The sequence below is a fragment of the Pseudomonas sp. AM8 genome (genome assembly GCF_036346475.1).
In the GTDB taxonomy this organism is placed as follows: domain Bacteria; phylum Pseudomonadota; class Gammaproteobacteria; order Pseudomonadales; family Pseudomonadaceae; genus Aquipseudomonas; species Aquipseudomonas marginalis.
In genome coordinates, this window is sequence record NZ_JAOTNX010000004.1 from 1 (window position 1) to 428,493 (window position 428,493).

At 60.9% G+C, this 428,493-nt stretch carries 406 protein-coding genes, 1 tRNA gene, 1 other RNA gene and 1 riboswitch; of the genes, 203 read left to right on the plus strand and 205 right to left on the minus strand.

All coding sequences use genetic code 11. The features are described from left to right. Nucleotides 1–34: 34 nt before the first annotated feature. The gene (gene tyrS, locus V3W40_RS11680; protein WP_027605883.1) at nucleotides 35–1,234 is read right to left on the minus strand and encodes a tyrosine--tRNA ligase; all 1,200 of its coding nucleotides are present in this window, start codon (nucleotides 1,232–1,234) and stop codon (nucleotides 35–37) included. Nucleotides 1,235–1,443: 209 nt separating this feature from the next. On the opposite strand from tyrS, the gene V3W40_RS11685 reads away from it, so the two are divergent. Together V3W40_RS11685 and V3W40_RS11690 are read left to right on the plus strand one after the other, a co-directional pair. Further along, entirely contained in the window at nucleotides 1,444–2,862 is a 1,419-nt protein-coding gene (locus tag V3W40_RS11685; RefSeq protein ID WP_065925365.1) for a peptidoglycan DD-metalloendopeptidase family protein, read from the plus strand. 3 nt (nucleotides 2,863–2,865) lie between these two features. Continuing rightward, nucleotides 2,866–3,957 carry an anhydro-N-acetylmuramic acid kinase gene (locus tag V3W40_RS11690; protein WP_330215065.1) on the plus strand — a complete coding sequence of 364 codons (1,092 nt, stop codon included), beginning with the start codon at nucleotides 2,866–2,868 and terminating at the stop codon, nucleotides 3,955–3,957. A gap of 79 nt (nucleotides 3,958–4,036) precedes the next feature. Here the strand turns inward: V3W40_RS11690 and erpA are convergent, their stop codons facing one another. Together erpA and argC are read right to left on the minus strand one after the other, a co-directional pair. After that, nucleotides 4,037–4,387, minus strand: a complete 351-nt coding sequence (gene erpA / locus V3W40_RS11695) for an iron-sulfur cluster insertion protein ErpA (protein WP_003176443.1) — start codon at nucleotides 4,385–4,387, stop codon at nucleotides 4,037–4,039. A 165-nt stretch (nucleotides 4,388–4,552) separates the two neighbouring features. Next, on the minus strand, nucleotides 4,553–5,587 hold the full coding sequence (gene argC, locus V3W40_RS11700; RefSeq protein ID WP_027605886.1) for an N-acetyl-gamma-glutamyl-phosphate reductase: 1,035 nt from the start codon (nucleotides 5,585–5,587) through the stop codon (nucleotides 4,553–4,555). Between the two features lie 135 nt (nucleotides 5,588–5,722). Here argC and hemJ point away from each other — a divergent pair, with 135 nt between their 5' ends. The 6 genes from hemJ (at nucleotide 5,723) to coq7 (ending at nucleotide 10,171) form a co-directional block, all read left to right on the plus strand. Continuing rightward, nucleotides 5,723–6,151 carry a protoporphyrinogen oxidase HemJ gene (hemJ, locus tag V3W40_RS11705; RefSeq protein ID WP_330215066.1) on the plus strand — a complete coding sequence of 143 codons (429 nt, stop codon included), beginning with the start codon at nucleotides 5,723–5,725 and terminating at the stop codon, nucleotides 6,149–6,151. Between the two features lie 24 nt (nucleotides 6,152–6,175). Then, nucleotides 6,176–7,138, plus strand: a complete 963-nt coding sequence (locus V3W40_RS11710; RefSeq protein ID WP_330215067.1) for an NAD(P)H-dependent flavin oxidoreductase — start codon at nucleotides 6,176–6,178, stop codon at nucleotides 7,136–7,138. 69 nt (nucleotides 7,139–7,207) lie between these two features. Further along, nucleotides 7,208–8,170, plus strand: coding sequence for a DUF805 domain-containing protein (locus V3W40_RS11715; protein ID WP_065925369.1), 963 nt, complete (start codon nucleotides 7,208–7,210; stop codon nucleotides 8,168–8,170). Between the two features lie 62 nt (nucleotides 8,171–8,232). Continuing rightward, the gene (locus V3W40_RS11720) at nucleotides 8,233–9,021 is read left to right on the plus strand and encodes an SDR family NAD(P)-dependent oxidoreductase (RefSeq protein WP_074847761.1); all 789 of its coding nucleotides are present in this window, start codon (nucleotides 8,233–8,235) and stop codon (nucleotides 9,019–9,021) included. 46 nt (nucleotides 9,022–9,067) lie between these two features. After that, nucleotides 9,068–9,406: a histidine triad nucleotide-binding protein gene (locus tag V3W40_RS11725; RefSeq protein WP_003194682.1), complete on the plus strand. Its 339-nt coding sequence runs from the start codon at nucleotides 9,068–9,070 to the stop codon at nucleotides 9,404–9,406. Between the two features lie 117 nt (nucleotides 9,407–9,523). Then, nucleotides 9,524–10,171: a 2-polyprenyl-3-methyl-6-methoxy-1,4-benzoquinone monooxygenase gene (coq7, locus tag V3W40_RS11730; RefSeq protein ID WP_065925371.1), complete on the plus strand. Its 648-nt coding sequence runs from the start codon at nucleotides 9,524–9,526 to the stop codon at nucleotides 10,169–10,171. A 62-nt stretch (nucleotides 10,172–10,233) separates the two neighbouring features. Here coq7 and V3W40_RS11735 read toward each other — a convergent pair whose 3' ends face one another. Beyond that, nucleotides 10,234–10,656 (minus strand): OsmC family protein, encoded by a 423-nt coding sequence (locus tag V3W40_RS11735; RefSeq protein ID WP_005792019.1) that lies wholly within the window; start codon nucleotides 10,654–10,656, stop codon nucleotides 10,234–10,236. A gap of 245 nt (nucleotides 10,657–10,901) precedes the next feature. Between V3W40_RS11735 and crp the strand changes: the two genes are divergently transcribed. Next, entirely contained in the window at nucleotides 10,902–11,546 is a 645-nt protein-coding gene (crp, locus tag V3W40_RS11740) for a cAMP-activated global transcriptional regulator CRP (RefSeq protein ID WP_065925372.1), read from the plus strand. Here crp and V3W40_RS11745 read toward each other — a convergent pair. From V3W40_RS11745 to V3W40_RS11810, 14 genes are all read right to left on the minus strand, one after another. After that, complete coding sequence (locus V3W40_RS11745) at nucleotides 11,543–12,238, minus strand: lipoate--protein ligase family protein (protein ID WP_330215068.1); 696 nt, start codon at nucleotides 12,236–12,238, stop codon at nucleotides 11,543–11,545. The genes crp and V3W40_RS11745 overlap by 4 nt on opposite strands. Nucleotides 12,239–12,379: 141 nt before the next feature. Further along, nucleotides 12,380–13,216 carry an indole-3-glycerol phosphate synthase TrpC gene (gene trpC / locus V3W40_RS11750; protein ID WP_065925374.1) on the minus strand — a complete coding sequence of 279 codons (837 nt, stop codon included), beginning with the start codon at nucleotides 13,214–13,216 and terminating at the stop codon, nucleotides 12,380–12,382. After that, nucleotides 13,213–14,262, minus strand: a complete 1,050-nt coding sequence (gene trpD, locus V3W40_RS11755) for an anthranilate phosphoribosyltransferase (protein ID WP_330215069.1) — start codon at nucleotides 14,260–14,262, stop codon at nucleotides 13,213–13,215. The genes trpC and trpD overlap by 4 nt, the downstream gene beginning before the upstream one ends. A gap of 9 nt (nucleotides 14,263–14,271) precedes the next feature. Continuing rightward, a complete protein-coding gene (locus tag V3W40_RS11760) occupies nucleotides 14,272–14,865 on the minus strand; it encodes an aminodeoxychorismate/anthranilate synthase component II (RefSeq protein ID WP_065925376.1) in 594 nt (197 codons plus the stop codon). Between the two features lie 10 nt (nucleotides 14,866–14,875). Beyond that, nucleotides 14,876–16,357 (minus strand): anthranilate synthase component I, encoded by a 1,482-nt coding sequence (gene trpE, locus V3W40_RS11765; RefSeq protein ID WP_027605896.1) that lies wholly within the window; start codon nucleotides 16,355–16,357, stop codon nucleotides 14,876–14,878. 70 nt (nucleotides 16,358–16,427) lie between these two features. Continuing rightward, nucleotides 16,428–17,246 (minus strand): phosphoglycolate phosphatase, encoded by an 819-nt coding sequence (locus V3W40_RS11770; protein ID WP_065925377.1) that lies wholly within the window; start codon nucleotides 17,244–17,246, stop codon nucleotides 16,428–16,430. Then, entirely contained in the window at nucleotides 17,243–17,917 is a 675-nt protein-coding gene (gene rpe, locus V3W40_RS11775) for a ribulose-phosphate 3-epimerase (protein ID WP_065925378.1), read from the minus strand. Before rpe ends, V3W40_RS11770 begins: the two co-directional genes overlap by 4 nt. An 84-nt stretch (nucleotides 17,918–18,001) precedes the next feature. Beyond that, the gene (locus tag V3W40_RS11780; RefSeq protein ID WP_065925379.1) at nucleotides 18,002–19,150 is read right to left on the minus strand and encodes an iron-containing alcohol dehydrogenase; all 1,149 of its coding nucleotides are present in this window, start codon (nucleotides 19,148–19,150) and stop codon (nucleotides 18,002–18,004) included. Between the two features lie 116 nt (nucleotides 19,151–19,266). After that, entirely contained in the window at nucleotides 19,267–20,091 is an 825-nt protein-coding gene (locus V3W40_RS11785; RefSeq protein ID WP_017739612.1) for an ABC transporter permease, read from the minus strand. A 12-nt stretch (nucleotides 20,092–20,103) separates the two neighbouring features. Beyond that, complete coding sequence (locus tag V3W40_RS11790) at nucleotides 20,104–21,336, minus strand: ABC transporter permease (protein WP_323146732.1); 1,233 nt, start codon at nucleotides 21,334–21,336, stop codon at nucleotides 20,104–20,106. A gap of 139 nt (nucleotides 21,337–21,475) precedes the next feature. Then, nucleotides 21,476–22,516, minus strand: coding sequence for an ABC transporter substrate-binding protein (locus tag V3W40_RS11795; RefSeq protein ID WP_065925381.1), 1,041 nt, complete (start codon nucleotides 22,514–22,516; stop codon nucleotides 21,476–21,478). Nucleotides 22,517–22,559: 43 nt separating this feature from the next. Next, on the minus strand, nucleotides 22,560–23,672 hold the full coding sequence (locus V3W40_RS11800; RefSeq protein WP_330215070.1) for an ABC transporter ATP-binding protein: 1,113 nt from the start codon (nucleotides 23,670–23,672) through the stop codon (nucleotides 22,560–22,562). Nucleotides 23,673–23,897: 225 nt separating this feature from the next. Continuing rightward, on the minus strand, nucleotides 23,898–24,527 hold the full coding sequence (locus tag V3W40_RS11805) for a response regulator (RefSeq protein WP_027605903.1): 630 nt from the start codon (nucleotides 24,525–24,527) through the stop codon (nucleotides 23,898–23,900). A gap of 18 nt (nucleotides 24,528–24,545) precedes the next feature. After that, nucleotides 24,546–26,540, minus strand: a complete 1,995-nt coding sequence (locus V3W40_RS11810; protein ID WP_330215071.1) for a PAS domain-containing sensor histidine kinase — start codon at nucleotides 26,538–26,540, stop codon at nucleotides 24,546–24,548. Between the two features lie 77 nt (nucleotides 26,541–26,617). On the opposite strand from V3W40_RS11810, the gene V3W40_RS11815 reads away from it, so the two are divergent. Further along, nucleotides 26,618–27,592 (plus strand): alpha/beta hydrolase family protein, encoded by a 975-nt coding sequence (locus V3W40_RS11815; RefSeq protein ID WP_098480837.1) that lies wholly within the window; start codon nucleotides 26,618–26,620, stop codon nucleotides 27,590–27,592. Nucleotides 27,593–27,636: 44 nt separating this feature from the next. Here V3W40_RS11815 and V3W40_RS11820 read toward each other — a convergent pair whose 3' ends face one another. From V3W40_RS11820 to V3W40_RS11830, 3 genes are read right to left on the minus strand one after another with little or no spacing between them, the layout of a single operon-like run. Continuing rightward, the gene (locus V3W40_RS11820) at nucleotides 27,637–28,404 is read right to left on the minus strand and encodes a TerB family tellurite resistance protein (protein ID WP_027605906.1); all 768 of its coding nucleotides are present in this window, start codon (nucleotides 28,402–28,404) and stop codon (nucleotides 27,637–27,639) included. 1 nt (nucleotide 28,405) lies between these two features. Further along, nucleotides 28,406–29,080: an N-acetylmuramate alpha-1-phosphate uridylyltransferase MurU gene (gene murU / locus V3W40_RS11825; RefSeq protein ID WP_065925385.1), complete on the minus strand. Its 675-nt coding sequence runs from the start codon at nucleotides 29,078–29,080 to the stop codon at nucleotides 28,406–28,408. Continuing rightward, complete coding sequence (locus V3W40_RS11830) at nucleotides 29,077–30,102, minus strand: aminoglycoside phosphotransferase family protein (protein ID WP_074847766.1); 1,026 nt, start codon at nucleotides 30,100–30,102, stop codon at nucleotides 29,077–29,079. The genes murU and V3W40_RS11830 overlap by 4 nt, the downstream gene beginning before the upstream one ends. Before the next feature lie 130 nt (nucleotides 30,103–30,232). Here V3W40_RS11830 and V3W40_RS11835 point away from each other — a divergent pair, with 130 nt between their 5' ends. The 11 genes from V3W40_RS11835 (at nucleotide 30,233) to V3W40_RS11885 (ending at nucleotide 44,280) form a co-directional block, all read left to right on the plus strand. After that, nucleotides 30,233–33,046: an LPS-assembly protein LptD gene (locus tag V3W40_RS11835; protein ID WP_065925387.1), complete on the plus strand. Its 2,814-nt coding sequence runs from the start codon at nucleotides 30,233–30,235 to the stop codon at nucleotides 33,044–33,046. Further along, entirely contained in the window at nucleotides 33,021–34,361 is a 1,341-nt protein-coding gene (locus V3W40_RS11840) for a peptidylprolyl isomerase (protein ID WP_027605910.1), read from the plus strand. Before V3W40_RS11835 ends, V3W40_RS11840 begins: the two co-directional genes overlap by 26 nt. Continuing rightward, a complete protein-coding gene (gene pdxA / locus V3W40_RS11845) occupies nucleotides 34,358–35,347 on the plus strand; it encodes a 4-hydroxythreonine-4-phosphate dehydrogenase PdxA (RefSeq protein ID WP_330215072.1) in 990 nt (329 codons plus the stop codon). Before V3W40_RS11840 ends, pdxA begins: the two co-directional genes overlap by 4 nt. Continuing rightward, nucleotides 35,344–36,156, plus strand: a complete 813-nt coding sequence (gene rsmA, locus V3W40_RS11850; RefSeq protein WP_330215073.1) for a 16S rRNA (adenine(1518)-N(6)/adenine(1519)-N(6))-dimethyltransferase RsmA — start codon at nucleotides 35,344–35,346, stop codon at nucleotides 36,154–36,156. The genes pdxA and rsmA overlap by 4 nt, the downstream gene beginning before the upstream one ends. 103 nt (nucleotides 36,157–36,259) lie before the next feature. After that, nucleotides 36,260–36,640, plus strand: a complete 381-nt coding sequence (gene apaG, locus V3W40_RS11855) for a Co2+/Mg2+ efflux protein ApaG (RefSeq protein ID WP_027605913.1) — start codon at nucleotides 36,260–36,262, stop codon at nucleotides 36,638–36,640. Further along, on the plus strand, nucleotides 36,640–37,491 hold the full coding sequence (locus V3W40_RS11860; RefSeq protein ID WP_065925390.1) for a symmetrical bis(5'-nucleosyl)-tetraphosphatase: 852 nt from the start codon (nucleotides 36,640–36,642) through the stop codon (nucleotides 37,489–37,491). The genes apaG and V3W40_RS11860 overlap by 1 nt, the downstream gene beginning before the upstream one ends. A 9-nt stretch (nucleotides 37,492–37,500) precedes the next feature. Beyond that, a complete protein-coding gene (gene glpE, locus V3W40_RS11865; protein WP_065925391.1) occupies nucleotides 37,501–37,830 on the plus strand; it encodes a thiosulfate sulfurtransferase GlpE in 330 nt (109 codons plus the stop codon). Nucleotides 37,831–38,114: 284 nt separating this feature from the next. Next, nucleotides 38,115–40,037, plus strand: a complete 1,923-nt coding sequence (locus V3W40_RS11870) for a PrkA family serine protein kinase (RefSeq protein ID WP_003194732.1) — start codon at nucleotides 38,115–38,117, stop codon at nucleotides 40,035–40,037. Between the two features lie 113 nt (nucleotides 40,038–40,150). Further along, nucleotides 40,151–41,422 carry a YeaH/YhbH family protein gene (locus tag V3W40_RS11875; protein ID WP_065925392.1) on the plus strand — a complete coding sequence of 424 codons (1,272 nt, stop codon included), beginning with the start codon at nucleotides 40,151–40,153 and terminating at the stop codon, nucleotides 41,420–41,422. Then, a complete protein-coding gene (locus V3W40_RS11880) occupies nucleotides 41,419–42,984 on the plus strand; it encodes a SpoVR family protein (RefSeq protein ID WP_065925393.1) in 1,566 nt (521 codons plus the stop codon). Before V3W40_RS11875 ends, V3W40_RS11880 begins: the two co-directional genes overlap by 4 nt. A gap of 63 nt (nucleotides 42,985–43,047) precedes the next feature. Continuing rightward, on the plus strand, nucleotides 43,048–44,280 hold the full coding sequence (locus tag V3W40_RS11885; RefSeq protein ID WP_137212404.1) for a multifunctional CCA addition/repair protein: 1,233 nt from the start codon (nucleotides 43,048–43,050) through the stop codon (nucleotides 44,278–44,280). On the opposite strand, the gene folK is transcribed toward V3W40_RS11885, so the two are convergent. Both folK and folB read right to left on the minus strand, forming a co-directional pair. Continuing rightward, the gene (gene folK, locus V3W40_RS11890; RefSeq protein WP_027605919.1) at nucleotides 44,263–44,793 is read right to left on the minus strand and encodes a 2-amino-4-hydroxy-6-hydroxymethyldihydropteridine diphosphokinase; all 531 of its coding nucleotides are present in this window, start codon (nucleotides 44,791–44,793) and stop codon (nucleotides 44,263–44,265) included. The genes V3W40_RS11885 and folK overlap by 18 nt on opposite strands. Further along, nucleotides 44,784–45,137, minus strand: coding sequence for a dihydroneopterin aldolase (gene folB, locus V3W40_RS11895; protein ID WP_046069798.1), 354 nt, complete (start codon nucleotides 45,135–45,137; stop codon nucleotides 44,784–44,786). Before folB ends, folK begins: the two co-directional genes overlap by 10 nt. A 72-nt stretch (nucleotides 45,138–45,209) precedes the next feature. On the opposite strand from folB, the gene plsY reads away from it, so the two are divergent. Continuing rightward, complete coding sequence (gene plsY / locus V3W40_RS11900; RefSeq protein ID WP_065925396.1) at nucleotides 45,210–45,779, plus strand: glycerol-3-phosphate 1-O-acyltransferase PlsY; 570 nt, start codon at nucleotides 45,210–45,212, stop codon at nucleotides 45,777–45,779. Nucleotides 45,780–45,812: 33 nt separating this feature from the next. Here plsY and tsaD read toward each other — a convergent pair whose 3' ends face one another. Beyond that, nucleotides 45,813–46,838, minus strand: a complete 1,026-nt coding sequence (gene tsaD, locus V3W40_RS11905; RefSeq protein ID WP_115485679.1) for a tRNA (adenosine(37)-N6)-threonylcarbamoyltransferase complex transferase subunit TsaD — start codon at nucleotides 46,836–46,838, stop codon at nucleotides 45,813–45,815. Between the two features lie 203 nt (nucleotides 46,839–47,041). Between tsaD and rpsU the strand changes: the two genes are divergently transcribed. The 13 genes from rpsU to V3W40_RS11970 all read left to right on the plus strand — a co-directional run bounded on the left by rpsU (nucleotide 47,042) and on the right by V3W40_RS11970 (nucleotide 64,969). After that, a complete protein-coding gene (rpsU, locus tag V3W40_RS11910) occupies nucleotides 47,042–47,257 on the plus strand; it encodes a 30S ribosomal protein S21 (protein WP_002551877.1) in 216 nt (71 codons plus the stop codon). Between the two features lie 445 nt (nucleotides 47,258–47,702). Beyond that, a complete protein-coding gene (gene dnaG, locus V3W40_RS11915) occupies nucleotides 47,703–49,673 on the plus strand; it encodes a DNA primase (RefSeq protein WP_027605924.1) in 1,971 nt (656 codons plus the stop codon). Nucleotides 49,674–49,740: 67 nt separating this feature from the next. Continuing rightward, nucleotides 49,741–51,591: an RNA polymerase sigma factor RpoD gene (gene rpoD / locus V3W40_RS11920; RefSeq protein WP_065925398.1), complete on the plus strand. Its 1,851-nt coding sequence runs from the start codon at nucleotides 49,741–49,743 to the stop codon at nucleotides 51,589–51,591. Between the two features lie 121 nt (nucleotides 51,592–51,712). Continuing rightward, complete coding sequence (locus V3W40_RS11925) at nucleotides 51,713–55,456, plus strand: EAL domain-containing protein (protein WP_330215074.1); 3,744 nt, start codon at nucleotides 51,713–51,715, stop codon at nucleotides 55,454–55,456. A 15-nt stretch (nucleotides 55,457–55,471) separates the two neighbouring features. Continuing rightward, nucleotides 55,472–55,548, plus strand: a tRNA-Ile gene (locus tag V3W40_RS11930). 105 nt (nucleotides 55,549–55,653) lie between these two features. Beyond that, nucleotides 55,654–56,718 carry a site-specific integrase gene (locus tag V3W40_RS11935; RefSeq protein ID WP_330215075.1) on the plus strand — a complete coding sequence of 355 codons (1,065 nt, stop codon included), beginning with the start codon at nucleotides 55,654–55,656 and terminating at the stop codon, nucleotides 56,716–56,718. Between the two features lie 324 nt (nucleotides 56,719–57,042). Then, nucleotides 57,043–57,279: a hypothetical protein gene (locus V3W40_RS11940; RefSeq protein WP_047295869.1), complete on the plus strand. Its 237-nt coding sequence runs from the start codon at nucleotides 57,043–57,045 to the stop codon at nucleotides 57,277–57,279. A gap of 40 nt (nucleotides 57,280–57,319) precedes the next feature. Continuing rightward, nucleotides 57,320–58,387: a replication initiator protein A gene (locus V3W40_RS11945; protein ID WP_330215076.1), complete on the plus strand. Its 1,068-nt coding sequence runs from the start codon at nucleotides 57,320–57,322 to the stop codon at nucleotides 58,385–58,387. A 2,708-nt stretch (nucleotides 58,388–61,095) separates the two neighbouring features. After that, nucleotides 61,096–62,982: a hypothetical protein gene (locus tag V3W40_RS11950; protein WP_330215077.1), complete on the plus strand. Its 1,887-nt coding sequence runs from the start codon at nucleotides 61,096–61,098 to the stop codon at nucleotides 62,980–62,982. A gap of 92 nt (nucleotides 62,983–63,074) precedes the next feature. Next, complete coding sequence (locus tag V3W40_RS11955) at nucleotides 63,075–63,446, plus strand: hypothetical protein (RefSeq protein WP_068588503.1); 372 nt, start codon at nucleotides 63,075–63,077, stop codon at nucleotides 63,444–63,446. 263 nt (nucleotides 63,447–63,709) lie between these two features. Continuing rightward, on the plus strand, nucleotides 63,710–64,141 hold the full coding sequence (locus tag V3W40_RS11960) for a hypothetical protein (RefSeq protein ID WP_191959379.1): 432 nt from the start codon (nucleotides 63,710–63,712) through the stop codon (nucleotides 64,139–64,141). A 160-nt stretch (nucleotides 64,142–64,301) separates the two neighbouring features. After that, nucleotides 64,302–64,571: a hypothetical protein gene (locus V3W40_RS11965; protein ID WP_191959378.1), complete on the plus strand. Its 270-nt coding sequence runs from the start codon at nucleotides 64,302–64,304 to the stop codon at nucleotides 64,569–64,571. A 47-nt stretch (nucleotides 64,572–64,618) separates the two neighbouring features. After that, nucleotides 64,619–64,969: a hypothetical protein gene (locus V3W40_RS11970; RefSeq protein WP_177141330.1), complete on the plus strand. Its 351-nt coding sequence runs from the start codon at nucleotides 64,619–64,621 to the stop codon at nucleotides 64,967–64,969. A gap of 826 nt (nucleotides 64,970–65,795) precedes the next feature. On the opposite strand, the gene V3W40_RS11975 is transcribed toward V3W40_RS11970, so the two are convergent. Both V3W40_RS11975 and V3W40_RS11980 read right to left on the minus strand, forming a co-directional pair. Beyond that, on the minus strand, nucleotides 65,796–66,749 hold the full coding sequence (locus V3W40_RS11975; protein ID WP_191959377.1) for a tyrosine-type recombinase/integrase: 954 nt from the start codon (nucleotides 66,747–66,749) through the stop codon (nucleotides 65,796–65,798). 1 nt (nucleotide 66,750) lies between these two features. Next, nucleotides 66,751–67,434 (minus strand): hypothetical protein, encoded by a 684-nt coding sequence (locus V3W40_RS11980; RefSeq protein WP_330215078.1) that lies wholly within the window; start codon nucleotides 67,432–67,434, stop codon nucleotides 66,751–66,753. A 174-nt stretch (nucleotides 67,435–67,608) separates the two neighbouring features. On the opposite strand from V3W40_RS11980, the gene V3W40_RS11985 reads away from it, so the two are divergent. Both V3W40_RS11985 and V3W40_RS11990 read left to right on the plus strand, forming a co-directional pair. After that, a complete protein-coding gene (locus tag V3W40_RS11985; RefSeq protein WP_183704191.1) occupies nucleotides 67,609–68,283 on the plus strand; it encodes a hypothetical protein in 675 nt (224 codons plus the stop codon). A 238-nt stretch (nucleotides 68,284–68,521) separates the two neighbouring features. Then, on the plus strand, nucleotides 68,522–68,788 hold the full coding sequence (locus V3W40_RS11990; RefSeq protein ID WP_183704193.1) for a type II toxin-antitoxin system RelB/DinJ family antitoxin: 267 nt from the start codon (nucleotides 68,522–68,524) through the stop codon (nucleotides 68,786–68,788). A gap of 44 nt (nucleotides 68,789–68,832) precedes the next feature. On the opposite strand, the gene V3W40_RS11995 is transcribed toward V3W40_RS11990, so the two are convergent. Together V3W40_RS11995 and V3W40_RS12000 are read right to left on the minus strand one after the other, a co-directional pair. Then, entirely contained in the window at nucleotides 68,833–69,102 is a 270-nt protein-coding gene (locus V3W40_RS11995; protein WP_330215079.1) for a type II toxin-antitoxin system RelE/ParE family toxin, read from the minus strand. Between the two features lie 314 nt (nucleotides 69,103–69,416). Continuing rightward, nucleotides 69,417–69,644 carry a hypothetical protein gene (locus V3W40_RS12000; protein ID WP_244653851.1) on the minus strand — a complete coding sequence of 76 codons (228 nt, stop codon included), beginning with the start codon at nucleotides 69,642–69,644 and terminating at the stop codon, nucleotides 69,417–69,419. Nucleotides 69,645–70,031: 387 nt separating this feature from the next. On the opposite strand from V3W40_RS12000, the gene V3W40_RS12005 reads away from it, so the two are divergent. The 4 genes from V3W40_RS12005 (at nucleotide 70,032) to V3W40_RS12020 (ending at nucleotide 73,939) form a co-directional block, all read left to right on the plus strand. Next, entirely contained in the window at nucleotides 70,032–72,428 is a 2,397-nt protein-coding gene (locus V3W40_RS12005) for an AAA family ATPase (RefSeq protein WP_330215080.1), read from the plus strand. A 195-nt stretch (nucleotides 72,429–72,623) separates the two neighbouring features. Further along, the gene (locus V3W40_RS12010) at nucleotides 72,624–72,854 is read left to right on the plus strand and encodes a hypothetical protein (RefSeq protein WP_183704202.1); all 231 of its coding nucleotides are present in this window, start codon (nucleotides 72,624–72,626) and stop codon (nucleotides 72,852–72,854) included. Nucleotides 72,855–72,864: 10 nt separating this feature from the next. After that, the gene (locus tag V3W40_RS12015) at nucleotides 72,865–73,179 is read left to right on the plus strand and encodes a hypothetical protein (RefSeq protein ID WP_191959374.1); all 315 of its coding nucleotides are present in this window, start codon (nucleotides 72,865–72,867) and stop codon (nucleotides 73,177–73,179) included. 376 nt (nucleotides 73,180–73,555) lie between these two features. Then, entirely contained in the window at nucleotides 73,556–73,939 is a 384-nt protein-coding gene (locus V3W40_RS12020) for a C2H2-type zinc finger protein (RefSeq protein ID WP_183704208.1), read from the plus strand. 257 nt (nucleotides 73,940–74,196) lie between these two features. On the opposite strand, the gene V3W40_RS12025 is transcribed toward V3W40_RS12020, so the two are convergent. Together V3W40_RS12025 and V3W40_RS12030 are read right to left on the minus strand one after the other, a co-directional pair. Next, nucleotides 74,197–74,508: a hypothetical protein gene (locus V3W40_RS12025; RefSeq protein WP_183704212.1), complete on the minus strand. Its 312-nt coding sequence runs from the start codon at nucleotides 74,506–74,508 to the stop codon at nucleotides 74,197–74,199. 957 nt (nucleotides 74,509–75,465) lie between these two features. Then, a complete protein-coding gene (locus V3W40_RS12030) occupies nucleotides 75,466–75,891 on the minus strand; it encodes a VOC family protein (protein ID WP_027605927.1) in 426 nt (141 codons plus the stop codon). 111 nt (nucleotides 75,892–76,002) lie between these two features. On the opposite strand from V3W40_RS12030, the gene V3W40_RS12035 reads away from it, so the two are divergent. The 10 genes from V3W40_RS12035 (at nucleotide 76,003) to pqqE (ending at nucleotide 85,899) form a co-directional block, all read left to right on the plus strand. Next, a complete protein-coding gene (locus V3W40_RS12035; protein ID WP_065925400.1) occupies nucleotides 76,003–76,872 on the plus strand; it encodes a LysR family transcriptional regulator in 870 nt (289 codons plus the stop codon). A 36-nt stretch (nucleotides 76,873–76,908) separates the two neighbouring features. Beyond that, the gene (locus tag V3W40_RS12040) at nucleotides 76,909–77,355 is read left to right on the plus strand and encodes an Lrp/AsnC family transcriptional regulator (protein ID WP_032883895.1); all 447 of its coding nucleotides are present in this window, start codon (nucleotides 76,909–76,911) and stop codon (nucleotides 77,353–77,355) included. A gap of 168 nt (nucleotides 77,356–77,523) precedes the next feature. Then, nucleotides 77,524–79,206: a flavin monoamine oxidase family protein gene (locus tag V3W40_RS12045; RefSeq protein WP_065925505.1), complete on the plus strand. Its 1,683-nt coding sequence runs from the start codon at nucleotides 77,524–77,526 to the stop codon at nucleotides 79,204–79,206. 10 nt (nucleotides 79,207–79,216) lie between these two features. Then, entirely contained in the window at nucleotides 79,217–80,011 is a 795-nt protein-coding gene (locus V3W40_RS12050) for a carbon-nitrogen hydrolase family protein (RefSeq protein WP_330215081.1), read from the plus strand. 47 nt (nucleotides 80,012–80,058) lie between these two features. Further along, a complete protein-coding gene (gene pqqF, locus V3W40_RS12055) occupies nucleotides 80,059–82,428 on the plus strand; it encodes a pyrroloquinoline quinone biosynthesis protein PqqF (RefSeq protein WP_330215082.1) in 2,370 nt (789 codons plus the stop codon). A gap of 159 nt (nucleotides 82,429–82,587) precedes the next feature. Then, nucleotides 82,588–82,662, plus strand: coding sequence for a pyrroloquinoline quinone precursor peptide PqqA (pqqA, locus tag V3W40_RS12060; protein WP_003194766.1), 75 nt, complete (start codon nucleotides 82,588–82,590; stop codon nucleotides 82,660–82,662). Nucleotides 82,663–82,733: 71 nt separating this feature from the next. Next, nucleotides 82,734–83,645 carry a pyrroloquinoline quinone biosynthesis protein PqqB gene (gene pqqB / locus V3W40_RS12065; RefSeq protein ID WP_010207003.1) on the plus strand — a complete coding sequence of 304 codons (912 nt, stop codon included), beginning with the start codon at nucleotides 82,734–82,736 and terminating at the stop codon, nucleotides 83,643–83,645. Between the two features lie 106 nt (nucleotides 83,646–83,751). Further along, on the plus strand, nucleotides 83,752–84,504 hold the full coding sequence (gene pqqC, locus V3W40_RS12070; protein ID WP_065925403.1) for a pyrroloquinoline-quinone synthase PqqC: 753 nt from the start codon (nucleotides 83,752–83,754) through the stop codon (nucleotides 84,502–84,504). Next, nucleotides 84,501–84,776: a pyrroloquinoline quinone biosynthesis peptide chaperone PqqD gene (gene pqqD / locus V3W40_RS12075; RefSeq protein ID WP_065925404.1), complete on the plus strand. Its 276-nt coding sequence runs from the start codon at nucleotides 84,501–84,503 to the stop codon at nucleotides 84,774–84,776. Before pqqC ends, pqqD begins: the two co-directional genes overlap by 4 nt. Continuing rightward, a complete protein-coding gene (pqqE, locus tag V3W40_RS12080; RefSeq protein WP_065938222.1) occupies nucleotides 84,769–85,899 on the plus strand; it encodes a pyrroloquinoline quinone biosynthesis protein PqqE in 1,131 nt (376 codons plus the stop codon). The genes pqqD and pqqE overlap by 8 nt, the downstream gene beginning before the upstream one ends. Before the next feature lie 5 nt (nucleotides 85,900–85,904). On the opposite strand, the gene V3W40_RS12085 is transcribed toward pqqE, so the two are convergent. From V3W40_RS12085 to V3W40_RS12100, 4 genes are all read right to left on the minus strand, one after another. Next, the gene (locus tag V3W40_RS12085; RefSeq protein WP_010207008.1) at nucleotides 85,905–86,063 is read right to left on the minus strand and encodes a YqaE/Pmp3 family membrane protein; all 159 of its coding nucleotides are present in this window, start codon (nucleotides 86,061–86,063) and stop codon (nucleotides 85,905–85,907) included. Nucleotides 86,064–86,158: 95 nt separating this feature from the next. Next, complete coding sequence (locus V3W40_RS12090; RefSeq protein ID WP_065925406.1) at nucleotides 86,159–86,479, minus strand: helix-turn-helix domain-containing protein; 321 nt, start codon at nucleotides 86,477–86,479, stop codon at nucleotides 86,159–86,161. Beyond that, nucleotides 86,463–86,828, minus strand: coding sequence for a type II toxin-antitoxin system RelE/ParE family toxin (locus V3W40_RS12095; RefSeq protein WP_074847776.1), 366 nt, complete (start codon nucleotides 86,826–86,828; stop codon nucleotides 86,463–86,465). Before V3W40_RS12095 ends, V3W40_RS12090 begins: the two co-directional genes overlap by 17 nt. A 224-nt stretch (nucleotides 86,829–87,052) precedes the next feature. Next, nucleotides 87,053–88,321 carry an aspartate aminotransferase family protein gene (locus V3W40_RS12100; protein WP_330215083.1) on the minus strand — a complete coding sequence of 423 codons (1,269 nt, stop codon included), beginning with the start codon at nucleotides 88,319–88,321 and terminating at the stop codon, nucleotides 87,053–87,055. Between the two features lie 209 nt (nucleotides 88,322–88,530). Between V3W40_RS12100 and V3W40_RS12105 the strand changes: the two genes are divergently transcribed. Beyond that, nucleotides 88,531–89,430, plus strand: coding sequence for a LysR family transcriptional regulator (locus V3W40_RS12105; RefSeq protein ID WP_137212400.1), 900 nt, complete (start codon nucleotides 88,531–88,533; stop codon nucleotides 89,428–89,430). A gap of 240 nt (nucleotides 89,431–89,670) precedes the next feature. Here V3W40_RS12105 and V3W40_RS12110 read toward each other — a convergent pair whose 3' ends face one another. The 10 genes from V3W40_RS12110 to bioB all read right to left on the minus strand — a co-directional run bounded on the left by V3W40_RS12110 (nucleotide 89,671) and on the right by bioB (nucleotide 101,861). After that, nucleotides 89,671–91,449, minus strand: coding sequence for an acyl-CoA dehydrogenase C-terminal domain-containing protein (locus V3W40_RS12110; RefSeq protein ID WP_330215084.1), 1,779 nt, complete (start codon nucleotides 91,447–91,449; stop codon nucleotides 89,671–89,673). Nucleotides 91,450–91,571: 122 nt separating this feature from the next. Continuing rightward, entirely contained in the window at nucleotides 91,572–93,341 is a 1,770-nt protein-coding gene (locus tag V3W40_RS12115) for an acyl-CoA dehydrogenase C-terminal domain-containing protein (RefSeq protein ID WP_330215085.1), read from the minus strand. 90 nt (nucleotides 93,342–93,431) lie between these two features. Beyond that, a complete protein-coding gene (locus tag V3W40_RS12120; protein WP_330215086.1) occupies nucleotides 93,432–94,721 on the minus strand; it encodes a GGDEF domain-containing protein in 1,290 nt (429 codons plus the stop codon). 204 nt (nucleotides 94,722–94,925) lie between these two features. Beyond that, nucleotides 94,926–96,731, minus strand: coding sequence for a phenylacyl-CoA dehydrogenase (locus V3W40_RS12125; protein WP_027605944.1), 1,806 nt, complete (start codon nucleotides 96,729–96,731; stop codon nucleotides 94,926–94,928). 252 nt (nucleotides 96,732–96,983) lie between these two features. Continuing rightward, a complete protein-coding gene (locus tag V3W40_RS12130; RefSeq protein WP_065925412.1) occupies nucleotides 96,984–97,265 on the minus strand; it encodes a pyrroloquinoline quinone biosynthesis protein PqqE in 282 nt (93 codons plus the stop codon). A gap of 106 nt (nucleotides 97,266–97,371) precedes the next feature. Next, entirely contained in the window at nucleotides 97,372–98,052 is a 681-nt protein-coding gene (bioD, locus tag V3W40_RS12135) for a dethiobiotin synthase (RefSeq protein ID WP_065925413.1), read from the minus strand. Beyond that, nucleotides 98,049–98,861, minus strand: a complete 813-nt coding sequence (bioC, locus tag V3W40_RS12140) for a malonyl-ACP O-methyltransferase BioC (RefSeq protein ID WP_065925414.1) — start codon at nucleotides 98,859–98,861, stop codon at nucleotides 98,049–98,051. Before bioC ends, bioD begins: the two co-directional genes overlap by 4 nt. Next, entirely contained in the window at nucleotides 98,854–99,585 is a 732-nt protein-coding gene (locus V3W40_RS12145) for an alpha/beta fold hydrolase (protein WP_065925415.1), read from the minus strand. The genes bioC and V3W40_RS12145 overlap by 8 nt, the downstream gene beginning before the upstream one ends. Further along, nucleotides 99,578–100,759 carry an 8-amino-7-oxononanoate synthase gene (gene bioF / locus V3W40_RS12150; RefSeq protein ID WP_065925416.1) on the minus strand — a complete coding sequence of 394 codons (1,182 nt, stop codon included), beginning with the start codon at nucleotides 100,757–100,759 and terminating at the stop codon, nucleotides 99,578–99,580. The genes V3W40_RS12145 and bioF overlap by 8 nt, the downstream gene beginning before the upstream one ends. A 46-nt stretch (nucleotides 100,760–100,805) precedes the next feature. Then, nucleotides 100,806–101,861, minus strand: a complete 1,056-nt coding sequence (gene bioB, locus V3W40_RS12155; RefSeq protein ID WP_065925417.1) for a biotin synthase BioB — start codon at nucleotides 101,859–101,861, stop codon at nucleotides 100,806–100,808. Between the two features lie 93 nt (nucleotides 101,862–101,954). Here bioB and V3W40_RS12160 point away from each other — a divergent pair, with 93 nt between their 5' ends. The 5 genes from V3W40_RS12160 (at nucleotide 101,955) to rarD (ending at nucleotide 107,700) form a co-directional block, all read left to right on the plus strand. Further along, nucleotides 101,955–102,692 (plus strand): ComF family protein, encoded by a 738-nt coding sequence (locus tag V3W40_RS12160; protein WP_065925418.1) that lies wholly within the window; start codon nucleotides 101,955–101,957, stop codon nucleotides 102,690–102,692. Nucleotides 102,693–102,744: 52 nt separating this feature from the next. Then, a complete protein-coding gene (locus tag V3W40_RS12165; RefSeq protein ID WP_027605953.1) occupies nucleotides 102,745–103,509 on the plus strand; it encodes a TOBE domain-containing protein in 765 nt (254 codons plus the stop codon). Nucleotides 103,510–103,588: 79 nt separating this feature from the next. After that, entirely contained in the window at nucleotides 103,589–105,487 is a 1,899-nt protein-coding gene (locus V3W40_RS12170) for a PhoX family protein (protein ID WP_330215087.1), read from the plus strand. A gap of 165 nt (nucleotides 105,488–105,652) precedes the next feature. Continuing rightward, a complete protein-coding gene (locus tag V3W40_RS12175) occupies nucleotides 105,653–106,627 on the plus strand; it encodes a serine/threonine protein kinase (RefSeq protein ID WP_065925421.1) in 975 nt (324 codons plus the stop codon). Between the two features lie 188 nt (nucleotides 106,628–106,815). Beyond that, complete coding sequence (rarD, locus tag V3W40_RS12185; RefSeq protein ID WP_330215088.1) at nucleotides 106,816–107,700, plus strand: EamA family transporter RarD; 885 nt, start codon at nucleotides 106,816–106,818, stop codon at nucleotides 107,698–107,700. 222 nt (nucleotides 107,701–107,922) lie between these two features. Here rarD and V3W40_RS12190 read toward each other — a convergent pair whose 3' ends face one another. After that, nucleotides 107,923–108,435: a glycine cleavage system protein R gene (locus V3W40_RS12190; protein WP_027605957.1), complete on the minus strand. Its 513-nt coding sequence runs from the start codon at nucleotides 108,433–108,435 to the stop codon at nucleotides 107,923–107,925. A 266-nt stretch (nucleotides 108,436–108,701) separates the two neighbouring features. On the opposite strand from V3W40_RS12190, the gene V3W40_RS12195 reads away from it, so the two are divergent. Continuing rightward, nucleotides 108,702–110,879: a malate synthase G gene (locus tag V3W40_RS12195; protein ID WP_330215089.1), complete on the plus strand. Its 2,178-nt coding sequence runs from the start codon at nucleotides 108,702–108,704 to the stop codon at nucleotides 110,877–110,879. Nucleotides 110,880–110,997: 118 nt separating this feature from the next. Here the strand turns inward: V3W40_RS12195 and V3W40_RS12200 are convergent, their stop codons facing one another. After that, the gene (locus tag V3W40_RS12200) at nucleotides 110,998–111,444 is read right to left on the minus strand and encodes a response regulator (RefSeq protein ID WP_065925425.1); all 447 of its coding nucleotides are present in this window, start codon (nucleotides 111,442–111,444) and stop codon (nucleotides 110,998–111,000) included. Nucleotides 111,445–111,690: 246 nt separating this feature from the next. Here V3W40_RS12200 and V3W40_RS12205 point away from each other — a divergent pair, with 246 nt between their 5' ends. From V3W40_RS12205 to V3W40_RS12240, 8 genes are all read left to right on the plus strand, one after another. Next, the gene (locus V3W40_RS12205; protein ID WP_174562751.1) at nucleotides 111,691–113,613 is read left to right on the plus strand and encodes a putative nucleotidyltransferase substrate binding domain-containing protein; all 1,923 of its coding nucleotides are present in this window, start codon (nucleotides 111,691–111,693) and stop codon (nucleotides 113,611–113,613) included. After that, nucleotides 113,610–114,317, plus strand: coding sequence for a 3'-5' exonuclease (locus tag V3W40_RS12210; RefSeq protein ID WP_065925427.1), 708 nt, complete (start codon nucleotides 113,610–113,612; stop codon nucleotides 114,315–114,317). Before V3W40_RS12205 ends, V3W40_RS12210 begins: the two co-directional genes overlap by 4 nt. Nucleotides 114,318–114,417: 100 nt before the next feature. After that, nucleotides 114,418–114,936 (plus strand): RNA polymerase sigma factor, encoded by a 519-nt coding sequence (locus V3W40_RS12215; RefSeq protein ID WP_027605963.1) that lies wholly within the window; start codon nucleotides 114,418–114,420, stop codon nucleotides 114,934–114,936. Further along, a complete protein-coding gene (locus V3W40_RS12220) occupies nucleotides 114,933–115,913 on the plus strand; it encodes a FecR domain-containing protein (protein WP_065947474.1) in 981 nt (326 codons plus the stop codon). The genes V3W40_RS12215 and V3W40_RS12220 overlap by 4 nt, the downstream gene beginning before the upstream one ends. Before the next feature lie 86 nt (nucleotides 115,914–115,999). Next, entirely contained in the window at nucleotides 116,000–118,432 is a 2,433-nt protein-coding gene (locus V3W40_RS12225; protein WP_146477691.1) for a TonB-dependent siderophore receptor, read from the plus strand. 171 nt (nucleotides 118,433–118,603) lie between these two features. Continuing rightward, on the plus strand, nucleotides 118,604–119,707 hold the full coding sequence (locus V3W40_RS12230; RefSeq protein WP_330215090.1) for a PepSY-associated TM helix domain-containing protein: 1,104 nt from the start codon (nucleotides 118,604–118,606) through the stop codon (nucleotides 119,705–119,707). After that, a complete protein-coding gene (locus V3W40_RS12235) occupies nucleotides 119,704–119,874 on the plus strand; it encodes a DUF4175 domain-containing protein (RefSeq protein ID WP_137212390.1) in 171 nt (56 codons plus the stop codon). The genes V3W40_RS12230 and V3W40_RS12235 overlap by 4 nt, the downstream gene beginning before the upstream one ends. A gap of 106 nt (nucleotides 119,875–119,980) precedes the next feature. Further along, on the plus strand, nucleotides 119,981–120,610 hold the full coding sequence (locus V3W40_RS12240; protein ID WP_065947477.1) for a glutathione S-transferase: 630 nt from the start codon (nucleotides 119,981–119,983) through the stop codon (nucleotides 120,608–120,610). 85 nt (nucleotides 120,611–120,695) lie between these two features. On the opposite strand, the gene V3W40_RS12245 is transcribed toward V3W40_RS12240, so the two are convergent. Genes V3W40_RS12245 through rloA2 form a run of 5 tightly spaced genes read right to left on the minus strand, consistent with a single transcriptional unit; the run spans nucleotide 120,696 to nucleotide 124,878 of the window. Beyond that, nucleotides 120,696–120,839, minus strand: coding sequence for a hypothetical protein (locus V3W40_RS12245; protein ID WP_159440258.1), 144 nt, complete (start codon nucleotides 120,837–120,839; stop codon nucleotides 120,696–120,698). Continuing rightward, complete coding sequence (gene creD / locus V3W40_RS12250; protein WP_065925432.1) at nucleotides 120,836–122,209, minus strand: cell envelope integrity protein CreD; 1,374 nt, start codon at nucleotides 122,207–122,209, stop codon at nucleotides 120,836–120,838. Before creD ends, V3W40_RS12245 begins: the two co-directional genes overlap by 4 nt. 51 nt (nucleotides 122,210–122,260) lie before the next feature. Continuing rightward, nucleotides 122,261–123,700, minus strand: a complete 1,440-nt coding sequence (gene creC / locus V3W40_RS12255; protein WP_065947478.1) for a two-component system sensor histidine kinase CreC — start codon at nucleotides 123,698–123,700, stop codon at nucleotides 122,261–122,263. Then, on the minus strand, nucleotides 123,700–124,368 hold the full coding sequence (gene creB, locus V3W40_RS12260; protein WP_027605971.1) for a two-component system response regulator CreB: 669 nt from the start codon (nucleotides 124,366–124,368) through the stop codon (nucleotides 123,700–123,702). The genes creC and creB overlap by 1 nt, the downstream gene beginning before the upstream one ends. 9 nt (nucleotides 124,369–124,377) lie before the next feature. Then, nucleotides 124,378–124,878 (minus strand): retropepsin-like aspartic peptidase RloA2, encoded by a 501-nt coding sequence (gene rloA2 / locus V3W40_RS12265; RefSeq protein WP_065925434.1) that lies wholly within the window; start codon nucleotides 124,876–124,878, stop codon nucleotides 124,378–124,380. Between the two features lie 173 nt (nucleotides 124,879–125,051). On the opposite strand from rloA2, the gene V3W40_RS12270 reads away from it, so the two are divergent. Continuing rightward, nucleotides 125,052–125,939 (plus strand): acyltransferase, encoded by an 888-nt coding sequence (locus tag V3W40_RS12270; protein ID WP_065925435.1) that lies wholly within the window; start codon nucleotides 125,052–125,054, stop codon nucleotides 125,937–125,939. On the opposite strand, the gene V3W40_RS12275 is transcribed toward V3W40_RS12270, so the two are convergent. Then, nucleotides 125,936–126,508, minus strand: coding sequence for a DUF2780 domain-containing protein (locus tag V3W40_RS12275; protein ID WP_074847782.1), 573 nt, complete (start codon nucleotides 126,506–126,508; stop codon nucleotides 125,936–125,938). The genes V3W40_RS12270 and V3W40_RS12275 overlap by 4 nt on opposite strands. A 138-nt stretch (nucleotides 126,509–126,646) precedes the next feature. Between V3W40_RS12275 and V3W40_RS12280 the strand changes: the two genes are divergently transcribed. Then, entirely contained in the window at nucleotides 126,647–127,105 is a 459-nt protein-coding gene (locus V3W40_RS12280; protein ID WP_065925437.1) for an anti-sigma factor, read from the plus strand. A gap of 135 nt (nucleotides 127,106–127,240) precedes the next feature. Here the strand turns inward: V3W40_RS12280 and fdhA are convergent, their stop codons facing one another. The 8 genes from fdhA to V3W40_RS12320 form a co-directional block, all read right to left on the minus strand. Beyond that, on the minus strand, nucleotides 127,241–128,440 hold the full coding sequence (gene fdhA / locus V3W40_RS12285; protein ID WP_330215091.1) for a formaldehyde dehydrogenase, glutathione-independent: 1,200 nt from the start codon (nucleotides 128,438–128,440) through the stop codon (nucleotides 127,241–127,243). Between the two features lie 203 nt (nucleotides 128,441–128,643). After that, the gene (gene purU / locus V3W40_RS12290) at nucleotides 128,644–129,501 is read right to left on the minus strand and encodes a formyltetrahydrofolate deformylase (RefSeq protein ID WP_057702207.1); all 858 of its coding nucleotides are present in this window, start codon (nucleotides 129,499–129,501) and stop codon (nucleotides 128,644–128,646) included. A 142-nt stretch (nucleotides 129,502–129,643) separates the two neighbouring features. Further along, nucleotides 129,644–130,276, minus strand: a complete 633-nt coding sequence (locus V3W40_RS12295; protein WP_027605977.1) for a sarcosine oxidase subunit gamma — start codon at nucleotides 130,274–130,276, stop codon at nucleotides 129,644–129,646. Between the two features lie 145 nt (nucleotides 130,277–130,421). Beyond that, a complete protein-coding gene (locus tag V3W40_RS12300; protein ID WP_065925439.1) occupies nucleotides 130,422–133,439 on the minus strand; it encodes a sarcosine oxidase subunit alpha in 3,018 nt (1,005 codons plus the stop codon). Further along, the gene (locus V3W40_RS12305) at nucleotides 133,436–133,738 is read right to left on the minus strand and encodes a sarcosine oxidase subunit delta (RefSeq protein WP_003194855.1); all 303 of its coding nucleotides are present in this window, start codon (nucleotides 133,736–133,738) and stop codon (nucleotides 133,436–133,438) included. The genes V3W40_RS12300 and V3W40_RS12305 overlap by 4 nt, the downstream gene beginning before the upstream one ends. 15 nt (nucleotides 133,739–133,753) lie before the next feature. Then, nucleotides 133,754–135,004, minus strand: coding sequence for a sarcosine oxidase subunit beta (locus V3W40_RS12310; RefSeq protein ID WP_010207084.1), 1,251 nt, complete (start codon nucleotides 135,002–135,004; stop codon nucleotides 133,754–133,756). Nucleotides 135,005–135,026: 22 nt separating this feature from the next. Continuing rightward, nucleotides 135,027–136,280 carry a serine hydroxymethyltransferase gene (glyA, locus tag V3W40_RS12315; protein ID WP_065947481.1) on the minus strand — a complete coding sequence of 418 codons (1,254 nt, stop codon included), beginning with the start codon at nucleotides 136,278–136,280 and terminating at the stop codon, nucleotides 135,027–135,029. A gap of 251 nt (nucleotides 136,281–136,531) precedes the next feature. Then, on the minus strand, nucleotides 136,532–137,260 hold the full coding sequence (locus tag V3W40_RS12320) for a TraX family protein (RefSeq protein WP_330215092.1): 729 nt from the start codon (nucleotides 137,258–137,260) through the stop codon (nucleotides 136,532–136,534). Between the two features lie 90 nt (nucleotides 137,261–137,350). On the opposite strand from V3W40_RS12320, the gene V3W40_RS12325 reads away from it, so the two are divergent. Beyond that, complete coding sequence (locus tag V3W40_RS12325) at nucleotides 137,351–138,391, plus strand: threonine aldolase family protein (RefSeq protein ID WP_027605982.1); 1,041 nt, start codon at nucleotides 137,351–137,353, stop codon at nucleotides 138,389–138,391. An 86-nt stretch (nucleotides 138,392–138,477) separates the two neighbouring features. Here the strand turns inward: V3W40_RS12325 and gbcB are convergent, their stop codons facing one another. After that, nucleotides 138,478–139,578 (minus strand): glycine-betaine demethylase subunit GbcB, encoded by a 1,101-nt coding sequence (gene gbcB, locus V3W40_RS12330; RefSeq protein ID WP_065925442.1) that lies wholly within the window; start codon nucleotides 139,576–139,578, stop codon nucleotides 138,478–138,480. 281 nt (nucleotides 139,579–139,859) lie between these two features. Between gbcB and gbcA the strand changes: the two genes are divergently transcribed. The 14 genes from gbcA (at nucleotide 139,860) to V3W40_RS12400 (ending at nucleotide 153,181) form a co-directional block, all read left to right on the plus strand. After that, nucleotides 139,860–141,155: a glycine-betaine demethylase subunit GbcA gene (gene gbcA / locus V3W40_RS12335; RefSeq protein WP_065925443.1), complete on the plus strand. Its 1,296-nt coding sequence runs from the start codon at nucleotides 139,860–139,862 to the stop codon at nucleotides 141,153–141,155. A gap of 929 nt (nucleotides 141,156–142,084) precedes the next feature. Continuing rightward, complete coding sequence (locus V3W40_RS12340) at nucleotides 142,085–142,579, plus strand: type II secretion system protein (RefSeq protein WP_074847786.1); 495 nt, start codon at nucleotides 142,085–142,087, stop codon at nucleotides 142,577–142,579. Further along, nucleotides 142,554–142,934: a type II secretion system protein gene (locus V3W40_RS12345; RefSeq protein ID WP_065925445.1), complete on the plus strand. Its 381-nt coding sequence runs from the start codon at nucleotides 142,554–142,556 to the stop codon at nucleotides 142,932–142,934. The genes V3W40_RS12340 and V3W40_RS12345 overlap by 26 nt, the downstream gene beginning before the upstream one ends. Further along, nucleotides 142,921–143,436 carry a type II secretion system protein gene (locus V3W40_RS12350; RefSeq protein WP_330215093.1) on the plus strand — a complete coding sequence of 172 codons (516 nt, stop codon included), beginning with the start codon at nucleotides 142,921–142,923 and terminating at the stop codon, nucleotides 143,434–143,436. The genes V3W40_RS12345 and V3W40_RS12350 overlap by 14 nt, the downstream gene beginning before the upstream one ends. A 62-nt stretch (nucleotides 143,437–143,498) precedes the next feature. Beyond that, nucleotides 143,499–145,013, plus strand: coding sequence for a lytic polysaccharide monooxygenase (locus V3W40_RS12355; protein WP_330215094.1), 1,515 nt, complete (start codon nucleotides 143,499–143,501; stop codon nucleotides 145,011–145,013). 212 nt (nucleotides 145,014–145,225) lie between these two features. Then, a complete protein-coding gene (gspG, locus tag V3W40_RS12360; RefSeq protein WP_330215095.1) occupies nucleotides 145,226–145,657 on the plus strand; it encodes a type II secretion system major pseudopilin GspG in 432 nt (143 codons plus the stop codon). 1 nt (nucleotide 145,658) lies between these two features. Continuing rightward, entirely contained in the window at nucleotides 145,659–146,123 is a 465-nt protein-coding gene (locus V3W40_RS12365; protein WP_330215096.1) for a lytic transglycosylase domain-containing protein, read from the plus strand. Further along, nucleotides 146,120–147,304: a type II secretion system F family protein gene (locus V3W40_RS12370; protein WP_330215097.1), complete on the plus strand. Its 1,185-nt coding sequence runs from the start codon at nucleotides 146,120–146,122 to the stop codon at nucleotides 147,302–147,304. Before V3W40_RS12365 ends, V3W40_RS12370 begins: the two co-directional genes overlap by 4 nt. A gap of 4 nt (nucleotides 147,305–147,308) precedes the next feature. After that, nucleotides 147,309–148,946, plus strand: a complete 1,638-nt coding sequence (locus V3W40_RS12375) for a GspE/PulE family protein (protein ID WP_330215098.1) — start codon at nucleotides 147,309–147,311, stop codon at nucleotides 148,944–148,946. Beyond that, nucleotides 148,927–149,652 carry a hypothetical protein gene (locus tag V3W40_RS12380; RefSeq protein ID WP_330215099.1) on the plus strand — a complete coding sequence of 242 codons (726 nt, stop codon included), beginning with the start codon at nucleotides 148,927–148,929 and terminating at the stop codon, nucleotides 149,650–149,652. The genes V3W40_RS12375 and V3W40_RS12380 overlap by 20 nt, the downstream gene beginning before the upstream one ends. Next, entirely contained in the window at nucleotides 149,649–150,206 is a 558-nt protein-coding gene (locus tag V3W40_RS12385) for a hypothetical protein (protein WP_330215100.1), read from the plus strand. The genes V3W40_RS12380 and V3W40_RS12385 overlap by 4 nt, the downstream gene beginning before the upstream one ends. Nucleotides 150,207–150,212: 6 nt before the next feature. Continuing rightward, nucleotides 150,213–150,749, plus strand: a complete 537-nt coding sequence (locus tag V3W40_RS12390; protein ID WP_330215101.1) for a hypothetical protein — start codon at nucleotides 150,213–150,215, stop codon at nucleotides 150,747–150,749. Beyond that, on the plus strand, nucleotides 150,746–151,237 hold the full coding sequence (locus V3W40_RS12395; RefSeq protein ID WP_065947488.1) for a hypothetical protein: 492 nt from the start codon (nucleotides 150,746–150,748) through the stop codon (nucleotides 151,235–151,237). The genes V3W40_RS12390 and V3W40_RS12395 overlap by 4 nt, the downstream gene beginning before the upstream one ends. A gap of 18 nt (nucleotides 151,238–151,255) precedes the next feature. After that, the gene (locus tag V3W40_RS12400) at nucleotides 151,256–153,181 is read left to right on the plus strand and encodes a secretin N-terminal domain-containing protein (protein WP_065925454.1); all 1,926 of its coding nucleotides are present in this window, start codon (nucleotides 151,256–151,258) and stop codon (nucleotides 153,179–153,181) included. Nucleotides 153,182–153,298: 117 nt separating this feature from the next. On the opposite strand, the gene etfB is transcribed toward V3W40_RS12400, so the two are convergent. The 6 genes from etfB to V3W40_RS12430 form a co-directional block, all read right to left on the minus strand. Next, a complete protein-coding gene (gene etfB / locus V3W40_RS12405) occupies nucleotides 153,299–154,069 on the minus strand; it encodes an electron transfer flavoprotein subunit beta (RefSeq protein ID WP_065947490.1) in 771 nt (256 codons plus the stop codon). A 10-nt stretch (nucleotides 154,070–154,079) separates the two neighbouring features. Further along, nucleotides 154,080–155,300 carry an electron transfer flavoprotein subunit alpha gene (gene etfA / locus V3W40_RS12410; protein ID WP_330215102.1) on the minus strand — a complete coding sequence of 407 codons (1,221 nt, stop codon included), beginning with the start codon at nucleotides 155,298–155,300 and terminating at the stop codon, nucleotides 154,080–154,082. Then, nucleotides 155,300–157,243, minus strand: coding sequence for a dimethylglycine demethylation protein DgcB (dgcB, locus tag V3W40_RS12415; RefSeq protein ID WP_330215103.1), 1,944 nt, complete (start codon nucleotides 157,241–157,243; stop codon nucleotides 155,300–155,302). Before dgcB ends, etfA begins: the two co-directional genes overlap by 1 nt. Before the next feature lie 156 nt (nucleotides 157,244–157,399). Beyond that, complete coding sequence (gene dgcA / locus V3W40_RS12420) at nucleotides 157,400–159,460, minus strand: dimethylglycine demethylation protein DgcA (protein WP_065925458.1); 2,061 nt, start codon at nucleotides 159,458–159,460, stop codon at nucleotides 157,400–157,402. A gap of 15 nt (nucleotides 159,461–159,475) precedes the next feature. Further along, nucleotides 159,476–160,006, minus strand: a complete 531-nt coding sequence (locus V3W40_RS12425; protein ID WP_074847795.1) for a DUF5943 domain-containing protein — start codon at nucleotides 160,004–160,006, stop codon at nucleotides 159,476–159,478. 52 nt (nucleotides 160,007–160,058) lie between these two features. Further along, a complete protein-coding gene (locus V3W40_RS12430; protein ID WP_010207105.1) occupies nucleotides 160,059–161,036 on the minus strand; it encodes a dipeptidase in 978 nt (325 codons plus the stop codon). A gap of 221 nt (nucleotides 161,037–161,257) precedes the next feature. Between V3W40_RS12430 and V3W40_RS12435 the strand changes: the two genes are divergently transcribed. Continuing rightward, on the plus strand, nucleotides 161,258–161,659 hold the full coding sequence (locus V3W40_RS12435; RefSeq protein WP_074847796.1) for a lysozyme inhibitor LprI family protein: 402 nt from the start codon (nucleotides 161,258–161,260) through the stop codon (nucleotides 161,657–161,659). A 41-nt stretch (nucleotides 161,660–161,700) separates the two neighbouring features. After that, nucleotides 161,701–162,117 carry a DUF3010 family protein gene (locus V3W40_RS12440; protein ID WP_065947493.1) on the plus strand — a complete coding sequence of 139 codons (417 nt, stop codon included), beginning with the start codon at nucleotides 161,701–161,703 and terminating at the stop codon, nucleotides 162,115–162,117. 6 nt (nucleotides 162,118–162,123) lie between these two features. Here V3W40_RS12440 and V3W40_RS12445 read toward each other — a convergent pair whose 3' ends face one another. From V3W40_RS12445 to V3W40_RS12455, 3 genes are all read right to left on the minus strand, one after another. Next, nucleotides 162,124–162,552, minus strand: coding sequence for a hypothetical protein (locus tag V3W40_RS12445; protein WP_065925461.1), 429 nt, complete (start codon nucleotides 162,550–162,552; stop codon nucleotides 162,124–162,126). A gap of 230 nt (nucleotides 162,553–162,782) precedes the next feature. Next, the gene (locus V3W40_RS12450; RefSeq protein WP_115485624.1) at nucleotides 162,783–163,958 is read right to left on the minus strand and encodes an AAA family ATPase; all 1,176 of its coding nucleotides are present in this window, start codon (nucleotides 163,956–163,958) and stop codon (nucleotides 162,783–162,785) included. 68 nt (nucleotides 163,959–164,026) lie between these two features. Next, nucleotides 164,027–164,971, minus strand: a complete 945-nt coding sequence (locus V3W40_RS12455; protein ID WP_330215104.1) for a GlxA family transcriptional regulator — start codon at nucleotides 164,969–164,971, stop codon at nucleotides 164,027–164,029. A gap of 193 nt (nucleotides 164,972–165,164) precedes the next feature. Between V3W40_RS12455 and V3W40_RS12460 the strand changes: the two genes are divergently transcribed. From V3W40_RS12460 to V3W40_RS12485, 6 genes are all read left to right on the plus strand, one after another. Continuing rightward, a complete protein-coding gene (locus V3W40_RS12460; RefSeq protein WP_027606008.1) occupies nucleotides 165,165–166,109 on the plus strand; it encodes a choline ABC transporter substrate-binding protein in 945 nt (314 codons plus the stop codon). 87 nt (nucleotides 166,110–166,196) lie between these two features. Then, nucleotides 166,197–167,084 carry a 3-keto-5-aminohexanoate cleavage protein gene (locus V3W40_RS12465; protein WP_065925463.1) on the plus strand — a complete coding sequence of 296 codons (888 nt, stop codon included), beginning with the start codon at nucleotides 166,197–166,199 and terminating at the stop codon, nucleotides 167,082–167,084. 83 nt (nucleotides 167,085–167,167) lie between these two features. Next, the gene (locus V3W40_RS12470) at nucleotides 167,168–168,133 is read left to right on the plus strand and encodes an L-carnitine dehydrogenase (RefSeq protein ID WP_065947496.1); all 966 of its coding nucleotides are present in this window, start codon (nucleotides 167,168–167,170) and stop codon (nucleotides 168,131–168,133) included. 13 nt (nucleotides 168,134–168,146) lie between these two features. Then, nucleotides 168,147–168,623: a thioesterase family protein gene (locus tag V3W40_RS12475; RefSeq protein ID WP_065925465.1), complete on the plus strand. Its 477-nt coding sequence runs from the start codon at nucleotides 168,147–168,149 to the stop codon at nucleotides 168,621–168,623. A gap of 9 nt (nucleotides 168,624–168,632) precedes the next feature. After that, the gene (locus V3W40_RS12480; RefSeq protein ID WP_065925466.1) at nucleotides 168,633–169,793 is read left to right on the plus strand and encodes a gamma-butyrobetaine dioxygenase; all 1,161 of its coding nucleotides are present in this window, start codon (nucleotides 168,633–168,635) and stop codon (nucleotides 169,791–169,793) included. 468 nt (nucleotides 169,794–170,261) lie between these two features. Further along, a complete protein-coding gene (locus V3W40_RS12485; protein ID WP_065925467.1) occupies nucleotides 170,262–170,525 on the plus strand; it encodes a hypothetical protein in 264 nt (87 codons plus the stop codon). 43 nt (nucleotides 170,526–170,568) lie between these two features. Here the strand turns inward: V3W40_RS12485 and V3W40_RS12490 are convergent, their stop codons facing one another. Beyond that, on the minus strand, nucleotides 170,569–171,672 hold the full coding sequence (locus V3W40_RS12490; protein WP_065925468.1) for a GlxA family transcriptional regulator: 1,104 nt from the start codon (nucleotides 171,670–171,672) through the stop codon (nucleotides 170,569–170,571). 554 nt (nucleotides 171,673–172,226) lie between these two features. Then, nucleotides 172,227–173,603, minus strand: coding sequence for an L-serine ammonia-lyase (locus tag V3W40_RS12495; RefSeq protein ID WP_065925469.1), 1,377 nt, complete (start codon nucleotides 173,601–173,603; stop codon nucleotides 172,227–172,229). 415 nt (nucleotides 173,604–174,018) lie between these two features. Between V3W40_RS12495 and V3W40_RS12500 the strand changes: the two genes are divergently transcribed. The 3 genes from V3W40_RS12500 (at nucleotide 174,019) to choV (ending at nucleotide 177,056) form a co-directional block, all read left to right on the plus strand. Further along, the gene (locus tag V3W40_RS12500; protein ID WP_027606017.1) at nucleotides 174,019–174,966 is read left to right on the plus strand and encodes a choline ABC transporter substrate-binding protein; all 948 of its coding nucleotides are present in this window, start codon (nucleotides 174,019–174,021) and stop codon (nucleotides 174,964–174,966) included. Nucleotides 174,967–175,035: 69 nt separating this feature from the next. Further along, on the plus strand, nucleotides 175,036–175,881 hold the full coding sequence (gene choW, locus V3W40_RS12505) for a choline ABC transporter permease subunit (RefSeq protein ID WP_065925470.1): 846 nt from the start codon (nucleotides 175,036–175,038) through the stop codon (nucleotides 175,879–175,881). After that, a complete protein-coding gene (choV, locus tag V3W40_RS12510; RefSeq protein WP_065925471.1) occupies nucleotides 175,878–177,056 on the plus strand; it encodes a choline ABC transporter ATP-binding protein in 1,179 nt (392 codons plus the stop codon). The genes choW and choV overlap by 4 nt, the downstream gene beginning before the upstream one ends. A 110-nt stretch (nucleotides 177,057–177,166) precedes the next feature. Here the strand turns inward: choV and V3W40_RS12515 are convergent, their stop codons facing one another. Further along, nucleotides 177,167–179,101, minus strand: a complete 1,935-nt coding sequence (locus V3W40_RS12515; RefSeq protein ID WP_330215156.1) for a BCCT family transporter — start codon at nucleotides 179,099–179,101, stop codon at nucleotides 177,167–177,169. 390 nt (nucleotides 179,102–179,491) lie between these two features. On the opposite strand from V3W40_RS12515, the gene betI reads away from it, so the two are divergent. From betI to yccS, 10 genes are all read left to right on the plus strand, one after another. Further along, the gene (gene betI / locus V3W40_RS12520; RefSeq protein WP_053128113.1) at nucleotides 179,492–180,085 is read left to right on the plus strand and encodes a transcriptional regulator BetI; all 594 of its coding nucleotides are present in this window, start codon (nucleotides 179,492–179,494) and stop codon (nucleotides 180,083–180,085) included. Between the two features lie 110 nt (nucleotides 180,086–180,195). Continuing rightward, complete coding sequence (betB, locus tag V3W40_RS12525) at nucleotides 180,196–181,668, plus strand: betaine-aldehyde dehydrogenase (RefSeq protein WP_065925473.1); 1,473 nt, start codon at nucleotides 180,196–180,198, stop codon at nucleotides 181,666–181,668. A 163-nt stretch (nucleotides 181,669–181,831) separates the two neighbouring features. After that, nucleotides 181,832–183,535, plus strand: a complete 1,704-nt coding sequence (gene betA / locus V3W40_RS12530; protein ID WP_065925474.1) for a choline dehydrogenase — start codon at nucleotides 181,832–181,834, stop codon at nucleotides 183,533–183,535. Between the two features lie 205 nt (nucleotides 183,536–183,740). Next, nucleotides 183,741–185,183, plus strand: coding sequence for a TldD/PmbA family protein (locus V3W40_RS12535; RefSeq protein ID WP_330215105.1), 1,443 nt, complete (start codon nucleotides 183,741–183,743; stop codon nucleotides 185,181–185,183). Continuing rightward, nucleotides 185,183–186,499: a TldD/PmbA family protein gene (locus V3W40_RS12540; protein ID WP_330215106.1), complete on the plus strand. Its 1,317-nt coding sequence runs from the start codon at nucleotides 185,183–185,185 to the stop codon at nucleotides 186,497–186,499. Before V3W40_RS12535 ends, V3W40_RS12540 begins: the two co-directional genes overlap by 1 nt. A gap of 223 nt (nucleotides 186,500–186,722) precedes the next feature. Next, nucleotides 186,723–187,613 carry an alpha/beta fold hydrolase gene (locus V3W40_RS12545; RefSeq protein WP_330215107.1) on the plus strand — a complete coding sequence of 297 codons (891 nt, stop codon included), beginning with the start codon at nucleotides 186,723–186,725 and terminating at the stop codon, nucleotides 187,611–187,613. A gap of 36 nt (nucleotides 187,614–187,649) precedes the next feature. After that, nucleotides 187,650–189,077 carry a multidrug transporter subunit MdtD gene (mdtD, locus tag V3W40_RS12550; RefSeq protein ID WP_065925478.1) on the plus strand — a complete coding sequence of 476 codons (1,428 nt, stop codon included), beginning with the start codon at nucleotides 187,650–187,652 and terminating at the stop codon, nucleotides 189,075–189,077. 130 nt (nucleotides 189,078–189,207) lie between these two features. Further along, on the plus strand, nucleotides 189,208–190,545 hold the full coding sequence (gene dbpA / locus V3W40_RS12555; RefSeq protein ID WP_235865629.1) for an ATP-dependent RNA helicase DbpA: 1,338 nt from the start codon (nucleotides 189,208–189,210) through the stop codon (nucleotides 190,543–190,545). A 200-nt stretch (nucleotides 190,546–190,745) separates the two neighbouring features. Next, entirely contained in the window at nucleotides 190,746–191,924 is a 1,179-nt protein-coding gene (locus V3W40_RS12560) for an NAD(P)/FAD-dependent oxidoreductase (RefSeq protein WP_330215108.1), read from the plus strand. A gap of 219 nt (nucleotides 191,925–192,143) precedes the next feature. Beyond that, a complete protein-coding gene (yccS, locus tag V3W40_RS12565) occupies nucleotides 192,144–194,327 on the plus strand; it encodes a YccS family putative transporter (protein ID WP_065947504.1) in 2,184 nt (727 codons plus the stop codon). Nucleotides 194,328–194,423: 96 nt separating this feature from the next. Here the strand turns inward: yccS and V3W40_RS12570 are convergent, their stop codons facing one another. Next, nucleotides 194,424–195,161 (minus strand): substrate-binding periplasmic protein, encoded by a 738-nt coding sequence (locus V3W40_RS12570; RefSeq protein WP_092489474.1) that lies wholly within the window; start codon nucleotides 195,159–195,161, stop codon nucleotides 194,424–194,426. 200 nt (nucleotides 195,162–195,361) lie between these two features. On the opposite strand from V3W40_RS12570, the gene V3W40_RS12575 reads away from it, so the two are divergent. Next, the gene (locus V3W40_RS12575; RefSeq protein ID WP_065925482.1) at nucleotides 195,362–195,814 is read left to right on the plus strand and encodes a GNAT family N-acetyltransferase; all 453 of its coding nucleotides are present in this window, start codon (nucleotides 195,362–195,364) and stop codon (nucleotides 195,812–195,814) included. Nucleotides 195,815–195,836: 22 nt separating this feature from the next. Here V3W40_RS12575 and V3W40_RS12580 read toward each other — a convergent pair whose 3' ends face one another. Genes V3W40_RS12580 through V3W40_RS12590 form a run of 3 tightly spaced genes read right to left on the minus strand, consistent with a single transcriptional unit; the run spans nucleotide 195,837 to nucleotide 198,802 of the window. Then, nucleotides 195,837–196,133 carry a winged helix-turn-helix domain-containing protein gene (locus V3W40_RS12580; RefSeq protein WP_065925483.1) on the minus strand — a complete coding sequence of 99 codons (297 nt, stop codon included), beginning with the start codon at nucleotides 196,131–196,133 and terminating at the stop codon, nucleotides 195,837–195,839. A 19-nt stretch (nucleotides 196,134–196,152) separates the two neighbouring features. Beyond that, nucleotides 196,153–196,653 carry a M48 metallopeptidase family protein gene (locus tag V3W40_RS12585; protein WP_065925484.1) on the minus strand — a complete coding sequence of 167 codons (501 nt, stop codon included), beginning with the start codon at nucleotides 196,651–196,653 and terminating at the stop codon, nucleotides 196,153–196,155. Nucleotides 196,654–196,696: 43 nt separating this feature from the next. Further along, on the minus strand, nucleotides 196,697–198,802 hold the full coding sequence (locus tag V3W40_RS12590) for a putative bifunctional diguanylate cyclase/phosphodiesterase (RefSeq protein WP_065925485.1): 2,106 nt from the start codon (nucleotides 198,800–198,802) through the stop codon (nucleotides 196,697–196,699). Between the two features lie 308 nt (nucleotides 198,803–199,110). Between V3W40_RS12590 and V3W40_RS12595 the strand changes: the two genes are divergently transcribed. Continuing rightward, nucleotides 199,111–199,776, plus strand: a complete 666-nt coding sequence (locus V3W40_RS12595) for a polysaccharide lyase family 7 protein (RefSeq protein WP_330215109.1) — start codon at nucleotides 199,111–199,113, stop codon at nucleotides 199,774–199,776. A 329-nt stretch (nucleotides 199,777–200,105) separates the two neighbouring features. Here V3W40_RS12595 and V3W40_RS12600 read toward each other — a convergent pair whose 3' ends face one another. Beyond that, on the minus strand, nucleotides 200,106–200,669 hold the full coding sequence (locus V3W40_RS12600; RefSeq protein ID WP_141697289.1) for a hypothetical protein: 564 nt from the start codon (nucleotides 200,667–200,669) through the stop codon (nucleotides 200,106–200,108). 766 nt (nucleotides 200,670–201,435) lie between these two features. Here V3W40_RS12600 and V3W40_RS12605 point away from each other — a divergent pair. Continuing rightward, nucleotides 201,436–201,729 (plus strand): fructose-bisphosphate aldolase, encoded by a 294-nt coding sequence (locus V3W40_RS12605; RefSeq protein ID WP_223015466.1) that lies wholly within the window; start codon nucleotides 201,436–201,438, stop codon nucleotides 201,727–201,729. A 60-nt stretch (nucleotides 201,730–201,789) separates the two neighbouring features. Here V3W40_RS12605 and fba read toward each other — a convergent pair whose 3' ends face one another. The 6 genes from fba to tkt form a co-directional block, all read right to left on the minus strand. Next, the gene (gene fba / locus V3W40_RS12610) at nucleotides 201,790–202,854 is read right to left on the minus strand and encodes a class II fructose-bisphosphate aldolase (protein WP_053128086.1); all 1,065 of its coding nucleotides are present in this window, start codon (nucleotides 202,852–202,854) and stop codon (nucleotides 201,790–201,792) included. Nucleotides 202,855–203,112: 258 nt separating this feature from the next. Next, entirely contained in the window at nucleotides 203,113–203,445 is a 333-nt protein-coding gene (locus V3W40_RS12615; protein ID WP_017531025.1) for an MliC family protein, read from the minus strand. A 60-nt stretch (nucleotides 203,446–203,505) separates the two neighbouring features. Continuing rightward, nucleotides 203,506–203,733, minus strand: a complete 228-nt coding sequence (locus V3W40_RS12620) for a hypothetical protein (protein ID WP_065947507.1) — start codon at nucleotides 203,731–203,733, stop codon at nucleotides 203,506–203,508. A 29-nt stretch (nucleotides 203,734–203,762) separates the two neighbouring features. After that, nucleotides 203,763–204,926 (minus strand): phosphoglycerate kinase, encoded by a 1,164-nt coding sequence (locus tag V3W40_RS12625; RefSeq protein WP_027606038.1) that lies wholly within the window; start codon nucleotides 204,924–204,926, stop codon nucleotides 203,763–203,765. Between the two features lie 17 nt (nucleotides 204,927–204,943). After that, a complete protein-coding gene (gene epd, locus V3W40_RS12630) occupies nucleotides 204,944–205,999 on the minus strand; it encodes an erythrose-4-phosphate dehydrogenase (RefSeq protein ID WP_065947508.1) in 1,056 nt (351 codons plus the stop codon). A 138-nt stretch (nucleotides 206,000–206,137) separates the two neighbouring features. Beyond that, a complete protein-coding gene (tkt, locus tag V3W40_RS12635; protein ID WP_065947509.1) occupies nucleotides 206,138–208,135 on the minus strand; it encodes a transketolase in 1,998 nt (665 codons plus the stop codon). Between the two features lie 272 nt (nucleotides 208,136–208,407). Here tkt and V3W40_RS12640 point away from each other — a divergent pair, with 272 nt between their 5' ends. The 5 genes from V3W40_RS12640 to V3W40_RS12660 all read left to right on the plus strand — a co-directional run bounded on the left by V3W40_RS12640 (nucleotide 208,408) and on the right by V3W40_RS12660 (nucleotide 213,396). After that, nucleotides 208,408–209,403: an ArsR/SmtB family transcription factor gene (locus V3W40_RS12640; protein WP_027606041.1), complete on the plus strand. Its 996-nt coding sequence runs from the start codon at nucleotides 208,408–208,410 to the stop codon at nucleotides 209,401–209,403. A 19-nt stretch (nucleotides 209,404–209,422) separates the two neighbouring features. Continuing rightward, on the plus strand, nucleotides 209,423–210,613 hold the full coding sequence (gene metK, locus V3W40_RS12645; RefSeq protein ID WP_065925490.1) for a methionine adenosyltransferase: 1,191 nt from the start codon (nucleotides 209,423–209,425) through the stop codon (nucleotides 210,611–210,613). Between the two features lie 213 nt (nucleotides 210,614–210,826). After that, the gene (locus tag V3W40_RS12650) at nucleotides 210,827–211,177 is read left to right on the plus strand and encodes a hypothetical protein (protein ID WP_065925491.1); all 351 of its coding nucleotides are present in this window, start codon (nucleotides 210,827–210,829) and stop codon (nucleotides 211,175–211,177) included. 95 nt (nucleotides 211,178–211,272) lie between these two features. Next, a complete protein-coding gene (ligB, locus tag V3W40_RS12655) occupies nucleotides 211,273–212,934 on the plus strand; it encodes an NAD-dependent DNA ligase LigB (protein WP_330215110.1) in 1,662 nt (553 codons plus the stop codon). Between the two features lie 66 nt (nucleotides 212,935–213,000). Further along, nucleotides 213,001–213,396, plus strand: a complete 396-nt coding sequence (locus V3W40_RS12660) for a DUF1090 domain-containing protein (protein WP_065947512.1) — start codon at nucleotides 213,001–213,003, stop codon at nucleotides 213,394–213,396. Nucleotides 213,397–213,402: 6 nt separating this feature from the next. Here the strand turns inward: V3W40_RS12660 and V3W40_RS12665 are convergent, their stop codons facing one another. Beyond that, complete coding sequence (locus V3W40_RS12665) at nucleotides 213,403–213,852, minus strand: c-type cytochrome (RefSeq protein ID WP_065947513.1); 450 nt, start codon at nucleotides 213,850–213,852, stop codon at nucleotides 213,403–213,405. Between the two features lie 127 nt (nucleotides 213,853–213,979). Between V3W40_RS12665 and mltA the strand changes: the two genes are divergently transcribed. Continuing rightward, on the plus strand, nucleotides 213,980–215,176 hold the full coding sequence (mltA, locus tag V3W40_RS12670) for a murein transglycosylase A (RefSeq protein ID WP_330215111.1): 1,197 nt from the start codon (nucleotides 213,980–213,982) through the stop codon (nucleotides 215,174–215,176). Nucleotides 215,177–215,304: 128 nt separating this feature from the next. On the opposite strand, the gene V3W40_RS12675 is transcribed toward mltA, so the two are convergent. Next, nucleotides 215,305–215,691, minus strand: a complete 387-nt coding sequence (locus tag V3W40_RS12675; RefSeq protein WP_065925496.1) for an MAPEG family protein — start codon at nucleotides 215,689–215,691, stop codon at nucleotides 215,305–215,307. Between the two features lie 189 nt (nucleotides 215,692–215,880). Between V3W40_RS12675 and V3W40_RS12680 the strand changes: the two genes are divergently transcribed. Beyond that, complete coding sequence (locus V3W40_RS12680; RefSeq protein WP_065925497.1) at nucleotides 215,881–217,116, plus strand: cation:proton antiporter; 1,236 nt, start codon at nucleotides 215,881–215,883, stop codon at nucleotides 217,114–217,116. A 20-nt stretch (nucleotides 217,117–217,136) separates the two neighbouring features. On the opposite strand, the gene V3W40_RS12685 is transcribed toward V3W40_RS12680, so the two are convergent. Next, entirely contained in the window at nucleotides 217,137–218,024 is an 888-nt protein-coding gene (locus V3W40_RS12685) for a LysR family transcriptional regulator (protein ID WP_065925498.1), read from the minus strand. Between the two features lie 93 nt (nucleotides 218,025–218,117). On the opposite strand from V3W40_RS12685, the gene V3W40_RS12690 reads away from it, so the two are divergent. Together V3W40_RS12690 and V3W40_RS12695 are read left to right on the plus strand one after the other, a co-directional pair. Continuing rightward, nucleotides 218,118–218,531, plus strand: coding sequence for a VOC family protein (locus V3W40_RS12690; RefSeq protein ID WP_065925499.1), 414 nt, complete (start codon nucleotides 218,118–218,120; stop codon nucleotides 218,529–218,531). A 34-nt stretch (nucleotides 218,532–218,565) separates the two neighbouring features. Continuing rightward, the gene (locus tag V3W40_RS12695; RefSeq protein ID WP_235865614.1) at nucleotides 218,566–219,855 is read left to right on the plus strand and encodes a cation:dicarboxylate symporter family transporter; all 1,290 of its coding nucleotides are present in this window, start codon (nucleotides 218,566–218,568) and stop codon (nucleotides 219,853–219,855) included. Between the two features lie 55 nt (nucleotides 219,856–219,910). Here V3W40_RS12695 and V3W40_RS12700 read toward each other — a convergent pair whose 3' ends face one another. Together V3W40_RS12700 and V3W40_RS12705 are read right to left on the minus strand one after the other, a co-directional pair. Then, nucleotides 219,911–220,801: a formate/nitrite transporter family protein gene (locus V3W40_RS12700; RefSeq protein WP_065925500.1), complete on the minus strand. Its 891-nt coding sequence runs from the start codon at nucleotides 220,799–220,801 to the stop codon at nucleotides 219,911–219,913. Nucleotides 220,802–220,877: 76 nt separating this feature from the next. Then, nucleotides 220,878–221,282, minus strand: coding sequence for an acyl-CoA thioesterase (locus V3W40_RS12705; RefSeq protein WP_065925501.1), 405 nt, complete (start codon nucleotides 221,280–221,282; stop codon nucleotides 220,878–220,880). 198 nt (nucleotides 221,283–221,480) lie between these two features. Further along, a riboswitch (S-adenosyl-L-homocysteine riboswitch) is annotated at nucleotides 221,481–221,587 on the plus strand. Between the two features lie 21 nt (nucleotides 221,588–221,608). Between V3W40_RS12705 and ahcY the strand changes: the two genes are divergently transcribed. The 5 genes from ahcY (at nucleotide 221,609) to V3W40_RS12730 (ending at nucleotide 228,172) form a co-directional block, all read left to right on the plus strand. Then, nucleotides 221,609–223,018: an adenosylhomocysteinase gene (gene ahcY, locus V3W40_RS12710; RefSeq protein ID WP_053128057.1), complete on the plus strand. Its 1,410-nt coding sequence runs from the start codon at nucleotides 221,609–221,611 to the stop codon at nucleotides 223,016–223,018. Between the two features lie 172 nt (nucleotides 223,019–223,190). Further along, on the plus strand, nucleotides 223,191–224,036 hold the full coding sequence (metF, locus tag V3W40_RS12715; RefSeq protein WP_330215112.1) for a methylenetetrahydrofolate reductase [NAD(P)H]: 846 nt from the start codon (nucleotides 223,191–223,193) through the stop codon (nucleotides 224,034–224,036). An 84-nt stretch (nucleotides 224,037–224,120) separates the two neighbouring features. Continuing rightward, nucleotides 224,121–225,203 carry a hypothetical protein gene (locus V3W40_RS12720; protein WP_330215113.1) on the plus strand — a complete coding sequence of 361 codons (1,083 nt, stop codon included), beginning with the start codon at nucleotides 224,121–224,123 and terminating at the stop codon, nucleotides 225,201–225,203. Between the two features lie 63 nt (nucleotides 225,204–225,266). Beyond that, a complete protein-coding gene (locus V3W40_RS12725) occupies nucleotides 225,267–226,058 on the plus strand; it encodes a substrate-binding periplasmic protein (protein ID WP_074847804.1) in 792 nt (263 codons plus the stop codon). A gap of 221 nt (nucleotides 226,059–226,279) precedes the next feature. Continuing rightward, nucleotides 226,280–228,172, plus strand: coding sequence for a DEAD/DEAH box helicase (locus tag V3W40_RS12730; RefSeq protein WP_137212369.1), 1,893 nt, complete (start codon nucleotides 226,280–226,282; stop codon nucleotides 228,170–228,172). 289 nt (nucleotides 228,173–228,461) lie between these two features. Here the strand turns inward: V3W40_RS12730 and V3W40_RS12735 are convergent, their stop codons facing one another. After that, a complete protein-coding gene (locus V3W40_RS12735; RefSeq protein WP_027606057.1) occupies nucleotides 228,462–229,040 on the minus strand; it encodes a YceI family protein in 579 nt (192 codons plus the stop codon). Between the two features lie 32 nt (nucleotides 229,041–229,072). Next, a complete protein-coding gene (locus tag V3W40_RS12740) occupies nucleotides 229,073–229,624 on the minus strand; it encodes a cytochrome b (protein WP_065923822.1) in 552 nt (183 codons plus the stop codon). Nucleotides 229,625–229,896: 272 nt separating this feature from the next. On the opposite strand from V3W40_RS12740, the gene V3W40_RS12745 reads away from it, so the two are divergent. Continuing rightward, the gene (locus tag V3W40_RS12745; RefSeq protein ID WP_074847808.1) at nucleotides 229,897–231,303 is read left to right on the plus strand and encodes an adenosylmethionine--8-amino-7-oxononanoate transaminase; all 1,407 of its coding nucleotides are present in this window, start codon (nucleotides 229,897–229,899) and stop codon (nucleotides 231,301–231,303) included. A 120-nt stretch (nucleotides 231,304–231,423) separates the two neighbouring features. Then, nucleotides 231,424–232,143, plus strand: a complete 720-nt coding sequence (locus V3W40_RS12750) for a 16S rRNA (uracil(1498)-N(3))-methyltransferase (protein ID WP_330215114.1) — start codon at nucleotides 231,424–231,426, stop codon at nucleotides 232,141–232,143. Between the two features lie 44 nt (nucleotides 232,144–232,187). Here the strand turns inward: V3W40_RS12750 and V3W40_RS12755 are convergent, their stop codons facing one another. The 3 genes from V3W40_RS12755 to V3W40_RS12765 are packed head-to-tail and all read right to left on the minus strand — an operon-like array spanning nucleotide 232,188 to nucleotide 234,724. Next, on the minus strand, nucleotides 232,188–233,090 hold the full coding sequence (locus V3W40_RS12755) for a transporter substrate-binding domain-containing protein (protein ID WP_065947837.1): 903 nt from the start codon (nucleotides 233,088–233,090) through the stop codon (nucleotides 232,188–232,190). Between the two features lie 25 nt (nucleotides 233,091–233,115). Further along, complete coding sequence (locus V3W40_RS12760; protein WP_065923826.1) at nucleotides 233,116–233,466, minus strand: RidA family protein; 351 nt, start codon at nucleotides 233,464–233,466, stop codon at nucleotides 233,116–233,118. 10 nt (nucleotides 233,467–233,476) lie between these two features. Continuing rightward, the gene (locus V3W40_RS12765; RefSeq protein WP_065947839.1) at nucleotides 233,477–234,724 is read right to left on the minus strand and encodes a D-amino acid dehydrogenase; all 1,248 of its coding nucleotides are present in this window, start codon (nucleotides 234,722–234,724) and stop codon (nucleotides 233,477–233,479) included. Nucleotides 234,725–234,833: 109 nt separating this feature from the next. Here V3W40_RS12765 and V3W40_RS12770 point away from each other — a divergent pair, with 109 nt between their 5' ends. Further along, nucleotides 234,834–235,736: a LysR family transcriptional regulator gene (locus V3W40_RS12770; RefSeq protein ID WP_330215115.1), complete on the plus strand. Its 903-nt coding sequence runs from the start codon at nucleotides 234,834–234,836 to the stop codon at nucleotides 235,734–235,736. Here the strand turns inward: V3W40_RS12770 and trhA are convergent. Beyond that, a complete protein-coding gene (gene trhA / locus V3W40_RS12775) occupies nucleotides 235,731–236,348 on the minus strand; it encodes a PAQR family membrane homeostasis protein TrhA (protein ID WP_032884097.1) in 618 nt (205 codons plus the stop codon). The two genes, V3W40_RS12770 and trhA, sit on opposite strands and share 6 nt — an antisense overlap. Before the next feature lie 144 nt (nucleotides 236,349–236,492). Between trhA and V3W40_RS12780 the strand changes: the two genes are divergently transcribed. Next, nucleotides 236,493–237,413: a LysR family transcriptional regulator gene (locus tag V3W40_RS12780; protein WP_065923829.1), complete on the plus strand. Its 921-nt coding sequence runs from the start codon at nucleotides 236,493–236,495 to the stop codon at nucleotides 237,411–237,413. A gap of 19 nt (nucleotides 237,414–237,432) precedes the next feature. Here V3W40_RS12780 and madM read toward each other — a convergent pair whose 3' ends face one another. The 10 genes from madM to V3W40_RS12830 all read right to left on the minus strand — a co-directional run bounded on the left by madM (nucleotide 237,433) and on the right by V3W40_RS12830 (nucleotide 245,129). Continuing rightward, on the minus strand, nucleotides 237,433–238,197 hold the full coding sequence (madM, locus tag V3W40_RS12785; protein WP_027606067.1) for a malonate transporter subunit MadM: 765 nt from the start codon (nucleotides 238,195–238,197) through the stop codon (nucleotides 237,433–237,435). Nucleotide 238,198: 1 nt separating this feature from the next. Continuing rightward, a complete protein-coding gene (gene madL, locus V3W40_RS12790) occupies nucleotides 238,199–238,603 on the minus strand; it encodes a malonate transporter subunit MadL (protein ID WP_027606068.1) in 405 nt (134 codons plus the stop codon). Between the two features lie 67 nt (nucleotides 238,604–238,670). Beyond that, nucleotides 238,671–239,570: a malonate decarboxylase subunit epsilon gene (gene mdcH / locus V3W40_RS12795; protein WP_065923831.1), complete on the minus strand. Its 900-nt coding sequence runs from the start codon at nucleotides 239,568–239,570 to the stop codon at nucleotides 238,671–238,673. After that, on the minus strand, nucleotides 239,567–240,163 hold the full coding sequence (locus V3W40_RS12800) for a malonate decarboxylase holo-ACP synthase (RefSeq protein ID WP_330215116.1): 597 nt from the start codon (nucleotides 240,161–240,163) through the stop codon (nucleotides 239,567–239,569). The genes mdcH and V3W40_RS12800 overlap by 4 nt, the downstream gene beginning before the upstream one ends. Continuing rightward, entirely contained in the window at nucleotides 240,157–240,927 is a 771-nt protein-coding gene (mdcE, locus tag V3W40_RS12805) for a biotin-independent malonate decarboxylase subunit gamma (RefSeq protein WP_065946509.1), read from the minus strand. The genes V3W40_RS12800 and mdcE overlap by 7 nt, the downstream gene beginning before the upstream one ends. Then, the gene (locus tag V3W40_RS12810; RefSeq protein WP_330215117.1) at nucleotides 240,924–241,766 is read right to left on the minus strand and encodes a biotin-independent malonate decarboxylase subunit beta; all 843 of its coding nucleotides are present in this window, start codon (nucleotides 241,764–241,766) and stop codon (nucleotides 240,924–240,926) included. Before V3W40_RS12810 ends, mdcE begins: the two co-directional genes overlap by 4 nt. After that, on the minus strand, nucleotides 241,759–242,058 hold the full coding sequence (locus V3W40_RS12815; protein ID WP_065923835.1) for a malonate decarboxylase subunit delta: 300 nt from the start codon (nucleotides 242,056–242,058) through the stop codon (nucleotides 241,759–241,761). Before V3W40_RS12815 ends, V3W40_RS12810 begins: the two co-directional genes overlap by 8 nt. Beyond that, nucleotides 242,058–242,891 carry a triphosphoribosyl-dephospho-CoA synthase gene (locus tag V3W40_RS12820; protein ID WP_065923836.1) on the minus strand — a complete coding sequence of 278 codons (834 nt, stop codon included), beginning with the start codon at nucleotides 242,889–242,891 and terminating at the stop codon, nucleotides 242,058–242,060. Before V3W40_RS12820 ends, V3W40_RS12815 begins: the two co-directional genes overlap by 1 nt. Continuing rightward, the gene (gene mdcA, locus V3W40_RS12825; RefSeq protein ID WP_330215118.1) at nucleotides 242,892–244,562 is read right to left on the minus strand and encodes a malonate decarboxylase subunit alpha; all 1,671 of its coding nucleotides are present in this window, start codon (nucleotides 244,560–244,562) and stop codon (nucleotides 242,892–242,894) included. It abuts the gene before it with no gap. A 306-nt stretch (nucleotides 244,563–244,868) separates the two neighbouring features. Next, nucleotides 244,869–245,129, minus strand: coding sequence for a DUF6124 family protein (locus V3W40_RS12830; protein WP_065923838.1), 261 nt, complete (start codon nucleotides 245,127–245,129; stop codon nucleotides 244,869–244,871). 560 nt (nucleotides 245,130–245,689) lie between these two features. Between V3W40_RS12830 and V3W40_RS12835 the strand changes: the two genes are divergently transcribed. Further along, nucleotides 245,690–245,968, plus strand: a complete 279-nt coding sequence (locus V3W40_RS12835; RefSeq protein ID WP_065923839.1) for a type II toxin-antitoxin system RelE/ParE family toxin — start codon at nucleotides 245,690–245,692, stop codon at nucleotides 245,966–245,968. Nucleotides 245,969–245,982: 14 nt separating this feature from the next. Beyond that, on the plus strand, nucleotides 245,983–246,270 hold the full coding sequence (locus V3W40_RS12840; RefSeq protein ID WP_065923840.1) for a HigA family addiction module antitoxin: 288 nt from the start codon (nucleotides 245,983–245,985) through the stop codon (nucleotides 246,268–246,270). A gap of 164 nt (nucleotides 246,271–246,434) precedes the next feature. On the opposite strand, the gene V3W40_RS12845 is transcribed toward V3W40_RS12840, so the two are convergent. From V3W40_RS12845 to pilG, 6 genes are all read right to left on the minus strand, one after another. After that, nucleotides 246,435–246,890: a chemotaxis protein CheW gene (locus V3W40_RS12845; RefSeq protein WP_027606077.1), complete on the minus strand. Its 456-nt coding sequence runs from the start codon at nucleotides 246,888–246,890 to the stop codon at nucleotides 246,435–246,437. Further along, nucleotides 246,883–252,705 (minus strand): Hpt domain-containing protein, encoded by a 5,823-nt coding sequence (locus V3W40_RS12850; protein ID WP_330215119.1) that lies wholly within the window; start codon nucleotides 252,703–252,705, stop codon nucleotides 246,883–246,885. The genes V3W40_RS12845 and V3W40_RS12850 overlap by 8 nt, the downstream gene beginning before the upstream one ends. Nucleotides 252,706–252,802: 97 nt before the next feature. Next, complete coding sequence (locus V3W40_RS12855; RefSeq protein ID WP_065923843.1) at nucleotides 252,803–254,854, minus strand: methyl-accepting chemotaxis protein; 2,052 nt, start codon at nucleotides 254,852–254,854, stop codon at nucleotides 252,803–252,805. Beyond that, a complete protein-coding gene (locus tag V3W40_RS12860; RefSeq protein ID WP_065923844.1) occupies nucleotides 254,851–255,375 on the minus strand; it encodes a chemotaxis protein CheW in 525 nt (174 codons plus the stop codon). The genes V3W40_RS12855 and V3W40_RS12860 overlap by 4 nt, the downstream gene beginning before the upstream one ends. Nucleotides 255,376–255,387: 12 nt before the next feature. Continuing rightward, nucleotides 255,388–255,753, minus strand: coding sequence for a twitching motility response regulator PilH (gene pilH / locus V3W40_RS12865; RefSeq protein WP_014720320.1), 366 nt, complete (start codon nucleotides 255,751–255,753; stop codon nucleotides 255,388–255,390). A 46-nt stretch (nucleotides 255,754–255,799) separates the two neighbouring features. After that, nucleotides 255,800–256,207 (minus strand): twitching motility response regulator PilG, encoded by a 408-nt coding sequence (gene pilG, locus V3W40_RS12870; RefSeq protein ID WP_027606081.1) that lies wholly within the window; start codon nucleotides 256,205–256,207, stop codon nucleotides 255,800–255,802. A 240-nt stretch (nucleotides 256,208–256,447) separates the two neighbouring features. Here pilG and gshB point away from each other — a divergent pair, with 240 nt between their 5' ends. The 7 genes from gshB to V3W40_RS12905 all read left to right on the plus strand — a co-directional run bounded on the left by gshB (nucleotide 256,448) and on the right by V3W40_RS12905 (nucleotide 262,365). Further along, nucleotides 256,448–257,401 (plus strand): glutathione synthase, encoded by a 954-nt coding sequence (gene gshB, locus V3W40_RS12875; RefSeq protein WP_065923845.1) that lies wholly within the window; start codon nucleotides 256,448–256,450, stop codon nucleotides 257,399–257,401. A gap of 77 nt (nucleotides 257,402–257,478) precedes the next feature. Continuing rightward, nucleotides 257,479–258,384, plus strand: a complete 906-nt coding sequence (locus V3W40_RS12880) for an energy transducer TonB (RefSeq protein ID WP_330215120.1) — start codon at nucleotides 257,479–257,481, stop codon at nucleotides 258,382–258,384. Nucleotides 258,385–258,472: 88 nt separating this feature from the next. After that, a complete protein-coding gene (locus tag V3W40_RS12885; protein ID WP_027606084.1) occupies nucleotides 258,473–259,042 on the plus strand; it encodes a YqgE/AlgH family protein in 570 nt (189 codons plus the stop codon). Then, nucleotides 259,042–259,479 (plus strand): Holliday junction resolvase RuvX, encoded by a 438-nt coding sequence (gene ruvX, locus V3W40_RS12890; RefSeq protein WP_005792259.1) that lies wholly within the window; start codon nucleotides 259,042–259,044, stop codon nucleotides 259,477–259,479. The genes V3W40_RS12885 and ruvX overlap by 1 nt, the downstream gene beginning before the upstream one ends. Nucleotides 259,480–259,561: 82 nt before the next feature. Further along, nucleotides 259,562–260,068, plus strand: a complete 507-nt coding sequence (gene pyrR / locus V3W40_RS12895) for a bifunctional pyr operon transcriptional regulator/uracil phosphoribosyltransferase PyrR (RefSeq protein ID WP_330215121.1) — start codon at nucleotides 259,562–259,564, stop codon at nucleotides 260,066–260,068. Nucleotides 260,069–260,092: 24 nt separating this feature from the next. Continuing rightward, nucleotides 260,093–261,097 (plus strand): aspartate carbamoyltransferase catalytic subunit, encoded by a 1,005-nt coding sequence (locus V3W40_RS12900; protein WP_027606086.1) that lies wholly within the window; start codon nucleotides 260,093–260,095, stop codon nucleotides 261,095–261,097. After that, complete coding sequence (locus tag V3W40_RS12905; protein ID WP_065923848.1) at nucleotides 261,094–262,365, plus strand: dihydroorotase; 1,272 nt, start codon at nucleotides 261,094–261,096, stop codon at nucleotides 262,363–262,365. Before V3W40_RS12900 ends, V3W40_RS12905 begins: the two co-directional genes overlap by 4 nt. Before the next feature lie 126 nt (nucleotides 262,366–262,491). Here the strand turns inward: V3W40_RS12905 and V3W40_RS12910 are convergent, their stop codons facing one another. Beyond that, nucleotides 262,492–262,920 carry an NINE protein gene (locus V3W40_RS12910; RefSeq protein ID WP_027606088.1) on the minus strand — a complete coding sequence of 143 codons (429 nt, stop codon included), beginning with the start codon at nucleotides 262,918–262,920 and terminating at the stop codon, nucleotides 262,492–262,494. A 250-nt stretch (nucleotides 262,921–263,170) separates the two neighbouring features. Here V3W40_RS12910 and V3W40_RS12915 point away from each other — a divergent pair, with 250 nt between their 5' ends. Next, the gene (locus V3W40_RS12915) at nucleotides 263,171–263,806 is read left to right on the plus strand and encodes a C40 family peptidase (protein ID WP_027606089.1); all 636 of its coding nucleotides are present in this window, start codon (nucleotides 263,171–263,173) and stop codon (nucleotides 263,804–263,806) included. 78 nt (nucleotides 263,807–263,884) lie between these two features. Here the strand turns inward: V3W40_RS12915 and V3W40_RS12920 are convergent, their stop codons facing one another. Continuing rightward, on the minus strand, nucleotides 263,885–264,919 hold the full coding sequence (locus tag V3W40_RS12920; protein ID WP_065923849.1) for a type IV pilus twitching motility protein PilT: 1,035 nt from the start codon (nucleotides 264,917–264,919) through the stop codon (nucleotides 263,885–263,887). 57 nt (nucleotides 264,920–264,976) lie between these two features. On the opposite strand from V3W40_RS12920, the gene V3W40_RS12925 reads away from it, so the two are divergent. From V3W40_RS12925 to V3W40_RS12965, 9 genes are all read left to right on the plus strand, one after another. Beyond that, nucleotides 264,977–265,663 carry a YggS family pyridoxal phosphate-dependent enzyme gene (locus tag V3W40_RS12925; protein ID WP_065923850.1) on the plus strand — a complete coding sequence of 229 codons (687 nt, stop codon included), beginning with the start codon at nucleotides 264,977–264,979 and terminating at the stop codon, nucleotides 265,661–265,663. Between the two features lie 33 nt (nucleotides 265,664–265,696). Next, complete coding sequence (gene proC, locus V3W40_RS12930; protein ID WP_027606092.1) at nucleotides 265,697–266,515, plus strand: pyrroline-5-carboxylate reductase; 819 nt, start codon at nucleotides 265,697–265,699, stop codon at nucleotides 266,513–266,515. 25 nt (nucleotides 266,516–266,540) lie between these two features. After that, a complete protein-coding gene (locus V3W40_RS12935; RefSeq protein ID WP_065923851.1) occupies nucleotides 266,541–267,128 on the plus strand; it encodes a YggT family protein in 588 nt (195 codons plus the stop codon). Nucleotides 267,129–267,254: 126 nt separating this feature from the next. Beyond that, the gene (gene metX / locus V3W40_RS12940; RefSeq protein WP_027606094.1) at nucleotides 267,255–268,394 is read left to right on the plus strand and encodes a homoserine O-succinyltransferase MetX; all 1,140 of its coding nucleotides are present in this window, start codon (nucleotides 267,255–267,257) and stop codon (nucleotides 268,392–268,394) included. 7 nt (nucleotides 268,395–268,401) lie between these two features. Beyond that, nucleotides 268,402–269,022, plus strand: a complete 621-nt coding sequence (gene metW / locus V3W40_RS12945; RefSeq protein WP_017735309.1) for a methionine biosynthesis protein MetW — start codon at nucleotides 268,402–268,404, stop codon at nucleotides 269,020–269,022. A gap of 21 nt (nucleotides 269,023–269,043) precedes the next feature. After that, entirely contained in the window at nucleotides 269,044–269,478 is a 435-nt protein-coding gene (locus V3W40_RS12950; RefSeq protein ID WP_027606095.1) for a DUF4426 domain-containing protein, read from the plus strand. Then, nucleotides 269,475–270,071: an RdgB/HAM1 family non-canonical purine NTP pyrophosphatase gene (gene rdgB / locus V3W40_RS12955; protein ID WP_027606096.1), complete on the plus strand. Its 597-nt coding sequence runs from the start codon at nucleotides 269,475–269,477 to the stop codon at nucleotides 270,069–270,071. The genes V3W40_RS12950 and rdgB overlap by 4 nt, the downstream gene beginning before the upstream one ends. After that, nucleotides 270,068–271,270: a radical SAM family heme chaperone HemW gene (gene hemW / locus V3W40_RS12960; protein WP_330215122.1), complete on the plus strand. Its 1,203-nt coding sequence runs from the start codon at nucleotides 270,068–270,070 to the stop codon at nucleotides 271,268–271,270. Before rdgB ends, hemW begins: the two co-directional genes overlap by 4 nt. 18 nt (nucleotides 271,271–271,288) lie before the next feature. Then, a complete protein-coding gene (locus V3W40_RS12965) occupies nucleotides 271,289–271,612 on the plus strand; it encodes a DUF3392 domain-containing protein (RefSeq protein ID WP_010207241.1) in 324 nt (107 codons plus the stop codon). Between the two features lie 81 nt (nucleotides 271,613–271,693). On the opposite strand, the gene trmB is transcribed toward V3W40_RS12965, so the two are convergent. The 4 genes from trmB to V3W40_RS12985 form a co-directional block, all read right to left on the minus strand. Beyond that, nucleotides 271,694–272,419: a tRNA (guanosine(46)-N7)-methyltransferase TrmB gene (trmB, locus tag V3W40_RS12970; protein ID WP_065946517.1), complete on the minus strand. Its 726-nt coding sequence runs from the start codon at nucleotides 272,417–272,419 to the stop codon at nucleotides 271,694–271,696. A 9-nt stretch (nucleotides 272,420–272,428) separates the two neighbouring features. After that, nucleotides 272,429–273,223: a thiazole synthase gene (locus tag V3W40_RS12975; RefSeq protein ID WP_065923854.1), complete on the minus strand. Its 795-nt coding sequence runs from the start codon at nucleotides 273,221–273,223 to the stop codon at nucleotides 272,429–272,431. 60 nt (nucleotides 273,224–273,283) lie between these two features. Further along, entirely contained in the window at nucleotides 273,284–273,484 is a 201-nt protein-coding gene (gene thiS, locus V3W40_RS12980) for a sulfur carrier protein ThiS (protein ID WP_049711100.1), read from the minus strand. Nucleotides 273,485–273,563: 79 nt separating this feature from the next. Next, nucleotides 273,564–273,938 carry a DUF423 domain-containing protein gene (locus V3W40_RS12985; protein ID WP_065923855.1) on the minus strand — a complete coding sequence of 125 codons (375 nt, stop codon included), beginning with the start codon at nucleotides 273,936–273,938 and terminating at the stop codon, nucleotides 273,564–273,566. 74 nt (nucleotides 273,939–274,012) lie between these two features. Between V3W40_RS12985 and mtgA the strand changes: the two genes are divergently transcribed. Further along, complete coding sequence (gene mtgA / locus V3W40_RS12990) at nucleotides 274,013–274,735, plus strand: monofunctional biosynthetic peptidoglycan transglycosylase (RefSeq protein WP_065923856.1); 723 nt, start codon at nucleotides 274,013–274,015, stop codon at nucleotides 274,733–274,735. A gap of 46 nt (nucleotides 274,736–274,781) precedes the next feature. Here the strand turns inward: mtgA and rpoH are convergent, their stop codons facing one another. The 4 genes from rpoH to ftsY all read right to left on the minus strand — a co-directional run bounded on the left by rpoH (nucleotide 274,782) and on the right by ftsY (nucleotide 278,844). Then, complete coding sequence (gene rpoH / locus V3W40_RS12995) at nucleotides 274,782–275,636, minus strand: RNA polymerase sigma factor RpoH (protein WP_003176698.1); 855 nt, start codon at nucleotides 275,634–275,636, stop codon at nucleotides 274,782–274,784. A 129-nt stretch (nucleotides 275,637–275,765) separates the two neighbouring features. Continuing rightward, on the minus strand, nucleotides 275,766–276,788 hold the full coding sequence (gene ftsX / locus V3W40_RS13000; protein ID WP_065923857.1) for a permease-like cell division protein FtsX: 1,023 nt from the start codon (nucleotides 276,786–276,788) through the stop codon (nucleotides 275,766–275,768). Then, nucleotides 276,785–277,456, minus strand: coding sequence for a cell division ATP-binding protein FtsE (gene ftsE / locus V3W40_RS13005; protein ID WP_003213784.1), 672 nt, complete (start codon nucleotides 277,454–277,456; stop codon nucleotides 276,785–276,787). The genes ftsX and ftsE overlap by 4 nt, the downstream gene beginning before the upstream one ends. After that, on the minus strand, nucleotides 277,453–278,844 hold the full coding sequence (ftsY, locus tag V3W40_RS13010) for a signal recognition particle-docking protein FtsY (RefSeq protein WP_330215123.1): 1,392 nt from the start codon (nucleotides 278,842–278,844) through the stop codon (nucleotides 277,453–277,455). Before ftsY ends, ftsE begins: the two co-directional genes overlap by 4 nt. A 232-nt stretch (nucleotides 278,845–279,076) precedes the next feature. Between ftsY and V3W40_RS13015 the strand changes: the two genes are divergently transcribed. The 4 genes from V3W40_RS13015 to V3W40_RS13030 all read left to right on the plus strand — a co-directional run bounded on the left by V3W40_RS13015 (nucleotide 279,077) and on the right by V3W40_RS13030 (nucleotide 283,589). Then, nucleotides 279,077–280,432 carry a M16 family metallopeptidase gene (locus tag V3W40_RS13015; protein WP_065923859.1) on the plus strand — a complete coding sequence of 452 codons (1,356 nt, stop codon included), beginning with the start codon at nucleotides 279,077–279,079 and terminating at the stop codon, nucleotides 280,430–280,432. Then, the gene (locus V3W40_RS13020) at nucleotides 280,425–281,915 is read left to right on the plus strand and encodes a M16 family metallopeptidase (protein ID WP_330215124.1); all 1,491 of its coding nucleotides are present in this window, start codon (nucleotides 280,425–280,427) and stop codon (nucleotides 281,913–281,915) included. Before V3W40_RS13015 ends, V3W40_RS13020 begins: the two co-directional genes overlap by 8 nt. Then, the gene (gene rsmD, locus V3W40_RS13025; RefSeq protein ID WP_330215125.1) at nucleotides 281,915–282,532 is read left to right on the plus strand and encodes a 16S rRNA (guanine(966)-N(2))-methyltransferase RsmD; all 618 of its coding nucleotides are present in this window, start codon (nucleotides 281,915–281,917) and stop codon (nucleotides 282,530–282,532) included. Before V3W40_RS13020 ends, rsmD begins: the two co-directional genes overlap by 1 nt. Nucleotides 282,533–282,593: 61 nt before the next feature. After that, entirely contained in the window at nucleotides 282,594–283,589 is a 996-nt protein-coding gene (locus V3W40_RS13030; RefSeq protein ID WP_330215126.1) for a hydrolase, read from the plus strand. Between the two features lie 57 nt (nucleotides 283,590–283,646). On the opposite strand, the gene V3W40_RS13035 is transcribed toward V3W40_RS13030, so the two are convergent. Next, entirely contained in the window at nucleotides 283,647–284,501 is an 855-nt protein-coding gene (locus V3W40_RS13035) for a sulfurtransferase (protein ID WP_330215127.1), read from the minus strand. Nucleotides 284,502–284,534: 33 nt separating this feature from the next. After that, the gene (locus tag V3W40_RS13040; RefSeq protein WP_065946523.1) at nucleotides 284,535–285,206 is read right to left on the minus strand and encodes a TetR/AcrR family transcriptional regulator; all 672 of its coding nucleotides are present in this window, start codon (nucleotides 285,204–285,206) and stop codon (nucleotides 284,535–284,537) included. Nucleotides 285,207–285,352: 146 nt separating this feature from the next. Between V3W40_RS13040 and V3W40_RS13045 the strand changes: the two genes are divergently transcribed. The 5 genes from V3W40_RS13045 to V3W40_RS13065 all read left to right on the plus strand — a co-directional run bounded on the left by V3W40_RS13045 (nucleotide 285,353) and on the right by V3W40_RS13065 (nucleotide 289,947). Beyond that, nucleotides 285,353–286,780, plus strand: coding sequence for a coniferyl aldehyde dehydrogenase (locus V3W40_RS13045; RefSeq protein WP_330215128.1), 1,428 nt, complete (start codon nucleotides 285,353–285,355; stop codon nucleotides 286,778–286,780). Between the two features lie 28 nt (nucleotides 286,781–286,808). Then, nucleotides 286,809–287,354 (plus strand): twin-arginine translocation pathway signal protein, encoded by a 546-nt coding sequence (locus V3W40_RS13050; protein WP_065923864.1) that lies wholly within the window; start codon nucleotides 286,809–286,811, stop codon nucleotides 287,352–287,354. A gap of 37 nt (nucleotides 287,355–287,391) precedes the next feature. Continuing rightward, on the plus strand, nucleotides 287,392–288,987 hold the full coding sequence (locus V3W40_RS13055) for a GMC family oxidoreductase (protein WP_074847836.1): 1,596 nt from the start codon (nucleotides 287,392–287,394) through the stop codon (nucleotides 288,985–288,987). A gap of 114 nt (nucleotides 288,988–289,101) precedes the next feature. Next, nucleotides 289,102–289,581, plus strand: a complete 480-nt coding sequence (gene coaD / locus V3W40_RS13060; RefSeq protein ID WP_003176711.1) for a pantetheine-phosphate adenylyltransferase — start codon at nucleotides 289,102–289,104, stop codon at nucleotides 289,579–289,581. A gap of 114 nt (nucleotides 289,582–289,695) precedes the next feature. Next, complete coding sequence (locus V3W40_RS13065; RefSeq protein WP_003195146.1) at nucleotides 289,696–289,947, plus strand: YfhL family 4Fe-4S dicluster ferredoxin; 252 nt, start codon at nucleotides 289,696–289,698, stop codon at nucleotides 289,945–289,947. Nucleotides 289,948–290,187: 240 nt separating this feature from the next. Here V3W40_RS13065 and mutM read toward each other — a convergent pair whose 3' ends face one another. Beyond that, the gene (gene mutM, locus V3W40_RS13070) at nucleotides 290,188–291,000 is read right to left on the minus strand and encodes a bifunctional DNA-formamidopyrimidine glycosylase/DNA-(apurinic or apyrimidinic site) lyase (protein ID WP_065946526.1); all 813 of its coding nucleotides are present in this window, start codon (nucleotides 290,998–291,000) and stop codon (nucleotides 290,188–290,190) included. A gap of 21 nt (nucleotides 291,001–291,021) precedes the next feature. Continuing rightward, nucleotides 291,022–291,834 (minus strand): HDOD domain-containing protein, encoded by an 813-nt coding sequence (locus V3W40_RS13075; protein WP_169898796.1) that lies wholly within the window; start codon nucleotides 291,832–291,834, stop codon nucleotides 291,022–291,024. 187 nt (nucleotides 291,835–292,021) lie between these two features. Between V3W40_RS13075 and V3W40_RS13080 the strand changes: the two genes are divergently transcribed. Both V3W40_RS13080 and V3W40_RS13085 read left to right on the plus strand, forming a co-directional pair. Next, nucleotides 292,022–293,218, plus strand: a complete 1,197-nt coding sequence (locus tag V3W40_RS13080) for a class I SAM-dependent rRNA methyltransferase (protein ID WP_065938099.1) — start codon at nucleotides 292,022–292,024, stop codon at nucleotides 293,216–293,218. 207 nt (nucleotides 293,219–293,425) lie between these two features. Further along, nucleotides 293,426–294,601, plus strand: a complete 1,176-nt coding sequence (locus tag V3W40_RS13085; RefSeq protein WP_065946527.1) for an MFS transporter — start codon at nucleotides 293,426–293,428, stop codon at nucleotides 294,599–294,601. Nucleotides 294,602–294,709: 108 nt separating this feature from the next. On the opposite strand, the gene V3W40_RS13090 is transcribed toward V3W40_RS13085, so the two are convergent. Further along, nucleotides 294,710–295,168, minus strand: coding sequence for an REP-associated tyrosine transposase (locus V3W40_RS13090; RefSeq protein WP_065923869.1), 459 nt, complete (start codon nucleotides 295,166–295,168; stop codon nucleotides 294,710–294,712). Nucleotides 295,169–295,581: 413 nt separating this feature from the next. Here V3W40_RS13090 and ilvD point away from each other — a divergent pair, with 413 nt between their 5' ends. Then, nucleotides 295,582–297,423 carry a dihydroxy-acid dehydratase gene (gene ilvD, locus V3W40_RS13095; protein WP_027606118.1) on the plus strand — a complete coding sequence of 614 codons (1,842 nt, stop codon included), beginning with the start codon at nucleotides 295,582–295,584 and terminating at the stop codon, nucleotides 297,421–297,423. 63 nt (nucleotides 297,424–297,486) lie between these two features. On the opposite strand, the gene V3W40_RS13100 is transcribed toward ilvD, so the two are convergent. From V3W40_RS13100 to V3W40_RS13115, 4 genes are all read right to left on the minus strand, one after another. After that, nucleotides 297,487–299,928, minus strand: a complete 2,442-nt coding sequence (locus tag V3W40_RS13100; protein ID WP_330215129.1) for a TonB-dependent siderophore receptor — start codon at nucleotides 299,926–299,928, stop codon at nucleotides 297,487–297,489. Nucleotides 299,929–300,059: 131 nt separating this feature from the next. Then, complete coding sequence (locus tag V3W40_RS13105; RefSeq protein WP_330215130.1) at nucleotides 300,060–301,016, minus strand: FecR family protein; 957 nt, start codon at nucleotides 301,014–301,016, stop codon at nucleotides 300,060–300,062. Beyond that, nucleotides 301,013–301,546, minus strand: coding sequence for an RNA polymerase sigma factor (locus V3W40_RS13110; protein WP_065923872.1), 534 nt, complete (start codon nucleotides 301,544–301,546; stop codon nucleotides 301,013–301,015). The genes V3W40_RS13105 and V3W40_RS13110 overlap by 4 nt, the downstream gene beginning before the upstream one ends. 204 nt (nucleotides 301,547–301,750) lie before the next feature. Continuing rightward, nucleotides 301,751–302,809, minus strand: a complete 1,059-nt coding sequence (locus tag V3W40_RS13115; protein ID WP_027606122.1) for a hypothetical protein — start codon at nucleotides 302,807–302,809, stop codon at nucleotides 301,751–301,753. A gap of 242 nt (nucleotides 302,810–303,051) precedes the next feature. On the opposite strand from V3W40_RS13115, the gene V3W40_RS13120 reads away from it, so the two are divergent. Further along, entirely contained in the window at nucleotides 303,052–304,443 is a 1,392-nt protein-coding gene (locus V3W40_RS13120) for an L-cystine transporter (RefSeq protein ID WP_065923874.1), read from the plus strand. Between the two features lie 31 nt (nucleotides 304,444–304,474). Here the strand turns inward: V3W40_RS13120 and V3W40_RS13125 are convergent, their stop codons facing one another. The 3 genes from V3W40_RS13125 to V3W40_RS13135 all read right to left on the minus strand — a co-directional run bounded on the left by V3W40_RS13125 (nucleotide 304,475) and on the right by V3W40_RS13135 (nucleotide 305,587). Continuing rightward, entirely contained in the window at nucleotides 304,475–304,762 is a 288-nt protein-coding gene (locus tag V3W40_RS13125) for a type II toxin-antitoxin system RelE family toxin (RefSeq protein ID WP_065946530.1), read from the minus strand. Continuing rightward, entirely contained in the window at nucleotides 304,752–304,991 is a 240-nt protein-coding gene (locus tag V3W40_RS13130) for a type II toxin-antitoxin system RelB/DinJ family antitoxin (protein WP_033897026.1), read from the minus strand. The genes V3W40_RS13125 and V3W40_RS13130 overlap by 11 nt, the downstream gene beginning before the upstream one ends. Before the next feature lie 83 nt (nucleotides 304,992–305,074). Further along, complete coding sequence (locus V3W40_RS13135; RefSeq protein WP_065946531.1) at nucleotides 305,075–305,587, minus strand: dihydrofolate reductase; 513 nt, start codon at nucleotides 305,585–305,587, stop codon at nucleotides 305,075–305,077. Between the two features lie 69 nt (nucleotides 305,588–305,656). Between V3W40_RS13135 and V3W40_RS13140 the strand changes: the two genes are divergently transcribed. Further along, nucleotides 305,657–307,036, plus strand: coding sequence for a DUF2868 domain-containing protein (locus tag V3W40_RS13140; protein WP_330215131.1), 1,380 nt, complete (start codon nucleotides 305,657–305,659; stop codon nucleotides 307,034–307,036). Continuing rightward, complete coding sequence (locus V3W40_RS13145) at nucleotides 307,029–308,396, plus strand: DUF3482 domain-containing protein (RefSeq protein ID WP_137212351.1); 1,368 nt, start codon at nucleotides 307,029–307,031, stop codon at nucleotides 308,394–308,396. The genes V3W40_RS13140 and V3W40_RS13145 overlap by 8 nt, the downstream gene beginning before the upstream one ends. Here V3W40_RS13145 and V3W40_RS13150 read toward each other — a convergent pair. From V3W40_RS13150 to V3W40_RS13180, 7 genes are all read right to left on the minus strand, one after another. Continuing rightward, nucleotides 308,393–308,947, minus strand: a complete 555-nt coding sequence (locus tag V3W40_RS13150; RefSeq protein WP_065924339.1) for a phosphonate degradation HD-domain oxygenase — start codon at nucleotides 308,945–308,947, stop codon at nucleotides 308,393–308,395. The genes V3W40_RS13145 and V3W40_RS13150 overlap by 4 nt on opposite strands. After that, entirely contained in the window at nucleotides 308,947–310,071 is a 1,125-nt protein-coding gene (locus V3W40_RS13155) for a TIGR03364 family FAD-dependent oxidoreductase (protein WP_065948785.1), read from the minus strand. The genes V3W40_RS13150 and V3W40_RS13155 overlap by 1 nt, the downstream gene beginning before the upstream one ends. Before the next feature lie 130 nt (nucleotides 310,072–310,201). Further along, the gene (locus V3W40_RS13160; protein WP_065924341.1) at nucleotides 310,202–311,215 is read right to left on the minus strand and encodes a putative 2-aminoethylphosphonate ABC transporter substrate-binding protein; all 1,014 of its coding nucleotides are present in this window, start codon (nucleotides 311,213–311,215) and stop codon (nucleotides 310,202–310,204) included. 22 nt (nucleotides 311,216–311,237) lie between these two features. Beyond that, complete coding sequence (locus tag V3W40_RS13165) at nucleotides 311,238–312,944, minus strand: putative 2-aminoethylphosphonate ABC transporter permease subunit (protein WP_330215132.1); 1,707 nt, start codon at nucleotides 312,942–312,944, stop codon at nucleotides 311,238–311,240. A 1-nt stretch (nucleotide 312,945) separates the two neighbouring features. Further along, a complete protein-coding gene (locus V3W40_RS13170) occupies nucleotides 312,946–314,010 on the minus strand; it encodes a putative 2-aminoethylphosphonate ABC transporter ATP-binding protein (RefSeq protein WP_330215133.1) in 1,065 nt (354 codons plus the stop codon). A gap of 246 nt (nucleotides 314,011–314,256) precedes the next feature. Next, nucleotides 314,257–315,120, minus strand: coding sequence for a LysR family transcriptional regulator (locus tag V3W40_RS13175; protein WP_027606132.1), 864 nt, complete (start codon nucleotides 315,118–315,120; stop codon nucleotides 314,257–314,259). A 16-nt stretch (nucleotides 315,121–315,136) separates the two neighbouring features. Further along, nucleotides 315,137–317,389, minus strand: coding sequence for a heavy metal translocating P-type ATPase (locus tag V3W40_RS13180; protein WP_065948782.1), 2,253 nt, complete (start codon nucleotides 317,387–317,389; stop codon nucleotides 315,137–315,139). A gap of 84 nt (nucleotides 317,390–317,473) precedes the next feature. Between V3W40_RS13180 and cadR the strand changes: the two genes are divergently transcribed. After that, nucleotides 317,474–317,914, plus strand: coding sequence for a Cd(II)/Pb(II)-responsive transcriptional regulator (gene cadR, locus V3W40_RS13185; protein ID WP_027606134.1), 441 nt, complete (start codon nucleotides 317,474–317,476; stop codon nucleotides 317,912–317,914). A gap of 127 nt (nucleotides 317,915–318,041) precedes the next feature. Here cadR and V3W40_RS13190 read toward each other — a convergent pair whose 3' ends face one another. The 3 genes from V3W40_RS13190 to V3W40_RS13200 form a co-directional block, all read right to left on the minus strand. Next, the gene (locus tag V3W40_RS13190) at nucleotides 318,042–318,875 is read right to left on the minus strand and encodes a thymidylate synthase (protein ID WP_015886389.1); all 834 of its coding nucleotides are present in this window, start codon (nucleotides 318,873–318,875) and stop codon (nucleotides 318,042–318,044) included. Nucleotides 318,876–318,927: 52 nt separating this feature from the next. Beyond that, on the minus strand, nucleotides 318,928–319,740 hold the full coding sequence (gene lgt / locus V3W40_RS13195) for a prolipoprotein diacylglyceryl transferase (protein WP_065924346.1): 813 nt from the start codon (nucleotides 319,738–319,740) through the stop codon (nucleotides 318,928–318,930). A 65-nt stretch (nucleotides 319,741–319,805) separates the two neighbouring features. Further along, nucleotides 319,806–320,588 (minus strand): sulfite exporter TauE/SafE family protein, encoded by a 783-nt coding sequence (locus V3W40_RS13200; RefSeq protein WP_137212344.1) that lies wholly within the window; start codon nucleotides 320,586–320,588, stop codon nucleotides 319,806–319,808. Nucleotides 320,589–320,709: 121 nt separating this feature from the next. On the opposite strand from V3W40_RS13200, the gene V3W40_RS13205 reads away from it, so the two are divergent. After that, nucleotides 320,710–321,456: an NRDE family protein gene (locus V3W40_RS13205; protein WP_141607548.1), complete on the plus strand. Its 747-nt coding sequence runs from the start codon at nucleotides 320,710–320,712 to the stop codon at nucleotides 321,454–321,456. A 155-nt stretch (nucleotides 321,457–321,611) separates the two neighbouring features. Here V3W40_RS13205 and ptsP read toward each other — a convergent pair whose 3' ends face one another. Both ptsP and V3W40_RS13215 read right to left on the minus strand, forming a co-directional pair. Beyond that, complete coding sequence (gene ptsP, locus V3W40_RS13210; RefSeq protein ID WP_027608425.1) at nucleotides 321,612–323,891, minus strand: phosphoenolpyruvate--protein phosphotransferase; 2,280 nt, start codon at nucleotides 323,889–323,891, stop codon at nucleotides 321,612–321,614. A gap of 22 nt (nucleotides 323,892–323,913) precedes the next feature. Further along, the gene (locus V3W40_RS13215) at nucleotides 323,914–324,393 is read right to left on the minus strand and encodes an RNA pyrophosphohydrolase (protein WP_003176750.1); all 480 of its coding nucleotides are present in this window, start codon (nucleotides 324,391–324,393) and stop codon (nucleotides 323,914–323,916) included. 143 nt (nucleotides 324,394–324,536) lie between these two features. On the opposite strand from V3W40_RS13215, the gene V3W40_RS13220 reads away from it, so the two are divergent. Beyond that, a complete protein-coding gene (locus V3W40_RS13220) occupies nucleotides 324,537–325,193 on the plus strand; it encodes an HAD family hydrolase (RefSeq protein ID WP_137212342.1) in 657 nt (218 codons plus the stop codon). 111 nt (nucleotides 325,194–325,304) lie between these two features. On the opposite strand, the gene V3W40_RS13225 is transcribed toward V3W40_RS13220, so the two are convergent. Together V3W40_RS13225 and ilvA are read right to left on the minus strand one after the other, a co-directional pair. Next, a complete protein-coding gene (locus tag V3W40_RS13225) occupies nucleotides 325,305–325,718 on the minus strand; it encodes a DUF2269 family protein (RefSeq protein ID WP_065938081.1) in 414 nt (137 codons plus the stop codon). A 41-nt stretch (nucleotides 325,719–325,759) separates the two neighbouring features. Further along, nucleotides 325,760–327,274, minus strand: coding sequence for a threonine ammonia-lyase, biosynthetic (gene ilvA, locus V3W40_RS13230; protein WP_281113334.1), 1,515 nt, complete (start codon nucleotides 327,272–327,274; stop codon nucleotides 325,760–325,762). A gap of 136 nt (nucleotides 327,275–327,410) precedes the next feature. Here ilvA and rpiA point away from each other — a divergent pair, with 136 nt between their 5' ends. After that, complete coding sequence (gene rpiA, locus V3W40_RS13235) at nucleotides 327,411–328,082, plus strand: ribose-5-phosphate isomerase RpiA (protein WP_027608421.1); 672 nt, start codon at nucleotides 327,411–327,413, stop codon at nucleotides 328,080–328,082. Between the two features lie 18 nt (nucleotides 328,083–328,100). Here rpiA and V3W40_RS13240 read toward each other — a convergent pair whose 3' ends face one another. The 4 genes from V3W40_RS13240 to V3W40_RS13255 all read right to left on the minus strand — a co-directional run bounded on the left by V3W40_RS13240 (nucleotide 328,101) and on the right by V3W40_RS13255 (nucleotide 332,482). Further along, nucleotides 328,101–329,015, minus strand: a complete 915-nt coding sequence (locus tag V3W40_RS13240) for an SdiA-regulated domain-containing protein (protein ID WP_027608420.1) — start codon at nucleotides 329,013–329,015, stop codon at nucleotides 328,101–328,103. Between the two features lie 121 nt (nucleotides 329,016–329,136). Then, nucleotides 329,137–330,063: an SdiA-regulated domain-containing protein gene (locus V3W40_RS13245; protein WP_065938078.1), complete on the minus strand. Its 927-nt coding sequence runs from the start codon at nucleotides 330,061–330,063 to the stop codon at nucleotides 329,137–329,139. 336 nt (nucleotides 330,064–330,399) lie between these two features. Further along, a complete protein-coding gene (locus V3W40_RS13250; protein WP_027608418.1) occupies nucleotides 330,400–331,065 on the minus strand; it encodes a fumarylacetoacetate hydrolase family protein in 666 nt (221 codons plus the stop codon). 22 nt (nucleotides 331,066–331,087) lie between these two features. Then, nucleotides 331,088–332,482 carry an FAD-binding oxidoreductase gene (locus V3W40_RS13255; RefSeq protein WP_065948776.1) on the minus strand — a complete coding sequence of 465 codons (1,395 nt, stop codon included), beginning with the start codon at nucleotides 332,480–332,482 and terminating at the stop codon, nucleotides 331,088–331,090. 366 nt (nucleotides 332,483–332,848) lie between these two features. Between V3W40_RS13255 and serA the strand changes: the two genes are divergently transcribed. Beyond that, nucleotides 332,849–334,078, plus strand: coding sequence for a phosphoglycerate dehydrogenase (serA, locus tag V3W40_RS13260; RefSeq protein WP_027608416.1), 1,230 nt, complete (start codon nucleotides 332,849–332,851; stop codon nucleotides 334,076–334,078). Between the two features lie 67 nt (nucleotides 334,079–334,145). Here serA and V3W40_RS13265 read toward each other — a convergent pair whose 3' ends face one another. After that, a complete protein-coding gene (locus V3W40_RS13265) occupies nucleotides 334,146–334,586 on the minus strand; it encodes a DUF4399 domain-containing protein (protein WP_330215134.1) in 441 nt (146 codons plus the stop codon). 134 nt (nucleotides 334,587–334,720) lie between these two features. Here V3W40_RS13265 and V3W40_RS13270 point away from each other — a divergent pair, with 134 nt between their 5' ends. Continuing rightward, nucleotides 334,721–335,245, plus strand: coding sequence for a transporter substrate-binding domain-containing protein (locus tag V3W40_RS13270; protein ID WP_051429424.1), 525 nt, complete (start codon nucleotides 334,721–334,723; stop codon nucleotides 335,243–335,245). On the opposite strand, the gene V3W40_RS13275 is transcribed toward V3W40_RS13270, so the two are convergent. Both V3W40_RS13275 and V3W40_RS13280 read right to left on the minus strand, forming a co-directional pair. Then, complete coding sequence (locus V3W40_RS13275; RefSeq protein ID WP_027608414.1) at nucleotides 335,196–335,678, minus strand: DUF523 domain-containing protein; 483 nt, start codon at nucleotides 335,676–335,678, stop codon at nucleotides 335,196–335,198. The genes V3W40_RS13270 and V3W40_RS13275 overlap by 50 nt on opposite strands. Before the next feature lie 2 nt (nucleotides 335,679–335,680). Further along, a complete protein-coding gene (locus V3W40_RS13280) occupies nucleotides 335,681–336,313 on the minus strand; it encodes a 2OG-Fe(II) oxygenase (RefSeq protein ID WP_065924356.1) in 633 nt (210 codons plus the stop codon). Nucleotides 336,314–336,444: 131 nt separating this feature from the next. On the opposite strand from V3W40_RS13280, the gene V3W40_RS13285 reads away from it, so the two are divergent. Next, entirely contained in the window at nucleotides 336,445–337,197 is a 753-nt protein-coding gene (locus V3W40_RS13285; protein WP_065938073.1) for a DUF2059 domain-containing protein, read from the plus strand. 104 nt (nucleotides 337,198–337,301) lie between these two features. Here the strand turns inward: V3W40_RS13285 and V3W40_RS13290 are convergent, their stop codons facing one another. After that, the gene (locus V3W40_RS13290) at nucleotides 337,302–338,243 is read right to left on the minus strand and encodes an alpha/beta hydrolase (RefSeq protein WP_330215135.1); all 942 of its coding nucleotides are present in this window, start codon (nucleotides 338,241–338,243) and stop codon (nucleotides 337,302–337,304) included. 99 nt (nucleotides 338,244–338,342) lie between these two features. Between V3W40_RS13290 and V3W40_RS13295 the strand changes: the two genes are divergently transcribed. After that, nucleotides 338,343–338,918 (plus strand): DUF6436 domain-containing protein, encoded by a 576-nt coding sequence (locus V3W40_RS13295; RefSeq protein WP_330215136.1) that lies wholly within the window; start codon nucleotides 338,343–338,345, stop codon nucleotides 338,916–338,918. A 29-nt stretch (nucleotides 338,919–338,947) separates the two neighbouring features. Continuing rightward, nucleotides 338,948–341,302 (plus strand): penicillin acylase family protein, encoded by a 2,355-nt coding sequence (locus V3W40_RS13300; protein WP_330215137.1) that lies wholly within the window; start codon nucleotides 338,948–338,950, stop codon nucleotides 341,300–341,302. A 34-nt stretch (nucleotides 341,303–341,336) separates the two neighbouring features. Here V3W40_RS13300 and V3W40_RS13305 read toward each other — a convergent pair whose 3' ends face one another. Continuing rightward, a complete protein-coding gene (locus V3W40_RS13305; protein ID WP_330215138.1) occupies nucleotides 341,337–342,302 on the minus strand; it encodes a GlxA family transcriptional regulator in 966 nt (321 codons plus the stop codon). A 292-nt stretch (nucleotides 342,303–342,594) separates the two neighbouring features. Here V3W40_RS13305 and V3W40_RS13310 point away from each other — a divergent pair, with 292 nt between their 5' ends. Continuing rightward, the gene (locus tag V3W40_RS13310; protein WP_330215139.1) at nucleotides 342,595–343,236 is read left to right on the plus strand and encodes an HD domain-containing protein; all 642 of its coding nucleotides are present in this window, start codon (nucleotides 342,595–342,597) and stop codon (nucleotides 343,234–343,236) included. Nucleotides 343,237–343,347: 111 nt separating this feature from the next. Here the strand turns inward: V3W40_RS13310 and V3W40_RS13315 are convergent, their stop codons facing one another. The 7 genes from V3W40_RS13315 to V3W40_RS13345 all read right to left on the minus strand — a co-directional run bounded on the left by V3W40_RS13315 (nucleotide 343,348) and on the right by V3W40_RS13345 (nucleotide 351,664). Then, the gene (locus V3W40_RS13315) at nucleotides 343,348–344,232 is read right to left on the minus strand and encodes an ABC transporter permease subunit (RefSeq protein WP_015886412.1); all 885 of its coding nucleotides are present in this window, start codon (nucleotides 344,230–344,232) and stop codon (nucleotides 343,348–343,350) included. Further along, a complete protein-coding gene (locus V3W40_RS13320; protein WP_027608406.1) occupies nucleotides 344,229–345,149 on the minus strand; it encodes an ABC transporter permease subunit in 921 nt (306 codons plus the stop codon). The genes V3W40_RS13315 and V3W40_RS13320 overlap by 4 nt, the downstream gene beginning before the upstream one ends. Next, on the minus strand, nucleotides 345,146–346,288 hold the full coding sequence (locus tag V3W40_RS13325; protein ID WP_027608405.1) for an ABC transporter ATP-binding protein: 1,143 nt from the start codon (nucleotides 346,286–346,288) through the stop codon (nucleotides 345,146–345,148). The genes V3W40_RS13320 and V3W40_RS13325 overlap by 4 nt, the downstream gene beginning before the upstream one ends. A gap of 66 nt (nucleotides 346,289–346,354) precedes the next feature. Continuing rightward, nucleotides 346,355–347,449, minus strand: coding sequence for a polyamine ABC transporter substrate-binding protein (locus tag V3W40_RS13330; protein WP_027608404.1), 1,095 nt, complete (start codon nucleotides 347,447–347,449; stop codon nucleotides 346,355–346,357). 154 nt (nucleotides 347,450–347,603) lie between these two features. After that, on the minus strand, nucleotides 347,604–348,698 hold the full coding sequence (locus V3W40_RS13335) for a polyamine ABC transporter substrate-binding protein (RefSeq protein ID WP_065924369.1): 1,095 nt from the start codon (nucleotides 348,696–348,698) through the stop codon (nucleotides 347,604–347,606). A 184-nt stretch (nucleotides 348,699–348,882) separates the two neighbouring features. Continuing rightward, entirely contained in the window at nucleotides 348,883–350,247 is a 1,365-nt protein-coding gene (locus V3W40_RS13340) for an aspartate aminotransferase family protein (protein WP_065924362.1), read from the minus strand. Nucleotides 350,248–350,305: 58 nt separating this feature from the next. Then, nucleotides 350,306–351,664, minus strand: coding sequence for a glutamine synthetase family protein (locus V3W40_RS13345; RefSeq protein WP_003176780.1), 1,359 nt, complete (start codon nucleotides 351,662–351,664; stop codon nucleotides 350,306–350,308). A gap of 597 nt (nucleotides 351,665–352,261) precedes the next feature. Here V3W40_RS13345 and V3W40_RS13350 point away from each other — a divergent pair. Both V3W40_RS13350 and V3W40_RS13355 read left to right on the plus strand, forming a co-directional pair. Continuing rightward, on the plus strand, nucleotides 352,262–353,638 hold the full coding sequence (locus tag V3W40_RS13350; RefSeq protein ID WP_003213894.1) for a glutamine synthetase family protein: 1,377 nt from the start codon (nucleotides 352,262–352,264) through the stop codon (nucleotides 353,636–353,638). Between the two features lie 229 nt (nucleotides 353,639–353,867). After that, nucleotides 353,868–354,497, plus strand: coding sequence for a TetR/AcrR family transcriptional regulator (locus V3W40_RS13355; RefSeq protein WP_074847910.1), 630 nt, complete (start codon nucleotides 353,868–353,870; stop codon nucleotides 354,495–354,497). Between the two features lie 68 nt (nucleotides 354,498–354,565). Here the strand turns inward: V3W40_RS13355 and V3W40_RS13360 are convergent, their stop codons facing one another. From V3W40_RS13360 to argE, 10 genes are all read right to left on the minus strand, one after another. Beyond that, nucleotides 354,566–354,781, minus strand: coding sequence for a TOBE domain-containing protein (locus V3W40_RS13360; RefSeq protein ID WP_003176783.1), 216 nt, complete (start codon nucleotides 354,779–354,781; stop codon nucleotides 354,566–354,568). A gap of 28 nt (nucleotides 354,782–354,809) precedes the next feature. Next, nucleotides 354,810–355,616 carry an aliphatic sulfonates ABC transporter ATP-binding protein gene (ssuB, locus tag V3W40_RS13365; protein ID WP_101273485.1) on the minus strand — a complete coding sequence of 269 codons (807 nt, stop codon included), beginning with the start codon at nucleotides 355,614–355,616 and terminating at the stop codon, nucleotides 354,810–354,812. Next, on the minus strand, nucleotides 355,613–356,401 hold the full coding sequence (ssuC, locus tag V3W40_RS13370) for an aliphatic sulfonate ABC transporter permease SsuC (RefSeq protein ID WP_065924365.1): 789 nt from the start codon (nucleotides 356,399–356,401) through the stop codon (nucleotides 355,613–355,615). Before ssuC ends, ssuB begins: the two co-directional genes overlap by 4 nt. Before the next feature lie 9 nt (nucleotides 356,402–356,410). Next, nucleotides 356,411–357,559, minus strand: coding sequence for an FMNH2-dependent alkanesulfonate monooxygenase (gene ssuD / locus V3W40_RS13375; protein ID WP_330215140.1), 1,149 nt, complete (start codon nucleotides 357,557–357,559; stop codon nucleotides 356,411–356,413). A 25-nt stretch (nucleotides 357,560–357,584) separates the two neighbouring features. Continuing rightward, nucleotides 357,585–358,553, minus strand: coding sequence for a sulfonate ABC transporter substrate-binding protein (locus tag V3W40_RS13380; RefSeq protein ID WP_065924367.1), 969 nt, complete (start codon nucleotides 358,551–358,553; stop codon nucleotides 357,585–357,587). Between the two features lie 99 nt (nucleotides 358,554–358,652). Beyond that, nucleotides 358,653–359,246 (minus strand): NADPH-dependent FMN reductase, encoded by a 594-nt coding sequence (gene ssuE / locus V3W40_RS13385; protein ID WP_027608396.1) that lies wholly within the window; start codon nucleotides 359,244–359,246, stop codon nucleotides 358,653–358,655. 201 nt (nucleotides 359,247–359,447) lie between these two features. Continuing rightward, nucleotides 359,448–360,086 carry a peroxiredoxin gene (locus V3W40_RS13390; RefSeq protein ID WP_065926631.1) on the minus strand — a complete coding sequence of 213 codons (639 nt, stop codon included), beginning with the start codon at nucleotides 360,084–360,086 and terminating at the stop codon, nucleotides 359,448–359,450. 291 nt (nucleotides 360,087–360,377) lie between these two features. Next, entirely contained in the window at nucleotides 360,378–361,784 is a 1,407-nt protein-coding gene (locus V3W40_RS13395) for an OprD family porin (protein WP_330215141.1), read from the minus strand. A gap of 595 nt (nucleotides 361,785–362,379) precedes the next feature. Then, nucleotides 362,380–363,681, minus strand: a complete 1,302-nt coding sequence (gene argA, locus V3W40_RS13400) for an amino-acid N-acetyltransferase (protein ID WP_027608393.1) — start codon at nucleotides 363,679–363,681, stop codon at nucleotides 362,380–362,382. 133 nt (nucleotides 363,682–363,814) lie between these two features. Then, entirely contained in the window at nucleotides 363,815–364,963 is a 1,149-nt protein-coding gene (gene argE, locus V3W40_RS13405; protein WP_330215142.1) for an acetylornithine deacetylase, read from the minus strand. A 158-nt stretch (nucleotides 364,964–365,121) separates the two neighbouring features. On the opposite strand from argE, the gene V3W40_RS13410 reads away from it, so the two are divergent. After that, the gene (locus V3W40_RS13410) at nucleotides 365,122–366,489 is read left to right on the plus strand and encodes a CYTH domain-containing protein (RefSeq protein WP_330215143.1); all 1,368 of its coding nucleotides are present in this window, start codon (nucleotides 365,122–365,124) and stop codon (nucleotides 366,487–366,489) included. Between the two features lie 41 nt (nucleotides 366,490–366,530). On the opposite strand, the gene V3W40_RS13415 is transcribed toward V3W40_RS13410, so the two are convergent. Beyond that, nucleotides 366,531–367,001, minus strand: a complete 471-nt coding sequence (locus V3W40_RS13415) for an Lrp/AsnC family transcriptional regulator (protein WP_010207358.1) — start codon at nucleotides 366,999–367,001, stop codon at nucleotides 366,531–366,533. 127 nt (nucleotides 367,002–367,128) lie between these two features. On the opposite strand from V3W40_RS13415, the gene V3W40_RS13420 reads away from it, so the two are divergent. From V3W40_RS13420 to V3W40_RS13450, 7 genes are all read left to right on the plus strand, one after another. Beyond that, on the plus strand, nucleotides 367,129–367,467 hold the full coding sequence (locus tag V3W40_RS13420; RefSeq protein WP_065926636.1) for a hypothetical protein: 339 nt from the start codon (nucleotides 367,129–367,131) through the stop codon (nucleotides 367,465–367,467). Between the two features lie 83 nt (nucleotides 367,468–367,550). Beyond that, a complete protein-coding gene (locus V3W40_RS13425) occupies nucleotides 367,551–369,230 on the plus strand; it encodes a GspE/PulE family protein (RefSeq protein ID WP_330215144.1) in 1,680 nt (559 codons plus the stop codon). 77 nt (nucleotides 369,231–369,307) lie between these two features. Then, nucleotides 369,308–370,228, plus strand: a complete 921-nt coding sequence (locus V3W40_RS13430) for an SPFH domain-containing protein (protein ID WP_027608388.1) — start codon at nucleotides 369,308–369,310, stop codon at nucleotides 370,226–370,228. Between the two features lie 10 nt (nucleotides 370,229–370,238). Further along, a complete protein-coding gene (locus tag V3W40_RS13435; protein WP_141156262.1) occupies nucleotides 370,239–370,685 on the plus strand; it encodes an NfeD family protein in 447 nt (148 codons plus the stop codon). A 69-nt stretch (nucleotides 370,686–370,754) separates the two neighbouring features. Beyond that, nucleotides 370,755–371,072, plus strand: a complete 318-nt coding sequence (locus V3W40_RS13440; protein ID WP_027608386.1) for a DUF2388 domain-containing protein — start codon at nucleotides 370,755–370,757, stop codon at nucleotides 371,070–371,072. A gap of 163 nt (nucleotides 371,073–371,235) precedes the next feature. Beyond that, entirely contained in the window at nucleotides 371,236–371,907 is a 672-nt protein-coding gene (locus V3W40_RS13445) for an outer membrane protein (protein ID WP_083381389.1), read from the plus strand. Between the two features lie 159 nt (nucleotides 371,908–372,066). After that, nucleotides 372,067–373,209, plus strand: coding sequence for a DegT/DnrJ/EryC1/StrS family aminotransferase (locus tag V3W40_RS13450; protein WP_330215145.1), 1,143 nt, complete (start codon nucleotides 372,067–372,069; stop codon nucleotides 373,207–373,209). Nucleotides 373,210–373,274: 65 nt separating this feature from the next. Here the strand turns inward: V3W40_RS13450 and gcvH are convergent, their stop codons facing one another. The 8 genes from gcvH to V3W40_RS13490 all read right to left on the minus strand — a co-directional run bounded on the left by gcvH (nucleotide 373,275) and on the right by V3W40_RS13490 (nucleotide 382,194). Beyond that, entirely contained in the window at nucleotides 373,275–373,658 is a 384-nt protein-coding gene (gcvH, locus tag V3W40_RS13455; protein WP_330215146.1) for a glycine cleavage system protein GcvH, read from the minus strand. Between the two features lie 52 nt (nucleotides 373,659–373,710). Then, a complete protein-coding gene (gcvT, locus tag V3W40_RS13460) occupies nucleotides 373,711–374,793 on the minus strand; it encodes a glycine cleavage system aminomethyltransferase GcvT (protein ID WP_074847924.1) in 1,083 nt (360 codons plus the stop codon). Between the two features lie 156 nt (nucleotides 374,794–374,949). Continuing rightward, nucleotides 374,950–376,566 (minus strand): ABC transporter permease, encoded by a 1,617-nt coding sequence (locus V3W40_RS13465; RefSeq protein ID WP_330215147.1) that lies wholly within the window; start codon nucleotides 376,564–376,566, stop codon nucleotides 374,950–374,952. 160 nt (nucleotides 376,567–376,726) lie between these two features. Next, on the minus strand, nucleotides 376,727–377,731 hold the full coding sequence (locus V3W40_RS13470) for an extracellular solute-binding protein (protein WP_053127831.1): 1,005 nt from the start codon (nucleotides 377,729–377,731) through the stop codon (nucleotides 376,727–376,729). 95 nt (nucleotides 377,732–377,826) lie between these two features. Then, the gene (locus V3W40_RS13475) at nucleotides 377,827–379,044 is read right to left on the minus strand and encodes a 2-octaprenyl-3-methyl-6-methoxy-1,4-benzoquinol hydroxylase (protein WP_176718760.1); all 1,218 of its coding nucleotides are present in this window, start codon (nucleotides 379,042–379,044) and stop codon (nucleotides 377,827–377,829) included. A 61-nt stretch (nucleotides 379,045–379,105) separates the two neighbouring features. Beyond that, on the minus strand, nucleotides 379,106–380,293 hold the full coding sequence (gene ubiH, locus V3W40_RS13480; RefSeq protein ID WP_330215148.1) for a 2-octaprenyl-6-methoxyphenyl hydroxylase: 1,188 nt from the start codon (nucleotides 380,291–380,293) through the stop codon (nucleotides 379,106–379,108). Further along, on the minus strand, nucleotides 380,290–381,612 hold the full coding sequence (gene pepP, locus V3W40_RS13485; protein ID WP_330215149.1) for a Xaa-Pro aminopeptidase: 1,323 nt from the start codon (nucleotides 381,610–381,612) through the stop codon (nucleotides 380,290–380,292). The genes ubiH and pepP overlap by 4 nt, the downstream gene beginning before the upstream one ends. A 24-nt stretch (nucleotides 381,613–381,636) precedes the next feature. Further along, nucleotides 381,637–382,194 carry a YecA/YgfB family protein gene (locus tag V3W40_RS13490; protein ID WP_092489828.1) on the minus strand — a complete coding sequence of 186 codons (558 nt, stop codon included), beginning with the start codon at nucleotides 382,192–382,194 and terminating at the stop codon, nucleotides 381,637–381,639. Nucleotides 382,195–382,332: 138 nt separating this feature from the next. Here V3W40_RS13490 and V3W40_RS13495 point away from each other — a divergent pair, with 138 nt between their 5' ends. From V3W40_RS13495 to V3W40_RS13510, 4 genes are all read left to right on the plus strand, one after another. Beyond that, nucleotides 382,333–382,542: a TIGR02449 family protein gene (locus V3W40_RS13495; protein WP_007982902.1), complete on the plus strand. Its 210-nt coding sequence runs from the start codon at nucleotides 382,333–382,335 to the stop codon at nucleotides 382,540–382,542. Beyond that, nucleotides 382,539–382,856: a cell division protein ZapA gene (locus V3W40_RS13500; protein ID WP_027608375.1), complete on the plus strand. Its 318-nt coding sequence runs from the start codon at nucleotides 382,539–382,541 to the stop codon at nucleotides 382,854–382,856. Before V3W40_RS13495 ends, V3W40_RS13500 begins: the two co-directional genes overlap by 4 nt. A 30-nt stretch (nucleotides 382,857–382,886) precedes the next feature. After that, a non-coding RNA gene (gene ssrS, locus V3W40_RS13505) (6S RNA) lies at nucleotides 382,887–383,065 on the plus strand. 58 nt (nucleotides 383,066–383,123) lie between these two features. Further along, nucleotides 383,124–383,753, plus strand: a complete 630-nt coding sequence (locus V3W40_RS13510) for a 5-formyltetrahydrofolate cyclo-ligase (RefSeq protein ID WP_330215150.1) — start codon at nucleotides 383,124–383,126, stop codon at nucleotides 383,751–383,753. 7 nt (nucleotides 383,754–383,760) lie between these two features. Here the strand turns inward: V3W40_RS13510 and V3W40_RS13515 are convergent, their stop codons facing one another. Then, on the minus strand, nucleotides 383,761–383,910 hold the full coding sequence (locus tag V3W40_RS13515) for a hypothetical protein (RefSeq protein ID WP_092355790.1): 150 nt from the start codon (nucleotides 383,908–383,910) through the stop codon (nucleotides 383,761–383,763). A gap of 194 nt (nucleotides 383,911–384,104) precedes the next feature. Here V3W40_RS13515 and V3W40_RS13520 point away from each other — a divergent pair, with 194 nt between their 5' ends. The 4 genes from V3W40_RS13520 (at nucleotide 384,105) to V3W40_RS13535 (ending at nucleotide 389,488) form a co-directional block, all read left to right on the plus strand. After that, nucleotides 384,105–384,554: an EVE domain-containing protein gene (locus tag V3W40_RS13520; protein WP_027608373.1), complete on the plus strand. Its 450-nt coding sequence runs from the start codon at nucleotides 384,105–384,107 to the stop codon at nucleotides 384,552–384,554. 136 nt (nucleotides 384,555–384,690) lie between these two features. Beyond that, entirely contained in the window at nucleotides 384,691–385,656 is a 966-nt protein-coding gene (locus V3W40_RS13525) for an HlyD family secretion protein (protein ID WP_027608372.1), read from the plus strand. Then, nucleotides 385,653–388,370, plus strand: a complete 2,718-nt coding sequence (rbbA, locus tag V3W40_RS13530) for a ribosome-associated ATPase/putative transporter RbbA (RefSeq protein WP_330215151.1) — start codon at nucleotides 385,653–385,655, stop codon at nucleotides 388,368–388,370. Before V3W40_RS13525 ends, rbbA begins: the two co-directional genes overlap by 4 nt. Beyond that, nucleotides 388,370–389,488: an ABC transporter permease gene (locus V3W40_RS13535; RefSeq protein ID WP_065926649.1), complete on the plus strand. Its 1,119-nt coding sequence runs from the start codon at nucleotides 388,370–388,372 to the stop codon at nucleotides 389,486–389,488. Before rbbA ends, V3W40_RS13535 begins: the two co-directional genes overlap by 1 nt. A 121-nt stretch (nucleotides 389,489–389,609) precedes the next feature. Here V3W40_RS13535 and V3W40_RS13540 read toward each other — a convergent pair whose 3' ends face one another. Continuing rightward, nucleotides 389,610–390,017 (minus strand): flagellar basal body-associated protein FliL, encoded by a 408-nt coding sequence (locus tag V3W40_RS13540; protein WP_027608369.1) that lies wholly within the window; start codon nucleotides 390,015–390,017, stop codon nucleotides 389,610–389,612. A 150-nt stretch (nucleotides 390,018–390,167) separates the two neighbouring features. On the opposite strand from V3W40_RS13540, the gene V3W40_RS13545 reads away from it, so the two are divergent. Both V3W40_RS13545 and glpT read left to right on the plus strand, forming a co-directional pair. Then, the gene (locus V3W40_RS13545) at nucleotides 390,168–391,145 is read left to right on the plus strand and encodes an NADPH:quinone oxidoreductase family protein (protein WP_074847936.1); all 978 of its coding nucleotides are present in this window, start codon (nucleotides 390,168–390,170) and stop codon (nucleotides 391,143–391,145) included. A gap of 230 nt (nucleotides 391,146–391,375) precedes the next feature. Next, the gene (gene glpT, locus V3W40_RS13550) at nucleotides 391,376–392,713 is read left to right on the plus strand and encodes a glycerol-3-phosphate transporter (protein ID WP_092489833.1); all 1,338 of its coding nucleotides are present in this window, start codon (nucleotides 391,376–391,378) and stop codon (nucleotides 392,711–392,713) included. Here glpT and V3W40_RS13555 read toward each other — a convergent pair. Further along, complete coding sequence (locus V3W40_RS13555; RefSeq protein WP_065926652.1) at nucleotides 392,710–393,363, minus strand: gamma-glutamylcyclotransferase; 654 nt, start codon at nucleotides 393,361–393,363, stop codon at nucleotides 392,710–392,712. The genes glpT and V3W40_RS13555 overlap by 4 nt on opposite strands. Before the next feature lie 27 nt (nucleotides 393,364–393,390). Next, nucleotides 393,391–395,778 (minus strand): TonB-dependent receptor plug domain-containing protein, encoded by a 2,388-nt coding sequence (locus tag V3W40_RS13560; protein ID WP_065926653.1) that lies wholly within the window; start codon nucleotides 395,776–395,778, stop codon nucleotides 393,391–393,393. Between the two features lie 329 nt (nucleotides 395,779–396,107). On the opposite strand from V3W40_RS13560, the gene V3W40_RS13565 reads away from it, so the two are divergent. After that, nucleotides 396,108–396,590: a sn-glycerol-3-phosphate transporter gene (locus V3W40_RS13565; protein WP_065926654.1), complete on the plus strand. Its 483-nt coding sequence runs from the start codon at nucleotides 396,108–396,110 to the stop codon at nucleotides 396,588–396,590. 34 nt (nucleotides 396,591–396,624) lie between these two features. Here the strand turns inward: V3W40_RS13565 and V3W40_RS13570 are convergent, their stop codons facing one another. From V3W40_RS13570 to V3W40_RS13590, 5 genes are all read right to left on the minus strand, one after another. Beyond that, nucleotides 396,625–397,593 carry a CDP-6-deoxy-delta-3,4-glucoseen reductase gene (locus V3W40_RS13570; RefSeq protein WP_065926655.1) on the minus strand — a complete coding sequence of 323 codons (969 nt, stop codon included), beginning with the start codon at nucleotides 397,591–397,593 and terminating at the stop codon, nucleotides 396,625–396,627. Further along, a complete protein-coding gene (gene ubiD / locus V3W40_RS13575; protein WP_027608362.1) occupies nucleotides 397,593–399,059 on the minus strand; it encodes a 4-hydroxy-3-polyprenylbenzoate decarboxylase in 1,467 nt (488 codons plus the stop codon). Before ubiD ends, V3W40_RS13570 begins: the two co-directional genes overlap by 1 nt. A 156-nt stretch (nucleotides 399,060–399,215) precedes the next feature. Then, nucleotides 399,216–400,475 (minus strand): transcription termination factor Rho, encoded by a 1,260-nt coding sequence (gene rho, locus V3W40_RS13580; protein WP_003176825.1) that lies wholly within the window; start codon nucleotides 400,473–400,475, stop codon nucleotides 399,216–399,218. Between the two features lie 234 nt (nucleotides 400,476–400,709). After that, complete coding sequence (gene trxA, locus V3W40_RS13585) at nucleotides 400,710–401,039, minus strand: thioredoxin TrxA (RefSeq protein WP_015886460.1); 330 nt, start codon at nucleotides 401,037–401,039, stop codon at nucleotides 400,710–400,712. 121 nt (nucleotides 401,040–401,160) lie between these two features. Beyond that, nucleotides 401,161–401,856 (minus strand): FadR/GntR family transcriptional regulator, encoded by a 696-nt coding sequence (locus V3W40_RS13590; RefSeq protein WP_065926656.1) that lies wholly within the window; start codon nucleotides 401,854–401,856, stop codon nucleotides 401,161–401,163. 255 nt (nucleotides 401,857–402,111) lie between these two features. On the opposite strand from V3W40_RS13590, the gene V3W40_RS13595 reads away from it, so the two are divergent. The 4 genes from V3W40_RS13595 to V3W40_RS13610 are packed head-to-tail and all read left to right on the plus strand — an operon-like array spanning nucleotide 402,112 to nucleotide 404,951. After that, the gene (locus V3W40_RS13595; protein ID WP_027608360.1) at nucleotides 402,112–402,897 is read left to right on the plus strand and encodes a transporter substrate-binding domain-containing protein; all 786 of its coding nucleotides are present in this window, start codon (nucleotides 402,112–402,114) and stop codon (nucleotides 402,895–402,897) included. Nucleotides 402,898–402,911: 14 nt separating this feature from the next. Next, a complete protein-coding gene (locus V3W40_RS13600) occupies nucleotides 402,912–403,580 on the plus strand; it encodes an amino acid ABC transporter permease (RefSeq protein ID WP_017736949.1) in 669 nt (222 codons plus the stop codon). Further along, nucleotides 403,577–404,227 carry an amino acid ABC transporter permease gene (locus V3W40_RS13605; RefSeq protein ID WP_065926657.1) on the plus strand — a complete coding sequence of 217 codons (651 nt, stop codon included), beginning with the start codon at nucleotides 403,577–403,579 and terminating at the stop codon, nucleotides 404,225–404,227. Before V3W40_RS13600 ends, V3W40_RS13605 begins: the two co-directional genes overlap by 4 nt. Continuing rightward, on the plus strand, nucleotides 404,214–404,951 hold the full coding sequence (locus V3W40_RS13610) for an amino acid ABC transporter ATP-binding protein (protein WP_027608358.1): 738 nt from the start codon (nucleotides 404,214–404,216) through the stop codon (nucleotides 404,949–404,951). Before V3W40_RS13605 ends, V3W40_RS13610 begins: the two co-directional genes overlap by 14 nt. Here the strand turns inward: V3W40_RS13610 and V3W40_RS13615 are convergent. The 5 genes from V3W40_RS13615 to V3W40_RS13635 all read right to left on the minus strand — a co-directional run bounded on the left by V3W40_RS13615 (nucleotide 404,932) and on the right by V3W40_RS13635 (nucleotide 410,207). Further along, entirely contained in the window at nucleotides 404,932–405,438 is a 507-nt protein-coding gene (locus V3W40_RS13615) for a hypothetical protein (RefSeq protein WP_323146232.1), read from the minus strand. The genes V3W40_RS13610 and V3W40_RS13615 overlap by 20 nt on opposite strands. Before the next feature lie 58 nt (nucleotides 405,439–405,496). Next, nucleotides 405,497–407,875, minus strand: a complete 2,379-nt coding sequence (locus tag V3W40_RS13620; RefSeq protein ID WP_074847948.1) for a fimbria/pilus outer membrane usher protein — start codon at nucleotides 407,873–407,875, stop codon at nucleotides 405,497–405,499. Between the two features lie 135 nt (nucleotides 407,876–408,010). Further along, nucleotides 408,011–408,724, minus strand: a complete 714-nt coding sequence (locus V3W40_RS13625) for a fimbria/pilus chaperone family protein (protein ID WP_074847951.1) — start codon at nucleotides 408,722–408,724, stop codon at nucleotides 408,011–408,013. A gap of 92 nt (nucleotides 408,725–408,816) precedes the next feature. Beyond that, complete coding sequence (locus tag V3W40_RS13630; protein ID WP_161985716.1) at nucleotides 408,817–409,464, minus strand: DUF1120 domain-containing protein; 648 nt, start codon at nucleotides 409,462–409,464, stop codon at nucleotides 408,817–408,819. An 83-nt stretch (nucleotides 409,465–409,547) separates the two neighbouring features. Continuing rightward, entirely contained in the window at nucleotides 409,548–410,207 is a 660-nt protein-coding gene (locus tag V3W40_RS13635) for a DUF1120 domain-containing protein (RefSeq protein WP_330215152.1), read from the minus strand. A gap of 495 nt (nucleotides 410,208–410,702) precedes the next feature. On the opposite strand from V3W40_RS13635, the gene ppx reads away from it, so the two are divergent. Next, nucleotides 410,703–412,205: an exopolyphosphatase gene (gene ppx, locus V3W40_RS13640; RefSeq protein WP_027608352.1), complete on the plus strand. Its 1,503-nt coding sequence runs from the start codon at nucleotides 410,703–410,705 to the stop codon at nucleotides 412,203–412,205. Nucleotides 412,206–412,373: 168 nt separating this feature from the next. Here the strand turns inward: ppx and ppk1 are convergent, their stop codons facing one another. Both ppk1 and hemB read right to left on the minus strand, forming a co-directional pair. Beyond that, nucleotides 412,374–414,599, minus strand: a complete 2,226-nt coding sequence (gene ppk1, locus V3W40_RS13645; RefSeq protein ID WP_330215153.1) for a polyphosphate kinase 1 — start codon at nucleotides 414,597–414,599, stop codon at nucleotides 412,374–412,376. Nucleotides 414,600–414,617: 18 nt separating this feature from the next. Continuing rightward, on the minus strand, nucleotides 414,618–415,631 hold the full coding sequence (gene hemB, locus V3W40_RS13650) for a porphobilinogen synthase (RefSeq protein ID WP_065948754.1): 1,014 nt from the start codon (nucleotides 415,629–415,631) through the stop codon (nucleotides 414,618–414,620). Between the two features lie 208 nt (nucleotides 415,632–415,839). Between hemB and V3W40_RS13655 the strand changes: the two genes are divergently transcribed. After that, nucleotides 415,840–416,478: a DedA family protein gene (locus tag V3W40_RS13655; protein ID WP_065926664.1), complete on the plus strand. Its 639-nt coding sequence runs from the start codon at nucleotides 415,840–415,842 to the stop codon at nucleotides 416,476–416,478. Here the strand turns inward: V3W40_RS13655 and V3W40_RS13660 are convergent. Beyond that, nucleotides 416,459–417,694, minus strand: coding sequence for a sterol desaturase family protein (locus V3W40_RS13660; protein WP_065926665.1), 1,236 nt, complete (start codon nucleotides 417,692–417,694; stop codon nucleotides 416,459–416,461). The two genes, V3W40_RS13655 and V3W40_RS13660, sit on opposite strands and share 20 nt — an antisense overlap. A gap of 116 nt (nucleotides 417,695–417,810) precedes the next feature. On the opposite strand from V3W40_RS13660, the gene elbB reads away from it, so the two are divergent. Continuing rightward, complete coding sequence (gene elbB, locus V3W40_RS13665) at nucleotides 417,811–418,476, plus strand: isoprenoid biosynthesis glyoxalase ElbB (protein WP_065948752.1); 666 nt, start codon at nucleotides 417,811–417,813, stop codon at nucleotides 418,474–418,476. Between the two features lie 29 nt (nucleotides 418,477–418,505). On the opposite strand, the gene V3W40_RS13670 is transcribed toward elbB, so the two are convergent. Further along, complete coding sequence (locus tag V3W40_RS13670) at nucleotides 418,506–418,961, minus strand: YaiI/YqxD family protein (RefSeq protein WP_065926879.1); 456 nt, start codon at nucleotides 418,959–418,961, stop codon at nucleotides 418,506–418,508. A 1-nt stretch (nucleotide 418,962) separates the two neighbouring features. Further along, the gene (locus tag V3W40_RS13675; RefSeq protein ID WP_074847955.1) at nucleotides 418,963–420,858 is read right to left on the minus strand and encodes a cytochrome c/FTR1 family iron permease; all 1,896 of its coding nucleotides are present in this window, start codon (nucleotides 420,856–420,858) and stop codon (nucleotides 418,963–418,965) included. A 268-nt stretch (nucleotides 420,859–421,126) separates the two neighbouring features. Here V3W40_RS13675 and V3W40_RS13680 point away from each other — a divergent pair, with 268 nt between their 5' ends. From V3W40_RS13680 to V3W40_RS13695, 4 genes are read left to right on the plus strand one after another with little or no spacing between them, the layout of a single operon-like run. Beyond that, a complete protein-coding gene (locus V3W40_RS13680; RefSeq protein WP_065926668.1) occupies nucleotides 421,127–422,521 on the plus strand; it encodes a COG3014 family protein in 1,395 nt (464 codons plus the stop codon). A gap of 10 nt (nucleotides 422,522–422,531) precedes the next feature. Then, nucleotides 422,532–422,903 (plus strand): YcfL family protein, encoded by a 372-nt coding sequence (locus tag V3W40_RS13685; protein ID WP_015886478.1) that lies wholly within the window; start codon nucleotides 422,532–422,534, stop codon nucleotides 422,901–422,903. A 35-nt stretch (nucleotides 422,904–422,938) separates the two neighbouring features. After that, nucleotides 422,939–423,526: a penicillin-binding protein activator LpoB gene (lpoB, locus tag V3W40_RS13690; protein ID WP_027608342.1), complete on the plus strand. Its 588-nt coding sequence runs from the start codon at nucleotides 422,939–422,941 to the stop codon at nucleotides 423,524–423,526. Between the two features lie 3 nt (nucleotides 423,527–423,529). After that, complete coding sequence (locus tag V3W40_RS13695) at nucleotides 423,530–424,270, plus strand: penicillin-binding protein activator LpoB (protein ID WP_330215154.1); 741 nt, start codon at nucleotides 423,530–423,532, stop codon at nucleotides 424,268–424,270. 151 nt (nucleotides 424,271–424,421) lie between these two features. Here V3W40_RS13695 and V3W40_RS13700 read toward each other — a convergent pair whose 3' ends face one another. The 3 genes from V3W40_RS13700 to V3W40_RS13710 all read right to left on the minus strand — a co-directional run bounded on the left by V3W40_RS13700 (nucleotide 424,422) and on the right by V3W40_RS13710 (nucleotide 427,628). Then, nucleotides 424,422–425,054: a LysE family transporter gene (locus V3W40_RS13700; RefSeq protein WP_027608340.1), complete on the minus strand. Its 633-nt coding sequence runs from the start codon at nucleotides 425,052–425,054 to the stop codon at nucleotides 424,422–424,424. 91 nt (nucleotides 425,055–425,145) lie between these two features. Then, nucleotides 425,146–425,718, minus strand: a complete 573-nt coding sequence (locus tag V3W40_RS13705) for a mechanosensitive ion channel family protein (RefSeq protein ID WP_003176850.1) — start codon at nucleotides 425,716–425,718, stop codon at nucleotides 425,146–425,148. Continuing rightward, a complete protein-coding gene (locus V3W40_RS13710; RefSeq protein WP_065926670.1) occupies nucleotides 425,718–427,628 on the minus strand; it encodes an ATP-binding cassette domain-containing protein in 1,911 nt (636 codons plus the stop codon). The genes V3W40_RS13705 and V3W40_RS13710 overlap by 1 nt, the downstream gene beginning before the upstream one ends. A gap of 50 nt (nucleotides 427,629–427,678) precedes the next feature. On the opposite strand from V3W40_RS13710, the gene V3W40_RS13715 reads away from it, so the two are divergent. Continuing rightward, nucleotides 427,679–428,143 (plus strand): TIGR02444 family protein, encoded by a 465-nt coding sequence (locus V3W40_RS13715; RefSeq protein ID WP_330215155.1) that lies wholly within the window; start codon nucleotides 427,679–427,681, stop codon nucleotides 428,141–428,143. Here the strand turns inward: V3W40_RS13715 and V3W40_RS13720 are convergent. Continuing rightward, nucleotides 428,140–428,493, minus strand: a 354-nt coding sequence (locus V3W40_RS13720) for a hypothetical protein (RefSeq protein ID WP_442962840.1), incomplete at its 5' end; no start/stop codon positions are given. The genes V3W40_RS13715 and V3W40_RS13720 overlap by 4 nt on opposite strands.

Here is a 428,493-nt window from a genome sequence, read left to right on the forward strand (position 1 = left end):
AGATACAATTCGCCGTCAACAGTTAATTTCAAGTTTATTCGGATTTGAGCGTAATACGCGCAAATGCCTTCTTCCCCGCCTGACAAACGTGGGTAGCACCAAGTTCGTATATAAAGGTGCGATCCACCACCTCACCATCTATACGCACACCGCCAGACCCCAGAAGGTCACGCGCGACCGCCGAGTTCTTTACCAAACCCGCCTTATTAAGGACTGCCGCAATCGGCATGGCCTCAGTAGCCGTCAATTCAATCTCAGGTAGATCATCCGGCAGCTCGCCGTCCCTCATGCGATTACCTGCCGCACGGTGAGCACTGGCCGCTGCCTCTTCACCATGGAAACGCGCAACTATCTCTTCCGCCAGCTTGATCTTCACGTCACGCGGATTGGCGCCCGCCTCTACATCCGCACGCAGCGCATCGATCTCATCCATCGAGCGGAAACTCAACAGTTCGAAGTAGCGCCACATCAAGGCATCCGGGATAGAGACCAGCTTGCCGTACATCACACCCGGAGCTTCCTGGATGCCGACATAGTTGCCCAGAGACTTGGACATTTTCTTGACGCCATCCAACCCTTCCAACAACGGCATGGTCAGGATGCACTGAGCTTCCTGACCATAAGCACGCTGCAACTCACGCCCCATCAGCAGGTTGAATTTCTGATCGGTACCACCCAATTCAACATCCGCGCGCAGCGCTACCGAGTCATAACCCTGAACCAGCGGATACAGGAACTCATGAATCGCGATCGGTTGATTGGTTGAATAGCGCTTGTCGAAGTCATCGCGCTCAAGCATGCGCGCCACGGTGTACTGGGAAGTGAGGCGAATGAAGTCCGCCGGCCCCATCTGATCCATCCAGGTGGAGTTAAACGCCACCTCGGTCTTGGCCGGATCAAGAATCTTGAATACCTGGGTCTTATAGGTCTCGGCATTATCGAGAACCTGCTCACGGGTCAGCGGCGGGCGTGTTGCACTCTTACCGCTCGGATCGCCGATCATCCCGGTGAAATCACCTATAAGGAAGATCACCTGATGCCCCAGCTCCTGGAACTGACGCAGCTTATTAATAAGCACGGTATGACCCAGGTGCAAGTCCGGCGCCGTCGGATCGAAGCCAGCCTTAATACGCAGGGGTTGGCCACGCTTGAGCTTTTCGATCAGCTCGGCCTCGACCAACAGTTCTTCCGCACCACGTTTTATCAGCGCTAGCTGCTCTTCAACCGACTTCATAACAGACCCGCAAGGCTCAGATTCAAAAGGGAACCAACCATACAAGATCAGGGACTAATTACAAGTTTTGCCCTGCGCACGGACACCGTTCAGCAAGCCCAGCGTTCGCGAGCTTGCGCCACAGATGATTTGGTTATATTTTATACAGTTATTTCATCTTCATCATGTCATTCATCTTTTCCATTTCATCTTCAAAGTCAAAATTACCTATGACCACTGAACCGTCTAAAGCGCCGCCGCTTTACCCGAAGACCCACCTGCTTGCAGCAAGTGGTATCGCCGCCCTTCTCAGCCTGGCACTCCTGGTATTCCCTTCCAGTGACGTAGAAGCCAAACGAACATCCCTGAGCCTTGACTTGGAGAGTCCGGTTGAACAACTGACACAAGATCAAGACGCTTCCGACGCCCAACAAGCCACAAATGCTCCCACTGAATCGCCGTTTGCCCAGATCGAAAACACGCCGGAAGATACCCAGCAAGCCGTTCAAGAACAGAAAAAAACCGTAGTAGACGCTGCTAAGAACCCTCAACACCGCGAAGTGATCGTGGCGAAAGGCGATACGCTTTCGACCCTGTTCGAGAAGGTAGGCCTTCCCGCAGCCACCGTTAACGATGTACTGGCCAGCGATAAGCAAGCCAAGCAATTCACCCAGCTCAAACACGGCCAGAAACTGGAATTCGAACTGACACCAGACGGTCAGTTGAACAACCTGCACACCAGCGTCAGTGACCTCGAGAGCATCTCCCTGACCAAGGGCGCCAAAGGCTTTGCCTTCAACCGTATTACCACCAAGCCAGTCATGCGCTCTGCCTACGTTCACGGCGTGATCAACAGCTCACTGTCGCAATCTGCCGCGCGCGCTGGCTTGTCCCATAGCATGACCATGGACATGGCCAGCGTGTTTGGCTACGACATCGACTTCGCCCAGGACATCCGCCAGGGTGATGAATTCGACGTGATCTACGAGCAGAAAGTCGCCAACGGCAAAGTAGTCGGTACCGGCAACATTCTCTCCGCACGCTTCACCAACCGTGGCAAGACCTACACCGCAGTGCGTTACACCAACAAGCAAGGCAACAGCAGCTACTACACCGCCGACGGCAACAGCATGCGCAAGGCCTTCATCCGAACTCCGGTGGATTTCGCTCGTATTAGCTCGCGTTTCTCCATGGGTCGCAAGCATCCAATTCTGAACAAAATCCGCGCCCACAAAGGCGTCGACTATGCCGCCCCACGCGGTACGCCTATCAAAGCGGCCGGCGATGGCAAGGTCCTGCTCGCAGGGCGCCGCGGTGGCTACGGCAACACGGTGATCATCCAGCACGGCAACACCTACCGCACCCTGTATGGCCATATGCAAGGTTTCGCCAAGGGCGTGAAAACCGGCGGCAATGTGAAGCAAGGCCAAGTAATCGGTTATATCGGCACCACCGGCCTGTCCACCGGCCCGCACTTGCACTATGAGTTCCAGGTCAATGGTGTGCACGTTGACCCATTGGGCCAGAAACTGCCGATGGCCGACCCGATTGCCAAGGCCGAGCGCGCACGCTTTATGCAACAGAGCCAGCCGCTGATGGCGCGCATGGACCAGGAGCGCTCCACCCTGCTTGCTTCGGCGAAGCGTTAGGGTATGCCGCTCTATATAGGTGTAATGTCCGGGACCAGCCTCGATGGCCTGGATATCGCCCTGATCGAACAAGATTCGGCGGTCAATCTGATCGCCACCCACTACACACCGATGCCGGACACCCTGCGCGCAGAGCTGTTAAGCCTGTGCGCCAGCGGCCCGGATGAGATTGCCCGCTCAGCGATAGCCCAGCAGCATTGGGTCACACTCGCCGCCCACGGCATTCACACGGTGCTCGACCAGCACAACCTCAAGCCTCAAGACATACGCGCGATCGGCAGCCATGGCCAGACCATCCGTCATGAACCCGCCCGAGGCTTTACCGTGCAGATCGGCAACCCGGCATTGCTTGCGGAGCTGACGGGCATCAGCGTAGTCAGCGACTTCCGCAGCCGCGACGTTGCCGCTGGCGGCCAGGGTGCGCCTCTGGTGCCCGCCTTTCATGAAGCGTTGTTTGGCGAAAGCACTGGCAGCCGTGCAGTATTGAATATTGGGGGCTTCAGCAATCTCAGCCTGATCGGAACCGGGAGGCCCGTAGCCGGCTTCGACTGCGGCCCAGGCAATGTGCTGCTGGACGCCTGGATTCAACAGCAGCGCGGCGAACATTTTGACCGTGATGGGCTGTGGGCGGGTAGTGGCAAGGTCGAACCTCAACTACTCACGGCCCTACTCAGCGATCCATTCTTCCTGACCAAAGGCCCGAAAAGCACCGGCCGTGAAGTGTTCAACCTCGAGTGGCTGCACCGGCATCTTGGCCGTCTGCCCGCCTTTGACCCCCAGGACGTACAGGCCAGCCTGCTGGAACTGAGCGTCCTGACCATCGTCGAGGCCCTGCAAACCGCGCAGCCCGAGACAGAAACGTTACTCGTCTGTGGCGGCGGCGCCCATAACACCACAATGATGAATCGTCTGGCCGCGTTGTTGCCATCCACTCAAGTCAGTAGCACCGCCACCTACGGCGTAGACCCGGACTGGGTCGAAGCCATGGCTTTCGCGTGGCTGGCTCACTGCTGCCTGGAAGGCATTGCCGCCAACCGGCCCAGTGTCACCGGCGCACGCGGGCTAAGGGTACTTGGCGCGATCTACCCCGCCTGACGAACACCTCGCCAGAACCGCAGACAGCAAAACGCCGCTTGGCCGATCAAAGCCAAGCGGCGTTTTTATTCGTTGTAGATCAGATCGAGAACGAAGAGCCGCAACCACAGGTGGTGGTCGCGTTAGGGTTCTTGATCACGAAACGCGAACCCTCCAAACCCTCCTGGTAATCCACCTCGGCGCCTGCCAAGTATTGGAAGCTCATCGGGTCCACGACCAGGCTAACGCCCTCGCGCTCAACGATGGTGTCATCGTCGGCCACATCTTCATCAAAGGTGAAACCGTACTGAAACCCTGAACAACCGCCGCCCGTAACGAATACGCGCAGCTTCAAGCGATCATTACCCTCTTCATCGACCAGGCTCTTTACCTTGTGCGCAGCACCGTGGGTAAATTGCAAAGCCGTGGGGGTGAAGGATTCAACGCTCATGCTGATAATCTCCCGGCGTAGCGCCGCCATATGCGTAATGGCAGGCATTATCCGCTTCTCCTAGAAAAGCGGTCAACTATTGTTACGGTATATCAATCTGCATCGCCGCCATTAGAAACACAAAAGGCCCGATCAACGGGCCTTTTGCGCAGTCCATAAATCGTTTTAAGGCAGCATGCCGGCGTGGGACAGACCCAGCTTTTCATCCAGGCCAAACAGGATGTTCATGTTCTGCACCGCCTGGCCCGACGCGCCCTTGACGAGGTTATCGATCACCGACAACACCACCACCAGGTCACCATCCTGCGGACGATGCACTGCAATCCGGCACACATTAGCGCCTCGCACGCTGCGGGTTTCCGGATGGCTGCCAGCAGGCATTACATCGACGAACGGCTCGTTGGCATAACGTTTTTCAAACAACGCCTGCAGGTCTACCGAACGATCGACCACTGTGGCGTACAACGTGGAATGAATGCCACGAATCATCGGCGTCAGGTGTGGCACGAAGGTCAGGCCCACGTCTTTGCCAGCGGCGCGACGCAGCCCCTGACGAATCTCTGGCAGATGGCGATGCCCTTTTACCGCGTAAGCCTTCATGCTTTCCGACGTCTCGGAGTACAGGGAACCTACCGCTGCTCCACGACCAGCGCCGCTGACACCCGACTTACAGTCTGCGATCAGGCGCGAAGCATCCGCCAGCCCGGCCTCGAGCAACGGCAGAAAGCCCAGTTGCGTCGCCGTCGGATAGCAACCCGGCACGGCGATCAGGCGCGCCTGCTTGATCTGCTCACGATTGACTTCCGGCAGGCCGTACACCGCCTCTTCCAACAGTTCCGGTGCACCGTGAGGCTGGCCGTACCACTTGGCCCATTCGTCGGCGTCTTGCAGGCGGAAGTCCGCCGACAGGTCGATGACCTTGGTGCCAGCGGCCAGCAGTTCGCCAGCCAACGCATGGGCAACGCCGTGAGGGGTGGCAAAGAACACCACATCGCAGGCGCCAAGGGTATTGATGTCCGGAACGCTGAACGCCAGGCCGTCGTAGTGGCCTCGCAGGTTCGGGTACATATCGGCCACGGCCAGGCCGGCCTCGGATCGAGAGGTAATGACCACCACCTCAGCTTGCGGATGCTGAGCCAACAGACGCAGCAATTCGACACCGGTGTAACCCGTGCCGCCGACGATACCGACCTTGACCATAAACCTGCCCTCAACGAACCCACTGGAAAGCCGTCGATAATAGGGGCCGTATCGTCCTGCGACAACCGTCAACGTGACGTATGGGCGCATGAGCCACTACTATCTGCGCTACCGTGAACCTGGGAATAACTAAAAATGCTTTATCTATGGGTCAAAGCCTTCCATATCGTCAGCATCGTCTGCTGGTTTGCCGGGCTGTTCTACCTGCCGCGCCTGTTCGTCTACCACGCTCAAAGCGAGGACACTGTCAGCAAGGAACGCTTCAGCGTCATGGAGCGCAAGCTGTACCGCGGCATCATGGGCCCGGCGATGCTGGCCAGCCTGGTGTTTGGTATCTGGCTGATAGCCCTTAACCCCGGCATCTTTCAATCGGGCGCCTGGATCCACGCCAAGTTGACCCTGGTAGTGTTCCTGATGGGCTACCACCATATGTGCGGCGCGCAGGTAAAACGTTTCGCCCGTGGCGAAAACACCCGCAGCCATGTCTTTTATCGCTGGTTCAATGAAGTCCCGGTTCTGATATTGCTGGCTATCGTAATTTTGGTCGTGGTCAAACCGTTCTAACTTCAATTACTCGGGGTACCTCCAATGTCGCTGCCCGCTCTGCTTGAACAACGTCTGCGCCTGCCAGTGGTGGCTGCGCCGATGTTCCTGATTTCCAATCCGCAATTGGTGCTGGCCTGCTGCCGCAATGGGGTAGTCGGCAGTTTCCCGGCGCTCAACCAGCGCGAGAGCAGTGGCTTCAAGGCCTGGCTGGAGGAAATCAAAGCGGGCCTGGCGCAGTTGGACAATCCTGCGCCCTACGCCGTCAATCTGATCGTGCATAACAGCAACCCTCGCCTTGAGGCTGACCTGGCGATCTGTGTTGAGCACAAGGTGCCGATCGTGATTACCAGCCTGGGCGCAGTGAAAGAAGTGGTAGATGCGGTGCACAGCTATGGCGGCCTGGTGTTTCATGACGTCACTACCCGGCGCCATGCCGAAAAGGCCGCTGAAGCCGGTGTCGACGGCCTGATCGCCGTGGCCGCAGGCGCCGGTGGCCATGCCGGTACCTGGAGCCCGTTTTCGCTGATCGCAGAAATTCGCCAATTCTTCGACAAGACCCTGCTGCTGGCCGGCTGCCTGAACCACGGCCATGAGATACTCGCCGCCCAGTTACTGGGGGCAGACCTGGCGTATTTCGGCACACGTTTTATCGGTACCACCGAAAGCCACGCCCCGGATGCGTATAAAGAGATGCTGCTCACATCACGCGCCGCTGACATCGTGCACACTCCCGCGGTCTCCGGCGTGCCCGCAAGCTTTATGCGCCAGAGCCTGGAAAATGCCGGTTTCGACCTCGCTGCCCTGCAGGGCAAAGGCGAAGTAAACTTCGGCTCCAAGCTCAAGCCGCTGAGCGACGAAGCCAAGGCCTGGAAGACCGTATGGTCTGCAGGCCAAGGTGTCGGTGAGATTAATGATTTACCCGGCGTCGATGAACTCGTTGCCCGCCTGGATGCCGAATACCGCAAGGCGCGCGAACAGGCGACACAGTTGCGCTGGCCACGCTGACCCAACCGCAAGGCCTGCCGATCGAGCAGGCCTGCACTACTCCACTGATTCAGTGACAAGGATGCCCGCATGAGCGATAACCGTTTCAAGATTGTGTTTGATGGGGCCTTGCTCCCGGGTGTCGAAAGCACCACAGCCAAGCTGAACCTGGCTGAACTGTTCAAGAGCACGGTCGAGGACATCGAGAAACTCTTCACCGGCCGCGTTGTTGCACTGAAACGCGACCTGTCCCGCCCCGACGCCGAAACCTACCTCACCGCGCTGAAAAACGCCGGGGTGGACGCGCGTATCGAGGCCGAACAGCCCGTAGCCTTCAGCCTTGCCGAAACCCACGAAACAGATTCCGGCGCAGCGGACTTCTCCCGTCCTGCGGCTTCGCCGTACGCACCACCGCGTGCCGCCGTAGGTGAAAGCCTGCCGGAATACGCCACCCTCAAGGTCTTCACCATCAATGGCCGTATTGGTCGTCTGCGGTACCTGGCATGGACGCTGGTACTGACCGTCGCCATGCTCGTCGCAGCCGGCATCCTCAGTACTGTGGGCTTTGCCATCGCGACCGCGTCACCGACCATAGCCATTATCCTCGGCTCGCTGCTGGGCTTCGCGCTGTTCGTCGCGGTTGTGGTCGTCAGCGTGCAGATCGGCGTGCAGCGCCTGCACGATCTGGGCTGGTCCGGCTGGTTGTACCTGCTGAACCTGGTACCGCTGGTGAACAGTATTTTCCCGCTGCTGCTGTTGGTAATGCCAGGTAACACCGGCGCCAACCAGTACGGCGCACCGCCACCGCGCAACTCCACCGCGGTGAAGGTCCTGGCCTCACTGTGGCTGGCATTCATCCCGCTGATGCTCATCATCGTGGTGTCGCTGGGCATGAACGGCTACCTGGATCAACTCGAAACCAACGTGGACAGCAGCTACGAAAGCAGCTCCATCACCTCCGATGAAGACGCCGATCAAAGCGTGATCGTCGATGAAGAAGATGCGCAAAGTGCTGACGACGCAGCCGAACCTGTAGACTCTCCAGAACAGTAAAGAAACGCGCCGCGCCTGTGATGCCTCCATCCCAGGTGCGGCGCGTTGCGATGGAGAGAGGCATGACCCGTTACGCTCTGATCACCGGTGCCTCCAGCGGCATCGGCCTGGCTTTGGCCGAAGCCCTGGCCCGTCGCGGCCGCAGCTTGATTCTGGTGGCCCGCCAGCGTGATCAGTTGGAAAGTATTGCAATCGAATTGACCCAACGCTTCGGCGTCGAGGTGCTGTTTCGGGCATGCGACCTGGGCGAGCCATTGCGCTTGTCCGGGTTCCTGCTGGAGCTGGAAGAAGGCGAGCGGCAGATCGACTTGCTGGTGAACTGCGCCGGCATTGGCACCAGCGGGCCATTCCTGGCCCAGGACTGGATGACCGAACAAGACCTCATCGAAGTCAACATCCTTGCCCTCACACGCATGTGTCACGCCCTGGGCAATAGCATGGCGCTGCACGGTGGCGGGCAGATTCTCAACGTTGCCTCGGTCGCCGCGTTCCAACCCGGCCCGTGGATGAGCAGCTACTACGCCAGCAAGGCCTATGTGCTGCATTTCTCCGAAGGCTTGCGCGAAGAACTCAAGACCTGTGGCATTAAGGTCTCGGTGCTTTGCCCCGGTCCTACGCGCACCGCATTCTTCGGTACAGCGCATATGGACACCGCCAGACTCGACCGCAGCGAGCAATTGATGAGCCCGGAAGAAGTGGCGCTCTATACCGTGCGCGCATTGGAAAAAAACAAAGCCATCATCATTCCTGGTCGACGTAATCGCTGGCTGGCCTTCAGCCCGCGTTTCAGCCCGCGCTGGCTGACCCGCAAGATCGCCGGCGCCATCAACAAGGCCTATTGCCCACGCTGATCGCCTGAGTACACTCACCTTGCACTTTCATAATGGAGAAACAGCTGTGGATACTCTGTTCACCAAGATCATCAACAGAGAAATACCCGCGAAGATTATCTACGAAGATGATCAAGTCCTCGCCTTCCACGATATTGCCCCACAGGCGCCGGTACATTTTCTGGTTATCCCGAAGAAGCCTATCCGCACATTGAATGACTTGACCGAGGACGATAAGGCCCTGGCCGGCCATATTCTGTTCACTGCCCAGCGTTTGGCGGTGGAACAAGGCTGTGAGAAAGGTTTCCGTGTGGTGATGAACTGCAATGAAGACGGCGGGCAGACTGTTTACCACATCCATATGCATGTACTGGGTCAGCGCCAGATGAATTGGCCACCGGGCTGAACCAGCCCGCAACAAGGGGCGCAGTCCGAGGCTGCGACCCCACGCCCTTGACTCAGGGCAAACGCGTTCCTCTCTCTTGCGGTAAACTGGCCGCCGAGATTCCTCCCGGAGGTCAGCATGACTACCCAACGTCACTACTCGCCGATAGACCGTCTGTTGCTGCAAGCCGACACGGCCATGCGCACGTTGCTGCCCTTCAGCGGCCAACCTTACCGCCCGTCGCCCGCCATCGTGCAGCCTGATGCGCAGATGAGCGAGACCGAAACCCGTCATGTGGCCGGCCTGATGCGCATCAACCATACCGGCGAGGTCTGCGCCCAGGCGCTGTACCAGGGCCAGGCCCTGACCGCCAAGCTGCCGCAGGTGCGCGCAGCCATGGAGCATGCGGCCGAGGAAGAAATCGATCACCTGGCCTGGTGCGAGCAACGTATTCGCCAGTTGGGGAGCCATCCCAGCGTGCTCAACCCGCTGTTTTACGGTTTGTCATTCGGCATCGGCGCGGCTGCCGGCCTGATCAGCGACAAGGTCAGCCTCGGTTTTGTCGCCGCGACTGAGCATCAAGTGTGCAAGCACCTGGATGAACACTTGGAACAATTGCCGGCCGACGACGAAAAGTCCCGCGCAATTCTTGAGCAGATGCGTATCGATGAAGCGCACCACGCCGAAAGTGCATTGGATGCCGGCGGTTTCCGCTTCCCGGCGCCAGTGCGATTCGGCATGAGCCTGCTGGCCAAGGTCATGACCAAAAGCACTTACCGCATCTGACGAAACCTGCGGCTGCAAAAAAGGGCGCTATCGAAGCGCCCTTTTCTTTTGCAGATTGGCGGTCAACCCAACTCGATGATCTCGTAATCATGGGTGATGGCCACACCCGCCGCGCCGAGCATGATGGACGCCGAGCAGTATTTCTCGGCCGACAACTCGATAGCCCGCTTGACCTGAGCTTCTTTCAACGCCCGGCCCTTCACCACGAAATGCATGTGGATCTTGGTAAACACCTTGGGATCTTCAGTTGCGCGCTCGGCTTCCAGGAAGGCTTCGCAGCTTTCCACGGCCTGGCGAGATTTTTTCAGGATGCTGACCACGTCGAAATTGCTGCAACCGCCCACGCCAAGCAGGAGCATTTCCATCGGGCGTACGCCCAGGTTACGGCCACCGGCTTCCGGCGGGCCATCCATGACCACCACATGGCCACTGCCCGACTCACCGAGGAACATGGCTTCGCCCGCCCATTGGATGCGTGCCTTCATCGCCCAGACTCCACTGCTAAAAAAGGGTCGCCAGCTTAGCACAGGGCCCGGGCGCAACCGCGCTTCCCATCAAAGCGATCAATAACGGCGCTGACTCGGAAAATTCGCTAATCGAGTCAGAATGTGTCTGTTAAGCTGGCGCCAAAGGAGTGGCGTATTGCCACCCTTTATACAACGTGTATCAATGCCGATACCGCTGAGTACAACAACTCCAACCACCTCGCGCTGCCTTTCGGGATACAACCATGGTTGCTCTTACGCCCATACCCAAGATCAAGAATCTCGACAAGTTGCTGATGCACTGCCAGCGCCGGCGCCACCCCGCCAAGCACAACATCATCTGCGCCGGTGAGCGCTCCGAAACCCTGTTTTTCATTATCAAGGGCTCAGTCACCATCCTGATCGAGGATGAAGACGGCCGCGAAATGATCATCGCCTACCTGAACACAGGGGATTTTTTCGGCGAGCTGGGGCTGTTTGAACAAGCAGGCAAGGAGCAGGAGCGCAGCGCCTGGGTGCGGACCAAGGTCGAGTGCGAAGTGGCCGAGATCAGTTACACAAAGTTTCGCGAACTCGCCCAGCAGGACCCCGATATTCTCTACGCCCTCAGTGGTCAGATCGCCCAGCGCCTGCGAGACACTACGCGTAAGGTTGGCGACCTGGCGTTCTTCGATGTCACCGGGCGTGTGGCCCGTTGCCTGCTGGAACTGTGCAAGCAGCCCGATGCAATGACTCACCCCGACGGCATGCAGATCAAGATCACCCGCCAGGAAATCGGGCGCATTGTCGGTTGTTCACGGGAGATGGTCGGCCGCGTGCTCAAGGATCTTGAAGAGCGCAACCTGGTGCACGTCAAAGGCAAGACGATGGTGGTGTTCGGTACCCGTTAAGCCGGCAGGAAACTGGCCAGCATTTGACGGTACAAGCTGTCCAGCCGGCTGATTGCGTCCGGCGCGGGGAAGGCTTCGTGCAGGGCAATATGGCTGTCGGCGCGAACCCGTTGCTCCAGGCCGCAGGCTTGGTTGAAGCGGTTGACCGCCGCGATGAGTTCTTCACGATCGTTATCCAGCAACAACGCACCGTGCACCAACCCCACCGGGCGGCCCCCGCCTTGCCGCCAGCGCTGGGCAGTGCCGACCATTTTGCGCCCGTTGAGGTTGACGTTGTAACGACCGTTGCAGAATGCACCATCGATTTCCCCGACGGAGGCATCGCCGCCCAACTCGATAAGTAAATCGCAGATCGGCTGGCATAGACGCTGGTAACCGGTTTCGATGCGACCTTGATCACCCTCACTGCGCGGCGGAGCGTAGACCAGGGCGATATTGACCGTGGCGCTGGACTGCGGCACCGGTTCGCCGCCGGTTTCGCGCAAGAGCACCGGCCAACCGGCATCCGCAGACACGCGGCTGGCGACATCGAAAGCAGGCAATCGGCTCAAGCGGCGTGGCATCACCAATGCCTGATCGCTGGGCTGCCAGAACAACAACCCAAACGCCTGCTCACCCGCGCAAACGGCGGCCAGCAAGGATTGCTCGGCGGCAAGGCCTGCTTCAACACGCATCGACACTGGCTGGATCAATGGGCACCTACCTATCTGAATAAATACAAACCCAAATGTGGGAGGGGGCTTGCCCCGATAGCGGTATGTCAGTCAAGGATGCTCCAACTGAATCGCCGCCATCGGGGCAAGCCCCCTCCCACACGTTGATCGCATTTCAAATCAATCGAGAGTGGAACCACTGACCGCCACGCCACGCTCCGGGAAGAACAGACGCTGCAGTTCCGCCCCCGGGTTCTCGGCACGCATGAAGGTCTCACCCACCAGGAACGAATAAACGTCACTGATTTCCATCAGCTCCACATCGGCACGGTTGACGATGCCACTTTCGGTAATCACCAGGCGATCGCGCGGAATACGCGGCAGCAGGTCGAGGGTGTTTTCCAGGCTGACTTCGAAGGTGTGCAGGTTACGGTTGTTGACCCCCACCAGCGGTGTGTCGAGGGTTTTCAGCGCGCGCTCCAGCTCATCGCCGTCGTGCACTTCCACCAGCACATCCAGGCCAACGCTTTTGGCCACGGCCGCCAGCTCGGCCATCTTCACGTCATCCAATGCGGAGACGATCAACAACACACAGTCGGCGCCCAAGGCACGGGCTTCAACGATCTGGTACGGATCGACCATGAAATCCTTGCGGATCACCGGCAACTTGCAGGCCGCGCGGGCCTGCTGCAGGAACAGGTCGGAACCCTGGAAAAAATCGATGTCAGTGAGTACCGACAGGCAAGTCGCCCCACCCTTCTCGTAGCTGACGGCGATTTCCGCCGGTACAAAGTTTTCGCGAATCACGCCCTTGCTCGGCGAAGCTTTCTTGATCTCGGCGATCACGGCCGGTTGCTTGAGCTTGGCCTGGGCAATCAGTGCCTTGGCAAATCCACGTGGCGCATCAGCGGCTTTCGCTTGGGCCTCCAACTCGGCCAGGCTCACACGGGAACGGCGTTCGGCGACTTCTTCAGCCTTGCGGGCCAGGATTTTTTCCAGAACGGTCGGCACACTCATCCTTCATTCTCCATCTTGAATACAGCGGTGAATGCTCCCAGCTCTTCGAGCTTTTCACGAGCCAGACCGGTGTGCAGCGCATCGTGGGCCAATTCGACACCTTCCTTAAGACTATAGGCATGATCGGCTGCGTAAAGTGCCGCGCCAGCATTCAGAACAATCATTTCCGCAGCTTTTTGACCGTTCTCGGTCTTACGACGCCCCAGGGCATCGCGAATCAGCTCCAGGGACGCCGCCGGGCTTTCCACCGCCAGGCCGTGCAGGCTCTGGCTCTTCATGCCCAAGTCTTCCGGTTCGACCCAGTAGTCGGTGATTTGGTCATCCTTCAGCTCCGCCACAAACGTTGGCGCGGCCAGGCTGAACTCGTCCAGGCCGTCTTTGGAGTGCACCACCAGCACATGCTTGCTGCCCATGCGTTGCAGCACTTCAGCCAATGGCCGGCACAGTGCCTGGCTGAACACGCCCACCACTTGGTGCTTCACACCGGCCGGATTCGTAAGCGGGCCGAGCATGTTGAACAGGGTACGCAGGCCCAGGTCTTTGCGTGGGCCGGCGGCGTGCTTCATTGCACCATGATGGGACTGGGCAAACATAAAGCCGATGCCGACGTTGTCGATGCAGCGCGCCACTTGTACCGGCGTGAGGTTCAGGTAGATGCCGGCCGCTTCCAGCAGGTCGGCACTGCCGCTCTTGCCGGACACCGCGCGGTTACCGTGCTTGGCCACGGTGCAACCCGCCGCCGCCACCACAAAGGAAGAGGCCGTCGACACGTTGAAGATGTTCGCACCGTCACCGCCGGTGCCGACCACGTCGACCACGCCGTCGAGGGTCTTGAGCTCGACCTTGTCCGCCAGCTCACGCATCACCGATACAGCGCCGACGATCTCGTCGATGCTTTCGCTCTTCATGCGCATCGCCATCATGAAGGCGCCAATCTGCGCATCGGTGCATTGACCGGTCATGATTTCGCGCATCACATCGCTCATTTCAGCGGTGCTCAGATCCAGGTGGCCGACGATACGGCTCAGGGCAGTCTTGATATCCATGGAAAGTCCTTAGCGCGTGCCGCCGCTCTGCTTGAGAAAGTTGGCGAACAGCTCGTAGCCCTGCTCGGTCAGGATCGATTCAGGATGAAACTGCACCCCTTCGATATTCAGTGTCTTGTGACGCAGGCCCATGATCTCGTCGACGGAGCCGTCTTCCAGCTGGGTCCAGGCGGTCAGCTCCAGGCATTCCGGCAGGGTTTCGCGCTTGACCACCAGCGAGTGGTAGCGGGTCACGGTCACCGGGTTGTTGAGTGCCTGGAATACGCCCAGGTCTTTATGGAATACCGGGCTGGTCTTGCCGTGCATCACCTGGCGCGCGCGCACCACATCACCGCCAAAGGCCTGGCCGATGGATTGATGGCCCAGGCAAACGCCCAGGATCGGCAGCTTGCCGGCGAAGTACTTGATGGCCTCGAGGGAGACACCCGCCTCGGTCGGCGTGCAGGGGCCCGGAGAAACCACGATGCGCTCCGGGTTCAGGGCAGCGATTTCGGCCACGGTCAGTTCGTCATTGCGAACCACCTTGACCTCGGCGCCCAGCTCCCCCAGGTACTGCACAACGTTGTAGGTAAAGGAATCGTAGTTATCAATCATCAGCAACATGGGGGAAACCTCAAGAATTGGGGGTCTGTTCAGCCAGCGCTACAGCGCGGAACATCGCGCGGCGCTTGTTCAGGGTTTCTTCCCATTCGAGGGCCGGCACCGAGTCGGCGACAATCCCGCCACCGGCCTGCACGTGCAGCTCCCCGTCCTTGATCACCGCCGTGCGAATCGCAATGGCGGTGTCCATGTTGCCGTTCCAGGCGAAATACCCCACGGCGCCGCCATAGACACCGCGCTTGACCGGTTCCAGTTCGTCGATGATTTCCATCGCGCGGATCTTCGGCGCCCCCGACAAGGTGCCCGCCGGCAGAATCGCCCGCAACGCGTCCATCGCAGTCAGCCCGGCTTTTAACTCGCCGGTGACGTTGGACACGATGTGCATCACGTTGGAATAACGCTCAATGACCATCTTCTCGGTCAACTTCACCGAGCCGATTTCCGAGACACGCCCGGTGTCGTTACGACCCAGGTCGATCAGCATCAGGTGTTCGGCGATTTCCTTGTCGTCGCTGAGCAGGTCTTCTTCGAGCGCCAGATCCGCTTCTTCGGTCGCGCCACGCGGGCGTGTGCCGGCAATCGGGCGCACGGTGATCAGGTTGTCCTCGACACGCACCAGCACCTCCGGCGAGCTGCCCACTACGTGGAAGTCGCCAAAGTTGAAGAAGTACATGTACGGCGTCGGGTTGAAGCAGCGCAGCGCCCGGTACAGGTCGATGGGCGCCGCCTTGAAGTCGATGGACATGCGTTGCGACGGCACCACCTGCATGCAGTCACCGGCGAGGATGTATTCCTTGATGGTATCGACCGCGCGCTCATAGTCATCCTGGGTAAAGCTGGAGCGGAACACCGGATCAGCCGCCGGCGGACGGCTGAGGTCCAGGCCGCGACGCGGGGTGATCGGCTGGCGAAGCTTTTCCAGCAGCGCTTCGAGGCTGGCCTGGCCTTGCTCGAAGGCGTCGGCCTGGGACGGGTCGGCGAGCACGATCGCGTGCATCTTGCCGGCGAGGTTGTCGAACACCACCACCGCGTCGGAGACCATCAGCAGAATGTCCGGCACGCCCAGCGGGTCCGGGTTCGGGCATTTGCCCAGGCGTTTTTCCACATAGCGCACGCAGTCATAGCCGAAGTACCCCACCAGGCCGCCGTTGAAGCGCGGCAGGCCAGGGATGGTCGGCACGTTGTAGCGCGCCTTGAAGGCTTCGACGAAGGCCAGCGGGTCTTCGACCTCATGACTTTCGATCTCGACACCATCATGGGTGATGCTCACATGATGGTCGTGCACCCGCAGCACAGTGCGGCATGGCAGGCCGATGATCGAGTAACGGCCCCATTTCTCGCCGCCCTGTACCGACTCCAGCAGGTAGGAGTTGGGCTGGTCGGCCAGCTTCAGGTAGATCGACAGTGGCGTGTCGAAGTCGGCCAGGGTTTCGCAGGCCAGGGGGATACGGTTATAGCCGGCAGCGGCCAAACGCAGGAATTCTTCGCGGATCATGAGGTGCCTCGTGGCGTGAGGGTCTAACAGTCAGGTATGCAAACGTGCCGCATGGCGCGGCCAGGATCAGTCAGGCGCGCCAACGCCAGCGGGCCAGGGCCTTGATGACTTTCATCCAGAGTTTGCGAGTGACCACCACGATGGAATTTCCAGAAGGGGACGGATCGATGTCGGGCAACGTTATCTCAGCGCCAGCTCCCAAGCAACCGGGGATTAGCAGTCTGAGATCATCAATCACCAGCGACGGCGACTCTTCGGCGATCGGACGGCCATGGTTGTAGCCGTAACTCAGGGCCACGCACTGCACGCCGGCCGCTTTCGCCGCCAGCACGTCACTGCGTGAATCGCCGACAAACAGCGACTGGGACGCCGGAATATTGGCCATTTTCATCACGAAAAACAGCGCCGCCGGGTCGGGTTTCTTCTGCGGCAAGGTATCGCCACCAATGATCCAGCGGAAATAACGGCCAATTTTCATCTGGTCCAACAGCGGCGCGACAAAGCGCTCCGGCTTGTTGGTGATCAGGGCCATTTCCACGCCCTGCTTGCTCAGCCATTTGAGGGTGTCGCGTACGCCGGGGTAGACCACGGTCAGTTCGTGGCTGCGTTCATAGGCTGCGTTGAACAGTTCCAGGGCGTGCTCGGCCTCAACCTCATCGACACCTTCGGCATCGATGTGATTGGCCAGGGCCCGGCGCACCAGCATCGGTGCGCCATTGCCGACCCACTCGCGTACCGACGCAAGCCCCGCCGGCTTGCGCCCCAGCTTGAGCAGCATTTCGTCCACAGCCGCCGCCAGGTCTGGCACCGAGTCGATCAAGGTACCGTCCAGATCGAACATCACCAGCCGTGGCAGTTTGCCGGGGAACAGCTGCTCAAAGCCGCTCATGAACGCGCCAGCGCCAGTTCGGCGCGCATCTTGGCGATGACTTCCTGATAGTCCGGGGCGTTGAAGATCGCCGAGCCGGCCACGAAGGTGTCGGCGCCGGCGGCCGCGATTTCACGGATATTGTTGACGTTGACCCCACCGTCGATTTCCAGGCGGATGTCGCGGCCCGACGCATCGATCAGCGCACGGGCTTCGCGCAGCTTGTCGAGGGTACCGGGGATGAACTTCTGCCCGCCGAAGCCCGGGTTGACGCTCATCAGCAGCACCATGTCGACCTTGTCCATCACGTACTTGAGCACGTCCAGCGGGGTGGCCGGGTTGAACACCAGGCCGGCTTTGCAACCGCCCTCGCGGATCAGTTGCAAGGTGCGGTCGACGTGCAGAGAGGCTTCCGGGTGGAAGGTGATATAGGTCGCGCCGGCGTCAACGAAGTCACCGATGATGCGATCCACCGGGCTGACCATCAGGTGCGCATCGATCGGCGCGGTGATGCCGTACTTGCGCAGCGCCGCACAGACCATCGGACCGATGGTCAGGTTGGGCACGTAGTGGTTGTCCATGACATCGAAGTGCACGAAGTCGGCACCGGCGGCCAACACCTTGTCCACTTCCTCACCCAGGCGGGCGAAATCGGCGGAGAGAATCGATGGAGCAATAACGAAGGGCTGCATGACGCACCTTTTTTGAGCTAAATCACGATGGCGCGCATTGTATACCTCATGCTTTGCCCTGCGCACCGTGACCTAACTCAACGGCTAGTACGCCGCCCGATAGATTTTCTCGATATCGGCCGCGCTGAGCTTGCGCGGGTTGTTACGCATCAGGCGCTCGATACCCGCCGCTTCCGTGGCCATGGCCGGGATGGCGTCCTCGGGAACCCCGAAACTGCGCAGGCCGGAAGGAATCTCCACGGCGGCACACAATCTTGTCATCGCTTCGACGGCCTGGTCGGCGGCATCGTTGACACTCAGGCCGCTGACATTCACGCCCATGGCCTGGGCAATGTCCTGCATGCGCTCGACACAGGCCAGTTTGTTCCAGTGCATCACATAGGGCAGCAACAGCGCATTGCTGACGCCATGGGCGATATTGAACCGCCCGCCCAGCGGGTAGGCCAACGCATGCACTGCGCCCACCCCGGCATTGCCGAAGGCCATGCCGGCCATCAGGCTGGCGGTGGCCATATCGTCGCGGGCCTGCAGGTTGGCCGGGTTGGCGTAGGCCTTGGGCAGCGCCTTGGCGATCAGCTTGATCGCACCGATGGCCAGGGCATCCGTGATCGGCGAGGCATTCAGGGAAAGGTAGGACTCAATCGCATGCACCAGCGCATCCACGCCACTGGCGGCGGTGACACTGCGCGGGCAGGTCAGGGTCATTTGCGGGCTGATCAGCGCGACGTCCGGCAGCAGGTAGTCGCTGACGATGCCCTTCTTCAACTGCGCGACCTTGTCGGAGAGGATCGCCACATTGGTCACTTCCGAGCCGGTGCCGGCGGTGGTCGGGATGGCGATCAGCGGCGGGCCCTTGCGCGGCACCTGGTCGACGCCAAATAAGTCCGCCAGGGCGCCGTGGTAACCGGCATAGGCGGCAACGCTCTTGGCAATATCGATGGCACTGCCGCCGCCCAGGCCGATCAGGCCGTCGTGGCCACCGTCGCGGTACGCCTGCATGCAGTCTTCGACGATGGAGATTTCCGGGTCAGGCAGCACGCGGTCGAAAATCTCGTAAGGGCGCTCACCCAGGTGTTCGAGTGCCAGCGCCACCGTGCCTGACTTGACCAGCGCCGCGTCGGTAACAATCAACGGGTTATCCACATCCAGGCGCGTCAGCTCGGCGGCGAGTTGCTCAATGGCGCCAGCGCCAGTCAGCAGTTTGTGGGCGATCTTGAATGAGGAAGTACTCATGTGCGCGGCCTCTTATCGGTAATGGGCTGGCACAAGAGTAGCTGACTGGATCGGGTTGTCTTCCATTCAGGCGCTGAATGGTCACAGCCCCCCTGTGGGAGGCGGCTGTGTGGGCTTTAGACCTGGGCCGTGCGCAGTTTCTCGCTACGCCCACGCAGCCACTCCAGGGTCAGCAACAGCAACACCGAGAAGGCAATCAGCAAGGTCGCCGCCGCCGCAATCGTCGGGCTGAGGTTTTCGCGGATGCCGCTGAACATCTGGCGCGGCAGGGTCGCTTGCTCGGGGCCGGCGAGAAACAGGGTCACCACCACCTCATCGAACGAGGTCGCGAAGGCAAACAGCGCGCCGGAGATCACCCCCGGTGCAATCAACGGCAAGGTTACCCGGCGAAACGCCGTCAAAGGCGAGGCACCCAGGCTGGCCGCGGCCCGTACCAGGTTATGGTTGAAACCCTGCAAGGTCGCCGACACGGTGATGATCACAAACGGCACCCCAAGCACCGCATGCACCACGATCAGCGAGAAGAAACTGTTGCCCAGGCCCAGTGGCGCAAAAAACAGGTAGCTGGCCACACCGATAATCACCACCGGCACCACCATCGGCGAAATCACCAGGGCCATCACCAACGCCTTGCCGGGGAAATTCCCACGGGTCAGGCCGATCGCCGCCAGGGTGCCGAACACCATGGCCAATACCGTGGCGGCCGGGGCCACAATGATGCTGTTCTTCAGCGCACGCATCCATTCCGCCGAGGCGAAGAAATCCTGGTACCAATGCAGCGAGAAGCCTTGCAGCGGATACACCAGGAAACTGCCGCTGTTGAACGACAGCGGGATGATCACCAGCACAGGCAAGATCAGGAACAACAGGATCAAGCCGCAGAGGATCCGCAAGCTGTAGAACCACACCCGTTCCACTGGTGACATATAAGGGCTCAGCATCGCAAGGTCTCCTCAGCTCAGGCGCAGGCGGCTGGCGCCCACCAGCCGGTTGTAGATCAGGTACAGCACCACGGTCGCCAGCAGCAGCAAGCCGCCCAACGCCGTCGCCATGCCCCAGTTGATGCTGGTGTTGGTGTAGAAGGCCACGAAGTAGCTGACCATCTGGTCGTTCGGGCTGCCCAGCAGTGCCGGGGTGATGTAGTAACCAATCGCCAGGATGAACACCAGCAGGCAGCCGGCGCCGACACCGGCATACGTCTGTGGGAAGTACACGCGCCAGAAGCTGGCGAACGGGTGACAGCCCAGGGAGATCGCCGCACGCATGTAGGTGGGCGAGATGCCTTTCATCACGCTGTAGATCGGCAAAATCATGAACGGCAGCAGGATATGCACCATGGAGATGTAGACCCCGGTGCGGTTGAACACCAGCTCCAGGGGTTTGTCGATCAGGCCCATGCCCATCAGCGCACTGTTGATCAGCCCGCCGGATTGCAGCAACACGATCCACGCCGCCACCCGCACCAGGATCGAGGTCCAGAACGGCAGCAACACCAGAATCATCAGCAGGTTGCTTTTGCGCGCCGGCAGGTTGGCCAGCAAATACGCCAGCGGATAAGCCAGCAGCAGGCAGATGGCGGTGATCACCAGGCCCATCCAGAAGGTGCGGGCGAAGATGTCCAGGTAGATCGCCTGGTCCGGGGTGGCCGGGGCCACTTCGCCAAGGTCGTCGATGCGATGATCGACGGCCGCCAGCAGGTAGAACGGCGTCAGGCTGCTGGTATTGCGCCGGATCGCCTGCCAGTACGCCGGGTCGCCCCAGCGTTCGTCGAGGTTTTCCAGCGCTTCTTTATAAGAGGCAGGCGCTTCGGTAAACGGCAGCGCCCGCGCGGTTTTGGTCAGCAGGCTGCGATAGCCGGCCAGTTCCATGTTCAAGCGTTTGGACAGGTCGCCCAGGGTCTGGTTTTTGCGTGCCTCGCCCAAGTCCTCACTGAGGGCCTGGTACACCGGCTCACCCGGCAGACCACGACCGTCCCAGGCCGTCACCGCAACTACGGTACGCGGCAGACCGCCCACCACTTCCGGGTTGCCGACGCTTTTAAACAGCAGCGCAACAATCGGCACCAGGAACACCAGCAGCAAAAACAGCACCAGCGGCGCAATCAAGGCCTGGGCCTTCCAGCGATTGAGCCGCTCGGCACGCGCCAGGCGCTGCTTGAGGGTGGGGCCAGGAATGGCGATATCCATGGCAAACTCCGATTCTGAAAATGAATGCAATAACCTGTGGGAGGGGGCTTGCTCCCGATGACGGTGGGTCAGTCAGCACATGTGTCGCCTGACACACCGTCATCGGGAGCAAGCCCCCTCCCACAAGGGTTAGGCGGTGTTATTTAGCAGCCCAGGAGTTGAAGCGCTGCTCGAGCTGTTCACCGTTATCCGCCCAGAAGCTCACGTCGATCTGCACCTGGTTGGCGATGTTTTCCGGCGTAGTCGGCATATCCTTGAGGATGTCCTTGGCCAGCAACGGTACGGCTTGGGTGTTGGCCGGGCCGTAGGCGATGTTTTCCGAGTAGGTCTTCTGCTGCTGCGGCTGCACCGAGAAGGCGATGAATTTCTTCGCCGCTTCGGCACGCTCCTTGGACAGGCCTTTAGGGATGGCCCAAGCGTCGAAGTCGTAGATGCCGCCGTTCCACACCACTTTCAGGTTGCTTTCTTTTTGCACCGCGGCGATGCGGCCGTTGTAGGCCGAGCTCATCACTACGTCACCCGAGGCAAGGTATTGCGGCGGTTGTGCGCCGGCTTCCCACCATTGGATCGAGGGCTTGAGTTCGTCGAGTTTCTTGAACGCACGGTCCTGGCCATCTTTGCCGGCCAGCACTTTGTACACGTCCTTCGGTGCAACACCGTCGGCCATCAAGGCGAATTCCAGGGTGTACTTGGCGCCCTTGCGCAGGCCGCGCTTGCCCGGGAATTTCTTGGTGTCCCAGAAATCCGCCCAACTGGTTGGCGCAGACGCCAGTTTGTCCGCGTTGTAGGCCAGAACGGTCGACCATACGAAGAAGCCCACGCCGCACGGCTGGATCGCGCCCTTCACGTAGTCGGCGCTGTTGCCAAACAGTTTCGGGTCCAGCGGCTCGAACATGTCTTCGTCACAGCCACGGGACAACTCCGGCGACTCCACCTCCACCAGGTCCCAGGACACGCTCTTGGTGTCGACCATGGCTTTCACCTTGGCCATCTCACCGTTGTACTCGCCGGCGACGATCTTGCCGTTGCCCGCGCTTTCCCAAGGCGCATAGAAAGCCTTGACCTGTGCAGCCTTGTTCGCACCGCCAAAGGACACGACGGTCAGGTCCGGGCCAGCCATGGCCTGTGTCGCGCCCATCAAGCTCAGGGCCAGGACGGAATATTTCAGGGATCTCAACATTGTTGTTCTCTCCACGTGCAGGGTTGGTGAAGCCATGGGGCGATCAATTCGCCTCTAGAAGTGGGTCGAGTGCGCGAACGTGCTCGACTTGCCAGCCAATCGGTACCACGTCGCCGACCGCCAACGCCGGGTCCAGCTCGGCGATCGGTTGTTTCACAAAAAAATCGGCCTTGCCGCAGACTTCCAGGCGCACGCGCACGTGGTCGCCCAGGTAGATGAATTCCGCCACCCGCCCGGAGAAACGGTTGACGCAGCTTTCGCTGGAGCCATTGAGGCTGACACGCTCAGGGCGCACCGACAGGGTCACCGGACCGCCGATCTGGCCGACGTTCACCGCCAGCGCCTCGACCTTCTCGCCGCGCGCCAGCTCCACCACGCAACGCTCGCCGGTATGGCTGTGCAGGCGACCATTGAGGCGGTTGTTTTCACCGATGAAGTTGGCGACGAAGGTGTTCTTCGGCTCTTCATACAAGGTGCGTGGCGCAGCGATCTGCTGGATCTCGCCCTGGTGGAACACCGCCACGCGGTCGGACATGGTCAAGGCTTCGCCCTGGTCGTGGGTCACGTACACCACGGTCACGCCGAGGCGCTGGTGCAGGTGCTTGATCTCCATCTGCATGTGTTCGCGCAGTTGCTTGTCGAGGGCACCGAGGGGTTCGTCCATCAACACCAGTTGCGGTTCAAACACCAACGCCCGGGCCAAGGCCACACGCTGTTGCTGGCCGCCGGACAGTTGCGCCGGGTAACGCTGGGCAAAGGCATCGAGCTGGACCATGCTCAGCACGCGTTTGACCCGCTCGCTGATATCGGTCTTGCTCAAGCCCCGCACCGACAGCGGGAACGCGAGGTTCTCCGCAACGGTCATGTGCGGGAACAGCGCGTAGTTCTGGAACACCATGCCAATGTCGCGCTTGTGCGGCGGCACGTTGTTGATCGAGCGCCCGGCCAGCTGGATTTCGCCGGCGGTCGGCGTTTCGAAGCCGGCCAGCATCATCAGGCTGGTGGTCTTGCCCGAACCGGAAGGCCCGAGCAGGGTGAGGAACTCGCCCTTGCAAATCTCCAGGTTGAGGTCTTTGACGATCAGGTTCTCGCCGTCGTAGCTCTTCTGCACGCCACGAAAGCTGACCAGCACATCATTTGAATCCACCTCGCTCATACCCGCACCTTTGTGTTTTGGACTGCTGTGGCACAAGCGTAGTCCAGGCGCGAGACCCCGGAAATCGGGGGCCAGGAGAGAATGGCATCAGCCGGATGGAAGGTTTGGGGTAGGGATCGCCCTACACGGATGGCGGGGATGGGACAGGGCAGCGGCAAGAGGCGAGCTGCAAGCGGCAAGAATGGGTTCGGCGGTGTTTTGGGGCTGTCGTTATTGGATATGTGGTTAGAGGAGCTTGTGCTCCATGGCGTACTTCACCAGCTCGGCCAGGGAGGTGATATTCAGCTTTTGCATCAGCCGCGCCTTGTGAGTGCTGATGGTCTTGCTGCTCAACGCCAGTTGCTGGGCGATGTCATTGACGTTGGCGCCCTGGGCCAGGCGCTCGAACACTGAGAATTCACGCTCGGACAGCAGCGAATGCAAAGGCCTTGAATCCGTCAGGCCGACCTCGAAGACCATGCGGTCCGCCAGGTCCGGGTCGATGTAGCGCCCGCCGGCCGCGACCTTGCGAATCGCCATCAGCAGCAGCGCCGGGTCGCTGTCCTTGGTGGCGTAACCCGCAGCACCCACCTTGAGGGCGCGAGCGGCCATTTGCGCCTCATCGTGCATCGACAGCACCAGGATCGCCGGCGGATTGCTCAGCGCACGAATGCGCGCAATCGCTTCCAGGCCATTCACGCCTGGCATCGAGATGTCCAGCAACACCACCTCGCAAGGCACATGGCGCAAGGTCTCGAGCAACTGCTCGCCATTACTCGCCTCCCCCACCACCAGCAGGTCCTTGGCCAGGCCGATCAATTGCTTGATGCCTTCACGAACGATGGTGTGGTCTTCGGCTACCAGTACACGGATCACAAGGGCTTCCTCTTATCGTTATGCATCCAAAGGCACCGTGACACTCAGGGTGGTGCCCTCGCCCAATTGACTGTCCAGGCTCAGTTGCCCGCCCATGATCAGCACCCGCTCGCGCATCCCCACCAGGCCAAACGACACCGGGCGCCCCTGGGCCTGGACGAAACCGACGCCATCGTCGCTGATGGTCAGCCGCAGGTCGGTGCCTTCCACCGCCAGGGTCAGTTCGACAGTATGCGCCTGGGCATGGCGCATCACATTGGTCAGCGCCTCTTGCAGGATACGGAACAGGCCGATGGCCTTGGCATCGCTCAAGGCCGGCAGGTTATCCGGCACTTGCACCAGGCAGGGAATCTGCGTGCGCGCTTCGAAACGCCGCGCCTGCCATTCGATGGCCGAGGCAATCCCGGCATCGAGAATCGGCGGGCGCAGCGCCGTCGCCACGTCCCGCACCAACTGGAACAGTTGGGCGATCAGGCGCTTCATGCTGTTCAAGCGCTCATGCAGGCCAGGATCCAGTTGCGCGTAGGACAGCTCGCACATGGAGGTTTCCAGCTTGAGCACCGTGAGCATTTGCCCGAGTTCGTCGTGCACTTCCCGGGCGATGCGGGCTTTTTCTTCTTCGCGCACGGTTTCCAGGTGGGCGGACAACTCGCGCAGTTGCGCTTCACTCTGCATCAAGGCGGCCAGGGTGCGGCGCAGTTCGGTGACATCGTTCAGGTAGACAACCAGGTATTCCGCCTCGGCAAATCGCAGAAAGCTCAAGGACACGTTGGCCGGCAGGATGCTGCCATCGGCGCGCAAACAATCGGTGGCGAAGTTCTGCGGCCCCTCTTCGCTGGCCCGTGCGCGCTTCCACAGGTTGAGCCAGCGGTCCATATCCAGGGTCGGGTCGAGGTCGACCAGCGGCCGTTCGATCAGTGCACCGGGCTCGTAACCCAGCATGCTCTCGGCCGCACGATTGGCGTAGCGCACGTGGCTGTCCCAGTTGACCCAGAGGATGCCGACGGTGCTCTGGTCGATGGAAAACTGCGTCAAGCGCAACGCTTCGGCACCGGCGGCACGGGCGGCGCTTTCTTCGCGGGCGGCCAGCAGGTCGTGCTCCAGCACGCGTTGCTGGCGGCGCTGCCAGAACACCACGGCCAGGCTGGCGAGCAGCAACAGGCCGAGCAGCAGGCTGAGGTTCTGCCAAAGGCCTTTGGATTCGGATAAACGTGGGTATTTGGGTTGCAGCCAGCGACTGTGCAGTTGATCCAGGTCGCGGGCCGGGATCGCGCTCAGGGCACTTTCCATGATGCCGGCCAGTTCCGGCCAGTCCCGCCGCGTGGCGACCCGCAGCAATTGCGGCAGGCCGATGTCCCCGACCACCGCCAGCCCGCTGAACTCCGCCTCTGCAGACAAGCGGCTTAATTGCGCTTCATCCACCACGGCATAACGCGCCTGCTGGCTGACCAACAACTGCAAGGCCTGGCGCTCCATGGGCACGCCTTGCAGGTTGAGGCCGGGATAGGTACTACGCAGGTAATCGGCCACAGCACTGGGCATGCGCACGGCAACACGGGATTGATCGTCGAGCTTCTCCAACTCCACGGCACCACCACCCTCGCGGATGCCGACAATGTGTTGAGGCACACGCATATACGGGTCGGTGAACTGCCACAGGCGCAAACCGGCCGGGGTTTGCTGCAGGCCAGGGGCAATGTCCACCTCGTCGTCGCGTACGGACGCCTCCAACTGCTCCTGATCAGGGAAGTTGCGCCAGGTCAGCTCGATATTCAGTGCCTTGGCCAGCCACTGCATCAACTCGACATTCGCCCCGGACAAGCGCTGCAGGCGTCGGTCGTATTGCGCGTAAGGCGCCTGCAAAACCACGCCCACCCGCAGCTCAGGGTGCCGGGCCAGCCATTCGCGCTGCGGCGCATTCAGCTGCGCCTGCGGTGTGGCGGGCGCGGGGGAAGCGTTTGCCATCAAGGCAAGGCACAAACAGCCGATAACCAGCAGACAGCGAAAACCCATGATCCACGTCTCACATCACTGACAAATACTGACCAACCCATTAGGCTGCTGGAATCACTTCTGGCCGGAAATCAACGATGTCCTATCGAAACCGTTCGGCACTGCCAGCATTGTGCCTGTCACTGCTGTTTACCAGTGCCTTTTCTGTGCAGGCTGAAGACGCACCGGCACCGGCTGCCGAAAAACCCGTCGAACGCCAACCCCTGCCCGAGCGTAGCCAGGAAGAGGCCAGCGCCCTGGAACGCAAAATCCCGCAGCAGGAACAGCAACAGTTGCAGGCCGGCAGTGATTCATTCCTTGCCCTGTGGAAACCGGCCAACAGCGCCGAACCCGAAGGCGTGGTGATTATCGTACCGGGCGCCGGCGAAAATGCTGACTGGCCGCAAGCAATCGGCCCGTTGCGACGTAAATTGCCGGATGCCAATTGGGGCAGCCTCAGCCTGTCGTTACCGGACGTGAGCATGGACACCCTGCCACCGCGCGTCATGGAAGCACCCAACGCCACCGTCGACACCAGCAGTAAAGACGCGAGCACCGCCGACAAGCCGATCGAGCAAGCCGCCAGCGCCGAGGCGGAAGGCACCGACCCGGCGGTGGTCCCGGGTGCAGACGAACAGGACAAGACCGACGCCTCGCGCATCTTTGCGCGCATCGATGCCGCCGTGGCTTTTGCCCAGACCCAGAGCGCACGCACGGTGGTGCTGGTGGGCCATGGCACTGGCGCCTGGTGGGCGGCGCGTTACCTGACTGAAAAACAACCCTCCCAGGTGCAGAAGCTCGTGATGGTTGCCGCCCAGACGCCTGCCGGGCGTCATCCGGATGTGCAGCAACTGGCGCCGGCGCTGAAGCTGCCGACGGCCGACGTCTTCTATCAAGACAACGCTCAAGCACGCAATAACGCCCTGGCACGCGCCCAGGCTGCGAAGCGCTTGAAAAATGACGGCTATAAGCAGGTGTCATTGAAGACCCTGCCCGGCAACAGCGCCGCCGAGCAGGAACAGTTGTATCGCCGGGTTCGCGGCTGGTTGAGCCCGCAGGCCAGCGCCGACTGAGGATCAGCACAAAACCAATGTGGTTATCCGTGAAATAGTGGCCTCTAACGAAAATCCCGGCGCTCGCGAATCAACGAATAGGCATTGTGCAATTCACGGGTGCGCTCGGTCGCCTCACGCACTTGCGCAGGGCTGGCGCCACTGCCGGCCACCTTGTCCGGGTGGTGACGGCTCAGCAGGCGGCGATAGGCACGCTTGATGACCGACGGCTCGGTGGTAGCTGTCACGCCGAGCAAGCGCAACGCTTCCTGGTAGGTCGTGCCACGATTGACCAGCGGCTTGCGCTCAGGTGTGTAGTCGGCCGCCAGCGCCTGGAGCTGTTGCGGTGTCCAGCCCAACCACTTCCCCCACAGGTCGATCAAGTCGCGCTCGGCGGCATCCGCCTTGCCGTCCGCCCAGACCATCCGCCAGCACGCCCGCAACACCCCTTCCGCCGCATGGGGCTGGGCCTTGAGCACACGCAGGTAGCGGCGTACCCGGTCGGAACCGGATTTGCCGCGGTTGAACGCCGCAATCGCGCGGCGCTGGGCCGATTCGGTCATGTCCAGTGAGCGCATTTCCTGCCGCGCCTGCTGGATATGCCCGTCCACCACACGCCCGTTGCTTTTGGCCAGGCGCCCGAGCAACACAAACAATAACTCGTCATTGCGTAACGCCGGACGCCCGCCCAAGCGCTCGCGCAACTGTGCCCAACTGTGCAGTTGCAGGCGGCGATCCAGCGCCTGCCCCAACAGCGCACCCAACAAGGCCCCCGGAATACTGGCAATGGCAAAGCCAGCCCCGGCGCCGATCAGCGTCCCTGGCCACAACATGCTACTGCCCCGCTGTCAGCAGGGTTTCGACGTGCGCCAGGCGCTCCAGCGTGCCGACATCAATCCAGCGTCCCGCCATGTGTTCCCCCGTTACCAAACCTTTCGCCATGGCCGCACGCAGCAGCGGCGCCAGCTTGAAGGCACCGGCGTTGCAACCCTCGAACAGCCGGGGGTCGAGCACTGAAATGCCACTGAAGGTCAGGTTATCGGCACCGGGCGCCGCATCATGAAGCAAGCCCTGATCAAGGTAGAAATCACCGCCCGAGGGGTGATGTGCCGGGTTGTCGACCATCACCAGATGAGCCAGGCCCTTAAGCGGCTGCTTGAGTCGGGTGAAGTCGTAGTCGGTCCAGATATCGCCGTTGACCACCAGGAATGGCTCATCCCCCAGCAACGGCAGCGCCTGGAAAATCCCGCCGCCGGTTTCCAGCGGTTCGCCCTCCGGGGAGTAGCGGATACGCAAGCCGAACTGCGCGCCATCCCCCAGGTAGCGCTCGATCTGCTGGCCGAGCCAGGCATGGTTGATCACCACATCGGTAAAGCCGGCCTTGGCCAGCGCCTCCAGATGGTACTCGATCAGGCGCTTGCCGCCGGCCTGCACCAGCGGCTTGGGGGTGTGCAAGGTGAGCGGACGCATCCGCTCGCCTTTGCCGGCGGCCAGGATCATGGCCTTCATACGCCGGCCTCTGCGGGCTGGCGCAGGCTGGTCAGTAACTCAGCCAGTTCGCTCAACTCCGGGCGATCGTCCAGCACCGCCTCTATATAAGCAAAGAAGCGCGGTACGTCGGCCAGGTAGCGTGGCTTGCCGTCGCGATGGCAGATGCGCGCAAAGATGCCGATAACCTTGAGGTGGCGCTGCACGCCCATCAGGTCGCTGGCGCGCAGGAAGTCTTCGAAATCCGGTTGTACCGGAATGCCGGCCTGGCCCGCACGCTCCCAGTAGTCGCGCTGCCATTCCCGCACACGGGCCTGGGGCCAGCTGAGAAAGGCGTCCTTGAACAGGCAGGTAATGTCGTAGGTGACCGGACCATACACCGCGTCCTGGAAATCCAGCACGCCAGGGTTAGGCTCGCTGATCATCAGGTTGCGTGGCATATAGTCGCGGTGCACCAGCACTTTGGGTTGCGCCAGGGCGCTGTCGATCAAGTGATCGCTGACACGCTGCCAAAGTGCATGCTGCCGGGTATCCAGCTCGAGACCCAAGTGTCGGCGCACGTACCATTCGGGAAACAATTCGAGTTCACGGCGCAGCAAGGCGACGTCATAGCTGGGCAGTGGTGCGTCCATCGGCAACTGCTGATAAGCCAGCAAGGCGTCAATGGCATCGGCAAACAATTGATCGGCGTTTTCGTCGTTTATCACGTCCAGGTAGGTTTTTCTGCCCAGGTCATTGAGCAAAAGAAAGCCTCGCGGCAAGTCTTGTGCATAAATTTTTGGAACATTTATTCCCGACGTCGACAACAAATAAGCGATATCGACGAAAGGCTTGCAGTTTTCCTGAGGCGGCGGCGCGTCCATTACCACGAAAGTCCGACCGCCGCCTTCCCAACGGAAATAGCGCCTGAAACTCGCGTCGCTGCTGGCCGCGGTCAATGTGGCCGGGGGTACGGCACCCCAGCCTTGAGCGTTGAAAAGGATCGGCAACTGCTCATCCAGCCAGACTTCCAGCTGCTGTAAACGTAGATCTTGCTCGGGCATTACAAGGGTCTCCGACGGCGCTAGCCGTCAAGCGGGTCATGCTTTATTATCACGCATCTTTTTCAGACCATCGAGAGGCGTGCGGCCCAAACCGCGGGCAGATGGCACGCAGGAAGCCCGGACTAATAAGATGGCATTGAAATCCCCCGCGTTTCGTAGAAAATTTCCGTTGCTGGTAACCGGCAGTCTGCTGGTCATGCAACCCTTCGCCACCTCATTCGTGGTCGCCGCGGAACAGTATGACTGCTCAGTCTCTGCTTCGGGTGCCTGGGACTGCGCGCCGAAGACCGCCGCAGCCCCATTGCCACCGCGCCCGGTGCATGACGGCGCAGCCGTCAGCTCGGCCAACAGCACGGCGCAGGCCGACGCTGGCGGCAGTGCCGAAGCCGAGCCGAAGACCGCACTGGTCACCGAGTCCAAGGGCCGTGGCCTGCGTTCGCGCAGCGCCGACTACAGCCACTTGGACTGGGTGCCTCGCGAAAAGTTGACCGCAGCCCAGCTGGCGGAAACCGGTCCTTACTGCGGCGGCGCGTACATCGAGCCAACTCGTCCTGGCATGAACGACAAGACGAACAAGAGCGATGCGCCCACCTTCATCGGTGCCAAGGCCTCTCGTTACGAGCAGGAACAACAAGTCGCAACCCTGGCCGGTGACGTCGTCATGCGCCAGGGCAGCATGCAGCTGGAGTCGGAAGAAGCCAGCCTGTACCAGGCCGAGAACCGTGGCGAGCTGAACGGTAACGTGCGACTGCGCGACAACGGTGCATTGATCGTCGGCGACCACGCCCAGGTTCAACTGGATACCGGCGCTGCGCAGATCGACAACGCCGAATACGTGCTGCACAAGTCGCGTATCCGCGGTAACGCGCTGTATGCCAAGCGCGCCGAAAACGCGATCATCCGCCTCAAGGACGGTACGTACACCACCTGCGAGCCGGACAGCAATGCCTGGCAGCTCAGGGGCAACAACATCACGTTGAACCCGGCCACCGGTTTCGGTACGGCCACCAACGCGACGCTGCGGATCAAGAACATTCCGATCCTGTACACCCCTTACATCTACTTCCCGATCGACGACCGTCGTCAGTCCGGCTTCCTGCCTCCGAGCTTCAGCACCGGCGGCGAAACCGGCTTTACTCTGGTCACACCGTACTACTTCAACCTGGCGCCAAACTACGACGCCACGTTGTACCCGCAATACATGACCAAGCGCGGCATGATGATGGAAGGCGAATTCCGCTACCTCACCAAGTCCAGCGAAGGCCAGTTCGGCGGCGCGTACCTGAACGACGACAACGACGAACGCAAGAAGCAGACCGACTACGAAAAAACCCGCTACATGCTCAATTGGCAGCACAAGGGCGGGCTGGATTCGCGTGTACTGACCCAGGTCGACTACACCACGATCAGTGACCCTTACTACTTCCAGGACCTCAAGTCCTACCAGGAAGGTGTCGAGAGCCGCGACTACGTCAACCAGCAGGGCTCCGTGGCTTATCGCGGTGACACCTTCCAGGCACGCCTGAACCTGCAGGCTTACCAGTTGGCAACGATCTCCCAGGTCACGCCGTATAACCGCCTGCCGCAGATCACCTTCAACGGTACCCTGCCTTATCATCCGGGTGGCTTGAACTTCAGTTATGAGACCGAAGCCGTACGCTTTGATCGCGACCTGGAAAACGGCAATTTCAGCAATGAGAACGGGGACATCGAGCGCCGCCTCGACACTTATGTCCGCGGTCTTACCCGTGCCAATGGCACGCGCCTGAACGTAGCGCCGGCTGTCGAGTACCCGATGAACTGGACCTACGGCTTTGTAACGCCGAAGCTCAAGTACGTGTACACCAAGTACGACCTGGACCTGGATAACATCGGCAAGAACCAGATCCTTGTTGATCAGGCTGCAGCAGTGGCAGCCGGTACCCAGTACGCGGGCGGCACCTTCAAGAGCTCCCAGGACCGTGCGGTTCCGGTGGCCAGCGTCGACAGCGGCCTGTATTTCGATCGCAACACCAACTGGTTTGGCAAGGATTATCGCCAGACCCTCGAGCCGCGCGCGTTCTACCTGTACGTGCCGAACAAGGACCAGGCCGATATCCCGGTCTTCGACACCAGCGAATACTCGTTCAGCTACGCGTCCCTGTTCCGCGACAACCGCTTCAGCGGCTCCGACCGTATCGGCGACGAGAACAAGCTGTCCCTGGGCTTGACCAGCCGGTGGATCGAAGAAAACGGTTTCGAGCGTCAACGCGTATCCGTGGGACAGGCTTTGTACTTCAAGGATCGTGAAGTACAACTGCCTGGTATCCTGGCGGCCGACCGTGCCGATGCACAGTCCGACGTATCGCCCGTTGCCCTGGACTACGAGTTCCGCTTCAACCGCGACTGGCGCGCCACTGCCGACTACAACTGGGACACCGAGGAGCACAGCCCTCGTTCCGGTAGCGCGATGCTTCACTACCAGCCAGAAGACAACCCGAACAAGATCATCAACGTCGGTTATCGCTATCGTAACGACCAGGTCGTCTACAACCAGTTGACCGGCAAATGGCAGTTCGGTGGCGACTACGGTCAACCAGGCGATCCGAACTACGTGAAGGATTACTACAAAATCCAACAACACGACTTCTCGATGATGTGGCCGATCATTCCCCAGTGGAACCTGATCACCCGCTGGCAGTATGACTACGCTCGCAACCGTACCCTGGAAGCCTTCGGTGGTTTCGAGTACGACAACTGCTGCTGGAAACTGCGCGTCATCAACCGTTACTGGGTTTCCAACGACGAATACAGCCAGATCGCCCCGCTTAACGAAAAGGGTGACCACGGGCTCTTCCTGCAGATCGTCCTCAAAGGACTCGGCGGCCTGACCGGCGCCAAGGTAGAGAGCTTCCTCGACAAAGGCATTGAAGGTTATCGTGAACGTGAAGACCAAGCTTTCTGATTGTCTGCGCCCGCTAGTGCTGGGCGCGCTGTTCCTGGGCACCGTATCGGCTCACGCTGCGGTTCAGCAACTGGATAAAGTAGTGGCCATCGTCGATAACGACGTGATCATGCAAAGCCAACTGGACCAGCGCGTCAAGGAAGTGCAGCAAACCATCGCCAAGCGTGGCGGTGGCGTGCCACCGACCAGCGTGCTGGACCAGCAGGTACTGGAACGCCTGATCGTCGAAAACCTGCAACTGCAGATCGGCGAGCGTTCCGGCATCCGCATTTCGGACGAAGAACTGAACCAGGCGGTCGGCACCATCGCTCAGCGCAACAACATGAGCATTGATCAATTCCGCGCGGCCCTGGCCCACGATGGTCTTTCGTATGAAGACGCCCGTGACCAGATCCGCCGCGAAATGATCATCAGCCGTGTGCGCCAGCGTCGCGTCGCCGAGCGGGTCCAGGTATCCGAGCAGGAAGTGAAGAACTTCCTGGCCTCGGACCTGGGCAAGATGCAGCTTTCCGAAGAACTGCACCTGGCCAATATCCTGATCCCGACCCCGGACAGTGCCAACTCCGAGCAACTGAATGCGGCAGCGGCGAAAACCCAGGCTATCTATGATCGCCTGAAAGCCGGCGCTGACTTTGCCCAGATGGCCATTGCCCAGTCCGGCAGCGACAACGCCCTTGAAGGTGGTGATATGGGCTGGCGTAAAGCTGCTCAACTGCCACCTCCGTTCGACCGTGAACTGAGTGCCATGGAAGTGGGTGGCATCACCCAGCCAGCCCGCACCCCAGGCGGCTTCATCATCCTGAAGTTGCTGGAACGTCGCGGTGGCGAGACCTCGCTGAAAGACGAAGTGCATGTTCGTCATATCCTGGTCAAACCAAGCGAAATCCGCACCGAGGCCCAAACCAAGGAACTGGCCCAGAAGATCTATGACCGCATCGAAAGCGGTGAAGACTTCGCCACCCTGGCCAAGAGCTTCTCGGAAGACCCAGGTTCCGCCCTCAACGGCGGCGACCTGAACTGGATCGACCCGAAAGCCCTGGTGCCTGAGTTCCAGCAGGTAATGGCCGATACTCCGCAAGGCGTACTGTCCAAGCCGTTCAAGACCCAATATGGCTGGCATGTACTGGAAGTCCTTGGTCGTCGCGCCACCGACAACACCAGCCAGGCCCGCGAGCAGCAGGCGTTGAACGTACTGCGTAACCGCAAATACGACGAAGAGCTGCAAACCTGGCTGCGTCAGATCCGTGACGAAGCCTACGTGGAAAACAAGCTGCCAGGCGCCGAGCAAACAGGCACCGACCAGGCAGCTCCGTGAAACCCCAGCGTTTCGCCGTGACACCCGGCGAGCCGGCCGGCATTGGTCCAGACCTGTGCCTGCTGCTCGCCTCGCACCCCCAGCCGCACCCCCTGATTGCCATTACCAGCCGCGACCTGCTCCTTGAGCGGGCCGCGCAGCTGGGTGTGGTCGTCAGTCTGCTGGACGTGGCACCGGGCAACTGGCCCGACCTGCCGGCGCCCGCCGGCAGCTTGTATGTGTGGGACACCCCGCTGCAAGCCAAGGTCGTTGCCGGTCAACTCGACAAGGCCAATGCGGCGTTCGTCCTGGAAACCCTGACCCGCGCGGGGCAAGGCTGCATCGACGGCGACTTCGCCGGCATGATCACCGCGCCGGTCCACAAGGGCGTGATCAACGAATCGGGCATTGCGTTTTCCGGCCACACCGAGTTCCTGGCCGAGCTGACCAACACCGCTCAAGTCGTCATGATGCTGGCCACACGCGGCCTGCGGGTCGCCCTGGTGACCACGCACCTGCCATTGCGCGACATTGCCGACGCCATCACCGCCGAGCGTGTGGAGCGCGTTACGCGCATCCTGCATGCCGACCTGCAACAAAAATTCGGCATCGCCCAACCGCGCATCCTGGTCTGCGGGCTCAACCCCCACGCCGGCGAAGGCGGACACTTGGGCCATGAAGAAATCGACATCATTGAACCAACCCTGGAGCGTCTGCGCCAAGAAGGCATGGACCTGCGTGGCCCACTGCCAGCAGACACTCTGTTTACCCCCAAATATCTGGAGCACTGCGACGCAGTGCTGGCGATGTACCATGACCAGGGGCTGCCCGTGCTGAAGTACAAAGGCTTCGGCGCCGCAGTCAACGTGACACTGGGCCTGCCGATCATCCGCACCTCCGTCGACCATGGCACCGCCCTGGACCTGGCAGGCAGCGGCAAGATCGATACCGGCAGCCTGCACGTGGCCCTGGAAACCGCCTATCAGATGGCCGAGACCCGTATATGACCGAGCATTACCAACACCGGGCGCGCAAGCGCTTCGGGCAAAACTTCCTGCACGACGCAGGCGTGATCGACCGTATCCTGCGCTCCATCCATGCCAAGCCAGAAGACCGCCTGCTGGAAATCGGCCCGGGCCAGGGCGCGCTGACCCAAGGCTTGCTCGCCAGTGGCGGCCAACTGGACGTGGTGGAACTGGACAAGGACCTGATCCCGATCCTCAACCAGCAGTTCGCCGGCAAGTCCAACTTCAACCTGCATCAGGGCGATGCACTGAAGTTCGACTTCAATACCCTCAACGCCGCGCCTAATAGCCTGCGTGTGGTGGGTAACCTGCCGTACAACATCTCCACACCGCTGATTTTCCACCTGCTGAACAACGCCGGGATCATCCGCGACATGCACTTCATGCTGCAAAAAGAAGTGGTGGAACGCCTGGCTGCCGGCCCTGGTGGTGGTGATTGGGGCCGATTGTCGATCATGGTTCAGTACCACTGCCGCGTCGAACACCTGTTCAATGTCGGCCCGGGCGCATTCAACCCGCCGCCGAAGGTCGATTCGGCCATCGTGCGCCTGGTGCCTCACGCCGTGCTGCCACACCCGGCCAAGGATCACAAATTGCTGGAACGCGTGGTGCGTGAGGCGTTCAACCAGCGCCGCAAGACCCTGCGCAACACACTCAAGGCCCTGCTGAGCAACGCCGAGATCGAAGCAGCCGGCGTCGACGGCAGCCTGCGTCCCGAGCAACTGGACCTCGCCGCGTTCGTGCGCCTGGCCGACCAACTTGCCATCCAGCCTGCGCCAGTCGCCGACTGAAACCCCCAGGCATGGCCAGACACATGTCTGGCCTAGTGCCCACCTCTTGGCCTAGACTGATCCGCATCTGCTGTCCTCCGCTTTTGCTTTTAAGGCCTCTTGCATGTCCGATCCTCGCTACCAGATCGACGTCAGCGTCGTCACCCGCTTCCTCGCGGACCAATCGCAACCTGAACAGAACCGCTTCGCCTTTGCCTACACCATCACGGTGAAAAACAACGGGCAGGTGCCGGCCAAGCTGCTGTCACGCCACTGGGTGATCACCGACGGTGACGGTCAGGTCGAGGAAGTTCGCGGCGCAGGCGTTGTCGGCCAGCAACCGTTGATCGACATTGGCGCCAGCCACACTTACAGCAGCGGCACGGTAATGACCTCCAAGGTCGGCACCATGCAAGGCTCGTATCAGATGAAAGCCACTGATGGCAAACTGTTCGACGCCATCATCAAGCCTTTCCGCCTCGCCGTACCAGGCGCCCTGCACTGATGGCAACGTACGCGGTCGGCGACCTGCAAGGCTGTCTGGAGCCTCTCAAGTGCCTGCTTGAACGGGTGGCCTTCGACCCGGCCAACGATCGCCTGTGGCTGGTCGGCGACCTGGTCAATCGCGGCCCCGAGTCCCTGGAAACGCTACGTTACCTGTATAGCCTGCGGGATTCCCTGGTGTGCGTACTGGGCAACCATGACCTGCACCTGCTGGCGGCCGGCAATAACATCGAGCGCCTGAAAAAGGGCGATACCCTGCGCGAAATCCTCGAAGCGCCAGATCGCGCACAACTGCTTGACTGGCTGCGTCGGCAAAAGATCATGCATTACGACGAAAGCCGCAATATGGCCTTGGTCCATGCCGGTATCCCGCCGCAGTGGACGCTGAAAAAAGCCCTCAAGTGCGCCGCCGAAGTCGAAAACGCCCTGGCCGATGACAGCCTGTACACCGCCTACCTCGACGGCATGTATGGCAACGAGCCAGTGAAGTGGGACAACGACCTTACCGGCGTCGCCCGCCTGCGGGTGATTACCAACTATTTCACACGCATGCGCTTCTGCACCGCCGAGGGCAAGCTGGACCTCAAGAGCAAGGAAGGCGCCGACACGGCACTGCCTGGCTACAAACCATGGTTTGCCCACAAGGAACGCAAGACCCGCGACACCAGGATCATCTTTGGTCACTGGGCCGCCCTTGAAGGCAAGTGCGACGAACCTGGCGTGTTTGCCCTCGACACCGGCTGCGTGTGGGGCGGCGCCATGACCCTGATGAACATCGACACCGGCGAGCGCCACGGCTGCCAGTGCCAACCCACTCTTCCCGTTACCCTGCCGGCTGCAGCCAAGCCATAGGAGCCCGCCATGAGCGAATTCAAACGTATCCCTCCCGAACAAGCCCAGGCCCTGCGCGAGCAAGGTGCAGTGGTGGTCGATATCCGCGACCAGCCTACTTACGCCGCCGCCCATATCGCTGGCGCCCAGCATCTGGACAACGTCAACATCGCTGATTTCATCCGTGCCGCCGACCTTGATGCACCGCTGATCGTGGCCTGCTACCACGGCAATTCCAGCCAGAGCGCAGCCGCCTATCTGGTCAGCCAGGGCTTCTCCGACGTCTACAGCCTGGACGGCGGCTTTGAGCTGTGGCGTACGACGTATCCTGCAGAAATTGCCTCCGGCGATTCGCAATAATTTTTTTCACACCCCGCTACCCCGCGTGACGCTTGGGCTCGCGCCGTTTCTGACGAACGGCGCAGCCAAACTAATTGCTCATCATCCCTTGCCCTCTCCGATTCCGACTATCCTTAAGCGCAGGCCATCCGAATCAGGGGAGAGCCGGTACACCGGCGTACGGGTCATCGGTAGCGTTTCAGGGTGTTCTGGGGGGAAAACAGCCATTGGCGTTCGCCAATGACTGCCAGCATCGACTGATAGATCCGGCGTCGGCTCCACGTATCGAGCGAGGTGACGACGTCATGAGTATTTTCAGCCACTTCCAACAACGCTTCGCGTCCACACAGCAGGAAGAACTCACGCTGCAAGAGTATCTCGAGCTGTGCAAGCAGGACCGCAGCACCTACGCATCTGCCGCCGAACGCCTGTTATTGGCGATCGGCGAGCCGGAGCTGGTGGAAACCGCCAACAATTCGCGCCTGTCGCGAATATTTTCCAACAAGGTGATCCGTCGCTATCCGGCCTTTGAAGACTTCCATGGGATGGAAGAATGCATCGACCAGATCGTCTCCTACTTCCGCCACGCCGCCCAAGGCCTGGAAGAGAAGAAACAGATTCTCTACCTGCTCGGCCCCGTTGGCGGTGGTAAATCGTCCCTGGCCGAAAAACTCAAGCAACTGATCGAGAAGGTGCCCTTCTACGCCATCAAGGGCTCGCCGGTCTTCGAATCGCCCCTGGGCCTGTTCAACGCCACGGAAGATGGCGCGATCCTCGAAGAAGACTTCGGTATCCCACGACGCTACCTCAACACCATCATGTCGCCCTGGGCCACCAAGCGCCTGGCCGAGTTCGGCGGCGACATCAGCCAGTTCCGCGTGGTGAAACTCTACCCGTCGATCCTCAACCAGATCGGCGTGGCCAAGACCGAACCGGGCGATGAGAACAACCAGGACATCTCGGCGCTGGTGGGCAAGGTCGATATCCGCAAGCTGGAGGAATTCCCGCAGAACGACGCCGACGCCTACAGCTACTCGGGCGCGTTGTGCCGGGCCAACCAGGGCCTGATGGAATTCGTGGAAATGTTCAAGGCGCCGATCAAGGTGCTGCACCCACTGCTCACCGCCACCCAGGAAGGCAACTACAACAGTACCGAAGGCCTGGGCGCGATTCCGTTCACCGGGATCCTGCTGGCCCACTCCAACGAATCGGAATGGCACACCTTCCGCAACAACAAGAACAATGAAGCCTTCATCGACCGGATCTACATCGTCAAGGTGCCGTACTGCCTGCGGGTCAGCGATGAAATCAAGATCTACGACAAGCTGCTGTTCAACAGCTCCCTGGCCAAGGCCCACTGCGCACCCGACACACTGAAGATGCTCGCCCAGTTCACCGTGCTGTCGCGTCTCAAGGAGCCGGAAAACTCGAATATCTATTCGAAGATGCGCGTGTACGACGGCGAGAACCTCAAGGACACCGATCCCAAGGCCAAGTCGATCCAGGAATATCGCGACACAGCGGGCGTGGATGAAGGCATGAACGGCCTGTCGACGCGCTTTGCGTTCAAGATCCTGTCCAAGGTCTTCAATTTCGACCCCCATGAGATCGCCGCCAACCCGGTGCACCTGCTGTATGTGCTGGAGCAGCAGATCGAACAGGAACAATTCCAGGCCGAAACCCGCGAACGCTACCTGCGCTTCCTCAAGGAATACCTCGCGCCGCGCTACATCGAGTTTATCGGCAAGGAAATTCAGACCGCGTACCTGGAGTCCTACAGCGAGTACGGCCAGAACATCTTCGACCGCTACGTGCTGTATGCGGACTTCTGGATCCAGGACCAGGAATACCGCGACCCGGAAACCGGCGAAATCCTCAACCGCGTAGCCCTCAACGAAGAATTGGAGAAGATCGAGAAACCCGCCGGCATCAGCAATCCGAAGGATTTCCGCAACGAAATCGTCAACTTCGTACTGCGTGCCCGCGCCAACAACAACGGCAAGAACCCTACCTGGCTCAGCTACGAGAAGCTGCGGGTGGTCATCGAGAAGAAAATGTTCTCCAACACCGAGGATCTGCTGCCGGTCATCAGCTTCAATGCCAAGGCCAGCAAGGAAGACCAGCAAAAACACAACGACTTCGTCACACGAATGGTCGAGCGCGGCTACACCGACAAACAGGTACGACTGCTCTCCGAGTGGTACCTGCGGGTGCGCAAATCGCAGTAAGGCAGCGATGGGCGTCAACTGCCAGGTCATGGGCCTGGCAGTTGACCGCTTGTCTCTAAGCTTCCAGCTCGCCGCTTGAAGCTTGTAACGTGAAGCTGCCCGGAGGGCTCCTCATGAGCTATGTGATCGACCGACGCCTTAATGGCAAGAACAAGAGCACGGTAAACCGCCAGCGTTTCCTGCGGCGTTACCGTGACCACATCAAAAAGGCCGTTGAAGAGGCCGTCAGCCGCCGTTCCATTACAGACATGGAGCATGGCGAACAAATCAGCATTCCCGGACGCGACATCGACGAACCGGTGCTGCACCACGGCCGGGGCGGCAAGCAGACCGTCGTACACCCCGGCAATAAAGAGTTCACCACCGGCGAGCATATCCAGCGCCCGCAGGGCGGTGGCGGTGGCAAAGGCCCGGGCAAGGCCGGTAACTCCGGCGAAGGCATGGACGAGTTCGTGTTCCAGATCACCCAGGAAGAATTCCTCGAGTTCATGTTCGAAGACCTGGAACTGCCCAACCTGGTGAAGCGTAACCTGACCGGCACCGATACCTTCAAGACCGTACGCGCCGGGATCAGCAACGAAGGCAACCCCTCTCGAATCAACATCATCCGCACGCTGCGCTCGGCCCATGCACGGCGTATCGCCCTGTCGGGCAGCAGCCGCGCCAAATTGAGGACGGCAAAGGAAGAGTTGGCGCGTTTAAAGCGCGAAGAGCCAGACAACTTCGGCGATATCCAGGAAATCGAGGCGGAAATAGAGAAACTCAGCGCGCGTATCCACCGCGTGCCGTTCCTCGATACCTTTGACCTCAAGTACAACCTGCTGGTCAAGCAGCCCAACCCCAGCTCAAAAGCCGTGATGTTCTGCCTGATGGACGTGTCAGGCTCAATGACCCAGGCGACCAAGGACATCGCCAAGCGTTTCTTTATCCTGCTGTACCTGTTCCTGAAGCGGAACTACGACAAGATCGACGTGGTGTTCATCCGCCATCACACCAGCGCACGGGAAGTGGATGAGGAGGAGTTCTTCTACTCGAGGGAAACCGGCGGCACCATCGTGTCCAGCGCCTTGAAGCTGATGCAGGAGATCATGGCCGAGCGCTACCCGGCCAACGAGTGGAATATCTACGCGGCCCAGGCCTCCGACGGCGACAACTGGAACGACGATTCGCCGATCTGCCGCGACATCCTGATCAACCACATCATGCCGTTTGTGCAGTACTACACTTACGTCGAAATCACCCCCCGTGAGCACCAGGCCCTGTGGTTTGAATACGAGCGCATCGGCGAAGCCTTTGCCGACACGTTCGCCCAGCAGCAACTGGTCTCGGCCGGCGATATCTATCCGGTCTTCCGTGAACTCTTCCAGCGCAGGTTAGTGACATGACCGCCAAAAAAGAGACTAAGCGCCAACCCATTTCCACCGGCTCCGAGTGGACCTTTGAACTGATCCAGGCCTATGACCGGGAAATCAGCCGCATCGCGGCGGGTTATGCCCTGGACACCTACCCCAACCAGATCGAAGTGATCACGGCCGAACAGATGATGGATGCCTATGCTTCCGTCGGCATGCCCCTGGGTTACCACCACTGGTCGTACGGCAAACACTTCCTCAGTACCGAAAAGTCGTACACCCGGGGGCAGATGGGGCTGGCCTACGAGATCGTGATCAACTCCGACCCGTGCATCGCCTACCTGATGGAAGAAAACACCATCTGCATGCAGGCGCTGGTGGTGGCCCATGCCTGCTATGGGCACAACAGCTTCTTCAAGGGCAACTACCTGTTCCGCACCTGGACCGACGCCAGCTCGATCATCGATTACCTGGTGTTTGCCAAGCAGTACATCATGCAGTGCGAGGAGCGCCACGGTATCGACGCCGTGGAGGACTTGCTCGACTCCTGCCATGCCCTGATGAACTATGGCGTCGACCGCTACAAGCGCCCGTACCCTATTTCTGCCGAGGAAGAGCGCCTGCGCCAGAAGGAGCGCGAAGAGCACCTGCAGAAGCAGATCAACGACCTGTGGCGCACCATTCCCAAACGCGCCGGCAAGAACAGCGACAAGGACAACGCGCGATTCCCCTCCGAACCACAGGAAAACATCCTGTACTTCCTGGAAAAGCACGCACCGCTGCTGGAGCCGTGGCAACGGGAAATCGTGCGTATCGTACGCAAGATCGCCCAGTACTTTTACCCACAGCGCCAGACCCAGGTGATGAACGAAGGTTGGGCGACGTTCTGGCACTACACGCTGATGAACGACCTGTACGACGAAGGCCTGGTCACCGACGGCTTCATGATGGAGTTCCTGACGTCCCACACCAGCGTGGTGTTCCAACCCGGCTTCGACAGCCCGTATTACAGCGGGATCAACCCTTACGCGCTGGGTTTTGCCATGTACCGCGATATTCGGCGCATGTGCGAACACCCCACCGATGAGGACCGCCGCTGGTTCCCGGAAATCGCCGGCAGTGACTGGCTGTCGACGATCAAGTTCGCCATGAGCAGCTTCAAGGATGAGAGCTTTATCCTGCAGTACCTCTCACCCCAGGTGATCCGCGACCTCAAACTGTTCAGCATCCTGGATGATGACCTCAAGGATGACCTGGTGGTGCCGGCCATCCACGATGAACCCGGCTACCGCACCATCCGTGAAACCCTGGCGGCGCAATACAACCTGGGCAACCGTGAGCCCAACGTGCAGATCTACAGCATCGATGTGCGCGGCGACCGCTCGCTGACCCTGCGCCACCAGCAGCACGACCGCAAACCCCTGGGCGAATCCACCGAAGAAGTGCTCAAGCACCTGCATCGGCTCTGGGGCTTCGACATCCACCTGGAAACCCTGCAGGGCGACCAAGTGATGAAGACCCACCATGTACCACCGCGCAACGATCACAACGACAACGACTACGGCCGCCTGGACCTGGCCGTCGTTCATCTCTGAAACAGCAAAGCCTCCATTGGCCAGGCACAGGCGGTATCCTGTGCCGCTAATGGAGGCTTTTTCATGAAAATCTACAAAGTCGGCGGCGCCGTGCGTGACCGCCTGCTGGGCATCAAGGTCACCGATGTCGACCGCGTGGTCGTCGGCGCGAGCACCGAAGAGATGCTCGCCAAGGGCTTCAAGCCAGTGGGTTCGGACTTCCCGGTGTTCCTCGATCCAAAAAACGGCGACGAGTACGCCCTCGCCCGTACCGAACGCAAGAGTGGTCGGGGTTACGGTGGTTTTGTGTTTCACGCCAGCCCCGAGGTGACGCTGGAAGAAGACCTGATCCGTCGCGACCTGACCATCAACGCCATCGCCGAAGACGACGACGGTAACCTGACTGATCCGTATCACGGCCAGCGCGACCTTGAGTCCCGCATACTTCGTCACGTTTCCCCCGCATTCGCCGAAGATCCACTCAGAGTTCTGCGTGTCGCCCGTTTTGCCGCGCGCTACGCACACCTGGGTTTTACGGTAGCACCGGAGACACTGGAGCTGATGCGTCAACTCAGCGAGTCCGGTGAATTGGAAGCCCTGACCCCGGAGCGCAGCTGGAAAGAAATCTCCAGGGCGTTGATGGAAGATCAGCCCCAGGTGTTTATCCAGGTACTTCGGGACTGTAATGCGCTGAAGATCTTGATGCCGGAAGTGGACGCACTCTTTGGCGTGCCACAACCCGAGGCCCATCACCCCGAGATCGACACGGGTGTGCACACCTTGAGCGTGCTGGAACAAGCTGCCGAGCACAAACAGCCCCTGACCGTACGCTGGGCCTGCCTGCTGCATGACCTGGGCAAGGGCCTGACGCCTGTGGATAAGTTACCGCAGCACATCGCTCATGAGCATCGAGGCTTGAAGCTGATCAAGGCCGTCAATGAGCGCTTCAAAGTGCCAAGGGATTGCCAGGAATTGGCGCTGTTGGTGGGCCAGTATCACACCCACGGTCATCGCGCGCTGGAGCTGAAAGCCTCGACGTTGCTGGAGTTGCTGCAAAGTTTTGACGTATACCGCAGGCCACAGCGCTTTGAGGAGTTTGTGGTCGCCTGCGAAATGGATGCCCGGGGCCGCAAGGGGCTGGAGCGAAGAAGTTATCCACAGGCGGATTACTTACGCGGCGCGGCGAAAGCAGCGCGCGAGGTTGCCGTGGCGCCACTGCTTGAGCGGGGATTCAAGGGGCCGGAGTTGGGCGAGGCGCTCAAGCGTGAACGACTCAGGGCACTCAAAGCCTACAAGGAACTACACAAACCCTTGTAGGAGCGAGTCCGGGGTGAGTTGCTGGCCCTGCCATTCAAACCCGACAGGCGCCAGCACCTGATCAATCTGAGCATCACGCCACAACGCAGCCATCGTCTTGCCCGCTTCAGGGTGCACCCGGTCCGGCGCCATCATCGACAGCGGCCACAGCACAAAGGCATTTTTCAGGATCTCCGCCCGCGGCAGGATCAAACCATCGAAGTCACCCACCAACTCGCCGTACAGCAGCACGTCGATATCCAGCGGCAGGCCTTTGCGATCCGGCGCATAGCGGCCATTGTCAGCCTCGATGGATTTCAACCGACGATCCAACTCCATCAATGACAGGTCGGTATAGGCCGACACCACCAGATTGAAGAATGGCCCGCTTTTGATGCCCACCGGCTGGCTCTCGAACACCGCCGAGCAGCGCATATCCGTAAGGAAACTCGCCAACGCGTCGAGACCGGCGCGCAGGTGGGGCTCGCGCTCGATATTACTACCGAGGCCAAGGTAAACCTGAGTCAGCGACATCCGCGCTCAATCTCCACGCCTACACCCTTGGCAGCCGGCACTGCGCCGGGCTTGGTCAGCTTGAGGTGCAGCCAGGGAATCTGGAACTCGCTCATCAGCACTTCGGCCAGGCGTTCGGCAAAGGTCTCGACCAGCTGGTACTGGGACTGCTCGGCAAAGGCCTGGATCCGCGCGGACACACTGGCGTAATCCAGTGCCAGGGCCAGGTCGTCGCCAGCCGCAGCCGGGCGGTTATCCCAAGCGAAGCTCAGGTCCAGGCGCAGGCATTGGCGGATCCCGCGCTCCCAGTCGTAGGCCCCGATCACGGTGTCGACTTCCAGGCCTTCGATAAACACTCTGTCCAAGCTCTTCTCCGCAGCACGACAAGGGCGCGATGCCCCGTTAGAATCAGGGCATCCTCGCCCGGAATAGTTAGCATGTTTTGGTCACTGGCGATTCTCGCCTACCTGCTCGGCTCGCTGTCCTTCGCCATTTTGCTCAGCCGCCTGACGGGAAATCCCGACCCGCGAATGAGTGGTTCAGGCAATGCCGGCGCCACCAATATGTTGCGCCTGGCCGGCAAGAAGCTCGCCGTACTGACGCTGCTGGGCGACGTATGCAAGGGCCTGTTGCCCGTACTGATCGCCAGCCTCGCCGGCCTGACCCTGCAGCAGCAGGCCTGGGTGGGCGTGTGCGCCGTCCTCGGCCATCTGTTTCCCCTGTACTTCCGTTTTCGCGGTGGTAAAGGTGTCGCCACGGCAGCCGGCATGCTGCTGGGGATCTACCCGCCGGCGGCGTTGCTGGCCGTGCTCGCCTGGCTGCTGACGTTCTACCTGACCCGCACCAGCTCGCTGGCAGCTCTGATCGCCACACCGCTCACCCTGCCGTTGCTGGCCTGGCAGGAACCGGCGGCGCTGCTGCCGATGAGCGTGCTGACACTGCTGATCGTCTGGCGACACCGGGGCAATCTACGCGACCTGTTTGCCGGGCGCGAACGGCATTTTTAAATACCGCCAATGAGCCCGACTCACGTTGCACTCTTACAAGGGCGGCAGTTGCTCCATCGGCCAGCGCGCCTGCACGCTGATCGCCAGGCTTTCGTGCTGCCCCGCCTGCAGGCGCTGACAACCGGCATAGGCGATCATCGCGCCGTTGTCGGTGCAGAACTCAGGACGGGCGTAGAACACATCCCCCTTCATATCACCGAGCATCTTTTCCAATGAGCTGCGCAACGCCTTGTTGGCGCTGACGCCACCGGCGATCACCAGGCGCTTCATGCCGGCCTGTTTCAGGGCACGCTTGCACTTGATGGTCAAAGTCTCCACCACGGCCTGCTGGAACGCCAGCGCGATGTCGCAACGGGCTTGCTCACTGTCGTCCCCGGCGCTGACACTCTGCTGCCAGGTATTCAACGCGGAGGTTTTCAAGCCGCTGAAGCTGAACATCAGGCCAGGGCGATCGCACATCGGGCGCGGGAAGGTATAGCGGCCGGCAACGCCTTTTTCGGCCAGGCGGGCGATTTCCGGCCCACCCGGGTAATTGAGGCCCATCATCTTCGCGGTCTTGTCGAAAGCTTCGCCGGCGGCGTCGTCCAAGGACTCGCCCAGCAGCGTGTATTGACCGATTCCGTCGACCTGGACCAGCTGCGTATGCCCGCCCGAAACCAACAAAGCGACGAACGGGAACTGCGGCGGGTTTTCTTCCAGCATCGGCGCCAGTAAATGGCCTTCCATATGATGCACGCCGAGGGCCGGAATGCCCCAGGCAAAAGCCAGCGCCTGGGCGCAAGAGGCCCCAACCAGAAGGGCTCCGACCAATCCTGGGCCCGCCGTATAGGCAATCGCATCGATCTCGGTCGGCACGCAACCGGCCTCGTCCAACACCTGGCGAATCAATGGCAGCATACGTTTGACGTGATCACGACTGGCCAGCTCCGGCACAACGCCGCCATAGGCCCGATGCAAGTCGATCTGACTGAACAGTGCATCGGCCAAGAGCCCGCGTTCACTGTCGTAAAGTGCGACACCGGTTTCGTCGCAGGAGGTTTCAAGTCCCAGTACTAGCATGGGTTTGCGCCTTGTAGAGGCTGAATTCGAAGGCGCGCATAATAGTCGCCACTCCCCCTCCCGACTAGCGGTTTTCGATCAGAGGCTTTGCATTCCTGCCAATGAGGGGTTAACATCCGCAACCCTTAAAAACCGACGACCTCAGCCGCGAATTTTTTGCGACGAGAACGTTGATTCCCGGTAATGAAAGAAGGTAGCTCTGGATGCCAGCCGTCAAAGTAAAAGAGAACGAACCCTTCGACGTAGCTCTGCGTCGTTTCAAGCGCTCCTGCGAAAAAGCCGGTGTTCTGGCTGAAGTTCGTAGCCGCGAATTTTATGAGAAGCCAACTTCTGAGCGTAAGCGTAAAGCAGCAGCCGCTGTTAAGCGTCACGCCAAGAAAGTTCAGCGCGAACAGCGCCGCGCCGTTCGTCTGTACTAATACACAGACGTTCGTAGCAAGCTTCTGCCAAGCCCGGCCCTCAGCCGGGCTGTTGGCATTTGCGGATATCGCTTGATGCTTCATCGTTGACGCCGCACACGCGACTGATACAACTGCTTCAAACGTCAGGACTGGCTCTTTTGCCAGCGGTGCACGTCTCTTCTGACGAGCCTAACAAGGCTACTGACGAGCACACTCATTTTATAAGCAGACGATCAACTGTATCGGCTGTGCCCAGCGACGAGCATCCGAGGCCACGATTGGCCAACGCCGGACTCGAGGGCAACATTTCCAGGCCGAAACACTGATTGAAACTAACGTCAGTGAATGTTCGGCAGATACACTTCCTGACAGCCCAAGCAGACGATTGATGGTCAAGCCATTCGATACGTGCGCTTGAGCACTTCACGGGCACTCATTTACACGCAGTGATGACGAGAACGCCATGGCCGGGCTGATTCCCCAGAGCTTTATTGACGACCTTCTGAACCGCACCGACATTGTCGATGTTGTCAGCTCGCGCCTGCAATTGAAGAAGGCCGGCAAAAACTACACAGCCTGCTGCCCGTTCCACAAGGAAAAAACCCCGTCATTCAGCGTCAGCCCCGACAAGCAGTTCTACTACTGCTTCGGCTGCGGCGCAGGCGGCAACGCCCTCGGCTTCCTGATGGACCACGACAACCTGGACTTCCCCCAGGCGATCGAGGACCTGGCGAAAGCCGCCGGCATGGAAGTCCCCCGCGAAGAAAGTGGCCGCCCGCATAAACCACGGCAACCCACCGACTCGCCTCTGTACCCGCTGCTGACTGCCGCTGCCGACTTCTACCGTCAGGCCCTTAAAAGCCATCCACAGCGCAAGGCCGCCGTCGACTACCTGAAGGGGCGCGGCCTGACCGGCGAAATCGCCCGCGACTTCGGCCTCGGCTTTGCTCCACCTGGCTGGGACAACCTGTACAAACACCTGAGCAGCGATACCCTGCAGCAAAAAGCCATGATCGACGCCGGCCTCCTGGTTGAGAACGCCGAGACCGGCAAGCGCTACGACCGCTTCCGCGACCGCGTAATGTTCCCGATCCGCGACAGCCGTGGCCGCATCATCGCCTTCGGCGGCCGAGTGCTGGGGGATGACAAGCCCAAGTACCTGAACTCCCCGGAAACCCCGGTATTCCACAAGGGCCAGGAACTCTACGGCCTGTTCGAAGCGCGCAAGAACAATCGAAACCTCGATGAAATCATCGTGGTCGAAGGCTATATGGACGTGATCGCCCTGGCCCAGCAAGGTTTGCGCAACGCCGTGGCCACCCTCGGCACCGCCACCAGCGAAGAACACTTGAAGCGCCTGTTTCGCGTCGTGCCAAGCGTGCTGTTCTGCTTCGACGGCGACCAGGCCGGCCGCAACGCCGCCTGGCGCGCGCTCGAAGCCACCCTGTCGAGCCTGCAGGATGGGCGCCGCGCGCGCTTCCTGTTCCTGCCCGAAGGGGAAGACCCGGATACCCTGGTGCGCTCCGAAGGCACCGACGCATTCCGCGCCCGCATCAATCAACATGCGCAGCCGTTGGCGGATTATTTCTTCCAGCAACTGACCGAAGAAGCCGACCCACGCTCCCTCGAAGGCAAGGCCCATATGGCCACCCTCGCGGCACCCTTGATCGACAAGGTTCCAGGGGCGAACCTGCGCACCCTGATGCGCCAACGCCTGCTGGAAATTACAGGACTGAGTGGCGAGGCCGTCAGCCAGCTGGTGCACAGCGCGCCGCAGGACGCGCCGCCTGCCTACGACCCAGGCATGGATTATGACGCCATGCCGGACTATGCCGACTTCCATCAACCCCAGGAGGCGTATGCCCCCCAGCAGGAATGGACGCCGAAGAAGCCCGGTGCCGGCGGCAAGAAATGGGACAAGAAACCCTGGAGCAAAAACGGCAAGCGCGGTGATCGCGATGAAGCCTACGCACCTCGCACGCCGGTCGCCGTAGAAGCGCCCACATTGATTGCCCTGCGCACGCTTATCCACCACCCGCAATTAGCGAGCAAGGTTGAAAGCGCCGACCATTTTGCCAACGCGAGCAATACCTACGCTCAGGTGCTGATCGCACTGATCGAGGCCGTGCAGAAAAATCCTAAGCTAAACTCCATTCAACTGATGGCTCGCTGGCATGGCACGGAACAGGGTCGTTTGTTGAAGGCACTCGCGGAAAAGGAGTGGCTAATTGACGGCGATAACCTTGAACAACAGTTTTTAGACACCATTACTAGGTTATCCGCGGGTCAGCACACGCAGACCCTCGATGAACTCATCAAGAGAGCAAGACAGCCGGGATTATCGGCTGAAGAGCAAATTCAGATAGCAAAACAGATGCGCGACCTCTTAAAACAGAATGTTTCCGCATCAAACCCGACCTCAGCTGGCGTGTGAGGTCATAGCTCGGGTATAATCCTCGGCTTGTTTTTTGCCCGCCAAGACCTTCAGTGGATAGGGTGTTATGTCCGGAAAAGCGCAACAGCAGTCTCGTATCAAAGAGTTGATCACCCTTGGTCGTGAGCAGAAGTATCTGACTTACGCAGAGGTCAACGATCACCTGCCTGAGGATATTTCAGATCCAGAGCAGGTGGAAGACATCATCCGCATGATTAATGACATGGGGATCCCCGTACACGAGAGTGCTCCGGATGCGGACGCCCTTATGTTGGCCGACGCCGATACCGACGAGGCAGCCGCTGAAGAAGCCGCTGCCGCGTTGGCCGCGGTGGAGACCGACATCGGTCGCACGACTGACCCTGTGCGCATGTATATGCGTGAAATGGGTACCGTCGAGTTGCTGACGCGCGAAGGCGAGATCGAAATCGCCAAGCGTATCGAAGAGGGTATCCGTGAAGTGATGGGCGCAATCGCGCACTTCCCTGGCACGGTTGACCACATTCTCTCCGAGTACACTCGCGTCACCACCGAAGGTGGCCGCCTGTCCGACGTCCTGAGCGGTTATATCGACCCGGACGACGGCATCGCGCCGCCTGCTGCCGAAGTACCGCCGCCTGTCGATGCCAAAGCCGCGAAAGCGGACGATGACACCGAAGACGACGAGGCTGAAGCCAGCACCGACGACGAAGACGAAGTCGAAAGCGGCCCAGACCCGATCATTGCTGCCCAGCGTTTCGGCGCGGTTTCCGATCAAATGGAAATCACCCGCAAGGCCCTGAAAAAGCACGGTCGCTCCAACAAGCTGGCAATTGCCGAGCTGCTGGCGCTGGCTGAGCTGTTCATGCCGATCAAGCTGGTCCCGAAGCAATTCGAAGGCCTGGTTGAACGCGTTCGTAGCGCCCTTGAGCGTCTGCGTGCACAAGAGCGTGCGATCATGCAGCTCTGTGTCCGTGATGCGCGCATGCCGCGTACCGACTTCCTGCGCCAGTTCCCGGGCCACGAAGTTGACGAAAGCTGGAGCGACGCCCTGGCCAAAGGCAAGGCGAAGTACGCTGAAGCCATTGGTCGCCTGCAGCCGGACATCATCCGTTGCCAGCAGAAGCTGACCGCACTCGAGACCGAAACAGGTCTGACGATTGCCGAGATCAAGGACATCAACCGTCGCATGTCGATCGGCGAGGCCAAGGCCCGCCGCGCGAAGAAAGAAATGGTTGAAGCGAACTTGCGTCTGGTGATCTCCATCGCCAAGAAGTACACCAACCGTGGCCTGCAATTCCTCGATCTGATCCAGGAAGGCAACATCGGCTTGATGAAGGCTGTGGACAAGTTCGAATACCGTCGCGGCTACAAGTTCTCGACTTATGCCACCTGGTGGATCCGTCAGGCGATCACTCGCTCGATCGCCGACCAGGCCCGCACCATCCGTATTCCGGTGCACATGATCGAGACGATCAACAAGCTCAACCGTATTTCCCGGCAGATGTTGCAGGAAATGGGTCGCGAACCGACCCCGGAAGAGCTGGGCGAACGCATGGAAATGCCTGAGGATAAAATCCGCAAGGTATTGAAGATCGCTAAAGAGCCGATCTCCATGGAAACCCCGATCGGTGATGACGAAGACTCCCACCTGGGTGACTTCATCGAAGACTCGACCATGCAGTCGCCAATCGATGTCGCCACTGTTGAGAGCCTTAAAGAAGCGACCCGCGACGTACTGTCCGGCCTCACTGCCCGTGAAGCCAAGGTACTGCGCATGCGTTTCGGCATCGACATGAATACCGACCACACCCTTGAGGAAGTCGGTAAGCAGTTTGACGTGACCCGCGAGCGGATCCGCCAGATCGAAGCCAAGGCGTTGCGCAAGTTGCGCCACCCGACGCGGAGCGAGCATCTGCGCTCCTTCCTCGACGAGTGACACCAGAACCCCCGGCCCAGGCCGGGGGTTTTGCTTTGTACAGATAAAATCCCGCGCAAATCCCCTCCCCCGTAATGCCCGTCTACACTCGAAACATTCCCCGTGCCATAACGAGACCGTTATGCCCAGATTGCCGACTGTGTTACTGCTGTCGCTGCTGACCTGGACCGCAACGGCTGGCGCGTTGACTCTTAGCGATGATGAGCGTGGCTGGCTGGCGGACCATCAGGAGTTGCGCGTGGGGGTGGACGCCTCCTGGCCACCTTTCGAATACCGTGATGAAGAGGGCCGCTACCAAGGCCTGGCGGCGGACTACGTACGCCTGATCCAGGAACGCCTGGGGGTCAGGATCAAACTGATTGAGCCGGTCAATTGGAGTGCCTTGCTGGAGCGGGCACGCCACAACCAACTCGACCTGCTGCCGGGCATCATGTCTACCCCCGAGCGCCAGGACTTCATGGCATTCACACGCCCTTACCTGGACTTTCCCATTGTCATCCTTGCCCATGACGGCGGCGCCCGACCACGCAACCTCAATGACCTTTATGGGCTGAAGATTGCTGTGGTGGAAAATTATGCCCCCCATGAACTGCTACGCACCCACCATCCAGACCTCAACCTGGTGGCCCTGCCCAATGTCAGTTCGACACTGCAGGCGTTGGCCACCGACGAAGTCGACGCCGTGGTGGGCGACCTCGCGTCAAGCGTCTGGAGTCTGCGCCAGCTCAAGCTCGATGGCCTGTACGTAAGTGGCGAAACGCCGTACCGCTATCAATTGGCGATGGGTGTACCACGGGACAACAAAATACTGGTGGGTATCCTGGACAAGGTTCTCGCTGACCTCAGCCCGGCCGAAACCGAAGCCATCCAGCAACACTGGGTGGGCAGCCTCACCAACCATCGTACGTTCTGGACCGACCTGCTGATGTACGGCCTGCCCGCCGTGCTGTTGTTAAGCACCGTATTGGCCATCGTCATTCGGATCAATCGCCGGCTGAGTTCGGAAATTTCCCGCCGCGTCGCCCTCGAACAGGAACTGCGCAGCAGCGAATACCACTATCGCGGCCTGGTGGAGAGCCTGTCTGCCATCGCCTGGGAAGCCAGCGTTAGCGATTTCACCTACAGCTATGTGTCACCCCACGCCGAGGACCTGCTCGGTTACCCGCGCGCCCATTGGCTGATTCCGGGCTTCTGGCGCAACATCATTCACCCCGCCGACCTCATCCGCGCCGAAGCCTATTGCTACCAGGAAACCCGCGCCAACCGCGACCACAGCATCGACTATCGGGTGATCACGGCGGACGGCCGCTGCCTTTGGGTGCGTGACATTGTGAGCCTGATCGAACACGGCCATGAGCCAGTGTTGCGGGGCTTGATGATCGACATCAGCGAAGCCAAACGTACTGAAGAGGCGCTGCAGCTTTCCGAGCAAAAGTTTGCTTCCGTGTTTCAGCAATGCCCGGACATCCTGGTGATCGCACGACTGTCCGATGGCTGCCTGCTTGAGGTCAACAAAGCATTTGAGGACCAAGTGGGCCTGAAAGCCGCGCAGGTGATCGGAAAAACCGCGACCGCCCTGAATATCTGGGGCATCCCCGGTATCGGCCCCGATCTGTTGAAACGCGTGCAAACCACCAGCATTCGCAACCTGGAAATGCCCTTTCTGCGCAGCAATGGCCAGGCCTTTATCGGGCTGATTTCCGCCGAGCCGTTTCAACTCGACACCACTGAAGCCATTGTGGTGGTGGTCCGAGACATCACCCAGCTCAAGGAAACCCAGCAACAACTGCAAATCTCCGAAGAGAAATTCGCCAAGGCCTTCCACGCCTCTCCCGATGGCTTGCTGCTGAGCCGCCAGCGGGATGGCCTGCTGATTGAAGTGAACGATGGTTTCAGTCGCATCACCGGCTTCAACAGCACGACATCCCTCGACCAATCGACCCTTGACCTGGGCATCTGGGTCGATCTTAACGAACGCAAGCACATGCTGGAGTTGATGCATCAAGATGGATACGTGCGTGACTTCATCTGCCATATACGCCGCAGCGACGGGCAGATCCGGCTGTGCGAAGTATCCAGCCGACCACTGCCAATTGCCGGTGAAGACTGCATGCTCACCATCGCCCGGGACATCACCGAGCGCCAGCTGATGCAGGAAAAACTGCAACAGGCCGCCACGGTATTCGAGAGTACCGCCGAGGGCGTATTGATCACCGACACGCGCCAGAACATCAGCGCCGTCAACCGCGCCTTCAGCGAGATCACCGGCTACAGCGAAGCCGAAGCCCTTGGCCAGACACCGCGCCTGCTCGCCTCCGGCCTGCATGACAGCGCCTTCTACGCCGCCATGTGGCACCAGTTGACGGCCCAAGGTCATTGGCAGGGCGAAATCTCCAACCGCCGCAAGAACGGCGAGTTGTACCCCAGCTGGCTGACCATCAGCGCCGTGCGCAACCGCGACCAGTTGATCACGCATTTTGTCGCAGTGTTTGCCGACATCTCCAGCCTCAAGCTGGCCCAGGCGCGCCTCGACTATCAGGCGCACCACGACCCGCTGACCGGCCTGCCGAACCGCACACTGTTTGAAAGTCGGCTGCAGGCGGCCCTCAACGGCCATCAGGAAACCGGCAAACAAGGCGCGGTGCTGTTTCTCGACCTGGATCGTTTCAAACACATCAATGACAGCCTCGGCCACCCGATCGGCGACCTGCTGCTCAAAGACATCGCCGTACGCCTCAAGGAGCAACTGCGTGACATCGACACCGTCGCGCGCCTGGGCGGCGATGAATTCATCATCCTGCTGCCCGGCCTGCAACACGCCAGCGACGCCGAGCAACTGGCCAATAAGCTGCTGGCCTGCTTCACCCCACCGTTCCAGGCCGGCGAACACGAGTTCTTCATCAGCGCCAGCATCGGCACCAGCCTGTACCCCCAGGACGGCACCGACGTGGCCACCCTGGTCAAGAACGCCGACGCCGCGATGTACCGCTCCAAGGCCAAGGGGCGTAACCGGGTCGAAAGTTACACCCGCGACCTGACAGCCCAGGCCAACGAGCGCGTGGCACTGGAGCACGAACTGCGGCGAGCCATCGAACGTGATGAGTTGGTCCTGTATTACCAGCCAAAACTGAGCCTGCTGACACAAGAATTGATCGGCGCCGAAGCCTTGATCCGCTGGCACCACCCCACCTTTGGCGACGTCTCGCCCGAACACTTCATTGCCCTGGCCGAAGAGAACGGCATGATCCTGCAGATTGGCGACTGGGTGCTGGAGCACGCCTGCCTGCAAATGCACACCTGGCAAAGCACTTTCGATGGTTTTGGCCCGCTATCGGTCAACCTCGCCGGCGCGCAACTGCGCCACCCTGGTTTACTGGCTCGTATCGAACAGCTACTACGCGACTACAGCCTCGAACCGGGCTGCCTGCAACTGGAGATCACTGAAAACTTCATCATGAGCCAGGCCGAAGAAGCGCTGGCAGTCCTGCACCAACTCAAGCGCCTGGGCGTACAGCTGGCGATCGACGATTTCGGCACCGGCTATTCGTCCCTCAGCTATCTCAAGCGCCTGCCCCTGGATTTCCTGAAGATCGACCAGTCCTTCGTCCGCGGCCTGCCTGACGACCCCCACGACGTCGCCATCGTGCGCGCCATCATCGCCCTGGGCCACAGCATGCAATTCACCATCATCGCAGAAGGCGTGGAGAACCCCGCACAGCAAGCCTTCCTGGCCGCTGAAGGCTGCGAACAGATGCAGGGCTACATCGTCAGCCTGCCGCTACCGCCCGAGCTTTTTGCGGCTACCTTCCTTCGTAGGAGCATTGAGGATTTTTCGGATAGCACAGTAGAGAAACCATCGTTATAATCCGCGACCTACTGAGGGCCTATAGCTCAGTTGGTCAGAGCAGAGGACTCATAATCCTTTGGTCCACGGTTCAAGTCCGTGTGGGCCCACCATATAAACCAGGGGCTGCAGCAATGCTGCAGTTTCGAGAGGGTGTTTTGGAATGCCTCCGAGGTACAGTTTCGGTACAGTCCGTGCCGATGTCTTCGGAGAACAGCATGGCAACTCTCGTAAAAACCCCATCAGGAACGTGGAAAGCGGTCATCCGAAAAGTCGGATGGCCGACAGCTTCCAAAACGTTTCGCACCAAACGCGATGCAGAGGATTGGTCACGTCGAACCGAAGACGAGATGGTCAGAGGTGTCTACATCCAGCGCAGCGGATCGGAGCGCATGACCCTAGAAGCGGCGCTGAAGCGTTATCTGTCTGAGGTCACTCCTACCAAAAAGCCTTCGACTCAGAATGGCGAAGCAAGCAAGGCAAAGAAGCTCACTACTGAGCTGGGTAAATACTCGCTTGCAGCCCTCTCCAGCGAAATCATTGCAGCTTACCGTGACAAGCGACTGTCTCAGCCCGCTGCCCGCAAGCGCACATTGACCAGCAACAACACCGTTCGACTTGAATTGGCGCTTCTCGGCCATCTCTACTCAACAGCAATCAAAGAATGGGGCCTCGGCCTCACGTTCAACCCTGTCGCGAGCATTCGAAAGCCCAAACCTGGAAAGGGTCGGGAACGACGTTTTGTAGGCGACGAAGAGGAACGGCTTCTGGGTGCGGCTAATGCTCATAGCAACCCGATGCTCGGATGGATGGCGCGAATAGCCGTAGAAACGACCATGCGCTCATCTGAGATAACAACGCTTACGCTCTCCCAAGTGGATCTAAAAAAACGGGTCGTACACCTTCCGGATACCAAAAATAATACCTGTCGGACCGTTCCGCTCAATAAGCGCGCGACAGATGCAATACAAGCGGCGGTGGGCAACCCTCTCAGACCGAAGGACTGCCAGTTTATCTTCTTCGGTGAACCTGGCAGAGATGGGAAGCGTAGGCCCTACGCCTTTAACAAAGTCTGGGCAACGTTAAGGAAGCCGCTCGGGATGACGGATTTTCGTTTTCATGATTTGAGGCATGAGGCCGTCAGCCGACTTGTCGAATCCGGCCTATCTGATCAAGAGGTTTCAGCAATCAGCGGCCACAAGTCCATGCAAATGCTTAAGCGCTACACCCACTTACGCGCAGAGGATCTAGTCGAGAGACTGGATAGCATCGACAAAGACTAGGCTTAAACAGGGTAGAAAAGATTCTGCATGCGGAATCTTTTCCTGAATTGCTTACCCTCTATGAACGTTGCCAAGACTCTCCTATCGGCTTGAAAACTCCGTTACCTGCCTCTTCTCACCTCCGCAACAAGCACCCGAGTCCTTTCTTGATTGGTTGCTGTCTGTACACCGAAACCAAAGCCCGCCCTTGGTACATCTCCCGCCGTTTTGAATGACCGCACGCCTACCCAATCAAGATAGTGAGGCTTTTCGAACCAACACCGCGGTTTTGGGGCACTCGACTTCCACTATTTAGGTTATTAGCCCGCCTTAAAGGATGTCTAAATGACCGCGAACCAGACTCGAATTGAGCAGCAACTGATCGAGCGTTACGGCCCTCTGCTAACCAAAAAACATCTTGCCGAGCTGCTTCATCGTAGTGAGAAGGGCCTGGATTACACTTTGACTCATCCATCTGAAAGCGCTTTCGCAGAATCGCTGCATCGGATGAAGCTCCGTCTGGGTCGCCTAATTTACTTTCGCGCTACAGACGTGGCCGTGTTGCTGGCGGGGGCTGAATGATGCGACACGATCTCACGCTCACCAGAACTAAACACTCGGCATGAGCACTTCGGAAGGCATTACTCGTCCAGCAAGCCCCGATAAATCCGCACCGAGCCCATTGATAGGCCGCCTAGAAAACCTGATGCAGCGCTCATTGGAAAGGAACAAATTTGCAGCTGCTTCCGAAAAAGCGCAAAGGCCAACAGTTGGGCGAACAGCACACAAAGTAGGTGAGGTGAGCGATCAATCAATAGCGGCTCAGCTTCCAACCTCAAACGCGAGTGAATACCACCAATGGGACGACAAACAGAATTTTTTCATCCCCACGCTTTATAGCTCTGCCACTCGAGACAACCGGAGTTTCATGGACGTCGCCATTTTCCGTCTCTCCAAACAAAAGCAGCGAGCTGGAGAGGTCATTCGATATAAGCGATCCGACGGTCACCTTGAGGTATCTAGCGGAGCGTTTGGGATGGCCACAGTTTGGGATTACGACATCGTTCTCATGATGGTCTCCCATCTGACCCGAGCGATGGATCGCTATCGAGATGGCGCCGGGGATAAACCAGGAAGAACATTCCGGCCGCATGCGAGCGAAATTTTGAGGTTCATACGGCGCGCTAATGGAAGCCGCCAGGCTCAAGAGATTGAAGCGGCGCTTGACCGTCTTCAGACCACGCGAATTAAGGACTTCCGTATGGAAGCTGATGTAAGTGAGACCGAGGCTGAAGGATTGATTAATCGTTATCGCGTCTTGTCTCGCACGAAAACGAAAAAAATCGATTTTGTTGAGATCGTGGCTCCGGAGTGGATTTATCGTGAAATAGTAAGCGGCGAATCACCATCGATAATGACGGTCCATCCAGATTACTTCCTCATAACGAAAGGTATCGGCAGGTTCGTCTATAGGCTTGCCAGGCTTCGTGCAGGCAACGGCGTGGCAAAATGGTCCTTTGAAAAAATATACGAACACAGCGGCAGTTCAGGGGGGGCAAAGAGATTTTTTCAACACCTTCGGGACATCATCAAAAGCGATTGTCTGCCCGAATACACCTTGAAAGAGGAAAAGGGAAGAAATCGTAACCCTTTGTTGGTGATGAGCAAACGGAGTCCGCCCTTGCCCTAGAAGTCCTAACCAGATAAACGGTGAAGTGCGCAAGCTAGGCTCGGACGCGAGCCGCAGCTTCCGTCCTTTGGGTGGGAATACCGTCTATTGGGTACCTAAACCGTCTATTGGGTGCTGGGTGACCGTCTATTGGGTACGTAAAACCGTCTATTGGGTGCGCAACGATTCAGTAACCGATTGAATTTAAACGATAAAATCACAGATTCACTCTCTAAATCTTATTAAATCTATAAATCTGTGGCAGAAATTGAATGACTAGGCCCGCACTGAACATCGAACCACGCGGCGCGCCAGACAACCTGACGACAACAGCACTAGGGACCTGTCTCTCTACCGAAGATAGGTGTCCGTGATTTCTGGACGAAAATGACCTAACTCCTGGGAGACAATAGCTTTTGCGCGCTGTACCTCACCTAGTGAAGCTTGCACCTCGCGGTTTCTGTCCTGAGCGTATGAATGTCTCAAACCATGCGCTCCGTTGCTGAAGCCCAATGCCGAGTTGCTCGCGCGCGAGAAAGATTGAGACCACGATTGCCCACCGGCTATATCGTAGAAGCTTTTGTAATGAATTCGACGATCTATGACAATGACAGGCGCATCTAGCCGGCGAGCTTCGAGTTGTACAGCCAAGTTCCTTGGCAAGCTTACTTCGCGGACGAGCCCTCCTTTTCCTACCACAGTATATCTAACACCTTCTCGAAACTTTCCTGGGTCCGCAGGACGATCATCCATTGCCCTTTCGGATGCTGGGAGTAGTGTCAGTAGTTCGTGAGCTCTCAGTCCCGCTGTAGCGGCCAATTCGGTGCTAAGCGCATTACGCGCGGTCTGATGAGAAAGAATTCTCTGCACTTGTTCGGCAGTGTAATTTCGGCTACTTAGGTTCTGTGGCTTTTCTGCCTGAATTACGCTCAAACGCTGCTTATCACTGAGCTTTCCAAGTTGGCGCAATACAGCCTGAAGAGCTTGCCGGTCTCTGTCTAAAGTTTTTTGACCGACTTCTCTGGAGCGCTCATACAGATAAGCTTTAGCTGCCTTCGGAGTAAGTTCGTGTAATGCTCCTCGTCCTGACCCACGAAGCCATTGTGCGGCCAATTTAAGGCTAGCCTCGTAACTATGTGAAGTGCCAAGCCCCGAGATAAGCCCGGAGTTATACATCGACTTACTAAGGATCTTTGCTTGAGTGGAAGGCTTGGCAAATGTTCTCTTTCCTCTAGAACGAGGACTCTTCATTTTTTTGCTCATTAATTACCTGCAACATTCTGACGATAGAGCTCAGGGACGTTTCCACTCCTTGGGCTCGCAGTTCTATAAGAATTTGCTCAGCACCAAAACCCCTTACATGTCGATAATTCTCGATTAGACCGATATATTTACTCAAGTGCCGACGATAGGTTCTTCGCTGTAAGCTCGTGTCTACGTCATTCCGGTAGCGTTTGAAATCGGAGTCTGAAATGGAAACCGAGTGTGGTCTCTGGGTATTTAATGATCTATGGATTGATCTTGAAATAGCTGAAAGACAGACCTTTACCTTACGCTGCTCAAGCAGCCAACGTTGAATCATCACCAACGTATAGCGCTGTATCCGGAGGGATAAAATCTCTTCGTGATGACCGTTCAGTTTACTATTCATAATTTTTTATGATCCTGCTGTAAGTTACAGCAACCACTTTAAAGACTTAAATTTCAGCTGCAACCCAAATGGGGCGCTTGGAATTCAAGTATGTGGTTCCGACATCCAGCGGATGCCTAGCCCCTTTTTTTGCAGTGTCGGACTTATCAGATGCAGATACCGAAGTACCGCAACGATGCGCTTTCGCACTCTCACTGTTTGCTTCGCTGTCTAATCGACAGAGTCGAAGGGTTGACCCCTTGCCAGGTTTTCGCGCCTGATACAACTCAATTTATTGTCAGAGTTAGACAGTGGTGAATCTGATGCACGATCGAAGCAAAACCCCGCATCAAGCCTAATACAACGCCTTGAGGTGATGGCTAATCAACTCAGGATGCCAAGCGTTCAGATTGAATTAGCAAACTGATGCTTGGGAAGCGAGGTAACGGGCAGCAATAGCTGCCGCATAACCCCGCACCACTCACGCAGACTGAATTAGCAGTCTAGAAAGAACGCACGAAATAGCGTGACATCCTGTGAGGAGAACTCGCATAGCTAGTTCGGGTGCAATTTGATCTTGCTATCGACGCTAGTTAAGGTCAATAGCAAATACTGAATGTCACATCGATTTTGCTTTTGATCGCGGGACGCGGCTCTGTTCATAGTGTTGAGCGTAGCGAAGCACCCTGACAGAGCCGCGTGCTTCGCACGCAGCAGCGCGTAAAGCGCTGCACGTTCAGCCTAAGCTGAACGAACTGAGATTTTGATGACACGCATTTCATGAGCCATTTTGACTGATCGCTGGCTAGCAGCGGGATTGAATTCGGATAGCCTGTTTTGACTTGAGCTTTACGAATTTTACTTCAGAGTGGAACTCCTTAAGGACAGGTGAGGAATTATCGTGAAGGTGCTTAATACTGAGATCAGTCGACGCAGAATGACAGCGCTAGTCATTCTGGTTACGGGATTCACTGTGCTGGAAAATTATGTGTATACAACCGCCGGCCCCGTATGGGCAGCACTTATTTTCGTGATTGGAACCGTATCGATTTTTATTACAGTGCCTAAAAAGATTTTCTCAAGTATAGAGGCTTGACATATGGGCGAGGTTGGTAATTTCGGGTGGTTATTTCAAAGCGGTCTCGATGCTATGATTTCATCGTTAATCTCGATGGGAACGAAGAATGCTGAGCTTGCTGAAATAGTTCGCCAGCTTGCCAGAGCCGTACCTTACATTTCATTGTCCTGGATTATTTGGAATCTGGTGCGAGGCAAGCCCACCAGTATACCTTTCGGTGTTTTCATTACATCGCTGTTCGTATTTATCGCTTTACAGTCTGAAACCGTGACCTTTCCTGGTCGTGCCAGTATGGAGATGACAAAAGGGCAATCATTTGCACTTAAAGTAATTCTTCCAACATATGAAAAGCTCGTCCAGGTGTATCGAACTAAAGATAACGAACAATCCGCGCTGACGATTGCCGATCTTACCGAACGGGAAATCAGTCCATTCATGGGAAGTGATTTGGCTAAGCTAATGAAAGATTACAAAGTATATTGCGAGCCAAGCCCTACTGATGACAATAACGTTCCGGAAACTACTTGGCAAGCTGTTGGGCTTCGGGGTGGTGGTGCGCTCGGAGTACCAGAATCTCAAGTTTCTATACTTAGTAGCAATACTGCCGATAAAGTTTCAGGTCTAAATTTTTCGTGGTTTTCACAAATTCGACAAGCTCAAGCCTTAATGGATATTTACAAGGCAGGCGAACGAAGGTCAGCGGGAAAAGCTGCGCTAGAGCAAATGAGTAGCGATAAATGGCCCACTCGAAAAAGATATTTGCTACCCAGTGAATCTGGATGGAAGTCTAGGTTGTCAGGTGGTGTTGAGGAACCCGCAGGCTACCTGAACCCTTGGGAAATTGCCGATGGTTCGCTTTCTGATCCGGCGTTGTTAGCAGAGCCTTCAGGTGTAAATAATAGATATTTCGTTCCGGAAAATTGCTATGAGGCTTATCAGGCTGCGCAAGCAGGTGCTGAAGAGGGATATAGGGCAGTGGGAGACCGTATTCGACCTTCTAATTTAGCACCTGATACAGAGCCGTCTGTTGTCGCAGGGGTTAGAGCTTGGTCAGATGTTGTCAATAAAAGCCTAGGATCTCTTTATTCCGGTTCTGATGGCTCGTCTTTTGGTTCAAAGGTTCGCGAAAATGCATCTGAGGCGATTGGAGCACTCAATGAAGCAAACGGTGCACTTGCAACTTTAGATCTAGCGGCAAAGCTTCCATGGTTTGTCTATTTAACAGCAATGGGACAAGCCGCTCTTATTCATATATTCCCGCTGGCAGCGCTTTTGGCATGTGTCTTTGGTATTGAGATATTGCTCTATTGGATACGGCTGCTTGTATTTACATATCTATCATTGTTTTTTGCTGAAGGTATTCTTTATTTAGTTGCTAGCCAATTAGCCAGCATTAGTTTTATACAAGCTGCAACTGCTATTAATAGCTCTGGTACGCCAATGGAGATTAATGGCATGCGCGGAGTTTTAGCCGGTGGCGCCGGATTCGTTATTCTGGTCGCGACATGGGCTGCTGCAGCGCTTTTGAGAGTTCAATCGCTACCAAAAACAGACAGTGCTGCCAGCTTCACCCAATTAGGAAGTATCGCTGCATCTGTCGCGGGCTCAGTAGTCGGCGGACTCTCTAAGATGTCGGCAATCAAGAGCGCCGGTCTAAAGCAAGAGCTACTCCGCGCAAAGATCCAACAAGCACAAAAAACCTTGGGCTCGCCTGGGTCGTCACCAGGTGGCTCCCCTAGCAGGGCTGATACGCCGCCGCCTTCACGGCAAAGCCGCGAGTCTGCCGGCCAACGTCTTTCTCGACCAAGCTCTGCCGATAGATCAGAAGGTCAGCAGAAAAATCGGACCACTCGTGGCGAGCGTGCCGAAAAACGTCGGTCGCCGCTCAACCCTTCGGACAATCAGTAGTGCGAAGCACACGCAGCGTCGTTGTGGACGTGGTTCTGGCACGCGAGTCCTCATGCTTCGATGCAGACTCGCCCCTGCTTGAGTGCACCCAAATGAGCCTTACATTCGATTATTACCTAACGGCCACGTACTGCGAAAACTGGGACAACCCGGTCGACCTCAGGTACCTGTTTGATGGCCTCGCCCCTTGGCCGGGATTGGTATGGGTCATGCGCGGGGATCAGTATTTTCTGTCGCCCCAACTGAGCGGAATAGGCGCTTATGAGTGGGATGAAACGACACCCATCGAGATTCGGCTTTTTGAGACGCCATCACTGGACGCTTTGACCTGGTATCTGGTGACTGCGGAGCTAAATCGACGAAACGGCTTTGATGACCGAATGGCGGAAATCCATGAGGTACAGCTGCAACACTTGATCAATGAGCTGCCAGTTGCGACGGTGCCTTACGTAGGGAGAGCTTGAAAAATGGCCCATCACAGGGTTGTCGTTGCGTGGGTGATCTCCGCGATCGCGTTACTTCCGATGACTGTTGCGTTGCTCCCTCAGGCGTCCTATAGCACTGCCCACAAAGCTTATCTGGCACTTCTGATCATCGCGACCATATCAGCAATATACGCAACGCACCGTACCCATCAGTGCACGCTTAGAAAGCGTTTCTGCTGGGTGTTGTGGGGGATCGTGGTCGCATTTCTCTGGACTTGGTATCGATGAAAAAGGAGCCCCCTTTGAAGCAACGGTGGAAGGTACTTTGTGTGGCCGCTTGTTGTGGCTTGGGGTTGACCCCTTGGGAAAAAATCCCAGAACTGATTTCGTCAGAGGTGAGTGGGTACTACATCAGCGACGGCGGATTGAGTACCGGTTATAAAGTGCTCAAGATCGACAGATCAGGGGACGGGAAAATGTACTCATACGATGCGATGCACCACGGGATCCTGAACGTCTACCCCTTCAAGTATTCATCCACTTTTCTGACTATCACTCTCGACTTTGCGGGTGGGGGCCAGGCAGTCCTTTCTGAAGGATGGTTGGGACTGGAAGGCCGTCTCCATTGCTCGAGAGGAAGCTGTGGTGGGCTAGGAACGGTTAGCCGCGTGGGTGAAAGCGAGACGGATCTTCCTGAAGCATTTCAGCGCGCCATATCAAAAACAATTTATTGATATATCAATATTTACTTATTGATATTTTTAAGATGATTGATATCATCGAGTCCGCAGCGCTTCAGGGTAGTAGAAGGGTAAAATCCAATAAACTCTGCTGCTGGTGATAGGGGGGAAGACCTACGGGCTGCCCCCCTGCTCCATTTCTGATGCGTGGTCTATGTCCTTAATTTTCGAAGCAGATCTACGGCGATACATTGCTGCCGGCCTAGCGCATGACATCTCGGTCTTGCACACCCGCGACGGATGGTCGCTGCGTATTCAATTGGGGGCTGAGTGTATGTCGCTGCGCCGCCAGCGCGGCGGCGAGCGGACTTTTAAGAGTCTCGACAAGCTGGCGGTCTTTCTGACGGAGCTGGGGCTTGAGCAATTAATTGTCCAGCTGAGGAATCCAAGCGATCACCCTTCAAAGGCTTCTGTCACGCCGTGAGACCGCAGAGGATTCCCGCTAAGGTCAATTTTTCAGGAGATAGTCGGATGTGGAGAAAATTTGGTTGCCTCATCGGGCTGTGTGTCGGCCTGAGTGGTTGTGGCAATCCGTTTGAGGGTAGCTATCGAGCCATGCAAGGCGTAATAGGGCCGCTGGTAGCCATCGATATTAAAGGCAGTAAGGCCACAATAGTGAAGGTCGATCCTTTTCAGAAAAAGGTCCTGAATGAACAAACCTGGGAGGCAAAAAGCGAAGGCGAAAAGCTGCTTTTGACTGATCTTAAAGGCAAGACATTTGCTTTCAATCGATCAGTTGATGAGAAAGGGCTGGATTGCCTGAATTGTGGCTTCGGCACAGGCATGCCTGAGAAGTGGCAGCAATTCGATCCAGACAAATAAGTGTAAGTCACTTAGCGATTGCCAGATGCTGAGAGTAGGCTAAAACGCCTGAAGCTTGGCGCATGCGCGTCGTTTGCTCAGGACCTGCTGGGCGATAGTGACGGTGACTTTTCAGATGCTTTTTTTTGCACCTAAGCCAGCTATGACGAGGCTTACAGGGCAATTATAGTCAGCAAGATAATTTAGGATATTTGGGAATGCCTTAGTGCCCACTTATCGTCGACCTCTGCTAGTCAGGTCACACCAAGTGTGCTGATCAAGCTCTATGCAAACGACTTTTCAAGTCGAGTGCAAATGAGTGGCCGCACAATGCAAACGGATCGTTAGGTCGAGTGCAATACCCAACGAGATTTCTTCCTAAGGGATTATTACGAATTAGCCCAGTCATCGGCTGCGGAAGACTTTATTTTAGCGACAGAGCACTGCCCTTTCTCTAGAGGTTGATGACAGTGTTTGCACAAGATGGCTTGCAACTGCACTTTCTCCGCGCAATGCGGACAAGTCTTCAAGGCTCGCTCGTCTTGTCGAGATTCGCGTGACATCACTGCAGCGCAAAGCAGAGCTAGGGGCCCGAAAATGCATCCAAGAATGAACCAACCAAACCCGCTACGTCCCTTCCCAGTAGCTATGACCGCACATACAACACCGATGATCAGCCAACAGAAAACCAGAAATCCCATGCTTTTTCTTCCTTTAAATTTTTTGCCTCAGTGGCATTAAGGCAGCACGTGTCAGGGTGCGCGACGACAAGCTAAGCAGTGGTGGCATTCTGCCGCCTTTGCTCGCCATATTCCATACCTAACATCGTCGTGCCAAGTAGCTCTAGCTAGTACCTGATCTTGAATGTGGGCGAATCCTCGGGGCGTAGCTGACGGCGATCATAGATCCGGGTCGTGCTGATATTGGCGTGGCCCAGCCAGGCCTGTACTTTGGCAATATCGGCTTCGTGCTCCAGCGCATTGGTCGCAGCCGTGGCGCGCAGGCCATGCACTCCCAACCCAGCGACATTGATACCTGCCGCCTTGGCATAGCTTCCGACCACTGCGTAGATTCCATTGGCGCTTATGCCTGTGCCTGTAGAACGTCCGCGTAGCGGCACAAACAGTGGCGCCTGAACGTCGTCCTGGTGATGCCCGGAACGCTCCAGGTACGCGTAGATACGCTCGGCTGCGGTCGGGTGCAGCGGTAGATAACGCAGCTTGCCGCCTTTACCGTGGATCTGCAGGTGCGTAATGCCGCGACGCTCCTGGATATCGGCGACCATCAACCGGGCCGCTTCCTCACGGCGCAGGCCGTGGTAAAGCAGTACCGCAAGAATCGCCCGGTCGCGTCGACCTTTCAGGGTTTCCGGATCCGGCGCATCGAGCAGGGCCTTGGCCTGGTGATCACCCAGTGCCGGCGTTTTTCCTTCGTTGGTTTCAATCTTGGGCCGCTTCACGCCGTGGACCGGATTGCCTCCCGAGACCGCATTGCTCTCCAGCAGATGATCGAAAAGGCTGGCCAGCGCTGCAAGTTTACGACGGATTGAGGCGCCGGCCAGTCCGCGCTGTTCGAGCTGTGCCCGCCAGGCTAAAACGTGCGCGCGGGTGACCGCGCGGAACTCATCGGCGCCGGTGAGCCCGACAAACCCGCAGAAGTCCTCCAGGTCGCCTTGGTACGCTCGCCGCGTGCGCGGGTTGTCGATGTTGGCAAACCACTCGACCGCCGCCGGCACGGCTGCTAGGTGCTGAAATTCCGCGGCGGTTAGCCGGCGTTCCTGATGGGTGATAAGTCCCGTCACGTCAAACCCCTCGCCAGTTATTCCGATGAACCTCGCGACACCGATGCACCACTTGCTCTACCAGAGAATTGCGTGGAGTGGCATGTATCCAAGAATCCTCAAAAGGTGGGAGCGGCCCATCGGTCTCCAGCACCGCATTCAATTCCAACGAAAGCAGGATCAGCGTTTTGAATGCGTTAGGAGCCTGGAGTTGTTCGAGTTGTTTTCTTTGGGTATCCATCTCATCTAGATGCGCGTGCTTGCCGTTCCATTCCTTGGATTTGTGATGCACCAAAGCGTTACGTGCCTTGACCAGGCCTTTCAGCCCATTGATGGCGGGGCCATCCGCATTCAGCGATCGACCACAGACCAAGCGTGGGACGACGAGCCATTTACCTACCACATCCAGCTTGTCCAGATAATCTTTTGCTAGGCGCTCTCCCAACTGGAGGGTGGCAAATTCGAACGCAGCAGCTTCTAAGGCCATCGCGGAGAAGACGATGGTTTTTATGGCTGCGACGTTTCTTCTAGTTTTCTGGTCGTCGTAGGCTGTCGAATCGCCGGGCCATTCTTGCCTTGGGAGCGGATTACCCTTCTCGAACAAAAAATATCCGAATGCCTCCTCCGCGATTTCACAATAGGTGGCCACCATGGAATCGACTAAGACCCAGCTATCGCGGACTTCAAACGGTTTGGTCGTGCCCATGACAGCCCCTGAAAAACTAACGATAACGTATTTTATCACCATATTTGAAACACCCCTCCCCCCTTCATGAGCTCACTGTTCTTAGCATTACTTGGCATAGTCGCGCATGAAACGATTGTCTCATGCGCGATTAATGGATACCGTGCATAGGAATTCAATTGTACGGGGTGGGTTATGGCTTTTAGAGCTGACGAAGCGGCAAGACTTGGTTATGAGCAGATGGAGTCCTATTTGATCCCAAGAGCGCGCGATGCGGACGAATATCAGAGAGCACGCAGCAAAGAGGCGCTTCAAGAAATTTCTGAAGAGCTTGGTCCTGTAGTCGATAGCTACCCTTCCTGGCACCCGCTCGTCAGCAATCATAACGACCGCCATCCAGCGACTACGCCAGGGAATCAATCTGGCTACCAGGGACTGGATCACACCAGATTTTTTGTCGGTGGATTCATCACCTGCCCCTATGGTGATGGCCAGAACGTACTGGATTCAGTCGCCAAGCTCCCCTACCACCCAGCAGCTGAAATTACAGCGGAGCGGCTGGATGTGAAGCTGTACAACACCGAGGCCCAGCCTATCTTGGTGAAATGTAATTGGAAAAAACGATTGTCGTCGGATGGAACGATCCCGGCTTCAATTGCTGTGCCTTTGATGCTGGAACAAGAGCTGCCGATGTGGCGGTGGGCTGAAGTCGCGGAGACCTGGGAGAGCATGCGCTTCTATTTACTCGGCACTCCTCATGGCAGTAGATCATCCCTGTTTGTGAATCAAGAGACAGGGCAAACAATGAAGAAAATTTGGAATGCACTGATCTTTACCGGCATGTACGGCCCCATCAAGGTAGGAGAATAGCCTCTAGCGATTCCCCGGCCTGATGGTCGCTATCAGGGATCTACCAACGTCTGATATTGGAAATTCCGGCTCGGCCCTTGTCTGAATGGCGATACGCTCGCGCATTGTTGAGAGGGGCCGAGGCCCAGGCGCTTGGGCCTAACGTGAGACTTGAGTATTTTTTGTACAAAAATCTGGACTAAGGGTATAGAAAGAGTATACTGAGCAAATTGTAGCTACAGTGTGTTCTGGAGGATTTATGGCTAGCACTGAAGTCGTTCGTACTCGAATTGAAAGCGATCTTAAAGCCAATGCCACAGCGATTCTTGAAGAAATGGGCGTCACCGTTTCTCAAGCAATTCGCATGATGCTTGTCCAGGTTGTTCAAACCAAAGAGCTGCCTTTTCAAGTCAAAGCACCCTCGTTGAACGCCCGAGCAAGAGCGGTCATGGAGGAGCAAGATCGGAACCCGGTTGTTACCCAGCACGAAAATTCTGCAGCCCTTTTCGAAAAATTGGGAATCTGACAATCAAGAGAACGGCGCTTGGGGCGCCGTTCTCTTTCACAATCCTACTCAAACAGGTACTGGTTGCTTCCGGTCTGTTCCAAAGTGATTGTCCCTGCCACGGGATCTGCTTTGTAGATCATCCACCAATCGTGGCTGATGCGGCAGCACCAACGCCCCGTCCCAGCCAAAGGGTTGTCACAATGTTGAATAGGCAGTGGTAGCTGCTTTTCGAGACATTGGATAACTTCGATGAATGGAGCTGGATCTTCTCCGGCAGCGAGCTGCGCTTTGAAGTCAGCGATGAATTGCGGTGTATCTTGGATTTTAAGCAAGGTTAAGTACTCCCATACAAAGGTTAAGGTTAGGTATGGGTCGCCAACGTAGCACCAGTCGGAATTATTTGCGGAAAACCGATAAATGGCCATTGACCGGTCCGCTAATTCTCTCTAATCTACAAAAACACACACAGTGTAAGATGTGACTTTTGCACGTTTTTGACACATCCACACAGAATATCATCCTTTCCCGAAAAAAGTAAACACCGGGAAGGGATTTTTTTTGCCTTTTTTTTATGTGTGGTTGCTCACGAGCTCCAAAACACGTCTGGCTTTGCCCCAATGCCAGTCTTGGGGCAAGGTCCCCTCCCCTACTCGGCGGCCAATTCTCGACGCAATGCTGCCAAGGCTCGCTTTAGTGTTTCTCCCAGGGGCTGATCTATATCGTCGGCCATACGGTACAGCTCGTCTTTGGTTTCCTGCTCGCCTTTGATGTTGATCTGGATATTGCGCCCGGTCTTGAAACGTCGCCTCGACCGCTCAACTGGAGTAGGTAAAGGGTTAGCTTGGCGCGCAACAAACCCAAGCTCATTCGCCATTTGCTCAACTTCTGCGTTGCTTTGCTTCGTTTTTTGCTCGGTGGCGGCTTTGCGGTTTCGCTGGCATAGTGATATCAGTGATGATTATTGGATCCATATTTGCGCAGAATCGTCCATCCAGCGGTGAGCGAACGCCCAGCTGCCTAAGCGGTGGACAAGGCCTGACTGGTCTTCAGGGCCGAAGGTGGCGACGACTACACCACCGGTGTTCTTGATCGATCATCGCTTTCGTACGAACTAGCCACAGCGTTTTTATGCTAGCGCGAGAAACTGGCTGAATCTATTTCGATAAAATCGTACGGTGTGATCAGCCAAGCAAAGTCTGTACACCGATACCGTTTTCGGTAACCAGGTTCACAGTGACTGTTCTCATTAGGGATGACAGAGATGATCGAGTCCATACGCCTTGCCATCGCCACTTATATCGATCCCGTCACGATCAACGGCCTCAAGAAAATTAACTTCTTCTATGGGGCCAATGGCGCCGGCAAGACGAGCATTGGCAGGGTCATCGAAGACCCTGAGCACTATCTTCCCTCTGATGTACAGTGGAGAAACGGCCGGCGCGTTGAGACGATGGTGTACAACCAGGATTTCATGGAAAGGAATTTCAACCAAGTTGCCAACCTCAAAGGCGTCTTCACACTAGGGGAAACCCAACAAGCCAAGCTTGACGAGATAAAGGACCTCAAGAAAGACATCGAAAACCTGGAGGCGGGCCGGCAGAGCCTGAAAATAGCACTCACTGGTCTCGATGAAACGGGTGGCAAACGCCAGGAGCTCCTCGTCCTAGAAGAACAGTTCAAGGACAAGTGCTGGGCCCAGAAACGCAAGCATGATGAAGTCTTCCATGGCGCCTTTCAGGGCCTACGAAACAATGCTGAAAAATTCAAGGATAGGGTGCTACAAGAAGCTCGGGGCAACACGTCACAACTCCTGCAACTCCCGGATCTGACGCAAAAAGCAGAGCTGCTCTATGGTGAGAAGCCCAAGTCTGAGGCGTTGATACACTCCATCAACTTCAACGCTCTGACGGAATACGAAAAAGCACCCATTCTGGGGACAAAGGTCATCGGGAAGAGTGATGTCGACATTGCCGCGATGATCGAAAGACTCAACAACAGCGATTGGGTGCGCCAAGGCATAAGGTATTTCAACGAAAATGATGGCGAGTGTCCTTTTTGCCAACAGCAAACCACGAAGGATTTCGAGCGTAGTCTTATCGAATACTTCGATGACAGCTTCGAGAAAAATACACTAGCCATCGATGTGCTCCGAGGTAACTACCAAGACACGAGCACGATGATCGTGCAGCAGCTTCACGCGATTCTGGCGCATGAAAGCAAGTTTCTCGACCGCGACAAATTGGTAACACTGATCGACCTTCTGACGACAGAGACACGCACCAACCTAGAAAAGATCCAATCTAAGAAGGTCACGCCAAGCCTCGTAATTGAGCTGAAATCCACCGCCAGCACATGCGAAAAAATCCTGGGTTTGATCTCAGAGGCCAATCAGCAGATCCACCGGCACAACGACGTTGTCGCCAATTTTGACCGGAAATATAACGAGCTCACTGGGGAGATATGGAAATACATGCTGGAGGTGGAGCTCAAGGAGGAGATCAAGCACTACCGCAAGCAAAAAGCCGCCCTGGACGGTGCCATCACCGGCCTGGCAATCAAGATTCATGCTGGCGATGCGGCCATAGAGGTAAAGCAGGAAGAGTTGGGCAAACTAGAACGCTCCTCAACCACCATCGAACCCACCGCTAGGGCGATCAACAAGCTCCTCAAGGAGTTCGGATTTCATGGTTTTAAGCTTGCCGTCGCTTCGACTGAAAGCTCGTACAAACTAGTTCGCAGCAACGGTACCGACGCTAAAAACACGCTGAGCGAAGGTGAAAAGACTTTCGTGACCTTCCTTTACTTCTACCATCTGCTAAAGGGAAGCGCGTCCACGACTGGCACGACCAATGACCGCGTTGTGGTCATTGACGATCCGGTATCCAGTTTGGACAGCGACGTGCTCTTCATCGTCAGTAGTCTGATCAAGCAAATCTTCGAAGAGGTGAAGGCCAACACCGGATACATCAAGCAGGTATTCATCCTGACCCACAACATCTACTTCCATAAAGAGATCACGTTCAACCATGAGCGCAAGAAGAATGCCTTACCGTACGAGACGTTCTGGGTGATACGCAAATCCGATCAGAAATCGAAGGTCGAATCCCATGCAGGCAATCCCATCAAGACCTCCTACGACCTGCTCTGGTCGGAGTTGAAGCGACCAGACATCAACAACACGACGATTCAGAACACCCTGCGCAGGATCCTCGAGAACTATTTCAAAATTCTGGGTTCCACCGACCTACACACCCTCTATAAGCACTTCGACGGTGCAGACAAGATCCACTGCCGGTCGTTGCTGTCCTGGGTAAATGACGGCTCCCACTTCGCTCATGACGATCTGTACCTAGCGATAGAAAACTCGATGGTGGAGAACTACCGCAGAGTCTTCTTCAAAATCTTCGACCATTCAGGACACTTGGCTCACTACAAGATGATGATGGGCGATGCGTACGTGGATCTGAATATTGCGGAGGAAGAAGCGGAAGTACAGGTCGCCATGGAGGAGCAGGCAACGGTTGAGGCTGACGCTTCCCCAATAGTGGTCGCCAACAGCGGCCAAAATGTGGCCCAACTCTCCAGCGTATTGCCGATCATTGTCCCCGTCACGGCAGCCTCAGAGGAAGTGCTCCAGCCAAAGCCGGATCTTTTCTGAAGGGTGTCTTGCGCTGAATAGCGAGTGGCATAAGTGACGGGGCTACGTCGAACTTTCCTCTAGCGATTCAGGTGTCTGGTCATAAAGGTAGCGGATTTCCGGGCCGTATATAGAAGGGAATCTTCAAGTCCTCACCACAATCGACAATGTGGAGAGGTATTCAAAGTTTGGTAATCAATAATAGGAAAATCAGGTATGAAAGTGAAAGCGCCAGGAAAAATCACCATCACAGTAGAAGCCAGCTCCCCAAAAGCCCTAGAGAAGCTTTTGGATCAAGCGTTATTCGAACTTAAGTTGGAGAGCACGGACGATAACGGATATGAGCAGGCCCTCTCTAAAGCTGCGAAAGGTGAGCAGGCCGGAACGTTGGGCAATTACAGCTTTGACTACTGCGCACCCGAAATCAAGTGGGACAACCCATTCTAGGAAAGTCATGATGACCGAAGAAGAGATGCGCCATGCATTGTTTGGATCCGCTGCGCCTGCTGAGCAATTAACGGTTCCGCAGATCAAGCCGCATGTCGTCGTCGCCGCGACATCGACACTAGCGAGCAAGCGGAAGGAGGCCAAACCATTCGTACCAAAGCTGCAGGTCACACTGCGTGTAGGAAGCGAGTTCGAAGGAAAAACTGAGTTGCTCACCTACGAGGCCGACACATTAAGCACGCTTCAAGCTGAACTGGACGCGACGAAGATGGCAAGGAAGAAGTACCGATTCATTGAGGTCGTTTCGGTCAAGCCTGCGAAGTAGAGATAAATCGGCTACTACCCCCTAAGACTGATGGCTACTGCAAGCCGCGGCGACACTTCACCCCGGGCACCACCAGCTCCACGAACAACGGAAAAGACCATGAACCTTAGTTTTTGGCAGTTTATGAGAGGTTACGCAATTGGTATGGCCGCGTTTCACCTTTGGAAGTTCTACCGCGGTGATCCCTTGCCAAATGTGCTAGCGAATTATGGAATTTCGCTTTTTCTAGGTGCGATATCTTACGGGATCGGGTCGGCTCTCATAGTGAAGCGCGACCAGTGAGAAAAAGTCATAATAATGCCCAAGCCCCGCATCTGTGCGGCCGAGTACATAGAGCGATGCGAAATTCCGCGTCCATCAAGAAAGGAGCAACAACTTGACCGTTTCTACCTGCCGCATTTGTGGACTCCTCTATGTCCCATCCTTGGAAGAAGACCGCCAAACGCACGCTGCTATTCATAAAAAATATGCGCGGGGCTCTCAGCCTCAAAAAGTCCGGGACTTTTCAAAAGCATTCGGCTGGGCTGTCGCTTTCAATGATGGCGGTCTTGACCGAATGAAGGCTCATTACGACCCTGAGCTTGGCAAGCTTGTTGTAGCGTTCTCCTGGTGGAGCCGCGCACTTTCGAATGGGGTTCCAGAGAAAGATTTTGACCACTACATGGATGCCCACTTGGCATTTGCTGATTCATTGGTAAGCGGCGTCGGCGAGGTAGAAGCAAGAGCAGCAATCCAAAAATGGGAGCGCTACGCAGGGTAACCCGGATTACAGGAAATTTGGCTACCGCACCGATGGGTTTGCTGGCCGGTGCCATCCAGGGCGATAGTCACCCCGCTCACCATCGGCTCCCTGCCAGCAATCCGACAGGTTCCTCAAGCGTGCTCTGGGCTGCAATATTTAAAAAGCGTCCGTCTGTGATTGTCCGTCTGGTAAGAATCGCCCTTGCCTCCTTGATGACCAGCTCCTTAATCTGCCACTTATCCGTTCTGACCTTTCGACGCCCTTTCATTTCGACCTCATCTGCCCCAATCGCCGAAGTAATCATTTTTTGCTACAAGACCTAAATCCTCCGAAAAACCAGCGACGTCCTCTGTACCGAACATATTCTGAATTCGCCGCTCTTGACGAAGATATGTCAGTGCTTGAAAAAAGCAGTTCTCACAGAGATGTATTTCGTAACGCTCACCGTCGTGGGAAGAGCCGAAGCCCCATTTCGCCTGAAGGGAGCCAAACTGGAGCCCACCCGTATCTACGCGAGTTGATGCATCGCACACATCGCATCTGACATCAATGAATGTCTCGACTTCGACTCGTCCGATAGTTTTCATTGCCGATACCTCAATTTGCCCCATGCCCAGCTTTCAACGTCACGACGACATCGCCAAAAAGCGCCAGATACCGACCTGACTAAATAAAATCTAGCCTAGGGTGGGTCCTACGATTTGTCACGAGCGGCCATTGAGTCAGCCTATCTCAAGCTTCATCGAGAGTCTGCGAGTCGCATCGCGGTTGATGACGCCCCGTTCCAAGCCTCACAGCGTATAGAAATACTAAAGTCCATCCCTTTGAACCTCGTTTATTGCTGCATTTGAGTCATTTTTTGTGCAAAAAAACGTGGTTTTAGCTAGGCCATTTATTAGTGGTGCGGTTGAGGTGTGCTAAAGGGAAAAATCCGGACCCTTAGAGGAAGTGAGCGGTGGTTGGTGGGCATCAAGGCGTGGATGAGTGCTTTTTGGACATCTGTCCTAGGGTGCGTAATGGAGCACTGAATGGGTGTCTTCGGGGCATTCAAGGGAATCTATAGGGCACTAGCGGTGCTTTGGTGGTGCTAAGCGGGAATTAGAAGGGGCCTCGTCACCCCCGCTTTGGTCCAAAACAGCGAAAAAGCGCTTTAAGCGCCAAGGCCCCGCACAAAAAAGCTCCATTGCCCTTCGGGCCCGTCGTTTGATACAAGCGCCAAGTTTAATCAGCAGAGGAACCAGCACCCGGAAACCAGGCTTAGGCATCCGCGGCAGCGGAGGCGTCCTAAGTACATTGGCGGTACAGTCCCCAGTCGTAACCGTTTTTGCAAAACTAGCAAAAACTCAGTGTTAACAGTTGGTTAGCACTGTTGTACCTTTGCCTACCCTCGCCTAGACTTACATGGCCTCGGAGTGTCATTCGGTGACTCATAATCCTTTGGTCCACGGTTCAAGTCCGTGTGGGCCCACCAATTCGAAAGCCGCGCATTGCGCGGCTTTTGTGTGTCTGGCACAGACGTTTTGCGTGGGGGGCTGCGTACAACCTTACTTCGCAAACAACTGCCCAATATCCCTGAATGCCTTGAACTCCAACGCATTGCCGCACGGGTCGAACAGGAACAAGGTCGCCTGCTCACCCACCTGTCCCTTGAACCGAATATGCGGTTCCAACACAAACGTCGTCTGCCGCGCCTGTAGACGGTCTGCCAGGGCGTGCCAATCTTCCCAGCCCAGCACCACGCCAAAATGCGGCACGGGCACGTCGTGGCCGTCGACAGCGTTGGTGTGGGCGGCTTCCTGGGAGGCGGTTTTCGGGTGTTCGTGGATCACCAGTTGATGGCCGAAGAAGTTGAAGTCGACCCAGTGTTCGCTGGAGCGGCCCTCCTCCAACCCAAAGACGTCGCCGTAGAAGTGCCGTGCAGCGGCGAGATCGAATACCGGAATTGCCAGGTGAAAGGGCGCGAGTGTCATCAGTTCAAACCTCTATGGGCGTTAGTAAGCCGAGTTTAGCCTTGCTCCCAACGATGAAAAGACGATAGTTTTTGCGTCGAGCTCAAAAATTTTTGATGAATCGAGACATCGATGCTGCGTGAATTGAAGACCTTTATTGCGGTAACGCGTCACGGGACGTTTGCGTCAGCGGGCATGCATATCGGGCTGACGCAGTCAGCGGTGAGTGCCCAGATTCGTCAGTTGGAGCAAGCGCTGGGCGTGCAGCTGTTCGACCGCACCGGCCGCCAGGCCACCCTGAATGCCGCCGGTTTGCGCGCATTACCCTTGGCCAAGGAGATTCTGGAGACCTTCAACCGCATGGCGGTGCCGGTGAATACCAATGAATACCGGGGTGAGTTGAAAGTCGGTGCTATCACTACGGCTCAAACCGGTTTGCTGCCCCAGGCGCTGGTGCGCTTGCGCCAGGCCGCGCCAACGGTTGAGTGCAAGTTGGTGCCTGGTGTCTCCCTGGAACTGTTGAACCAGGTCGACGCTGGAGAGTTGGATTCGGCAATCATCATTCGACCGCCCTTCGACCTGCCCAAGGAGTTGTATGTGCAGGTGCTGCGCAAGGAGCCGTTCGTGTTGGTCGTACCGAACACATTGGTGGGCGACGACCCTTTGCACCTACTCAACACCCAGCCCCATGTGCGCTATGACCGTGCTTCGTTTGGCGGCCGACTCGTAAGCCGGTTTCTGCGCGAGCAGAAGCTTGAGGTGCAAGTGGCGCTGGAGCTGGATGAACTCGAAGCCATCGTCAGGATGGTGGAGTGTGGCCTGGGCGTATCGTTGATTCCAAAGGCAGGCTTGTGGCTGGAGCGCTCGCCCCAAGTAAGAATAATCCCGCTGGGCAAGCTGACTTTTTTCCGCGAGATCATCCTGCTGGGCCGCTACAGCCAACGTCACCTGCCGGTACCACAACTGTTTGCCCGCTGCCTGCTGGCCGATCCAAGCCTGTAACATGCGTTCCCATTGCCGCCCGTCACGGAGCCCCACGTGCCTGTTCTAGATGAAATCGATCGCCAGTTGATCGCCGCCTTGCAGATCAACGCCCGCGAAAGCGTGGCCATGCTTGCCCGGCAGTTGGGCATTGCGCGCACCACTGTGACGTCGCGCCTTGCGCGCCTGGAGAAAACCCAGGTGATCACCGGTTATGGTGTGCGCCTGGGTCAACGCGTGGCAGATGGCGGCTTGCAGGCCTATGTGGGGATCACCGTGCAACCGCGCTCGGGCAAAGAAGTGCTGCGCAGGCTGAGCGCCATGGCCCAGGTTCAACAATTGTGCGCGGTCAGCGGCGAGTTCGATTACGTGGCTTGGTTGCGCACCGATTCGCCGGAACAGCTCGATCAATTACTGGACCAGATCGGCAGTGTCGATGGCGTGGAGAAAACCACCACATCGATCATCCTCAGTAACAAATTGGATCGCGGCCAACCAATCTGACCACCTAATTCGTCACTATGACTAAAAACAATTCATTCCGACGACACTTTGCGTCTTATTAACGAACGCAACGCTCCCTAAACTGGCTGCCATCTTTTCCTATACTCAGCGGGTCACTTCCCGCCGAGTCGTCAGCAAGGGCCCGCCATGAGCATTCCGTCCAGCACTATCAGCAAGACCCATCGCCACCCTGCCGACGGTAAAAAACCCATCACCATCTTTGGCCCGGATTTCCCGTTCGCCTTCGATGACTGGATCGAACACCCCGCCGGACTCGGCAGTATCCCCGCCGCCAATCATGGCGCCGAAGTGGCCATCGTCGGCGCCGGTATCGCCGGGCTGGTCGCCGCCTACGAGCTGATGAAGCTGGGCCTCAAGCCCGTGGTGTATGAGGCCTCGAAGATGGGCGGCCGTTTGCGTTCCCAGGCCTTCGAAGGCGCCGAAGGCATCATCGCCGAGTTGGGCGGCATGCGTTTTCCGGTGTCCTCTACCGCGTTCTATCACTACGTCGACAAGCTGGGTCTGGAAACCAAACCCTTCCCCAACCCGCTGACGCCGGCTTCCGGCAGTACGGTGATCGATCTCGAAGGCCAGACCCACTACGCACAAAAGCTGTCCGATCTGCCTGCGCTGTTCCAGGAAGTGGCTGACGCCTGGGCCGACGCCCTGGAAGCCGGCTCGCAGTTCGGCGATATCCAGCAAGCCATCCGCGACCGTGATGTGCCGCGCCTCAAAGCGCTGTGGAACAAGTTGGTGCCCTTGTGGGACGACCGCACCTTCTACGACTTCGTAGCCACCTCCAAGGCCTTCGCCAAGTTGTCGTTCCACCACCGCGAGGTGTTTGGCCAGGTAGGTTTCGGCACCGGTGGCTGGGACTCGGATTTCCCCAACTCCATGCTGGAAATATTCCGCGTGGTCATGACCAACTGTGACGATCACCAGCACCTGGTGGTCGGCGGCGTAGCCCAGGTGCCGATGGGCATCTGGCGCCATGTGCCGGAGCGTTGCGCCCATTGGCCCGCCGGTACCAGCCTGAGCTCGCTGCACCGCGGTGCACCACGGGCCGGGGTAAAACGCATCGCCCATGCTGCCGATGGCCGTTTCGCGGTGACCGACAACTACGGCGATACCCGCGAATACGCGGCCGTGCTCACCACCTGCCAAAGCTGGCTGCTGACCACCCAGATCGAGTGCGATGAAACACTGTTCTCGCAAAAGATGTGGATGGCCCTCGACCGCACGCGCTACATGCAATCGTCAAAGACCTTCGTGATGGTCGACCGCCCGTTCTGGAAAGACAAAGACCCGGAGACCGGCCGCGACCTGATGAGCATGACCCTCACCGATCGCCTCACGCGCGGCACTTACCTTTTCGACAACGGCGACGACAAGCCAGGGGTGATCTGCCTGTCGTACTCGTGGATGAGCGACGCGCTGAAAATGCTCCCGCAGCCCATCGACAAACGGGTGAAACTGGCGCTGGACGCCTTGAACAAGATCTACCCGAAAGTCGACATCAAGGCGCGCATCATCGGCGACCCGATCACCGTGTCCTGGGAAGCCGACCCGCATTTCCTCGGGGCCTTCAAAGGCGCGCTGCCGGGTCACTACCGCTACAACCAACGTATGTATGCGCACTTCATGCAGAAGGACATGCCCGCTGAACAGCGTGGGATTTTTATCGCCGGTGACGACGTGTCCTGGACTCCAGCATGGGTGGAGGGCGCGGTACAAACCTCATTGAACGCGGTGTGGGGCATCATGACCCACTTTGGTGGCAGCACTCACCCCGAGAACCCGGGGCCGGGTGATGTGTTCGATGAGATCGGGCCGATTGCCCTGGCTGACTAAGGAGTTGAACATGCACGTCGCCCTGTACCAATGCCCACCGCTGCCGCTGGATGTCGCAGGCAACCTCAAGCGTCTGCACCAACTGGCGCATGAAGCGTCCGGTGCCGATGTGCTGGTGCTGCCGGAGATGTTCCTCACCGGTTACAACATCGGTGCCGAAGCCGTGGGTGCCTTGGCCGAAGCCCAGGACGGGGAGTCTGCCCAAGCCGTTGCCGAAATCGCGCAGAGCGCCGGGCTGGCGATTCTGTACGGCTACCCGGAGCGGGCCGAAGACGGGCAGATCTACAACGCCGTGCAGTTGATCGACGCCCACGGCCAGCGCCTGTGCAACTACCGCAAGACCCATCTGTTCGGCGATCTGGATCACTCGATGTTCAGTGCCGGCGACGATGATTTCCCGCTGGCGGAACTCAACGGATGGAAGTTGGGGTTCCTGATCTGCTATGACCTGGAGTTCCCGGAAAACACCCGACGCCTGGCCCTGGCCGGTGCCGAGCTGATCCTGGTGCCCACCGCCAATATGGTGCCGTTCGACTTCGTCGCCGATGTCACCGTGCGGGCGCGGGCCTTCGAGAACCAGTGCTACGTGGCCTACGCCAATTACTGCGGGCACGAAGGCGATATCCAGTACTGCGGGCAAAGCAGCATTGCCGCACCAGATGGCCAGCTAATCGCCCAGGCCGGCCTGGATGAAGCCTTGATTGTCGGGACAGTGGACCGGCAATCGATCCTCGACGCCCGCGCCGCCAACCATTACCTGCAAGACCGGCGTCCCGAGCTTTACGGCCCGCTGTACAAGCCCTGACTGAATGGGTTTGTTAGCATAGGCACTTGCCCGTTCTGGAAGTGCCCATGCCCGCCCCGGCCCACCTTTATCCCGTTCACCTGACCCTGGCCAATGGCCTGCGGGTTTCCCTGCGCCATGCACCGCGCTTAAAACGTTGCGCGGCGGCGCTGCGGGTGGCTGCCGGTAGCCACGACGTGCCGTTGGCCTGGCCGGGGCTGGCGCATTTTCTTGAGCATTTGTTGTTTCTGGGAACCGAGCGATTTCCTGCAGGCGAAGGGCTGATGGCCTACGTACAGCGCCACGGCGGCCAAGTGAATGCAAGCACCCGCGAACGCACCACGGACTTCTTCTTTGAACTACCGGTTTCAGTCTATGCGCACGGGCTGGAGCGACTGGCGGACATGCTGACCCATCCGCGCCTGACCCTGGAAGATCAACGGCGCGAGCGCGAAGTGCTGCACGCCGAGTACGTCGCCTGGTCCCAGGATGCCAAGGCACAGCAGCAGGTGGCGCTGCTAGAAGGCTTGGCAGCGGATCATCCACTGCGCGGCTTTCACGCGGGCAACCGCGACAGCCTGCCGGTGGAGCGCGAGGCGTTTCAGCAAGCACTGCGGGAATTCCACACGCATTTCTATCAAAGCGGACAGATGACGCTGAGCCTCGCCGGCCCGGAGCCGCTGCAAGAACTGGAAGCCCTGGCGCAGCGTTTCAGCGCGCAACTGATCGCTGGCCCCTTGCATCCGCAGGCCTCACCACCGGCCTTGATGCAAGGCCAGGCTCGGCGCTATCAACACATCGACAACAACCACTTGCACCACGTCATCACCTGTGACGCGCCCCGTGAAGCCCTGGATTTCCTCTGCACCTGGCTCAATGCCTCTGCGCCGGGCGGGCTGCTCGCCGAGTTGAAAACCCGACACTTGGCCAGCGTCCTGCAGGCATCGGTGCTGTACCACTTCGCCGGTCAAGCCGTGCTGGACATCGACTTTACACTCGACAGCAAGGACGAACCGCCCACACACATTGAGACGCTGCTGCACGACTGGCTGAGCTTTTTCGCCCACAGCGATTGGACGCCACTGCGCGAAGAGTTCGCCCTGCTGAACGCTCGCCAACAACAGGTCCAGGGCGCCCTGGCATTGGCTCGAAACGACAGCGAAGACCTCAGTGAACAGGGCGTCGCCGCGCTCAAGGCCCTGCTTGATTCACTGCACTTGCCGCCCGCCGAACACCGTTGGCAACTGCCGCCGAACAACCCGTTCCTGCGCCCACCGGCCAAAGAAGAACGCGCCGGCCTGATCCGTGGCCAAACCAGCGCTCACCGAGGCTTGCGCACGTTTGCCCAGGATCGTTCACGGGGGCGAAGGGACGTATCGCCGCTGACCTTCAGCCAGGCCTTGGCGGATGACGGCGATGAAGGCGCGCTGTACGTGCAGTGGCGCTTCGACGCGCCAGCGCCTGCCGGGCTGGAAAACACCTTGCAGCCGTTGCGTGAACATGCGCGCCAGGCGGGCGTCGAATTATCTCTCGAAGCCACCGGCCATGATTGGCTGGTGAAGATGACCGGGCTGCACGAGCCGATGCCGGCCGTGCTGGAGGCGTTGGCGCAACACCTCAACCTGCCGCAGGAAACTGCCCCGGCACCTGCGCCCATGATCGCTATCCGGGAACTGCTCCAGGCCCTGCCCACGTGCTGCGCCACCGGCCATGCCGACGCCAGCGAACAGCCTGGATCCTGGGCCACTGCCCGCTGGCACGGCCTGGGGCTGAGTCTGCCCGCCGCATGTGAAACGTTGATAAAGGCCGCCGCCGCCCGTCTGCCTGGGCAACCTGCACACTTCGAACCGTCTCTTCAACACCTCGGTGGTCAACGTGTGTGGCATACGGTTAAAACCCACTCAACCGAAGCCGCCGTGCTGCTGTTTTGCCCGGCACCCAGCCAATCCCTGGCCGATGAAGCCTCATGGCGGCTGCTTGGGCACCTGCTCCAAGGGCCGTTCTACCAACGCCTGAGGGTCGAGTTGCAATTGGGCTACGCCGTATTCAGCGGTGTCCGACAGATCAACGGGCAAACCGGCCTGCTGTTGGGTGTGCAATCACCCAGCGTTTCACTGGCAGGTATCGTCGATCACCTGAAAGCCTTCCTGAAACACCTACCGTTGTTGATCGACGGCACCAGTGACGTGGGCAATCACGCCTTGGCACAGCAGTTCTGCGCCGCGACGTTACCGATCACCCAAAGCGCCGAACTGCTTTGGCACGCGCGCCTGGCGGGCCACCCGTCGGATTATCTGTACCGGCTTCAACAGCTGATCCAGGCCCGCACACGGGAGGACCTGCAACACGCGGCCCAACAACTGCACGACGCGACCGGCGGCTGGCGCTGCATCGCCAACGACCCACCTGTCGACGAGAGCTGGCAACCGGCGAGCTGATCATTGCCAACCCTGCAACAGGCTTTTTCCACCAAGACAGCGCTAACTTGAGAAGAATTGCGTAACATTCCCACGCACACATCTGAACATCTCCGACTGGAGGTGGACTATATGTATTACTTGGTAGTAAACGTCCCATCCCTTCGTAGGAGTAAGAATATGACCTGGTCCAAACCTGCTTACACTGATCTGCGTATCGGCTTCGAAGTCACCATGTACTTCGCCAGCCGCTAAGCCGCTGGGTAATACAACGCCTCGGTTCGCCCGGGGCGTTTTTGTTTTGAGCTTTGCTTGATGGAGCGGCCATGTTTGTCCAGATTCTAGGTTCCGCCGCTGGCGGCGGCTTCCCGCAGTGGAACTGCAACTGCGTGAACTGCGCAGGTTTTCGTGACGGCAGCCTGCGGGCGCAGGCGCGGACCCAGTCGTCCATCGCCATTTCCGACGATGGCGTGAACTGGGTACTGTGCAATGCCTCACCGGATATCCGCGCGCAACTCCAGGGTTTTGCGCCGATGCAGCCCGGCCGCGCACTGCGCGACACCGGCATCAGTGCCATCATCCTGATGGACAGCCAGATCGACCACACCACCGGCCTGTTGAGCCTGCGCGAAGGTTGCCCGCACCAGGTGTGGTGCACCGACATGGTCCATGAAGACCTGAGCACCGGCTTCCCGCTGTTCACCATGCTCACCCACTGGAACGGCGGCCTGGCCTGGAACCGCATCGAGCTGGATGCCAGCTTCACCATCCCGGCCTGCCCCAACCTGCGCTTCACCCCGTTGCCCCTGCGTAGCGCCGCCCCACCGTACTCGCCGCACCGCTTCGACCCGCACCCAGGCGATAACATCGGCCTGATCGTCGAAGACCTGCGCACCGGCGGCAAACTGTTCTACGCCCCGGGCCTGGGCAAGGTCGACGCGCCGTTGCTGGAGATCATGGCCGGCAGCGATTGCCTGCTGGTGGACGGTACGATGTGGGACGACGATGAAATGCAGCGCCGTGGCGTCGGCACCCGCACCGGCCGCGAGATGGGCCACCTGGCGCAAAATGGCCCCGGCGGCATGCTCGAAGTGCTGGAGCAGTTGCCCAAGCAGCGCAAGGTGCTTATCCACATCAACAACACCAACCCGATCCTCGATGAAGATTCTCCCGAGCGCGCGGAACTGGTGCGGCGCAATGTCGAAGTCGCTTACGACGGCATGAGCATCGAACTGTAGGAGCGGGCTTGCCCGCGAAAAACCCAAGGGCACCGTGCTCATTCAGAACGCCCACGTCATCGTTAACGACCTTCGCGAGCAAGCTCGCTCCTACAGGAGACCTCTTATGACTGATAGACCGATGAACACCGCCGAATTCGAAGCCGCCTTGCGGGCCAAAGGCGCCTTCTACCATATCCATCACCCGTACCACGTGGCGATGTATGAAGGCCGTGCCACCCGCGAGCAGATCCAGGGCTGGGTCGCCAACCGTTTCTATTACCAGGTGAACATCCCGCTGAAAGACGCGGCGATCCTGGCCAACTGCCCGGACCGCGAGATCCGTCGCGAGTGGATTCAGCGCCTGCTCGACCACGATGGCGCACCGGGTGAGGACGGCGGTATCGAAGCCTGGCTGCGTTTGGGCCAAGCGGTCGGCCTCGACCCCGACCAGTTGCGCTCCCAGGAACTGGTATTGCCCGGCGTACGCTTTGCGGTAGACGCCTACGTCAACTTTGCGCGCCGCGCCAGCTGGCAGGAAGCCGCCAGCAGCTCGCTCACCGAGCTGTTCGCGCCGCAGATCCACCAATCGCGCCTCGACAGCTGGCCGCAGCACTACCCGTGGATCGACCCCACCGGCTACGAATATTTCCGCACCCGCCTGGGCCAGGCGCGGCGCGACGTGGAGCATGGGCTGGCAATCACCTTGCAGCACTACACCACCCGAGAAGGCCAGGAGCGCATGCTGGAAATCCTCCAGTTCAAACTCGACATCCTGTGGAGCATGCTGGATGCCATGAGCATGGCCTACGAACTGAAACGCCCGCCGTATCACAGCGTGACCGAGCAGCGGGTCTGGCATAAAGGGATCACCCTATGAGCTTTGATCGCAGCAGAAAACCGACCTGGCGCCAGGGCTACCGTTACCAGTACGAACCCGCGCAAAAAGGCCATGTGTTGCTCTACCCCGAAGGCATGATCAAGCTCAACGACAGCGCCGCGCTGATTGGTGGCCTGATTGACGGTGAGCGCGACGTGGCGGCGATCATTACCGCCCTCGAAGAACAGTTCCCCGGCGTACCTGAGCTGGGTGACGACATCGAGCAATTCATGGAGGTCGCCCGTGCTGAGCACTGGATCACCCTTGCCTGAAAAACCCGCCATCGGCCTGCCGCTGTGGTTGCTCGCCGAGCTGACCTATCGCTGCCCGCTGCAATGCCCGTATTGCTCCAACCCGCTGGACTTTGCCGAGCAGGGCAAGGAGCTGAGCACCGAGCAGTGGATCAAGGTATTTCGCGAGGCCCGCGAGATGGGCGCGGCGCAACTGGGGTTTTCCGGCGGTGAGCCGCTGGTGCGCCAGGACCTCGCCGAGTTGATCGCCGAGGCGCGCAAGCTGGGGTTCTACACCAACCTGATCACCTCGGGCATCGGCCTGACCGAGCAGAAGATCAGCGACTTCAAGAAAGCCGGCCTGGACCATATCCAGATCAGCTTCCAGGCCAGCGACGAACAGGTGAACAACCTGCTGGCCGGTTCGAAAAAAGCCTTTGCGCAAAAACTGGAAATGGCCCGCGCCGTGAAGGCGCATGGCTACCCGATGGTGCTGAACTTCGTCACCCATCGGCACAATATCGACAAGATCGACCGCATCATCGAGCTGTGTATTGCGCTGGAGGCGGATTTTGTCGAGCTTGCCACCTGCCAGTTCTATGGCTGGGCACAACTCAATCGCGTGGGTTTATTGCCGACGAAGGAACAACTGGTGCGCGCCGAACGCATCACCAACGAATACCGTGCCAAGCTCGAAGCCGAAGGCCATCCGTGCAAGCTGATCTTCGTGACACCGGACTACTACGAGGAGCGCCCGAAGGCCTGTATGAACGGCTGGGGCAGTATCTTTCTGACCGTGACGCCAGACGGCACCGCCCTGCCCTGCCACGGCGCCCGACAGATGCCGGTGCAGTTTCCCAATGTGCGCGACCACAGCATGCAGCACATCTGGTACGACTCTTTCGGGTTCAACCGCTTTCGCGGCTACGACTGGATGCCCGAGCCGTGTCGTTCGTGCGATGAAAAGGAAAAGGATTTCGGTGGCTGCCGTTGCCAGGCCTTCATGCTCACGGGGGATGCGAGCAATGCCGACCCGGTGTGCAGCAAGTCCGAGCAGCACGGCATCATCCTCAAGGCGCGGGAAGAAGCCGAGCACGCTACCCAGACCATCGAGCAACTGGCCTTTCGCAATGAGCGCAATTCACGGCTCATCGCAAAAGGCTGACGGGCTCAGCGCTTGGCGATGATGTATACGGCGTGAATGATGCCTGGGAAGTAACCGCACAAGGTCAGCAGAATATTCAGCCAGAACGCGCCAGCGAAACCCACTTGCAGGAACACACCCAGTGGCGGCAGCAGAATGGCGATGATGATACGAATGATGTCCATGGGTCAGCTCCAGAAAATCGGCTCGTGTGAGCCGTGTAGCTAATCGACCTTGGGCGTTCGTGAGGGTTCAGTGGGATCTGGCACCGGGCCATCCTTCAGGCCAGAATTTCTAACCCATGCTTTTGCACGATGCTAAGAAGTTTGAGCGCCATGCCGCTGGGTTGCTTCTCGCCAGATTCCCATTTCTTCACCGTGGAGGCGCTGGTATTCAGGTAACGAGCAAACACCGGTTGGCTGACATGGCTACTTTCACGTAGCTGCTTGATCTGTTCGGCAGGGATTTGCGCCGGGATCTTTGCAAGGCATGCCTCGTCGAACTCACGAAGAGTAGTTTTGTTGATGGCGCCAATTGCATAAAGCGCTTTGGCAGATTGGTGAACAGACTCAAGAATTTCGCTTTCATATTTTTTGGTCATGGTGCATCTCCACAAATTCCCCACTATCCAGAAGGTGTTGAACCTGTACCTCGTTTAACCCTTCATAAACCTTAGCCAGTGCTCGCAACGCGCTGAGTTCCTTATGGCTGATATTGCTTCGCCTCTGCTTGTCAAAAAGAGAGTTATAAACCCAGTAATGCCTGCCCTTGGCCAAGACAATAGATCGATGTCGGTTCTCTTTGAGGCGTTTCTTCCAGACACCACCTCCCAAATTGTCAGCTTGCCCCCTGAGCAATTGGCCGAACGCCTCCCTCAACTCCGAATCACAGATCCACGCCTTTCTGGCCGCCTCAGCAAAATTCCTGGTTTTAAACAACCTAAGCCTCATGGATATCCCTTCCCATAAACATACCACCCAGTGGCATAGATTAGAAGTGGAGCAACCAATGCTCCGTCGACAGTCCTTATCGACGCACGCTAAAAAGCCATTGTTTTCACAGGCGATCAATCAACGCTTTCAATCCAAAAATTTCACACGCAAAAAAACGCCCCCAGCCGAAAAAATCAGGCTGGAGGCGCCGCGTATACCGCGAGACGGTTCAGGAATGTGGGTTAAACGGCGATGCCCTTGCGGCATTGCAACTGGGCGGTGCGCACCCGGGAAAAAGCGCGGGCCAGGCGCAGGAGCATTTCGTCGATGTTGCTTTTGCTCACCGTAAGCGCCGGGGTGAAGCGCAGGCAGTCAGGTTGCGGGGCGTTGAGGATCAGGCCTTCGTGCAGGGCGGCTTTTACCACTGCATCTGCAGAATCATCCGCCAACGTCAGGCCCCACATCAGGCCGTGGCCGCGCAATTGGCCCTGGTCGTAGCGGTAGGCCAGTCGGGCAAGGCCTTCGCCCAGGTAAAGGCCGGATTCACGTACGTGTTCCAGGAAGCCGTGCTCCAGCACCGTATCGAGTACCGCCAGCCCGGCCGCTGCCATCAATGCGTTGCCATGATGGGTGCCTTCCAGCTCACCCACTTCAAAGCAACAGGCGTTGCCTCGCGCCAGCAGCGCAGCCAACGGCACGCCGCCGCCCAGGCCTTTGCCGAGGGTGATGATGTCGGCTCGCACACCGTATTGCTGTTCGGCAAGCAAGGTGCCGCAACGGCCAAGGCCGGTTTGTACTTCGTCGAGGATCAGCAGGATCCCCAGTTCGCGGCACAGCCGTTCAACCCCCTTGAGGTAATGTTCCGTCGCGGGGATCACACCGGCTTCGCTCTGGACCGGCTCCAGCAGGATGGCGACTGTCTGTGCATCGACCGCAGCATGCAGGGCCGGAAGGTCGTTGAAGGGCACATGGCTGAAGCCGGGCAATTGCGGTTCAAAGCGGTTTTCCAGATTGCCGGCCGACGCCGCCAGTGCCGCGAAACTGCGACCATGGCAACCATTGCTCGCACTGATAATGCGGTAGGCCCCGCCGCGATGCAGTTGGCCCCACTTGCGCGCCAGCTTGATCGCCGCTTCGCAGGCCTCGGCGCCACTGTTGAGCAGGTAGGCCTGGTCGCTGCCGGTACGATGGCACAGGCGGTCGACAAGATTGAGTTGAGCGCGGTTATGCAGCCCCAGGCCTGGATTGATCAGGGCCTGGGTCTGGTCGGCAAGGGCTTTGATCAAGACCTGCGGGCTGTGGCCGAGGCTGTTGGCAGCGTTGCCCTGGCTGAAATCCAGGTAGGCACGCTCGTCGCTGTCCCACAGCCACGAGCCCTGGCCACGAACGAAAACCTGAGGCGGCCTCGCCACGGTGGGCATCAGCGCCTCGCTGGACAGCGTATCGGGTGAAGCCTCCAGCAGCAGGTCGTCCAGGCTGGGCACGGGGCGACGCATATTGAAGAGATTCACAGCTTGCCCCCAGTGGCAACCGGGCCTTGGTCGGTTTTCCCTGCAATCACTGTCTGCGGGTGTGTTGCCTTGCCTATGTAAACGCCATCAACATAAACGCTGTTCATTGCCCGATCCGGCCCTGTAAGCCCTGCGAATAGGCGCTAGACTAGGCGCCTCGGGGGCCACCGGCCATTTCGTTTTTCCAGCTTTTTCGATAAGAAAACCTTATGGATTTTAAGCAACTGCGTTATTTCGTCGCGGTGTATGAAGAAGGCCATGTGGGCCGTGCCGCTGAACGCCTGTCGATCTCCCAGCCAGCGCTCTCACAACAGATCCGCCAGTTGGAGCGCAACCTCGATGTGAGCCTGTTCGAACGCAGCAGCAAACGCCTGCTGCCCACCCTGGCCGCCCATACGCTGTACAACCATGCCTTGCCGCTGATCGATGGCATGCAGCAAGCCGTCGAAGCCTTGCGTAACTTCAAGGGCCAGGCCATGCGCACCCTGGCCATCGGCGTGCTGCAAACCGTGCACACCAGCCTGGTCCCGCAAATGCTCGAGCGCGTGCGCAAGGCCCAGCCGCACCTGGTGGTGCAGATCTACGAATTGACCGGGATCGAGATTGAACGGCGGTTGCTTAACGGCTCGCTGGACATCGGCATCAGCTATCTGCCGCCACGCCAGCCGGGGCTGCACGGTGTGTTGTTGTACGAAGATGAATTGAAGATAGTCATCCCCGAGGACCATCCCCTGCGCGAATTCAAGAAAGTCTCGCTGAAACAGGCCGCCGAACTGCCGATGTTGTTGCTGGGGGAAGAGTTCCAGGTTCGACAGATCTGGCAGGGTCAGTTATCCAACCTCGGACGCCGGCCGCAGGTACAGGCGGAGTTGAATACCATGGTGGGAATTCTCGACAGCTTGCCTAACACCAAATTGGCCACGGTGCTGCCGGGACGCTCCCAGGACGAACACAACAGCCAGTCGCTGCTCTGGAAACCCTTGAGTGAACCCAGGGTGCCGTTAAAGGTAGGTTTGGTGTGTCGCGATGTACAGCGCCAGCAGGCAACCATGGCGCTGCTGCGCACCTTGCTGGAAGACGTGATGAATGCGCCGCAGGCCCTGCCCTGAAATTCGGCGCCTGACTTTTTCGCGGGCAAAAGAAAACCCCGCCGAAGCGGGGCTTTGCAGACTGTTTCCCTGACATCCATTTCACTCCGCCATCCTGGCAGAATCCTACGTGTCCGTGTTGTTGCTTTGCGCTTCCTGCGCGACGTCCATGTGAAGTAGATTATCCGTGGATCCAATTTGGCGATAGAGGACGATTAGCAGTACGTCATGTAAGAGAATGCTTACACGCCCTCCAAGCCCTTAGAACAGTGCCTCATCCAGCAAAAACAGTGATTCGCTACCGGCTTTTACCGACGCACTCAGCGAGTGAATACGTGGCAACAGACGCGCAAAGTAGAAGCGCGCGGTGCCCAGCTTGCTGGCGTAGAAGTCTTCCTCAGTCTCTTTGCCCAACGCGGCCTTGGCCATACGCGCCCACATATAGGCGTAGGCCATGTAACCAAATGCATGCAAATACTCCACCGAGGCTGCGCCGATCTCGTTCGGATTAGCCCTGGCACGATCCAGCACCCAGGCGGTCAATTCGTCCAGGTTATCCACCGCTGCGCCCAGTGGCTGGGTGAACTCCGCCAATTCGGGCCCCGCCGAGGCGATGAACTGGCGAATCTCGTCGGCGAACAAGGTGTAGAACGCACCGCCGCTGCCGACGATCTTGCGCCCCATCAAATCCAGTGCCTGGATGCCGTTGGTGCCTTCGTAGATCTGGGTGATACGTACATCACGCACCAGTTGCTCCTGGCCCCACTCACGAATGTAACCGTGGCCACCAAACACTTGCTGGCCGAGCACGGTGGTTTCCAGGCCCAGGTCGCTGAGGAACGCCTTGGCGACCGGCGTCAACAAGGCCACCAGGTTATCGGCCCGCTCGCGGGCAGCGGCATCTTCACTGAACTTGGCGATGTCCAGCTGCGTCGCCACATAGGTGGAAAACGCGCGTCCGCCTTCGTTGGCGGCTTTCATGGTCAACAGCATACGGCGCACGTCGGGGTGGACGATGATCGGGTCGGCCACTTTGTCTTTGGCCTGGGCACCGGTCGGCGCACGGCTTTGCAGGCGGTCGCGGGCATATTCAATCGCGTTCTGGTAGGAACGCTCGCCGGACGCCAGGCCCTGGATACCCACGCCAAGGCGCTCATAGTTCATCATGGTGAACATCGCCGCCAACCCACGGTTGGGTTCGCCCACCAGGTAACCCACGGCTTCGTCGAAGTTCATCACGCAGGTGGCGGATGCCTGGATACCCATCTTGTGTTCGATGGAGCCGCAGCTCACCGGGTTGCGCGCGCCCAGGCTGCCGTCGGCGTTGACCATGAACTTCGGCACCAGGAACAGCGAAATCCCCTTGGGACCGGCCGGTGCGTCCGGCAGTTTGGCCAGCACCAGGTGAATGATGTTCTCGGTGAGGTCGTGTTCACCGCCAGTGATAAAGATCTTGGTTCCGCTGATCCTGTAGGAACCGCCTGCCTGCGGCTCGGCCTTGGTGCGGATAATCCCCAGGTCGGTACCCGCGTGTGCTTCCGTCAGGCACATGGAGCCTGCCCACTCGCCGGAATACATCTTCGGCAGGTAGATGGCCTTGAGTTCCTCGCTGGCATGGGTGTTGATCGACACGCAGGCGCCGGAGGTCAGCATCGGGTACAGGCCGAACGCCAGGCTTGACGAGTTGATCATCTCCTCGACCTGGGCCGATACCGCCTTGGGCATGCCCATGCCGCCAAACACGGGGTCGCCGCCTACGCCGACCCAGCCACCTTCAGCGTAGGTCTTGTAGGCCTGTGGATAACCATCCGGAGTAAACACCGCCGTGTTATCCCAGCGGCAGCCCTGTTCATCGCCGCCACGGCTGAGCGGGGCGATGGATTTGGCGGTGACCTTGCCGGCTTCTTCGAGGATGGCCTCTACGGTTTCGGCGTCAACGCTGTCTGCCAATGCCGGCAATTGGGCCCAAGTGGTGGCGACCTCAAAGACTTCGTTGAGGACGAAGCGCATATCACGCAGCGGCGCTTTGTAATCAGCCATGGCAAACCTCGTGAGAACGTGAAAAGTGATTCGATAGGATCGGTTTTACAGGCTCCGAGTGTACCCGAACAACTTTTCAGACACATAGGGTCCACTTGTGACTGACTGGTATTTTTAAGTCATCACAGCGCAAACGACTCCGCAGGCAGACTCATCAGGCATTCGCTGCCCGCTTCCACGGCGGCGCGGTGGGTTGCGGTACGTGGCAACAGGCGCTTGAAGTAAAAGTCGCAGGTCGCCAGCTTGGCCTTGGCGAAGTCAGTGTCATCGTGCGCCAGCGCTGCAATGGCCATCCGAAGCCACAGGTAGGCGAGGATGATGTAACCGCTGTACATCAAGTAATCCACCGCCGCTGCGCCCACCTCATCCGGGTTTTTCATCGCGGCCATACCGACCTGGGTAGTCAGCTCGCCCCATTCCTGATTCAGTTGATTAAGCTGCACCACATAGCCCTTGAGCTGCGCATGTTCGGCATTCGCCGCGCAAAACTTATGCACGATTTTGGTAAAGCCGCGCAGCAGCTTGCCCTGGCTGCCCAACACCTTGCGCCCCAGCAGGTCGAGGGCCTGGATGCCGTTGGTGCCTTCGTAGATCGGCGCAATCCGCGCATCGCGCGCCAGTTGTTCCATGCCCCACTCACGAATGTAGCCATGGCCGCCGAATATCTGCATGCCGTGGTTGGTCACCTCCAGCCCGGTGTCGGTCATAAAGGCTTTGCAGATGGGAGTGAGGAACGCCAACAGGTCTTCGGCCTCCTGGCGCTGGCCGGCGTCGCTGCAAAGGTGCGCGGTGTCGAGCAACTGCGCGGTGAAATAGGTCAGTGCGCGGTTGCCTTCGTTGAAGGCTTTCATGGTCAGCAGCATACGGCGCACATCGGGATGCACGATGATCGGGTCGGCGGCTTTCTCCGGGGCCTTGGCGCCGGTCAGCGCGCGCATTTGCAGGCGGTCGTTGGCGTACTTGATCGCGCCCTGGAAGCTCGCCTCGCCATTGCACAGGCCCTGCATGCCGGTGCCCAGGCGGGCGTGGTTCATCATGGTGAACATGCAGTTGAGGCCCTTGTTCGCCTCGCCAATCAAAAAGCCCTTGGCGCCGTCGAAGTTGAGCACGCACGTGGCCGAGCCCTTGATGCCCATCTTGTGCTCGATAGAGCCGCAGTGCACCGCATTGCGCTCAGCCGAATCCACATGGAACTTGGGCACGATAAACAACGAGATACCCTTGGTGCCCGCCGGCGCATCCGGCAGCTTGGCCAGCACCAGATGGATGATATTGGCGCTCATGTCGTGCTCACCGGCCGAGATGAAGATCTTGCTCCCGGTGATCGCGTAGCTGCCATCCGCCTGGGGCACGGCACGGGTCTTGATCAGGCCCAGGTCGGTGCCGCAATGGGCTTCGGTCAGGCACATGGTGCCGGTCCATTCGCCCGCTGTGAGTTTGCTCAGGAACGTGGCCTTCTGCTCTTCGGTGCCGTGGGCGTGGATCGCCGACATCGCGCCGTGGGTCAGGCCCGGATACATGCCCCACGAGGTGTTGCTGGAGCCGATCATCTCGCTGAGCACCAGGCCCAACGATTGCGGCAGGCCCTGGCCGCCGTAGGCCGGGTCTGCCGCCACACCGTGCCAGCCGCCCTCGACGTACTGGGCGAAGGCTTCCTTGAAGCCCTTGGGCGTCGTCACCACGCCGTTGTCGAAATGGCAGCCCTCCTCATCACCACTGCGGTTGAGTGGCGAAAGCACGTTCTCGCAGAATTTGGCACCTTCTTCCAGGATTGCACTGACCATGTCCGGACTGGCGTCCGTGGCGCCCAGGGCAGCGTAGTGGCCGTGGAAATCAAACACGTTGTCGATCAGAAAGCGCATGTCGCGCAGGGGAGCTTTGTACTCAGGCATGGCGATGTCTCCGGCAGCAGATCCTTTCAACCTACTGCCGGCCAGCGCCTCGGACAATCATTGTAGAACCGCTGAATACAGCGCCATCACTCAACCGGCAGCGCTCTGCATGCGCACCGCGCCACGGCGGGTCTGCCCGGCCGCAACCACACAGTTACGCCCCGCGCCCTTGGCGGCGTACAGCGCCTGGTCGGCGGACTTGAGCACTTCTTCCGCCGTGCGCTGGTCGATCTGGCGTTCGGCCACGCCGATGCTGACCGTCACAGACACACTCGACGCGCCGCTGCCCGCCCGGCGTTGACGGCCTTGTTGATCATCCTGGGGCCGGTCCGAATTACGCAGCTTGATGTCATAGTTGGCGACGATCTCGCGGATTTCCTCCAGGTGCGGCATGCACTCATCCAGGGTCTTGCCGGCGAACACCACGGCGAACTCTTCACCGCCGTAGCGGTAGGCACGCCCACCCCCATTGACCTTGGACAGCTTGCTCGCGACCAGGCGCAGCACCTGGTCGCCCACATCGTGACCATGGGTGTCATTGAAGCGCTTGAAGTGATCGACGTCGGTCATCGCCAGCACATAGTTGCGCCCCAGCCGCTGCATGCGTTCGTTCAGGGCACGGCGCCCCGGCAGGCCGGTCAGTTCGTCGCGGAACGCCATTTGATAAGCCTCGTGGGCCACGCCGGCGGCGATCATCAGCATGACCTGGCTGCACATGATATTCAGCGTGAACGGCAGGATGAAGGTCTGCGGCAACATCCAGAACATCCCCAGCAAGCCCACCAGTTGCGCTGCATGCAGCGGGCGCGGCTGGTACCAGTATTGCGCCGCCAGGGCGATGAAGCCGACCAGGAACATCGGGTAAGACAACTGGATCAGGCTCATCCAAGTCCCATGCAGAGCGGGCCAGCGGATCTCCGCCAGCCAGTTCAGCAGTGCCTGGGGATAACTTTGCTCCAGGGCCAGCGCGACGCTGCCGATTGCCAGCAGCACCGCACAACGGGCAACGAAGTCGCGAAACAGGTGGGTCTTCTCCTGCCACAGCGCGTAGATGCTGAACAGCAGCGGCAATAACAGGCAACACAGGTGAAACACCACGGCTGCGTCTTCGCGCACGCGGCCATTGTCGCGATAGAAATCGGTCTGGGTATCGAGCAGGAAGTAGGCGATGTACACCGTGATCATCAGGAACAATTCACGCTGGCGGCGATAAACCGCGCAGTACGAACCGCCCAGCAACAGCACCAGGGTCGGCAACACATTGAACAGCGAGGTGAAGAAGACGCTGAGGTCCTTGACGTACGCAGCCGAGAGCCCGGCCAGCAACAGCAGCAACGAAGGAAGAAAGTGACTGAAACGTAAAGCAGACACGCGTGACAAGGGTAAAACTCCGACCCGCAAAAAGTAGTGGCACTGTGCCTTGATGCGAACAGTTAAGCACACCTTGCCCGTCATGTATCACATTGCCATCACTGTAACGGCAGCCGGAGAAAATCCCTGAGCGCTGCACTGTGTTTTTTATCCCCCAATGAAAAAACCGCCGCTCCCAAGGGAAGCGACGGTTTCAGATGAACCCGGTAAGGCTTAGTAAGCCAGGCCGAAGTCTTCTTCTTTCATGTCCATCAGGTTACTGGCGCCCGACAGCATGGTGGCCACGTGGGTACGGGTCCGCGGCAGGATGCGCTGGAAGTAGAAGCGCGCGGTTTGCAGCTTGGCGGTGTAGAACGCTTCTTCGCTGGTACCGGCGGCGAGTTTTTCGGCAGCCAGGCGCGCCATGTCGGCCCAGAAGTAAGCCAGGCAGGCGTAACCGGAGTACATCAGGTAATCCACCGAAGCGGCACCCACTTCTTCGCGGTCTTTCATCGCGGCCATGCCGACCTTCATGGTCAACTCGCCCCACTCTTTGTTCAGCGCAGCCAGCGGTGCCACAAATTCCTTGACCGCGTCGTTGCCTTCGTTGGCCTGGCAGAACTTGTGCACGATCTTGGTGAAGCCCTTGAGCGCTTCGCCCTGGGTCATCAGCACTTTACGGCCGAGCAGGTCCAGTGCCTGGATGCCAGTGGTGCCTTCGTACAGCATGGAGATACGGCTGTCGCGAACGTTCTGCTCCATGCCCCACTCGGCGATAAAGCCGTGGCCGCCATAGATCTGCACGCCGTGGTTGGCGGATTCAAAACCGACTTCGGTCATGAACGCCTTGGCAATCGGGGTCATGAATGCCAGCAGGCCGTCGGCCTGTTTCTTGGCCTCGTCGTCGGTGCCGTACTTGACGATGTCCACTTGCTTGGCGGTGAAGTACACCATCGCACGGTTACCTTCGGCGAAGGCTTTCATGGTCAGCAGCATGCGGCGCACGTCAGGGTGCACGATGATCGGGTCAGCGGCCTTTTCCGGCGCTTTCGGGCCAGTCAGGGAACGCATCTGCAAGCGATCGCGGGCATATTTCAGGCCGCCCTGGAAGCCGATCTCGGCGTGGGCCAGGCCTTGCAGCGCGGTGCCCAGGCGAGCGGTGTTCATAAAGGTGAACATGCAGTTCAGGCCTTTGTTCGCCGGGCCGATCAGGAAACCGGTGGCCGCGTCGAAGTTCATCACACAGGTGGCGTTACCGTGGATACCCATCTTGTGTTCCAGGGAACCACAGCTCACGGCGTTGCGCGCACCGATCGAGCCGTCGGCGTTGGGCAGGAACTTGGGCACGATGAACAGCGAGATGCCTTTGGTACCCGCCGGTGCGTCCGGCAGGCGGGCCAGCACGATGTGGACGATGTTGTCGGCCATGTCGTGTTCACCGGCCGAGATGAAGATCTTGGTACCGGAGACTTTGTAGGAACCGTCGGCCTGAGGCTCGGCCTTGGTGCGCAGCATGCCCAGGTCGGTACCGCAGTGTGGCTCGGTCAGGCACATGGTGCCGGTCCACTCGCCCGACACCAGCTTGGTCAGGTAGGCCTCTTGCTGCTCGGGGGTGCCGTGCTCGGAAATGGTGTTCATCGCGCCATGGGACAGGCCCGGGTACATACCCCACGACCAGTTGGCTTCGCCGACCATTTCGCTCACGGCCAGGCCCAGGGATTCCGGCAGGCCTTGGCCACCGTGCTCCACGTCGTGGGCCAGGCTTGGCCAGCCGCCTTCGACAAATTGCTTGTAGGCTTCTTTGAAACCAGCAGGGGTTTTTACGCCAGACTCACTCCAGGTGCACCCTTCGATGTCACCCACGCGGTTCAACGGTGCCAGCACTTGCTCACAAAACTTGGCGCCTTCTTCGAGAATGGCGTCAACCATGTCCGGGGTAGCGTCCTGGCAAGCCGGCAGGCTCTGATAGTGCGCTTCATAGCCGAGCAGTTCGTCACGAACGAAGCGAATATCACGCAAGGGGGCCTTGTAGTCAGGCATAGCGATAAACCTCTGCTGATGTATCTGGAATGAACAACCGCGTGGATGTGTTGTGGCGGTCAAACAGGTGTTTGAAACATACGTTTACGACCTGGGGATGTCAAGCGTCGTCCAGACACCGTTTGTCATGACGCGGGTCAATGGCAGGCATGGCGAGGCCTGCGGCGGGATGCCACAAGGCGCTCAGAAGAAAATGGAGGATTGCACAAAGGCGACCAGCCCCAGGAAGAAGCCGGTCGTACGAAAGAGGGGTTAAGCGAAGGTGTCGATCAGGGTACCGAGCATTTCGTCTGAAGCCTTGGCGACCTTGGCGCCCAACTCCACTTGAAACTTGCCTTGGGCCATTTCAACCATATTGCTCGCCGAGTTCGTCGGCTGGGCGCGGTCATTGGCTTGCAACCGGTCGCGCTGTGCGTCCGACGGCTGGGTGGTCGCGGCGCTGGCAATCCTGCCGGCGGCCTGGTCGACACGGCTCTGCCCGGCCTGAATGGTGCTCAGCCCCGAGTAAAACGCGCTGCTGCCAGAGATGTCCATGGCTTCAACCTGCCTTTAGAGAATCGTGAAGTTGAATTGAAGCAGACATACTGGCAAAAAGCCCGTTAAAAACACTAATGGCATAATGCCTTGCCGATAGCCAGAATCAGTCAAGCAGGTCCAGTTGCAGGTACTCAGCTACCGCCTCGGCGCCGGCGTGCTTGAGCTTGGGCACTCGTCCAAGGCATGGCGCGGGCAAACGCTCAGCCAGGGTGGCGAGGTTTTCTTCCAGACGAGAGGTCTTGGGGTCGATGATATTCGCCACCCAACCGGCCAAGGGCAAACCGTCCCGGGCGATGGCTTCGGCGGTGAGCAAGGCATGGCTGATGCATCCCAGGCGCACGCCCACCACCAGGATCACCGGCAGTTGCAGCGCCATGGCCAGGTCCGACAGGTTGTCCTGGTCAGCCAACGGCACACGCCAACCGCCTGCGCCTTCGATGAGGGTGAAATCCGCCTGACGCGCCAGAATCTGCTGCATGGGTTTCAACAACGACTGCACCGTCAGCGCGACGCCGGCCTCCCGCGCGGCCAGATGGGGCGCGATGGCGGGTTCGAACGCCACCGGGTTGACCTCGGCATAACTCAACGGCAATGAACATTCGGCCAGCAGCGCCAGGGCATCGGCGTTGCGCAAGCCCTTGGCCGTGACCTGGCAGCCGGAAGCCACGGGTTTTCCCGCCGCAGTACTTTTGCCGGCTAGCCGAGCGGCGTGCAACAGGCCGGCGGCGATAGTGGTCTTGCCGACATCCGTATCGGTGCCGGTGATGAAATAGGCGGCGCTCATAGGGGCTTCTCCAGGACGGCGTACACCACTTGATAAGTGGCCGGCAGTCCCTCGGCCTGACGGAACTGCTCGTAGGCGTCTACCAGTGCAACAATCCGCGCACGGCCCGTCAACCCTCCCGGGCGGCCCGGATTGAGATTGTGCGCACCGAGCGCCTTGAGCTCATGGGTCAGGCTGCGCACATCCGGATAATGCAGCACATGGGCACGTCGCTCCAGGCTGACCACGCGCAAACCGCTGGCCGCGCACAACTGCTGGTACGCCTCGAAAGTGCGGAAGCGATTGACGTGCACCAGGCCATCCGCCGCCCGCCAGCTTTCGCGCAACTCATCCAGCGTCCCGACGCACAAACTGGCGAACGCCAGCACGCCACCCGGCTGCAGCACGCGATAGGCCTCGCTGAGCACCGCCTCGAAATTCGCACACCACTGCACCGCCAGGCTGGAGAAGAGCAGCTCGAAGCTCTCGGCTTTTAGCGGCAAGCGTTCTGCATCACCCGCGACAAAATGATGTGCGCCACCCAAAGGCCGCGCATGGTTAAGCATGCCCTCGGCAATATCCAGCGCCACACCTTGGCTGGCGGGCAACAACTCGCCCAGCACACGGCTGAAATAACCCGTGCCGCAGCCCATATCCAGCCAGTGCCGTGGCGCACACGCTGATGGCAGCCGGGCCAGCAGCCCATGCCCTACGGCGCGCTGCAACTCGGCGACGCTGTCGTAACTGGCCGCCGCACGGGAAAACGACGCCGCCACCTGACGTTTGTCCGGCAAGGCGCCCGGCAGGGAGGGATGGGATAAATCAGTCATCGACGCACTCATGCAAAAAAGCCTGGATGGCCCCCGCCACACCGTGGGGGTCTTCCAGAAGAAAAGCGTGACCAGCCTGTTCAATCAGGCCGATTTCCACATCCGGCAGCAGCCTCAGCAGGTCGCTGGCGGCTTCGGCGGGCACCAATCCGTCCATGCCGGCGAACAGGTGCAACTGTGGGCCGCGATAAGCCAGCAAGGCTTCGCGGGTATCCAGTTGGGCCAGCAGTTCCAGACCAGGCATCAACACGCTGGACGCTGAATGCGGCGCGCCACTGACCAGCAGGCGCGACAGCCCCCGCGGGTCCTCGGCGCCCTTGGCGCACAACAGGCCGAAGCGCTTGAGGGTGACTTGGGAGTCGGCATGGCAGCCGGCCAGGAACGCATCGAAGGTCGCGGCGGGCATCCCATGGGGCCAGCCGTCGTGTGCGACGAAGCACGGGTTGCTCGCCAGGGTCAGCAAGCCGCAGCAACGCTCGCCGCGCCGCGCCGCCAGTTCGGCAGCGAGCATGCCGCCCAGGGACCAGCCGCCCAGCCAGGCGTTGTCGGGCAGGGTAGCGTCGAGTTCGTCGAGCCATTCATCGAGGTCGCTGGAAGCAAGCGCCGGCAATGGCTCGACCTGCACCTGCAGGTGTGCGTCCAGGCCACGCAAGGCGGCGGCCAAAGGCTCCAGCGGCGATACGCCGAGACCCCAGCCGGGCAGCAGGATCAGTCGATCACGCATGGTCGGGCTCCGTGGCACCAGACAAGCGGAAACACTCTTCCAATGCGTTTAACAATAGCTGTACCTGCGCCTCGCTGTGGGCTGCGGTCAAGGTCACGCGCAAACGCGCGCTGCCGGCGGGTACGGTGGGCGGGCGGATCGCCGTGACCATCAGGCCCCGCTCACGCAGCATCTGCGACAGTCGCACGGCCTTGGCACTGTCGCCGATCAGGATCGGCTGGATCGGTGTAAAGCTGTCCATCAAGTCCAGGCCAAGCTGCTCGGCGCCCTGGCGAAACTGACGAATCAGGCGGTCGAGGTGCTCGCGCCGCCAATGTTCGGTGCGTAGCAGCTCCAGGCTTTTCAGGGTGGCGCAGGCCAGCGCCGGCGGTTGGCTGGTGGTGTAGATATACGGCCGGGCAAACTGGATCAGGCTTTCGATCAGGTCCTCACTGCCCGCGACAAACGCGCCCGCCGTGCCGAACGCTTTGCCCAGGGTGCCGACCAATACCGGCACGTCGTCCTGGCTCAAGCCGAAATGCTCGACGATCCCGCCGCCATTAGCGCCGAGCGGACCAAAGCCATGGGCATCATCCACCATCAACCAGGCGCCTTTGGCCCTGGCTGCACGGGCCAGTGCCGGCAGGTCGGCCAGGTCGCCGTCCATGCTGAACACACCATCTGTGACCACCAGCGTATTACCGGTGGCTTTCTCCAGGCGCTTGGCCAGGCTGATCGCGTCGTTGTGCAGGTAGCGATTGAAGCGCGCACCGGACAGCAAGCCGGCATCCAGCAGCGAGGCATGGTTGAGACGGTCTTCCAGCACCGTATCGCCCTGCCCCACCAACGCCGTGACCGCACCGAGGTTGGCCATGTAGCCGGTGGTAAACAGCAGCGCACGCGGGCGGCCAGTGAGATCGGCCAGCGCCTCCTCCAATTCATGGTGCGGCGTGGAATGGCCCACCACCAAGTGCGAGGCACCGCCGCCCACGCCCCAATGGGACGCCCCGGCGCGCCAGGCCTCGATCACTTGCGGGTGATTGGCCAGGCCCAGGTAATCGTTATTGCAGAATGCCAGGAGGGGTTGACCGTCAACCACCACCGCCGGGCCTTGGGGGCTCTGGAGCAGCGGGCGTTGACGGTAAAGGTGTTCGGCACGGCGGGCAGCGAGGCGCGCGGAGAGATCAAAAGACATGCAGGCCTCGGGGTGGCAGGTGCAACTCGGTCAAAACAGGTGGGAATCAAACAACGGCGTTATAGAACTGCTCGCTGCTCTTCTGCTCCACCAACGCCTGTTCGATGGCCGCCTGGTGCACTTCATCCGCATGCTCTTCACGGGCTTCCGGCAGGATGCCCAGGCGCGAGAACAGTTGCATGTCCTTGTCGGCCTGAGGGTTGGCGGTGGTCAGCAGTTTGTCGCCGTAGAAGATCGAGTTGGCACCGGCAAAGAACGCCAGGGCCTGCATCTGCTCGTTCATCGCTTCGCGCCCCGCCGACAGGCGCACATGGGATTGCGGCATCAGGATGCGCGCCACGGCCAGCATGCGGATGAAATCGAACGGGTCGATGTCCTCGGCATTTTCCAACGGTGTGCCGGCGACTTTCACCAGCATGTTGATCGGCACCGACTCCGGATGCTCCGGCAGGTTGGCCAACTGGATCAGCAGGTTGGCGCGGTCATCAAGGGACTCGCCCATGCCAAGGATGCCGCCGGAGCAGATCTTCATCCCCGACTCACGCACATAGGCCAGGGTTTGCAGGCGCTCGCTGTAGGTACGGGTGGTGATGATACTGCCGTAGAACTCCGGCGACGTATCCAGGTTGTGGTTGTAGTAATCCAGGCCGGCCTGGGCCAGGGCTGCCGTCTGGTCCTGGTCGAGACGGCCGAGGGTCATGCAGGTTTCCAGGCCCATGGCCTTCACGCCTTTGACCATCTGCAGCACATAAGGCATGTCTTTGGCCGACGGGTGTTTCCAGGCGGCGCCCATGCAGAAACGGGTCGAACCGATGGCCTTGGCGCGAGCGGCCTCTTCGAGGACCTTCTGCACCTCCATCAGCTTTTCTTTTTCCAGGCCCGTGTTGTAGTGGCCCGACTGCGGACAATATTTGCAATCTTCCGGGCAGGCACCGGTCTTGATCGACAGCAGGGTCGACACCTGTACACGGTTGGCATCGAAATGCGCGCGGTGCACGGTCTGCGCCTGGAACAACAGGTCATTGAACGGCTGCACGAACAACGCTTTGACTTCGGCTAAGGACCAATCGTGACGCAAGGTGGCGGTGGTGCTGGCGCTCATGGGCGATTCCTTGATTATGCTTTGGCAAGCGCTGCGGGAAGGGGCAATACCCACAGACACGACACGGATGCTCGGCATATTTAAGGAAGATTCATGCACTGTCAACCAAGCTACAAACACGAAGTTTACATCTGGTCAAAAAACATACAGACATGTTTAATCTGCGACGAGACGACTGAAACCGCCGACTGTGTCTGCAACGTCTGCGAAACCGAGCTGCCCTGGCTGATGGAGCATTGCGAAATCTGCGCCCTGCCTTTGGCGATGGACGGCCTGGTCTGCGGCCAGTGCCTGAGACAACCGCCCGCCTTTAAACACGTGATCGCCCCCTGGACCTACAGCTTTCCGGTGGACACCCTGATCAGTCGCTTCAAGCACCAGGCACGCTGGCCCCTCGGGCATATGCTGGGGCGCTTGCTGGGGCACTACTTGCAACATCGCTTCGACAACCACTCACTCACCCGCCCGGACATGCTGCTGCCAGTGCCCATGGCCCGCAGGCGCCTGCGTGAACGGGGCTATAACCAGGCGCTGATGCTGGCGCGCTGGCTCAGCGTCGACCTCGACCTTCCCCACGATGAACATCTATTGCTACGCCCTTATGAAACCGTCGCGCAGCAAGCCCTCGACGCCAAGACGCGCAAGCGCAACCTGCTCAACGCCTTCGCCCTGGCCCCGGGTGCCGAGGTGCGCGGCCGCCACCTGGCACTGGTGGACGACGTGCTCACCACCGGCGCCACCGCCCACAGCCTGGCGCGGTTATTGATCAACGCCGGCGCGCGACAGGTAGACGTGTACTGCCTGGCCCGCACGCCAAAGCCTGGCACTTGACTCTCATGCCTCGCGGCCGCAACGTCCGCTCATCCCACCACAGCGAATGCCCATGTCCCTACCGACGCTGCTCAGCCAACATATTGTCCGCCGCCCCCAGCGTATCGCCCTGCTGGGGCATATCGCCGAGCAGGGCTCCATCACCCGCGCCGCCAAAAGTGCGGGCTTGAGCTACAAGGCCGCCTGGGACGCCATCGACGAGCTGAACAACCTGGCGCAAAAACCCTTGGTCGAACGCAGTGTCGGCGGCAAGGGCGGCGGCGGCGCCAAACTCACGGCCGAGGGTGAACGGGTGTTGCGCCTCTACCAGCGCCTGCAAGTGTTGCAGGCCGAAGTGCTCGGCTCGGACGAGGCCGCCAGCGACTTCAACCTGCTCGGCCGCTTGATGCTGCGCACCAGCGCCCGTAACCAGTTGCATGGTCAGGTCATTGCGATTGAACAGCATGGCCGCAACGACCTGATTCACTTGCAGCTCGCCGGAGGGCTGACCCTGGCGGCGCAAATCACCCATGACAGTACGCAACGGCTGGAGCTGGAAGTCGGCGTGGAAGTCGTTGCGCTGATCAAGGCCGGCTGGCTGGAATTGCTGGCGCCCGACAAACCTGCAACACCTGGACACAATTGCATGAGCGGGACCGTAGACGCGATTCTCGCCGCCGAGGACGGCCCCAGCGAAGTGCGCATCGCCCTGCCCAATGGCCAGGTTTTATGCGCCTTGGCGCAGCCCGCCGCGCTCGAGGCCCTGGGCGCCGCCGCTGGCAGGACGCTCCAAGTGCAATTTGCCGCCAGCAATGTGCTGCTCGGCACGCCGGTCTGAGCCGAGTAGCTCTTCAAACTGCAACAATTTCGTCACGCCCGCTCCTTATGGTGTCTGCAAAAACCGCAGGGAGCCTGACATGAACCTATTAGAAGAAAACCAAGCCACCGACCTCGAACAGATGGTCGGCCTCACCCGCCGCCGCTTCATCGGTGCCGGCGCCCTGTGCGGTGCCGCGATGTTCCTCGGTGGCAACCTGCTGAGCCGCAGCGCCCTGGCCGTCAACGCCGCCTCCGCCAGCCCGCTGCTGGGCTTTACCAGCATCGCTGCGGCCACCAGCGACACCCTCACCCTGCCGCCGGGCTACAGCGCTTCGGTGCTGATCAGCTGGGGCCAGCCGCTGCACAAGAGCGCGCCGGCCTTCGACCCGTCCGGCAACGGCACCGCCAAAGCCCAGGAACAACAGTTCGGCGACAACAACGACGGCATGAGCCTGTTCGCCTTCCCCGGCGACGACAACCGCGCGCTGATGGCAATCAACAACGAATACACCAACTACCGCTACCTCTTCGCCCACGGCGGCGCGCCGCAATCGGCCGAAGACGTGCACAAGGCCCAGGCCAGTGAAGGTGTGTCGGTGATCGAAGTACGGCGCAAGGGCGATACCTGGCAGTTCGTCCAGGACTCGCGCTACAACCGGCGCATCCACGGCAACTCGCCGATCCGCCTGAGCGGCCCCGCCGCCGGCCACGAATGGTTGAAAACCAGCGCCGACAAGTCCGGCAAAAAAGCCCTCGGCACCTTCCAGAACTGCGCCAACGGCCAGACCCCATGGGGCACTTACCTGACCTGCGAAGAGAACTTCACCGACTGCTTTGGCAGCAGCAACCCCCAGCAAGCGTTCGATGCCGGGCAGAAACGCTACGGCGTGGTGGCCGCCAGCAAAGAGATCAACTGGCACCTGCACGACCCGCGCTTCGACCTGGCCAAGAACCCCAATGAACTCAACCGCCACGGCTGGGTCGTGGAAATCGACCCGTTCGACCCGCAATCCACCCCGGCAAAACGCACCGCCCTGGGCCGCTTCAAGCACGAGAACGCCGCCCTGGCGCAAACCCGTGACGGCCGCGCCGTGGTGTACATGGGCGACGACGAGCGCGGCGAGTTCATCTACAAGTTCGTCAGCCGCGACAAGATCAACCACAAGAGCCCCAAGGCCAACAAAGACCTGCTCGACCACGGCACCTTGTACGTGGCTATCTTCGATGCGGGCGATGGCAACGCCGATCATCCGAAGGGCAAAGGGCAATGGGTCGAGCTGACCCATGGCAAAAACGGCATCGACGCCAGCACCGGCTTCGCCAGCCAGGCCGAAGTGCTGATCCACGCGCGCCTGGCCGCCAGTGTGGTCAAAGCCACGCGCATGGACCGCCCGGAATGGATCGTGGTCAGCCCCACCGACGGCCAGGTCTACTGCACCCTGACCAACAACGCCAAGCGCGGCGAAGACGGCCAACCGGTGGGCGGGCCCAACCCGCGTGAGAAAAACGTCTACGGCCAGATCCTGCGCTGGAAGGCCAACGCCGATGACCATGGCGCCGCGGACTTCAGCTGGGACCTGTTTGTGGTGGCCGGCAACCCTGGCGTGCACGCCGGCAAGCCCAAGGGCGGATCGTCCAACATCAACCCGCAGAACATGTTCAACAGCCCCGATGGCCTGGGTTTCGACAAGGCCGGGCGCCTGTGGATCCTCACCGACGGCGACTACAGCAACGCCGGCGACTTCGCCGGCATGGGCAACAACCAGATGCTCTGCGCCGACCCGGCGACCGGCGAAATCCGCCGCTTCATGGTTGGGCCGGTGGCCTGTGAAGTGACGGGGATCAGCTTTTCGCCGGATCAGAAAACCCTGTTTGTGGGGATCCAGCACCCGGGTGAAACCGGGGGTTCGACCTGGCCGGAGCATCTGCCGAATGGCAAGCCGCGCTCCTCGGTGATGGCGATTCGGCGGGATGATGGCGGGATTGTCGGTGCCTGATAGACCGCCCCACTGTAGGAGCGGGCTTGCCCGCGAAGATCGTCAGCGATAACGCAGCGGAACCTGACACTCCACTGCGCGCTCAGGTTTTTCGCGAGCAAGCTCGCTCCTACAGCGGTACCATACTCGGCCGGAAGCGGCGCCCTGCTGCCCGCAGGAGTTCCCATGGCCCATCCGTTTGAAACCCTCACCCCTGATCTGGTGCTCGATGCCGTCGAAAGCATCGGTTTCCTCAGCGATGCTCGCGTCCTGGCGCTCAACAGCTACGAAAACCGCGTGTATCAGGTGGGCATCGAAGACTCCGAGCCGCTGATCGCCAAGTTCTATCGCCCCCAGCGCTGGACCAACGACGCGATCCTTGAAGAACACCGCTTCACCTTCGAACTGGCCGAATGCGAAGTGCCGGTCGTCGCGCCGATGATTCATAACGGCAAAAGCCTGTTCGAACACGAAGGTTTCCGCTTCACCCTGTTCCCCCGCCGTGGCGGCCGTGCGCCGGAGCCGGGCAACCTTGACCAGCTGTATCGTCTGGGTCAGCTACTCGGCCGTTTGCACGCCGTGGGGTCTACCCGCCCGTTCGAACACCGCGAAGCCTTGGGTGTGAAGAACTTCGGCCACGACTCCCTCACTACCCTGCTCGAAGGCAATTTCATTCCCAAGAGCCTGCTGCCAGCCTACGAGTCCGTGGCCCGCGACCTGCTCAAGCGCGTGGAAGAGGTGTACAAAGCCACGCCGCACAAGAACATCCGCATGCACGGCGATTGCCACCCCGGCAACATGATGTGCCGCGATGAGATGTTCCACATCGTCGACCTCGACGACTGCCGCATGGGCCCGGCGGTGCAGGACTTATGGATGATGCTCGCCGGTGATCGCCAGGAATGCCTGGGCCAGCTGTCGGAACTGATGGACGGCTACCAGGAATTCCACGACTTCGACCCGCGTGAACTGGCGCTGATCGAGCCGCTGCGCGCGTTGCGCCTGATGCACTACAGCGCGTGGCTGGCACGGCGCTGGGATGACCCGGCGTTCCCCCACAGCTTCCCGTGGTTCGGCAGCGAGCGGTATTGGGGCGACCAGGTGCTGGCGCTGCGCGAGCAACTCTCAGCGCTCAACGAAGAACCCCTCAAACTCTTCTGAAATCGCCGCTCGCTCCTGTAGGAGCGAGCTTGCTCGCGAAAACCCTGAGGGCGCCGCGTGCAGTCAGGATGCCCGCGTTATCGTTAACGATCTTCGCGAGCAAGCTCGCTCCTACAGAAGGGTAATCCCATTGGTTGACAAATATCCTTACAATCGCGCTTTGTTAGCTGCCTAAGCAAGGATTACGCATGCAAGCCGCCAACCCCCGCAAGGGGTACATCCTGGGCCTGAGCGCCTATGTCATCTGGGGTCTGTTCCCGCTCTACTTCAAAGCCATCGCCAGTGTGCCCGCCGCCGAAATCATCGTGCACCGGGTGCTGTGGTCGGCGCTGTTCGGTGGTTTGCTGCTGATGGTGTGGAAGCACCCCGGCTGGTTTCGCGAACTGCGCGACAACCCCCAGCGCCTGGCAATCCTGGCCCTCAGCGGTTCGTTGATCGCCGGTAACTGGCTGACCTATGTGTGGTCGGTGAACAGCGGGCGAATGCTTGAAGCCAGCCTGGGTTACTACATCAACCCACTGGTGAATGTGCTGCTGGGCATGCTGCTCCTCGGCGAGCGCCTGCGTCGCCTGCAGTGGGTGGCCGTCGGGCTGGCCGCGGTGGGTGTGGCGCAACAGGTCTGGCAGGTGGGCAGCTTGCCGTGGGTATCGTTGGTACTGGCGCTGACCTTCGGTTTCTACGGCCTGATCCGCAAGCAGGCGCCGGTCAAGGCGCTGCCGGGGCTGGTGGTGGAGACCTGGATGCTGGTGCCGATTGCGGTGGCCTGGTTGTTGTTCAACCCGTCGGCCCACAGTGCGCAACTGGCGTTCTGGAGCACATCCGAAGCCTGGTGGCTGGTGGCGGCCGGTCCGGTGACGTTGATCCCGTTGGTGTGCTTCAACGCCGCCGCACGGCATTTGCCTTACACCGCCTTGGGCTTTTTACAGTATGTGGCACCGACCCTGGTGTTGCTGGAAGCGGTGCTGCTGTTCGGTGAGCACCTGACATCGAGCACGCTGATCGCCTTTGCCTTTATCTGGGCCGGGCTGGTGGTCTACAGCGTCGATGCCTGGTTGAGCGTGCGCAAACGCTGATCAAATAACGTACAAACCTCCGCAAGCCCCAGCCGGCCTGGCTTGCAGAGATCCACCCCAAGGTTACCCACAACCTGGTCCCCGTCATTTGTGCACAAGCCCTTGAAACTGCTCGTTTTTTGCTCAGCTGGCGGAGAAGCCCGGTGGACGTGGCCTGGCGCCGGGTCTCTACAGGTTATCCACTGGTCCATGCAAGATTTCCATGCATAACCTTGAGGGTGGTTATTCCTCGCTGTGCAGTTCCACCATCAGATCATCCGCCAGGGTTTCCAGGGATTCCTGCAACGCCTCCAAGGACAAGCTCGATGGCACCTGCAACAACGCCTCGGCGCTGAACAGCGGATCACCGCTCATCGGTGCCGGGCGTACATCGGTGCTCAAGCGCTCCAGGTTGACACCCTGTTTGCTCAACAGCGCCGTGATCTCGCGCACGATGCCCGAACGGTCGTTGCCCAGCAGCGTCATCACAATCGACTTGGACGCCGATGCCTGGCCACTGCTGCCCTCGCCCACCAGCACGCGAATACCGTGTGTGGATAAATCCTCCAAAGCCCCCACCAAGGCCTGACGACTCTCGGCAGGCACGCTGACCCGCAGGATCCCAGCGAACTGCCCGGCCATATGCGCCATTCGGCTTTCCAGCCAATTGCCGCCGTGGGCCGCAATGTTCTGCGCGATGCGTTCCACCAGGCCGGGTTTGTCGGCGGCGATAATAGTGAGTACAAGATGGTCCATGGCGAAGCCCTCTGAATTCAATCTACAAGGTGGACCCGGGAGCCCGCGAAAACAAATCGTGTACCATTTTTATTTTTATCTGGAACAATCCAATAGTTTTTTGAGAACATCCTGTTCTCCGCTGTGACCGTACGACCAAAGTGGGTCGCTAAACGACGTATTTAGTCTAATTTTCACAACCGCAAGTCATCATGTAGTATGCCCTCCCGTGCACTACATAATGAAAATCCGAAACAGCGCATTAGCTCCGCAGAGTGAGGCAAGCAATGACTGAACACGTTCAAGTCGGTGGCCTGCAGGTCGCCAAAGTCCTGTTCGACTTCGTGAACAACGAAGCCATTCCCGGTACCGGCATCACTGCCGACCAGTTCTGGACCGGTGCCGACAAGGTCATCCACGACCTGGCACCGAAGAACAAAGCCCTGCTCGCCAAACGCGACGATTTCCAGGCGCGGATCGATACCTGGCACCAGACTCACGCCGGCCAGGCCCACGACCCGGTGGCCTACAAAGCCTTCCTGCAAGACATCGGATACCTGCTGCCAGAAGCCGCAGACTTCCAGGCCTCGACCCAAAACGTCGATGACGAGATCGCCCGCATGGCCGGCCCGCAGCTGGTGGTGCCGGTGATGAACGCCCGCTTCGCCCTCAACGCGTCCAATGCCCGTTGGGGCTCGCTGTACGACGCCCTGTATGGCACCGACGCCATCAGCGAAGCCGACGGCGCCGAAAAGGGCAAGGGCTACAACAAAGTGCGTGGCGACAAGGTGATTGCCTTCGCCCGCGCCTTCCTCGACGAAGCCGCGCCGCTGAGCGCCGGCAGCCACGTCGATTCCACCGGCTACAAGATCGTCGACGGCAAGCTGATCGTCAGCCTCAAGGGCGGCAGCAACAGCGGCCTGCGTGACGACGCCCAGTTGATTGGTTTCCAGGGCCCTGCGGCCGAGCCGATCGCGATCCTGCTGAAACACAACGGCCTGCACTTCGAAATCCAGATCGACGCCAGCACCCCGGTTGGCCAGACCGATGCCGCCGGTGTCAAAGACGTGCTGATGGAAGCCGCACTCACCACCATCATGGACTGCGAAGACTCCGTCGCCGCCGTCGATGCCGATGACAAGGTGGTGATCTACCGCAACTGGCTCGGCCTGATGAAGGGCGACCTCGCCGAAGAAGTGGCCAAGGGCGGCAAGACCTTCACCCGCACCATGAATGCCGACCGCGTCTACACTGGCGTCGACGGCCAGGACGTGACGCTGCACGGCCGTTCGCTGCTGTTCGTGCGCAACGTTGGCCACCTGATGACCATCGACGCGATCCTCGACAAACACGGCAACGAAGTACCGGAAGGCATCCTCGACGGCCTGCTCACCAGCCTGGCGGCGGTCCACAGCCTCAACGGCAACAACACGCGCAAGAACAGCCGCACCGATTCGGTCTACATCGTGAAGCCGAAGATGCACGGCCCTGAAGAAGCCGCGTTCACCAACGAGCTGTTCGGCCGCATCGAAGACGTGCTGAACCTGCCGCGCAACACCCTCAAGGTCGGGATCATGGACGAGGAGCGCCGCACCACGGTCAACCTCAAGGCCTGCATCAAGGCCGCCAGCGAGCGCGTGGTGTTTATCAACACCGGCTTCCTCGACCGCACCGGCGACGAGATCCACACCTCCATGGAAGCCGGCGCGATGGTGCGTAAGGCGGCGATGAAGGCGGAAAAATGGATCGGCGCCTACGAGAACTGGAACGTCGATATCGGCTTGAGCACCGGCCTGCAAGGCCGTGCGCAGATCGGTAAAGGCATGTGGGCGATGCCCGACCTGATGGCGGCGATGCTCGAACAGAAAATCGCCCACCCACTGGCCGGCGCCAACACCGCCTGGGTGCCATCGCCGACAGCCGCCGCACTGCACGCGCTGCACTACCACAAGGTCGACGTATTCGCACGCCAGGCCGAACTGGCCAAGCGCGAACGCGCGTCGGTAGACGACATCCTGACCATTCCCCTGGCCAGCAACACCGACTGGTCCGAGGAAGAAATCCGCAACGAACTGGACAACAACGCCCAGGGCATCCTCGGCTATGTGGTGCGCTGGATCGACCAGGGTGTGGGCTGCTCGAAAGTGCCGGACATCAACGACGTCGGCCTGATGGAAGACCGCGCCACCTTGCGCATCTCCAGCCAGCACATTGCCAACTGGCTGCGCCACGGCATCGTCAACGAAGCCCAGGTGATGGAAAGCCTCAAGCGCATGGCGCCGGTGGTGGACCGTCAGAATGCCGGGGATGCGCTGTACCGCCCACTGGCGCCGGATTTCGACAGCAATATCGCGTTCCAGGCAGCGGTGGAGCTGGTGATTGAAGGGACCAAACAGCCCAATGGCTATACCGAGCCGGTGTTGCACCGCAGGCGTCGGGAGTTCAAGGCTAAAAACGGCCTGTAAATGAAAAAGCCCTGATCGTGAGATCAGGGCTTTTTCTTTGGGGCTGTGGTGTGGATGTACGCGGTCAACTGTGGGAGGGGGCTTGCTCCCGATGAGGCCCGTACAGACACTGCAAAAATCAGGAAGCCATCCCCAACTCGCGCTTTACCAGCTTCGCCAACTTCACGCTGTCGATCGGCTTGAGCAGGAAGTCCACCACACTCAAATGCATCGCATCAATCACATCCGGCGCTTCGGCATCCCCCGACATGATGATGATCGGCAACGCCGCGCGGGTGGATTCGCGCACTTGCTTGATCAACTCCAGACCATTGCTGGGTTTCATGCGCAGATCGGTGATCAGCAAGCCGATGGAACTGCTGGACTTCAATAAATCCCACGCGGCCTCGCCACTGTCGGCCGTCATGCAGCGAATACCGTCCAAGCCCAGGATCTCCGCCAACAGTTCACGCGCGTCCTTGTCGTCATCAACAATCAACACGCGTTGTGGCGGTAAATCAGGCTCCAGCATCACGGCGCTCAGCGCCTCGCGCTCGGCATCACTCAAAATATCGTGGTCGGACATACGTTTCTCAGCGGTTTTCGACAATCTTCCAGCACACTCGTCAGACATCTGCGGAAGGGCGTTCAATGTGCACTTCGTCGGAAAGTTTGCCTAGTGGGTGTTCTACGGGGTTTGGACGATAGTCGTGTAAGGTTTTTCCCTAGTTCTGCGGCGTTTTCATCGACCTAGACTTACGTCCAATGGGCACCCGCCGCTCAGGAGTCGACCATGCAGGACGATAACGACAAAAAAATTGCGGTCATGGTTATGAGTAAAGCTGATGCCTTCGCCCAGGCGGGAAAAACTGCTGTATTGCAGAACATCCACGGCACCCTGCAGTTCCTGCAACGCTTCCCACCGTTCAACCAGATGGAAAACGCGCACCTGGCGTTTCTGGTGGAACAGTGCCAACTGCGCTTCTTCGGCCCCGGCGAGAGCATCCTCAAGCCGTCGGGCGGGCCGGTGGAACACTTCTACATCGTCAAGCAGGGCCGCGTCGTGGGTGAACGGCCGGACGCCACGCAAGCCACCTTCGAAATCACCACCGGCGAGTGTTTCCCCCTCGCGGCGCTGTTAGGTGAGCGCGCCACCCGCACCGAACACAAGGCCGCTGAAGACACCTTCTGCCTGCAACTGAACAAACCGGCCTTTATCAAGCTGTTCGCGCTGTCCAGCCCGTTCCGCGACTTCGCCCTGCGCGGTGTCAGCAGCCTGCTCGACCAGGTCAACCAGCAAGTGCAGCAAAAAGCCGTGGAAACCCTCGGTACCCAATATTCCCTGAATACCCGCCTGGGCGAATTGGCCATGCGCCATCCGGTCACCTGCAGCCCGCAGACACCGTTGCGCGAAGCGGTAACGCTGATGCATGAGCAGCAGGTGGGCAGCATTGTGATTGTCGATGAACACAAGGCGCCCCTGGGCATTTTCACCCTGCGCGACCTGCGCCAGGTGGTGGCCGACGGCACCGGTGACTTCAGCCAGGGTATTGAAGGCCATATGACCCAGGCGCCGTTCTTTTTAACGCCGGACCACAGCGCCTTCGACGCGGCCATCGCCATGACCGAGCGGCATATCGCCCACGTCTGCCTGGTCAAGGACCAGCGTCTGTGCGGGGTGGTGTCCGAGCGCGACCTGTTTTCCCTGCAACGGGTCGACCTGGTGCACCTGGCCCGCACCATCCGCAATGCGCCACGGGTGGAGAACCTGGTAGCGCTGCGCGGCGAGATCGGCCAACTGGTGGAGCGCATGCTCGCCCATGGGGCGTCGTCTACCCAGATCACCCACATCATTACCCTGCTCAACGATCACACCGTGTGCCGGGTGATCGAGTTGACCCTGGCCGAAAAAGGCGATCCCGGCGTACCGTTCAGTTGGCTGTGTTTCGGCAGCGAAGGCCGGCGCGAGCAGACGCTGTACACCGACCAGGACAACGGCATCCTGTTCGAGGCCAGGGACGCCGTGGAGGCCGCCGAGATTCGCGGGCGGCTGCTGCCCGTGGCGCAGCAGATCAACCAGAGCCTGGCACTGTGCGGGTTCAGCCTGTGCAAGGGCAACATCATGGCCGGTAATCCCGAGCTGTGCCTCTCGCGGGCGGAATGGGCGCGGCGGTTTGCGGCGTTTATTCGCGAGGCGACGCCGGAAAACCTGCTGGGCTCGAGTATCTATTTTGACCTGCGCGTGGTGTGGGGCGATGAGCGCGGCTGCGAGCAACTGCGCCAGGGCATTCTCGACCAGGTCGGGGATAACCGGCTGTTCCAGCGCATGCTGGCCGAGAACGCCTTGCGCCAGCGCCCGCCCGTAGGACGCTTTCGCGATTTTGTGCTGACGCGTAAAGGCGGGGAAAAGGCCACCCTCGACCTCAAGGTGCAGGGGCTTACCCCCTTTGTCGACGGCGCACGCCTGTTGGCCCTGGCCAACGGCATCCATGCCAATAACACCCTGGAGCGCCTGCGCCAACTGGTGGTCAAGGAAGTGATCGAGCCCCTGGACGGCGCCGCCTATGAAGAGGCCTATCACTTTATCCAGCAAACCCGCATGCAACAGCATCAGTTGCAGACCCGCGAGAACCAGCCTTACTCCAACCGCGTCGACCCCGACAGCCTCAACCACCTGGACCGCCGCATCCTGCGCGAATCCCTGCGCCAGGCCCAGCGCCTGCAAAGCAGCCTGACCTTGCGGTATCAGCTGTGAGCTTGTTTGACTGGCTGCGCACAGCCAAGCCCAGACTGGATACCGCGCAACAACAGCGCCTGGAACAACTCTCCAAGCCCGCGGTGTTGGGCGACAGCACGTTGCGCAGCCAACGCTGGGTAGTGGTGGACCTGGAGACCAGCGGCCTGAATCTCAACCGTGACCAGGTGCTGTCCATCGGCGCGGTGGTGATCGAGGACGGCGCGGTGGATTTTTCCCAACTGTTCGAGCGCACCCTGCACCGCGCCGACACCAAACTCAGCCCCAGTGTGCTGATCCACGGCCTCGGCCCCAGCGCCATCGCGGCGGGCAGCGACCCGGCCGAGGCCCTGCTGGACTTCATGGAGTTCGTCGGCGACAGCCCGCTGCTCGCCTTCCACGCCCCATTCGATCAACACATGCTGGGGCGCGCGCTCAAGGACAGCCTGGGGTATCGACTGGCCCACACTTTCCTCGATGTGGCCGACATCGCCCCGCTGTTGTGCCCCGAGGCGCATATCCGCGAAGCCGGGTTGGACGACTGGGTCAACCACTTCAACCTGCACGTGGGCGAACGCCATCACGCCAGCGCCGACGCCCTGGCCACGGCGGAGCTGATGCTGATCCTGTTCAGCCGCGCGCGTCAGCAGCAGATCGATACGCCTCAGGCGCTGCAAGAGCGCTTGAGCCAATGGAAACGGCGTAAACACGCGCCATCGTTTTAATGTGATCTCCCGACAGACGCCAATTGCGCCCGCCCCACGCCTCTGACACAATCGCGAATAATTCTCGTTAGTTTAAACCTCTTGTTTATTCGGTGATGCCTTGTCGTCGGTCCAGAACCCACACAGTGAGCTTGTTGGCGCGTTGTACCGCGACCATCGTGGCTGGCTGCTGGCCTGGCTGCGGCGCAATGTGGCCTGCCCGAGCCGTGCCGAAGACCTGAGCCAGGACACCTTCATGCGCCTGCTCGGCCGTGACGAGTTGCGCGAGCCCCGCGAGCCACGGGCGTTTCTGGTGGCCATCGCCAAGGGCTTGCTGTTCGACTACTTCCGCCGCGCGGCCCTCGAACAGGCCTACCTCAGCGAACTGATGCTGATCCCGGAAAGCGAACACCCGTCGCCGGAAGAACAGCAACTGATCCTCGAAGACCTCAAGGCCATCGACCGCCTGCTCGGCAAGCTGTCGAGCAAGGCCCGCGCCGCCTTCCTCTATAACCGCCTCGACGGCCTGGGCCACGCCGAAATCGCCCAGCGCCTGGGGGTGTCGGTGCCGCGTGTGCGCCAGTACCTGGCCCAGGGCATTCGCCAGTGCTACATCGCCCTGTATGGCGAGCCGCTGTGAACGTGATCAGCTCCAAGCCCGTGTCGGCCCGTGTCCTGGATGCGGCGATTGCCTGGCAGTTGTCCCTCGATTCGGGTGATGGCAGCGCGGTGGAGCGCGAAGAATTCAGCAAATGGCTGGCCAGCGATGAAGAGCACGCCCGTGCCTGGCGCCAACTGGGCATGCTCGACCAGCGTTTCAGCGTGGCCTCGGGCCCGGCGCGGGCGGCGTTGTTACAGTCGCGCGAGGGCATTCGCCAGCGCGTGCGCAAGCTCGGCAGCGGCCTGGCGAGTATTGCGCTGGTGTGCGGCCTGGCGTTGTTTGCCGGCGAGCGCTACGTACCGATCCACTATTGGCTCGCCGACCAGCGCACCGCCACCGGCGAGCAGCGCACGCTGAAACTGGCGGACGGTACGTTGATCAACCTCAACACCCACAGCGCCATCGACGTGCGCTTCGATGAGAAGCGCCGGCTGATCGTGTTGCAGGAAGGCGAAATCCTCGTCGAAACCGGCCACAACGATGCGCGCCCGTTTTATGTGCAAACCCGCGACGGCAGCCTGCGCGCGCTGGGCACGCGGTTTATCGTCAAGCGCGAAGACGACGCCACGCGCCTGAGCGTGCTGCAATCGGCGGTGGGCGCCCAGCCCGAAGCGCTGGCGCAGGAACAGGTGTTCAAGGCAGGCCAGCAAGTGCTGATGCGCAGCGACGGCCTCGGCCCTGCCCTGGCCGTCACGCCCGCCACCGATGCCTGGACGCGCGGCATGCTGGTGGTCGACAACGTCCGCCTGGGCGATGTGGTGCAGGAACTCAGCCGCTACCGTACAGGCCATCTCGGGGTGGATAAAGACGTGGCCGACCTGCGCATCACCGGCAGCTTCCCGCTGCACGACACCACCCTGGCGCTCAACGCGCTGCTGCCGACCCTGCCGGTGCAGATCGAACAGCACACGCCGTGGTGGGTGACAGTGGTCGCCAAGACACCTGAGGCCAAATAAAAAATATTTTCCACCGGGCCTATCACTTTTGAAATCTCGCTCGGCACATAGGCAATTGCGAATTACTTCCATTCAGGAGCCGCCCTATGTCCCGCACGCTAGACACCTTGTTGCGCCCCAGCCTGTTAGCCGTGGCCATTGCCCTCAGCGCCCCGCTGGCCAGCACTGCGCTGATTGCCGCCGAACAAGCCTCCAGCGTGCGCGCCTACAACCTGCCGGCCGCGCCCTTGACCAGCACCCTGAACCAGATCGCCAGCCAGGCCGGCCTGGCACTGACCCTCAACCCAGCGTTGGCCTCGGGCAAGACCTCGGCCCCGGTCCAGGGCCAGTTCGATGCACCAGGTGCACTGCGTGAAGCCTTGCGTGGCACCGGGTTGCAGCTGGAGCAGAGCAGCGCGGGCACGTACACGCTGGTGGCGGTTCCGGAGGGGGTGATGGCGCTGCCGGTGACTAACATCACAGGGCAAGATGGCAACCAGGAAAGTGCCTGGGGTCCGGTCCAAGGCTACCTGGCCACACGGACCGCCGCCGGCACCAAGACCGACACCGCCCTGGTGGAAGCCCCGCGTTCGATCTCCGTGGCCACCCGCGAGCAGATGCAGGATCGCAACGTGCAGAACCTGGACGACGCAGTCAAATACATGCCCGGCATCGTGTCCGCCAGTTATGGCAGCGACACCCGCTACGACTGGATGCGCGTGCGCGGCTTCGAGCCCACCCAGTTCCTCGACGGCCTGCCATTGCCGCGCGGCGTGTACGCCAACCCCAAAGCGGAAACCTGGAACCTCGACCGCCTCGCCCTGCTGCGTGGCCCGGCCTCGTCGGTGTACGGCCAGACCCCACCGGGCGGCCTGCTGGACATGGTCAGCCGACGCCCCAGCGCAGAGTCGAGCAACGCCATCCAAGTGCAATACGGCAGCGACAACTACCGCCAGATCAACTTCGCCAGCACCGGCAAGATCGATGATGAAGGCCAATTCCTCTATGGCCTCAGCGGCGTGGTACGCGATGCCGGCACCCAGGTCGATCACATCGACAACAAGCGCTACAACATTGCGCCGAGCCTGACCTGGAACATCGATACCGACACCAAGCTGACCCTGCTCTCGCAGTTCACCCGTGACGATACCGGGACCACCAGCCAGTTCATGCCGATCCAGGGCACCAAGATCAAATCGCCGCTGGGCGAGGTCTCCCACCACAAGAATCTGGGCGACCCGGACTACGAGTTCTATGATCGCACCTACTACGCGCTGGGCTATGCCTTCGAGCATCGTTTCAACGACACCTGGCAGTTCAAGCAAAACTTGCGCTACACCAAGTCGGATCTGTCGTTCCAGCAACTGACCGTGGGTTCCTACGCGTTCTCCCCCGCGGATGCAGCGGGCAATATCAGCCGCTCGACCACCAACGTCGACGAGGACATCGGCCAGTTCGCGGTGGATAACAACTTCCAGGCAGACTTTGCCACTGGCGATGTCATCCACACCCTGCTGCTCGGCCTGGACCACCAGCGCACCGATACCTCCTATCGCGCGATATTCGGGACGGCCTCGGGCACCAATATTTTCAACCCGATCAATACCCAGCCAACCCTGCGCCCGACCGATGTCCGACCTTTTTACGACTACAACCAGAAAACCGTGCAGACCGGTCTCTACGTGCAGGACCAGATGGCCCTGGACAAGTGGCGCCTGACCCTGGGCGGGCGTGAAGATTGGGTGCATCAGGGCACCACCTACTTCAACGACAGCGATGCGACCAACACTGACCGCATCAAACACTTCAGCGGCAACGCGGCGCTGAGCTATGTATTCGACTCGGGCTTCGTACCCTACTTGTCCTACGCCGAGTCGTTTCAACCGGCGAGCAACGCCGATACAAACGCGCTCAAGACGTTCAAGCCCACCGAAGGCAAGCAGTGGGAAATGGGGGTCAAGTATCAGCCGCCCGGCTCCAATACGTTGCTCAGTGCAGCGGTCTACGACCTGACCCAGAAGAATGTGCAGGTGACCACCCTCGGCGCTGGGGGCCAGCAGATCAACAGCCAGACCGGCGAAGTGAAGGTCAAGGGCCTGGAGTTGGAAGCCGTGTCCGATGTGACCGAGAACCTTAAGGTCATCGCCGCCTATACCTTGGCAAAATCCGAAGTGCAGAAAGGCATCTACAAAGGCAACCGCCTGACACTGATGCCCAACCAGCAAGCCTCGCTGTGGACCGACTACACCTGGCACACCGGTGTGCTTGACGGTTTCGGCATCGGCTTTGGCGCCCGTTACACCGGCAACACCTATGGCGACCAGGCCAACACCTGGCTGGGAAAGGCCAACGCCTATACCGTGTTTGACGGTGCGGTGCATTACGACCTGGGCCGCCTGGACAACAGCCTCAAGGGTGCATCGGTCAAGTTGAACGCCACCAACCTGTTCAACAAGGACTACCTGTCGACCTGTGATGGCAACTACTGCTACTTCGGCGACCAGCGCAGCGTCGTCGCCAGCGCCACCTACCAGTGGTAATCGACCGCTTATGTGGGCGGCTTTGGCGTGTTTGAAGCATGAGTCTCTACACAACTTCAATAGGCTAATGCGTAGCAGCTGTCGAGCCTTGGCGAGGCTGCGTTTGCGGTGTGTCAGGCATAACGCAAACGCAGCCTCGCTTGCGCTCGTCAGCTGCTACAAGGCTAGAAAATGAAAAGCAAAACCATCCGCCGCTGGTCCTTCATCCACACCTGGACCAGCCTGATCTGCACGGTGTTCCTGCTGCTGCTCGCCCTCACCGGCCTGCCGCTGGTGTTTCACCACGAGATCGACCACCTGCTGGGCAACGAGCCCGATCTGGCGCAGATGCCTGCCGATACGCCACAGCTCGACCTTGAGCAACTGGTGAGCAAGGCTAAGACCCATCGCCCGGGCGAGGCCATGCAATACCTGGCGTGGGATGAAGACGACAAGAACGGCGTGATCGCGATCATGGCCGCCACAGCGGGCACCGAACCCAACTCATCCCACACCTTCATGCTCGATGCGCGCACTGGCGACGCGGTCGAGATGCCGGCGGCCAATGGCGGCTTCACCCTGTTCCTGCTGCGCCTGCATGTGGATATGTTCGCCGGCCTGCCGGGCAAGTTGCTGCTGGCGTTCATGGGCATTCTGTTTGTGCTCGCGATTGTCTCGGGCACGGTGCTGTACCTGCCATTCATGCGCCGCTTGAAGTTCGCCACGGTGCGCCAGGACAAGTCCAGGCGCCTGCGCTGGCTCGACCTGCATAACCTGATCGGCGTGGTCACCCTGACCTGGGCGCTGGTGGTGGGCGTGACCGGCGTGATCAGCGCCTGTGCCGACTTGATCATCGCCGCCTGGCGCACCGACAGCCTCAGCGCAATGATCGAACCCTACAAAAACGCCCCGCCCCTGACCCAACGCGCCCCCGCGAGCGAGCTGCTGAGCATCGCCGCCAAGGCCGCGCCCGGCATGCAGCCGGACTTTATCGCCTTCCCCGGCACGCGCTTTTCCAGCGAGCACCATTACGCGGTGTTCATGAAGGGCAGCACACACCTGACCTCGCACCTGCTCACGCCGGTCCTGATCGACGCCGGCACCCTGGCCGTCACCGCCATCGCCGAACGGCCGTGGTACATGGACGCCATGGGCATGTCGCAACCACTGCACTTCGGCGACTACGGCGGCATGCCGATGAAGATCCTCTGGGCGGCGCTGGATGTGCTGACCATCATCGTCCTGGTGAGCGGGATTTACTTGTGGATCGTGCGGCGCAAGGCGGGCAAGGCATGAAGCCAAGGCAGTCGAGTTTCTGGAGGGTATTTGGCATTCCCCTGGGGATTGGCCTGCTCAGCGCCGCCGGGTTGTTTGCGGCGTTGCTGGGGGATGGGCTGTGGGATTCGTTGAGTTGGGTGGGGTTGGGCATCCCCGCGTTGATCGGCGCATGGGCCCTCCTGTAGGAGCCGGCTTGCCGGCGAAAAACCAGAGAGCACCGCGTCAAAGCAGACGCGCTGCGTTATCGTTAACGTTCTTCGCGAGCAAGCTCGCTCCTACAGAGGAAAGCCCATGTCTGCGCCCAGCATGACCTTGTTCCACAACCCCGCGTCACCGTTCGTGCGTAAAGTCCGCGTGCTGCTGGCCGAGACCGGCCAGCAGGACCGCGTCGCCCTGCATGGCTGCATGCCGACCCCGGTCAACCCCGATGCGCAGCTGGTGCAAGACAACCCCGTGGGCAAGATCCCGGCCCTGCGCCTGGCCGACGGCAGCGTGCTGCACGACAGCCGGGTGATCCTCGATTACTTCGACCACCAGCACGTCGGCAACCCGCTGATCCCCCGCGATGGCTCGGCCCGCTGGCGCCGCCTGACCCTGGCTTCGATGGCCGACGGCATCATGGATGCCGCCGTGCTGGTGCGCTACGAGACCGCCCTGCGCCCGGTGGAAAAACACTGGGCGCAGTGGCTCGACGAACAGCGCAACAAGATCCGCCGCGCCCTCGCCGAGCTGGAACAGGACGCCATTGCCGAACTGACCAGCCACTTCGATATCGCTTCGATCAGCGTGGCCTGCGCCCTGGGCTACCTCGACTTTCGTCATCCCGACATGCAATGGCGCTTGGATAACCCCAAGCTTGCCGCCTGGTACCTCGAGGTCAGCCAGCGGCCTTCGATGCAGCAGACCCAGCCGCCGGCCTAGCGGGCCTGTTGTAGTGAGCGGGCTTGCCCCGCGCTGGGTGGCGAAGCCGCCCCAAAACCTGCAATGGCGGTCCATCTGGAGAAACTCATTGCCTGGAATGGGGCCGCTTCGCGCCCCAGCGCGGGGCAAGCCCGCTCACCACAACAGCACTTCGCCACACTGGAAATAGCGCATTGATTTTGCCCACCAACAGCACCCGCGCCTGCTGATCCTCGCGCAACCCGATCATTGCACTGCCTCCAGGTCGAACTGCAGGGGCTCGGCCGCCTTGCGCTTGCCCACGCCGTACCAATCCAGCTTACGCGTCAGCACCATCACCGTCCCCAGCAGCCCGAACAGCAGCAGCGAGCCCATCAGCAGCGCGTAGTCCTCGGCACTCAACAGCCCGTACAGCAAGCCATACAGCGCCGCCAGCCCCGCCGAAAACCCCAGGCCATGGGCAACGCTGCGCAGCACGTGGCACACGTAGAACCCGATCAACAGCACGCAGGCACTCGCCGAAATCAGGTAGGCCAAGGCAAAGCCCAGGTGCTCGGACAACGACAACAACAGCAGGTAGAAGAACGCCAAGGCAACGCCCACCAATGCGTACTGGACGGGGTGCACCGCCAGGCTCTTGAGCACTTCGAACAGGAAGAAACCGGCAAAGGTCAGGGCGATAAACAGCAGCGCGTATTTGATCGCGCGGTCGCTCTTGAGGTACTGGTCCACCGGATCGATGAAGTTCACGCCGAAGCTGCGGTTGTTGAAGTCGTTGCAGCCCTGGCCGTCCAGGCACGTTTGCAGGGCCTGTTCGAGGTTGGTGGAAAAGAATGAGGTCTGCCAGTTGGCCGTGAAGCCGTTGTCAGTCACTTCGCGCTGGGCCGGCAGGAAGTTGCCGATAAAACTGGGGTGCGGCCAGTTGGAGGCCAGGGACACCTGACTGGTCTTGCCCACCGGCACCACTTGCAGTTGCTCGGTGCCTTGCAGGCGCAGGTCGAAGGCGAAGTCCACTACAGCCGGTTTCTTGCTGTCCTGCTCCGGCAATGCCACATGCACGCCCTCCCCCAGCCAGTCCACTTGGGAGCCCGGCTCGAACTCCAGGCGCTGGCTGCCCAGCTCCAGCTTCAGCGCATTTTCGATGCCGCGAATATCGCTTATCCCCACCGCCAGAAACGCCGGTTCGAAGCGGTAATCGGCAAAGTCTTCGGTGATGCCCAACTGTGCCGGCAGCTCGAAACGCCCACTGATACGGTTGTCGGCATGGAACAGCCGCGCCTGGTAAATCCCCCGTGCGCGCAGTTCGGTCTGCACCTTGCCGTCGAGCTCAAAACGGTCCGGCAGGAAATACAGGCGCCCCCGCTCTTCACGGGTGACCTCGTAGCGCTTGTTGAGCTTTTCATTGAGCTTCCACTCGCGCACGGTCTTGCGATACGGCACCACCATCACCGGGCCGGTGAGGCGCTGGGCGTAGCTGGAACTTCGGGCGATGTCCATCAGGACGCCGTCGCGCAGTTGCTGGCGGTCACTGATGATGCCGTTGATCATCAGCAATGGAATCAGCAACAGCAGGATCAGCAGCGCAATCGCGCCAAGTTTGAAAAGCAGGCTGCGGTTCATGGGTCTCTCCCTGTTTTGATGGGGAGAGTCTGGACAGCCTGTGTGGGGGATTTATGTGGGCAATGTGGAGACTGTGTGGAGATGCAGCACCACGTGCACACCGCCCGGCACATTGCCGATCTGCAAGGTGCCGCCGTGCAGCTTCATGACTTCCTCGACAAAGTTGAGGCCCAGGCCGGTGCTCTTGCGTCCGCTTACGGGACGCGGCAAGGAATAGAAGCGCTCGCTGAGGCGCGGCAGGGCATAGTCGGGGATAGGCGCGGCCTGATTGAACAGGCTCACCTGCACGTCGTTGTGCAGCGTCTGTGCGCTGAATCTCAACACGCCACCGGGCGGTGTGAAGTCCAGCGCGTTGTCCAGCAAGTTGCCCAGTGCCTGGCGCAACAGGAAGGGCTCGCCAAACACCTTCACATCCGCCGCAATCCCTTGCTCGACGTGCAGCCCGGCGCCTTCGATTCGCGCACATTGGGCGTTGAGTACGTCGTCGACCAAGGCCGCCAGCGGGATACTCGCCTGCGCCTCCAACCCCTGGCGTTGCTCCACCTGCGCCAGGTTCAGCAGACGTTCGATCAACTGCTGCAGGCGCGCGCTTTCGCTGTCGATATTGCCGACGAAGCGCTGCTGCTGTTCGCGGCTCATCTCGCCCTGCAACAGCTCGGCCGCGCCGCGAATCGCCGCCAGCGGGCTTTTCAATTCATGGGTCAGGGTGTGCACGTAATGTTCGACGTAGGCCTTGCCCTCCAGTTGCGTGCGCATGTGCTCAACGGCGGTGGACAGCTGCTTCAGCTCGCCGCCGCGATAATGCGGCAGCTCTGCCCTTCGGCCTTCACTGACGGCTTCGGCGTAAGCGGTCAGGCGACGCAGTGCAACGCTCAGCCACCACGACAACAGCGCGCCGAGCAACAGGCCGAGGATGACCAGGCCCGCGCCGTACCACAGCAGGCGGCGCTCAGTGCGGTCGACATACGGCTGCAACGAGCTGTTGGGCTTGGCCACGGTGACCACGCCGATGATCTGCCCGTTATCGCGAATCGGTGCGCCGACGTGCATCACCGATGAGGTGGGGTCATCCGCTGCGCTACGGGTGGAGCGCGCGCCGTATTCGCCGCGCAGGGTCAGGTAGACGTCGTTCCACTTCGAGTAGTCCTGGCCCACGGCTTCGCCCGTGGAGTCGAGCAGCACGGTGCCTTTGGCGTCGGTCACGTAGATACGGTGGTTGACCTGGTTTTTCGCCAGCCCCCAGATGGTCGCGCCGGGCTGGCGGTTGCCATAGGCCTTGAGTAATTCGGGCCAGTGGCTCTGGCCGAGGGTGCCGTGCTTCACGTCATCGCGCAGGATTTCGGCCAGCAGGTTGGCGGTGTCCACCAGGGTTTCTTCAGTGGACTGGCGCACGCCGGGGCGGATTTCCTTCATCACCGTGCTGAGCACGAAGTAACCGGTGAGGCCGATAAACAGCGCATACACCAGGAAAATCCGCAGCCCCAGGCGCATCAGCTGTTGCTCGGGCTGTAGCTGTAGCCGAGGCCGCGATGGGTCTGGATCGGCTCGGCATCGGCGGCCACGCTGCGTAACTTGCTGCGCAGGCTCTTGATGTGGCTGTCGATATTGCGCTCGTAACCGGCGTCGGCCGCCACGCCCACCGCGTCCAGCAACTGCTCGCGGCTGAACACCCGCTCGGGTTGCTCCAGCAGGCTTTGCAGCAGGCGGAATTCATGCCGGGTCAGGCTCAGGGGTTGGCCGCGATAGCTGATTTGCATGCGCTCCAGATCGACCTGGAACAGCGCCGGCGCCACACCAGGGCCGACGCGCTTGAGGATCGCCCGCACCCGCGCCGCCACTTCCCGTGGGCTGAACGGCTTGACCACATAATCGTCGGCGCCGATCTCCAGCCCCACCACGCGGTCGATCTCGCCATCCCGCGCGCTGAGGAACATCACCGGCACTTCACTGAAACGGCGCAATTGCTTGCAGGTTTCAAAACCGCTGATGTCCGGCAGGCCGATGTCGAGGATGATCAGGTCGGCGGGGGTCTGGCGCTGATGGGCCAACGCCTCCTGGCCGAGGCTCAGCCAGGTGGTGGTAAAGCCCTCGCCTTGCAGGGCGAATATCAGCGTGTCGGCTATCGCCGCTTCGTCTTCGACAATCAGGATGTGGGGCATGGGTTCAAATCAGCAGTCCGGTTTGTCGGCAGTGTAGCGACGGGCCGGGTTTACTGCTGCGCCAAATTCACGCAAGGCCTTGGCGCCGATCAGCAACGGGTAATTGAAGCTGCTGCGGTCGGTGAGGTTGACCTCGACGGTACGCTTGACGTTGCCCAGGCACATTTCCAGGTCGATCACCGGGCGCTTGGTCACAGAGGCTTCGTCTTTTTCGTCGTCTTCGTCGGCGCGGCTCTTGATCTTGCTGATGCGCGAGACCTTGTGCTCGTAGACCTTGTTGGTAGCGTCCTTGCCGCCGAGGCGGAAGCGCACCCAGTCGTCACCGTCACGGGTGAAGGTCTCGATGTCACGGGCCGACAGCGAGGCGGTCAGCGCGCCGGTGTCCATTTTGGCCTTGAAGGTTTCGCCGATCTCCGGCAACTGGATGTATTCGTAGCGACCGTAAAGGGTCGGCTCGGCGGCCATGACAGGCAGGGCAACCAGGGCGAGGGAGGCAAGAAGCAGTTTCACGAAGTGATTTCCTCGGAAAGAAGTAGGCGGATTCTAGACCGCAAAGACAGCACTTAGTTAGTCACGCCCACCATAACTGGCACATTGTGAAACATTCGTACGGCCATTTGCGATTTGGCCTCTAGACTCAGCTTGCTTATGATGGCCCGCCCACAAGATTCCAAGAGTTACTTATGCGCCGCCTGCTCACCGGCTGTTTGGTTTCACTGCTGCTGTTGCTCAACACCCTGGTCTTGATCGGGCCGCTGCTGGTGTTTGCCCTGCTCAAACTGGTGGCGCCCGGGCGCTATCGGGACTACGCCTCATGGGCGGTGATGTGGATTGCCGAGACCTGGGCCGAGATCGACAAGCTTATTTTCGCCTTGTGCATCCCCACCCAATGGGACATTCGCGGCGGCGACGAGCTGCGCGGCGACACCAGCTACCTGGTGATCAGCAACCACCAATCCTGGGTGGACATCCCGGCGCTGATCCAGGCTCTCAACCGCCGCACACCGTTCTTCAAATTCTTCCTGAAAAAAGAACTGATCTGGGTGCCCTTCCTGGGCCTGGCCTGGTGGGCACTGGATTACCCATTCATGAAACGCTACACCAAGGTGTTCCTGGCCAAACACCCGGAGCTGGCAGGGCAGGATTTAAAGATCACCAAGGAGGCGTGCGAGCTGTTCAAGCGCCAGCCGGTGACCGTGGTCAATTACCTCGAAGGCACGCGGTTCAGCGAGGCCAAGCGCAAGCAGCAGGCTTCGCCATTCACTCACTTGCTCAAGCCCAAGGCGGGCGGCGTGGCGTTTGTGCTGGCGGCAATGGGCGAACAGCTGGACGCCGTGCTCGACGTGACCGTGGTCTATCCGCAGCAAAAGATTCCGGGGTTCTGGGATTTGATCAGCGGCGCGGTGCCCAAGGTGATCATCGACATCCAGACCCGTGAGCTGGACCCGGCGTTGTGGCAGGGGGATTACGAGAATGATCCGGCGTTTCGCCAGACCGTCCAGAACTGGGTCAACCAGCTCTGGACGCAGAAGGATGCGCGCATCGAACAACTGCGCGCGGAGCGTATTTAGCTACCGGTGCCCCAGGCCTGGGCCAGTTTACCCAGCAGCGAGCTGTTGGCGCCCTGCCCGCCCAGGTATTGCAGGATCACCGGAGCAAACTGGCTGACCATCCCGCTGTCCATGCCCAGTGCGCTGAACGCGGTGTTCAGGTCGCTGGTGTTCTTCACGTTACCCAGCAGGCCGTCCAGGCCGCTGGTCTTGCTGCCGCCGGCCTGGCCGAGCATCCCGCTCAAGGCCCCGAGGCTGCCCAATGCATTGTTACCCGACAGTTGGTCGAGGCCCGGCACGCTGTTGCCCAGCTGCGAATAGTCGTTGCCGCTGAGTTTGTTCTTGGCCAGGCCCAGCATCGCGCCGGTACCGCCGACGGCCTGCTCGGGAGTGATGTTCAGTTGCGAGGTCAGGGCGCTGAGCAGGCCGGCCGTCTCGGACGACGGTGCAGCAGCTGCGGCCTTGTTGTTGCCCCCTTGCATGCCGGAAATGGCATTGGCCGCGTCGCCAAGGCTGAACCCTGCGGCAAACACCGGGGTGGCGGCCAGGCTCATCAGGCAGGAAAAGGCGAAACCGCGTGAAATCTTCATCGAGACAACCTCTGGGTGTAGGGGGTGAAAGCAGGCGTTTGACTGGGTATCCGGCGCATTGTTCCGGGCGGCCCAGGAACCCAATGGCCAGGTCAGAGTCCATGAAACAACGTCAAAAACTTGCCAGGAAACAGCCCTATGAGCGCGACCCGTCCCCAAGTGATTGAGCCCAAGCCCCCCTTCTGGAGCCGCCCCCGTCTGTTTATCGGTGTGTGCGTGGCCATAGTCGCCGGCCTCGGCGGCGCGTTTTACACCCAGGACAACGTCAAGTCCGCCGCCACCCTGATCACCACCACCCAACAGCCGGCGGCGCAGATCATGGCGCACAAGGATTACCTGGAAGTGCAACCCATCGCCATCACCGCACCCGCGCCGGACCAGAGCCTGGAACTGTGGGCGATACCCGACGGCGGCAAGCCCGTGTCACTTGGACTGATACCAAAGGATGGCGAGGGCATCATCGGCTTGAACCCGAGGCAGCAGGCTTCGATCAGCAAACCGGTGGAATTGATGGTGAGTGCGGAGAGCAAAGGCGGCTCAGTGAGCAAGCAACCGACGGGACCGACCGTCTATCAGGGGGCTTTGGCCAACCGCTGATGTTCCAAACACCACAACCCACTGTGGGAGGGGGCTTGCTCCCGATGGCGTTGAGTCAGCCAGCAAATAGGTAACTGACTGAACGCTATCGGGAGCAAGCCCCCTCCCACATTTGGGTTTTCGTATGCCTGAGATTTACGCCGCACTAAACAACTTATGCGGATCAATCACAAACTTCTTCGGCACGCCCGCATCGAACTCGCCATACCCACGTGGCGCGTCATCCAGGCTGATCACCTGCACGCCCACGATTTCAGCAATGTTGATACGGTCCCACATGATCGCCTGCATCAGTTGGCGGTTGTACTTCATCACCGGCGTTTGCCCAGTGTGGAAGCTGTGGGATTTTGCCCAGCCCAGGCCGAAGCGGATGCTCAGGCTGCCCATTTTCGCGGCGGCATCCACAGCACCTGGATCTTCGGTGACGTACAAGCCAGGGATACCGATCTTGCCCGCCACGCGCACCACGCCCATCAGTGAGTTGAGCACTGTGGCCGGGGCTTCGGCCTTGACGCCGTCGTGGCCGTGGCCGCGGGCTTCAAAGCCTACGCAGTCGACGGCGCTGTCCACTTCGGGCTCGCCGAGCAGCGCGGCGATTTGTTCGTGCAGGGGGGTGTCGGTGGACAGGTCGGCAATTTCAAAACCCTGGGCCTTGGCGTGGGCCAGGCGGATCGGGTTGACGTCGCCGATGATCACCACCGCAGCGCCGAGCAGGCGTGCAGACGCCGCCGCCGCCAGGCCGACAGGACCTGCACCGGCGATGTAGACGGTGCTGCCAGGGCCAACGCCGGCAGTGACGGCGCCGTGGTAGCCGGTCGGGAGAATGTCGGAGAGGCAGGTCAGGTCACGGATTTTCTCCATGGCCTTGTCACGGTCCGGCAGTTTCAGCAGGTTGAAGTCGGCGTACGGCACCAGCACGTACTCGGCCTGGCCGCCGGTCCAGTCGCCCATGTCGACGTAGCCGTAGGCACCACCGGCACGCGCAGGGTTGACGGTCAGGCACACGCCGGTGTGTTGCTCTTTGCACGAGCGGCAGCGCCCGCAGGCGACGTTGAAGGGTACGGAAACCAGGTCGCCGATCTTCAGGTTTTCGACGTCGCTGCCCTTCTCGATCACTTCACCGGTGATCTCGTGACCGAGCACCAGTCCGGTCTGGGCAGTAGTGCGGCCGCGCACCATGTGTTGGTCGGAGCCGCAGATGTTGGTGGAGACCACGCGCAGGATGACGCCGTGCTCAATCTTCCTGCCACGGGGATCCTGCATTTTAGGATAGTCGATTTTCTGTACTTCGACCTTGCCGTTGCCGAGATACACGACACCACGATTACCAGACATGCTTTCACCTCGCTGTTGTTTTTATGGAACTGCGTTGCCCTCTTGGGTGGGCAGCGCGTTGAGTGCTCGGGTACAGATGCTGTTGCTTGTGTTGTTTGTCAGGGCCTCATCGGGGGCAAGCCCCTCCCACACTTGATTGGGTTCACACAGTCAAAATGTGGGAGGGGCGGTGCGACGATTCGACTTGCTCCCGATGGCGGCAGTCAGAGCACCACAGTCCTATTGGCGTTCAAAAACACCCGTCGCTCAATGTGATACCCAACGGCCCGGGCCAAGGTCAACCCTTCGATGTCCCGCCCCTTCGCAATCAAATCCTCAGGATAGTGACTGTGATCCACCACCTCCACACCTTGGGCGATGATCGGGCCTTCGTCCAGGTCGTTGTTGATGTAATGCGCCGTGGCACCGACCAGTTTCACCCCCTTGTTGTACGCCTGGTGATACGGCTTGGCGCCCTTGAACCCCGGCAGCAACGAGTGGTGGATATTGATGGCCTTGCCGTCCAGCTTGCGGCACAGCTCCGGCGACAGCACTTGCATGTAACGCGCAAGGATCACCAGTTCGGCGCCGGTGTCTTCCACCACTTGCCACACCTGACGCTCCTGGGACGGTTTGTCGTTAGGGTCGAGGGGGAAATGGTAGTAGGGAATTTGATGCCAGTCGGCCAAAGGTTTGAGATCGGGATGGTTGGACACCACCGCGACCACGTCCATCGACAGTTGCCCGATACGCTGGCGGTACAGCAGGTCGTTGAGGCAGTGATCGGCCTTGGAGACCATGATCACCACTTTTGGCCGGTAGTTCGGCGCCGTCAGCTCGAAGATCATGCCAAAGGCTTCACCCCGCGAGGCCAGGCCATCGCGGAACGCCTGCTCATCGAAGCCATCCGGCTGACGGAATTCCACGCGAATAAAAAACCGGCCCGAGAGGCGGTCATCGAACGAATGGTGCTCGGTGACGTAACAGCCCTGCTCGAACAGGTAGCGGGTAACCGCGTCCACCGTGCCGAGCACGCTGGGGCAGTCGGCGGTCAAAATCCATGTATCGGGTGCGCGGCTCATTACAGTTAACTCCTCATACAGCGATGCTGCTTACTGTAGGAGCGAGCTTGCTCGCGAAAAATCCAAGGGCGCCGCGTTCATTCAGGATGCGCGCGTTATCGTTGACGTTTTTCGCGAGCAAGCTCGCTCCTACAGGGTCATATCAGGCTTGAACGCTCAGGCCAAATTCGGCCGAGGCGTCCTGCAACCACAACCACCAGTAATCCGAGAAGCTGCGACGAATCACCAGCTCCCAGGTGTCTTCAGCGGTATGGCGAATCACCAGCTGCGACTTGGCGAACACCGTGCCCACCGCCTTGCCCACCGGGAAGTTGTTGGGGTGCACGTCATAGCTGGTGGACTTCATCAGCACATCGCGCACGTTCGGGCCGCTGAGTTCGAGGATCTGCTGGCCGCCGCTGACGTTGACGACTTGGATATGCAGGTCACCCAGGGCGGCGCGCAGGTTTTGTTCGGCGGCGAATTCCTCACCGCCTGGCACGATCAGCAACCACTCATCCGGGCCGAGCCATTGCAGGCTGGTTTCACCTTTGACGATGACCTGCAGGGCGCCAGGCAGTTCGATGCCCAGGGCCTTGTGCACACCGGCGGCGAAGGCCGCGTCATGGCCGTCGCCACGGATCGTGAGATGACCAAGCAATTTCTTTTCGCGCACGGTCACGCCGGCGTTCTTGCGGCCCTTGCCGACCAGGCTGGCGAGGTCGGCATGGTGCAGCGACGACTCGGCCTTGGCACCGGAGGTGGGGCGTTGCTGGTAAACATTGGCTGCTGTCATGGAGCACCTTTCCTGAATTCTGTTGTGAGGCTGATGGCCTCATCGGGAGCAAGCCCCCTCCCACATTTGAAAGTATTCACACATCAAAATGTGGGAGGGGCGGTGCGACGATTCGACTTGCTCCCGATGGCCGCGCCGCGGTCTATCAGATGTTCTGCCGATCACCCTTAGGATCAAAGAACACCGAAGACACAATCTCCGCCTCGATCACGCTGCCATCCGCCTGGGGCGAGAACACCCGCTCACCGATGCGCTTCAAGCCACCCTTGACCACGCCCATGGCAAACGAATAACCCAGGGAGTTGTGCGCGTAGCTGGAGGTGACGTGACCGACCATCTTCATCGGGATCGTCTGCTTCGGATCGAACACCAGTTGCGCGCCTTCCGGCAGCCACACGTTCGGGTCGATCGGCTTCAAGCCCACCAGTTGCTTGCGCTCTTCACGCACACAGTCTTCCCGGTTCATGCCGCGCCAGCCGATCCACGAGAACGGCTTGGTGCGACCGACACACCAGCCCATGTTCAGGTCGTCCGGGGTCATCGAGCCGTCAGTGTCCTGGCCGACGATGATGAAGCCCTTCTCGGCCCGCAGTACGTGCATGGTTTCGGTGCCGTACGGGGTCAGGTTGTACTTCTTGCCGGCCGCGACGATCTGTTCCAGCACGCCCATGGCGTAGTCGGCCTGCACGTTGACTTCGTACGACAGCTCACCGGTAAACGAGATACGGAACACCCGCGCCGGTACGCCACCCACCAGGCCTTCTTTCCAGGTCATGAACGGGAAGCCGTCCTTGTCCAGGTCGATGTCGGTGACTTCCGCCAGCAGCTTGCGGCTGTTGGGGCCGGACAGGGTCATGGTCGCCCAATGGTCGGTGACCGAGGTGAAGTACACCTTGAGGTCCGGCCATTCGGTCTGTTGGTAGATTTCCAGCCACTGCAGCACACGGGCGGCGCCGCCGGTGGTGGTGGTCATCAGGAAGTGGTTGTCGGCGAGGCAGGCGGTAACGCCGTCGTCGAAGACCATGCCGTCTTCCTTGCACATCAGGCCGTAGCGCGCCTTGCCCACGTCGAGCTTGGTCCAGGCGTTGGTGTAGATGCGGTTGAGGAACTCACGGGCATCCGGGCCCTGGATATCGATCTTGCCGAGGGTGGACGCATCCAGCAGGCCGACGCTGTCGCGCACGGCCAGGCATTCGCGTTTTACCGCAGCGTGCAGGTCTTCACCGTTGCGTGGGAAGTACCATGGGCGTTTCCATTGGCCGACGTCTTCGAACTCGGCGCCGTTTTGCACGTGCCAGGCTTGCAGGGCGGTGTAGCGCACCGGCTCGAAGATGTGCCCACAGTGCCGGCCCGCCACCGCGCCGAAGGTCACCGGCGTGTAGTTGGGGCGGAACATGGTGGTGCCCATCTGCGGGATGGTCACGTTCAGCGAGCGCGCGGCAATCGCCAGGCCGTTGACGTTACCGAGCTTGCCCTGGTCGGTGCCGAAGCCCAGCGCGGTGTAGCGCTTGACGTGTTCCACCGACTCGAAACCTTCGCGGGTGGCCAGTTCGATGGCAGCGGCGGTGACGTCGTTTTGCAGGTCGACAAATTGCTTCGGCGCCCGTGCGGTCGCTTTCTCGTGAGGCACCTGGAACAGCGCCAGGGTCGGCTCTTCCAGACGGCTCAAGGCTTTTGGCAGCGTACCTTCCACCGGGGCAAAACCGGCGTCGCTGGCGGCGCGCACGCCGCCTTCAAAACCATCGGCCAGGGAATCGCCAAGGCCGTAGACGCCGTTGATGCCACCGACGCACACACGTTTCTGCGGGGCTTCGCCCGGTACAAAGCCGAGGATGTCTTCGCGCCAGGTCGGCTTGCCGCCCAGGTGCGAGGCCAGGTGGACCACCGGGCTGTAGCCGCCGGAGCTGGCCACCAGGTCGCAGTCCAGCCATTCGCCGGGGCTGGTGACTTTGTGCGCCTTGACGTCGATCGCGGCGATACGCGCAGCGGTCACGCGCTTGGTGCCACGGGCCTCGATCACGGCGCTGCCGGTGAGGATCCGAATACCTTTGGCGCGGGCTTCTTCAACCAGTGCACCGCGTGGGTTGTGGCGCACATCGGCCACTGCCACCACTTGCAGGCCCGCATCCAGCCAGTCCAATGCAACGCGGTAGGCGTGGTCGTTGTTGGTCGACAGCACCAGTTTCTTGCCCGGTGCCACGCCGTAGCGGCGCACGTAGGTGGACACCGCACCGGCCAGCATGTTGCCCGGCACGTCGTTGTTGCCGTACACCAGCGGACGCTCGCACGCACCGGTGGCCAGCACCACGCGCTTGGCACGTACACGGTGGATACGCTGGCGCACCACGCCAATCGGCGCACGGTCACCGAGGTGGTCGGTAAGGCGCTCGTGGATGGTCAGGAAGTTATGGTCGTGGTAGCCGTTGACGGTGGCGCGGGGCAGCAGCACCACGTCCGGCAGGGCTTTCAGTTCGGCGATGACACTGGCGACCCACTCGGTGGCCGGCTTGCCGTCGAGGCTTTCGCGGGAGTCGAGCAGCGAACCACCGAACTCTTCCTGCTCATCGGCAATGATCACCCGCGCACCACTGCGTGCTGCAGCCAGTGCAGCGGCGAGGCCGGCAGGGCCGGCGCCGACCACCAGCACGTCGCAATGACGGTTGAAGTTGTCGTAGGTGTCCGGATCGTTCTCGGTCGGCGAGCGCCCCAGGCCGGCGGCCTTGCGGATGTACTTCTCGTAGGTCATCCAGAACGATTGCGGGTACATGAAGGTTTTGTAGTAGAAGCCCGGCGGCATCAGCTTGCCGCCGACCTTGCCGAGGATGCCCATCATGTCGTTGTTGACGCTCGGCCAGCCGTTGGTGCTGGTGGCGACCAGGCCCTGGTACAGCGCCTGTTGCGTGGCGCGCACGTTAGGGATTTGCGTGGCTTCGGTAGCGCCGATCTGCAGCACGGCGTTCGGCTCTTCGGCACCGGCGGCAAAGATGCCCCGCGGGCGCGAGTACTTGAAGCTGCGGCCGATGATATCGACGCCGTTGGCCAGCAAAGCAGCGGCCAGGGTGTCGCCCTCGAAGCCTTTGTAGCTCTGGCCATTGAAACTGAAGGTCAGGACTTTGTTACGGTCGATCCGGCCACCGTTGGACAGGCGATTGATCTGGCTCATACCTTCTCTCCAGAGGCCTTGGCGGTGAACTGAGGCTTCTCACCGATCTTGTAGGTTTCAAGAATTTCGTAGGTCACGGTGTCGCGGGTCGCGTTGAAGTACTGGCGGCAACCGGCGGCGTGAATCCACAGTTCGTGGTGCAGGCCACGGGGGTTATCGCGGAAGAACATGTAGTCGCCCCACTGCTCGTCGGTGCAGGCATTCGGGTCCAGCGGGCGCGGGATGTGCGCTTGGCCGGACGCGTGGAATTCCTCTTCGGAGCGCAGTTCGCCACAGTGAGGACAGAAGATATGCAACATAGGGAATTTCTCCTGTTAGTGGGCGACGGCCGCAGCGCCGTGTTCGTCGATCAACGCACCGTTGTGGAAACGGTCGATGGAGAAAGGCGCCGCCAATGGGTGCATTTCACCCTTCGCGAGGCTGGCGGCAAATACGTTGCCTGAGCCCGGCGTGGCCTTGAAGCCACCGGTGCCCCAACCGCAGTTGAAGAACATGTTCGGTACCGGGGTCTTGGAGATGATCGGGCACGCATCCGGCGTGGTGTCGACGATGCCGCCCCACTGACGGTTCATGCGCACCCGCGACAGCACCGGGAACATCTCGACGATGGCCTGGATGGTGTGTTCGATCACCGGGTACGAGCCGCGCTGGCCGTAGCCGTTGTAGCCGTCGATACCGGCGCCGATCACCAGGTCGCCCTTGTCGGACTGGCTGATGTAGCCGTGCACGGCGTTGGACATGATCACGCTGTCGATAATTGGTTTGATCGGCTCCGACACCAACGCTTGCAGCGGGTGGGATTCGATCGGCAGGCGGAAGCCCGCCAGCGAGGCCATGTGCCCGGAGTTACCGGCGGTCACCACGCCGACGCGCTTGGCGCCGATAAAGCCCTTGTTGGTTTCCACACCGATGCACACGCCGTTTTCCTTGCGGAAGCCGATCACTTCGGTCTGCTGGATCAGGTCCACGCCGAGTGCGTCGGCGGCGCGGGCAAAGCCCCAGGCCACGGCATCGTGACGAGCCACGCCGCCGCGACGTTGCACGGTGGCACCGAGTACCGGGTAACGGGTGTTTTTCGAGCAATCCAGATACGGAATCTCGTCGGCCACTTGCTTGGCATTCAGCAGCTCGCCATCCACGCCATTCAGGCGGTTGGCGCTGACGCGACGCTCGGAATCACGGATGTCCTGCAGGGTGTGGCACAGGTTGTAGACGCCACGTTGGGAGAACATCACGTTGTAGTTCAGGTCCTGGGACAGGCCTTCCCACAATTTCATCGCGTGTTCGTACAGGTGCGCCGACTCGTCCCACAGGTAGTTGGAACGCACGATGGTGGTGTTGCGCGCTGTGTTACCGCCGCCCAACCAGCCTTTCTCGACCACGGCCACGTTGGTGATGCCGTGCTCTTTCGCCAGGTAGTAAGCCGTCGCCAGACCATGCCCGCCGCCGCCGACGATGACCACGTCGTAGACCTTTTTCGGGGTCGGCGTGCGCCACATCTTCTGCCAGTTTTCGTGGTGGCTGAGGGAGTGCTTGAAGAGGCCGAAGCCCGAGTAGCGTTGCATAGTCATTACTCCAAAACCGCGCTCAGCGATAAACCGGGAAATCAGCGCACAGGGCAGACACGTGCTTGGCCACGTTGGCCTCGACGTCGGCGTCGCCGAGGTTGTCGAGGATGTCGCAGATCCAGCCAGCCAGCTCGATGCACTGCGGCACCTTGAAACCGCGCGTGGTCACCGCCGGGGTGCCGATGCGCAGGCCCGAGGTCACGAACGGCGACTGCGGGTCATTCGGCACGGCGTTCTTGTTGACGGTGATGTGGGCGCGACCGAGGGCGGCATCCGCCTCTTTGCCGGTGAGGCCCTGACGGATCAGGCTGACCAGGAACAGGTGGTTATCGGTGCCGCCGGACACTACATCGTAGCCGCGTTTGATAAACACGCTGGCCATGGCCTGGGCGTTATCGATCACTTGCTGCTGGTAGGCCTTGAAACCGGGCTCCAGCGCTTCCTTGAAGCACACCGCTTTGCCGGCGATGACGTGCATCAGCGGGCCGCCCTGGGCGCCAGGGAAGACGGCGGCGTTGAGTTTCTTTTCAATCTCTTCGTTGGCCTTGGCCAGAATCAGACCGCCACGGGGACCGCGCAGGGTCTTGTGGGTGGTGGTGGTGACCACATCGGCGTACGGCAGCGGGTTCGGGTACAGGCCGGCGGCGACCAGGCCGGCGACGTGGGCCATGTCGACGAACAGCAGCGCGCCTACTTTGTCAGCGATAGCGCGGAAGCGTGGGAAATCCAGGGTCTTGGAGTAGGCGGAGAAACCGGCCACGACCATTTTCGGCTTGTGCTCCACCGCCAGGCGCTCGACTTCGTCGTAGTCGATCAGGCCGGTGTCGGTGTTGATGCCGTACTGCACCGCGTTGTACAGCTTGCCCGAGGACGACACCTTGGCACCGTGGGTCAAGTGACCGCCGTGGGCCAGGCTCATGCCCAGGATGGTGTCGCCCGCATTGATCAGCGCCAGGTACACAGCGCTGTTGGCGGACGAACCGGAGTGTGGCTGTACGTTGGCGTAATCGGCGCCGAACAGCTGCTTGGCGCGTTCGATGGCCAGGGCTTCGACCTTGTCCACGTGCTCGCAGCCACCGTAGTAGCGCTTGCCCGGGTAGCCTTCGGCGTATTTGTTGGTGAGGCCGCTGCCCTGGGCCTGCATCACACGCTTGCTGGTGTAGTTCTCCGACGCGATCAGCTCGATATGATCTTCCTGACGCTGCTCCTCGGCGTTCATGGCCGCCAGCAGTGCGTCGTCATATCCCTGGATCTGGTCTTGTTTGCTGAACATCGCGTCTCTCCCAGCCTTTCGTATTGTTGAGGCCCGTGCAGGGCCCTTTGATGCGATGGTAGGGCTGGCGCAGACAGGCCAAATGCCTGCGCACGCCACGCAAAGGTGCGTTTACGACATTAGAGGAGCGCCACGAAATAAATGTGGAATAGGGCTTGTGTGGGAGGGGGCTTGCTCCCGATAGCGGTGGGTCAGCTTGCCTATGCAGTGGCTGACACTCAGCATCGGGAGCAAGCCCCCTCCCACAGGGGTCAGGCGATGATCTGACGGACCAGTAGCAGCAGGAGGAAATGCACTGGATATAAGGCATACGCCCAGCGGCGCATAGGCGGTGGCGAGACATTTTTGGCATGTCGCAATAAGACCAAGCCCGCCAACGGCGCGATCAGACACGCGACCAATCCCAGGAGCGCCACTGGCGTGGCGCTATTGAGCAGGATCTGCCATTGGTTGGCGGCCACGCAGACCCATCCTGGCAACACACTGAAGTACCAAGGCCGACGAAACACCAGCAACATCGCCAGTGGCAGCAACACACCAAAGAAACCGAACATTAAGTGCGACGAAAATACCGCCGCTATCGTGACGGCGATCAACGCCAATCCTCGATCAAAAAACGCCTTCTGCTGCCATCCTCGGGCAACCAGCAGCCCCAACGCCAAGGTGGGCAGCACGTTCAACGTATCGGCGTCCTCGATAAACAGCCGATACGGCACTTCGCTGATCACGCTGAACAGCAGCAGCCAGCCCAGGTAGCGCCACTGGCCGGTCACCGGCGCATTTCGGGCCCGGTGCAGGTTCGCCGCAATCGCCAGGCAAAACCACGGAAACGCCAGGCGCCCCGGCACATACAGGCCATCGAGGCTCAGACCGACATAACGCAGGTGGTCCAGCACCATGCTCAGCAGCGCCAGCCACTTGAGCAAATCCAAAGCGCTATCACGGACGCGTCCGACAGGCATCGTTTCAGAACCGTGCATAATTCCCCAGTGACTTTGCATTTACAGTGCGTGCGCAGCGCCAACCATCTTGGTTACAGTGCGCACCAACATCGACCACAGGAATGGGCCATGACCGACAAGAGCCAACAATTCGCCAGTGACAACTATTCGGGCATTTGCCCCGAAGCCTGGGCCGCCATGGAACAAGCCAACCAGGGTCATCAACGTGCCTACGGTGATGATGAATGGACCCACCGCGCCGCCGACGGTTTCCGCAACCTGTTCGAAACCGACTGCGAAGTGTTCTTCGCCTTCAACGGTACGGCCGCCAACTCCCTGGCGCTGTCCTCCTTGTGCCAGAGCTACCATAGCGTGATTTGCTCGGAAACCGCCCACGTCGAAACCGACGAATGCGGCGCGCCGGAGTTTTTCTCAAACGGCTCCAAGCTGCTCACAGCCCGCACCGAAAACGGCAAGCTGACCCCGGAATCGATCCGCGAGATCGCCCTCAAGCGCCAGGACATCCACTACCCCAAACCCCGCGTAGTGACCCTGACCCAGGCCACCGAAGTCGGCAGCGTCTACACCCCGGAAGAAATCCGCGCCATCAGTGCTACCTGCAAGGAACTGGGGCTGAACCTGCACATGGACGGCGCACGCTTTTCCAACGCCTGTGCTTTCCTCGGCTGCTCACCCGCCGACCTGACCTGGAAAGCCGGAGTGGACGTGTTGTGCTTTGGCGGCACCAAGAACGGCATGGCCGTGGGTGAAGCCATCCTGTTCTTCAACCACAAACTGGCGGAAGACTTCGACTACCGCTGCAAACAGGCCGGCCAGCTGGCCTCGAAAATGCGCTTCCTGTCCGCCCCTTGGGTGGGACTGCTGGAAAACGACGCCTGGCTCAAACATGCGCGCCACGCCAACCACTGCGCGCAATTGCTCAGTAGCCTGGTGGCGGATATTCCCGGTGTGGAGTTGATGTTCCCGGTGCAGGCCAACGGTGTGTTCCTGCAACTGTCGGAACCGGCGATTGCCGCGCTGACGGCCAAGGGCTGGCGCTTCTATACCTTCATCGGCAAAGGCGGTGCGCGGTTCATGTGCGCGTGGGATACCGACGAAGAGCGAGTAAGAGAATTGGCCGCAGACATCCGCGAAGTCATGGGCGCCTGACAATGACTCACTGATGTGCATAAAACAAATGTGGGAGGGAGCAAGCCCCCTCCCACATTTGGATTGTGTTGTGCCTGCTCGAGCAATCAGAACTCGATGCGCACATCGCCCTTCGGTACGCTGCAGCACGACAGGATGTAGCCTTCGGCTTCGTCTTCCTCGGTAATCCCGCCGTTGTGGTCCATCTCCACCTCACCGCCCAGCTTCATCACCTTGCACGTCCCGCAAATCCCCATGCCGCAGGCCTTTGGAATCAACAGACCAAGCTTGGCCGCCGCTGCGTGGACGGTCTCGCCAGGGGCGACGCGAATGCTCTTGCCCGAGGCGATGAACTCCACCTGATGCAGATCCGCCAGGTCGATTTCCGGGGCATCCGCCGCTTGCTCGGCCTGCTCCACCGCGTCGGCGCGGGCTTCCGGCGGCGTAGCGCCGAAGGATTCCTCGTGGTAGCGCGCCATGTCGAAACCGGCGACTTCCAACAGGCGTTTCACCGCATTCATGTAGGGCGTCGGGCCGCAGCAGAACACTTCGCGCTCAAGGAAGTCGGGCACCATCAGTTCGAGCATCTTGTGGTTCAAGTAACCGCGATACCCAGCCCACGGCTCGCCCAGGCCATGCTTTTCGCAGATCAGGTGCAGGCTGAAGTTGTCGATCCGCGACGCCATATGCTCCAGCTCGCGGTGGTAGATGATGTCCTTGGGCGAGCGGGCACTGTGGATAAACGTCATGTCGACGTTGGCGTTGGTGTCGTAGAACCAGCGCGCCATGGACATCACCGGCGTGATCCCCACGCCGCCACTGAGGTACAGCACTTTCGGGCTGGGGAAGTCGATGGCATTGAACAACCCGACCGGCCCGTGCACCGCCAATTCCTGGCCTTCATGCAGGGTGTCGTGCAGCCAGTTGGACACCTTGCCGCCCGGCACACGCTTGATGGTCACCGAGAAGCTGTAGGGCACCGACGGCGAACTGGAAATGGTGTACGAGCGCATGATCGGCTGACCCTCGATCTCCAGCTCCAGGGTGACGAACTGCCCCGGCTTGAAAAAGAACAGGATCGGCTGGTCGGCCATAAAGCAGAAGGTGCGCACATCCCAGGTTTCCTGGATGACTTTGACGCAACGGACGATGTGCCGACCATTGGCCCAGGTCTGGGTGGTTACCGGATTCAGGAAATTATTGGACATGTTGTTCTCCACCGCCGACGTCGGCCTTATGGTGGCGATTCTGCGTAACGCGGGAACCGCCCATTTACCTATCTGCGACATTCACATACTTATCGCGACCAGCCCCCATGCCACGGGGGTTGCGCGTCGGGAACAGAGTGGGCCATGTCGCTCATGGATAAGGTTCGGCGCATCAGCAGCCCCACACTCGCTCCCAACAACGACGTTTTCTTTACGCCTTGCTGCAAACCTGATCAGCCACTATTCGTCGGCCACACAGAATGGCCTTGAGGACACACACGATGGACGTCACCGCAACCTTAAGCTTGGGCGATCCGCTGGAACCCGCACGCAAGGCCACCGCGCAAATGCTGCAAGAGCGCGAGCGCACGTTTTCGCTGCCGCAGCCGTTCTACTCTGATGAGCGGCTGTTTGATATCGATATGCAGGAGATCTTCCAGAAAGAGTGGTTGATCGCCGGCATGACCTGCGAAATTCCCGCCAAGGGCAACTACCTGACCCTGCAAATCGGCAAGAACCCGATCATCGTGATCCGTGGCGCCGAAGGCGTGGTGCATGCGTTCCACAACGTCTGCCGCCACCGGGGTTCGCGCCTGTGCACCAGCGACAAAGGCAAAGTCGCCAAGCTCGTGTGCCACTACCACCAGTGGACCTACGAGCTGGACGGGCGCCTGCTGTTCGCGGGCACCGAGATGGGTGCCGACTTCGACATGAAGCAGTACGGCCTCAAGCCTGTGAACGTGAAGACCGCCGGTGGCTACATCTTCATCAGCCTGGCCGAAAACCCGCCGGCCATCGATGACTTCCTGTCGACGCTGAACCATTACATGGAACCGTACGACATGGAAAACACCAAGGTGGCGATCCAGACCACCTTGTTCGAGAAGGCCAACTGGAAACTGGTGCTGGAAAACAACCGCGAGTGCTACCACTGCAACGCGTCGCACCCCGAACTGTTGAAAACCCTGCTGGAATGGGACGACGTCACCGACCCACGCGCCGACCAGGCGTTCAAGGACCACGTAGCCGCCTCTGCAGCCGCCTGGGACGCCGAGAAGATCCCTTACGCCCACGCCAGCTTCGGCCTGCGTAACCGCATCGTGCGCATGCCGCTGCTCAAGGGCACCGTGTCGATGACCCTGGACGGCAAGCAGGGCTGCGCCAAGCTGATGGGCCGCATCAAGAACCCCGACCTGGGCTCGATGCGCATCCTGCACCTGCCGCACTCGTGGAACCACTGCATGGGCGACCACATCATCGTGTTCACCGTGTGGCCGATCAGTGCCCAGGAAACCATGGTCACCACCAAGTGGATCGTGCACAAGGACGCCGTTGAAGGCGTGGACTACGACGTGGAGCGCATGCGCCAGGTGTGGGACGCCACCAACGACCAGGACCGTCGCCTGGCCGAAGAGAACCAGCGCGGGATCAACTCCACCGCCTACCAGCCTGGCCCGTACTCCAAGACCTATGAGTTCGGCGTGGTGAACTTCGTGGACTGGTACAGCGAGCGCATGTTGAACAACCTCGGCGCAGCCCCGGCGCCTTACCTCAAGGGTGTGGCTGCACACGAATAACCGATACCCACAACTCAAAACTGTGGGAGGGGGCTTAAGGCTTTTTGTAGGAGCGAGCTTGCTCGCGAAAAACTCACAAGCGCCGCGTTCATTCAGGAAGCACGCGTTATCGTTGACGTTTTTCGCGAGCAAGCTCGCTCCTACAAGAAGCGATGTACGCGACCGGCATTAGGGCCCCCTCCCACATTTGAACCTCACACTGCTTAATATTTGATCAACTCTCTCGCAGACCACTGGCAGCCTGCCCTCCAGCCTTTACCCAACAACTTATCCACAAAGCCACCCACAGCAATTGTGGGCAACTGCGCTATCCAACCAAAATTAATTGAAGAAAATCCGTGACTTATTCAAGTTTACGGTTCCAACGGCACACTGATCATTTATTGATCAAAACCCTACAAGCTACGTAGAACGTGACCTGTAGCGGTACGCAAACACCTTATCCACAGAACCGCCAACAGACTTTGGGGGCAACTTCGGCAGCGCTGTGGAAAACCGCGTCAAACCTTCATATACCAAGGGTTTCAGCTATATTCCTGGGGTTTAGCGGCAATTTGATCAATAAACAACCAGACGACGGAAAGCCTCTATTCATAAGGCCTGTAGCGGATAGCAAACATCTTATCCACAGAAGCGCCAACAGACTTTGGGGGCAACTCAAACCGCTGCTTCCTTCTTATCCACACAAAAAAGCACCAGAAAACCGTAACTTAGCTTGGTCGTTTTTCGTACAGGAGCTTGCAGGCCTTGATTTACGGGGCGTGTGGATAACCACCAACACCTTATCCACAGCCAGGCTCACAGCGTTTGTGGGTAACCGCACAACCTGTACAAAAAACACCCAGCATCTACACTCACCCTTGCAGTCAATTCCATGGCCTGGGTTAACGCGGAAGTCCTTGGCAGCCTGATCGGGAGGAAGAACGGTGATGTGGCAGGGCAAGCCCAGCCATCACTGCGCCAAAGGTTTTACGCTGATTGAATTACTACTGACGCTGGCCCTGCTGGCCACGCTTGCGACAGTGGCTTATCCGCTGACAGCATTGATGGGTAAACGTGATCGAGAACTGGACCTGCAACGTTCGTTGCGGGAAATCCGGCGTGCGATCGATGCCTACAAAGACGCCAGTGACGATGGCCGCATTGAAAAGAGCATCACCGACAGCGGTTATCCACCTTCCCTGCAGGTATTGGTCGAAGGCGTAACGGACAACACCCATCTGCAAGGCAACAAACTCTATTTCCTGCGACGTATTCCCCGGGACCCATTCTGCGAGTGTCCCGAGCTGGCGGCTGACAAAACCTGGCAATTGCGCAGTTACAAGAGCAGCGCCGACAACCCACAAGAGGGAGAAGATGTATTCGACGTTTCATCCCGAAGCACCCGGGAGAGCTTGAATGGAACGTCATACAGCCAATGGTGATCGGGGTTTTACCCTGATTGAGTTGCTGGTGGTCATGGCGATCATCGCCACCCTCATGACCCTGGTCACCCCGCAGTACTTCCGCCAGCACACCAAGGCCCAGGAAACCGTGCTGCGCCACAACCTGTCTTCCATTCGCCAGGCCCTGGACCAATACCGCGAGGACCACAGCGCCAATCCCGAGTCCCTGCAAGCCCTGGTGGACCGTCGCTACCTGCGCGAGATCCCCATGGACCCGCTGACCGGCAGGCGTGACACCTGGCAACTGCAACCTTCGGACGAACAAGGCCTGGGCGATGTACGCAGCGGTGCCACAGGTGCCGACACGAACGGGAGCGCCTATGCGGATTGGTAGGCACAACCAGCAGGGCTCGGTGTTCATGGGCATGTTGGTGACAGTGGCCGTGGTGGCCGTGATGCTGATGGAAGTCGGCACCCTGTGGTCCAGCGTGCTGCAGCGCGAACACGAGCTGGAACTGCTGGCGCGGGGCAATGAAATCCGCCGGGCGATCGGGCTGTACTACGCCGCCGGCAACACCTACCCCAAGTCCCTCGACGACCTGGTGCTCGACCGTCGCCAACCCACCACCCAGCGCTATCTGCGCCGTGCCTACACCGATCCGCTGACTGGCAGCGCCGAATGGGGCGTAGTCGCGGGCCCAGGCGAAACGTTCATGGGCGTGTTCAGCACCGCCCAGGGCACGCCGTTCAAACAAGGCAATTTTTCAGCCATCAATCAGAGTTTTACAGGACAAGGCAGTTATCAAGGGTGGGTGTTTCTGTTTGGTCCTGGGCAGAACAATCCTGCAACCCGCATCGCTCCCATGGGAGTTCAGCCAACCAATGATGCCAATTGAATAAGCACACTGATCGTTCCAGCAGTTCGGAACTTGTTTATCTGGATTGAGGTGGATTAAGCATGAATAACTTACAGCGGTGCATCACACACTTAGCGAAATGGTTGTTGGCGGCGGTCTTGTTGGCACCGGCGCTGGTCATGGCCCACGGTGCGGTGGACAAGCCCATTGCACGGCAGGTCTATTGCAAGACGCTCCCGGATTTCTGGTCAGGAAGCCCGAGCGATAATGGATGTGCGGCCTTGGCCGCAAAAAGTGGACAGTATCCAGGCCAGCAATGGAATGAAGTGGCCCATTTGATCAGGGACCCTGGTTATAACGATCCGGAAATCGTCAAAAGAGAAGTGCCCGATGGCCAACTCTGTTCAGCGGCTGACAGTAAGAAGGATGGTCTGAACATTGTCTCGGATGACTGGTACCGCACTGACGTAACACCGTCCAACGGCATGATGGACGTGCGCATCATCGGTACAGCCCCGCACGTTCCCAGTTTTGTGAACGTCTTTCTCACAAAACCGGGCTTTGACCCGACCAAGTCGCCATTGACCTGGAATGACTTGACACTCATCCACTCCCAGCAGTTCAGCGTCGCACAAACCAACTGGGGTAACGATCCTCCCGCCATTTCCGGCGCTTCGGGGTACTTCAAGGTCGCTGTGCCGATTCCTTCGGCGCAAACGGGCAAAGCCACGCTGTTCGTGCAGTGGCAGCGTATCGATCCAGCAGGCGAAGGGTTCTATAACTGCAGTGACATCAACATCATCGGTGGCGGAATTCCGGAGCAGTGGGTCAATCTTGGCCAATTCATCGATTCGATCATGAACACCCTCAAAGTCGGTGACTCGGTGCACTTCCGCATCCTCGATAACTCTCCGGCGGCCAAGGAAGTGGTGGACATCACCCTGCCAATCACCGCGAACAACCTGGACCCGAACATCTGGGGCAAGCAATTGGCGGACAGGATCGATCCAACCATTGCCAAAGTGGGGGAGAAAAAGGACAACACGATCGTATTCAACCCCACCGACTTCAGCGCCAACTCGGTCTACACCACCGCCAAGGGATACAGCCGAGCGATGGCGATCATTGCAGGCGAGGGTCCAGGCCCGGCCAATCCTACTGCACCTGTAGCGAAGATCTCCGGACCTACCACCATGCAATCGAGCAAACCGTTTACCTTCAGCGCCAGCCAGTCGGTCGGCTACAACGGTCCGTTGAGTTATAGCTGGGCCGTTATTGGGTCGACCCCACCCTTCAACGACGTCACCGTAAAGGGTGTAGCCGTGACAGTCCCTCAGCCAGCGGTACACACGGTTCGCTTGAATGTGCGTGATATGCAAAACGGGAAAACCAGCCAAGCGGAGTTGAAGTTCACTGTTACGCCCGCCAGTGGCGGCGGGGAATACCCGGCCTACAAAGAAGGCACCGCTTATAAAGCCGGCGACATCGTGACCAACAACAGCAAAAACTATAAATGCAAACCCCACCCTTACACCGCGTGGTGCGCAGGCGCCGCATGGGCGTATGCTCCTGGCTCGGGCAACGCATGGGAACAGGCCTGGGAGGAAGTTCAGTGACCCCTTCCAGCGCATATTCAGTTAGTGGATAAGCGTAAGTGCCAAACGTTATAGGGCGCCTCACGGCGCCTTATATCGAGTAACGCTACAGTTGAACATGTACTTGAACTGGAACGGTTCTAACGCAGTTCTACCGGCGGTGCCTGTTTGACGACGGGCCGGGAGAGTTACATATAACCGCCGTACCTTGGCACTCCCAACAGGGTATCTCCATGCGCGCGCACTCACTTATCCACAACCCCCACCGTGGCTTCACTCTGCTGGAACTGCTGGTCGTCCTGCTGATCATCGCCCTGCTCGCCGGCTACGTCGGACCAAAGATGTTCGACCGCCTGGAACTGGCCAAGGTACAAACCGCCCAGGGCCAGATGAAAGCCCTTGCCGATGCCTTGAACCAGTACCGCCTGGACAACGGCAACTACCCCGACGAAACCCTCGGCCTCGACGCCCTCACCACCCGGCCCGCCAACGCCAGCCATTGGCAGGGCCCCTATGTGAAGACGCTGCCGCCAGACCCTTGGGGCAACCCGTATCTCTACAAGAACCCCGGCACACCGCCCAACGATGCAGAAATCATCTGCCTGGGTCGTGACGGCAAGGCCGGCGGTGTGAACACCTACGCCGACATCGTGTACGGCCTGTGACATGCCCATTTTGCGGCTGGCCCTCACATTGCTGTGCCTCACGGGTACCGCACAGGCCAACTGCTGGCAACTGGCAGCCAGCCGCTACCACGTCGACCCGCTGTTGCTGTACGCCATCGCCAAGGTCGAATCCGGCCTCAACCCCAGCGCACGCAACCTCAACAGCGATGGCAGCCAGGATATCGGCCTGATGCAAATCAACAGCCGCCACTTGCCCGCACTGGCCCGGTTCGGCATCACCGAGCAGCACTTGATCACCCAGCCCTGCACCAGCGTCATGGTGGGCGCGTGGATTCTTGCCGGGTTTATCCGCGAGCAGGGTTATGGCTGGCAGGCTGTGGGCGCCTATAACGCCGGGGCCCAGCCGGACCGTGAGGCAAGGCGCTCACGCTACGCCGTGGCGGTGTGGCGTTACTACGCGGTGTTGTTGCAACAGCGCCAACAACGGGCGGGGCAAATGCCATGATCGACGTTGACGTGCGCATCATCCGTGACGGCCATGTGCAGACCCTGCGCCTGCAAGCCGTTGACGTCGCCCAGGCGCGCCAGCAACTGCAGGCCGACGGCGCCCAGGTCATCTCGCTGAAAGCCCGCCGCCCTCTCAAATTGCCCAGCCGTCGCAGTACGTTCGCCCTGGGCCTGTTTATCCAGGAGTTGGTAGTCCTGCTCGATGCCGGCCTGGTGCTGGTGGAAGCCGTGGAGACCCTGCGCGACAAGGCGCCCGCCGGCATCAACCGGCAGGTCATGAGCGATCTGCTCGCCTCGATGTATGAGGGCAACTCGCTGTCCAGGGCAATGCAGCTCAAGCCGCAGACCTTTCCGCCGCTGTTGATTGCCACGGTGGCGTCCTCGGAACACAGCGGCCAATTGGCCGTGGCCCTGCGCCGCTACCATCATTTTGAAGCCCACCTGGCAACCGTGAAGAAGCGCGTCAGCGGCGCCCTGATGTACCCCTTGGTGGTACTCAGCGTCGGCGCGTTGATCCTGCTGTTCCTGCTGTTCTTCGTGATCCCGCGCTTTGCCTCGGTGTTCGACGCCGTGGCCGATCTGCCGGCCACCGCACGCTTTATGGTGTGGTGGGGCGCACTGGTAGACACGCGTGGCATGGAGTTGCTGCTTGGCCTGGTGCTGGCGATTGCCGCGCTGGTGCTGTTGTTGCGCAGCGCCGGGTTCAAGCGCCGCATCGCCCAGCTGTTCTGGAAAATCCCCAGCCTGGGCGCCCAGCGCACGCTGTTTATCCTCGCGCGCTTTTATCGCACCGCCGGCATGTTGCTGATGGGCGGCATGCCGGTGGTCACTGCGGTGGAGCTGTCCGGTGCCCTGCTGCCCGTGGAACGCCAGGCGGACCTGCGTCAGGCCATGACCGACATCCAGGCCGGCCAGCCACTGTCCACTGCCCTCGCCCGCCATCGATTGACCACCGCCGTCGCCGAACGCCTGCTACGCGTGGGTGAACAAAGCGGCGAGCTGGCGGCGATGTGCGAGCGCATCGCGCAGTTCCACGATGAAGCGCTGGAGCGTGCCATCGAGCTGTTCAGCAAAGTCTTCGAGCCCTTGTTGATGCTGGTGGTGGGCGGGCTGATCGGCCTGATCGTATTCATGTTGTACATGCCGATTTTCGAACTGGCAGGCTCCATCCAGGGGTAGTGCGATGAGCGAACAGACACGGCAATGGCAGGCCCTTGCAGAGCAACGCGGGCTGAGCTTGTCCAATTACCTGCTGGAGGTGCTGGAGAAGGCGCCCGACCAATTAAGCACCATCGCCCAGCCCCTGGGCCTGCTTGCCATCGCCCCGGAAAACCTCAGTGAACACTGGCGCTTCGACCTGCTGGCACTGCCCCAGGCGCTGATCCATAACGTGCTGCCGGTGGATAACCACGGCCAGCCGTGCCTGGTACTGGGAGACCCTTTCACCCTGGCCAGCCGGCACTGGCTGCAATCCTCGAAAACCTTGCGTCAACTGCCCCTGGCCATGAGCCTGCCCGGCGCGGTCAAGGCCCAGTTGAGCCTGGCCGAAGCCAGCCAACGGGTGATGCAACCTTTCGGTGAGGACGACGAGCATGCCCGCGTCGGCCAGGCCGCCCAGGAAATTTCCCTGAGCAGCATCGCCCGCGACGACAACCCGGTGGTGCGCCTGGTCAACTCCATGCTGTTCGATGCCCTGCAAAGCCGCGCCAGCGATGTCCATGTGGAAACCACGCCCCAGGGCCTGGTGATCAAGTACCGCATCGACGGCGTGTTGCAGCAGATGGGCCAGGCCAGCGGCATGGACATGGCCGAGCAGGCACTGTCGCGGATCAAGGTGTTGTCGGAGCTGGATATCGGCGAGCGGCGGGTGCCCCAGGACGGGCGTTTCAAGATGAAAATCCAGGGTCGCGAAGTGGACTTTCGCGTGTCGATCATGCCCAGCATCCACGGTGAAGATGCGGTGCTGCGGATTCTCGACAAGTCCCAGCGCGGCGAGTCCCTGAGCCTGGAAACCCTGGGCTTGAACGCCGAGACCATCGCGCGCATCCGTGTGTTGGCCGGCGAACCCTACGGCATGTTGCTGGTGACCGGCCCCACCGGCAGCGGCAAATCCACCACGCTGTATGCCGCCCTGTCGGAGACCAATACCGGCGAGAAAAAGATCATCACCATCGAAGACCCGGTGGAATACGAACTGCCCGGGGTCCTGCAAATCCCGGTGAACGACAAGAAGGGCCTGACCTTCGCCCGTGGCCTGCGCTCGATCCTGCGCCACGACCCGGACACCATCCTGGTGGGGGAAATACGCGACGGTGAAACGGCCGGCATTGCGGTGCAAGCGGCGTTGACCGGGCACCTGGTGCTGTCGTCGGTGCACGCCAACAGCGCGTTCAGTGTGCTGGAGCGCTTTACCTACATGGACGTGGACCCGGCCAGCTTTGTCGAAGCCCTTAACGGCGTGGTCGCCCAGCGCCTGGTGCGGCGCATCTGCCCGGATTGCGGCACGGATGCCGACCCCGACCCCGAGATCACCCACCTCGCCCAACTCGCCGAGGCTCAACTCCAACAGGGTCACTATCGCGTGGGCAAAGGCTGCGAGGCCTGCCGTCACACCGGCTATCGCGGCCGGCTCGCCCTGGCCGAAGTGCTGACACTGACCGACAGCATCAAGGAGGGCCTGCTCAACCGCAGTTCGGCCGCCACCCTGCGCGAACTGGCCCGTGAAGCCGGCCACGTGTTTATCCGCGACATCGCCCTGGCCCACGCCGCCCAGGGCGACACCACGCTCAAGGAGATCCACCGTGTCATTTCCCTTTATTGAGCATGTGGTGTGGCTGCACAGCGACGGCGCCGAATGGGCCGCGCGACCGCGTTGGCGCGGTGCAGCAGTATGGCATGCGCAACAGACTGGCGAGCCATTGGCCGCCTGTGCCGAACTGCTGGGACAGGCGCCGCGCGGCCGCATCGGGTTTCTGGACCGGACCACGGTGCTGCTGGGCTTCCCCCATGTGCACTACCTGATGCTGGCGTGGCAAACCGGCGTGTACAGCCAGGCCGACTGGCAAGGCTTGGCCGAAGTGACCTTCAACCAACAGGCCGGCATCGACCCCGGACAGTGGCAAGTGCAAGTCGCCAACAGCACCTTTGGAGATGAACGCCTGGCGGTCGCGACGCCACGGAATTTGCTGCAAGACCTGCGGGAGTTGTTCAAGCAACAGCACCTGCCGCTGGTGACATGCACGCCATTGTTGACGGCCGTGGCCCAACGGTATTGGCAGCAATTGCCTGACGATTGCGTGCTGGCGGTACCTGAGGCGCGAGGTCTCAGTTGCCTTTACCGGCAACGGGGTGTGGCTCAACAAGTCTGCGTGCTGCAAACCCCACCCGGCAGCCACTTGAGCGACAACCTGTTCACCGCCGACCTGCTGGCGCAACGGCACGCGGCGGCCACATGGGTCGTCGCCAATCACCCCACTGAACATTGGCTGGGGCCACTGCATCCCTGGCTCGGAGAGCCGCTGGCATGATCGCTCAGCTGAAATCACGACTCGCCGGTGCCTGGCGACAGCGGCAGGCGCCGGGCATCGACTTCCTGCACCCCAATGCCGTCTATCGGCCGCTGGTGAGTGTGTTGTGGCTGGTCGCCGCCGGGCTTGTCTTCGTGACCTGGCAACACTGGCAGCGCATGGAGCATCAGCAACAACAGACCGACGCACTGGAGCAGCGCTTTATCGAATTGACACGTCGCCAGGAGCAATTGATCCAGGCCGCCATTCGCTTGTCACCCCAGCAGAAACAACAACTGGCCGCCTTTTCCCGACAGCAGGACACGCCCTTCGCGCTGATGGACGCCGTGGCCCGGGCCTGGTCCGCGGAAGTCGCGCTGACGCGCGTGGAGGTCGACACCCAGGCCCGACTGATTCACTTGGAGTTGGAAGCCAAGGTGCTGGGCGATGCCTTTCGCTTTGTCGAACGGCTCAAGGCCCAGCCAGGTGTACACGTGAACCTGCAACAAAGCGCACGCAAGGCCAATGACCCGCAACACCCGGTGCAGGTCAAACTTGCGGTTGGTGCAGGGTAGTCGCCCATGGACGCACTGACCCGCCACCTCCCGCGCGTGCGCTGGCACCTGATGCAATGGCAGCAGCGCCTGGGCTTTTGGGGGCTGCTGGCGTTGGGGCTGATGGCGGCAACGTTGCTGATCGAAGTCACAGTGATTCATCCGGCAGGCATTGCCGACAGCCTGCGGCGCCAGGAACTGGAGGCCGGTATCGCCGAGCAGCCCCAGAATGTGCAGGTGACCGAACCGGCCGTGGTCGAACGCCTGCCCAGTGCACAGGACTTCGCCCCACGCCTGGAAAAGCTGCTGGACGTCCTCACCCGGCGCGGCTTTATCATCGAACAGACCACCCTGGCCTACTCCGCGCCCGGCGACACCGGGCTGCAACGGCTGGACGTGGACATTCCCCTCGTCGGCCCCTACGCCTTGCTGCGCGATGCCCTGGTCGACGTCGCCAATGAGCCGGCCGTGCGCATCGAACGCCTGGCCCTGGAGCGCAAGGAAATCACCAGCGGCATGTTGAACATCAGCCTCAAGGTGAGTGTGCTGGGGGTGGTGGAATGACGCTGCCGCTGTATTTGCGCGTGCTGTTGCTGCTGACCTTGATCGGCTGCGGCTGGCTGTTCTGGCAGGACACTGCGGACAACCCCGCACCCTCGCCGGTGCCAGTGATCGCCCGCCCTGTACAGGTGCCCTCGGCACCGGTTGCCGCACCTGCACCGGCGGTGGCCGAAGCCATCGACCTGTTCCCTGCCCAGACCTGGACACCTGCACCGCCGCCCATACCGGTCGACACCTCAGCGCCCAAGCCGCCGCCCCTGCCCTTCACCGTGAGCGCGCAATGGCGCTACGAGAACCAGGCGAAAATCGTCGTACTCAGCGGCAATGGCAGCCAGTACACCCTGTGCAACCGTTGCTCGGTACCCGGGCGCATCGTGCCCGGCAAGATGCTCGACGCCCATTACCGGCTGGACAAACTTACCGACACCGCCGTGGTGCTGACCTACATGCCCCTCAAGCATGTCAGCACCTTGCGGCTGGACACTCACTGACCGGCGCAGGACACGATCATGGCCATACGCACGTGGATACCCTTGAGCCTGGCCGTGGCCCTGCTCAGCGCCTGCCAGACCCAGCGGGCGATCAAGGAGAGCGACGAGTTGCGCCAGAAGGGCGACATCATCCGTTCGGTCGAAGTGCTGCAAGCCGAAGCCAGACAGGCCCCCGACGATGTGCAACTGCGCACCGCCAACTTCAGCAAGCTGGAATTGCTGGTGGCCCAATACAGCCGCGAAGCCAGCACCGCGCTGATGCGTGGCGACGATGCCGCTGCCATCCGCGCCCTGGAAACCATCCTCAAATACGACCCCAGCAACCTCGGCGCGCGCCAGGAAATCCAGAGCATCCAGGCGATGAAACAACTGCGCCCGCAACTGGCCCAGGCCTACGAAATGAAGCGCTCCAACCCGGTGGAAGCCCTCAACCTGGTGCGCCGGATCATCGCGCAAAAGCCCAACTACCGAGAGGCCCTGGACTTTCGCAATGCCCTGACCCGTGAACTGGTGAGCGCCGATTACCTCAGCGCCGACCTCTCCGAGGCCATGCGCAAACCCTTGAGCCTGGAGTTCAGCGCCCAAAGCCTGACCACGATTTTCGAGACCATTGCGCGCCTGTCGGGGGTCAACTTCGTCATCGACAAGGACGTCAATCCCAGTGCCTCGGCGAGCATGACCGCGAGCCGAACCACCGCCGAAGACGCGCTGAACCTGCTGCTGACCACCCAGGGACTGGACAAGAAGGTCCTCAACGCCAACACCCTCCTGGTTTACCCCCGCCGCCCGGACAAGGAACGGGAATATCGCGAGTTGGCCGTGCGTACCTTCTACCTCAGCCATGGCGACCCCAAGGTCATCGCCGCCGAGATCAAACAGGTGCTCAAGCCCAAAGAGGTGCTGGTGGACGAACGCCTGAACGCGGTGATCGTGCGCGATGGCCTGGATACCCTGAGCGCCGTGGAAAAACTGGTGGAAGCCATTGATATCGCACAATCGGAAGTGACCATCGACATCCAGGTGCTGGAGGTCAGCCTGACCGACGAGTTGAACCTGGGCATCCAGTACCCGGAGAGCATCGGCCTGTCCGTGGGCAACCTGGCCAACGTGCCTGCCGGGCTGGCGGGTATCCCACTCAGCGCATTGCGCGGGATCAACGGCGACAACATCCTGCTCGACGCGGGCAGTACCTCGGCGCGCATCAATATGCTGCAACGCAGCGGCAACACCGTGACCCTGGCCAACCCCAGGGTGCGGGTGCGCAACCGCGAAGAAGCCCAGGTGAACATCGGCGACAAGATCCCCGTGGTGACCACCACCACCGCCAACCAGATCACCACCTCGTCGGTGTCCTACCAGGACGTGGGACTGCAGATCACGGTCAAGCCGAACATCAGCCTGAGCGATGAGGTGAACCTGGAGCTGAACGTGGAAATGAGCCATATCACCAAGCGTATTCCCGGCTCGGAAAACGTACCGGCCACCTTCGAACTCGGCTCACGGGCCACCAAGACCCTGCTGACCGCGCGCAACAATGAAACCCAGATCGTCTCGGGGCTGATCCGCACGGCGGACGTCGACGAGGGCTCGGGGCTGCCATGGTTGAGCCAGATCCCGTGGATCGGCAAGAAGCTGTTCGGCACCAACCAGAATACCCAGCAGAAAACCGAGATCATCCTGCTGCTGACCCCGAGGATCGAACGCAACCTGGACCTGCCGATTGCCCAGATCAGCACCTTCCACAGCGGCACCGAGGCGCGCAGTTCGACCCAGGGCATGATCCTGCGCGACACCACCGACAAAATGATCCTCAAGCCGATTGGCGGCGACCCCACGCCGGCGCTGCCACCGCCGATGCAACAGCCGGATGCCACCTGGCAACCCCTGCCGCCACTGCTGCCGGATCTGGTGCCCAAGCCTGCGCCCGAACCTGCGCCCCAATGAAGATCCAATGTGGGAGGGGGCTTGCCCCGATTGCAATGTGTCAGTCTCAGTATCCTTGACTGGTCCACCGCTATCGGGGCAAGCCCCCTCCCATATTTGTTTTGCAGTGTTGGTGGGTTAGCGCACGACGCCTTCTTCTATGAGCAACTTGAGGATTGCCTGGGCACCTTCCTCGGCGCTCACACCCTTGAGCACCTGCCCACCGCCACCACTGGCCTTGGCGGTGGCGGCTTTCATGCGGTCGGCGCCGCTCTTGGCCTTGATCACCTTGAGGCGCTTGGGCCGGGGCTTGGCCGGTTGCAGCACGGCGCCTGTGAATAACGCGTCCTGCTCGACTTCCACTTCGTGGGCCGCCAATTCACCGCGTTGTGCCGGACCGTAGGCGCTTTGCCGAGGTTTTGGCGCGGCGTTATCCACCGTCGCCAGAAACGGCAGGCGCACCTTCAAGCGCCTGCGCTGCCCACGGGGCAAGGCTTGCAGCACATGGGCCACACCGCCGTCGATGGACTCCACCTCGGCCAGCCCGACAATCAGCGGCCAGCCCAATTGCTCGGCCAACAGGAACGGCAACATGCCCGAGCCTTCACCGGTTTCGGCCTGGCTGCCGGCAAGCACCACCTGGGCACCGGCGTCGCGCAGGTACTCGCCGAGCACCGGCAACGCATCGCTGCCCTCCGGTTGTTCCAGCACGTGCAACTGTGGCAGGCCCATGCCCAGGTAGCTGCGCAGGGTCGGTTCGGCGATGTTGCCGGCGTGCAGCACCTGCAGCTTATCCCCAGCCATCTGCAGACCCAGTTCGACGGCGCGCGCATCCTGTTCGGCGCGGCGTGGCCGGCCGGAGGTGGGGTGGGCGCCGATGGACACCAGGCTGATTACATTCGTGGTCATGGTCATGTCCTCAAGCCGCATCGCGCTTGGCGCCGTTGCGGTAGGCCTCGACCGCAGCGATCAAGGCTTGCAGAATCGCGGCGCTTTCGCCGATCACCGACAGGTCGGCACGCTTGATCATGTCGCAGCCCGGGTCGAGGTTGATCGCCACCACCTTGTCGCAGGCGCCAATGCCTTGCAGGTGCTGGATCGCCCCGGAAATCCCCACGGCCACATACACCCGCGCCGTCACCCAGGTACCGCTGGCGCCGACCTGGCGATCACGGGCCATGAATCCATCGTCCACCGCCACCCGCGAGGCGCCTTCGGTGGCCCCCAAAGCCGCGGCGGTCTGGTGGAACAGCGCCCAGTCCTTCACGCCGTTGCCGCCGGAGAAAATAAACTCGGCCTCGGCCATGGGAATCGCCGCCGGGTCCACCGCCACCGCGCCAAGATCCTCGATACGCGGCAGGCTGCGTGCCAGGCCTGTGGATAACTCCACAGGCAGCACTTCATGGCGTGTGTCGCTGACCGGATCGGCACATTCGGCGGCAGCCAGAATCAGGCGTGGCAGCGGCCGCGCCAAGTCTTCCCGGCCCGCACCGGCGCGACCAATGCACTCATCGCCCTTGATCTGCCAGACGCGAGTGGCCGGGCGTTCCTTGAGGCTGGCGGCAAAGCGCCGACCCAACTCGCCACCACCACTGCGGCTGTCGGGCAGCAACCAGTGGCGCGGGTTGAACTGGTTATCCACAGCCCGCAAACCCTGCACGCGTTGCTCCGGTGAATAACCGTCGAATTCGTGGCCGTCGAGCACCAGCAGGCGATCGACACCGGCCGTGGCAAACGCGCTTTCCTTGTGTTCGCCAAACACCACTGCCAGCACCGCGCCGTCGTTGCCGGCGAGTTGCCGCGCCAGGCCGAGCAGGTCGCGGTCGTGGCTGCTCAAGCGGCCACCGACCATGTCCGGCACTACGTTGATGTAGAACGCAGGCGCAGGCACCTGATGCAGCGGCAACTGCACTTCAATCGCCGCCGTACGCTTGGCCGCACCGCCCTGCTGGGCACCGCTGCGGTCGATGCGCTTGATGCCGTTGGGGCCGATAAAACCGACGCCATGCACGTTCTTGCGGATGATGCCGTTAGGCCCCATCCAGCTGTGTTGCAGCGGCTGCATCGCCGCATGCAGCGGGTGCAGGCGGTTGCGGGCGATCCATTCGGCCCGTGGGTCGCGGCGGATAATGTCGCTCATCAGTGCACCTCCGCAGGTTCACGCTTGTTGGGAGCTTTGGCCGGTGCGACGTCTTCCAGCAAAGCATCGGCCACCAGCTCGGCGATGTCCTTGATCAACGGGCGCGGTTCAACCACACCTTCGAGCATCGCCGTGCATTGCGGGCAACCCACCGCCACCAGCTCGGCACCGGTCTCGCGGATGTCCTCCATGCGCATATCGGGGATACGTTGCTTGCCGGGGATGTCGGTAATCGGCGCGCCGCCACCGCCGCCGCAGCAGCGTGAGCGGAAACCGGAACGCTGCATCTCCTTGACCTCGATACCCAACGCTCGCAGCACTTGGCGCGGGGCCTCGTATTCGCCGTTGTAGCGGCCCAGGTAGCACGGGTCGTGGTAGGTCACGCTGTTGCCTTTGTGCTGGCCCAGGTTCAGCGCGCCCTCGCCGATCAGCTCGGCCATAAAGGTGCTGTGGTGCTGCACGCGGTAGTTGCCGTTGAAGGCGCCGTACTCGTTTTTCAGCACATGGAAGCTGTGGGGGTCGCAGGTGACGATGCGCTTGAAGCTGTACTTGGCCAACGTCTGGATATTGCGCGTGGCGAGCATCTGGAAGGTCGCTTCATCGCCCAGGCGCCGCGCGACGTCGCCGCTGTCGCGCTCTTCCAGGCCGAGCACGGCGAAGTCGACCTTGGCCGCCTTGAGCACTTTGACGAACGCCCGCAGGGTGCGTTGGTTGCGCATGTCGAAGGCGCCGTCGCCGACCCAGAACAGCACGTCAACGCTGCCTTTGTCGCTGAGCAACGGCAGGTTCAAATCCGCCGCCCAGTTGAGGCGACCGCCCGGTGCGAAACCGCCGGGGTTGTCGGTGGCGATCAGGTTTTCCAGGACTTCGGCGCCCTTGTTCGGCGTGGCGCCTTTTTCCAGGGTGAGGTGGCGGCGCATGTCGACGATGGCGTCCACGTGCTCGATCATCATCGGGCACTCTTCCACACAGGCACGGCAGGTGGTGCACGACCACAGGGTCTCGGCGTCCACCAGGCCGTTGACGATCGGCTGGTGCGGGTTGCCGCTGTGCTCGCCAATGGCTTTACCCGGATAAGGGCTGCCGGCGAACTTGGCATCGGTGCCGCCGGCCAGGCCAACCACCATGTCCTGGATGAGTTTTTTCGGGTTCAGCGGCTGGCCGGCAGCGAAAGCCGGGCACGCTGCTTCGCACTTGCCGCACTGCACGCAGGCGTCGAAGCCGAGCAGTTGGTTCCAGGTGAAATCCTTGGGTTTTTCCACGCCCAGGGGCGCGCTTTTGTCGCTCAGGTCCAGGGGTTTCAACCCCGTGGAACGACCACCGCCAAAGCGTTCGGCGCGACGGTGCCAGGCCAGGTGCAGGGCACCGGCGAAGGCGTGCTTCATCGGGCCGCCCCAGGTCATGCCGAAGAACATTTCGGACACGCCCCACAGCACCCCCACGCTCAGCAGCGCGGCCAGCAGCCAGCCGCCGAAGTCGGCGGGCAGGATCCCCGCCACTGGCAGCGTCACCAGGAAGAAACTCACCGAGAACGCCATCAGGCTTTTCGGCAGGCGCATCCACGGGCCTTTCGACAGGCGCGACGGCGGATTGCGCCGCCGCAGGTAAACGAAGGTGGCGCCGAAAAACATCAACACCGACGCCAGCAGCAAGGCGTAGCCGAGGATACGGTTATGCAGGCCGAAGCCGTGCACCAGGATCGCCAGCAGCGCCGACAGCACAAAGCCCAGGGCAGTGGCGACGTGGGTGTTGGCGATGTATTTGTCGCGGGCGACCACGTGGTGCAGGTCGACCATGTAGCGCTTGGGCATGGCCAACAGACCGCCCAGCAGGTCGACCTTGGAGGCACGCCCGCGACGCCACATGTTCACCCGGCGCAGGACGCCAAGGACGGCAAGGCCCAGGGCGGTAAATAAGAGAATAGGCAGCAAGGTGTTCAACATGGTGAAGCTCCCACAGACCGCACAGGTCTACTGTGAAACTGGCCCGAATGTGGGAGGGGGCTTGCTCCCGATGGCGGACTGTCAGTTGGTACAGTTGTCGCTGAACCACCGCTATCGGGAGCAAGCCCCCTCCCACATTTGACCGCGTTCACCTCATCAAAAGTCTTTGCACAGGCGCAGGGCGTCATAGATGGCGGCATGGGTATTTCGCTGCGCCACACAGTCACCGATGCGGAACAGCAAGTACCCCTCGCCCGCCTCGCTCAAGCACGGCTGCGGCTTGATCGCGAACAGGGCTTCGACGTCGATCTGGCCCTTGTTGCGCGAACCTTCCTTGAGCCCGTAGTAGATCGCTTCGTCCGGACGCACGCCGTTCTCGACCACCACCTGGTCCACTACCCGCTCTTCTTTGGCGCCGGTGTATTCGTTCTCCAGCACCGCCACCAGCTTGTCGCCTTCGCGGTAGACCTTTTCCAGCATCATGTCGCCGGTCATGATCACTTCCTTGGGGTACATGCTGCGGTAGTAGGTGGGGAACGACGTACCGCCAATCGCCACGCCCGGCTTGATGTCGTCGGTGACGATTTCCACCTGGCAGCCTTTGTCGGCCAGGAAGTCCGCCACCGACATGCCGGTGAATTCGCAAATGGTGTCGTACACCAGCACGTTCTTGCCCGGTGCGACCTTGCCGTCGAGCACGTCCCAGCTGCTCACCACCAGGCCTTCGGCAGCGCCCCAGTGTTCGTTCTGTTCGATAAACGGATGCCCGCCGACCGCCAGCACCACCACGTCCGGACGCAGGTCCAGGATGGTCTCGGCATCGGCGGCCACGCCCAGGCGCAGGTCGACTTTCAAGCGTGCCAGCTCCAGCTGGAACCAGCGGGTGATACCGGCGATCTGGTCGCGTTGCGGCGCCTTGGAGGCGGTGGTGATTTGCCCGCCGATAAATTCTTTCTTCTCGAACAGGGTCACGTCGTGGCCACGTTCGGCGGCCACCCGCGCGGCTTCCATCCCGGCAGGGCCGGCACCGACCACCACCACCTTGCGTTTCGGCCCGGTGGACTTCTCGATGATATGCGGCACGCCCATGTATTCACGGGAGGTCGCGGCATTCTGGATGCACAGCACGTCCAGGCCCTGGTACTGGCGGTCGATGCAATAGTTGGCGCCGACGCACTGTTTGATCTGGTCGATCTGGCCCATCTTGATCTTGGCGATCAGGTGCGGGTCGGCGATGTGCGCACGGGTCATGCCGACCATGTCCACATAGCCGCCTTCGAGGATGCGCGTGGCCTGGTTCGGGTCCTTGATGTTCTGTGCGTGCAGCACCGGAACCTTGACCACTTCCTTGATACCGGCCGCCAGGTGCAGGAACGGCTCCGGCGGATAGCTCATGTTGGGGATCACGTTGGCCAGGGTGTTGTGGGTGTCGCAACCCGAGCCGACGACGCCGATGAAATCGAGCATGCCGGTGTCGTCGTAATACTTGGCGATCTGCTTCATGTCCTCGTGGGACAGGCCGTCCGGGTGGAACTCGTCACCGCACAGGCGCATGCCCACGCAGAAGTCATCACCGACTTCGGCGCGCACGGCTTTCAACACTTCCAGGCCGAATTTCATGCGGCCTTCGAAGGTGCCGCCCCACTCGTCGGTACGCTTGTTGACCCGTGGGCTCCAGAACTGGTCGATCATGTGCTGGTGCACGGCGGACAGTTCCACACCGTCCAGGCCACCAGCCTTGGCGCGCTTGGCGGCGCTGGCATAGTTGCCGATCACGCGCCAGATTTCTTCCGGCTCGATGGTCTTGCAGGTGGCACGGTGCACCGGCTCACGCACGCCGGACGGCGACATCAGGGTCGGCCAGTTAAAGCCATCCCAACGCGAGCGACGGCCCATGTGGGTAATCTGGATCATGATCTTGGCGCCATGCTTGTGCATGGCATCCGCCAGGTTCTGGAAGTGCGGGATGATGCGGTCGGTGGACAGGTTCACCGAGCTCCACCATTCCTGGGGGCTGTCGATGGCGACCACCGAGGAACCGCCGCAGATCGCCAGGCCGATACCGCCCTTGGCTTTTTCTTCGTAGTACTTCACATAGCGGTCGGTGGTCATGCCGCCGTCGGTGGCATACACCTCGGCGTGGGCGGTACTGAGCACGCGGTTGCGGATGGTCAGTTTGCCGATCTGGATCGGCTGGAACATTGCTTCGAAAGCCATGGCACGGTCCTCGGCTTACAACGGCTTGACGGTGAACAAGCCGGAGTCAAAGCCCTCTTCGGAGCCTCCGTAGACTTGTTCGGCCACGGTGCGGATCTGGCTGCCACGGGCTTGCAGAATCTGGTCCATGGCACCGGCAAACCAGCCGGTGAACATGTAGTCGACTTTGCGCCCGACCTTGCCGTACACATAGACGAATGCCGAGTGTTCGAGCTTGACGCTGGCGGTGCCTTTATCCAGATCGATGTCCTGGATCTTGAACAGGCCCCAGCCGCGTTGCGACAAGCGCTTCATGTAGTGCTCGAACACCGCGACGCCTTCCAGGCCGTGGCATTCGGCTTCTTTTTCACACCAGTGCCAGGCGGACTTGTAGCCGGCCTTGTAGAGGATTTCGGCATAGGCGTCGGCGCCCAGCACCTCTTCGATGCCCATGTGGTTGTTGACGAAGAAATGGCGCGGCACGTACAGCATCGGCAGGGCGTCGGACGTCCAGACACCGGTTTCGCTGTCGACTTCAATAGGCAATTGCGGGGCGATCTTGGCCATGGAAACTTAACTCCAGAAAAATTCGTTGTGATGTTGCCCGTGGGTGCTTGGCTTATTCGCCCCAAACGTCCTTCAAGACGTTGACCCAGTTCTCGCCCATGATCTTGCGCACCACACGCTCGGGGTGGCCGCGCTTGAGCAGGGTCTCTGTCAGGTTGGGGAACTCGCCGACGGTGCGGATGCCCAGCGGGTTGATGATCTTGCCGAAGCTGGTCAGGCGGCGGGCGTAGCCCTTGTCATGGGTCAGCATTTCAAAGAAATCCTGGCCATGGCCCTGGGTGAAGTCGGTGCCGATACCGATGGCGTCTTCGCCGACGATATTCATGGTGTATTCGATGGCTTCGGCGTAGTCATCGATGGTCGAATCGATGCCCTTGGCCAGGAACGGCGCGAACATGGTCACGCCGACAAAGCCGCCGTGGTCAGCGATGAACTTCAGTTCTTCATCGGACTTGTTGCGCGGGTGCTCTTTAAGGCCGGACGGCAGGCAGTGGGAGTAGCACACCGGTTTTTTCGATTCGAGGATGACTTCTTCGCTGGTCTTGGAGCCGACGTGGGACAGGTCGCACATGATGCCGACGCGGTTCATCTCGGCGACGATCTCGCGCCCGAAGCCCGACAGGCCGCCGTCGCGCTCGTAGCAACCGGTGCCGACCAGGTTCTGGGTGTTGTAGCACATCTGCACCACACCGACGCCGAGCTGCTTGAATATCTCGACATAGCCGAGCTGGTCTTCAAACGCGTGGGCGTTCTGGAAGCCGAAGATGATGCCGGTCTTGCCCTGTTCCTTGGCCTTGCGGATGTCGGCGGTGGTTTTCACCGGAATCACCAGGTCGCTGTTCTCGCGGATCAGGGTCTGGCTGGCGACGATGTTGTTGATCGTGGCCTGGAACCCTTCCCATACCGACACGGTGCAATTCGCGGCGGTGAGGCCACCTTTGCGCATGTCCTCGAACAGGTCGCGGTTCCACTTGGCAATGATCAGCCCGTCGATAACGATGCTGTCGGCGTGCAATTCGGCTGGGCTCATCAGGCGTCCCCTTATTTTGGCGATTCATGCGCCGAATCGTCTGCCGGCGCTTTGGGGCCAGCATATGCCCAGGGGCCGACCGAGCCGGGTGCAAAAACGACAGGGGAATTGCCGAAAGCGTCAATCCACGACAAAGGCTGTTATGAGTGGTCTGACTGGCGGCTGTTATTTGTCTTACGCTTGAGCCAGAATTCCCGCATCAACTGATATGAGACGGCGCAATGAAATCGATTTTCCTGGCTTTGGCACTCATCGCAACCGGCGTCCACGCGGCCGAAGACACCGACAGCACGCCGTGCGATGGCATCGAAAACGACAAGCAAACCCTGGAATGCGCCACTTACAACAAAACCACTGCCGAGCAATTGCTCAAGGATAATTATCAGGGTCTGCTGGAACGTATGCATTCCACCTATGGCAGCGACAAGACCAAGCTCGCCGACATTACCGCTCGTCTGAAGGATGCCCAGCAGAAGTGGGAAAAACTGCGTGACGCCGATTGCGCGGTGGACACCTTCCCGGCGGTGACCGGCACCAAGGCCTACGCCATTGAGCAGAATGATTGCCTGGCGCGGATGAGTGATGAGCGGTCGGAGTTTTTGGAGTCGATTGGGCAGGAATAAGCGACAATCGCCGCCACTTTCTCTTTGAACCAAGGCCATTCATGACTATCTGCGGCATCGAAATCAAAGGCAGCGAAGCCATCATCGCCCTCGCCTCCCTGGACAACCAGACGCTGAGCCATGTCGCCCTGGCCATCAAGAAAATCGCCCTTGATGACGACGATGAAGCCGTTAACGTCAAAGCCTTCGCCGCCCAGGTGAGGGCGTTCGTGCAGGAAAACGCCATCCAGCGCATCGCCATCAAGAAACGCAGCAAGAAAGGTGAATTCGCCGGGGGCCCGACAACCTTCAAGATCGAAGGGGTGTTTCAGTTGCTGGAGGGGGTTGAGGTGACGCTGCTGTCGCCGCAGACCATCAATGCGCAGAACAAGAAGCACAACTTTGATCTGCCGGCGACGCTGAACAAGTATCAGCATGAAGCTTATAAGGCTGCCTGTTCGAGCCTGATGAAGAAGTAACGCACGTTAACTTCTGACGCAGTGTTCGACCCCGTGGCCGCCGCCTTCGTATTCAGGCCCGTAATAATATTTGACGAAGGACACTTTGCCTTCCGGCGTTGGAACAAGTTGCGCAATACCGACGCCGTAGTCTTTCAAGGCGGGATCGGTATGGGCGAAATAAACCGCCAGCGTATCTGCGGTGGCAGCGGCAAACCCGTCATAACGGGATTTATCTTCCAGGGTCAGGGTGAACGTGTAGGCACCGTACTTGCCGGTACTTTGGCTGGTGTTGATTTTCATATCGACAACACCGGTGAAGTCACCAATATGACGGTCCTTGCCAGTACACTCATAACGCCCGCTGTAATCGGTCCCGGTGAAGGGCGCCGGGGTTTTGGCTGCCCAGGCGGGAGCGGACGCGAACGCGATGACGGCAACAATTCTTTTGAGCATACGGGACCTCTTATCGATCAAGTAATGGGGATACAAGTGCGGATGCCGAGCTGATCAAGTACAAGCGTTCTTATTTATATACGGCCCAACTAGCAGCTTAATCAGCGGCCACTGGACGGTAACAGCGCACTTGCGCAAGACATAGCCAGCAACAGAGAAAAAGATATTTCCCACATCGACTACCCCACACATTTCCCTGCCACGCGCCATCTGCAGTACGGCTGAGGAAATCACTGGCGTGCCTTGCGCACCTTGAGCCAATCCCCGAACGACTTGTCTTCCAAGGCATAACCACCGCGGCCCGACTTCCACACCAACTCCTTGTCGCGCAAGGCATCGATGCAGGCCTGGACGGTCTGGGTGCCCGGCACCACGTCACTGCCCATGGCTTCCAGCGCCTTGCTGACAGCCGTGAGGGTGCTGTCGGTGAAGGGCGCGAAGGGTTCGTTGTTCTGGGAACGCTCCACCATCACCTCCAGCACGGCGCGCTGCGGGATGGTCAGGGCGTTCCAGGCGCTTTCGAACTCGGTCCATACACCCGCGCGCAGCAGTTCGGCGCGACTGTGCAGCAATTGGCCCAGATTGCTCGCCTCGCCCAGTTCCAACGCGACTTCACCGATGATCGTGCGCAACATCTCGGGACGCCGACCTACCAGCTCAAACGCCTCATCAATATCAGCCGCGTTGAACTGGTTGGTCTCGGCCAGGTGCGCGTTGAGGTGCACAGTGTAGGCCTGGGTGAACTCTTTACCCAGCAGCGGAAACGGCGTGATGCTGGAACCGAAGAACGGCTGGCTTTTACCCAATACCAAATGGGCGAGTTTGTCGCGATTGGAACCGGTAAACACCAGGCGCAAGCCGCTGCCCTCTTCGTCACGGCCCTGGTTGAGCTGATCCCGGGCAGCCTTCAACGCGAACATCGCATTGATACCCGACTCGGTGGTCAAGGCGTGCTGCGCTTCGTCAATCACCAGCACAACGGGTTTTTCTGCAGCACTGTGGAGCAGTTCCAAGGCTTGGGTCAGCGTCGCACCGACAGGCAATTGTGGCTTGGTAAAGTCCCAGGAGAGCGTCCGCAGAAAGCTCAGTTTCTCGATGCCAATATTCTTGGCCAGTTTGCGAATGCCCTTTTCATAGGGAACCAGGGCAGCCGCAATAGCACTGGCAATCAACTCCGCAGGATCTTTCTCCTTGTCAGCCCAGAGATCCACATACACCGCCAGCCAGCCCCGGAGCTGACATTCCGGAATCAGGTCTTCGCGCAGGAAAGTGCTTTTGCCGGTGCGACGGGGCGCCGCGAGAAACAGGCCAGAGGTGAAATCCTGAATACCGGCGCCCACAAGGCCATCGGCAATACTGCTTGCCAGGGCGGGGCGACGGAACACGAAGCCGCTGTGTTTGGACATGGATTTATACTCAATTATGAAAACAACTATAAATTATAGTGATGAGTATAATTCACTATAATTGCCCGTCAAACCACCTCCCGTCGCCGATCCTCCCTCGGACACTTGGCAAACCTCGCCCGATAACTCCGGGTGAAATACGACGGCGACTCGAACCCGCAGGCAATGCTCACCTCCAGCACGCTCATATCGCTCTGGCGCAGCAGCTGCCGGGCTTTTTCCAGGCGCAGGCCAAGGTAGAAGTTGCTCGGGGTATCGTTCAAATGCAGGCGAAACAGACGCTCCAACTGGCGCCGGGTAACTTTGATCGCGTCGGCCAACGCCAAGGTGCTCAGGGGCGGTTCGGTGTGCTGCTCCATCTCGCCGATCACTTGCACCAGCTTTTTGTTGTTGATGCCGTAGCGCGTGGCGATCTGCATGCGCTGGTGGTCCTTGCGCGGGCGGATGCGGCCGAGTACGAACTGTTCGGAGACCTGGATCGCCAGGTCGGCGCCGTGGGCCTGGGCGATCAGGTCGAGCATCAGGTCGATGGAGGCGGTGCCGCCGGCGCAGGTGATGCGGCGACGGTCGATTTCGAACAGTTCCTGGGTCACGCTCAGGTGCGGGTACGACTCCTTGAAGGCATCGATGGCTTCCCAGTGCAGGGTCAGGCGGTGGCCGTCGAGCAGGCCGGCTTCGGCGAGCACGCAGGCGCCGGTGTCGATGGCGCCGAGGGTCACGCCGTCATGGTCCAGGCGACGCAACCAGTGCTCCAGCGCCGGCGTGGCGAACTGCAGCGGTTCGAAGCCGGCCACCACCAACAGCGTCGCGCCCTTTTTCAGCGGTTCCAGCGCGGCGTCGACGTTGACCGACATGCCATTGCTCGCCAGCACCGCGCCGCCATCGGCGCTCAGCACATGCCAGCGGTACAACTCGCCACGAAAGCGGTTGGCCACGCGCAAAGGCTCCAGTGCAGAAATAAAGCCGATGGCCGAGAACCCCGGCATCAGCAGAAAGTAGAAATCCTGGGACATGGTGGCGCTCTCGTAGGACGGGCAGCGTGGCACTGTGATACTCCCGTTCTCGGGTGGATTCAAGGGGGCAGGTCGCTGCAGTGCAAGAGCTGGTCGCCGCCGTGCGTTTTGTCGCCTCCAAAGCTACGTAACTTGGCCTCACGGCGCACAAAGACGCCGGCCCCCACAATAACGACCTGCCGAGGGATCCACCATGAACCGACTGATTCGCCGCTGCGTGCTTGCACTCAGCGCCAGCGCCATCTTGAGCACGAACGTATGGGCTGCCGACGCGGCATCCTGCCAGAACGTGCGCATGGGCGTGGTGAACTGGACCGACGTCATCGCCACCAGTGCCATGACCCAAGTGTTGCTCGACGGCCTCGGCTACAAGACCAAACAAACCAGCGCCTCCCAGCAAATCATCTTCGCCGGCATCCGTGACCAACGCCTGGATCTGTTCCTCGGCTACTGGAACCCGCTGATGACCCAGACCATCACGCCGTTCGTCGACGCCAAGCAAATCAAAGTCCTCGACAAACCCAGCCTGGAAGACGCCCGCGCGACCCTCGCGGTGCCGACTTACCTGGCGGACAAAGGCCTGAAGACCTTTGCCGACATCGCCAAATTCGAGAAGGAGCTGGGCGGCAAGATCTACGGCATCGAGCCGGGCTCGGGGGCCAACACCCAGATCAAGGCGATGATCGCCAAGAACCAGTTCGGCCTGGGCAAGTTCCAACTGGTGGAATCCAGCGAGGCCGGCATGCTTGCCGCCGTGGACCGTGCGGTACGCCGCAAGGAAGCCGTGGTGTTCTTCGGCTGGGCGCCGCACCCGATGAACGTCAATATCGCGATGACCTACCTCACCGGCAGCGATGACGCCCTGGGCCCGAACGAAGGCATGGCCAGCGTGTGGACGGTCACCGCGCCGACCTACGCCGAACAGTGCCCCAACGTGCACAAGCTGCTGACCAACCTGACCTTCACCGCCGCCGACGAGAGCCGGATGATGCAGCCGTTGCTGGATCACAAGGACGCCCTCGAGTCCGCCAGGCAGTGGCTCAAGGATCATCCCCAGGACCAGGCGCGCTGGCTGGAAGGCGTGACCACCTTCGATGGCAAACCGGCTGCAGCCAACCTGCAACTCACCAGCAAATAACCTGACTTGAACCACCGTGTCGCAGCCGCTCCTGGCTGCGAACGGCACCGTACGCCTTGAAATCACACGCCCGTAAGGAACCGCCCCATGAACCACGACGTCATCATCACCTGCGCACTCACCGGTGCTGGCGACACGACCGCCAGAAGCCCACACGTGCCGGTCACCCCCAAGCAAATCGCCGCCGCTGCGGTGGAAGCCGCCAAGGCGGGCGCCACCGTGGTGCACTGCCATGTGCGCGACCCCGAGACCGGCAAGTTCAGCCGCGACGTTGCCCTGTATCGCGAAGTGATGGAGCGCATCCGCGAGGCTGACATCGACATCATCGTCAACCTCACCGCCGGCATGGGCGGCGACCTCGAGATCGGCGGCGGCGAGCACCCGATGGAATTCGGTCCCAATACCGACCTGGTCGGCCCGCTGACCCGCCTGGCCCATGTGGAAGAGCTGCTGCCGGAAATCTGCACCCTGGACTGCGGCACCCTGAACTTCGGTGACGGCGACACGATTTACGTCTCCACCCCGGCGCAGTTGCGTGCGGGCGCCAAGCGCATCCAGGAACTGGGCGTGAAGGCCGAGCTGGAAATCTTCGACACCGGCCACCTGTGGTTCGCCAAGCAGATGATCAAGGAAGGCCTGCTCGACAACCCGCTGTTCCAACTGTGCCTGGGCATTCCATGGGGCGCGCCGGCCGACACCACCACCATGAAGGCCATGGTCGACAACCTCCCCGCCGACGCGGTGTGGGCCGGGTTCGGGATCGGCCGCATGCAAATGCCCATGGCCGCGCAAGCGGTGCTGCTGGGCGGCAACGTACGGGTCGGCCTGGAAGACAACCTGTGGCTGGACAAGGGCGTACTCGCCACCAATGGCCAACTGGTGGAACGCGCCAGTGAAATTCTCAGCCGCCTGGGCGCACGGGTCATGACCCCGGCGGAAGGCCGCATCAAGATGGGCCTGACCAAGCGCGGCTAAAAAATGTGGGAGGGGGCTTGCTCCCTCCCACAGTTTGAGCCGGTTCCCAAAACAGAATGTGTGAATACTTCAGGATCGTCGCCATGCGCTTTATCACTGAGATCAAAACCTTCGCCGCCCTCGGCAGCGGTGTCATCGGCAGCGGCTGGGTGTCCCGTGCCCTGGCCCACGGCCTCGACGTGGTCGCCTGGGACCCCGCACCGGGTGCCGAAGCGGCGTTGCGCAAACGCGTCGCCAATGCCTGGGGCGCCCTGGAAAAACAGGGCCTGGCACCCGGCGCAGCGCAAGACCGCCTGCGCTTTGTGGCCACCATCGAAGAATGTGTGAAAGACGCCGACTTCATCCAGGAAAGCGCCCCGGAACGCCTGGAACTGAAGTTGGAATTGCACAGCAGGATCAGCGCCGCGGCCAAGCCCAATGCACTGATCGGTTCGAGTACCTCAGGGTTGTTGCCGAGTGAGTTCTACGAGGGCTCGACCCACCCGGAACGCTGTGTGGTCGGCCATCCGTTCAACCCGGTCTATCTGCTGCCGCTGGTGGAAGTGGTCGGCGGCAAGCACACCGCGCCGGAAGCGATCCAGGCCGCGATCAAGGTGTATGAATCCCTCGGCATGCGCCCGCTGCATGTGCGCAAGGAGGTCCCCGGGTTTATCGCCGACCGCTTGCTCGAAGCGCTGTGGCGCGAGGCGTTGCACCTGGTGAATGACGGCGTGGCCACCACCGGCGAGATCGACGATGCCATCCGCTTTGGCGCCGGCCTGCGCTGGTCGTTCATGGGCACATTCCTCACCTACACCCTGGCGGGTGGCGATGCGGGCATGCGCCACTTCATGGCGCAGTTCGGCCCGGCGTTGCAATTGCCGTGGACCTACCTGCCGGCTCCGGAGCTGACCGACAAGTTGATCGACGATGTGGTCGATGGCACCAGCGAGCAATTGGGCAAACACAGCATTTCGGCGCTGGAACGCTATCGTGATGATTGCCTGCTGGCGGTGCTGGAAGCGGTGAAAACCACCAAAGCCAAGCACGGCATGACCTTCGCCGAATAACGGAACCCTCACCATGCCTGCACTGACCACCTACACCACCCCAGTCCTTGCCGACTGGGTGGACTACAACGGCCACCTGCGCGACGCGTTCTACCTGCTGATCTTCAGCTACGCCACCGACGCGCTGATGGACACCCTCGGCCTGGACAGTGAAAACCGCGAAGCCAGCGGCCATTCGCTGTTCACCCTGGAACTGCACCTGAACTACCTGCACGAAGTGAAACTCGGTGCCGAAGTGGAGGTGCACACGCAACTGATCGCCCACGACGCCAAGCGCCTGCACCTTTATCACAGCCTGCATTTAGTGGGCGATGAGAAAGCATTGGCCGGCAACGAACAGATGCTGCTGCACGTCGACCTGGCGGGTCCGCATTCGGCCCCGTTTGCCGAGGCGACATTGGAGAAACTCATTGCGATCAGCGCTGAGCAAGCCGACCTGCCAAGGCCCGCCCTCCTCGGCCGGGTGATTGGACTGCCCCCGAAAAAATAAGGAGCCATCATGCAAACCGCCGCCGCTGTTGCCGATTTCCGTATTTACCCGAAACGCTTCGACCTCGCCGATGCACAGGTGCTGGACGATCAGGTTCGCGTGACATGGGCCGATGGCCGGGTCAGCCCGTTTCACCATCAGTGGCTGCGGGACAACTGCCCGTGCACGCAATGCGTGTACAGCGTGACCCGCGAGCAAGTGCTGGAAATTGTCGATGTGGATGAAAACCTCAGCGCCATCAGCGTGCGTATCGACCAGGGCTTCCTCAGCGTGGAATGGCACGGCGGTCATCGCAGCCGGTACGATCCCGGCTGGCTGCGGGCCCATGCCTACGACGATGAATCCCGCGCCGAACGCCGGGCGGCGAAACCAAAATCGCGGCTCTGGGACAACACCTTCGAACTGCCTATATTCGACTACGCGGCGGTCATGCAAGACCCTGCGGCGCTGCTGCAATGGCTGCTGGCCTTGCGTGACGCGGGCCTGACGCAAATGCGCGGCGTACCCACCGAACCCGGCTCCCTGGCGCGTGTTGCCCAGCGTATTTCATTTATCCGCGAGAGCAATTTCGGCGTGCTGTTCAACGTGCAATCCAAGGCCGATGCCGACAGCAATGCCTACACCGCTTTCAACCTGCCCTTGCACAGTGATTTGCCGACCCGGGAGCTGCAACCGGGGCTGCAATTCCTGCATTGCCTGGTCAACGATGCCGACGGGGGCGAAAGTATTTTTGTCGATGGGTTTGCCATCGCCAATGCCCTGCGCGAGGAAGATCCAGAAGCGTTTCGTGCCTTGTGTGAAATACCCGTGGAGTTTCGCAACAAAGACCGCCACAGCGACTATCGTCGCCTCGCGCCGATCATCGCATTGGACGCACTGGGGGATGTGGCAGAGATTCGCATGGCCAACTTTTTGCGTGGGCCGTTCGAGACGTCGGTGGCGCAGATGCCGTTGCTGTATCAGGCTTATCGACGCTTTATCGCGATGACGCGCGAGGCGCGCTTTCGGCTGGTCAAGCGCCTGAACCCGGGCGAGCTGTGGTGCTTCGATAACCGCCGCACGTTGCATGCGCGCAATGCGTTTGATCCCACTTCGGGGGCGCGGCATTTCCAGGGATGCTATATCGATCGCGACGAGTTGCTCTCAAGGATATTGGTGTTACAGCGGTAAACCGTGGTGCCCCCGATGAGCATAGGTATCTACACATCTTGAGCCGAGCCCCCTGCGTAGCAGCTGTCGAGCCTTGGCGAGGCTGCGTCGGCGGTGTGTCAGACGCGCCGCAAACGCAGCCTCGCCAAGGCTCGACAGCTGCTACGCGTTATCCTACTGAAGTTGTGTAGATACTTGTGCCCCGATGAGGCCGGCACAGACACCGAAAAAACCCAGGCAAAAAAAGCCCCGATCCAGCCGTGACTGGATCGGGGCAGAGGTGCCTTGTGAGAGCGTTACATCCCGAGGGTGACCAAACCATCAAGCTGTGTGCCTGGGTTCAGTGTGCCGGTAAGTGCCTTCGGCAAATGGCCCGAAAACGACATGCCCATAGCCATCTGAGGCATTCGCGCATTCTGCCCTTGCCGACCGCTTGGGTGGCTACCAGAATCGAGGTCGAACCCCGCTCCCCTCACCAGGATAAACGTCATGATGCATGCGGATTTGATTGACCAGGATGACCTGCTGAGCCAACTGCGCTCGCTGGGTTTCGAAGTCTCCAGCGGCTCTACTGCCGAGCAGGCCTGCGAATGTGCCGTACGCGGTTTGAGCGAAGCACGGGCCAAGGCGCTCAAGGGTATGGTTGAGCAGATGTACACCGGCAGTGCGACGATTTTGCCGGCGGTGCGCCAGGCGATCGATAAGCAACTGTTGCCGGCGCTGATGCAGTTCAAGCAGAACTCCGGCGCCTGACAGACCGCTATCGGGGGCAAGCCCCCGATGCAGTCAACTCGGTTTAGAGCCGTACACTCGCGAAAGTCGACTCATTGCGCGCCTGGCTCAACGCCGCCATCGGTCCCGACAGCGGTGACAACACCAGCGCCTGCGGAATCGGCATCATCGCCACCTGCTGGGTGGTGTTGGAGCCTACGCGCTCATCCCGTGGCGGAATGCCGAAGTATTCGCGGTAGCACTTGGAGAAGTGCGGCGTGGAGACAAACCCGCACACCGAGGCCACTTCGATGATCGACATCGGCGTTTGCTTGAGCAACTGCCGCGCGCGAATCAGGCGCAGCTTGAGGTAATAGCGCGACGGCGAGCAGTGCAGGTATTTCTGGAACAGCCGCTCCAGCTGGCGACGCGACACGGCGACGTACACCGCCAGTTCGTCGAGGTCGATCGGCTCTTCGAGGTTGGCTTCCATCAGCGCGACGATTTCCTGCAGCTTCGGCTGGTTGGTGCCAAGCATGTGCTTGAGCGGCACACGCTGGTGATCCTGTTCGTTGCGGATGCGCTCGTACACGAACATCTCGGAGATCGCCGCCGACAGTTCACGGCCATGGTCGCGGCTGATCAGGTGCAGCATCATGTCCAACGGCGCGGTGCCGCCCGAACTGGTGAAGCGGTTGCGGTCGAGGGTGAACAAACGGGTGCTCATCGACACACGCGGGAAGGCTTCCTGCATCGACGCCAGGCATTCCCAGTGCACGCTGCAATCAAAACCGTCGAGCAGACCGGCACAGGCCAGGGCCCAGCTGCCGGTGCACACTGCGCCAAGGCGACGGGACTGGCGCGCCTGGCTTTGCAGCCACGACACATGCTCACGGGTCACGGTACGCTGGATACCCACGCCGCCGCACACAATCACAGTGTCCAGGGCCGGGGCTTTGTGCATGGAGGCATCGGGGGTGATTTGCAGACCGTCGCTGGCCCATACCTGGTTGCCGTCGACACTCAGGGTTGTCCAGCGATACAGCTCGCGGCCGGACAGCTGGTTGGCCATGCGCAGCGGTTCCACGGCCGAGGCCAGGGAAATCAGCGTGAAATTGTCCAGCAGCAAAAAGCCGATGGATTGAGGCGCACGGTTCTGGGGTTGGGCCCCGGAGTTGAACGACGTCATGGCGGTATCTCCTCACACAAAGCAGGTGATGGCCTCAGGCGAGGCTCTTGTTATTGCGCTCTTCATCCGGCAAGGCGAGAGGCTTTGAATTGGTAGAGCAAATGCCATGCCTAAATTTGAATGGCTATTCAACAAATCCTGAAAACGACCTGATGACGCGTCTAAATAAGCCCGCGCGAGGAGTACGGGATATGGCTGAAATAGACGTCGGAGCGGCCCTGCTCAAGGTGTGTGAGCAGTTCGGTATCACTTGTGGGAAGGCGCTTTCAGCGCGTAGGAAAAGTCTGTCACCGCACGCACAGGTGACGGGTGGTCGAGGGGAAAATCGTTTGGAAGCTACTTATCTGTTTGCGACGCGCTAAAAGGTGGCGATTTTGGTTGGAGTGTTCACTTGTAGTGAGCGGGCTCGCCCCGCGCTGGGTGGCGAAGCCGCCCCAAAATCAGGCGACCGGGGTTTATCTGAAGCGATGTGGTGCCTTTATTGAGGTGGCTTCGCCACCCAGCGCGGGGCGAGCCCGCTCACCACAAAGGCCCCACTCATCACAACAAGCTCATCAGCACTCCACCGCGCTGACCGCCAACCCGCCCCGGGACGTCTCCTTGTACTTGTCATGCATATCCGCCCCGGTATCGCGCATAGTGCGGATCACGCGGTCCAGGGAGATAAAGTGCTGGCCATCACCGCGCAGGGCCATCTGCGCCGCGTTGATCGCCTTCACCGCGGCAATCGCATTGCGCTCGATGCACGGCACTTGCACCAGCCCGCCCACCGGGTCGCAGGTCAGGCCGAGGTTGTGCTCCAGGCCGATTTCGGCGGCGTTGCACAGTTGCTCCGGGGTTGCGCCGAGGATCTCTGCCAGCCCGGCAGCGGCCATGGCGCAGGCCGAACCCACTTCACCCTGGCAACCGACTTCGGCCCCGGAGATCGAGGCGTTCTTCTTGCACAGGATCCCCACCGCCGCTGCACTGAGCAGGTAGTCGACCACGTTGGCTTCGGTGACTTCGTCGCTGAACTTCATGAAGTAGTGCAGCACCGCCGGAATGATCCCCGCCGCACCGTTGGTGGGCGCCGTGACCATGCGCCCACCGGCGGCGTTTTCTTCATTCACCGCCAGGGCGAACAGGTTGACCCACTCCATCGCACTCAAGGTCGAGCCGATCACATTCGGCTTGTTCAACTCCTGCAGACTGCGGTGCAACTTGGCGGCACGACGGCGCACATTGAGGCCGCCGGGCAGGATGCCTTCGTGCTTGAGGCCCTCCTCCACGCACGCCTGCATGGCGCGCCAGAGCTTCATCAGGCCACTGCGGATTTCGTCTTCGGAGCGCCAGACTTTTTCATTGGCCAGCATCAACTCGGCAACGCGCAGGTTGTGGGTCTTGCACAGCTGCAGCAACTCCACCGCGCTGGAGAAATCATAGGGCAACTCGGTGCGGTCCATGTCCGCCACACCGCTCTGCGCCTGGGCTTCATCCACCACAAAACCACCGCCCACTGAGTAGTAGGTGTCGCGGTGCAGCTCGCCTTCATCGCCGTACACCACCAGGGTCATGGCGTTGGGGTGGAACGGCAGGTTTTCGTCGAGCAGGCGCATGTCCCGGGCCCACACGAACGGCACGGGCAAACGCCCATCGAGCAGCAATGTGTCGGTTTCGCGCAGGGTGTGGATGCGCAGGCCGATCTGCGACGGATCGATCGCGTCCGGCCACTCGCCCATCAGGCCCATGATGGTGGCGGTGTCGCTGCCGTGGCCGATGCCGGTGGCGGACAGCGAACCGTACAGCTGAACTTCGACACGCCTGACTTGTTCCAACAGTTCACGTTCACGTAATCCCTGGACGAACAACGCCGCGGCGCGCATGGGGCCGACGGTGTGAGAACTGGAAGGCCCGATGCCGATCTTGAACAGGTCGAAAACACTGATAGCCATTACGGTAGAACTCCTCGATAAGCACGGCCAGGCTTGAACGAGGTGCTACGCTCAGATCGCCCAGATGGCGGCATCATCAAGCTTTTGCTGTCGCTCACGGCGTCTCACACCGACGCACCCATGCTCACCAGCGTCGCTCCCGTGCGATCGCCTGTTTCAGCCGTTTTTAGCGGTGCAGATGGGCAAAAACAGCGGTTTTACCTTGGGAAAAACCTGTAAGCGACGTCACCGACACTGGATACGACCCTCCCTGTACTGGATACGACGCCCCCTGTAGGCGTCAGATTTTCACTGGTACATGATCAGTCTCGACTCGTTTGCAAGGCACCGTGGCAGAGCTGTTGCCGCACGCTCCAACCGCAACACTTATAAAGCGCGGCGAATGCCGCCAGAAAAAACACAGGAGTCTACCCAGATGAAAGGTTCACCCTCGTTGTTGTTGGCCGCCATGCTGAGTCTGCCAGTCATGGCGCACGCCGCAGAACCGGAACAGTGCAAGACCGTCAACTTCTCCGATGTCGGCTGGACCGACATCACCGTCACGACCGCGACTACCAGCGAAATCCTCAAGGGCCTGGGCTACAAGACCAAGACCACGATGATTTCCGTTCCTGTGACCTACAAGTCCCTGGCCGACGGCAAGAACATGGACGTGTTCCTCGGCAACTGGATGCCGACCATGGAAAACGACATCAAGCAGTACCGTGATGCCGGCACCGTGGAAACCGTGCGCGCCAACCTGGAAAACGCCAAGTACACCCTGGCGGTACCCGAGGCGCTGTACAACAAGGGCCTGAAAGACTTCGCCGATATCGCCAAATTCAAGGATGAGCTGGGCGGCAAGATCTACGGCATCGAGCCGGGTAACGACGGCAACCGCACCATCCAGACGCTGATCGACAAAGACGCCTTCGGCCTCAAGACCGCCGGCTTCAAAGTGGTCGAATCCAGCGAAGCCGGGATGCTTTCCCAGGTTGAGCGCGCCACCAAGCGTGACCAGGCCATCGTGTTCCTCGGCTGGGAACCGCACCCGATGAACACCCGCTTCAAGATGAAGTACCTGACCGGGGGTGACGATTCGTTCGGCCCCAACTACGGCCAGGCCACCATCTATACCAACACCCGCAAGGGCTACACCGAGGAATGCAGCAACGTCGGTCAGTTGCTGAAGAACCTGGTGTTCACCTTGAACATGGAAAGCACCCTGATGGGTAACGTCCTGGACGACAAGATGAAGCCCGATGCCGCCGCCAAGGCCTGGCTGAAAAAGAACCCGCAAGTCCTCGACACCTGGCTCGCCGGAGTCAATACCGTCGATGGCAAACCAGGCCTGGAGGCCGTCAAAGCGTATCTCGCCAAGTAATCCCGCTGACCCCGGGGCGGTGCGCTGCCCCGGGATGTTTTCCCTCTTCGCATGTGGACATTCACTACCATGCTGACTGAACAGAAAATCCCACTAGGCCAGTACATCGCTGCCTTCGTCGAATGGTTGACCCAACACGGCGCCAACTACTTCGACGCAATCGCATCGACACTGGAAACGATGATCCACGGCGTGACGTTCGCGCTGACCTGGTTCAATCCGCTGGCATTGATCGGTCTGATTGCGCTGCTGGCTCATTTTATTCAACGTAAATGGGGACTGACTGTTTTTGTCATCGTCTCTTTCCTGCTGATCCTCAACCTGGGGTACTGGCAGGAAACCATGGAGACCCTCGCGCAGGTGCTGTTCGCCACCCTGGTCTGCGTGGTCATCGGTGTGCCGCTGGGCATTGTTGCCGCGCACAAACCGCTGTTTTACACCATGATGCGGCCGGTGCTCGATCTGATGCAGACCGTGCCGACCTTCGTCTACCTCATCCCTACCCTGACCCTCTTCGGGCTGGGTGTGGTGCCCGGGCTGATTTCCACGGTGGTGTTCGCGATTGCCGCGCCGATCCGCCTGACCTACCTGGGTATCCGTGATGTACCGCAAGAGTTGATGGACGCCGGCAAGGCCTTTGGCTGCTCGCGCCGTCAGTTGCTCTCGCGCATTGAACTGCCCCACGCCATGCCGAGCATCGCTGCCGGTATTACCCAATGCATCATGCTGTCGTTGTCGATGGTGGTGATCGCGGCCCTGGTGGGCGCCGACGGCCTCGGTAAGCCGGTGGTCAACGCGCTGAACACCGCCGATATCGCCCTGGGCTTTGAAGCCGGCCTGGCGATTGTGCTGCTGGCCATCATGCTCGACCGCATCTGCAAACAACCCGACGCCAAAGTAGGGGGTGATGCATGAGCATTATCCGATTCGACAATGTCGACGTGATCTTCTCCAAAGACCCACGCGAAGCGCTCAAGCTGCTGGACCAGGGCATGAGCCGTAACGAGATCCTGAAAAAAACCGGGCAGATTGTCGGCGTTGAAAAAGCCAGCCTGGATGTGGAAAAAGGCGAGATCTGCGTGCTGATGGGCCTGTCGGGCTCCGGCAAGTCGAGCCTACTGCGCTGCATCAACGGCCTCAACACCGTCAGCCGTGGCCAACTGTTCGTCGAGCATGAAGGTCGCCAGATCGACATCGCCTCCTGCAGCCCCGCCGAGCTGAAAATGATGCGCACCAAGCGCATCGCCATGGTGTTCCAGAAGTTCGCCCTGATGCCCTGGCTGACGGTGCGCGAGAACATCAGCTTTGGTCTGGAAATGCAGGGCCGCCCGGAAAAAGAACGGCGCAAGCTGGTGGACGAGAAACTCGAGCTGGTGGGCCTGACCCAGTGGCGCAACAAGAAGCCCGATGAGCTGTCCGGCGGCATGCAACAACGCGTCGGCCTGGCCCGCGCGTTGGCGATGGACGCCGACATCCTGCTGATGGACGAGCCCTTCTCCGCCCTCGACCCGCTGATCCGTCAGGGCCTGCAGGACGAGTTGCTGGAACTGCAAAGCAAGCTGAGCAAGACCATCGTGTTCGTCAGCCACGACCTCGACGAGGCGCTCAAGCTGGGCAGCCGCATCGCGATCATGAAAGACGGCAAGATCATCCAGTACAGCGTGCCGGAAGAGATCGTGCTGAACCCGGCGGACGACTACGTACGCACCTTCGTCGCCCATACCAACCCGCTGAACGTACTGTGCGGCCGCAGCCTGATGCGCACACTGGACAACTGCAAACGCGTCAACGGTTCGGTGTGCCTCGACCCGGGCGGCGATTCGTGGCTGGACCTGTCCGAAGGCAACACCATCCAGGGCGCCCGCCAGAATGGCATGGTGATGAACCTGCAGAACTGGGCGCCGGGGCAACCGGTGGAAGGTTTGGGCCGGGTACCGACACTGGTGGATTCGAATATCGGCATGCGTGATGCGCTGCAGATTCGTTATCAGACGGGGAACAAGCTGGTGTTGCATGACAACAACCAGGTGGTGGGGATCCTCGGCGACAGTGAGCTCTACCACGCCCTGCTGGGCAAAAACCTGGGCTAGCAAACACCGCAAACGCCAGTGCAGAAACCGGGTCAAACATGTGGGAGGGGGCTTGCCCCCCACATTTTTTGCCCCAGTGATGTCAGTGACACCACCGGGCTTTCAACGCATCAGCTATAGACACGGCCAAGGAGCTGCCGATGGCTTTCAAACTGATCGAGCACGTCCCGGGTGATCTGTTCCTGGGCGAAGCCCATCAGGTCGTATTCCTGAGGCCCGTTGTGCAGGTACACCTCGGCCCGGTAATAGCGGGTGCGTTCTTCTTCGGGCAGGTCGTTCGGCACCGACGAGTAAGCATCCAGGCTCACTTCATAAACAAAGGGGTTGCCCTCTTCCATCTCGATGCGCACACCGATGCAGCGCTTGGACTTGCCCAACAGCGTCTGCACTTCCAACCCTTGCTCACGCAACGCGACCGCCGCTTCTTCCAGCGCCGGCGTGACATGCTTGTCCATAAAGCGCTGCACAGTGCCCTGGCTCGGTTGCAGGTCGAGTGCCGTCAAACGCTCGCTGAAGCCACGACGCCCGCGTTCAGCCAGTTGCGCCTGCTCCTGTTCGATCGCCACGTCCTGGCGCATCGCCTTGTGCAAACCGAACATAAAGAAAATCAGCACCACCGAGAACGGCAGCCCCGCCAGCACCACCATGGTTTGCATGGCTTCGAAGTTGCCGGCAAACAGCAGGCCGATGGTCACCAGGGTGATCACCGCCGACCAGAAAATGCGCAACCAATGCGGTGCGTCTTCATCCACATTGCCGCCTTTGCAGGAAAGGTTGGCCATCATCACCGCACCGGAATCCGCCGGAGTCAGGAACAGTACAAAGCCCACGAAGATCGACACGCCGATGACGATTTTCGACGCCGGGTAATGCTCCAGCAACTGGTAGATGGCCATGGACGGTTGTTCCAGCGCCGTCTTGCCCAACTCCACCGCACCATGGTTCAACACCAGGTCCAGGGCCGAGTTACCGAAGATCGACAGCCACGCCAGGGTAAAGCCCAGGGGAATCAGCAACACGCCGGCCACCAGTTCACGCACCGTACGGCCACGGGAAATCCGCGCGATGAACATACCTACGAATGGCGCCCAGGAAATCCACCAGGCCCAGTAGAACAGGGTCCACAGGCCCATCCAGCGTTCGGTCTTGTCACCGTCGCCTTCGTACACATAGAGGTCGAAGGTTTTCAGCACGATGCCGTTGAGGTAGTCGCCGGTGTTCTGCACCAGGCCATTGAGCAGGTGCAGGGTCGGGCCGAACAGCAGCACGAAAATCAGCAAACCGCTGAACAGTACGATGTTGAGGTTGGACAGGCGGCGGATGCCGTTCTCCACGCCCGACACGGCGGCGATGGTCGCCACGGTACTCATCACGATGATCACGATCAGCAGGTTGGTGTTGCTGTGCGCCATGCCGAACAGGTTTTCCAGGCCGGACGACACCTGCATCGAACCGATGCCCAGGTTGGTCACCAGGCCCAACAGGGTCACGAACATGCCGAAACCATCCACCGCGTGACCGGCCGCGCCCTTCACCCAACGCTCACCCACCAGCGGGTACAGCGCCGAACGCAAGGCCAGCGGCTGGTTATGCCGGTAGGCGAAGTACGCCACCGCCAGACCGACCAGCGCATAGATCGCCCAGCCATGCAGGCCCCAGTGCAGGAAGGTCAACTGCAACGCCTGGCGTGCCGCGCCATTGCTGGCAGCGGCGCCTTCGGGCGGGTTGAAGTAGTGATCCAGCGGCTCGGAGGCGCCGAAGTACAGCAGCGAGATGCCGATACCCGACGAGAACAACATGCCGGCCCAGGCGCCGTAGCTGAAGTCCGGGGTGTCGTCCTTGCTGCCCAGTTTCAACTTGCCGTAGGACGAAAACGCCAGGCCGACCACAAATACCAGGTAAGCGGCGATGACCACCATGTAGTACCAGCCGAAGCTTTTGGAAAGCCAGGCCTGGGCTACGCCGAGCATGCGCCCGGCCTCCTGCGGGGCGATGATCAGAATGGCGGTCAACAACAGAATCAGCGCGGTGGAGGTGTAGAACACCCAACCGTTGACCCGTACCTTTTCCGGCGGGGTCTTTATAAGAGAGGCAGAACTCATGGCGCAGATGCTCCGGGCAGTGCGAGAGAGAAACACAAGGCAGCGGTTATCCCGACCTATCGATTTTTCGGCAGTCGACGGACGGGTGTTATAAAGACACCCCGAAAATCCTTGAGCCCCACCAGGCAGTGGGCAGGCCTTGATACCGCCTGTTTCAAAGGTTTTTGCAGGTGCCGGATGTCGCGGCCTTCACGTAGGAAATACCTGTAGGCAGCGACCATTTGTCGCAGAGCTTATTCTTTGTTGATTGAACGTTCAATCAAAACAAAATAGACTGGCCTTCAAGTCGACGAACGTTCATCGCCCGTCGGCAGGCCTAAGGAGAGGTGCTACATGCCCAAGGTCGGTATGCAACCCATACGCCGCCAACAGTTGATCGAAGCCACATTGACGGCCATCGACCAGGTCGGAATGGGAGATGCCAGCATTGCGCTGATCGCCCGTTTGGCCGGGGTCTCGAACGGCATCATCAGTCACTACTTTCAGGACAAGAACGGCCTGATCGCCGCGACGATGCGCTACCTGATGAACGTGCTGATCGAGAACGTCCACGAACGCAGGCTTGCGCTGAAGGACGACAGCCCACGGGCGCACCTTCGGGTGATCATCGAGGGCAACTTCGACGCCAGCCAGGTCAATGGCCCGGCAATGAAAACCTGGCTGGCCTTCTGGGCCACCAGCATGCATCACCCGTCATTGCACAGGTTGCAGCGGATCAACGATCAACGTCTGTATTCCAACCTGTGCTGCCAGTTCCGCCGAGTGCTGCCGCTGCCGCACGCACGCAAAGCAGCCAGAGGCCTGGCGGCCCTGATCGACGGTTTGTGGTTGCGCGGTGCCCTGTCGGGAGACGCTTTCGACACGGCGCAGGCGCAACGGATCGCTTACGAATACATGGATTTCCAATTGGCCAAGCAGGTGAGTTAGAGCCCTTATAAACGCTCAACCCCTGAACGTCCGCCGCCCAGTGTTGCCACACCCTCATGGCCCACTTTGCGGCGGGTAACGCCAACCACTTATGCACTTGCGAGGACTTTATGGCCCGTTTCGACCTGCAAAAACTCTACATTGACGGCGGCTACAGCGACGCTGGCAGCGATGCCACCTTCGACGCCATCAACCCGGCTAACGGTGAAGTTCTCGCCCAAGTGCAACGCGCAACGTTCGACGACGTTGAACGTGCCGTGGTCAGCGCGGAAAAAGGCCAGAAAATCTGGGCCGCCATGACCGCCATGGAGCGTTCGCGCATCCTGCGTCGTGCCGTCGACATCCTGCGCGAGCGCAACGACGAACTGGCCGCCCTGGAAACCCTGGACACCGGTAAAGCCTTCTCCGAAACCCAGTACGTCGACATCGTCACCGGCGCCGACGTGCTGGAATACTACGCAGGCCTGGTACCGGCCATCGAAGGCGAGCAGATCCCTCTGCGCGACACCTCGTTCGTCTACACCCGCCGCGAGCCCCTGGGCGTGGTCGCCGGTATCGGCGCCTGGAACTACCCGATCCAGATCGCCCTGTGGAAATCCGCACCGGCCCTGGCCGCCGGTAACGCGATGATCTTCAAGCCAAGCGAAGTCACCTCGCTGACCACCCTGAAACTGGCCGAGATCTACACCGAAGCCGGCGTTCCAGCAGGCGTGTTCAACGTCTTGACCGGCAGCGGCCGTGAAGTCGGCACCTGGCTGACCGAGCACCCGCGCATCGAGAAAGTCTCGTTCACCGGCGGCACCGACACCGGCAAGAAAGTCATGGCCAGCGCTTCGAGCTCGTCGCTCAAGGAAGTGACCATGGAACTGGGCGGCAAGTCGCCGCTGATCGTGTTCGAAGACGCCGACCTGGATCGTGCGGCCGACATCGCGATGATGGCCAACTTCTACAGCTCCGGCCAGGTCTGCACCAACGGCACCCGCGTGTTCGTGCCCAAGCACCTGCAAGAGGCATTCGAAGCCAAGATCGTTGAGCGTGTTGCGCGCATCCGCGTTGGCGACCCCCAGGACGCCAACACCAATTTCGGTCCGCTGGTCAGCTTCGCCCACATGGAAAGCGTGCTGGGCTACATCGCCAAAGGCAAGGAAGAAGGCGCCCGCGTGCTGTGCGGCGGCGACCGCCTGACCGACGGCGACCTGGCCAAAGGCGCCTTTGTGGCCCCGACCGTGTTCACCGACTGCACCGACGAGATGACCATCGTCCGTGAAGAAATCTTCGGCCCGGTGATGAGCATCCTCACCTACGAAACCGAAGAAGAAGTGATCCGCCGCGCCAACGACACCGACTTCGGCCTGGCTGCGGGCCTTGTGACCAAGGACCTGAACCGCGCCCACCGCGTGATTCACCAGCTGGAAGCGGGCATCTGCTGGATCAACGCCTGGGGCGAATCCGACGCGAAAATGCCGGTGGGTGGCTACAAGCAATCCGGTGTGGGCCGTGAAAACGGCATCAGCTCGCTGAACAACTTCACCCGCATCAAATCGGTACAGGTTGAGCTGGGCGACTACGCCTCGGTGTTCTAAGCAACCCCACTCAACTCAGCGCGTATCGATCCCAAGGTCCGCCGTAGCAGCTGACGAGCGCAAGCGAGGCTGCGTAGCGATCTTGGGGTCTGCTACGCAGCCCAACGCAGCCTCGTTCCTCGGCAGCTGCTACGGGCGGCCAAACTTTTAAGAGGGTGCATTTATGTCCCAAGAATACGACTACATCATTGTGGGTGCCGGCTCCGCCGGTAACACCCTGGCGACCCGCCTGACCGAAGACGAAGGCGTCACCGTCCTGCTGCTGGAAGCCGGCGGCCCCGACTACCGCCTCGATTTCCGCACCCAGATGCCCGCCGCCCTGGCCTTCCCGCTGCAAGGCCGCCGCTACAACTGGGCGTACGAGACCGATCCGGAGCCACACATGGACGGCCGCCGGATGGAATGCGGACGCGGCAAGGGCCTGGGTGGCTCTTCGCTGATCAACGGCATGTGCTACATCCGTGGCAACGCCATGGACTACGACAACTGGTCGAAGCTGCCGGGCCTGGAAGACTGGAGCTACCTCGACTGCCTGCCGTATTTCCGCAAGGCCGAAACCCGCGACATCGGCCCCAACGACTGGCACGGCGGCGATGGCCCGGTCAGCGTGACCACACCTAAAGCCGGCAACAACCCGCTGTTCCACGCCATGGTTGAAGCGGGCGTGCAGGCCGGTTACCCGCGCACCGAGGACTTGAACGGCTACCAGCAGGAAGGCTTCGGCCCGATGGACCGCACCGTCACGCCTAACGGCCGTCGCGCCAGCACCGCGCGCGGTTACCTGGACACGGCCAAGAAGCGTTCGACTCTGACCATCGTCACCCACGCCCTCACCGACAAGGTGTTGTTCGAAGGCAAGCGTGCCGTTGGCGTGCGTTACCTGATCGGTGCCGCCGAAGAGCGCGTTGAAGCCCGTGCGCGTAAAGAAGTGCTGGTGTGCAGCGGCGCAATCGCTTCGCCGCAACTGCTGCAACGCTCCGGCGTCGGCCCGGCCAAGCTGCTGGAAAGCCTCGACATCCCGGTGGTCCACGACCTGCCTGGCGTCGGCGAAAACCTGCAGGACCACCTTGAGCTGTACCTGCAATATGCGTGCACCCAGCCGGTGTCGCTGTACCCGTCGCTGCTCTGGTACAACCAGCCGGCCATCGGTGCCGAATGGCTGTTCAACGGCACCGGCATCGGCGCCAGCAACCAGTTCGAAGCGGGCGGTTTCATCCGTACCCGTGAAGAATTCGAATGGCCGAACATCCAGTACCACTTCCTGCCGGTCGCGATTAACTACAACGGCAGCAACGGTGTGAAAGAGCACGGTTTCCAGGCGCACATGGGCTCCATGCGCTCGCCGAGCCGTGGTCGCGTGCAACTGAAGTCGAAGAACCCACGGGACTACCCGAGCATCCTCTTCAACTACATGGCCACCGAGCAGGACTGGCAGGAATTCCGCGACGGCATCCGCCTGACCCGCGAAATCATGCAGCAGCCGGCACTGGACCCGTACCGTGGCCGCGAAATCAGCCCGGGTATCGAGGTGCAAACCGATGAGCAGTTGGACAAGTTCATCCGCGAGCACGCCGAAACCGCGTTCCACCCGTCCTGCTCATGCAAGATGGGCGACGACGAGATGGCCGTGGTCGATGGCGAAGGCCGCGTGCATGGCATGCAGGGCCTGCGCGTAGTCGATGCGTCGATCATGCCGATCATCACCACCGGCAACCTGAACGCGCCGACGATCATGATCGCCGAGAAAATCGCCGACAAGATCCGTGGCCGCCAGCCGCTGCCGCGCAGCACTGCCGACTACTACGTGGCCGGCGACGCGCCGGTGCGTGGCAAGCCGTTGCGTGAAGTGGGGCCATTGGCGCAATAACGCTAAACCCTGTGGTGAGCGGGCTTGCCCCGCGCTGGAGTGCGCAGCGCTCCCAATATTTTTGGGGCCGCTGCGCAGCCAATGCGGGGCAAGCCCGCTCGCCACAGGGGCACTTGCCACAAAGAATCACCTCTCCTTGATCGCTCCCCAGCCCAGGCCTACTCTGTGTGCCTGCCCGCGCTGAGCCGCCCACAAGGAAGGCCCCATGTTCGACCACCACGCCACACTCAAGCAGCACTTCAGTGCCCTGCGCACCACCGCCGAATTTTTCTCCCTGCGTTACGTGCGCGAGTCCGGCCAGTACCTGTCGGTGCGCAAGAACGTCGCCGAACCGCCGCACCTGAACCACGACGAAGGCGCCATGCTCACCGTGCGTTTGAACGGTGTGGAAACCTACGCCGCGACCCACGATATTTCCCTGCCTGGCCTGCAAGCCGCCCTCGAGCGCGCCGAACAGCAAGCCCGCCTGATAAAACCTCACGCCCTGCTCGACCTGCGCGACCAACCGGTGTCCAGCGACGTCGCCGACTACCTGTCGCCGCACCTCGAGCACGCCTTCCCGTCCTTGAGCGACTGCTACCAACTGCTCGGCGATGAGTCCTCTGCAGTGCCCCAGGACGAGCGCCTGGTGAACTGGGAAGTCAGCCTCGGCCTGACCCACGTCGAGCAGATCTACCTCAACAGTGCCGGCGCCGAACTGCGCCAGGCCCAGCGGTTTGTGTTCCCCGGCGTCAACGTCACCGCCTACGACGGCAACGACAGCCAGTCGCGCACCCTCGGCGGCAGCAACTTCGGCCAGCAAGGCGGGTTTGACGTGATCAGCCGCTTCGGCCTGGTGGGCGCCGCGCCGCGCATTGCCGACGAAGCCCTGCAACTGCTGCTGGCGCCAAACACGCCCCAGGGCCCGCGCGACCTGCTGCTGATGCCCGACCAGATGATCCTGCAGATCCACGAGTCCATCGGCCACCCACTGGAACTCGACCGCATCCTCGGCGACGAGCGCAATTACGCTGGCACCAGTTTTGTGAAGGCCAGCGACTTCGGCCAGCTGCAATACGGTTCCAAGCTGTTGAACGTGACGTTCGACCCGGACATTCCCGAGCAACTGGCCAGCTACGGCCATGACGACGACGGCACCGCCGCCAGCAAGCAATTCCTGATCCGCGAAGGGCTGCTGCTCAAGCCCCTGGGTGGGGCGTTGTCGCAGTTCCGCTCGGGCATGGGCGGCGTGGCCAACAGCCGCGCCAGCAGCTGGAACCGCCCGCCGATCGACCGCATGGCCAACCTGAATATCGAAGCCGGCGATAAGAGCCTGGCGCAACTGATTGGCGGCATCGAAAGCGGCATCCTGATGTCGACCAACCGTTCGTGGTCCATCGACGATGCACGCAACAAGTTCCAGTTCGGCTGCGAGTGGGGCCAGTTGATTGAAAACGGCGAGCTCAAGGGCGTGGTAAAGAACCCCAACTACCGGGCGATTTCCGCGCAGTTCTGGCGCAACCTCAGCGCCGTGGGCGACGCCAGCACCTTCAAGGTGCTGGGCACGCCGAACTGCGGCAAGGGCGAGCCCAACCAGGTGATCCGCGTCGGCCATGCGTCGCCGGCCTGTGTGTTCAGCAACGTTGACGTATTTGGAGGAGATGCCTGATGAACACCTTCAAGGCATTGGTGCAGTGGCTCAAGCAGGCCATCACCGACAAGGAACAATTCCACCTGGGCTACGCGGCAGAATCGTCCGAGTTCGTGCGCTTCAACCACGCCAAGGTGCGTCAGGCCGGGCACGTGCAGCAGGCCAGCCTCAACCTCAAGCTGATCAGCGATGGCCGCCATGCCGACCTCGGCATCACCCTGGCCGGCGAGCCCGAGCTGGATCGCCAGCGCCTCGCCGACGGCCTGCGCCAATTGCGCGAAACCCTGCCGCTGCTGCCCCATGACCCGTACCTGCTGCTCAACCACAACGCCTGGCAAAGCCACAACGAACAGGCCCGCCCCCTGCCCGACCTGGCCCAGGTACTGGAAGAAATCAGCCAGGCCGCCGATGGCCTCGACCTGGTCGGCTTCTATGCCGCCGGCCCGATCAGCCGGGGCTTCGCCAGTTCGGACGGTGCGTTTGGCTGGCATCAGGCCAATAGCTTCAACTTCGATTTCAGCCTGTTCCACGCCAATGGCGAGGCGGTAAAAGCCAGCTACGCCGGCGACGCCTGGGACAGCGCCGAGTTCGCCCGGCGCTTCCAACTGGCGCGTGAACAGCTGGAATTCCTCGGCCGCCCGCTGCACCCGTTGGCGCCCGGACAATACCGCGCCTACCTCGCGCCGGCGGCGCTGGAAGAAATCATCAGCATCATCACCTGGGGTGGTTTTTCCGCCCAGGCCATCGCCAGCAAAGGCAGCTCGTTGCAACGGCTGTATGCCGGCGAGCAGTCCTTGAGCCCGCTGGTGACGGTGAAAGAACACATCACCGACTCCCTGAGCCAGGCGTTCTCCAGCGAAGGCTACCCGCGCAGTGACGTCACGCTGATCAATGCCGGCCAGGCCGACGGCCAACTGGTGAACTCGCGCAGCGCCGCCGAATATGGCCTCAGCGCCAACGGCGCCAGCGGCGACGAATCCCCCAGCGCCTTGCAGATCGCGGCAGGCAACCTGGCCCAGGCCGAGATCCTCAAGCAACTGGGCACCGGGCTCTACATCAGCAACCTGTGGTACCTGAACTACTCCGACCTGCCCGCCGCACGCCTGACCGGCATGACGCGCTTCGCCACGTTCTGGGTGGAAGACGGCGAGATCAAGGCGCCGGTCAGCACCATGCGTTTTGATGACAGCGTCTACCAGTTGCTCGGTTCGCAACTGGAAGCGCTGACCGCCGAGCGGGAACTGCTGCTGTCGGCCAGCACCTACGGCCAGCGCAATACCGCGTCCAACCTGTTACCGGGTGCCCTGGTTAAACGCCTGACCCTGACCCTGTAGATACCCCCCCCTGTGGGAGCGGGCTTGCCCTCTCCCACCTTGTCCTGTGCTGATTTCAGACATCCCGGTTTCAGCCCTTCCTACCGTAAATTCTCTTCCTCCCAGTCTGCACGGGCAGCCTGTTGTCGCCTGCGAAAAACCTCGTTATAACGGTTAGTGGCACCCCGCCACCCCACCCACGAGAGCACGACCTTGCCCGGGAAGGGCAAGCTGGAGCGTTGACATGAACCATGGAAGTTTTGTCATAGAAAAGCTGTTCAAGCACTACAACGTTCATGTTGAGCAACTGGGAAACGATTCGGAAAAGAAGACCATTCTGATGGTCAATGGCGCACTGTCCACCACACGCTCATTCGCCCGTACCAGCAAATGCCTGGCCGAGCATTTCAATGTGTTGTTGTTCGACCTGCCCTTCTCGGGCTATTCCCGCGAACACAACACCGACCTCGACCTGGTGACCAAGGATGACGAGGTGCAAATCCTGCGCGCCCTGGTCGAACGCTTCAAGGTCAACCATCTGGTCTCGGCCTCCTGGGGCGGCATCTCCACGCTGCTGACCCTGGCGCACAACCCGCCGTCGATCGAAAGCTCGGTGGTGATGGCCCTGGCGCCCAACCTCAACCAGGCCATGCTCGACTATGTGGAGCGCGTGCGGGTGCTGATCGAGGCCGATGACAAATCCGCCGTCGGCCACCTGCTGAACGAGACCGTCGGCAAATACCTGTCGCCACGCCTCAAGCGCAACAACCATCGGCACCTGTCAAACATGGCCACCACCGAGTACCGCCAGGCGCGCTTTCATATCCACCAGGTGCTGGCATTGGGTGATGGCAACTACCTGCCGGCGCTGCGGCAGATCGAAACCCCGGTGCACTTTCTCAATGGTGCGCTGGACGAATACACCCCCGCCGCCGAGGCCCGACTGTTCAAACAGTACGTGGGCCACAGCAGCTTTGCGGTGGCCGAACACACTGGGCATTTACTCGACCTGGAGTCCCGCGAGGCCGCTTTGGCGGTGCACCGGGCGTTGTTGGATTTCCTGGTGGGAGAGCACGCGAACTTGTCGGACTTAGACGAACCGCCAGTGGGAAAAGGAGCGACGAATGGCGCATAATCGCCGACACATAGCCGGCTAACAAAAAGGTACCCCATGCCAGATCGTGCCCCTCTCGATGCCAAGACCGCCCGCTGGCTCCCCTGGGTGGTCGCGATTGCCTTCTTCATGCAATCGCTGGATGGGACGATTCTCAACACGGCACTGCCGGCCATGGCCCGGGACCTGGCGGAAAACCCGCTGCGCATGCAAGGGGTGGTGATCGCCTACATGCTCACCGTCGCCTTGCTGATCCCGGCCTCGGGCTGGATCGCCGACCGCTTCGGCACCAAGAAGATTTTCTTCGGTGCGATCATGCTGTTCAGCATCGGCTCCTTGCTGTGCGCCCTGTCCAGCAGCCTGACCATGCTGGTGGGCGCGCGGGTCATCCAGGGCCTCGGCGGTGCGCTGATGCTGCCGGTCGGGCGGCTCGTGGTGCTGCGCGCCTACCCCCGCTCCGAGCTGGTGCGGATCATGGGTTTCATTACTATCCCCGGCCTGCTCGGGCCCTTGCTCGGCCCGACCATGGGCGGCTGGATGGTGCAATACCTGACCTGGCACTGGATCTTCCTGATCAACCTGCCGGTGGGCATGATCGGTTGCTACGCCGTGTGGAAATTCATCCCCGACCTGCGCGGCAGCGAGCGCACGCGCTTCGATGGCCTCGGTTTCCTGCTGTTCGGCGCGGCGATGGTGCTGATCACCATTGCCATGGAAGGTCTGGGCGAGCTGCATCTGCCCCACCTGCGGGTGATGCTGCTGCTGTTCGGCGGGTTGGCGTGCCTGGCGGCGTACTGGCTGCGCGCCGGGCATATCGATAACCCGTTGTTTTCACCGGCGCTGTTCAAGACCCGCACGTTTGCGGTGGGCATCCTCGGCAACCTGTTCGCGCGCCTGGGCAGCGGTGCCTTGCCGTTCCTGGTGCCGTTGCTGCTGCAAGTGGCCCTGGGGTATTCGCCGTCCCAGGCCGGCATGAGCATGCTGCCCCTGGCGGCGGCGGCGATGTTCGCCAAGTCGGTGGCGCGCCCGTTGATCGAGCGCCTGGGTTATCGCGTGGTGCTGACCGGCAACACCCTGGCCCTGGGCATCATGCTGGCGAGCATGGGCCTGGTCAGCGAACAGACGCCCTACCCGCTGCTGCTGGCCATGCTGGCGGTGCTGGGGGCGATCAACTCGCTGCAATTTACCGCGATGAACACCGTCACCCTCATCGACCTCGACGACGCCCAGGCCAGCAGCGGCAACAGCTTGCTGTCAGTGGTGGCGCAATTGTCCCTGAGCCTTGGGGTAGCATGCGCCGGTGCGTTGCTTGGCGGCTTTACTGCCGAGTCCGGCAACGATGGCGTGGAAAGCGTGCTCGGCGCCTTCCAGCTGACCTTCCTCACCGTGGGCATCATGGCGATGCTGGCGGCGGCGATCTTCCTGCAATTGTCGCCCAAAGACGGTAAACGGGCGGCCAGCCCGGAACAGCATATCGAGCATTAACCAGCGTCTCGTCTAGAACTTGCGGGGAAATTCCCACAGGGCTGGTACACTGCGCGACATTTTGTTTTGCAGAGCCAGTCCCGTGACTACCATCGCCACCGCTTTTAATACTTTGCCCCTGTCCGCCGCCATGCTGGCTAACCTCGACTCGCTGGGTTATGTCGAGATGACGCAGATCCAGGCGCAAAGCTTGCCGGTGATCCTCAAGGGGCTGGACCTGATTGCCCAGGCCAAGACCGGCAGCGGCAAGACCGCGGCGTTCGGCATTGGCCTGCTGAACCCGATCAACCCGCGCTACTTCGGCTGCCAGGCCCTGGTGATGTGCCCGACCCGTGAGCTGGCCGACCAGGTCGCCAAGGAAATCCGCCGCCTGGCCCGCGCCGAAGACAACATCAAGGTCCTGACCCTGTGCGGCGGCGTGTCCCTCGGCCCGCAGATCGCCTCCCTGGAGCACGGCGCCCACGTGATCGTCGGCACCCCGGGCCGTATCCAGCAACACCTGCGCAAGGGTTCGCTGGTGCTGGACGGCTTGAACACCCTGATCCTCGACGAAGCCGACCGCATGCTCGACATGGGCTTCTACGACGCCATCGAAGACATCATCAGCAAGACCCCGCCGCGCCGCCAGACCCTGCTGTTCTCGGCCACCTACCCGGTGAGCATCAAGCAACTGGCGTCGAAATTCATGCGCGCGCCGCAGCAAGTGAAAGCCGAAGCGTTCCACTCCGACGACCAGATCGAGCAGCGTTTCTACGAGATCTCCCCGGAAGAACGCATGGACGCCGTGACCAAGGTACTGGCGCATTTCCGCCCGGCCTCCTGCGTGGCGTTCTGCTTCACCAAGCAGCAAGTGCAGGAAACCGTCGATCACCTGACGGCCAAGGGCATTTCCGCCGTCGGCCTGCATGGCGACCTGGAACAGCGCGACCGTGACCAGGTATTGGCGATGTTCGCCAACCGCAGTACCTCGGTCCTGGTGGCCACCGACGTCGCCGCCCGCGGCCTGGACATCGACGCGCTGGACATGGTCATCAACGTCGAACTGGCCCGCGACTCGGAAATCCACATCCACCGCGTGGGCCGTACCGGTCGTGCCGGTGAGACCGGCATCGCCATCAGCCTGGTGGCGCCGTCCGAAGCGCATCGCGCCCAGGCCATCGAGCAACTGCAGAAGTCGCCGCTGAACTGGGACCAACTCGACAACCTCAAGCCGCAAAGCGGTGGTCCGCTGCTGCCGGTGATGAGCACCCTGTGCATCGCCGCCGGGCGCAAAGACAAGGTGCGCCCGGGCGACATCCTCGGCGCATTGACCGGCGAAGCCGGCATCCCGGGTGCCCAGGTCGGCAAGATCGCGATCTTCGACTTCCAGGCCTTCGTGGCCGTGGAACGCGGCATCGCCAAGCAGGCGTTGCAGCGCTTGAACGACGGCAAGATCAAAGGCCGTTCGTTGCGCGTTCGGATCCTGTAACACGGTCTCCGACCTATATGGAGATCCAATGTGGGAGGGCGCTTGCTGTGGTGAACGGGCTCGCTGTGGTGAGCGGGCTTGCTGTGGTGAGCGGGCTTGCCCCGCGCTGGGCTGCGAAGCAGCCCCACTGAATCGGGGAGCAAGCCCCCTCCCCCAGTTTTGATTGCATTTCAGCCCCCTATTTTTGTGAGGACATTGCTGTGCGCTCGACCGAAGTTGTGATCATTGGCGCCGGCGCCGCAGGCTTGATGTGCGCACTGACCGCCGCCGGGCGTGGGCGCAAGGTGATGCTGCTCGACCATGCGAACAAGGCCGGCAAGAAGATCCTGATGTCGGGCGGCGGCCGCTGCAATTTCACCAATATGTACACCGAGCCGGCCAACTTCCTCTCGCACAACGCGCACTTCTGCAAGTCCGCCCTGGCCCGCTATACCCAGTGGGACTTTATCGGGCTGGTGGCCAAGCACGGTGTGCCGTACCACGAGAAGAAACTCGGCCAGCTGTTCTGCGATAACAAATCCAGTGACATCCTCGGCATGCTGCTGGACGAGTGCATCCAGACCGGCGTGAGCCTGCACCTGGACACCTCGATTGAAGAAATCGCCAAGGTCGACAGCGGCTACCAGTTGCAGACCACCCTGGGTGAACTGCGCTGCGAATCCCTGGTGATCGCCACCGGCGGCCTGTCGATCCCGACCCTGGGCGCCAGCGGTTTTGGCTATCAAGTCGCCAGGCAGTTCGGCCACGAACTGCTGCCGACCCGCGCCGGGCTGGTGCCGCTCACCATCACCGACCAGCTCAAGGACTTGTGTGGCGAGCTGTCCGGGACCTCGGTGGATTGCCTGGCCAGCTGCAACGGCCAGAGCTTTCGCGAAAACCTCCTGTTTACCCATCGCGGCCTCAGCGGCCCGGCGATTCTGCAGATTTCCTCCTACTGGGAGTCCGGCGACACGCTGGAGATCAACCTGCTGCCCGACCACGACGCCCACACCTGGCTGCAACAGCAGCAGGTGGAGCGCCCCAACAGCGAGCTGAAAACCCTGCTGGGTGAAATCTTCACCAAGAAGATGGCCAATCTGCTGGCGGACACCTGGTTCGCGTCCAAGCCGATGAAGCAGTACACCCACGCTGAAGTGGCCGATATCGCGCAAAAACTCTCGAGCTGGCAACTGGTGCCGGCGGGCACCGAGGGCTACCGCACGGCCGAGGTGACCTTGGGCGGGGTGGATACGCGGGAAGTCTCGTCCAAGACCATGGAATCGCTGAAAAGCCCGGGCCTGTACTTTATTGGGGAAGTGCTGGATGTGACCGGGCATCTGGGCGGGTTTAACTTCCAGTGGGCCTGGGCCTCCGGTTACGCGGCCGCGCAGTTTGTTTGACACGACGCAGTAAAAAATGTGGGAGGGGGCTTGCTCCCGATAGCGGTGTATCAGTGATAGATGTTCTGACTGACACACTGCAATCGGGAGCAAGCCCCCTCCCACATTTGATTTACGGTATGCCTGGGAATAATTTGCTGCCAGATGTGATCACCACCCTTGCCGTGGCGTCACTGATGGCTCAATTTAGCGGCATCGTCCCGGAAGACTCCAGACTTCATGTCATCGACCTCGTTCAAGCAGTCCATGCGGCGCCTGTGGGCGCTGGATAAATTCAGCTACAGCATCCGGGTGTTTATCGCCCTCACCGGCAGCATGGCGCTGTGCTGGTATCAGGATGAAATGGCCCTGCTGATCCCGCTGTTCCTGGGGATTATCGCCAGCGCCCTGGCCGAGACCGACGACAGCTGGCAAGGCCGCCTCAACGCCCTGGCGGTGACGCTGGTGTGTTTCAGCATCGCCGCGCTGTCGGTGGAGCTGCTGTTCCCCTACCCCTGGATTTTCGCCATCTCCCTGGCCCTGGCCACGTTCTGCCTGACCATGCTCGGCGCCTTGGGCGAACGCTATGGCGCGATTGCTTCGGCCACCTTGATCCTGTCGGTCTACACCATGATCGGCGTGGACCAGCGCGGCGGCGCCGTCAGTGATTTCTGGCACGAGCCGTTGCTGCTGGTGGCCGGCGCCGCCTGGTACGGCGCGTTATCGGTGCTGTGGCAGGCGCTGTTCTCCAACCAGCCGGTGCAGCAGAGCCTGGCGCGGTTGTTCCGCGAGCTGGGGCGTTACCTGAAGCTCAAATCGTCGTTGTTCGAACCGATTCGCCAACTGGACGTGGAAGCCCGCCGCCTGGAACTGGCCCAGCAAAACGGCCGGGTGGTGGCGGCGCTGAATGCGGCGAAGGAAATCATCCTGCACCGTGTCGGCAATGGCCGGCCGGGGTCGAAGGTCAGTCGCTACCTCAAGCTGTACTTCCTGGCCCAGGACATCCACGAACGCGCCAGCTCGTCCCACTATCCTTACAACGCCCTGGCCGATGCGTTTTTCCACAGCGATGTACTGTTCCGCTGCCAACGCCTGCTGCGTCAGCAAGGCAAGGCCTGCCAGGCCCTGGCCGAGTCGATCCAGCTGCGCCAGCCGTTCATCTATGACGACAGCTTCGCCGAAGCCCTCAGCGACCTGAATGCCTCCCTGGAACACCTGCGCATCCAGAGCAACCCGGCCTGGCGCGGCCTGCTGCGTTCCTTGCGCGCCCTGGCGGCCAACCTGTCCACCCTCGACCGCCTGCTCGGCGACGCCAGCAACCCCGACGCCCTGGCCGACGCCACCGACAGCAACCTGCTGGACCGCGCCCCGCGTAACCTGAAGGAAATGTGGACGCGCCTGCGCACCCAACTCACGCCGACATCGCTGCTGTTCCGCCATGCACTGCGCCTGTCCCTGGCGCTGACCGTCGGCTACGGCATGCTGCATGCGATCCACGCCTCCCAGGGTTACTGGATCATCCTCACCACGCTGTTTGTTTGCCAACCGAACTACGGTGCCACGCGGCGCAAGCTCGGCCAGCGAATCATCGGCACCGCCATCGGCCTCACCGTGGCGTGGGCGCTGTTCGACCTGTTCCCAAGCCCGCTGGTGCAATCGATGTTCGCCATCGCCGCCGGCCTGGTGTTCTTTATCAACCGCACCACCCGCTACACCCTGGCCACGGCAGCGATCACCCTGATGGTGCTGTTCTGCTTCAACCAGGTGGGCGATGGCTACGGACTGTTCCTGCCACGCCTGTTCGATACCCTGCTCGGCAGCCTGATCGCGGGCCTGGCGGTGTTCCTGTTCCTCCCGGACTGGCAAGGCCGACGCCTGAACAAAGTGCTGGCCAACACCCTGACCTGCAACAGCATTTACCTGCGCCAGATCATGCAGCAATACGCCGCTGGCAAGAGCGACGACCTGGCCTACCGCCTGGCCCGGCGCAATGCCCACAACGCCGATGCGGCGCTGTCCACCACCCTGGCGAATATGCTGATGGAGCCTGGGCATTTCCGTAAGGAAGCGGATGTGGGCTTCCGCTTCCTGGTGCTGTCGCACACCTTGCTCAGCTACCTGTCGGGGCTCGGGGCACACCGCGAAACCCAACTGCCGGCCGAGGTGCGCGCGCACTTGATCGATGGCGCCGGCAATAGCCTGGCGGCGAGCATTGACGAAATCGCCACCGGGCTGGCTAACAAGCAGCCGATTGCGATTCAGAGCGATGCCGAGGAGGCCTTGGCGGCGGACCTGGAGCAGATGCCGGATGAGATTGATGAAGGGCAGAGGCTGGTGCAGACGCAGTTGGCGTTGATATGCCGGCAATTGGGGCCGTTGCGCACGCTGGCGGCGCATCTGATCAAGGACACCAGCGCGGCTTAGGCCGCTATCGGGGGCAAGCCCCCTCCCACATGTTGACTGTGTTCACAAATCAAAACTGTGGGAGGGGGCTTGCTCCCGATGAGGCCCGCACAGGCACTACATGCCATGGGCCTTCATCAGCCGCTCATAACTGCCATCCGCCTTCATCCTGGCAATCTCGCGGTCAAAGCTCGCCACAATCTGCGCATGCTCAGGGTTCTTCAGGCTGACCAGGATATGCAGGCTGTTTTCGCTCAGCGGCGTGGGCAGAAACTCCACCGCATTGCGCACCCGCACCGACTCGCGCGACAGGTAATAGCGCGCCACATACTCATCCTCCACGGTCAACCGCACCCGCTGCGCCGCCAGCATGCGTACCGCCATGGCGAAGTTATGCACCGGCACTTTCTGCAACTGCCCATCCCCATCGAACGCCGCTGAATAGGCATAACCGCGCACCACGGCAATGGGATAGTCGTGCAACTGCTCCAGGTTCTGAAACTCGATGGGATCGTCACGGCGCTTGATGAAACGCACGCGATTGAGCAGGTATTCGCCGGAAAACTGCCCCAATTGTGTACGGGCCTCGTCGTACCAGGCGTTGACCAGCACGTCATAGCGCCCATCGCCCACCCCCATCAGCGCTCGCGCCCAGGGCACCTGTTGGAAGTCGCTGGCATAGCCCGCACGGGCCAGGGCCGTGGTGACTATATCGGTGGCCAGGCCACCGTTGATCAAGGTGGCATCGGTAAACGGTGGCCAGGCATCCGCGACCAGGCGCAGACGCTGTGCGAACACAGGTGTCGCCAGCAACAACACTCCAATCAAAGCAACGGCACGAGACAATCGCGGCATGCTCAAAATCCTTGGCGGCGGGCGGTGGCCTTGGCTCAGGCAGGGCCTGAGGTTCTAACATTAGCTCAGATTACACAAAGAAACGGACGTCGAGAGCACTCAATGATGGCAAATTGATTTCATTCACAAAAATAGTCGATTTAGACAGAGTCGTCCGTCGCGCTTACTATCCAGAACAGACATTCAAGTGAGAACACACCATGACAGTCGATTGGGTCTGTAAACATCACACCGACCTGGGCAAGGAGCAGCTGTACGCCATTTTGCGTTTGCGCGGCGAGGTCTTCGTTGTCGAGCAGAAGTGCGTCTACCAGGATATCGACGGGCAAGACCTGGCGGGCGATACCCACCACCTGATGGCGTGGAAAGACGACGAGCTGGTGGCCTACCTGCGCCTGCTGGACCCGGAGTCCCAGGGCGGCGACGTGGTGATCGGCCGTGTAATCGTGGCGCCGGTTGCACGGGGCACCGGGCTGGGGCACCAGATGATGGAAGAAACCCTCAGGCAGATTGACGAGATCTGGCCTGAGATGCCGATCTTCCTGTCAGCCCAGGCCCATCTGCAGGGGTATTACGGGCGGTATGGGTTTGTGGTGGCGGGTGAGGAATACCTGGAGGATGACATTCCGCATATCGGGATGCGGCGCGCTTGAGGCCGCCCAGCCACCACTGAACTCAGGGGTAACCCAGAACCCGCTTGATCTGGCTGAGATTCACCTCGATCCACCCCCGATCAATCGCGCCCCAATCGCGAATCCGATAATGCCCGGCATGGTTGCGGGCCCCATCCTCCTGCTCGAACTCACACACAATATCCAGGTCCGCCAGCGCCGCAATCGTGTCCTGCGCGGTGCGCCGGGGCATGCCGGTGACATCGGTCAGCGCCGGGACGCTGCTGGCCAGCCCACTGTCGATCAGGTACGCCACGTACAGCCGGCGGTAGAAGCTGCTTTTGGTCTTGCTCACATCCATGGTTGGTCGCCTTGTGCGGTCAGGGCTTGCCCTGCAGGTCGCGATACGTGAGGTATACCCGCAGGTCGAATTCCACCTGGTGGTAGCCGGGCATCATGTAGTCGCAGAGTTTGTAGAACGCTTTGTTGTGGTCCGATTCCTTGAAGTGCGCCAGCTCATGAACCACGATCATGCGCAGGAATTGCGGCGCGGCCTCTTTGAACAGCGAGGCAATGCGGATCTCTTTCTTGGCTTTGAGATTACCGCCCTGCACCCGCGAAATCGTGGTGTGCAGGCCCAGGGCGCGGTGGGTCAGGTCCAGGCGGTTATCGAACAGCACTTTGTCGATGGCCGGCGCGTTGCGCAGGTGTTCCTGCTTCAAGGCCTGGGCATAGGCGTACAGGGCTTTGTCGCTCTGCACCCCATGGCGATCGGGGTAACGCTGCTCCAGGTAGGCGCCCAACTGGTCCTTGGCGATCAGTTGGCGCACTTGCTCCTGGAGGGCAGCGGGGTAGGCCTGGAGGTATTTCAGCGCGGTCATTGGGGTCTGCAACAGGATTCGGATGGGCGCCAGTGTAGCGAATTCAGCGCACGCGGGCGCGTGACCAGTCGACCACTTCTTCAGCCATCAGGGGCTGCGCCGCCCACGGCCCCTGGATAAACGGGCAACCCTGGGCCTTGAGCCACTGGGCCTGCTCCTGGGTTTCCACGCCCTCGGCCACCACGACCACCTCAAAATGCCTGCACAGCTCGATAATGCTGCGCGCCATCGCCGCGTCCCGCACCGAGCCCGGCAGCCGCGCAACCAATTGCGGATCAAGCTTGAGTGTATCGAAGGCCAGGTCGCGCAAATGCGCCAGGGAACACTGGCCCGAACCGAAGTCATCCAGGGCGATACGCACCCCGATACGGCGCAGCAACTTGAGCTGCTTGGCGGCCTCTTCCAGGTTACTCATCAGGCAGTCCTCGCTGATTTCCACCTCCAACTGGTACCCCTCCAGCCCATAGCGCTCGAGCATCTGCTGCAGTTGGTTAACCAGGTTCGGCATATTGAACTGGCTGCTGCTCAGGCTCACGCTCAGCACCAATTCATCGTCGAACGCGGCTTGCCACGCCTGGCGCTGGGCGGCGATCTGCTGATAGATCCACGTGCTCAGTTGACTGATCAGCCGCGCCTCTTCCAGCAACGGTAAAAACAGCCCCGGCGGCACATCGCCGACGCTGGGGTGCCGCCAGCGCAACAACACCTCAACGCCGCGCAAACGCCCATCCACCAGCGAAACCTGGGGCTGATAGACCAGGGTGAAATCCTTGTTTTGAATCGCCGTACGCACGCTGTCTTCAAGCATCAGCCGCGAGCGGGCGCGACCGTTCATTTCCTGGTCGTAATAGCGATATTGCTGGCGGCCGGCGCGCTTGGCTTCGTACATGGCGATGTCGGCCGCGCGCAGCAAACCACTCAAATCCGCGCCGCAATCCGGGAAGGTGGCAATGCCGATGCTGACGCCGAGCATGACATCCAAACCGTCGACCTGCTGGCAAACCGATACTCGCTCGATCAGCTTTTCCGAGATCTTTGCCGCCTGCTCCGGGAACTCCAGCTCCAGCAGCGCCGTGAATTCATCGCCGCCCATGCGGCCAATAATGTCGTAGGAGCGCAGACAGCCCTGCAATTGCTCCGAGACCCAGCGCAATACACGGTCGCCGGCATCATGGCCCAGGGAGTCGTTGACCCGCTTGAAACCGTCGAGGTCCAGGTACAGCAACACCAGGGACTGCTCTGTCCGCTCACTGCGGGATAAGGTGTTTTCCACCGCCTGGTAGAAACCACGCCGGTTCAACAGCCCGGTCAGCGGATCCGTCACGGCCTGGAATTCCAGCTGCTGGTGCAGGTGGCGCACTTCGGACATATCCAGCACCGTCACCACCATGGCCTTCTGCTCTGCGGGCAGCGGCGCGCAGGACAACGCCACCGGCACTTGCTGGCCACGGCTGGTGCGCAGGAGCGCATCGTGCAGGCGCCAGGTTTCACCGCGGCGGTAGTCGGCGTACATTTGCGAATCCGGCCAAGTGGGCACATGGGGCTTTTGCAGGAAACTCAGGAAGTCCTGGCCTTGCAGTTCCTGGATCGTGGCATTGAGCAGGCGCGAAATCGCCGGGTTGGCGTATTCGATCACGCCCTCTTCACTCACCACCAGGATGCCCTCGGCGGCGTTATCCAATACCGAGGCATTGAACGCCCGGGCGGACTCCAGGTCATGGCTCAGGCGCTGCAAGGCCCGGCGGTTGCGCTGATGCTCCAGCAACGCCTGGACCTTGGGCTTGAGGATGTGCGGGTCGAAGGGCTTGAACAGGTAGTCGATGGCGCCGCTGGCGTAGCCTTCCAGCACGGCGGCGGGGGATTGGGCGTTGGCACTCAGAAAAATGATCGGGGTCATGCGCGTGCGCTGGCTGCCGCGCATCAAGCGGGCGACTTCGAAACCGTCCATGCCGGGCATCATCACATCCAGCAGCACCAGGTCGACCTCATGCTGCAGCAGCAACTCGAGGGCTTCCACCCCGGACGCGGCGGTGATCACCACCCAATCATCACGTTGCAGAAGCGCACGCATGCTGATCAGATTTTCCGGGTAGTCATCGACCACCAGAAGAACCGAACTGCCATCGCCATGAGGTGGAGCGCATTCCATGCTAGGTCTCTTCCTTGGGTCTACTCCGGTCACTTCTGAGAGAAAACCCGGACAAACATTGAGGCCTCACTCTAGCCCCGGATCCTGAAAATCAGAAGTGACGTGGACGCCATCATTGCGCCAAAGTTCAGTCAGCCGACTAACGGTCAACCTCTACAGCCCACGGTTCATGGGAAACATGGCTTTTTGGCATTCCCTTGGCGCCAATAAATTGCCAGCAAACGTTTAACAACTGGCCGGCCACCGCCTATAAAGAACCTGTCAGGCCCCCGGGCCAAAGCCTTCACCCCCTGTAAAAGGCCAATGCCATGATCGACCTCTCCACTTGGAACCTGAGCATTCCGGTCGGCTCGCCCCCCGCGACGATCGACACGCCCAGGCTGCTCAGCGGCTTCAACGACCAATACTTCCAGGCCGAAGGCAGCAACGTGCAATTCTGGACCCCCGTCACCGGCACCCGCACCGAAAACGCCGTGTACCCGCGCAGCGAACTGCGCGAAACCTACGCCGACGGCCGCCTGCGCAATTGGACCTACCCCGAAGCCGACAACTTCCTGCGCGCCACCCTGGCGGTCAACCAGGTGCCCTCCAGCGGCAAGATCGTCATCGGCCAGATCCACGCCTATGACAGCCAGAAACCGCTGATCAAGCTCGAATACCAGTTCAAGGAAAAGACCCAGACCGGCAACATCGTCGCCAAGGTGCGCATGCGCCCGGACGAAGATGAAAGCCGCGTGATCATCGTCGCGTCCAATGTGCCGCTGGAGAAAAGCTTCACCTACGTGATCAACCTCAACAAGGCCGGCCTGCTCAGCGTGTACGCCGCCGACAGTGAGTGGAACGAGCGCATCGGTGCGGCGTGGGCGGCCAAGCCGCTGTACTTCAAGGCGGGCGCTTATGTGCAGGACAACAGCGGGAATAGCAAGGAAGGCGCAAAGGTGACGTTTGCGAAGTTGGATATTGATCACGAGTGAATGGATTAGCCTCATTTCGAGTAGGCATTGTCGGATGAGTGCAAGGCTGATTCCCTGGTAAATCCAAGCACTTAAACCACCACCGCCCTCTGTAGGAGCGAGCTTGCTCGCGAGAACTCACAGGCACCGCATTTATCCAGGATGCACGCGTTACCGTTGACGTTTTTCGCGAGCAAGCTCGCTCCTACAGAAGAAGGCAAGTACGCTTAACTGATCGGCAATAGGGCAAGCCTACTCGCCGCTTCTTATAGTTCGCCCCGTCGCTGGTATTGACTGGCGAAAGGGTTTGCTGCCAGAACGAACGCCCTACTCACTCAACAGACAATCGATCACTGCGATTTCGATACCCAGTCGACATTCCGCTCAACGATGGTCAATTCAAACCCCACGCCCCCTCTGCGACCTTGGGCATATAAATACCCCCACCAACAGCCTGCAACATCAACCTGCTCATACACCCCCACTATTCCTTCACTTAAAGAGTTCAAGCTGATTTTTACAGTGCTCACACCAGCATCAACCTTCGTCAAATCAAATTTAACTTGATTTTTATAGGATTCATCATAAGTCGCAATATCAAAATTACTTGTAGTGTCCCCGACACAAAGGTATTTTTTATATAAACCTATGCATTTTCCATACTGCTGATTTTGATCGCGACTATAAATGACATAGGCCCCTTCAACACAGCGAAAATAGAGAAGCGCACCTTCACTCTCAAACGTATTAGCACACAAATACTCACTAATTTTCGGTTGAGCACGTGCATTCGAACCATCGGGATTACTGGTCGCCACCAACGTTTTGAAAGTAACCGCCGCCCTCTTTGAGTCACTGGCATACATATACTTCAATCGGCCGGTAAATGATTGTTCGACATCAGAAGAGCTCATAAAACACCTCCATGAAAATAAAAAATTATAATTTGAAAACATGGGACACTTCAAAAACCGCAAATCAATTGCCGCACCTATAATAGAAAACACCCTCCCCAAAAACACCTGTTATAACTGACAGTTTTTTAGAGGGTTTCGAAATTAAATTTATACCCAATAAAGCACTTGATAACAAAAGTTCGATAGCGCTTATGGTCACGAGTGAATGGATTGGCCTCATTTCGAGTAGGCATTGTCTGATGAGTGCAAGGCTGATTCCCTGCTAAATCCAAGCACTTAAACCCACCACCGCCCTCTGTAGGAGCGAGCTTGCTCGCGAAGAACTCACAGGCACCGCATTTATCCAGGATGCACGCGTTACCGTTGACGTTTTCGCGAGCAAGCTCGCTCCTACAGAAGGCAAGTACGCTTAACTGATCGGTATTAGGGCTGCCCTCTCCCTTGTTCTGTGCAGGCTGAGGATTCGGTGCTCGTCCTACGCGGCCGTTGCAGCAAGCCTACTCGCCGCTTATAGTTCGCCCCGTCGCTGGTATTGATCGGCGATGGGGTTTCGCAGCCCTAACGATACGTGTGCAACCAAGCATCATGAATGCAACGACGAGCGCTTCTGCGTCCGGCGTTCACTTTATGGTGGCTGTGTGTGGGAGACCTTCGGGTCTGCCGGGTTCCTCGTATCCTCGGTCTGCGAACCCGCACACAGCTGCCACCCTTTCGTTTCGCAGCGAACGGCGGTAGTCCTTTTTAGATACGAGGAATATTTGCCATGAACGATCAACTACCACCCCGCCGCTTCACCCCTTGCACGGAAACCGCCACCGATTACCCCGTGCTCCTGATCGACAGCAACGCCCCACTGCTCGACCTTCACGCCTGCCTGCGTGAACGCCTCAACGCCGCCCTTGAACACCTCAACCTGATCGCCTGCTCCAGCCTGCCGGACTTCGCCGAGCGTGATCTGAATAACGTGGCCAATACCGCACGTATTCTCGTCCAGGACGTGAGCGATGTATTCCGGGTGATTGAACACCGGGGTTTCGACAGCTCCACCGTCGCCTGATCAAATTCCATAAACAAAAAAGCCCGCATCGCTGCGGGCTTCTTTTTAAACGCCTGAGGCTCAGTTCACCTTAGCGTTCAACTCACCTTTCAAATATCGCTGGTACATCGCTTCCAACGAAACCGGCTTGATCTTCGACGCATTACCGGCAGTGCCGAAGGCTTCGTAGCGAGCGATACACACATCACGCATCGCGGTCACGGTGGCGCCGAAGAATTTACGTGGGTCGAATTCGCTCGGGTTGGTGGCCATCAGGCGACGCATCGCGCCGGTGGACGCCAGGCGCAGGTCGGTGTCGATGTTGACCTTGCGCACGCCGTACTTGATGCCTTCGACGATTTCTTCAACCGGTACGCCGTAGGTTTCTTTGATGTCGCCGCCGTACTGGTTGATGATCGCCAGCCATTCTTGCGGTACCGAGGAAGAACCGTGCATCACCAGGTGGGTGTTAGGGATGCGCTTGTGGATTTCCTTGATGCGGTCGATGGCCAGTACGTCGCCAGTCGGTGGCTTGGTGAACTTGTAGGCGCCGTGGCTGGTGCCGATAGCGATCGCCAGGGCGTCCACTTGGGTCTTCTTGACGAAGTCGGCAGCTTCTTCCGGGTCGGTCAGCATCTGGCTGTGATCCAGCACGCCTTCGGCGCCGATGCCGTCTTCTTCACCGGCCATGCCGGTTTCCAGGGAACCCAGGCAACCCAGTTCGCCTTCAACCGAAACGCCGCAGGCGTGGGCCATGGCCACGGTTTGTTGGGTTACGCGTACGTTGTACTCGTAGTCGGTCGGGGTCTTGCCGTCTTCGCCGAGGGAGCCGTCCATCATCACCGAGCTGAAGCCCAGCTGGATGGAGCGCTGGCACACGTCAGGGCTGGTGCCGTGATCCTGGTGCATGCACACCGGGATGTGTGGGAATTCCTCGATCGCGGCGAGGATCAGGTGACGCAGGAACGGGGCACCGGCGTATTTGCGCGCACCGGCCGAAGCCTGGACGATCACTGGGGAGTCGGTCTTGTCAGCGGCTTCCATGATGGCGCGCATCTGCTCAAGGTTGTTGACGTTAAAGGCTGGGACGCCGTAGCCGAACTCGGCTGCGTGGTCCAGCATTTGACGCATGCTGATAAGTGCCATTGTGTTGTCTCTCCCGGTCGAGGGTCGTTAATCGTGCAAGCCTGCCGTAGCGGCGGCTGCTATTCAAGTTATTGCAGGTCAGGCTTTGCATGCCTGGCGTGCTGAATCGTTATTGCTGATGTGGGAGGGGGGCTTGCCCCCGATGACAGCCTGTCAGTGATGACTCTGTTGGCTGATCCACCGCTATCGGGGGCAAGTCGAATCGTCGCACCGCCCCTCCCACATTTTGGTCTCATCGATGTTGAGACCGCGTTCTATTTACTGGGCCTTGCAGCCCCGCCCGATCAAATCGTCGGTGGCAACCCAGTAAACCAGGCCTTCCTCACCTTTTGTGTGAAACGCCAACTGGTCGTTGCTGTACAGCACGCCAGAGGCGGCAACGTCCTGTTTGAGGCGATAAACCTGGTCGGAACCGCCAAGGCGTACATCCACCTCACTGCGGGCCTGGTTGGCGAAGCGCCAGTTGACCTCGGCCTTGCTGTCGCAGGTCCAGGTGGTCCACTTATCAGCAGGCTCTGCCTTGTTGAACATATTCATGCTGCTGCAACCGGCCAGTAGGGCCAGGGCTGCCAGGGCGAAAACGCCTTTCATTGCCAATCCTCGCAGCGGGGCCAAAGGCCGCCGATGCCGTCGGTTAGTTGATCAGACCCGTCAAGGGCAACCCTGTTCCTGACCGTTGGGCGCGGAGTCGTATTTCTCCAGCCGTTCGTTGCCGATGCGCTTGTTGATTACCGGCATGGTCTCGGCTTGCCAGTCAGCCTGATAGCAGCTTTTTTTCAGCTCCGTGGCAGGTTTGCCTGCCGCCGGCGCTGCGCTTGGCGTGCTGCCGCAGCCGGCCAACAGGCCCGCTGCGATCACCATTGCCAACGACTTGATCATGGGAATACTCCTTTTCCGGATCACGAGCCTTAGCCTTTGGCTCGGGTTTCCAGCACTTCCACGGCGGGCAGGACTTTGCCTTCGACGAATTCGAGGAATGCACCGCCACCGGTAGAAATGTAGGAGATCTGGTCGGCAACGCCATATTTATCGATGGCCGCCAGGGTGTCGCCGCCGCCGGCGATGGAGAATGCCGAGCTGTCTGCGATGGCCTTGGCCAGCACTTTGGTGCCGTTGCCGAACTGGTCGAACTCGAACACGCCGACCGGACCGTTCCACAGGATGGTCTGGGAGGCTTTCAGCAGTTCTGCAAAGTTGGCTGCAGTTTGCGGGCCGATGTCCAGGATCATGTCGTCGGCGGCCACGTCGGCGATGAGCTTGACGGTGGCTTCGGCGGTTTCAGCGAACTCCTTGGCAACCACCACGTCCACCGGCAACGGCACGCTGACCTTGGCGGCGATGGCGCGGGCGGTGTCGAGCAGGTCCGGCTCATACAGGGACTTGCCCACCGGGTGGCCTGCTGCCGCCAGGAAGGTATTGGCAATGCCGCCACCAACGATCAACTGGTTGCAGATCTGGCTCAGGCTGTTGAGCACGTCCAACTTGGTGGACACCTTGGAGCCGGCAACGATGGCAGCCATCGGTTGGGCCGGAGCGCCCAGGGCCTTGCCCAGTGCCTCCAGTTCAGCCGCCAGCAATGGGCCGGCAGCCGCCACCTTGGCGAACTTGGCCACGCCGTGGGTCGAACCCTCGGCACGGTGGGCGGTACCAAAAGCGTCCATCACGAACACGTCGCACAGGGCGGCGTATTGCTGGGCCAGTTCGTCGCTGTTCTTTTTCTCGCCTTTGTTGAAGCGCACGTTTTCGAACAGCACGATGTCGCCAGGCTTAACGTCGACGCCGCCCAGGTAGTCAGCCACCAACGGCACGTCACGGCCCAGGGCCTTGCTCAGGTAGTCGGCTACCGGCTTGAGGCTGTTTTCGGCGGAGAACTCACCTTCGGTCGGGCGACCCAGGTGGGAGCAGACCATCACGGCCGCGCCTTTTTCCAGGGCCAGCTTGATGGTCGGCAGCGAGGCCAGGATTCGCGCATCGCTGGTGACAACACCGTCCTTGACGGGGACGTTGAGGTCTTCGCGAATCAGTACGCGCTTACCTTGCAGATCGAGGTCGGTCATCTTCAACACGGTCATGGGTGGCAGTTCCTGAATTACTGTTGAGGTTGTTTAGAGGCGATATGCAGATAATGTTCCGCAACGTCGAGCATTCGGTTGGCAAAGCCCCATTCGTTGTCGAACCAGGCCAGGATGTTCACCAGCCTCGGACCGGAAACGCGGGTCTGGCTGGCATCGACAATCGCCGAATGCGGGTCATGGTTGAAATCACAACTGGCGTGGGGCAACTCGGTGTAGGCCAGCAAGCCTTTGAGCGGGCCGCTGGTGGCGGCGTCGCGCAGGATCCGGTTGACCTCCGTCGCATCCGTGTCGCTGACAGTTTGCATGGTGATGTCCAGGCAGGACACGTTCACCGTCGGCACCCGTACGGCTTTGGCCTGGATTCGCCCGGCAAGTTCCGGCAGCAGGCGTTCAATGCCGCGGGCAAGGCCTGTGGACACCGGAATCACCGACTGGAACGCCGAGCGCGTGCGGCGCAAGTCTTCATGGTGATAGGCGTCGATCACCGGCTGGTCGTTCATCGCCGAGTGGATGGTGGTGATCGACACGTAGTCCAGGCCGATCGCCTGATCCAGCAGGCGCAACAGCGGCACGCTGCAGTTGGTGGTGCAGGAGGCATTGGACACCAGCAGCTCATTGCCGGTCAGGCAATCCTGGTTGATGCCGAAGACGATGGTGGCGTCGACATCCGCCTCGCTGGCCATCGGCTGGGAAAACAGCACACGCGGAGCACCGGCGTCGAGGAAACGCTGGCCATCGGCACGGGTGTGATAGGCACCGGAGCATTCCAACACCAGGTCGACGCCCAGCGCCGCCCAGTCGATGCCCTCGGGGGTGGCGCTGCGCAACACTTTCACGCAGTCGCCGTTGATATGCAGACAATCGCCTTCGACCCGCACTTCGCCGGGAAAGCGGCCGTGGGTGGAGTCAAAGCGCGTCAGGTATTCGATGCTGGCCATGTCGGCCAGGTCGTTGATCGCGACAATTTCAAACCCGGCTGCCGCCCCTCGCTCGAACAGAGCACGCAAGACGCAACGACCAATGCGGCCGTAGCCGTTGAGTGCAACTTTGTAGGGACGCGTTTGGGGCATGGGGTTCTCGATCAAGGTTAGTTCGGTGTTGAATGCAGTATCGCCATCGCGGGCAAGCCCGCTCCCACATCAGACCGAGATCCAAATGTGGGAGCGGGCTTGCCCGCGATAGCGCCAGTACAGACAACGCAGACTGACTTAGTCTTCCAGCAGCTCTTCAGCCTGACCCAGGATATTTTCCAGGGTGAAACCGAACTCTTCGAACAACGCTGGCGCCGGCGCCGACTCACCGTAGGTGGTCATGCCGATCACGCGGCCTTCCAGGCCCACGTACTTGTACCAGTAGTCGGCGTGAGCCGCTTCGATGGCGATACGCGCGCTGACCTGCAACGGCAGGACCGATTGCTTGTAGCCGGCGTCCTGGGCTTCGAACACGCTGGTGCACGGCATGGACACAACGCGCACGTTACGGCCTTGGGCAGTCAGCTTGTCGTACGCCTGAACGGTCAGGCCCACTTCGGAACCGGTGGAGATCAGGATCAGCTCGGGCTCGCCGATGCAGTCCTTGAGCACGTAGCCGCCACGGCTGATGTCGGCGATCTGCGCGTCGGTACGCACCTGGTGTTGCAGGTTCTGACGGGAGAAGATCAGCGCCGAAGGGCCGTCCTTGCGCTCGATCGCGTGCTTCCAGGCCACCGCGGATTCCACCGCGTCGGCTGGGCGCCAGCAATCCAGGTTCGGCGTGGTGCGCAGGCTGGTCAGTTGCTCGACCGGCTGGTGCGTCGGGCCGTCTTCGCCGAGGCCGATGGAGTCGTGGGTGTACACATGGATCACGCGCTTCTTCATCAGCGCGGCCATACGTACGGCATTGCGCGCGTACTCCATGAACATCAGGAAGGTCGCGCCGTAAGGCACCAGGCCGCCGTGCAGGGACACGCCGTTCATGATGGCGCTCATGCCGAATTCGCGCACGCCGTAGTACATGTAGTTGCCGCTGGCGTCTTCGGCCGAGACACCTTTGCAGCCTTTCCACAGGGTCAGGTTGGAACCGGCCAGGTCGGCCGAACCGCCGAGGAACTCAGGCAGCAGCGGGCCAAAGGCGTTCAGGGTGTTCTGGCTGGCTTTACGGCTGGCGATGGTCTCACCCTTGGCCGCGACTTCAGCAATGTAGGCCGAGGCTTTTTCCGAGAAATCGGCAGGCAGGTCACCGGCCAGGCGACGCACCAGCTCGTTGGCCAATTCCGGGAATTCGGCGGAGTAGGCGGCGAAACGCTGGTCCCACTCGGCTTCGGTGGCCAGGCCTTTCTCCTTGGCATCCCATTCGGCGTAGATGTCGGCCGGGATTTCGAACGGGCCGTGGTTCCACTTCAGCGCGGCGCGAGTCAGGGCGATTTCCGCGTCACCCAATGGGGCACCGTGGCAATCTTCCTTGCCTTGCTTGTTCGGCGAGCCGAAGCCGATGGTGGTCTTGCAGCAGATCAGGGTCGGCTGCGCGCTCTTGCGGGCGGTGTCGATGGCGGTCTTGATCTCTTCCGGATCGTGGCCGTCGACATTGCGGATTACCTGCCAGTTGTAGGCTTCGAAACGCTTGGGGGTGTCATCGGTGAACCAGCCTTCGACTTCGCCGTCGATGGAGATACCGTTGTCATCGTAGAAGGCGATCAGCTTGCCCAGGCCCAGGGTACCGGCCAGGGACGCGACTTCGTGGGAAATGCCTTCCATCATGCAGCCATCACCCAGGAACACATAGGTGTGGTGATCGACGATGTCGTGGCCAGGGCGGTTGAACTGCGCGCCCAGGACTTTTTCGGCCAGCGCGAAGCCCACGGCGTTGGCCAGGCCTTGGCCCAGGGGACCGGTGGTGGTCTCGACGCCCGGGGTGTAGCCGAATTCCGGGTGACCCGGGGTGCGGCTGTGCAGCTGGCGGAAGCTCTTGAGGTCATCGATGGTGACGTCGTAGCCGGTCAGGTGCAGCAGCGAGTAGATCAGCATCGAGCCGTGGCCGTTGGACAGTACGAAGCGGTCACGGTCGGCGAACGACGGGTTGCTCGGGTTGTGCTTCAGGTAATCACGCCAAAGTACCTCGGCGATATCCGCCATGCCCATCGGGGCACCGGGATGGCCGCTGTTGGCTTTTTGCACGGCATCCATGCTGAGGGCACGAATGGCGTTGGCACGCTCACGACGGCTGGGCATCGCTGTTCTCCTGAGGATTTTGAAGAGTGAATGATTAAAAGAAACGGAAAAAAGGATCGGCATTTTCCCTCAGCCACCGCCTGCGGGCAATGACAGATAGTCACTTGCAGGTGTTTTTCCTGCGCTTTGGGCAGCAATCGCTTGCAGAAACCTTTAACCGCTTCGTCTAAAGGTTATAGCGGCTGCTTATAACCGCCACTTATCGATCAATATCAAAACTTTTTGATATTGACCTTGCGGGGATACTCACCCGTCACTAGACTGCTGGCCTTATGAACCTACCCGTGCCCACCCTGCGTCCTGACGACGGCGAAGAGCTGGCAGCCTTGTGCAAGGCCGCTGGCGACCCATTGCGTCTGAACGTATTGCGCGCACTGACCAACGACTCATTCGGCGTACTGGAACTGGCACAGATCTTCGCCATCGGCCAGTCGGGCATGAGCCACCACCTGAAGGTGCTGGCCCAGGCCGACCTGGTCGCCACCCGCCGCGAAGGCAATGCGATTTTCTACCGCCGCGCCCTGCCCCACGCCGACCTGCTCGGCGGCAAGTTGCACGCGGCCCTGCTTGAGGAAGTGGACAGCCTGAGCCTGCCCCATGACGTGCAGTCACGCATCGGCCAGGTCCACGGGCAACGTGCCGCCGCGAGCCAGGACTTTTTCGCACGGGTTGCCGAGAAATTTCGCGCCCAGCAGGACTTGATCGCAGGCCTGGCCCAATACCGCGACAGCGTACTGGCGCTGCTGGACAAGCTGAGCTTCAGTGAAGAAGCGACGGCGCTGGAAGTCGGGCCTGGAGATGGCGGCTTCCTGCCGGAACTGGCACGCCGCTTTCGGCAGGTCACGGCGCTGGACAACAGCCCGGCGATGCTCGAACTGGCACGCCAGCTCTGTGAGCGCGAGGCGTTGGGCAATGTCAGCCTGCAGTTGGCTGATGCCCTGAGCAGCACAACGATCAAGGCCGATTGCGTGGTGCTGAACATGGTCTTGCACCATTTCGCCGCCCCCGCCGACGCTTTAAAGCAAATGGCCGGGTTGCTGCACCCCGGCGGTAGCCTGTTGGTTACGGATTTATGCAGCCACAACCAGAATTGGGCCAGGGAGGCCTGCGGTGATCTCTGGTTGGGTTTTGAACAGGACGATCTGGCCCGTTGGGCCACCGCTGCGGGACTCGTTCCCGGGGAAAGCCTCTATGTAGGTTTACGTAATGGTTTCCAGATCCAGGTCCGCCACTTTCAGCGACCGACTGGCGACACTCACCATCGGTAAATATCAGGAAAACATCGAGATGAGCGAATACTCCCTTTTCACCTCCGAGTCCGTGTCTGAAGGGCATCCGGACAAAATCGCCGACCAGATTTCTGATGCGGTGCTGGATGCCATCATCGCTGAAGACAAGTTCGCCCGTGTGGCGTGCGAGACCCTGGTGAAAACCGGTGTAGCGATCATCGCCGGCGAAGTGACCACTACCGCCTGGGTTGACCTGGAGCAGATCGTTCGTGACGTGATCACCGACATCGGCTACAACAGCTCCGACGTCGGTTTCGACGGTGCGACCTGCGGCGTGATGAACATCATCGGCAAGCAGTCGCCCGACATCAACCAGGGCGTCGACCGTGCCAAGCCGGAAGACCAGGGCGCCGGCGACCAGGGCCTGATGTTCGGCTACGCCAGCAACGAAACCGAGGTGCTGATGCCAGCCCCGATCACCTTCTCGCACCAGCTCGTACAACGCCAGGCCGAAGCGCGTAAATCCGGCGTGCTGCCTTGGCTGCGCCCGGACGCCAAGTCCCAGGTGACCTGCCGCTACGAAGGCGGCAAGGTGGTCGGCATTGACGCCGTCGTACTGTCGACCCAGCACAACCCGGACGTTTCCTACGCTGACCTGCGCGAAGGCGTGATGGAGCTGATCGTCAAGCACGTGCTGCCGGCCGAACTGCTGAGCAAGGACACCCAGTTCCACATCAACCCGACCGGCCAGTTCATCATTGGCGGCCCGGTAGGTGACTGCGGCCTGACCGGTCGCAAGATCATCGTCGACAGCTACGGCGGCATGGCTCGTCACGGCGGTGGCGCTTTCTCCGGTAAAGACCCATCCAAGGTTGACCGTTCGGCCGCCTACGCCGGTCGCTACGTGGCCAAGAACATCGTTGCTGCCGGCCTCGCCGAGCGTTGCGAGATTCAGGTGTCCTACGCCATCGGCGTGGCCCAGCCTACGTCGATCTCGCTGAATACCTTCGGCACCGGCAAGATCAGCGATGACAAGATCATCAAGCTGGTGCGCGAGATCTTCGACCTGCGCCCTTACGCGATCACCACCATGCTCGACCTGCTGCACCCGATGTACCAGGAAACTGCAGCCTACGGCCACTTCGGTCGTACCCCTGCGCAGAAGACCGTCGGCGACGACACCTTCACCACCTTCACCTGGGAAAAAACCGACCGCGCCAACGACCTGCGCACTGCCGCCGGCCTGTAATCGCCCACGGTACATAAAGCTTCGCCGGGTTTGCCCGGCGGGGCTTTTTATTGCCTGCGGGACCGCCTTCACATTTTTTGGATCCAAAGCTTGCAGGCACAATAATGGCCCTCTAGAATCCGCGCCCTCTCGGGCCTTCACCTTATTTTGGATATTGCCCTGCACCCGCCCGGGACTCATAAGTGCGCAGGCAATCGAACATTGAGGTTTTTCATGCGCATCTCCACGCTCGCCCCTGCCGCCCTTCTGATCAGCCTGTTCGCCCTGCCGGCCCACGCCGCCGACCTGAGCGCATTGAGTGGCGCCCTGGGCTCCCAGCTGGGTGTCGGCAATTCCGGCGACTGCCAAAAGCAATCCGCAGACCTGCAAACCAAGATCGATGCGGCCGAAGCCAGCAAAGACAGCTTGAAAGTGAAGGCCTTCAAAGCAGCGCAAGACCAGATCAACAAAGGTTGTGACAAACTCTCCGAAGCCCAGGCCAAAGCCGACGCCAAGCAGCAAACCCAGGAAGCCAAGGCTGATAAGCCTGATGCCGTGAAAGCGCTGGGCGGCCTGTTCAAGTAAGCCGAAACACCCGGTAAAAAGCCCCGCAGCGTCGGGGCTTTTTTGTGGGTGAACGGATCATTTAGGCTGGGCGCCCCTTTCGAGCAAGGATGCTCATGATGCGTTTACTGATTGCTCTGCTCCTCAGCGCTCTACCCTTTTCGGCCTGGACTGAAAACTGCCCCGATGAGGCCGGGACCCAGGTCGACACCCTGGCCGAACAAATCCGCCTGTGGGACGACAGTTACCACCGCCTCGGCCAATCCCCCGTCAGTGATGAACTCTACGACCAGGCCCGCCAGCGTCTGGCCCACTGGCGCCAGTGCGTGCCCACCCCCACGGAGCCTGATGATCCGCTGGCCAGTTCACGGGGCACCTTGCCGCACCCGGTCGCCCATACCGGCCTCGAAAAGCGCCTGGATGAGCAAGCCGTGGGCGCCTGGCTGGGCACGCGCCAGGATGTATGGATCCAACCCAAGGTGGACGGCGTTGCAGTGACCCTGGTGTACCGCCAGGGGCGGTTGAAACAGGTGATCAGCCGTGGCGATGGCAAGCTGGGCCAGGACTGGTCGGCCTCCGCGCGCAAGATCCCCGGCATTGTCCAGCAACTGCCGGAACCCATCGACCTGGTGCTGCAAGGCGAACTTTATTGGCGCCTCGACGAGCATGTGCAATCGGCACGCGGCGGGCTCAACGCGCGCAGCAAGGTGGCTGGGCTGATGAACCGTCGGCAGTTGAGCGATACCGACGCCGCCGGCATCGGCCTGTTTGTCTGGGCCTGGCCGAATGGCCCCGCAGCCTTTACCGAACGCCTGGCCACCCTGGCTCGCTGGGGTTTCACCGACAGCCAGCGCTACAGCCAGCCCGTCCAGGACATCATCGAAGCAGCACATTGGCGCACCTATTGGTACAACCACCCCCTGCCCTTTGCCAGTGACGGCGTGGTGCTGCACCAGGCGCAGCGCGCACCCGCTGAACGCTGGCAGGCCAGTGCGCCTTATTGGGCGGTCGCCTGGAAGTACCCCGCCTCCAAAGCCCTGGCCCTGGTACGCCAGGTGCAATTCAAGATCGGCCGCACCGGACGCATCACCCCCATTCTGGAACTGGAGCCGGTGCGCCTGGACGACCGCCGGATCAGCCGGGTCAGCGCCGGCTCCTTGAAGCGCTGGCAGGCCCTGGATATTCGCCCGGGCGACCACGTGTCCATCAGCCTGGCGGGCCAAGTGATCCCTCGGCTGGACCAGGTGATCCTGCGCAATACCACCAGGGTCGACCTGCCAGTGCCCGACCCTCGGGACTTTCACGCCTTGAGTTGCTGGCAACTGGACCCCGGCTGCGAAGAACAGCTGCTCGCACGCCTTACCTGGCTGAGCGGCAACCAGGGCCTGGCATTGCCACACATAGGCCACGAGACGTGGAACATATTGATCCAGGCCGGTCTAATCGCAGGCTTTCTCGATTGGTTAACCCTGGATGCGGCAGAGCTTGCTAACATTGATGGCTTCGGTGAGCGCAGCCGCACGCGGCTGCTCGACAGCCTTCACAGCGCTCGGCAACGCCCCTTCGCACAATGGCTCAAGGCCTTGGGTGTACCGCCTGCAGCACGCGGCAACCTGGAGGGCAACTGGCAGACGCTGGTCGCCAGAGACACACAGGCCTGGCTGGCCATCGATGGCATCGGCCCGGGTCGCGCAGCGCAACTGAGCGCTTTTTTTCGCGACCCACACGTACAGACATTGGCTGAAACATTACGTGTGGCCGGAATAGACGGGTTTTGAACCCGACCCAGCCACCTTTAAATCACAGCAGAATTCACCCTGCTATTTGCGACCCCGGAGCTCCACATGAAATTCCTCGCCCCTTTTGCCCTGCTGACCGTCGCAAGCTTCATGACTACACCACTGCTGGCCGCCGAAGAAGCCACCCCACTCACCGGCTGCGCCGCCAAGCGCCAGGCCATCAGCACCCAGATCGAACAAGCCAAGGCCCACGGCAACAGCGACCAGCAAGCCGGCCTGGAAAAAGCCCTGAGCGAAGTCACCGCCAACTGCACGGATGCCGCCTTGAGGAAGGAGCGCGAAAACAAGGTACTCGACGCCAAGCACGACGTCAGCCGCCGTCAGGCCGACCTCGACAAGGCGATGAAAAAAGGCGACGCGGACAAGATCAACAAGCGCAAGGACAAGCTCGCCGAGTCACGCAAGGAACTGCAGGACGCCGTGGAAGAACTCGACCAGTAAAACCGGTCAGTGGTCGCGAAATTGTTTATGGCAGGCACTGCAGGCATCTTCGACTTTCTGTACGGCAGGCGTAAGGTTGCTGGCCTTGTAGGGCTGCACCTGGCTGGCGCTCACCAACTCACCGGTGGCCGCTTCCAGGTCGCGGGCCAGTTGCTGGAACTGTGCCTGTTTTTGCCACACATCGTCCTTGGCGCTGGTGTGATCCTCTTCGCGCACACTCGGAAAGTGTTTCCACGGTTCATGGGACAGCGCATCGAGCTTGACCGCGCCTTCGGCGAATTTCGCGCCATCGAAGGCAATGCGCCCGCGCAACATGCCACCCAGGTCTTCAGCGGTCTTGAGCATTTGCTTGAAGATCGCCTTGCGCTGGCCCAGGGGCGAATTCGGATCGACGCCGCCGCAGGCGGACAGTGCCAGGCAGGCCAACAACACAAGCGTCATTTTTTTAAAAGTCATGGTGGCTCAGGTCACGGGAAACGGCGGCCAGTATCCTCGCCCTGCCCGTAAAGACCAATAGCCCTATTAATAATAAGGGTTGCCCACAGGCGCTACGGCGCGGGCAATCGCTTCAGGAACCGTTTGTATGAATCTCACATTGAAACACTGGAGCCGCCGTCTGGCATGGGCTCTGCCGATGATTGCACTGCTGGCAGGCTGTGACGCGGGCAAGGACAGCGGTAAAGACACGGCTAAAGAAGAAGCTGCCAAGCCCCACGCCGTCGCCACCTATGTAAGCGCTCCCTGGGAGGCGTTGCCCGCCGTGTCCGACAGCGACCTGCTGGCCGGCTTCGAATCCTGGCGCAGCGCCTGCCAACGCCTCAAGGCCGACCCTATATGGGGGGCCACCTGCGCAGCAGCAGGTCCCATGCCAGCCGATGCCGTGGCGGTGCGCGGTTTTCTCAAGGAGCGCCTGGATGTGTTCGGCCTGCGTTCGGCTGACAACACCCCCAACGGCTTGATCACCGGCTACTACGAACCGGTCTACCCCGGCAGCCTGACCAAGACCGCCGCCGCTCACGTACCCGTGTATGGCGTGCCGGATGACCTGATCATCGTCAATCTGGAAAGCATCTACCCGGAACTCAAGGGCAAGCGCCTGCGCGGCCGCCTCGAAGGCCGCGTGCTCAAACCCTATGACGATGCCAGCGCCATCAACGGCCAAGGCTCCACCGCCAAGCCGATTGCCTGGCTGACCAACCCGATGGACCTGCAATTCCTGCAGATCCAGGGCTCGGGGCGCATTCAACTCAAGGACGGGCGCCAGCTGCGCGTCGGTTACGGCGACCAGAACGGCTACCCCTATCGCCCTATCGGCCGTTGGCTGGTGGAGCAAGGCGAGTTGAAGAAAGAAGACGTGACCATGGGCGCCATCAGCGCTTGGGCCAAGGCGCACCCGGAGCGCATCCCGGAACTGCTGGCGAGCAACCCCAGCTACGTCTTCTTCAGCGCTCGCCCCGACAGTAATGAAGGCCCGCGCGGTTCGCTGAATGTGCCGTTGACCGCTGGCTACAGCGTAGCGGTGGATCGCAAGGTGATTCCGTTGGGCAGCCTGTTGTGGCTGTCGACTACCAAGCCCGACGGCTCGCCATTGGCACGCCCCGTCGCCGCGCAGGACACCGGCGGTGCAATCACCGGAGAAGTGCGCGCGGATTTGTTCTGGGGCACGGGTGACGCTGCCGGAGAGCTGGCGGGAAATATGAAGCAGCAAGGGCAGATCTGGATGCTATGGCCCAAGGGCGCGGCGTTGCCGCAGGTGCCGGATGTACCCACCGGAACCTGACACTCGCCGAAAACACACCGTAGGAGCGAGCTTGCTCGCGAAAAACGTCAACGATAACGCAGCGCTTTCTGGCAGCCCGCGTCGTCTGTTCGTTCTTCGCGAGCAAGCTCGCTCCTACAGAAACCGGTTCAGATCGACACGAAGAAGAAGCTCGCAATCAACACCATGCCCACCGCCCACACCAGCGAGCGCAGTATCGCCCAGTCGGCGAGGTAGCAAATGATGTAGAGCAGGCGGCTGGTGATAAACAGCACGGCCAGCACATTGATGGTCACCAGTTCGGCCGTGCCGGCCAGGTGGGCGATAATCACCGCGGCGGCAAACGCGGGCGTCACTTCAAAGCTGTTGAGCTGCGCACTGTGGGCGCGCTTGGCAAACCCTTCAAGGGTATCCAGGAAAGCACGCGGGTCGTGGTTCTGCCGCGGCCCGAACTTGCCGCCACTGAACTTGGCCACGCCCGTGCACAGGTAAGGCAGAAAAATCGCGATCAACACACACCAGAAAGCAGCCGTCATCACTCAGTCCTTTTGTCGTTTTATGCAGCGATTAGAGTTCTAGCACTAAAAACTCAATATCGCACCTAACCGCTATGAGCCGCGCGCTACCGAAAGGTTCTACCGCACTTTCACCCAAGACCTTGCAACCTCACGCCGCCACTGCGGTCCATCCCCCACTAACAACCCCCCACCTTCCAAGGACCCCGGATGCTTGAACTTGTCGCCGCCTTCATTTGCCTCACTACCCTGCTCACCTATGTGAACTTCCGCTTTATCGGCCTGCCGCCCACCATCGGCGTGATGGTCACGGCCCTGCTGTTCTCCCTGATCCTGCAAGGCCTGAGCCTGCTCGGCTACCCAGGCCTTGAGGAGCGCATCCAGCAATTGATCGGCCAGATCGACTTCGGCGACCTGCTGATGAACTGGATGCTGTCGTTCCTGCTGTTCGCCGGCGCCTTGCACGTCAACTTGAACGACCTGCGCAGCTACCGCTGGCCCATCGGCCTGCTGGCAACCTTCGGTGTGTTGATCGCCACCGTGGTGATCGGCAGCCTGGCGTATTACATCTTCGCCCTGTTTGGCTGGCACGTGAGCTTCCTGTACTGCCTGTTGTTCGGCGCACTGATCTCACCCACCGACCCCATTGCGGTACTGGGCGTGCTGCGAACCGCCAATGCGTCGAAACCGCTGAAGACCACGATTGTGGGCGAGAGCCTGTTCAACGACGGCACGGCGGTGGTGGTGTTTACCGTATTGCTGGGCATCGCGCAGTTGGGCGAGACGCCTACCGTGGGCGCCACGGCCTTGCTGTTCGCCCATGAGGCAATTGGCGGCGTGGTCTTCGGCGGGCTGATCGGCTATCTGGTGTACCTGATGATCAAGAGCATCGAACAGCACCAGATCGAAGTGATGCTGACCCTCGCCCTGGTCATCGGCGGCTCGGCGATGGCCACCGAACTGCACGTCTCCGCACCGATCGCGATGGTGGTGGCCGGGCTGATCATCGGCAACCTGGGACGCAAGCTGGCGATGAACGACATGACCCGGCGCTACCTGGACGGCTTCTGGGAATTGCTGGACGACATGCTCAACGCGCTGCTGTTTGCGCTGATCGGCATGGAGCTGCTGCTGTTGCCGTTCAACTGGCTGCACGTGTTCGCGGCCGGTTTGCTGGCGGTGGCGATCCTGCTGTCGCGCCTGCTGACCGTGGCCCCGGCGATCCTGTTGCTGCGCCGCTGGCGCACGGTGCCGCGCGGCACCATCCGTATCCTGACCTGGGGCGGCCTGCGCGGCGGGGTCTCGGTGGCTCTAGCGCTGGCCCTGCCGCTGGGCCCGGAGCGCGATCTGCTGCTGAGCATCACCTACATCGTGGTGCTGTCGTCGATCCTGGTGCAGGGCTTGACCATTGGCCGAGTCGTAAAGCGCGTAGCCGAGCCTCAGTGAAGCGGTGAGGATTTACCTCGCTACACCACACGTTTGCCTACGGGTGCACTGCAATTGCACAGGTGTTCAAGCAAGTGCCGCATCGCCAGTGGGCGGCGCGGCGTCGAGCTATGCATGACGACCAGATCCCGCGCATAGCGCGGCGCGTCGTCGACCGGCAAGACACACAGGCCATTGCGAGACATCCCTGCCCACTGCGGTACCAGTGATACACCCATGCCTTGGGCGACCAACATGACGATGGTTTCCAAGGCATCCAGCTCACACAACACCTGCGGATCAAAGGACTGTTCATCGAGGAAACGCTGGGCAATCTGCCCACCCCACGAGCGAGCGTCGTAGCGAATGAATGATCGCTCGCGCAGCAATGCTTCTAACGTTTGCGTGCCCCACTCAGCGGGGGCAATCAGAATCAGAGGTTCAGCCCGCAACAAGGTCGTCGCCAAAGCCTTGGGTGGCTGAAAGGGTGGCCTGACAAGAATCGCCGCGTCCAGCTCCTGGGCCAGCAATCTCTCATAGAGGCTTCTGGAGTCTCCCGGTGTGATCTTCAGCCTCAGCCCAGGTGCCGACAACGCCAGTCGCTCTATCGCCCCCGGCAAGACGCCGGTCAATGCCGTCGAAATGGCACCGATCTTGATCTCTCCCGACAAGCCATCCTGGCTCAGGTCCTCCTGCAACTCGCGCGCCTGCTCAATGACTGCTTGAATTTTTGGTAACAACAATAGGCATTGGTCCGAGGGCCACGCGGCATGCGCAGTGCGCATAAGCAGCGTGCACCCCAGCGTCCGCTCAAGCGCCTTGACCCGCTGGCTGATCGCCGCTGCGGTACGGTTTTCACGTCGCGCGGCCGCTGCAATGGAGCCGGCTTCAATGACGGCGACCAGACTTCTCAGGAATCGAACATCCATAAGTTTTCCTTTCGCTCAGACCAAGGCGAACCCGTTTTACCCGGGTACACGGCCTGTTTAATTTGAGGGCTCTCCCACACAGAGATCCCTCCCATGAACAGACCTTTCCACGCTGCATATCATGTTTACGACCTAAATCAGGCGCGCATTTTTTATCGAGATGTTTTGGGCTGCACGGAAGGCCGTAGCAGCGAGACCTGGATCGACTTCGATTTTTTCGGGAACCAGCTTTCACTGCACCTGGGGACGCCGTTTCCCACCACGCGTACCGGGCTGGTCGGTGAGCATCATGTCCTGATGCCGCATCTCGGCGTGGTGTTACCGCTTGAGGAATGGTTGACGCTTGCCGAACGGCTTGCCCACCTGGGCACATGTTTCGAGATTCCGCCCGTGATCCGCTTCGCTGGCGAGCCAGGCGAGCAACGCACGATGTTTTTCCTTGACCCCAGCGGCAACCCCATCGAGGTGAAAGGGTTCAAGGACTTCGCCGGGCTGTTCGCTCAATAAATCCCTGATATCTACAACAATAAGGGGCACCCACATGACCACCAAAAAACCATCCAGCCTTGTCACCCGTATCATGATCGGTCTGGCCGCCGGGATAATCGTCGGCATCCTTCTCAACCAGTTTCCCGAACACAAGATCTGGTTCATCGACAATCTGCTGCAACCGGCAGGCGACTTGTTTATCAAGCTGATGAAGATGATCGTCGTGCCTCTGGTCTTCGCTTGCATGACAGTCGGCATTGCCGGCATGGGAAATCCTGCCGCCTTGGGACGCGTCGGCGTGAAGACCTTCGTTTACTTCTTCACGATCACCAGTGTTGCAATCGTCTTTGGTCTGATCGTTGGAAACGTCGTCGAGCCCGGCTCAGGTGCCGAATTTGGCAGTACGTTGCAGACGCCAGTAACAGAACTGGCCGCCTACGGCAAAACGCAGAATCTGGGGCAAACGCTATTGGCGATTGTGCCGGATAACATCGTATTGGCCATGTCGCAGGGCAAGCTGCTCTCCGTGCTGTTTTTCGCCATCCTGTTCGGCTGCGCCTTGTCTATGCTGCCCGAGCAGCGCAAGGCCCCCCTGATCGGTGTGATGCAGGCCATCTCCGACACCATGTTCAAAGTCACCCATCTGGTCATGCATTACTCACCAATCGGCATTTTCGGGCTGATCGCAGTCACCGTCGCCAGCTTTGGCCTCAGTGCCTTGCTGCCGCTGGCCAAACTGATCGGCACGACTTATGTCGCAGTGCTGTTATTTGCATTGTGCGTATTGGGAGCAGTTGCACGATTGGCGGGGGTCGGCTTTTTCCACTTGGTGCGGGAGATACGCAGTGAATTATTGCTGGCCTATAGCAGCGCTGCGTCAGCAACAGTCATGCCTCAATTGATCGAAAAAATGGAGCGCTACGGCGCCCCGCGCCCTATTACCAGCATGGTTATCCCGCTGGGCTACTCGTTCAACCTGGATGGCGCTTCGCTTTTTGCTGCGTTGGGCACGTTGTTCATCGCCCAGGCGTATGGCATTGACTTGAGCCTGGCTGATCAGGGAATGCTGGTATTGATCATGGTGTTGACATCAAAGGGCGCGGCGGGCGTACCGGGCTTCATGTTTATCATCCTTACCGCGACCTTGACCGCCGCGGGTCTGCCCGTGGAAGGAGTGGCGATCATTGCAGGCGTGTATCGCCTGATGGATATGCCGGTCACAGCATTGAATGTGCTGGGCAACGCGCTGGCGCCATTGGTTATTGCCCGGTGGGAGGGTCGGCTGAATGCACCTGACCGCACAATTGCCACCGAGTCTGCCAGCGCGTCGCTCAAAGTCTGAAAGTCCTGGTCCAGGTGCCTCGCAAAGAACCCGTTTGAGTCTTTGCGGGGCGAGATCAGGCCTTTTTCTTACTCTGGGAAAGCTGCTCCCGTGCGCCGGAGTGAGTAGCAGAAGGTGCCTTGCTTTCGCTGCGAATCTGCGCATGACTGATCAACGCAAAGATAAAGCTGCCACCGATGATATTGCCGGCCAGTGTGGGGCCGGCAAACACCAGCCAGAAATCCTTCCACGGCAACTCGCCGGCAAACACCAGGTACGACACTTCCGCCGAACCCACCACGATATGGGTGAAATCCCCCAGGGCCATCAGGTAGGTGATCAGAATGATGATCCACATCTTGGCGCTTTCCATCGACGGGATCATCCACACCATGGTGGCGATCATCCAGCCGGAGACGATGCCCTTGGCGAACATCTGGCTGGCGTCGTTTTCCATGATCTTGCGCCCGATTTCGAGGAAGGCCAGGTCGGTCTTGGTGTCGAAGATCGGCAGATGCAGCATCACATACGCCACCAACAGCGTGCCGCAGAGGTTGCCCACCAGCACCACCGACCACAGCCGCAACAGGCGCCCGGCATTTGCCAGGGTTGGCTTGCTCATCACCGGCAGCACGGCGGTCAGGGTGTTTTCGGTGAACAGTTGCTGGCGCGCCAGGATCACCGCGAGAAAGCCTGCGCAGTAGCCGAAGCTGGCGATCACCTTGAAGGCCTCTCCGTCCGGAAGGCGTGAATTGAGCAGCCCCATGGCCATCAATGACAGGCCCATGGTCAGGCCGGCTGCCAATGCCGACCACCACAAGGCGGCGACGCTGCGCTCCAACTCCTGATCGCCCTGGGTGCGGATAATTTCATGCAGCACCGCCGCGCGGGGCGGCTGGTTCTTGTCGACGTCCTGCTGCTCTTCCTGGGACAGGTTCGGGGTCTTGCCGTCTTCTTGCGTGGCCATGGTGGTACCTGAACGGGGGGCGATGTTCAGGTACGACCTATGGTTGATCAAGAGCGTTCACTGGCCCGGCGCAGGTTTACTCGCGGATGCCATCTTCCTGGAACTGGTCCTTGACGTACTTGATCTCGGTGCGTCCATGAGGTGCGGGCAAACCGTCCTCGCCAAGGTTGACGAAGACCATTTTTTCCACGGTGAGGATGCTTTTGCGGGTGATCTTGTTGCGCACTTCACAGGTCAGGGTGATGGAGGTGCGGCCAAACTCGGTAGCAGTGATCCCGAGTTCGATGATGTCGCCCTGGCGCGAGGCGCTGACAAAGTTGATTTCGGAGATGTACTTGGTCACCACGCGCTGGTTGCCCAGTTGGACGATGGCATAGATGGCCGCTTCTTCGTCGATCCAGCGCAGCAGGCTGCCACCGAACAGGGTGCCGTTGGGGTTGAGGTCTTCAGGTTTTACCCATTTGCGGGTGTGGAAGTTCATGGTCACTCCAAAGCGTCTTGCCGAATGATGGGCAACATCATGGCAGAGCCCGCCCCCAAGCTCTATGCGCCATTGCCTATCAACCCCATGTGCGATCTTCATATGGCCGACAGAAAGGCTTGGGAAGTGCCGCGTACACGGCTATAATCGCCCCGCTTCAAAACGGTCATCTTCAGTTGATACCGTTTCTCCCGCCACCTGTCCGAGGGGCGCTGCAGCAGGTTCAACCTGTCAGGCTCGGATGGGGCGTTGTCCGGCCTGGTTGCCCTGGCCTGATACTAAACGCACAACGGCGCCCATTCGCACACTACGAATGGAGGCTCTTCATGAGCGCTGTAATTACGCCTGCAGATTTCAACGACTACAAAGTCGCCGACATGTCCCTCGCCGCCTGGGGCCGTCGCGAAACCTTTATCGCCGAATCCGAAATGCCAGCCTTGATGGGCCTGCGTCGCAAGTACGCCGCCGAGCAACCGCTCAAAGGCGCGAAGATCCTCGGCTGCATCCACATGACCATCCAGACTGCCGTGCTGATCGAAACCCTGGTTGCCCTGGGTGCCGAAGTGCGTTGGTCGTCCTGCAACATCTTCTCGACGCAAGACCAGGCCGCTGCCGCCATCGCCGCTGCCGGTATCCCGGTATTCGCCTGGAAAGGCGAGACCGAAGAAGAGTACGAGTGGTGCCTGGAGCAAACCATCCTTAAAGATGGCGCGCCTTGGGATGCCAACATGATCCTCGACGACGGCGGCGACCTGACCGAGCTGCTGCACAAGAAGTACCCACAGATCCTCGACCGCGTCCACGGCGTGACCGAAGAAACCACCACCGGCGTGCACCGCCTGCTGGACATGCTGGCCAAGGGCGAGCTGAAAATCCCGGCCATCAACGTCAACGACTCGGTGACCAAGAGCAAGAACGACAACAAGTACGGCTGCCGTCACAGCCTGAACGATGCCATCAAGCGCGGCACCGACCACCTGCTGTCGGGCAAGCAAGCCCTGGTGATCGGCTACGGCGACGTGGGCAAGGGTTCTTCCCAATCCCTGCGCCAGGAAGGCATGATCGTCAAAGTCTCCGAAGTCGACCCGATCTGCGCCATGCAAGCCTGCATGGACGGTTTCGAAGTGGTTTCGCCGTTCATCGATGGCGTCAATGACGGCACCGAAGCCAGCATCGACAAGGCCCTGCTGGGCAAGATCGACCTGATCGTGACCACCACCGGTAACGTCAACGTCTGCGATGCCAACATGCTCAAGGCCCTGAAGAAGCGCGCCGTGGTGTGCAACATCGGTCACTTCGACAACGAGATCGACACCGCTTTCATGCGCAAGAACTGGGCGTGGGAAGAAGTGAAGCCGCAGGTACACAAGGTTCACCGTACCGGCGCTGGCGCTTTCGACCCACAGAACGACGACTACCTGATCCTGCTGGCCGAAGGCCGCCTGGTTAACCTGGGCAACGCCACCGGCCACCCAAGCCGCATCATGGACGGCTCGTTCGCCAACCAGGTACTGGCCCAGATCTTCCTGTTCGGCCAGAAATACGCCGACCTGTCGCCAGCCCAGAAAGCCGAGCGCCTGACCGTGGAAGTACTGCCGAAGAAACTCGACGAAGAAGTGGCCCTGGAAATGGTCCGCGGCTTCGGTGGCGTGGTAACTCAGCTGACCAAGACCCAGGCCGACTACATCGGCGTGACCGTCGAAGGTCCGTTCAAGCCGCACGCTTACCGCTACTAAGTAATCAGCCCAACCTGCTCTACCTGTGGGAGCGAGCTTGCTCGCGAAAAACTCAAGGACACCGCGTACATCCTGTTTCTACGCGTTATCGTTGACGTTCTTCGCGAGCAAGCTCGCTCCTACAGTGCAGATGGGTTGCACAGTCGGCTTCTGAGTTTCAAAGGGTATGACCATGTCCCAAGACCGTCGCTACAGCTTCGAGTTCTTCCCCACCAAGACCGATGCTGGGCATGAAAAACTGATGGCGACTGCCAAGCAGTTGGCCAGCTACAACCCCGACTTCTTCTCCTGCACCTACGGCGCCGGCGGCTCGACCCGCGATCGTACGATCAACACCGTGTTGCAGCTTGAAAGCGAAGTCAAAATTCCCGCCGCTCCGCATTTGTCATGCGTGGGCGACAGCAAGGCCGACCTGCGCGGCCTGCTTGCCCAATACAAGGCCGCCGGCATCAAGCGCATCGTTGCCCTGCGTGGCGACTTGCCGTCCGGCATGGGCATGGCCAGCGGTGAGCTGCGCCACGCCAATGACCTGGTGAGTTTCATCCGCGAAGAAAGCGGCGATCACTTCCATATCGAAGTGGCCGCCTACCCGGAGATGCACCCCCAGGCGCGCAATTTCGAAGACGATCTGCAGAATTTCGTCCGCAAGGCCAACGCCGGCGCCGACAGCGCGATCACCCAGTACTTCTTCAACGCCGACAGCTACTTCTACTTCGTCGAGCGTGTACGCGCCATGGGCGTGAACATCCCGATCGTGCCGGGCATCATGCCGATCACCAACTACAGCAAGCTGGCGCGCTTCTCCGACGCCTGCGGTGCTGAAATCCCACGTTGGGTGCGCAAGCAACTGGAAGCCTATGGCGACGACGTCAAGAGCATCCAGGCGTTCGGCGAACAGGTGATCAGCAATATGTGTGAAGAATTGTTGCAAGGTGGCGCGCCAGGCCTGCACTTCTATACCCTGAACCAGGCTGAACCAAGCCTCGCGATCTGGAACAACCTTAAACTGCCACGCTAGGCCGGTTTAATCGCTGTACCCAGCCCTCGTTATCACGGGGGCTTTTTTCGTCTACATACCCCCTGGAAAGGAAGCCTGCAGTACATGAATACAGCGTCCCCGACTCCCCGCCCGCAACTGGTGTACCTGGTATTCGGCGCCGAGACCTATCATCAGGAAGCCGTATTCAGCATCGCCAGTGCCCTGGCCCATCTGGGCGGCCCCCAGGACATGCCATTGGACATCCAGGTGTTCAGCGACAATCCGGCCCCCTATCGCGGCTTGCCGGTACAGGTTCACACCCTGGACGAGGCCACGCGCAAACGCTGGAGCGAGCCCCACGGCTACCATTTCCGCACCAAGCACGTGCTGTTGCGCCAGGTGCTGGAAACAGCGGAACGGGCGCTGTTGATCGACACCGACACCTTTTTTCACGACTCGCCCATGGCGCTGTTCGAACGTGTCGCGCCCGACACCGTGCTGTGCAATGCCTTCCACGCCAAGTACGGCGACAACCGCGAAAGCGTGCTGTATGAAACCCTGGCCAGGCACCTTGCAGACAAAGGCCTGGCCGACGACGACATGTGGCTGCTCAACTCCGGCGTCATGGGCCTGACCCGGCAAGATGCGCACATCCTTGATCGCTCGATCGAGTTGATGGACGAGCTGTTCCCGATGGCCCACGGTGCCTACACCCTGGAAGAGTTCTGCCTGTCGGTGGCCGCTTACCGTACGCTCAATGTGCGCCAGTGCCCCGACCTGATCCACCACTACTGGAGCCGCAAGCAGTTGTTCCGGGCCAAGGTCAAGGCGTGGGTCACCAAGCACGCCGCAGACCCTATCTGCGCCAAAGCCCTGGCCGACACCCGCAATGTGTCTGCCCACCTGCCCCGCCCGCCCCGACTGCAACGCTTGATGTACAAGCTGATCACCCTGGCCTTGCCCAAACGCAAGCAGCAGTTCATCCGCGAAATCCTCTACGGCTGCTACGAGCACGAAAATGAATTCGACCAGGCCTGTGGCCCGATTTGGTGGGAAAAGGCCCTGCAGAATCAGGAAGAGCGGCAAAAAAGCCCGGTCGATGCGCACCAGCTCGAACATTGGTTCGCCAACCCAGTGGTGCGCCTGATTCTGGGCGAGCGACGTGCAGCCATCTATGAACACCTGATGACCTCACCGACAAAATAGCGTCGCCCGCAGATGGGTGTGCCAGCGCTTCTCTTTAGCGCACGGGCGTCGTAACCTCGGGGCATGCCCGTCATTCTGAAGCTGTTGACCGTTGCGCTTTTTACTTGCTTGAGCCTGGCCGCTTATGGCGAGAAATTGCGCATTGTCACCGAGCCCTGGGCGCCTTACGTGTATGAGGAACACGGCGCCATGCGCGGGCTGGACTACGAAACCACGGTGATCGTGTTCCAGCGCCTGGGGGTCGATGTGCAATGGCAGTTCCTGCCCTGGAAGCGCTGCCTGGCCATGCTCGATCAGGGCCATGCCGATGGCGCACTGGATATTTTCCACAGCCACGAACGCGACGCACTGCTGCTGTACCCCAGCGAACCGTTGTCGGAAGTGGAATTCGTGATGTTCTACGCCAACGCACGCCCTCACCCGGTCCAAGGCCTCGACGAGCTGGACGGCCTCACTGTCGGCACGTCGCCAGGCTATCTGTACGGCGCGCCATTCAGCGACTCCACCCGGTTCAGCCGCGAGCCGGCCCCCAGCCACGAGGCCAACTTCGGTAAATTGCTGTTGGGACGCATCGACCTGCTGATCACCGACCGCCGGGTCGGCCAGCATGTGATCAAGGCCCTGGGCCTGGAAGGCAAGGTCAGCCAGGCCCCCGTCGTGGTCAGCCGCCAGCAGCAGTACCTCGCCGTACGCCGTGGCGCGGGGATGGACCTGCTGGTGCAACGCTTTGCCGCCGAACTCAAGCGTTTCAAACAGGAGCCGGCCTACGCCGTCTTAAGCGCCAAATATGGTGGAACCCAAGCCAAAACAGCGTCCGGACACACCGTTGAGCAGCAGGAAAGCGGCGCACAGTGATTGCTCTGTTATACTCCGGCCTTTCCGCCAGGCTTACGCCCGGCCGCTGAGGTCCTGAAAAAGGCACCCAACCCCGCTACTGCGCAGCTTTCAGCCCGCGCGAGCCGGTGGAGTGCCCGCCAGACGCAGCAGGACCGGACGGGATTGCGCTCCCCTAAGCGCCATTCGCGCCCGGCAAGATTATCCCTCTGGGCCAAGCCCTAACTAAAACAGGATTACTCATGTCCTTTGCTTCCCTCGGTCTCTCCGAGGCTTTAGTCCGCGCCATCGAGGCAGCGGGCTATACCGAGCCTACTCCGGTGCAACAGCGGGCTATTCCCGCCGTGTTGCAAGGTCGCGACCTGATGGTTGCGGCTCAGACAGGTACGGGTAAAACCGGCGGCTTCGCCCTCCCGATTCTGGAGCGGTTGTTCCCCAACGGTCATCCGGACAAATCCCAGCGTCACGGCCCGCGCCAACCGCGCGTACTGGTCCTGACCCCTACCCGCGAACTCGCCGCCCAGGTGCACGACAGTTTCAAGCTGTATGCCCGCGACCTGAAGTTCGTCAGCGCCTGCATCTTCGGCGGCGTCGGCATGAACCCACAGGTTCAGGCCATGTCCCGTGGTGTTGACGTGCTGGTGGCGTGCCCCGGTCGTTTGCTCGACCTGTGCGGCCAAGGCAGCGTTGATTTGTCCCACGTGGAAATCCTCGTGCTGGACGAAGCCGACCGCATGCTCGACATGGGCTTTGTCCATGACGTGAAGAAGGTCCTCGCCCGCCTGCCGGCCAAACGTCAGAACCTGCTGTTCTCGGCAACGTTCTCCAACGACATCACCGCCCTGGCCGGCAAGCTGCTGCACAACCCGGAACGCATCGAAGTCACGCCGCCGAACACCACGGTCGAGCGTATCGAGCAACGCGTATTCCGCCTGGCCGCCAGCCACAAGCGTTCATTGCTGGCGCACCTGATCACCGCCGGCGCCTGGGAACAGGTGCTGGTGTTCACCCGCACCAAACACGGCGCCAACCGCCTGGCCGAGTACCTGGACAAGCACGGCCTCACCGCCGTCGCCATCCACGGCAACAAGAGCCAGAACGCCCGCACCAAGGCCCTGGCCGACTTCAAGGCCGGTGAAGTGCGCATCCTGGTCGCCACCGATATCGCCGCCCGCGGCCTGGACATCGACCAGTTGCCACACGTGGTCAACTTCGAGCTGCCAAACGTCGACGAAGACTACGTGCACCGTATCGGCCGTACCGGCCGTGCCGGGCGTTCGGGTGAAGCCATTTCCCTGGTTGCCCCGGACGAAGAGAAACTGCTGAAAAGCATCGAACGCATGACCAAGCAGAAAATCGCCGATGGCGACCTGATGGGCTTCGATGCCAGCGCCGTTGAGGCCGAAAAGCCTGAAGTGCGCGAACGTCCGGACGTGCGTAACCCACGCAACCCACGCGGTCCGAAGGGCGATGGCCCGAACGGCGGCGGTGGTGGCGGTGGTCGTCGCGACAAGGGCAAGGACAAGGGCGGCAAGGAAAAAGCGCCAACAAACGGCCGTGGCGAACGCCCGGCCCGTGAGCAGAAGCCCCGTGAAGGCACCCCGGCGCGCGAACAGCGCCAGCCGAGCCAGCCCCCACGTGCCGCAGCCGACCGCGCCCCGGACGAATTCCTCGACGACGACGTGGATAACTTCGGTAACCGCGTGGACTACGTGCCCCAGGCCAAACCGGCCCAGGGCCGTGGCCGTCGTCCAGGTGCTCCGGCGCCGGGCGCAGCTGCCGGGACAGGCGCGCCACGTGGTGGCCAGCCCCAGGGCGGACGTCAGAACGGCCCGCGCAACAGCAGCGGCGGCACGACCGGCACCCCGCCGGCCAAGCGCAGCGGCCCGCGTAACGGTGCACCGCGTGACGGCCAGGCGCGTCGCGAAGATTCGCGCAGCAACAACCGCCGCCCGGCCCGTGACGACCAGCCACGTTTGTCCGAGCCCGCCGTGCAGAACCCGCGCGGTGGCCCGGCGCCGAAGATCATCCACAAGGAGTCGAAAGCCGACCGCTTCCCGACACCCGAGCAGTTGGATCAACTGCCAGGCCGTCCTCGTGGTGAAAAACCGGCATTGCTGACCCGCAACCGCTGAGTTTCAAAGCGCCATGAAAAATGCCCCGCATCGAAAGATGCGGGGCGTTTTTTATCTCCTCCCCACACGTTCCCTGATATGAGCGAGCTTGCTGTGGTGAGCGAGCTTGCTCGCGCTGGGCTGCGCAGCAGCCCCAACACCTGTCACCGTGTTCTGCCAGAAGAATCATGGTGTATCTGATTAGGGCCGCTTCGCGCCCCAGCGCGAGCAAGCTCGCTCACTACAGGAAATAAGCGCAGGCACAAAAAAACCGGATGCTGAGATCCGGTTTTTTGTGTGCGGACAGAAATTACTTCTGCTTGACGCCTTCCAGCGAGATGTCCAGGTCGACAGTCTGGGAAGTCGGGCCTGGGCCCTTGATGCCGAAGTCGTTCAGGTTCAGCGTGGTCTTGGCGTTGAAGCCGGCACGTTCGCCGCCCCATGGATCCTTGCCTTCACCGTTGAACGTGGCCTTGAAGGTCACAGGCTTGGTCACGCCGTGGAAGGTCAGGTCGCCGGTCACATCAGCGGTTTTCTCGCCGGTGGATTTAACCGCAGTGGAGACAAACTTGGCATCGGCGAACTTGCCGACATCCAGGAAGTCCTTGCTGGCGATGTGCTTGTCACGTTCGGCGTGGTTGGACCACAGGCTGGCGGTTTTCACGTCGACCGCGATTTTGCTGGCTTCAGGCTTGGCGGCATCCCAGCTGAACGTACCATCCCAGTCCTTGAAGGTACCGTGGATGTAGCTGTAGCCCAGGTGGCTGATTTTCCAGTCGATGAAGGCGTGCTGGCCTTCCTTGTCGATCTTGTAGTCGGCAGCCATCACCTGACCTGCAGACAGCAGCGCTGTACCGATTGCCAGAGCCGCGAGGGTCTTTTTCAACATGCTTTCTATTCCTTGTGAGTCGAGGTTGAACATCAGGCTTTGCGCCCCAGCATTCGCGAGAGGGTCGCATCACGATCGATAAAGTGGTGTTTCAACGCAGCCACGCCGTGCAAGCCGGCGAAGACTACCAACACCCAGGCGAGGTACAGGTGCACCACGCCAGCGGTGTCTGCCTGGTCCGGTAGACCGGAAACCACGGCAGGAATTTCAAACAGGCCAAACACCGGGATACCGACACCGTCTGCGGTGGAAATCAGGTAACCGGCGATCATCACGGCAAACAGCCCGAGATAAAGGAACGCGTGGCCGAACGCGGCACCGATACGGGTCAAGCGACTGTAACTGGCCAGCGGCGGAGGCGGTGGGCTGATCAGGCGCCAGACAATACGCACCAGCATGATGGCGAACAGCGTGATGCCGATGCTCTTATGCAGGTCCGGTGCTTCCTTGCGCCAGGCGCTGTAGTAGTCCAGGCCCACCATCCACAAGCCCAGGGCGAACAGGCCGAACACCACCAGGGCCACGCCCCAGTGCAAAACCATACTGACCCAGCCATAACGGGCCGGTGAGTTACGTAGCTGCATGTACTTAATCCCGTAAGAGCTGCGACCAAGACTAGCGATTTACCTATCGAATTAAAGCGGAAAATTTTGCTTTGAAATATCGAGAAATACGATCTAGAGCGTATGCACAATAAGTTAACCAAGGATTAAGGACTATTCCTAAGAAACGTGACAGTCCGTCCTACGTTTACTCCGAATTCCCCACAATGGCTTGTGACCGGGGCCACCATTGCATAGGCTTGCGCGATTGTTTCACCTGCGCCGCTCGCAGGACCGCTTCGAGGAGATCACCGATGGGCTTGAACAACCAGTGGATGCAACGCGACCTCGCGGTGCTGTGGCATCCCTGCACCCAGATGAAAGACCACCAGCAACTGCCGCTGATCCCGATCAAACGCGGTGAAGGCGTCTGGCTGGAAGACTTCGAAGGCAAGCGCTACCTCGACGCCGTCAGCTCCTGGTGGGTCAACGTGTTCGGCCACGCCAACCCGCGCATCAACCAGCGCATCAAGGACCAGGTCGACCAGTTGGAACACGTGATCCTCGCCGGTTTCAGCCACCAGCCGGTGATCGAGCTGTCCGAGCGCCTGGTCAAGATGACCCCCGAGGGCCTGACCCGCTGCTTCTATGCCGATAACGGTTCGTCGTGCATCGAAGTCGCGCTGAAGATGAGCTTCCACTATTGGCTCAACCGTGGCCTGCCGGACAAAAAACGCTTCGTCACCCTCACCAACAGCTACCACGGCGAAACCATCGCCGCGATGTCGGTGGGCGACGTGCCGCTGTTTACCGAGACCTACAAGGCGCTGCTGCTGGACACTATCAAGGTGCCGAGCCCGGATTGTTACCTGCGCCCCGAGGGCATGAGCTGGGAAGAACACTCGCGCACGATGTTCCTGGCCATGGAACAGACCCTGGCCGAGCACCACGACAGCGTCGCCGCCGTGATCGTCGAACCGCTGATCCAGGGCGCCGGCGGCATGCGCATGTACCACCCGGTGTACCTCAAGCTGCTGCGCGAGGCCTGCGACCGCTATGGCGTGCACCTGATCCACGATGAAATCGCCGTGGGCTTCGGCCGCACCGGGACCCTGTTCGCCTGTGAACAGGCCGGCATCCGCCCGGACTTCCTGTGTTTGTCCAAGGCCCTGACGGGCGGCTACCTGCCGTTGGCCGCCGTGGTCACCACCGATGACGTCTATGACGCGTTCTACGACGACTACCCGACCCTGCGCGCCTTCCTGCACTCCCACAGCTACACCGGCAACCCGCTGGCGTGCGCAGCGGCCCTGGCAACCCTGGATATTTTCGAAGAAGACAACGTCATCGAAAACAACAAGGCCCTGGCGCGGCGCATGGCCACGGCAACGGCGCACCTGGTCGACCATCCGCATGTCTCGGAAGTACGCCAGACCGGCATGGTGCTGGCCATCGAGATGGTCCAGGACAAGGCCACCAAGACCGCTTACCCGTGGCAGGAGCGCCGTGGTCTCAAGGTGTTCGAACACGCCCTGGAACGCGGCGCGTTGTTGCGGCCGTTGGGCAGCGTGGTGTATTTCCTGCCGCCCTATGTGATTACACCGGAGCAGATCGATTTCCTCGCCGAAGTTGCCAGCGAAGGCATCGACATCGCCACCAACAGCAAAGTCAGTGTTGCCGTGCCCAAAGACTTTCACCCAGGCTTTCGAGATCCAGGCTGATCGCCGAATTCCTTGTAGGAGCGAGCTTGCTCGCGAAGGTATTCCAGGCGCATCGCTGTGTCGGATGTAGGTTCTTCGCGAGCAAGCTCGCTCCTACATAAACCTCTTCAGAGAACAGAAATGAGACTGTCCCGCTTTTTCACCGACACCCCGCTGAGCCTCGGCGATCACGAACTGCCCGAAGCCCAGGCGCACTACATCAGCCGCGTGCTGCGCATGGGCGAAGGTGACGCCGTGCAATTGTTCGACGGCTCCGGCCAGGAGTTCCTGGGCAGCCTGCTGGAAGTCGGGAAAAAACGCGTCGCCGTGCAACTGACGGAAAGCTTCGCCGGCCAGGCCGAATCGCCGCTGCACATCCACCTCGGCCAGGGCCTGTCCCGGGGCGAACGCATGGACTGGGCGATCCAGAAAGCCACCGAGCTGGGCGTCAACGCCATCACGCCGATCTTCAGCGACCGCTGCGAAGTGCGCCTGAAGGACGAACGCGCCGACAAACGCCTGCTGCACTGGCGCCAGGTGGCGATCAGCGCGTGCGAGCAGTGCGGGCGTTCGACGGTACCGGTGATTCACCCGCCGTTGCTGCTGGCGGACTGGTTGAAGCAGGTCGAGGCGGACCTGAAACTGGTGCTGCACCCGGTGGCCGAGCCGCTGGTCAGCCATGCCAAACCTGCGAGCCTGGCGTTCCTGATCGGGCCCGAGGGTGGATTGACGGATGGGGAAGTCGAAGTGGCCCAAGGCGCCGGCTTCCACGCCGCCCGCCTCGGCCCGCGTGTATTGCGCACCGAGACTGCGCCGGTGGTGGCATTGGCGGTAGCCCAGCAGCTGTGGGGTGACTTCTAACCCACTTTGCAAACCCTCCCACATTTGGATGGGGTTACCCCTTCTTACTCCACCGGATCGCTGATCGGCTTGGCAATGATCGCCTTCAACTCACTGGTCATCGGGAATTCCAGGTTCAAGCCCTTGGGCGGAATCGGCTGTTCAAACCAGCGCTGGTAAATCCCGTTGATCTCCCCCGAACGGTACAGGTCGCCGAGGGTCTCGTTGACCACCGCGAGAAACTGCGGATCATCCTTGCGCACCATGCAGCTGTAGATCTCCCGCGACTGCTCCTCGCCCACCACCACCCAGTTGTGTGGGTCCTTGGCCTTGGCACGTTCGCCGTAGAGCAATGCATCGTCCATATAGAACGCAGCCGCGCGGCCCGTCTCGAGCATCTTGAACGCCTCGCCGTGGTCCTTGGCGCTGATCACGAACATATTGCTCTTGTGCTCGGCGTTGTAGCTCTTTAGAAAACGCTCGTTGGTGGTGCCGGCGGTAGTCACCACGTTCTTGCCCCCCAGGTCGGCGAAGCCCTTGATACCGCTGTCCTTAGCCGTCAGCAACTGGCCTTTCACGTAAATAAACCCGTAGGAAAATGCCACCTGCTTCTGCCGCTCGGCCGTGACGCCAGTGGAGCCGCATTCCAGGTCGACGGTGCCGTTCTGCACCAGCGGAATCCGCGTTTGAGAGGTCACCAGGTTGTACTTCACCTTAAGGTCGGCCACCCCGGTTTTCTGCTGGATACGCTCGACGATCTTACTGGCCAGGTCCACCGAATAGCCCATCGGCTTGCCGCTGTGATCCCCCACGTAGGAAAACGGCACCGACGCATCGCGATAACCCAGGGTGATGGACTTGGTACTGGCGATCTTGCCCAGCGTACCGTCCAGCGGCGCCTGGTTGGCATGGGCGTGTACTCCCAGCAAAAGGCCCAGGGTGCAGCCGGTCAACAGGATTTTTTTCATTGTTATTCTCCGTTGGTCTTTGACGTTATTTTCGTACCGCAATCACGCTGATTTCCACCAGCACGCTCGGCCGCGCCAGTTCCGCCTGCAGGGTAGTGCGCGTCGGCGCCATCCCGGGCGATAGCCAGGCGGCCCACACCTCATTCATCGGCGCGAAACCGCTGCCGATGTCTTTCAAGTAAATGGTCGCATTGAGCAAATGATCCTTGTCACTGCCGGCCTGGGCCAGCAGCGCATCGATCCTGGCCAGCACTTCGCGGGTCTGCGTCGCCACATCCAGGCCTTCGCCGGGCACCTGGCCCGAAAGGAATACCAGATCCTTGAACGTGACGGCGCCGGACAGTCGGTCGTTGCTGCTGATTCGGTTGATGGTCATGGGTCAATCCTCACGCGGCGCGGGGCGCCAGGCCCTGCATATCTATGGAAGGTAGGTGGTGGCCGATCAGCTCGGCCAGCAATTGGCCGCTGCCGCACGCCAGGGTAAAGCCGAGGGCGCCGTGGCCCAGGTTCAGCCACAGGTTGCGATACACGCTGGGGCCAATCAGCGGCACACCGGTCGGGGTGGCGGGACGCATACCGGCCCATTCCACAGCATTGGCATAGTCGCCAGCCGTAGGAAATGTCTCGACCGCCTGGCGTTTCATCAGCGCCAGGCGCTTGGGCTCAAGGCTGGCGTCAAATCCGACGATATCCACCATGGCCGCCACCCGCAGCTGTTCGCCGATACGCGCGTAGACCATCTTGCGGTCGTAGTCGGTGATGCTCACATTCGGCGCCTGGTGCTGTGCGCCAATCGGTACGCTGAGGCTATAGCCCTTGAGTGGATACAGTGGCAGTGACACGCCGGGCAATGCCAACTCGGCGGCGCGATGACCGGCCGCCAGCACCAGGTGTTCCACCGGCATCACTTCGCCGCCCAGCTCGATGGCCTGTACCGCGCCGTCGGCATGGCGAATCCTGGTGACCTTGCGCCCCAGCAGAAAGGTGCAGCGCCCCGACGCTTCAAGGCGTGCCGCCAGCTGTTGGCAGAAGGCATGACAGTCCGCCACTTCTTCATTGGGCGTATAGATACCACCGACAAACTCACCCGCCACCTGCGCCAGCGCCGGTTCCAGGCGCGCACAATCCAGCGCCGACAGCACCTGTTGTTGCAGGATGTCGGTGACCTTGCTGCGCGCACGCTCAAAGGTATCGGCATTGCGAAAGGTCACCAGCTTGCCGTTACGCCGCCAATTGAACGTGTCCAGGCGATCGTCGACGCGCCATTGCTGCAAGGTGTTTTGGCTCAGGCTCGCCAGGCGCAGCAAGTGCGCGGCGTTGCGCTTGTTCACCGAGCCACGGCAGGCGCCGATGAACGCGGCCATCCAGCGCCATTGTCGGGGATCCAGGCGTGGGCGCAGCTTCAGTGGCGAGTCACCGCGCAGCAACCAGCCAATCGCCTGTAGCGGCACTCCCGCATCCGCCAGCGGTGCGACGTAGCGGTAGGACAATTGCCCGCCATTGGCGAAGCTGGTTTCGCTGCCCACGGTGTCACGCGCGTCGATCACCGTCACTTCATGACCTGCACGTACCAACGCGTAGGCACTCGCCAGGCCGATAACGCCTCCACCAATGATGCAAACCTGCCTGGCCATTCAACACCCCCAGCCCTTGATCCAAGAAAGCCCCAGGGTAGGTGCAGGTGACAGGCCGCCGACAATGAATAAAGATGGGGCACCTATAAACAAAGGTTATGGACCTGCCATGCGCTTGCGTCATATCGAAATCTTCCAGGCCATCCGCCAGACCGGCTCCATCAGCGCCGCCGCGCAGTTGCTGCATGTCTCCCAACCGGCGGTGACCAAGGTGTTGCAACATGCCGAGTTACAATTGGGCTTCCCGCTGTTTTTGCGGGTACGCGGCAAATTGCAGCCCACGCCCGAAGCCCTGGCGCTGGAAAGCGAAGTCGAAAAAGTCACCGCGAGCCTGCAAGGCGTGCGGCGACTGGCCAAGAGCCTGCGCCGCGCCCCGGGGCAAAGTGTACGGATTGGCGCGATCCCGGCATTGGCACTGTCGCTGCTGCCCCCGGCGATCCTGGAATGGAAGCGCAAGTACCCGGACATCGCCTGCGAACTGTCCAGCGACCATAGCCGCGAGCTGGTGCAAAAACTGTTGATGCGCGAAATCGACCTGGCACTGACCCTCAGCTTCTCCGGCCATCCCGGGTTGACCACACAAGTGCTGGCCAACGGTGTGTTGGTGGCCCTGGCGTCGAAAAACTACTGGCCGGACGCTGAGCTGCATCAGGCCCTGCCCCTGGCAGACCTCGCGGGAGCACCGCTGATTGGCCTGTCCAGCGCCGACCCGCTGGCGGCGAAGCTCGACAACTACCTGGAGAGCGTCGACCCGCCGCCTCGGGTGACGATCTCGGTGCAAACCTATTCCCTGGCGCGGGCAATGGTGGAGTCCGGCGCCGGCTTGACGGTCATCGACCCCTTTACCGCCCTCGGCGCATCGACGGCGACCACCTGCATCCGCACGCTTACACCGCCGCTGCCGATCACCCTCTATGCCCTGACCCGTGCCGATGAACCACCGCCGCATATGCTGGCCAACCTGCTACAGATCTTCGGCAACCGGGCTCGGGAGCTGCTGGAGCGCCTATAACACGTAGTGCATGATCGCCACGAAATGCAGCAGGCTGCCGCCGATCACAAACAAATGCCAGATCCCATGGGAATGCCGCAGGCGATCCTCCAGGGCAAAGAAGATGATGCCGACGGTGTACAGCACCCCGCCCGCCGCCAGCCAGGTAAACCCCGCCGTCCCCAGCGCGGCGATCAGCGGCTTGACCGCCACCAGCACGATCCAGCCCATCACCGCGTAGATCACGATGGACAGGATGCGCGCCTCGGAACGCGGCTTGATCTCCTGCAGGATGCCGATCACCGCCAGCCCCCACACGATGCCGAACAGCGTCCAGCCCCACGGGCCTCTCAACGTCACCAGGCAAAACGGCGTGTAGCTGCCGGCGATCAGCAAGTAGATCGAAAAGTGATCGACCTTCTGCATGATCTCTTTTCGCCGCCCCTGCACGCTGTGGTACACGGTCGACGCGCTGTACAGCACCATCAGCGTAAAGCCATAAATCGCCACGCTGACGATTTTCCAGGGGCTGCCGTCCAGGCTCGCCACCACCAACATCCACACGGCGCCAATACACGCCGCGACCGCACCGAGCAAATGGCTCCAGGCGTTGAATCGTTCCCCGTGATACATCTGTCACTGACCTCCTGTAGCCGCTGGAACTGGCTGGCAAGCGTCCAGCCTTGCGCATAAGAGTGCAAGCGACTTGTGACGTTCCGAGGACGCCGCCGGGTTTTGCGGGCACAATCGGACGCATTCGAACAAGAGCCCACGGCCATGCTGATCGACGAAGAATTCACCCTCAAGAAACTGGAAATCTTCCTGGCATTCATGCGCACCGGCAACCTGGCCCGCGCCGCCGCCGAGCTGCAAACCAGCAATGTCAGCGTGCACCGCGCCATCCACTCGCTGGAAAATGCCTTGCGCTGCCCGCTGTTCAAACACGAGGGCCGCAACCTCACCCCGCTGGAAAGCGCCTACGTGTTGGAAGAACGCGCCCAGAAACTCATCGCCGATGTGGTCGACAGCGTACGCCTGACCCGCGAAGCCGCCGGTTTCTCCGCCGAACGCTTCAAGCTCGGCTCGCTGTATTCGCTGACGGTCAAGACCGTGCCGCAATTGATCATGGGCCTGAAGATCAGGCGCAGCGAACTCAATATCGACCTGATCCTCGGCTCCAATTTCGACCTGCTGTACAAGCTCAAGAATATGGAAGTCGACGCAATCCTCATCTCCCTCGACGAACACGCCAACGACCCCGACTGCGAACAGATCGAGCTGTTCTGCGACGACATCTTCCTCGCCACCCCGGCCGACTCACCCTTCGACCGCGCCCAGGAAATCGACCTGGCCGACGTGCGCGACGCCACCTTCATCACCCTCACCCAAGGCTTCGCCACCCACCAGGATGGCAACCGGGTATTCAAGCAGGCGGGGTTCGAGCCGAAGGTGGCGATGCAGGTCAATGACATCTTCACACTGCTGAGCATGGTCAGTTCGGGGGTGGGTTATGCGTTGCTGCCAGGAAGGATCGCGGCGGTGTACGAGAACCGCGTGAAGCTGATACCGCTGCAACCCAGGTATCGGTTGCAGCAGCATATCGGGGTGGTGTTCCTGAAGGCCAAGGAGCGTGATCCGAATTTACTCGCGTTGTTGGCGGAGTGTCGGATGTATGCCAATCGGCAGGGAACAGCCTGACACTCCGCAACCCTCAAGGTCAGCCCACCAACCCACGCACAATGAAGTACAGCAACGAAGGCCCCAGCAAACACCCAAGCCCGGTATGGAACGTCGCCGTCAACGCGCCATACGGCACCAAGCGCCGATCCGTCGCCGCCAGCCCTGCCGTCACGCCGCTCACGGTGCCGGCCAGGCCACCGAACACCATCGCTGAACGCGGATTGTCCAAGCCCATCCAACGCGCCGCCACCGGGGTGCCGACCATCACCAGGATCGCCTTGATCAACCCGGTCGCAATCGACAGTGCCATCACATCCGAAGTCGCGCCAATCGCCGCACCGGTCACCGGGCCGACGATGTAGGTCACCGCACCCGCGCCGATGGTGGTCATGCTGATCGCGTCGCGATAGCCAAACACCCAGGCCATGCTGGCGCCGACGATAAACGGCAGGATCGTGCCCAGCAGCAGCGCAATCACACCGATCATCCCGGCCTTGCGCGCCTCGGTGGCCTGCACCTCGAACGCCGTGGCAACGATGGCGAAGTCGCGCAGCATCGCGCCGCCCATCAGGCCAATACCAGAGAACAGTGCCAGGTCGGCCAAGCCTTTTTGCCCGCCGGTAAGGGTGCCGCCGACCCAGGCCAGGACCAGGCCGATGACGATGGCAATCGCCGAGCCGTGGATGCGCCCGAACGTCAGGCGCTTGGACAGCACCACGGAAATCCACATCACCACGCCAACAAACGCAAACGCGGTGATCAGGCCGTTATGTTCCAGGCCTTTTTCGATGAGATCCCACATATCAGCGACCTCCCGCAGGCACGATCAGCGGCTCTTCGGCGGGCAGAGGCTCGCCCTTGTGGGTACGGCTGATCAAGGCGATGGTGCAACCACAGACCACCACCGAACCAATCGCCGCCAGCACCGCGACCGGGCCGCCGTGCAGGGCGGTTACGACGTTCTGCTGCGCGGCCATCGCCACCACCACGGGGATATACATGGCGCCCCAAAAGCCCACGCCCATCTCGCACTCCTTGGTCATGCCGCCGCGTTTTTGCATCCACAGGCGAGCGCAGATCAGCAGGATCATGGCGATGCCCACCCCGCCCACGTTGGATTTGACGCCCAGCAACACGCCGAGCATGTCGCCCATGATCACACCTGCAAGCGTGCAGATCGCCAGCAATGCCACACCGTAAATAATCATTGTTGTTGTCCTCGAAGTGCTCGATCGAAATTGTTGTTTTTGTGCTTCGACAGCCTTGGGTGGTGCTTTATCGGTGGCGGCGCTCCTCCTCTTCCAGCAGGGCCTGCAAGGTGTCCAGGCGTGCGCCTTCGCAGGCGATCACGGTGCCTTGTTCGAACACGCGGCGTGACAGGCCGGTGAGCACGGCGCCCGGGGGCAGTTCGATTTGCAGGCGCACACCACGCTCGTAGGCGCTTTGCACGGTGCCGCGCCAGTCAACGACGCGGCACATGTTGAAGGCCAGGTCGTCGCGCAGATGTTCGGGGTTGTGGATCGGCCGCGCGCGAGTGCTGCTCAGGTAGGTGATGCGCGGCGCCTTGAGCGGGACAAATGCCTGGGCCAGGACCTCGGCCGGCTGCTCCAGCAGCGCGCAATGGGACGGCACACTGACGGCCAGGCGCTTGGCGATGCCGTTGCCCTTGATGCGCGCGGCAACACGCTTCATGGCCTCGTCGCTGCCGGCGATCACGCTTTGGTTATCGGCGTTGATATTGGCCAGGTACACCGGGGTTTCAGGGCTGTGGATGTCGGCGAGGAGTGTTTCGACGGTGGATAACTCCACACCGATGATCGCGGTCATGCCGTAGCCGTGTGGATAAGCGTTTTGCATCAGTTGGCCGCGCAGGCTCACAAGCTTTACCGCATCGGCAAAATCCAGGGCCCCGGCGATGACCGCAGCCGGGTAGGCGCCGATGGACAGGCCCGCCACGTAATCCGGGGTGCGCTCCAACAGGCGGGCGTGGGCGACGCCGGCGATCAACAGGCACAGTTGCACGGCGCGGGTACTGGCCAGGGCTTGCGCGGAATCGAGCACGCGCACGTCTTCGCCCAGGGCATCGCTGGCTTCTGCCAGCACAGGTTCGGGCAACGACTTCAGCATGCCTGGTCGCTGAGCGCCCTGCCCTGGAAACACCAGCAGGCTGCTCATGCCACGGCCTGCCAAGGGTCGAGCACAAGATGCGCGCCGCTGGTAGTTTTCAGCAGCACACGGCGTGAGCCGCTGGCCCATTCGCGCAAGGCGACGGCGCCAAACGGGGTTTGCAGTTGCAGGTCCACAGGGCACACCGTCGTGTCCAGGCTCGCCAGCAGGTCCTCGGCAGCGGCGCGTTCAAGGCGCTTGGGCGTACGCAGGATCAAATCCAGATCACTCTGGGCATGCAGTGCTTCGATGCCGGTGGCCAATTCAAAGCCTGCGCTACCGCTGACGCCCCATGCCTCGTGCACCAGCACCGAACGCAATTGAGCAAGCGCGTGCAGCGCGGGTAAATCCCGTGACGAAACCACGTCGCGCAGGGCTTCCGGTGCAACACGCCGCTGCACCGCCGCCAGCGGCATCTCGGCGGCGAACCGCTGCTCACGCAAACGCCCGCGCACGCCGACCGCCACATGCCCCGGCGCGGCAATGGCGCGGCGCACCACTACGGGATGGCCGGCGCCGAGCGCTTCGAGCACCCAGGTCGGAGCACCGGCGGGCGCATGCGCCGGGGTCATGCCCCAGAGCAAGTCGTGGGCGTTCACCATTGTTCCCGCAGCAGTTGGCGAACCTGGCTGGAGGCTGCCCGATTAGTCGCGCCGAGGCGTCCGCGCAGATCGGCGCTTCCGATGTCCTTGATCGCATTCACCAGGCAATCACTGACCCGCGCTACATCGTCCGCCGTGGGCTGTTCAATCTGGCTGACCGACAAGGTCTCCCACAGCAAGCCGAGGCTGGCATAGCTGTCGATGTCATAGGCCATGGGCGGCACACTGGCGGCCAGGGCTTCCAGCTCTTCGACGCTGCGCAGGGTCACCCGCGCGGCCGAGGCCTTGCCCATGGCGTGCACCATTACGCCGGGGTCGCGCAGGGCAATCAGGCGGTTGGCCTGGTAGCCATGGGCCAGGAACGCACCGGACATGGCCTTGCCCACCAGCAGCGCAATCACCGGGTGGCCGGCGAGGCGCGCGCGGGCATAGCTGTCGGCCGCAGCGGCCAGGGCCTGGTGGATGCCGAGGGCTTCTTCGCGACGGCCATAGGCTTGGCTGGGCACATCGACGATGGCGATGATGGGCCGCTTGTCGCCGCGGGCGATGGCCTCATCGACGGCCTTGGCCAGGCCCCAGCCCTCGAGCAGGCCGACTTCGCCATTGCGCGCCCGAGGGAAGCGGTTTTGCGCGTCGGTCACCACGGCGACAAAGCGCACCTGTTGCTCACCCAATACACCGTCGGCCACCCTCAGCGACGCCGGCAAATCGTCTACAACTGGAGCGCCGGCGCTCAATGCGTTGAACCACTGCAAGCCTCTCATGAGCGTTCTCCCTGATACAGCTCGCGCACCGTCGCCGGGTCGATTTGCGCTACGGCGTCCAACTCGGCCAAGCGTGTGAGGTAATAATCAGCCTGGCGACTGCGTTGTTGGGCGGGCACGCCTTGCTGCAACAACGCGCTGACCGTCTGCTGGATCTGCGCCGCATCGTCGGCCACGTAACGGTCGGCCAGGCCGCTGTTGAAACGCTGTTCGCCGCCCGTGAGGCTCCAGATAAAAGGACGGTCGCGAGAGTCGTACTCTTCCAACCCGGCTTCCTGTTCGATCACCTGCGGACCGTTCAGGCCCAGGCGCGCTTCGCGGGTGACGACGAGGTAGCTGCACAGCCCGGCGGCGATGGACATGCCGCCGAAACAGCCAACGCTGCCCGCCACCACGCCGATCACCGGCTGGTACTGGCGCAGGTCGACAATCGCCGCGTGTATGTCGGCAATCGCGGCCAGGCCGAGGTTGGCTTCCTGCAAGCGCACGCCGCCGGTTTCCAGCAGCAGCAAGGCGCGGGTCGGGATGCCCTTGCGGTTGTCTTCGGCGGCCAGTTCCAGGGCGCCGGCGATTTTCGCGCCGCCCACTTCACCGAGGCTGCCGCCCTGGAAGTTGCCTTCAATCGCTGCAATCACCACAGGCAAGTCGCCGATGCTGCCCTTGGCGATCACCACGCCGTCATCGGCCTGGGGCACCACACCTTGGCGGCTGAGCCAGGGCGACATCACCCGCTGGAACGGGTCGATCAGTTCGCGAAAGGTGCCCGCATCCAACAAGGCCTTGGCCCGCTGCCGCGCACCCAGTTCCACGAAGCTGTGTTTAGCCAGCAAGTCAGTCATGGCCAATCTCCTCGAATCCCTGTTCCAGGCGCAAACGCACCACGCCTGGGGTGGCGCCGAAATCGTGGATATCAATGTTCAGGGCCGGTGGCGTCTGCTCCTGGAAGATGCGTTCGAACAGGTGCTGCCAGCGTTGTTCGGCGCCATTCACCGAGGTCTGTACCTGGATGGTCAACGTGCCGGCCGTGCCCGGCTCCAGCAGCACTTCCAGGTCGCCCGAGCCGACGCAACCCACCAGCGCACGGCCTGTTGGCGGCTGCCCGGCGGGGAATTCAAAGGATAAGGTTTCCATCACAACGCTCCGTCGAGGCGGTCGATAAACAGGCAGGCGGCCAACAGGTCGGCGGCGCCACCGGGGGAGGCATTCAGGGCCAGCAGTTGATGGTCCAGCTCATGCAGTTGGCGGCGCCCGGCGAGGCTTGCGCTGCCGCCGGCGTCGAGCACGGCCTGGGCACCGCGCTGCATGGCATGCAGGCCTTCCAGGCCGGCGCGATAGAGCACGCAGGTGTCGGCCAGGTCGGTCATGATCGCGAGCAAGGCGTCAAGACGCGCGTTCTGTTCACCGACGTTCTGGCGGCGGCTCTGGCGCAGTTGCGGCAGACCGCGTTGGGTCACGGCGGGGAAGCCCAATTGCGCTTCTTCACGGGCACCGCGTGCGCCGTAGCGTTGCGCGACCTGGGCGCCGTGGCTCATCGATTGGGGCGCGTAACGGTCGTTGAGCAGGGCCAGTCTGGCGGCGTTCAGCGTTATGGCTCGCGGTTCCAGGGCAGCCGCTGCGGTCAGCAGGCCAAGGGCCCAGATCGCACCGCGATGGGTGTTCACGCCGTGGGTGGTGACGAGCATCGCCTGTTCGCCTTCGCGCCCGATACGGCCGAGGGCTTCGCGCAGGGGCAAGCCGACTTCACCGAGTTCAAGCGCCGCCTCGGCCATTGCCTTGAACATCGGCCACAGCGACAGCGCCGAGGCGTGCATCAGCCCCAGGTGCAAATCACTGTGGGCGCCGTTGCCGCGACGGTCCACCAGGGCGGGCTTGGGCGACAGGTCGGCTTCATCGATCAGCGCATCGACGGCCATATCCGCCAGGCGATCCGCGAGGCTGAGTTCGTGCAGTTTAAGGGCGCGCATTTACCAGCTCCTGAATTTGGCGGGCGGGTTGTACAGGCCACCGGACCACTCCACCAGCTCGGCCACACTCTTGGCGGCCAACAGCTCGCGGGTGGCGTCGGTGCGGCGGATGCCCAAGTCTTCGGGCAAGGCGATCAGGCCTTCGCGGCGCATGCGCGCGGTGTCCTTGGGGTTGTGGCGCATGCCGATGGCGGTGACCCCGGCGACGGCGGCGATCATCGCCTGGCGCTCTTCCAGGGACCGCGCCTTGTACAGGTAGGCGATGCCTTCTTCGGTGAGCAGGTGGGTGACGTCGTCACCGTAGATCATGATCGGCGCCAGGGGCATGCCGCTTTTGCGCGCCACTTCCACGGCGTCGAGGGTGTCGACGAAGGTGGGCTTGCCGCCTTCCTGGAAGGTCTCGACCATCTGCACCACGAGCTTTTTGCCGCGTTCCAGCAGCGCGACCGGCGCATCGTCGTGACGCATATCCAGCCAAGCCGGCGTGCCATGGCGGCGACCGCGCGGGTCGTGACCCATGTTCGGCGCCCCGCCAAAGCCGGCAAGGCGACCACGGGTCACGGTGCTGGAATGGCCGTCGCCGTCGACTTGCAGGGTGGCGCCGATAAACAGGTCCACCGCGTATTGGCCGGCCAGCTGGCAGAACATCCGGTTGGAGCGCATCGAACCGTCGCGGCCGGTGAAGAACACATCCGGGCGCGCGGCGATGTAGTTCTCCATGCCCAGTTCGGTGCCGAAGCAATGCACGCTTTCCACCCAGCCGCTTTCGATGGCGGGGATCAGCGTGGGGTGCGGGTTGAGGGTCCAGTTGCGGCAGATCTTGCCCTTCAGGCCCAGGGATTCACCGTAGGTGGGCAGGATCAATTCGATGGCGGCGGTGTTGAAGCCGATGCCGTGGTTGAGGGACTGCACATTGTGTTTTTCGTAAATGCCGCGGATCGCCATCATCGCCATCAGCACATGCACCGGCTTGATATGGCGCGGGTCGCGGGTGAACAGCGGCTCGATGTAGAACGGCTTGTCGGCCACCACCACAAAATCCACCCAACTGGCGGGGATGTCGACGCGGGGCAAGTCGCTGACGTCATCCACCAACTGGTTGACCTGCACGATCACGATGCCATCGCTGAACGCGGCGGGTTCGATCAGCGCCGGGGTGTCTTCGGTGCTGGCGCCGGTGTAGATATTGCCGGCACGGTCGGCCATGAAACCGGCGGACAGTACGACGTTGGGGATCAGGTCCACCACCAGCCGTGCATAGAGTTCGATGTAAGTGTGGATCGCACCGATTTCCAGCAGGCCGTCTTCCAGCAATTGGCTGATGCGCAGGGATTGGGTGCCGGCGAAGGAAAAGTCCAGCTTGCGCGCAATGCCCTTTTCAAACAGGTCCAGGTGCTCGGACCGCCCGACGCTGGGCATGATCATGTGCAAATCGTGGAGTTTGGCCGGGTCAGTCTGGGCCAGGGAGCGCGAGAGGAAGTCGGCCTGCTTCTGGTTGTTGCCTTCCAGCACCACGCGGTCGCCGGGGAGGATCAGCGCCTCAAGCGCCTCGACAATCCTGTCACTGGGCAACACGGCCCCGTCTGCGATTTTTTTGACCAGCCCCAGCCGCCGCTGCTTCTCGTCGCGCCGCCGCGTCCAGCGCGAGTCGGGGTTTATTGTTGTTGTCATGGTCGCTCCACGGGTTTGCTGTCGTGGGCTGTACCTTAGGAGTGATTCAAGGGGCCATCAATCAAGCTGGGCGGCAGATCATTACGGTTGGAGTAATGGAACATCAGTAAACGCTGAGCCGAGCCAAAAGATGATCTAAATGTGGGAGGGGCGGTGCGACGATTCGACTTGCCCCCGATAGCGGAGGGTCAGCTAAGTGATGTATCAACTGACACTCAGCCATCGGGGGCAAGTCGAATCGTCGCACCGCCCCTCCCACATTTGCTCAGTAGTGCCTGTTAGATAGCGGTCCCAAAAAGGGAATGATCAGTCCCTGGCTGGGACCTCTTCCGCAGAAGGGCTGACCTGCTCCAGAGCTCTATCCACCAACAACTGCCCCAACTCGGCCATTTGCTGGATCCCAAGCATGATGGCGCGCTGGGAAGTGTCCAGGTCGAAGGCCAGGTTGCAGGTGAGTGCGTTGAGGGAGGACAGGGTTTCGCTGGCGTTGACCAGCAGGGTTTCGGTGTTTTGGTGGGGGTTTACGGTGAAGAGGCTTGCGGGCGGATTGGGGGTAGGTTTGACCATGATTTACAACTCCGATATGTGATGGAGACTGCCCTCTTCCGCTTGCACGCGAATTAAGGTGGCAGCTGTGCGCAGGTGTGCAAGACCGGGCATATCGGACCCCGGCAGACCCCGAAGGATCTCCCACGCACAGCCGCCATAACAAATACAGCAGGCATAAAAAACGCCCGTTGAATGGCTATGGGCGTTGGTGCGCCGACATGTAACCGGACTTGCACGTCCGTGTCACCGTTTTTTGCGATGACGGGACGAAGACTAGGCGCGCGGGCTGCACGCGACAAGTTCATGCATAACCCAAAATCTTGCAGGAAAAATCCGAAGCCCCAGCCGCAGCCGCCAGCCAGCGCAAGGCCAAAGCCCTGCAATAGGGTGACGCGGAGCGTGGGAACGATCATCGACACTCAGAAGAGAATTATCTGACAGACTTTTCAGGTTGTTGCTCGGAACCGTTGTCCCTAGCCTTTTCGCTCCGAATAGCTACGGGCAGGCATCATGAACCCGATCGTTAATCCCGATGCAAGGCCATTGCAGAGCGTGATGTATCACATCACAATCGCGCCATGATCGTCAGCTGGAAACATAAAGGACTCAGGGCGTTCTATGAGACCGGTTCAACCAGAGGCATCAACGCAAATCATGCAAAGCGCTTGCGCCGCATGCTGCTCATTCTGGACAAGGCCGAGCACCCAGATGCACTGGATCTGCCCGGCTGGCGCTTCCACCGTTTGAAGGGCGACCTGATCGACTACTGGTCAGTCAGCATAAGTGGTAACTGGCGCATCATTTTTCGGATGTTCGACGATCAGGTCGAACTGGTTGATTATCTTGATTACCACTGAGTAGAGGTATCGATATGGGTATGCACAACCCACCTCACCCAGGTGAAATTCTGCTTGAGGACGTGGTCCCAGCCTTGGGCATCACCATCACCGAAATGGCTAAACGTCTTGGCTTTGCCCGCGAAACTTTTTCAAGGATCTTGCATGGCCACGCTCCCGTCAGCCCGGACCTTGCCGTCCGGTTGGAGCGAGCCGGCGTAAGTACTGCACAACTATGGCTATCGATGCAAAGTGCCTACGACTTGTGGCAGGCCGAGCATCGGGAGCAGCCGTTAATTGAGCGGTTTGCGCGGATTGATTGAGGGCTTGAGCAAGTCTCCCTGCGTAGCAGCTGTCGAGCCCTGGCGAGGCTGCGTCAGCGGTGTGTCAGACGGGCCGCAAGCGCAGCCTCGCCGGGGCTCGACAGCTGCTACGCAATATCACATTCAGATGCCCCTCCCACAGGGGATCCTCACATGACTTAGATTCACGCCAACCCGGACTCCACCAGCAACGCCTCGAGCCCCATCAAATCCGGCACCTTAGCCACATGTTCCCCCACCTGCACCGCCGCCAGTTCCAGCGGGCACAGCGGCACGTCCACGTAGCTCAATTCGCTATCGAGCTTGTACGACCGTGGAATACCCTGGATCACCAGCGCAATAAACTTCAACGTCGGTCGGCCGCCCAGTGCATTCAACACCACGATCCGCGAGCGTTCGCCGGTCACGCCGGCCTCGCCGCACGCCGCTTCAAAGCTGATCAACGGGATTTGCCGATCCCGCCACGTCACTTGCCGCAAATACCACGGCGGCGCATCGCTGGCCGGTTCGCCGCGTTGGAAGTCGATCAACTCGGCGATGGCGACGTTGGGCAGTATCAGGTGGCGGTCGGCCAGGGGCAGGAGCAGGCCGGTGAGTTGGCTGGTGCGGTGGTCAAGCACGGGATTTGCTCCAGTAGGCGATGCTTTCGAGCAACACCGATTCCTGGTACGGCTTGCCCAGGTAGTCGTTGACGCCGATAGCCATGGCGCGGTCGCGGTGTTTCTGGCCGGTGCGGGAGGTGATCATGATGATCGGCAGGCGCATCAGCCGGGGGTCGTTGCGCACCTGGATGGCCACTTCGAAGCCGTCCATGCGCGGCATTTCGATGTCGAGCAGCATCAGGTCGGGGGTATGTTCCTCGAGCACGGCAAGGGCGTCGATGCCATCCTTGGCGGTGAGTACGTTCATGCCGTTGCGCTCCAACAGGCGGCTGGTGACTTTGCGCACGGTGACCGAGTCGTCCACCACCAGCACCAGCAGCGGGCGCTTTTTCAGCGGGTCGTTGAGGATCAACGGAGCATCCACCGCCTGGGCCGGCAAGGCCGGTTGCCGGGCGCGGATGTGCGCGAGCAGGTCGATGATCAACACCACGCGCCCATCCCCCAGGATGGTCGCCCCGGATAACCCCTGCACCCCGGAAAACTGCGGGCCCAGGCCCTTGACCACAATCTCCCGGGTGCCGGCCATGGCGTCCACATGTACCGCCACACGTCGCTCGTTGCACTGCACCAGCAATACCGGCACGGGTTGATACTGGCCCAGTAATTTCGGGCGACCGACGGTGTGCAGCAGGTCACCCAGGTAAAACAGCTCGTAGCGTTGGCTGGCATATTCATAACACGGCGGATCCTGCTGGTAGTGCCCCGCCAGCTCATGGGGCAGCACCCGCACCAGCCCTTCGATGGTGTTGAGCGGGATCGCGTATTGATCGTCCGCGCAGTGCACCATCAACGCCCGGTTGACCGACACGGTAAACGGCAGGCGGATGCGAAAGTGCACACCCTCCCCCGGTGTCGAGTCAATGAACATCGAGCCGCCGAGCTGGCGCACTTCTTCGTGCACCACGTCCATGCCCACGCCACGCCCGGAAATCTGCGTGATCTTTTCCGCCGTGGAGAACCCCGGCTGCAGGATGAACTGCAACACATCACGGTCGCTCATCTCTTGATGAGGGGCGAGCAAACCGCGCTTGATCGCCTTGCGCCGCACCGCATCCAGAGGCACGCCGGCACCGTCGTCGCGCATGTCGAAAACGATATCGCCGCCTTCGTGGGTCAGGTCCAGGGTGATGCGGCCCTTCTCCGGTTTGCCGGCCAGCAACCGCGCATCGCGGGACTCCAAGCCATGGTCGACGGCGTTGCGCAGCATGTGTTCCAGCGGTGCCGCCATGCGCTCCAGCACATTGCGGTCCATCTCGCCCTCGGCATTGCCGACGATGAATTCCACGTCCTTGCCCAACTCGCCCGCCACCTGGCGCACGATGCGTTTGAGGCGCGGCAGCATGCGCTCGAAGGGCACCATGCGCGTGCGCATCAGGCCCTCCTGCAACTCGGTGTTGATACGCGCCTGTTGCTGCAACAGGCCATGGGCGTCCTCGTTGCGGCGGTCGAGGGTGTCCTTGAGGTCGAGCAGGTCGGAGGCCGATTCCGACAGCGCCCGGGACAGTTGCTGCAACTGCGAATGACGGTCCATTTCCAGCGGGTCGAATTCTTCATAGCCCAGGCGCTCGGCCTCGGCCTGTTGACGACTGAGGATGCGCCCCTGGGTTTCGGTGTCGAGGCGGCGCAGTTGGTCGCGCATGCGTTCGATAGTGGTTTCCACCTCATGCAGGGCAATGCGTGCGTCGTTGACTTGCTGCTCGATACGACCACGGAAGATCGAGGTCTCGCCGGCCAGGTTGACCAGGTCGTCCAGCAGGTCAGCGGAAATCTTCACCATGTCGGCGCCGGGATCAACCACCGCTTCGACCTTGCCTGCGGGCAGCGCCACGGGCGTCACGGGCTCATCGCTGGGGTGCACCAGGCTCTTGATACGTTCGATGAGCTTGTCCACCGAACCCACCGGCAGCCCATCCGCCACGGCGTCGATCATCTGCGCCAGGCGGTCGTGGCAGCCCTGCAGCAACGCGAACAGTTCGGCGGACGGCGCGAGCAAACCGGCGGACAGCCCTTCGTAGAGAAATTCCAGCTCATGGGCCAGGTCACCGATCGGCCCGATCTCGACCATGCGCGCGCCGCCCTTGAGGGTGTGCAGGTCGCGCAGCAGGGTTTCGACTTCCTGGCGATTGTTCGGCTCGGCCTGCCAGCGCAGCAAGGCGCTGCCGGAGCTGTCGAGAATGTCGGCGGCTTCTTCGAGGAAGATGTCCAGCAACTCGGGGTCGGTGCCCGGCGTTTCCGCAGGTGGAGCGGCCTGTGCAGCCGGCATGCCGCCCTGGCGTAGCGCGCGCAACCTGGCGACCAGTTCGGCGCTGTCGCTCAAGGGTTGATGGTGCTGCAGTTCCTCCAGTTGCAAGGCCAGTCGCTCATGGCTGGCCATCAGCACCTGCGACAGCTCGCTGGAGTAGCTGTAGCGCCGATCCACCAGGCCTTCGTACACGCACTCCAATTCATGGGCAAGGTCGGCCACCGGTCCGATGTCGGCCATGCGCGCGCCGCCCTTGAGGGTGTGCAGGTCGCGCTGCAGGGACGACAACGGCGCGGCACTGTCCGGCTCCAGCAGCCAGCGCTTGAGCGACTGCCCCGCACTGTCGAGGATATCCACGGCTTCTTCGAGGAAGATCTCCACGAGTTCATCGTCGATCCACGTTTCATCCTGCAGTTGCGCGGTGGCGGCGCCCAGTTCGGAGATGCTCAGGGTACGGCTGCCGTCGCTTTTGATCAGGCCGGTGGCAGAAGGGTCCAGCGCATCGTCCAGCAGTTCGCGCAGGGCGTGTACACGTGCCGGAGCCGGGATGATTTCCTGGCCGGCGGCCAATTGATCGAGCATGCTGATCAGCGCCTCATGGGCCTGTTCGGCCTCATGGAAAAACCGCTCGCTGACCGCCAGGCTGCTTTCTTCCACGGCGCCGTAGAGGTCGAGCAAGGCTTCGCAGAGTTCATCGATGGCGTGCAGGTCAGCAACATGCGCGCCCTCCCCCAACGTGGTCAATTCATCCAGCAGCGCGGTGAGTTCCTGGCGTTCGCCGGGGTGTTGCTGCCAGCGGCGCAGCAGGCTTTCGGCGTCGAGCAGAATGTCCATGCCCTGGGCCAGGAAGTTGGCAATCAGTTGCGGGTCGCGCTTGATCCGCAACCCCGTGTTGGGGGCGTCGAGCAGCGCGGCCAGTTGATGGTCGAGCAGGGCCTGGGTACGGCGGATCAAGTCATCCGCGCCCTTGATCGGCACCAGGGGATCGCGGTCCAGTTGACGCAACCCGCGCTGGAACAGGCCTTCGGCTTCCAGCAGCAACTCGACTTCGTCCAGGTCCAGCGGCAGGCGATGGGCCTTGTATTCGCGGGTCAGGTGATCCAGTGGGCGCACCAGCTCGGCGATGGGCAACACGCCAGCCATGTAGGCGCTGCCCTTGAGGGTGTGCAGGGCCCGTTGCAGTTCATCGCTGACTTGCAGCGGCACATGCTCGGCGGCCTGTTGCAGGAAGTGGTTGAGGCTGTCCAGATGGCTCTGGGCTTCGTTGCGGAAGATCTCCAGCAACATCGGATCGTGGGGTTCTCCGGCCGACGCTGCGGCGCCGTTGGCCCAGGCGTGGGCGCGGGCGGCCAGCGCGTCGACCTCATCGCGCTGGTGTTGGTCGTCAGTCGCGAAGTCGGCGATCAATGCCGGCAAGAGGGCCACGGCATCACCCAGCACCTGTTGTATTTCCGGGCCGAGGGCGACGCTGCGCTCCAGCACACGGTTGAGCAGGTTTTCCACGGCCCAGGCCAGCTCCGCCAGCACCAGGGCGCGCACCATGCGGCCGCTGCCTTTCAAGGTATGGAAGGCACGGCGCATTTCGCCTTGGGCCGTTTTGTCCGCGCTGTTGGCCAAGTGCCGGTGCAGCACCTCCAGGACCTCGTCGGTTTCTTCGAGGAAGACGTCGCGCAGTTCATCATCGATGGGCGCTTCATCGGCCGGAGGCGGCAGCAGGCTACCGGGGCGTTGCAAGGCCGGCGGATTTAGGCGCGACGTCGGGTTGGCCAGTGCGTCGAACTGGGACTGGCTGGGTGCAACCTCACTCGACAGCACGCCATCAGGGGCTACCAGTGCCTGACGCCAGGGCTTCTCGGCGGGCAGGTAACCCAGCGCAGCCAGGCTCTGGGTGGCCAGTTCCAACACCCGTTCACCGGCTGCGTCGGGGTCCAGGAGCATACGTTCGAGGTAGTACTCCAGACTGCTGATCACATCAGCGAAATGCCCCAACTGTGCCTCGGACGGCGGGCTGTCGTTGACCATCAACTGTTCGTCGACATAATCGGTGCAACCGCGCATCAGGCTTGCCGCGCGGGGCAAGGGGATCATCGCCAGCGCGCCGCGCACCTGGCTCAGCAGTTCCGGCAGGGATTCCAGGCGCTGGCGGTCCCAATCGGCTTCGATACAGTCGATCACCAGCTCCTTGGCTTGCTGCAGGCACTGGCAGGATTCGCGGATGACCAACTGGTGGATCTGGGTCAGGTCGGTGGTGGGCAGGCGGCTCTCTTCATGGCCTTCCGGCTCGACGGTGCCGACCATTCCCGCCAGCGTGGCTTCCACATAGAGCAGCGCGCCGGCGACGTCCATCAACACCGCATCGTTGGGCTCGCGATGCCCCTGGGCCAGGCTCAATACCACGGCCAGCTGGTCGATGATGACTTTGCGCGGCTGGCCAAACCCCAGCACCGCGAGGGTATCGGCAATCTGTCGCAGGGGCGCCAGCAGCGCGTCGAGGTCGCTCGTGTGCTGGCGGTCGCTGCGCACGAACAGGTCGAGGCGCTCTTTGACCCGGACCAACTCTTCACACAACGCACCGAGCACCGAGCCCATGGCGTTGCGATCCGGCCCGGCAAGGCGCGCGCGTTCGGCGTCCACCACCGTGCTGTCGGGCAAGGCCTCATCCAGGCTGTAGCGCTCTTTCAGACTCTGCATGCGCGGGGTCGGTCGGGTGACTTTGGCGACGTAAAACAACAGGCTCTTGAGCAGTTCATCCGGTGCGGGTTGGTTGATCCCGCCGATGCCCTGTGCCAGCAGGCGCTTGAGCTGCTTGTCGCTGGCCTTGAGCAGGCTGCGCAGCGCCGGGCTGTTGGCGACTACGCCGGTGAGCATGCCCTCGACCAGCGCCGACGCCACTTGCCACAGCGGCAACAGCGGCGCGCCCTGGCACAGCGCCTCAAGGCGCGCGAACACCCGCGCCATATCTTCCAGGTTGCTCGGCCCGTGGTCTTCACGCAGCAGCCCGGCGAGGGCTTGCTGCAACAGTTGATGCCACTGGCGCAGTTGCGCCTGGAGGTCGGCCGGCGCACGTTGAGCCAGGGCGTCATCGGGAAGCGGCGCAATCGACAGCAGTTGCGGGCTGAACAAGCTGGTTTCCGACAGCAGGCTTTCGCCGTGGGCACTGCGCAGGTCGTTGAGCAGCGGCAGCACCACCAGCGGTAAATCACGGCGAGCGCTGTGCACCCGGTCAAGGTACAACGGCAGTTGGCCCAGGGCCTGTTGCAGCAGGCGGATACTTTCCTCGCGCTGGCCGACATGCCCGGCCTGGAGCGCCAGGGCCAGTTCTTCGATCTCTTCGGCCAGCAGCGCCGCGCCGTAGAACTCGACCATTTGCAGCGCACCATGCACCTGGTGGATAGCGTCCAGGCACTGGCTGATCACGCCATCGTCGTGGGTCTCGACAAATGCATCCAGCGCCGAACGGGCCTGTTTCAGGGTTTCGGCAATGTCGCCCTTGACCCATTCGAGGGCCACGTAGTCGTGCCGATCAACCATAACTGCTCCGCTTAGAATTCGTGGGTTGCCTGGATCTCAAAGCCAATGGAGATCGAGTGTGGGAGGTGGCAAGCCCCTCCCACATTTTGACTGCATTTCAATCATCAGCCTGTTTGGCCGCTGGCAGGGTGAAACCCGACACCGACCTGCGCAACTGGCTGGCCATCTTCGCTAAGTTGCCGATGCTTTCGGCGGTAGCGGTGGAGCCCGATGACGTCTGCGTGGTGATCTGCTGGATCACGTTCATGGTCAGGGAGATCTGCCCCGCCGATGAGGTCTGTTGCTGCGCCGCGTTGGAGATGCTCTGGATCAGCGCGGCCAGGGTTTTCGATACGCCTTCGATCTCTTCCAGCGCCACCCCGGCGTCCTGGGCCAGCCGTGCACCGCGCACCACTTCGGTGGTGGTCTGTTCCATGGAGATGACGGCTTCGTTGGTGTCGGCCTGGATCGCGCGCACCAGGGTTTCAATCTGCCGGGTGGCCGCCGACGAACGTTCGGCCAGCCGCTGCACTTCATCGGCCACCACCGCAAAGCCGCGTCCGGCATCCCCGGCCATGCTCGCCTGGATCGCGGCGTTGAGGGCGAGGATGTTGGTCTGGTCGGCAATGTCGTCGATCAGGCTGACGATGTCGCCAATCTCCTGGGACGACTCGCCCAGGCGTTTGATGCGCTTGGCGGTGTCCTGGATCTGTTCGCGGATGTTGTCCATGCCGTGGATGGTGTTGTGCACCACCTCGTTGCCTTTGTTGGCGATTTCCACCGAACGTTCCGCCACCGCCGATGATTCGGCGGCGTTGGCCGACACCTGGTCGATGGACTGGGCCATCTGGTTGATCGCGGTGGAGGCTTCGGCGATCTGCTGGGCCTGATGCTCGGAGGCCTGGGCCAGGTGCATGGCGGTGGCCTGGGTCTCTTGCACGGCACCCGCCACTTGCCCGGCGGTGAGGTTGATGGTGGCCACCAGGTCGCGCAGCTGGTCCACGGAATAGTTGATGGAGTCGGCGATGGTGCCGGTGAAGTCTTCAGTCACCGAGGCGGTCACGGTGAGGTCGCCGTCGGCCAGGTCTTCGATTTCATCGAGCAGGCGCATGATCGCGTTCTGGTTGCGCTCGTTCTTCTCGGCGGTCTCGTGCAGTTGGCGGTTGGTTTCGCGCACCATCACCAGTCCGATCAGGATGATCGAGGCCAGCGCCAACAGGCCCAGCACATAGCCGCCGATGGTGTCGAAGCTGCGTCCGCTGGCGAGGTTTTCAAAACCGGTGGCCAGGTGCGAGGCTTCATCGAGCAGGGTTTGCGACAGGTTGAAAATATTGCTCGCCGAGGCGCGGACCTGGAACAACTGCGGCGAGGTTTCGAGGATTTCATCCACGGAGCCGGAGACAAACTCGAACAGCTCGGCGATTTCCGCCAGCCGCGCGCGGGCATCGCGGTCTTCGACCTGGGTGATGCGCAGCCCGGGGTTGCCGTTGAGCATGCCATTGAGCACCTGCCCGAAGCGATTGGCATCGCGGCCAAAGGTGTCGGCGGCCTGGACGGCGGTTTCGTCACCGGCCAGCACCGTGTTGACCGCGCCCAGGATACGTTCGGCCAGCAGCGACTGGCGCTGGGCCAAGGCCACCTGGCTGGCCGGCGCGCCGCGTTGCAGCAGGATGTCGACGACCTTTTCCGACTCCATCTGCAATTGCGGTACGGTTTCGGCGAGGGTCGCGGCCACTTGGTGCAGGGACAGCACGGTCTGTTCGCTGGCGAGGATCGCGTCGGTGTTTTTCAACAGCGCTTCCCAGTCCGTCTGCACCGCGCGCATTTCGGCGCGGACCGCACTGGGCGCAGCGGGCAGGCCGGTTTCCGGGTCGCCTTTTTTCAGGTAACCCCAGCGCTGGGCAAAATCGTTGCGCGCGTCGCCCAACAGCTTGAATGCGGCGGCCTTGCCGGCGGCGGCCTCGGTAGCGTTCTTGGCGATGCGTTGGGACAGCACGCGCAGTTCACCGGCGTGGCCGATGTACTGCTTGTCGTAGGTGGACTGGGTGTTGAGGTAAGCAAAGTTGGCGAACAGCAGCATGATGAATACGATCAGCGCGATAAACAGTACGATGATCTGTGAACGGCTGCGCGAGCCGGCCTGGGGTTTGGGCGTAGTAGCGGTGGTCATGCGGCGACATCCATGAAGCCAGGGGCCTGGGCCAGGGCGAAGGGGCTGAAGACCTGCCACAGCGGCTCGCCGTCGAATTGGCCCTGGATAAATGGCGCGCCGGGGCTGGGGCTCGCCAGCAAGGCGTCTTGTGCAAAATGCTGCATCCCCACCACCTCGTCTACCAACAGCCCGACAAACAGATCGTTGTATTCCACCACCAGCACCCGCCGTTGCTTGCGCGCCTTGGACAGCTCAAGGCCAAGGAAGCCGCCGAGGTCCATCACCGGCAGCAAACGCCCGCGCAGGTTAGCAACACCCCTGACCCAGGCCTTGACCCCGGGCATTAAAGTGCAACGCGGCTCATGCAGGACTTCGGCGACTTCGCCCATGGGCGCGACATACCAATGCTGCCCCAGGCGAAAGCCAATCCCGCTCCAGCGTTGCAGGCGGGTTTCCTGGGACGGCAGGTCGGCGGCCAGCAGGCGGCAGCGGCGGTCGATGTCCAGCAGCAACTCGAAGGCGGTTTGCGACTCGGTCATGATGGCGTGCCGTCAGCCGGCCAGCACCTTGTTCAGGGTGGCGATCAGGGTTTCCTCGTCCACAGGCTTGGTCAGGTAATCCTTGGCACCCTGGCGTGCGCCCCAGATCTTGTCGGTCTCCTGATCCTTGGTGGTAATGATGATGATCGGGATGCCGTTGGTTTCCGGCTCCTTGGACAGCTGGCGGGTGGCCTGGAAGCCATTGAGGCCCGGCATCACGATGTCCATCAGCACGGCGTCAGGCTTTTCCTGGCGGGCCAGGGCCACGCCGTCGGCGCCGTTCTCGGCCTTGAGGACCTGGTGGCCGTGCTTTTCCAGCATGCCGGTCAGTTTGTACATTTCGGTCGGCGAATCGTCGACGATCAGAACACGTGCCATGGTTTTCCCCACTACATTGGTCGGCGCCGGCCCTTGTGAGGCGGCGTCAGTGTGCTTGTTCCACTGCGGCGAACCCGGGCACATAGGCCTTGATCGCACTCAGCAGTTCTTCCTTGCTGAAAGGCTTGGTCAAAAACTGATCGACACCCACGATGCGCCCCTTGGCCTTGTCGAACAGACCGTCCTTGGAGGACAGCATGATCACCGGGATCGACTTGAACACCGGGTTGTTCTTCACCAGGGCGCAGGTCTGATAGCCATCCAGGCGCGGCATCATGATGTCGACAAAGATAATGTGCGGGTGATGATCCACAATCCGGGCCAGGGCATCGAAACCGTCGATGGCCGTGATGACATCGCAGCCCACGTTCTTCAACAGCGTCTCGGCGGTGCGGCGGATCGTCTTCGAATCGTCGATCACCATCACTCTCAAGGCGTTGGAATGCTGTTCCATATCTGCTCTACCATCGCCACAGCGAATCGGTTTTCGGTGTGTACTGCCTGATGTTGCACAGGATGAGCGCCGCAGGCCTTGGAATTCAAGGGCTGCTGCGCCGTGGCAGTCTTTTTAGCACAGTCTCGGGGAGCAATCTATCGAGGCACCCGCCCGGTGGTTTTTCCTTGACCCACAACAGCCGCAGCGCCACTCTGACGCCACTTTTATGCGCCCCAATTTTGCTAGAGGAAATCCCCCATGAGCGTTCGCGTCGGCATTGTCATGGACCCTATCGCCAGCATTTCCTATAAAAAGGACAGCTCGCTGGCCATGCTCCTGGCCGCCCAGGCCCGCGGCTGGAGCCTGTTCTATATGGAGCAGCGCGACCTTTACCAGGGCGACGGCGAGGCCCGCGCACGCATGCGTCCGCTGCAGGTGTTTGCCAACCCTGAGAAGTGGTTCGAACTGCAGGACGAAATCGACAGCCCCCTGAGCGATCTGGACGTGATCCTGATGCGCAAGGACCCGCCGTTCGACATGGAGTTCGTCTACTCCACCTACCTGCTGGAGCAGGCCGAACGTGCCGGCGTGCTGATCGTCAACAAGCCGCAAAGCCTGCGTGACTGCAATGAAAAGCTGTTCGCCACGTTGTTCCCGCAGTGCACACCGCCCACCGTGGTCAGCCGTCGTGCCGACGTGCTGCGTGAATTTGCCGCCAAGCACGGCGATGTGATCCTCAAGCCGCTGGACGGCATGGGTGGCACCTCGATCTTCCGTCACCGCGCCGGCGACCCCAACCTGTCGGTGATCCTCGAAACCCTGACCGCCCTGGGCACCCAGCAAATCATGGGCCAGGCCTACCTGCCGGCGATCAAGGACGGCGACAAACGCATCCTGATGATCGACGGCGAGCCGGTGGATTACTGCCTGGCGCGTATTCCGGCGGCAGGCGAGACCCGTGGCAACCTGGCGGCAGGCGGTCGAGGCGAAGCGCGGCCGTTGTCCGACAAAGACCGCTGGATCGCCAGCCAAGTTGGCCCGACCCTGCGGGAAAAGGGTTTGCTGTTTGTAGGCCTTGACGTAATTGGGGAAAACCTCACCGAAATCAATGTCACCAGCCCGACCTGCATTCGCGAGATCGACAACGCATTTGGCACGAACATCGGCGAAATGTTGATGGCCGCCATCGAACGCAAGCTGCAGGCCAAGTGATATAGAACAGCCGGACACACACCAACATTGCGCTATCATGCCCGACCTGTGAAACGCGCGATGTTGGTTTTCTTGTCATGACACTCCCGTCCGATCTGCCCTCCGAACTCTCCCACAGCGGCGTGCGCCCGGCTGATCGGCTCGGATTTACCCTGTTTCTTGCGGCATTGATTCACCTGGCCTTGATCCTCGGCGTGGGTTTCACCATGGTCGAGCCCAAGCAGATCACCAAGACCCTGGAAATCACTCTCGCCACATTCAAGAGCGAAAAGAAGCCCGATAAGGCGGACTTTATCGCCCAGGACAACCAGCAGGGCAGTGGCACCCTGGACAAGAAGGCGATCCCCAAGACCACCGAAGTGGCGCCCTTCCAGGACAACAAGGTCAATAAGGTCACACCGCCGCCGGCGCCCAAGCCTGAAGTCAAACAGGCCACGCCCAAGCCCACGGTGACCACCGTCGCACCCAAGCCGCAAAAAGCCCCGGTCCAGCGCGAGAAAACCAAGACCGAGCCGCAACCCGAGCCCGTGAAGCCGGCACCGACGTTCGACAGCTCGACACTGTCCGACGAAATCTCCAGCCTGGAAGCCGAACTGGCCCATGAACAACAGCTTTACGCCAAGCGCCCACGCATTTACCGCCTGAACGCCGCCTCGACCATGCGCGACAAGGGCGCCTGGTATAAGGACGAGTGGCGTAAGAAGGTCGAGCGCATCGGTAACCTGAACTACCCGGAAGAGGCACGGCGCCAGCAGATCTACGGCAATTTGCGTCTTTTGGTGTCGATCAACCGCGACGGCACCTTATATGAAGTGCAGGTGCTGGAGTCGTCCGGTCAGCCGCTGCTGGACCAGGCCGCCCAACGCATCGTGCGCCTGGCCGCGCCCTTTGCCCCGTTTACCGGGGACTTGAACGATGTGGACCGCCTGGAAATCATCCGCACCTGGAAGTTTGCCAAGGGTGATCGCCTTTCCAGCAACTGAACGCGCCGTCCTACAGAAAAGCCGACAGCACTGTATTCGGGTCACGTCCAGCTTGTCAGTTCGCCCCTCCAACGCCACACTAGCGGACATGAAAAATGTCAGCCCGACCTACCTCAAGCACCAATTCCTGATCGCCATGCCCCATATGGCCGACCCGAACTTTGCGCAGACCTTGACCTACATCGTCGAGCACACCGCCAATGGTGCCATGGGGTTGGTGGTGAACCGCCCGCAAGCACTGAACCTGGCCGATATCCTTGAGCAACTGCGCCCGGAGGTCGACCCACCGGCCCGTTGCCAGGGCGTGCCGATCTACATCGGCGGGCCGGTACAGACCGATCGCGGCTTTGTGCTGCACCCCACCGGGCCGAAGTTCCAGGCCACGGTGGACCTGGACGGAGTCTCGCTGTCCACCTCCCAGGACGTGCTGTTCGCCATCGCCGACGGCGTGGGCCCTGAGCAAAGTGTGATCACCCTGGGTTACGCCGGCTGGGAAGCCGGGCAGCTGGAAGCCGAACTGGCCAGCAATGCCTGGCTGACCTGCCCGTTCGATGCCGACATCCTGTTCAACACCGCAAGCGAACTGCGCCTGGAAGCCGCCGCGGCCAAGCTGCGGGTCAACCTCAGCCTGCTGACCAGCCAGGCGGGGCACGCCTGATGGCCTTGCGTTTGATCCTCGGCTTTGACTACGGCACCAAGCAGATCGGCGTAGCGGTCGGCCAGGTCATCACCGGCCAGGCCCGCGAGCTGTGCACCCTCAAGGCCCAGAACGGCATACCGGACTGGAACCAGGTCGAAGCCCTGATCAAAGAGTGGAAGCCCGATGCCGTAGTGGTCGGCCTGCCCCTGAACATGGACGGCACCCCCAGCGACATGTGCCTGCGCGCCGAAAAGTTCGCCCGCCGTCTTAACGGCCGCTACAACCTGCCCTTCTATACCCACGATGAACGCCTGACCACCTTTGAAGCCAAGGGCGAACGCCGCGACCGTGGCGGCCAGAAAGGCAGCTACCGCGATAACCCGGTGGACGCCATCGCCGCCGCCTTGTTGTTACAGGGCTGGCTGGACGAAAACACTGCTTTATTTGAATCCTGACTGACGCGGCTTGCCGCGTCTTCTTACGTTTGAGCCCGGACCTTGTCGTCGCCCCGCCGCGCAAGGCCTTGAAGGAGCCACCATGAGCCTGCCAAACCCCGCCGAACTGATCCGCCAGATGGCGGTTAGCCTCAAGACGCGCCTGGAACACCGTGGCATCAGCGAACCGCGCTTTATCGGTATTCGCACCGGCGGTGTGTGGGTCGCCCAAGCGTTGCTGGACGAACTGGGCAGCGACTCACCCTTGGGTACCCTAGACGTGTCCTTCTACCGCGACGACTTCAGCCAGAACGGCCTGCACCCGCAAGTGCGCCCGTCTGCCCTGCCGTTCGAGATTGAAGGCCAGCACCTGGTGCTGATCGACGATGTGCTGATGAGCGGCCGTACCATCCGCGCCGCCATGAATGAATTGTTCGATTACGGGCGCCCGGCCAGCATCACCCTGGTCTGCCTGCTGGACCTGGACGCAGGCGAACTGCCCATCAGCCCGGACGTGGTTGGCGCCACGCTGTCCCTTGAGGCCAGCCAGCGAGTAAAATTGTCCGGTCCCACGCCGCTCGAACTCGAACTGCAAGACCTTGCCCTTTAAACCGCCTTGTAAAGAGTCCCCGCGATGACGCCTCTAGATGCCAAGCGCCCGCTGCAGCTCAATGCTCAGGGCCAGTTGCAACACTTCTTGTCCCTCGACGGTTTGCCCCGCGAACTGCTCACCGAAATCCTCGACACCGCCGACTCGTTCCTCGAGGTTGGCGGCCGGGCGGTGAAGAAAGTCCCGTTGCTGCGCGGCAAGACCATCTGCAACGTGTTCTTCGAGAACTCCACCCGTACACGGACCACCTTTGAACTGGCGGCCCAACGGCTGTCGGCCGACGTGATCACGCTGAACGTGTCCACCTCGTCGGCGAGCAAGGGCGAGACCCTGCTCGACACCCTGCGCAACCTGGAAGCGATGGCCGCCGACATGTTCGTGGTGCGCCACGGCGACTCCGGTGCCGCCCACTTCATTGCCGAGCACGTGTGCCCGCAGGTGGCGATCATCAACGGCGGCGACGGCCGTCACGCCCACCCGACCCAGGGCATGCTCGACATGCTCACCATACGTCGGCACAAGGGCAGCTTCGAAAACCTCTCGGTGGCCATCGTCGGCGACATCCTGCACTCACGGGTGGCACGCTCGAACATGCTGGCCCTGAAAACCCTGGGTTGCCCGGACATCCGCGTGATCGCACCGAAAACCCTCTTGCCCATCGGCATCGAGCAATACGGCGTGAAGGTCTACACCGACATGACCGAAGGCCTCAAGGATGTGGACGTGGTAATCATGCTGCGCCTGCAACGCGAACGCATGTCGGGTGGCCTGCTGCCGAGCGAAGGCGAGTTCTACCGCCTGTTCGGCCTGACCACCGCACGCCTGGCCGGCGCCAAGCCGGACGCCATCGTGATGCACCCGGGGCCGATCAACCGAGGCGTGGAGATTGAGTCGGCGGTGGCCGACGGCAGCCAGTCGGTGATTCTCAACCAGGTCACGTATGGCATCGCCGTGCGCATGGCGGTGTTGTCCATGGCCATGAGCGGGCAAACCGCGCAACGTCAATTCGAGCAGGAGAAGGCCCAGTGAAGCTCAGCATTCTCGGCGCCCGAGTCATCGATCCGGCCAGTGGCCTGGATCAGGTTACCGATCTGCACCTGGAGGCCGGCCGGATCATCGCCATCGGCGCCGCGCCCGGTGCTTTCAGCCCCAGCGAGACCATCGATGCCAAAGGCCTGGTGGCCGCGCCCGGCCTGGTGGACCTGAACGTCGCCCTGCGCGAGCCGGGCTTCAGCCGCAAAGGCAATATCACCAGCGAGACCCGCGCGGCCGCAGCCGGTGGCGTCACCAGCCTGTGCTGCCCACCGCACACCAAGCCGGTGCTCGACACGTCGGCCGTGACCGAGCTGATCCTCGACCGTGCCCGTGAGGCCGGCAATTGCAAAGTGTTCCCCATCGGCGCCCTGAGCAAAGGCCTGGAAGGCGAACAACTCGCCGAACTGATCGCCCTGCGCGATGCCGGTTGCGTGGCGTTCGGCAACGGCCTGGAGAGTTTCCGCAGCACCCGCACCCTGTGCCGCGCCCTGGAATACGCGGCCACCTTCGACTTGACGGTGATCTTCCACTCCCAGGACCGCGACCTGGCCGAAGGCGGCCTGGCCCATGAAGGTGCGGTCGCCAGCTTCCTCGGCTTGCCGGGCATTCCGGAAACCGCTGAAACCGTAGCCCTGGCCCGTGACCTGCTGCTGGTGGAACAAAGCGGCGTGCGTGCGCACTTCAGCCAACTGACCAGCGCCCGGGGCGTGGCCCTGATCGCCCAGGCCCAGGCCCGTGGCCTGCCGGTGACGGCAGACGTGGCGTTGTATCAGTTGCTGCTGACGGATGAGGCGCTGATCGACTTCTCCAGCCTTTACCACGTGCAACCGCCGCTGCGCACACTGGCCGATCGTGACGGTTTGCGTGCGGCAGTGAAATCGGGGGTGATCTCGGCGATTTCCAGCCACCACCAGCCCCATGAGCGCGATGCCAAGCTGGCGCCGTTCGGCGCGACGGAGCCGGGCATCAGCAGCGTGGAGCTGTTGCTGCCGCTGGCGATGACGTTGGTGGAAGACGGTTTGCTGGACCTACCGACACTGCTGGCGCGCCTGAGCGCAGGCCCGGCCGAGGCCTTGCGCCTGCCGGCGGGCAAGCTGGCGGTGGGGGCGGCGGCAGATCTAGTGCTGTTTGATCCGGCCGGCTCCACGGTTGCGGGTGAGCACTGGCTGTCCAAGGGTGAAAACTGCCCGTTCATCGGCCATAGCCTGCCGGCGAGCGTGCGCTACACCTTGGTGGACGGGCGCATCAGCTATCAGGCTTGAGCCACTAAAACCTGTAGGAGCGAGCTTGCTCGCGAAGAACGAATAGACAATGCGGGCTACCTGATAGCGCTGCGTTATCGTTAACGTTCTTCGCGAGCAAGCTCGCTCCTACAGGTTATTGATGATCTAACGCCCGCCGTTGCGCTCGGCATTGCGGATCGAAACCTGGGTATTCAAGGTCCAGAAGTCATACAGCACTCCCACCAGGAACAAGCCGCCGGTCAGCAGGTAGATCAGGCCGGTGATCCATTTGCCCTGGTACATGCGGTGCACGCCGAACACCCCCAGAAACGCCAACAGAATCCACGCCACGTTGTATTCGATAGGCCCAGCGGTAAAACGCAGGTCCGCTTCACGGTCCATGGCCGGAATCAGGAACAGGTCGATCAGCCAGCCGATCCCCAGCAAGCCGAGGGTGAAAAACCAGATCGTTCCAGTGACCGGTTTGCCGTAATAGAAACGATGGGCCCCGGTAAACCCGAAAATCCAGAGCAGGTAACCGATCACCTTGCTGTGGGTGTCTTGCTGCGGACCAACCTGTTGATAGGTGTTCATGGAGTACCTCTTTTGCTTCGATAGATAAATTTTTTCACTTTCTTTGTGACTTTTTTACAGGCGCCCGACGTACGGCAAATGGTATCTTCCCTCCCCTGAAAGCCTTATGCCACCTGACTTGTGTAGGACAATCGCGGCGAATCGTCGCGTTTTTCCTGAGTTTGACCCCAAGGTTCAGTCGACAAACGGCCTGAGAACGACACAAAAAGCTGTTATAAAGTTGCGCGCAAACCCATAAGAGCCACGCCTAATGCGACCATTTTTAAAGACATGGCTAACCATTTGCCTATTAATGCCACTGGCCGCCCACGCCACCAATCGTGAGCAACGACTTCCGAACGTCAACGGTTTCACCCCTAAAGTCCACAGCGCGCCCAGCACTGCCAAATCGGCAAAGCCGACCGTCAGCCGCCCGACTCAACTGAGCAAGGCCCACGGTAAAGCAGTTCCAGGCCTGATGGCAGTCAACACCAGGCAAAGCAGCACCGTCCTCAGCCGCGCCGTAAACGTGCTCGGTACTCCTTATCGTTGGGGCGGCAGCAGCCCAAGTAAAGGGTTCGACTGCAGCGGCCTGGTGAAATATGCGTTTAACGACGTAGCGGCCGTGGATCTGCCGCGCACCTCCAACGCCATGGCCGCCGGTCATGGGCAGAAGGTTGAGCGCAAGGACCTGAAACCGGGTGACCTGTTGTTCTTCAAACTGAAGAGCCGCCAGGTGAACCACGTAGCCATCTACCTGGGCAACGACCGCTTCATCCACGCACCGCGCCGTGGCAAGTCGGTCAGCATCGACACGCTGAAAAAGCCGTTCTGGGACAAGAACTACGTGATTGCCAAGCGGGTTCTGCCGAAAGAGCAGAATACCTTGCGGGTAGTACAACGCTGATCTGAAGCTGGAATGCAGTAGTACATGTGGGAGGGGAGCAAGCCCCCTCCCACATTTGATGTGTGTCGTCCACACCCCTCAGATATCCCCAGGCACCCTCGCCTTCTCCCGCGCCTCTTCCCGGCTGATCACGCCTTCCGTGACCAACGCCTTCAAGCTCATATCCAACGTCTTCATGCCCAACGCGCCGCCGGTCTGAATCGCCGAGACCATCTGCGCCACCTTGTCTTCGCGGATCAAGTTACGAATAGCCGGCGTGCCCAGCATGATTTCATGGGCCGCCACCCGCCCGCCGCCAACCTTCTTGACCAGCACCTGGGACACCACCGCCTGCAACGACTCCGACAGCATCGAGCGGACCATGGCCTTTTCCCCCGCCGGGAACACGTCCACCAGCCTGTCCACGGTCTTTGCCGCCGAGGTGGTGTGCAGGGTGCCAAATACCAGATGCCCGGTCTCAGCCGCCGTCAGGGCCAGGCGGATGGTTTCCAGGTCGCGCAGTTCGCCCACCAGGATCACGTCGGGGTCTTCGCGCAGCGCCGAACGCAAGGCCAGCGAGAAACTATGGGTATCTCGATGCACCTGGCGCTGGTTGATCAGGGCGGTTTTCGGCGTGTGGATAAACTCGATGGGGTCTTCCAGCGTGAGGATGTGCTGGCGCCGATGCTGGTTGAGGTAATCGATCATCGCCGCCAGGGTAGTGGACTTGCCGGAGCCGGTGGGGCCCGTCACCAGCACCAGGCCGCGCGCAAGCTGGGCGATACGCTGGAACACTTCCCCCAGGCCGAGGTTTTCCAGGCTCTGGACCTCGGCCGGGATGGTGCGAAACACCGCGCCCATGCCGCGATCCTGCTGGAATACGTTCGCCCGGAACCGCGCCACGCCCGGCAACTCGAAGGCAAAATCCGTTTCAAGAGATGTTTCGAAATCCTTTTGTTGGTAGCGGTTGAGCAACGGGCTCAATAAATCCGCTACTTGCGGGGGTGAAAGCACCGGCCAATCCAACGGCCAGACCTCACCATCAATACGCAGCATAGGCGCCATACCGGCCGACAGATGCAGGTCGGAAGCGCCGCGACGCACGCCGGCCTGCAGTAATTCAGTGATATCCATAGGGCTTTCCATTTCCAGTAGAATGCCGCGGACTCCATATCCACGGGCGCATCTTGAATGTCGACGATAGCAGACAACATCGGCCAGGTTAGCCAGCGCATCCGCGCCGCAGCCGACGCCGTGCAACGTGACGCAAACAGCATCCACCTGCTGGCCGTGAGCAAGACCAAACCCGCCCAAGCCGTGCGTGAAGCCTATGCCGCCGGGATGCGTGATTTTGGCGAAAACTATCTGCAGGAGGCCCTGGGCAAGCAGGCCGAATTAACCGACCTGCCCTTGAGTTGGCACTTCATCGGCCCCATTCAATCGAACAAGACTCGCGCCATCGCCGAGAATTTCGCTTGGGTGCATTCCGTGGACCGTCTCAAAATTGCACAACGCCTGTCCGAGCAACGCCCGGTGGACCTGCCTGCGCTGAATATCTGCATCCAGGTCAATGTCAGTGGCGAGGCCAGCAAGTCCGGCTGCACCCCCGCCGACCTGCCGGCCCTGGCCAACGCCATCAGCGCCCTGCCGCGCTTGAAGCTGCGGGGCTTGATGGCGATTCCCGAGCCGACGGACGATCGGGCCGAACAAGACGCCGCGTTTTCCAGCGTGCGCGACCTGCAAAACAACCTGAACCTGCCGCTCGACACACTTTCCATGGGCATGAGCCACGACCTTGAGTCGGCCATCGCCCAAGGCGCCACCTGGGTGCGGATCGGTACCGCCCTGTTTGGCGCCCGCGACTACGGCCAGCCATGAAATGGCTGACATCCATCTAAGTAAGGACCTGTCATGAGCAACACGCGTATTGCCTTTATCGGCGCCGGCAACATGGCGGCCAGCCTGATCGGCGGCCTGCGGGCCAAGGGCCTGGAAGCGGCGCAGATCCGCGCCAGCGATCCGGGCGCCGAGACCCGTGCCCGCGTCAGCGCCGAGCACGGTATCGAAACCTTCGCCGATAACGCCGAAGCCATCCAAGGTGTCGATGTGATCGTGCTGGCGGTCAAGCCACAGGCCATGAAGGCCGTGTGCGAAAGCCTGCGCCCAAGCCTTCAGCCACACCAACTGGTGGTGTCGATCGCCGCCGGTATCACCTGCGCCAGCATGAACAACTGGCTCGGCGCGCAACCGATCGTGCGTTGCATGCCCAACACCCCGGCGCTGCTGCGCCAGGGTGTGAGCGGTTTGTACGCCACCCACGAGGTGACCGCCGAGCAACGTGACCAGGCCCAGGAACTGCTGTCCGCCGTGGGCATCGCCCTGTGGCTGGAACAGGAGCAGCAACTGGACGCGGTCACCGCCGTGTCGGGCAGCGGCCCGGCTTACTTCTTCCTGCTGATCGAGGCCATGACCGCCGCCGGCGTGAAACTGGGCCTGCCACAGCAAGTCGCCGAGCAACTGGCCGAGCAAACCGCCCTGGGCGCCGCGAAAATGGCTGTCTCCAGTGAAGTGGACGCTGCCGAGTTGCGCCGTCGCGTCACCTCCCCCGGCGGCACCACGCAGGCTGCCATCGAATCGTTCCAGGCCGGGGGCTTTGAAGCCCTGGTGGAAAAAGCACTGGGTGCCGCAGCACATCGTTCGGCTGAAATGGCCGAGCAGCTGGGCAAATAGTCGTCCCCCTACAAAGGAATAAATGATGCTTGGACTCAATGACGCCGTCATCTTCATCATCCAGACCTTGGGCAGCCTGTACCTGCTGATCGTGCTGATGCGTTTTATCCTGCAACTGGTGCGGGCGAACTTCTACAACCCGCTGTGCCAATTCGTGGTGAAGGCCACCCAACCGCTGCTCAAGCCCCTGCGTCGAGTGGTCCCGAGCATGTTCGGCCTGGACATGTCGTCGCTGGTGCTGGCGCTGCTGCTGCAGATCCTGCTGTTCGTGCTGGTCTTGATGCTCAAGGGCTACCTGCCTTACACCGTGCTGCTGTTGCCATGGGCACTGATCGGGATCTTCTCGTTGTTTTTGAAGATCATCTTCTGGTCGATGATCATCAGCGTGATCCTGTCCTGGGTCGCGCCGGGTAGCCGCAGCCCAGGTGCCGAGCTGGTGTCTCAGATCACCGAGCCGGTGCTCGCGCCGTTCCGCCGCTGGGTGCCCAACCTGGGCGGCCTGGATATTTCGCCGATCTTCGCGTTTATCGCGATCCAGCTGATACAAGGCTGGGGCATCCCGTACCTGGCTGACTTCGCGAACATGCCCAAGGAACTGTTCGGACTGATCTGACAGGCGGAACAAATGCAGGAGGGGCGGGGCGACGATTCGACTTGCTCCCTCCCACATTTGGCCTTTGCTTGCCGCTGGGTGCATCGGTCTTTAGACTTACGCCTCATTTAAACGAGAGCAGGGTCGATGCCAACTGCCTTCCCCCCCGATTCTGTTGGACTGGTCGTGCCCCAAGTGGCGCACTTCAGCGAACCACTGGCCCTGGCCTGTGGTCGTTCGCTGCCTGCCTATGACCTGATTTATGAAACCTACGGCCAACTGAACGCCACGGCGAGCAATGCCGTGCTGATCTGCCACGCCCTCTCCGGTCATCATCACGCCGCTGGTTTCCACAGCGTTGACGAGCGCAAGCCTGGCTGGTGGGACAGTTGCATCGGCCCCGGCAAGCCCATCGACACCAACAAGTTCTTTGTCGTCAGCCTGAACAACCTCGGCGGCTGCAATGGCTCCACCGGCCCCAGCAGCCTCAACCCGGAAACCGGCAGGCCGTTCGGCGCCGACTTCCCCGTACTCACCGTGGAAGACTGGGTGCACAGCCAGGCGCGCCTCGCCGACCTGCTGGGTATCCGGCAATGGGCCGCGGTGATCGGCGGCAGCCTGGGCGGCATGCAGGCCCTGCAATGGACCATCACGTATCCGGATCGCGTGCGCCATTGCCTGGCCATCGCCTCGGCGCCCAAATTGTCGGCGCAGAACATCGCCTTCAACGAAGTGGCGCGCCAGGCCATCCTCACCGATCCCGAGTTCCACGGCGGTTCGTTCCAGGAAGCCGGTGTGATCCCCAAGCGCGGCTTGATGCTGGCGCGAATGGTCGGGCACATCACCTACCTGTCCGATGACTCCATGGGCGAGAAATTCGGCCGTGGCCTCAAGAGCGAGAAGCTCAACTACGACTTCCACAGCGTCGAGTTCCAGGTGGAAAGCTACCTGCGTTATCAGGGCGAGGAGTTCTCCGGGCGTTTCGACGCCAACACCTACCTGCTGATGACCAAGGCCCTGGACTACTTCGACCCGGCAGCCAACCACGACGATGACCTGGCGAAAACCTTCGAGGGCGCCACGGCCAAGTTCTGCGTCATGTCGTTTACCACCGACTGGCGCTTCTCGCCGGCCCGCTCCCGAGAGCTGGTGGATGCGCTGATGGCGGCCAAGAAAGACGTCTGCTACCTGGAGATCGATGCACCGCAAGGCCATGACGCCTTCCTGATTCCGATCCCGCGCTACCTCCAGGCTTTCAGCAACTACATGAACCGCATTACTTTGTGAGAACGCCATGAGAGCCGACCTGGACATCATCCAAGACTGGATCCCCGCCGGCAGCCGCGTGCTCGACCTGGGCTGCGGCGATGGCGAACTGCTGAGCTGGCTGCGCGACAACAAGCAAGTCACCGGCTACGGCCTGGAAAACGACCCGGACAACATCGCCCAGTGCGTGGCCAAGGGCATCAACGTGATCGAGCAGGACCTGGACAAGGGCCTGGGCAACTTCGCCAGCAACAGCTTCGATATCGTGGTGATGACCCAGGCCCTGCAAGCGGTGCACTACCCGGACCGCATCCTCGACGAAATGCTGCGCGTGGGTCGCCAGTGCATCATCACCTTCCCCAACTTCGGGCACTGGCGCTGCCGCTGGTACCTGGCGACCAAGGGCCGCATGCCAGTCTCGGATTTCCTGCCGTACACCTGGTACAACACGCCGAACATCCACTTCTGCACCTTCGAAGACTTCGAAGCCCTGTGTGGCGAGCGTGAAGCCAAGGTGATCAACCGCCTGGCCGTCGATCAACAGCATCGTCACGGCTGGGCAAGCAAGCTATGGCCCAATCTGTTGGGCGAAATTGGTATCTATCGGGTCAGCAGCCCTGGCCTGACGGATCACAAGATTGCCGTCTAATCATTTTCAAGAGGGACGATCATGAGTCGCTTGGCTATTTTTCTACTGACTGCATGCCTGGGCGCCAGCGCCATGGCGGCGGACACTATCGACGCTAATCGCAAGAAAGACTTCGGTGATATCACCGTTCATTACAACACCTTCACCTCCAGCTTCCTGCAGCCGGAAACCGCCCAGAAAGTCGGCGTGGTGCGCAGCAAGGAGAAGGGCTTGATCAATGTGACCGTGATCAAGGGCGTAACCCCGGTGGCAGCGCAGGTGACAGGCACCATCAAGGACCTGGGCGGCAAGAGCGAGATCCTGACGTTCAAGCAAATCGACGAGAAAGGCGGGATCAATTACCTCGCGCCGTACTCCGTGACGCAGCGGGAATACAAGACGTTTACCATCAATGTGGAAACCGGCGGCAAAGCCCATAGCTTCCAATTCAACCAGGAACTGTTTCCGGCGGAATGATGAACCTTACTCAACTCGTATTGGCCAGCCATAACGCCGGCAAGCTCAAAGAACTCCAGGCCATGCTCGGCGAATCCGTGCAGCTGCGCTCCATCGGCGAGTTCAGCCAGGTGGAGCCGGAAGAGACCGGCCTGTCGTTCGTCGAGAACGCCATCCTCAAGGCGCGCAATGCCGCACGCATCTCGGGCCTTCCGGCGCTGGCGGACGACTCTGGCCTGGCGGTGGACTTCCTCGGCGGCGCGCCGGGTATCTACTCGGCGCGTTATGCCGATGGCAAGGGCGATGCCGCCAACAACGCCAAGCTGCTGGACGCGCTCAAGGACGTGCCGGACGCGATGCGCGGCGCGCAGTTCGTCTGTGTGCTGGCCTTGGTACGGCATGCCGATGACCCGCTGCCGATCCTCTGCGAAGGCCTGTGGCACGGGCGCATCCTGCACGCTGCCAGCGGTGAGCACGGTTTTGGCTATGACCCGCTGTTCTGGGTGCCGGAGCGCAATGTCTCCAGTGCCGAATTGAGCCCGGCCGACAAGAACCAGATCAGCCACCGTGCCCGCGCAATGGATTTGCTGCGCCAGCGCCTGGGCTTGAAATGACCCGGAACACCTCCGCGCAGCCGCTGATCCACGGTGGCGCGCAAACACCTCGGGCGGCGCTGCCCGTGCTGCCGCCCCTGGCGCTGTACATCCACATCCCGTGGTGCGTGCGCAAATGCCCTTACTGCGACTTCAACTCCCACACCGCCAGCAAGGTGCTGCCGGAAGAAGAGTATGTGGACGCCTTGCTGGCCGACCTCGATCAGGACCTGCACGCGGTGTATGGGCGCGAACTGAGTTCGATCTTCTTCGGCGGCGGCACGCCAAGCCTGTTCAGCGCTGCGGCGCTGGGCCGATTGCTCAAAGGCATGGAAGCACGCATCCGGTTTGCCGGCGACATCGAGATCACCCTGGAAGCCAACCCCGGCACGTTCGAGCAAGAGAAGTTCGTCGCCTACCGCGCGCTGGGGATCAACCGGCTGTCCATCGGCATCCAGAGCTTCCAGCAGGCAAAGCTTGAGGCCCTGGGCCGCATCCACAACGGCGACGAAGCCGTACGCGCCGCAGGGATGGCGCGCCAGGCCGGGTTCGACAACTTCAACCTGGACCTGATGCACGGCTTGCCCGATCAGTCCCTGGACGATGCGTTGAGCGACCTGCGCCAGGCCATCGCGCTCAAACCCACACACCTGTCCTGGTACCAGTTGACCCTGGAACCCAACACCGTGTTCTGGAACCAGCCGCCCGCGCTACCGGAAGACGATACCCTGTGGGACATCCAGGAAGCGGGCCAAGCGCTGCTGGCCGAACACGGTTACGCACAATACGAAGTGTCGGCCTACGCCCAGCCCGGGCGCCCGGCGCGGCATAACCTCAACTACTGGAGTTTCGGCGACTTTATCGGCATCGGCGCCGGCGCCCACGGCAAGCTCAGCCATCCGGACGGGCGCATTGTGCGCACCTGGAAGACCCGCGCGCCGAAGGACTACCTCAACCCGGCCAAAAGCTTCCAGGCCGGGGCGAAGGAGCTGACCAACGAAGAGTTGCCGTTCGAGTTCCTGATGAACGCCCTGCGCCTCACCGAGGGCGTCGACGCCACGCTCTACGCCGAACGCACCGGCCTCGACCTGGCGAGCCTCGACGAGGCGCGGCGCGAGGCAGAACAAAGTGGCTTAATGCAGGTCGAACCGTCACGCCTGGCGGCCACCGATCGCGGGCAACTCTTTCTCAATGACCTGTTGCAGAAGTTTTTGAGCTGATCGCTCTAAGGAAATCGAATGGATCTGGTACTCGACCTGCTCGCCACGGTATCCCGCTGGAGCCGCAGCAACCTGTCGGAAATCTCCCTGGCCCTTGTGGGCTGTTTGCTGGTGCTGTTTGGCGCCGACATCAAGGGCTGGGTCGAAGCACGCCTGGGCAGCGTTGCCGGCGCGTTGCGCGTACCGTTGATGGCCCTGCTGTGCATGATCGGCAGCGGTGCGGCGCTGATCTACGCCACGCCGTGGATTGTGCGGGGATTGAGCCAGTTCAATAACTACAGCCTGGCGCCGGTGTTGGTGGTGGTGCTGGTGTTGATTGGCGTCGTCGCCGATCGCCGCTGACCTCAAATCCAACACAAAACAACTGTGGGAGGGGGCAAGCCCGCTCCCACATTTTTTACTGCATTCCAAGCCAGGGACTTGTCAGTCGACTTTCTCGAACTTCAAATCCCAAACCCCATGCCCCAGCCGCTCACCACGCCGCTCGAACTTGGTGATCGGGCGTTCGGCCGGGCGTGGTACGCATTTGCCGTCTTGCGCCAGGTTGCGGTAGCCAGGGGCAACGTCCATCACTTCCAGCATGTATTCGGCATAGGGTTCCCAGTCGGTAGCCATATGCAGGACACCGCCGACTTTCAGCTTGCTGCGCACCAGTTCCGCGAAGGAGGCCTGGACGATGCGGCGCTTGTGGTGACGGCTCTTGTGCCATGGGTCGGGGAAGAACAGCATCAGGCGGTCGAGGCTGTTGTCGGCGATGCATCGGTTGAGCACTTCGATCGCGTCGCAGTCATAGACCCGCAGGTTGGTCAGGCCTTGTGTCAGCACGCCATTAAGCAGCGCACCGACACCTGGGCGGTGGACTTCCACACCGATGAAATCCTGTTCCGGCGAGGCTGCGGCCATTTCCAGCAGGGAGTGGCCCATGCCGAAACCGATTTCCAGGGAACGCGGGGCCGAACGGCCGAACACCTGGTCATAGTCCACCGGCGCATCGGCCAGGGGCAGGACGAACAGCGGCGTACCTTGCTCCAGGCCCTTTTGCTGGCCCTCGGTCATGCGGCCGGCGCGCATCACAAAACTCTTGATGCGGCGGTGCTTGGACTCGTCGCCTTCTTCCACGGTGTTCGGCGTTTCGTTTGATTCAGTCATCAATGGCTCTTACTTGATCAGACCATCCAGCGGCGAAGAGGCGCTGGCGTAGAGTTTTTTTGGCATGCGCCCGGCAAGGTAGGCCAGGCGGCCGGCGACGATGGCGTGTTTCATGGCTTCGGCCATCAGCACCGGGTGCTGGGCGTGGGCGATGGCCGAGTTCATCAGCACCGCGTCACAGCCCAGTTCCATGGCGATGGTGGCGTCGGAGGCGGTACCGACACCGGCGTCCACCAAGACCGGGATCTTGGCTTCTTCGAGGATTATCTGCAGGTTGTACGGATTGCAGATACCCAGCCCGGAACCGATCAGGCCGGCCAGCGGCATCACGGCGATACAGCCGATTTCGGCCAGTTGGCGGGCGATGATCGGGTCATCGCTGGTGTAGACCATCACGTCAAAACCTTCCTTGACCAGGGTTTCTGCGGCCTTGAGGGTTTCGATCACGTTGGGGAACAGGGTTTTCTGGTCAGCCAGCACTTCCAGCTTGACCAGGTTGTGGCCGTCGAGCAGTTCACGGGCCAGGCGGCAGGTACGCACGGCTTCGATGGCGTCGTAGCAACCGGCGGTGTTCGGCAGGAAGGTGTAGCGATCCGGCGACAACACGTCGAGCAGGTTCGGCTCGCCCTCGATCTGGCCGAGGTTGGTGCGGCGCACGGCGAAGGTCACGATCTCGGCGCCCGAGGCTTCGATGGCCTGGCGGGTTTCTTCCATGTCGCGGTACTTGCCGGTGCCGACCAGCAGACGGGACTGGTAGGTACGACCGGCCAGGACGAAGGGCTTGTCGCTACGAACGATGCTCATGGGAAATCCTCGAAATGGGGTGAGGTTCTGCAGAATCCGGGGCTACATACACGCGTGGGACTAGCCGCCACCGATGGCGTGGACCACCTCGACCTGGTCACCCTCGGTGAGCGTGGTCTCGGCGTGCTGGCTACGCGGGACGATATCCAGGTTGAGTTCCACTGCGACGCGACGCCCGGTCAGGTCCAGGCGGGTCAGCAGGGCCGCAACGGTTTCACCGTCGGGCAGTTCAAGGGATTCGCCGTTCAACTGAATGCGCATGCCAGGGGCCGCCATCGTTTTTAGGGGCCAGTATTCTAGCGCGATTGGGACCTGAAGGTCAGCTTCAAGCGTCAAGCGGTCACAGTTGCAAGCGCCATGCTGCCAGCCCCAACAGGAACCAGCCAGACAGGAAGGCCAGGCCCCCGAACGGCGTGATGATGCCGAGCTTGCTGATGCCGGTCATGGTCAGCACATACAAGCTGCCGGAGAACAGCAGGATCCCGACTACGAACGAGATGCCAGCCCACGTTACCAGCCGGCCCGGCAGGTGCGCGGCCAGCAACGCCACGCCGAACAGCGCCAGGGTGTGCACCAACTGATAAGTCACGCCGGTGTGAAAGATCGCCAGGTACTCGGCGCTGAGGCGGCTTTTCAGGCCATGGGCGGCGAACGCACCGAGGGCGACACCGGTGAAGCCGAAAAAGGCAGCCAGCATCAGAAAGCTACGCAGCATGAGGAACTCCAGTCAGACTCATTGGACAGGGTCTGTATAATGGCCCGCTCAACGGGTTCGGCCAAGCCATCTCTATGCTGCGTGTCCTCTTCAAACGCCTTCTCAACGTCGTGAAATGGTTTGCCATCGGCAGTGTTCTGCTGGTGCTGCTGTTCCGTGTCGTCCCGCCGCCCTTCACCGCGCTGATGGTGGAGCGAAAGGTCGAATCCTGGTTCGACGGCGAACCCATTGACCTGCAACGCACCTGGGTGCCGTGGGACGAGCTCTCCGACGACCTGAAAGTGGCGGTGATGGCCGGTGAAGACCAACGCTTCCCGCAGCATTGGGGCTTTGATTTCGGCGCGATCCAGGCAGCGCTCCTGCACAACGAGCGCGGCGGTTCGATCCGGGGCGCGAGCACGCTGAGCCAGCAGGTGTCGAAAAACCTGTTCCTGTGGGCGGGTCGCAGTTATTTGCGCAAAGGCCTGGAAGCCTGGTTTACCGGGCTGATCGAGGTGTTGTGGCCCAAGCAGCGGATTCTTGAGGTGTACCTCAACAGCGTGGAATGGGATGAAGGCGTGTTTGGCGCGCAAGCGGCGGCGCGACATCACTTTGGCGTGAGTGCCAAGGGGTTATCCCGGCAGCAGGCCAGCTACCTGGCGGCGGTGTTGCCTAATCCACGGGTGTGGAGCGCCAGCCATCCGACCGCGTATGTGGCGCGAAGGGCGGCATGGATTCGCCAGCAGATGAGCCAGCTGGGCGGAGAGGGTTACCTGGTGGAACTGAACAATTCCCGCAAAGCGCCTTGGTCCGACTGATACAACACAAAACAAATGTGGGAGGGGCTTACCCCCTCCCACATGTTCAGGCGGCGATCGACAACTTCAGCTTGTTCATCGCGCTTTTCTCAAGCTGGCGAATGCGCTCGGCCGACACGTTGTACTTCTGTGCCAGGTCGTGCAGCGTGGCTTTTTCTTCCGCCAGCCAGCGCTGGTAGAGGATGTCACGGCTGCGGTCGTCCAGCACTTCCAGCGCTTCGTGCAGGTTGTGGTTGGAGTTGTCGCTCCAGTCGGCGTCTTCCAGTTGACGCGCCGGGTCGTACCGGTGGTCTTCCAGGTAATTGGCCGGCGATTGGAAAGCGCTGTCGTCGTCCGCTTCGGCGGCCGGGTCGAAGGCCATGTCATGGCCGGTCAGGCGGCTTTCCATCTCGCGCACTTCACGGGGCTCAACGCCGAGGCTTTCGGCCACGCGGTGGACTTCCTCGTTGTTCAGCCACGCCAGGCGTTTTTTCTGGCTGCGCAGGTTGAAGAACAGCTTGCGCTGGGCCTTGGTGGTCGCGACTTTCACGATGCGCCAGTTGCGCAGGATGAACTCGTGGATTTCCGCCTTGATCCAGTGCACGGCAAACGACACCAGGCGCACGCCCATCTCAGGGTTGAAGCGCTTTACAGCCTTCATCAGGCCGACGTTGCCTTCCTGGATCAGGTCAGCCTGGGCCAGGCCGTAGCCGCTATAGCTACGGGCGATATGTACGACAAAACGCAGGTGGGCGAGCACCATCTGCCGAGCCGCCCCCAAATCCTGCTCATAGTAGAGACTCTCGGCCAGTTCACGCTCCTGCTCGGGCGTCAGCAATGGAATGCTGTTGACCGTGTGCACATAGGCTTCCAGGTTCGCACCCGGGACCAAGGCATAAGCAGGTTGCAAAGAAGTGGTCATACGAAAAAACCTCCGACTCACATAACTCGTGCAGTTCAGCACTGCGAAAATTGACCGGGAACCGTAGGACAAGTTCCCTAAACCACTGATACGGTCAATACAAACGAAACCACATTACCCTGACATTAACTACTTCGGTGCCAGCTCGCGTAAATGCCGTGCGACCGCAATCCAGGCACCGATATAACCCAACAATACCGCGCCAAGCAAGAGCGACAGACCATCGGCAACCGGCACCCCGGCCAGGGCAAAATCGCTGCCGTACAAGCCGGCAAGCCCGACAACCGCGTCGTTCAGCCAGTTCAGGCCGAATGCCAGCACGCCCCAGGACAAAATCCCCGCACCCAGGCCATAAAGCGCGCCCATGTACAGAAAAGGCCGACGCACATAGCTGTCCGTGCCGCCGACCAGTTTAATCACTTCTATCTCGGTGCGACGGTTTTCAATATGAAGACGAATGGTATTACCTATCACCAAAAGTAATGCAGACACCAACAGCACCGTCAGGCCGAATACAAAGCGGTCGCCCAGCTTGAGGATCGCCGCCAGGCGCTCCACCCAGACTAGATCAAGTTGCGCCTGTTGCACCTTCGGCATCTCTGCGAGTTTTTGTCGCAGGGCTTCAAGGCCCGCCTTGTCGACTTCATTCGGCGTCACCAGCACCACGCCCGGCAGCGGGTTCTGCGGCAGCTCTTTCAGCGCCTCGCCCAGGCCGGACTGTTGCTGGAACTCCTCAAGGGCCTGGTCGCGGCTGACGTACTCGGCGTCCGCGACGCCCGGCATGTTCTTGATATCGTCCCGTAGTGCTTCGCCTTCCTTGGTGCTGGCATCCAGGTTCAGGTACAGGGAAATCTGTGCCGCACGCTGCCAGGAACCGCCCAGGCGCTCGACATTATTAAGCAGCAGCGACAAGCCCATCGGCAGGCTCAGGGCCACGGCCATCACCAGGCAGGTAAAAAAGCTGCCGATCGGCTGCTTGCCCAGGCGACGCAGGCTGTCCAGCAGGCTGGCGCGATGGCTTTCGATCCAGGCGCGCAGCAGGGTACTGAAGTCCGGGCCGTCATCGTCGTCGTGTTTTTTCTTTTTCGGCTGCGGATCAGCCGGTTTCGGCGCCACGCGCTCGGAAACCTTGGGGCTACGTGTTGCACTCATACGCCAGCCTCCCCGTCACCGATCAGGCGACCGCGTTGCAGGGTCAGCATGCGATGGCGCATGCGGGCGATCAGCGCCAGGTCATGGCTGGCGATCAGTACGCTGGTGCCCAGACGGTTGATGTCTTCGAATACGCCCATGATCTCGGCCGCCAGGCGCGGGTCGAGGTTACCGGTGGGTTCGTCCGCCAGCAGCAAGGCCGGGCGATGGACGATGGCGCGGGCAATGCCGACGCGCTGTTGCTGGCCGGTGGACAGGTCGCCGGGGTAGAGGTCGGTCTTGTCCGACAGCGCCACGCGCTCCAGGGCCGAATCCACGCGCTTGACGATTTCGGCCTTGGACAGCCCAAGAATCTGCAACGGCAAGGCAATGTTGTTGAACACCGTGCGATCGAACAGCAACTGGTGGTTCTGGAACACCACGCCGATCTGGCGGCGCAGGAACGGGATCTGCGCATTGCTGATGGTGGCCAGGTCCTGGCCCGCCAGCAGCAACTTGCCCGTGGTCGGGCGTTCCATGGCCAGCAGCAGGCGCAACAGCGTACTCTTGCCGGCCCCCGAGTGACCGGTGACAAACAAGAACTCGCCGCGACGCACTCGAAAGCTCAGCTCATGCAAGCCCACATGCCCGTTGGCATAGCGTTTACCGACCTGTTCGAATCGAATCATGAACGCTCCCGCTCGGCAAACAGTGCCTGGACAAAGGGTTCGGCTTCAAAGGTGCGCAGGTCGTCGATGCCTTCACCGACGCCGATATAACGAATCGGCAACCCGAACTGCTTGGCCAGGGCGAAGATCACGCCACCTTTGGCCGTGCCGTCGAGCTTAGTCAAGGCCAGGCCGGTCAGCTGGACCGTCTGGTTGAATTGCTTGGCCTGGCTGATGGCGTTCTGCCCGGTACCGGCGTCGAGCACCAGCAGCACTTCGTGCGGGGCGTCTGCGTCGAGCTTGCCGATCACGCGGCGGACTTTCTTCAGCTCTTCCATCAGGTTGTCTTTGGTGTGCAGGCGACCGGCGGTATCCGCGATCAGCACGTCGATGTTACGAGCCTTGGCGGCTTGCACGGCGTCGAAGATCACCGAGGCGGAATCGGCACCGGTGTGCTGGGCGATGACCGGGATCTTGTTGCGCTCCCCCCAGACCTGCAATTGCTCGACGGCAGCGGCGCGGAAGGTGTCGCCGGCGGCGAGCATGACTTTCTTGCCTTCCGACTGCAGCTTCTTGGCCAGTTTGCCGATGGTGGTGGTCTTGCCGGCGCCGTTGACGCCCACGACCAGGATCACGAATGGCTTGTTCGGGGTGATCACCAGCGGCGCCTCAACAGGCTTGAGCATCGCAGCCAGCTCGGCCTGCAAGGATTTGTAGAGGGCGTCGGCATCGGTCAACTGCTTGCGTGCGACCTTCTGGGTCAGGCTCTGGATGATCACGGCGGTGGCTTCTACGCCCACGTCGGCGGTCAGCAGGCGGGTTTCGATGTCTTCCAGCAGCTCATCGTCGATGACTTTCTTGCCGAGGAACAGGCTGGCCATGCCTTCGCCGATGCTGGCGCTGGTCTTGCTCAGGCCTTGCTTGAGGCGGGCGAAGAAGCCGGTCTTGCTGGTTTCGGCGGGGGCGACGGGCGCTTCGATGACGGTGGGAGCGGCAACCACCGGCTCGACGAGCGCAGGTACGGGGGCGGGACCTTCGACAACGACCGGCTGCGGCTCAACGGTCACCGGAATCGGCGGCACCACATGCTCGGCCTGCACATCTTCAACCAGCGCCACAGGCTCTTCGGGCACCGGCAGCTCAGGCCACGGCTTGTGTTCGGGCTCAGGCTCCACCTCGGCCACCGGCTGCAACACCGGCTGCAACACCGGCTCAGCCATCGGCAACACCACCGGCGCCGGCGCTTCGGCAACGGGCTCGGCTTCTACTATAGGCTCGGGGATCGGCTCAGCTTGAACCTGTGGCTGTTCAGCGACGGTTTCCTGCGGCTTTTTGCGCAGCCATCCGAACAGGCCTTTCTTCTCGCCAGCCGCAGCTGGGGTCTTCTTGTCGTCGTTGGAACCAAACATGGAGACGGCTATCTCAAGGTAGCGACGCGCCGAGGGGCACATCGGTAAATAAAATTCGATGCGTAACAGACTGTTTTTTAGCCAGCTCGTTCATGCGCAACATTTTGTAAGGCCTAAATAGGGCCTTAACAAGACAGCCATAGTGGCCGTCCCTAGGTCGGATCAGTATCCTAGCACCTCCTCGCCCGCCGACGCTAAGACCAAGCGGGCAGCCCAACAGGTTTAAAAACGAATGAATGCTCTAGCCCGCCACGCCGCAGGCCTGCTGTTCAGCACAGTTTGTCTGCCCCTTTCAGCCTTGGCTGCCGACCCACAACCCACCCATGAATTCACCCTGGATAACGGCCTCAAGGTGGTCGTGCGCGAAGACCATCGCGCGCCGGTGGTGGTTTCCCAGGTCTGGTACAAGGTCGGTTCGAGCTACGAAACCCCGGGCCAGACCGGTTTGTCCCACGCCCTGGAGCACATGATGTTCAAGGGCAGCGCCAAGGTCGGCCCCGGCGAAGCCTCGCTGATCCTGCGTGACCTGGGCGCCGAAGAAAACGCCTTCACCAGTGATGACTACACCGCCTACTACCAGGTGCTGGCCCGTGACCGCCTGGGCGTTGCCTTTGAGCTGGAAGCCGACCGCATGGCCAGCCTGCGCCTGCCGGCCGACGAGTTCAGCCGCGAAATCGAGGTGATCAAGGAAGAACGCCGCCTGCGCACCGACGACAATCCCATGTCCAAGGCCTTCGAGCGCTTCAAGGCGATGGCCTTCCCGGCCAGCGGCTATCACACCCCGACCATCGGCTGGATGGCCGACCTCGACCGCATGAAGGTCGAGGAGCTGCGCCACTGGTACCAGTCCTGGTATGTACCGAACAACGCCACGTTGGTGGTGGTCGGCGACGTCACCCCGGACGAGGTAAAAAACCTCGCCCAGCGCTACTTCGGCCCGATCCCCAAGCGTGACGTACCGCCCGCCAAGATTCCGATGGAGCTGGCCGAGCCCGGCGAGCGCCTGCTGACGATGCATGTGCAGACCCAATTGCCGAGCGTGATCCTGGGCTTCAACGTACCTGGCCTGGCCACCGCCGAAGACAAGCGTTCGGTCCAGGCCCTGCGCCTGATCTCGGCCCTGCTGGACGGTGGCTACAGCGCACGGATCTCCGAGCAACTGGAGCGTGGCGAAGAGCTGGTATCCGCCGCGTCCACCAACTACGACGCCTACACCCGGGGCGACAGCCTGTTCACCCTTTCGGCCACCCCGAACCAGCAGAAGAAAAAGACCGTTGCCCAAGCCGAAGCCGGCCTGTGGCGCCTGCTGGAAGAGCTGAAGGCCAAGCCACCGACCGCCGAAGAACTGGAACGCATCCGTGCCCAGGTCATCGCCGGCCTGGTGTACCAACGCGATTCCATCACCAGCCAGGCCACGGCCATTGGCTCCCTGGAAACCGTGGGCCTGTCCTGGAAACTCATGGACACCGAACTGGCCGACCTGCAAAGCGTGACCCCGGAAGATATCCAGAAGGCCGCGCGCACCTATTTCACCCGCGAACGTCTGAGCGTCGCCCATGTTTTGCCTGAGGAGACCGCTCATGAGTGATCGCAAAAGCAGCCGCCTGATCCTGCCGGGCCTGATCGCCGTGACCCTGGTCGCGGCGAGCGCCGTGTATTTCCTGCGCCCGAGTGAGTCCGTTGCCAGCCAGGCGCTGGACAAGGCTCAATCGGCCAACAAACTGCAATCCCTGGCGGAGCTGGACGGCAAGGCGCCGACCAACCGCAAGCTCGACGTGCAAACCTGGACCACCGCCGAAGGCGCCAAGGTGCTGTTTGTCGAAGCCCATGAACTGCCGATGTTCGACATGCGCATCCTGTTCGCCGCCGGCAGCAGCCAGGACGGCAACGTGCCGGGCCTGGCGCTGATGACCAACGCCATGCTCAACGAAGGTGTACCGGGCAAGGATGTGAGCCAGATTGCCAGTGGTTTTGAAGGCCTGGGCGCCGACTTTGGCAATGGCGCTTATCGCGATATGGCGCTGGTGTCCCTGCGCAGCCTGAGCGACAGCGCTAAACGCGACGCCGCCCTGGCGCTGTTTGACGAGGTGATCGGCAAACCGACCTTCCCCGCCGACTCCCTGGCGCGGATCAAGAACCAGATCCTCGCCGGCTTTGAATACCAGAAGCAGAACCCCGGCAAACTGGCGAGCCTGGAGCTGTTCAAGCGCCTGTACGGCGATCACCCCTACGCTCACCCGAGCGAAGGCACGCCGCAAAGCGTTCCGAAGATTACCCTCGCGCAGCTGCAGGCGTTCCACGCCAAGGCTTATGCGGCGGGTAATGCGGTGATTGCCGTGGTCGGCGACTTGACCCGCGCCGAAGCCGAAGCGATGACGGCCAAGGTGTCGGCTGCGCTGCCCAAGGGCCCGGCCATGGCGAAGATCGCCCAGCCGACCGAGCCCAAGGCCGGCCTGAGCCATATCGAGTTCCCGTCCAAACAGACTCACCTGCTGTTCGCCCAATTGGGTATCGACCGCGCCGACCCGGACTACGCAGCCCTGTCCCTGGGCAACCAGATCCTCGGCGGCGGCGGCTTCGGCACCCGTTTGATGAGCGAAGTGCGCGAAAAACGCGGCCTGACCTACGGTGTTTACTCCGGTTTCTCGCCGATGCAAGTGCGTGGCCCGTTCATGATCAACCTGCAGACCCGCGCCGAAATGAGCGGCGGCACCCTGCGCCTGGTCGAAGACGTGCTGGCCGACTACCTCAAGACCGGCCCGACGCAAAAGGAACTGGATGACGCCAAGCGCGAGCTGGCCGGCAGCTTCCCGTTGTCCACCGCCAGCAACGCCGACATCGTCGGGCAGCTGGGCGCCATGGGTTTCTACAACCTGCCGCTGAGCTATCTGGAAGATTTCATGAAACAATCCCAGGCCCTGACCGTAGAGCAGGTCAAGGCGGCCTTGAACAAACACTTGAGCGCCGACAAGATGGTCATCGTGACCGCCGGCCCAACGACTGCGCAAAAGCCACTACCGCCCCCCACTGATAAACCTGCCGAGCAGCCGCTCGGGGTTCCGGAGCATTAATGGCCAGTTCATCTCGCCCGAAAAAACCTGTCCACAACGTGCATAACGGTGTGGGCCAGCTGCGCATCATTGGCGGCGAATGGGGCAGCCGCAAGCTGAGCTTCCCCGACGTCGTGGGCCTGCGCCCGACGCCGGACCGCGTACGTGAAACCCTGTTCAACTGGCTGGCGCCGTACATTGCTGGCGCCAAGGTGCTGGACCCGTTCGCCGGCAGTGGCGCGCTGTTCCTGGAGGCGCTATCCCGTGGCGCGGCCCAGGCCCAGGCGCTGGATGCCAGCAATGTCGCGGTGTCCAGCCTCAAGGAACACCTGGGCACCCTGCGCTGCACCAATGGCCAGGTGCAGACCGCCGACGCCCTGCGCTACCTGGAAACCCAGGCGCCCAGTGCCTACGACGTGGTGTTCCTCGACCCACCGTTCAACCAGAACCTGTTGCCGTCCGTGTGCGCCTTGCTCGAAGAGCGCCAATGGCTGGCACCGGACGCGTGGATCTACACTGAAAGCGAGACCGCGCCGTCTACCCTGGGCTTGCCGGGCGCCTGGCGCCTGCACCGGGAGCAGAAATCCGGTCGTGTGTATTACGCGTTGTGGCATCGATTGGTCGAAAGCGTCGCTTAAAATCTGTGGTGAGCAAGCCCGCTCACCACAGACAGTGAGTTAGCTCAAAACTGAGAGTGTCATGACACCGTCCTCCGACCAGTTCACCCCCGCCTTCGGCCTCGGCAACCCTCACCTGCAAACGCTGTGGGGGCCGCTGTGGCGGCCGACTACCCATATCGAACGCCAACGCGAACGCCTGTGGCTGGAAGACGGCGACTTTCTCGACCTCGACTGGCATGGCCCGCATGACGCGCAGGCGCCGTTGGTGCTGGTGCTGCATGGGCTGACCGGCTCATCCAATTCCCCCTATGTGGCCGGCCTGCAAAAAGTCCTCGGCGCCCAAGGCTGGGCCAGTGCGGCCTTGAACTGGCGCGGCTGTTCGGGCGAGCCCAACCTGCTGGCGCGCAGCTATCACTCCGGCGCCAGCGAAGACCTGGCCGCCGCGATTGCGCACCTGCGCGCCAAGCGGCCGTTGGCGCCGCTGTATGCGGTGGGTTATTCGCTGGGGGGCAATGTGCTGCTCAAGCACCTGGGGGAAACCGGCGAGGCGTCCGGGCTGCAAGGCGCAGCGGCGGTGTCGGTGCCATTTCGCCTGGATCAGTGTGCAGACCGGATCGGGATAGGTTTCTCGCGGATTTATCAAAAGCACTTCATGAGTGAAATGCTCACGTATATCCGCGTCAAACAAAGCCGTTTTTTACAGGATGGCCGCGCGGACGGGCTGAAAACCCTAGAAGCGCTTGGCTCGCTGGAGAAGATGCGCACCTTCTGGGACTTCGACGGCCGGGTCACCGCGCCGCTGCATGGGTTCTTGAGTGCCGAGGACTATTACCGTCGCGCGTCGAGTCGCTACTACCTGGGCGCGATCCGCACACCGACGCTGATTATCCAGGCGGCCGACGACCCGTTCGTGTTTGCCCACAGCTTGCCCGAGGCCAGTGAGCTGTCGGCGTGCACCGAGTTTGAGCTGACGGCCAAGGGCGGGCACGTGGGCTTCGTCGATGGCTCGCTGAAACGCCCAGGCTACTACCTGGAGCGGCGCATACCGCAATGGTTATTGGCACGACACGGTTAAACATGTGAGAGGGGCAGGCCCCTCCCACATTCGGATTGGGTTTACACGACCGGGAACTCAGTCCCCCGTAGCGATTGCCCGCGTCGGATCGGTAATCCACTCGCTCCACGACCCCGCATACAACTTGCCCAACGGGTAACCCGCCAGGCTCAGGGCGAACAGGTTGTGGCAGGCCGTCACGCCCGAGCCGCAATACGCCACCAGTTCCTCCGGCGAGCGCCCCTGCAACTGCGCGGCGAAGCGCTGCTTGAGTTGCTCGGCCGGGAGGAAACGCCCGTCACTGCCCAGGTTTTCGTTGAACGCCGCACATTGCGCACCGGGGATATGCCCGGCAATGGGGTCGATAGGCTCCACCTCGCCGCGAAAACGCGCTTGAGCGCGGGCATCGATCAGGGTCAGGCCGGGTTGGCCCAGGCGTTTTTGCAGATGTTCGGCATCCAGCAGCAAGTGATTGTCCGGCGTGCCATCGAAAGTCCCACGCTCGATTACCGGCGCATCCAGGCTCAACGGGAAACCCGCGGCATGCCAGGCCTTGAGGCCGCCGTCCAGGATAAACACACCGTCACGCTTGCCCAGCCAGGCCAGCAGCCACCAGGCACGAGCCGCATAAGCGCCAGGGCCGTCGTCATACAGCACGATAACGGTGTCAGCATGGATACCCCAGGCCCGCAGTTGCTCGGCGAAGGTGCCCGCCGCCGGTAACGGGTGACGACCGGTCACACCTTTGATCACCGGCCCGCTGAGATGGCGCTCCAGGTCGGCATATTGCGCACCGTCGATATGCCCTTCAGCGTAGCTGCAACGCCCGTAATCCGGGTCTTCCAAGGCAAAACGGCAATCCAGGATCACCAACCCCGCCGACGTCTGGCGCTCGGCCAATTGCTGGGGGCTGATCAGTTGGGCAAGCGGCATGATGGACTCCTGTGAACAGATTCGGGAAAGGTCCTACTTCACGTCTTCCAGTGCCTGGTTCAACGGCACGTAAAATTCTTTGAACAATGCATCCACCGCCTCTTTTGCCTGGGGCGTGACAAAGCCCGCCTCCAGCACCAGCACCTGATACACCCCGCGCTTGATGGCTTCGGCGCTCAGGTGGGCGGAATTTTCATTGGTGGTGCACAGGAAACGCACCCAGGAGGTGAGGATGATCCAGGCATTGAGGGTCAGGGCTTCGGTTTGCACCGGGTCCATGTTCAGGATGCCTGCATCGACAAACCCCTGGTAGATGGCGCCGCCCTGGATCAGGCAACGCTGGGAAAAACGCCGATAGCCGGTGGCCAGGTCCGGGTCGCTCTCCAGCAGGTGTTCAAGGTCGCGGTGCAGAAAACGGTAGCGCCACATGCCGGCCAGTACGGCCTGGAGATAAAAGCGCTTGTCCTCCACGACCATTGCACGCCCCTGGGGCGGACGCAGGAAACTGTCCACCAACGCTTCATATTCGCGAAACAGCACGGAGATGATCGCTTGCTTGTTGGGGAAGTGGTAGTACAGGTTGCCCGGCGAAATTTCCATATGGGCGGCGATATGGTTGGTGCTGATACTGCGCTCGCCCTGCTGGTTAAAAAGCTCCAGGCTGGTTTGCACAATACGCTCGCTGGTCTTTACTCGTGGTGCCATAGGGGAATCAGCTTCTGTACACGTGATAGGGCATCTTACGGCCTATCCTTGCCAGGATAAATCTGCATGTTGCTGCAATGTTATTTGACAATTTAGAGTAATGACTCTAAAAATCCACGCAGACCAATAACAATCGGTGCTGCGCCATGTCTGCCAACGTTGCCTACCTGCAAGATGCCCAGGCGCTGGATCAACTCCAGGACCTGTTCGACGCCCAACGCCGCGCCTACGCCGCCAACCCGATGCCGCCAGCTGCACAGCGCCAGCAGTGGCTCAAGGCCTTGCGGGATGTGCTCAGTGACGAGCGCCAGGCACTGATCCATGCGATCACCCAGGATTTCAGCCAGCGCAGCGCCGACGAAACCCTGTTCGCCGAACTGATGCCCAGCCTGCATGGCATTCACTACGCCAGCAAACACCTAAAAGGCTGGATGAAACCTTCCCGCCGCGCTGTAGGCCTGGCCTTCCAACCCGCGTCAGCCAAAGTCATTTACCAACCCCTGGGCGTGGTCGGCGTGATCGTGCCGTGGAACTACCCGCTGTACCTGGCCATCGGCCCACTGGTCGGTGCGTTGGCGGCAGGCAACCGGGTGATGCTCAAGCTCAGCGAATCCACGCCCGCTACCGGCGAACTGCTCAAGGCGTTACTGGCGAGGGTTTTCCCCGAGGACCTGGTGTGCGTGGTGCTCGGCGAGGCCGAGGTGGGCATGGCGTTTTCCAAGCTGCGCTTCGATCACCTGCTGTTTACCGGCGCGACCAGTATTGGCAAGCACGTGATGCGCGCCGCTGCCGAACACCTCACGCCAGTCACCCTGGAACTGGGCGGCAAGTCGCCGGCCATTGTCTCCGCCGACGTACCGCTCAAGGACGCCGCCGAACGCATCGCCTTCGGTAAAGCCTTGAACGCCGGGCAAACCTGCGTGGCCCCGGACTACGTGCTGGTGCCGGAGGACCGCGTGGAGGGTTTCGTCGAGGCCTACAGCAAGGCGGTTCGCGGGTTTTATCCGACGCTGGCCGACAACCCGGACTACACCGCCATCATCAATGAGCGTCAATTGGCCCGGCTCAATGCCTACGTCAAGGACGCCACCGACAAGGGCGCCACCCTGATCCGGCTGTACGACCAGGGCCAGGCACGGCGCATGGCCCATAGCCTGCTGCTGAATGTCAGCGATGACATGACCGTGATGCAGGACGAAATCTTCGGCCCGGTGCTGCCGATCGTGCCTTATCGCGGCATCGACCAAGCCTTTGCCTACATCAACCAGCGCCCTCGCCCGCTGGCCCTGTATTACTTCGGCTACAACAAGCGCGAGCAGGACCGGGTCCTCCATGAGACCCATTCCGGCGGTGTCTGCCTGAACGACACCCTCCTGCACGTGGCCCAGGACGACATGCCCTTTGGCGGCATCGGCCCGTCGGGCATGGGCCACTACCACGGCCATGAAGGGTTCCTGACGTTCAGCAAGGCCAAGGGCGTGCTGGTGAAACAGCGCCTGAACGCGGCGAAATTGATCTACCCGCCCTACGGCAAATCGATCCAGAAACTGATCCAGAAGTTGTTTGTCCGCTGACACCGCCACCCACGGGATAACAATAACAATGAACCCTAGCCTCACGGATTCACCCGCGCTATCACGGCGCGGCGTCTTGAAAATCGGTCTGTGTGCCAGCGCCTTCCTGGCCACGGCCGGATTGGGCGCCAGCCTCAGCGGCTGCTCCAGCAGCACCCCGGCCAGCGGCTTTGCCATGTTGCGCAGCAGTGACCTGCCGTTTCTGCGCGCGGTGATCCCGGTGCTGCTCGAAGGCGTGGCCAGCGCCCAGGATGTGGTCGCCGGGATTGAAGACACGCTGAAAAAACTCGACTACAGCCTGCAGCACCTGTCGCCGGAGATGTTCAAGCTCACCCAACAGTTGTTCGATGTGCTCGGCATGGGCATTACGCGTGGCCCGTTGACCGGCATCTGGGGCAGTTGGGAAAACGCCAGCGCGGAGCAGATCCGCAACTTCCTGCACCGCTGGGAAAACAGCTACCTGAACCTGCTGCGCATGGGCCAGGGCTCGCTGCTCAAGCTGGTGATCATGGCCTGGTACTTCCGGCCCGCCGCCTGGGCGCATTGCGGCTACCCCGGCCCGCCGAAGATCTGATTTGCATCCCTCACAATAAAAACAAGAGACGACCCTGATGCCCGTACCCGATCTGTTCCGCGACGGCCTGGCCCGCGGCTGGAAAACCCACAATGGCGCCGCCCTCGACAGCGACCTGACCCTGGAGGCCGACGTGGCCATCATCGGCAGCGGCGCCGGTGGCGGCACCACTGCCGAGATCCTCAGCGCCGCCGGCTACAAAGTGCTGTTGATCGAAGAAGGCCCGCTCAAGACCAGCAGCGACTTCAAGCTGCTGGAGGACGAGGCCTACGCCAGCCTGTATCAGGAAGGTATCGGCCGCATGAGCAAGGACGGCGCCATCACCATCCTGCAAGGCCGCGCGGTGGGCGGTACCACGCTGATCAACTGGACCTCCAGCTTCCGCACCCCGGACGCCACCCTCAGCCATTGGGCCAGCGAGTACGCGGTAAAAGGCCACAGCAGTGCAGAGATGGCACCGTGGTTCGAAAAGATGGAGCAGCGCCTGGGCATCGCACCGTGGGCCATCCCCCCGAATGCCAACAATGATGTGATCCGCAAAGGCTGCGAAAAGCTCGGCTACAGCTGGCATGTGATCCCGCGCAACGTCCGTGGCTGCTTCAACCTGGGTTATTGCGGCATGGGCTGCCCGGTCAACGCCAAGCAGTCGATGCTGGTGACCACCATTCCGTCCACCCTGGAAAAAGGCGGTGAACTGCTCTACCTGGCGCGCGCCGAGCACCTCAAATACAGCGGCGACACCATCAGCAGCCTGGAATGTGTGGCGATGGACGAGCGTTGCGTGGCGCCTACCGGGCGCAAGATCACCGTAAAGGCCAAGCATTACGTGCTGTCGGGCGGCGGCATCAATAGCCCGGCACTGTTGCTGCGCTCGGGCGCCCCCGACCCGCATTCGCGGCTGGGCAAGCGAACCTTTTTGCACCTGGTGAATTTCTCCGCCGGGCTGTTCGATGAGGTGATCAACCCGTTCTACGGCGCGCCGCAGTCGATCTATTCCGACCACTTCCAATGGCAGGACGGCACCACCGGCAAAATGTCCTACAAGCTGGAAGCACCGCCCCTGCACCCAGGCTTAGCCAGCACCTTGTTCGGCGGCTATGGCACGCAGAACGCCCTGGACATGGGCCAATTGCCCCATACCCACGCCATGCTCGCGCTGTTGCGTGACGGCTTTCACCCCGACAGCCAGGGCGGCAGCGTGGACTTACGCGGTGACGGTACGCCGGTGCTCGACTATCAGGTCTCACCCTATGCCTGGGACGGCCTGCGCCGGGCCTTCCACAGCATGGCCGAAATCCAGTTCGCGGCGGGCGCCAAATCGGTCAAGCCCATGCACCATGACGCACGGTTCGTGAACACCTTGGCCGAGGCACGCAGCGTCATTGAGGGTTTGAATCTGGAATTGCACCGGACAACCCTGGGCAGCGCCCATGTGATGGGCGGCTGTGCCATGGGCGAAGATCCCAAAAACGCGGTGGCTGACAGCCTTGGCCGGCATCACCAATTGCGCAACCTGTCGATCCACGACGGTTCGTTATTCCCCACCAGTATTGGGGCCAACCCGCAATTATCGGTGTACGGATTAACCGCTCAACTGGCGACAGCCTTGGCCGAACGTCTGAAAACAGCGTGAAAAAACACGCCATTCGCGGTGTCTATACGGCTTTCTTATGCATAAGTTGACTTGGCCGACCGGGATGGCTGCGATACCATCCGGTTCCCCAACGGACTCCGCCAGGACGACGCGATGAACCGAGTGTTGTACCCAGGTACCTTCGACCCGATTACCAAAGGCCATGGCGATCTGGTCGAACGCGCCTCTCGTTTGTTCGACCATGTGATCATCGCAGTCGCGGCCAGCCCCAAGAAAAACCCGCTGTTCCCCCTGGAACAGCGCGTGGAGCTGGCGCGTGAGGTCACCAAGCACCTGCCCAACGTGGAAGTGGTGGGCTTTTCCACGTTGCTCGCGCATTTCGCCAAGGAGCAGAACGCCAATGTGTTCCTGCGTGGCCTGCGCGCGGTGTCGGACTTCGAATACGAATTCCAGCTGGCCAACATGAACCGCCAACTGGCGCCGGACGTGGAAAGCCTGTTCCTCACGCCGTCGGAACGTTATTCGTTCATTTCCTCGACGTTGGTCCGTGAAATTGCCGCTTTGGGCGGGGATATCACCAAGTTCGTGCATCCGGCCGTGGCTGATGCGCTGACGCTGCGCTTCAAGAAGTAATGTGGTGAGCGGGCTTGCCCCGCTCACCACAGCTCGCACTGCGGGCGCCAATGCGGCACAATTGCGCGCATTAGTTTTCAGATGCCTTGGCTGACAGCCCTGGCAGGAGTTTCCATGTCCTTGATCATCACCGACGATTGCATCAATTGCGACGTCTGCGAACCCGAGTGCCCGAACGCCGCCATCTCCCAGGGCGAAGAGATCTACGTGATCGACCCCAACCTGTGCACCCAGTGCGTCGGTCACTACGACGAGCCACAGTGCCAGCAAGTGTGCCCGGTGGATTGCATTCCGCTGGATGAAGCCCATCCGGAGACGGAAGAGCAGTTGATGGAGAAGTACCGGAAGATTACCGGTAAGGCTTGAGGTTCTTCAGCGCCTATCAGGGCCTCATCGGGGCATAAGTATCTACACATCTTGAGCCGAGCCCCCTGCGTAGCAGCTGTCGAGCCTTGGCGAGGCTGCGTCGGCGGTGTGTCAGACACGCCGCAAACGCAGCCTCGCCAAGGCTCGACAGCTGCTACGCGTTATCCTACTGAAGTTGTGTAGATACTTATGCTCATCGGGGGCAAGCCCCCGATGGCCATATCAGTCATCACCCAGCAATCAGCTCTGGCATCTAGGGCAAAACACACTCGCCCGCTGCCCCAGCACCACATTGCGCAGTTCAGTCCCGCAAACCTTGCACGCCTCGCCACCGCGGCCGTAGACGAACAACTCCTGCTGGAAATACCCCGGCTGCCCATCGCCACCGATAAAGTCCCGCAGCGTGGTGCCGCCACGCTCGATTGCCGCCGCCAGAATGCGCTTGATCTCGATCGCCAGCTTCAAATAACGCCCGCGTGAAATGCCGCCGGCCGCGCGACGTGGATCAATCCCCGCCGCAAACAACGCCTCAGTCGCATAGATATTGCCTACGCCCACCACCACCGCGTTATCCATGATGAACGGTTTCACCGCCATCGACTTGCCGCGGGACAGCTGGAACAACCGCTCACCGTCAAACAGCTCGGTCAACGGCTCCGGCCCCAGGCGAATCAGCAGTTCATGGTTGTGCGGGTCCTGGCTCCAGAGCATCGCGCCGAAACGCCGAGGGTCGGTGTAGCGCAGGGCCAGGCCGGACTCCAACTCGATATCCACATGTTCATGCTTGGCCGCCGGCATGCCGACCTCGACCAGGCGCAAGTTGCCCGACATGCCCAGATGGCTGATCAAGGTGCCCACTTCGGCATTGATCAACAGGTACTTGGCCCGCCGCTCCACCAGCACGATGCGCTGGCCGGACAGGCGCACATCCAGGTCTTCCGGGATCGGCCAGCGCAGGCGCCGCTCACGCACCACCACGCGACTGACCCGCTGGCCTTCCAGGTGCGGCGCAATCCCACGCCGGGTGGTTTCGACTTCTGGTAACTCGGGCATGTGTACCTCGTGAAGGGGGGATCAGTGCGCGCCCAGTTCGCGGATCGACAACTTCAGGCTTTCGAAGTCGTAGTCCGACAGGCCCACGTAGTCCAGCACCAGGTGGCCGATGGCATTCCACTCATGGTCCACCGACTGGTTGCCCAGCACGCGGCAGGACGAGCAGATGTGCTCGGCCATCTTCAGGATCGCCAGCAGGTTCTTCAACTGAGGATTGCGCGACGTCTCATCGCTGAAGATCGCCAGGGCATTGTGGTGGTTGGCGATGGCGTCGGTCACATGCTCCGGCAGGCGCCAGGACTTGGCGGTGTAGTAGCCGACCACCGCATGGTTGGTGTTGAACGCATTGTTTTCGGTGTCGACCACGCGGCAGTCGGGGCCGGCGTTGGCGTAGGCCTCTTCGAGCACCGTCATGTAGTTGGGGAAACGCTTGAGCATCAGCGGCACGCCGCAGTCGTGGAACAGCCCCAGGGCATAGGCCTCGTCCACCGCCTGGGCGCCGGTGCGCTTGGCCAGGGTGAGGCAGGTCATGGCCACGTCCTGGGCGGTGTCCCAGAAGCGGTTGAGGGTGACGATGGTGTCGTCGCTCATCTCGCCCCTGATCGACAGGGCGTTGATCAGGTTGATGATCGAGCGGCTGCCCAGCAGGTTCACCGCGCGCTGGATCGAGGCGATCTTGTTGCTCAGGCCGTAATAGGACGAGTTGACGATCTTCAGCAGCGCGCCGGAGAGGCCCGGGTCCTGGGAGATCAACCGCGCGATCACTTCCAGGTCCGGGTCGGGCATGTACTGCTCCATCTGCAAATCCACCATGATTTGCGGCTGGGGCGGCACGCTGATGCCTTGGAGGGCCTGCTGGATCTGTTCGGCGGAAAGCTCTTGGGACATAAGTACACACTCTGGGCTAGGTGGGGATTCTAACCCTTATCTCCCCCCGGCTGACACCTCCCCGCACATCCGGCAGTCCGGCCATTTCCTACATAACAAGGTATACTCCCGCTCTTTTTTCCGGAGCGACGTCATGTCCCTGCCAAGCCTGCGTCTCAAAGCCAACGCCGATCGTCGTTTGCGCAACGGCCACCTGTGGGTCTACAGCAACGAAATCGATGTGGCGGCCACCCCTCTGCACGGCTTCCAGGCGGGCGACCAGGCCATCCTGGAAGCGGCCGGCGGCAAGACCCTGGGCATCGTGGCCATGAGCCCGAACAACCTGATCTGCGCACGCCTGCTGTCGCGCGACATCAAGTTGCCACTGGACAAGTCGCTGCTGGTGCACCGCATCAACGTCGCCCTGTCCCTGCGTGATCGCCTGTTCGACAAGCCGTTCTACCGCCTGGTCTACGGCGATTCCGACCTGCTGCCGGGCCTGGTGGTCGACCGTTTCGGCGATATCCTGGTAGTTCAGATCGCCTCGGCGACCATGGAAGCCCATAAAGACGACGTGATCGCCGCCCTGACCCAAGTGCTCAAGCCGAGCGGCATCCTGTTCAAGAACGACTCCGCCGCGCGCGACGCCGAAGGCCTCAACCGCTACGTCGAAACCGTGTTCGGCCTGGTGCCGGAGTGGGTCGCACTGGAAGAAAACGGCGTGAAATTCGAAGCCCCGGTGATCCAGGGCCAGAAAACCGGCTGGTTCTACGACCACCGCATGAACCGCGCGCGCCTGGCCCCATACGCCAAAGGCAAACGCGTACTCGACCTGTACAGCTACATCGGCGGCTGGGGCGTGCAGGCCGCGGCCTTCGGCGCCAGTGAAGTGTTCTGCGTCGATGCCTCGGCCTTCGCCCTCGATGGCGTGGAGCGCAACGCCGCGCTGAATGGCGTTGCCGAGAAGATGACCTGCATCGAAGGCGACGTCTTCGAAGCCCTCAAGGAATTGAAAGCCAGCGAAGAACGCTTCGACGTGATCGTCGCCGACCCACCGGCCTTCATCAAACGCAAGAAAGACATGAAAAACGGCGAAGGCGCCTACCGCCGCCTGAACGAGCAAGCCATGCGCCTGCTCAGCAAGGACGGCATCCTGGTCAGCGCCTCGTGCTCCATGCACCTGCCGGAAGACGACCTGCAGAACATCCTGCTGACCAGCGCCCGCCATCTGGACCGCAATATCCAGATGCTGGAACGTGGCGGCCAGGGCCCGGATCATCCGGTGCATCCGGCGATTGTCGAGACGCGGTATATCAAGAGCATTACGTGCCGGTTGTTGCCCAATAGCTAAGACGTGAACCCTCTGTAGGAGCGAGCTTGCTCGCGAAAAACGCATATACAACGCGGGCTACCTGATAGCGCTGCGTTATCGTTGACGTTCTTCGCGAGCAAGCTCGCTCCTACATTGCTACGGGAAGCCTCCCACAGTAGTTTTGATTGAATTCCACTTTTCGCAGACTAGTATCGGTTTCTGGTTTTACTCCGGAAAACAAAAACAATGTCTGGGCCCACCCTCTCCCGCTTCATCCTCATCACCTGCATTTCACTGATCAGCTTTTTCCCGATCAATATCCTGCTCCCGTCTTTCCCCGCCCTGTCCGCCCGGTTCGACACGCCCAGCGCAGACATCGCACTGTCCATCAGCCTGTTCACCCTGGTCTTTTCCATCTCCCAACTGCTCGCCGGTCCGCTTTCGGATAAATGGGGGCGCAAGGAAGTCCTGCTCGGCTGTATCACGCTGTCGATCCTCGGGGCGATAGGTTGCGCCATGGCGCCGGATTACCTGACCTTCCTGCTGTTCCGCACGGTCCAGGCCATGGGCTGCGGCTTCTTCGTACTGGGCCATGCACTGGTGGAAGACCTGTTCGACGAACAGGACCGAGCCCGGGTGCGCCTCTATTACATGACCCTGAGCGGCTCGTTTGTCGCGCTGTCGCCGCTGATCGGCTCCTGGCTGCAAACCACCTTCGACTGGCAAGGGAGCTTCTATGGGTTTGCGCTGATGGCATCGGGCATGTTGATCCATGCGCTCTGTATCCTGCCGTCGAAGTCCTCCAGCCCACACCGCGAACCGGTATCCATCATCGGCACACTCAAGGCCGTGGCGCGCAATCGGGACTTCCTGCGCTATTGGTGGATCGCCGCCCTGGTATTTGCCTGCTACTTCGCCTTGATCAGCGTGACGCCGCTGATTTTCATGGATGCGCTGAAGCTGTCCGAATACCAATATGCGCTGGTGCTGATGGTGTACGGCCTGGCCTACCTGCTCGGCGGCGTTGCTGCCTCGTACCTGCAAAAACGCATGGCGCTGTCCCGGCAAATCAATATCGGTCTTGGACTATTGCTCGTCGCGGGTGTGTTGCTGACGTTGATCATTATTTTTGAAGCCATCACCACCTTGACTCTGCTGATCCCGATACTGATCAGCGCCCTGGCCGTCACCCTGGTTCGTCCGGCGGCGATTTCGGCGGCGATGCGGCTGTTCTCAAGGAGCGCGGGCACCGCTGCATCGGCCGGGAACAGCATCATGTTCCTCACGGCCGCCATCAGCAGTGCGGCCTTGGCACAAACCGGAACGCATCTGCTGCTGACCATCGCGGTCAGCTTCATCGTGTTCAGCCTCTGGGGCTGGTTGACTAATTTACGGAGCGGGCACTCACGCTTTCCCCTGTAGGAGCGAGCTTGCTCGCGAAAAACTCATACACGACGCGGGCTACCTGATAGCGCTGCGTTATCGTTGACGTTCTTCGCGAGCAAGCTCGCTCCTACAAGTGAAGGTGCGTCATATCCAGATGGCATCCCATAGCGGGTACTGACCAATGTGCTCGACCAGACCAGCACGCAAAGGATTCGCGACGATATAGCGGGCCATTGCTTTCAAGTCTTCCTCACGACGCAGTGCCCGATCGAAATAGCCTTTTTGCCAAAGCGTCCCGTAGGAACCCCTCGCACTGTTTATCGCGCGGGCACTTCGCGACTTGGTTATTCGCATCAACCTTGGCAAGTCGCCATTGTGCAGTTCGACCAGCCAATGAAAATGGTCAGGCATCACGACCCAGGCCAGCGAGGTAGCCTCACCGTCTTCCTGAGCTTTCCTGAATTCGCTGACGAGCAGGCGACCCGTGCGCCAGTCCTGAAAAATTGATTGTCGTTGGTAGGTAACAGCCGTGATCAGGTACACGCGGCCCGATTCTGAATAGCGCCCGATGCGTAGCCGATAGGCATTTTGTTGCGTGGACATTCCGTCGTCCTCTTCTGTGATTGGAAGAGAAACGGTAGGAGGCACAACATCCAAAGGCCTTTAAACAGTGGTTCTGAATATGTCTTGCCTGTGTAGTAGCGAGGGGGACGCCTAGTTCTTGCTCGCGAAAAACTCATCGGCGACACGAACTACCTGATAGCGCTGCGTTATCGTTTACGTTTTTCGCGAGCAAGAACTAGGCGTCCCCCTCGCTCCTACAGGAAGACGGTGTAGAATCGGCCCTATTCATCGCCAGTCATCCCCCGGCGGGTTTATGAGCTCAAGGCCAATGCGCACGGCGATCCCGTCACGTTTGCGGCAACTTCCGGACACCAGTGCCATTTTTCGGGTGTTCCAGACGTCAATAGAAGCTCACTCCCCTTTGATACCGATTAGCCGCCCGGAGTGCTCCAATGCCTGATTACCGCTCGAAAACATCCACCCACGGCCGCAACATGGCCGGCGCCCGCGCACTGTGGCGTGCCACAGGGATGAAAGATGACGACTTCAAGAAGCCGATCATTGCCATTGCCAACTCGTTCACCCAGTTCGTACCGGGCCACGTGCACCTCAAGGACCTGGGCCAACTGGTCGCCCGCGAGATCGAGCGCGCTGGCGGTGTAGCCAAGGAATTCAACACCATCGCCGTGGACGACGGCATCGCCATGGGCCATGACGGCATGCTGTACTCGCTGCCGAGCCGCGAGATCATCGCCGACTCCGTGGAGTACATGGTCAACGCCCACTGCGCCGACGCCATCGTCTGCATCTCGAACTGCGACAAGATCACCCCCGGCATGCTGATGGCCGCCCTGCGCCTGAACATCCCGGTGATCTTCGTCTCCGGCGGCCCGATGGAAGCCGGCAAGACCAAGCTCGCCTCCCATGGCCTGGACCTGGTCGACGCCATGGTCATCGCCGCCGATTCCAGCGCTTCTGACGAGAAGGTTGCGGAATACGAGCGCAGCGCCTGCCCGACCTGCGGGTCGTGCTCCGGCATGTTCACCGCCAACTCGATGAACTGCCTGGTCGAAGCCCTCGGCCTGGCATTACCGGGCAACGGTTCGACCCTGGCCACCCACAGCGACCGCGAACAGCTGTTCCTGCAGGCCGGCCGCACCATCGTCGAGCTGTGCAAGCGCTACTACGGCGAGAACGATGAGTCGGTATTGCCGCGCAATATCGCCAACTTCAAGGCGTTCGAAAACGCCATGACCCTGGACATCGCCATGGGCGGTTCCACCAACACCATCCTGCACTTGCTGGCTGCGGCCCAGGAAGCCGAGATCGATTTCGACCTGCGCGACATCGACCGCCTGTCCCGCCATGTGCCGCAACTATGCAAGGTCGCGCCGAACATCCAGAAGTACCACATGGAAGACGTGCACCGCGCCGGCGGGATCTTCTCGATCTTAGGCTCCCTGGCCCGTGGCGGCCTGCTGCACACCGACCTGCCGACCGTGCACAGCAAATCCCTGGCCGAAGGCATCGCCAAGTGGGACATCACCCTGACTGACGACGAAGCCGTGCACACCTTCTTCAAGGCTGGCCCGGCCGGTATCCCGACCCAGACCGCGTTCAGCCAGTCGACCCGTTGGGACACCCTGGACGCCGACCGTGAAAACGGCTGCATCCGCAGTGTCGAGCACGCCTACTCCAAGGAAGGCGGCCTGGCCGTGCTGTACGGCAACATTGCCCTCGACGGTTGCGTGGTGAAAACCGCCGGCGTGGATGAATCCATCCACGTCTTCGAAGGCCGCGCCAAGATCTACGAAAGCCAGGACAGCTCGGTACGCGGCATCCTCGCCGACGAAGTGAAAGAAGGCGACATCGTGATCATCCGCTACGAAGGCCCGAAAGGCGGTCCGGGTATGCAAGAGATGCTCTACCCGACGTCGTACCTGAAGTCCAAGGGCCTGGGCAAAGCCTGCGCCCTGCTGACCGACGGCCGCTTCTCCGGCGGCACCTCGGGCCTGTCCATCGGCCACGCGTCACCTGAAGCCGCTGCCGGCGGTGCGATTGGCCTGGTGCAGGACGGCGACAAGGTCCTGATCGACATTCCGAACCGCTCGATCAACCTGTTGATCAGCGATGAAGAGCTGGCAGCGCGCCGGGTCGAGCAGGACAAGAAAGGTTGGAAGCCGGTGGAGAAGCGCCCGCGCAAAGTCACGACCGCCTTGAAGGCCTATGCCCTGTTGGCGACCAGTGCCGACAAGGGTGCGGTACGTAACAAGGCAATGCTGGATGGGCTGTAAGGGCTAACCGCCACACATGAAAATGCCCCGCCGAATGCGGGGCATTTTTATATCCGGATGTAATCAGAACTGCGGCGTGTAGGTCATCGTAAACATCACATTACGCGGATCGCCGTAGTAGTTGCTGCCCCAGTTCGCGTTGTAGGCAGGGATGTAATACTTCTTGTCGAACATGTTGTACAGGTTCGCCGCCACGGTGAATTCCTGATTGATCTTGTAAGCCACCCGTGAATCCCACAGCGCATTGCCCGGCACGCTGAAGGTGCGGTCGTAGGCTTCGGTGCTGCTTTGCGCGGTCACGCCGGCGCCGACACTGAACTTCTGCCAGTCACCCGGCAGTTGGTAATCGCCCCAGACCTTGAGCAGGTGCTTGGGGGTCCAGGTGCTGAAGATCTTGCCTTCGTAGGTGTCGTCCTTGAGGAATTTTGTGGTGTTGTAGGTGTAACTGGAGGCCAGTTGCAGGCCTGGCAGCACTTCACCGCTCAAGGTAGCTTCAAAGCCTTGGCTGCGGACTTTGCCCGAGGCGACCGAGCAGTACCAACCATTGCAGTTCATCGGCCCTTGCAGGTCCTGGACGCCACGGTTTTCCTGGTCGTAACGGAAGATGGCAAACGAGGTGTTGAGGCGACCCTCGGCCAACTCGCCCTTGATGCCCAGTTCGTAGTTTTTGCCTTCGATAGGTTTGAGCAACGAGCCGGAGGTGGTCAGGTTGGTTTGCGGCTCAAAGGCATCGGCATAGCTGGCATAGGCCGACCATTGATCATTCAGGGCGTAGACCAGGCCTGCATACGGCGTGACCTTGCCGGTGGTTTGCGTGGTGCTTTTCTCGGCTGCGTTATACACACCGCCAAACCCGCCCTGGCCTATGTATGAATAGTCATACCAACTGGTGCGTGCACCGACGATCAGGGTCAGCGGGTCCAGGACTTTTACGCGCCAGGTGCCATAGATGCCCTTCTGACGGATGTCATACCAGCTCTTGGAGGCAGCGCCGTCCCTGAACAATTGCGATGCGTCGCGCTGCGGGCGGTTGTGGTCGATGTTGAAGATATCCGCACCGGGATTTGACGCCCGAGCCCACTGGTCATTGGTGGTGAGTTTGGAATAGTTGGCACCCAGCACCATCTCCTGCTGCAAACCCAGCCCCTCGAACTTGCCGTTTACATACACATCGGCGCCGCGGCTCTTGGTATTGAAGTCGGTGATCCAGTCCACGTAGGGCACAGTGCCGCCGCCTACAGGGACGGTGTCCCATGTCGCCTGGTAGGTTGCGTCGTTGTGCTCGTCCATTGCCACCAGCGCCGCTTTCACCTTCCAGTCCTCGTTGAAGCGATGCTCGATATCGGCAAACACCTGGGTCTGGTTGTTGACATTACGGTTCCAACTGGCGCCAACGAAGGTCGAGCGCGACAGACCGATATCGCTGCCATCGGCGTAACGCGGCAGCGACATGAAGTTGGGGCGCGAGTGGCCTTTCTGGTTGCTGATGCCGACGCCGACGGTGGTGTCGGGGCTGAAGTCGTAGTCCACGGCGCCGTAGACTGTCTGATTCCAGCCACCGACGTAATCGACAAACGAATCCGTAGTGTCGTAGTCAGCCACAAAACGGCCGCGCAACGTGCCTTCGGCGTTCAGCGGGCCGCCAGCATCCACTTGGGTACCGTAATGGTCCCATGAGCCCGCCTTGGCGGTGATGGTCACGGTCGGCGCCTGCTGACCGCGCTTGCGCACCAAGTTCATCGTGCCGCCGGGGCTGTTGGCGCCTTGCAGCAAGGCGGCCGGGCCGCGCAGGGTTTCGACGCGGTCGTAGATCGCCATGTTCTCGGTGAGGTAGCTGCCCAGCGTGTAGGTATTACGCGGGATGCCCACACCGTCGTATTGCAGGGTGCCGACTTCAAAACCACGGGAGAAGATGAACATGCCGGGGCCGGGAGATTTGGTCGCGGTCAGGCCGGGCGTGCGCTTGACCACCTCGGAGAGCTTGGTGGTGTTCTGGTCATCCATCTGCTTGCGGGTCATGACGCTGACCGATTGCGGGATGTCCTTGAGCTTTTGCTCGCCCTTGCCCAGGGTCACGGCGCCCGTGGTGTAGGAACCGCTGCCTTCAGTGGTCACGCCCAGGTGTTCGGCGCTGATGGTGGTGGCGCCGACTTCGATGGCAGAGCCTGTGTCCATGCGCTTTTCCAGGGTCACGGTGTCCGCGTTGATAAACGCCGCACTCAGCCCGGTACCGCCGAGCAGTTGCCCCAAGGCTTCGCGCTGGCCGAAGTTGCCTTTGACACCCGGCGACAGCACGCCCTGGGTCAACTCACCCGACACCAGCACCTGAACTCGCGTCACCGCCGAAAACGCCGCCAGCGCACCGTCCAGGCTTTGCCCTGCAATATCGAAACGGTAGGTCTGGGCCTGGGTGGTTTCGGCGGCCTGCAAATACAGCGGCGCAGTGCCACAGGCCATGGAAATGGCCAGTGCCAACAAGGACCGTGCGGCGAATCGATGTGCCATGGATGGTGCTCCCCGGTGCAAAAAGTCTGTGATCGGCGCCGCACTACTTGAGAGTGCTTACTATTTACGCCTCAGTGATCAAGGACGAGTGCCTGGGGAGAAACCCTGAAAGTTTTTTCAAAAAGTTGCGATTACGATGCCTTGCCTTCGCGCAACACCAGTAAATACGGGGTGTAGTGCTCGGCACGCAGGTTGAGGGTGTACTCCAGCGCTTTGATCACGGCTTCGGGTTTGTCGATTTCAAACACACCCGACACCACGCGGTTGCGCAGCGCATCACCTAGCACCAGAGTCTTGCCGGGCCAATAGCGATTCAACTCGCTCACCACTTCCGACAGCGGCTGCTGGCGGAACACCAGTTGCCGTTGGCGCCAGGCAAAGCCGCTGGCCGGGTCGAAAGCATGCACCTCGGCCAGGCGCTGGCCTTGATATTCCACGGCCCGCCCTGGCTCCAGGTACACCGGTTCACCGCTGCCGGCACTGACCTGCACCTTGCCCTGCGCCACCTGCACCCGCGTCTGCGCATCGCGCCGCGCAACGCTGAACTGCGTCCCGACCACCTTCACCCAGCCGTCGCCGGACTGCACCACGAACGGCCGTGTCGGATCCTTGGTGACGTCGAAAAAGCCTTCGCCACGCAGCAAACGGATTTGCCGTTCGCCCCCGCTCAAGCGGATCTGCACCGCGCTGTCGGTGTTGAGTTGCAGGTGCGAGCCGTCGGCCAGTTCGATGCTGCGCGACTCGCCGGTGCCGGTGGCGTAGTCCGCGCGCAGGCGATCGGGCCATGGCGTGTTCTGCACGGTAAGCCCCACGGCCAACAACACCGCCGCAGCACACGCCCAGCGCTGCCAGGCTCGCGCCGGTTTGCGCCAGGCGGCCTGTTCGGCGCGGCGAATCACCCGCGCAGGTTCGCGCAGGCCGCCGAGCATCGCCTGCACTTCCCGCCAGGCGTCATCCTGGGCCGGACCTTGCCCCAGCCAGGCGGCAAAGGCGTCCATGTCGGCCGGCGTCACGTCCTCGGCCTGCAGGCGGAAATACCAGCCGGACGCTTCGTCGAACAACACGTCGGCAGTGGAGGTGGCGGTCATGAGCGACATCCTTGTTCATCGCAGGCAAGCCGCGTCTTGATGTACGCGCGGCATTCAATCAAGGCGCGACGCAGTTGGTATTCCACACTGCGTGCCGTGATCGACAGACGTTCGCCAATCTCGCGATAGGAAAGTTCGTCGACATGATAAAGCAGGAAGATCTGCCGAGTCGCTGGGGGCAACGCCAGGATCGCATCCTGCATCAGTTGTTCCTGTTGGTAGGCGGCTAATTGCTCGTCGGCACCCGGATTGCTGCACGGCAGCTCTTCGCTGGGCTCGCCGGCGTCCAGGCGCTCACGGCGGATGGCCTGGCGCTGGTGATCGCGCACCAGGTTGCTGGCGATGGTGAAGAGGAAGGCTGGGAGGTTGTCGATCTTTTCGCCGCAGTCCATGCGAGCCAGGCGCAGGAACGACTCCTGAGTCAGGTCGGCGGCCACCTGGGCGCTGCCGGTGCGGCGAGTGACGAAGGCTTCGAGGGCTTTCTTCTGCTCCGCGAACAGGCGCGCGATCTGCGAATTCCAGGAGGGCACAGCACTACCTTGAGAAGAACGGAGGGTTCAGGAAGTGCGCACGCTAGCAGAGGATGAGATTGGTTCGCAATTGATATCTATTTTAGGCTGGGTTTTGTAGTGCTATTCAGACAGCCATCGGGGACAAGCCCCCTCCCACCTTTTGATGTGTGAACACCTTAAAAATGTGGGAGCTGGCTTGCCTGGGATGCAGGCGACTCGGTGTTACTGAATCTCGTCAGGCTTGACGATCACCCAGTTCTTGTCCGCCGTCACCGGCAACCCTTCCTTGGCTTGTGCCGCCGCATGCTTGGCGATCATGCCGTTGAGTTGGGTCATGTATTTGTCCTTGCGGTTGATCCACAGGTGGATGCCGCCCTTGGCCACGTCCACATCGTGGAACAGCATGTAGCCGTCGCTGGTCGGCGTATCGCCGCCGACGATTACCGGTTTTTTCCATTCGTCGATGTAGGTGAGGATCGCCGCGTGCTTGCCGGCCATCCAGGTCGCCGGGGTCCACAGGTAGGGGGTCAGTTCCAGGCCGAGGTTGGCTTTTTCGTCGTATTTGCCGGCGGCGATCTGTTTACGTGCGGTGGTCAGTTCGCCGGTGTTGCGGTCCTTGAGCAAGGTCGTCACGCCGATGACATTCTCGGGTTTGACGTTGTAGCCGTACTTCGGATCGGCGGCGACCATGCGCACCAGTTCTTCCGACGCGGCGGTCATCACGTACACCTCGATGCCGTTTTCCATCAGCTTGTTGTACAGCTCGGCCTGGCCGGTGAAGACCTTCGGCGGTTGTACCTCGGACTGCTTGACCACGTCGCCTTCAAAATAGCTGACCGGCACCGGTTTGCCGGAGGCCATCAGTTCATCCACCTGGACCTTGAGTTCCTTGAGGGTAAAGCCGGAAAACACCTGCGCAACCCACGGGTAGCAAACCATGTCGTCGACTTCGCAAAGGCGGTAGTAGTAACTGAACAGACTTTCCTTATGGTCGGCGGTGTCTTTGAACGGCATCAGCTTGAGCGACGGGTCGAGGCTGTCGCGGGTGATCAGGCCCTTGTTTTCCATGTAGGGCAGCAGGGATTCTTCGAGGTCGTAGCGGTAGCTGGTGTTGTCCATGTCGAACACCGCAAAGTTACCCTTGTTGGCGTTGGCGGCGATCATCTCGTTCAGTTGTTTGGCGGCGGGTGCCGGCCAATGTTTCAACTCGGTTGCGGCGAACGCCTGGCTGGCGAGTCCGAGGCAGAATGCGGCGGCTAGTAATTTCGGCGCGAGCTTCATAGGCGTTGTCTCCCTGAGTGAAAGACATGGACGCTAACAAATCCCTGTGACAGTTCCCAACACGAGCACGACGGTGTGCGTCCTGATTCCGTCACGGGCATACGCCAGAGCGTCAAAGCCTTATTCCGAAAACGACAGCTGCCATTCCATATCGGTATTAAATCAATATATTTCAAGCTGTTAGGATTTCCGGTTCGCAATCGCGGGCTCACGCGATTGGCTGCCTTCTCAACGGAGCTTCAATGAATCTGCCCCTGATTCTCAACTTGCTGGTGTTCGTGGCCCTGTTGCTGGGCCTGGCACAAACCCGTCGCACCCACTGGAGCCTCGCCAAGAAGGTCCTGTTCGCCCTGGTCCTCGGCGTAGCGTTCGGTACGGCCTTGCACGCCATTTACGGCGACGGCAACCCCGTGCTCAAAGCCTCCATCGGCTGGTTCGACCTGGTCGGCAACGGCTACGTGCAACTGTTGCAAATGATCGTGATACCGCTGGTATTCGCTTCGATCCTCAGTGCCGTGGCGCGCCTGCATAACGCCTCGTCCCTGGGCAAGATCAGCTTCCTGACCATCGGTACGCTGCTGTTCACCACCGCGATTGCAGCGCTGATCGGTATCGGCCTGACCAACCTGTTCGGCCTCACCGCCGAAGGCCTGGTGGCCGGTACCCAGGAAATGGCACGCCTGCAAGTGATCCAGAGCGATTACGCCGGCAAGGTCGCCGACCTGAATATCCCGCAGTTGCTGCTCTCGTTCGTGCCGGCCAACCCGTTCGCCGACCTGGCCCGGGCCAAGCCGACGTCGATCATCAGCGTGGTGATTTTCGCCGCCTTCCTCGGGGTTGCCGCGTTGCAACTGCTCAAGGATGACGTGGAAAAAGGCCAGAAGGTGCTCAACGCCATCGACACCCTGCAAGCCTGGGTGATGCGCCTGGTGCGCCTGGTGATGAAGCTGACGCCGTACGGTGTGCTGGCGCTGATGACCAAGGTGGTCGCCGGTTCCAACCTGCAGGACATCATCAAGCTCGGCAGTTTTGTCGTGGTGTCGTACCTGGCCCTGGGCCTGATGTTCGTGGTGCATGGCCTGCTGCTGTCCCTGGCCGGGATCAACCCGCTGCGCTTCTTCCGCAAGGTCTGGCCAGTGCTGACCTTTGCCTTCACCAGCCGCTCCAGCGCGGCGGCCATCCCGCTGAGCATTGAAGCGCAGACCCGCCGCCTGGGCATCCCGCAATCCATCGCCGGCTTCGCCGCCTCGTTTGGCGCGACCATCGGCCAGAACGGCTGCGCCGGCCTCTACCCTGCCATGTTGGCGGTGATGGTGGCGCCGACCGTGGGCATCAACCCGCTGGACCCGCTGTGGATCGCGACTCTGGTAGCGATTGTGACCCTGAGTTCGGCCGGTGTGGCGGGCGTGGGCGGCGGCGCGACCTTTGCCGCGTTGATCGTGCTCCCGGCCATGGGCTTGCCGGTGTCACTGGTGGCGCTGCTGATTTCCGTGGAGCCGCTGATCGACATGGGCCGTACGGCGCTGAACGTGAATGGTTCGATGACGGCGGGGGCAATTACCAGCCAGATCATGGGGCAGACGGATAAAGCGTTGTTGGATGCGGATGAGCATGGGGCGTTGGCGCAGGCCTGACGGAATAAGCTAGCAGGGACCTCAGTCCCTGCTAGCTCGAACGATCAGCAGCCTTTCGGTAAACCTCATCACGCTCACGCTTATCGACAGCCACGACAAACACCGTGATCTCCTGATCAATGACTTGATACACCAACCGATAGCCGCTGCTGCGCAGCTTGATTTTGTAGCAATCGGGCAAGCCATGCAGACGGCTGGCTTCAATACGTGGATTGTTCAGGATCTCAACCAGCTTCTTTTTAAACTGTTGACGAACGGTATCGCCCAGTTTGTGCCATTCCTTCAAAGCCCGTGTATCGAAATCCAGCTCATAGGTCATCCAGTGAGACCTTCACCCGCTGAGGCGCAGCCAGCCGCTCCCGAACGGTTGCCAACAATGCCTCATCATCTTCAGTCATGAGGACAGGCTTGAAAGGTAACTGACCGCGCTCTGCCACGTACTGCAAGGCTTGACGCATTAATTCCGATGGGGTGACGCCGAGCTTTTCCAGCTCGTGATAAGCACGAGCCTTAAGATCGTCGTCGATACGTACGTTGATAGAAGCCATGGGGCAGCCCTCATTGTAAAGACATTGGTCATTACAGTGACGCATCGAGGCTTCTTTTGCAAGTCTGACTAATCTGGTGCCATTCAGGCCTTTTCCCAAACCTCAAAACTGTACGCCGGCTTGTCCCCTTCCGCCGGATTCTCGACGTTCGACACCAACTTCCACTGGCTCGCATCAAACGCCGGAAACCACGCATCCCCCTCCGGGCTCAGCGCCACGCGCGTCAGGTACAGGCGATCCGCCTGTTCCAGCCCCTGCGCATACAACTGCGCACCGCCGATCAGCATCAGCTCATCCGCGCCCTGCTCCAGCGCCCAGGCTTCAGCCCGCGCCACGGCGGCATCGAGTGACGGAAAAACTTCCGCACCTTCCAGCGCCAGGTCGGTCTGACGGCTGACCACAATGTTCAAGCGCCCCGGCAGCGGTCGACCCAGGGAGTCCCAGGTCTTGCGCCCCATGATGATCGGCTTGCCGAGCGTGGTGGCCTTGAAATATTTGAAATCCCCCGGCAAATGCCAGGGCATGCTGTTGTCGACGCCGATCACGCGGTTTTCACCGAGGGCTGCGATCAGGCTTAAAGGGAGAGTTTTTTTCATGGCGACGAGAATACCAGAGCTACGAACCAGCGGTTATGCTCCAAGCTCACTTGCACGACAGGAAGACGCGTGACCGCACTGACCCCCCTGCACAAACTCTGGCTGACGGAAACCGTGCGCCTGCGTGAAGAACACGCCGGCCCCCTGGAAGACCAGGAAGCCAATCGCCTCGCGCGCACGGCGGGCGGCGACCTGCCGACGCGCATCCAGCAGCGCGCCCTGCACCTGGCCGAGCGCGATGGCCTGACCGCCGCCCTCACGCGCTGGCTGCAAGGCGCACGCCTGGCGCTGGTGCTGCTGGCGGTGGTGGCCGTCATCAGCGGCGCGGGGCTGGCCTTTGCTGCGCTGGGCAACGGCTTGACCCCGGTGAATGTGTTCTGGGCCCTGGGCAGCCTGCTCGGCCTGAACCTGATCCTGCTGTTGAGCTGGGCGTTGGGGCTGTTGTTTGCCGGCGAGCACAGCGCCAGCCTCGGGCGCTTGTGGTTGTGGCTCAGTGAAAAACTTGCGCGCGATGCCAAGGCCGCCCAACTGGCCCCGGCGTTGCTGCTGTTGCTGCAACGGCAGAAACTCAATCGCTGGGCGGTCGGTGTGCTGGTCAACAGCCTGTGGTTGCTGGCGCTGCTCAGTGCGCTGGTGATTCTGCTGACGCTGCTCGCCACCCGCCGTTACGGCTTTGTGTGGGAAACCACTATCCTCGGCGCCGACACCTTCGTCGCCGTGACCCAGGCCCTCGGCACCCTGCCCGCCCTGCTGGGCTTCAACGTACCGACCGTCGAGATGATCCGCGCCAGCGGCGATTCCGCCCTGAACATCGAAAGCGCCCGCCAGGCGTGGGCCGCCTGGTTGGTCGGGGTATTGCTGGTCTACGGCCTGCTGCCAAGATTGATCCTCGCACTGCTGTGCCTGTGGCGCTGGAAACGCGGGCGCGCCGCCTTGCGCCTGGACCTCAACCTGCCCGGCTACAGCCCACTGCGCGAACGCCTGATGCCCAGCAGCGAGCGCCTTGGCGTCAACGACGCCGCGCCGGAACAACTGCACCCCGTCACCGGCGGCGTCAGTGAGCTGGACAGCGACGGCGCCTTGCTCGTCGCCATCGAACTGGACGATCAGTACCCCTGGCCACCCAAGCTGCCGGCTAATGTGAAGCACGCCGGCATCCTCGACAGCCGCGAATCGCGCAACAAGCTCCTGGAGCAACTCAGCCGCTTCCCGCCCGCGCGCCTGGCCATCGTCTGCGACCCGCGCCGCTCGCCGGACCGCGGCAGCCTGGCGCTGATCGCCGAACTCGCACGCAGCGCCGCCGCCACCCGTGTCTGGCTGCTGCAAGCCCCGCCCGGCCAGGCGCTGGATGCCGAGCGCCTGGGCGACTGGCACAGCGCGCTGCAACAACTGGAGCTGCCGTTCGCCGATTGCGCGCCGTTGAACTGGCTGGAGACCGGTCATGACTAAGCCACTGAAACTCGCCGTGGTCGGCCACACCAACGTCGGCAAGACCTCGTTGCTGCGCACCCTCACCCGTGACGTCGGGTTCGGTGAAGTCTCCCATCGCCCCAGCACCACGCGGCATGTCGAAGGCGCGCGCTTGTCGGTCGACGGCGAAGCCTTGCTGGAGCTGTACGACACACCCGGCCTGGAAGATGCCATCGCCCTGCTCGACTACCTGGAACGCCTGGATCGCCCCGGCGAACGCTTGGACGGCCCAGCCCGCCTGGCGCGGTTCCTGGAAGGCAGCGAAGCCCGCCAGCGTTTCGAACAGGAAGCCAAGGTGCTGCGCCAACTGCTGGCCTCGGACGCCGGCCTGTATGTGATCGACGCTCGCGAACCGGTGCTGGCCAAGTACCGTGATGAGCTGCAAGTGCTGGCCAGTTGCGGTAAACCGTTGCTGCCGGTGCTCAACTTCGTCAGCAGCAGCGACCACCGCGAGCCGGACTGGCGCGAAGCCCTGGCACGCCTGGGCCTGCATGCGCTGGTGCGTTTCGACAGCGTCGCGCCGCCGGAAGACGGCGAACGTCGCTTGTATGAAAGCCTCGCCCTGCTGCTGGAAAACGCCCGGCCGCAGTTGCAGCGCCTGATCCTCGACCAGGAAGCCCAACGCCAGGCCCGTCAACAGAGCGCCGCGCGGTTGATTGCCGAATTGCTGATCGACTGCGCCGCGTGCCGACGCAGCGTGGTGACTGAAGATGAGCAACAAGCCATCAGCGATTTGCGCAAGGCGGTGCGTCAGCGCGAACAAAAATGCGTGGAGGCCTTGCTCAAGCTGTTCGGCTTTCGTGCCCAGGACGCCGCCGCCAGCGACTTGCCGTTGCTCGACGGCCGCTGGGGTGATGACCTGTTCAACCCGGAAACCCTCAAGCAACTCGGCGTGCGCGTCGGCGGTGGCATCGCTGCAGGCGCAGCGGCCGGAGCCGGGGTGGACCTGCTGGTCGGCGGGCTGACCCTCGGCGCCGCCGCCCTGGCGGGCGCCATCGCCGGTGGCGCGTTGCAGACCGCCCGCAGCTACGGCAGCCGCCTGCTGGGCAAGATCAAGGGCCAACGCGAGCTGACCGTGGACGACAGCGTGCTGCGCCTGCTCGCCCTGCGCCAGCGCCAGTTGCTCAAGGCCCTGAACCTGCGCGGCCATGCGGCGATGCACAGCATCAAGGTCGATACGCCCCAGGACAAGACCTGGCGCGAAGGCAAATTGCCGGACGCGTTGCACAAGGCCCGCGCCCACCCGCAATGGTCGTCCCTCAACCCCCAGGCCAGACTGAGCCAGGCCGAACGCCAGGAACAGGTCGAAGCCCTGGCCCAGCGCCTCGACGAGACTTAAGCCGCCAGCAGCTGCCGGGCCTTGGCCTTGAGCACTTCCAGGTCGAGCACCGGCACGTGCATTGCCTTGGCCTGTTCGTCCCAGTGGCGCAGGCGCAGGCTGACCTGACACAGCGGGTCTTGCTCAAACGCCCGAGCCTCCTCGGCCGTCATCACGCCGCCCTGGTAACCCAGGGTGCGGCGGCTCGCCTCGCTCAAGCATGCGTAGTAGTCCGGCCGGCTGAACGTCAGGTAGCGCTTGGCCTGGACGTGGTACTCCACCAGCCTGGCCAGGCGCTCACTGAAGCCTGCACGGCGCAAATAATCCGCGCCCAACCGCTCATGGCTGACCACGCCATAACCGCCCATGTTCTCGCCACCCTGGCCACACAGATGGCCGATATCGTGGAAAAACGCCGCCAGCACCACTTCATCATCGAAGCCTTCGGCCATGGCCAACTGCGCGGCCTGGGACATGTGCTCAATCTGCGACACCGGCTCGCCGATGTAATCCGCCGCGCCGTGCTGCTCGTACAAAGCGAAGATTGTGGCAATCGCCTGTTCCGGGCTCATCACGCCGGCCCCCACAGGGTTGTGATATTGCGCTCGGCCATCGCCGGCCCCACGCTCATGCCCACACCGGTGTGCATCAAGGCAGCGCTCACGCCAGGTGCGGCCTGCACAAATGAAAACGGCGCCGGGCCCCTGGCGCCGTAGACGCCCTGCCAGCGTTCCATCACCTGGATCTTGCAACCCAAGGTCTGTTCGGCCAACTCGATCATCCAGTCATCCACCTGCTCGGCATTGAACGGCGAGGCATCGCTGCCGTAGTCGTGGGAGTCGCCGATGATCAGTTCGCCATGGGGCGTCGGGCTGATCAGCAGGTGAATCCCGTGTGCATGCAGGTGCGGCGCCTCGCGCAGGATCTGCGCCTGTACCGGCGCGGCTTCAGGCAGGTCGGCAAAAGCGCCGTAGTGCACGCAACTGAGGCCGGTGAGCAAGGCGTGTTGCAGGTTGAGGTTGAGTGCAGGCCGGGCGCGCAGCATTTGCAGGCGGCAGATCTGCGGGTTGAGTTCGGCGATGGCCTCGGCCAACAGGGTTTGATAATCGTGGCCGGAACAGACGATGACCTGCTCGCCACGAAAGCTGCCCGCCGTGCTGTGCACCTGGCCCGGTTCGACATCGCGCACCAGGGTGGAGAAGTAAAATTCCACACCCAGTTGCTGGCTCAGGTAGTGGATCAGCGCCGGTATCGCCTCGCGCGAATACAGTTGCTGGTCGTCCCGGCCATGCAGCGCGGCGCGGTGATGGCGGAACTGGCCGCCATACAGATCCTTCAACGCCGCGCCTTGCAACAGGTCGACGTTATAGCCGTGTTCACGCGCGCGGCCGGCGCAGAAGGCTTCCAGCAGATGCTCTTCGGCTTCGGTTCGGGCGAACAGGTACGAGCCGTTGCGCTTGAGCTGCAGGCCGGCAACCCGAGCCCATTGCCCCCAGATATCACGGCTTTGCCGTGCCAGGTCAAGCATCGGCCCCGGCGGCTGCCCGGTGACCAGGGCCTGACCGAAGTTGCGTACCGAGGCGCCCAGGGGCGTGGCGCTGCGCTCGAACACCTTGACCTTGAGCCCGCGCCTGGCGGCGGCGTAGGCGTGGGACAGGCCGAGGATGCCGGCACCGATGATCAGTAAATCTGTCATGGAATATGCAACCCTCTGTAGGAGCGAGCTTGCTCGCGAAGAACGTCAACGATAAGGCAGCGCTTCAGGTTATCCGCGCCGTCTATTCGTTCTTCGCGAGCAAGCTCGCTCCTACAGGTAGAGGTGAAAATTATTGTTTCTCCGACTTGCCGTCATAGCGCTTGCGCCACTCAGCCAGGATGCTGTCGCGGTTTTTCGAGGCCCAGCCGAAGTCGTTCTTGATCAACCGCTGCTCGTAGTCGGCCGGCAATTCGGTCTGCGGCTTGGCGATCCCCGGCTGGGCGAGCACGGCGAAGTTGTCCTTGTACAGGTCCATTGCCGCTGTACTGGCGGAGAAGTCAGCGAGCTTTCTGGCGGCGTCCGCATGGGCGGTGCCCTTGATCACGGCGGTGGCTTCGATGTCCCAGCCCAGGCCTTCCTTCGGCAGGATGATGTCCAGCGGCGCACCCTGGCGCTTCAGCTGCACGGCCGGATACTCAAAGGAAATACCAATCGGGAACTCACCGGAAGCCGCCAGCTTGCACGGCTTGGAACCGGAGTGAACGTACTGGCCGATGTTCTGGTGCAAGTCGTCCATGTACTGCCAGCCCTGCTTCTCGCCGAAGGTTTGCAGCCACGCGCTCACATCCAGGAAGCCGGTGCCGGACGAGGCCGGGTTGGGCATCACGATCTTGCCCTTGTACTCGGGCTTGGTCAGGTCTTGCCAGCTCACCGGCTTGGTCAGGCCCTGTTTCTCGGCTTCGACCGTGTTGAAGCAAATGGTCGCGGCCCACACATCCATGCCGACCCAGGCCGGTGGGTTGGCGGCGTCACGGTAATGCTTGCCGATCTTGTCCAGGTCCTTGGGGGCGTAATTGTCCAGCATGCCCTGCTGATCGAGGATCGCCAGGCTCGACGCGGCCAGTCCCCAGACCACATCGGCCTGCGGGCGGTCTTTTTCGGCCAGCAGCTTGGCGGTGATGATGCCGGTGGAGTCGCGGACCCATTTGATCTCGACGTCGGGGTTGGCCTGCTCGAAGGCTTTTTTGTAGGTCTTTAACTGCTCGGCTTCAAGGGCCGTGTACACGGTCAACTCGGTCTTGGCGAAGGCATTCAGGCTGAATGCAGTGAGTACGGCAGCGACCAGCGCCAGGGGCTTGAACATGGAGCACCTCCTTCAGGGATGGTTATTGGCCGGGCGCGGTCTGGCGCCAGGCTTGGGAGCGGCGCAAGGCGCCACGTGAAGCCCACGCCAGCAGCAGCGAAACGCTGCCTGAGGTGAACAGGATCAGGGTCGACATGGCGGCCGCGCCGCCCACATTGCCGGCGTCGTCCATGTTCAACACGGCGACGGCGGCGAGGATGGTGTCGGGGCTGTAGAGGAAGATCGCGGCGGACACGGTGGTCATCGCCGACACAAACAGGTAGCGCACGATGTCCAGCAGCGCCGGCAGGCAGATCGGTACCGTGACTTTCAAGTAATGGCGATACAGCGGCGCCTTGAGCGACAGCGCCGCCGCTTCGAACTCGGCGTCCAGCTGGCGCAACGCGGTGGTGGCGGTCATCTGTGCGGTGGTCAGGTAGTGAGCAATGGTGCACACCACCAGCAGGGTCATGGTGCCGTAGAACACATGCAGCGGGTTGCCACTCAGGTTGAAAAAGAACACGTAGCCCAGGCCCAACACCAACCCAGGCACGGCCATCGGCACAAAGCTGAGCATGCGCAGCGCCAGGTTCAGGCCCTTCTGGCCCTTGGTCTTTTCCATCAGGTAGGCGCCGGTGAAGATCAATACGCTGCCGATCAACGCCGTGCACAACGCCAGGGTCAAGCTGTTGCGATAGGCCAGCCAACCGCCGCCGGCCGTGTCTTCGAACTGGTAGTGGCTGAGCGACAGCGACAGGTTGTACGGCCAGAACTTCACCAGCGAGGAGTACACCGCCATGCCGAACACCAGCAGCAACACGGCACTGATGAGCAGCACGATAAGCAGATAGGCGCTATCCCTCAGGCGTGACGGCGCCGGCTGGAAGACCTGGGCGCGGCCACTCATGGCCTCGCCGTGGCGACGGCGCAACCAGGCGTCGACGCCAAAGCTGAACAGCGCCGGCAGCAGCAACACCATGCCGATCAACGCACCGCGACCGAACTGTTGCTGGCCGACCACCGCCTTGTAGGCTTCCAGCGCCAGCACCTGGTAATCCCCGCCCACCACCACGGGCACGCCGAAATCCGTAATGGTCAAGGTGAACACCAGGCAGAACGCAGCAAACACCGCCTGGCGCGTGGCCGGCCAGGTGATGCTGCGGAACGCCCGCGCAGGGCTGGCGCCCATGCTCGAGGCCGCGTCGAACAAACGCGCATCGGCCAACGACAACGCCGACAGCAAAATCATCAGGGCATGTGGGAAGGTGTAGATCACTTCACCGAGGACAATGCCCCAGAAGCCGTAGATGTTGTCCGAGAACAGCCCGCGCAACAGGCCCTGGTTACCGAACAGGTAGACCAGTGCAATCCCCGGCAGCATCGACGGAGCCATCAACGGAAGCAGCGACAGGCCTCGCCAGATGGCCTTGCCGGGAATCAACGTGCGTTGCAGGGCGTAGGCAAACAGGTAGGCCAGCGGTACGACAATGGCCGCCACGCTGAGGGAGACTTTCAGGCTATTGCCCAGCAGCCAGTGGAAGTTGGCGCTGGTGAGCAACTCCCGTGCGGCGACCAGGCCACCGCCCTGCCCGGTCTCGCTGCTGAAACCGCGCCAGAAGATCGCCAGCAGTGGCAGTAATAAGGCGATGCCCAGCAGCACCAGCCAGAGCAGTTTGCCGCCGACCACGAAAATACGGTCGCCGGTTTCGGCGCGTGACGCTTGACGCGCCAGAGTCAAGACAGCGGCCATCTCAGGCAAACACCTGCAGGCTGCGCGGCGGCAAGGCTACCCAGATGTCCTGGGCGCCCAGGCGCGGCATGGCTTCCGGGGCCAGTTCGGCAAGCAGCGGATGGCCGGGCAGTTGCTCCAACTCAAAGCTCATGCGGCAGCGGTTGCCGAGGAAAGTGATCTCGCGGACCTTGGCCGGGAACAGGTTCTCCTCATGCACCGACGGGTTGACGCTGATCGCTTCCGGGCGGCAGAACAACCGGCCGGACCTGGCCACGCCGGCATCCTCGGCCAGGCGCATGTTCATCCCGCCGACCTGGGCATGGCTGGCACTGTTGCGGCTGAACGGCAGCCAATTGCCCTGGCCGACAAACTCCGCCACAAACGGCGTGGCCGGGCGGTCGTAGATTTCCTGGGGCGTGGCGTATTGCTCGACCTTGCCGTTGTTCATCACGGCAATGCGGTCGGCCATCAACATGGCTTCGTCCTGGTTGTGGGTGACCATCAGGGTGGTGATACCCAGGCGCCGTTGCAGTTGGCGCAGCTCGGTGCACAGATGCTCGCGCACGCGGGCGTCGAGGGCCGACATCGGCTCATCCAGCAACAGCAATGACGGCGCCGGTGCCAGGGCACGGGCCAGGGCGACCCGCTGCTGCTGGCCGCCGGAGAGTTGGCCGGGGTATTTCTTTTCACTGCCAAGCAGCCCCACCAGTTCAAGCATCTGTCCGACACGCTGGCGCACTTCATCGCGACCGCTGCCGGTGAGGCCGTAGCCGATGTTCGCTTCGACGGTGAGATTGGGAAACAGCGCGTAGGACTGGAACAGAATGCCGTAGTCCCGAGCCTGGGGCGGCAGCAGGGAAACATCGCGGTCACCCAGGTAAAGTTCGCCGCTGTCCTGGCGTTCCAGGCCGGCAATGCAGCGCAGCAACGTGGTCTTGCCGCAACCGGAAGGGCCGAGCAGGCACACCAGCTCGCCGGCAGCCACGTCCAGGGACACATTGTCCAACGCCGTAAAGGCGCCGAAGCGTTTCTGGATACCGCGCACGTTCATCGGCGCGCCGGGTTGGGTCAGGGCTGTGTTCATGTTGGCACCTCATCAAACTGATGAAGGCCATGCTAGGCAGGCAATGCGTCGCTCTTGTGGCAGGAAGGCAAAAGGCGGCGATAGTGGTATTCGCAGATTTGTGTAGGACGCTTGGCGGTGGGCTGCCTGGTCTACCGCAATCGGGAGCAAGCCCCCTCCCACACTTGACCGAGTTCCAACATGGAAATGCGGGCACCTGTGGGAGGGGGCTTGCCCCCGATTGGTCCCCAAAGCCACTACAAGGCTTTAGATCGGCGACATTTCCTGCGCCAACCCCAGAAACGCCGCCGGCAGACGAGCGCCTTTTCTTTCCTTGAGGCAGTACAGGTACTCGGGAATCTGCGGCGCATGCTCGAGGGTCAGCACCTTCAGCTGCGGGTCATGGGGCACTTCCTGGCGGGCGATGATGCTGATGCCGATATTGCGCAGCACCGCTTCGCGGATAGATTCACGGCTGCCGATTTCCAGCAGCGGCCCGTAACTGACGCCCGCACCTTGCAGCATCTCTTCCGTAAGCCGCCGCGTGGTGGAGCCCGCTTCACGCATCAACAGCGTATGCCCCGCCAACGCACTGAGGGGTACATGGTCGAGCTTGGCCAGTGGATGGTTGCGGTGTACCGCCAGCACCAACGGGTCGGTGCCCAATACACGGCGGATCAGGCGCGGGTCTTCGAGCAACTGCGAGGATGCAGCGACATCGACGCGGTAATCGTCCAGCGCTTCGAGTACCTGCTGGGAGTTGCCGATTTCCACCGATACCTCCACCTGCGGCAGGCGTTCGCGAAAGGCTTTGACCAGGTCGAGGATGTAGTACGGCGCCGTCGCGGCAATCCTCAGTGCGCCCTGGACCTGGCCGCTGTTGCGCAGGAAAAACTCGATGTCCGCTTCCTGCTGCAGCAGCGTCTTGACCATCGGCAGCAGGCGCGCGCCCTCGTCGCTGACGGTGAGGCGGCGCCCGCCACGGTAGAACAGCTCGACGCCGTACTGGCTTTCCAGGTTGCGAATCTGGGTGGTAACAGTGGGCTGGCTCAGGCCGAGTTTTTTCGCCGCCTGGGTGATGCTGCCCAGGCGGGCGACCATAAAAAACGCCTTCAACTCGGCACTCAGCACACCACCCTCTCATCCTCTATTTGCGCAACAGGCGCAGGCCATTGAACACCACCAGCAGGGCCACGCCCATGTCGGCGAACACTGCCATCCACATGGTCGCCATGCCGAGGAACGTGACCACCAGGAAGATCGCCTTGATCACCAGGGCCAGGGTGATGTTCTGCTTGAGGATACTCGACGTTTGCCGCGACAAACGAATGAATGCCGGAATCTTGCGCAAATCATCGTCCATCAAGGCCACGTCGGCCGTCTCGATAGCGGTGTCGGTACCTGCCGCGGCCATGGCAAAGCCAATCTCGGCGCGGGCCAGGGCCGGGGCGTCGTTGATGCCATCGCCGACCATGCCCACCCGGTGGCCTTGGCCGTAGAGGGTTTCGATGGCGTGCAGCTTGTCGGTGGGCAACAGGTCGCCCTGGGCCTGATCGATGCCGACCTGGGCCGCAATCGCCTGGGCGGTGTGGGTGTTGTCGCCGGTGAGCATCAGGGTCTTGATGCCCAGCTCATGCAATTGCTGGATGGCTTCGCGGCTGCTGTCCTTGACTGTGTCGGCCACGGCGAACAGCGCCAGCGGGCCGGACTTGTCGAGCAACAGCACCACGGACTTGCCCTGTTTTTCCAGGGCGAACAGCTTTTCTTCCAGCTCCGGCGAACACAGGCCAAGGTCTTCCACCAGGCGGTGATTGCCCAAGTGATAGGTCTGGCCATTAATATCGCCGCGCACGCCGCGACCGGCCAGGGCTTCGAAGTTATCCACAACGTGCACCGGCAGGTTTTTATCCACAGCCGCGTTGGCGATTGCCAGGGACACCGGGTGATCGGAACGCCCGGCCAAACTGGCAGCCAGGGCCGGGGCGCTGTCTTCGACAGTGGTGAACAGCGCCAGGTAATCGGTTTGCACCGGCTTGCCGTGGGTGATGGTGCCGGTCTTGTCGAGGGCCAGGTAGTCAAGCTTATAGCCACCCTCCAGGTACACACCGCCCTTGATCAGGATGCCTTTGCGTGCCGCAGCCGCCAGGCCGCTGACAATGGTTACCGGGGTAGAGATCACCAGGGCGCACGGGCACGCCACCACCAGCAGCACCAGGGCGCGGTAGATCCAGTCGAACCAGGCGCCGGCCATGAACAGCGGCGGGATCAGCGCCACACCCAGGGCGAACAGGAATACGGCCGGGGTGTAGATTTTCGAGAAGCTGTCGACGAACCGCTGGGTCGGTGCCCGCGCGCCCTGGGCCTGCTCCACCGCATGGATGATGCGGGCCAGGGTGGAGTTGTTGGCAGCCGCCGTGACCTTGTACTCCAGGGAACCGGCCTGGTTGATGGTGCCGGCGAAGACCTTATCGCCGACGGTCTTTTCAATCGGCAGGCTTTCACCGGTGATCGGCGCCTGGTCGATGGTGGACTGGCCGGCGGTGACTTCACCGTCAAGGCCGATACGCTCGCCGGGTTTTACCCGCACGATTGCGTCCAGCTCAATGCTTTTGACCTCCATTTCAACCCAGCTTCCATCAGCCTGCCGAACCGTGGCCTGTTCCGGTGTCATCTGCATCAAGCCACTGATGGCATTGCGCGCACGGTCCAGGGACTTGGCTTCGATCAGCTCGGCCACGGTAAACAGGAACATCACCATGGCCGCTTCCGGCCACTGGCCGATCAGGACCGCGCCAGTGACCGCGATACTCATCAACGCGTTGATGTTCAGGTTGAGGTTTTTCAGGGCAATCCAGCCCTTCTTGTAGGTGGTGAGGCCGCCGCTGAGGATCGACACCAGCGCTACCAGCGCAATCACCCAAGTGGGCGCGGCGTTGGTGAAGTGCAGTACTTCGGCGCCCAACGCCCCCACACCGGACAACGCCAGCGGCCACCAATGCTTCTTGGCGGGCGGCTCGGCGGCCGGGGTGCCCTCCACGATCGGATCGGCCTGCATACCCAGGGATTTGATCGCATCGATGATCGGCGCGGTACTCGGCAGGTCATGGGTGACGCCGAGGATGCGGTTGATCAGGTTGAATTCCAGCTGCTGCACACCGGCCAGCTTGCCCAGTTTGTTCTGGATCAGCGTCTGCTCGGTGGGGCAGTCCATGGCTTCGATGCGGAAGGTACTCAGGCGCGAGCCGGCGGTGGGCGCCTCGCTCAACTGCACCAGCGCAGGCGCAGGCGTGCCGGAACAGCAGGAACCGCCATGGCCGTGATCGTGCACGGGGGTGAGTTTCTTCGGCCCATGATCATGGTCATGGTCGTGTTTATGCGGGGTGTGAATGGAGTCGCTCATCAGGTCGCGTCCGTAAGGTGCCTGTTGCCAAGTAAAGACCCTGTAGCCACTATAGGGTCAAGCACCCATTTGGAGATTGCTGCAATGAAGATCGGCGAACTGGCCAAACTGACCGATTGTCCGGTGGAAACCATCCGTTATTACGAGAAGGAAGGCCTGCTGCCACCCCCGGCACGCACCGAGGCCAACTACCGCGTGTACACCCAGGCGCACACCGAGCGACTGATCTTTATCCGCAACTGCCGCAGCCTCGACATGACCCTGGAAGAGATCCGCAGCCTGCTCGGGCTACGGGACAGCCCCCAGGACCAATGTGAAAACGTGAATGCGTTGATCGACGAGCATATCCACCATGTAAAAGCGCGGATTGACGGGCTGCTGGCGTTGCAGGAGCAGTTGCTGGACCTGCGCCAACGCTGTGGCGGTGGGGACCACTGCGGGATTTTGCAGCGACTGGAGGTCAACGGCGGTGTAGCCGCCAGCGAGGCCGAGCCCTCACACGTAGGCAGAAGCCACGGGCATTAACTCAAGCGAACACGGTTCAAATGTGGGAGGGGGCTTGCCCCGATGGCGGTGTGTCAGTCATTTTTCACTTAACTGATCCACCGCTATCGGGGGCAAGCCCCCTCCCACATTTTGACTGAGACAGTCCTTAAATGGCGACGTCGGCTTTAATGCTTGGATCGGCGTCATAGCCCACGATTTCAAAGTCTTCGAACTTGTAATCGTAGATCGACGCCGGCTTACGCTTGATCACCAGTTCCGGCAGCTTCTTCGGCGTACGCGCCAGCTGGGTGCGGATCTGCTCCATATGGTTGCTGTAGGCGTGGGTGTCGCCGGTGGTGACGATGATCTCGTGGGGAATCAGGTCGCATTGCTGGGCCAGCATATGGGTCAGCAGCGCCAGGGCGGCGGTGTTGTACGGCAGGCCGAGGAATACGTCGGAACTGCGGATGTACAACTGCATCGACAGATGGCCGTCATGCACGAACGCCTGGTACAGCAGGTGGCACGGTGGCAGGGCTTGCTTGCCATTGCGCGCGTTTTCCTGGGGGCTTTTGGTTTCGTCCGGCAGGTATTCGACGTTCCAGCCGTGGAACAGGATGCGACGGCTGTTGGGGTTGGTCTTGAGCGTGTGCACCATGTAGTCGATCTGGTTGATCGTGCCGCCATCCTTGGTCGGCCAGGCGGTCCACTGCTCGCCATACACCGGGCCCAGGTCACCGTCTTCGGTGGCCCACTCGTCCCAGATTTTCACACCGTTTTCGTTCAGCCACTTGATGTTGGTGTTGCCGCTCAACATCCAGATCAGTTCGTTGGCGATGCTTTTGAAGTGAAGCTTCTTGGTGGTCAGCAGCGGGAAGCCGTCGGCCAAGTTATGCCGATACTGACGGGCGAACACGGCCTTGGTGCCGGTGCCGGTACGGTCGCCTTTGGTCAGGCCATTGGTCACGACGTCGTTCAGTAGTTCGAGATATTGCTTCATGTCATTACCCGTATCGTTGAAGCCGAGACCTCGCGGGCCTCGGCATTCGAATTTAAAGCGCGGTGTGCTTCAGCGGTTGCGGGCGATTGTACGCCCACCACAGCAGGCCCAGGCCGACCAGGATCATCGGAATGCTGAGCACTTGTCCCATGGTCAGCCAGCCCCACGCCAGGTACCCCAGCTGGGCATCCGGCACGCGCACGAACTCGACGATGAAACGGAAGATCCCGTAGAACAGCGCGAACATGCCGGAAACGGCCATGGTCGGGCGTGGTTTGCGCGAAAAGAGGTACAGGATAAGGAACAGGGCCACACCTTCCAACGCGAACTGGTACAGCTGCGACGGATGGCGCGGCAGTTGCGCCGGGTCGCTGAACGGCGGGAACACCATGGCCCACGGCACGTCGGTCGGCTTGCCCCACAACTCGGCGTTGATGAAGTTGCCGATGCGCCCGGCGCCCAGGCCGATCGGTACCAGCGGCGCGACGAAGTCCATCAGTTGGAAGAACGACTTGCCGTTGCGCCGGCCAAACCACCAGGCCGCGATCATTACGCCGATAAAGCCACCGTGGAATGCCATGCCGCCTTTCCACACTTCGAAGATCAGCGTCGGGTTGGCGATGTAGGCCGAGAGATCGTAAAACAGCACATACCCCAGGCGCCCGCCGACGATCACCCCCATCGACAACCAGAACACCATGTCGGAGAGCTTCTCCTTGGTCCAGGTCGGGTCGAAACGGTTCAGGCGCCGGGAGGCCAGCAGCCATGCACCGCCGATGCCGATCAGGTACATCAACCCGTACCAGTGGATTTTCAGCGGACCGATGGCCAGGGCCACCGGGTCGATCTGCGGGTAAGGCAGCATTGCGACTCCTCGTTAAATCATTCGTTATGGCAACCGGACCATGCCCGGGCGCGATTAAGCCTGCGTTACAGCAAAAAATTCAAACCGACACAAAACAGCAAGCCGGCGAACAACCGCTTGAGCAAGCGCGGCGACAACCGGTGCGCCAGGCGTGCGCCGAAACGGGCAAACACCATGCTGGTCAGGGCAATGCCCAGCAGCGCCGGCAAATACACGAACCCTAGACTATGAGCGGGCAACAGCGGGTCATGCCAGCCCAGAATCATGAAACTTAACGCACTGGCCAAGGCAATCGGCAGGCCACAGGCGGACGAGGTGGCCACCGCTTGTTGCATCGGCACGCTGCGCCAGGTCAAAAACGGCACGGTCAGCGAGCCGCCGCCGATGCCGAAAATCGCCGAAGCCCAGCCAATCAGGGTACCGGCCACAGTCAGGCCGAGCTTGCCCGGCACCGTGCGGCTGGCCTTAGGCTTGACCTCCAGGGCCAGTTGCACGGCGATGATCAGGGCGAATACGCCGATGATCTTCTGCAAGTGGGGGCCGGAAATCGCCTCGGCGGTCAGCGCACCAAAACCGGCGCCGAGCAGGATGCCCACGGTCATCCAGACAAAGATCGGCCAACGCACCGCGCCACGTCGGTGGTGCTCACGCACGGCATTGACCGAGGTAAAGATGATCGTCGCCAGGGAGGTGCCCACGGCCAGGTGGGTCAGCACCTGCGGGTCGAAGCCCTGCAAGGTGAAGCTGAACACCAGCACCGGCACGATGATGATCCCGCCGCCCACGCCAAACAGCCCGGCGAGCACGCCCGCGCACGCGCCCAGCAGCAAATACAGCAGAAATTCCATGGGAGCCCCCAAACCAGGTCCGGCATGTTAACGGATGGAAGGCATGCGACCCAACTGGATACGATGGAACGCCGCTGCCGGTGTGGGTAGAGTGGCAAAAAACACAAACGGGAATCGCCTGATGTGCCTGATTGTTTTTGCCTGGCGGCCGGGCCATGCCCAGCCGCTGATCGTCGCGGCCAACCGTGATGAGTTCTACGCCCGCCCCAGCCTGCCGCTGGCGCAGTGGCCGGATGCGCCCGAAGTCTACGCCGGCCGCGACCAGGAAGCGGGCGGCACCTGGCTGGGCGTGAATGCCGATGGGCGGTTTGCGGCCCTGACCAATATCCGTGATCCGCACCAGCCGCCGGCACGCAAGTCCCGCGGGGAGCTGGTGGCACGGTTTCTCAGTGGTTCGCTGCCGATTGACCAGTATTTGGCCGACGTTAACGGCCGTTCGATTGAATATGCCGGGTTTAACCTGCTGGTGGGGACGCGGGAAGAGTTGTGGCATTACAACGCCAATCACACCGAGCCGACGCAGTTGAAAGCGGGCGTGTATGGGTTATCCAATGCAGGGCTGGATACACCTTGGCCGAAACTGCTTAAGGCCAAAGCCGCGCTGAGTGAGTTGCTGAACGATCCCCAGCCCGAAGCGCTACTGGAGATTCTGAGCGATCCGCAGACTGCACCGTTTGCCGAGCTGCCGGATACCGGCGTGGGGTTGGCGACGGAGAGTTTGCTGTCGAGTGTGTTTATCGCCAGCCCCAGTTATGGGACACGGGCGAGCACGGCGTTGATTGTGAATGCCGATGGCACGCGGCGGATGGTGGAGCGCAGCTTTGGACCGCATGGTGGGCGGCTCGGAGAGGTAGAACTCAAGTTCTGACGCTGATGCCGTCTTACCCAGCAGCGCCCCCCCGTAGCAGCTGTCGAGCGCAAGCGAGGCTGCGTCGGGCGCGCTACCGATTCAGGACCGAGTTGCGGCCGACGCAGCCTCGCTTGCGCTCGACAGCTGCTACGGGCGGGGGCTGCGTATCGCCATTAAAGGGTCTTGGCAGACGCCGGGTTGATCATCCGCGTCAGCCCCAGGTTTTTCAGCGCCAATTGCAGCGAGCTGTGGATAACCTGCGGGTTGTCGATGGTCATCAACTCCGCCAGCAGATCCTTGGCCATGCTCAGTTCAACCTGGCGCAGCATCCACTTCACCTTCGGCAGGTTGGTGGCGTTCATCGACAGGCTGTCAAAGCCCATCGCCATCAACAGCACCGCTGCCGCCGGGTCACCGGCCATTTCACCGCAGATGCTCACCGGCTTGCCTTCGGCATGGGCGTCGCGCACCACGTGTTGCAGGGCTTGCAGCACCGCCGGGTGCAGGTAGTCGTAGAGGTCGGCCACCCGTGGGTTGTTACGGTCCACGGCCAGCAGGTACTGGGTCAGGTCGTTGGAGCCCACGGACAGGAAGTCCACCTGCCGCGCCAGTTCCTTGGCCTGGTACACCGCCGCCGGGATTTCGATCATCACGCCAATCGGCGGCATCGGTACGTCGGCGCCTTCGTCGCGCACTTCGCCCCAGGCACGGTGGATCAGGTGCAAGGCTTCTTCCAGCTCATGGGTGCCGGAGATCATCGGCAGCAGGATGCGCAGGTTGTTCAGGCCTTCGCTGGCCTTGAGCATGGCACGGGTCTGCACCAGGAAGATTTCAGGGTGGTCGAGGGTAACGCGAATACCGCGCCAGCCGAGGAAGGGGTTGTCTTCCTTGATCGGGAAATACGACAGTGACTTGTCGCCACCGATGTCCAGGCTGCGCATGGTCACCGGCAACGGGTGGAAGGCGGACAGTTGCTCGCGATAAATCGCCAGCTGCTCCTTCTCACTCGGGAAACGCTGGTTGATCATGAACGGCACTTCGGTGCGGTACAGCCCCACGCCTTCGGCGCCGCGCTGTTGCGCGCGCGCCACATCGGCCAGCAGGCCGGTGTTGACCAGCAGCGGTACACGGTGACCGTCGAGGGTCACGCACGGCAGTTCGCGCAAGGAATCGAGCCCGAGCGCCAGTTGCTTCTCTTCTTCCACCACCTCGGCGTATTGCTTGCGCAGGACTTCGCTGGGGTTGGTAAACACCTCGCCGCGATGCCCATCGACGATCATGTCGATACCGTCGACCTTGGAGTACGGCAGGTCCACCAGGCCCATCACCGTCGGAATGCCCATGGCCCGGGCCAGGATCGCGACGTGGGAGTTACCCGAACCCAGGACCGAGACCAGGCCCACCAACTTGCCTTCGGGCACTTCGCCGAGCATGGTGGCGGTCAGTTCTTCACTGATCAGGATGGTGTTGTCGGGGTAGACCAGGTTGGTGCTGCGGTCTTCCTGCAGGTAGGCCAGCAGGCGGCGGCCGAGGTCGCGCACATCCGAGGCCCGCTCGCGCAGGTAGGCGTCGTCCATCAATTCGAAACGGTTGACGTGATCGGTGACCACCTGACGCAGCGCGCCCTGGGCCCACTGGCCGGTCTTGATCACGGTCTTGACTTCGTTCCCGAGGGACGCGTCGTCGAGCATCATCTGGTACACGTCAAACAGCGCGCGCTCTTCGGGGCGCAACTGGGTGGCCAGCTTGGTCGACAGGTTGCGCATGTCGGCGCGCACGCCTTCCAGGGCCGTCTTGAACAGTTTGATTTCAGCGTCGATGTCGTCGACGTGCTTGTCCGGCACCACATCGAGGTCGGCCGGCGGCAACATGACCACGGCAGTACCGACCGCCGCCCCCGGTGAACCCGGTACACCGACGAACTTGGCTTCCTGGATCCCCTTGCCCTGGCCGCCCAGGCCGCGAATCGAGCCGGTGGCTTCGGCGTGGGCGATAACCCCGGCGAGCTGCGCGCTCATGGTCACGAGGAAGGCTTCTTCGCCCTCGTCGAACTGGCGACGTTCTTTTTGCTGGATGACCAATACGCCGACGACGCGGCGGTGGTGAATGATCGGTGCGCCGAGGAACGAGGCGTAGCGCTCTTCGCCGGTTTCGGCAAAGTAGCGATAACGCGGGTGATCGGCCGCGTTTTCAAGGTTCAGGGGTTCTTCACGCGTCCCCACCAAGCCCACCAGACCTTCATTGGGCGCCATGCTGACCTTGCCGATGGAGCGCTTGTTCAAGCCCTCGGTGGCCATCAGCACAAAACGGTTGGTCTCTGGGTCCAGCAGGTAAACCGAGCAGACCTGGCTGCCCATGGCTTCCTTGACGCGCAACACAATAATCCCCAACGCCGCCTTGAGATCCTTGGCGGAGTTAACTTCCTGGACGATCTTGCGCAGCGTATTGAGCATGGCTCGGGGTCGAACTCCGTCGTCAGTCGCGCGCTAAAAGGCGCGGGGCAAGCTCTTTGAGAGCGCGACGATAAACCTCGCGCTTGAATGTCACCACCTGGCCCAACGGGTACCAATAACTGACCCAACGCCAGCCATCGAACTCCGGTTTACCGGTCAAATCCATCCGCACCCGCTGCTCGTTGGAGATCAGGCGCAGGAGAAACCATTTCTGCTTCTGGCCGATGCACAGCGGTTGGCTGTGGGTACGCACCAGGCGTTGCGGCAAACGATAGCGCAACCAGCCCCGGGTACAGGCCAGAATCTGCACATCTTCACGCTCAAGGCCGACTTCTTCGTTCAACTCACGGTACAAGGCGTCTTCAGGGGTTTCGTCGGGGTTGATTCCGCCTTGAGGAAACTGCCAGGCATCTTGGTTGATTCGGCGAGCCCATAGCACCTGTCCGGCATCATTCGTAAGAATAATCCCGACATTAGGACGGAAACCATCGGGGTCGATCACGGCAACAACCTCGCAAACGCATGTCGCCGCATTGTTCCACAAAGGTTGTTCCAGCGGCAACGAGGCTTCTTACCTTATGTGCACTCTTGTGAAAAGACCGTATTCTGGACGCCTTTTTACAGACTTTTCAGCGAGTAACTGCAATGCGCCTGGCTTTATTCGACTTGGACAACACCCTTCTCGGCGGTGACAGCGACCACGCCTGGGGCGATTACCTCTGCGAACGGGGGATTCTCGACGCGGTCGCCTACAAAGCCCGCAACGACGAGTTCTACCAGGACTACCTGGCCGGCAAGCTGGACAACGCCGCCTACCTGAACTTCTGCCTGGACATCCTCGGCCGCACCGAGATGGCCCAGCTGGACGAATGGCATAACGACTATATGCGCGACTGCATCGAGCCGATCATGCTGCCCCTGGCTGCTGAACTGCTGGCCAAGCACCGCGCCGCTGGCGACAAGCTGGTGATCATCACCGCCACCAACCGTTTCGTCACCGCGCCAATTGCCGCACGCCTGGGCGTCGAGACGCTGATCGCCACCGAGTGCGAGATGGAAAATGGCCGCTACACCGGGCGCAGCACTGATGTGCCGTGTTTTCGTGAAGGCAAGGTGACGCGCTTGAATCGGTGGTTGGAAGAGACTGGCTACAGCCTGGAAGACAGTTACTTCTACAGCGACTCGATGAATGACCTGCCGCTGTTGGAGCAGGTGACGCATCCGGTGGCGGTGGATCCGGATCCGAATCTGCGCGCTGAAGCCGAGAAGCGGGGTTGGCCGGTGATTACGCTGCGTAGCTGATGGCCCTATCGGGGGCAAGCCCCCTCCCACACTCGACCGCATTCCAAAGGATGTACTCGGTTAAATGTGGGAGGGGGCTTGCCCCCGATGCAGCCGACGCGGTTTAAAACCCTAAACCGGCTTGGCGCCCATGAGCCCGGCAATCGCCACAAACCCCACCAGGCTTACCACCGCCAGCACCAAGGTGAAATTCAGGCTGCCGCCCTCGCCTTTGCGCAGCCGGTTAAGCCGTGCCACCAGCCAGAACCAGGCCAGCGCGGCCACGGTGTAGAGGATGCTGGAACCCAGGATCCAGGTCTGCCCCAGCGGCCAGCCGACCAGGTGCACCAGCCACCAGCCGGTAAACGGCATGCTGACCATGCAAACGCCCATCAGCAACCACACGAACGCCCACGGGCGCTGCACAGTCACGGCCGGGCCGGCGCTGCGCTTGCGCCAGGCCAACAGCGCCAGGCCGAGGCCGCTGAGCAGCAGCAACACCGTGGCGGCGATGTGGATAACTTTGAGGGTGGTCAGGGTTTCCATATGTCGTTTTCCTTAAAGGCCGCCCCAATCAGCGTAGTCGCTCAACCGAGAAACAGTTTGTAGGCCGGGTTATCGCTTTCATCCCAATACGGGTAGCCAATGGCTTCCAGGGCCGCCGGGACCAGGTGACGCTCGCTCGCCGGCACTTGCAGACCGGCGACCACACGGCCGTCAGCGGCACCGTGGTTGCGATAGTGGAACATCGAGATGTTCCAGCGTCCGCCCAATTTGTTAAGAAAGTTGAACAGCGCCCCAGGACGTTCCGGGAATTCGAAACGAAACACCACTTCATCACTGACCTTGGCCGCATGCCCGCCGACCATATGGCGGATGTGCAACTTGGCCAGTTCGTTCTCGGTCAGGTCCAGCACCGGGAAACCCTGGCTGGTGAGGCTGGCGATCAGCGCACTGCGCGGGTCGTTTTCCGGGTGGGTCTGCACGCCGACAAAGATGTGCGCTTCGCTGCCGGAGTGGTAGCGGTAGTTGAACTCGGTGATCTGGCGCTTGCCCACCGCCTCGCAGAACGCCTTGAAGCTGCCCGGTTTCTCAGGGATGGTCACGGCAATAATGGCTTCGCGACCTTCACCCAGCTCGGCGCGCTCGGCCACATGGCGCAGGCGGTCGAAGTTGACGTTGGCGCCGGAGTCGATGGCCACCAGGGTCTGGCCGGTGACGCCACGGGTCTCCACGTATTTCTTGATGCCTGCTACGCCGAGCGCGCCGGCCGGCTCGGTGATGGAACGGGTGTCGTCGTAGATGTCCTTGATCGCGGCACAGATTTCATCGGTGCTGACGGTGATCACTTCATCCACATAGTGTTTGCAGATGTCGAAGGTGTGCTGGCCGATCTGCGCCACCGCCACGCCATCGGCAAAAATGCCCACGGTGGGCAGCACCACACGCTCGCCGGCGGCCATGGCAGCTTGCAGGCAGTTGGAGTCGTCCGGCTCGACGCCGATGATCCTGATCTCCGGGCGCAGGTATTTCACGTACGCCGCAATGCCCGCGATCAGCCCGCCGCCGCCCACCGGTACGAAAATCGCGTCCAGGGGCCCCGGGTGCTGGCGCAGGATCTCCATCGCCACGGTGCCCTGCCCGGCAATGGTGTGCGGATCATCGTAGGGGTGAATGTAGACGTAGCCTTTTTCGTCGACCAGCTTCAGCGAGTAGGCCAGGGCTTCCGGGAAGGAATCGCCGTGCAGCACTACTTTGCCGCCACGGGAGCGCACGCCTTCGACCTTGATCTCCGGAGTCGTCTTGGGCATCACGATCGTGGCCTTGACCCCCAGCACCTTGGCCGCCAGGGCCAGGCCCTGGGCATGGTTGCCCGCCGAGGCCGTGACCACGCCGCGCGCGCGCTCTTCAGCCGTCAATTGAGTCAGCTTGTTGTACGCGCCGCGAATCTTGAACGAGAACACCGGCTGCAAGTCTTCACGCTTGAGCCAGACCTTGTTGCCCAGCCGCTCGGAGAGCTGGCGGGCGGTCTGCAGCGGGGTTTCTACGGCAACGTCATAGACGCGCGAGGTGAGGATCTTTTTGACGTACTGTTCAAGCATCGGCGGAAATCACTGGGCGGGTTGGGCAGGGCCAAGGAGTCTAACCCAGCGTTTGGCCGGGCGACCACACGAATCCGGAGGTTTTGTTGGGTTATACTCGCGCCCCTCTTTACTCCCCGCCCGTTCCGGAGCCCGCATGACCCAGGATCAACTCAAACAGGCAGTGGCCCAGGCCGCCGTCGATTTAATCCTTCCCAAACTCGACGACAAGAGCATCGTCGGTGTCGGCACCGGCTCCACCGCCAACTGCTTTATCGATGCGCTGGCCCGGCACAAAGGCGCGTTCGACGGCGCCGTTGCCAGTTCCGAAGCCACCGCCGCGCGCCTCAAGGGCCATGGCATTCCGGTGTACGAGCTCAACACCGTGAGCGACCTGGAGTTCTACGTCGACGGCGCCGATGAAAGCGACGAACACCTGAACCTGATCAAGGGCGGCGGTGCAGCCCTGACCCGCGAGAAAATCGTCGCGGCGGTGGCCAAGACCTTTATCTGCATCGCCGACGCCAGCAAGCTGGTACCGGTGCTCGGCGCGTTTCCGCTGCCGGTGGAAGTCATCCCGATGGCCCGCAGCCACGTGGCTCGCGAGCTGGTGAAGCTGGGTGGCGATCCGGTGTACCGCGAAGGCGTGTTGACCGACAACGGCAACATCATCCTCGACGTGTTCAATATGCAGATCACCAACCCGGTGGAGCTTGAGACCCAGATCAACGCCATCGTCGGCGTGGTCACCAACGGCCTGTTCGCGGCGCGTCCGGCGGATGTGCTGCTGCTGGGCACTTCCGAAGGCGTGAAAACCCTTAAAGCCTGATGCAAAACCCAATGTGTCTCAGGGATTGGGTTTCTTGAACACGTAGAACAGGTTCGGCTCACTGACCAGATACAACGTGCCCTCGTCATCCATGGCGATCCCTTCGGCCTGGGGCACCCGTTTTTTCAGGCCATGGCGCCCATTGAGCAGAGACAGGCTGCTCAATGGGCGACCGTCGATATCCAGCTCCAGCACCAGGAACGACTCATCCGACAGCGCCAGCAAATGACCGCTGCGCTCGTCGTATTGCAGGCTCGACAGGTCGCGCACAAACAGCCCGGCATCGCGCTTGGGGTTGTTGATCACGTGCACCGAGTAGGTTTTTTCCGGTTTGAAATGGGGAAAGCCGTGGACCTCGTAGATCAGCATCGGGTCGCGTTCCTTGGCCACGAACAGGCGCTTGCCCACCGAGTCATAGGCCAACCCCTCAAACCCCTTGTTGCCCCCGACATGCAGGCCCAGGGTCATCTGTTCCGCATCGGCGGCGTCGAGGAATTGGGTATCGTCGTCCACATGCACCTTGATCAGCCGCTGCTGGCGCTCGTCGGTGATGACATAGATGTTGTCGCTGATAAATTCCACCGCCTCGGCATCACCAAACCCCACCAACGGGATGCGTCGCAGGATCTTGCCCTCAAGGGACAGCTCGATCAGCTCGGCATTTTTATTGGTGACCGTAAACAGGCTCTTGCGTACCGGGTCGTAGGTGAGGGCCGAGACATCGTCGTCGAGCCCTTCGATAACCTGGGCCTCAAGGGTCACTCGGTAATCCGCCAGGCCGATGGAGCGCTCGTCCGCCGGCTGACGCCAGGCCTGCCAGTTGAACCAGGCGCGCTCGAACAGGCGAAAATGCTGCGCAACCGCCCCGGCGCTGACCAGGGCGATCAACACCAGCATAAAAAGAATGGGTTTGGGGCGGGCAAATCGACGCATCGGGCGGTGCTCAAAGTCAAAAGTGGCGAATGAATATCACGCCTGTCTGAATTTAAACTTAAACGCACCCTGGTGTCTGGCGAATGCCGCTAATAGAGAAATATCCGACGTGATTCGTCTGTTATTTCTGCTTTTCGAAACGATAGAACAGGTTTGGCTCACTGACCATATAGAGCGTGCCGTCTTCATCCATGGTGACCCCCTCCGCACGGGGGATGGTGTTCTTGAGGCCGTTGAAGCCACCGAGCAGGGTCATGAAGCTGACTTGTTCACCCTTCTCGTCCAACTCCAGCAACAAGTGGGAGTCGGCCGATAACACCAGCAGATGGCCGGTGCGCGGGTCGATGGCCAGGGCCGAAAGGTTGCGCATGTCCAGCTCTTTGCTGGCCAGTTTCTGTTTATCGCCGACCAGGGTCTGGCTGCCGTCGCTTTTCCAGGTGAACAACGCCGGCGGCCGCTCTTCACCCAGCACAAATTGCTGATTGCGCTTGTCCCAGGTAAGCCCCTCGAACGCTTTGTTCTGATCCTTGGACGGGCCCAGGTCATAGCTCGGGAAGTCGGCCTTGTTCAATTGCTGGGTGGCAGCGTCGATCTTGACGATGGTCAGGTTGTGCTGGCGTTCGTCGACCACGGCCATCAGGCCATTTTCCATCACGGTCACGCCTTCCGGGTTGTCCCAGCCATTGAGCGGCATCTTGCGCAATACATCGCCTTGCAGGCTCAGCTCGACAAGGAACGGGTTTTTACCCATGACGGAAAACAGGGTTTTGGTCTGCGGGTTATAGGAGACGTCCGAGGCTTCGTCTTTCTCCATGCCCGGCAAAACCTTGGCGTCGATGACAACGTGATAGTCAGGCAACCACACACTTTCGCTGCGCTCGGCGGGCGTTTCAAAGCCCTCCAACAGCCACAGCACGCCGCGATCGTCCCAATGCATGGCCCAGGAAATGCCGTACACGATGGCACCCGCCAGAAATAGCCAGGAATACCAGCGCAAGGCAAAGCGAGAGCGCGGCTTGGGTGTGGCGGAAGGCAGGGACACGGCCATTGGGTGCTTTTCCGGAAAGTCAGCGGTAGGTGATAGCACAGGATCAATGGACCCGCGCGCAGGAGGCTGAGGATTATCCGGATGGGGTGTGAAAAAAATGCAAAAGCCGATGCACGAGATGGATTCGGACCCAATGTGGAAGGGGGCAAGCCCTAATGCCAGTCAGTTAAGCGTACATCGCCTCCTGTAGGAGCGAGCTTGCTCGCGAAAAACGTCAACGATAACGCGTGCTTCCTGAATGAACGCGGCGCCTGTGAGTTTTTCGCGAGCAAGCTCGCTCCTACAAAAAGCCTTAACTGACTGGCATTAGGGCAAGCCCCCTTCCACATCAGGTGCTTATCGAACGCTGCTTTCGAAACGATTCACGCCGGTCAATTCCAACACCAGGTCATCACCCACATTCAATGGGCCCACGCCGGCCGGGGTGCCGGTGAGGATCACGTCGCCGGCCTGCAGCGAGAAGCAGCCGGCCATGTACTGGATCATCGGCACGATCGGGTTGAGCATGCTCGCGCTGTTGCCGTCCTGGCGCACTTCGCCATTGATGGTCAGGCGAATGCCAATATCGGTCACGTCCGCGAAGGTGCTGCCGACCACGAACGGCGCAATCACCGCCGCGCCGTCGAAGGACTTGGCGATTTCCCACGGCAGGCCCTTGGCTTTCAGCTCGGATTGCTTGTCGCGCAGGGTCAGATCCAGGGCCGGGGCGAAGCCGGAGATGGCGTCCAGCACTTCTTCACGGCTGGGCTTGTTCGACAGCGGCTTGCCGATCAGCACCGCGATTTCCGCCTCGTAGTGCACCGAACCGCGCTCGGTCGGAATGCTGAAACCGCCTTCCAGCGGGACGACGCAACTGCCCGGCTTGATGAACAGCAACGGCTCGGTCGGCACCGGGTTGTCCAGTTCCTTGGCATGTTCGGCGTAGTTACGCCCAATACACACCACTTTACCGACAGGAAAGTGGATATTGGTGCCGTCGACATACTTGTGCTGGTAGCTCATGAAACGACTCCTTCGGGGGCGGTTAAACCGCGAAAATCTTGCCAGGGTTCATGATCCCGTTCGGGTCGAACACCGCCTTCACTGCTTTCATGTATTCGATCTCAACCGGCGAACGGCTGTAGGTCAGGTAATCACGCTTGGTCATGCCCACGCCGTGTTCGGCGGAGATCGAGCCGTTGTACTTCTGAACGGTTTCGAACACCCACTTGTTCACCGTGGCGCACTTGGCGAAGAACTCATCCTTGCTCAGGTTTTCCGGCTTGAGGATGTTCAGGTGCAGGTTGCCGTCGCCGATATGGCCGAACCAGACAATTTCGAAGTCTGGGTAGTGTTCGCCGACGATCGCATCAATTTCCTTCAAGAACGCCGGCACTTTGGAGACGGTGACCGAAATATCGTTCTTGTACGGCGTCCAGTGGGAAATGGTCTCGGAGATGTACTCGCGCAGTTTCCACAGGTTATGCAGTTGGGTTTCGCTCTGGCTCATCACGCCGTCCAGCACCCAGCCCTGCTCGACGCAGTGCTCGAAGGTTTCCAGGGCGTGGTTGGCGACTTCTTCGGTGGTGGCTTCGAATTCCAGCAGCGCGTAGAACGGGCACTCGGTTTCGAACGGCGCCGGCACATCGCCACGACCGAGGACTTTGGCCAGGGCCTTGTCGGAGAAGAACTCGAAGGCGGTCAGGTCCAGCTTGCCCTGGAAGGCGTGCAGCACCGGCATGATCGAGTCGAAATCGGTGGTGCCGAGCACCATCGCGGTGAGGTTTTTCGGCGCACGGTCCAGGCGCATGGTGGCTTCGACCACAAAGCCCAGGGTGCCTTCGGCGCCGATAAAAAGTTGGCGCATGTCATAGCCGGTGGCGTTCTTGATCAGATCGCGGTTCAGCTCCAGCACATCACCCTTGCCGGTGACGACCTTCATGCCAGCCACCCAGTTGCGGGTCATACCGTAGCGAATGACCTTGATCCCGCCGGCATTGGTGCCGATATTGCCGCCAATCTGGCTGGAACCGGACGACGCGAAGTCCACCGGGTAGTACAGGCCTTTTTCTTCGGCGACGTTCTGCAATTGCTTGGTGACCACGCCCGGCTGGCACACGGCGGTGCGGTCGGTGAGGTTCACGTCGAGGATCTGGTTCATATAATCGAACGAGACGACCACTTCGCCATTGGCCGCCACGGCAGCAGCCGACAGGCCGGTACGACCACCGGATGGCACCAGCGCCACCTTGTGCGCATTGGCCCAACGGACGATGGCCTGCACTTGCTCGGTGGTCTTGGGGAACACGATGGCGGTGGGCGCGGGCGCGAAGTGCTTGGTCCAATCCTTGCCGTAAGCCTCCAGGGAGTCGGCGTCGGTCAGCACTTTGCCGGGCTCAACCAGGGTCTTTAGCTCATCAATCAGGGCAGGATGGGTCATCGACAGAACTCTCGAACAATTCATGGTCATCCTGAGAACGCTTCACGTCGCAGGAATAGGTGTTTAGCGGGGCGCGTATGCTAGCATACCGCCCCCGCAGGACAGAGCCCAAGGGCGTTTCTGCGGTGACGGCTTTCCTGCCGTCCGGGTCAGCTCTGTGCCCTGATTTACCAATACGTTTCTGTTTGACGAGTGGCTGTTGTCGTCAGGCAAGGCGCCGCGACGACTCATAGCTGGCTATGGGGAGGAGCGGCAACGCAGCATGACGGCAACAGACGCCGTCAAACGGGAACAGTATTGGTGAATCAGGGCACATCCGGCTATTCGATTCCCTGCCATTTTTCTCCGGGATACAGGTTTACGCAGATGAGCAAGACTTCTCTCGATAAGAGCAAGATCAAGTTCCTTCTTCTGGAAGGCGTCCACCCATCGGCCGTCGACGTACTGAAGGCCGCCGGGTACTCCAGCATTGAGTACATCACCAGTTCTCTGCCGGAAGCCCAGCTCAAGGAAAAGATCGCCGACGCGCACTTTATCGGCATTCGCTCCCGTACTCAGCTGACCGAAGAGATCTTCGATCACGCCAAGAAACTCGTGGCGGTCGGCTGTTTCTGCATCGGCACCAACCAGGTCGACCTCGACGCAGCGCGCGAGCGCGGCATTGCAGTGTTCAACGCCCCGTACTCCAACACCCGTTCCGTGGCGGAGCTGGTGCTGGCCGAGGCCATCCTGCTGCTGCGCGGTATCCCTGAGAAGAACGCTTCCTGCCACCGTGGCGGCTGGATCAAGAGCGCGGCCAACTCCTTCGAAATCCGGGGCAAGAAGCTGGGTATCGTCGGTTACGGCTCGATCGGCACGCAACTGTCGGTACTGGCCGAAGGCCTGGGCATGCAGGTGTTCTTCTACGACACCCTGACCAAGCTGCCATTGGGCAACGCCACCCAGGTGTCGAGCCTGACCGAGCTGCTGGGCATGTCCGACATCGTCACCCTGCACGTTCCGGAAACCGCCGAGACCCAGTGGATGATCGGCGAGAAGGAAATCCGCGCCATCAAGAAAGGCGGCATCCTGATCAACGCTGCACGGGGCACCGTGGTCGAGCTGGACGCCCTGGCCGACGCGATCAAGGACAAGCACCTGATCGGCGCCGCAATCGACGTGTTCCCGGTGGAGCCACGCTCCAACGACGACATCTTCGAAAGCCCGCTGCGTGGCCTGGACAACGTGATCCTGACCCCGCACATCGGCGGCTCCACCGCTGAAGCCCAAGCCAACATCGGCCTGGAAGTGTCGGAGAAGCTGGTCAAGTACAGCGACAACGGTACCTCGGTCTCGTCCGTCAACTTCCCGGAAGTGGCCCTGCCGGCTCACCCTGGCAAGCACCGCCTGCTGCACATCCACCAGAACATCCCTGGGGTGATGATGGAGATCAACAAGGTGTTCGCGGAAAACGGCATCAACATCTCCGGTCAGTTCCTGCAGACCAACGAGAAGGTCGGCTACGTGGTGATCGACGTCGACGCCGAGTACTCGGACCTGGCGCAAGAGAAGCTGCAGCACATCAACGGCACTATCCGTAGCCGCGTGTTGTTCTAACGCTGCACACGCTGCACAAAAAATGGGAGACCCGCAGGGGCCTCCCATTTTTTTGTCTGAACACATCTTACTTGACGTTAACCGTGATCACTTTCGAGGCTACAGTGGGCTCGAATTGGCGATGCACGTTGTCGCCTGCGACCAGTTGCAGGGTGTGCTTGCCTGGAGCCAGGGTCAGTTCGGTTTCAGTCTGCGCCTTACCGAAGTGAATCGACGTGGCGGTGGCTGGGATGGCCTCATCAGCCTTCAGCGACTGTACATCCTGGTCTACCAGCAGATGATGGTGGCCGGCGTTTGGTACTTGCTTGTCGATCGGCTCAAGGTCCAGGCCCTTGACGCCGAATTTGATGGTGAAGGTTTTGTCGACGGTCGCGCCATCCTTGGGCGAGACGATAAACACCTCAGCCCCCTTGGGCGCGGGGGTACGCGGAACATCGGCGGCATTCGCCAACATCGAGGCACCCAGCAGCAGGCTGGCAATGGTTGCACGGGACAATAGGGCTTTCATTCGCTTCTCCAGTTTTTCCATGAAATCTGTAGGGTTCTGACAACTTCGCGACAAATTGCTGTCCAAGGCACTCACCACCATAGCAAAGCGATGCTGAACGGCGCCTCGCACATTCGAATTCTTTAGGAGTGACCATGCGCTTTTCGCCTGGCCTGTTACTGTTGCTGCCCCTTCTGAGCCCCCTGGCTCATGCCGAACTGATCGACGATGTAAACGATCGCGGCGAACTCCGCATCGCCCTTGAAGCCAACACACCACCGTACAATTTCAAGGAAGGCGACAAACTCACCGGCTTTGAAGTCGAGCTGGGTGAACTGCTGGCAAAGGAAATGGACGTGCGCCCCTCGTTTATCACCACCGACGATGCCGACATGCTGCCGGGGGTCTCAACCGGCAAATACGATGTGGCCATCAACCATGTCGCTATGACTGCCGAGCTTAAGGATCAGTTCGATTTCAGCGAGGCTTATCACGACAAGCCTGAACTGGCGATCCCGTTCCAGAAGGGCAACCCGGCCTTCAAGACCAGCCTGGACGGGGCGTTGAAGCGGGTGAAGGACGATGGCCGATTAAAGGCACTGTCCCAGAAGTGGTTCGAGGACCAGGCCCCTACAGGCGCGCCAACGCCAGTGCCGCCGCAGGCAACTCCAGCTCACTGAACACCTGCACGCCATGGCGCTTGAGCAGCGCCGCCGTGACGCCTTCGCCACTGACCTTGACACCGGTGAAAGTGCCGTCATAAGTCAGCAGGTTGCCGCAGGACGGGCTATTGGCCTTGAGAATGGCGATGCGGATGTGATGGCGCTGCACCAACGCCAAGGCTTGCCGGGCGCCGTCGAGGAAGGCGGCGCTGAAGTCTTCGCCCTCGGCCGTCAACACTTGGGCGCGGCCTTCCCACACATCGATGCCCTGCCCACCTGGAATCTCGGCAGAGGGCCTGGGCGTCGGCAGACCGCCCGACACTTCCGGGCAGATCGCAACCACGCGCCCTTCAGCCTGCCACGCCGCCAGTTGATCGAACGGCCCGCTGGCCCCACCGTCGTAGCGCACCTTGTGGCCAAGCAGGCAGCGGCTGATCAGAATCTTTTGCATGGTTAGAACGGCTCGTTGCCGCGCCGACGAAACCAGCCGGTGAGAGACAGGCGCTCGCGCGTAGCCGGCATGACTTCGTGGGGCACTTCGCCCGACAGGAACACCACCAGGCATCCACCGCTGGGCACCACGTCGTATTCGACGCCGTCCTTGAGGTACATACGCAACTGGCCACCGTGCTCGGGCAACCAGGCGTCGTTCAAGTAGATCACCGCCGAAACCATGCGCCGATCATCGTCGCGGAACCGGTCCAGGTGCCTGAGGTAAAACGCGCCGGGGGGATACATCGCGAAGTGGCTTTCGAAATCCTCAAGGCCGAGGAACAAACCACGGTTCATCGCCAGGCGCAGCGTGTCCATCAACGCCATATAGCTGTCACAGACCGCCGCGTCGCCCTCCTCCAGCCACTGGATATGGTCGCCGCGAATACCCTCGCGAATCTCCTGGGCCGGCCCGCGCCCCACTGCCGCCGGGGCCAGTTCACCCTCGGCCGCACGTTTACGGCACTCAGCCGCCAGTTCCAGGGTCAGAGCCTGGGGCAGGAAGCCGTTCTGCTGCGACCAGCCTTTTTCGGCCAGGTCATCGACGATGCGTTGCAGCAGGGGGTGATCGAGGGGTATTTGCATGGCGCGCATAGTATCCATACGCCTGTGAATCCGACAGAGCCGCCGAGCGTCTGAATACACTTTAGTCAGCTGACTGATAGGACTTCTCGACAAATCCTACGCCCGACACGGACAATAGTGGCCGACTGACAGGAGTCCATATGCGTCGTTTGTTTTTTTCCTTGCTGATGTTCTGCGTTTTGCCCGCCTGGGCAGACGGCCATGACCAGTTGTACAAGGTCGCCGGCTGGGCCGAACAACGTGCGCATTTCAATGACGCCCTCAGTGCTGCCCAGCAACGCTACCGTAACAGCCTGCCGCCGGCGGTGTACCAGGCGCTGGTGGACAACAGCAACAAGCGCTTTGCCGCCCAGGCCATGGACCAGCGCGCCGAAGCCCAGTTACGCAAGCACCTGGCGGACCCTGCGCCGGCCCTGGCGTTTTTCCAATCGCCCCTGGGCCGCAAGGTCGTTGCGGCCGAGTTGCTGGCCACGCGCCGCGACCAGTTGGCAAAAAACGCCCAAGGCCTGCCGCACATCGAGGCTGACGCCACTCGCAGCCTGATCATCGGCCACCTGGCCCAGGCCTTGCCCGCCCGCGAAGCCGGGGCGGAAGTGAGCCTGGCGATCGCCGGCGTGGCCGCCGACAGCTTGAGCCAGATGATCCCCGGCCTGCTGGGTGGCGGCCAGGCCCAAGGCATGCTGAATGGCCAGCGTGAGCGGCTGATGCAACAGATTGGCAATGACCTGAACAACACTCTGCTCTACGTCTATCGGGATTTGTCCGACCCGGAGCTGGAGGAGTTCGCGACGTTTGCGGAGTCACCGGAAGGTAAGGCGTATTACCAGGCGGCGCTGGCGGCGATTCGCGCAGGTCTGGCAGTCGGCCAGAGCACCTCAAGCCTGGCGCAGTAGAACATGTGGGAGGGGGCTTGCCCCCGATGGCAGTGGGTCAGCTACAGATAAGCTGACTGATGCACCGCTATCGGGGGCAAGCCCCCTCCCACATTTGGATTGTGTTATTTCAAATGGTCTGTCAAATACCGGAAGTACTCTTTGCGAATCTGCGGAATCTCATTCGCCAGGTGATGCCGGCCGCGCGGCAGCATCAACAACTCGGGCTGGTCGAACTTGCCCCGCAGCACCTGCAAGTTGTGCTGCCAATCCACCGTCATGTCTTCCTCACCCTGCACAATCACCGGCCGCCGAGGGCTGCGCGGGGCGGCTTCGATGCGTTTGATCCAGCGCGCCAGGGCACCTACCCAGGCGGTGGGCAGTTGGCGGGGTTGCAGCGGGTCGGCTTCCAGGAACGGCTTGAACGCCGGGTCGTGAGTGTTCTCGCTGAAACGCCGGGCGATGCCTTTGACGAACGGGCGCAGCAGGTAATAGCTGACCTGTGACCATCCCCACGCACGCGGCCGCACCAGCGGTGAGAGCAGGAAGGTCTTGCCCTGGGCGGGGCTGTCGGCCCCCCGGTTGAGCAAGTGATCCACCACCACCGCGCCGCCGGTGCTTTGCCCGAACAAGTGCCAGGGCTGCGGCAATTGCAGCGCTTGGGCCTGGACGAACAGCGCCTGCACCACTTCCTGGTACACGGCAAAATCATCGATGCTGGCGCGCGCGCCGCTGGACAAGCCATGGCCGGGCAAATCGCAGGCGATTACCACAAAGCCCTGGTCCAGGGCCCAGTCCACCACGTGGCGATACAGGCCCATATGGTCGTAGAAGCCGTGGAACATAAACATCGTCGCCACCGGCACGGGCGGCCACCACACCTGGGCGACCACCTCGAACCCAGCCACCTCGAAACGCCCCAGCCGACTCACTGTCGGCACGTTGCGTGCACTCAGGTCCAGTCCGTAGAAACGCTGGTAGACCCGCGCTTCGGCTGAAAGCGGTTGCGCATCCACCAGGGGCCGCAGGCTTTCGCGAAGGTGATCAGGGTCAAAGGTCACAGGCATAAAGGCTTCCAGACTTGCGGCGAAGATGAATATCGAGCTGCGATATTCATCTGTCAGGACAAGCATGGCAAGCTACGCGACCTGCGAGGATAGATCCGAATGCGACAGCCTTACCGTAACGCCCTGTTCGCCAGCCTGATCCTGATCATCTGCGCCGGTGTGCTGTGGGCGGCGTATGACTGGTTCCAGGGCCGCTACCTGCGCGCCTTCAGCGAACACACGGCGGTATTCTCCGGCGACCCTCTGCGCCTGCCCGCCGAACTCAGCGGCCCCGGGCCGATCCGCCTGGTGCATTTCTGGGATCCGGCGTGCCCGTGCAATGTCGGCAACCAGCAGCACCTGGGCGAGTTGATCGAGCAATACGCGCCCCAGGGCGTCGAGTTCTATGCCCTGCAAAAAGCCGGCAGCCACGGCCAGTTGCCCGATAACCTGCGCAAGATGAAAACCCTCACCGCCCTGCCCGGCGCCGACCAGGTGCCGGCCAGCCCGGCCGTGGGCATCTGGGACCGCACCGGCAAGCTCGCATATTTCGGGCCCTACAGCGAAGGGCTGACGTGCAATTCCAATAACAGTTTTATCGAGCCGATCCTGAAAGCCCTTGAAGCCGGCCGAGCGGTGAATGCCACGCACACCCTGGCGGTGGGCTGCTATTGTTCGTGGTCGAAAGATCTGTAGCTCGTCCCCACTCTCGGTAAGGAATGTCCATGAAGCGCGTCTTGCGGGTTCTCGCGGTTCTGCTGGTGCTGATCGCCCTCGGTGCGGGCTGGTACGTCTACAGCAAGCAACCCACCCGCCAGGGCACGGTTGAACTGGCCAACCTGCAAGGCTCGGTCACCGTGCGCTACGACGACCGTGGCGTGCCGCATATTCGCGCCGAGAACGAGACCGACCTGTATCGCGCCCTGGGCTACGTGCATGCCCAGGACCGCCTGTTCCAGATGGAGATCATGCGCCGCCTGGCCCGTGGCGAACTGGCCGAGGTGCTCGGACCGAAGCTGCTGGAGACCGACAAGTTGTTCCGCAGCCTGCGCATTCGTGACCGCGCCGCCACCTACGTGGCCCAGCAGGACCATGAGTCGGCGCACTGGAAGGCCCTGCAAGCCTATCTGGACGGGATCAACCAGTATCAGGACAGCCACGCCCGCCCGATGGAGTTCGACGTACTGGGCATCCCCAGGCGCGCGTTTACCGCCGAGGACACCATCAGCGTCGCCGGGTACATGGCCTACAGCTTTGCCGCTGCGTTTCGTACCGAGCCCTTGCTGACTTACGTCCGCGACCAACTGGGCAGCGACTACCTGAACGTCTTCGACCTCGACTGGCAACCCAAGGGCGCCCTCAACCTGGCCGACAGTGACTGGAAAACCCTCGGCGCCCTCGCCGCCCTGAGCGAGCAGGCGTTGGCCGACAACGGCTTGCCGCAATTCGAGGGCAGCAACGCCTGGGCCATCAGTGGCAGTCGCACCAAGAGCGGCAAACCGCTGCTGGCGGGTGACCCGCATATTCGCTTCTCGGTGCCGTCGGTGTGGTACGAGGCGCAGCTGTCGGCGCCGGGCTTCGAGCTGTATGGCTATCACAACGCGCTGGTACCCGTGGCGTTCCTGGGGCACAACCTGGATTTCGGCTGGAGCCTGACCATGTTCCAGAACGACGACCTCGACCTGATCGCCGAAAAGGTCAACCCGGACAACGCCAACCAGGTCTGGTACCACGGCCAGTGGGTCGACATGACCCGCAGCGAGCAACAGATCGCCGTAAAAGGCCAGGCACCGGTCAGCCTCACCCTGCGCCAGTCACCCCACGGCCCGATCGTCAATGACGTGCTCGGCGACAACGGCGGCAAGACGCCAATTGCCATGTGGTGGGCGTTCCTCGACACCCAGAACCCGATCCTCGAAGGTTTCTACCAGCTCAACCGCGCCGACACGTTGGCCAAGGCCCGTACGGCGGCGTCCAAAGTGTCGGCACCGGGGCTGAATATCGTGTGGGCCAATGCCAGGGGCGATATCGGCTGGTGGGCGGCGGCACAGTTGCCGATTCGCCCGGCAGGTGCCAACCCAGGGTTTATCCTCGACGGCAGCACCGCCGAAGCCGACAAGCTGGGCTTCTACCCCTTCAGCGCCAACCCCCAGGAAGAAAACCCGGCGCGTGGCTATGTGGTCTCGGCCAATGCCCAGCCGGCGTCGCCCACCGGCATGGAAATCCCCGGCTATTACAACCTCGCCGACCGGGGCCAGCAGTTGAACGCGCAGTTGAGCGACAAGAGCGTGAAGTGGGATGTGACCAACAGCCAGGCCCTGCAACTGGGCACCACCACCGCCTTCGGCCCGCGCCTGCTGGCGCCGCTGTTGCCGGTGCTGCGCGAGGTGGTCACAGACCCGGCACAGTTGAAGCTGGTGGAACAGCTTGCCGGCTGGAAGGGTGACTACCCGCTGGATTCCACCAGCGCCACGCTGTTCAACCAGTTCCTGTTCAACCTCGCCGACGCGGCCTTCCACCCGAAGCTGGGTGACGGGATGTTCAAGACCCTACTCACCACCCGCGTGATCGACGCCGCCCTGCCCCGCCTGGCTGCCGACCCGGCCTCGCCCTGGTGGGACGGCAAGCGCGCCGACACCGTCAAGCGGGCCTGGGACAACAGCCTCGCGCACCTCAAGACCACCTTCGGCGATGACCCGACGCAATGGCAGTGGGGCAAGGCCCATACCCTGACCCACGGCCATCCGCTGGGCTCGCAGAAACCCTTGGACCTGATCGTCAACGTCGGCCCGTTCCCGGCCCCCGGCACCCATGAAGTGCCGAACAACCAGTCGGCCGTCATCGGCCCCGCGCCCTGGCCGGTGACCTACGGCCCGTCCACCCGGCGCCTGATCGACTTTGCCGACGTGGCCCACGCCCTCACCATCAATCCGGTGGGGCAAAGCGGCGTGCCGTTCGACAAGCACTATGGCGACCAGGCCGAGACCTATATCGAAGGGGGTTACGAGCAGGCGCATTTCACCGATGAGGAAGTCACGGCCAATACCCGCGGCACGCTGAAGCTGCTGCCGGCGCGATAACCCCTTGGAAATCGGTCAACCTGTGGAAGGGGGCTTAGACCGGTGCCGCAAAATTGAGCCGGAACTGTTGCGGCGTCACGCCCAGCCGGCGGTTGAACACGCTGCGCATGTGCTGGGCATCGCGAAACCCGCATTGATAGGCCACGGTTTTCAGCGGCGCATGTGTGCTTTCGAGCATCACCCGCGCCGCATCCACCCGCGCCCGTTCGACAAACTCCGCTGGCGTAATCCGCGCCTCACGGGCAAACACCCGGGAGAAGTTGCGCGCGCTCATGTTGGCGGCCTTGGCCAGGTCGGCGATGGTCAGGTCGCCCGTCAGGTTCGCCAATACGTATAACTGCACCAGCGTCACCGCCGAGTTGGTTTCGGCGTGGGGCGTGAGGAACGGGCTGAACTGCGACTGCCCACCCGAGCGCTGGGTGAACACCACCAGGCGCTTGGCCACGCTCAACGCCACTTCCGGGCCGTGGTCCTGGGCCAGCAGGTACAGCGACAGGTCGATGCCTGCCGTGACGCCCGCCGAGGTGTAGAGATTGCCATCCTGTACGTAGAGGCGGTCGGCTTCGATCTGGGCCGAGGGGCACAGACGCGCCAGGTCGGCGGCGTCGTTCCAATGGGTGGTGACGGTTTTTCCGTCCAGCAATCCGGCGCGCGCCAGCATGAAGGCCCCGTTGCAGATTGAGCCAAACCGTCGCGCCCGGGCGGTGGCGCCACGCAGCCAATCATCGAACGGAGCGCCGAAGTCCTCGAAGGGTAACTGCGGGCCGCCCGCGACCAGCAGCAGGTCATAGGCCTGCAGGGCTTCGCTGTAATGATTATGGGCCTGGAGTGACAGGCCATTGGAAGCCGCCATCGTGCCGTGGCCTAAACCTATCACTTCCAACTGGTAATGATCTTCGGGCACCAGAAAGCGGTTGGCCTCGTAGAACACGTCCATGGGACCGGTCACATCCAGTGACTGGACGCCGGGGAAGATCAGGATCGCGACGGTCTTGTGCATGCTCACAGACACCTTTTTCTAGCGGAATAAAATGCAAACCCTGTGGGAGGGGGTTTGCTCCCGATGGCGCTGTATCAGTCAGCAGATGCAGTGCCTGGTACTCAGCAATCGGGAGCAAGCCCCCTCCCACACTGGGATTTTCGCAGGCTTCCAGAGTGATATCGCCCGCTACACCCTAGTCGATTTCTGCTTGGCACGATGTGTCGGCACATTGGCCGGGATCGCGCCCTCACCGCGATGTTCGCTGCACCGACCAGCGACCAAACTGACTGCTTTCCAGAGGAGAACCACCATGACCACCACCATCGCCGGTATCAAGATCCCGGACAGCGCCCTGGCCAAAGCCACCACCGACTACATCCGCGACATCGAATCCGACCTGCTCTACCACCACTCCCGCCGGGTGTTCCTGTTCGGCGCATTGAGCGGTGAGCGCAAGCAACTGGCCTACAACCCGGAGTTGCTCTACGTCGGCGCCATGTTCCATGACCTGGGCCTGGTGGCAGGCCATCGCAGTGATGACCAGCGCTTCGAAGTGGACGGCGCCAATGCCGCCGCAGCCTTCCTCAAGCCTTACGGGCTGAGCGACGACGATATCGAACAGGTGTGGCTGTCCATCGCCCTGCACACCACGCCGGGGGTGCCGCAACACCTGCGCCCGACCGTGGCACTGGTGACCGCCGGTGTGGAAATGGACGTGCTGGGCATGGACTACGCCGCGTTCAGCAGCGTGCAGCGCGAAGCCGTGGTGCATGCGCATCCACGCGGTGAAGGGTTCAAGGAGTGCATCATCTGCGCGTTTGCCGACGGCTTGCGCCATCGCCCGCAGACCACGTTCGGCAACGTGAAGGCCGATGTGCTGGTGGATCAGGAACCGGGGTTCAAGCCAATGAATTTTGTCGAGGTGATTCGCAAGTCGCCGTGGTTGGCGTAGCGGAGTTGAAATGCGATCAAATGTGGGAAGGGCTTGCCCCCGATAGCTGAGTGTCAGTCACTGCATCTATTGACTGACCCACCGCCATCGGGAGCAAGCCCCCTCCCACATTTAGACCGGCGCTGGAGCCCGACGCTTGTCCGGCTGCTGCCAGCCATCGGCGGCGGCTTCTTCAATCGCCTGCTGGATGGCCTTCTTGCGCATCTCTTCGGCACGCCGGCTGAAGAACCACACCAGGAAGGTCACCAGCGACACTGCCAGCAGAATCAGGCTCGCCACGGCGTTGATCTCGGGTTTAACCCCCAGGCGTACCGCCGAGAACACTTCCATCGGTAAGGTGGTCGAACCCGGTCCCGAGACGAAGCTGGCCAGTACCAGGTCATCCAGGGACAGTGCGAACGACATCATGCCGCCCGCCGCCAGCGACGGCGCGATCATCGGGATGGTGATCAGGAAGAACACCTTCCACGGCCGTGCACCCAGGTCCATCGCCGCTTCTTCGATCGACAGGTCCAGCTCACGCAGGCGCGCCGATACCACCACCGCCACATAAGCGGCACAGAACGTGGTGTGGGCGATCCAGATGGTGACGATGCCACGCTCCTGGGGCCAGCCGATCATCTGCGCCATGGCCACGAACAGCAGCAGCAGCGACAGACCGGTGATCACTTCCGGCATCACCAACGGCGCGGTCACCAGGCCGCCGAAAAGCGTGCGGCCCTTGAACTGGCTGATGCGCGTCAGCACAAACGCCGCCAACGTACCCAGCGCCACGGCGGCCACCGCCGTGTAGCAGGCGATTTCCAGGGAACGTGCCACCGAGCCCATCAACTGGGTGTTGTCCAGCAGGCCCACGTACCACTTGATCGACCAACCGCCCCACACCGTCACCAGCTTGGATTCGTTGAACGAGTAGATCACCAGGATCAGCATCGGCAGGTAGATGAACAACAACCCCGCCACCAGCATGAAGCTTGAGAAACTGACGCGCTTCATATCTTGCCCTCCATCTCTTTGGCTTGGCTGCGGTTAAACAGAATGATGGGCACGATCAGGATCGCCAGCATCACCACCGCCAGGGCAGACGCCACCGGCCAGTCACGGTTGTTGAAGAATTCTTGCCACAACACTTTACCGATCATCAGGGTTTCCGGGCCGCCGAGCAGTTCCGGGATCACGAACTCGCCCACCACCGGGATAAACACCAGCATGCAGCCGGCGATGATGCCGTTCTTGGACAGCGGCACGGTGATTTTCCAGAAGCTGTTGAAGGTGCTCGAACCCAGGTCCGATGCGGCTTCCAGCAGGCTCTGGTCATGCTTCACCAGGTTGGCGTACAGCGGCAGGATCATGAACGGCAGGTACGAATAGACCACGCCGATATACACCGCGATGTTGGTGTTGAGGATCTGCAGCGGTTCGTTGATCAGCCCCATGGACATCAGGAAGCCATTGAGCAGGCCGTTGTTGCTGAGGATGCCCATCCACGCATACACGCGGATCAGGATCGCGGTCCAGGTCGGCATCATGATCAGCAGCACCAGCACGGTCTGCATCTCTTTGCGCGCGGTGGCAATGGCATAGGCCATCGGATAGCCGATCAGCAGGCACAACAGTGTGCTGAAGAACGCCATCTTCAGCGAGCCCAGGTAAGCCGCGATGTACAGCTCATCACCTGCCAGCAAACTGTAGTTGGCCAGGTTCAGCACCACCTGCAGCTTCTGCTCGACGTAGGTGTAGATCTCGGTGTACGGCGGGATCGCCACGTCGGCTTCGGCGAAGCTGATTTTCAGGACGATGAAAAACGGCAGGGCGAAAAACAGGAACAGCCACAGGAACGGAATCCCGATGACCACCTGCTTGCCGCTGGGGACGATGCGGTGCAAGCGCCGCTTGAGCTTCTTCATGTTCATGTGCGCAGTACCACGCCACTGTCGTCTTCCCACCACACGTACACCTGGTCACCCCAGGTTGGGCGCTGGCCACGGCGTTCGGCGTTGGCCACGAAGGACTGCACCAGCTTGCCGCTTGGCAGCTCGACGTAGAACACCGAGTGGCCGCCCAGGTAGGCGATGTCGTGCACCTTGCCGCTGGACCAGTTGTGTTCGCAGGTCGGCATTTCGGTGGTGACCAGCAGTTTTTCCGGGCGGATGGCGTAGGTCACCGACTTGTCTTCCACCGAGGTGGCGATGCCGTAGCCCACGTAGATGTCACGGTCCAGGTCCGGGCACTTGAGCACCGCGTGACCTTCGGCGTCATCCACCACCTGGGTGTCGAAGATGTTGACGTTACCGATGAATTCGCACACCAGGCGGCTGGTCGGCGTCTCGTAGATGTCGATCGGGCTGCCGATCTGGGCGATCCAGCCCAGGTGCATGATCGCGATGCGCTCGGCCATGGTCATGGCCTCTTCCTGGTCGTGCGTCACCATCACGCAGGTCACGCCGACGCGCTCGATGATCTCCACCAGTTCCAGTTGCATCTGCGAACGCAGCTTCTTGTCGAGGGCGCCCATGGGCTCATCGAGCAGCAGCAGTTTCGGGCGCTTGGCCAGGGAGCGGGCCAGCGCCACCCGCTGACGCTGGCCACCGGACAACTGGTGCGGCTTGCGCTTGGCGTACTGGCTCATCTGGACCAGCTTGAGCATTTCGGCCACGCGGGCATCGACTTCGGCCTTGGGGATCTTGTCCTGTTGCAGGCCGAACGCAATGTTCTGCGCCACGGTCATGTGTGGGAACAAGGCGTAGGACTGGAACATCATGTTGATCGGCCGCTCGTAGGGCGGCATATCGGTGATGTCCACGCCGTCGAGGTAAATCCGACCTTCTGTCGGGCGCTCGAAGCCTGCGAGCATGCGCAGCAGGGTGGACTTGCCCGAACCCGAACCGCCGAGCAAGGCGAAGATCTCGCCTTTCTTGATTTCCAGGGACACATCGTCCACGGCAATCGTCTCGTCGAACTTCTTCGTGACCCGGTCGATTTTGACCAGCACCTTTTTCGGTGTCTGGTCGCCCTCGAGGGCTTTCTTATAGGCGCCGGAGGCAACTGCCATTTACGAAACTCCCAAAAAAAAGAGTGCAGTTCGCCCGAGGCGGGCGAACCTTGGATAGTTTGAGCCTTACTTGCCCGTCTTGACCTTGGTCCAACTACGGGTCATTAAACGTTGCACTTTCGGGGGTAGCTCGAAGTTGACGAATGTCCGGTCGAGAACCGCCTGCGGTGGGTAAACCGCTTCGTCGGTGCGTATCGATTGCTCCATCAGTTTGTCCGCCCCTGGGTTAGGGTTGGCGTAACCGACGGTGTCACTGACCTGGGCGATCACCTCAGATTGCAGTAAATAGTTGATGAAGGCGTGGGCTTCCTTGATGTTGGTGGCGTCCTTGGGAATCGCCAGCACGTCAAACCACAGGTTGCCGCCTTCCTTCGGAATTGCGTAGGCGATGTTCACGCCTTTGCCCGCTTCGCTTGCGCGAGCCTTGGCCTGGAACACGTCGCCGGAGAACCCGGCGGCCACGCAGATGTTGCCGTTGGCCAGGTCCGAGATGTATTTGGAAGAATGGAAATAGGTCACGTAGGGCCGCACTTTGAGCAGCTTTTCCTCGGCCTTCTTGTAGTCTTCAGGGTTGGTGCTGTTAGGGTCCAGGCCCATGTAGTTGAGCACCGCCGGCAGCATTTCATCCGCCGAGTCCATGAACGACACACCACAGGTGGCCAGCTTCTTCATGTTTTCCGGTTCGAACAGCACGGCCCAGGAGTCGATCTTGTCGACACCCAGCACTTCCTTCACTTTGTCGACGTTGTAACCGATGCCGTTGGTACCCCACAGGTACGGCACGGCGTACTGGTTACCCGGGTCGTTCTTCTCCAGGCGCTTGAGCAGCACAGGGTCCAGGTTTGCGTAATGAGTCAGCAGCGACTTATCGAGTTTCTGGAACGCCCCGGCCTTGATCTGCTTGCCAAGGAAGTGGTTGGACGGCACTACCACGTCATAGCCGGTACGCCCGGCCAGTAACTTGCCTTCCAGGGTTTCGTTGGAATCAAACACGTCATACACGGGTTTGATGCCGGTGGCCTTTTCGAAGTTGGCCAGGGTGTCGGGACCGATGTAATCCGACCAGTTATAAATATGCACGGTCGGTGCGGCCTGCACGCTGACAGCCAGCGTGAGACCTGCACCTACCAGCAAGGCTTGGCGAAACAAAGAAATTGGCAAGTGGAGGTCCTCTTAAATAGTTGGGCCCAAAGTTGTTGCCCGGCAACAAAACCGGCGCGCAACTTACCCTCGATAAACCGATCCGGCAAAACTTTCTGTCATTTATTTGTTTCATTAACCACCGCGGGGCGCGCGGTGGTTAATGAAGGCCGGTTTATTTACCGGATTTGATCTTGGTCCAGCTGCGTGTCATTTCACGCTGGGTGGCAGCCGGCAAGTCCGCAATGGCGTAGAGCTTGGCTTGCACATCCGCTGGCGGGTAGATGCCCGGGTCATTGGTGATGTCTTTGTCGACCAGTGCGGTGGCCTTCTCGTTACCGTTCGGGAAACGCACGCTGTTGGTGATCGAAGCCATGACTTCCGGCTTGAGCAGGTAGTTCATGAACTTATAGGCGGCGTCGACGTTTTCGGCATCTTTAGGGATGGCGACCATGTCGAAGAAGCTACCGGCACCTTCTTTCGGAATGTCGTAGGCCACCTTGACCTTGCCACCGGCTTCAGCCGCGCGGGACTTGGCCTGCTGGATGTCACCCGAGTAACCCACGGCTACGCAGATGTTGCCGTTGGCCAGGTCGGAGATGTACTTGGACGAGTGGAAGTAGCCAATCGAAGGACGGATTTTCAGGAACAGGTCTTCGGCTTGCTTGAGGTCGGCCTTCTTCTGGCTGTCGGTTGGCAGGCCCAGGTAATGCAGCGCGATCGGCAGCATTTCGGTCGGCGAGTCGAGGAAGCTCACGCCGCAGCTTTTGAGCTTGGCGATGTTTTCAGGCTTGAGCAGCACGTCCCACGAATCGATCTTGTCCACGCCCAGCGCGGCCTTGACCTTGTCCGGGTTGTAGCCGATGCCGATCGAACCCCACATGTACGGGAAAGCGTGCTTGTTGTCCGGGTCGCTGACCGACACGGCTTTAAGCAGGGAGGTGTTCAGGTTGCCATAGTTGGACAGCTTGGACTTGTCCAGCTCCTGGTAGACACCGGCCTTGATCTGCTTGGCGAGGAAGTTGTTCGACGGTACGACGATGTCGTAGCCGGACTTGCCTGCCAGCAACTTGGCTTCGAGTGTCTCGTTGCTGTCAAAAACGTCGTACACCACTTTAATGCCCGACTCTTTTTCAAAGTTGGCGATGGTGTCCGGTGCAATGTAGTCGGACCAGTTGTAGACGTGCAGCACTTTATCGTCGGCCTGGACCGCGCCCGCCATTGCGCCCATCAGGGACAAGGCGAGGAGGGTCTTGCCAGCGTTCTTCAAACCTAATGCCTTCATTTGGTGATGCTCCAATTTTTTCTTTTTTGGGCCACGTTCTTTTTTCGTTTCGCGGCCCTTGCAGAGGGCAACAAAACAGGGCGACAGTCTGGCAAGTTCAGGGGCCGGCTTTCAACCAAAGCCCCCCACATTTATAACTGCCCAGTGCGCTGCGCACTGAGCCTAGCACTTAGCCCTGCAATGCCGCCAAAGTCAGGTCCAGGCAATGACGAGCCTTGGTCACCAGCTCGTCGATTTCAGCCTTGCTGATCACCAGAGGCGGTGAAATGATCATGGTGTCGCCCACGGCGCGCATGATCAGGCCATTCTCGAAGCAGAAGGTTCGGCAGATCATGCCGACACCACGGCCCTCGTAACGCTTGCGCGTCGCCTTGTCCTGAACCAGCTCAATTGCACCGAGCATGCCGACACCGCGCACCTCACCCACCAACGGGTGATCCGCCAGCTCCCGCAGACGTTTCTGCAAATACGGTGCCGTTTCGTCGTGGACGCGGTTAACGATTGTTTCATCGCGCATGATGCGGATGTTTTCCAGGGCCACGGCCGCGGCCACCGGGTGACCGGAGTAGGTGAAACCGTGGTTGAAATCACCGCCTTCGTTGAGCACGGCCACCACGTCGTCGCGCACGATCAGGCCACCCATGGGGATGTAGCCCGAGGTCAGGCCCTTGGCGATGGTCATCATGTGGGGCTTGAGGTCGTAGAAATCGCTACCGAACCACTCACCGGTACGGCCGAAACCGCAAATCACTTCGTCGGCCACAAACAGGATGTCGTACTTGGCGAGGATTTCCTTGATGCGCGGCCAGTAGCTGTCCGGCGGCACGATCACGCCACCGGCGCCCTGGATCGGCTCGGCAATAAAGGCACCGACGTTGTCCACACCCAGTTCCAGGATCTTCTCTTCCAGTTGGTTGGCGGCCCAGACCCCGAACTCTTCGGGGCTCATGTCGCCGCCTTCGCCGAACCAGTACGGCTGGGCGATATGGACGATGCCCGGGATCGGCAAGTCGCCCTGTTCATGCATATAGGTCATGCCGCCCAGGCTGGCGCCAGCCACGGTGGAGCCGTGGTAGCCATTCTTGCGGCTGATGATGGTTTTCTTGTTCGGCTGGCCCTTGATCGCCCAATAGTGGCGGACCATGCGCAACATAGTGTCGTTGCCTTCGGAGCCGGAGCCGGTGAAGAACACGTGGTTCATGCCGGCAGGCGCGATGTCGGAAATCGCCTTGGCCAGCTCCAGCACCGGCGGGTGAGCGGTCTGGAAGAACAGGTTGTAGTACGGCAGTTCTTTCATTTGCCTGGCGGCGGCGTCGGCCAGTTCATCGCGACCGTAACCGATCGCCACGCACCACAGGCCGGCCATGCCGTCGAGGATCTTGTTGCCTTCGCTGTCCCACAAGTACACGCCGTGGGCTTTGGTGATGATCCGTGGGCCTTTCTCTTTCAATTGCTTGAAGTCGCTGAACGGCGCCAGGTGGTGATCACTGCTCAAGGCTTGCCATTCACGGGTTTGCGGGTTGTTGCTGGACATACCAATCTCCTAGACTTTTCAGTGAAGGGCGCGCGGGTTGCCCCGTGCGCCCGGCGCATCAGACGGCGAAGAGCAGGAATTCCCGCTCCCACGAACTGATCACGCGCTTGAAGTTTTCATGCTCGGCCCGCTTGACCGCGACGTAGCCTGTGATGAATTTCTGACCCAGGTATTTCTCGATGGTCTTGCTGTTTTCCATGCGCTCCAGGGCGTCTTCGATGGTCAACGGCAGGCGCAGGTTGCGGCGCTCGTAACCACGACCCACTACCGGGGCGCTGGGGTTATGGCCTTCGACCATGCCGATGTAGCCACACAGCAGGCTGGCGGCAATCGCCAAGTACGGGTTGGCGTCGGCGCCCGGCAGGCGGTTTTCCACGCGACGGTTCTGCGGGCCGGCATCCGGTACGCGCAGGCCGACGGTGCGGTTTTCTTCGCCCCACTCCACGTTCACCGGCGCCGAGGTGTCGGGCAGGAAGCGGCGGAACGAGTTCACGTTGGGGGCAAACAGCGGCAGCAACTCAGGGATGAACTTCTGCAGGCCGCCAATGTGGTTGAGGAACAGCTGGCTCATGGTCCCGTCTTCATTGGAGAAGACGTTCTTGCCGGTGGCGATGTCGATGATGCTCTGGTGCAGGTGCATGGCGCTGCCGGGCTCGCCGGTCATCGGCTTGGCCATGAAGGTGGCCGCCACGTCGTGCTTGAGCGCGGCTTCACGCATGGTGCGCTTGAACACCAGGATCTGGTCGGCCAGGGACAGGGCATCGCCGTGACGGAAGTTGATTTCCATCTGGGCCGTGCCGTCTTCATGGATCAGGGTGTCGAGGTCCAGCTCCTGCAGCTCGCACCAGTCGTAGACGTCTTCGAACAGCGGGTCGAATTCGTTGGCGGCTTCTATAGAGAAGGATTGGCGGCCGGTCTCCGGGCGCCCGGACCGACCGATCGGCGGTTGCAGCGGGAAGTCCGGGTCTTCGCAGCGTTTGGTCAGGTAGAACTCCATCTCCGGCGCCACGATGGGCTGCCAGCCTTTGTCGGCGTAGAGCTTGAGGACTTTCTTGAGCACGTTGCGCGGCGACAGCTCGATCGGGTTGCCTTGCTTGTCGTAGGTGTCGTGGATCACCTGGGCGGTCGGCTCGATGGCCCAGGGCACCAGGAACACCGCGTTCTGGTCGGGGCGGCAGATCATGTCGATGTCTGCCGGGTCGAGCAATTCGTAATAGATGTCGTCTTCGACATAGTCGCCGGTCACGGTCTGCAACAGAACGCTCTCGGGCAGGCGCATGCCTTTTTCGGCGATGAACTTGTTGGTCGGCGAGATCTTGCCCCGGGTGATACCGGTCAGGTCGCCAATCATGCATTCGACTTCTGTGATCTTGTGGTCTTTCAACCAATCGGTGAGCTGGTCGAGGTTGTTACTCATAAATGCCTCTGGGCTGGGTTTCCTGGCATCCATTAAAGGCCAGGCGTTGGTTGACGCAGCATCCGCGTCGTTTTTTCGTTCAGGGTAGGAGCTTACCTGCCATTTGCTGCAGCGTTGCATTCCTCAAGCCAAAGTCGTGCAGAATCATGAGCGGCCGCGCAGAGGGGAGCCGGTCAGTGACAGTCGAGGAGGCAAAAAAGAGAGCGGATGGGCCGTCAAGAATATTGGCCGGTGCGTGGGCATTCACGCGGGACGAACGGACTGCGGACAAAGCCTGGCTGAAGCAGGCTGAGACGCCGAGTGGCGGCAGGCGAGACATGAAGCACCCCGGTATTATTGCTGTTATGGGTTTGAATCGAGCTTAGCCTTGTTCATTTTTTTACACAACACCCCCGTAAAAAATACAACACGGCCCGCTCAAGCCTGCGAGTCCCAAGCCGGTCAAACCGAAAAAACCGCCCCAAAAAGCCCCAAAAGTGCGGTCACGGCGCTTTTTTAGGGCAAAAAAGGCCTCGCTTGACTTCGGCATGCCGTTCGGGTTGACTGAAACCAGAAAAGATCAATGATTGATATTTTTAACAACAAAGGTGTTGCATCATGTCGGTACCCCCGCGTGCCGTTCAGCTTAACGAAGCGAACGCGTTCCTTAAGGATCATCCTGAGGTTCTGTACGTAGACCTTCTAATTGCGGATATGAATGGTGTGGTGCGCGGTAAGCGCATCGAACGCACCAGCCTCCACAAGGTTTACGAGAAGGGCATTAACCTGCCTGCCTCTTTATTTGCCCTGGATATCAATGGCTCGACGGTGGAAAGCACCGGCCTGGGCCTGGACATCGGTGATGCTGACCGAATCTGTTATCCGATCCCTGACACCCTGTGCAATGAACCTTGGCAAAAGCGCCCTACCGCGCAATTGCTGATGACCATGCACGAACTTGAAGGTGAACCTTTCTTCGCCGATCCGCGCGAAGTGCTCCGCCAAGTTGTAAGCAAGTTTGACGACCTCGGTCTGACCATCTGCGCCGCCTTCGAGCTTGAGTTCTACCTGATCGACCAGGAGAACGTGAACGGCCGCCCACAACCGCCCCGCTCGCCGATCTCCGGCAAACGCCCGCACTCGACACAGGTTTACCTGATCGACGACCTCGACGAATACGTCGACTGCCTCCAGGACATCCTGGAAGGTGCCAAAGAGCAAGGCATCCCGGCCGACGCCATCGTCAAGGAAAGTGCCCCGGCGCAGTTCGAAGTGAACCTGCACCACGTGGCCGACCCGATCAAGGCCTGCGACTACGCAGTGTTGCTCAAGCGCCTGATCAAGAACATCGCCTACGACCATGAGATGGACACCACCTTCATGGCCAAGCCTTACCCAGGCCAGGCTGGCAACGGTTTGCACGTACACATCTCGATCCTGGACAAGGACGGCAAGAACATCTTTGCCAGCGAGGATCCCGAGCAGAACGCCGCATTGCGTCACGCGATCGGCGGTGTGCTCGAGACCCTACCCGCCCAAATGGCGTTCCTGTGCCCTAACGTCAACTCCTACCGTCGTTTCGGCGCACAGTTCTACGTGCCGAACTCGCCGTGCTGGGGCCTGGACAACCGCACCGTGGCGATTCGCGTACCGACCGGCTCGTCCGACGCCGTACGTATCGAACACCGTGTGGCCGGTGCCGACGCCAACCCTTACCTGCTGATGGCTTCGGTCCTGGCAGGCGTGCACCACGGCCTGACCAACAAGATCGAACCGGGCGCACCCGTGGAAGGCAACAGCTACGAGCAGAACGAACAGAGCCTGCCGAACAACCTGCGCGATGCCCTGCGCGAGTTGGACGACAGCGAGGTGATGGCCAAGTACATCGATCCTAAATACATCGATATCTTCGTCGCCTGTAAGGAAAGTGAGCTGGAAGAGTTCGAACACTCCATCTCCGACCTTGAGTACAACTGGTACCTGCATACCGTTTAACCGGCTGCATTAAATGTGGTGAGCGGGCTTGCTGTGGTGAGCGGGCTTGTCCCGCGCTGGGTGGCGAAGCCGCCCTAAAACCAGACGCCGCATTCTGCCTGTCAGAATGCGGCGTTTTTATTGGGGCCGCTTCGCAGCCCAGCGCGGGGCAAGCCCGCTCACCACAACAAGCGGTATGGATCATCCCCAGGCTCTGCGTACAATGCCCGCTGCCTTGTAGGAGACTTCCATGCCCACCCGCCCCGCCGCCCCTCGCAAACCCCGCGCCCGCAGCCAGGCACGGATCGACGCGATTCTCGATGCCGCCCGCACCTTGCTGGCCGCCGAAGGCGTGGCGAGTTTGTCGATCTACAGCGTGGCCGAGCGCGCGCAGATTCCGCCGTCGTCGGTGTATCACTTTTTCGCCAGTGTGCCGGCGCTGCTGGAGGCACTGACCGCCGATATACATGCAGCCTTCCGCTGCGCCATCCAGGCCCCCATCGAGCATGTTTCACTCAAGCATTGGCGCGACCTGTCCTACATCGTCGAACAGCGCATGCTGACCATCTACAGCAACGACGCCGCCGCGCGCCAGTTGATCCTGGCCCAGCACGGGCTGACCGAAGTGACCCAGGCGGACCGCCAGCATGATCTGGAGTTGGGGGATTTGATGCTGGAGGTGTTCGACCGCCACTTTGAAGTGCCGAGTTTGCCAACCGATGTGGATGTGTTTGCGCTGGCGTTGGAATTGAGTGATCGCGTGTATGCGCGTTCGGTGCATCAGCATGGGCTGATTACGCCGCGTATGGCGGAGGAAGGGATGCGGGTTTTTGATGCGTATGTGGGGCTGTATTTGCCGGCTTACCTGCCCAAGCGCTGAGTTTTGTGCTGGCCGGACTGGCCTCATCGGGAGCAAGCCCCCGATGACGGCCTCAAGAGCGACGCAAATCACAACTTGGCGATCGACACCTCAGTCGACTTCACAAAGGCAATCACTTCACTGCCAATCACCAGCTCCAGCTCTTTGACCGAGCGGGTGGTGATCACGGACGTGACGATACCGGATGCAGTCTGCACGTCGATTTCCGACAGCACGTCGCCGACGACGATTTCCTTGATGGTGCCTTTGAACTGGTTACGCACGTTGATGGCTTTAATAGTCATGGTGTACTTCCTTCGTAGGACAAGTGAGTTATTGAGCCCAACGCAGTTGCGTAGGCAGCGGTGAAACAGGTTCGGGTTCCGGCGGTGTGCCGGGCAACGACAGCACACGGTTGAGCACTTCGGCTTCCAACGCCGCCAGGCGATGTGAACCTCGGGCCCGTGGGCGCGGCAGGTCGACGATCAGGTCGAGGCCGATTTCGCCGTCTTCGATCAGGATCACCCGGTCGGCAATCGCCACGGCTTCGCTGACGTCATGAGTGACCAGCAACACGGTGAAACCGTGCTTCTGCCACAGGTTTTCGATCAGTTGCTGCATCTCGATGCGGGTCAGGGCATCCAGTGCGCCCAGCGGCTCGTCGAGCAACAGCAGGCGCGGTTGGTGGATCAGCGCGCGGGCCAGGGCAACACGTTGTTTCTGGCCACCGGACAACGCCGCCGGCCATTCATCGGCGCGCTCGGCCAGGCCGACCGCTTCCAGGGCCTCCAGCGCCTTGGGACGCCAGTTGCCTTTAAGGCCCAGGCCCACGTTGTCGATGATCTTTTTCCAGGGCAGCAAACGTGCTTCCTGGAACATCAGCCGCGTGTCTTCAATCGCTTCGCTCAGCGGCGCCGAACCGGCCAGCAGCTCGCCGCCGCTGGCTTTGTCCAGGCCGGCCAACAGGCGCAGCAAGGTACTTTTTCCGCAGCCACTGCGACCGACCACGGCCACGAACTGTCCCGCCGGAATGTGCAGGTCGATTTCCTTGAGCACTTCCCGCGCGCCGAAGGCCTTGCGCAATTTGCGCACCGCCAGGGGAATCCCCTTCAGCAGGCGCGGAGGTTGTTGAGCCGTCATGCCGCACCTCCTTTATTCACTTGGTAAGCCGGGTGCCAGCGCAGCCATACACGCTCCAGACCGCGAGCGGCCAGGTCGGCCAGCTTGCCGAGGATGGCGTACATCACGATGGCCAACACCACCACGTCGGTTTGCAGGAATTCGCGGGCGTTCATCGCCAGGTAGCCGATACCCGAGCTGGCGGAAATGGTTTCCGCCACGATCAGCGTCAGCCACATAAAGCCCAGGGCAAAGCGCACGCCCACCAGGATCGATGGCAGCGCGCCCGGCAGGATCACTTGCCAGAACAGGCTGAAACCGGACAAGCCATAGCTGCGCGACATTTCTACCAGCGCCGGGTCGACGTTGCGGATGCCGTGGTAGGTGTTGAGGTAGATCGGGAACAGCGTGCCGAGGGCGACCAGGAAAATCTTCGCGGTCTCGTCGATGCCAAACCATAGGATCACCAGCGGAATCAGCGCCAGGTGCGGCACGTTGCGGATCATCTGCACCGAGCTGTCCAGCAGGCGTTCGCCCCACGTCGACAGGCCGGTGATAAACCCCAGCGCCAGGCCGATGCTGCCACCGATCACAAAGCCCAGGCCGGCACGCCAGCCACTGATGGCCAGGTGCGTCCAGATTTCGCCGCTGCGCACCAGGTTGACCCCAGCCTCAATCACCGCACTGGGCGCCGGCAGGATGCGTGTCGACAACCAGCCCGCCGACACCGACAACTGCCACACCGCCAGCAATAGAATCGGCAGCACCCAGGGCGCCACGCGATGGCTCAATTTTTCAAAAGTCATGGCGCCGCCTCAGCTCTGTGACGCAGCTTTGGGAAGGATGTCGTTGGCGACCATCTCACCGAACGGGCTCACGTAACCGGCGCTTTTCGGCAACTCCGGACGTTCGATATCCAGGTGCGGGAACAGCAGCTCGGCGACCCGATAGGACTCTTCCAGGTGTGGATAACCGGAGAAGATAAAGGTGTCGATGCCCAGCGCGGCGTACTCCTTGACCCGTTCTGCAACCGTCGGGCCATCGCCCACCAGCGCGGTGCCCGCACCGCCACGCACCAGGCCGACGCCGGCCCACAGGTTGGGGCTGACTTCCAGGTTGTCGCGGTTGCCGCCATGCAAGGCCGCCATGCGCTGCTGGCCGACGGAATCGAAGCGCGCCAGGGAAGCCTGGGCACGGGCGATGGTGTCGTCGTCGAGATGGGAGATCAGTTTGTCGGCGGCTTTCCAGGCTTCTTCGTTGGTTTCGCGCACGATCACATGCAGACGAATGCCGAAGCGCACGGTGCGCCCGAGTTTCGCCGCCTTGGCCCGCACCTGCTCGATCTTCTCGGCGACCGCGGCCGGTGGCTCGCCCCAGGTCAGCACCATCTCCACTTGTTCGGCGGCGAGGTCCTGGGCCGCTTCGGAGGAACCGCCGAAGTACAGCGGCGGGCGCGGTTGCTGGATCGGCGGGTAGAGCAACTTGGCGCCTTTGACGCTGATGTGCTCGCCGTCGTAATCCACGGTTTCGCCTTCCAGCACACGACGCCAGATGCGGGTGAATTCCACCGAAGCCTGATAACGCTCCTCGTGAGTGAGGAACAAGCCATCGCCGGCCAGCTCTTCCGGGTCACCACCGGTTACCAGGTTGAACAACGCACGGCCGCCGGACAGGCGATCCAGGGTCGCGGCCTGACGCGCGGCCACCGTCGGGGAAATGATCCCGGGGCGCAGCGCGACAAGGAATTTCAAACGCTGGGTCACCGGGATCAGCGAGGCGGCCACCAGCCAGGAGTCTTCGCAGGAACGGCCGGTGGGGATCAGTACCCCGCCGAATCCCAGGCGGTCAGCGGCCTGGGCCACTTGCTGCAGATAACCGTGATCAACGGCGCGAGCGCCTTCGGCGGTGCCAAGGTAATGGCCGTCGCCGTGGGTAGGCAGGAACCAGAAAATAGTGAGGCTCATGGAGTTGTCTCCTGAAGAAATCGGATTACGGCGCTTTAGCCACGGCAGCCGGTGGCGTCCAGATCACGTCCTTGATGTTCAAGGGCTTGGGGATCAATTTGAGTTGGTAGAAGCTATCGGCGATTTTCTGCTGGGCCGCCACCACTTCCGGGGTCAGGAACAGCGCGCCGTAGCCCTGGCGTTTTACCGAGGTCAGGGTGATGTCTGCCGGCAGGCCCAGCAGCGGCGCGACCTGTTCGGTCACTTCCTGGGGGTTGGCCTTGGACCACTCGCCCACCGCGCGCACTTCTTCGATCAGCGCCTTGACCACTTCAGGGTGTTTTTCGGCGTACGGCTTGGTGGCCAGGTAGAACTGGTGGTTGTCGGCGATGCCGGTGCCGTCACGCAGGGTGCGCGCTTGCAGTTGCTTCTCGGCGGCGGCCTGGTACGGGTCCCAGATCACCCACGCATCCACGCTGCCACGCTCGAAGGCGGCACGGGCATCGGCGGGCGGCAGGAACACGGTCTGTACGTCGGTGTATTTCAGGCCGGCGTCTTCCAGGGCACGCACCAGCAGGTAGTGCACGTTGGAGCCTTTGTTGAGCACGACTTTCTTGCCCTTGAGCTCGGCCACCGATTTGATCGTCGAGTCTTTCGGCACCAGGATCGCTTCACTGGTGGGCGCTGGCGGTTCGTAGGCCACGTAGAGCAGGTCGGCACCGGCGGCCTGGGCGAAGACCGGCGGGGTTTCGCCGGTGACACCGAAGTCGATGGAACCCACGTTCAGGCCTTCGAGCAGTTGCGGACCGCCGGGAAACTCGGTCCATTGCACCTGCACACCTTGGGCGGCCAGGCGTTTTTCCAGGGTACCCTTGGCCTTGAGCAGCACCAGGGTGCCGTATTTCTGGTAACCGATCCGCAGGGTCTCGGCAGCTTGAGCCTGAACAATGGCGCCGAAGGACACAGCCGCAGCAAACAGTGCGACCAGACCACGACGCAAGATGACAGTGCGCATGGCGCTCTCTCCAAATAATGCGATGAGGGGGTTGGCTGCACCTGCTTGGCCGTTGGCGGCTGAGTAAGGTGAGTACATCTATATAGCGGTGAGGCTGACTTAAATGCTCCAGCGAGCACTCAACAAACGTTCATTCAACACATGCGGGTCCAACGGTTTCGGACGACGGGCCATGGCGCCATAAAGCGTCTCCAGGGCCTCGTGCAAACGGTGTTCGAGGACCGGTACCAGTTGTGCCTGGGCACTGCCTTCGCCGTAGGCGATCTGGCTGTCTTCGGCAAAGATGCCGTGGAGCAGCTCCTGGGCTTTGAGGGCCGACAATACCGGCTTCAGGGCGTAATCCACCGCCAGCATGTGGGCGATGCTGCCGCCGGTCGCCATCGGCAGCACAACCTTGTGGGCCAGGGCGCGCTCGGGCAGCAGGTCGAGCACGGTTTTCAACGCCCCGGAGAACGAAGCCTTGTACACCGGCGTGGCGATCACCAGGCCATCCGCGTTAGCCACCTGTTGCAGCAGGTCAATGACCTTGGGGCTGTCGAAGCGTGCATGCAGCAAGTCTTCAGCCGGGAAGTCCCGTATCTGGTAACTCACCACTTCAACGCCTTTGTCTTGCAACCACTGACGGGTTTTTTCCAGCAAGACCCCGGAGCGGGAACGCTGGCTGGGACTGCCTCCAAGTGTTACGACCAACATGCAGGAATTCCTTGAGCAAGTGCCGGCGGTTCGCTGTGTGGCGATGGCGCCAAGATGGAACAGACCTTATCAGCAGATTCATATATCTATAAATCTTATTTTTTCATTTGTTTATTCTTTAAATGCATATGAGATTTGTAGGTCCCCAGGCGAAAAAAAAGGCCGTAGAAACGGCCTGAAAACCCTTGCTGTGATTCAGTTTCAACGATTGGGCTGTGGAGTAAGCCGCAGGTAGGGCTTCACCGCCCGATAACCCTTCGGAAAGCGCTTCTTGATCTCTTCCTCATCCTTGAGCGACGGCACGATCACCACTTCATCACCGTCCTGCCAGTTGGCGGGGGTGGCGACTTTGTAGTTGTCGGTCAGTTGCAGCGAGTCGATGACCCGCAGGATTTCGTGGAAGTTACGGCCGGTGCTGGCCGGGTAGGTGATGGTCAGGCGGATCTTCTTGTTCGGGTCGATCACGAACAAGGAACGCACGGTGAGGGTGTCACTGGCGTTCGGGTGGATCAGGTCGTAGAGGTCCGAAACCTTGCGGTCGGCGTCAGCCAGGATCGGGAAGTTGACGATGGTGGCCTGGGTTTCGTTGATGTCCTCGATCCACTTGTGGTGCGAGTCCACCGGGTCCACCGACAGGGCAATGGCCTTGACGCCTCGCTTGGCGAACTCGTCCTTGAGCTTGGCGGTGAAGCCCAGCTCAGTGGTGCACACCGGGGTGAAGTCCGCCGGGTGGGAAAACAACACACCCCAGCTGTCGCCCAGCCATTCGTGGAAACGAATCTTGCCGGCGCTGGAATCCTGTTCGAAGTCGGGGGCGATATCGCCCAGTCTTAGGCTCATGGTGTGGCTCCTGGTGAGTACTTATGGAGCCCACTGTGCATGGATTACGGATTATTTAAAAAGAATAAATATCGATTTATCTAGACGATAAAGGAATATTAAAAATCTGTTCATTGGACGCGGGAAAGGGCGAGGCGCAACATCGTTTCCAAGGTTCGAGAAGGCCTTGAGACGCTGTACAAAGAGGGGTTCAGGAAGGGCTTGCGGGGGTTTAGCCCGACTTGAAAAGCAAGACACCTTGCCCGGCGTTGCGCCGGGCAAGGTTTACAGTCTTACAACAGCTTTACGCTACTAGAACAGTGGCAGCGAGTAGCTGACGATCAGGCGGTTTTCGTCCTGATTACGCTGGCCAGCGATGTCGTTGCGCCACATGGCGTTTTTCCAAGCCACGCCAACGTTCTTCAGCGGGCCTTCTGGTACGACGTAGGCAACAGTGATGTCGCGTTCCCACTCGTTCGCGCCATTGGAGTTTACAGTCCGTTGCGGTGTGGTAGCGCCGACGGCACCACGGGTATCGATGTTGTCACCACGCAGGTAAACCACACCAGCGGTCAACCCGGGTACGCCAATCTTGGCGAAGTCGTACGCGTAGCGAGCCTGCCAAGTACGTTCGCCAGCACGGGCAAACTTGGAGATCTGCGAGTCAGTGGTCAGGTAAGCCGACGAACCGTCGCCTTGGTTCAACCATGGGAAGTCACTGTCGCCGTTGCTGACCTGGTAACCACCACCGAAGGTGTGACCCGCCACCGAGTACAGGAACAGGCCGCTGTACAGGTTGTTGTCGACTTTACCTTTGGTGATGTTGTTACCCGCGGCGTTAGTGCCGTAGTCACCGCTGGTGAAGTAGTTGGCGTCGTTGCTGTTGTTACCATCAGCGCGGCTGTTGAAGTAGCGCAGGTCGGTTTTCAACACGCCAGGACCGATGGCCCAGTTGTGCAGCAGGCCCAGGAAGTGTTGCTTGTAGAACTGATCCAGGTTGCCGTAGTAGTACTGGGCAGTCAGGTCTTTGGTGATTTTGTAGTCACCACCGGCGTAGTAGAACTTGTTGCTGTCGCGACCAGCGGCCGTACGACCGTTGGCACCGGCGATGGACAGGTTTTCAACGTTGCTGGAGTTACGACCTTTGGCCTTTTCGATCTGGCCGGCAACCAGCGTCAGGTCCTTGATGTCGCCAGAAGTGATCTGGCCACCTTGGAAAGTCTGTGGCAGCAGACGACCGTCGTTGGTCACGATAACCGGCAACTTAGGTTGCAGCGTGCCCAATTTCAGTTCGGTCTGGGAGATCTTGGCTTTGGCGGTCAGGCCCAGGCTGGAGTAGTTATCAACTGCTTCGCCGTTGGACTTGCTCGGGAAAACCGTGCCGCCGTAAGAACCGTAATTGGTAGCAGTCTTGCCGCTGGCGCCGTTGGTGCCGCCGCCCGAATCCAGACGCACGCCCAGCAGGCCGATGGCGTCAATACCGAAGCCCACGGTGCCTTGGGTGTAACCGGAGATGAAACGCAGGTCGAATGCCTGGCCCCATTCTTCTTGCTTGTTCTGCGCGCCGGCCGCTTTAGTAGCGTCGTCACGGTTATCAGTGTTGATGTAGAAGTTACGCAGACCCAGTGTGGCCTTGCTGTCTTCGATGAAACCGGCAGCGCCTGCTTGCTGAGCGATTACGCCCAAAGCTACAGACAGTGCCAAGGTGGACTTCTTCATGTACCGCTCCTCTCGTTTCTAATTTTTGTATTTCTTTGGTCTCGGGTCTGACGCCCTCGATCCACAGATGCGCGATTAGCACCGGATAGTGACTGACAAGTCAATCGTAACCTTGTGTGTCTACTACCTTCGTCTAACCACCGTTGATTTGGTCCCTGCAGGGTAATGAGTTTTTCATACACCCAAAAAGAATTATTTCATTCTTTTTCATACGATTCAGGAATAAGACTTTCCGTGACGTGGACAGGCCAGCATAGACCACTCGCCACACAAGCTAATTCCTAAAGGGTATTTGTTAGAGCTTTTTTAGATCGATTAGTGTGGCCGCGCTGTTGCATACGTCACCCACGATCAAAAAGGCGACGCCATCATGGCCAAAAGCACATCCTCCCGTCAATTTGTTACAGTTTTTGTGTCACTAATCGTTTCTTTTGCTGTCCAAGCCGCCCATTCGAAGGTTCAGGTGTTGCGAGCGTCCACACTCTATCCATAGCCGCCCACCTGTTATCGGCGTCAGATCAAGAATGCTTAAACTTTAGTCGTGCGTGACGGCAGGCTCTTGCACGAGCCTGCCCGGTGACTTGGGGGTAGGGCTCTACAAGGCCTTCTCGAAAATCTTCGAGTTACGCTGGTAGTTGTACAGCGACGCCCGTGCCGATGGCAGGCGATCCACGCTGCTCGGCACAAAGCCACGCTCACGGAACCAGTGGGCAGTCCGCGTGGTAAGTACGAACAGCGTCTTCAACCCCTGGGCCCGGGCACGGGTTTCGATACGCTCCAGCAGCTCGTCACCCCGCCCGCCGTGGCGGTACTCCGGGTTCACCGCTAGGCAAGCCAGTTCACCCGCGTCCGAATCGGCGATCTGATACAACGCCGCACACGCGATGATCATGCCTTCGCGCTCCACCACGCTGAACTGCTCGATCTCACGCTCGAGCACTTCCCGCGAACGGCGCACCAGGATGCCCTGTTCTTCCAGGGGGCTGATCAGGTCGAGCAAGCCGCCGACGTCTTCAATCGCCGCCTCGCGCACCCGTTCGAATTGCTCCTGGGCTACCAGCGTGCCGCCGCCATCGCGGGTGAACAGTTCGGTGAGCAAGGCGCCGTCTTCGGCGTAGCTGACGATGTGGCTGCGCCCTACCCCGCCACGACAGGCCTCGGCCGCCGCATCGAGCAATTCGGACTGGTAGTTGCTGCTGCCCAGGCGTTGCAGGTGTGCCGGTACTTGTTGCGGGCGCAGTTCGCGGACGAGGCGGCCATTTTCATCGATCAGGCCGAGATCAGCGCCGAACAGCAGCAGCTTGTCCGCCCCCAGATCGATGGCGGCGCGGGTGGCGACGTCTTCGCAGGCCAGGTTGAAGATCTCCCCCGTCGGCGAATAGCCCAGGGGCGACAGCAGCACAATGGAGCGCTCATCCAGCAGGCGATTGATGCCCTTGCGATCGACCCGGCGCACTTCGCCGGTGTGGTGGTAATCCACGCCTTCAAGCACACCGATAGGCCGCGCCGTCACCAGGTTGCCGCTGGCCACCCGCAGGCGCGAGCCCTGCATCGGCGACGAGGCCATGTCCATCGACAGGCGCGCTTCGATGGCGATACGCAGGTGGCCGACCGCGTCGATCACACACTCCAGCGTCGCGGCATCGGTGATGCGCATGCCTTCATGGTAAGTCGGGACCAGGCCGCGCGCTTCAAGGCGCGCTTCGATCTGTGGGCGCGAACCGTGCACCAGCACCAGACGCACGCCCAGGCTGTGGAGCAGCACCAGGTCGTGGACGATATTGCCGAAATTCGGATGATCCACACCGTCGCCGGGCAACATGACCACAAAGGTGCAGTCGCGGTGGGCGTTGATGTAGGGCGAAGCGTGACGAAGCCAATTAACGTAGTCGGGCATGGAACCTGGGCCTGTAATAAAAAGCAGCCGAAAAAGGATGAGTCGTGAAAACGCACAGCGGGCTGATGGTTATCGTCGGAACAGGCTTGGCGACACGCTCGCTCTCCTTATGTACGAATGGACAGGGGTTAATTTACGCAGGTTTCAGGCAGTAATGTTCGATCAGTTCCCGCAATAGACGCACTGTAGGCGTCAAGCGTGACATTTCGAGGTACTCGCCCGGTTGGTGGGCACAGGCAATATCGCCAGGGCCGAGCACCAGGGTTTCACAACCAAGGCGCTGAAGATAAGGCGCTTCGGTGCCGAACGCTACTGCTTCGGCACGATGCCCGGTCAATCGTTCCGCGACCCGCACCAACTCGGCGTCTTCGACCTGCTCGAACGGCGGCACTGCGGGGAATAACGGCGCGTAGTCGATCTTGACCTTATGGCGCTCGGCCAGGGGTTCGAGCTTTTGCCGGATAGCCGCACGCAGCACTTCGGGATCCATGCCCGGCAAGGGCCGCAGGTCGAATTCCAGGGAGCACTGGCCGCAGATACGGTTGGGGTTGTCGCCACCATGGATACAGCCGAAGTTCATGGTCGGTTGCGGCACGCTGAATTGTGGGTTGCGGTACTCGCGCTGCCAGGCCAGGCGCAGGCCGCGCAGCTCGCCGATGGCGTCATGCATGGCTTCCAGGGCGCTGTGTCCCAGGCTGGGGTCCGACGAATGGCCGCTTTGGCCCAGAATGTCGATACGCTCCATCATCACGCCTTTGTGCAGGCGGATCGGCTTGAGGCCGGTCGGTTCACCGATCACCGCCGCGCGGCCCAACGGGCGCCCGGCTTCGGCCAATGCCCGGGCACCGGACATGGAGCTTTCTTCATCGCAGGTGGCGAGGATCAGCAACGGTTGCTTGAACGGTTGGTCCAGCAGCGGCAACACCGCTTCAATCGCCAGCGCGAAAAAACCCTTCATGTCGCAACTGCCCAATCCTACCCAGCGGCCGTCGACTTCCGTCAGCTTGAGCGGATCGGTCTTCCACAACGCAGCGTCATAAGGAACGGTGTCGCTATGGCCGGCCAATACCAGGCCGCCGGGGCCTGTGCCAAAGCTGGCCAGCAGGTTGAATTTGCCGGGGCTGACCGGTTGGATGTCAATGGAGAACCCCAGGTCGCCCAACCAACTGGCGAGCAAATCGATCACCGCACGATTGGTCTGGTCGAGAGACGCTTGGGTACAACTCACCGAAGGCGCGGCAATCAACGCGGCGAACTGCTCTTTCATGGACGGTAACGGCATACGCGGTCTCCCAACTTCCCGGATGAGCCCCACTATAGAGGCATCTGCACGAGACAATAAACCGTTGCGGCGCGTTGCCGGGCTCAGTCCTGTACACTGCACGACCTTGGCAGCCACTCTTTTCCCCGGCTGCGCTCCCGATCCTGGATTTTCCGGCCATGCAGAAAGAAACCGAAATCAAGCTCCGCGTCAGCCGCGAAACACTCGCTGCGCTGCGTGAGCACCCGCTACTGAAAAAACGCAACAAAAGTGGCTGGGAACGCCGTGAGTTGATGAACCAGTACTTCGACACCCCTGAACGTGACCTGGCCCAGGCCAAAGTCGCCCTGCGCCTGCGCAAGGACGGTGACGACATTATCCAGACCCTCAAGACCCGTGGCCAAAGCGTCGCCGGCTTGTCGGAACGCAATGAGTACAACTGGGACCTGCCCAAGGCCAAGCTCGACGTGAAGAAGCTCGACGGCGAGTGCTGGCCTGAGCAACTGGCCGAGCTGGACAAAAAGACCCTCAAGCCGATCTTCACCACCGACTTTGTACGCGAACGCGCCGAAATCGCCTGGGGCCGTGGCAAGACCAAGGTGGTGATCGAAGCCGCCCTGGACCTGGGCCATGTGGTCGTGGGTAAGCAGAAAGAAGAAATCTGCGAGCTGGAACTGGAACTGCGCGAAGGCGAGCCGGCTGCGCTGCTGGAGTTGGCCGCCGAGCTGGCCGCCACCCTCGCACTGATGCCGTGTGACATCAGCAAGGCCGAGCGCGGCTACCGCCTGTACGACGCCAGCAGCTACTCCCTGAGCCTGCCGGCGCCGCAGATCCACGCGGAAATGCCGCTGGACGACGCCTTCGCCGCAATCATGTGGCACCTGCTCGGCAGCAGCCAGCGCCTGGCCGAGCAATACCGCTTCAATGGCCACTGGCGTCTGCTGCAGGACTGGGTCGAAAACCTCGGCGAACTGCGCGCCCTGATCGGCAGCCTCGGCCAGGCCGCGCCGCGTCAATCCACCAGCGAACTGCGCAGCGCACTCGATGCACTGCTGGAAGACTGGCGCCCGCTGGTCCAGGCCGGTGACGACGACGAAGACATCCGCAAAGCCGCACCCGAGCAGTTTGCCGAAGAATTGGACGACGTGCGCTGGGGCTTGTTCTCGCTGAACATGTCACGCTGGCTGATGGCCCGCACCTGGACTGCCGACCGCAACGTGCGCGGCAACCGCCAGGGCGCCGCGCAAATCACCAACTGGCTGCCGCGCCTGCTGGCCGACGATGCCGTCGCCCTGCAACTGCCGCGCTACCAGCAGCAACCGGAAGACCTGGCCGAGCAACTGCCGCGCATCGAACGCATCCAGGCCTGGCTGCACCATGCGCGTAACGTGGTGGACATTGCGGAACTGGATCGTTTGTACGGCGAGCTGAACAAGCTGGCGCAACTGGCCAACCAGCCGATCACCGACGAGTCGCTGGATGCGCGCATGCATCAGGCGATTGCGGTGTATCAGAACCGTGCCTGGAAGACCCTGCTGCGCCTGTAATATCGCCATCGGGGGCCTAGCCCCCGATGAGCCCGATCCTGTCAGCGCAATACTGGCAGGCTGGTGGTCGACTTGATCTCGGACAGCGCCACGATCGAGTTGACCTCCTGAATCCCCGGCACCATCGATAACTTCTCGAAGAAAAACCGCTCGTACGCCTCAATGTCCGACGTCACGATGCGCAGCAGAAAATCCACCGCCCCCATCAGCACATAGCACTCCAGCACTTCCGGAAACCCACGAATCGCGTCGGTGAACTCGGTGAAGTTGGATCGGCCGTGGGCGTTGAGTTTGACCTCGGCAAAGATCTGCGTATTCAGGCCGATCTTCTTGCGATCCAGCAGAGTGACCTGGCCGCGAATCACTCCTTCCTCCTTGAGCCGCTGGATGCGTCGCCAGCACGGCGACTGGGACAGTCCGACCTGTTCGGCGATCTGCGCGCTGGACAGCGAGGCGTCCTCTTGCAGCAGGGCCAGGATGCGGCGGTCGTAGGCGTCCAATTCGCTGTGCATAAAAATACCTTTATGTATGGACTTTATGAATTGATTGATTCAATAAAACGCAAATCAGGCTCATCTTAGATAAGAAATCTCCCGACGCGAATGTAAAAATTTCTCCAGTCGAATCTGGAGAATCAGCATGCATGCCGTCGAAACCACTCACCCCCTGACCCGTGTCGATGTGTGGGCTGCCAGCAGCGCCCATTGCCAGGCGCATTACCGGATCGTCGCCGAGGCGGAGCCCGATGTGTTGTGTCGGGTACTCAACTATTTTGCGTTGCAGTTCCTGACACCGAGCCAGGTCAACGTGAGCCGCCAGGAAGACCTGCTGAACATCGATATCGTGATGGATAGCCTGAGCTGGCATCGCGCCCAAGTGATCGCCGAAAAGATTCGAAACCTGATCAGCGTGTGCACGCTGCACGTGTGGCGCGCTGATTCCGTGGGGCCTGCGGCCGTGGCGGCAGCAGCTCGGTAAAGGCCTGCAACATACGCGGGGAGGAAGATATTCGGCGGCTGGCTAGCCTGAAATTTCGTCCGAGGCTACCCAGGAACACCTTCATGCCTGCTGATCACCGATTGGAACTGCATCAGTTGCTCCCGGCGCTGGTCGAGGGAGGGGTGATTGCTCCCGACATCGCGAAGCGCTTATCAGCGCTGCCCGCCGGCAACGCCCAGCATCCGTTGGAGTGCATCGCCGCCCATGGGCCTTCCCTGGAAACCCTGACCCAGTGGCTTGCCCAACATGTGGGGCAACCTTATTGGCGTATCGACCCGCTGAAGATCGATGTCGCAACGGTCGTGCCGCTGATGTCCCACGCGTTTGCCCAATGCCACGCCATCCTTGCGGTAGCCGTGGACGCGCAGACCGTCACCGTTGCCAGCGCCCAGCCCCATGTCACCAGCTGGGAATCGGGACTGGCACAAGTGCTCCAGCGCTCGATCAGGCGCGTGGTTGCCAACCCCCAGGACATTCAGCGTTGTATCAGCGAATTCTACCGGCTGGCGAAGTCCGTCAGCGGTGCGGATCAAAAGGTGGCGGGGCCTGGCAACGTCGAGTTGCTCAACCTCGGCGCCAGCGACCAGGAGCCGGACGCCAACGACGCGCATATCGTCAATATCGTCGACTGGCTGTTGCAATACGCGTTCGCCCAGCGGGCCAGTGATATTCATATCGAGCCGTGCCGTGAGCAAGGACGCGTGCGCTTTCGCATTGATGGGCTGCTGCACGACGTCTATCAATTTCCACCCCAAGTGACGATGGCGGTGGTCAGCCGCCTGAAAAGCCTCGGGCGGATGAACGTGGCGGAAAAACGAAAACCCCAGGACGGTCGGGTCAAGACCAAAAGCCCTGCAGGCACAGAAGTCGAGTTGCGGCTGTCGACCCTGCCCACCGCCTTTGGCGAAAAACTGGTGATGCGGATTTTCGACCCGCAGGTGCTGCTCAAGGACTTTGACGAGCTGGGCTTGTCGGCCGAGGACCAGCAGCGATGGCACGACATGACGCGCCACACCAACGGCATCATCCTGGTCACGGGGCCTACCGGTTCAGGCAAGACCAGCACCCTCTACACCACGCTCAAACACTTGGCGACCCGGGAGGTCAATCTTTGCACCGTGGAAGACCCGATCGAGATGGTCGAGCCGGCGTTTAACCAAATGCAGGTACAGCCCAATATCGACCTGACCTTCGCCAGCGGCATCCGAGCCCTGCTTCGCCAGGACCCGGACATCATCATGATCGGCGAGATCCGCGATCGGGAAACCGCCGAGATGGCGATCCAGGCCGCATTGACCGGGCATTTGGTGCTCTCGACGCTGCACACCAACGATGCGCCCAGCGCCATCAGCCGCTTGCAGGAACTGGGCATTGCTCATTATTTGATCAAGGCGACGTTATTGGGCGTAATGGCGCAGCGCTTGGTGCGCTTGCTGTGCCCTCATTGCAAGCGGGTGGCGGGCGATGCTCACGAAGCGGTAGGGTGTGCAGAATGCCGAAACAGCGGGTTTCGCGGGCGCGCCGGGGTGTACGAGATCATGGTGCTGAATGACTCGCTCAAGGCGCTGATCACGCCAGGCGCCGACGCGCAGTCCCTGCGCAGGGAGGCGGTGGCGCAAGGCATGTGCGGCCTGCGCATGGCCGGCGTGGGTAAAGTCAAGGCGGGGCTGACCACAATGGCCGAGGTATTGCGAGTGACGCCTGGGGATTCGGTAACAAATGCGTTGATTACCCCGTGCTGAAACCGTCCTTATCGGTGACAAGACCGTTACAATCCGCCGAACGTCGTTTAACTGACACCAACAGATAGGGAATCGCTATGCAGATAGGAACCGTACTGCTTCTTTTCGTGGGCCTGGCCATCGCCATCCTGTTCATGGGCTTCAAGGTGGTACCCCAGGGCTATCAGTGGACCGTCGAGCGCTTCGGCCGGTACACCAACACCCTCAAGCCGGGTCTGAACATCATCATCCCGGTCATGGACCGCATCGGCCGCAAGATCAACGTGATGGAAAGCGTGCTGGATATCCCGCCCCAGGAAGTCATCACCGCCGACAACGCCACCGTGCAGATCGACGCCGTGTGCTTCTTCCAGGTGGTCAATACCGCCCAGGCCGCCTACGAGGTCAACAACCTCGAACACGCTATCCGCAACCTGCTGCAAACCAATATCCGTACCGTGCTCGGCTCCATGGAGCTGGATGCCATGCTCAGCCAGCGCGACGGCATCAACGAAAAACTGCTGCGCACCGTCGATGAAGCCACGGCGCCGTGGGGCATCAAGATCACCCGGATCGAAATCAAGGACATCAGCCCGCCCGCCGACCTGATGGCCGCCATGTCCGGCCAGATGAAAGCCGAGCGGATCAAGCGCGCACAGATCCTGGAAGCCGAAGGCCTGCGGGCGTCGGCGATCCTGACGGCCGAAGGCAAGAAGCAGGCACAGATTCTTGAAGCCGAAGGTGGACGCCAGGCCGCGTTCCTGGAGTCTGAAGCCCGTGAGCGTCAGGCAGAGGCTGAGGCCCGCGCGACCCAGGTGGTTTCCGAAGCGATTGCCACCGGCAACGTACAGGCCATCAACTACTTCGTCGCGCAGAAATACATCGATGCCCTTGGCAAATTGGCGTCGGCCAATAACAGCAAAGTGATCCTGATGCCGCTGGAAGCCAGCCAGGTGATCGGCGCTGTCGGCGGCATCGGCGAAATCGTCAAGGCAACCTTCGACAACAAGAAAGCCTGAGGCGATCGCCATGTGGGATTTCCTGCAGCATCTTTCGTTCTGGGATTGGCTCGCACTGGGTACAGTGCTATTGATTCTTGAAGTATTCGGCGCCGGTGGCTACCTGCTGTGGATGGGCATAGCTGCGGCAGCCGTGGGCGTGATCAAGTTTCTGGTGCCGCCGCTCGGGCTGGAGTGGCAACTGTTGCTGTTCGCTGTGCTGTCGATATTGACAGCGGTGTACTGGTGGAAACGCCAGCGCAGCAGCGCCAAAGCCAGTGACCAGCCGGGCCTCAACGAGCGTGGCTCGGAGCTGGTCGGTCGCGTGTTCGTGGTGCATCAGGCGATTGTGGAAGGTCGGGGCAAGGTAAAAGTCGGTGATGGCGTCTGGATGGTGACCGGGCCTGACAGCCCAGTAGGCGCTCAAGTGCGTGTGGTGGGCCTGGATGGCGTGATCTTGAAGGTAGAAACTGTTTAGTCAGTGATGGAACTCGGCTGGGCTAACTGCAATCAAACGGTACAGATCACCCACCCGGAGTCACCCATCATGCGTCTTAAATATGCTGTCGCTACCCTCGCTGTGCTTTCCCTTCCTGTCGGTTCAGCCATGGCCGACAGTTTCTGGCGCAATGTCATCTCGTCGGGCGCCACTACCGGCTCGACCTACCTGACCTTCAAGGACCACAAGCTGGTGGTTGCCGCACAAGACGACGCAGGCAGCTTCGTTGCCAGCGATGGCGGTATCCGCGGCCCGTACCTGGAAGCCGCCATGCAGAAAGTCCGCGCCGACAACCCTGGCCTGCAGGCCACGGATATGGAGCTGGCCAACGCTATCCTGGCTAAAAACGCTATCGCCGCCGAGTAAAACCGCCGGTTAAAACAGCCGCTCCCTGGGAGCGGCTTTTTTGTGCCGCTTTTCTTCCTACAGCAAAGACTGATGAGTTGACGATTGAACAGGAGAAGTCCTCTCGATCACTGCGCTCACCCGGCGACAAGCTATCGATTCCACCCTTCCCCTCAGTGAATCGATAACCATGCGAAAACTATCTTCCTTTCTGTTCCTCACTGCTATTGCAACGCCTTATGCACAGGCAGAGGCCTGGTACGGCTCGGCAAAATTTAACAGTGCACGCCAGAATCTATCCAGTGCACTGTTGACCAGCCCGCGCGTCACCGAACGAGTGGAAGCGCCTGATAGCACTAAAACATTCACCGGATCCTACGCAGTAGGTTATGCCTTCGCCAATGGCTGGCGCGCGGAAGGGGAATACACCCTCTCCGGCAGCTCGACCTTCGACTCCTTCTGGTCGCCCTTCAATGCCAACGTCAACCGTCTTGAAGCGGACAGTCAGCGCGTGATGGTCAACGGCTATAAAAACATACCGCTCACCCATTGGCTGTCGTTCTACGGCATGGCGGGGATGGGCGTCGCACAAATTGATGCCGAGGGTTTTCAGAGCAATGACACCCGTCGCTTTGCCAGCCACCGCCAATATAATTTTGCCTACAGCGTAGGCTTGGGCCTGGATGCCAAGGTCAACGACCGCATTTCCTTTGGCACAGGTTGGCGCTACGTGGACATGGGCCGTATCGAGACCGGCTACAACACCTTCACCAACCGGATAAACGCTCGTGATGAACAGCTCAAGGGCAAGCTCAAGGAGCAGAGTGTGTTCTTTGAAACCCGTGTGTACTTCTGACCGGCAACAGGAAATGCCGCCGTTCAAGCGGCACTTCCGTGTCCGTGGCATGACGATTCATTCACAGGCGACAGGCTATATTCAGTCTAACCGTGCCACCATGCCGGGACTGAACCCTCGCTTACTCATCGCCAATCTGAAACGGATGCCTTCGTCGTCATGAGCCAACAGCCCTTTCTGCCGTTCTCCAAACCTACCATCGATGAAGCCACCATCTCGGCGGTCGGCGATGTACTGCGCTCGGGCTGGATCACCAGCGGGCCGAAAGTGCAGGCGTTCGAAGCACAGCTGTCGGAATACTTTGGCGGCCGGCCGGTGCGCACCTTCAACTCGGGCACTTGCACCATGGAGATCGCCTTGCGTATCGCCGGTATCGGGCCCGGCGATGAAGTCATCACCACACCAATCTCCTGGGTCGCAACAGCCAACGTGATCCTGGAAGTAGGTGCCACGCCGGTGTTCGCCGACATCGACCCGGTCACCCGCAATATCGACCTGGCCCAGGTGGAAGCCGCAATCACCCCGCGCACCAAGGCGATCATCCCGGTGTACCTGGCCGGCCTGCCCTTGGACATGCCGATGCTGTACGCACTGGCCAACAAGTACAACCTGCGCATTGTCGAAGACGCCGCCCAGGCCCTGGGCTCCAGCTGGGATGGCGAGCGCATCGGCTCCACCGGGGACTTTGTATCGTTCAGCTTCCAGGCCAACAAGAACATCACCTCTTCCGAGGGCGGTTGCCTGGTGTTGAACAATGCCGAAGAAGCCCGCCTGGCGGAAAAATACCGCCTGCAGGGCGTCACCCGCACCGGCTTCGACGGCCTGGACGTGGATGTACTGGGCGGCAAGTTCAACATGACCGACATCGCAGCAGCCATCGGCCTGGGGCAGTTTGCCCAGATCGAGAAGATCACCGCCCATCGCCAGCACCTGGCCCGGCACTACTTCAAGTGTTTCGGCAGCGATTTCGAGGAAAAGTACGGCGCGCAACTGCCGCCGGCCGACTTCGAAAACAGCAACTGGCACCTGTTCCAGTTGGTGCTGCCGGAGCGTCACGATGGCCTGCCGGCCCGCGCAACCTTCATGGAGAAAATGCAGGCACAGGGTGTTGGCATTGGCTATCACTACCCGCCGATTCACCTGCTGAGCCTTTATCGGGCACAGGGGTTCAAGGAAGGGATGTTCCCGGTAGCGGAAAAGGTTGGACGTTTGATCGTGTCGTTGCCGATGTTCACGGCGATGACAGAGACAGATGTGGAGCGGTCGGTGGCGGCGGTAAAGGCAGTCCTGAAAGCGAACTGAACACTCACGGCTCACGACGATTGAATGTGGGAGGGAGCTTGCTCCCTCCCACATGGGTCTTGCGGTTACTCGCCGATGGCGGCTTTGTAGCCAGCCGCATCCAGCAGTTTTTCCAGATCAGCCGGGTTGCTTGGCTTGAGCTTGAAGATCCACGCGCCGTAAGGGTCGGAGTTCAGCAGCTCAGGGCTGCCACCCAGCTCCTCGTTGACGGCAATCACTTCACCGGCAACCGGGGCGTAGATATCCGAAGCAGCCTTCACCGACTCAACCACACCCGCCTGGCCTTTGGCTTCAAACGTAGCGCCGACTTCGGCCAACTCAACAAACACCACATCACCCAAAGCTTCCTGAGCATGGTCGGAGATCCCGACGGTCACCGTACCGTCAGCTTCCAGACGGGCCCATTCGTGACTTTCGGCAAAACGCAGGTCGGCAGGGATATCGCTCATAGTCTGTGTCCTCAAGAAGAAATGTCAGCAGCCATTGGCCTGCCGGAAATAGTTAGATCAAGGTTTTGCCATGGCGCACGAAGGTCGGTTTGACCACTCGAACCGGGTACCACTTGCCGCGGATTTCCACTTCGGCCCGATCGGCAGTCGCCGTCGGTACACGCGCCAGGGCAATGGATTTGCTCAGCGTAGGTGAGAAACTACCACTGGTGATCTCCCCTTCGCCAACATTGGCGATGCGAACCACCTGGTGAGCACGTAAAACCCCACGTTCTTCCAGTACCAGCCCGACCAGTTTGAACTGCACACCGGCGGCCAACTCTGCTTCCAGCGCCGCTCGCCCGATGAAATTGCGCTCGGCAGGTTCCCAGGCGATGCTCCAGGCCATGTTGGCCGCCAGGGGCGAAACGTCCTGGTGAATATCCTGGCCGTACAGGTTCATGCCGGCTTCCAGCCGCAGGGTGTCCCGCGCGCCGAGGCCTATGGGGGAAATCCCCGCACCGACCAGATCGTTGAAAAAACCCGGCGCCTGATCGGCAGGCAGGACAATTTCCAGGCCGTCTTCACCGGTGTAACCCGTGCGTGCGATAAACCAATCGCCGTCGGCATGCCCTTCAAAGGGCTTGAGCTGGTGGATCAGGGTACCGCGAGACTGGGTGACCAACTCGGCAATCTTCTGCCGGGCGTGGGGACCTTGAATGGCGAGCATGGCCAACTCGGGCCGCTCATGCAGGTGCACCTGATAGCTGCCAAGTTGCGCCTGGATCCAGGCCATGTCCTGGTCTCGGGTGGCGGCGTTGACCACCAGCCGGTATCCGGTCTCGGTGCGGTAGACGATCATGTCGTCCACCACGCCGCCCTGCTCGTTGAGCATGGCGCTGTACAACGCACGGCCACAGCCGTGCAAACGCTCGACATCATTGGCCAGCAGGTGCTGGAGCCAATCCTTGGCCTGGGGGCCGGTGACATCGATCACGGTCATATGAGATACATCGAACACCCCGCAGTCGCGCCGCACCTGATGATGCTCCTCAACTTGCGAGCCGTAGTGCAAAGGCATATCCCAACCGCCAAAATCGACCATTTTCGCGCCGAGGGCGAGATGCAGGTCATACAGAGGCGTACGCTGTCCCATGGGTTTCTCCTTCCGGGCTTGGCGAAGGTGCGCAGCGTCGTTGCCCGTGCCGGACACCTTGAATGACAAGGCCTGCAGCCACGTACAGCGACTCGATCCGAAGGACGGACCGCACCGAATGCCGCGCATTGTAGCCGCAAGCCGTAGGACTGGCACCTAACCGATTGGTCGGGCGGAGCGTCGGATCAGCCCGATGACCGGCAGCAGCCCCACCAGCACCAGCGTCAACGCTGGCAGAGAAGCCCGCGCCCACTCGCCTTCGCTGGTCATTTCAAAGATCCGCACCGCCAGGGTGTCCCAGCCGAACGGGCGCATCAGCAGGGTTGCGGGCATTTCCTTGAGCACGTCTACGAACACCAGCAGTGCTGCACTCAGGGTGCCGGGCAGCAACAGCGGCAGATACACTTTGCAAAACAGTCGCGGCCCACTCACGCCCAAACTACGCGCTGCTTCCGGCAACGAAGGCCGGATGCGCGCCAGGCTGTTTTCCAGCGGCCCGTAGGCCACGGCCAGAAAGCGCACCAGATACGCCAGCACCAGCGCCGACAGACTGCCCAGCAACAATGGCTTGCCCGCCCCGCCGAGCCAGCCGGACAGCGGTACCACCAGCTCACGGTCCAGGTAACTGAACGCCAGCATGATCGACACCGCCAGCACCGAGCCCGGCAAGGCATAGCCGACATTGGCCAGGCTGATACCGGAGCGAATCGCCCGGGTCGGCGCCAGGCGGTTGGCGAAGGCCAGTACCAGCGCCACGCTGACCGTGATCAACGCGGCAATGCCGCCCAGGTAAAGGGTATGGACGATCAGGCCCGAATAGCGCTCATCCAGGTCGAACCGGCCGCGCTGCCAGAACCAGGCGACCAATTGCAGCATCGGGATGACAAAGGCACAGGCAAACACCAATCCACACCAGGCAGTGGCAGCCGCCGCCTTGAACCCGCGCAAGTGGTACAGCGCCTTGCCCCGTGGCCGTTCATTGCTGGATCGACTGGCGCCCCGGGCACGCCGTTCGCCATACAGCACCAGCATCACCACCAACAGCAACAGGCTGGCCAGTTGGGCCGCGCTGGACAGACTGAAAAAGCCGTACCAGGTCTTGTAGATAGCGGTGGTGAAGGTATCGAAGTTGAACACCGACACCGCACCGAAATCCGCCAGGGTCTCCATCAGTGCCAACGCCACCCCGGCCCCTATCGCCGGCCGCGCCATGGGCAGGGCCACATGCCAGAATGCCTGCAAGGGCGACTGTCCCAGCACCCGTGCCGCCTCCATCAGGCCCTTGCCCTGGGCGAGGAATGCGCTGCGCGCCAACAGGTACACGTAGGGATAGAACACCAGCACCAGCACAATGATCACGCCGCTGGTGGAGCGCACCCGTGGCAGGCGCAAGCCGGTGCCGAACCATTCGCGCAGCAGGGTCTGCACGGGGCCTGAAAAATCCAGCAGGCCCACAAACACGAAAGCCAGCACATAGGCGGGAATGGCAAAGGGCAGCATCAACGCCCAGTCGAGCCAACGCCGGCCGGGGAATTCGCAGAGGCTGGTGAGCCAGGCGAGGCTGACCCCCAACAGGGTTACACCGACGCCGACCCCCAGCACCAGGGTCAGGGTGTTGCCCAGCAACCGCGGCATCTGGGTTTCCCACAGGTGGGACCAGATTTGCGCGTCGATGCTTTGCCAGGACAGCAACAGCACGCTCAGCGGCAGTAGCACCAGGGCGGCGACGCTGAAGACCGGCAGGTACCAGCGGCGTTGGGCGGGGTGGGCCAAGGGTGGGTTCTCAATAATGAAATCTTCAAATCACCACAATCCAATGTGGGAGGGGCTTGCCCCCGATGTCGGAGTGTCAGTCCACGATGAGTAGACTGACACTCCGACATCGGGGGCAAGCCCCTCCACATTTGGATCTGCGGCGTCCTACAAATTGTACTTAGTTCCAGCCCGCCCGATCCATCAGGCGAATGGCTTCAGCCTGGCGCTTGCCCGCCACTTCCACCGGCAATGTATCCGCCACGAACTTGCCCCAAGTCGCCACTTCAGCCGACGGCGGTACCGCCGGATTGGCCGGGAATTCCTGGTTCACGTCGGCAAAGATCTTCTGCGCCTCAGGCGTGGTCATCCACTCCACCAATGCCTTGGCGGCTTCCGGGTGTGGTGCGTGCTTGGTCAAGCCGATGCCCGACAGGTTCACATGCACGCCACGGTCGCCCTGGTTCGGCCAGAACAGCTTCACCGCCAGGTCCGGCTTCTGCTTGTGCAGACGGCCGTAGTAGTAGGTATTGACGATACCCACGTCGCATTGCCCGGCGTTGATTGCCTCCAGCACCGCGATGTCATCGGAGAACACGTCGGTAGACAGGTTATTCACCCAGCCCTTGACGATTTCTTCGGTCTTGGCCGCGCCGTGGGTTTCGATCAGGGTGGCCGTCAGCGACTGGTTGTAGACCTTTTTCGCCGTGCGCAGGCACAGGCGGCCTTCCCACTGTTTGTCGGCCAGGGCCTCGTAGGTGGTCAGGTCACCCGGTTTGACCCGGTCGGTGGAGTACGCGATGGTCCGCGCGCGCAGGCTCAAACCGGTCCAGGCATGCGCCGAAGAGCGGTATTGCAGGGGAATGTTCTTGTCGATTACCGGCGAGGTGAACGGTTGCAGAATGCCCATTTGCTCGGCCTGCCAGAGGTTGCCGGCATCCACGGTGAGCAGCAGGTCGGCGGTGGCGTTTTCGCCCTCGGCCTTGATGCGCTGCATCAGCGGGGCTTCCTTGTCGGTGATGAACTTCACCTGGACACCGGTCTTTTGGGTGTAGGCGTCGAACACCGGTTTGATCAGTTCGTCGATACGCGAGGAGTAGACCACCACTTCGTCGGCTGCCTGCACGGTGGTGCTGCCGATCAGGGTGAGTGCCAGGGCAGTCAGGAGGCGCTTGGGTGCCAACATGGGGGCGGTCTCTCATTTGCAAAATAAGCGCAAATGATAGGGACTCACATTTGGTAACGCTCGGCGGAGCCGTTACCAAATGTTGCACAAACCTGTCAGGGCTTGGCCAGGTCCGGCAGATCCCCGCTCAACCCGAGGGCCTGGCGCACAAACACGGCCTTGGCTTCGGGCATCTGGTCGACCATCTTCAACCCGGCATTACGCAACCAGCGCAGCGGCAGTTGATCGGCCTGGAACAGGCGCTCAAAGCCTTCCATCGCCGCCATCAGGGCCAGGTTATGGGGCATTCGTCGGCGCTCGTAACGGCTGAGCACCTTCACATCGGCCAGACGTTCACCGCGCTCGGTGGCCGACAACAACACTTCGGCCAGCACCGCCGCATCGAGGAAACCCAGGTTGACGCCCTGCCCGGCCAATGGATGGATGACATGGGCGGCGTCGCCGATCAATGCCAGGCCCTCGGCCACATAGCGTTTGGCGTGGCGCTGACGCAAGGGTACGCACACACGCGGATCGGCGCTGACCACGCTACCGAGGCGCCCTTCAAAGGCGCGCTCCAGTTCACGGCAGAAGCTTTCATCATCCAGCGCCATCAGGCGTTCGGATTCAACCGGCGTAGTCGACCAGACGATCGAGCACCAATCTTGCTGCCCGTCCCGCTCCAGCGGCAAAAACGCCAGCGGGCCGGTGTCGGTAAAGCGTTGCCAGGCCGTGCGCTGGTGCGGCTGGCTGCTGCGCACGCTGGTAACGATGGCGTTATGCAGGTAGTCCCATTCACGGGTCGCGGTGCCGGTCAGGCGGCGCACGGCGGAGTTGGCGCCATCGGCGGCCACCACCAGCGGCGCGCGCAATGTGCGGCCATCGGCCAGGGTCAGCAGCCAGTCATCGCCGGAACGGCGCATCTGCTCCAGGCGCGCATTCGCCAGCAGGCCCAGGTCGCAGTCGTGCAGACGCTCGAGCAAGGCATCCTGGACCACACGGTTCTCGACAATATGCCCGAGCACTTCGGCATGCACACTGGCCGCCGAAAAGTGAATCTGCCCGGTGCCGCTGCCGTCCCACACCTGCATCTCGCCGTACGGGCTGGCGCGTCGTTCAACGATGCCATCCCACACACCGAGGCGCTCGAGGATGCGCTGGCTGGCCGCCGACAAGGCACTCACACGGGGTTCGAAGGCCGCCGCGCGGTCGAACGGCTTGACGCTCAGCGGGCTGCCGTCGAGCAGCAACACTTGCAGGCCGCTGCCTTGCAATGCCAGCGCCAGGGCGCTTCCGACCATTCCGGCCCCGACAATCAGCACATCTGCGCGCATGTCCATGCTTTAAGCCTGTCTCGCTGGCGGCTTGCACCGCACGTAAAAGGATTGATAAGTCTCACGCATCGGGACGGGTACCCAGGCCCATGGCCTGACGGGCGAACCAACGCTTGGCCGGTGGCAGCAGGTCCAGGCCCAGCAGGCCCATATTGCGGCCCAGGGCGACCAGCGGTTGCGCGCTGCCAAACAGCCGCGTGACCTGGTCGGAGAAACCCACGGTCAACTTCTGATCCATGCGCTGACGCTCGCGATAAGCCTGCAACGTCGCCAGGTCGCCCGGCACCGCCGGCCCGGCCAGCAAGGCCTCGGCCAAGGCGTGCGCATCACGCAGGGACAGGTTGAACCCCTGCCCGGCAATCGGGTGCAGGCTGTGGGCGGCATTGCCGAGGATCGCCAGGTGCGAGCGCACTTGCTCTTCGGCTTCCACCAGGGTCAACGGATACAGATGACGGGCGCCGACTTGCTTGAGGGTGCCCAGGCGGTAGCCGAACACGCCCTGCAACTCGCTCAGGAAGCTGCGTTCATCGAGACTGGCCAGGCGCTGTGCGTCCATGCCGATACGGGTCCATACCAGTGCGCAACGGTTGTCCGGCAGCGGCAGCAGGGCCATCGGGCCTTCATCGGTGAAACGCTCGAACGCTTCGCCGTTGTGGGCTTCGCTCGGGGTGATGTTGGCGATCAGCGCGCTCTGGTTGTACGGACGGGTTTTCACGCCAATGCCCAGTTGCTCGCGCAGGCCGGAGCGGCCGCCGTCGGCGAGCACCGCGAGGTCGCATTCCAGCACGGTTTCATCGTTGAGGGTCAGGCGGTAGCCATCGGGCAGCGGCTCCATGCGTGTGACTTCCGCCGGGCAGCGCCAACTCACCACGTCCTTGTCCAGGCCTTGCCACAGGCATTGACCGAGCCAGGCGTTTTCCACCACGTAACCGAGGGCTGGCACGCCCTCCTCCATGGCGGACAGTCGCGCGGTGGAGAAGCGCCCACGGTCCGACACATGGATCTGCTTGATCGGCTCGGCGCGGCGCGAGATCTGCTGCCACAGGCCCAGGCGCTGATAAATCTGCCGGGCGCCGTAGGACAGCGCCGAAGACCGCGCATCGTAGCTCGGCTGGTAGCTGTCGCCGGGCGCGAAGGGTTCGATCAGCACGACCTTCCAGCCACGCGCCTTGGCACCGGCCTGCAACGCAAGCGCCAGGCTCGCGCCCACCAGGCCGCCGCCGATAATCGCCAGGTTGACCCGGCTCATCGGGCGGCCGCCATCAGGGCTTCGATTTCAACGACGCTCTTGGGGGCGCCGCCGGTCAGGATTTCACAGCCTTGCTTGGTCACCACCACGTCGTCCTCGATGCGCACGCCAATGCCACGCCATTTCTTCGCTACGGTCTGGTTATCCGGCGAGATGTAGATGCCTGGCTCCACGGTCAGTGCCATGCCGACTTCCAGCACTCGCCATTCGCCACCCACCTTGTACTCGCCGACGTCATGCACATCCATCCCCAGCCAATGGCCAGCGCGATGCATATAAAAGGGTTTGTAGGCTTCACTGGCGATCAGTTCGTCGACGTCGCCCTTCAGCAACCCCAGACTCACCAGCCCGGCAGTGATGACCTGCACCGTCGCCTCGTGGGCCTGGTTCCAATGCTTGTTCGGCGCGATCTCGGCAAAGGCGGCCTCCTGGGAGGCCAGCACGATTTCATAGATCGCTTTTTGTTCCGGTGAAAACTTACCGTTGACCGGCCAGGTGCGCGTGATGTCGCTGGCGTAGCAGTCGATTTCGCAACCGGCATCGATCAGCACCAGGTCGCCGTCCTTGAGCACGGCGTCATTCTGCTGGTAATGCAGGATGCAGCTGTTGCGCCCGGTGGCGACGATGGAGCCATAGGCCGGCATCTTTGCGCCGCCCTTGCGGAATTCGTAATCCAGTTCGGCTTCCAGGCTGAACTCATGCAAGCCGACGCGACTGGCCTGCATCGCCTTCACATGGGCCGCGCAGGAAATGCGCGCTGCCTCGCGCATCACCTTCACTTCCGCCGCCGATTTATACAGGCGCATGTCGTGGAGCAGATGATCCAGGGCAACAAACTCGTTCGGTGGCTGGGCGCCAAGGTGCGCTTTGGAGCGGATGACGTTGATCCACTCCATCAGGTGCCGATCGAATTCGGCGTTGCTGCCCATGGCCGAATACACCCGGTCGCGGCCTTCGATCAGGCCGGGCAGGATGTCGTCGATATCGGTGATGGGGAAGGCATCGTCGGCGCCAAAGTCACGGATGGCGCCTTCGGTACCGGCACGCAGGCCGTCCCACAATTCGCGCTCGGCATTGCGTTCGCGGCAGAACAGCACGTACTCGCCATGCTGGCGACCGGGCATCAGCACGATCACCGCTTCCGGCTCGGGGAAACCGCTCAGGTACTGGAAGTCGCTGTCCTGGCGATAGACGTGCTCCACATCGCGATTGCGGATCGCCACGGCGGCAGCCGGCAGGATCGCGATGCTGTTGGGTTCCATCTGCGCCATGAGCGCCTTGCGACGCCGGGTGTATTCCGCTTTGGGGATATGGATCATGGGCAGATTGGCTTCCTTTCTCTTTTAGTGCAGCGAAGGCTTGGGTGCAGCAGGCTCAGCGGACTTCCTGGTCTCGGTGAACAGCAGCAACGGCGCGACGCGCAGGTATTCCATAACTTCCATGTAGTCGCCTTCGCCGTCTTCGGACTCTTCCAGGGCATCTTGCACCTGGGAGATGGCCGCCAGGTCCTGCAGCACTTCCTTGGCGTCGGTGCTCAGTTCCAGGCCGCCGGCGTTCACGCCGAAACCGTGGAGGAAGCCCTGGCACCATTGGCCCAGTGCGGCGGCGCGTTCGGGGAGCGGTGCATCGTCGGTCGGCAGCAGCAGGACCACGGTGACGTCATCACCGGTCAGTTCGCCCTTGACCATCTCTTGCAGGCCGATCAGCGCGTTACGCACGTTTTCGGTCGGTTCGGTTTCCAGCAGCTCGGCCACATCGGCCAGCCAGTTGTCGGCATCAAAGCCAACACCGGTGCAACTGCGGCCGAGCAGCACGCCATGCAGCTCGGCGGGCGAGCAAGGATGGCCGCTGGTGCTCAGCAGTTTGGAAAAAGCATCGTACGGGGAGTTCTGAATGGGCATGGTGAGCTAGGCGCCAGACGGCGCAATGTCTAGAATGGAGCGCTGTATCCTAGCACCGGCAGACGTACCAAGACTATCGAGGGCGTCAGATCGTTTATCCTGCAGTTGCCATTCATCAGACAAATCCAGTGGAACCCAATGGAAGACACCGACCTGCAAGCGCTGATGGCCAGACTCGAATTGCTAATTACTCGGGTCGAGCAACTTAAGAGTCAAAACGGACTCCTATTAGCTCAGGAAAAGACCTGGCGCGAGGAACGCGCTCACCTCATTGAAAAAAACGAAATCGCCCGGCGTAAGGTCGAATCGATGATTTCGCGCCTGAAGGCCCTGGAGCAAGACTCATGAGTTCAAGCAATAGCGTCACCGTGCAGATCCTCGACAAAGAATATTCAATCATCTGCCCCCAGGAAGAGCGCAACAACCTGGTGAGCGCCGCCCGCTACCTGGACGGCAAGATGCGCGAAATCCGCAGCAGCGGCAAAGTCATTGGTGCCGACCGCATCGCCGTAATGGCCGCCCTGAACATTACCCACGACCTGCTGCATAAGCAGGAGCGCCCTGACGTACAGGCCAGCGGCTCGACGCGCGAGCAGGTGCGCGACCTGCTCGAACGCGTGGACCTGGTGCTTTCCAGCGACACAGAGCAACCCAAGGGCTGATTGCCGCGACTGTTTAAGGTATACTCGCCCCACTCCCTGGCGTGCTTGCCAGTCGGCGATGTCCCGGAGCCGATTCGCACTACCCTGGAAGTTGCACGTTGGGCTGGTGTGCATGTCCGCTAGACGGAAAGCCTTAAAGCCTACTGCTTCTTCCACCTTGAACTTTCGGGTTCAAGGGCTGAGTCGACAGCGGCTCTGTCGGGGAGCCTGAATTCCAGAACTCAATGCCAGTCCCCGGACTGGCATTGTTTTATGAGCCGAAAAACCATGAACGAACCTGCGCCGCTTTCCCGTCCGCACCTTCGACGCATGTTGCGCAAAGCCCGCCGCGCCCTCACGCCCAGCGAGCAGCGCCAGGCCGCCCATGGCCTGTATCGGCAACTGGCACAGCACCCGCTGTTTCGCCGGGCCAAACATATTTCCCTGTATCTACCGACGGACGGTGAAATCGATCCGCGCCTGCTGCTGCGTGCGGCACAGCGCCGGGGCAAGGCCACTTACCTGCCGGTGCTCAGCGCCTGGCCACGGACCAAGATGGTGTTCCAGCGCGTGAAGCCTGGGGAAACGCTGCTGCCCAATCGCTTTCGCATTCTGGAGCCACGGGTCAATGCCAGGCGCCAGCGCAAGGTGTGGGCGCTGGATCTGGTGTTGCTGCCGTTGGTGGGATTCGATGATGCCGGTGGCCGCCTGGGCATGGGCGGCGGTTTCTACGACCGCAGCCTCGCCTACCTGGCACGCCGCAAAAGCTGGCGCAAGCCGGCGCTGCTGGGCCTGGCCCATGAATGTCAGAAGGTCGATCGATTGGCACAGGCCAGCTGGGATGTGCCGTTGGCTGGCACCGTTACCGACAGGCAGTGGTATGTCGCAGAAACGCCGCAGGAAGCTACGGCGCCTTGAAGAAGGGTCAGCGCTTGAAGGGTTGCGGCTGCTGCTGAGTCAGTTCAACTGGCGCATCGGTCTTGTTCGACCATAAGCTTTGCGCATACCCGGTGGTCACGACGCCCAGACCAAACAAAATCACCAATATCCATAGTAAATCCGGTTTACGTTGCATCGATTGCCCCCCTTCAGGCATCTCGTACACGATGACAACAACGTTCCAAAGTAGTCCGTTGCAGCTGCGTCAAGCTTAAAATCCCGGCATTCTCCGATAACGTGAACCAACACGCAAACCTTGACGCCAACCGACTGTCGGTTTGTCATCAAATTGCCTGACAACTTGCCCACTGCTTTTTCAGGAGCGCAAAAATGGCCTACTGGCTGATGAAATCCGAGCCCGACGAACTCTCCATCAACGGCCTGGAAACGCTGGGCGAAGCGCGCTGGGACGGGGTACGCAACTACCAGGCACGCAACTTCCTGCGCGCCATGGCAGTGGGTGACCAATTTTTCTTCTACCACTCCAGTTGCCCCGAGCCCGGCATTGCCGGCATCGGCAAGATCATCGCGGCCGCCTATCCGGACCCTACCGCGCTGGAACCGGACAGCCACTACTTCGACGCCAAGGCCACCCCCGAGAAAAACCCGTGGAGTGCGATCAACGTCGCGCACGTTCAGACCTTTCCCAAGGTGCTGGGCCTGGGCTACCTGAAACAGCAAACCGCCCTCGCCGAATTGCCCCTGGTACAAAAAGGCAGTCGCTTGTCCGTGATGCCGGTCACGGCAGAACAATGGGCAGCGGTGCTGGCACTGCGCTGACCAGAACCCTGCGGTCACGCTCCCGGCGCATGCATCTGCACCTGAACCGGGTTAGGCTTGCGCTTCATTTGACCGGCATCAACGCCCCTCGGGCTGCCTCGGTCAAACTAGGACGCTAACGCCGCAGGATGCACCCATGTCGATCACGCCCCGCTCCTCCCACCTGTTTGCCGCTTTGTTGATTGCCTTGTTGCTCGCCGCCGGCGGCTTCGGTTACTGGAAGTCCACCCAGGATCGCCTGCCCGAAGGCTTGGGCATGGGCAACGGTCGCCTGGAGTCCACCGAAGTGCAGATCGCCGCCAAGATCCCCGGTCGCCTGGCCGAGGTGCGGGTGGATGAAGGTGACAAGGTGCTCAAGGGCCAGTTGCTGGCGCGCATGGACACCCGCACCCTGGAAGCCCAGCGCGCCCAGGCCGAAGCCGAAGTGCTGCGCGCCAGGGAAAACTTCGCCGCCGCCGAGGCCAATGTGCAACTGCGTCAAAGCGAGCAACTGCTGGCCAACCAGGAACTCAAGCGTACCCAGGAACTGTACAAGCGCGGCTTTGCCAGCAGCCAGTTGATCGACCAGCAACAGGCCCGCCAGAACACCGGCAACGCCGCCGTGATCGCCGCGCAAGCCCAGGTCAATTCGGTCAAGGCCGCCATCGGTGCCGCCCAGGCCCAGGTCGCCCAGTTGACCAGCGAAATCGATGACAGCAGCTTGCGCGCGCCCATCGACGGCATTATCCAACTGCGCCTGGCCGAGCCCGGCGAGGTCCTCGGTGCCGGCGGGCGCGTGCTGTTGCTGATCGACCCCGAGGATCAGTACATGAACCTCTACCTGCCCGCCTCCGTCACCGGTCGCCTGACGGTTGGCAGCGACGCACGCATCCTGCTCGATGCCCTGCCCCAGCAACCGTTGCCGGCCAAGATCAGCTTTGTCGCCGCCAAATCGCAGTTCACCCCCAAGGAAGTCGAAACCCGCGACGAACGCCAGAAACTGGTGTTTCGCGTCAAGCTGCGCCTGACCCAACCCAGCGCCGTACCCCAGGCCAAACCGGGGATGCCCGGCGCCGGCTACGTGCGCATGGCTGACATCGACTGGCCGGCCAACCTGCAATGACCGGCCTGGCGCTGCACGCCACCGGCATCAACCACCGTTACGGCAAGCAGCAGGCCTTGATCGACATTGCCTTCAGCCTGCCCACCGGCACCCGCTGCGGTCTGATCGGCCCGGATGGGGCCGGCAAGTCGAGCCTGTTGGGATTGATCGCCGGGGTTAAAAGGCTCCAGGACGGCCAACTGGAGGTGCTCGGCGGCTCAATCGCCAACCGTCGTCACCGCAACAGCCTGTACCCACGCATCGCCTTCATGCCCCAGGGCCTGGGCGGCAACCTGTACCCCGAACTGTCCATCCGCGAAAACATCCGCTTCTTCGCCACGCTGTTCGGCCTGTCCAAAGCCGACTGCGACCAGCGCATGCACAACCTGCTGTTGGCCACCGACCTTGCACGCTTTGCCGAGCGCCCGGCCGGCAAGCTCTCCGGCGGCATGAAGCAGAAGCTCGGCCTGTGCTGCGCGCTGATCCACGACCCGGACTTGTTGATCCTCGACGAACCCACCACCGGCGTCGACCCGCTGTCGCGGCGGCGCTTCTGGGAACTGGTCGAGACCGTGCGCAGCGAGCGCCCGCAACTGACGCTGCTGGTGGCCACGGCCTATATGGAGGAGGCCGAGCAATTCGAACATTGCATGATGCTCGACCGTGGCAAGCTGATCGCCGACGGGCTCAGCAGCGAACTGGCGGCAGCGACCCCCAGCGGCAAACTGGATGAGGCCTTCACCCACTTCCAGGGCGACAGCGCCCATGACAACCAACCGCTGGTGATCCCGCCCAGGGAAAACGCCAACACCGATATCGCCATCGAAGCCCACGACCTGACCCTGCGCTTCGGCGACTTCACGGCGGTGAACAAGGTCAGCTTTGCCATCGGCCGTGGCGAGATCTTCGGCTTCCTCGGCTCCAACGGCTGCGGCAAGACCACCACCATGAAAGTCCTCACCGGGCTGATGCCGGCCACCGAAGGCAGCGCCACGCTGCTGGGCAACCCGGTAAACGCCAAGGACCTGGCCACCCGCAAGCGCGTAGGGTTCATGTCGCAAAGCTTCTCGCTGTATGGCGAACTCAGCGTGCGCCAGAACCTGGTGTTGCACGCGCAACTGTTCGATTTGCCCAAGGCCGACAGCGGCCCGCGCATCGATGAGCTGATCAAGCGTTTCGACCTCGGTGAGGTGGCCGAGCAGCCCTCCGGGGAGCTGCCCCTCGGCCTGCGCCAACGCTTGTCATTGGCCGTGGCGGTGCTGCATCGGCCGGAAGTGTTGATCCTCGATGAGCCCACCTCGGGCGTCGACCCGGCAGCCCGGGATGATTTCTGGCGACTGTTGATCGAGTTGTCCCGTGAACAAGGGGTAACGATCTTCCTGTCTACCCACTTCATGAATGAAGCCCAGCGCTGCGACCGCATCTCCTTGATGCATGCCGGCAAGGTACTCGCCTGCGACACACCGGATGCACTGCAACGGCAGTTCAACGGCGACACCCTGGAAGCCGCGTTCGTCACCTGCCTTGAGCAAGCCCAAGGCGATGCCGAACCCGCCACGTCGGCCAAAACCGTCAGCGAAACCCATGCGCCGCCCATCAGCAAGCGTGGTTTCAGCCTGTCTCGCCTGCTGGCCGTGGCCAGCCGCGAAGGCAAGGAACTGCTGCGCGACAAAGTACGCATGGCCTTCGCCCTGCTCGGTGCGATGTTCATGATGGTGATCTTCGGCTACGGCATTTCCCTGGACGTGGAAAACCTCGCCTTCGCCGTCTACGACCAGGACCAGACGCCACAAAGCCGCGCCTATCTGGAAGCCTTCCGCAGCTCGCGCTACTTCGCCGAGCAGGCGCCGATCCAGGATGCCAATGAATTACACCGACGCCTGCAACGCTCGGAAATCAAACTGGCCCTGGAGATCCCGCCCGGCTTTGGTCGCGATCTCTATGCCGGGCGCCAACCCACCGTGGCCGCGTGGCTCGATGGCGGCATGCCGTTTCGTGCGGAAACCAGCCGCAACTATGTGGAGGCGGTGCACCAAGGCAACCTGCAGCAACTGGCCGAACTGAGCAGCCTGCCGCGCAGCGCCCAGGCAGCCGCCAAACTGGAAACCCGTTTTCGCTATAACCAGGACGTGGTCAGCGTGAATGCCATCGGCCCCGGCGTGATGGCACTGATCCTGGCGTTTATCCCGGCGATGCTCACCGCCCTGGGCATCGTGCGCGAGAAAGAACTGGGTTCGATCACCAACTTCTACGCCACACCCCTGACGCGCCTGGAATTCCTGCTCGGTAAACAGGCGCCTTACCTGGCCGTGAGCCTGGTCAACCTGGCGCTGCTGGTGGCGATGAATCGCTGGCTGTTCGGTGTGCCGTTCAAGGGCAGCGGCCTGACGCTGGCGTTTGGCGGGCTGCTGTATGTGCTGGCCACCACCAGCATGGGCCTGCTGATTTCCGCGTTCACCCGTACCCAGATCGCGGCGATCCTCGGCACCATGATCATCACCAGCCTGCCAACCATCCAGTTTTCCGGGCTGATCGTGCCGCGCTCGTCCCTGGAAGGCGCCGCCGCCTTGATGGGCGCACTGTTTCCGGCCGGGCACTTTTTGGATATTGCCGTGGGTACCTTCACCAAGGCCCTGGACCTGCGCCAGTTGTGGCCGCAATGCCTGGCGCTGTTCGGCTTCTTTATCGGGTTCACCGGGTTGAGCCTGGTCATGCTCAAGAAGCAGGAGGCCTGATGCACAAGCTCGCACACATCTTCCGGCTGGGCATCAAGGAACTCACCAGCCTGCGCCACGACAGCGTCTTGCTGCTGTTTCTGTTCTACGCCTTCACCGTCGCCATCTACATGCCCGCCGCCGGCTCGGTGATCGGCGTGCACAACGCCAGCGTAGCGTTTGTCGATGAAGACCACAGCGCGCTCTCACGGCAGATGGCCGAGGCGCTGCAACCGCCCGAGTTCCAAGCACCGGCACCGTTGGCCTATGACCAGTTGGACAAGGTGATGGACAGCGGCCAGTACACCTTCGTGATCAACGTACCGGCCAACTTCCAGGCCGACCTGTTGGCCGGTCGCCAGCCTGGCGTGCAGGTGAACGTCGATGCCACGGCGATGAGCCAGGCGTTCATGGGCGCGGGCTATATCGGGCGGATCTTCCAGCGCGAATTGCTCAACTACAGCGGGCAAACCGACGCCACCCGCCAGGCGCCCGCGCTGCTCACGACCCGAGCACTGTTCAACACCAACCTGGAGGGCGGCTGGTTCCTGGCCGTGATCCAGATCGTCAACAACATCACCATCCTGGCCATCGTGCTCACCGGCACCGCGCTGTTGCGCGAGCGCGAGCACGGCACCCTCGACCACCTGCTGGTACTGCCGCTGACCGCACTGGAAATCATGCTGGCGAAAATCTGGAGCAATATGCTGGTGGTGGTGCTGTGCACCTGGCTATCGCTGGAGGTGGTGGTCAAAGGGCTGCTCGGCGTGCCGCTGGCCGGGTCGCTGGGGTTGTTCCTGTTTGTGACTGCCCTGTATCTGTTTGCCAGTACGGCACTGGGGATCTTCCTCGCCACCCTCGCCCGCTCGACGCCGCAGTTCGGCTTGCTGGCGATTCCGGTGATTATCCCGATGCTGCTGTTGTCAGGCGGCAGCACGCCGCTGGACAGCATGCCCGAGTGGTTGCAGTGGGTGATGCAGGGCTCGCCGTCGACGCACTTTGTGAGCCTGAGCGCAGCGATTTTGTTTCGCGACGCGGGGGTGAGTGTGGTGTGGCCGGACTTGCTGGCGCTGGCGGGGATCGGGCTGTTGTTTTTTGCGGTGGCGTTGGCGCGGTTCAGGAAGAGCCTGGCTTCCTGACGAAGCCCCCGTAGCAGCTGCCGAGCGCAAGCGAGGCTGCGTCGGCCGCGCTGCCGATTCAGGACCGAGTCGCGCCCTACGCAGCCTCGCTTGCGTTCGGCAGCTGCTACGGGGCAGCGCGTTACTGAATGATCAGGTTATTGAACAGCAGATCTTCCACCATGGGCTTGCCCGTCTCGTCGTTCATCACTTGCTGGGTTTGCTTGAGGGCTTCCTGGCGCAGCTTCTCCTTACCGTCGACCGTGCTCATGGCCTCGTTGGTCTGCTGGGTGAACAGCGCGACCAACTGGTTACGGATCAATGCGTCGTTGGCCTTGACCGCTTTGGCTGCTTCCTCGCCGGTCACGCGCAGGGCGATGTCGGCCTTGAACACTTTGAGCTTGGCTGTGCCATCCAGGCCGTAGTTACCCACGAACGGTGGGCTCAGGCTGATGTAACTGACCTTCGGCGCCTCGCCTTCTTTGGCTTCTTCGGCCTGGGCTGCCATCGGCAAGGTCAGGGCCAGCATCAATAGGATCCACGCTTTCACAGTTCATTCCTCACATTCGGTTGCCGGGTAGCATAACGCTAGCAAGGCAGAGCACAAGCTTATGGCGACTTATCAGGGCCGAGCATGCTCGTTGACCCACAGGCCTACCCTCCTACACTTATCGGCCACGACACCAAAAGGAATAGCCCGATGAAAGCTGTGCTGTGCAAAGCCTTCGGCCCCGCCGAAACCCTGGTGCTGGAAGACGTCGCGAGCCCCACGATCAAGAAGAACGAAATCCTGCTCGACGTGCATGCCGCCGGGGTCAACTTCCCCGACACCCTGATCATCGAGGGCAAATACCAGTTCAAGCCACCCTTCCCGTTCTCGCCGGGTGGCGAGGCGTCGGGGGTGGTCAGCGAAGTGGGGGAAAAGGTCAGCCACCTGAAAGTCGGCGACCGGGTCATGGCGCTCACTGGCTGGGGCAGCTTCGCCGAACAGGTCGCGGTGCCAGGCTACAACGTGCTGCCGATCCCGCCGAGCATGGACTTCAACACCGCCGCCGCCTTCAGCATGACCTACGGCACCTCGATGCACGCGCTCAAACAACGCGCCAACCTGCAACCCGGCGAAACCCTGCTGGTCCTCGGCGCTTCCGGCGGCGTGGGCCTGGCCGCCGTGGAAATCGGCAAGGCCATGGGCGCGCGGGTGATCGCCGCCGCGAGCAGCGCCGACAAACTCGCCGTGGCCAAGGCCGCCGGCGCCGATGAGTTGATCAACTACAACGAAGCCAACCTCAAGGACGAGATCAAGCGCCTGACCGACGGCAACGGCGCCGATGTGATCTACGACCCGGTGGGCGGCGACCTGTTTGACCAAGCCATTCGCGCGATTGCCTGGAACGGCCGCCTGCTGGTGGTGGGTTTTGCCAGCGGGCGCATCCCGGAACTGCCGGTGAACCTGGCGCTGCTCAAGGGCGCAGCGGTGGTCGGGGTGTTCTGGGGCTCGTTCGCCCAGCGCCAGCCCCAGGACAATGCGGCGAACTTCCAGCAACTGTTCACTTGGTTCGGTGAGGGCAAGCTCAAGCCGTTGGTGTCGCAGGTGTATCCGCTGGAGCAGGCTGCCCAGGCGATCAATGACCTCGGCCAGCGCAAGGCCGTCGGCAAGGTCGTCGTCCAGACCCGCTAACCGATCTGAAATGCAATCAAATGTGGGAGGGGGCAAGCCCCCTCCCACATTTGTTCTCCTGCGGTCTTAAAATCGATAACGACCCACACGTATCCATTTACGACATGTTCATAAGAGAACATGCAATTGCTCTCATTTCCTGTGTTTGCGCATAAGAGGCAATGCTATTTTCGGTAACGAAACTGTAACATTCGCATCCGCAGTCAAAACAAGAAATCTGGAGCTCTTGAATGTTTGCTTTCTTTCGTCCTGCCGCACACCAGGCGCCTCTGCCTGAAGAAAAAATCGACAGTACCTACCGACGGCTGCGCTGGCAGATCTTCGCCGGTATTTTCTTCGGTTATGCCGGGTATTACCTGCTGCGCAAGAACTTCTCCCTGGCCATGCCCTACCTGATCGACGAGGGTTACACCCGCGGTGAGCTGGGCCTGGCGATGTCGGCGATCGCGATCGCCTACGGCCTGTCCAAGTTCCTCATGGGCCTGGTGTCCGACCGTTCCAACCCGCGCTACTTCCTGCCCTTCGGCCTGCTGGTTTCAGCGGGGGTGATGTTCATTTTCGGTTTCGCACCTTGGGCAACGTCCAGTGTGACCATGATGTTCATTTTGCTGTTCATCAACGGCTGGGCCCAGGGCATGGGCTGGCCGCCAAGTGGCCGGACCATGGTGCACTGGTGGTCGCAGAAAGAACGCGGCGGCGTGGTGTCAGTGTGGAACGTGGCGCACAACGTCGGCGGCGGCCTGATCGGCCCGCTGTTCCTGCTGGGTATGGCTTGGTTCAACGACTGGCATGCGGCGTTCTACGTACCGGCCACCGTGGCCTTGGCCGTGGCGGCATTTGCCTTCATTACCATGCGCGACACCCCGCAATCGGTCGGCCTGCCACCGATTGAGAAATACAAGAACGACTACCCGGAAGGCTACGACGCCAGCCACGAAGACGAATTCAGCGCCAAGGAAATCTTCGTCAAGTACGTGCTGCGCAACAAAATGCTCTGGTACATCGCCTTCGCCAACGTGTTCGTCTACCTGCTGCGTTACGGCGTATTGGATTGGGCACCGACCTACCTCAAGGAAGCCAAGCACTTCACGGTGGATAAATCGTCCTGGGCGTACTTCTTCTACGAGTGGGCAGGTATTCCGGGCACGCTGTTGTGCGGCTGGATGTCGGACAAGATCTTCCGTGGCAACCGTGGCCTGACCGGCATCGTGTTCATGGCGCTGGTGACCGTGGCGACCCTGGTGTACTGGCTCAACCCGCCGGGCAACCCGATGGTCGACATGATCGCGCTGTTCTCGATCGGCTTTTTGATCTACGGCCCGGTGATGCTGATCGGCCTGCAGGCGCTGGAACTGGCACCGAAGAAAGCCGCCGGTACGGCTGCGGGCTTCACCGGTCTGTTCGGCTACCTGGGCGGTTCGGTGGCAGCCAGTGCGGCCATGGGCTACACCGTGGACCATTTCGGCTGGGACGGTGGTTTCGTGCTGCTGATCGGCGCATGCCTGCTGGCCATCGCGTTCCTGATCCCAACGCTGTGGCACACCAACAGCGTCAGCTCGGCGCGTTAATCGCCTGAGCAATCCTTGGCACAACGCTTGAGCCGCGCCTCCAGGTTTTTATCTGGCATGGCGTGGCTACGCAGGGCGTTGACGGTCTGCTCGACATAATCGCGAGTGGTACCGTAACGCCCGCAAGCGCTTTGCAGCACATGGTTAAGCACAATATCGGGCAAGTTGCCGGCGTAGCTGGGCAAGTGCCGTTCCAACACAAACCCCAACGCCTGCACCTGGCTGCCATCTTCAAGGCGGCAACTGAGCCAGTGCGGCCGGTAGGACGGGTAAGGCATCTCGCGCTGCCACAAGGCGTAAAGCGAAGCCTCCAGTTGATCTTCCGGCAAGCGATAGGCAAAGCCGCTGCACGAGCCTCCGCGATCCAGGCCAAAGACCAGGCCCGGCAACTCCGGCGTGCCCCGATGCTCGTGGGACCACAGGTACAGGCCCCGGTGATAACCGTGGACCCGTGCCCGCACCCGCTCAGTCGACGAACATTCCGGGCGCCAAATCAGCGAACCATACGCAAATAGCCAGACCGGGCCACCCTTGTGCCGGCCCATGGTGGCCTGCATCGAGCTCATTAACTGTTCGTGAGTGAGTTGCGGCCCCAGATCGAGCCGCGGAGGGTAAGCCAATTGCAGAAGATCGGATTCAATGGCGGTCATGGCGAAAAGCGGTACGCCTCCTGTGTGTTACCAGTTGTAAGCAACTTTACCGTAATAAAACGCGCCGCTGTAACCGTACGGCGAAAAAGTGCTATAGGCCAGATTGCCACCACTGCTGGCGAAGGCGTTGACCTTCTCCGGGTATTTATCGGTGACGTTGTCGCCGCCCAGGGTGAAGGTCCAATTCTTCAGCCTGTAGTCCGCCGACAGGTCCAGCACCCAGGCCGCCTTGAAGGTCTGGTCGTTGACCTTGTCCGCCTGGTAGCTGGTGAATTCACCATAGCGCACCAGGTTGCTGTGCAGGGCCCAATGGCCGTAAGTGAAGTCGTTACCCAGGCTCAGCTTGTGCTGCGGCGTGGTATCCCCCAGCAAACCGATGCGCTCGCGGCGGTCCACGCGCACCAGGTTCGCGCCCAGGCTGTCGAGGATGGCCGGGTTGGCCTTCACATCCGTCACCTTGGTGTGGTTGTAGTTGTAGCCCACGGTGCTGTTCCAGCGGATGCCGCTGTCGAACTGATAGCGATAGTTGGCGACCAGGTCGACGCCGTCGGTGCTGGTGTCGGTGGCGTTAGTGAAGTAGCGGGCGGTGGTGTAGTCGATATTGCCGACACCGTTGGCCTGCAAATAGGCGCGCGTCGCCGCGTTTATGCCGAGGTTGGACGACAGGCTGATACGGTCACGGATGTCGATGCGGTACACATCCACCGTCACCGTCAGGTCATCGGCCGGCTCCAGCACCAGCCCAAGGCTGTAGTTGCGCGACTTCTCGGCCTTGAGGTCTTCGGCGCCGAGTAAACGCGCCACCTGGCTGTTGGCCGGGAAGGTGCCGGCTTCCTGGATGGTGCTGCCGATCAACTGCGATGAGGTGTAGGCAAAGTTCTGCTGGGCCAGGGACGGCGCGCGGAAACCGTTGGAAACACTGCCGCGCACAGCCACCTGCGGGGTGAAGTCATAACGGGCCGACAGCGAGCCGCTGACATTCGAGCCAAAATCGCTGTAGTCCTCATGGCGCACCGCCGCCGAGGCACTGAGTTTTTCGGTGAAGTTGGTTTCCAGGTCCAGGTACTGGGCCCAGTTGTGGCGCGTGCTGGTGCCCGCGTCGGCATCACGGAAACCACCCAGTCCGGAACTGCCGGTCTGGAAGTAGGAGGCCGGCTCGCCCGCCTCGATTTCATAACCCTGGTGCAGGTATTCACCGCCAAACGCCACGGACACCGGGTAAGGCAGCCAGCCCACGTCGAACTCGCGGGACAGGTCCAGGCTGACTTGCTTCTGGTCGTTGCTCAGGGTGCCATTGTCGAACTTGCGCGGCGTGGCCAGGCCCAGGGAGGTGTTGATGGTTTCGGTGCTGAGTGCGTACTCGTTCTTGCCGTAGTTGGCCGACAGGTCGTAATGCCAGTCGTAGGCCAGCAAACCGCGCAGGCCCACCACCAATGAGGTGTCTTCAAGGTTGCCCTTGATCAGCGGCAGGTAACCGTTGGGGTTGAGCGCCGGGATGTTGTTGGACGCATTACTCGCCCGGTAGAACGCCGCCGTCTCGCCGCGCCGCTTGCTGTAGCCGCCGAAGGTGTAGAACTCGGCCGCATCGTTGAAGGAATATTCGGAGTTGAACTGGAACTTGCCTTCATTGGTGGCCGGCTCACCCTGGCGGAACACCTGCTGGCCGTAAGTGGTAGAGCCAACGCTGCCAGGCCGGAAGTCTTTACCGGCACGGTTGGTGTAATCGTTATCGGCCCCTTCGGCCGACAGGTTGATAAAACCGTTGTCGCCCAGTGCCAGGCCGGTATTGCCGCTGACATTGCGCTGGATACCATCGCCCTTCTTGTATTCGCCGAACTTGGTGGAGATCGAACCGCCATGGTCGGCGTGCTTGAGGATCACGTTGATCACCCCGGCAATCGCATCCGAGCCGTAGCGGGCGGACGCACCGTCACGCAGCACTTCGATATGGTCCACCGCCGACAGCGGGATCGCGTTCAGGTCCGCCGGTGCCGACCCACGGCCCACCGCACCGCCCAGGTTGACGAAGGCACTGGTGTGGCGGCGCTTGCCGTTGACCAGCACCAGCACCTGATCGGGTGACAGGCCGCGCAACTGCGCAGGGCGCACCAGTTCGGCACCATCCACCAGGCTTGGGCGCGGGAAGTTGATCGACGGAATCAGGCGCGCCAGCACCGCCCCCAACTCATCAGAGCCCGTGCTGCGCAGGCTATCGCCGGAAATCACATCGATCGGAGACAGCGAAGCACTGGCGGTACGCTCCTGGGCGCGGGTGCCAGTGACGATCACGGTGTCGAGTTTGGGTGCATCGGTGGCGGGCGCTTCGGCCGCCAGGACAGGATTGAAGCCCACAGCGGCCAGCAAATTAGCCGACAAAATCGCTGTGTACAGCGCGTGTTGCGTGTAGCTCCCCATACCGCTCCCCTTTGAATCAAGAATCAGAACGTCAGTGTTCTGAGTTCGCAAGATCGATCCGGCTGGCGGGCGGTGGCGGTCAGTTAATGGTTATTGGAAGAAAATCGGTAGTCCGTTGAGATATAGCTTAAAGATATTTATGTAACAAATTAAATACCTTTAAAGCATAAGCGAATGCATAAGCCCGACGCCCTTTCGTCAGGATTGCACAGGGCAATCCGGCTACTTTCAGCCCCGGTTCAGCCTGGGAGCACGCCAAGCCGTCAAACTGGCGCGCACGTCCACGACCCACCTAGCCGCCCATCAAACCGCCTATCGAGGTCGCACCCATGAAGAAATTTCGACTGCCTGGCCTGCTGTTCCTGGCCCAGGCCACCACCGCACTGGCTGGCGAAACACCGCCTGCCGAGGACGACAAAGGCTTCTGGTACGCGCAGACCAGCGTCTATACCCGGCACTTCGCGCCGGACAAAGACCACAACAACAACCAGGACCTGATCGGCCTGGAGCGCAATGAGGCATCAGGATTGGTGTATGGCGGGGCGACGTTTCGCAACTCGTTCAGCCAGCGCTCCTACTACGTCTACGCAGGCAAGCGCTATGAGATAACCGACTCTGCGGTGTACCTGAAGGTCACAGGCGGGGCGATCCAGGGCTATCGCGGCAAATACCGTGACAAGATCCCCCTGAACCGTTTCGGCGTGGCGCCGGTGATCATCCCGTCGGTAGGCACCCATTACGGGCCGGTGGCAGCGGAACTGGTGCTGCTGGGGTTCAATGCGGCAATGGTCACGACCGGAGTGCGATTCTGAGCGAGCGCAAGCCCCGCTCCACAGTTCGGTTGCGTCAGGGCCGCGGGGCGTAGGCGAATACGTCGGCGCGCATCTGGTGCGCATCCATGCCGGCATCGACCAGTGCATCCAGCGTGCCGTAGATCATCGCCGGTGAACCGCTGGCGTAGACATGCACCGCCTTGAGGTCAGCAATGTCTTCGCATACCGCTTCATGCAGCAGGCCGCAGCGCCCTTCCCAACCACACAGGTCGCTGACCACCTTGTGCAGGAACAGGTTGGGCAGTTGCAGCCATTGGTCCCAGTGCTCGATCTCGTAGAAATCTTCCGGGCGACGCACGCCCCAGTACAGGTGCACCGGGTGCTTGAAGCCGGACGCGCGGCAATGCTCGATCAGGCTGTGCATCTGCGCCATGCCGGTCCCGGCGGCGATCAGCACCAATGGCCCGTCCGGCAGCTCGGCCAGGTGGGTGTCGCCAAAGGGCAGCTCGATGCGCGCCATCTGGTTGCGCTGCAATTGCTCCAGCAAGTTGCGCGCGCTGTCCTCGCGGGCCAGTACATGCAGTTCCAGCTCGCGACCGGCGTGGGGCGCCGACGCCAGGGAAAATGCCGACTTCTCGCCATTCTCCCGCTCGATCATCAGGTATTGCCCGGCGTGGTAACGCACCGCCTTGCCCGCCGGGGCCCGCAGGCGCACGCGCCACACATCGCCGCCCACTTCCACGCACTCGCTCAATTGGCACGACAACTTGCGCAACGGCAACTCTCCCGGCGCCAGCACGCCATCCCACAACACAACGCAATCTTCCAGCGGCTCGGCGATGCAGGTGTAGAACTCGCCATGGTCGCGCACTTCACCGGCTTGCTGCACCCGGCCCTCCACCAGCAGTGCGGCGCACACGTGGCACACGCCATTGCGACACGCCTGGGGGCATTCGTAGCCCAGGCGGCGCGCGCCTTCGAGGATTCGCTCGCCGGGGACCAGCTCCAGCACGGCGCCGGAAGGTTGCAGGGTTACACGCATCAATCTATTCCCAATTCTTTCCAAATCGCATCGACACGTGCCGTGACGGCCTCATCCTTGACGATCACCCGGCCCCATTCGCGGGTCGTTTCACCCGGCCATTTGTGGGTAGCGTCCAGGCCCATCTTCGAGCCCAGCCCCGACACCGGCGACGCGAAGTCGAGGTAGTCGATCGGCGTGTTATCGATCATCACCGTGTCGCGCTTGGGGTCCATGCGCGTGGTGATGGCCCAGATCACATCGTTCCAGTCCCGGGCATTGATATCGTCGTCGGTGACGATAACGAACTTGGTGTACATGAACTGTCGCAAAAACGACCACACACCCAGCATGACCCGCTTGGCATGGCCGGGATACGACTTCTTCATGGTCACGATGGCCATGCGATATGAACAGCCTTCCGGCGGCAGGTAGAAGTCGGTGATTTCCGGGAATTGCTTCTGCAGGATCGGCACGAACACTTCGTTCAGCGCCACCCCCAGAATCGCCGGCTCATCCGGCGGCCGACCGGTGTAGGTGCTGTGGTAGATCGGCTTGATCCGATGGGTGATGCGCTCGACGGTGAACACCGGGAAGCTGTCGACTTCGTTGTAATAGCCGGTGTGGTCGCCGTACGGGCCTTCATCGGCCATCTCGCCGGGGTGAATCACGCCTTCGAGGATGATTTCAGCGGTGGCCGGCACTTGCAGGTCATTGCCACGGCACTTCACCAGCTCGGTGCGGTTGCCACGCAACAACCCGGCGAAGGCATATTCGGACAGGCTGTCGGGCACCGGGGTCACGGCGCCGAGGATGGTCGCAGGGTCGGCGCCCAGGGCCACGGAGACCGGGAACGGCTTGCCGGGGTGCTTCTCGCACCATTCACGGAAGTCCAAGGCACCGCCACGGTGGCTCAGCCAACGCATGATCACCTTGTTGCGGCCGATCACTTGCTGGCGGTAGATCCCCAGGTTCTGGCGGTCCTTGTTCGGGCCCTTGGTGACGGTCAGGCCCCAGGTGATCAGCGGGCCGACGTCGCCGGGCCAGCAGGTTTGCACGGGGAGCATGGCGAGGTCGACGTCATCCCCTTCGATGACCACTTCCTGGCACACCGCGTCCTTGACCACCTTGGGTGCCATGGCAATGATCTTGCGGAAGATCGGCAGCTTCGACCAGGCATCCTTCAAGCCCTTGGGCGGCTCGGGCTCCTTGAGGAACGCCAGCAGCTTGCCGATCTCGCGCAATTCGCTGACCGCCTCGGCGCCCATGCCAAAGGCCACACGCTCGGGGGTACCGAACAGGTTGCCGAGCACCGGTATGTCAAAACCGGTCGGGTTCTCGAACAGCAGCGCCGGGCCCTTGTTGCGCAATGTGCGGTCGCAAATCTCAGTCATTTCCAGTACCGGGGAGATCGGCATCTGGATACGTTTCAACTCTCCGCGCTGCTCAAGTTGCTGCACGAAATCCCGAAGATCCTTGAATTTCATTAACCATGCCACCCGTAAAATAGGCGTACATCCTACCTGCTCTGAGGGCGGCTGGCAGCTTATCGCGGCGCATTTGGGTCAGGAACAGGCTTAAAAAACGCGCAAAAAAAAATGGCGCCCCTGGAGGCGCCATTCTTTCGGACCTGAAACGTCGTATTACTTACGTTTCATCGACAGGAAGAACTCGTCGTTGGTCTTGGTGGTTTTCAACTTGTCGATCAGGAACTCGATGGCCGCAACTTCGTCCATCGGGTGCAGCAGCTTGCGCAGGATCCACATGCGCTGCAGTTCGTCGTCGGCGGTCAGCAACTCTTCGCGGCGGGTGCCGGAGCGGTTGATGTTGATCGCCGGGAACACGCGTTTTTCCGCGATGCGACGGTCCAGGGGCAGTTCCATGTTGCCGGTACCCTTGAACTCTTCGTAGATCACTTCGTCCATCTTCGAACCGGTTTCAACCAGTGCGGTGGCGATAATGGTCAGCGAGCCGCCTTCTTCGATGTTCCGCGCGGCGCCGAAGAAACGCTTCGGTTTCTCCAGGGCGTGGGCATCGACACCACCGGTGAGGACCTTGCCGGAGCTCGGGATCACGGTGTTGTAGGCACGGGCCAGACGGGTGATGGAGTCGAGCAGGATCACCACGTCCTTCTTGTGTTCGACCAGGCGCTTGGCCTTCTCGATCACCATTTCGGCAACCTGCACGTGGCGGGTCGGCGGCTCATCGAACGTCGAGGCAACCACTTCGCCGCGCACGGTGCGCTGCATTTCGGTGACTTCTTCCGGACGCTCATCGATCAGCAATACGATCAGGTGAACTTCAGGATTGTTACGTGCGATGTTCGCTGCAATGTTCTGCAGCATGATCGTCTTACCGGCTTTCGGCGGTGCGACGATCAGGCCACGCTGGCCTTTGCCGATCGGGGCGCACAGGTCGATCACGCGACCGGTCAGGTCTTCGGTGGAACCGTTACCGGCTTCCATCTTCATGCGCACGGTCGGGAACAGCGGCGTCAGGTTCTCGAAGAGAATCTTGTTTTTCGCGTTCTCGGGACGATCGAAGTTGATCGTGTCGACCTTGAGCAGGGCGAAGTAACGCTCGCCTTCCTTCGGTGGGCGGATCTTGCCAACGATGGTGTCACCGGTGCGCAAGTTGAAGCGACGGATCTGGCTCGGCGAGACATAGATGTCGTCTGGGCCGGCGAGATAGGAGGCGTCTGCAGAGCGGAGGAAGCCGAAGCCGTCCTGGAGAATCTCCAGCACGCCATCACCGGAGATTTCCTCGCCGCTTTTCGCGTGCTTTTTCAGCAGGGAGAAAATCACGTCCTGCTTGCGCGAACGGGCCATATTTTCTATGCCCATTTCTTCGGCCAGTTGGAGCAGGTCGGTAATCGGCTTTTGCTTGAGTTCAGTCAGATTCATATAGGAATGACGTAATCATTTATGGAGGGGGGGGAAATTAAGCTTTTGGCTTAATGAGGCCGCGCCGCGGAGAAGGCGACAGGATCGCGTACTAATCGAAAGGAATGCGTCGGCGACGGCTTGCAGGGGGCAGTGGAGAAACCAGTGCGGGGCCGAATGTACCACCTGAGTTTCGGAGCGTCTAGCCCTGTTTCACGAAAAAGCCCCGCTATTTGCGGGGCTTTTTGACGACGCTTAGATGTTGGCGTCGAGGAAAGCTTGCAGCTGGGACTTCGACAGTGCACCCACCTTGGTGGCCTCGACGTTGCCGTTCTTGAACAGCATCAGCGTAGGAATACCGCGCACGCCATGCTTGGCCGGGGTTTCCTGGTTGTCGTCGATGTTCAGCTTGGCAATGGTCAGCTTGCCTTCGTAGGTGGTTGCAATGTCGTCCAGGACCGGAGCGATCATTTTGCAAGGGCCGCACCATTCAGCCCAGTAGTCAACCAGCACCGGGCCAGCAGCCTTGAGTACTTCGGCCTCAAAGGTCGCGTCGGTGACGTGCTTGATAAGATCGTTGCTCATGGATGTCTCCGGATTGTAAGCAAAAAAAACGTTGCCCATCATAGCCGCCCTTCCCCCGTTCAGGAAGCCGCCTCTGATTGAGTCTTCCTATGATGGCGCATGAGTTTGCGCATAGCCCAACTCAGGGCGTCACGGGAGTCACGAAGGCAATCCCCGTGCGCAACGCCGCGTTGCGTACGTGCTCCTGCATGGTTTTCTGCGCCGACGCACTGGCCCGTCGGGCCAGAGCGCGCAGGATTTTGCGATGTTCCTGCCAGGTTTCCATGGCCCGCTCCGGCCGGATGAACGGTAGTTTCTGGCTTTCCAGAAACACCTCGGCACTGGCACTCAGGATGCTCACCATCGCCTGGTTGCCGCTGGCCAGCAGGATGCGCTGGTGGAATTCGAAGTCCAGCCGTGCGGCCGCCTCGAAGTCGCCGGCCTTGAGCACCTTGCGCATGGCCTCGACGTTGTCTTCCAGGCTGTCCAGCTCATCGATCGTCAACGTGACCGCCGCCAAACCCGCCGCAAACCCTTCCAGCGCATAGCGCAACTGGAAGATATCGAGCGGCGTGGCCTGGGCTGCAAAAGGCCAGGCAAAGCCCGGCGCATCCTCCACCGCCTGCACGAACACACCTTTGCCCGGCTGCACACTGACCACACCCAAGGCGCTCAAGGACGACAGCGCCTCGCGCAGCGACGCCCGGCTGACGCCCAACTGCACCGCCAGGTCGCGCTGGGACGGCAGTACATCGCCCGGCCCGAAGCCTTGCTCCTTGATCAGTTTCCGGATGGCCTGCAGGGCCGCTTCCGGTACGGCTTGGGCGATGGAATTCATAAAAAACTCGAGGTTTTTGTCAACAGAACGGCTAGTTGTAAAGCTATTCGTGGACCACGGCAAGCCACGCCCCAAAGGGGCTCGCGCAGTTTTACCGACGCTCGAAAAGGGTGCGAAAACGCGCACAACTGTTCAGACCAGTAAGACCACCAAAGCTCAACAAACTCGCGTCTCGCAGACGATCTGCGCCGTACTGGCATGGGCTGTGCACTGAGCAAATCCAGAAAATTCCTTCGCCCTTCTCGGAGAGTTGCCATGACCAAGCGCTGCAGCGCCCTGCTCACTGCCCTGTTTGCCAGCCTGATGCTGAGCCAGGCACCCGCCCAGGCCAACGGTCTGGACGATATCGTCGCCCGTGGCACCCTCAAGGTCGCCGTGCCCCAGGACTTCCCGCCGTTCGGCTCGGTGGGCCCCGACATGAAGCCCCGTGGCCTGGACATCGACACCGCCAAACTGCTGGCCGACCAACTCAAGGTCAAGCTGGAGCTGACCCCGGTCAACAGCACCAACCGCATCCCGTTCCTCACCACCGGCAAGGTCGACCTGGTGATCTCCAGCCTGGGCAAAAACCCCGAGCGCGAAAAGGTCATCGACTTCTCCAAGGCCTACGCACCGTTCTACCTGGCCGTGTTCGGCCCGCCTGATGCCGCCATCAGCAGCACCGACGACCTCAAGGGCAAGACCATCAGCGTGACCCGTGGCGCCATCGAAGACATCGAGCTGACCGCCGTAGCGCCGAAGGAAGCCACCATCAAGCGCTTCGAAGACAACAACTCCACCATCGCAGCCTACCTGGCCGGCCAGGTCGACCTGATCGCCAGCGGCAACGTGGTCATGGTGGCGATCAGCGAACGCAGCCCGAAACGCGTGCCGGCGCTGAAAGTGAAGCTCAAGGACTCGCCGGTGTACGTGGGCGTGAACAAGAACGAGCCGGCGCTTCTGGAGAAGGTCAACCAGATCCTGGTCGCGGCCAAGGCCGATGGCAGCCTGGAAAAGAACGCGATGCAGTGGCTCAAAGAGCCATTGCCTGCTGATCTCTGAAGCGGAGCTGATTGATGGCCTATCAATTCGACTTTGTGCCGGTGCTGGCCAATACCGATCTGCTGTTGCGCGGCGCGCTGTTCACCCTTGAGCTGACGGCCATCGGCGCAATCCTGGGCGTCGCCCTGGGCACTGTCGGCGCCGTGGTGCGGGCGTGGAAGATCCAGCCCTTTGCCTGGTTCTTCGGTGTGTATGTCGAGTTGATCCGCAACACGCCGTTCCTGGTGCAGTTGTTCTTCATCTTCTTCGGCCTGCCCTCCCTGGGATTGAAAATCACCGAGTGGCAAGCAGCCGTATTGGCGATGGTGATCAACCTGGGGGCCTACTCCACGGAGATCATCCGCGCCGGCATCCAGGCCATCCCGCGCGGGCAACTGGAAGCCGCCGCCGCGCTGGCGATGACGCGTTTCGAAGCGTTTCGCCATGTGGTGCTGCTGCCGGCGCTGGGCAAGGTGTGGCCTGCCCTGAGCAGCCAGATCATCATCGTGATGCTCGGTTCGGCGGTGTGTTCGCAGATCGCCACCGAGGAGCTGAGCTTTGCCGCCAACTTTATCCAGTCGCGCAATTTCCGCGCGTTCGAAACCTATGCCCTGACCACCCTGGTGTACCTGTGCATGGCGTTGATGATTCGCCAGTTGCTCAACTGGATCGGCCGCCGCTTTGTGATGAGGAATAGCCGATGAGTGATTTTTCCTTCTGGGACATCGTGCGCAACCTGCTTACGGGCCTGCAGTGGACGCTGTTGCTGTCGATCGTGGCGTTTATCGGCGGCGGCCTGATCGGTTTGCTGGTGATGACCATGCGCATCAGCCGCAAGGCATTCGCGCGCAATGTTGCGCGCACCTATATCGAACTGTTCCAGGGCACCCCGTTGTTGATGCAGCTGTTCCTGGTTTTTTTCGGCATTGCCCTGCTCGGCGTGGATATTTCGCCCTGGCTGGCGGCCGCGATCGCCTTGACGCTGTTTACCAGCGCCTACCTCGCCGAAATCTGGCGCGGCTGCGTCGACTCCATCGCCCATGGCCAGTGGGAAGCATCGGCCAGCCTGGCGTTGAACCCGCTTGAACAACTGCGCTACGTGATCCTGCCCCAGGCCCTGCGGATCGCCGTGGCGCCTACCGTGGGCTTCTCGGTGCAGGTGGTCAAAGGCACCGCCGTCACTTCAATCATCGGCTTTACCGAACTGACCAAGACCGGCGGCATGCTAGCCAACGCCACCTTCGAGCCCTTCATGGTCTACGGCCTGGTGGCCCTCGGTTACTTCCTGCTCTGCTACCCCTTGTCCCTCAGTGCGCGCTACCTGGAAAGGAGACTGCATGCCTCTGCTTAGAATTTCCGCCCTGCATAAGTATTACGGCGATCACCACGTCCTCAAGGGCATCGACCTGACCGTTGAAGAAGGCCAGGTCGTGGCAATCATCGGTCGCAGCGGCTCGGGCAAGTCCACCTTGCTACGGACCCTCAATGGCCTGGAATCGATCAACGACGGCGTGATCGAGGTGGATGGCGAATACCTCGACGCCGCCCGCGCCGACCTGCGCAGCCTGCGGCAGAAAGTCGGCATGGTGTTCCAGCAGTTCAACCTGTTCCCGCACCTGACCGTGGGCGAAAACGTCATGCTCGCACCGCAAGTGGTGCAGAAAGTGCCTAAGGCCAAGGCAGCACAACTGGCCAGGCAAATGCTGGAACGCGTGGGCCTGGGTGAAAAATTCGACGCATTCCCCGATCGCCTGTCCGGCGGCCAGCAGCAACGCGTTGCCATCGCCCGCGCCCTGGCCATGTCGCCCAAGGTGCTGCTGTGCGATGAAATCACCTCGGCCCTGGACCCGGAGCTGGTCAATGAAGTACTCAGCGTGGTGCGCCAACTGGCCAAGGACGGCATGACCTTGATCATGGTGACGCACGAAATGCGCTTCGCCCGGGAAGTCGGCGACAAGCTGGTGTTCATGCACCAGGGCAAGGTGCATGAAGTCGGCGATCCGAAGGTATTGTTTGCCAACCCGCAGACTGCTGAGTTGGCGAACTTCATCGGCACTACCGAAGCGCACGCCTGATCGCCCAGCCATCGGGCACCATTTCGAAACGGCCTCCCCCCTCCAGCAGGGTTTTATCGCGCACGGCGGGGTGGGTGCCCGCTAGATAGGTATCGACCTGCACCTGAGCCGAAAAGACTCGACCGGTGATTGGCTGCCCGGCCCTCAGTGGCACCAGCACACCGCCGGGGCGCAGCTGCCCGTCTCGTTCAGTGCGGTTGTGCATCGACACCAGTTCGACGGCCTGGCCATCCAGCAATGCCTGCCGAAGGCTCAGATCAAAGCGCCCGTGATGGCCAAAACTGAAACCCTGCGCATCGGCTGGCGCACCGCGGAAACGCAGCGCAATCACCGCCGCCTCAGGGCAAACCACGCTGAGGTGCACCGTGCGTCTACCGATGGAAACACCGTGGGGTCCGGGCTGTGTGTCGACGCGCAACGGCCCGTAGTCGATCTGCGGCCGGCTCAATGACAGGTGGCATTCCGACGCCGAAACGTCAGCAATCATCAAGAGACCCGCCAGTAATCCCACCCCGCCTGGAAAGCGTCCCGAGGCAAGGGCAGCCTTAACGACAGACTGCCGAGGAGGTTTCATACAGTTGGCCGTCATAGCTGGGCTCCGCCAGATCGAGTTGCAGTTTGCAGGGAGTCGCATTCGGCGACGACAAGGTCAGTACCTGGGAATGCTCAATATTGTTGAGGAAGATCATTCCGTCCCCCACCACCGTGGTCAGGAACGTGTTATCGGCGGCAAGCACCGACGTCCCCTTGGGCAACGGCTGCCCGCTTGGGTCGCTGACACGCACCAGCATTCGGCGAACCTTCGAGACCTCAAACTCGACCGTACTGAACGAGCCTCGCCCGACCTCCAGCATCTTCGTGCCATTATTGAGATCAACCTGGCGTGGCAAGCTTTTACCGTCCACCTCGACAAGGCTGCCCTGATAAGCGGGTAAGCCGGGAATCACGGCCATTCCCCAGCGGTCGGTCCAGACGGGCCCCTGAGGGGTACTGATGCGAGCACCCGGAATATTCCCCACCGACGCCACACCGAAAGTGTCCTCTACACGGTAGGGAGACAGTGTCAGGCCTCGCTCGTGAGCAACCACGGCGCCCTGTAGCTGCCCGCTATAGATCGTGCTGGACGAGTCTCGATTGAGCCCCAGGCCGAGCTGGGTATAACGAGACGTCGCGTTGAGCGTTCCACCCACCGACTGATCGCTGGTACCTCTCAGGTCGCGTTCGCCCCTTAACTCGTAGTTCAGGGTGTCATTCACGCGCTCGCTGTAGGCTGTACCGATACCGGCATGACGCCCTTGGCGTCGAACCGTCGAGGTCACGGAGCGGTCACTGCCCAGTGGAACAGTGATCTGCAAGCGCATGCCCAAGCCATCATTTTTGTCTCTGGAGTCGCCTGACGCACCTATCTGGGAGTCAATGCTCACCGCAACATTGGCGTGCCTGAAGTTTTTGTTCCACGCGCCGTAGATATGCTGGGAAGTACGATTGTCGAAATGAGCCGAACGGGAATAACCGACAGCGAAGCCACCCAATTGAGGGTCTGACCAACTGAAGCCTGCCGTGTACTGGTGCCTGGCGCGCGCGCCCTGTACCTCGCCGGGCTCGCCGCCAACAGCTTCGAGCACATCCCGGTAACCCGACGTCTGGCGAGTGGCGCTCAAGTTCATCTGGACGTTGCCCGGCAGCGTACTGCCAAACGAAACGCCGCTACGCGAACCGCGTGCCTTTTGCTTACGGTCATGGGAAAGGTTATTGCGCAATCCCAGTGAAAACCGCTGGTCAAAGCTACTGTCCAACGCCAGGCCCACCGAGTGGTAGTTGTCCGTGCCCTGAACTCCCGAACTGAGGGCCGTATCCTCCCCTAACGCCCACGTTCCGCTGGCCATGGCCAACAGAGGTTCGGCGGCGCCCCTTCGATCCACATCACGCACCTTTCCTATTGCAGCGGTATATCCCGATTTAATCGGAACCGATCCACGGAACGAGGCGGCCGGCACGATAAAACTGTGTTGCCCCCCCTTGATTTCGATAACCCTGACGTCGAGGTCGCTGGTGCCATTGAGCAGTGGCAAATTGCGCAAGGTGAACGGCCCTTCCGGGACGAGAGTGGTATAAATCAATGCGCCGGACTGCCGGACCTCCACCCGCGACTGACTCCGCGCCCGCCCTTCAACCAAAACGCCATTGCTGCTGGTGCGGTTTTCCATTCCGTCAGGAAACAGCTGTGCACCGATCAGTTGAACACCACCGAACACGGGGCTATCAGCCGATATCTGGCCTGCCTGAAATGTCGAAGCCAAGGGAGCGATATCGCGCTGCGCGTATGCATACAGATGCTCAGTCGCCGAACGCTCATCGTTGGAGAGATAGAGCTGACGACTGCGGACGATCCAATTGCCCACATTGAAACCCATTTCCGTTGAAGCGGATAAAAAGCGCCCTCGATCCCCCCGCGAGTGGGCATTGACGCCTTGGACATCGTAGTTGACCAGCGCCGCTGCACCTCCCCGGGCGTAATGACCAGTGCTTTGTTGCATGTCGCGCAGCGCCTGGGTCGGGACGACCAGCACAACCTCCTCACGCCCTGGGCGCAAGGTCACTACCGTTTTCGGATACTCGGCAATAAAGTCATGACAGGCCTGGGCGGCAGAGACTTGCTTATCGATCACCGTGGCGGGAATCTGCAGTCCCGCCCGATCCAATAGCCCACGATTGAAACACAGCGCGCCTTCATGGTTAAACCGCGCGTCAGTCAACCCGATGGGATTACCGTTGACCGTCAAATCGACGACGCGCGTGCCCTCGCTGAACCGAGGGGCTTGCTGAAAGTAGCGCGCAACTGAAGGGTCGATACCACGCGCCTGCAAGGTGGCAAGGTCAAATCCGAGCACCGCCGCCGGCGCGGCGTAAACGTCAGCGGCCATTCCCGACACCACCACCGCCCAAACCGAAAGGCTGATTCCGCTTCGCCTGAAAGCCTCCTCAGGTTTTATTGGCGCCCGGGATGGCTGCCCACGTACGGCGCTACAAAACCTGCTGGCTTTTTTTCCCATGGCAGGTCACGGCTGATTCGCTACGAGCAAAGCCTCGTAGCTATCGACGGAAAACCCATAGAGCGTGGCCGGCATAAGGGTGACCGACGTGGCTGCAGAACGTTTTTCCACGGCAACGCTGAGGGTTTCGCCCGGCAAGATATAGGTACGCGGCAAAAGCGCATTCACCTTCTGCGGGTTCAAGACCACCTCAGCCGCCAGGCGCACCACATAGGGGCTGTTGTTGCGTGCGCTCAAGGTATTGCCGTGAAGGCTCCAGGTCAGCAGTTCCCACGGTGCATGATGTTGGGGTAAACCTTTGGGGTGGAGAATGAGCGGCAGGTTTTGCCGTAGGCTGATACCAATTGTCGCGCCCGAGCCGGGTTGTGCCTGGGGAATACCTTCAAACGTAATGCGCTTCAAACGTTGGGTTTTGAGAGGCTCCTTATTGATTGCCATAACCCTGACCATTTGCCGCTCACCGCTATCGACACGCGCAACGGGCTGAGTAATGACGGCTAAAGGCTCCGGGTCTTCCGGTATATCTTCGATAACTGAATGAAGCAGGGCAGGACTTGGGTCCGTATTGGTGACATTGATGCTGACTTCACCATCCGCCTCATTGAGAATGACAACTGTTGTTTCCGGTTCCATGCCGTCTGCATACGCGGCACGGCAGAAAACAAAACCGAGACACAAACAACCGGCCAGAATAGATTTTTTTCTTGTAGAAACAAGCATCAACACTTCCTTCACAGCAATAACGAAACACGCCGAATCAGGTGGGCTGTCGCCAAAGAGACTGCAAGCCGACCTGAATCGCCTGGAAGCTTTTAGAGATAGACCAATTCCAGGGTTGTATGGCCATCAAGTTTTATTTCGTTATTCATGCTCAGCGCAGAGGTTTTATTGATCACTGGTTGAACATTCAAATTCCCCGAGACGACGGTTATTTTAATCGGCGAATAGCTGGCGCTCGTACGCCAACTTCCAACGTTGGCTGACTGCCCCAAGACAGGATCGGTGATCCCCCAACTCGCGCCATTATTATTAGACCGCGCAGCCCGTACAGTTTTACCATCGGCAATGTTGTTTTCCATGAAAACCACGTAGCCGCCGATTTTTTCATTCTTCGAGGTAAACCCAAGACCATAATTGAAATCATCGTTATAAGTAATATTGTACTGACTCACCATCATGCCGCGCACCTTGCTGGACGCGCGGTTATCCTGTGCCTTAATACCAACAAACGTGGGCGATGCACACCTGACGGTGTAAGGCGTCCCCTTTTTGGCCAGTTTGGTGTAGTTAGTAGCACTCAGTGACCTAGGATCAATCCGACCGTAATCTATCGTTGAATTAACAATAGTAAAACTGCAACTGGCAGGCGCAATGGAGCCTCTCACTCGTAAGTCAGCAGCTTGCGCACTCAAACCCAGCATAGCGAGAAACATACCTGATAACGAAATAATCTTCTTCATAGCAATCATCGATAATAGCCAAAGAGACACGTGCTGATTGACACTTCATAGTCAGCACGCCATGGATACCTGTGTGGAGAAGCCTAGAGGTAGCGCAACTCCAGGGTGAAATGGCCGTCCAGGTTGATCTGGTTGCTCATATCAAGTTCGGACGTCTTGTTTATGACGGCTTGAACTTCAACATTGCCGGAAACAGCATTAACCAATATCGGCGCATACACATTCCCCGCACGCCAACTGGCTATATTGGCAGTGTGGCCTACTGCCTGGGTACTGTTTGGTTCCCATCGTACGCCGTTATTTTCCGAGCTAACAATCCCTACCGACTTGCCGTCAGCTACAGAATTTCGAAGATGCACTACATAACCTCCGATTTTCTGCCCCCTGGAAGTGGCCCCCAGACCAAAATTGTAGAGATCCTTATAGTTCCCGCCAAACTGCCCCAGCATCATGCCTGGTATTCTCGAGTCAGCTCGATTATCAACGCTCTTGATACCCACTTTTATTTTAGACTGACCACTGCACCTCACCGTATAGGGAACACTCTTCTTATCCAGCTTGGTATAACTTGTCGGACTCAGGCTGCTCGGGTGAATAGTTCCATAGTCAATGACCGAGCGGGTGAGTGTAAAACTGCAACTGGCTGGAGCGATCGCGCCTTTTACACGTACATCGGCAGCCTGGACAGTCAGGCTCGCAACGACGAGGCATAGGCCCGCCACTACTGGGTAATTCTTCTTCATCTAACTTTCATCCATAGCAATGACCATAGGCTGGCCAGTTATTGAATGATCAGAACACCTCCCCTGCGTCACGCCTGGTGCGCATATGAATATCTCGTCCTTGAAGCTCCGACCTATAAACACCACCCGGGACAGGTGCCGAACGTGAGTATTCATATTCCAAGAGAATAATAAAACCGGAAAAAATGACACCTCATGTAAGAGTGATCCCTATCTCCACTCTAAAAAACAACCTCATGTATACGAACAGGGACACAGCAAGTTAGGACAAACATAAAACGGCGTAAGACTTATCGACACACTCAATAAAACCAAGAATAGCCAGTACAAAATCCAGTGCTTTCTGGCTTTGTAATACATCATTTGTGGGCCGGTCCTACGTGCCACGCAGAAAGCACTTATAGGTATACGAGGAAAAATCCTCTGTTACTACGCGTTGGCTCCAGCGATCGATCGTGGCACGATGGCAAGGTTATCGACCGAGACCCCCAAACCATGCCGCAATCCCAAGCCAAGAATCTGTCCCTGATCGCCGCCATCGACCTGGGCTCCAACAGCTTTCACATGGTCGTGGCCAAGGCCCAGAACGGCGAAATCCGCATCCTTGAGCGGCTCGGAGAGAAAGTGCAACTGGCTGCCGGGATCGACGATGAGCGCCAGCTCAATGAAGAATCCATGCAACGCGGGCTCGACTGCCTCAAGCGTTTTGCACAGCTGATCAACGGCATGCCCCTGGGCGCCGTGCGAATCGTCGGCACCAACGCCCTGCGCGAAGCCCGTAACCGGGGCGAATTCATCCGTCGCGCCGAGGAAATCCTCGGCCACCCCGTAGAAGTCATCTCCGGCCGCGAAGAAGCACGCCTGATCTACCTCGGCGTGTCCCATACACTCGCAGATACCCCCGGCAAGCGCCTGGTGGCGGACATCGGCGGCGGCAGTACCGAGTTCATCATCGGCCAGCGCTTCGAACCGCTGCTGCGCGAAAGCCTGCAGATGGGCTGTGTCAGTTATACCCAACGCTATTTCAAGGACGGCAAGATCACCCCGGCGCGCTACGCCCAGGCCTACACGGCAGCGCGTTTGGAGATCATGAGCATCGAGCACGCCCTGCACCGCTTGACCTGGGATGAAGCCATCGGCTCGTCCGGCACCATCCGTGCCATCGGCCTGGCGCTCAAGGCCGGCGGCCATGGCACCGGCGAGGTCAACGCCGAAGGCCTGGCCTGGCTCAAGCGCAAGCTGTTCAAGCTGGGGGATGCCGAGAAGATCGACTTCGACGGCATCAAGCCCGACCGTCGCACCATCTTCCCGGCCGGCCTGGCGATTCTCGAGGCGATCTTCGACGCCCTCGAACTGCAACGCATGGACCACTGTGACGGCGCCCTGCGCGAAGGCGTGCTGTATGACCTGCTGGGCCGCCATCATCATGAAGACGTACGAGAGCGCACGCTCACTTCGCTGATGGAGCGCTATCACGTCGATCAGGAGCAGGCAGCCCGCGTGGAGCGTAAAGCCCTGCATGCGTTCGATCAGGTCGCCGAAGACTGGGACCTGGAAGACGGCGTATGGCGCGAACTGCTCGGCTGGGCGGCCAAGGTGCATGAAGTGGGCCTGGATATCGCCCACTACCACTACCACAAGCACGGCGCCTACCTGATCGAGCACTCCGACCTGGCGGGTTTCTCCCGGGAAGACCAGCAGATGCTCGCGCTGCTGGTGCGCGGCCATCGTCGCAATATTCCCAAGGACAAGTTTGCCGAGTTCGGCGATGAAGGCATCAAGCTGATCCGCCTGTGCGTGCTGCTGCGCTTCGCGATCCTGTTCCACCACATTCGTGGCACCCAGCAGATGCCCCAGGTAACCCTGCGTGCCAATGGCGACAGCCTGGATGTCGTATTCCCCAAAGGCTGGCTGGATGAGAACCAGCTGACTCAGGCGGACTTCGCCCAGGAAGCGGAGTGGCTGACGCGGGTGGGGTTCAGCCTGAACCTGCGCTAACCCGATCTCATGAACACTGCAAAAACAAATGTGGGAGGGGCGGTGCGACGACTCGACTTGCTCCCGATTACGGTGTGTCAGTCGCGAATACTTTGACTGAACCACCGCAATCGGGAGCAAGTCGAGTCGTCGCACCGCCCCTCCCACATTTTCAGAGCGTGTTGTCTGTTAGTTCACCGACAGAATCGGGCTACCCAACTTTTCCAGCAACGTCGCCTGGGCGCTGCGCGGATTCTGGTTGCCGGTCGGCGTGTTACGCACGTAACGGCCATCCGACTGCAGGCTCCAGCTGTGGGTGTTATCGGTGAGGTAGCTTTCCAGCTCCTTCTTGACCCGCATGATCAGCTTCTTGCCCTCGACCGGGAAGCAGGTCTCCACACGCTTGTCGAGGTTGCGCTCCATCCAGTCGGCACTGGAGAGGAACATCTGCTCCTCGCCGCCGTTAAGGAAGTAGAACACCCGCGTGTGTTCCAGGAAGCGGCCGATGATCGAGCGCACATGGATGTTATGCGACACGCCGACAATGCCCGGACGCAGGCAGCACATGCCACGCACCACCAGGTCGATACGCACGCCGGACTGGCTGGCCTTGTACAGCGCGCGGATGATCTTCGGATCGGTCAGCGAGTTGAACTTGGCGATGATGTGCGCCGGTTTGCCCTCGAGGGCGAACTGGGTCTCGCGGGCAATCATGTCGAGCATGCCCTTCTTGAGGGTGAACGGCGCGTGCAGCAGCTTCTTCATGCGCAACGTCTTGCCCATGCCGATCAACTGGCTGAACAACTTGCCGACGTCTTCACACAAGGCGTCGTCGGAAGTCAGCAGGCTGTAGTCGGTATAGAGCTTGGCGTTGCCGGCGTGGTAGTTGCCGGTGCCCAGGTGGGCGTAACGCACGATTTCACCGGCTTCACGGCGCAGGATCAGCATCATCTTGGCGTGGGTCTTGAAGCCCACCACGCCGTAGATCACTACCGCGCCGGCCGCTTGCAGGCGGCTGGCCAGTTGCAGGTTCGACTCTTCGTCAAAGCGCGCGCGCAACTCAATCACCGCCGTGACTTCCTTGCCGTTTCGCGCGGCGTCTACCAGGGCATCGACGATTTCCGAGTTGGCGCCGCTGCGGTACAGGGTCTGGCGTACGGCCAATACATGCGGGTCCTTGGCGGCCTGGCGCAGCAGGTCGACCACCGGAGTGAAGGACTCGAACGGGTGCAGCAGGAGGATGTCCTGCTTACTCACCACGCTGAAGATGTTCTCGCTGTTTTGCAGCAGTTTCGGGATCTGCGGGGTGAACGGCGTGTATTGCAGTTCCGGATGACTGTCCAGGCCAGTGATGCTGAACAGGCGTGTGAGGTTCACCGGGCCGTTGACCTGGTACAGCTCGGATTCGGCCAGGTTGAACTGCTTGAGCAGGTAGTCCGACAGATGTTTCGGGCAGGTATCGGCCACTTCCAGGCGCACCGCATCGCCGTAGCGCCGCGAGAACAGCTCGCCGCGTAGGGCACGGGCCAAGTCTTCGACGTCTTCGGAGTCCAGCGCCAGGTCGGCGTTACGGGTCAGGCGGAACTGGTAGCAGCCCTTGACCTTCATGCCTTGGAACAGGTCATCGGCGTGGGCATGGATCATCGACGACAGGAATACATAGTTGTCGCCAGCGCCCCCCACCTCTTCCGGTACCTTGATGATCCGTGGCAGCAAGCGCGGCGCCGGGATGATCGCCAGGCCCGAATCGCGGCCGAAGGCATCGATGCCTTCCAGCTCGACGATAAAGTTGAGGCTCTTGTTCACCAGCAATGGGAACGGGTGCGTCGGGTCGAGGCCGATGGGGGTGATGATCGGTGAAATCTCGTCACGGAAGTACCGGCGCACCCAGGTTTTGATCTTGGTGGTCCAGTGGCGGCGACGAATGAAGCGGACCTGATGTTTTTCCAGTTCCGGCAGCAGAATGTCGTTGAGGATCGCGTATTGACGGTCCACATGACCATGCACCAGCTCGCTGATGCGCGCCAGGGCCTGGTGCGGCTGCAGGCCGTCGGCGCCGGCTTGTTCACGGGCGAAGGTGATCTGTTTCTTGAGGCCGGCGACGCGGATCTCGAAGAATTCATCCAGGTTGCTGGAGAAAATCAGCAGGAACTTCAGGCGTTCCAGCAACGGGTAGGACTCATCCAGTGCCTGTTCAAGCACGCGGATGTTGAATTGCAGTTGTGACAGCTCGCGGTGGATGTACAGGCTGCTGTCATCCAGATTGGTCACTACGGCGGCCACCGGGGCCGGGGCTGGCGCTTCGGCTACCACCACAGGCGCGGCCGGCTCGTGCTCCGGCGGGGTCTCGGTGACTTGTTCCACCACCGGGTGAGCGTCTTTTACGGCAACTTCGGAGAGTCCTTCGGTATTCATCGAATGTTCCTGTGAGGGCTATTGTTGCTCTCTAAGCAATTGGGCGGCGCGGGCGGCGAAATAGGTCAGGATGCCATCAGCCCCGGCACGTTTAAAGGCCGTCAAGGATTCTAGGATTACCCCTTCACTCAACCAGCCATTTTGTATTGCAGCCATGTGCATGGCGTATTCGCCACTGACCTGATACACAAAGGTCGGCACTTTGAATTCCTCTTTGACTCGGTAAAGGATGTCCAGGTACGGCATCCCCGGCTTGACCATCACCATGTCGGCGCCTTCGGCCAAATCCGCCGCCACTTCGTGCAAGGCTTCATGGCTGTTGGCCGGGTCCATCTGGTACGAAGCCTTGTTGGCCTTGCCCAGGTTCAGCGCCGAGCCCACCGCATCGCGAAACGGGCCGTAGTAGGCGCTGGCGTACTTGGCCGAGTAGGCCATGATCCGCACATTGACGTGGCCGGCCAGTTCCAGGGCTTCGCGAATCGCCTGGATGCGGCCATCCATCATGTCCGACGGCGCAACCACCTGGGCGCCTGCTGCCGCATGGGACAAGGCCTGCTTGACCAGCGCGTCGACGGTAATGTCGTTCTGAACATAGCCGTCTTCGTCAAGAATGCCATCCTGCCCGTGGGTGGTGAACGGGTCCAACGCCACGTCGGTGATCACCCCCAGCTCCGGGAAACGCTCGCGCAGGGCGCGGGTGGCGCGCTGGGCGATACCGTCCGGGTTCCAGGCTTCGGCAGCATCAAGGGACTTGAGTTCAGACGGCGTGACCGGAAACAACGCCAACGCCGGAATCCCCAGGTCGACCCAGCCCGCCGCCTCTTCAAGCAGCAGATCAATGGTCAGACGCTCTACACCCGGCATCGACGCTACCGATTCCCGGCGATTTTCACCGTCGAGTACAAACACCGGCAGGATCAGATCATCCGTCGTCAGTACGTTTTCACGAACCAGGCGGCGAGAAAAATCATCACGGCGATTACGGCGCAGGCGGGTAGCAGGGAACAGGCGATTGGCAGGGGTAAAGCTCACGACAGACTCCTGAGCCCGGGTTCACGGGCGAGCGTTGCAGTTATAAGCGGGCATTATGACGAAGGTATGACAGTTGTGCTTAACGATGCGACCTGTAGTCGCATTCGTCGGTTAATGTAGGAATTGTTCACTTCGTGACACATCTCGATACTTTCATGAATGTTCACGAAGGCGTAGGCTGCGCGTTCATTTCGCCAGCACCCAGACCATGCTTCAACAATTTCTGCATGACTTCGGCTACTTTGCCCTCTTCCTAGGCACGTTCTTCGAAGGCGAAACCATCCTGGTTCTCGCAGGCTTCCTGGCGTTCCGTGGGTACATGGATATCAACCTGGTGGTGGTCGTTGCCTTCTTCGGCAGCTACGCCGGCGACCAGCTTTGGTATTACATGGGGCGCAAGCACGGCCGCAAACTGTTGGCGCGCAAGCCGCGCTGGCAATTGATGGGCGACAAGGCCCTGGAACATATCCGCAAGCACCCGGATATCTGGGTGCTGAGCTTCCGCTTTGTCTACGGCTTACGCACGGTAATGCCTGTTGCGATCGGCCTGTCAGGCTACCCGCCACTGCGCTACCTGATCCTCAACGGTATAGGTGCTGCAATCTGGGCGGCGGCCCTGGGCGCTGCGGCTTATCATTTCGGCGCGGTACTGGAAGGCATGCTGGGCAGCGTCAAGAAATACGAGCTATGGGTACTGGGCGCCTTGCTGCTGCTGGGCTTTGGTCTGTGGCTGCGCCGCCGCTTCAAGAACGCCCGTATCGCCCGCCAGGCCTGTGCCGATGCCAAGGCGCGGCTCGCCGCCACCGAGCCCGTCCCGGTAGAAGCGCCTAAGACACCAGTCGAGTAAGCCGGCCCCTGCAACAGTAGAGGCCAATCACGCTGAGCAGGCTGTAGCTCACCAGGCCCAGCCAGCCCAGGTTGCTGGCCGGCCACAGCCCGACCACCGGCGCCAGCCACACCAACGGCACATTCAGCGCCAGGCGTATCAGCTCTGCCTTTAACGCCCACGGGCGATTCTCCAGGGCTACCCCCAGGGTGAACAATCCAAGCGCCATCGCCCCCCAGCCGACAATCAGCGCTGCGCTGGGCAGACCCTCGCCGACATTCATCAAATAGCTGCCAAACCCCACATACGCCGCGAACTGCAGGGCGATGTAGACCTGTTGGCGCGCGTCCAGTGGCACGTCGAATTTGCGGAACTGGCTCAAATCCGGCTTGGCCACGGGGTATTTGGCCTTCACGTCCGCCGGGCGCCAACCGGTGCGCATGAACCAGATGCGCAGCTTGTCCCACTTACTTTCGGTACGCCGTGCATCACGCCAAAGCTGTGCATAAAACTGCAGGTTGGCCCATAACGGATTCCAGCTGGCCAAGGGTGTGGTCACGCCGAAAATCACCGGCTCGTTGTCGTCTTCTTCCTGGAAGGTGCCGAACAGCCGGTCCCAAAGAATGAACACACCGCCGTAGTTGCGATCCATGTAGAGAGCGTTCTGTGCATGGTGGGCCCGATGATTGGAGGGCGTGACGAAAAACCACTCGAACCAGCCAAGCTTGGGCACGTGCCGGGTATGCACCCAGAATTGATACAACAGGTTGAGGGACGCCACGCTGATAAACACCACCAGCGGCACGCCAAGCACGGCCAGGGGCAGGTAGAAGATCCAGCTCAGCAGGAAGCCGGTGCTGGTCTGGCGCAGGGCGGTGCTGAGGTTGTAGTCCTCGCTCTGGTGATGCACCGAGTGCGCGGCCCACAGGATATTGCGCTCGTGCCCCATCCGGTGCAGCCAGTAGTAGCAGAAGTCGTAGAACACAAAGGCGAATACCCAGGTCCAGACGCTGTGAGCAGGCAGTTCGATCAACGCCAGGTGCTTGAGGGCGAACGCGTAGGTCAGCAGCCCCATACCCTTGGTCAACAGCCCGGTGGTGGTGGACAGCACGCCGGTGCTGAGGCTGTTGATGGCGTCCGCCACCCGGTAGTTGCGCTGGCCACGCCAACGGTCGGCGAGCAGCTCCACCACAATCAAGGCAATGAAAAACGGTACCGCGTAAGGCACGAAGTCCATGGTCTGGTCCGGTCTATTTTTGTTACATCAAGATTAGGTGCAGCAGCGCGAGATCCCATTGGCAACAGGTGACAAATTAGTAGACATTTAACGCCAAGACTCCAGGAGAAATGCCCATGAGCAAAAAGATTGCAGTGATCCTTTCCGGCTGCGGCGTGTACGACGGCGCAGAGATCCACGAAAGCGTGATCACCCTGCTGCGCCTGGATCAGCGCGGTGCTCAGGTCCAGTGTTTTGCACCCGATATCGCCCAGTTGCATGTGATCAACCATCTGACCGGCGAGGAAATGCCCGAGTCGCGCAACGTCCTCGTGGAGTCGGCCCGCATTGCCCGGGGCGAGATCAAGGATATTCGAGACGCCAACGCCGACGAGTTCGATGCGCTGATCGTACCCGGTGGGTTCGGTGCGGCGAAGAACTTGTCCAACTTTGCCGTCGAGGGCGCGGGTTGCAGCGTCAACCCGCACGTGCTGGAACTGGCCGAAGCCTTTGCCGAAGCGGGCAAGCCGGTGGGGCTGATCTGCATCTCGCCGGCCCTGGCCGCGAAGATCTACGGCCCGGGCGTGACCTGCACCATCGGCAACGACACCGACACTGCCGCGGCCCTGGACAAGATGGGCGCCACCCACCAGGAATGCAGCGTGGAAGACATTGTCGAGGACACCGCACGCAAGTTGGTCAGTACGCCCGCCTATATGCTCGGCAAGAGCATCAGTGAAGTGGCCTCAGGCATCAACAAGCTGGTGGACCGGGTGCTGGAGCTGACCCACGAGAACGATTAGTGGGGATGCCGGGCTCCCTCTCCAACGGATCAGGACTGGCGCATTAACCGCGTCAGTATCCTGTCGAGTGAGTTGGCAAATGCCTGCTTGTCCTTCTCCCCATGGGGCGGTGGTCCACCGCCCATCTGGCCCTGCTCGCGCAGGTCGGTAAACAGGTTGCGCACCGCCAATCGCTCACTCATGTTCGCCGGGCTGAACTCCTTGCCCCGAGGGTCGAGGGCCGTGACGCCCTTCTTCACCAGGCGGTCGGCCAGGGGCACATCGCTGCAGATCACCAGTTCGCCGGGCACTGCGTGCTCCACCAGATAGTCATCTGCTGCGTCCGGGCCGCTGGGCACCACGATCAACTTCACGCACGAGAAGCTCGGCTTGATCTGGCTTTGGCCGGCCACCAGGACGACCTCGAACTGGCGCTTGAGGGCGAACTTCACCACCTGCTCCTTGGCGGCCCGGGGGCAGGCGTCTGCATCGATCCATACGCGCATGTTATGCCGCCACTCGCTGCTTTTCTGCCAGCCGGCTGCGGCCATAGAGCACCACAATGGCCAGGATCGCCACGGCCTGTGCGCTCAACGAGTACGCATCGGCGTGGATGCCCAGCCAGTCGAAGTCAAAGAACGCCACTGGCCGCGTGCCGAAGATGCCGGCTTCCTGCAACGCCTTGACGCCATGCCCGGCGAACACCACCGACAACGCGCACAACAGCCCCGCATTGATGCCGAAAAACAGCGCCAGCGGCAGTTTCGCCGAACCGCGCAGGATCACCCAGGCCAGGCCCACCAGCAGCACCAACGCCGTGGCACCACCCGCCAGCACCGCGTTGTGCCCGGCCGGGCCCGCTTGCAGCCACAGGGTTTCGTAGAACAGGATCACTTCGAACAGCTCGCGATAGACCGAGAAGAACGCCAATATCGCAAAACCGAAACGCCCACCGCCGCCCACCAGGCTGCTCTTGATGTAGTCCTGCCACGCCGCGGCATGGCGGCGGTCGTGCATCCACACGCCAAGCCACAGCACCATCACACTGGCGAACAGCGCCGTGCAGCCTTCGAGCAATTCGCGCTGGGCGCCGCTGACATCAATCACATACGCCGCCAATGCCCAGGTGGCCAAGCCGGCCAATAGTGCCAGGCCCCAGCCGACGTTGACGCTGCGCACCGCCGATTGCTGGCCGGTGTTGCGCAGGAACGCCAGGATCGCCGCCAGCACCAGGATGGCTTCCAGGCCTTCACGCAGCAGGATCAGCAGACCGGAAATGTAGCTCAACGACCAGCTCAAGCCATCGCTGCCCAGCAAGCCTGCGGACTCGGTGAGCTTGCCCTTGGCCACGTCCAGGCGCTGCTGCACCTGCTCGATCGGCAGACCGTCCTGTAACGACTGCCGGTAAGCCATCAGGGCCTTCTCGGTGTCCTTACGCACGTTGGCATCGACGTTATCCAGTGAGCTTTCCACCAGCTCAAAGCCTTCCAGGTACGCCGCCACCGACAAATCATAGGCTTGCTCGTGGTCACCGTTACGGAACGCTGCGAGGCTCTTGTCCAGGGTGCTGGCGGTGTAATCGAGCAACTGCGCCGGGCCACGCTTGACCTGCGGCGGTTGCGCACGCTGGGCGCGGAAGGTCGCGGCAGCGGTTGGGCCATTTGCGGCCAGCACTTCATTAGGCGTCTGGCGGGCCAGGTCGGCGAGGTTGAAGGGCTGCTCGCTTTTCGCCGCAGCCGGGTCGGCGGTGAAGCCGGCGATGTAGGTGGCCAGGTCCCAACGCTGGCGGTCGTCCAGTTGGTCAGCAAAGGACGGCATGTCAGTGCCTTCGACACCCAGGCCCAGGGTGTTGTAGATCGCGTAAAGGCTCAGGCGATCCAGGCGCGCAGCATCCGTCAAGTTGGCCGGAGGCGGCGTCATCCCCACGCCGGCCGGACCATCGCCGGCACCGGCAGTGCCGTGGCACACCGAACAGTGCTGGGCGTAGAGCGGTGCGCCGCGCGTCGGGTCGGGCGTGATGGCCGGGGCTTGGCTGACTTCATACGCGACTGCCAGCTTGGCGCCCAACTGGCGGGCCTGGCGAGCGACGGTCGCGCCGTCTGCATGAGCGGTGACAGCCGCCAGCAGTTCCTCGACCCCCTTCACCAGTTCCGCGCGCTCAGGCTTTTGCGGCAAATCCGCCACCAACCCCTGCAAGACCCCAAGAAACTCCACCTGCTCGCGGTATTCCGAATCATCCACCACCTTGCCCGCCTCTACCGTCGGTGGGTAGTCGGCGCCAATGTAGTCCAGCAGATGCAGGGCTTGTGGAGCGCCCTCGGCAGTCGCGGCCAGCAGGTTGAAGCTGCACGACATCAATGCCGGCAACAGCAGCCAGGCGAGAAAACGGAAGGGGCCAGTCATGAATGAATCTCAAGTGGAAATACGAAGTAACACATTGTTAAGCGTTAAAGGGTTTGACTCAAGGCGTTAGTGATTTGTCGTTTGGGCGGACGGGGCATTTTGGAGATGGGTTACTGGCATTGCTGTCAGCTCAATCGAGGCAAAAAGCCATTGTTTTGCCAGTAACGATGCTTATAATGCCGCGCCCTGTTAGTGCGAAAGGGAATTTCGTTCCTCGGTTTTATGAGGAATAACCATATTGGTTGACTACTTTCAGGGAAGAAGTGACATGGTTTTTCGCGCCTTACCTCCGCTCGCGCTCGCGGCAGTCACTTTGCTCAGCGGCTGTTCAATGTTCCGCAGCTACGACGCCGAGCTGCAAGCCACCAACCAGCAACTCGCCACCGGCAATGTCGACGCCGCCCTGACCCTGCTGGAAAAGAACAACACCGGCGAAGACAAAGACCTGCTGTATTTCTTCGAAAAGGGCGAGTTGCTGCGGGCCAAGGGCGACCTGACCGGCAGCCAGACCGCCTGGCGCAGCGCCGACCTGCAAGTCTACAAGTGGGAAGAGTCGGTCAAGTTCGACAGCGCAAAATACCTTTCCCAGTTCGGCAGCTTCCTGGCCAATGACAAGGTGCGTCGCTACGAAGGCTATGACTACGAAAAAGTCATGCTGACCACGCAGATGGCCCTGAACCTGCTGGCCTTGAACGACTTCGACGGTGCACGCACCGAAATCAAGAAGACCCACGAACGCGAAGCGGTGATCGCCGACCTGCGCGACAAGGAATACCTCAAGCGCGAAGACGAAGCCGAGCAACAGGGCGTGACCACCCAGATCAAGGACCTGCACGGCTACCCGGTGCAGGCCCTCGACGCGCCGGAGGTGGTCGGCCTGAAGAACAGCTACCAGAGTGCGTTCAGCCATTACCTGGCCGGCTTCGTCTACGAAGCCCTGGGCGAAAAAGACCTGGCAGCCCCCGGTTATCGCAAGGCCGTCGAGCTGCGCCCTAACACACCACTGCTGGAAAAAGCGCTGCTCGACCTGGACAAATCCAAGGTCGGCAGTGACGAAACCGACGTGCTGATCGTGGTGCAGAGCGGCCTCGCCCCCGCCCGCGACTCGATACGCCTGCCGCTGCCGATCCCGATCAATGGCAATCTGGTGATCACCCCGCTGTCGTTCCCGGTGATCAAGGCCGACACCTCCACAGCGACCTTTGCCCAGATCGGTGTCGACGGCCAGCAACAGAACCTCACGGCGCTCAACAGCACCACGGCCATGTCCCGCCGCGCCCTGCGTGACGACATGCCAGGCATCATCCTGCGCACTACCGTGCGTGCGGTAAGCCGTGGTGTGGCGCAGAACAACCTGAACAAGACCAACCCCATGGCAGGCCTGGTACTGGGTATCGCCTCGGCCGTGACCGAAGGCGCCGACACCCGCACCTGGCGCACCCTGCCGGACATGACCCAAGTCACGCGTCTGCGCCTCAAGCGTGGTGAACACCAGGTCAGCCTGCCCAACGCCCTGGGTGGCACGCTGGTAACGATCAAGGCCGACCAGCGCTACCAGGTGATCACCCTGCGCGTGGTCGGCAACCAAGTGTTCGCCGGTGGCCTCGCCGCCCATGTGCTGCCCGGCACGACAACCCAGGCCATCGCCCTCAAACAACCTTAAGGAGCACCCTATGCGTCACTTTATCCTCGGCGCACTGGCGCTGGTCCTGCTTGCCGGCTGCGCCACCCCGCCACCACCGGAGCCTGGCAGCGCCGCGAGCAAGATCGTGGTGATGGGCAAGTTCAAGGGCATCGCGGTCGGCGCCATTCGTGTGGCCCGCGAGAACGGCTTCCTCACCGCCAAGGTGCAACTGAGCAATATCACCAGCAGTAACCAGATGATGTATTACCGCTTCGCCTGGCTGGGCGCCGATGGTTTCCCGGTGGGCGATGAAGAGACCTGGAAAGTGCTGAACCTGTACGCCAACCAGGCGACCTTCCTGCCCGCCATTGCCAATGTGCCCCAGGCCGCGGACTTCCGCCTTGAAGTCAAAACCCCTTGAGCCGTTCATTCTTTTTGCTGCTGAGAGATTTCCCCATGCTTGCACGCTTCTCGATTCTCGCCGTGGTTGCCGTCCTGGCCAGCGGCTGCGCGAATACCTCCCCGGTACTGGGTGGTAAAAACATCAGCTACGGCGACACCAAGGCCGTGGAACTGGTGACCAACGAGTTCGGCTCCACCGACCTGCAGATGATCGCCGAAAGCATGACCCGCTCCCTCGCCCAGTCCGGCATCCTGCAAGGCCGCCCGGTGGTGCAGGTGTATGACGTGAAGAACAAGACCAGCGAGTACATCGACACCCGTGAGATCACCACGTCGATCAAGACCCAGCTGATGAAGACCGGCACCGCACGCTTCGCCAGTGACAACACCGACATGCAAAGCCAGGTCGACCAGCTCAAGCTGCAGAACCAGAGCGGCTTGTACAAGAAGTCCAGCGTCAGCAAGACCGGCAACATGGTCGCCGCCAAGTACCGCCTGGAAGGCTCCATCAGTTCCATCGTCAAGCGCAGCTCGGACTACAAGGACGTGTTCTACAAGTTCAGCCTGCAGCTGATCGACGTCGAGAGCGGCCTGGCCGAATGGATGGACGAAAAAGAAATCCGCAAGACCACGGAGCGCTAGGCAATGCGTGCATGGATCGGTTTGATCGGCCTGTTGTGCGCCTTTGGCGCCTCGGCTGCACCCAAGATCGCGGTGACCGACCTGGCCTACCAGGCGCAGGTCGAGGAGTACATCCACCATGTTTCGGCCAGCAACAACTTCCAGGCAAGCAGCTACAACGCCAGCGGTGCATCGAACTACAGCGAGTACGAGAGCCGTAGCAGCTACATCGAACAAACCGAGCTGCGCAAGTTCAGCGGTGATATCAAGGGGGAGATTCTCAAGTCCCGCCAGTTCCAGCTGGTGCAGGGCACGCCCTACACCGCCGATGCCAAGGGTGACGTCTATGACGTGATCAAGCGCATAAAGGCCGGTCACTTCAAGGGCGCGGACTATGTGCTGTTCGGTACGCTGTCAGACATCGACTTCACCCAGGACATCAACGCCCTGGACCACACCAACAGCTACTCGGCGGTGCTGGGCCTGACGCTGGTGGCGGATTTCAGCCTGATCAACACCCGCACCTACGAAATCACCTCGGCGTTTACCGCCATGGGCGAAGGCCAGGACACCAAGCTGGTGAACAGCCGCGACATACGCGTGAGCCTGAACCGGCCGCGGGTGGTGAAGGAAGTGTCGAAGGCGCTGGGTGAGGACGTGGCACGGCAACTGGCGGAACAGTTGGGCGGCGGCTATCAAGAGCCTGGCCAGCCGGTGTTGCGCAATAACCTGCCAAGGGATGAAGCGCCGAAGATCCTGCGCTGAAGGGTAATCCTTTGGAAACACACAACCCATGTGGGAGGGGGCTTGCTCCCGATAGCAGGGTGTCAGTCAGCTTAGCTGTAACTGAGACACCGCCATCGGGAGCAAGCCCCCTCCCACACTTTTAACTCGGTTTCTTCAGAGGTACCGAGGTTTACGCCGTTGCGCGATGCAAGCTGGCCAGGAAACCCGCAGCCCCCACGAACAACCCGGCAAACGTACGGTTTACGCGCTTCTGCTGCTTGGGCGTGCGCAACAGCCGCAGGACTTTGGACGCCAACCCCGTATACCCCGCCATCACGATCATATCGACGCTGATCATCGTCGCACCGATGATCAGGTACTGGACCAGCAACGGCGCCTGGGGATTCACGAACTGCGGCAGCACCGCCAGCATGAACACCAGGGCCTTGGGGTTGCTGGCGTTGACCAGGAAACCACGGAACATCATCGCCATTGGCTTGCCGAGCGGGCGTATCGCCGCGTCATCGGCCATGTCCATGGGCAAGGCACGCCATTGCTTGACGGCCAGGTACACCAGGTACGCCACGCCAAACCACTTGATCGCATAGAACGCGGTCGACGACGCCGCCAGAATGGCACCCAAACCGCCCGCTACCACGGCAATCTGCATGGCCAGGCCCAGTTGCAGGCCAATGGCGTTCCAGTAACCGCGCAGGAAGCCGTATTGCAGGCCGCTGGACATCGAAGCGATGGCGCCGGCGCCAGGGGAAAGGGAGATGATCCAACTGGCCAGGAAAAAGGCCAGCCACGTGTCGAGTGCCATAGCACACCTCGGGGAAGAGTCAGCGATTGTCGGGCCTTAAGCTAACTCCGCCGAGCAGAGGCTGGCTATAGATTTTTACACGCGGTAAATGCTAGCGGTCGCCAGGGAACACATGGGTGCCGGGCCAACGCCGCACCGAGCGCTGGAAGAACAGGCTGTTAGGCACCTGTACGATGGCGCTGTCGGTGCCTGCCGCTTCCACTTCGATCAGTGTGGTGTAGAGCAAGTTGATCGCCACTACCCTGCCCTTCACGCCGGGCTTGTCGACGGTATCCACCAACTCGACGATGTCACCGAGGCGAAACGGTCCGACGGTAAAGATCAGGATCGCACACAGCAGGTTGGACAACACCGACCACATGGCGAAGAACGCCACTGCCGCCACTGCGACAAACCCCGACAGCGCGGTCCACAACACCGTGGCGGACACACCCAGCCGGCCCAGCACAAAGATCAACGCACTGCCCATGATCAGCCAGCGCAATCCGCCACGCAGGGGCATCAGCAGTTGTGGCGGAAACGGGTAGCGCTCACCCAGGCGCGTCAGGCCCTTGGCGACAAACCGCTGGGCGAGGTAGCCGGCCAGCAGGATCAGCAGGATTTGCACGCCGATCCATACAGGCTCGATCCATTGCGCAGGCAACGGCAGTTGCAAGGCTTCCATCAGGACAGCGCCTCCAGCTCCGCTTGCAGGGTTTCCAGCAGTTCGAGGGCTTCCATCCAGGTTTCCTCCAATTGCCCTTCGCGCACCTTGAGCCTGGCCTGTTCGGCCAGCAGGTCGCGCAGCTCATCCTTGCGCGCAGCCTCGTACACGGCGCTGTCGCCCAGGCTGGCTTCGATCTTGGCCAGGCGCTCGTGCACTTTGCCCAACTCGGCCTCAAGCTTGTCGGCTTCGCGCTTGTGCGGCGCCAACTGCTGGCGCAGTGCGGCAGCGGCCTGGCGCTGGGCTTTCTTATCGGTCTTGTCCGGGTTGACCGGGGTGTTGCTGACCGGCGCATTGCGCAGGCGGTAGTCCGTGAGCCAGCGGGCGTAGTCGTCCAGGTCGCCGTCGAACTCTTCGACCTTGCCATCCGCTACCAGCAGGAAGTTGTCGGTGGTGCTCTTGAGCAAGTGGCGATCGTGAGACACCACCAGGACCGCACCGCTGAACTCCTGCAAGGCCATGGTCAGCGCCAGGCGCATTTCCAGGTCGAGGTGGTTGGTCGGTTCGTCGAGCAGCAGCAGGTTCGGGCGGTCCCAGGCAATCAACGCCAGGGCCAGGCGGGCTTTTTCGCCGCCGGAGAAGTTCAGCACCGGCTCATCGATGCGCGCGCCACGGAAGTCAAAGCCACCGAGGAAGTCGCGCAGGGTTTGCTCGCGCTCGGTCGGCGCCAGGCGTTGCAGGTGCAGCAACGGGCTGGCCTTGGCGTCGAGGGAGTCCAACTGATGCTGGGCGAAGTAGCCCACCACCAGGTTCTCGCCACGGGTCAAACGACCGGCCAGGGGTTGCAGCTCGCCCGACAGGTTCTTGATCAGCGTCGACTTGCCCGCGCCGTTCGGGCCGAGCAAACCGATGCGCGCACCTGGGGTGAGCTGCAGCTTGACCTTCTCCAGGATGGTTTTCTCGCCATACCCCAGGCGGGCATCCGAGAGGTCCAGCAACGGGCTGGAGATTTTCACCGATTCGCGGAACACAAAGTCGAACGGCGAATCGACGTGGGCCGCCGACAGTTCTTCCATGCGCTCCAGGGCCTTGATCCGGCTCTGGGCCTGGCGGGCCTTGGTGGCCTGGGCCTTGAACCGGGCGATGTAGCTTTCCATGTGCGCGCGCTGCGCCTGCTGCTTCTCGAACGCCTGCTGCTGCTGGGCCAGGCGCTCGGCACGCGCCCGTTCGAATGCGGTGTAGCCGCCACGGTAGAGCGTGATCTTCTTCTGTTCGACGTGGGCAATGTTGTCGACCACGGCGTCGAGGAAGTCCCGGTCGTGGGAAATCAGCAGCAAGGTGCCCTGATAGCTCTTGAGGAAGTCCTCCAGCCACAGGATCGCATCGAGGTCCAAGTGGTTGGTCGGTTCGTCGAGCAGCAGCAGGTCCGAGGGGCACATCAGCGCCTGGGCCAGATTAAGGCGCATGCGCCAGCCACCGGAGAAGTCGGCGACCGGACGATCCATCTGTTCGTTGGTGAAGCCAAGACCGGCAAGCATCTTGCGGGCGCGGGCGTCGGCGGTGTAGCCGTCGGCGCTGTCGAGTTCCGCGTGCAGGCGGGCCTGGGCGGCGCCGTCCTGGGCTTTCTCGGCCTCGGCCAGGTCGTGCTGCACCTGGCGCAGGCGCAGATCGCCATCGAGCACGTAGTCGATCGCGATGCGGTCCAGGGTGTCGATCTCCTGGCGCATATGGGCGATGCGCCAGTCGGCCGGCAGCAAGCAGTCCCCGGAATCCGGGGTCAGCTCACCCAGCAACAGGGCGAACAACGTGGATTTGCCGGCGCCGTTGGCACCGATCAGGCCGGCTTTGTGACCGGCGTGCAGGGTCAGCTCGGCGTCTTCGAGAAGACGTTGCGGGCCACGCTGTAATGTTAGGCTTTGAAGTCGGATCATAATGGCGGCGGAGTCTACCAGCTTCGTTGGCCGCTGGCTTGGGTGTGAATATGAACGCTGACCTGTGGAGCTTTGCTCTCTCGACTTACGCCCGTCCGGGCGTCGAAGCCGCCTGCCTGCGCTTGCAGGAGCAAGGGGCGGACGTGTGCCTGTTGCTCTGCGGCGCGTGGCTGGAACAGCGGGGCGTGGCACTTGAGCCGGAGCGTATGCGCACCCTGCAACAGCTGGCCCGGCCGTGGCAGGCGCAGGTGATCGAACCCTTGCGGCAGTTGCGTGTGCAATGGCGTGCCATGGTGCAGCAGGATGAGCAACTGGCGGCGCTGCGCGAGCGGGTCAAAGCCCTGGAACTGGATGCCGAACGGCAATTGCTGACGCGCCTGGAAGCGTTGACGCAGGCATGGCCGAAAGGGGAGATGACTCAACCGCGGTGGTTGGAAGGACTGGCGGCTGAGGATGCCGCCAACCTTGACCATGACGCGCTGCAGCAGCTGCGCGTCATGATCACCGGCACTTAGGAAGCGCTGGTTGGGGTGGTGCTTGGCGCTACCGGTGCAGGGGTGCTGCTGGCCGATGCGGTTGGAGCGGTGGTCGCTGCCGGGGTAGCAGCAGGTGCTGCTGGCTTGGCCGGTGCTGGTTTCGCAGCAGCAGGCTTTGCAACTGGCTTGGCGGCTGGCTTTGCAGCAGCAGGCTTTGCAGTTGGCTTGGCGGCTGGCTTTGCAGCCGCAGGTTTGGCAGCCGGTTTTGCAGCAGTAGGTTTGGCGGCTGGTTTGGCGGCAGTGGTTTTAGCAGCTGGCTTCGCGGCCGGCTTTGCAGCAGCGGTTTTAGCAACTGGCTTCGCGGCTGGTTTCGCAGCAGCGGTTTTAGC

What these genes read in the sequence shown, in the direction of transcription:
- V3W40_RS11985 (WP_183704191.1), top strand. Translation starts at nt 67,609, where the DNA reads ATGGCTTTTAGAGCTGACGAAGCGGCAAGACTTGGTTATGAGCAGATG.
- V3W40_RS13295 (WP_330215136.1), top strand. Translation starts at nt 338,343, where the DNA reads ATGCGACAGCCTTACCGTAACGCCCTGTTCGCCAGCCTGATCCTGATC.
- V3W40_RS12015 (WP_191959374.1), top strand. Translation starts at nt 72,865, where the DNA reads ATGACCGAAGAAGAGATGCGCCATGCATTGTTTGGATCCGCTGCGCCT.
- pqqD (WP_065925404.1), top strand. Translation starts at nt 84,501, where the DNA reads ATGAGCTTTGATCGCAGCAGAAAACCGACCTGGCGCCAGGGCTACCGT.
- V3W40_RS12130 (WP_065925412.1), bottom strand. Translation starts at nt 97,265, where the DNA reads ATGGACATCTCTGGCAGCAGCGCGTTTTACTCGGGGCTGAGCACCATT.
- V3W40_RS12310 (WP_010207084.1), bottom strand. Translation starts at nt 135,004, where the DNA reads ATGCAACGCTACTCGGGCTTCGGCCTCTTCAAGCACTCCCTCAGCCAC.
- bioF (WP_065925416.1), bottom strand. Translation starts at nt 100,759, where the DNA reads ATGTCTTTTGATCTCTCCGCGCGCCTCGCTGCCCGCCGTGCCGAACAC.
- glpT (WP_092489833.1), top strand. Translation starts at nt 391,376, where the DNA reads ATGTTTGCTTTCTTTCGTCCTGCCGCACACCAGGCGCCTCTGCCTGAA.
- V3W40_RS12700 (WP_065925500.1), bottom strand. Translation starts at nt 220,801, where the DNA reads ATGGCCACGCAAGAAGACGGCAAGACCCCGAACCTGTCCCAGGAAGAG.
- V3W40_RS12735 (WP_027606057.1), bottom strand. Translation starts at nt 229,040, where the DNA reads ATGTTGAAAAAGACCCTCGCGGCTCTGGCAATCGGTACAGCGCTGCTG.
- etfA (WP_330215102.1), bottom strand. Translation starts at nt 155,300, where the DNA reads ATGAGCGACATTATCCGCCGCGACCCACGGGCCGAATGGATCGCCCGC.
- V3W40_RS13190 (WP_015886389.1), bottom strand. Translation starts at nt 318,875, where the DNA reads ATGAAGCAATATCTCGAACTACTGAACGACGTCGTGACCAATGGCCTG.
- V3W40_RS13285 (WP_065938073.1), top strand. Translation starts at nt 336,445, where the DNA reads ATGCGTCGTTTGTTTTTTTCCTTGCTGATGTTCTGCGTTTTGCCCGCC.
- V3W40_RS12600 (WP_141697289.1), bottom strand. Translation starts at nt 200,669, where the DNA reads ATGAGCTCTTCTGATGTCGAACAATCATTTACCGGCCGATTGAAGTAT.
- V3W40_RS12085 (WP_010207008.1), bottom strand. Translation starts at nt 86,063, where the DNA reads ATGGACATCATTCGTATCATCATCGCCATTCTGCTGCCGCCACTGGGT.
- ppx (WP_027608352.1), top strand. Translation starts at nt 410,703, where the DNA reads ATGCCGCAATCCCAAGCCAAGAATCTGTCCCTGATCGCCGCCATCGAC.
- V3W40_RS12745 (WP_074847808.1), top strand. Translation starts at nt 229,897, where the DNA reads ATGGGCTTGAACAACCAGTGGATGCAACGCGACCTCGCGGTGCTGTGG.
- argA (WP_027608393.1), bottom strand. Translation starts at nt 363,681, where the DNA reads ATGCCCGACTACGTTAATTGGCTTCGTCACGCTTCGCCCTACATCAAC.
- bioD (WP_065925413.1), bottom strand. Translation starts at nt 98,052, where the DNA reads ATGAGCGCCGCCTATTTCATCACCGGCACCGATACGGATGTCGGCAAG.
- V3W40_RS11945 (WP_330215076.1), top strand. Translation starts at nt 57,320, where the DNA reads ATGAGCACTTCGGAAGGCATTACTCGTCCAGCAAGCCCCGATAAATCC.
- apaG (WP_027605913.1), top strand. Translation starts at nt 36,260, where the DNA reads ATGTCCGATCCTCGCTACCAGATCGACGTCAGCGTCGTCACCCGCTTC.
- rpoD (WP_065925398.1), top strand. Translation starts at nt 49,741, where the DNA reads ATGTCCGGAAAAGCGCAACAGCAGTCTCGTATCAAAGAGTTGATCACC.
- V3W40_RS12110 (WP_330215084.1), bottom strand. Translation starts at nt 91,449, where the DNA reads ATGGCTGATTACAAAGCGCCGCTGCGTGATATGCGCTTCGTCCTCAAC.
- V3W40_RS12465 (WP_065925463.1), top strand. Translation starts at nt 166,197, where the DNA reads ATGAACCACGACGTCATCATCACCTGCGCACTCACCGGTGCTGGCGAC.
- ftsE (WP_003213784.1), bottom strand. Translation starts at nt 277,456, where the DNA reads ATGATTCGATTCGAACAGGTCGGTAAACGCTATGCCAACGGGCATGTG.
- V3W40_RS12200 (WP_065925425.1), bottom strand. Translation starts at nt 111,444, where the DNA reads ATGTCCGACCACGATATTTTGAGTGATGCCGAGCGCGAGGCGCTGAGC.
- V3W40_RS12705 (WP_065925501.1), bottom strand. Translation starts at nt 221,282, where the DNA reads ATGAACTTCCACACCCGCAAATGGGTAAAACCTGAAGACCTCAACCCC.
- V3W40_RS13085 (WP_065946527.1), top strand. Translation starts at nt 293,426, where the DNA reads ATGTCTGGGCCCACCCTCTCCCGCTTCATCCTCATCACCTGCATTTCA.
- V3W40_RS13050 (WP_065923864.1), top strand. Translation starts at nt 286,809, where the DNA reads ATGAACCCTAGCCTCACGGATTCACCCGCGCTATCACGGCGCGGCGTC.
- V3W40_RS13425 (WP_330215144.1), top strand. Translation starts at nt 367,551, where the DNA reads ATGCCTGCTGATCACCGATTGGAACTGCATCAGTTGCTCCCGGCGCTG.
- mdcA (WP_330215118.1), bottom strand. Translation starts at nt 244,562, where the DNA reads ATGACAACAACAATAAACCCCGACTCGCGCTGGACGCGGCGGCGCGAC.
- V3W40_RS13300 (WP_330215137.1), top strand. Translation starts at nt 338,948, where the DNA reads ATGAAGCGCGTCTTGCGGGTTCTCGCGGTTCTGCTGGTGCTGATCGCC.
- ahcY (WP_053128057.1), top strand. Translation starts at nt 221,609, where the DNA reads ATGAGCGCTGTAATTACGCCTGCAGATTTCAACGACTACAAAGTCGCC.
- elbB (WP_065948752.1), top strand. Translation starts at nt 417,811, where the DNA reads ATGAGCAAAAAGATTGCAGTGATCCTTTCCGGCTGCGGCGTGTACGAC.
- V3W40_RS11970 (WP_177141330.1), top strand. Translation starts at nt 64,619, where the DNA reads ATGTGGAGAAAATTTGGTTGCCTCATCGGGCTGTGTGTCGGCCTGAGT.
- ligB (WP_330215110.1), top strand. Translation starts at nt 211,273, where the DNA reads ATGATGCGTTTACTGATTGCTCTGCTCCTCAGCGCTCTACCCTTTTCG.
- V3W40_RS13450 (WP_330215145.1), top strand. Translation starts at nt 372,067, where the DNA reads ATGAGCCAACAGCCCTTTCTGCCGTTCTCCAAACCTACCATCGATGAA.
- V3W40_RS13105 (WP_330215130.1), bottom strand. Translation starts at nt 301,016, where the DNA reads ATGACCGCCACCTCCACTGCCGACGTGTTGTTCGACGAAGCGTCCGGC.
- V3W40_RS12585 (WP_065925484.1), bottom strand. Translation starts at nt 196,653, where the DNA reads ATGACCGCGCTGAAATACCTCCAGGCCTACCCCGCTGCCCTCCAGGAG.
- V3W40_RS12815 (WP_065923835.1), bottom strand. Translation starts at nt 242,058, where the DNA reads ATGGAAACCTTATCCTTTGAATTCCCCGCCGGGCAGCCGCCAACAGGC.
- V3W40_RS12050 (WP_330215081.1), top strand. Translation starts at nt 79,217, where the DNA reads ATGCACGTCGCCCTGTACCAATGCCCACCGCTGCCGCTGGATGTCGCA.
- V3W40_RS13515 (WP_092355790.1), bottom strand. Translation starts at nt 383,910, where the DNA reads ATGCAACGTAAACCGGATTTACTATGGATATTGGTGATTTTGTTTGGT.
- metK (WP_065925490.1), top strand. Translation starts at nt 209,423, where the DNA reads ATGAGCGAATACTCCCTTTTCACCTCCGAGTCCGTGTCTGAAGGGCAT.
- V3W40_RS13430 (WP_027608388.1), top strand. Translation starts at nt 369,308, where the DNA reads ATGCAGATAGGAACCGTACTGCTTCTTTTCGTGGGCCTGGCCATCGCC.
- pqqB (WP_010207003.1), top strand. Translation starts at nt 82,734, where the DNA reads ATGTTTGTCCAGATTCTAGGTTCCGCCGCTGGCGGCGGCTTCCCGCAG.
- V3W40_RS13715 (WP_330215155.1), top strand. Translation starts at nt 427,679, where the DNA reads ATGAACGCTGACCTGTGGAGCTTTGCTCTCTCGACTTACGCCCGTCCG.
- V3W40_RS12365 (WP_330215096.1), top strand. Translation starts at nt 145,659, where the DNA reads ATGCCCATTTTGCGGCTGGCCCTCACATTGCTGTGCCTCACGGGTACC.
- V3W40_RS12435 (WP_074847796.1), top strand. Translation starts at nt 161,258, where the DNA reads ATGAAATCGATTTTCCTGGCTTTGGCACTCATCGCAACCGGCGTCCAC.
- V3W40_RS13245 (WP_065938078.1), bottom strand. Translation starts at nt 330,063, where the DNA reads ATGGCCGTGTCCCTGCCTTCCGCCACACCCAAGCCGCGCTCTCGCTTT.
- V3W40_RS11940 (WP_047295869.1), top strand. Translation starts at nt 57,043, where the DNA reads ATGACCGCGAACCAGACTCGAATTGAGCAGCAACTGATCGAGCGTTAC.
- V3W40_RS12770 (WP_330215115.1), top strand. Translation starts at nt 234,834, where the DNA reads ATGCGCTTGCGTCATATCGAAATCTTCCAGGCCATCCGCCAGACCGGC.
- V3W40_RS13525 (WP_027608372.1), top strand. Translation starts at nt 384,691, where the DNA reads ATGTCGATCACGCCCCGCTCCTCCCACCTGTTTGCCGCTTTGTTGATT.
- tkt (WP_065947509.1), bottom strand. Translation starts at nt 208,135, where the DNA reads ATGCCCAGCCGTCGTGAGCGTGCCAACGCCATTCGTGCCCTCAGCATG.
- V3W40_RS11990 (WP_183704193.1), top strand. Translation starts at nt 68,522, where the DNA reads ATGGCTAGCACTGAAGTCGTTCGTACTCGAATTGAAAGCGATCTTAAA.
- fdhA (WP_330215091.1), bottom strand. Translation starts at nt 128,440, where the DNA reads ATGTCTGGTAATCGTGGTGTCGTGTATCTCGGCAACGGCAAGGTCGAA.
- trpC (WP_065925374.1), bottom strand. Translation starts at nt 13,216, where the DNA reads ATGAGTGTGCCGACCGTTCTGGAAAAAATCCTGGCCCGCAAGGCTGAA.
- V3W40_RS12035 (WP_065925400.1), top strand. Translation starts at nt 76,003, where the DNA reads ATGCTGCGTGAATTGAAGACCTTTATTGCGGTAACGCGTCACGGGACG.
- rpsU (WP_002551877.1), top strand. Translation starts at nt 47,042, where the DNA reads ATGCCAGCCGTCAAAGTAAAAGAGAACGAACCCTTCGACGTAGCTCTG.
- V3W40_RS13130 (WP_033897026.1), bottom strand. Translation starts at nt 304,991, where the DNA reads ATGGCTTCTATCAACGTACGTATCGACGACGATCTTAAGGCTCGTGCT.
- V3W40_RS12440 (WP_065947493.1), top strand. Translation starts at nt 161,701, where the DNA reads ATGACTATCTGCGGCATCGAAATCAAAGGCAGCGAAGCCATCATCGCC.
- V3W40_RS13495 (WP_007982902.1), top strand. Translation starts at nt 382,333, where the DNA reads ATGGAAGACACCGACCTGCAAGCGCTGATGGCCAGACTCGAATTGCTA.
- ubiH (WP_330215148.1), bottom strand. Translation starts at nt 380,293, where the DNA reads ATGAGCCGGGTCAACCTGGCGATTATCGGCGGCGGCCTGGTGGGCGCG.
- madM (WP_027606067.1), bottom strand. Translation starts at nt 238,197, where the DNA reads ATGTGGGATCTCATCGAAAAAGGCCTGGAACATAACGGCCTGATCACC.
- V3W40_RS12640 (WP_027606041.1), top strand. Translation starts at nt 208,408, where the DNA reads ATGAACCTACCCGTGCCCACCCTGCGTCCTGACGACGGCGAAGAGCTG.
- choV (WP_065925471.1), top strand. Translation starts at nt 175,878, where the DNA reads ATGAGCATTATCCGATTCGACAATGTCGACGTGATCTTCTCCAAAGAC.
- rsmA (WP_330215073.1), top strand. Translation starts at nt 35,344, where the DNA reads ATGACCGAGCATTACCAACACCGGGCGCGCAAGCGCTTCGGGCAAAAC.
- V3W40_RS13345 (WP_003176780.1), bottom strand. Translation starts at nt 351,664, where the DNA reads ATGAGTAACAACCTCGACCAGCTCACCGATTGGTTGAAAGACCACAAG.
- pqqF (WP_330215082.1), top strand. Translation starts at nt 80,059, where the DNA reads ATGCCCGCCCCGGCCCACCTTTATCCCGTTCACCTGACCCTGGCCAAT.
- gshB (WP_065923845.1), top strand. Translation starts at nt 256,448, where the DNA reads ATGAGCGTTCGCGTCGGCATTGTCATGGACCCTATCGCCAGCATTTCC.
- ssuC (WP_065924365.1), bottom strand. Translation starts at nt 356,401, where the DNA reads ATGACTTTTGAAAAATTGAGCCATCGCGTGGCGCCCTGGGTGCTGCCG.
- erpA (WP_003176443.1), bottom strand. Translation starts at nt 4,387, where the DNA reads ATGAGCGTTGAATCCTTCACCCCCACGGCTTTGCAATTTACCCACGGT.
- tyrS (WP_027605883.1), bottom strand. Translation starts at nt 1,234, where the DNA reads ATGAAGTCGGTTGAAGAGCAGCTAGCGCTGATAAAACGTGGTGCGGAA.
- V3W40_RS12620 (WP_065947507.1), bottom strand. Translation starts at nt 203,733, where the DNA reads ATGATCAAGTCGTTGGCAATGGTGATCGCAGCGGGCCTGTTGGCCGGC.
- thiS (WP_049711100.1), bottom strand. Translation starts at nt 273,484, where the DNA reads ATGCGCATTCAGTTGAACGGCGAATCCCTTGAACTGCCCGACGGTGAA.
- V3W40_RS12235 (WP_137212390.1), top strand. Translation starts at nt 119,704, where the DNA reads ATGAAGCCAAGGCAGTCGAGTTTCTGGAGGGTATTTGGCATTCCCCTG.
- V3W40_RS12300 (WP_065925439.1), bottom strand. Translation starts at nt 133,439, where the DNA reads ATGAGCCAGATCAATCGCCTGTCCAACGGTGGCCGGATCGACCGTAAC.
- V3W40_RS13275 (WP_027608414.1), bottom strand. Translation starts at nt 335,678, where the DNA reads ATGCAAAAGATTCTGATCAGCCGCTGCCTGCTTGGCCACAAGGTGCGC.
- V3W40_RS12010 (WP_183704202.1), top strand. Translation starts at nt 72,624, where the DNA reads ATGAAAGTGAAAGCGCCAGGAAAAATCACCATCACAGTAGAAGCCAGC.
- V3W40_RS13610 (WP_027608358.1), top strand. Translation starts at nt 404,214, where the DNA reads ATGCCTCTGCTTAGAATTTCCGCCCTGCATAAGTATTACGGCGATCAC.
- rbbA (WP_330215151.1), top strand. Translation starts at nt 385,653, where the DNA reads ATGACCGGCCTGGCGCTGCACGCCACCGGCATCAACCACCGTTACGGC.
- ptsP (WP_027608425.1), bottom strand. Translation starts at nt 323,891, where the DNA reads ATGCTCAATACGCTGCGCAAGATCGTCCAGGAAGTTAACTCCGCCAAG.
- V3W40_RS12540 (WP_330215106.1), top strand. Translation starts at nt 185,183, where the DNA reads ATGAACACCTTCAAGGCATTGGTGCAGTGGCTCAAGCAGGCCATCACC.
- argE (WP_330215142.1), bottom strand. Translation starts at nt 364,963, where the DNA reads ATGCCGTTACCGTCCATGAAAGAGCAGTTCGCCGCGTTGATTGCCGCG.
- trpD (WP_330215069.1), bottom strand. Translation starts at nt 14,262, where the DNA reads ATGGATATCAAGACTGCCCTGAGCCGTATCGTCGGCCACCTGGATCTG.
- V3W40_RS13510 (WP_330215150.1), top strand. Translation starts at nt 383,124, where the DNA reads ATGAACGAACCTGCGCCGCTTTCCCGTCCGCACCTTCGACGCATGTTG.
- V3W40_RS13180 (WP_065948782.1), bottom strand. Translation starts at nt 317,389, where the DNA reads ATGAGCGACTCCATTCACACCCCGCATAAACACGACCATGACCATGAT.
- dgcB (WP_330215103.1), bottom strand. Translation starts at nt 157,243, where the DNA reads ATGTTGAACACCTTGCTGCCTATTCTCTTATTTACCGCCCTGGGCCTT.
- V3W40_RS13165 (WP_330215132.1), bottom strand. Translation starts at nt 312,944, where the DNA reads ATGGCCGCTGTCTTGACTCTGGCGCGTCAAGCGTCACGCGCCGAAACC.
- mtgA (WP_065923856.1), top strand. Translation starts at nt 274,013, where the DNA reads ATGCTGCGTGTCCTCTTCAAACGCCTTCTCAACGTCGTGAAATGGTTT.
- V3W40_RS12965 (WP_010207241.1), top strand. Translation starts at nt 271,289, where the DNA reads ATGGATCTGGTACTCGACCTGCTCGCCACGGTATCCCGCTGGAGCCGC.
- V3W40_RS12160 (WP_065925418.1), top strand. Translation starts at nt 101,955, where the DNA reads ATGCACTGTCAACCAAGCTACAAACACGAAGTTTACATCTGGTCAAAA.
- ppk1 (WP_330215153.1), bottom strand. Translation starts at nt 414,599, where the DNA reads ATGAATACCGAAGGACTCTCCGAAGTTGCCGTAAAAGACGCTCACCCG.
- V3W40_RS13270 (WP_051429424.1), top strand. Translation starts at nt 334,721, where the DNA reads ATGCGCTTTTCGCCTGGCCTGTTACTGTTGCTGCCCCTTCTGAGCCCC.
- V3W40_RS13045 (WP_330215128.1), top strand. Translation starts at nt 285,353, where the DNA reads ATGTCTGCCAACGTTGCCTACCTGCAAGATGCCCAGGCGCTGGATCAA.
- gspG (WP_330215095.1), top strand. Translation starts at nt 145,226, where the DNA reads ATGCGCGCGCACTCACTTATCCACAACCCCCACCGTGGCTTCACTCTG.
- V3W40_RS12095 (WP_074847776.1), bottom strand. Translation starts at nt 86,828, where the DNA reads ATGAGGCTTAGGTTGTTTAAAACCAGGAATTTTGCTGAGGCGGCCAGA.
- V3W40_RS13615 (WP_323146232.1), bottom strand. Translation starts at nt 405,438, where the DNA reads ATGATTGCTGACGTTTCGGCGTCGGAATGCCACCTGTCATTGAGCCGG.
- coaD (WP_003176711.1), top strand. Translation starts at nt 289,102, where the DNA reads ATGAACCGAGTGTTGTACCCAGGTACCTTCGACCCGATTACCAAAGGC.
- V3W40_RS13600 (WP_017736949.1), top strand. Translation starts at nt 402,912, where the DNA reads ATGGCCTATCAATTCGACTTTGTGCCGGTGCTGGCCAATACCGATCTG.
- V3W40_RS12810 (WP_330215117.1), bottom strand. Translation starts at nt 241,766, where the DNA reads ATGACTGACTTGCTGGCTAAACACAGCTTCGTGGAACTGGGTGCGCGG.
- V3W40_RS12145 (WP_065925415.1), bottom strand. Translation starts at nt 99,585, where the DNA reads ATGCGTGATCGACTGATCCTGCTGCCCGGCTGGGGTCTCGGCGTATCG.
- gcvT (WP_074847924.1), bottom strand. Translation starts at nt 374,793, where the DNA reads ATGGGACAGCGTACGCCTCTGTATGACCTGCATCTCGCCCTCGGCGCG.
- V3W40_RS13710 (WP_065926670.1), bottom strand. Translation starts at nt 427,628, where the DNA reads ATGATCCGACTTCAAAGCCTAACATTACAGCGTGGCCCGCAACGTCTT.
- ilvA (WP_281113334.1), bottom strand. Translation starts at nt 327,274, where the DNA reads ATGCTTGAACAGTACGTCAAAAAGATCCTCACCTCGCGCGTCTATGAC.
- ssuE (WP_027608396.1), bottom strand. Translation starts at nt 359,246, where the DNA reads ATGTTGGTCGTAACACTTGGAGGCAGTCCCAGCCAGCGTTCCCGCTCC.
- V3W40_RS13325 (WP_027608405.1), bottom strand. Translation starts at nt 346,288, where the DNA reads ATGGCAGTTGCCTCCGGCGCCTATAAGAAAGCCCTCGAGGGCGACCAG.
- V3W40_RS12425 (WP_074847795.1), bottom strand. Translation starts at nt 160,006, where the DNA reads ATGGCCAAGATCGCCCCGCAATTGCCTATTGAAGTCGACAGCGAAACC.
- creC (WP_065947478.1), bottom strand. Translation starts at nt 123,700, where the DNA reads ATGCGCCTGGGGCTGCGGATTTTCCTGGTGTATGCGCTGTTTATCGGC.
- V3W40_RS12495 (WP_065925469.1), bottom strand. Translation starts at nt 173,603, where the DNA reads ATGGCTATCAGTGTTTTCGACCTGTTCAAGATCGGCATCGGGCCTTCC.
- V3W40_RS12675 (WP_065925496.1), bottom strand. Translation starts at nt 215,691, where the DNA reads ATGACGGCTGCTTTCTGGTGTGTGTTGATCGCGATTTTTCTGCCTTAC.
- serA (WP_027608416.1), top strand. Translation starts at nt 332,849, where the DNA reads ATGAGCAAGACTTCTCTCGATAAGAGCAAGATCAAGTTCCTTCTTCTG.
- ruvX (WP_005792259.1), top strand. Translation starts at nt 259,042, where the DNA reads ATGGCCTTGCGTTTGATCCTCGGCTTTGACTACGGCACCAAGCAGATC.
- V3W40_RS12280 (WP_065925437.1), top strand. Translation starts at nt 126,647, where the DNA reads ATGAGCGCGACCCGTCCCCAAGTGATTGAGCCCAAGCCCCCCTTCTGG.
- V3W40_RS12850 (WP_330215119.1), bottom strand. Translation starts at nt 252,705, where the DNA reads ATGGTTGATCGGCACGACTACGTGGCCCTCGAATGGGTCAAGGGCGAC.
- crp (WP_065925372.1), top strand. Translation starts at nt 10,902, where the DNA reads ATGGTTGCTCTTACGCCCATACCCAAGATCAAGAATCTCGACAAGTTG.
- V3W40_RS11935 (WP_330215075.1), top strand. Translation starts at nt 55,654, where the DNA reads ATGGCAACTCTCGTAAAAACCCCATCAGGAACGTGGAAAGCGGTCATC.
- V3W40_RS13670 (WP_065926879.1), bottom strand. Translation starts at nt 418,961, where the DNA reads ATGCGCGTATGGATCGATGCAGACGCCTGCCCCCGGGCCGCCAAGGAG.
- V3W40_RS12375 (WP_330215098.1), top strand. Translation starts at nt 147,309, where the DNA reads ATGAGCGAACAGACACGGCAATGGCAGGCCCTTGCAGAGCAACGCGGG.
- choW (WP_065925470.1), top strand. Translation starts at nt 175,036, where the DNA reads ATGCTGACTGAACAGAAAATCCCACTAGGCCAGTACATCGCTGCCTTC.
- V3W40_RS13200 (WP_137212344.1), bottom strand. Translation starts at nt 320,588, where the DNA reads ATGGAATTTCTGCTGTATTTGCTGCTGGGCGCGTGCGCGGGCGTGCTC.
- V3W40_RS11980 (WP_330215078.1), bottom strand. Translation starts at nt 67,434, where the DNA reads ATGGGCACGACCAAACCGTTTGAAGTCCGCGATAGCTGGGTCTTAGTC.
- V3W40_RS13320 (WP_027608406.1), bottom strand. Translation starts at nt 345,149, where the DNA reads ATGAACATGAAGAAGCTCAAGCGGCGCTTGCACCGCATCGTCCCCAGC.
- gcvH (WP_330215146.1), bottom strand. Translation starts at nt 373,658, where the DNA reads ATGAGCGATATCCCTGCCGACCTGCGTTTTGCCGAAAGTCACGAATGG.
- argC (WP_027605886.1), bottom strand. Translation starts at nt 5,587, where the DNA reads ATGGTCAAGGTCGGTATCGTCGGCGGCACGGGTTACACCGGTGTCGAA.
- V3W40_RS13080 (WP_065938099.1), top strand. Translation starts at nt 292,022, where the DNA reads ATGTCCCTGCCAAGCCTGCGTCTCAAAGCCAACGCCGATCGTCGTTTG.
- V3W40_RS12660 (WP_065947512.1), top strand. Translation starts at nt 213,001, where the DNA reads ATGAAATTCCTCGCCCCTTTTGCCCTGCTGACCGTCGCAAGCTTCATG.
- creB (WP_027605971.1), bottom strand. Translation starts at nt 124,368, where the DNA reads ATGCCCCACATCCTGATTGTCGAAGACGAAGCGGCGATAGCCGACACG.
- rpe (WP_065925378.1), bottom strand. Translation starts at nt 17,917, where the DNA reads ATGCAGCCCTTCGTTATTGCTCCATCGATTCTCTCCGCCGATTTCGCC.
- V3W40_RS13150 (WP_065924339.1), bottom strand. Translation starts at nt 308,947, where the DNA reads ATGAGCCCGGAACAGGCGATTGCCACAATCTTCGCTTTGTACGAGCAG.
- V3W40_RS11830 (WP_074847766.1), bottom strand. Translation starts at nt 30,102, where the DNA reads ATGCCCGAGCAAGATCTACGTTTACAGCAGCTGGAAGTCTGGCTGGAT.
- V3W40_RS13305 (WP_330215138.1), bottom strand. Translation starts at nt 342,302, where the DNA reads ATGCACAAGACCGTCGCGATCCTGATCTTCCCCGGCGTCCAGTCACTG.
- V3W40_RS12400 (WP_065925454.1), top strand. Translation starts at nt 151,256, where the DNA reads ATGGCCATACGCACGTGGATACCCTTGAGCCTGGCCGTGGCCCTGCTC.
- V3W40_RS12030 (WP_027605927.1), bottom strand. Translation starts at nt 75,891, where the DNA reads ATGACACTCGCGCCCTTTCACCTGGCAATTCCGGTATTCGATCTCGCC.
- V3W40_RS11735 (WP_005792019.1), bottom strand. Translation starts at nt 10,656, where the DNA reads ATGAAGGCACGCATCCAATGGGCGGGCGAAGCCATGTTCCTCGGTGAG.
- V3W40_RS11810 (WP_330215071.1), bottom strand. Translation starts at nt 26,540, where the DNA reads ATGGGTTTTCGCTGTCTGCTGGTTATCGGCTGTTTGTGCCTTGCCTTG.
- gbcB (WP_065925442.1), bottom strand. Translation starts at nt 139,578, where the DNA reads ATGTCCAATAATTTCCTGAATCCGGTAACCACCCAGACCTGGGCCAAT.
- V3W40_RS13055 (WP_074847836.1), top strand. Translation starts at nt 287,392, where the DNA reads ATGCCCGTACCCGATCTGTTCCGCGACGGCCTGGCCCGCGGCTGGAAA.
- V3W40_RS11780 (WP_065925379.1), bottom strand. Translation starts at nt 19,150, where the DNA reads ATGAGTACTTCCTCATTCAAGATCGCCCACAAACTGCTGACTGGCGCT.
- V3W40_RS11760 (WP_065925376.1), bottom strand. Translation starts at nt 14,865, where the DNA reads ATGTTGCTGATGATTGATAACTACGATTCCTTTACCTACAACGTTGTG.
- V3W40_RS12830 (WP_065923838.1), bottom strand. Translation starts at nt 245,129, where the DNA reads ATGGTCAAACCTACCCCCAATCCGCCCGCAAGCCTCTTCACCGTAAAC.
- V3W40_RS12665 (WP_065947513.1), bottom strand. Translation starts at nt 213,852, where the DNA reads ATGACTTTTAAAAAAATGACGCTTGTGTTGTTGGCCTGCCTGGCACTG.
- V3W40_RS13355 (WP_074847910.1), top strand. Translation starts at nt 353,868, where the DNA reads ATGCCCACCCGCCCCGCCGCCCCTCGCAAACCCCGCGCCCGCAGCCAG.
- V3W40_RS12855 (WP_065923843.1), bottom strand. Translation starts at nt 254,854, where the DNA reads ATGACCACCGCTACTACGCCCAAACCCCAGGCCGGCTCGCGCAGCCGT.
- V3W40_RS12125 (WP_027605944.1), bottom strand. Translation starts at nt 96,731, where the DNA reads ATGCCTGACTACAAGGCCCCCTTGCGTGATATTCGCTTCGTTCGTGAC.
- dnaG (WP_027605924.1), top strand. Translation starts at nt 47,703, where the DNA reads ATGGCCGGGCTGATTCCCCAGAGCTTTATTGACGACCTTCTGAACCGC.
- V3W40_RS13410 (WP_330215143.1), top strand. Translation starts at nt 365,122, where the DNA reads ATGCAGAAAGAAACCGAAATCAAGCTCCGCGTCAGCCGCGAAACACTC.
- V3W40_RS12370 (WP_330215097.1), top strand. Translation starts at nt 146,120, where the DNA reads ATGATCGACGTTGACGTGCGCATCATCCGTGACGGCCATGTGCAGACC.
- rpiA (WP_027608421.1), top strand. Translation starts at nt 327,411, where the DNA reads ATGACCCAGGATCAACTCAAACAGGCAGTGGCCCAGGCCGCCGTCGAT.
- epd (WP_065947508.1), bottom strand. Translation starts at nt 205,999, where the DNA reads ATGCCCCAAACGCGTCCCTACAAAGTTGCACTCAACGGCTACGGCCGC.
- V3W40_RS12450 (WP_115485624.1), bottom strand. Translation starts at nt 163,958, where the DNA reads ATGTCCAAACACAGCGGCTTCGTGTTCCGTCGCCCCGCCCTGGCAAGC.
- purU (WP_057702207.1), bottom strand. Translation starts at nt 129,501, where the DNA reads ATGAGCCGCGCACCCGATACATGGATTTTGACCGCCGACTGCCCCAGC.
- ftsY (WP_330215123.1), bottom strand. Translation starts at nt 278,844, where the DNA reads ATGTTTGGTTCCAACGACGACAAGAAGACCCCAGCTGCGGCTGGCGAG.
- V3W40_RS13220 (WP_137212342.1), top strand. Translation starts at nt 324,537, where the DNA reads ATGCGCCTGGCTTTATTCGACTTGGACAACACCCTTCTCGGCGGTGAC.
- V3W40_RS12975 (WP_065923854.1), bottom strand. Translation starts at nt 273,223, where the DNA reads ATGAGCATCGTTCGTAGCGACAAGCCCTTCGTCCTGGCCGGTCGTACC.
- mutM (WP_065946526.1), bottom strand. Translation starts at nt 291,000, where the DNA reads ATGCCCGAGTTACCAGAAGTCGAAACCACCCGGCGTGGGATTGCGCCG.
- V3W40_RS13205 (WP_141607548.1), top strand. Translation starts at nt 320,710, where the DNA reads ATGTGCCTGATTGTTTTTGCCTGGCGGCCGGGCCATGCCCAGCCGCTG.
- V3W40_RS11770 (WP_065925377.1), bottom strand. Translation starts at nt 17,246, where the DNA reads ATGAGCGGCTTTGAGCAGCTGTTCCCCGGCAAACTGCCACGGCTGGTG.
- V3W40_RS12455 (WP_330215104.1), bottom strand. Translation starts at nt 164,971, where the DNA reads ATGTCCCAGGATTTCTACTTTCTGCTGATGCCGGGGTTCTCGGCCATC.
- V3W40_RS13705 (WP_003176850.1), bottom strand. Translation starts at nt 425,718, where the DNA reads ATGGAAGCCTTGCAACTGCCGTTGCCTGCGCAATGGATCGAGCCTGTA.
- V3W40_RS12225 (WP_146477691.1), top strand. Translation starts at nt 116,000, where the DNA reads ATGTCCCGCACGCTAGACACCTTGTTGCGCCCCAGCCTGTTAGCCGTG.
- V3W40_RS13340 (WP_065924362.1), bottom strand. Translation starts at nt 350,247, where the DNA reads ATGTCCAGCAACAACCCGCAAACCCGTGAATGGCAAGCCTTGAGCAGT.
- V3W40_RS11885 (WP_137212404.1), top strand. Translation starts at nt 43,048, where the DNA reads ATGAAAATCTACAAAGTCGGCGGCGCCGTGCGTGACCGCCTGCTGGGC.
- V3W40_RS13395 (WP_330215141.1), bottom strand. Translation starts at nt 361,784, where the DNA reads ATGAAGAAGTCCACCTTGGCACTGTCTGTAGCTTTGGGCGTAATCGCT.
- V3W40_RS13520 (WP_027608373.1), top strand. Translation starts at nt 384,105, where the DNA reads ATGGCCTACTGGCTGATGAAATCCGAGCCCGACGAACTCTCCATCAAC.
- V3W40_RS12475 (WP_065925465.1), top strand. Translation starts at nt 168,147, where the DNA reads ATGCCTGCACTGACCACCTACACCACCCCAGTCCTTGCCGACTGGGTG.
- yccS (WP_065947504.1), top strand. Translation starts at nt 192,144, where the DNA reads ATGTCATCGACCTCGTTCAAGCAGTCCATGCGGCGCCTGTGGGCGCTG.
- ssuB (WP_101273485.1), bottom strand. Translation starts at nt 355,616, where the DNA reads ATGACGGCTCAACAACCTCCGCGCCTGCTGAAGGGGATTCCCCTGGCG.
- V3W40_RS13435 (WP_141156262.1), top strand. Translation starts at nt 370,239, where the DNA reads ATGTGGGATTTCCTGCAGCATCTTTCGTTCTGGGATTGGCTCGCACTG.
- V3W40_RS12740 (WP_065923822.1), bottom strand. Translation starts at nt 229,624, where the DNA reads ATGCAGCTACGTAACTCACCGGCCCGTTATGGCTGGGTCAGTATGGTT.
- V3W40_RS12245 (WP_159440258.1), bottom strand. Translation starts at nt 120,839, where the DNA reads ATGATCGGGTTGCGCGAGGATCAGCAGGCGCGGGTGCTGTTGGTGGGC.
- V3W40_RS12350 (WP_330215093.1), top strand. Translation starts at nt 142,921, where the DNA reads ATGCGGATTGGTAGGCACAACCAGCAGGGCTCGGTGTTCATGGGCATG.
- V3W40_RS13170 (WP_330215133.1), bottom strand. Translation starts at nt 314,010, where the DNA reads ATGAACACAGCCCTGACCCAACCCGGCGCGCCGATGAACGTGCGCGGT.
- V3W40_RS11955 (WP_068588503.1), top strand. Translation starts at nt 63,075, where the DNA reads ATGAGCCTTACATTCGATTATTACCTAACGGCCACGTACTGCGAAAAC.
- V3W40_RS12305 (WP_003194855.1), bottom strand. Translation starts at nt 133,738, where the DNA reads ATGTTGCATATCTTCTGTCCTCACTGTGGCGAACTGCGCTCCGAAGAG.
- V3W40_RS12880 (WP_330215120.1), top strand. Translation starts at nt 257,479, where the DNA reads ATGACACTCCCGTCCGATCTGCCCTCCGAACTCTCCCACAGCGGCGTG.
- creD (WP_065925432.1), bottom strand. Translation starts at nt 122,209, where the DNA reads ATGAACCGCAGCCTGCTTTTCAAACTTGGCGCGATTGCGCTGCTGATC.
- glyA (WP_065947481.1), bottom strand. Translation starts at nt 136,280, where the DNA reads ATGTTCAGCAAACAAGACCAGATCCAGGGATATGACGACGCACTGCTG.
- V3W40_RS13160 (WP_065924341.1), bottom strand. Translation starts at nt 311,215, where the DNA reads ATGTTCAAGCCCCTGGCGCTGGTCGCTGCCGTACTCACTGCATTCAGC.
- V3W40_RS13145 (WP_137212351.1), top strand. Translation starts at nt 307,029, where the DNA reads ATGACTAAGCCACTGAAACTCGCCGTGGTCGGCCACACCAACGTCGGC.
- V3W40_RS11790 (WP_323146732.1), bottom strand. Translation starts at nt 21,336, where the DNA reads ATGGATATCGCCATTCCTGGCCCCACCCTCAAGCAGCGCCTGGCGCGT.
- cadR (WP_027606134.1), top strand. Translation starts at nt 317,474, where the DNA reads ATGAAGATCGGCGAACTGGCCAAACTGACCGATTGTCCGGTGGAAACC.
- V3W40_RS12720 (WP_330215113.1), top strand. Translation starts at nt 224,121, where the DNA reads ATGAATACAGCGTCCCCGACTCCCCGCCCGCAACTGGTGTACCTGGTA.
- trpE (WP_027605896.1), bottom strand. Translation starts at nt 16,357, where the DNA reads ATGATCCGCGAAGAATTCCTGCGTTTGGCCGCTGCCGGCTATAACCGT.
- V3W40_RS13090 (WP_065923869.1), bottom strand. Translation starts at nt 295,168, where the DNA reads ATGTCCACGCAACAAAATGCCTATCGGCTACGCATCGGGCGCTATTCA.
- V3W40_RS12345 (WP_065925445.1), top strand. Translation starts at nt 142,554, where the DNA reads ATGGAACGTCATACAGCCAATGGTGATCGGGGTTTTACCCTGATTGAG.
- V3W40_RS13470 (WP_053127831.1), bottom strand. Translation starts at nt 377,731, where the DNA reads ATGTTGGCACCCAAGCGCCTCCTGACTGCCCTGGCACTCACCCTGATC.
- V3W40_RS12680 (WP_065925497.1), top strand. Translation starts at nt 215,881, where the DNA reads ATGCTTGAACTTGTCGCCGCCTTCATTTGCCTCACTACCCTGCTCACC.
- V3W40_RS12390 (WP_330215101.1), top strand. Translation starts at nt 150,213, where the DNA reads ATGGACGCACTGACCCGCCACCTCCCGCGCGTGCGCTGGCACCTGATG.
- V3W40_RS12950 (WP_027606095.1), top strand. Translation starts at nt 269,044, where the DNA reads ATGAGTCGCTTGGCTATTTTTCTACTGACTGCATGCCTGGGCGCCAGC.
- V3W40_RS13380 (WP_065924367.1), bottom strand. Translation starts at nt 358,553, where the DNA reads ATGCGCACTGTCATCTTGCGTCGTGGTCTGGTCGCACTGTTTGCTGCG.
- V3W40_RS12470 (WP_065947496.1), top strand. Translation starts at nt 167,168, where the DNA reads ATGCGCTTTATCACTGAGATCAAAACCTTCGCCGCCCTCGGCAGCGGT.
- V3W40_RS12545 (WP_330215107.1), top strand. Translation starts at nt 186,723, where the DNA reads ATGAACCATGGAAGTTTTGTCATAGAAAAGCTGTTCAAGCACTACAAC.
- V3W40_RS13350 (WP_003213894.1), top strand. Translation starts at nt 352,262, where the DNA reads ATGTCGGTACCCCCGCGTGCCGTTCAGCTTAACGAAGCGAACGCGTTC.
- V3W40_RS12445 (WP_065925461.1), bottom strand. Translation starts at nt 162,552, where the DNA reads ATGCTCAAAAGAATTGTTGCCGTCATCGCGTTCGCGTCCGCTCCCGCC.
- rpoH (WP_003176698.1), bottom strand. Translation starts at nt 275,636, where the DNA reads ATGACCACTTCTTTGCAACCTGCTTATGCCTTGGTCCCGGGTGCGAAC.
- V3W40_RS12240 (WP_065947477.1), top strand. Translation starts at nt 119,981, where the DNA reads ATGTCTGCGCCCAGCATGACCTTGTTCCACAACCCCGCGTCACCGTTC.
- dbpA (WP_235865629.1), top strand. Translation starts at nt 189,208, where the DNA reads ATGCTGGCTAACCTCGACTCGCTGGGTTATGTCGAGATGACGCAGATC.
- V3W40_RS11870 (WP_003194732.1), top strand. Translation starts at nt 38,115, where the DNA reads ATGAGTATTTTCAGCCACTTCCAACAACGCTTCGCGTCCACACAGCAG.
- V3W40_RS12500 (WP_027606017.1), top strand. Translation starts at nt 174,019, where the DNA reads ATGAAAGGTTCACCCTCGTTGTTGTTGGCCGCCATGCTGAGTCTGCCA.
- V3W40_RS12270 (WP_065925435.1), top strand. Translation starts at nt 125,052, where the DNA reads ATGCGCCGCCTGCTCACCGGCTGTTTGGTTTCACTGCTGCTGTTGCTC.
- ilvD (WP_027606118.1), top strand. Translation starts at nt 295,582, where the DNA reads ATGCCTGATTACCGCTCGAAAACATCCACCCACGGCCGCAACATGGCC.
- V3W40_RS13630 (WP_161985716.1), bottom strand. Translation starts at nt 409,464, where the DNA reads ATGAAGAAGATTATTTCGTTATCAGGTATGTTTCTCGCTATGCTGGGT.
- V3W40_RS13695 (WP_330215154.1), top strand. Translation starts at nt 423,530, where the DNA reads ATGCGTGCATGGATCGGTTTGATCGGCCTGTTGTGCGCCTTTGGCGCC.
- V3W40_RS12355 (WP_330215094.1), top strand. Translation starts at nt 143,499, where the DNA reads ATGAATAACTTACAGCGGTGCATCACACACTTAGCGAAATGGTTGTTG.
- plsY (WP_065925396.1), top strand. Translation starts at nt 45,210, where the DNA reads ATGTTTTGGTCACTGGCGATTCTCGCCTACCTGCTCGGCTCGCTGTCC.
- V3W40_RS13655 (WP_065926664.1), top strand. Translation starts at nt 415,840, where the DNA reads ATGCTTCAACAATTTCTGCATGACTTCGGCTACTTTGCCCTCTTCCTA.
- V3W40_RS13420 (WP_065926636.1), top strand. Translation starts at nt 367,129, where the DNA reads ATGCATGCCGTCGAAACCACTCACCCCCTGACCCGTGTCGATGTGTGG.
- V3W40_RS11880 (WP_065925393.1), top strand. Translation starts at nt 41,419, where the DNA reads ATGACCGCCAAAAAAGAGACTAAGCGCCAACCCATTTCCACCGGCTCC.
- V3W40_RS13310 (WP_330215139.1), top strand. Translation starts at nt 342,595, where the DNA reads ATGACCACCACCATCGCCGGTATCAAGATCCCGGACAGCGCCCTGGCC.
- V3W40_RS12175 (WP_065925421.1), top strand. Translation starts at nt 105,653, where the DNA reads ATGGCCCATCCGTTTGAAACCCTCACCCCTGATCTGGTGCTCGATGCC.
- V3W40_RS11785 (WP_017739612.1), bottom strand. Translation starts at nt 20,091, where the DNA reads ATGCTGAGCCCTTATATGTCACCAGTGGAACGGGTGTGGTTCTACAGC.
- V3W40_RS11820 (WP_027605906.1), bottom strand. Translation starts at nt 28,404, where the DNA reads ATGTTGTGGCCAGGGACGCTGATCGGCGCCGGGGCTGGCTTTGCCATT.
- V3W40_RS12690 (WP_065925499.1), top strand. Translation starts at nt 218,118, where the DNA reads ATGAACAGACCTTTCCACGCTGCATATCATGTTTACGACCTAAATCAG.
- V3W40_RS11965 (WP_191959378.1), top strand. Translation starts at nt 64,302, where the DNA reads ATGTCCTTAATTTTCGAAGCAGATCTACGGCGATACATTGCTGCCGGC.
- tsaD (WP_115485679.1), bottom strand. Translation starts at nt 46,838, where the DNA reads ATGCTAGTACTGGGACTTGAAACCTCCTGCGACGAAACCGGTGTCGCA.
- folK (WP_027605919.1), bottom strand. Translation starts at nt 44,793, where the DNA reads ATGTCGCTGACTCAGGTTTACCTTGGCCTCGGTAGTAATATCGAGCGC.
- V3W40_RS13015 (WP_065923859.1), top strand. Translation starts at nt 279,077, where the DNA reads ATGAATGCTCTAGCCCGCCACGCCGCAGGCCTGCTGTTCAGCACAGTT.
- V3W40_RS11690 (WP_330215065.1), top strand. Translation starts at nt 2,866, where the DNA reads ATGCCGCTCTATATAGGTGTAATGTCCGGGACCAGCCTCGATGGCCTG.
- mltA (WP_330215111.1), top strand. Translation starts at nt 213,980, where the DNA reads ATGAATCTCACATTGAAACACTGGAGCCGCCGTCTGGCATGGGCTCTG.
- V3W40_RS11795 (WP_065925381.1), bottom strand. Translation starts at nt 22,516, where the DNA reads ATGTTGAGATCCCTGAAATATTCCGTCCTGGCCCTGAGCTTGATGGGC.
- V3W40_RS12605 (WP_223015466.1), top strand. Translation starts at nt 201,436, where the DNA reads ATGAACGATCAACTACCACCCCGCCGCTTCACCCCTTGCACGGAAACC.
- V3W40_RS12195 (WP_330215089.1), top strand. Translation starts at nt 108,702, where the DNA reads ATGACTGAACACGTTCAAGTCGGTGGCCTGCAGGTCGCCAAAGTCCTG.
- bioB (WP_065925417.1), bottom strand. Translation starts at nt 101,861, where the DNA reads ATGAGCGCCAGCACCACCGCCACCTTGCGTCACGATTGGTCCTTAGCC.
- V3W40_RS12920 (WP_065923849.1), bottom strand. Translation starts at nt 264,919, where the DNA reads ATGGATATCACTGAATTACTGCAGGCCGGCGTGCGTCGCGGCGCTTCC.
- V3W40_RS12820 (WP_065923836.1), bottom strand. Translation starts at nt 242,891, where the DNA reads ATGCGCGCCCTTAAACTGCACGAACTCAGCCTCGCGGATCGCCTGGCG.
- V3W40_RS12925 (WP_065923850.1), top strand. Translation starts at nt 264,977, where the DNA reads ATGTCGACGATAGCAGACAACATCGGCCAGGTTAGCCAGCGCATCCGC.
- V3W40_RS13560 (WP_065926653.1), bottom strand. Translation starts at nt 395,778, where the DNA reads ATGGGGAGCTACACGCAACACGCGCTGTACACAGCGATTTTGTCGGCT.
- betI (WP_053128113.1), top strand. Translation starts at nt 179,492, where the DNA reads ATGCCCAAGGTCGGTATGCAACCCATACGCCGCCAACAGTTGATCGAA.
- V3W40_RS13115 (WP_027606122.1), bottom strand. Translation starts at nt 302,809, where the DNA reads ATGAAGCTCGCGCCGAAATTACTAGCCGCCGCATTCTGCCTCGGACTC.
- V3W40_RS12395 (WP_065947488.1), top strand. Translation starts at nt 150,746, where the DNA reads ATGACGCTGCCGCTGTATTTGCGCGTGCTGTTGCTGCTGACCTTGATC.
- V3W40_RS13020 (WP_330215124.1), top strand. Translation starts at nt 280,425, where the DNA reads ATGAGTGATCGCAAAAGCAGCCGCCTGATCCTGCCGGGCCTGATCGCC.
- V3W40_RS12165 (WP_027605953.1), top strand. Translation starts at nt 102,745, where the DNA reads ATGTCCCTACCGACGCTGCTCAGCCAACATATTGTCCGCCGCCCCCAG.
- V3W40_RS13685 (WP_015886478.1), top strand. Translation starts at nt 422,532, where the DNA reads ATGCGTCACTTTATCCTCGGCGCACTGGCGCTGGTCCTGCTTGCCGGC.
- trhA (WP_032884097.1), bottom strand. Translation starts at nt 236,348, where the DNA reads ATGTATCACGGGGAACGATTCAACGCCTGGAGCCATTTGCTCGGTGCG.
- V3W40_RS12915 (WP_027606089.1), top strand. Translation starts at nt 263,171, where the DNA reads ATGCGACCATTTTTAAAGACATGGCTAACCATTTGCCTATTAATGCCA.
- hemJ (WP_330215066.1), top strand. Translation starts at nt 5,723, where the DNA reads ATGCTTTATCTATGGGTCAAAGCCTTCCATATCGTCAGCATCGTCTGC.
- V3W40_RS12685 (WP_065925498.1), bottom strand. Translation starts at nt 218,024, where the DNA reads ATGGATGTTCGATTCCTGAGAAGTCTGGTCGCCGTCATTGAAGCCGGC.
- V3W40_RS13155 (WP_065948785.1), bottom strand. Translation starts at nt 310,071, where the DNA reads ATGACAGATTTACTGATCATCGGTGCCGGCATCCTCGGCCTGTCCCAC.
- V3W40_RS12625 (WP_027606038.1), bottom strand. Translation starts at nt 204,926, where the DNA reads ATGACCGTGTTGAAGATGACCGACCTCGATCTGCAAGGTAAGCGCGTA.
- V3W40_RS13390 (WP_065926631.1), bottom strand. Translation starts at nt 360,086, where the DNA reads ATGAGCCTAAGACTGGGCGATATCGCCCCCGACTTCGAACAGGATTCC.
- V3W40_RS12115 (WP_330215085.1), bottom strand. Translation starts at nt 93,341, where the DNA reads ATGCCTGAGTACAAAGCTCCCCTGCGCGACATGCGCTTTCTGATCGAC.
- hemW (WP_330215122.1), top strand. Translation starts at nt 270,068, where the DNA reads ATGACCCGGAACACCTCCGCGCAGCCGCTGATCCACGGTGGCGCGCAA.
- V3W40_RS13040 (WP_065946523.1), bottom strand. Translation starts at nt 285,206, where the DNA reads ATGGCACCACGAGTAAAGACCAGCGAGCGTATTGTGCAAACCAGCCTG.
- V3W40_RS12615 (WP_017531025.1), bottom strand. Translation starts at nt 203,445, where the DNA reads ATGAAAGGCGTTTTCGCCCTGGCAGCCCTGGCCCTACTGGCCGGTTGC.
- V3W40_RS13590 (WP_065926656.1), bottom strand. Translation starts at nt 401,856, where the DNA reads ATGAATTCCATCGCCCAAGCCGTACCGGAAGCGGCCCTGCAGGCCATC.
- V3W40_RS13125 (WP_065946530.1), bottom strand. Translation starts at nt 304,762, where the DNA reads ATGACCTATGAGCTGGATTTCGATACACGGGCTTTGAAGGAATGGCAC.
- glpE (WP_065925391.1), top strand. Translation starts at nt 37,501, where the DNA reads ATGAGCGAATTCAAACGTATCCCTCCCGAACAAGCCCAGGCCCTGCGC.
- V3W40_RS11875 (WP_065925392.1), top strand. Translation starts at nt 40,151, where the DNA reads ATGAGCTATGTGATCGACCGACGCCTTAATGGCAAGAACAAGAGCACG.
- V3W40_RS13035 (WP_330215127.1), bottom strand. Translation starts at nt 284,501, where the DNA reads ATGCCGCTTGCCCAACTGATCAGCCCCCAGCAATTGGCCGAGCGCCAG.
- V3W40_RS13570 (WP_065926655.1), bottom strand. Translation starts at nt 397,593, where the DNA reads ATGCGTGTAACCCTGCAACCTTCCGGCGCCGTGCTGGAGCTGGTCCCC.
- V3W40_RS12800 (WP_330215116.1), bottom strand. Translation starts at nt 240,163, where the DNA reads ATGGTGAACGCCCACGACTTGCTCTGGGGCATGACCCCGGCGCATGCG.
- dgcA (WP_065925458.1), bottom strand. Translation starts at nt 159,460, where the DNA reads ATGGCTTTCGAAGCAATGTTCCAGCCGATCCAGATCGGCAAACTGACC.
- gbcA (WP_065925443.1), top strand. Translation starts at nt 139,860, where the DNA reads ATGGACGTCACCGCAACCTTAAGCTTGGGCGATCCGCTGGAACCCGCA.
- V3W40_RS13680 (WP_065926668.1), top strand. Translation starts at nt 421,127, where the DNA reads ATGGTTTTTCGCGCCTTACCTCCGCTCGCGCTCGCGGCAGTCACTTTG.
- V3W40_RS12485 (WP_065925467.1), top strand. Translation starts at nt 170,262, where the DNA reads ATGATGCATGCGGATTTGATTGACCAGGATGACCTGCTGAGCCAACTG.
- V3W40_RS13280 (WP_065924356.1), bottom strand. Translation starts at nt 336,313, where the DNA reads ATGCGCGCCATGCAAATACCCCTCGATCACCCCCTGCTGCAACGCATC.
- V3W40_RS12860 (WP_065923844.1), bottom strand. Translation starts at nt 255,375, where the DNA reads ATGACCGAGTCGCAAACCGCCTTCGAGTTGCTGCTGGACATCGACCGC.
- fba (WP_053128086.1), bottom strand. Translation starts at nt 202,854, where the DNA reads ATGGCACTTATCAGCATGCGTCAAATGCTGGACCACGCAGCCGAGTTC.
- V3W40_RS13535 (WP_065926649.1), top strand. Translation starts at nt 388,370, where the DNA reads ATGCACAAGCTCGCACACATCTTCCGGCTGGGCATCAAGGAACTCACC.
- pilH (WP_014720320.1), bottom strand. Translation starts at nt 255,753, where the DNA reads ATGGCACGTGTTCTGATCGTCGACGATTCGCCGACCGAAATGTACAAA.
- V3W40_RS13135 (WP_065946531.1), bottom strand. Translation starts at nt 305,587, where the DNA reads ATGAAAAAAACTCTCCCTTTAAGCCTGATCGCAGCCCTCGGTGAAAAC.
- V3W40_RS13490 (WP_092489828.1), bottom strand. Translation starts at nt 382,194, where the DNA reads ATGCCCATTCAGAACTCCCCGTACGATGCTTTTTCCAAACTGCTGAGC.
- V3W40_RS12325 (WP_027605982.1), top strand. Translation starts at nt 137,351, where the DNA reads ATGACCGACAAGAGCCAACAATTCGCCAGTGACAACTATTCGGGCATT.
- V3W40_RS12090 (WP_065925406.1), bottom strand. Translation starts at nt 86,479, where the DNA reads ATGACCAAAAAATATGAAAGCGAAATTCTTGAGTCTGTTCACCAATCT.
- V3W40_RS13595 (WP_027608360.1), top strand. Translation starts at nt 402,112, where the DNA reads ATGACCAAGCGCTGCAGCGCCCTGCTCACTGCCCTGTTTGCCAGCCTG.
- metF (WP_330215112.1), top strand. Translation starts at nt 223,191, where the DNA reads ATGTCCCAAGACCGTCGCTACAGCTTCGAGTTCTTCCCCACCAAGACC.
- V3W40_RS12480 (WP_065925466.1), top strand. Translation starts at nt 168,633, where the DNA reads ATGCAAACCGCCGCCGCTGTTGCCGATTTCCGTATTTACCCGAAACGC.
- V3W40_RS13290 (WP_330215135.1), bottom strand. Translation starts at nt 338,243, where the DNA reads ATGCCTGTGACCTTTGACCCTGATCACCTTCGCGAAAGCCTGCGGCCC.
- V3W40_RS13415 (WP_010207358.1), bottom strand. Translation starts at nt 367,001, where the DNA reads ATGCACAGCGAATTGGACGCCTACGACCGCCGCATCCTGGCCCTGCTG.
- V3W40_RS12105 (WP_137212400.1), top strand. Translation starts at nt 88,531, where the DNA reads ATGGATTTTAAGCAACTGCGTTATTTCGTCGCGGTGTATGAAGAAGGC.
- V3W40_RS13120 (WP_065923874.1), top strand. Translation starts at nt 303,052, where the DNA reads ATGAATCTGCCCCTGATTCTCAACTTGCTGGTGTTCGTGGCCCTGTTG.
- V3W40_RS13250 (WP_027608418.1), bottom strand. Translation starts at nt 331,065, where the DNA reads ATGAGCTACCAGCACAAGTATGTCGACGGCACCAATATCCACTTTCCT.
- V3W40_RS13620 (WP_074847948.1), bottom strand. Translation starts at nt 407,875, where the DNA reads ATGGCCGCTGACGTTTACGCCGCGCCGGCGGCGGTGCTCGGATTTGAC.
- rsmD (WP_330215125.1), top strand. Translation starts at nt 281,915, where the DNA reads ATGGCCAGTTCATCTCGCCCGAAAAAACCTGTCCACAACGTGCATAAC.
- V3W40_RS11925 (WP_330215074.1), top strand. Translation starts at nt 51,713, where the DNA reads ATGCCCAGATTGCCGACTGTGTTACTGCTGTCGCTGCTGACCTGGACC.
- mdtD (WP_065925478.1), top strand. Translation starts at nt 187,650, where the DNA reads ATGCCAGATCGTGCCCCTCTCGATGCCAAGACCGCCCGCTGGCTCCCC.
- V3W40_RS12340 (WP_074847786.1), top strand. Translation starts at nt 142,085, where the DNA reads ATGTGGCAGGGCAAGCCCAGCCATCACTGCGCCAAAGGTTTTACGCTG.
- V3W40_RS13475 (WP_176718760.1), bottom strand. Translation starts at nt 379,044, where the DNA reads ATGCGCGCAGATGTGCTGATTGTCGGGGCCGGAATGGTCGGAAGCGCC.
- V3W40_RS12005 (WP_330215080.1), top strand. Translation starts at nt 70,032, where the DNA reads ATGATCGAGTCCATACGCCTTGCCATCGCCACTTATATCGATCCCGTC.
- V3W40_RS13315 (WP_015886412.1), bottom strand. Translation starts at nt 344,232, where the DNA reads ATGAAGCGCGTCAGTTTCTCAAGCTTCATGCTGGTGGCGGGGTTGTTG.
- pyrR (WP_330215121.1), top strand. Translation starts at nt 259,562, where the DNA reads ATGAGCCTGCCAAACCCCGCCGAACTGATCCGCCAGATGGCGGTTAGC.
- ftsX (WP_065923857.1), bottom strand. Translation starts at nt 276,788, where the DNA reads ATGAGTGCAACACGTAGCCCCAAGGTTTCCGAGCGCGTGGCGCCGAAA.
- V3W40_RS13500 (WP_027608375.1), top strand. Translation starts at nt 382,539, where the DNA reads ATGAGTTCAAGCAATAGCGTCACCGTGCAGATCCTCGACAAAGAATAT.
- V3W40_RS11685 (WP_065925365.1), top strand. Translation starts at nt 1,444, where the DNA reads ATGACCACTGAACCGTCTAAAGCGCCGCCGCTTTACCCGAAGACCCAC.
- rho (WP_003176825.1), bottom strand. Translation starts at nt 400,475, where the DNA reads ATGAATCTGACTGAACTCAAGCAAAAGCCGATTACCGACCTGCTCCAA.
- V3W40_RS12780 (WP_065923829.1), top strand. Translation starts at nt 236,493, where the DNA reads ATGCTGATCGACGAAGAATTCACCCTCAAGAAACTGGAAATCTTCCTG.
- pepP (WP_330215149.1), bottom strand. Translation starts at nt 381,612, where the DNA reads ATGATCCATATCCCCAAAGCGGAATACACCCGGCGTCGCAAGGCGCTC.
- V3W40_RS13240 (WP_027608420.1), bottom strand. Translation starts at nt 329,015, where the DNA reads ATGCGTCGATTTGCCCGCCCCAAACCCATTCTTTTTATGCTGGTGTTG.
- V3W40_RS12170 (WP_330215087.1), top strand. Translation starts at nt 103,589, where the DNA reads ATGAACCTATTAGAAGAAAACCAAGCCACCGACCTCGAACAGATGGTC.
- lgt (WP_065924346.1), bottom strand. Translation starts at nt 319,740, where the DNA reads ATGCTGCCTTACCCGCAGATCGACCCGGTGGCCCTGGCCATCGGTCCG.
- V3W40_RS13100 (WP_330215129.1), bottom strand. Translation starts at nt 299,928, where the DNA reads ATGGCACATCGATTCGCCGCACGGTCCTTGTTGGCACTGGCCATTTCC.
- V3W40_RS12535 (WP_330215105.1), top strand. Translation starts at nt 183,741, where the DNA reads ATGTTCGACCACCACGCCACACTCAAGCAGCACTTCAGTGCCCTGCGC.
- V3W40_RS12460 (WP_027606008.1), top strand. Translation starts at nt 165,165, where the DNA reads ATGAACCGACTGATTCGCCGCTGCGTGCTTGCACTCAGCGCCAGCGCC.
- mdcE (WP_065946509.1), bottom strand. Translation starts at nt 240,927, where the DNA reads ATGAGAGGCTTGCAGTGGTTCAACGCATTGAGCGCCGGCGCTCCAGTT.
- madL (WP_027606068.1), bottom strand. Translation starts at nt 238,603, where the DNA reads ATGATTATTTACGGTGTGGCATTGCTGGCGATCTGCACGCTTGCAGGT.
- betB (WP_065925473.1), top strand. Translation starts at nt 180,196, where the DNA reads ATGGCCCGTTTCGACCTGCAAAAACTCTACATTGACGGCGGCTACAGC.
- V3W40_RS12885 (WP_027606084.1), top strand. Translation starts at nt 258,473, where the DNA reads ATGAAAAATGTCAGCCCGACCTACCTCAAGCACCAATTCCTGATCGCC.
- V3W40_RS13440 (WP_027608386.1), top strand. Translation starts at nt 370,755, where the DNA reads ATGCGTCTTAAATATGCTGTCGCTACCCTCGCTGTGCTTTCCCTTCCT.
- murU (WP_065925385.1), bottom strand. Translation starts at nt 29,080, where the DNA reads ATGAAGGCCATGATCCTGGCCGCCGGCAAAGGCGAGCGGATGCGTCCG.
- V3W40_RS13545 (WP_074847936.1), top strand. Translation starts at nt 390,168, where the DNA reads ATGAAAGCTGTGCTGTGCAAAGCCTTCGGCCCCGCCGAAACCCTGGTG.
- V3W40_RS12275 (WP_074847782.1), bottom strand. Translation starts at nt 126,508, where the DNA reads ATGAAGATTTCACGCGGTTTCGCCTTTTCCTGCCTGATGAGCCTGGCC.
- V3W40_RS13555 (WP_065926652.1), bottom strand. Translation starts at nt 393,363, where the DNA reads ATGACCGCCATTGAATCCGATCTTCTGCAATTGGCTTACCCTCCGCGG.
- coq7 (WP_065925371.1), top strand. Translation starts at nt 9,524, where the DNA reads ATGACTACCCAACGTCACTACTCGCCGATAGACCGTCTGTTGCTGCAA.
- V3W40_RS12230 (WP_330215090.1), top strand. Translation starts at nt 118,604, where the DNA reads ATGAAAAGCAAAACCATCCGCCGCTGGTCCTTCATCCACACCTGGACC.
- V3W40_RS13065 (WP_003195146.1), top strand. Translation starts at nt 289,696, where the DNA reads ATGTCCTTGATCATCACCGACGATTGCATCAATTGCGACGTCTGCGAA.
- V3W40_RS13360 (WP_003176783.1), bottom strand. Translation starts at nt 354,781, where the DNA reads ATGACTATTAAAGCCATCAACGTGCGTAACCAGTTCAAAGGCACCATC.
- V3W40_RS12000 (WP_244653851.1), bottom strand. Translation starts at nt 69,644, where the DNA reads ATGGCGAATGAGCTTGGGTTTGTTGCGCGCCAAGCTAACCCTTTACCT.
- V3W40_RS11815 (WP_098480837.1), top strand. Translation starts at nt 26,618, where the DNA reads ATGTCCTATCGAAACCGTTCGGCACTGCCAGCATTGTGCCTGTCACTG.
- V3W40_RS12430 (WP_010207105.1), bottom strand. Translation starts at nt 161,036, where the DNA reads ATGAGCCCAGCCGAATTGCACGCCGACAGCATCGTTATCGACGGGCTG.
- V3W40_RS11800 (WP_330215070.1), bottom strand. Translation starts at nt 23,672, where the DNA reads ATGAGCGAGGTGGATTCAAATGATGTGCTGGTCAGCTTTCGTGGCGTG.
- V3W40_RS13030 (WP_330215126.1), top strand. Translation starts at nt 282,594, where the DNA reads ATGACACCGTCCTCCGACCAGTTCACCCCCGCCTTCGGCCTCGGCAAC.
- V3W40_RS12575 (WP_065925482.1), top strand. Translation starts at nt 195,362, where the DNA reads ATGACAGTCGATTGGGTCTGTAAACATCACACCGACCTGGGCAAGGAG.
- mdcH (WP_065923831.1), bottom strand. Translation starts at nt 239,570, where the DNA reads ATGAGCAGCCTGCTGGTGTTTCCAGGGCAGGGCGCTCAGCGACCAGGC.
- pilG (WP_027606081.1), bottom strand. Translation starts at nt 256,207, where the DNA reads ATGGAACAGCATTCCAACGCCTTGAGAGTGATGGTGATCGACGATTCG.
- V3W40_RS13675 (WP_074847955.1), bottom strand. Translation starts at nt 420,858, where the DNA reads ATGACTGGCCCCTTCCGTTTTCTCGCCTGGCTGCTGTTGCCGGCATTG.
- V3W40_RS12900 (WP_027606086.1), top strand. Translation starts at nt 260,093, where the DNA reads ATGACGCCTCTAGATGCCAAGCGCCCGCTGCAGCTCAATGCTCAGGGC.
- V3W40_RS11710 (WP_330215067.1), top strand. Translation starts at nt 6,176, where the DNA reads ATGTCGCTGCCCGCTCTGCTTGAACAACGTCTGCGCCTGCCAGTGGTG.
- V3W40_RS12590 (WP_065925485.1), bottom strand. Translation starts at nt 198,802, where the DNA reads ATGGAATGCGCTCCACCTCATGGCGATGGCAGTTCGGTTCTTCTGGTG.
- V3W40_RS12695 (WP_235865614.1), top strand. Translation starts at nt 218,566, where the DNA reads ATGACCACCAAAAAACCATCCAGCCTTGTCACCCGTATCATGATCGGT.
- V3W40_RS12730 (WP_137212369.1), top strand. Translation starts at nt 226,280, where the DNA reads ATGTCCTTTGCTTCCCTCGGTCTCTCCGAGGCTTTAGTCCGCGCCATC.
- V3W40_RS11720 (WP_074847761.1), top strand. Translation starts at nt 8,233, where the DNA reads ATGACCCGTTACGCTCTGATCACCGGTGCCTCCAGCGGCATCGGCCTG.
- V3W40_RS11860 (WP_065925390.1), top strand. Translation starts at nt 36,640, where the DNA reads ATGGCAACGTACGCGGTCGGCGACCTGCAAGGCTGTCTGGAGCCTCTC.
- V3W40_RS11835 (WP_065925387.1), top strand. Translation starts at nt 30,233, where the DNA reads ATGGCATTGAAATCCCCCGCGTTTCGTAGAAAATTTCCGTTGCTGGTA.
- V3W40_RS13625 (WP_074847951.1), bottom strand. Translation starts at nt 408,724, where the DNA reads ATGCTTGTTTCTACAAGAAAAAAATCTATTCTGGCCGGTTGTTTGTGT.
- V3W40_RS12840 (WP_065923840.1), top strand. Translation starts at nt 245,983, where the DNA reads ATGGGTATGCACAACCCACCTCACCCAGGTGAAATTCTGCTTGAGGAC.
- rdgB (WP_027606096.1), top strand. Translation starts at nt 269,475, where the DNA reads ATGATGAACCTTACTCAACTCGTATTGGCCAGCCATAACGCCGGCAAG.
- metX (WP_027606094.1), top strand. Translation starts at nt 267,255, where the DNA reads ATGCCAACTGCCTTCCCCCCCGATTCTGTTGGACTGGTCGTGCCCCAA.
- V3W40_RS12755 (WP_065947837.1), bottom strand. Translation starts at nt 233,090, where the DNA reads ATGAAAAAAATCCTGTTGACCGGCTGCACCCTGGGCCTTTTGCTGGGA.
- V3W40_RS13660 (WP_065926665.1), bottom strand. Translation starts at nt 417,694, where the DNA reads ATGGACTTCGTGCCTTACGCGGTACCGTTTTTCATTGCCTTGATTGTG.
- V3W40_RS12750 (WP_330215114.1), top strand. Translation starts at nt 231,424, where the DNA reads ATGAGACTGTCCCGCTTTTTCACCGACACCCCGCTGAGCCTCGGCGAT.
- rarD (WP_330215088.1), top strand. Translation starts at nt 106,816, where the DNA reads ATGCAAGCCGCCAACCCCCGCAAGGGGTACATCCTGGGCCTGAGCGCC.
- ubiD (WP_027608362.1), bottom strand. Translation starts at nt 399,059, where the DNA reads ATGAAATTCAAGGATCTTCGGGATTTCGTGCAGCAACTTGAGCAGCGC.
- bioC (WP_065925414.1), bottom strand. Translation starts at nt 98,861, where the DNA reads ATGACTGATTTATCCCATCCCTCCCTGCCGGGCGCCTTGCCGGACAAA.
- V3W40_RS13700 (WP_027608340.1), bottom strand. Translation starts at nt 425,054, where the DNA reads ATGGCACTCGACACGTGGCTGGCCTTTTTCCTGGCCAGTTGGATCATC.
- pqqC (WP_065925403.1), top strand. Translation starts at nt 83,752, where the DNA reads ATGACTGATAGACCGATGAACACCGCCGAATTCGAAGCCGCCTTGCGG.
- V3W40_RS13255 (WP_065948776.1), bottom strand. Translation starts at nt 332,482, where the DNA reads ATGACCCATCCTGCCCTGATTGATGAGCTAAAGACCCTGGTTGAGCCC.
- lpoB (WP_027608342.1), top strand. Translation starts at nt 422,939, where the DNA reads ATGCTTGCACGCTTCTCGATTCTCGCCGTGGTTGCCGTCCTGGCCAGC.
- trmB (WP_065946517.1), bottom strand. Translation starts at nt 272,419, where the DNA reads ATGACTGAATCAAACGAAACGCCGAACACCGTGGAAGAAGGCGACGAG.
- V3W40_RS12580 (WP_065925483.1), bottom strand. Translation starts at nt 196,133, where the DNA reads ATGGATGTGAGCAAGACCAAAAGCAGCTTCTACCGCCGGCTGTACGTG.
- V3W40_RS13605 (WP_065926657.1), top strand. Translation starts at nt 403,577, where the DNA reads ATGAGTGATTTTTCCTTCTGGGACATCGTGCGCAACCTGCTTACGGGC.
- V3W40_RS12835 (WP_065923839.1), top strand. Translation starts at nt 245,690, where the DNA reads ATGATCGTCAGCTGGAAACATAAAGGACTCAGGGCGTTCTATGAGACC.
- betA (WP_065925474.1), top strand. Translation starts at nt 181,832, where the DNA reads ATGTCCCAAGAATACGACTACATCATTGTGGGTGCCGGCTCCGCCGGT.
- V3W40_RS12320 (WP_330215092.1), bottom strand. Translation starts at nt 137,260, where the DNA reads ATGCACGGTTCTGAAACGATGCCTGTCGGACGCGTCCGTGATAGCGCT.
- V3W40_RS12650 (WP_065925491.1), top strand. Translation starts at nt 210,827, where the DNA reads ATGCGCATCTCCACGCTCGCCCCTGCCGCCCTTCTGATCAGCCTGTTC.
- V3W40_RS13265 (WP_330215134.1), bottom strand. Translation starts at nt 334,586, where the DNA reads ATGAAAGCCCTATTGTCCCGTGCAACCATTGCCAGCCTGCTGCTGGGT.
- metW (WP_017735309.1), top strand. Translation starts at nt 268,402, where the DNA reads ATGAGAGCCGACCTGGACATCATCCAAGACTGGATCCCCGCCGGCAGC.
- V3W40_RS12490 (WP_065925468.1), bottom strand. Translation starts at nt 171,672, where the DNA reads ATGACGTCGTTCAACTCCGGGGCCCAACCCCAGAACCGTGCGCCTCAA.
- proC (WP_027606092.1), top strand. Translation starts at nt 265,697, where the DNA reads ATGAGCAACACGCGTATTGCCTTTATCGGCGCCGGCAACATGGCGGCC.
- ssuD (WP_330215140.1), bottom strand. Translation starts at nt 357,559, where the DNA reads ATGAGCCTCACTATTTTCTGGTTCCTGCCTACCCACGGCGACGGCCAT.
- V3W40_RS12725 (WP_074847804.1), top strand. Translation starts at nt 225,267, where the DNA reads ATGCCCGTCATTCTGAAGCTGTTGACCGTTGCGCTTTTTACTTGCTTG.
- V3W40_RS11950 (WP_330215077.1), top strand. Translation starts at nt 61,096, where the DNA reads ATGGGCGAGGTTGGTAATTTCGGGTGGTTATTTCAAAGCGGTCTCGAT.
- V3W40_RS12935 (WP_065923851.1), top strand. Translation starts at nt 266,541, where the DNA reads ATGCTTGGACTCAATGACGCCGTCATCTTCATCATCCAGACCTTGGGC.
- V3W40_RS12295 (WP_027605977.1), bottom strand. Translation starts at nt 130,276, where the DNA reads ATGACAGCAGCCAATGTTTACCAGCAACGCCCCACCTCCGGTGCCAAG.
- V3W40_RS13225 (WP_065938081.1), bottom strand. Translation starts at nt 325,718, where the DNA reads ATGGAAACCCTGACCACCCTCAAAGTTATCCACATCGCCGCCACGGTG.
- V3W40_RS12025 (WP_183704212.1), bottom strand. Translation starts at nt 74,508, where the DNA reads ATGAAAACTATCGGACGAGTCGAAGTCGAGACATTCATTGATGTCAGA.
- V3W40_RS12570 (WP_092489474.1), bottom strand. Translation starts at nt 195,161, where the DNA reads ATGCCGCGATTGTCTCGTGCCGTTGCTTTGATTGGAGTGTTGTTGCTG.
- V3W40_RS13565 (WP_065926654.1), top strand. Translation starts at nt 396,108, where the DNA reads ATGAAGAAATTTCGACTGCCTGGCCTGCTGTTCCTGGCCCAGGCCACC.
- V3W40_RS12765 (WP_065947839.1), bottom strand. Translation starts at nt 234,724, where the DNA reads ATGGCCAGGCAGGTTTGCATCATTGGTGGAGGCGTTATCGGCCTGGCG.
- V3W40_RS12985 (WP_065923855.1), bottom strand. Translation starts at nt 273,938, where the DNA reads ATGCTGCGTAGCTTTCTGATGCTGGCTGCCTTTTTCGGCTTCACCGGT.
- V3W40_RS12190 (WP_027605957.1), bottom strand. Translation starts at nt 108,435, where the DNA reads ATGGACCATCTTGTACTCACTATTATCGCCGCCGACAAACCCGGCCTG.
- V3W40_RS12910 (WP_027606088.1), bottom strand. Translation starts at nt 262,920, where the DNA reads ATGAACACCTATCAACAGGTTGGTCCGCAGCAAGACACCCACAGCAAG.
- V3W40_RS12205 (WP_174562751.1), top strand. Translation starts at nt 111,691, where the DNA reads ATGAGTAAAGCTGATGCCTTCGCCCAGGCGGGAAAAACTGCTGTATTG.
- V3W40_RS11715 (WP_065925369.1), top strand. Translation starts at nt 7,208, where the DNA reads ATGAGCGATAACCGTTTCAAGATTGTGTTTGATGGGGCCTTGCTCCCG.
- V3W40_RS12595 (WP_330215109.1), top strand. Translation starts at nt 199,111, where the DNA reads ATGATCGACCTCTCCACTTGGAACCTGAGCATTCCGGTCGGCTCGCCC.
- V3W40_RS12760 (WP_065923826.1), bottom strand. Translation starts at nt 233,466, where the DNA reads ATGACCATCAACCGAATCAGCAGCAACGACCGACTGTCCGGCGCCGTC.
- trxA (WP_015886460.1), bottom strand. Translation starts at nt 401,039, where the DNA reads ATGAGCAACGATCTTATCAAGCACGTCACCGACGCGACCTTTGAGGCC.
- V3W40_RS13635 (WP_330215152.1), bottom strand. Translation starts at nt 410,207, where the DNA reads ATGAAGAAGAATTACCCAGTAGTGGCGGGCCTATGCCTCGTCGTTGCG.
- etfB (WP_065947490.1), bottom strand. Translation starts at nt 154,069, where the DNA reads ATGACCACGAATGTAATCAGCCTGGTGTCCATCGGCGCCCACCCCACC.
- V3W40_RS12385 (WP_330215100.1), top strand. Translation starts at nt 149,649, where the DNA reads ATGATCGCTCAGCTGAAATCACGACTCGCCGGTGCCTGGCGACAGCGG.